General features: G+C 54.0%; 424 protein-coding genes, 10 tRNA genes, 3 rRNA genes, 2 other RNA genes and 5 pseudogenes (2 of these 444 cut by a window edge). 144 read left to right on the forward strand and 300 right to left on the reverse strand.

The window, feature by feature from the left end:
* Positions 1 to 227 carry the 3' end of a hypothetical protein gene (locus F6R98_RS13050; protein WP_153249404.1) on the forward strand. 277 nt of this gene lie to the left of the window's left edge, so 227 of the gene's 504 nt are visible here — the last part of the coding sequence; its start codon lies off the left edge, out of view; the stop codon is at positions 225 to 227.
* 32 nt (positions 228 to 259) lie between these two features.
* Here F6R98_RS13050 and recD read toward each other — a convergent pair whose 3' ends face one another.
* Positions 260 to 2,164 (reverse strand): exodeoxyribonuclease V subunit alpha, encoded by a 1,905-nt coding sequence (gene recD, locus F6R98_RS13055; protein WP_153249405.1) that lies wholly within the window; start codon positions 2,162 to 2,164, stop codon positions 260 to 262.
* A gap of 202 nt (positions 2,165 to 2,366) precedes the next feature.
* On the opposite strand from recD, the gene F6R98_RS13060 reads away from it, so the two are divergent.
* From F6R98_RS13060 to ilvD, 4 genes are all read left to right on the forward strand, one after another.
* Positions 2,367 to 3,545 (forward strand): acetylornithine transaminase, encoded by a 1,179-nt coding sequence (locus tag F6R98_RS13060; protein ID WP_153249406.1) that lies wholly within the window; start codon positions 2,367 to 2,369, stop codon positions 3,543 to 3,545.
* Between the two features lie 8 nt (positions 3,546 to 3,553).
* Positions 3,554 to 4,453, forward strand: a complete 900-nt coding sequence (argF, locus tag F6R98_RS13065; protein ID WP_153249407.1) for an ornithine carbamoyltransferase — start codon at positions 3,554 to 3,556, stop codon at positions 4,451 to 4,453.
* Between the two features lie 271 nt (positions 4,454 to 4,724).
* Entirely contained in the window at positions 4,725 to 5,399 is a 675-nt protein-coding gene (locus tag F6R98_RS13070; protein WP_194269931.1) for a TIGR04211 family SH3 domain-containing protein, read from the forward strand.
* 49 nt (positions 5,400 to 5,448) lie between these two features.
* Positions 5,449 to 7,137, forward strand: coding sequence for a dihydroxy-acid dehydratase (ilvD, locus tag F6R98_RS13075; protein WP_153249409.1), 1,689 nt, complete (start codon positions 5,449 to 5,451; stop codon positions 7,135 to 7,137).
* Between the two features lie 14 nt (positions 7,138 to 7,151).
* Here the strand turns inward: ilvD and F6R98_RS13080 are convergent, their stop codons facing one another.
* Positions 7,152 to 9,476 carry a DNA internalization-related competence protein ComEC/Rec2 gene (locus tag F6R98_RS13080; RefSeq protein ID WP_153249410.1) on the reverse strand — a complete coding sequence of 775 codons (2,325 nt, stop codon included), beginning with the start codon at positions 9,474 to 9,476 and terminating at the stop codon, positions 7,152 to 7,154.
* A gap of 64 nt (positions 9,477 to 9,540) precedes the next feature.
* Between F6R98_RS13080 and F6R98_RS13085 the strand changes: the two genes are divergently transcribed.
* Complete coding sequence (locus F6R98_RS13085; RefSeq protein ID WP_153249411.1) at positions 9,541 to 10,134, forward strand: DUF2062 domain-containing protein; 594 nt, start codon at positions 9,541 to 9,543, stop codon at positions 10,132 to 10,134.
* A gap of 52 nt (positions 10,135 to 10,186) precedes the next feature.
* Here F6R98_RS13085 and lolD read toward each other — a convergent pair whose 3' ends face one another.
* From lolD to fur, 3 genes are read right to left on the reverse strand one after another with little or no spacing between them, the layout of a single operon-like run.
* On the reverse strand, positions 10,187 to 10,861 hold the full coding sequence (lolD, locus tag F6R98_RS13090) for a lipoprotein-releasing ABC transporter ATP-binding protein LolD (protein WP_153249412.1): 675 nt from the start codon (positions 10,859 to 10,861) through the stop codon (positions 10,187 to 10,189).
* Positions 10,854 to 12,101, reverse strand: coding sequence for a lipoprotein-releasing ABC transporter permease subunit (locus tag F6R98_RS13095; RefSeq protein ID WP_153249413.1), 1,248 nt, complete (start codon positions 12,099 to 12,101; stop codon positions 10,854 to 10,856). Before F6R98_RS13095 ends, lolD begins: the two co-directional genes overlap by 8 nt.
* 45 nt (positions 12,102 to 12,146) lie before the next feature.
* Positions 12,147 to 12,596, reverse strand: coding sequence for a ferric iron uptake transcriptional regulator (fur, locus tag F6R98_RS13100; protein ID WP_153249414.1), 450 nt, complete (start codon positions 12,594 to 12,596; stop codon positions 12,147 to 12,149).
* A 99-nt stretch (positions 12,597 to 12,695) separates the two neighbouring features.
* Here fur and F6R98_RS13105 point away from each other — a divergent pair, with 99 nt between their 5' ends.
* The 5 genes from F6R98_RS13105 to F6R98_RS13125 all read left to right on the forward strand — a co-directional run bounded on the left by F6R98_RS13105 (position 12,696) and on the right by F6R98_RS13125 (position 15,828).
* Entirely contained in the window at positions 12,696 to 13,112 is a 417-nt protein-coding gene (locus tag F6R98_RS13105; RefSeq protein ID WP_153249415.1) for an outer membrane protein assembly factor BamE, read from the forward strand.
* Positions 13,113 to 13,512: 400 nt separating this feature from the next.
* Positions 13,513 to 14,448, forward strand: a complete 936-nt coding sequence (locus F6R98_RS13110) for a DnaJ C-terminal domain-containing protein (RefSeq protein ID WP_153249416.1) — start codon at positions 13,513 to 13,515, stop codon at positions 14,446 to 14,448.
* Between the two features lie 3 nt (positions 14,449 to 14,451).
* Positions 14,452 to 14,781 (forward strand): chaperone modulator CbpM, encoded by a 330-nt coding sequence (locus F6R98_RS13115; RefSeq protein WP_153249417.1) that lies wholly within the window; start codon positions 14,452 to 14,454, stop codon positions 14,779 to 14,781.
* 32 nt (positions 14,782 to 14,813) lie between these two features.
* Positions 14,814 to 15,422: an NADPH-dependent FMN reductase gene (locus F6R98_RS13120; RefSeq protein ID WP_153249418.1), complete on the forward strand. Its 609-nt coding sequence runs from the start codon at positions 14,814 to 14,816 to the stop codon at positions 15,420 to 15,422.
* Positions 15,412 to 15,828 carry a c-type cytochrome gene (locus F6R98_RS13125; RefSeq protein WP_153249419.1) on the forward strand — a complete coding sequence of 139 codons (417 nt, stop codon included), beginning with the start codon at positions 15,412 to 15,414 and terminating at the stop codon, positions 15,826 to 15,828. The genes F6R98_RS13120 and F6R98_RS13125 overlap by 11 nt, the downstream gene beginning before the upstream one ends.
* Position 15,829: 1 nt before the next feature.
* Here F6R98_RS13125 and F6R98_RS13130 read toward each other — a convergent pair whose 3' ends face one another.
* The 4 genes from F6R98_RS13130 to F6R98_RS13145 all read right to left on the reverse strand — a co-directional run bounded on the left by F6R98_RS13130 (position 15,830) and on the right by F6R98_RS13145 (position 21,474).
* Positions 15,830 to 16,126 carry a hypothetical protein gene (locus F6R98_RS13130; protein ID WP_153249420.1) on the reverse strand — a complete coding sequence of 99 codons (297 nt, stop codon included), beginning with the start codon at positions 16,124 to 16,126 and terminating at the stop codon, positions 15,830 to 15,832.
* 336 nt (positions 16,127 to 16,462) lie between these two features.
* A complete protein-coding gene (locus F6R98_RS13135) occupies positions 16,463 to 17,548 on the reverse strand; it encodes an AI-2E family transporter (protein ID WP_153249421.1) in 1,086 nt (361 codons plus the stop codon).
* A gap of 23 nt (positions 17,549 to 17,571) precedes the next feature.
* Positions 17,572 to 20,382, reverse strand: coding sequence for a phosphoenolpyruvate carboxylase (gene ppc, locus F6R98_RS13140; RefSeq protein ID WP_153249422.1), 2,811 nt, complete (start codon positions 20,380 to 20,382; stop codon positions 17,572 to 17,574).
* 54 nt (positions 20,383 to 20,436) lie between these two features.
* The gene (locus F6R98_RS13145) at positions 20,437 to 21,474 is read right to left on the reverse strand and encodes a GGDEF domain-containing protein (protein WP_153249423.1); all 1,038 of its coding nucleotides are present in this window, start codon (positions 21,472 to 21,474) and stop codon (positions 20,437 to 20,439) included.
* Positions 21,475 to 21,796: 322 nt separating this feature from the next.
* Between F6R98_RS13145 and F6R98_RS13150 the strand changes: the two genes are divergently transcribed.
* Positions 21,797 to 22,138: a hypothetical protein gene (locus tag F6R98_RS13150; RefSeq protein ID WP_153249424.1), complete on the forward strand. Its 342-nt coding sequence runs from the start codon at positions 21,797 to 21,799 to the stop codon at positions 22,136 to 22,138.
* Between the two features lie 27 nt (positions 22,139 to 22,165).
* Here F6R98_RS13150 and F6R98_RS13155 read toward each other — a convergent pair whose 3' ends face one another.
* From F6R98_RS13155 to groES, 8 genes are all read right to left on the reverse strand, one after another.
* Complete coding sequence (locus F6R98_RS13155) at positions 22,166 to 23,062, reverse strand: VWA domain-containing protein (protein ID WP_153249425.1); 897 nt, start codon at positions 23,060 to 23,062, stop codon at positions 22,166 to 22,168.
* Positions 23,059 to 23,601, reverse strand: a complete 543-nt coding sequence (locus F6R98_RS13160) for an MxaK protein (protein ID WP_194269932.1) — start codon at positions 23,599 to 23,601, stop codon at positions 23,059 to 23,061. Before F6R98_RS13160 ends, F6R98_RS13155 begins: the two co-directional genes overlap by 4 nt.
* 8 nt (positions 23,602 to 23,609) lie before the next feature.
* Positions 23,610 to 24,587 carry a vWA domain-containing protein gene (locus F6R98_RS13165; RefSeq protein WP_153249427.1) on the reverse strand — a complete coding sequence of 326 codons (978 nt, stop codon included), beginning with the start codon at positions 24,585 to 24,587 and terminating at the stop codon, positions 23,610 to 23,612.
* Positions 24,587 to 25,483 (reverse strand): hypothetical protein, encoded by an 897-nt coding sequence (locus tag F6R98_RS13170; protein WP_153249428.1) that lies wholly within the window; start codon positions 25,481 to 25,483, stop codon positions 24,587 to 24,589. The genes F6R98_RS13165 and F6R98_RS13170 overlap by 1 nt, the downstream gene beginning before the upstream one ends.
* A gap of 10 nt (positions 25,484 to 25,493) precedes the next feature.
* The gene (locus F6R98_RS13175) at positions 25,494 to 26,729 is read right to left on the reverse strand and encodes an AmpG family muropeptide MFS transporter (protein WP_153249429.1); all 1,236 of its coding nucleotides are present in this window, start codon (positions 26,727 to 26,729) and stop codon (positions 25,494 to 25,496) included.
* Positions 26,713 to 27,495, reverse strand: coding sequence for an exodeoxyribonuclease III (locus tag F6R98_RS13180; protein WP_153249430.1), 783 nt, complete (start codon positions 27,493 to 27,495; stop codon positions 26,713 to 26,715). The genes F6R98_RS13175 and F6R98_RS13180 overlap by 17 nt, the downstream gene beginning before the upstream one ends.
* A gap of 204 nt (positions 27,496 to 27,699) precedes the next feature.
* Entirely contained in the window at positions 27,700 to 29,340 is a 1,641-nt protein-coding gene (gene groL / locus F6R98_RS13185) for a chaperonin GroEL (protein ID WP_153249431.1), read from the reverse strand.
* Between the two features lie 50 nt (positions 29,341 to 29,390).
* Entirely contained in the window at positions 29,391 to 29,681 is a 291-nt protein-coding gene (gene groES / locus F6R98_RS13190; protein ID WP_153249432.1) for a co-chaperone GroES, read from the reverse strand.
* A 594-nt stretch (positions 29,682 to 30,275) separates the two neighbouring features.
* Between groES and arsC the strand changes: the two genes are divergently transcribed.
* Positions 30,276 to 30,635, forward strand: a complete 360-nt coding sequence (gene arsC / locus F6R98_RS13195) for an arsenate reductase (glutaredoxin) (RefSeq protein WP_153249433.1) — start codon at positions 30,276 to 30,278, stop codon at positions 30,633 to 30,635.
* Here the strand turns inward: arsC and F6R98_RS13200 are convergent.
* Together F6R98_RS13200 and F6R98_RS13205 are read right to left on the reverse strand one after the other, a co-directional pair.
* Positions 30,632 to 31,186 carry a response regulator transcription factor gene (locus F6R98_RS13200; RefSeq protein ID WP_153249434.1) on the reverse strand — a complete coding sequence of 185 codons (555 nt, stop codon included), beginning with the start codon at positions 31,184 to 31,186 and terminating at the stop codon, positions 30,632 to 30,634. The two genes, arsC and F6R98_RS13200, sit on opposite strands and share 4 nt — an antisense overlap.
* Positions 31,183 to 32,526: an ATP-binding protein gene (locus F6R98_RS13205; protein WP_228124869.1), complete on the reverse strand. Its 1,344-nt coding sequence runs from the start codon at positions 32,524 to 32,526 to the stop codon at positions 31,183 to 31,185. The genes F6R98_RS13200 and F6R98_RS13205 overlap by 4 nt, the downstream gene beginning before the upstream one ends.
* Positions 32,527 to 32,711: 185 nt before the next feature.
* Between F6R98_RS13205 and F6R98_RS13210 the strand changes: the two genes are divergently transcribed.
* Positions 32,712 to 33,083 (forward strand): hypothetical protein, encoded by a 372-nt coding sequence (locus F6R98_RS13210; protein WP_153249435.1) that lies wholly within the window; start codon positions 32,712 to 32,714, stop codon positions 33,081 to 33,083.
* An 83-nt stretch (positions 33,084 to 33,166) separates the two neighbouring features.
* On the forward strand, positions 33,167 to 33,694 hold the full coding sequence (locus tag F6R98_RS13215; RefSeq protein ID WP_153249436.1) for an OmpA/MotB family protein: 528 nt from the start codon (positions 33,167 to 33,169) through the stop codon (positions 33,692 to 33,694).
* A gap of 50 nt (positions 33,695 to 33,744) precedes the next feature.
* Here the strand turns inward: F6R98_RS13215 and F6R98_RS13220 are convergent, their stop codons facing one another.
* From F6R98_RS13220 to F6R98_RS13260, 9 genes are all read right to left on the reverse strand, one after another.
* Complete coding sequence (locus tag F6R98_RS13220; protein ID WP_153249437.1) at positions 33,745 to 34,686, reverse strand: cation diffusion facilitator family transporter; 942 nt, start codon at positions 34,684 to 34,686, stop codon at positions 33,745 to 33,747.
* A 145-nt stretch (positions 34,687 to 34,831) separates the two neighbouring features.
* Positions 34,832 to 34,944 (reverse strand): 5S ribosomal RNA (rrf, locus tag F6R98_RS13225).
* Positions 34,945 to 35,101: 157 nt separating this feature from the next.
* Positions 35,102 to 37,982: ribosomal RNA gene (locus tag F6R98_RS13230) — 23S ribosomal RNA — on the reverse strand.
* 348 nt (positions 37,983 to 38,330) lie between these two features.
* Positions 38,331 to 38,406 (reverse strand) — tRNA-Ala (locus F6R98_RS13235).
* Positions 38,407 to 38,454: 48 nt separating this feature from the next.
* Positions 38,455 to 38,531, reverse strand: a tRNA-Ile gene (locus F6R98_RS13240).
* Positions 38,532 to 38,624: 93 nt separating this feature from the next.
* A 16S ribosomal RNA gene (locus F6R98_RS13245) occupies positions 38,625 to 40,160 on the reverse strand.
* Together the 16S, 23S and 5S rRNA genes with 2 tRNA genes alongside form the textbook arrangement of a ribosomal RNA operon.
* A 363-nt stretch (positions 40,161 to 40,523) precedes the next feature.
* Positions 40,524 to 41,975 carry a porin gene (locus F6R98_RS13250; protein WP_153249438.1) on the reverse strand — a complete coding sequence of 484 codons (1,452 nt, stop codon included), beginning with the start codon at positions 41,973 to 41,975 and terminating at the stop codon, positions 40,524 to 40,526.
* A 226-nt stretch (positions 41,976 to 42,201) separates the two neighbouring features.
* Positions 42,202 to 43,179, reverse strand: a complete 978-nt coding sequence (locus F6R98_RS13255; protein WP_153249439.1) for a malate dehydrogenase — start codon at positions 43,177 to 43,179, stop codon at positions 42,202 to 42,204.
* A 131-nt stretch (positions 43,180 to 43,310) separates the two neighbouring features.
* Positions 43,311 to 43,514, reverse strand: coding sequence for a heavy-metal-associated domain-containing protein (locus F6R98_RS13260; RefSeq protein ID WP_153249440.1), 204 nt, complete (start codon positions 43,512 to 43,514; stop codon positions 43,311 to 43,313).
* Between the two features lie 177 nt (positions 43,515 to 43,691).
* On the opposite strand from F6R98_RS13260, the gene lpxD reads away from it, so the two are divergent.
* Positions 43,692 to 44,756, forward strand: a complete 1,065-nt coding sequence (gene lpxD, locus F6R98_RS13265; RefSeq protein ID WP_153249441.1) for a UDP-3-O-(3-hydroxymyristoyl)glucosamine N-acyltransferase — start codon at positions 43,692 to 43,694, stop codon at positions 44,754 to 44,756.
* 343 nt (positions 44,757 to 45,099) lie between these two features.
* Here the strand turns inward: lpxD and F6R98_RS13270 are convergent, their stop codons facing one another.
* The 5 genes from F6R98_RS13270 to F6R98_RS13290 form a co-directional block, all read right to left on the reverse strand.
* Positions 45,100 to 45,546 carry a toll/interleukin-1 receptor domain-containing protein gene (locus F6R98_RS13270; protein WP_194269933.1) on the reverse strand — a complete coding sequence of 149 codons (447 nt, stop codon included), beginning with the start codon at positions 45,544 to 45,546 and terminating at the stop codon, positions 45,100 to 45,102.
* 316 nt (positions 45,547 to 45,862) lie between these two features.
* On the reverse strand, positions 45,863 to 46,072 hold the full coding sequence (locus F6R98_RS13275; RefSeq protein WP_153249443.1) for a hypothetical protein: 210 nt from the start codon (positions 46,070 to 46,072) through the stop codon (positions 45,863 to 45,865).
* A gap of 474 nt (positions 46,073 to 46,546) precedes the next feature.
* Entirely contained in the window at positions 46,547 to 47,068 is a 522-nt protein-coding gene (locus F6R98_RS13280; RefSeq protein ID WP_153249444.1) for a hypothetical protein, read from the reverse strand.
* Positions 47,065 to 48,201 carry a succinyl-diaminopimelate desuccinylase gene (dapE, locus tag F6R98_RS13285; RefSeq protein ID WP_153249445.1) on the reverse strand — a complete coding sequence of 379 codons (1,137 nt, stop codon included), beginning with the start codon at positions 48,199 to 48,201 and terminating at the stop codon, positions 47,065 to 47,067. Before dapE ends, F6R98_RS13280 begins: the two co-directional genes overlap by 4 nt.
* Complete coding sequence (locus tag F6R98_RS13290; RefSeq protein ID WP_153249446.1) at positions 48,198 to 48,542, reverse strand: ArsC family reductase; 345 nt, start codon at positions 48,540 to 48,542, stop codon at positions 48,198 to 48,200. Before F6R98_RS13290 ends, dapE begins: the two co-directional genes overlap by 4 nt.
* Before the next feature lie 10 nt (positions 48,543 to 48,552).
* On the opposite strand from F6R98_RS13290, the gene F6R98_RS21645 reads away from it, so the two are divergent.
* Together F6R98_RS21645 and F6R98_RS22095 are read left to right on the forward strand one after the other, a co-directional pair.
* Positions 48,553 to 48,867 (forward strand): hypothetical protein, encoded by a 315-nt coding sequence (locus F6R98_RS21645; RefSeq protein WP_194270262.1) that lies wholly within the window; start codon positions 48,553 to 48,555, stop codon positions 48,865 to 48,867.
* A 110-nt stretch (positions 48,868 to 48,977) separates the two neighbouring features.
* Positions 48,978 to 49,154, forward strand: a pseudogene (locus F6R98_RS22095) (IS630 family transposase); the annotation flags it as partial.
* 164 nt (positions 49,155 to 49,318) lie between these two features.
* Here the strand turns inward: F6R98_RS22095 and F6R98_RS22820 are convergent.
* Positions 49,319 to 49,534 (reverse strand): annotated as a pseudogene (locus F6R98_RS22820) (Arm DNA-binding domain-containing protein); the annotation flags it as partial.
* Positions 49,535 to 49,676: 142 nt separating this feature from the next.
* Positions 49,677 to 49,928, reverse strand: coding sequence for a TOBE domain-containing protein (locus tag F6R98_RS13305; protein WP_320412177.1), 252 nt, complete (start codon positions 49,926 to 49,928; stop codon positions 49,677 to 49,679).
* 426 nt (positions 49,929 to 50,354) lie between these two features.
* Here F6R98_RS13305 and F6R98_RS13310 point away from each other — a divergent pair, with 426 nt between their 5' ends.
* The 3 genes from F6R98_RS13310 (at position 50,355) to F6R98_RS13320 (ending at position 51,654) form a co-directional block, all read left to right on the forward strand.
* The gene (locus F6R98_RS13310) at positions 50,355 to 50,810 is read left to right on the forward strand and encodes a hypothetical protein (RefSeq protein WP_153249449.1); all 456 of its coding nucleotides are present in this window, start codon (positions 50,355 to 50,357) and stop codon (positions 50,808 to 50,810) included.
* A 43-nt stretch (positions 50,811 to 50,853) separates the two neighbouring features.
* On the forward strand, positions 50,854 to 51,015 hold the full coding sequence (locus tag F6R98_RS13315; protein ID WP_153249450.1) for a hypothetical protein: 162 nt from the start codon (positions 50,854 to 50,856) through the stop codon (positions 51,013 to 51,015).
* A 141-nt stretch (positions 51,016 to 51,156) separates the two neighbouring features.
* Positions 51,157 to 51,654 carry an ATP-binding protein gene (locus tag F6R98_RS13320; protein ID WP_153249451.1) on the forward strand — a complete coding sequence of 166 codons (498 nt, stop codon included), beginning with the start codon at positions 51,157 to 51,159 and terminating at the stop codon, positions 51,652 to 51,654.
* A 114-nt stretch (positions 51,655 to 51,768) separates the two neighbouring features.
* Here F6R98_RS13320 and gndA read toward each other — a convergent pair whose 3' ends face one another.
* The 5 genes from gndA to F6R98_RS13345 form a co-directional block, all read right to left on the reverse strand.
* A complete protein-coding gene (gndA, locus tag F6R98_RS13325; RefSeq protein WP_153249452.1) occupies positions 51,769 to 53,283 on the reverse strand; it encodes an NADP-dependent phosphogluconate dehydrogenase in 1,515 nt (504 codons plus the stop codon).
* Positions 53,276 to 54,775 carry an efflux transporter outer membrane subunit gene (locus tag F6R98_RS13330; protein ID WP_153249453.1) on the reverse strand — a complete coding sequence of 500 codons (1,500 nt, stop codon included), beginning with the start codon at positions 54,773 to 54,775 and terminating at the stop codon, positions 53,276 to 53,278. The genes gndA and F6R98_RS13330 overlap by 8 nt, the downstream gene beginning before the upstream one ends.
* 8 nt (positions 54,776 to 54,783) lie before the next feature.
* On the reverse strand, positions 54,784 to 57,915 hold the full coding sequence (locus F6R98_RS13335) for an efflux RND transporter permease subunit (RefSeq protein WP_153249454.1): 3,132 nt from the start codon (positions 57,913 to 57,915) through the stop codon (positions 54,784 to 54,786).
* A gap of 5 nt (positions 57,916 to 57,920) precedes the next feature.
* Positions 57,921 to 59,174: an efflux RND transporter periplasmic adaptor subunit gene (locus F6R98_RS13340; protein ID WP_153249455.1), complete on the reverse strand. Its 1,254-nt coding sequence runs from the start codon at positions 59,172 to 59,174 to the stop codon at positions 57,921 to 57,923.
* 121 nt (positions 59,175 to 59,295) lie between these two features.
* Positions 59,296 to 60,627: an NAD(P)/FAD-dependent oxidoreductase gene (locus tag F6R98_RS13345; protein WP_153249456.1), complete on the reverse strand. Its 1,332-nt coding sequence runs from the start codon at positions 60,625 to 60,627 to the stop codon at positions 59,296 to 59,298.
* A 366-nt stretch (positions 60,628 to 60,993) separates the two neighbouring features.
* Between F6R98_RS13345 and F6R98_RS13350 the strand changes: the two genes are divergently transcribed.
* From F6R98_RS13350 to F6R98_RS13360, 3 genes are all read left to right on the forward strand, one after another.
* A complete protein-coding gene (locus F6R98_RS13350) occupies positions 60,994 to 62,199 on the forward strand; it encodes an ATP-binding protein (RefSeq protein ID WP_228124870.1) in 1,206 nt (401 codons plus the stop codon).
* The gene (locus F6R98_RS13355) at positions 62,196 to 62,825 is read left to right on the forward strand and encodes a response regulator transcription factor (RefSeq protein ID WP_153249458.1); all 630 of its coding nucleotides are present in this window, start codon (positions 62,196 to 62,198) and stop codon (positions 62,823 to 62,825) included. Before F6R98_RS13350 ends, F6R98_RS13355 begins: the two co-directional genes overlap by 4 nt.
* 98 nt (positions 62,826 to 62,923) lie before the next feature.
* Complete coding sequence (locus F6R98_RS13360) at positions 62,924 to 63,298, forward strand: response regulator transcription factor (protein WP_228125248.1); 375 nt, start codon at positions 62,924 to 62,926, stop codon at positions 63,296 to 63,298.
* A 91-nt stretch (positions 63,299 to 63,389) separates the two neighbouring features.
* On the opposite strand, the gene F6R98_RS13365 is transcribed toward F6R98_RS13360, so the two are convergent.
* The 3 genes from F6R98_RS13365 to F6R98_RS13375 all read right to left on the reverse strand — a co-directional run bounded on the left by F6R98_RS13365 (position 63,390) and on the right by F6R98_RS13375 (position 65,275).
* Complete coding sequence (locus F6R98_RS13365) at positions 63,390 to 64,199, reverse strand: hypothetical protein (RefSeq protein WP_153249460.1); 810 nt, start codon at positions 64,197 to 64,199, stop codon at positions 63,390 to 63,392.
* A gap of 35 nt (positions 64,200 to 64,234) precedes the next feature.
* Positions 64,235 to 64,498 (reverse strand): hypothetical protein, encoded by a 264-nt coding sequence (locus tag F6R98_RS13370; protein ID WP_153249461.1) that lies wholly within the window; start codon positions 64,496 to 64,498, stop codon positions 64,235 to 64,237.
* A 153-nt stretch (positions 64,499 to 64,651) separates the two neighbouring features.
* Positions 64,652 to 65,275, reverse strand: coding sequence for a hypothetical protein (locus F6R98_RS13375; RefSeq protein WP_153249462.1), 624 nt, complete (start codon positions 65,273 to 65,275; stop codon positions 64,652 to 64,654).
* A gap of 685 nt (positions 65,276 to 65,960) precedes the next feature.
* On the opposite strand from F6R98_RS13375, the gene F6R98_RS13380 reads away from it, so the two are divergent.
* From F6R98_RS13380 to F6R98_RS13400, 5 genes are all read left to right on the forward strand, one after another.
* Positions 65,961 to 68,135 carry a RelA/SpoT family protein gene (locus F6R98_RS13380; protein ID WP_153249463.1) on the forward strand — a complete coding sequence of 725 codons (2,175 nt, stop codon included), beginning with the start codon at positions 65,961 to 65,963 and terminating at the stop codon, positions 68,133 to 68,135.
* Positions 68,136 to 68,224: 89 nt separating this feature from the next.
* A complete protein-coding gene (locus F6R98_RS13385; RefSeq protein WP_153249464.1) occupies positions 68,225 to 68,845 on the forward strand; it encodes a methylthioribulose 1-phosphate dehydratase in 621 nt (206 codons plus the stop codon).
* 2 nt (positions 68,846 to 68,847) lie between these two features.
* Complete coding sequence (locus F6R98_RS13390) at positions 68,848 to 71,556, forward strand: O-linked N-acetylglucosamine transferase family protein (protein ID WP_153249465.1); 2,709 nt, start codon at positions 68,848 to 68,850, stop codon at positions 71,554 to 71,556.
* Positions 71,557 to 71,685: 129 nt separating this feature from the next.
* Complete coding sequence (locus F6R98_RS13395; RefSeq protein ID WP_153249466.1) at positions 71,686 to 72,237, forward strand: hypothetical protein; 552 nt, start codon at positions 71,686 to 71,688, stop codon at positions 72,235 to 72,237.
* A gap of 296 nt (positions 72,238 to 72,533) precedes the next feature.
* The gene (locus tag F6R98_RS13400; protein WP_153249467.1) at positions 72,534 to 74,762 is read left to right on the forward strand and encodes a tetratricopeptide repeat protein; all 2,229 of its coding nucleotides are present in this window, start codon (positions 72,534 to 72,536) and stop codon (positions 74,760 to 74,762) included.
* A gap of 252 nt (positions 74,763 to 75,014) precedes the next feature.
* Here the strand turns inward: F6R98_RS13400 and F6R98_RS13405 are convergent, their stop codons facing one another.
* The 7 genes from F6R98_RS13405 to F6R98_RS13435 form a co-directional block, all read right to left on the reverse strand.
* A complete protein-coding gene (locus F6R98_RS13405; protein WP_194269934.1) occupies positions 75,015 to 75,317 on the reverse strand; it encodes a DUF4389 domain-containing protein in 303 nt (100 codons plus the stop codon).
* 6 nt (positions 75,318 to 75,323) lie between these two features.
* Positions 75,324 to 76,430, reverse strand: coding sequence for a DUF2333 family protein (locus F6R98_RS13410; RefSeq protein WP_320412134.1), 1,107 nt, complete (start codon positions 76,428 to 76,430; stop codon positions 75,324 to 75,326).
* A gap of 70 nt (positions 76,431 to 76,500) precedes the next feature.
* Complete coding sequence (gene xerC, locus F6R98_RS13415; protein WP_320412135.1) at positions 76,501 to 77,427, reverse strand: tyrosine recombinase XerC; 927 nt, start codon at positions 77,425 to 77,427, stop codon at positions 76,501 to 76,503.
* A gap of 26 nt (positions 77,428 to 77,453) precedes the next feature.
* Positions 77,454 to 78,164, reverse strand: coding sequence for a DUF484 family protein (locus F6R98_RS13420; RefSeq protein WP_153249470.1), 711 nt, complete (start codon positions 78,162 to 78,164; stop codon positions 77,454 to 77,456).
* The gene (dapF, locus tag F6R98_RS13425; protein WP_153249471.1) at positions 78,161 to 78,988 is read right to left on the reverse strand and encodes a diaminopimelate epimerase; all 828 of its coding nucleotides are present in this window, start codon (positions 78,986 to 78,988) and stop codon (positions 78,161 to 78,163) included. Before dapF ends, F6R98_RS13420 begins: the two co-directional genes overlap by 4 nt.
* A complete protein-coding gene (gene lysA, locus F6R98_RS13430; protein ID WP_153249472.1) occupies positions 78,988 to 80,244 on the reverse strand; it encodes a diaminopimelate decarboxylase in 1,257 nt (418 codons plus the stop codon). The genes dapF and lysA overlap by 1 nt, the downstream gene beginning before the upstream one ends.
* A 7-nt stretch (positions 80,245 to 80,251) precedes the next feature.
* Positions 80,252 to 80,473 carry a hypothetical protein gene (locus F6R98_RS13435; RefSeq protein WP_194269935.1) on the reverse strand — a complete coding sequence of 74 codons (222 nt, stop codon included), beginning with the start codon at positions 80,471 to 80,473 and terminating at the stop codon, positions 80,252 to 80,254.
* Between the two features lie 89 nt (positions 80,474 to 80,562).
* On the opposite strand from F6R98_RS13435, the gene mutY reads away from it, so the two are divergent.
* Together mutY and F6R98_RS13445 are read left to right on the forward strand one after the other, a co-directional pair.
* Positions 80,563 to 81,630: an A/G-specific adenine glycosylase gene (gene mutY, locus F6R98_RS13440; protein WP_153249474.1), complete on the forward strand. Its 1,068-nt coding sequence runs from the start codon at positions 80,563 to 80,565 to the stop codon at positions 81,628 to 81,630.
* Between the two features lie 77 nt (positions 81,631 to 81,707).
* On the forward strand, positions 81,708 to 81,992 hold the full coding sequence (locus F6R98_RS13445; RefSeq protein WP_153249475.1) for an oxidative damage protection protein: 285 nt from the start codon (positions 81,708 to 81,710) through the stop codon (positions 81,990 to 81,992).
* Between the two features lie 147 nt (positions 81,993 to 82,139).
* On the opposite strand, the gene F6R98_RS13450 is transcribed toward F6R98_RS13445, so the two are convergent.
* The 3 genes from F6R98_RS13450 to F6R98_RS13460 all read right to left on the reverse strand — a co-directional run bounded on the left by F6R98_RS13450 (position 82,140) and on the right by F6R98_RS13460 (position 83,923).
* Positions 82,140 to 82,601 (reverse strand): helix-turn-helix domain-containing protein, encoded by a 462-nt coding sequence (locus tag F6R98_RS13450; RefSeq protein WP_153249476.1) that lies wholly within the window; start codon positions 82,599 to 82,601, stop codon positions 82,140 to 82,142.
* Between the two features lie 282 nt (positions 82,602 to 82,883).
* The gene (locus F6R98_RS13455; protein WP_265588095.1) at positions 82,884 to 83,423 is read right to left on the reverse strand and encodes an IS630 family transposase; all 540 of its coding nucleotides are present in this window, start codon (positions 83,421 to 83,423) and stop codon (positions 82,884 to 82,886) included.
* Positions 83,424 to 83,431: 8 nt separating this feature from the next.
* Positions 83,432 to 83,923, reverse strand: a complete 492-nt coding sequence (locus F6R98_RS13460; RefSeq protein ID WP_153247883.1) for a helix-turn-helix domain-containing protein — start codon at positions 83,921 to 83,923, stop codon at positions 83,432 to 83,434.
* A 514-nt stretch (positions 83,924 to 84,437) separates the two neighbouring features.
* Here F6R98_RS13460 and F6R98_RS13465 point away from each other — a divergent pair.
* The 3 genes and pseudogenes from F6R98_RS13465 to F6R98_RS13480 all read left to right on the forward strand — a co-directional run bounded on the left by F6R98_RS13465 (position 84,438) and on the right by F6R98_RS13480 (position 86,749).
* Positions 84,438 to 84,512 (forward strand) — tRNA-Gly (locus F6R98_RS13465).
* A gap of 295 nt (positions 84,513 to 84,807) precedes the next feature.
* Positions 84,808 to 85,574: pseudogene (locus F6R98_RS13470) on the forward strand (IS5 family transposase).
* 707 nt (positions 85,575 to 86,281) lie between these two features.
* Positions 86,282 to 86,749, forward strand: a complete 468-nt coding sequence (locus F6R98_RS13480; RefSeq protein WP_153249478.1) for an NHLP leader peptide family RiPP precursor — start codon at positions 86,282 to 86,284, stop codon at positions 86,747 to 86,749.
* A gap of 147 nt (positions 86,750 to 86,896) precedes the next feature.
* Here the strand turns inward: F6R98_RS13480 and rluB are convergent, their stop codons facing one another.
* The 8 genes from rluB to F6R98_RS13515 all read right to left on the reverse strand — a co-directional run bounded on the left by rluB (position 86,897) and on the right by F6R98_RS13515 (position 92,888).
* Positions 86,897 to 87,757 (reverse strand): 23S rRNA pseudouridine(2605) synthase RluB, encoded by an 861-nt coding sequence (gene rluB / locus F6R98_RS13485; RefSeq protein ID WP_153249479.1) that lies wholly within the window; start codon positions 87,755 to 87,757, stop codon positions 86,897 to 86,899.
* Positions 87,729 to 88,346: an SMC-Scp complex subunit ScpB gene (gene scpB / locus F6R98_RS13490; protein WP_153249480.1), complete on the reverse strand. Its 618-nt coding sequence runs from the start codon at positions 88,344 to 88,346 to the stop codon at positions 87,729 to 87,731. Before scpB ends, rluB begins: the two co-directional genes overlap by 29 nt.
* Positions 88,347 to 88,372: 26 nt before the next feature.
* Positions 88,373 to 89,209: a segregation and condensation protein A gene (locus F6R98_RS13495; RefSeq protein ID WP_153251065.1), complete on the reverse strand. Its 837-nt coding sequence runs from the start codon at positions 89,207 to 89,209 to the stop codon at positions 88,373 to 88,375.
* A 25-nt stretch (positions 89,210 to 89,234) separates the two neighbouring features.
* Positions 89,235 to 89,921, reverse strand: a complete 687-nt coding sequence (locus F6R98_RS13500) for a site-2 protease family protein (protein ID WP_153249481.1) — start codon at positions 89,919 to 89,921, stop codon at positions 89,235 to 89,237.
* A gap of 83 nt (positions 89,922 to 90,004) precedes the next feature.
* A complete protein-coding gene (locus F6R98_RS13505; protein ID WP_153249482.1) occupies positions 90,005 to 90,628 on the reverse strand; it encodes an L-threonylcarbamoyladenylate synthase in 624 nt (207 codons plus the stop codon).
* Positions 90,629 to 90,668: 40 nt separating this feature from the next.
* Positions 90,669 to 90,851 carry a DUF7230 family protein gene (locus F6R98_RS22990; protein WP_455423477.1) on the reverse strand — a complete coding sequence of 61 codons (183 nt, stop codon included), beginning with the start codon at positions 90,849 to 90,851 and terminating at the stop codon, positions 90,669 to 90,671.
* Between the two features lie 226 nt (positions 90,852 to 91,077).
* Positions 91,078 to 91,803: a Crp/Fnr family transcriptional regulator gene (locus F6R98_RS13510; RefSeq protein WP_153249483.1), complete on the reverse strand. Its 726-nt coding sequence runs from the start codon at positions 91,801 to 91,803 to the stop codon at positions 91,078 to 91,080.
* 362 nt (positions 91,804 to 92,165) lie between these two features.
* Positions 92,166 to 92,888: a Crp/Fnr family transcriptional regulator gene (locus F6R98_RS13515; RefSeq protein WP_153249484.1), complete on the reverse strand. Its 723-nt coding sequence runs from the start codon at positions 92,886 to 92,888 to the stop codon at positions 92,166 to 92,168.
* A gap of 313 nt (positions 92,889 to 93,201) precedes the next feature.
* Here F6R98_RS13515 and F6R98_RS13520 point away from each other — a divergent pair, with 313 nt between their 5' ends.
* The 3 genes from F6R98_RS13520 to F6R98_RS13530 all read left to right on the forward strand — a co-directional run bounded on the left by F6R98_RS13520 (position 93,202) and on the right by F6R98_RS13530 (position 94,023).
* Positions 93,202 to 93,378: a CsbD family protein gene (locus tag F6R98_RS13520; protein ID WP_153249485.1), complete on the forward strand. Its 177-nt coding sequence runs from the start codon at positions 93,202 to 93,204 to the stop codon at positions 93,376 to 93,378.
* A 207-nt stretch (positions 93,379 to 93,585) separates the two neighbouring features.
* Entirely contained in the window at positions 93,586 to 93,735 is a 150-nt protein-coding gene (locus F6R98_RS13525) for a lmo0937 family membrane protein (RefSeq protein ID WP_153249486.1), read from the forward strand.
* 138 nt (positions 93,736 to 93,873) lie between these two features.
* The gene (locus F6R98_RS13530; protein ID WP_153249487.1) at positions 93,874 to 94,023 is read left to right on the forward strand and encodes a hypothetical protein; all 150 of its coding nucleotides are present in this window, start codon (positions 93,874 to 93,876) and stop codon (positions 94,021 to 94,023) included.
* Positions 94,024 to 94,435: 412 nt separating this feature from the next.
* Here the strand turns inward: F6R98_RS13530 and F6R98_RS13535 are convergent, their stop codons facing one another.
* The 3 genes from F6R98_RS13535 to F6R98_RS13545 form a co-directional block, all read right to left on the reverse strand.
* Complete coding sequence (locus F6R98_RS13535) at positions 94,436 to 94,699, reverse strand: hypothetical protein (RefSeq protein ID WP_153249488.1); 264 nt, start codon at positions 94,697 to 94,699, stop codon at positions 94,436 to 94,438.
* 41 nt (positions 94,700 to 94,740) lie between these two features.
* The gene (locus tag F6R98_RS13540; RefSeq protein ID WP_153249489.1) at positions 94,741 to 95,277 is read right to left on the reverse strand and encodes a general stress protein; all 537 of its coding nucleotides are present in this window, start codon (positions 95,275 to 95,277) and stop codon (positions 94,741 to 94,743) included.
* A gap of 314 nt (positions 95,278 to 95,591) precedes the next feature.
* Entirely contained in the window at positions 95,592 to 96,074 is a 483-nt protein-coding gene (locus F6R98_RS13545; protein WP_153249490.1) for a hypothetical protein, read from the reverse strand.
* A 338-nt stretch (positions 96,075 to 96,412) separates the two neighbouring features.
* Here F6R98_RS13545 and F6R98_RS21650 point away from each other — a divergent pair, with 338 nt between their 5' ends.
* The 5 genes from F6R98_RS21650 to F6R98_RS13565 all read left to right on the forward strand — a co-directional run bounded on the left by F6R98_RS21650 (position 96,413) and on the right by F6R98_RS13565 (position 99,310).
* Positions 96,413 to 96,583 carry a hypothetical protein gene (locus F6R98_RS21650; RefSeq protein ID WP_194269937.1) on the forward strand — a complete coding sequence of 57 codons (171 nt, stop codon included), beginning with the start codon at positions 96,413 to 96,415 and terminating at the stop codon, positions 96,581 to 96,583.
* A 63-nt stretch (positions 96,584 to 96,646) separates the two neighbouring features.
* A complete protein-coding gene (locus tag F6R98_RS22520) occupies positions 96,647 to 96,934 on the forward strand; it encodes a collagen-like protein (protein ID WP_153249491.1) in 288 nt (95 codons plus the stop codon).
* Between the two features lie 398 nt (positions 96,935 to 97,332).
* Complete coding sequence (locus F6R98_RS13555) at positions 97,333 to 97,635, forward strand: sll1863 family stress response protein (RefSeq protein WP_153249492.1); 303 nt, start codon at positions 97,333 to 97,335, stop codon at positions 97,633 to 97,635.
* A 9-nt stretch (positions 97,636 to 97,644) separates the two neighbouring features.
* The gene (locus tag F6R98_RS13560; RefSeq protein WP_228124871.1) at positions 97,645 to 98,073 is read left to right on the forward strand and encodes a BON domain-containing protein; all 429 of its coding nucleotides are present in this window, start codon (positions 97,645 to 97,647) and stop codon (positions 98,071 to 98,073) included.
* Between the two features lie 52 nt (positions 98,074 to 98,125).
* The gene (locus tag F6R98_RS13565) at positions 98,126 to 99,310 is read left to right on the forward strand and encodes an OmpA family protein (RefSeq protein ID WP_153249493.1); all 1,185 of its coding nucleotides are present in this window, start codon (positions 98,126 to 98,128) and stop codon (positions 99,308 to 99,310) included.
* A 168-nt stretch (positions 99,311 to 99,478) separates the two neighbouring features.
* On the opposite strand, the gene cax is transcribed toward F6R98_RS13565, so the two are convergent.
* The 3 genes from cax to F6R98_RS13580 form a co-directional block, all read right to left on the reverse strand.
* Positions 99,479 to 100,621, reverse strand: a complete 1,143-nt coding sequence (cax, locus tag F6R98_RS13570; protein WP_153249494.1) for a calcium/proton exchanger — start codon at positions 100,619 to 100,621, stop codon at positions 99,479 to 99,481.
* A 133-nt stretch (positions 100,622 to 100,754) separates the two neighbouring features.
* Complete coding sequence (locus tag F6R98_RS13575) at positions 100,755 to 101,009, reverse strand: hypothetical protein (protein ID WP_153249495.1); 255 nt, start codon at positions 101,007 to 101,009, stop codon at positions 100,755 to 100,757.
* 551 nt (positions 101,010 to 101,560) lie between these two features.
* Positions 101,561 to 102,868 carry a YhjD/YihY/BrkB family envelope integrity protein gene (locus F6R98_RS13580; RefSeq protein ID WP_153249496.1) on the reverse strand — a complete coding sequence of 436 codons (1,308 nt, stop codon included), beginning with the start codon at positions 102,866 to 102,868 and terminating at the stop codon, positions 101,561 to 101,563.
* A gap of 464 nt (positions 102,869 to 103,332) precedes the next feature.
* Here F6R98_RS13580 and F6R98_RS13585 point away from each other — a divergent pair, with 464 nt between their 5' ends.
* Both F6R98_RS13585 and F6R98_RS13590 read left to right on the forward strand, forming a co-directional pair.
* Positions 103,333 to 103,482, forward strand: coding sequence for a DUF3096 domain-containing protein (locus F6R98_RS13585; protein ID WP_153249497.1), 150 nt, complete (start codon positions 103,333 to 103,335; stop codon positions 103,480 to 103,482).
* 80 nt (positions 103,483 to 103,562) lie between these two features.
* Positions 103,563 to 103,721: a DUF3309 family protein gene (locus F6R98_RS13590; protein WP_153249498.1), complete on the forward strand. Its 159-nt coding sequence runs from the start codon at positions 103,563 to 103,565 to the stop codon at positions 103,719 to 103,721.
* A gap of 476 nt (positions 103,722 to 104,197) precedes the next feature.
* Here F6R98_RS13590 and F6R98_RS13595 read toward each other — a convergent pair whose 3' ends face one another.
* Positions 104,198 to 104,653, reverse strand: coding sequence for a Spy/CpxP family protein refolding chaperone (locus F6R98_RS13595; protein ID WP_194269939.1), 456 nt, complete (start codon positions 104,651 to 104,653; stop codon positions 104,198 to 104,200).
* 372 nt (positions 104,654 to 105,025) lie between these two features.
* Here F6R98_RS13595 and F6R98_RS13600 point away from each other — a divergent pair, with 372 nt between their 5' ends.
* Complete coding sequence (locus F6R98_RS13600; RefSeq protein ID WP_228124872.1) at positions 105,026 to 105,511, forward strand: Spy/CpxP family protein refolding chaperone; 486 nt, start codon at positions 105,026 to 105,028, stop codon at positions 105,509 to 105,511.
* A 457-nt stretch (positions 105,512 to 105,968) separates the two neighbouring features.
* Here the strand turns inward: F6R98_RS13600 and treY are convergent, their stop codons facing one another.
* The 5 genes from treY to F6R98_RS13625 all read right to left on the reverse strand — a co-directional run bounded on the left by treY (position 105,969) and on the right by F6R98_RS13625 (position 117,561).
* Complete coding sequence (gene treY / locus F6R98_RS13605) at positions 105,969 to 108,959, reverse strand: malto-oligosyltrehalose synthase (RefSeq protein ID WP_153249500.1); 2,991 nt, start codon at positions 108,957 to 108,959, stop codon at positions 105,969 to 105,971.
* A complete protein-coding gene (gene treZ / locus F6R98_RS13610) occupies positions 108,956 to 110,821 on the reverse strand; it encodes a malto-oligosyltrehalose trehalohydrolase (RefSeq protein WP_228124873.1) in 1,866 nt (621 codons plus the stop codon). The genes treY and treZ overlap by 4 nt, the downstream gene beginning before the upstream one ends.
* A complete protein-coding gene (gene glgX / locus F6R98_RS13615; RefSeq protein WP_153249501.1) occupies positions 110,818 to 112,950 on the reverse strand; it encodes a glycogen debranching protein GlgX in 2,133 nt (710 codons plus the stop codon). Before glgX (F6R98_RS13615) ends, treZ begins: the two co-directional genes overlap by 4 nt.
* A gap of 284 nt (positions 112,951 to 113,234) precedes the next feature.
* Positions 113,235 to 116,600 carry a maltose alpha-D-glucosyltransferase gene (gene treS / locus F6R98_RS13620; RefSeq protein ID WP_153249502.1) on the reverse strand — a complete coding sequence of 1,122 codons (3,366 nt, stop codon included), beginning with the start codon at positions 116,598 to 116,600 and terminating at the stop codon, positions 113,235 to 113,237.
* A gap of 175 nt (positions 116,601 to 116,775) precedes the next feature.
* Positions 116,776 to 117,561: a Crp/Fnr family transcriptional regulator gene (locus F6R98_RS13625; protein WP_153249503.1), complete on the reverse strand. Its 786-nt coding sequence runs from the start codon at positions 117,559 to 117,561 to the stop codon at positions 116,776 to 116,778.
* 272 nt (positions 117,562 to 117,833) lie between these two features.
* Here F6R98_RS13625 and F6R98_RS13630 point away from each other — a divergent pair, with 272 nt between their 5' ends.
* Entirely contained in the window at positions 117,834 to 126,557 is an 8,724-nt protein-coding gene (locus tag F6R98_RS13630; RefSeq protein ID WP_153249504.1) for a GH36-type glycosyl hydrolase domain-containing protein, read from the forward strand.
* A 27-nt stretch (positions 126,558 to 126,584) separates the two neighbouring features.
* Here the strand turns inward: F6R98_RS13630 and F6R98_RS13635 are convergent, their stop codons facing one another.
* Genes F6R98_RS13635 through F6R98_RS13645 form a run of 3 tightly spaced genes read right to left on the reverse strand, consistent with a single transcriptional unit; the run spans position 126,585 to position 128,708 of the window.
* Complete coding sequence (locus F6R98_RS13635; protein WP_153249505.1) at positions 126,585 to 127,052, reverse strand: very short patch repair endonuclease; 468 nt, start codon at positions 127,050 to 127,052, stop codon at positions 126,585 to 126,587.
* Complete coding sequence (locus tag F6R98_RS13640; protein WP_228125250.1) at positions 127,036 to 128,607, reverse strand: response regulator receiver domain; 1,572 nt, start codon at positions 128,605 to 128,607, stop codon at positions 127,036 to 127,038. The genes F6R98_RS13635 and F6R98_RS13640 overlap by 17 nt, the downstream gene beginning before the upstream one ends.
* Positions 128,556 to 128,708, reverse strand: coding sequence for a hypothetical protein (locus tag F6R98_RS13645; RefSeq protein WP_153249507.1), 153 nt, complete (start codon positions 128,706 to 128,708; stop codon positions 128,556 to 128,558). Before F6R98_RS13645 ends, F6R98_RS13640 begins: the two co-directional genes overlap by 52 nt.
* A 151-nt stretch (positions 128,709 to 128,859) precedes the next feature.
* On the opposite strand from F6R98_RS13645, the gene F6R98_RS13650 reads away from it, so the two are divergent.
* Entirely contained in the window at positions 128,860 to 129,828 is a 969-nt protein-coding gene (locus tag F6R98_RS13650; protein WP_153250884.1) for an IS5 family transposase, read from the forward strand.
* 105 nt (positions 129,829 to 129,933) lie between these two features.
* Here the strand turns inward: F6R98_RS13650 and F6R98_RS13655 are convergent, their stop codons facing one another.
* Genes F6R98_RS13655 through F6R98_RS13665 form a run of 3 tightly spaced genes read right to left on the reverse strand, consistent with a single transcriptional unit; the run spans position 129,934 to position 134,294 of the window.
* Positions 129,934 to 130,137 (reverse strand): hypothetical protein, encoded by a 204-nt coding sequence (locus F6R98_RS13655; RefSeq protein WP_153249508.1) that lies wholly within the window; start codon positions 130,135 to 130,137, stop codon positions 129,934 to 129,936.
* Positions 130,130 to 133,132 carry an ATP-binding protein gene (locus tag F6R98_RS13660; RefSeq protein WP_153249509.1) on the reverse strand — a complete coding sequence of 1,001 codons (3,003 nt, stop codon included), beginning with the start codon at positions 133,130 to 133,132 and terminating at the stop codon, positions 130,130 to 130,132. Before F6R98_RS13660 ends, F6R98_RS13655 begins: the two co-directional genes overlap by 8 nt.
* On the reverse strand, positions 133,125 to 134,294 hold the full coding sequence (locus F6R98_RS13665) for a DNA cytosine methyltransferase (RefSeq protein WP_153249510.1): 1,170 nt from the start codon (positions 134,292 to 134,294) through the stop codon (positions 133,125 to 133,127). The genes F6R98_RS13660 and F6R98_RS13665 overlap by 8 nt, the downstream gene beginning before the upstream one ends.
* A 248-nt stretch (positions 134,295 to 134,542) precedes the next feature.
* Here F6R98_RS13665 and F6R98_RS13670 point away from each other — a divergent pair, with 248 nt between their 5' ends.
* Positions 134,543 to 134,860 carry a hypothetical protein gene (locus tag F6R98_RS13670; protein WP_153249511.1) on the forward strand — a complete coding sequence of 106 codons (318 nt, stop codon included), beginning with the start codon at positions 134,543 to 134,545 and terminating at the stop codon, positions 134,858 to 134,860.
* 107 nt (positions 134,861 to 134,967) lie between these two features.
* Here F6R98_RS13670 and ald read toward each other — a convergent pair whose 3' ends face one another.
* From ald to F6R98_RS13690, 4 genes are all read right to left on the reverse strand, one after another.
* A complete protein-coding gene (gene ald, locus F6R98_RS13675; RefSeq protein ID WP_153249512.1) occupies positions 134,968 to 136,083 on the reverse strand; it encodes an alanine dehydrogenase in 1,116 nt (371 codons plus the stop codon).
* Entirely contained in the window at positions 136,080 to 137,030 is a 951-nt protein-coding gene (miaA, locus tag F6R98_RS13680; RefSeq protein WP_228124874.1) for a tRNA (adenosine(37)-N6)-dimethylallyltransferase MiaA, read from the reverse strand. Before miaA ends, ald begins: the two co-directional genes overlap by 4 nt.
* Positions 137,031 to 137,044: 14 nt before the next feature.
* A complete protein-coding gene (gene mutL, locus F6R98_RS13685) occupies positions 137,045 to 138,913 on the reverse strand; it encodes a DNA mismatch repair endonuclease MutL (RefSeq protein WP_153249513.1) in 1,869 nt (622 codons plus the stop codon).
* A gap of 420 nt (positions 138,914 to 139,333) precedes the next feature.
* Positions 139,334 to 140,056: a Crp/Fnr family transcriptional regulator gene (locus F6R98_RS13690; protein ID WP_153249514.1), complete on the reverse strand. Its 723-nt coding sequence runs from the start codon at positions 140,054 to 140,056 to the stop codon at positions 139,334 to 139,336.
* Between the two features lie 222 nt (positions 140,057 to 140,278).
* On the opposite strand from F6R98_RS13690, the gene F6R98_RS13695 reads away from it, so the two are divergent.
* Positions 140,279 to 140,860 (forward strand): PAS domain-containing protein, encoded by a 582-nt coding sequence (locus F6R98_RS13695; RefSeq protein ID WP_228124875.1) that lies wholly within the window; start codon positions 140,279 to 140,281, stop codon positions 140,858 to 140,860.
* A gap of 16 nt (positions 140,861 to 140,876) precedes the next feature.
* Here the strand turns inward: F6R98_RS13695 and F6R98_RS21655 are convergent, their stop codons facing one another.
* From F6R98_RS21655 to F6R98_RS13770, 16 genes are all read right to left on the reverse strand, one after another.
* Positions 140,877 to 141,056, reverse strand: a complete 180-nt coding sequence (locus tag F6R98_RS21655; RefSeq protein WP_194269941.1) for a hypothetical protein — start codon at positions 141,054 to 141,056, stop codon at positions 140,877 to 140,879.
* 68 nt (positions 141,057 to 141,124) lie between these two features.
* A complete protein-coding gene (locus tag F6R98_RS13700) occupies positions 141,125 to 141,604 on the reverse strand; it encodes a hypothetical protein (protein ID WP_153249515.1) in 480 nt (159 codons plus the stop codon).
* Between the two features lie 269 nt (positions 141,605 to 141,873).
* On the reverse strand, positions 141,874 to 144,714 hold the full coding sequence (locus F6R98_RS13705) for a chemotaxis protein CheB (protein ID WP_228124876.1): 2,841 nt from the start codon (positions 144,712 to 144,714) through the stop codon (positions 141,874 to 141,876).
* A 97-nt stretch (positions 144,715 to 144,811) separates the two neighbouring features.
* Positions 144,812 to 145,483: a DUF2220 domain-containing protein gene (locus F6R98_RS13710; protein ID WP_228124877.1), complete on the reverse strand. Its 672-nt coding sequence runs from the start codon at positions 145,481 to 145,483 to the stop codon at positions 144,812 to 144,814.
* Positions 145,484 to 145,566: 83 nt separating this feature from the next.
* Positions 145,567 to 149,064 (reverse strand): exodeoxyribonuclease V subunit gamma, encoded by a 3,498-nt coding sequence (gene recC, locus F6R98_RS13715; RefSeq protein WP_153249518.1) that lies wholly within the window; start codon positions 149,062 to 149,064, stop codon positions 145,567 to 145,569.
* A 59-nt stretch (positions 149,065 to 149,123) separates the two neighbouring features.
* Complete coding sequence (locus F6R98_RS13720) at positions 149,124 to 150,884, reverse strand: mechanosensitive ion channel family protein (RefSeq protein WP_153249519.1); 1,761 nt, start codon at positions 150,882 to 150,884, stop codon at positions 149,124 to 149,126.
* A gap of 58 nt (positions 150,885 to 150,942) precedes the next feature.
* Positions 150,943 to 151,542, reverse strand: coding sequence for a PqiC family protein (locus F6R98_RS13725; RefSeq protein ID WP_153249520.1), 600 nt, complete (start codon positions 151,540 to 151,542; stop codon positions 150,943 to 150,945).
* On the reverse strand, positions 151,539 to 153,269 hold the full coding sequence (locus F6R98_RS13730; protein ID WP_228124878.1) for a PqiB family protein: 1,731 nt from the start codon (positions 153,267 to 153,269) through the stop codon (positions 151,539 to 151,541). Before F6R98_RS13730 ends, F6R98_RS13725 begins: the two co-directional genes overlap by 4 nt.
* Positions 153,270 to 153,271: 2 nt before the next feature.
* The gene (locus tag F6R98_RS13735; RefSeq protein ID WP_194269942.1) at positions 153,272 to 153,922 is read right to left on the reverse strand and encodes a paraquat-inducible protein A; all 651 of its coding nucleotides are present in this window, start codon (positions 153,920 to 153,922) and stop codon (positions 153,272 to 153,274) included.
* The gene (locus F6R98_RS13740) at positions 153,919 to 154,542 is read right to left on the reverse strand and encodes a paraquat-inducible protein A (RefSeq protein ID WP_153249521.1); all 624 of its coding nucleotides are present in this window, start codon (positions 154,540 to 154,542) and stop codon (positions 153,919 to 153,921) included. The genes F6R98_RS13735 and F6R98_RS13740 overlap by 4 nt, the downstream gene beginning before the upstream one ends.
* The gene (locus tag F6R98_RS13745) at positions 154,535 to 156,877 is read right to left on the reverse strand and encodes a mechanosensitive ion channel domain-containing protein (protein WP_153249522.1); all 2,343 of its coding nucleotides are present in this window, start codon (positions 156,875 to 156,877) and stop codon (positions 154,535 to 154,537) included. The genes F6R98_RS13740 and F6R98_RS13745 overlap by 8 nt, the downstream gene beginning before the upstream one ends.
* A 387-nt stretch (positions 156,878 to 157,264) precedes the next feature.
* A complete protein-coding gene (locus F6R98_RS13750; RefSeq protein ID WP_153249523.1) occupies positions 157,265 to 158,071 on the reverse strand; it encodes a bestrophin-like domain in 807 nt (268 codons plus the stop codon).
* A 199-nt stretch (positions 158,072 to 158,270) separates the two neighbouring features.
* Entirely contained in the window at positions 158,271 to 158,978 is a 708-nt protein-coding gene (locus tag F6R98_RS13755; RefSeq protein ID WP_194269943.1) for a DUF2092 domain-containing protein, read from the reverse strand.
* Between the two features lie 282 nt (positions 158,979 to 159,260).
* Positions 159,261 to 159,995 carry an RNA-binding protein gene (locus F6R98_RS13760; protein WP_153249525.1) on the reverse strand — a complete coding sequence of 245 codons (735 nt, stop codon included), beginning with the start codon at positions 159,993 to 159,995 and terminating at the stop codon, positions 159,261 to 159,263.
* 286 nt (positions 159,996 to 160,281) lie between these two features.
* Complete coding sequence (locus tag F6R98_RS13765; protein WP_153249526.1) at positions 160,282 to 160,779, reverse strand: hypothetical protein; 498 nt, start codon at positions 160,777 to 160,779, stop codon at positions 160,282 to 160,284.
* A 164-nt stretch (positions 160,780 to 160,943) separates the two neighbouring features.
* Positions 160,944 to 161,747: a DUF3313 family protein gene (locus F6R98_RS13770; RefSeq protein WP_194269944.1), complete on the reverse strand. Its 804-nt coding sequence runs from the start codon at positions 161,745 to 161,747 to the stop codon at positions 160,944 to 160,946.
* Between the two features lie 553 nt (positions 161,748 to 162,300).
* On the opposite strand from F6R98_RS13770, the gene F6R98_RS13775 reads away from it, so the two are divergent.
* From F6R98_RS13775 to F6R98_RS22525, 5 genes are all read left to right on the forward strand, one after another.
* Complete coding sequence (locus F6R98_RS13775) at positions 162,301 to 163,872, forward strand: efflux transporter outer membrane subunit (protein WP_228124879.1); 1,572 nt, start codon at positions 162,301 to 162,303, stop codon at positions 163,870 to 163,872.
* Positions 163,866 to 165,089 (forward strand): efflux RND transporter periplasmic adaptor subunit, encoded by a 1,224-nt coding sequence (locus F6R98_RS13780; RefSeq protein ID WP_153249529.1) that lies wholly within the window; start codon positions 163,866 to 163,868, stop codon positions 165,087 to 165,089. The genes F6R98_RS13775 and F6R98_RS13780 overlap by 7 nt, the downstream gene beginning before the upstream one ends.
* Positions 165,086 to 168,229, forward strand: coding sequence for an efflux RND transporter permease subunit (locus F6R98_RS13785; protein ID WP_153249530.1), 3,144 nt, complete (start codon positions 165,086 to 165,088; stop codon positions 168,227 to 168,229). Before F6R98_RS13780 ends, F6R98_RS13785 begins: the two co-directional genes overlap by 4 nt.
* A gap of 52 nt (positions 168,230 to 168,281) precedes the next feature.
* The gene (locus F6R98_RS13790; RefSeq protein WP_153249531.1) at positions 168,282 to 168,776 is read left to right on the forward strand and encodes a hypothetical protein; all 495 of its coding nucleotides are present in this window, start codon (positions 168,282 to 168,284) and stop codon (positions 168,774 to 168,776) included.
* Between the two features lie 316 nt (positions 168,777 to 169,092).
* On the forward strand, positions 169,093 to 169,224 hold the full coding sequence (locus F6R98_RS22525; RefSeq protein WP_265588097.1) for a hypothetical protein: 132 nt from the start codon (positions 169,093 to 169,095) through the stop codon (positions 169,222 to 169,224).
* Positions 169,225 to 169,301: 77 nt separating this feature from the next.
* Here the strand turns inward: F6R98_RS22525 and F6R98_RS13795 are convergent, their stop codons facing one another.
* Positions 169,302 to 169,997 (reverse strand): CBS domain-containing protein, encoded by a 696-nt coding sequence (locus tag F6R98_RS13795; RefSeq protein WP_194269945.1) that lies wholly within the window; start codon positions 169,995 to 169,997, stop codon positions 169,302 to 169,304.
* Between the two features lie 543 nt (positions 169,998 to 170,540).
* On the opposite strand from F6R98_RS13795, the gene F6R98_RS13800 reads away from it, so the two are divergent.
* Positions 170,541 to 171,323, forward strand: coding sequence for a trypsin-like serine peptidase (locus F6R98_RS13800; protein ID WP_194269946.1), 783 nt, complete (start codon positions 170,541 to 170,543; stop codon positions 171,321 to 171,323).
* A 515-nt stretch (positions 171,324 to 171,838) separates the two neighbouring features.
* Here F6R98_RS13800 and F6R98_RS13805 read toward each other — a convergent pair.
* From F6R98_RS13805 to rpsF, 12 genes are all read right to left on the reverse strand, one after another.
* The gene (locus F6R98_RS13805) at positions 171,839 to 173,425 is read right to left on the reverse strand and encodes an efflux transporter outer membrane subunit (RefSeq protein WP_153249534.1); all 1,587 of its coding nucleotides are present in this window, start codon (positions 173,423 to 173,425) and stop codon (positions 171,839 to 171,841) included.
* Between the two features lie 32 nt (positions 173,426 to 173,457).
* Positions 173,458 to 174,684: an efflux RND transporter periplasmic adaptor subunit gene (locus F6R98_RS13810; protein ID WP_153249535.1), complete on the reverse strand. Its 1,227-nt coding sequence runs from the start codon at positions 174,682 to 174,684 to the stop codon at positions 173,458 to 173,460.
* Positions 174,684 to 177,908 carry an efflux RND transporter permease subunit gene (locus F6R98_RS13815; RefSeq protein WP_153249536.1) on the reverse strand — a complete coding sequence of 1,075 codons (3,225 nt, stop codon included), beginning with the start codon at positions 177,906 to 177,908 and terminating at the stop codon, positions 174,684 to 174,686. Before F6R98_RS13815 ends, F6R98_RS13810 begins: the two co-directional genes overlap by 1 nt.
* Positions 177,909 to 178,122: 214 nt before the next feature.
* Positions 178,123 to 180,093, reverse strand: coding sequence for a diguanylate cyclase (locus F6R98_RS13820; protein ID WP_153249537.1), 1,971 nt, complete (start codon positions 180,091 to 180,093; stop codon positions 178,123 to 178,125).
* Between the two features lie 279 nt (positions 180,094 to 180,372).
* On the reverse strand, positions 180,373 to 180,570 hold the full coding sequence (locus tag F6R98_RS22825) for a YqaE/Pmp3 family membrane protein (protein ID WP_153249538.1): 198 nt from the start codon (positions 180,568 to 180,570) through the stop codon (positions 180,373 to 180,375).
* Positions 180,571 to 180,679: 109 nt separating this feature from the next.
* Complete coding sequence (locus F6R98_RS13830; protein WP_153249539.1) at positions 180,680 to 180,841, reverse strand: hypothetical protein; 162 nt, start codon at positions 180,839 to 180,841, stop codon at positions 180,680 to 180,682.
* 293 nt (positions 180,842 to 181,134) lie between these two features.
* On the reverse strand, positions 181,135 to 182,226 hold the full coding sequence (gene ychF, locus F6R98_RS13835; RefSeq protein WP_153249540.1) for a redox-regulated ATPase YchF: 1,092 nt from the start codon (positions 182,224 to 182,226) through the stop codon (positions 181,135 to 181,137).
* Between the two features lie 343 nt (positions 182,227 to 182,569).
* On the reverse strand, positions 182,570 to 183,874 hold the full coding sequence (waaA, locus tag F6R98_RS13840) for a lipid IV(A) 3-deoxy-D-manno-octulosonic acid transferase (protein ID WP_153249541.1): 1,305 nt from the start codon (positions 183,872 to 183,874) through the stop codon (positions 182,570 to 182,572).
* 100 nt (positions 183,875 to 183,974) lie between these two features.
* Complete coding sequence (gene rplI / locus F6R98_RS13845) at positions 183,975 to 184,421, reverse strand: 50S ribosomal protein L9 (RefSeq protein WP_153249542.1); 447 nt, start codon at positions 184,419 to 184,421, stop codon at positions 183,975 to 183,977.
* Positions 184,422 to 184,477: 56 nt separating this feature from the next.
* Positions 184,478 to 185,377 carry a hypothetical protein gene (locus F6R98_RS13850; protein ID WP_153249543.1) on the reverse strand — a complete coding sequence of 300 codons (900 nt, stop codon included), beginning with the start codon at positions 185,375 to 185,377 and terminating at the stop codon, positions 184,478 to 184,480.
* 122 nt (positions 185,378 to 185,499) lie between these two features.
* The gene (gene rpsR / locus F6R98_RS13855) at positions 185,500 to 185,730 is read right to left on the reverse strand and encodes a 30S ribosomal protein S18 (protein ID WP_153249544.1); all 231 of its coding nucleotides are present in this window, start codon (positions 185,728 to 185,730) and stop codon (positions 185,500 to 185,502) included.
* A gap of 26 nt (positions 185,731 to 185,756) precedes the next feature.
* Positions 185,757 to 186,173 (reverse strand): 30S ribosomal protein S6, encoded by a 417-nt coding sequence (rpsF, locus tag F6R98_RS13860; RefSeq protein WP_153249545.1) that lies wholly within the window; start codon positions 186,171 to 186,173, stop codon positions 185,757 to 185,759.
* A 256-nt stretch (positions 186,174 to 186,429) separates the two neighbouring features.
* Between rpsF and F6R98_RS13865 the strand changes: the two genes are divergently transcribed.
* Together F6R98_RS13865 and F6R98_RS13870 are read left to right on the forward strand one after the other, a co-directional pair.
* Positions 186,430 to 186,858, forward strand: coding sequence for an Hsp20/alpha crystallin family protein (locus tag F6R98_RS13865; RefSeq protein WP_153249546.1), 429 nt, complete (start codon positions 186,430 to 186,432; stop codon positions 186,856 to 186,858).
* Between the two features lie 157 nt (positions 186,859 to 187,015).
* Complete coding sequence (locus F6R98_RS13870; RefSeq protein ID WP_153249547.1) at positions 187,016 to 187,753, forward strand: elongation factor-1 alpha; 738 nt, start codon at positions 187,016 to 187,018, stop codon at positions 187,751 to 187,753.
* A 280-nt stretch (positions 187,754 to 188,033) separates the two neighbouring features.
* On the opposite strand, the gene F6R98_RS13875 is transcribed toward F6R98_RS13870, so the two are convergent.
* From F6R98_RS13875 to F6R98_RS13915, 9 genes are all read right to left on the reverse strand, one after another.
* Complete coding sequence (locus F6R98_RS13875; protein WP_153249548.1) at positions 188,034 to 188,717, reverse strand: DUF3540 domain-containing protein; 684 nt, start codon at positions 188,715 to 188,717, stop codon at positions 188,034 to 188,036.
* A complete protein-coding gene (locus F6R98_RS13880) occupies positions 188,714 to 189,850 on the reverse strand; it encodes a pentapeptide repeat-containing protein (RefSeq protein WP_153249549.1) in 1,137 nt (378 codons plus the stop codon). Before F6R98_RS13880 ends, F6R98_RS13875 begins: the two co-directional genes overlap by 4 nt.
* A gap of 2 nt (positions 189,851 to 189,852) precedes the next feature.
* Entirely contained in the window at positions 189,853 to 190,248 is a 396-nt protein-coding gene (locus tag F6R98_RS13885; protein ID WP_228125252.1) for a DUF4150 domain-containing protein, read from the reverse strand.
* Between the two features lie 9 nt (positions 190,249 to 190,257).
* Positions 190,258 to 191,646 carry a pentapeptide repeat-containing protein gene (locus tag F6R98_RS13890; protein ID WP_153249551.1) on the reverse strand — a complete coding sequence of 463 codons (1,389 nt, stop codon included), beginning with the start codon at positions 191,644 to 191,646 and terminating at the stop codon, positions 190,258 to 190,260.
* 12 nt (positions 191,647 to 191,658) lie between these two features.
* A complete protein-coding gene (locus F6R98_RS13895; RefSeq protein WP_153249552.1) occupies positions 191,659 to 193,518 on the reverse strand; it encodes a DUF2169 family type VI secretion system accessory protein in 1,860 nt (619 codons plus the stop codon).
* Between the two features lie 127 nt (positions 193,519 to 193,645).
* Positions 193,646 to 195,982 carry a type VI secretion system Vgr family protein gene (locus F6R98_RS13900; protein WP_194269947.1) on the reverse strand — a complete coding sequence of 779 codons (2,337 nt, stop codon included), beginning with the start codon at positions 195,980 to 195,982 and terminating at the stop codon, positions 193,646 to 193,648.
* Positions 195,983 to 196,593: 611 nt separating this feature from the next.
* Positions 196,594 to 198,489, reverse strand: coding sequence for an O-linked N-acetylglucosamine transferase, SPINDLY family protein (locus F6R98_RS13905; protein ID WP_228124880.1), 1,896 nt, complete (start codon positions 198,487 to 198,489; stop codon positions 196,594 to 196,596).
* A gap of 12 nt (positions 198,490 to 198,501) precedes the next feature.
* Positions 198,502 to 199,611 carry a magnesium/cobalt transporter CorA gene (gene corA / locus F6R98_RS13910; protein WP_228124881.1) on the reverse strand — a complete coding sequence of 370 codons (1,110 nt, stop codon included), beginning with the start codon at positions 199,609 to 199,611 and terminating at the stop codon, positions 198,502 to 198,504.
* A gap of 90 nt (positions 199,612 to 199,701) precedes the next feature.
* Positions 199,702 to 201,321 carry an inorganic phosphate transporter gene (locus F6R98_RS13915; protein WP_153249555.1) on the reverse strand — a complete coding sequence of 540 codons (1,620 nt, stop codon included), beginning with the start codon at positions 201,319 to 201,321 and terminating at the stop codon, positions 199,702 to 199,704.
* A 390-nt stretch (positions 201,322 to 201,711) separates the two neighbouring features.
* Between F6R98_RS13915 and F6R98_RS13920 the strand changes: the two genes are divergently transcribed.
* From F6R98_RS13920 to F6R98_RS13955, 8 genes are all read left to right on the forward strand, one after another.
* Positions 201,712 to 202,434: a cytochrome c family protein gene (locus tag F6R98_RS13920; RefSeq protein ID WP_153249556.1), complete on the forward strand. Its 723-nt coding sequence runs from the start codon at positions 201,712 to 201,714 to the stop codon at positions 202,432 to 202,434.
* 77 nt (positions 202,435 to 202,511) lie between these two features.
* Positions 202,512 to 202,832, forward strand: a complete 321-nt coding sequence (gene clpS / locus F6R98_RS13925; RefSeq protein WP_153249557.1) for an ATP-dependent Clp protease adapter ClpS — start codon at positions 202,512 to 202,514, stop codon at positions 202,830 to 202,832.
* Between the two features lie 46 nt (positions 202,833 to 202,878).
* Positions 202,879 to 205,164 (forward strand): ATP-dependent Clp protease ATP-binding subunit ClpA, encoded by a 2,286-nt coding sequence (clpA, locus tag F6R98_RS13930; RefSeq protein WP_153249558.1) that lies wholly within the window; start codon positions 202,879 to 202,881, stop codon positions 205,162 to 205,164.
* 203 nt (positions 205,165 to 205,367) lie between these two features.
* Positions 205,368 to 206,453 carry a hypothetical protein gene (locus F6R98_RS13935; protein WP_153249559.1) on the forward strand — a complete coding sequence of 362 codons (1,086 nt, stop codon included), beginning with the start codon at positions 205,368 to 205,370 and terminating at the stop codon, positions 206,451 to 206,453.
* Complete coding sequence (locus F6R98_RS13940) at positions 206,374 to 206,691, forward strand: transposase (protein ID WP_153248169.1); 318 nt, start codon at positions 206,374 to 206,376, stop codon at positions 206,689 to 206,691. The genes F6R98_RS13935 and F6R98_RS13940 overlap by 80 nt, the downstream gene beginning before the upstream one ends.
* Positions 206,692 to 206,708: 17 nt before the next feature.
* Positions 206,709 to 207,557, forward strand: coding sequence for an IS3 family transposase (locus F6R98_RS13945; protein WP_265588086.1), 849 nt, complete (start codon positions 206,709 to 206,711; stop codon positions 207,555 to 207,557).
* 15 nt (positions 207,558 to 207,572) lie between these two features.
* The gene (locus tag F6R98_RS13950) at positions 207,573 to 208,322 is read left to right on the forward strand and encodes a GGDEF domain-containing protein (RefSeq protein WP_228124882.1); all 750 of its coding nucleotides are present in this window, start codon (positions 207,573 to 207,575) and stop codon (positions 208,320 to 208,322) included.
* A 250-nt stretch (positions 208,323 to 208,572) separates the two neighbouring features.
* Positions 208,573 to 209,727, forward strand: a complete 1,155-nt coding sequence (locus tag F6R98_RS13955; protein ID WP_153249560.1) for a mechanosensitive ion channel protein MscS — start codon at positions 208,573 to 208,575, stop codon at positions 209,725 to 209,727.
* Positions 209,728 to 209,751: 24 nt separating this feature from the next.
* On the opposite strand, the gene F6R98_RS22830 is transcribed toward F6R98_RS13955, so the two are convergent.
* From F6R98_RS22830 to F6R98_RS13980, 5 genes are all read right to left on the reverse strand, one after another.
* Entirely contained in the window at positions 209,752 to 209,934 is a 183-nt protein-coding gene (locus F6R98_RS22830) for a Fic family protein (protein WP_407079315.1), read from the reverse strand.
* 263 nt (positions 209,935 to 210,197) lie between these two features.
* Positions 210,198 to 210,950 carry an S-methyl-5'-thioinosine phosphorylase gene (locus F6R98_RS13965; RefSeq protein ID WP_153249561.1) on the reverse strand — a complete coding sequence of 251 codons (753 nt, stop codon included), beginning with the start codon at positions 210,948 to 210,950 and terminating at the stop codon, positions 210,198 to 210,200.
* Positions 210,951 to 210,958: 8 nt separating this feature from the next.
* On the reverse strand, positions 210,959 to 211,504 hold the full coding sequence (locus F6R98_RS13970) for a hypoxanthine-guanine phosphoribosyltransferase (RefSeq protein WP_153249562.1): 546 nt from the start codon (positions 211,502 to 211,504) through the stop codon (positions 210,959 to 210,961).
* Positions 211,497 to 212,552 (reverse strand): beta-N-acetylhexosaminidase, encoded by a 1,056-nt coding sequence (gene nagZ / locus F6R98_RS13975; protein WP_228124884.1) that lies wholly within the window; start codon positions 212,550 to 212,552, stop codon positions 211,497 to 211,499. The genes F6R98_RS13970 and nagZ overlap by 8 nt, the downstream gene beginning before the upstream one ends.
* Positions 212,552 to 212,863, reverse strand: a complete 312-nt coding sequence (locus F6R98_RS13980; protein ID WP_153249563.1) for a DUF1244 domain-containing protein — start codon at positions 212,861 to 212,863, stop codon at positions 212,552 to 212,554. Before F6R98_RS13980 ends, nagZ begins: the two co-directional genes overlap by 1 nt.
* 117 nt (positions 212,864 to 212,980) lie before the next feature.
* Between F6R98_RS13980 and F6R98_RS13985 the strand changes: the two genes are divergently transcribed.
* Genes F6R98_RS13985 through F6R98_RS14000 form a run of 4 tightly spaced genes read left to right on the forward strand, consistent with a single transcriptional unit; the run spans position 212,981 to position 215,071 of the window.
* Positions 212,981 to 213,526, forward strand: coding sequence for a septation protein A (locus tag F6R98_RS13985; RefSeq protein ID WP_153249564.1), 546 nt, complete (start codon positions 212,981 to 212,983; stop codon positions 213,524 to 213,526).
* 12 nt (positions 213,527 to 213,538) lie between these two features.
* Positions 213,539 to 213,841 carry a YciI family protein gene (locus F6R98_RS13990; RefSeq protein WP_153249565.1) on the forward strand — a complete coding sequence of 101 codons (303 nt, stop codon included), beginning with the start codon at positions 213,539 to 213,541 and terminating at the stop codon, positions 213,839 to 213,841.
* Positions 213,838 to 214,125: a BolA family protein gene (locus tag F6R98_RS13995; protein WP_153249566.1), complete on the forward strand. Its 288-nt coding sequence runs from the start codon at positions 213,838 to 213,840 to the stop codon at positions 214,123 to 214,125. The genes F6R98_RS13990 and F6R98_RS13995 overlap by 4 nt, the downstream gene beginning before the upstream one ends.
* A 4-nt stretch (positions 214,126 to 214,129) precedes the next feature.
* Positions 214,130 to 215,071: a peptidylprolyl isomerase gene (locus F6R98_RS14000; protein WP_153249567.1), complete on the forward strand. Its 942-nt coding sequence runs from the start codon at positions 214,130 to 214,132 to the stop codon at positions 215,069 to 215,071.
* A 250-nt stretch (positions 215,072 to 215,321) separates the two neighbouring features.
* On the opposite strand, the gene glgX (F6R98_RS14005) is transcribed toward F6R98_RS14000, so the two are convergent.
* Positions 215,322 to 217,469 (reverse strand): glycogen debranching protein GlgX, encoded by a 2,148-nt coding sequence (glgX, locus tag F6R98_RS14005; protein WP_153249568.1) that lies wholly within the window; start codon positions 217,467 to 217,469, stop codon positions 215,322 to 215,324.
* Positions 217,470 to 217,570: 101 nt separating this feature from the next.
* Entirely contained in the window at positions 217,571 to 220,384 is a 2,814-nt protein-coding gene (locus F6R98_RS14010; RefSeq protein WP_153249569.1) for a valine--tRNA ligase, read from the reverse strand.
* An 83-nt stretch (positions 220,385 to 220,467) separates the two neighbouring features.
* Between F6R98_RS14010 and F6R98_RS14015 the strand changes: the two genes are divergently transcribed.
* The gene (locus F6R98_RS14015; RefSeq protein WP_153249570.1) at positions 220,468 to 221,172 is read left to right on the forward strand and encodes a hypothetical protein; all 705 of its coding nucleotides are present in this window, start codon (positions 220,468 to 220,470) and stop codon (positions 221,170 to 221,172) included.
* 12 nt (positions 221,173 to 221,184) lie between these two features.
* Complete coding sequence (locus F6R98_RS14020; protein ID WP_153249571.1) at positions 221,185 to 221,529, forward strand: cupin domain-containing protein; 345 nt, start codon at positions 221,185 to 221,187, stop codon at positions 221,527 to 221,529.
* Here the strand turns inward: F6R98_RS14020 and F6R98_RS14025 are convergent.
* The gene (locus F6R98_RS14025; RefSeq protein ID WP_153249572.1) at positions 221,526 to 222,413 is read right to left on the reverse strand and encodes a cytochrome c family protein; all 888 of its coding nucleotides are present in this window, start codon (positions 222,411 to 222,413) and stop codon (positions 221,526 to 221,528) included. The two genes, F6R98_RS14020 and F6R98_RS14025, sit on opposite strands and share 4 nt — an antisense overlap.
* Positions 222,414 to 222,490: 77 nt before the next feature.
* Positions 222,491 to 222,967, reverse strand: a complete 477-nt coding sequence (locus F6R98_RS14030) for a bacteriohemerythrin (protein ID WP_153249573.1) — start codon at positions 222,965 to 222,967, stop codon at positions 222,491 to 222,493.
* Between the two features lie 167 nt (positions 222,968 to 223,134).
* Between F6R98_RS14030 and F6R98_RS14035 the strand changes: the two genes are divergently transcribed.
* The 3 genes from F6R98_RS14035 to F6R98_RS14045 all read left to right on the forward strand — a co-directional run bounded on the left by F6R98_RS14035 (position 223,135) and on the right by F6R98_RS14045 (position 230,362).
* The gene (locus F6R98_RS14035) at positions 223,135 to 228,879 is read left to right on the forward strand and encodes a tetratricopeptide repeat protein (protein ID WP_153249574.1); all 5,745 of its coding nucleotides are present in this window, start codon (positions 223,135 to 223,137) and stop codon (positions 228,877 to 228,879) included.
* Positions 228,880 to 229,074: 195 nt separating this feature from the next.
* Positions 229,075 to 229,431, forward strand: a complete 357-nt coding sequence (locus tag F6R98_RS14040; RefSeq protein WP_153248895.1) for a hypothetical protein — start codon at positions 229,075 to 229,077, stop codon at positions 229,429 to 229,431.
* A gap of 490 nt (positions 229,432 to 229,921) precedes the next feature.
* Positions 229,922 to 230,362 carry a hypothetical protein gene (locus F6R98_RS14045; RefSeq protein ID WP_153249575.1) on the forward strand — a complete coding sequence of 147 codons (441 nt, stop codon included), beginning with the start codon at positions 229,922 to 229,924 and terminating at the stop codon, positions 230,360 to 230,362.
* Positions 230,363 to 230,433: 71 nt separating this feature from the next.
* Here the strand turns inward: F6R98_RS14045 and F6R98_RS14050 are convergent, their stop codons facing one another.
* Genes F6R98_RS14050 through F6R98_RS14060 form a run of 3 tightly spaced genes read right to left on the reverse strand, consistent with a single transcriptional unit; the run spans position 230,434 to position 234,535 of the window.
* Complete coding sequence (locus F6R98_RS14050) at positions 230,434 to 231,675, reverse strand: PAS domain-containing protein (protein WP_153249576.1); 1,242 nt, start codon at positions 231,673 to 231,675, stop codon at positions 230,434 to 230,436.
* Positions 231,672 to 232,418: a DUF3142 domain-containing protein gene (locus tag F6R98_RS14055; protein WP_153249577.1), complete on the reverse strand. Its 747-nt coding sequence runs from the start codon at positions 232,416 to 232,418 to the stop codon at positions 231,672 to 231,674. The genes F6R98_RS14050 and F6R98_RS14055 overlap by 4 nt, the downstream gene beginning before the upstream one ends.
* Positions 232,388 to 234,535, reverse strand: a complete 2,148-nt coding sequence (locus tag F6R98_RS14060; RefSeq protein ID WP_153249578.1) for a tetratricopeptide repeat protein — start codon at positions 234,533 to 234,535, stop codon at positions 232,388 to 232,390. Before F6R98_RS14060 ends, F6R98_RS14055 begins: the two co-directional genes overlap by 31 nt.
* A gap of 219 nt (positions 234,536 to 234,754) precedes the next feature.
* Between F6R98_RS14060 and ffs the strand changes: the two genes are divergently transcribed.
* The 8 genes from ffs to F6R98_RS14100 all read left to right on the forward strand — a co-directional run bounded on the left by ffs (position 234,755) and on the right by F6R98_RS14100 (position 241,443).
* Positions 234,755 to 234,851: signal recognition particle sRNA small type (gene ffs / locus F6R98_RS14065), an RNA gene on the forward strand.
* A gap of 51 nt (positions 234,852 to 234,902) precedes the next feature.
* Positions 234,903 to 236,549, forward strand: coding sequence for a DNA polymerase III subunit gamma/tau (gene dnaX, locus F6R98_RS14070; RefSeq protein ID WP_153249579.1), 1,647 nt, complete (start codon positions 234,903 to 234,905; stop codon positions 236,547 to 236,549).
* Positions 236,550 to 236,559: 10 nt separating this feature from the next.
* The gene (locus F6R98_RS14075) at positions 236,560 to 236,883 is read left to right on the forward strand and encodes a YbaB/EbfC family nucleoid-associated protein (RefSeq protein WP_153249580.1); all 324 of its coding nucleotides are present in this window, start codon (positions 236,560 to 236,562) and stop codon (positions 236,881 to 236,883) included.
* A 15-nt stretch (positions 236,884 to 236,898) separates the two neighbouring features.
* Positions 236,899 to 237,498: a recombination mediator RecR gene (gene recR, locus F6R98_RS14080; RefSeq protein WP_153249581.1), complete on the forward strand. Its 600-nt coding sequence runs from the start codon at positions 236,899 to 236,901 to the stop codon at positions 237,496 to 237,498.
* Positions 237,499 to 237,704: 206 nt separating this feature from the next.
* The gene (locus F6R98_RS14085) at positions 237,705 to 238,049 is read left to right on the forward strand and encodes a histidine triad nucleotide-binding protein (RefSeq protein WP_153249582.1); all 345 of its coding nucleotides are present in this window, start codon (positions 237,705 to 237,707) and stop codon (positions 238,047 to 238,049) included.
* Positions 238,050 to 238,264: 215 nt separating this feature from the next.
* Positions 238,265 to 240,640, forward strand: coding sequence for a P-type ATPase (locus F6R98_RS14090; protein ID WP_153249583.1), 2,376 nt, complete (start codon positions 238,265 to 238,267; stop codon positions 240,638 to 240,640).
* A 30-nt stretch (positions 240,641 to 240,670) separates the two neighbouring features.
* A non-coding RNA gene (gene ssrS / locus F6R98_RS14095) (6S RNA) lies at positions 240,671 to 240,854 on the forward strand.
* A 109-nt stretch (positions 240,855 to 240,963) separates the two neighbouring features.
* Complete coding sequence (locus tag F6R98_RS14100; protein ID WP_153251076.1) at positions 240,964 to 241,443, forward strand: EVE domain-containing protein; 480 nt, start codon at positions 240,964 to 240,966, stop codon at positions 241,441 to 241,443.
* Positions 241,444 to 241,524: 81 nt separating this feature from the next.
* On the opposite strand, the gene F6R98_RS14105 is transcribed toward F6R98_RS14100, so the two are convergent.
* From F6R98_RS14105 to F6R98_RS14200, 20 genes are all read right to left on the reverse strand, one after another.
* Positions 241,525 to 243,153 carry a methyl-accepting chemotaxis protein gene (locus F6R98_RS14105; protein ID WP_153249584.1) on the reverse strand — a complete coding sequence of 543 codons (1,629 nt, stop codon included), beginning with the start codon at positions 243,151 to 243,153 and terminating at the stop codon, positions 241,525 to 241,527.
* A gap of 536 nt (positions 243,154 to 243,689) precedes the next feature.
* Positions 243,690 to 245,333 (reverse strand): methyl-accepting chemotaxis protein, encoded by a 1,644-nt coding sequence (locus F6R98_RS14110; RefSeq protein WP_153249585.1) that lies wholly within the window; start codon positions 245,331 to 245,333, stop codon positions 243,690 to 243,692.
* A 617-nt stretch (positions 245,334 to 245,950) separates the two neighbouring features.
* Positions 245,951 to 248,413, reverse strand: coding sequence for a methyl-accepting chemotaxis protein (locus F6R98_RS14115; RefSeq protein ID WP_153249586.1), 2,463 nt, complete (start codon positions 248,411 to 248,413; stop codon positions 245,951 to 245,953).
* A gap of 30 nt (positions 248,414 to 248,443) precedes the next feature.
* Positions 248,444 to 248,617, reverse strand: coding sequence for a hypothetical protein (locus tag F6R98_RS14120; protein WP_153249587.1), 174 nt, complete (start codon positions 248,615 to 248,617; stop codon positions 248,444 to 248,446).
* Between the two features lie 328 nt (positions 248,618 to 248,945).
* Positions 248,946 to 249,734, reverse strand: coding sequence for a TatD family hydrolase (locus F6R98_RS14125; protein WP_153249588.1), 789 nt, complete (start codon positions 249,732 to 249,734; stop codon positions 248,946 to 248,948).
* 234 nt (positions 249,735 to 249,968) lie between these two features.
* A complete protein-coding gene (locus tag F6R98_RS14130) occupies positions 249,969 to 250,331 on the reverse strand; it encodes a PilZ domain-containing protein (RefSeq protein ID WP_153249589.1) in 363 nt (120 codons plus the stop codon).
* A 55-nt stretch (positions 250,332 to 250,386) separates the two neighbouring features.
* Complete coding sequence (gene holB / locus F6R98_RS14135) at positions 250,387 to 251,394, reverse strand: DNA polymerase III subunit delta' (protein WP_153249590.1); 1,008 nt, start codon at positions 251,392 to 251,394, stop codon at positions 250,387 to 250,389.
* 205 nt (positions 251,395 to 251,599) lie between these two features.
* Positions 251,600 to 252,232, reverse strand: coding sequence for a dTMP kinase (gene tmk, locus F6R98_RS14140; protein WP_153249591.1), 633 nt, complete (start codon positions 252,230 to 252,232; stop codon positions 251,600 to 251,602).
* On the reverse strand, positions 252,225 to 253,223 hold the full coding sequence (mltG, locus tag F6R98_RS14145; protein WP_153249592.1) for an endolytic transglycosylase MltG: 999 nt from the start codon (positions 253,221 to 253,223) through the stop codon (positions 252,225 to 252,227). Before mltG ends, tmk begins: the two co-directional genes overlap by 8 nt.
* Before the next feature lie 19 nt (positions 253,224 to 253,242).
* Positions 253,243 to 254,070, reverse strand: a complete 828-nt coding sequence (pabC, locus tag F6R98_RS14150) for an aminodeoxychorismate lyase (protein WP_194269949.1) — start codon at positions 254,068 to 254,070, stop codon at positions 253,243 to 253,245.
* A gap of 79 nt (positions 254,071 to 254,149) precedes the next feature.
* Positions 254,150 to 255,391, reverse strand: a complete 1,242-nt coding sequence (gene fabF, locus F6R98_RS14155; RefSeq protein ID WP_153249594.1) for a beta-ketoacyl-ACP synthase II — start codon at positions 255,389 to 255,391, stop codon at positions 254,150 to 254,152.
* 85 nt (positions 255,392 to 255,476) lie between these two features.
* Positions 255,477 to 255,710 carry an acyl carrier protein gene (gene acpP, locus F6R98_RS14160; RefSeq protein WP_153249595.1) on the reverse strand — a complete coding sequence of 78 codons (234 nt, stop codon included), beginning with the start codon at positions 255,708 to 255,710 and terminating at the stop codon, positions 255,477 to 255,479.
* Between the two features lie 193 nt (positions 255,711 to 255,903).
* Positions 255,904 to 256,641, reverse strand: a complete 738-nt coding sequence (gene fabG / locus F6R98_RS14165; protein ID WP_153249596.1) for a 3-oxoacyl-ACP reductase FabG — start codon at positions 256,639 to 256,641, stop codon at positions 255,904 to 255,906.
* Positions 256,634 to 257,587 carry an ACP S-malonyltransferase gene (gene fabD / locus F6R98_RS14170; RefSeq protein ID WP_153249597.1) on the reverse strand — a complete coding sequence of 318 codons (954 nt, stop codon included), beginning with the start codon at positions 257,585 to 257,587 and terminating at the stop codon, positions 256,634 to 256,636. The genes fabG and fabD overlap by 8 nt, the downstream gene beginning before the upstream one ends.
* A gap of 35 nt (positions 257,588 to 257,622) precedes the next feature.
* Positions 257,623 to 258,588 carry a beta-ketoacyl-ACP synthase III gene (locus F6R98_RS14175; protein ID WP_153249598.1) on the reverse strand — a complete coding sequence of 322 codons (966 nt, stop codon included), beginning with the start codon at positions 258,586 to 258,588 and terminating at the stop codon, positions 257,623 to 257,625.
* On the reverse strand, positions 258,585 to 259,619 hold the full coding sequence (plsX, locus tag F6R98_RS14180; RefSeq protein WP_153249599.1) for a phosphate acyltransferase PlsX: 1,035 nt from the start codon (positions 259,617 to 259,619) through the stop codon (positions 258,585 to 258,587). Before plsX ends, F6R98_RS14175 begins: the two co-directional genes overlap by 4 nt.
* Positions 259,620 to 259,722: 103 nt before the next feature.
* Positions 259,723 to 259,920 (reverse strand): 50S ribosomal protein L32, encoded by a 198-nt coding sequence (gene rpmF / locus F6R98_RS14185; RefSeq protein ID WP_153249600.1) that lies wholly within the window; start codon positions 259,918 to 259,920, stop codon positions 259,723 to 259,725.
* Positions 259,921 to 260,041: 121 nt separating this feature from the next.
* Complete coding sequence (locus tag F6R98_RS14190; RefSeq protein WP_153249601.1) at positions 260,042 to 260,566, reverse strand: YceD family protein; 525 nt, start codon at positions 260,564 to 260,566, stop codon at positions 260,042 to 260,044.
* Positions 260,567 to 260,906: 340 nt separating this feature from the next.
* Positions 260,907 to 263,477, reverse strand: a complete 2,571-nt coding sequence (locus F6R98_RS14195; protein WP_153249602.1) for a sensor domain-containing protein — start codon at positions 263,475 to 263,477, stop codon at positions 260,907 to 260,909.
* A 10-nt stretch (positions 263,478 to 263,487) separates the two neighbouring features.
* Positions 263,488 to 263,835 carry a DUF4118 domain-containing protein gene (locus F6R98_RS14200; RefSeq protein ID WP_194269951.1) on the reverse strand — a complete coding sequence of 116 codons (348 nt, stop codon included), beginning with the start codon at positions 263,833 to 263,835 and terminating at the stop codon, positions 263,488 to 263,490.
* 637 nt (positions 263,836 to 264,472) lie between these two features.
* On the opposite strand from F6R98_RS14200, the gene rpmE reads away from it, so the two are divergent.
* Complete coding sequence (rpmE, locus tag F6R98_RS14205) at positions 264,473 to 264,676, forward strand: 50S ribosomal protein L31 (protein ID WP_153249604.1); 204 nt, start codon at positions 264,473 to 264,475, stop codon at positions 264,674 to 264,676.
* Between the two features lie 602 nt (positions 264,677 to 265,278).
* Here rpmE and F6R98_RS14210 read toward each other — a convergent pair.
* Both F6R98_RS14210 and F6R98_RS14215 read right to left on the reverse strand, forming a co-directional pair.
* Positions 265,279 to 267,780, reverse strand: coding sequence for a penicillin-binding protein 1A (locus F6R98_RS14210; RefSeq protein WP_228124885.1), 2,502 nt, complete (start codon positions 267,778 to 267,780; stop codon positions 265,279 to 265,281).
* Between the two features lie 564 nt (positions 267,781 to 268,344).
* On the reverse strand, positions 268,345 to 268,908 hold the full coding sequence (locus tag F6R98_RS14215; RefSeq protein ID WP_153249605.1) for a transposase: 564 nt from the start codon (positions 268,906 to 268,908) through the stop codon (positions 268,345 to 268,347).
* A gap of 6 nt (positions 268,909 to 268,914) precedes the next feature.
* Here F6R98_RS14215 and F6R98_RS22835 point away from each other — a divergent pair, with 6 nt between their 5' ends.
* Complete coding sequence (locus F6R98_RS22835; protein WP_407079316.1) at positions 268,915 to 269,094, forward strand: IS3 family transposase; 180 nt, start codon at positions 268,915 to 268,917, stop codon at positions 269,092 to 269,094.
* A gap of 116 nt (positions 269,095 to 269,210) precedes the next feature.
* On the opposite strand, the gene F6R98_RS14225 is transcribed toward F6R98_RS22835, so the two are convergent.
* From F6R98_RS14225 to F6R98_RS14455, 47 genes are all read right to left on the reverse strand, one after another.
* Positions 269,211 to 269,534 (reverse strand): hypothetical protein, encoded by a 324-nt coding sequence (locus tag F6R98_RS14225; protein WP_153249607.1) that lies wholly within the window; start codon positions 269,532 to 269,534, stop codon positions 269,211 to 269,213.
* Entirely contained in the window at positions 269,510 to 273,001 is a 3,492-nt protein-coding gene (gene dnaE, locus F6R98_RS14230; RefSeq protein WP_153249608.1) for a DNA polymerase III subunit alpha, read from the reverse strand. The genes F6R98_RS14225 and dnaE overlap by 25 nt, the downstream gene beginning before the upstream one ends.
* Before the next feature lie 519 nt (positions 273,002 to 273,520).
* Complete coding sequence (locus tag F6R98_RS14235) at positions 273,521 to 273,874, reverse strand: hypothetical protein (protein WP_153249609.1); 354 nt, start codon at positions 273,872 to 273,874, stop codon at positions 273,521 to 273,523.
* A complete protein-coding gene (locus F6R98_RS14240) occupies positions 273,871 to 274,311 on the reverse strand; it encodes a hypothetical protein (protein ID WP_153249610.1) in 441 nt (146 codons plus the stop codon). Before F6R98_RS14240 ends, F6R98_RS14235 begins: the two co-directional genes overlap by 4 nt.
* 365 nt (positions 274,312 to 274,676) lie before the next feature.
* Positions 274,677 to 275,588, reverse strand: coding sequence for a dTDP-4-dehydrorhamnose reductase (rfbD, locus tag F6R98_RS14245; RefSeq protein WP_153249611.1), 912 nt, complete (start codon positions 275,586 to 275,588; stop codon positions 274,677 to 274,679).
* Between the two features lie 3 nt (positions 275,589 to 275,591).
* Entirely contained in the window at positions 275,592 to 276,662 is a 1,071-nt protein-coding gene (gene rfbB / locus F6R98_RS14250) for a dTDP-glucose 4,6-dehydratase (RefSeq protein ID WP_153249612.1), read from the reverse strand.
* The gene (locus tag F6R98_RS14255) at positions 276,659 to 277,468 is read right to left on the reverse strand and encodes an ABC transporter permease (RefSeq protein ID WP_153251078.1); all 810 of its coding nucleotides are present in this window, start codon (positions 277,466 to 277,468) and stop codon (positions 276,659 to 276,661) included. Before F6R98_RS14255 ends, rfbB begins: the two co-directional genes overlap by 4 nt.
* 2 nt (positions 277,469 to 277,470) lie before the next feature.
* A complete protein-coding gene (locus F6R98_RS14260; protein WP_153249613.1) occupies positions 277,471 to 278,193 on the reverse strand; it encodes an ABC transporter ATP-binding protein in 723 nt (240 codons plus the stop codon).
* Positions 278,193 to 279,158, reverse strand: coding sequence for a PQQ-dependent catabolism-associated beta-propeller protein (locus F6R98_RS14265; protein WP_153251079.1), 966 nt, complete (start codon positions 279,156 to 279,158; stop codon positions 278,193 to 278,195). Before F6R98_RS14265 ends, F6R98_RS14260 begins: the two co-directional genes overlap by 1 nt.
* A gap of 9 nt (positions 279,159 to 279,167) precedes the next feature.
* Positions 279,168 to 280,421, reverse strand: a complete 1,254-nt coding sequence (locus tag F6R98_RS14270; RefSeq protein ID WP_153249614.1) for an ABC transporter substrate-binding protein — start codon at positions 280,419 to 280,421, stop codon at positions 279,168 to 279,170.
* 36 nt (positions 280,422 to 280,457) lie between these two features.
* The gene (locus tag F6R98_RS14275; RefSeq protein ID WP_153249615.1) at positions 280,458 to 280,811 is read right to left on the reverse strand and encodes a nuclear transport factor 2 family protein; all 354 of its coding nucleotides are present in this window, start codon (positions 280,809 to 280,811) and stop codon (positions 280,458 to 280,460) included.
* A gap of 8 nt (positions 280,812 to 280,819) precedes the next feature.
* Positions 280,820 to 281,746, reverse strand: coding sequence for a branched-chain amino acid transaminase (locus tag F6R98_RS14280; protein ID WP_153249616.1), 927 nt, complete (start codon positions 281,744 to 281,746; stop codon positions 280,820 to 280,822).
* 414 nt (positions 281,747 to 282,160) lie between these two features.
* Complete coding sequence (glnE, locus tag F6R98_RS14285) at positions 282,161 to 285,025, reverse strand: bifunctional [glutamate--ammonia ligase]-adenylyl-L-tyrosine phosphorylase/[glutamate--ammonia-ligase] adenylyltransferase (RefSeq protein ID WP_153249617.1); 2,865 nt, start codon at positions 285,023 to 285,025, stop codon at positions 282,161 to 282,163.
* Positions 285,026 to 285,115: 90 nt separating this feature from the next.
* Positions 285,116 to 285,487 (reverse strand): 50S ribosomal protein L17, encoded by a 372-nt coding sequence (rplQ, locus tag F6R98_RS14290; RefSeq protein ID WP_153249618.1) that lies wholly within the window; start codon positions 285,485 to 285,487, stop codon positions 285,116 to 285,118.
* 35 nt (positions 285,488 to 285,522) lie between these two features.
* A complete protein-coding gene (locus tag F6R98_RS14295) occupies positions 285,523 to 286,506 on the reverse strand; it encodes a DNA-directed RNA polymerase subunit alpha (protein ID WP_153249619.1) in 984 nt (327 codons plus the stop codon).
* Between the two features lie 16 nt (positions 286,507 to 286,522).
* Positions 286,523 to 287,143 carry a 30S ribosomal protein S4 gene (gene rpsD, locus F6R98_RS14300; protein ID WP_153249620.1) on the reverse strand — a complete coding sequence of 207 codons (621 nt, stop codon included), beginning with the start codon at positions 287,141 to 287,143 and terminating at the stop codon, positions 286,523 to 286,525.
* Positions 287,144 to 287,160: 17 nt separating this feature from the next.
* Positions 287,161 to 287,547: a 30S ribosomal protein S11 gene (rpsK, locus tag F6R98_RS14305; RefSeq protein ID WP_153249621.1), complete on the reverse strand. Its 387-nt coding sequence runs from the start codon at positions 287,545 to 287,547 to the stop codon at positions 287,161 to 287,163.
* Positions 287,548 to 287,567: 20 nt separating this feature from the next.
* Positions 287,568 to 287,924, reverse strand: coding sequence for a 30S ribosomal protein S13 (rpsM, locus tag F6R98_RS14310; protein WP_153249622.1), 357 nt, complete (start codon positions 287,922 to 287,924; stop codon positions 287,568 to 287,570).
* Positions 287,925 to 288,001: 77 nt separating this feature from the next.
* Positions 288,002 to 288,115, reverse strand: a complete 114-nt coding sequence (gene rpmJ, locus F6R98_RS14315; protein ID WP_153249623.1) for a 50S ribosomal protein L36 — start codon at positions 288,113 to 288,115, stop codon at positions 288,002 to 288,004.
* Positions 288,116 to 288,155: 40 nt separating this feature from the next.
* Positions 288,156 to 289,487, reverse strand: coding sequence for a preprotein translocase subunit SecY (secY, locus tag F6R98_RS14320; protein ID WP_153249624.1), 1,332 nt, complete (start codon positions 289,485 to 289,487; stop codon positions 288,156 to 288,158).
* Positions 289,488 to 289,925 (reverse strand): 50S ribosomal protein L15, encoded by a 438-nt coding sequence (gene rplO, locus F6R98_RS14325; protein ID WP_153249625.1) that lies wholly within the window; start codon positions 289,923 to 289,925, stop codon positions 289,488 to 289,490.
* Between the two features lies 1 nt (position 289,926).
* On the reverse strand, positions 289,927 to 290,106 hold the full coding sequence (rpmD, locus tag F6R98_RS14330; protein ID WP_153249626.1) for a 50S ribosomal protein L30: 180 nt from the start codon (positions 290,104 to 290,106) through the stop codon (positions 289,927 to 289,929).
* Positions 290,107 to 290,123: 17 nt separating this feature from the next.
* Entirely contained in the window at positions 290,124 to 290,636 is a 513-nt protein-coding gene (gene rpsE, locus F6R98_RS14335; protein WP_153249627.1) for a 30S ribosomal protein S5, read from the reverse strand.
* Positions 290,637 to 290,645: 9 nt separating this feature from the next.
* On the reverse strand, positions 290,646 to 290,999 hold the full coding sequence (gene rplR, locus F6R98_RS14340; protein WP_228125253.1) for a 50S ribosomal protein L18: 354 nt from the start codon (positions 290,997 to 290,999) through the stop codon (positions 290,646 to 290,648).
* 11 nt (positions 291,000 to 291,010) lie between these two features.
* Complete coding sequence (rplF, locus tag F6R98_RS14345; RefSeq protein WP_153249629.1) at positions 291,011 to 291,544, reverse strand: 50S ribosomal protein L6; 534 nt, start codon at positions 291,542 to 291,544, stop codon at positions 291,011 to 291,013.
* Positions 291,545 to 291,566: 22 nt separating this feature from the next.
* Positions 291,567 to 291,962, reverse strand: a complete 396-nt coding sequence (gene rpsH, locus F6R98_RS14350; RefSeq protein ID WP_153249630.1) for a 30S ribosomal protein S8 — start codon at positions 291,960 to 291,962, stop codon at positions 291,567 to 291,569.
* Positions 291,963 to 292,016: 54 nt separating this feature from the next.
* Positions 292,017 to 292,322: a 30S ribosomal protein S14 gene (gene rpsN, locus F6R98_RS14355; protein WP_153249631.1), complete on the reverse strand. Its 306-nt coding sequence runs from the start codon at positions 292,320 to 292,322 to the stop codon at positions 292,017 to 292,019.
* Positions 292,323 to 292,333: 11 nt separating this feature from the next.
* Positions 292,334 to 292,873, reverse strand: coding sequence for a 50S ribosomal protein L5 (gene rplE, locus F6R98_RS14360; protein ID WP_153249632.1), 540 nt, complete (start codon positions 292,871 to 292,873; stop codon positions 292,334 to 292,336).
* A 14-nt stretch (positions 292,874 to 292,887) separates the two neighbouring features.
* The gene (gene rplX, locus F6R98_RS14365) at positions 292,888 to 293,205 is read right to left on the reverse strand and encodes a 50S ribosomal protein L24 (RefSeq protein ID WP_153249633.1); all 318 of its coding nucleotides are present in this window, start codon (positions 293,203 to 293,205) and stop codon (positions 292,888 to 292,890) included.
* A gap of 16 nt (positions 293,206 to 293,221) precedes the next feature.
* The gene (gene rplN / locus F6R98_RS14370; RefSeq protein ID WP_153249634.1) at positions 293,222 to 293,590 is read right to left on the reverse strand and encodes a 50S ribosomal protein L14; all 369 of its coding nucleotides are present in this window, start codon (positions 293,588 to 293,590) and stop codon (positions 293,222 to 293,224) included.
* Positions 293,591 to 293,650: 60 nt separating this feature from the next.
* A complete protein-coding gene (gene rpsQ, locus F6R98_RS14375; RefSeq protein WP_153249635.1) occupies positions 293,651 to 293,911 on the reverse strand; it encodes a 30S ribosomal protein S17 in 261 nt (86 codons plus the stop codon).
* Positions 293,908 to 294,114 (reverse strand): 50S ribosomal protein L29, encoded by a 207-nt coding sequence (rpmC, locus tag F6R98_RS14380; RefSeq protein WP_153249636.1) that lies wholly within the window; start codon positions 294,112 to 294,114, stop codon positions 293,908 to 293,910. Before rpmC ends, rpsQ begins: the two co-directional genes overlap by 4 nt.
* Complete coding sequence (rplP, locus tag F6R98_RS14385) at positions 294,114 to 294,527, reverse strand: 50S ribosomal protein L16 (RefSeq protein WP_153249637.1); 414 nt, start codon at positions 294,525 to 294,527, stop codon at positions 294,114 to 294,116. Before rplP ends, rpmC begins: the two co-directional genes overlap by 1 nt.
* A 14-nt stretch (positions 294,528 to 294,541) precedes the next feature.
* On the reverse strand, positions 294,542 to 295,210 hold the full coding sequence (gene rpsC, locus F6R98_RS14390) for a 30S ribosomal protein S3 (protein WP_153249638.1): 669 nt from the start codon (positions 295,208 to 295,210) through the stop codon (positions 294,542 to 294,544).
* An 11-nt stretch (positions 295,211 to 295,221) separates the two neighbouring features.
* A complete protein-coding gene (rplV, locus tag F6R98_RS14395; protein ID WP_153249639.1) occupies positions 295,222 to 295,557 on the reverse strand; it encodes a 50S ribosomal protein L22 in 336 nt (111 codons plus the stop codon).
* 17 nt (positions 295,558 to 295,574) lie between these two features.
* Positions 295,575 to 295,847 carry a 30S ribosomal protein S19 gene (gene rpsS / locus F6R98_RS14400; RefSeq protein WP_153249640.1) on the reverse strand — a complete coding sequence of 91 codons (273 nt, stop codon included), beginning with the start codon at positions 295,845 to 295,847 and terminating at the stop codon, positions 295,575 to 295,577.
* Between the two features lie 21 nt (positions 295,848 to 295,868).
* Complete coding sequence (rplB, locus tag F6R98_RS14405; RefSeq protein ID WP_153249641.1) at positions 295,869 to 296,693, reverse strand: 50S ribosomal protein L2; 825 nt, start codon at positions 296,691 to 296,693, stop codon at positions 295,869 to 295,871.
* A gap of 65 nt (positions 296,694 to 296,758) precedes the next feature.
* On the reverse strand, positions 296,759 to 297,052 hold the full coding sequence (gene rplW, locus F6R98_RS14410; RefSeq protein WP_153249642.1) for a 50S ribosomal protein L23: 294 nt from the start codon (positions 297,050 to 297,052) through the stop codon (positions 296,759 to 296,761).
* The gene (rplD, locus tag F6R98_RS14415) at positions 297,049 to 297,669 is read right to left on the reverse strand and encodes a 50S ribosomal protein L4 (protein WP_153249643.1); all 621 of its coding nucleotides are present in this window, start codon (positions 297,667 to 297,669) and stop codon (positions 297,049 to 297,051) included. Before rplD ends, rplW begins: the two co-directional genes overlap by 4 nt.
* A gap of 13 nt (positions 297,670 to 297,682) precedes the next feature.
* On the reverse strand, positions 297,683 to 298,321 hold the full coding sequence (rplC, locus tag F6R98_RS14420) for a 50S ribosomal protein L3 (protein ID WP_153249644.1): 639 nt from the start codon (positions 298,319 to 298,321) through the stop codon (positions 297,683 to 297,685).
* A 25-nt stretch (positions 298,322 to 298,346) separates the two neighbouring features.
* Positions 298,347 to 298,658: a 30S ribosomal protein S10 gene (gene rpsJ / locus F6R98_RS14425; RefSeq protein WP_153249645.1), complete on the reverse strand. Its 312-nt coding sequence runs from the start codon at positions 298,656 to 298,658 to the stop codon at positions 298,347 to 298,349.
* Positions 298,659 to 298,661: 3 nt separating this feature from the next.
* Positions 298,662 to 299,852 (reverse strand): elongation factor Tu, encoded by a 1,191-nt coding sequence (gene tuf, locus F6R98_RS14430; RefSeq protein ID WP_153249646.1) that lies wholly within the window; start codon positions 299,850 to 299,852, stop codon positions 298,662 to 298,664.
* 33 nt (positions 299,853 to 299,885) lie between these two features.
* Positions 299,886 to 301,979, reverse strand: coding sequence for an elongation factor G (gene fusA, locus F6R98_RS14435; RefSeq protein WP_153249647.1), 2,094 nt, complete (start codon positions 301,977 to 301,979; stop codon positions 299,886 to 299,888).
* Between the two features lie 34 nt (positions 301,980 to 302,013).
* Complete coding sequence (gene rpsG / locus F6R98_RS14440; RefSeq protein WP_153249648.1) at positions 302,014 to 302,484, reverse strand: 30S ribosomal protein S7; 471 nt, start codon at positions 302,482 to 302,484, stop codon at positions 302,014 to 302,016.
* A 19-nt stretch (positions 302,485 to 302,503) separates the two neighbouring features.
* Positions 302,504 to 302,878 (reverse strand): 30S ribosomal protein S12, encoded by a 375-nt coding sequence (gene rpsL / locus F6R98_RS14445; protein ID WP_153249649.1) that lies wholly within the window; start codon positions 302,876 to 302,878, stop codon positions 302,504 to 302,506.
* Between the two features lie 207 nt (positions 302,879 to 303,085).
* Positions 303,086 to 303,161 (reverse strand) — tRNA-Asn (locus F6R98_RS14450).
* Positions 303,162 to 303,221: 60 nt separating this feature from the next.
* Positions 303,222 to 303,298: transfer RNA gene (locus F6R98_RS14455), tRNA-Arg, on the reverse strand.
* Between the two features lie 164 nt (positions 303,299 to 303,462).
* Here F6R98_RS14455 and rnd point away from each other — a divergent pair.
* From rnd to rdgB, 4 genes are all read left to right on the forward strand, one after another.
* Positions 303,463 to 304,620, forward strand: coding sequence for a ribonuclease D (gene rnd, locus F6R98_RS14460; RefSeq protein ID WP_194269954.1), 1,158 nt, complete (start codon positions 303,463 to 303,465; stop codon positions 304,618 to 304,620).
* Positions 304,610 to 306,148 (forward strand): bifunctional aminoglycoside phosphotransferase/ATP-binding protein, encoded by a 1,539-nt coding sequence (locus tag F6R98_RS14465; RefSeq protein ID WP_153249651.1) that lies wholly within the window; start codon positions 304,610 to 304,612, stop codon positions 306,146 to 306,148. The genes rnd and F6R98_RS14465 overlap by 11 nt, the downstream gene beginning before the upstream one ends.
* Before the next feature lie 298 nt (positions 306,149 to 306,446).
* Positions 306,447 to 307,178 (forward strand): ribonuclease PH, encoded by a 732-nt coding sequence (gene rph / locus F6R98_RS14470; protein ID WP_153249652.1) that lies wholly within the window; start codon positions 306,447 to 306,449, stop codon positions 307,176 to 307,178.
* Entirely contained in the window at positions 307,178 to 307,777 is a 600-nt protein-coding gene (gene rdgB, locus F6R98_RS14475) for an RdgB/HAM1 family non-canonical purine NTP pyrophosphatase (protein WP_153249653.1), read from the forward strand. The genes rph and rdgB overlap by 1 nt, the downstream gene beginning before the upstream one ends.
* Before the next feature lie 241 nt (positions 307,778 to 308,018).
* Here the strand turns inward: rdgB and F6R98_RS14485 are convergent, their stop codons facing one another.
* Positions 308,019 to 309,650: an alpha-keto acid decarboxylase family protein gene (locus F6R98_RS14485; RefSeq protein ID WP_153249655.1), complete on the reverse strand. Its 1,632-nt coding sequence runs from the start codon at positions 309,648 to 309,650 to the stop codon at positions 308,019 to 308,021.
* Positions 309,651 to 309,805: 155 nt separating this feature from the next.
* Between F6R98_RS14485 and F6R98_RS14490 the strand changes: the two genes are divergently transcribed.
* Positions 309,806 to 310,324, forward strand: a complete 519-nt coding sequence (locus F6R98_RS14490) for a Spy/CpxP family protein refolding chaperone (protein WP_194269955.1) — start codon at positions 309,806 to 309,808, stop codon at positions 310,322 to 310,324.
* Positions 310,325 to 310,630: 306 nt separating this feature from the next.
* Here the strand turns inward: F6R98_RS14490 and F6R98_RS14495 are convergent, their stop codons facing one another.
* From F6R98_RS14495 to F6R98_RS14510, 4 genes are all read right to left on the reverse strand, one after another.
* On the reverse strand, positions 310,631 to 312,493 hold the full coding sequence (locus F6R98_RS14495; protein ID WP_153249657.1) for a di-heme-cytochrome C peroxidase: 1,863 nt from the start codon (positions 312,491 to 312,493) through the stop codon (positions 310,631 to 310,633).
* A gap of 396 nt (positions 312,494 to 312,889) precedes the next feature.
* Positions 312,890 to 313,459 carry a hypothetical protein gene (locus F6R98_RS14500; RefSeq protein WP_153249658.1) on the reverse strand — a complete coding sequence of 190 codons (570 nt, stop codon included), beginning with the start codon at positions 313,457 to 313,459 and terminating at the stop codon, positions 312,890 to 312,892.
* Positions 313,460 to 313,702: 243 nt separating this feature from the next.
* Positions 313,703 to 314,272 (reverse strand): hypothetical protein, encoded by a 570-nt coding sequence (locus F6R98_RS14505; protein ID WP_153249659.1) that lies wholly within the window; start codon positions 314,270 to 314,272, stop codon positions 313,703 to 313,705.
* Between the two features lie 279 nt (positions 314,273 to 314,551).
* Entirely contained in the window at positions 314,552 to 316,417 is a 1,866-nt protein-coding gene (locus F6R98_RS14510) for a lipoxygenase family protein (RefSeq protein ID WP_153249660.1), read from the reverse strand.
* A gap of 478 nt (positions 316,418 to 316,895) precedes the next feature.
* Here F6R98_RS14510 and F6R98_RS14515 point away from each other — a divergent pair, with 478 nt between their 5' ends.
* Positions 316,896 to 317,168, forward strand: coding sequence for a hypothetical protein (locus tag F6R98_RS14515; RefSeq protein WP_153249661.1), 273 nt, complete (start codon positions 316,896 to 316,898; stop codon positions 317,166 to 317,168).
* A gap of 238 nt (positions 317,169 to 317,406) precedes the next feature.
* On the opposite strand, the gene F6R98_RS14520 is transcribed toward F6R98_RS14515, so the two are convergent.
* From F6R98_RS14520 to F6R98_RS14550, 8 genes are all read right to left on the reverse strand, one after another.
* On the reverse strand, positions 317,407 to 318,195 hold the full coding sequence (locus tag F6R98_RS14520) for a dienelactone hydrolase family protein (protein ID WP_153249662.1): 789 nt from the start codon (positions 318,193 to 318,195) through the stop codon (positions 317,407 to 317,409).
* Positions 318,192 to 318,734 (reverse strand): 2'-5' RNA ligase family protein, encoded by a 543-nt coding sequence (locus F6R98_RS14525; protein ID WP_153249663.1) that lies wholly within the window; start codon positions 318,732 to 318,734, stop codon positions 318,192 to 318,194. The genes F6R98_RS14520 and F6R98_RS14525 overlap by 4 nt, the downstream gene beginning before the upstream one ends.
* 531 nt (positions 318,735 to 319,265) lie before the next feature.
* The gene (locus tag F6R98_RS14530; protein ID WP_153249664.1) at positions 319,266 to 319,565 is read right to left on the reverse strand and encodes a hypothetical protein; all 300 of its coding nucleotides are present in this window, start codon (positions 319,563 to 319,565) and stop codon (positions 319,266 to 319,268) included.
* Between the two features lie 73 nt (positions 319,566 to 319,638).
* A complete protein-coding gene (locus F6R98_RS14535; protein WP_153249665.1) occupies positions 319,639 to 320,664 on the reverse strand; it encodes a zinc-dependent alcohol dehydrogenase family protein in 1,026 nt (341 codons plus the stop codon).
* A gap of 82 nt (positions 320,665 to 320,746) precedes the next feature.
* Complete coding sequence (amrS, locus tag F6R98_RS14540; RefSeq protein WP_153249666.1) at positions 320,747 to 321,841, reverse strand: AmmeMemoRadiSam system radical SAM enzyme; 1,095 nt, start codon at positions 321,839 to 321,841, stop codon at positions 320,747 to 320,749.
* On the reverse strand, positions 321,838 to 322,404 hold the full coding sequence (gene amrA / locus F6R98_RS21660; RefSeq protein ID WP_194269956.1) for an AmmeMemoRadiSam system protein A: 567 nt from the start codon (positions 322,402 to 322,404) through the stop codon (positions 321,838 to 321,840). Before amrA ends, amrS begins: the two co-directional genes overlap by 4 nt.
* Positions 322,394 to 323,197: an AmmeMemoRadiSam system protein B gene (gene amrB / locus F6R98_RS21665; RefSeq protein WP_194269957.1), complete on the reverse strand. Its 804-nt coding sequence runs from the start codon at positions 323,195 to 323,197 to the stop codon at positions 322,394 to 322,396. Before amrB ends, amrA begins: the two co-directional genes overlap by 11 nt.
* A gap of 470 nt (positions 323,198 to 323,667) precedes the next feature.
* A complete protein-coding gene (locus tag F6R98_RS14550; protein WP_153249667.1) occupies positions 323,668 to 324,189 on the reverse strand; it encodes a hypothetical protein in 522 nt (173 codons plus the stop codon).
* Between the two features lie 213 nt (positions 324,190 to 324,402).
* Between F6R98_RS14550 and F6R98_RS14555 the strand changes: the two genes are divergently transcribed.
* From F6R98_RS14555 to F6R98_RS14570, 4 genes are all read left to right on the forward strand, one after another.
* Positions 324,403 to 325,128 (forward strand): polysaccharide deacetylase family protein, encoded by a 726-nt coding sequence (locus F6R98_RS14555; RefSeq protein WP_228124887.1) that lies wholly within the window; start codon positions 324,403 to 324,405, stop codon positions 325,126 to 325,128.
* Positions 325,121 to 326,341, forward strand: a complete 1,221-nt coding sequence (locus F6R98_RS14560) for a glycosyltransferase family 4 protein (protein ID WP_228124888.1) — start codon at positions 325,121 to 325,123, stop codon at positions 326,339 to 326,341. The genes F6R98_RS14555 and F6R98_RS14560 overlap by 8 nt, the downstream gene beginning before the upstream one ends.
* Positions 326,342 to 326,442: 101 nt before the next feature.
* On the forward strand, positions 326,443 to 327,354 hold the full coding sequence (locus F6R98_RS14565; protein WP_153249669.1) for an NAD(P)-dependent methylenetetrahydromethanopterin dehydrogenase: 912 nt from the start codon (positions 326,443 to 326,445) through the stop codon (positions 327,352 to 327,354).
* A 348-nt stretch (positions 327,355 to 327,702) separates the two neighbouring features.
* The gene (locus F6R98_RS14570) at positions 327,703 to 328,617 is read left to right on the forward strand and encodes an NAD(P)-dependent methylenetetrahydromethanopterin dehydrogenase (RefSeq protein WP_153249670.1); all 915 of its coding nucleotides are present in this window, start codon (positions 327,703 to 327,705) and stop codon (positions 328,615 to 328,617) included.
* Between the two features lie 69 nt (positions 328,618 to 328,686).
* On the opposite strand, the gene F6R98_RS14575 is transcribed toward F6R98_RS14570, so the two are convergent.
* Both F6R98_RS14575 and F6R98_RS14580 read right to left on the reverse strand, forming a co-directional pair.
* Entirely contained in the window at positions 328,687 to 329,061 is a 375-nt protein-coding gene (locus tag F6R98_RS14575) for a small metal-binding protein SmbP (protein ID WP_153249671.1), read from the reverse strand.
* Positions 329,062 to 329,357: 296 nt separating this feature from the next.
* Positions 329,358 to 329,783 (reverse strand): YqgE/AlgH family protein, encoded by a 426-nt coding sequence (locus F6R98_RS14580; RefSeq protein WP_228124889.1) that lies wholly within the window; start codon positions 329,781 to 329,783, stop codon positions 329,358 to 329,360.
* Positions 329,784 to 330,006: 223 nt separating this feature from the next.
* On the opposite strand from F6R98_RS14580, the gene F6R98_RS14585 reads away from it, so the two are divergent.
* The 8 genes from F6R98_RS14585 (at position 330,007) to sufT (ending at position 338,080) form a co-directional block, all read left to right on the forward strand.
* Complete coding sequence (locus F6R98_RS14585) at positions 330,007 to 330,603, forward strand: DUF2780 domain-containing protein (RefSeq protein WP_153249673.1); 597 nt, start codon at positions 330,007 to 330,009, stop codon at positions 330,601 to 330,603.
* A 195-nt stretch (positions 330,604 to 330,798) separates the two neighbouring features.
* Positions 330,799 to 331,470, forward strand: coding sequence for a Bax inhibitor-1/YccA family protein (locus tag F6R98_RS14590; RefSeq protein WP_153249674.1), 672 nt, complete (start codon positions 330,799 to 330,801; stop codon positions 331,468 to 331,470).
* A 727-nt stretch (positions 331,471 to 332,197) separates the two neighbouring features.
* Positions 332,198 to 333,790, forward strand: a complete 1,593-nt coding sequence (locus F6R98_RS14595) for an FAD-binding protein (RefSeq protein WP_153249675.1) — start codon at positions 332,198 to 332,200, stop codon at positions 333,788 to 333,790.
* Positions 333,791 to 334,030: 240 nt separating this feature from the next.
* A complete protein-coding gene (locus F6R98_RS14600) occupies positions 334,031 to 335,359 on the forward strand; it encodes a TRZ/ATZ family hydrolase (RefSeq protein WP_153249676.1) in 1,329 nt (442 codons plus the stop codon).
* A gap of 7 nt (positions 335,360 to 335,366) precedes the next feature.
* The gene (gene ubiG, locus F6R98_RS14605) at positions 335,367 to 336,077 is read left to right on the forward strand and encodes a bifunctional 2-polyprenyl-6-hydroxyphenol methylase/3-demethylubiquinol 3-O-methyltransferase UbiG (protein WP_153249677.1); all 711 of its coding nucleotides are present in this window, start codon (positions 335,367 to 335,369) and stop codon (positions 336,075 to 336,077) included.
* Between the two features lie 2 nt (positions 336,078 to 336,079).
* Positions 336,080 to 336,751 carry an HAD family hydrolase gene (locus F6R98_RS14610; protein WP_153249678.1) on the forward strand — a complete coding sequence of 224 codons (672 nt, stop codon included), beginning with the start codon at positions 336,080 to 336,082 and terminating at the stop codon, positions 336,749 to 336,751.
* A 2-nt stretch (positions 336,752 to 336,753) separates the two neighbouring features.
* The gene (locus tag F6R98_RS14615; protein ID WP_153249679.1) at positions 336,754 to 337,479 is read left to right on the forward strand and encodes an SDR family NAD(P)-dependent oxidoreductase; all 726 of its coding nucleotides are present in this window, start codon (positions 336,754 to 336,756) and stop codon (positions 337,477 to 337,479) included.
* Between the two features lie 52 nt (positions 337,480 to 337,531).
* Complete coding sequence (sufT, locus tag F6R98_RS14620; RefSeq protein ID WP_153249680.1) at positions 337,532 to 338,080, forward strand: putative Fe-S cluster assembly protein SufT; 549 nt, start codon at positions 337,532 to 337,534, stop codon at positions 338,078 to 338,080.
* Between the two features lie 316 nt (positions 338,081 to 338,396).
* On the opposite strand, the gene F6R98_RS14625 is transcribed toward sufT, so the two are convergent.
* Positions 338,397 to 340,094, reverse strand: coding sequence for a putative bifunctional diguanylate cyclase/phosphodiesterase (locus tag F6R98_RS14625; protein ID WP_153249681.1), 1,698 nt, complete (start codon positions 340,092 to 340,094; stop codon positions 338,397 to 338,399).
* A gap of 249 nt (positions 340,095 to 340,343) precedes the next feature.
* On the opposite strand from F6R98_RS14625, the gene F6R98_RS14630 reads away from it, so the two are divergent.
* The 4 genes from F6R98_RS14630 (at position 340,344) to F6R98_RS14645 (ending at position 346,406) form a co-directional block, all read left to right on the forward strand.
* Entirely contained in the window at positions 340,344 to 342,395 is a 2,052-nt protein-coding gene (locus F6R98_RS14630; protein ID WP_194269958.1) for a PAS domain-containing sensor histidine kinase, read from the forward strand.
* An 8-nt stretch (positions 342,396 to 342,403) separates the two neighbouring features.
* Positions 342,404 to 343,639, forward strand: coding sequence for a TIGR03862 family flavoprotein (locus F6R98_RS14635; RefSeq protein ID WP_153249683.1), 1,236 nt, complete (start codon positions 342,404 to 342,406; stop codon positions 343,637 to 343,639).
* Between the two features lie 245 nt (positions 343,640 to 343,884).
* Positions 343,885 to 344,910 (forward strand): hypothetical protein, encoded by a 1,026-nt coding sequence (locus tag F6R98_RS14640; RefSeq protein WP_153249684.1) that lies wholly within the window; start codon positions 343,885 to 343,887, stop codon positions 344,908 to 344,910.
* 80 nt (positions 344,911 to 344,990) lie between these two features.
* Complete coding sequence (locus F6R98_RS14645; RefSeq protein ID WP_194269959.1) at positions 344,991 to 346,406, forward strand: hypothetical protein; 1,416 nt, start codon at positions 344,991 to 344,993, stop codon at positions 346,404 to 346,406.
* A 265-nt stretch (positions 346,407 to 346,671) separates the two neighbouring features.
* On the opposite strand, the gene F6R98_RS14650 is transcribed toward F6R98_RS14645, so the two are convergent.
* Positions 346,672 to 347,061, reverse strand: coding sequence for a group II intron maturase-specific domain-containing protein (locus F6R98_RS14650; RefSeq protein WP_153249686.1), 390 nt, complete (start codon positions 347,059 to 347,061; stop codon positions 346,672 to 346,674).
* 85 nt (positions 347,062 to 347,146) lie between these two features.
* Positions 347,147 to 347,518 carry a reverse transcriptase domain-containing protein gene (locus tag F6R98_RS22105; RefSeq protein WP_228124890.1) on the reverse strand — a complete coding sequence of 124 codons (372 nt, stop codon included), beginning with the start codon at positions 347,516 to 347,518 and terminating at the stop codon, positions 347,147 to 347,149.
* Between the two features lie 5 nt (positions 347,519 to 347,523).
* Here F6R98_RS22105 and F6R98_RS22110 point away from each other — a divergent pair, with 5 nt between their 5' ends.
* The 4 genes and pseudogenes from F6R98_RS22110 to F6R98_RS14670 form a co-directional block, all read left to right on the forward strand.
* Positions 347,524 to 347,784, forward strand: a complete 261-nt coding sequence (locus tag F6R98_RS22110; protein ID WP_228124891.1) for a hypothetical protein — start codon at positions 347,524 to 347,526, stop codon at positions 347,782 to 347,784.
* Positions 347,785 to 348,457: 673 nt separating this feature from the next.
* Positions 348,458 to 349,198, forward strand: a complete 741-nt coding sequence (locus tag F6R98_RS14660; RefSeq protein WP_153248777.1) for a tyrosine-type recombinase/integrase — start codon at positions 348,458 to 348,460, stop codon at positions 349,196 to 349,198.
* On the forward strand, positions 349,198 to 349,365 hold the full coding sequence (locus F6R98_RS22530) for a hypothetical protein (protein WP_265588152.1): 168 nt from the start codon (positions 349,198 to 349,200) through the stop codon (positions 349,363 to 349,365). The genes F6R98_RS14660 and F6R98_RS22530 overlap by 1 nt, the downstream gene beginning before the upstream one ends.
* Positions 349,362 to 350,300 (forward strand): annotated as a pseudogene (locus F6R98_RS14670) (IS91 family transposase); the annotation flags it as partial. The gene F6R98_RS22530 and the pseudogene F6R98_RS14670, both read left to right, overlap by 4 nt.
* 37 nt (positions 350,301 to 350,337) lie before the next feature.
* Here the strand turns inward: F6R98_RS14670 and tnpC are convergent.
* The 3 genes from tnpC to tnpA form a co-directional block, all read right to left on the reverse strand.
* A complete protein-coding gene (tnpC, locus tag F6R98_RS14675; protein WP_153251037.1) occupies positions 350,338 to 351,930 on the reverse strand; it encodes an IS66 family transposase in 1,593 nt (530 codons plus the stop codon).
* Between the two features lie 169 nt (positions 351,931 to 352,099).
* On the reverse strand, positions 352,100 to 352,408 hold the full coding sequence (gene tnpB, locus F6R98_RS14680) for an IS66 family insertion sequence element accessory protein TnpB (RefSeq protein ID WP_153249230.1): 309 nt from the start codon (positions 352,406 to 352,408) through the stop codon (positions 352,100 to 352,102).
* Entirely contained in the window at positions 352,396 to 352,722 is a 327-nt protein-coding gene (gene tnpA / locus F6R98_RS14685) for an IS66 family insertion sequence element accessory protein TnpA (protein ID WP_153249229.1), read from the reverse strand. The genes tnpB and tnpA overlap by 13 nt, the downstream gene beginning before the upstream one ends.
* A gap of 72 nt (positions 352,723 to 352,794) precedes the next feature.
* On the opposite strand from tnpA, the pseudogene F6R98_RS14690 reads away from it, so the two are divergent.
* Positions 352,795 to 352,947: pseudogene (locus F6R98_RS14690) on the forward strand (IS91 family transposase); the annotation flags it as partial.
* Between the two features lie 419 nt (positions 352,948 to 353,366).
* Here the strand turns inward: F6R98_RS14690 and F6R98_RS14695 are convergent.
* Both F6R98_RS14695 and F6R98_RS14700 read right to left on the reverse strand, forming a co-directional pair.
* Positions 353,367 to 353,708, reverse strand: a complete 342-nt coding sequence (locus F6R98_RS14695; RefSeq protein ID WP_153249689.1) for a hypothetical protein — start codon at positions 353,706 to 353,708, stop codon at positions 353,367 to 353,369.
* 144 nt (positions 353,709 to 353,852) lie between these two features.
* Positions 353,853 to 354,698, reverse strand: coding sequence for a reverse transcriptase domain-containing protein (locus F6R98_RS14700; RefSeq protein ID WP_228124892.1), 846 nt, complete (start codon positions 354,696 to 354,698; stop codon positions 353,853 to 353,855).
* 5 nt (positions 354,699 to 354,703) lie between these two features.
* Here F6R98_RS14700 and F6R98_RS22115 point away from each other — a divergent pair, with 5 nt between their 5' ends.
* Entirely contained in the window at positions 354,704 to 354,964 is a 261-nt protein-coding gene (locus F6R98_RS22115) for a hypothetical protein (protein ID WP_228124891.1), read from the forward strand.
* A gap of 599 nt (positions 354,965 to 355,563) precedes the next feature.
* On the opposite strand, the gene F6R98_RS14705 is transcribed toward F6R98_RS22115, so the two are convergent.
* The 9 genes from F6R98_RS14705 to miaB form a co-directional block, all read right to left on the reverse strand.
* Positions 355,564 to 356,223, reverse strand: a complete 660-nt coding sequence (locus F6R98_RS14705; RefSeq protein WP_153249690.1) for a GIY-YIG nuclease family protein — start codon at positions 356,221 to 356,223, stop codon at positions 355,564 to 355,566.
* 465 nt (positions 356,224 to 356,688) lie between these two features.
* Complete coding sequence (locus F6R98_RS14710; protein ID WP_194269960.1) at positions 356,689 to 357,807, reverse strand: PQQ-dependent sugar dehydrogenase; 1,119 nt, start codon at positions 357,805 to 357,807, stop codon at positions 356,689 to 356,691.
* A gap of 25 nt (positions 357,808 to 357,832) precedes the next feature.
* Positions 357,833 to 358,174: an iron-sulfur cluster insertion protein ErpA gene (gene erpA, locus F6R98_RS14715; protein ID WP_153249691.1), complete on the reverse strand. Its 342-nt coding sequence runs from the start codon at positions 358,172 to 358,174 to the stop codon at positions 357,833 to 357,835.
* A gap of 418 nt (positions 358,175 to 358,592) precedes the next feature.
* The gene (locus tag F6R98_RS14720) at positions 358,593 to 359,018 is read right to left on the reverse strand and encodes a septal ring lytic transglycosylase RlpA family protein (protein ID WP_153249692.1); all 426 of its coding nucleotides are present in this window, start codon (positions 359,016 to 359,018) and stop codon (positions 358,593 to 358,595) included.
* Between the two features lie 282 nt (positions 359,019 to 359,300).
* Entirely contained in the window at positions 359,301 to 360,809 is a 1,509-nt protein-coding gene (gene lnt / locus F6R98_RS14725; RefSeq protein ID WP_194269961.1) for an apolipoprotein N-acyltransferase, read from the reverse strand.
* Positions 360,810 to 360,947: 138 nt separating this feature from the next.
* The gene (locus F6R98_RS14730; RefSeq protein WP_153249694.1) at positions 360,948 to 361,778 is read right to left on the reverse strand and encodes an HlyC/CorC family transporter; all 831 of its coding nucleotides are present in this window, start codon (positions 361,776 to 361,778) and stop codon (positions 360,948 to 360,950) included.
* Positions 361,775 to 362,230, reverse strand: a complete 456-nt coding sequence (gene ybeY / locus F6R98_RS14735) for an rRNA maturation RNase YbeY (RefSeq protein WP_153251082.1) — start codon at positions 362,228 to 362,230, stop codon at positions 361,775 to 361,777. Before ybeY ends, F6R98_RS14730 begins: the two co-directional genes overlap by 4 nt.
* Positions 362,223 to 363,215, reverse strand: a complete 993-nt coding sequence (locus F6R98_RS14740) for a PhoH family protein (protein WP_153249695.1) — start codon at positions 363,213 to 363,215, stop codon at positions 362,223 to 362,225. Before F6R98_RS14740 ends, ybeY begins: the two co-directional genes overlap by 8 nt.
* Complete coding sequence (miaB, locus tag F6R98_RS14745; protein ID WP_153249696.1) at positions 363,208 to 364,578, reverse strand: tRNA (N6-isopentenyl adenosine(37)-C2)-methylthiotransferase MiaB; 1,371 nt, start codon at positions 364,576 to 364,578, stop codon at positions 363,208 to 363,210. Before miaB ends, F6R98_RS14740 begins: the two co-directional genes overlap by 8 nt.
* 221 nt (positions 364,579 to 364,799) lie before the next feature.
* On the opposite strand from miaB, the gene dsbD reads away from it, so the two are divergent.
* The gene (dsbD, locus tag F6R98_RS14750) at positions 364,800 to 366,608 is read left to right on the forward strand and encodes a protein-disulfide reductase DsbD (RefSeq protein WP_153249697.1); all 1,809 of its coding nucleotides are present in this window, start codon (positions 364,800 to 364,802) and stop codon (positions 366,606 to 366,608) included.
* 109 nt (positions 366,609 to 366,717) lie between these two features.
* Here the strand turns inward: dsbD and F6R98_RS14755 are convergent, their stop codons facing one another.
* Complete coding sequence (locus F6R98_RS14755) at positions 366,718 to 367,365, reverse strand: tetratricopeptide repeat protein (protein ID WP_228124894.1); 648 nt, start codon at positions 367,363 to 367,365, stop codon at positions 366,718 to 366,720.
* Positions 367,366 to 367,453: 88 nt separating this feature from the next.
* A complete protein-coding gene (locus F6R98_RS14760; protein ID WP_153249699.1) occupies positions 367,454 to 368,674 on the reverse strand; it encodes an ABC transporter ATP-binding protein in 1,221 nt (406 codons plus the stop codon).
* A gap of 363 nt (positions 368,675 to 369,037) precedes the next feature.
* Between F6R98_RS14760 and F6R98_RS14765 the strand changes: the two genes are divergently transcribed.
* Complete coding sequence (locus F6R98_RS14765) at positions 369,038 to 369,211, forward strand: hypothetical protein (protein WP_153249700.1); 174 nt, start codon at positions 369,038 to 369,040, stop codon at positions 369,209 to 369,211.
* Between the two features lie 75 nt (positions 369,212 to 369,286).
* Here the strand turns inward: F6R98_RS14765 and F6R98_RS14770 are convergent, their stop codons facing one another.
* From F6R98_RS14770 to F6R98_RS14790, 5 genes are all read right to left on the reverse strand, one after another.
* Positions 369,287 to 369,697 carry a hypothetical protein gene (locus F6R98_RS14770; RefSeq protein WP_153249701.1) on the reverse strand — a complete coding sequence of 137 codons (411 nt, stop codon included), beginning with the start codon at positions 369,695 to 369,697 and terminating at the stop codon, positions 369,287 to 369,289.
* Positions 369,698 to 369,783: 86 nt separating this feature from the next.
* Positions 369,784 to 372,249 carry a heavy metal translocating P-type ATPase gene (locus tag F6R98_RS14775; protein WP_153249702.1) on the reverse strand — a complete coding sequence of 822 codons (2,466 nt, stop codon included), beginning with the start codon at positions 372,247 to 372,249 and terminating at the stop codon, positions 369,784 to 369,786.
* Between the two features lie 201 nt (positions 372,250 to 372,450).
* Positions 372,451 to 373,065 carry a cation transporter gene (locus tag F6R98_RS14780; protein ID WP_153249703.1) on the reverse strand — a complete coding sequence of 205 codons (615 nt, stop codon included), beginning with the start codon at positions 373,063 to 373,065 and terminating at the stop codon, positions 372,451 to 372,453.
* A gap of 81 nt (positions 373,066 to 373,146) precedes the next feature.
* Positions 373,147 to 373,596, reverse strand: a complete 450-nt coding sequence (locus F6R98_RS22120; RefSeq protein WP_228124895.1) for a hypothetical protein — start codon at positions 373,594 to 373,596, stop codon at positions 373,147 to 373,149.
* 368 nt (positions 373,597 to 373,964) lie between these two features.
* Positions 373,965 to 374,201: a hypothetical protein gene (locus tag F6R98_RS14790; RefSeq protein ID WP_153249704.1), complete on the reverse strand. Its 237-nt coding sequence runs from the start codon at positions 374,199 to 374,201 to the stop codon at positions 373,965 to 373,967.
* A 403-nt stretch (positions 374,202 to 374,604) separates the two neighbouring features.
* Between F6R98_RS14790 and trxA the strand changes: the two genes are divergently transcribed.
* Together trxA and rho are read left to right on the forward strand one after the other, a co-directional pair.
* Complete coding sequence (trxA, locus tag F6R98_RS14795; protein ID WP_153249705.1) at positions 374,605 to 374,934, forward strand: thioredoxin TrxA; 330 nt, start codon at positions 374,605 to 374,607, stop codon at positions 374,932 to 374,934.
* A 253-nt stretch (positions 374,935 to 375,187) separates the two neighbouring features.
* Complete coding sequence (rho, locus tag F6R98_RS14800) at positions 375,188 to 376,444, forward strand: transcription termination factor Rho (RefSeq protein WP_153249706.1); 1,257 nt, start codon at positions 375,188 to 375,190, stop codon at positions 376,442 to 376,444.
* Between the two features lie 148 nt (positions 376,445 to 376,592).
* Here rho and F6R98_RS14805 read toward each other — a convergent pair whose 3' ends face one another.
* The 9 genes from F6R98_RS14805 to F6R98_RS14845 all read right to left on the reverse strand — a co-directional run bounded on the left by F6R98_RS14805 (position 376,593) and on the right by F6R98_RS14845 (position 383,204).
* On the reverse strand, positions 376,593 to 376,868 hold the full coding sequence (locus F6R98_RS14805) for a PepSY-like domain-containing protein (RefSeq protein ID WP_153249707.1): 276 nt from the start codon (positions 376,866 to 376,868) through the stop codon (positions 376,593 to 376,595).
* A 96-nt stretch (positions 376,869 to 376,964) separates the two neighbouring features.
* Complete coding sequence (hemL, locus tag F6R98_RS14810) at positions 376,965 to 378,245, reverse strand: glutamate-1-semialdehyde 2,1-aminomutase (protein WP_153249708.1); 1,281 nt, start codon at positions 378,243 to 378,245, stop codon at positions 376,965 to 376,967.
* 49 nt (positions 378,246 to 378,294) lie between these two features.
* Entirely contained in the window at positions 378,295 to 378,861 is a 567-nt protein-coding gene (gene dcd / locus F6R98_RS14815; RefSeq protein ID WP_153249709.1) for a dCTP deaminase, read from the reverse strand.
* 1 nt (position 378,862) lies between these two features.
* A complete protein-coding gene (gene apbC, locus F6R98_RS14820; RefSeq protein ID WP_153249710.1) occupies positions 378,863 to 379,957 on the reverse strand; it encodes an iron-sulfur cluster carrier protein ApbC in 1,095 nt (364 codons plus the stop codon).
* Between the two features lie 200 nt (positions 379,958 to 380,157).
* A complete protein-coding gene (locus tag F6R98_RS14825; protein ID WP_153249711.1) occupies positions 380,158 to 380,349 on the reverse strand; it encodes a hypothetical protein in 192 nt (63 codons plus the stop codon).
* A 135-nt stretch (positions 380,350 to 380,484) separates the two neighbouring features.
* On the reverse strand, positions 380,485 to 380,826 hold the full coding sequence (locus tag F6R98_RS14830; protein WP_153249712.1) for a hypothetical protein: 342 nt from the start codon (positions 380,824 to 380,826) through the stop codon (positions 380,485 to 380,487).
* A gap of 163 nt (positions 380,827 to 380,989) precedes the next feature.
* Positions 380,990 to 382,213 (reverse strand): c-type cytochrome biogenesis protein CcmI, encoded by a 1,224-nt coding sequence (ccmI, locus tag F6R98_RS14835; RefSeq protein WP_153249713.1) that lies wholly within the window; start codon positions 382,211 to 382,213, stop codon positions 380,990 to 380,992.
* A gap of 5 nt (positions 382,214 to 382,218) precedes the next feature.
* Positions 382,219 to 382,662, reverse strand: a complete 444-nt coding sequence (locus F6R98_RS14840) for a cytochrome c-type biogenesis protein (RefSeq protein ID WP_153251084.1) — start codon at positions 382,660 to 382,662, stop codon at positions 382,219 to 382,221.
* Between the two features lie 5 nt (positions 382,663 to 382,667).
* On the reverse strand, positions 382,668 to 383,204 hold the full coding sequence (locus F6R98_RS14845) for a DsbE family thiol:disulfide interchange protein (protein WP_153249714.1): 537 nt from the start codon (positions 383,202 to 383,204) through the stop codon (positions 382,668 to 382,670).
* A 193-nt stretch (positions 383,205 to 383,397) separates the two neighbouring features.
* Here F6R98_RS14845 and F6R98_RS14850 point away from each other — a divergent pair, with 193 nt between their 5' ends.
* Positions 383,398 to 384,243 (forward strand): lysozyme inhibitor LprI family protein, encoded by an 846-nt coding sequence (locus tag F6R98_RS14850; RefSeq protein ID WP_153249715.1) that lies wholly within the window; start codon positions 383,398 to 383,400, stop codon positions 384,241 to 384,243.
* A gap of 121 nt (positions 384,244 to 384,364) precedes the next feature.
* Here the strand turns inward: F6R98_RS14850 and F6R98_RS14855 are convergent, their stop codons facing one another.
* The 29 genes from F6R98_RS14855 to F6R98_RS14995 all read right to left on the reverse strand — a co-directional run bounded on the left by F6R98_RS14855 (position 384,365) and on the right by F6R98_RS14995 (position 414,106).
* A complete protein-coding gene (locus F6R98_RS14855) occupies positions 384,365 to 385,135 on the reverse strand; it encodes a Nif3-like dinuclear metal center hexameric protein (protein ID WP_153249716.1) in 771 nt (256 codons plus the stop codon).
* On the reverse strand, positions 385,132 to 386,214 hold the full coding sequence (locus F6R98_RS14860; RefSeq protein ID WP_153249717.1) for an AI-2E family transporter: 1,083 nt from the start codon (positions 386,212 to 386,214) through the stop codon (positions 385,132 to 385,134). Before F6R98_RS14860 ends, F6R98_RS14855 begins: the two co-directional genes overlap by 4 nt.
* 228 nt (positions 386,215 to 386,442) lie before the next feature.
* Positions 386,443 to 387,279 (reverse strand): phosphate ABC transporter ATP-binding protein PstB, encoded by an 837-nt coding sequence (pstB, locus tag F6R98_RS14865; protein ID WP_153249718.1) that lies wholly within the window; start codon positions 387,277 to 387,279, stop codon positions 386,443 to 386,445.
* A 93-nt stretch (positions 387,280 to 387,372) separates the two neighbouring features.
* Positions 387,373 to 388,698, reverse strand: coding sequence for a phosphate ABC transporter permease PstA (pstA, locus tag F6R98_RS14870; RefSeq protein ID WP_228124896.1), 1,326 nt, complete (start codon positions 388,696 to 388,698; stop codon positions 387,373 to 387,375).
* Positions 388,691 to 390,061: a phosphate ABC transporter permease subunit PstC gene (gene pstC / locus F6R98_RS14875; protein WP_153249719.1), complete on the reverse strand. Its 1,371-nt coding sequence runs from the start codon at positions 390,059 to 390,061 to the stop codon at positions 388,691 to 388,693. Before pstC ends, pstA begins: the two co-directional genes overlap by 8 nt.
* A gap of 189 nt (positions 390,062 to 390,250) precedes the next feature.
* A complete protein-coding gene (locus F6R98_RS14880) occupies positions 390,251 to 391,183 on the reverse strand; it encodes an alpha-L-glutamate ligase-like protein (protein WP_153249720.1) in 933 nt (310 codons plus the stop codon).
* A gap of 32 nt (positions 391,184 to 391,215) precedes the next feature.
* Positions 391,216 to 392,745 carry an inactive transglutaminase family protein gene (locus F6R98_RS14885; protein WP_153249721.1) on the reverse strand — a complete coding sequence of 510 codons (1,530 nt, stop codon included), beginning with the start codon at positions 392,743 to 392,745 and terminating at the stop codon, positions 391,216 to 391,218.
* 18 nt (positions 392,746 to 392,763) lie between these two features.
* Positions 392,764 to 393,348 (reverse strand): ATP-dependent zinc protease family protein, encoded by a 585-nt coding sequence (locus F6R98_RS14890; protein WP_153249722.1) that lies wholly within the window; start codon positions 393,346 to 393,348, stop codon positions 392,764 to 392,766.
* Positions 393,349 to 393,553: 205 nt separating this feature from the next.
* Complete coding sequence (locus tag F6R98_RS14895) at positions 393,554 to 394,168, reverse strand: c-type cytochrome (RefSeq protein ID WP_153249723.1); 615 nt, start codon at positions 394,166 to 394,168, stop codon at positions 393,554 to 393,556.
* 101 nt (positions 394,169 to 394,269) lie between these two features.
* Complete coding sequence (gene rpoC, locus F6R98_RS14900; protein ID WP_153251086.1) at positions 394,270 to 398,463, reverse strand: DNA-directed RNA polymerase subunit beta'; 4,194 nt, start codon at positions 398,461 to 398,463, stop codon at positions 394,270 to 394,272.
* A gap of 95 nt (positions 398,464 to 398,558) precedes the next feature.
* Complete coding sequence (gene rpoB, locus F6R98_RS14905; RefSeq protein WP_153249724.1) at positions 398,559 to 402,635, reverse strand: DNA-directed RNA polymerase subunit beta; 4,077 nt, start codon at positions 402,633 to 402,635, stop codon at positions 398,559 to 398,561.
* A 238-nt stretch (positions 402,636 to 402,873) separates the two neighbouring features.
* Positions 402,874 to 403,248: a 50S ribosomal protein L7/L12 gene (rplL, locus tag F6R98_RS14910; protein WP_153249725.1), complete on the reverse strand. Its 375-nt coding sequence runs from the start codon at positions 403,246 to 403,248 to the stop codon at positions 402,874 to 402,876.
* Between the two features lie 36 nt (positions 403,249 to 403,284).
* Positions 403,285 to 403,812, reverse strand: coding sequence for a 50S ribosomal protein L10 (gene rplJ / locus F6R98_RS14915; RefSeq protein WP_153249726.1), 528 nt, complete (start codon positions 403,810 to 403,812; stop codon positions 403,285 to 403,287).
* Positions 403,813 to 404,390: 578 nt separating this feature from the next.
* A complete protein-coding gene (gene rplA, locus F6R98_RS14920; protein WP_153249727.1) occupies positions 404,391 to 405,086 on the reverse strand; it encodes a 50S ribosomal protein L1 in 696 nt (231 codons plus the stop codon).
* Positions 405,086 to 405,517, reverse strand: a complete 432-nt coding sequence (gene rplK / locus F6R98_RS14925; RefSeq protein ID WP_153249728.1) for a 50S ribosomal protein L11 — start codon at positions 405,515 to 405,517, stop codon at positions 405,086 to 405,088. Before rplK ends, rplA begins: the two co-directional genes overlap by 1 nt.
* Before the next feature lie 120 nt (positions 405,518 to 405,637).
* Entirely contained in the window at positions 405,638 to 406,201 is a 564-nt protein-coding gene (gene nusG / locus F6R98_RS14930) for a transcription termination/antitermination protein NusG (protein WP_153249729.1), read from the reverse strand.
* Between the two features lies 1 nt (position 406,202).
* Positions 406,203 to 406,583 carry a preprotein translocase subunit SecE gene (gene secE, locus F6R98_RS14935; protein ID WP_153249730.1) on the reverse strand — a complete coding sequence of 127 codons (381 nt, stop codon included), beginning with the start codon at positions 406,581 to 406,583 and terminating at the stop codon, positions 406,203 to 406,205.
* 51 nt (positions 406,584 to 406,634) lie between these two features.
* Positions 406,635 to 406,710: transfer RNA gene (locus tag F6R98_RS14940), tRNA-Trp, on the reverse strand.
* A 67-nt stretch (positions 406,711 to 406,777) separates the two neighbouring features.
* Positions 406,778 to 407,968 carry an elongation factor Tu gene (tuf, locus tag F6R98_RS14945; protein WP_153249731.1) on the reverse strand — a complete coding sequence of 397 codons (1,191 nt, stop codon included), beginning with the start codon at positions 407,966 to 407,968 and terminating at the stop codon, positions 406,778 to 406,780.
* A gap of 47 nt (positions 407,969 to 408,015) precedes the next feature.
* A tRNA-Thr gene (locus F6R98_RS14950) sits at positions 408,016 to 408,091 on the reverse strand.
* A gap of 5 nt (positions 408,092 to 408,096) precedes the next feature.
* Positions 408,097 to 408,170, reverse strand: a tRNA-Gly gene (locus F6R98_RS14955).
* 11 nt (positions 408,171 to 408,181) lie between these two features.
* Positions 408,182 to 408,266 (reverse strand) — tRNA-Tyr (locus F6R98_RS14960).
* 85 nt (positions 408,267 to 408,351) lie between these two features.
* Complete coding sequence (gene pth, locus F6R98_RS14965) at positions 408,352 to 408,933, reverse strand: aminoacyl-tRNA hydrolase (RefSeq protein WP_153249732.1); 582 nt, start codon at positions 408,931 to 408,933, stop codon at positions 408,352 to 408,354.
* 24 nt (positions 408,934 to 408,957) lie between these two features.
* Positions 408,958 to 409,557, reverse strand: a complete 600-nt coding sequence (locus F6R98_RS14970; RefSeq protein ID WP_153249733.1) for a 50S ribosomal protein L25/general stress protein Ctc — start codon at positions 409,555 to 409,557, stop codon at positions 408,958 to 408,960.
* Between the two features lie 48 nt (positions 409,558 to 409,605).
* Positions 409,606 to 410,559 carry a ribose-phosphate diphosphokinase gene (locus F6R98_RS14975; protein ID WP_153249734.1) on the reverse strand — a complete coding sequence of 318 codons (954 nt, stop codon included), beginning with the start codon at positions 410,557 to 410,559 and terminating at the stop codon, positions 409,606 to 409,608.
* A gap of 67 nt (positions 410,560 to 410,626) precedes the next feature.
* A tRNA-Gln gene (locus F6R98_RS14980) sits at positions 410,627 to 410,701 on the reverse strand.
* 10 nt (positions 410,702 to 410,711) lie between these two features.
* On the reverse strand, positions 410,712 to 411,578 hold the full coding sequence (gene ispE, locus F6R98_RS14985) for a 4-(cytidine 5'-diphospho)-2-C-methyl-D-erythritol kinase (protein ID WP_153249735.1): 867 nt from the start codon (positions 411,576 to 411,578) through the stop codon (positions 410,712 to 410,714).
* Positions 411,579 to 411,768: 190 nt separating this feature from the next.
* A complete protein-coding gene (gene lolB, locus F6R98_RS14990) occupies positions 411,769 to 412,362 on the reverse strand; it encodes a lipoprotein insertase outer membrane protein LolB (RefSeq protein WP_153249736.1) in 594 nt (197 codons plus the stop codon).
* Between the two features lie 10 nt (positions 412,363 to 412,372).
* Positions 412,373 to 414,106 (reverse strand): tetratricopeptide repeat protein, encoded by a 1,734-nt coding sequence (locus F6R98_RS14995; protein WP_194269962.1) that lies wholly within the window; start codon positions 414,104 to 414,106, stop codon positions 412,373 to 412,375.
* 255 nt (positions 414,107 to 414,361) lie between these two features.
* Here F6R98_RS14995 and hemA point away from each other — a divergent pair, with 255 nt between their 5' ends.
* From hemA to prmC, 3 genes are all read left to right on the forward strand, one after another.
* The gene (gene hemA / locus F6R98_RS15000) at positions 414,362 to 415,630 is read left to right on the forward strand and encodes a glutamyl-tRNA reductase (protein WP_153249738.1); all 1,269 of its coding nucleotides are present in this window, start codon (positions 414,362 to 414,364) and stop codon (positions 415,628 to 415,630) included.
* Positions 415,627 to 416,709 carry a peptide chain release factor 1 gene (prfA, locus tag F6R98_RS15005; protein WP_153249739.1) on the forward strand — a complete coding sequence of 361 codons (1,083 nt, stop codon included), beginning with the start codon at positions 415,627 to 415,629 and terminating at the stop codon, positions 416,707 to 416,709. Before hemA ends, prfA begins: the two co-directional genes overlap by 4 nt.
* A 209-nt stretch (positions 416,710 to 416,918) precedes the next feature.
* A complete protein-coding gene (prmC, locus tag F6R98_RS15010; RefSeq protein ID WP_153249740.1) occupies positions 416,919 to 417,761 on the forward strand; it encodes a peptide chain release factor N(5)-glutamine methyltransferase in 843 nt (280 codons plus the stop codon).
* Between the two features lie 88 nt (positions 417,762 to 417,849).
* Here prmC and F6R98_RS15015 read toward each other — a convergent pair whose 3' ends face one another.
* The gene (locus F6R98_RS15015) at positions 417,850 to 419,070 is read right to left on the reverse strand and encodes an HD-GYP domain-containing protein (RefSeq protein ID WP_153249741.1); all 1,221 of its coding nucleotides are present in this window, start codon (positions 419,068 to 419,070) and stop codon (positions 417,850 to 417,852) included.
* A gap of 177 nt (positions 419,071 to 419,247) precedes the next feature.
* The gene (locus F6R98_RS15020) at positions 419,248 to 419,769 is read right to left on the reverse strand and encodes a bacteriohemerythrin (RefSeq protein WP_194269963.1); all 522 of its coding nucleotides are present in this window, start codon (positions 419,767 to 419,769) and stop codon (positions 419,248 to 419,250) included.
* 631 nt (positions 419,770 to 420,400) lie between these two features.
* Here F6R98_RS15020 and F6R98_RS15025 point away from each other — a divergent pair.
* The 3 genes from F6R98_RS15025 (at position 420,401) to serC (F6R98_RS15035) (ending at position 423,408) form a co-directional block, all read left to right on the forward strand.
* Positions 420,401 to 421,321 carry an alpha/beta fold hydrolase gene (locus tag F6R98_RS15025; RefSeq protein WP_153249743.1) on the forward strand — a complete coding sequence of 307 codons (921 nt, stop codon included), beginning with the start codon at positions 420,401 to 420,403 and terminating at the stop codon, positions 421,319 to 421,321.
* A gap of 359 nt (positions 421,322 to 421,680) precedes the next feature.
* A complete protein-coding gene (locus F6R98_RS15030; RefSeq protein ID WP_194269964.1) occupies positions 421,681 to 422,091 on the forward strand; it encodes a diguanylate cyclase domain-containing protein in 411 nt (136 codons plus the stop codon).
* A 234-nt stretch (positions 422,092 to 422,325) separates the two neighbouring features.
* Positions 422,326 to 423,408 carry a 3-phosphoserine/phosphohydroxythreonine transaminase gene (gene serC, locus F6R98_RS15035; protein ID WP_153249745.1) on the forward strand — a complete coding sequence of 361 codons (1,083 nt, stop codon included), beginning with the start codon at positions 422,326 to 422,328 and terminating at the stop codon, positions 423,406 to 423,408.
* Positions 423,409 to 423,425: 17 nt separating this feature from the next.
* On the opposite strand, the gene F6R98_RS15040 is transcribed toward serC (F6R98_RS15035), so the two are convergent.
* Complete coding sequence (locus F6R98_RS15040) at positions 423,426 to 424,499, reverse strand: putative bifunctional diguanylate cyclase/phosphodiesterase (protein ID WP_194269965.1); 1,074 nt, start codon at positions 424,497 to 424,499, stop codon at positions 423,426 to 423,428.
* A 390-nt stretch (positions 424,500 to 424,889) separates the two neighbouring features.
* On the opposite strand from F6R98_RS15040, the gene F6R98_RS15045 reads away from it, so the two are divergent.
* The 3 genes from F6R98_RS15045 to F6R98_RS15055 are packed head-to-tail and all read left to right on the forward strand — an operon-like array spanning position 424,890 to position 428,084.
* Positions 424,890 to 425,465: a recombinase family protein gene (locus F6R98_RS15045; protein WP_153247653.1), complete on the forward strand. Its 576-nt coding sequence runs from the start codon at positions 424,890 to 424,892 to the stop codon at positions 425,463 to 425,465.
* Between the two features lie 4 nt (positions 425,466 to 425,469).
* Positions 425,470 to 427,122: an IS481 family transposase gene (locus F6R98_RS15050; RefSeq protein WP_228125217.1), complete on the forward strand. Its 1,653-nt coding sequence runs from the start codon at positions 425,470 to 425,472 to the stop codon at positions 427,120 to 427,122.
* Positions 427,107 to 428,084 (forward strand): ExeA family protein, encoded by a 978-nt coding sequence (locus F6R98_RS15055; protein ID WP_153247651.1) that lies wholly within the window; start codon positions 427,107 to 427,109, stop codon positions 428,082 to 428,084. Before F6R98_RS15050 ends, F6R98_RS15055 begins: the two co-directional genes overlap by 16 nt.
* A 204-nt stretch (positions 428,085 to 428,288) precedes the next feature.
* Here F6R98_RS15055 and F6R98_RS15060 read toward each other — a convergent pair whose 3' ends face one another.
* Positions 428,289 to 430,607: a CHASE domain-containing protein gene (locus tag F6R98_RS15060; protein WP_153249747.1), complete on the reverse strand. Its 2,319-nt coding sequence runs from the start codon at positions 430,605 to 430,607 to the stop codon at positions 428,289 to 428,291.
* 291 nt (positions 430,608 to 430,898) lie between these two features.
* Entirely contained in the window at positions 430,899 to 431,411 is a 513-nt protein-coding gene (fae, locus tag F6R98_RS15065) for a formaldehyde-activating enzyme (protein ID WP_153249748.1), read from the reverse strand.
* A gap of 366 nt (positions 431,412 to 431,777) precedes the next feature.
* Here fae and F6R98_RS15070 point away from each other — a divergent pair, with 366 nt between their 5' ends.
* From F6R98_RS15070 to F6R98_RS22125, 3 genes are all read left to right on the forward strand, one after another.
* Positions 431,778 to 432,851, forward strand: coding sequence for a sigma-54 interaction domain-containing protein (locus tag F6R98_RS15070; protein ID WP_153249749.1), 1,074 nt, complete (start codon positions 431,778 to 431,780; stop codon positions 432,849 to 432,851).
* A gap of 110 nt (positions 432,852 to 432,961) precedes the next feature.
* Complete coding sequence (locus F6R98_RS15075) at positions 432,962 to 433,900, forward strand: FAD/NAD(P)-binding protein (protein ID WP_228124897.1); 939 nt, start codon at positions 432,962 to 432,964, stop codon at positions 433,898 to 433,900.
* 42 nt (positions 433,901 to 433,942) lie between these two features.
* The gene (locus tag F6R98_RS22125) at positions 433,943 to 434,362 is read left to right on the forward strand and encodes an FAD/NAD(P)-binding protein (protein ID WP_228124898.1); all 420 of its coding nucleotides are present in this window, start codon (positions 433,943 to 433,945) and stop codon (positions 434,360 to 434,362) included.
* Between the two features lie 65 nt (positions 434,363 to 434,427).
* Here the strand turns inward: F6R98_RS22125 and F6R98_RS15080 are convergent, their stop codons facing one another.
* Positions 434,428 to 434,889 (reverse strand): ferritin family protein, encoded by a 462-nt coding sequence (locus tag F6R98_RS15080; RefSeq protein WP_153249750.1) that lies wholly within the window; start codon positions 434,887 to 434,889, stop codon positions 434,428 to 434,430.
* Positions 434,890 to 435,181: 292 nt separating this feature from the next.
* On the opposite strand from F6R98_RS15080, the gene F6R98_RS15085 reads away from it, so the two are divergent.
* From F6R98_RS15085 to F6R98_RS15120, 8 genes are all read left to right on the forward strand, one after another.
* Positions 435,182 to 436,099 carry a family 2A encapsulin nanocompartment shell protein gene (locus F6R98_RS15085; RefSeq protein ID WP_153249751.1) on the forward strand — a complete coding sequence of 306 codons (918 nt, stop codon included), beginning with the start codon at positions 435,182 to 435,184 and terminating at the stop codon, positions 436,097 to 436,099.
* Complete coding sequence (locus F6R98_RS15090) at positions 436,086 to 437,741, forward strand: family 2A encapsulin nanocompartment cargo protein cysteine desulfurase (RefSeq protein ID WP_153249752.1); 1,656 nt, start codon at positions 436,086 to 436,088, stop codon at positions 437,739 to 437,741. The genes F6R98_RS15085 and F6R98_RS15090 overlap by 14 nt, the downstream gene beginning before the upstream one ends.
* Positions 437,742 to 437,859: 118 nt before the next feature.
* On the forward strand, positions 437,860 to 439,188 hold the full coding sequence (locus tag F6R98_RS15095) for an amino acid permease (RefSeq protein WP_228124899.1): 1,329 nt from the start codon (positions 437,860 to 437,862) through the stop codon (positions 439,186 to 439,188).
* A 77-nt stretch (positions 439,189 to 439,265) separates the two neighbouring features.
* On the forward strand, positions 439,266 to 439,916 hold the full coding sequence (locus F6R98_RS15100) for a MarC family protein (RefSeq protein ID WP_153249753.1): 651 nt from the start codon (positions 439,266 to 439,268) through the stop codon (positions 439,914 to 439,916).
* Between the two features lie 26 nt (positions 439,917 to 439,942).
* A complete protein-coding gene (locus F6R98_RS15105; protein ID WP_153249754.1) occupies positions 439,943 to 441,547 on the forward strand; it encodes a DcaP family trimeric outer membrane transporter in 1,605 nt (534 codons plus the stop codon).
* A 77-nt stretch (positions 441,548 to 441,624) separates the two neighbouring features.
* Positions 441,625 to 441,858 (forward strand): hypothetical protein, encoded by a 234-nt coding sequence (locus F6R98_RS15110; protein ID WP_153249755.1) that lies wholly within the window; start codon positions 441,625 to 441,627, stop codon positions 441,856 to 441,858.
* A gap of 225 nt (positions 441,859 to 442,083) precedes the next feature.
* The gene (locus F6R98_RS15115) at positions 442,084 to 442,434 is read left to right on the forward strand and encodes a TM2 domain-containing protein (protein ID WP_153249756.1); all 351 of its coding nucleotides are present in this window, start codon (positions 442,084 to 442,086) and stop codon (positions 442,432 to 442,434) included.
* A gap of 19 nt (positions 442,435 to 442,453) precedes the next feature.
* Positions 442,454 to 443,200, forward strand: a complete 747-nt coding sequence (locus F6R98_RS15120; RefSeq protein ID WP_153249757.1) for an MgtC/SapB family protein — start codon at positions 442,454 to 442,456, stop codon at positions 443,198 to 443,200.
* A 222-nt stretch (positions 443,201 to 443,422) separates the two neighbouring features.
* Here F6R98_RS15120 and F6R98_RS15125 read toward each other — a convergent pair whose 3' ends face one another.
* The 4 genes from F6R98_RS15125 to F6R98_RS15140 form a co-directional block, all read right to left on the reverse strand.
* On the reverse strand, positions 443,423 to 443,794 hold the full coding sequence (locus tag F6R98_RS15125) for a hypothetical protein (RefSeq protein WP_194269966.1): 372 nt from the start codon (positions 443,792 to 443,794) through the stop codon (positions 443,423 to 443,425).
* A gap of 110 nt (positions 443,795 to 443,904) precedes the next feature.
* A complete protein-coding gene (gene cydB / locus F6R98_RS15130; RefSeq protein WP_153249759.1) occupies positions 443,905 to 444,921 on the reverse strand; it encodes a cytochrome d ubiquinol oxidase subunit II in 1,017 nt (338 codons plus the stop codon).
* A 17-nt stretch (positions 444,922 to 444,938) separates the two neighbouring features.
* The gene (locus tag F6R98_RS15135; RefSeq protein WP_153249760.1) at positions 444,939 to 446,333 is read right to left on the reverse strand and encodes a cytochrome ubiquinol oxidase subunit I; all 1,395 of its coding nucleotides are present in this window, start codon (positions 446,331 to 446,333) and stop codon (positions 444,939 to 444,941) included.
* A gap of 290 nt (positions 446,334 to 446,623) precedes the next feature.
* Positions 446,624 to 446,965: a 4a-hydroxytetrahydrobiopterin dehydratase gene (locus tag F6R98_RS15140; protein WP_153249761.1), complete on the reverse strand. Its 342-nt coding sequence runs from the start codon at positions 446,963 to 446,965 to the stop codon at positions 446,624 to 446,626.
* Between the two features lie 337 nt (positions 446,966 to 447,302).
* Here F6R98_RS15140 and F6R98_RS15145 point away from each other — a divergent pair, with 337 nt between their 5' ends.
* The 4 genes from F6R98_RS15145 to F6R98_RS22840 all read left to right on the forward strand — a co-directional run bounded on the left by F6R98_RS15145 (position 447,303) and on the right by F6R98_RS22840 (position 450,009).
* A complete protein-coding gene (locus tag F6R98_RS15145) occupies positions 447,303 to 448,523 on the forward strand; it encodes a diguanylate cyclase domain-containing protein (RefSeq protein ID WP_153249762.1) in 1,221 nt (406 codons plus the stop codon).
* A 359-nt stretch (positions 448,524 to 448,882) separates the two neighbouring features.
* On the forward strand, positions 448,883 to 449,122 hold the full coding sequence (locus tag F6R98_RS15150) for a hypothetical protein (protein ID WP_153249763.1): 240 nt from the start codon (positions 448,883 to 448,885) through the stop codon (positions 449,120 to 449,122).
* 70 nt (positions 449,123 to 449,192) lie between these two features.
* Complete coding sequence (locus F6R98_RS15155; protein ID WP_153249764.1) at positions 449,193 to 449,450, forward strand: hemerythrin domain-containing protein; 258 nt, start codon at positions 449,193 to 449,195, stop codon at positions 449,448 to 449,450.
* A gap of 415 nt (positions 449,451 to 449,865) precedes the next feature.
* On the forward strand, positions 449,866 to 450,009 hold the full coding sequence (locus F6R98_RS22840) for a DUF3391 domain-containing protein (RefSeq protein WP_153249765.1): 144 nt from the start codon (positions 449,866 to 449,868) through the stop codon (positions 450,007 to 450,009).
* 247 nt (positions 450,010 to 450,256) lie between these two features.
* Here the strand turns inward: F6R98_RS22840 and F6R98_RS15165 are convergent, their stop codons facing one another.
* The 4 genes from F6R98_RS15165 to F6R98_RS15180 form a co-directional block, all read right to left on the reverse strand.
* Complete coding sequence (locus F6R98_RS15165) at positions 450,257 to 450,691, reverse strand: group I truncated hemoglobin (protein WP_153249766.1); 435 nt, start codon at positions 450,689 to 450,691, stop codon at positions 450,257 to 450,259.
* Between the two features lie 222 nt (positions 450,692 to 450,913).
* Complete coding sequence (locus F6R98_RS15170) at positions 450,914 to 451,237, reverse strand: EAL domain-containing protein (RefSeq protein WP_153249767.1); 324 nt, start codon at positions 451,235 to 451,237, stop codon at positions 450,914 to 450,916.
* Entirely contained in the window at positions 451,234 to 451,761 is a 528-nt protein-coding gene (locus F6R98_RS15175) for an IS5 family transposase (protein ID WP_153249768.1), read from the reverse strand. Before F6R98_RS15175 ends, F6R98_RS15170 begins: the two co-directional genes overlap by 4 nt.
* A 154-nt stretch (positions 451,762 to 451,915) precedes the next feature.
* Positions 451,916 to 452,155, reverse strand: coding sequence for a hypothetical protein (locus tag F6R98_RS15180; RefSeq protein WP_153249769.1), 240 nt, complete (start codon positions 452,153 to 452,155; stop codon positions 451,916 to 451,918).
* A 446-nt stretch (positions 452,156 to 452,601) separates the two neighbouring features.
* On the opposite strand from F6R98_RS15180, the gene F6R98_RS15185 reads away from it, so the two are divergent.
* The 3 genes from F6R98_RS15185 (at position 452,602) to F6R98_RS21670 (ending at position 454,361) form a co-directional block, all read left to right on the forward strand.
* A complete protein-coding gene (locus tag F6R98_RS15185) occupies positions 452,602 to 453,909 on the forward strand; it encodes an FAD-binding oxidoreductase (RefSeq protein WP_228124900.1) in 1,308 nt (435 codons plus the stop codon).
* A 93-nt stretch (positions 453,910 to 454,002) separates the two neighbouring features.
* On the forward strand, positions 454,003 to 454,239 hold the full coding sequence (locus F6R98_RS22130) for a hypothetical protein (protein ID WP_228124901.1): 237 nt from the start codon (positions 454,003 to 454,005) through the stop codon (positions 454,237 to 454,239).
* Between the two features lie 23 nt (positions 454,240 to 454,262).
* Positions 454,263 to 454,361, forward strand: coding sequence for a DUF3400 domain-containing protein (locus tag F6R98_RS21670; protein ID WP_194269967.1), 99 nt, complete (start codon positions 454,263 to 454,265; stop codon positions 454,359 to 454,361).
* A gap of 240 nt (positions 454,362 to 454,601) precedes the next feature.
* Here the strand turns inward: F6R98_RS21670 and F6R98_RS15195 are convergent, their stop codons facing one another.
* The 7 genes from F6R98_RS15195 to cysI all read right to left on the reverse strand — a co-directional run.
* Positions 454,602 to 455,453, reverse strand: coding sequence for a prenyltransferase (locus F6R98_RS15195; protein WP_194269968.1), 852 nt, complete (start codon positions 455,451 to 455,453; stop codon positions 454,602 to 454,604).
* 10 nt (positions 455,454 to 455,463) lie between these two features.
* Positions 455,464 to 456,021, reverse strand: coding sequence for a ferritin family protein (locus tag F6R98_RS15200; protein ID WP_153249772.1), 558 nt, complete (start codon positions 456,019 to 456,021; stop codon positions 455,464 to 455,466).
* A gap of 201 nt (positions 456,022 to 456,222) precedes the next feature.
* Positions 456,223 to 456,516, reverse strand: a complete 294-nt coding sequence (locus F6R98_RS15205) for a hypothetical protein (protein ID WP_153249773.1) — start codon at positions 456,514 to 456,516, stop codon at positions 456,223 to 456,225.
* 1,069 nt (positions 456,517 to 457,585) lie between these two features.
* Positions 457,586 to 458,668, reverse strand: a complete 1,083-nt coding sequence (serC, locus tag F6R98_RS15210; RefSeq protein WP_153249774.1) for a 3-phosphoserine/phosphohydroxythreonine transaminase — start codon at positions 458,666 to 458,668, stop codon at positions 457,586 to 457,588.
* A gap of 27 nt (positions 458,669 to 458,695) precedes the next feature.
* Positions 458,696 to 460,378: a sulfate adenylyltransferase subunit CysN gene (gene cysN, locus F6R98_RS15215; RefSeq protein ID WP_153249775.1), complete on the reverse strand. Its 1,683-nt coding sequence runs from the start codon at positions 460,376 to 460,378 to the stop codon at positions 458,696 to 458,698.
* Positions 460,378 to 461,322, reverse strand: coding sequence for a sulfate adenylyltransferase subunit CysD (gene cysD / locus F6R98_RS15220; protein WP_455423466.1), 945 nt, complete (start codon positions 461,320 to 461,322; stop codon positions 460,378 to 460,380). The genes cysN and cysD overlap by 1 nt, the downstream gene beginning before the upstream one ends.
* Positions 461,319 to 461,373: the final stretch of an assimilatory sulfite reductase (NADPH) hemoprotein subunit gene (gene cysI / locus F6R98_RS15225; protein WP_228124902.1), read on the reverse strand. 1,673 nt of this gene lie beyond the right edge of the window; only the last 55 of its 1,728 coding nucleotides appear in the window; the start codon falls outside the window, past its right edge; it ends in the stop codon at positions 461,319 to 461,321. The genes cysD and cysI overlap by 4 nt, the downstream gene beginning before the upstream one ends.

Consider the following 461,373-nt stretch of genomic DNA (forward strand, 5'->3'; position numbering starts at 1 on the left):
TGTTGCAAAGGCAAGCCGAATATGCGCTGATAACAACCAGACTGTCGGTACTGCGCACCGAACTCGATATGTACCAGGCTTTCCCCGATGAGGCCACACCGTCATCCGGCCGGGAGCCGGCCTCGAAAAGGCAACAGGTAATCGCAGAAATAATGGACTCAATCAATGAGTTTTATACTGAAAACACAAGCGTTTTACCGGAAAACCCATCTTCCGGCACGCCGTAACGTGTTTTCGTCAATGCTTCGCATATAACGTTTCATCCGTTGTCGTGGTGCGCCAGCAGCGTCTCCAATCCCCCGCAGCGAAGCGCCCTGGTTTGCAAGGCCCGGCGAAATACAGCTTCATCGCCGTAAAGCAGGGTGAAGCGTTTTTTAGCCCGCGTGATGCCTGTATAAATCAGTTCTCGCGTCAACAACGCGCTGTTGCTGCCGGGTATCACCAGAACAACGTGATCGAATTCTGAGCCTTGCGATTTATGCACGGTAATCGCAAACGCAGTTTCCACATCGGATAAACGTCCGGGTGAAATCCATCTAATATGGCCATCCGGCTGCCTGAATACCACCGCAAGCCTGCCCCGGCCATCCTGCAGCGCAATACCGATATCACCGTTCATCAGATCGAGGCTGTAATCGTTCCGCATCACCATCACCGGACGGCCTTCGTACCAATCGCCCTGAGCATGTTCAGGAAACAGCCATTGTTTTACGCTGCGGTTCAGCGCATCCCCTCCCCAAGGCCCCGCACGCAGCGCGCACAGCAGCTGAAATCTGCCGAAACTGTCCAATACGCTGCCGGCCCAGGCGTCGTAAGCCTGCCGGCCCGCTTGATCTTGCGGACGGGTCGCGCGCAGTGTAGCCAGATAATAAGCGTAACCCGGTTTGCTCCCTTCCGCATCCGCTCCTCCAACCAGCATCCGTAACCGCACGTCATGTGCATTCTGGAATTGCATTTGCTCGATATCGGTATGGGCCTGCCAGATCGCCCCGGTATCGTCACCCGCATTCACTGCCTGCGCCAGGCGTCCGATTCCGCTGTCGCCGTCGAAGCGATGGCTGTGGCGCAGCATCACGATCTGCTGGTGCAATGGATTAGCGTCAAGCGCAGCAGCCGCGTCAATGATTTCGCCGCTCTGCCGTGCTATCCATTCCAGCGTGTCCTGATGGTAAACGTTCTCCCCCACCCCGCGGCACAGGTTGCCCATCACGAAGCCCGCCTCCACCGAAGCCAACTGATCCTTGTCGCCCAACAGGATCAGTTGCGTTTTTTCCGCCAAAGCATCCAGCAATGCCGCCATCATTTCCAGGTCGATCATCGACGCTTCATCGACAACGACGATATCCGCGGGCAGCGGGTTGTTGCGGTTGTAGGCATATAATCTCGACCCGGGACGGCTGCCCAATAAGCGATGCAAAGTAGCGGCTTCTCCCGGCAGACTGGAGCGCATGGAACCAGCTAGGGGCATTTTTTCCAACTCGCGGCGTATCGACTCCGTGACCCGCGCAGCGGCCTTGCCGGTTGGGGCAGCCAAGCGGATAATAGGTTTGCGCCCGCCATTTTCGCTGTTGCCGGCTATATCAACCAGCAAAGCCAGCAGACGCGTCACCGTGCTCGTTTTACCCGTACCCGGTCCGCCGGTAATAATGGAGAAGCGCGCGCGCAACGCAACTGCACAGGCAATTTTCTGCCAATCCGGTTTTTGCGTGCCGTCATAAAACAGCCGGTTCAAGCGCGCGCGCAAATCGCCGGGCAGCTTCAATGCCGGCTGAGCGGCGCGTTGTTTAACCGCTGCGGCGACGGATTGTTCGTATTGCCAATAACGCCGCAGATAGAGGTTGCGCCCGTCCAGTACCAGCGGCGTATTACCTGCGCCTGCGCCTACCAGCAGGCTATGCCGCAATGCATCCAGCCACTGATCCAGGGTGCAGCTTTGCAAGGCGCTCTCTTCCAATCCGTTATTCGCCCAAGCCTCAAGATTCAGGCACACATGCCCCCTGCTCACCTGCCTGCTCGCCCAGGCTCCAGCCAGCCAAACCAGCGGGCTGGCATTGGTGTCGATATTGCGCAAAAACAGCATAAATGCGCGATCCAGCCGGCTCAGCTCGCCGCTTTTCAAACTCTCGTCTACAAAGTGCAACACCGATTCAGCTGATATATGCATGGTAAGTAACCGCCTAATCTTGATTCATCCCCTTGACTTCCGGCACACGCCTGTCAGATGGCGATAAACGCACCATCAAGCCAGGAAAAAACGCGCCGTAAATTTTTCTTGTGAGTGCTAACGATATCCCATAGAATTTCATTCTAGCTGAATTTGATGGTCAGGCAGCCCGTGAGGCTGCCTTTTTGTTTTGGAAGCAACCATGAACGATCACATCATGCCTACCTATGCACGCCTCCCGGTCGTTTTCGAACGGGGCGAAGGCGCGTGGTTGTGGGATAACCACGGCAAAACTTACCTTGACGCCCTTTCCGGAATTTCCGTGTGTAATCTGGGTCATGCCCACCCCGCCATCACCAAGGCCATCGCCGAACAGGCCGCCAAGCTGGTGCACACGTCCAACCTTTACCGCGTTGCGCTACAGGAAGAACTAGCCGATCAGCTTTGCGCTGCAAGCCGCATGGAAAATGTGTTTTTCTGCAACTCGGGCGCCGAGGCCAACGAAGCCGCGATCAAGTTGGCCCGCCGTTACGGTCATCAGAAAGGCATAGACGCTCCCGCCATTGTCGTCATGGAAGGCAGTTTTCATGGACGCACGCTGGCGACGCTTAGCGCCACCGGCAACCCAAAGGTGCAGGAAGGTTTCGAACCGCTGGTGAGCGGCTTCCTGCGCGCGCCTTACGACGACATACAAGCATTGGAAGAACTAACCGACCCTGACATAGTAGCGGTTCTGGTCGAACCGATTCAAGGCGAAGGAGGTGTACGCATACCGCAACCTGACTATCTGAGCCGGCTCAGAGAGCTTTGCGACCAGCGCGGCTGGCTGTTGATACTGGATGAAGTGCAAAGCGGCATGGGTCGGACAGGAAAACTGTTTGCGTTCCAGCATGCCGGTATCCTGCCCGACGCATTCACCCTGGCCAAGGCGCTCGGCAATGGCGTCCCCATCGGCGCCTGTCTGGCTCAGGGCGTGGCAGCAAGCGTATTGACTCCAGGTAAACACGGCTCAACTTTCGGCGGGAACCCTCTGGCCTGCAGCGCGGCGCTTGCCGTACTGAAAACACTACGCAAGGAAAAGCTGGTTGGGCGCGCCGGCGCTCTGGGCGACAGTCTGGCTTCGGGACTACGCTCTGCTTTATCGGGCAACCCGCATGTCAGGGAGGTACGCAACAAAGGCATGATGATAGGCATAGAGCTTGATCAAGCGTGCCCGCAATTGATTGTTCAGGCGCTGAATCAGGGACTTCTGATCAATGTAACCGCCGATAAGGTGATACGTCTGCTCCCGCCCTTTATTTTGAAGGTGGAAGAAGCGCAGGTACTGATCGAGAAACTGGCTGGACTCATCAACCATGCGTTTACAGCGCACACTGCATGAGGAGCATCATGAAACCAAGACATTTCATCACGCTTGAGGATTTATCCTCTCCGGAAATCCGCGCGCTTATCAAACGCGCAGGAGAACTGAAAGCGCTTGACTCAATCTACGAGCCGCTCAAAAACCGGGTGCTGGGGATGATTTTCGAAAAATCATCGACCCGAACCCGAGTTTCATTCGAAAGCGGCATGATGCAACTGGGCGGCGGCGCCATATTCCTGTCTCCGCGCGATACCCAGCTGGGGCGCGGAGAGCCGCTGGAAGACAGCGCTCGCGTATTGTCACGCATGGTAGACGGCATCATGCTGCGCGCCAATTGCCATAGAACCGTGGAAATATTTGCCGAATACTCGCGTGTACCTATCATCAACGGGCTTACCGATAGATTTCACCCCTGTCAATTGCTGGCCGATCTGCAAACTTATTTCGAGCATCGCGGCGACATACAAGGGAAACGCGTCGCCTGGATCGGCGACGGCAACAACATGTGCCAGACCTATATTCATGCCGCCGCCCTGCTCGACTTCGAACTCGTTATAGCCTGCCCGTCCGGATACGATCCGGAAGCGGAACTCATCGAACGATATCAAGCCCATGTCCAACTGGTGCGCGAGCCTCAATCCGCCGCGCGCAATGCCGATCTGATCGTAACCGACGTTTGGGCCAGCATGGGGCAGGAAAGCGAACAAAATGAGCGGAAACTTGCCTTCAAAGGCTATGCCGTCAATCAAGCCCTGATGAGTCTGGCCGCCTCCGATGCGCTGTTCATGCATTGCCTGCCGGCTCACCGCGAAGAAGAAGTCGCCACGGAAGTACTGGAAGGTAAGCAGAGCGTCGTATGGGACGAAGCTGAAAACCGCTTGCACGCGCAGAAGGCCTTGCTGGAATTATTGATTGCGCATGCGTAAACGGCTGAACGAATCTGGAAACAATTATCTTTCATCGACTTTTTTAGTCGGTCATAACGCGCATCACAACGACGCCATGGCGGGTTGTGATGATTCAAAGCGCCGGCCGCTTGCATGCCGAGCAAAAACTGCTGCCATATTCCGCCGCGTGGGGCGCCCTAGCTGCTCGACAAGCATGTTGATTACGGCAAGCCTTGACGGATTGATCGACCACGATTAACCATCTGTTACAATGTAAGCACTTACAAAAATGGAAGGACGGGGATACACCATGAAACAGGTCACACTTACTCTTGTATTATTGTTAGCAACAGGCTTTTCCATGGCGGGAGAACAAGCCTACGTTACCGATCAGCTTGAAATACAATTTAGGTCCGGCCCATCCACCCAAAACAAGATTCTGCGTATGCTGAAAGCCGGGACTCCGGTTGACGTGCTGGAAGAGCAGGAGTCGAACGGATTCAGCTATGTTGCGCTCGCCTCAGGCGAAGAGGGCTGGATACTGAGCAAATACCTCACGCGCCACCCGATTCCCAGCTCGCTGCTCGAAGCAAAGGCAAATTCCGGCAAACTGGCCGAAACCCTGGACGCCAACAAAAGCCTTAAAGCAGAACTTCAGTCGCTGAAAACAGAGAAAGACGGGGCGGACAAAACCACTAAAGAACTGCATGAAGAAGTTTCACGCTTAAGCAGTGAGTTAACCACCATTAAACAGGCTTCAGCCAGCGTGATCCAAATCCAGAACGATAGAGACAGTCTGCAAAAAAAGAATATCGAACTGGAAAACAAACTGCAAAGCATCCAGCGTGAAAAACAGGCGCTGGATTCGTCCACGCAGCAAAACTGGTTCATGATCGGCGCTGCCGTGCTGGGAGGCGGCATCCTGCTCGGCATCATTCTGCCGCGAATCAGCCTCCGGCGAAAAAACAGCTGGGGCAAATTCTAATTTAACCGGCTTGAAACAGAAAACGTTTTTATTTTGGAGCAAACCCACCATGAGCGATACCCGCACCCGCCCCTTTTCCTCCCTGGTTGTCGACGGCATGGAACGAGCGCCGAGCCGTGCCATGCTTTATCCCGTGGGATTTACCGAGGCTGATTTCAACAAGCCGCAGGTCGGTATCGCCTCAACCTGGAGCATGGTGACGCCGTGCAACATGCACATCAACAAACTGGCCGACGACGCGGCGCGCGGCGTTGACGGCAACGGCGGGAAAGCCGTCGTGTTCAATACCATTACCATATCCGACGGCATCTCCATGGGTACCGAAGGCATGAAATATTCTCTGGTATCGCGGGAAGTGATCGCCGACTCGATAGAAACCGTGGTCGGCTGTCAGGGATTCGACGGCATCATCGCTATCGGCGGATGCGATAAAAACATGCCGGGCTGCATCATCGGCATCGCACGCCTGAACCGTCCGTCAATATTTGTATATGGCGGCACCATTTTACCGGGTTGTCACGGCGAAAAAAAACTCGACATCGTTTCGGTATTCGAGGCGGTCGGCTCGCGCGCCAACAACAAAATAGACGATGCGGAACTGCATGCCATAGAGTCCAAAGCCATCCCCGGCCCCGGGTCCTGCGGGGGCATGTATACCGCGAATACCATGGCTTCGGCGATAGAAGCATTAGGCATGAGCCTGCCCGGCAGCTCGGCTCAGGCGGCTATTTCGCGCGATAAGGAACTCGACTGCGAACGCGCCGGCGCGCAAGTATTAAAACTCCTGGAGCTGGGCATACGTCCGCGTGACATCATGACCAAGGCCGCCTTCGAAAACGCGATTACCGTCGTCATCGCGCTCGGAGGCTCGACCAACGCCGTACTTCATCTGCTGGCGATGGCGCATGCCTGCAATGTTGATCTGGAACTGGACGACTTTACCCGTATCGGCCAGCATGTGCCGATGCTTGCCGATCTGAAGCCGAGCGGCAAATACACCATGGCCGAACTGGTCGAAATCGGCGGCATACAGCCGCTGATGAAAGAACTGCTGAACGCAGGCCTGTTGCACGGCGACTGCCTGACCGTCACCGGCAGGACCCTGGCTGAAAATCTGGCGGAAGCAGGCGATTATCCGGCCGGACAGGATATGATACATGCCCTGAACAACCCGATAAAAAAGGACAGCCATCTGGTTATCCTCAGAGGCAACCTAGCCCCGGAAGGAGCCGTAGCCAAAATAACCGGCAAGGAAGGCCTGAAATTCACCGGCATCGCGCGCGTTTTCGATTGTGAGGAACTGGCTCTGAAAGCAATCCTGGATAGCCGCATTCAGAAAGGCGATGTGATCGTTATACGCTACGAAGGTCCCAAAGGCGGCCCCGGCATGCGCGAAATGCTGTCTCCAACCTCGGCGGTAATGGGCAAGGGTTTGGGCAAGGAAGTCGCGCTGATTACCGATGGACGATTTTCCGGGGGCACACATGGTTTCGTGGTAGGCCACATCACCCCGGAAGCCTTCAGCGGCGGCGCACTGGCGGTGGTGCAGGATGGCGATACCATCACCATAGACGCCGAGTCGCGCGAACTGACGCTACATCTCGACGACGACGCTTTGCAAGCCAGACTGATGCAGTGGAAACAACCGGCGCCGCGTTATACCCGTGGCGTGCTGGCCAAATTTGCACGCCTGACCAGCTCGGCCTCCGAAGGAGCGGTTACCGATAAGTATCTCTGATTCGCAGTTCATGATTACCGGGCGTTCCAATATCGGGTATGGCTCGTACGATACCGGTCGATAACCAAACCGCCATCGGGTGCGAATTCCGCGCGTATCGCACCCTCTTCGGCCGTATTCAAAACCAGCGCGCCTTGCGTCTGATAACGCTGCATGACTTGCGGACGAGGGAAGTTAAAGCGATTCAGGAAACCTGCCGGTATCAGCGCGTACTCCGGTTGTACCGCGGCAAGAAACGCGCCGGTCGATGAGGTATTGCTGCCGTGGTGGGGAACCACCAGCACTCGGCACCTCAAACCGGCGCCGTAGATTTCCAGCAGGCGATTCTCTGCTTCCTTTTCTATGTCGGCGGTCAGCAACGCACAGGAGTTCCCTCGGGCAACGCGTAAAACGCAGGAGTTATCGTTTTCCTTCCTTGCCGCTGCAGCAGCATCGCCGTCAGGCGACAATATGTCGAAACGCACGCCGTCCCATTCCCATGATTGTCCGGCCCGGCAACGTAACGGAGAAAATCCGTTCAGTCTTTCCGGCACGCTGGTCAGCGTTTGTCTGATATTCACGCGCTCGTGCAATGAATATGCGCCGCCGATATGGTCGTTGTCGCCATGACTGATCACCAGCGTATCCAGGTTAGCGACGCCGCTGTCGCGTAAAAACGGCTCAACAACGGCGGAGCCCATATCGAACCCCGAACCCATCCGCGCACCGGTGTCGAACACCAGATTATGCGCCTGTGTCTGTACTACTGCGGAAAGACCCTGCCCGACATCCAGCAAGGTCAGGCGAAATCCGTCCGCAGGCGGGCGGGCCGGAACCTGGCTCAAAGCAGGCAGCCATAACATCAGGCCCAGCCAGCGTCCCGGAGTCGCGCGCGGTGCCAACAGCAGAATGACGCCGGGAACGGCAAAAAGCAATGTCCACCACGGAGGCGCGCTGTGAGTCCACTGCACCCAGCTTAAAGACGCCATCCATTGCAACAGCGGCCAGAAGCCATGCAGCAGGGTCTCCGTTCCGCGCAGCAGAAAATCGCCCGCTGCAGGAACGACCGGCAGCAACAAGGCGGCAACAAGACACAACGGAATTGCCAGCACGCCCAACACCGGTATCGCCAACAGATTCGCCAGTGGTGAAATCAGTGATACCTGCTGGAAAAAAAGCAACGTCAGCGGCGCCAGACCCAAACTGGTCGCCCAATTGATTTTCCAGAGATCTGCCCACCACCCGACTCTGTCAAGCTGACCGGCTGCGGCATACAGGATGATGCCGATCGCGGCGAAAGACAGCCAGAATCCGGCGGAAAGAATGGCCGTGGGATCGTGCAGCGTTACCAGCAGCAGCGCCAGCATCAAGACCTGCAGCGGACGGGTATTGCGCTGCAAAAAAATCGCGCCCATAGCCAGCGCTATCATGATCAGCGCGCGCCGCGTCGGAATCGCAAAATCTGCCAGACCGGCATAAACTACCGAAGCGAAGACTGCAGCCACAACCGCAACGGCGGACGGAGGCCAACGCATCAAGCCAATTGCGGCGCATAGGCGGCGCGTCCAGAAAAAACAAAATCCTGCAATCAGGCTGATATGCGAACCGGATATCGCAATCAAATGCGCGGTCCCGGTGCGGCGCAATACCGTCCATTGATCCTGGGTAATGTCCTGTTCATTGCCCAGCACCAGCGCCTTGACGATACCCCGCATATCGCTATGCTGCAAACGCATGCCGATCTGATCGTCCAGCCATTGCCGCCAACGCTGAATGGAAAACGCAGGACTTTCTTCCAGTTTGCCGTTTTCGGGGCTTTCACGCACATAACCGGTAGCGCCTATACCCTGACTGAACAGCCATTGTTCATAATCCATGCCGCCGGGATTGGCAAATCCGTGCGGGCGCTTGAGTCTGACGTTAAGCCGCCAGTATTCGCCGGCCTTGAGATCATACGGCGCGCGATACCAGGTCAGGCGGATATGGCCGGGTACGGGGATAGCGCCGCCGGCACGGTCAATGTTAAAATCGAAACGTAGATCGGCATCCCGCCTGTCGGGAAGGCCGTCTATGTAGCCGGCAACCTGCACATCCTGCTGTTGCAACTCGGAGGGAAGCGCATCATGCAAACGCACGGAGGCAAAAATGCTGGCCCACAGTATGCCGGCCATCAGCGCTGCCGGAAAATATACCCGTGTCAGCACCATAATCACCAGCGCTGCCGCGATAAACGCCGTTAACTGTGCTGAGGGCAGATAGGAAAAGGATTGCACAAGGCCGATACCCGCAACAAAAGCGAGTATAAGCAATGGAGTAAACAAGCGTTGCGGCAGCGGCATGGATTTCGACTTTCCCGCCATGGCATTAAAATGTTATTGTGAGTCTACACGCACCGAATTTCAAAAAATAAAAAAGGCTGCACTCATGCCCAAAGGATATTTCACTCGCTTTATTCCCACACGCCACAACATCAGCGAAATAAAAGGCCTGGCATTTCTCGGAGAAAAGCTGCACCGGCCGAATCTATGGCACGTCAATCGCAGATCGGTTTCACGGGCTTTTGCCGTAGGTCTTTGGGCCATGTATACGCCGCCGCTGCCCTGGCAGTCGGTGATAGCGGCGATCGGAGCCATCGCATTCAATGCCAACCTGCCAATCTCGGTCGCACTGGTCTGGATTACCAACCCGGTGACATGGATACCGATGTACTACTTCGCTTACCGGGTGGGTGCTTTCAGTCTGGGACAAAGCGCCTTTAATTTTAATGAGTTCTCCGGTAATTTCTCGATCGAGAAAGCACTGGAATTAGGCGCGCCTTTTCTGCTCGGCTGTTTTATCCTGATGAATCTTGGCGCTCTGCTGGGCTATGTCGGCACCCGCCTGCTCTGGCGGCAATCGGTGCTGGAACGCTGGGAGGCAAGAAAACTTCGCAACAAACCGTTCGACCCTGTTTTTTTCGTCAATCAAAGCCACGCTTCCTATCAACGTTATTTGAAACACGAACGAAAGAGACAGTGATGCGACCGGATGGCTGTCGCTATCGCGGCTTCAGTCAACCGCGCATTGAGGATCAAACGAGCCTCCCGTCCTCCATACGCAAAATCTGATCCATGCGCGCAGCCAGATTATGGTCGTGCGTAACCACCAGAAAGCTGACCGCATGTTCGCGATTCAACTCGATCATCAAATCGTAAACCTGGGCGGCGGTCTTACTGTCCAGGTTGCCGGTCGGCTCGTCTGCCAGCACGCATTTGGGACGTGTTACCAACGCACGCGCGACAGCAGCGCGCTGACGCTCGCCCCCGGACAACTCGCCGGGCTTATGCTCCAGACGCTGTTCCAAACCAACCCGCCGCAGCAGTCTGGCGGCGCGATCGCGCGCTACATCGATGCTTGCACCGCCGATCAGCAAGGGCATAGCCACGTTTTCAAGTACGGTGAATTCGCCCAGCAAATGATGAAATTGATAGATAAATCCCAAACCCTGATTGCGCAGGCGCGCCAGCTTGCGTTCGCTCAGGGAGGCCAAAGGCATACCGTCGAGTTCTACGGAGCCTTCCGTCGGCGTATCCAGCCCGCCCAACAGATGCAACAGCGTACTTTTGCCGGAACCCGAAGCCCCCATGATCGCAATCTCCTGCCCCGGCAGTATGGAAAAATTTATATCGCGCAATACGTCGACATTCAAGCCGCCCTGGGTAAAGCGTTTGCTCAAATGACGGCAGGCCAAAACCGGCTTACTCATAACGCAGCTCCTCTGCGGGTTTGATGCGCGACGCCTGCCACGCGGGATAAATCGTAGCCAGCACCGAAAGCAGGAACGCCATGCCGGTAATCTGCGCCACATCGGACCAGATCAGTTTCGATGGCAACTGACTGATGTAATAGACGTCTGCGGAAAGAAACTGGACGTTGAACAGGCGTTCAATGGCCGGCACAAGGGTTTCGACATTCAGCGCAAGCAACACCCCGCCAATGCTGCCCAGCAAAGTACCGAACAAGCCGATTATCGTACCCAGCACCATGAATATCTCCATAATGCCGAGAGAAGTCATGCCCTGGGTTCTTAAAATGGCTATATCCGCACGTTTGTCCGTCACCACCATCACCAGCGTGGAAACAATGTTGAAGGCCGCCACGGCGACGATCAACAGTAAAATAATAAACATCACGCGTTTTTCGGTTTGCACCGCCCGAAAAAAGTTGGCGTGCGACTGTGTCCAGTCGGTAATGTAATAATTGCCCGGAAGCGTTTTGGCCAGCTCACGTGCGATCTTGCGCGCAAAGAACAGATCATCCAGTTTCAGGCGCAACCCGGAAATCGCATCGTCCATGCGAAACAGCCGCGACGCATCGTCGATCTGTATCAACGCCAGATTGCGGTCATATTCGAACATGCCGACCTGAAACACGCCAACCACGGTAAAACGTTTCAGACGCGGCAGGATACCGGCCGGCGTCGAAGTCACCTGCGGAGTAATCACGGTTACCTTGTCGCCGGGAATCACGCCGAGGTAATTCGCCAGCTCAGCACCCAGCACGATGCCGAAGCCGCCGGCAACCAGTTGGCTCAGATCGCCTGAGACCAGATGATTCGCCACTTCCGATACCCTGGGCTCATAACCGGGCATAATACCGCGTATCATCACCCCGCTGACCCTGCGGTCGGCGTTCAACATCGCCTGACCTTCGACATAAGGCGCCCATCCCAGCACCCGCTTATCCTGACCCAATGCGGGCTCAAGCTGCTCCCAATGGCGCAGTTGTCCGCCCTGTTCCGCTATGGTGGCATGGGCGGTCATGCCCAAAATCCGTTCGCGCAGTTCGGCCTCGAACCCGTTCATAACCGACAATACCGTAATCAGCGCGGCAACGCCCAGCGCTATGCCCAGCACGGAGGTCAGGGTAATAAAGGAAATAAACCGGGTTCGGCGTTTGGCGCGCGTATAACGCAGGCCTATGTAAAGGGTGAGCGGTTTAAACATGGATGCTAATTTATAGTCGGGATGGCCGATTGAGAAAAACCGGCGTTATTTATTGACAGCCGAACATGAACCACAGGTCCCGTACAGGCATAGTGAGTGTTCGGTAAGGATAAAACCGAAACGAGCGGCGATTTCACGCTGGCGCTGCTCGATAAAATCGTCATGAAACTCTTCCACGCGCCCGCAACTCATGCAGACGATGTGGTCGTGATGATCGCCCCGTTCCAGCTCGAAAACCGAATTTCCGCCTTCGAAGTGATGGCGCTTGACCAGACCCGCCGTTTCGAACTGGGTCAACACGCGATAGACCGTCGCCAGCCCGATTTCCGTTCCTTCCGAAATCAACGCCTTGTATACATCCTCAGCGCTTAAATGCCGTTCGTCGGCATCGCGGGACTCCAGCATTTCCAGTATTTTGACCCGCGGCGAAGTAACCTTCAGACCGGCCTTGCGAATGTTAAGGTTTTCCTGTTTTTTAGCAATCGACGAATCCATAAGTACCTTACGTTATCTCCCGGCGCCATACCCGTATGCTATTTTGACCCGTTAAGGTATTATATCCGCAATGGATAATTCGGAGTATATCATCATACCATGCGCGTACCTTGCATTCTAATCGCAACCCTGTTCGCAAGCCTGTCGGGCTGTATCTACACACCCGATATTCATCAGGGCAATATCGTTTCGCAGGAAATGGTGGATCAAATCCGCCCCGGCATGAACAAACGCCAGATCGCCTTCATCATGGGTACGCCTTTGCTGCAGGATCCGTTCCATGACAACCGCTGGGATTACATCTACTCCAACCAGCCCGGCGGCGAGGATCGCATGCAAAAACGCATATCGCTGTTTTTTAAAAATGACGCACTTTCCGGCGTCCAGGGCGACTTTAAACCCGGCACCCTCCCCTCGGTTGAAACCAACAAGGATGTCACCGTCGACATACCTAAAATCGAGCGCGATAAAACGCTGTGGCAGACGATAACAAGCCTGTTTGGCGGCGATGAGTAAGTGCTAGAGTCACTGTCCGCCGAGCGTGGCTCCGTTGAAAATGGGCGGGCAGAGACCGGAACAAGCCCAGCCCTTGATGCGCGCATATTCAGGGCATGCTTTAAATCTACCGGCACAATTCAGCGCATATCGACGGCCCTTACCCCAGCGCCAAACCGGGAAACCGAAGACCGGCAATTTTTCCAAAGCCTCTTGGCCCGCCAATACGTTGCGGGAGCACAGGACCAGGGCAGCTATTCGGATACCTGCACTTGCCAACAACCACAGACTCCCGGACCGGATAACCCATAATTGCGGCCTGTCTTTTTGTGATAGACTCGTCACAAACGCGCAGCATATAAACCGGAGCCGCGCCCTGACTGGCCGTACCCGAACCTTCGAGACTTAGCGAGTCAAATCCATGAAGTACAAAGACTACTATCAAATCATGGGGCTGGATAAAAGCGCCAGCGCTGAGGAAATAAAAAAAACCTACCGCAAACTGGCGCGCAAATACCATCCGGACGTATCCAAAGAGCCCGACGCGGAAGAAAAATTCAAGGAAGTCGCCGAAGCCTACGAAACGCTGAAAGATCCGGAAAAGCGCGCGGCCTACGACCAGCTCGGCAGCCATCACGCCGGCGAAGACTTCCGTCCGCCGCCGGAATGGGGACGACACTATGCCGAACAAAGCGCCGGATTCGGTTTTGAGAATATCGATCTGGCCGATCTTTTCGCGCATTTCACTCACCAGGGGTCAACCGGGCGTGCTCAGGGCGCGATGCCAGGCCAGGATTATGAAGTCACGGCTCATATTACACTCGAAGAAGCCTATAAGGGTACCGAGCTCGCTATCAGTCTTACCGTACCTGAAACCGACAAGGAAGGACACCTGCAACGGGCTGAAAAAACCATCAAGGCGCGGATTCCAAGCGGAGCAACCGACGGTCAACGACTCAAGTTGGCCGGTAAGGGCGGCAAGGGGCGCAATGGGGGACGCGACGGCAACCTTTATCTGAATATAGCCCTGCACCCTCACCCGCTGTTTCGGGTCAGCGGACACGATTTATATCTCGATTTACCCTTGGCGCCATGGGAAGCCGCACTGGGCGCCACGATACAGGTGCCGACGCTGGCCGGCGACGTACGCCTCAAGACTCCCGGCTCTGCGCGTGCCGGACAAAAGCTGCGCATTGCCGACAAGGGTCTGCCAAAACCGCACCAAGGCAGCGGCGATCTGTATGTTATTCTGCAAATCGCGGTACCTGCCGTCATCGGCGAAAAGGAAAGAGCGCTTTACGAAGAATTATCGAAACTTTCTTCGTTCAACCCCAGAGCACATTTTGAACGGAGTTAACCCATGCACACCATGCAAATTCAAATAGAAGAGGCGCTGTTACTGCATGAACACCATGAACTCACTCTGGCGGAGATGGCCGAGCTGACCGGGGTAGCGGAGCAGGACCTGCATGAATGGGTACTGGAAGGTTTACTCACCCCGCGCAATCCGGACGCCGGCGACTGGGTGTTTGGCGCTGACCGTTTAACTACGGTACGAACTGCATACCGTCTGCGCAACGAACTTGATCTTGATAACCATGCGCTGGCTTTGACAGTTAGTCTACTGGAGCGAATCAGGACGCTGGAAAGCGAAGTGCGCATATTGCGCGCGCAAATCCCGGCACTTTGAACTTCAAAGTGTAGAATCAACAGGAGAATGCCATGAAATTTGCCATCATTTCCGGCAGCCACCGGCCGGAATCGCAATCGGGCAAGGTTGCCCGCTATCTCGCAAAGCGATTGAAGGAACTCGACGCTTCTTTTTCCTCTCATGTGCTTGACCTGGGAAAAACGCCGCTGCCTTTATGGGACGAAAGTATCTGGCAAGGCAATTCGGATCTCGCCGACCAGTGGAAACCGATTTCAGCGGAGCTTGCCGCCAGCGACGCCATAATCGTCATCTCGCCGGAATGGGCCGGGATGGCGCCTGCCGCGCTGAAAAACTTCATGCTGTATGTGTGCGACGGCTGCGTTTACCATAAGCCAGGACTGCTTGTCGGCGTATCGTCTGCACGTAACGGCGCTTACCCTATTGCAGAGTTGCGTAGCAGCAGCTACAAAAATACCCATCTGCAATATATTTCCGAACACGTCATCATTCGTTTCGTCAACGATGTTTTGAACCTTGAAGACCCTGAATCCGAAGAAGATGCGCTGCTGCGCAAGCGCATCGATTACAGTCTGAACGTTCTGGCGGAGTATGGAAAGGCTTTAAGACTGGTGCGCGCCAGCGGTGTATTGAACCACAAGGAGTTTCCATATGGCATGTAATTCGCCGACGCGAAAAAAAACCGGAATACGGCGGGCGCATCATCAGGTAACTGCGCTGTTATGCGTTGCAGGGTTTCTGGCGTCTTGCGCACCGCCGACTGCGCAACAAAAAAACTCAAGCGCGCCATTAGCTTCCGGATATCGGCCTGATATTCGCCACGGCGCGAAAATTTATACGGCTTATTGCAGCGCGTGCCACGACAAGGGAACAAACGGCGCGCCGCAATTGGATGATGCCGAAGAATGGGATGAACGCGCCGATGCTTGGCCTGCCGATATAGACAGACACGTCAAATCCGGTTTTCTGTCGATGCCGGCTCGAGGCGGCCGTTCCGAATTGAGCGACGCCGACATTTCCGATACCATTTACTATATTCTGAGTCAGGTTGAGGCTAATGATGATTAGCCTATCTGCGGCCCGAAAATAACCGATCGGGATCGAGATAAACTGGTAGCGGCAATGGAATATTGATGTTCACACCCGGCTGCGGGTAGGCATAGCCCGGATTATAATAGGGCCGGCCCCTTACAGGAGGGTAATAGGGGTTATATCTCGGCCTGTTGTCGTCATAATACTCCCGTTCCGCCCGATAACCGCCTCGGCGGCGGTACTCGTGGTCGTCCTCATCGGCCTTGGCTGTGCCGATAACGGCAACAACACCAATACTTGCCAATAACGCTGCCATCAAAAGCTTCCGTTTCATGATCTGCTCCCCACTGTTGGTTAGTCGACGGTTTTACTGTCATACACCAACAAGCACAGCTTATACCATAAAATAAAATACATATTATTCAGTTACTTGAAACATAATAATATTTTCCAGTGCAAACAAAGGTTGAAAACAACCGCAGAAAACGTCCGCTATAACCCCCAAACAACCGTAGTTTTATAGCTATTCAGCTCATTAGCGCCTTCTACGGAAAACGCATCATTAAGAGAAGAGGGACTGTAGTGTAATCTTCGAATGAAACAACTTTGCAGGAGCGGGCTTTAGCTGGCAATATAATAACGGTGGCTGGATTGTGTGTTACCCTATTTTTTAGTAATCAGGCGAACAGACGTTCTTATTGGAAAATTTCGGCCATGCCGTCAATACCGCCTGTACCAGCGTTGCCAGCGGTATGGCAAAAAACACCCCCCAAAACCCGCCGACACCGCCAAAAAAAAGTATGGCTAACATGATGGCGGCCGGATGCAGATTAACAACCTCGGAAAACAACAGCGGAACCAGCACGACCCCATCCAGTCCCTGGATAATGGTATAGGCCAGCATCAGATAAAAAAATTCGTCGCCCGCCCCCCATTGAAACAGCGCGACCAGTATTACCGGAAACGTCACCAGGGTTGCCCCGATATAAGGGATGATTACCGACAAACCAATCAACACGGCCAGCAGCAATGCATAGTTCAGCCCCATCAATGAAAATGTCACATAAGTGACTACCAGCAGAATAGCGATCTCCAGGAATTTGCCGCGCACATAATTGCCAATCTGAGTATCCACTTCATGCCAGACCTGCAGCGAGACATCGTGTCCTTTTGGCAAGTAACGTGCAAACCATGCAAGAATTTCCTGCTTGTCCTTCAAAAAGAAAAACACCAGCAAAGGTACCAGTATGGTGTAGACAGTCAGCGTGATCACGCTCAACAGCGAGGCCCATGAATAGGTCAGCAGGGATTGTCCATAACTCAACAGCTCCGAACGTAGCGTGGCTATTATCTCGTCAACCTGTTTCGCGGTAATCAGGGAGGGATGGTGCTGCGGCAACTGCATCACAAACAGCTGTACCTGACTCATCATCGCCGGTAGTTGCTTGATTAATTCGCCAACCTGCTGGTACAGCAACGGCAACAATCCGATCAGCACAAAAAAAACCAGCGCAAGAAAGAACAGGTAGACCATCACCACAGCCAGCGTGCGCGGAATGCGCTCCCGCACAGCGAGACGCACCAGACTGTCCAACAGGTAGGCAATGACTGCCGCGGCAAACACCGGCATCAGCAGATTACCCAGCGTGACAACGCATAACACGCCCACCACTAAAAGAGTAGCGAACGAAACCGCCTGCACATTCGGGAAAATGCATCTAACCCAGTTGCTTAACCACTCGATGATGACTTTCATGTTTTATTCTTGAAGAAAGACGCTTAACCGGTATTGCGCATGCCGGCTGCAATGGCATTGATGGTTCTGAGCAGGCTGTTCATCCAGCGGCTGGAATGGCTTTCCTCTTCCGGCAATGCGCGCAGCCGGTGCAACAGGGAAATCTGCACATAATTGAGTGGGTCAAGATAAGGATTTCGGCTCTGCAGCGACCACGCCAGCTGCGGGGCATCGTCAAGCAGAGACTTGGTGTTCGCTACATTCAATATCTGTTGCACGGTGCTGCGATACTCAGCATCGATAAGCCCGTAGATACGAGTCGCGACCTCATCATCGTGACAAAGCCCCGCATAGCCTTTGGCGATGTCCATGTCGGACTTGGCCAGCGCCATCTGTGTTTTACTCAGCAGAGTACGGAAGAACGGCCAATCCCGATACATGGATTGCAGCTTGGCCAGACGCGCAGGGTCCTTGCCTCGCCATGTTTCAAGAGCCGTGCCGATACCGAACCAGGCCGGCAAGGTCTGACGCGATTGCGCCCAGGCGAACACCCAGGCAATCGCACGCACAGACGCCTTGGAGCGATCCTGTTTTTTGCGATGGGACGGTCTTGATCCGATATTCAATAATCCGATTTCCGCCAGCGGCGTCGCTTCGTAAAAATAATCCAGGAAACCGGATTCCTGTTCGGTCAATCGCCGGAAACGCAACTCGCCGATACGCGCGATTTCATCCATGATGCCGAGATAATCGCGGCGCTCGCTCTCCACCGGTCGAATCAGATTCAGACTGGCCTTCATCAGCCCGGTCGCACCCATGGTCAACTCATAGACAGCAGTTTCCATGTTGTTGTATTTATAAAAAACGGTCTCGCCCTGCTCGGTGAACTTGATTTGCCCCTGTACGGTACCGGGCGGCTGCGCCAATATCGCCTCATGCGTCGGCCCGCCGCCTCGGCCCACGGTTCCGCCGCGTCCATGGAACAAGCGGCAACGCAGCCCTCTTGAACTGGTAATCGCTATAATTTTTTTCTGCGCTTCGTACAAGCTCCAAACACTGGCCAGAATACCGCCATCCTTGCAGGAGTCGGAATAACCCAGCATTACTTCCTGCACACCGGGCGAAACGGCAAGCAAATCGCGATAGATCGGCAAATCCAGCAAGGAAACCAGCACCGGTTCGACTTGCTCCAGATCCTGTATGGTTTCAAACAAAGGCGTGACGCCGATATGGCAGAAACGCCGCCCCGCCAATTGTCCGATCAGTCCGGACAATGCGGCCAGAAACAGCACTTCCATCACGTTACTGGCGCTATGCGTCATGGAAATGACATAACGCCCGAAACAGTCTGCGCCCAATTCGCGCCGCATTTGCGTCATTACTTCGAAAACGCGCAAGGTTTCCTGAGTTGCCGCACTGAGCTGATCCTGCCGATACGTCAGCGCGGAGATATTGACGATGGCTTCGCTGAGCAAGGCCAGTTTGCCCGGCTCGTCCTGCGCAGCGTAATCGATATCAAGCGCAGTCCGAATAATTTCCGCAACGGCGGCGCAGTGATGCGACGACTCCTGGCGGATATCCAGCGGCATCAGATGGAAGCCGAAGGTTTCCACCAGACGGATTAAATCCAGCAAATCGGTGTGAGCAATCGCCTGATCGTCATGTGCGCAGAGCGAATCGTAAACAACACGCAAATCCGTCAAAAATGAACCGGCATCCGCATAGGCATGATCCTCGTTACCTGCCCAACCGCCTTCGATACCGGCCTCTACCTTGGCCAAATGCGCTTTCATCCGGTATCGCATTATCGCGAGCTTGCGGCGATAAGGCTCCATCTTATACAAACCGATCCGGTGCCCGAAAACCGCCACCGCCAAAGCTTCGTCGCGATGCAGCGACGACCAGAACGCCTCGGAAGGCTCGCACATGCCGGTGGAAAAAGTCAGTTGATCGCGCAAGCGCTCCAATCGCCCCATATACTCCACCGCCACCGTACGCGCCTGCATGCGCACCGCCAGCGCCGTTGTTTCCGGTTTGACAAACGGATTGCCGTCGCGATCTCCGCCTATCCATGAACCAAAACGGATAAAACTGGGAATTCGGAAAAGCGCTGCGTTGTCTTCAGTCCGATCGCAGCCATATATCTCGGTGACTGTGGCCTCCAGATAGCGGTAAACCTGGATAACGGCGCCAAACAACGAGACAGGAAAATAATACAGACCATTACTGATTTCATCGCGTACATCCAAACGTTGCGCGCGCACTTCATCGGTTTTCCACAATAACTGGATCTGCAGTTGCAGGCGGGCGATGATTTCATCACGATATACGCCCTGTATGCGCACGTCGTCGAGCTGTTCCAGGCTGACGAAGATACGACGCAAGGCCTCCTTGATACTGCGCCGTTTCGCCTCGGTCGGATGCGCGGTCAACACTGGGTGATAGCATAGGTTATCGAGCAAATACTGCAGCTCTTCGCGCGTGACGCCCTGTTCGTGCAAACCTTTCAAGGTGTCGTGAAAAGAACCTTGCCAGAGATGGCCGCCGCGTTCGGCCTCGCGCCGTCGCAAGCCCAACTGCCATACTTCCTCGGCGCTGTTTACCAGATTGAAATAAATATGAGAGGCGCGCACCACCTGGGCGAGCTTCTCCGGCTCCAGGCGCGAAATAGAGCGGATAAGCTGCTGGCGCAATACCGGATCGTTCTGGCGCCGCAACCGTACAAAACCATTGCGCAGGCTTTCTATAGCGCTATAAACATCGGGTTCAAGCTGGTTTTTCAGCACGCGCGACAACAACACGCTTAGTACGCGCACCTGATGCCGCAATGCCTTTTCGTGAGGAAGAGTTGACATTTGTATTATATTCCCGCAAGGAATCCTAACATCCGGCGATTTCAATAAGGCAAATCAGGGCATCGGGTCTATGCCGTGGGCCGTTACACGGTTACGCCCCTGGGTTTTTGATGCATATAAAGCTTTATCGGCTCTGCCAATAAAGTTTTGCGCCGATTCGCCCTTCAAATAGCAGGCCACCCCCAGCGAAACGGTAATGTGGCCCACCAACTCCTCATTATCGTGACGACGGATACGGCACCCGGCAACAGCTACACGGATGTTTTCCGCCAAGGCGCGCGCGCCCTCCAATTGCGTTTTAGGTAATAGAACGGCAAACTCCTCCCCGCCGTAACGCGCGGCAATATCCTGGCCCTTGACATTGCGCTTCAGCACTTCTGCAACAGTGCGTATCACCTTGTCGCCGAAAAGATGACCATAGGTGTCGTTTACCTTCTTGAAATAGTCAATATCGATCATTAACACGCTGGGGCCGGGAACGCCGGGGACAAACTGTCCCAGCCAGTTATCCATATCGAGATCGAAACTGCGCCGGTTGGCGAGACCTGTCAAACCATCCACCATGGCGTCCTGGCGTACACGCACCACCTCGGCGCGCAGACTTTCAATTTCCTTATGGCTGTCTTCCAGGCGCTTGCCTAGTGCAACCATCGAAGTCTGCATCTGCAGCGTTTCGATCAAAACGCGATCGATCGCATCCAGCGTCGCCGGCACCGCTGCGTCGGCATCCAGCTCCTTGCTGAACTGTTGCAGGGAAGAACCGTAACTGTCTGCCTGCGTCCCGGTGTAAGCAGCGGATTGTACGGCATCGGCCATGATGCGGTGAAAATCCAGCGCCAGACGATTGGCTGAATCCGCGTCCAGATCGGCGACAAAACGGCGATAAAGCAATTCAGTTGCTGCAGCATCCAAAACGATCTTGTCTTTTAAGGCGGTATCGATTGCCTCCTTGAGCCGGGGGTTTACTCCGGAGACATACTCGTACCAGACCGCAAAGCTGATCGGATTCATGGGCGCGGAGTGCCTGGCCATCAACGGCATTACCTGCCTGACAAACGCCACGCTCTCTTCGATGCTTTCCTGATACCGCATTCCCCCCCCTATTCAAAAAACCATGATTACCGGCCTTCAACCGGTACGCCGGCTCAACATACGCGGCGAACAGACAACTCTTGCGAGGGGATACGCGCCAGCACCCGATCGCTTCAGATAAATCCGGCATGAAAACCGGGCTTATCAGCCAAAGGGATGGGATAAACCTGCTACACGCCGATGCATGCAGTATGATACTCCAAACCGGGTTACGGAGCATAAAACTCGCCCGACTAATCCGATTGTTGCCGGGCTCTTGCAAGCCTTATAGAATATCGTGTTGAATCCACTTTTGTTTCGCAACTCACTGGGAAATTTAATTATGCAATCGAAAAAAACCGTTTATATCGCCGCCGCATTGCTTTCCATCGGCACGCTCTGGTGTTCGAGCGCGAGCGCCAACAAACCGGTTACGGAAGAGGAACATCAGGCTTTCGTGAAAAAATATACGGAAATGTGCATTAAACGCGAACACAAAAACAAGGGTTCGGTGGTTACATCCGAAGATGTTGCGATGAACCAGCTTTGCGAATGCGTCGCCAGGGACGAATCGAAACACCTTACAGCGGAAGAAGTCAGAAAATTCGTCAACCAGAACGAATACCCGGTTTCACTGATGATCAAGGCCGATTCGGCCGCCTATCACTGCACGCATCCGCAATAAACGCAATTACTGAAACCGACTAGGCCACTAGGCCGGAGCCGCCAACGTTGCGAAAATAAGGCACAACGCTATTATTATCCATAGCTCCGGCCTGTCTCCGGAAACCCAGACAACGCGGCCAAAATCCCGCGACTGCAATACATCCGGCAATGCATCCGGCGTCTGCAGGCGATGATACGAATATCCGGTCAACGCAGCCAACTCCAACAAATGGCGCTCGTCCAGCCGGGACAGGTAAAAACCGGATGCTGAGTCGGTCCGGTCTGCGCCGGGCGGCAGAAACTTTTCGAGTTCGGCCTGTTCCCAATAGCCGATCAAGCGGTTGTCCCTATCCAGGCGCGGCACCGGAACCGCCACGCTGCCGCCGACGCCGACAATCAAACCGCTGCCCCCCTTCGCCGTTTCCGGAAAGTTCGGCAGCGCCGCACCCGGAGGAAACTGCTGCCCATCGCTAAAAAATACCGGCACGACAGCTGGCTGCAGCCCTGAACTTTGGCGCATCGACGCCGCCAATCCGACCGCAATATCGCTATCCGCCGTCCATGCCATACGACTATCCAGACGCTCCAGCACCTGATCCAGCAAGGCGCGATGCTCGCAAACCTCTATCGGCTCGAAGAGCGGCAACACCTGCTGGCCTGCAAACAGACTCAAGCCGGCTTCCGAGCCGCAGGCCAGCCTCGGCAACGCCCGTCGCAATGAGGCTGTGACAAAATGCAGGCGGTCGGCCGGCATCGCCGGATCGTGATAGTCCTGCACGTTCATGCTCTGGGTGATATCGATGACCCAGTTATAGCGGAAAACCGGCTGCGGAAGCGGCACGGAAAGCCCGAACAAAGCCGGCAACAGCATGAGATTGGCGGCGGCAAGGCACTTGAAACGCCAGCCTGTACGCTGCCACTCCTGCACCAGAAAGCGTCTCATGGCCCACCGCCCGGCAACCCCGGCAGCGTGGAAAACACGCTCGATTTGGTACCCTGCCACTTCGGAGCAGCCGCTTCCCTGGGCGGTGGCGTAATACGCCCGGCATATTCGAGGTTAAAACGCGCATCGGTATTTTGCGGGTTCATGCGTAGTGTCTCAATCAGGTACTGCTTTGCCAGCGTCAGCAAGGCAGTAACGCGTTCGAACTCCAACAAGCCCGAACTTTGCCACAATGCGTCGGCTTGCTCCAGATACAGGGTGCCGATGTTGTAGTTCACCCGCTCACGCAACAGGGCATCATCGGACGACGACAGCAATGCATATTCGCGGATCGCCGCGTAACCCTCTCCATCGCGCGCCATGCGCCAGGACTTCGCAAAACGCAGGTACGGATCGTCATTGGCGGAAACCTCCGACGATGCGTCGTGTACCCTATGATTGATATGCGTAAGGCGCCAAAGCCAAAAGCTCTCCACGGACAGCGCTACCGTTATCAATAGCGCAAGACCTCGCCAACCGGCAAATTTGCAGAAACGCATCAGCTTTATCACCGCCTGAACTCCAGCGCGGCGAAAGCGGTGTATACAAATAAAAAACACCAGGCCGGCGCCAGAAACCAGCGCGTCAAATCGTGCCCCGGAGCACGGATCTTATAGTGCACCGGTCGATGGTTACGCTGCCCAACCGTGGCTATTGCCTGTTGCACCGCTTCCAGATTCTCCGCCTCGAACGCCTGGTAAGGCGTACCCATGGATTGAAAAAACTGGTGTAAAAAATACTCCGGGCTACTGGTTTCATTGGCATTCGCCGGGGCCTTTGCAAGCGATCCGCTTCTCGGGCTGCGCATGTAAATCCAGTAAAGCGCTACTTGCGTGTCCTGAAAGCGCTGCCGTATCAAGTCGCGCGCCTCGGCATCCATACGCGCGGCGCCATCCGAAACCAGGACTATCATGCGCGACTCATCACCCGTATTATGCCTGAAATGATCCAGCGCCATTTCCAGACCGGTCGCGATGTTGGTAATGCCATGACCTCGGGAAGCCAGGCTTTTCAGCGCAGCCTGCAGCGCAACCTGATCCTGGGTCAACGGCAGCACAAAAACCGGCGCGGCGCTGAATATCACCAGTGCAAACGCATCATCGGGACGTTGCGCGACAAAGTCGGACAGCAATTGCGCGGTTAATGCGCTCTTGCTTTCCTTGGCCGCGCCGCCCAGATAGCTCCCGGAAAAATTCTCGTTCATGCTGCTGCTGCGATCCACCAGCAACACCACATGCGCGCCCTGCCCCACGCGCGCTATCCATTGCTGACTGACTGATTCGGGAGCTGTCAGCGCAATGCCTAGCAAGCCGATGCCCAATGCTGCGGAAGCGCGCCGTAAACGCGCCAGTTGCTCCGAAAACGGGTCTGCCGGAAAAAAATCCATTCCTGGAAACCTGAGCGCACCCTGTCTCTTGCGCAGATAAGGCAGCGCGGCCAACGGCAGCAACAGCAGAAACCAGGGGTGATGCAGATAAACGGGCACTATGTCTCCCTCAACGCACAAGCGTCGCAAAACTGCGCCACAAAATCGAGGCGGTCACGCAACGATCCCGCATCAGAAACCTGTTCGTTTTTCGCGTAGAAGTACCGATCCGAAATATAAAAAAATTGCTGGAATTCGGCTTCCATGCCGGCAAACTCGGGATGTTCAATTAAAAACCGCGCCAAACCGCTGCTGAACAGCACATATCCGGCTGTTCGATCCACGGCCCGATGCAGCGCCAGAAAAACCGCTTGTTCGGCGGCGCTGTCAGGGTGCTTCAGCAATCGACGGCAGTTTTTTGCTGCCGCGGCGAACGGAGGAAGCCGCTTGAAAAAACGAAGCCGCAGCCAGCCATATCCTGCAACAAGCAACAGCGCCGCGATAAGGCCCAGCACGACCCGGCCAGCGGGCTCCAGGTCATATTCGAGCGGCGGCAGCGCCGGTTTGATTGACGCATGACCGTCAGTCGAATCATGCAGGGGTGTTTGCGTAAAAGACCAGGCGGGAACTTCCATCCATGCGCGTTTGCCTCCGGCAACAAATCCCAGACCGAGAGCCGGCGCGGTAGTTTGCTCGGTATCTACCACGGTTTTGAAAAGCTGGTAGGCCAGCTGCACCCGGTAAATCACCCCATCGCCTTCATCTTCGCGCGTCCAGCTCACTTGCCGTACTTCCAGACCGTCGGCAACAGACACGCCTATACTCGGTAATAGTCCGGTTTCCAGCTCATAATCCGGCTCCACGCCTACCCGGATTTCCCTGCGTATCAAATCTCCGGTCCGATACTCGGCATTATCCGCTGGCGTGTTCTCGACAAAACGGATACCGGCAGGCTCGGCGCAGGCGGAGCCTATCCACAGCAATATAATCGGCGTTATCCAGTAGCTTCGACTCATGGCGCACGCCTCAACGCAACCAGTTACGAAAGCGGATCAACAACAATAAACCCGGTATCGCCAACAGCGAGCATCCTAAAAAAAACCACCACCAGCCGAGGCTCGAAGCCATCCAACCGCTGGGCGCGGCAATCAGCACCCGCGGCACCCCCATCAGGCTCGACAGCAACGCATATTGCGTGGCGGTGAAACGCCGGTCGGTCTGGCTCGCCATAAAGCCGACAAAAGCTGCGGTTCCCATCCCGGCTGAAAGATTTTCAAAGCAGATCACCGCGCCCAGGGCCGGAAGTTGCGGCGGTATTTGCGTCAGCGCGGCGAATGCCGCGGTGGAAAACGCCTGCAATATGCCGAACTGCCATAATGCGCGGTAGATGCCCACGCGCAGTATCAGCGTACCGCCGACAAAGCCGCCGATCAGCGTCGCCCAGAACCCGAACAGTTTCACTATCGCGCCGATTTCGGTTTTACTATAGCCCATATCCAGATAAAACGGCGTCGACATCTGTCCGGCTATGGTGTCTCCCATTTTGTACAACAGGATAAACAGTAGAATCCACCAGGCGTCCTGCCGTTCAAAAAACTGGATGAACGGCTGGATCACCGCCGCGGCAAAGCGCTTCGGGCGATGCCCCGCCTCTTCCGGTTCGGGTAGGATCAGGCTGACCATGGCTCCGCTTAGCATCACCGCCGCCATCAGTAGATAAACAAAAGTAAACCCCCACAAATCGGCCAGAATCAACCCGCCGCCTGAAGCCAGCAGCATACCTAAACGATAACCGTTGACGTAAAAGGAAGCGCCCAAACCTTGTTCGTAATCGCTCAGGCTTTCACGCCGCCAGGCATCGATCAATGTATCCTGGGAAGCGGAAAAAAAAGTCACCAGCAACGCCAGTCCCGCCAGCAGAATGGGGTGCAGGGCCGGCTGGCTGAACGCCAGCAGCGCCAGCGCCAGCGCCAGCGCCGCCTGAGTCAGGATCAGCCACCCCCTGCGTCTGCCGTAATGCCTGATGCGATAGCGGTCAAATACCGGAGCCCATAGGAATTTCAACGTATACGGCAGACCGACCAGGGCATAGAGCCCTATTGTCGCCAAATCGACGCCTTCCTGCTTAAGCCAGGCCTGCAGCACCGAACCGGTCAGCAACAGCGGCAATCCGCCATAAAAGCCGGTAAAAAAAGCCCCCAATATGCGGCGCGTGAAGTAAATCCGGTACCAGACCGCCGCCGGTTCAGAGGCTGACGTCATAATCTACCGTCAACGGCGCATGGTCGCTAAAACGCTGTTCCTTGTAGACAACCGCAGTACGTGCGGCTGCGGCCAGTTTATCGGTTGCAATCTGGTAGTCGATGCGCCATCCGACATTTTTTGCCCAGGCCTGCCCGCGGTTGCTCCACCAGGTATAGCCTTCGCCGCCGGCTTCCGGGTACAGCCTGCGAAAAACATCCACCCAGCCCTGTTCATCGAAGACGCGGCTTAACCACGCACGTTCCTCCGGCAGAAAGCCGGAGTTTTTCTGATTGGACTTCCAGTTTTTAAGGTCGACTTCCTTATGCGCGATATTCCAGTCGCCGCACAACACCACCTCGCGACCGCCTTGATGCAATGCGTTGAGATGAGGAAAAAAACGCTCCATGAAACTGTATTTTGTGGCTTGCCGATGTTCACCGCTGGAACCGGACGGCAAATAGACCGAAACCACGGAAAAACCATCGTAGCGCAATTCGATATAACGCCCTTCCGCGTCGATATCGGCAATGCCCAGACCTTCGATAATCTGGTCGGGCTGACGGCGCGCATAGACGCCGACGCCGCTGTAGCCTTTTTTTTCGGCATAGTGAAAATAGCCGTAGTAGCCGGCGGGATTCAGCATTTCTGCGCTCATATCGCCGGCCTGCGCCTTGAGTTCCTGCATGCAGATAAAGTCGGCATCCTGTTCGGCAAGCCAGTCGAGAAAGCCTTTATTGACGGCGGAACGGATACCATTGAGATTGATTGAAATAATACGCAACATGTTTTTATGCAGTTATTGCTGATTTATAACCTGGCCTTTCGGTGCGAGACGAAAAAGTTGCATCCAGTTTAATCGTTTTTCATCCATCCGGGTACCCGCTTTAAAACGTATTTCCACCTCTACCTGCCATACGGCAAGTAGAGCACAACAAAAAGCCCCGACCGGTTTCCCGGTCGGGGCCTCAGACGCAAAGAAACTCTGCGATTACATCATGCCGTCCATTCCGCCCATTCCGCCCATGCCGCCACCCGGCATTGGCGCTTCTTCCTTGGGCTCTTCAGCGATCATCGCCTCGGTGGTGATCATCAATCCGGAAACGGAAGCCGCATTCTGCAATGCGGTACGCGTAACCTTGGCGGGATCAAGAATACCCATGGCGACCATGTCGCCGTATTCGCCGGTAGCGGCATTGTAACCGAAGTTACCGGTGCCTTCCGCTACCTTGTTCAGCACCACGGAAGCCTCATCGCCTGCGTTGGATACGATCTGGCGCAACGGTTCTTCCATCGCGCGACGCGCAATGCCGATGCCCGCATCCTGATCGTGGTTGATGCCTTTCAGATCCTTGATCTTCTGCAGCGCACGGATCAGCGCAACGCCGCCGCCCGGTACGATGCCTTCCTCTACCGCGGCGCGTGTCGCATGCAGCGCGTCTTCGACGCGTGCCTTCTTTTCCTTCATTTCGACTTCGGTTGCAGCACCGACTTTGATGACGGCAACGCCGCCAGCCAGTTTGGCCAGACGTTCCTGCAACTTCTCCTTGTCGTAATCGGAAGTAGTGTCTTCCATCTGCTTGCGGATCTGAGCAACGCGACCCTGAATCTTGTCGCTGCTGCCGGCGCCGTCAATGATAGTGGTATTTTCCTTGCTCACCTGTACTTTCTTCGCGGTGCCGAGATCGGTCAGCGTCGCCTTTTCCAGACTCAGACCGATGTCTTCGGAAATCACGGTGCCGCCGGTCAGGATGGCGATATCTTCCAGCATTGCCTTGCGGCGGTCGCCAAAGCCTGGAGCCTTGACGGCAGCAACTTTGACAATACCGCGCATGGTGTTTACTACCAGGGTAGCCAGGGCTTCGCCCTCGACATCTTCAGCAATAATCAGCAGCGAACGGCCGGCTTTGGCCACGCCTTCCAGTATCGGCAGCATTTCACGGATATTGGAAATCTTCTTCTCGTACAGCAGGATGAAGGGGCTGTCCAGCTCTGCGCTCATGCTCTGCTGGTTGTTGATGAAGTAAGGCGACAGGTAGCCGCGGTCGAACTGCATGCCTTCAACGATATCCAGCTGGTTTTCCAGACCCGAACCGTCTTCCACCGTAATGACGCCTTCCTTGCCTACCTTGTCCATCGCCTCGGCAATGATGCCGCCGATGCTCTCATCGGAATTGGCTGAAATCGAACCTACCTGGGCGATGGCATTGTTGTCGGCGCAGGGAACGGACATCTGGTGTATCGCTTCAACCGCTGCATGAACAGCCTTGTCGATACCGCGCTTCAGATCCATCGGATTCATGCCCGCAGCAACCGCCTTCAACCCTTCGTTCAAAATAGCCTGAGCCAGAACCGTAGCGGTGGTGGTGCCGTCGCCGGCTACGTCGGAGGTCTGGGAAGCGACTTCCTTAACCATCTGCGCGCCCATATTTTCGAACTTGTCTTTCAGTTCGACTTCCTTCGCGACTGAAACGCCGTCCTTGGTAACGGTCGGTGCGCCGAAGCTTTTTTCCAGGACGACATTGCGCCCTTTAGGACCCAGCGTCACTTTTACCGCGTGAGCCAGAATATTTACGCCACGCACCATGCGCGAACGCGCGTCATCACCAAATTTAACTTCTTTAGCTGCCATGTTTATACCTTCAAATAACTATAAGTTTAAATAACTTGCGGTTATGCCAATCAGGCTTCGATAATGCCCATGACATCTTCTTCACGCATGACCACAATTTCATCGCCGTCGATCTTGACTTCGGTACCGGCATATTTGCCGAACAGAATCTTGTCTCCGACCTTAACCTGCAACGGGCGAACTTCGCCATTATCCGACGTTTTTCCCTGACCAACAGCCAACACTTCTCCGCGCATGGGTTTTTCGGCAGCTGAATCAGGAATTACGATACCTCCTGCTGTGGTACGCTCTTCTTCAAGGCGTTTAACAATGATGCGATCATGTAATGGACGAATTTTCATTTTTTTCCTCATAAATGTTGATTAAAACACTATGCTGCCGGCAGCGCCGTTAGCACTCAATCAAGGCGAGTGCTAATAATAGCCATCCCGCGCGCCTTGTCAAGGCTTGGTTCACATTGATTTACTATATTCACACAACACCATCCAATAGGATCAAGGCGTCGTACTCCTGTTTTGCGAGCAAACAAGTTAAATCCATGCCACCCTTCGCGCCTGCAAGGCATCACACCGCCCTTTTATGGAGGCTCCCAACCAACAATTCAAGCGGCAAGGATGTAAAACTTTATATTCTGGTAACTGTTGCTACCCAGCGCCCTCATGAAGTAGAAAAAACGGTGTGAGCCGGAGGGGAGTCCGTCAGCGGCCTGATCTGGCGTAGCCGAAGGGACAGACGACGCAGGGTGTAGTTGCTAGATAGGCACACTCCAGCGTGTCCCGGCAGGTTTACCCTGCTCCGAGGCTGCCCCGGTCATGAATTATTTCCAGCCGTTACAGAATAGTTACATATTCTGTGGCTTTCCTTCTTCAGCATAGCGGGAGAAGAACGGTAGAATGGCGCCTGCACACTACAAATCAGACAGAGGAACTCTACAGATGAGCGTTACCATCTACCACAACCCGCGCTGCAGCAAATCCCGCGCCGCGCTGCAGCTTCTCAAGGAAAACGGCATAGAATGCGAAGTGGTCGAATACCTGAAATCGCCGCCGTCAGCCGAAAGACTGGACGCCATTATCCGATTACTCGGCATGGAACCCCGCGCGTTGATGCGCAAAAACGAAGCCCCCTACAAGACTGAAAATCTGGCTGATCAAAGCCTGAGCCGTGAACAACTGATTGCAGCCATGATAAAAAACCCGGTGCTGATAGAAAGGCCGATAGTATTCACAGAAACGGGCGCAACCCTGGGGCGACCGCCGGAAAACGTGCTTCAAACGCCGGGGCTGCACGATTAATCCTTGACCGGGCGCTTCTCCAGCTTGCGTTGCAGCGTGCGGCGGTGCATGTTGAGCGCGCGCGCCGCTGCAGAAATATTGCCGTCGTGCTCGGCAAGAATTTTCTGCAGATGCTCCCACTCCAGACGTTTGACCGATAAAGGCCTGTCCTTGATCTCCACCGTGGGATCGCCGCCATCCTTATGCAGTGCGGCCAATATTTCATCGGCATCGGCCGGTTTGGTCAAATAATGAATAGCGCCCAGTTTGATGGCCTCGACTGCCGTCGCCACGCTGGCGTAACCGGTCAGGATCACCACGCGGGTATTGTCGTCCAAATCGACCAGATACTTTGCCATGGCCAGACCTGAATCCTGACCGATACGCAAATCGATTACCGCATATTCGGGTTCCACCTGGCGCGCAATCTCCATCGCCTGCTGCAAATTGTGGGCGACATAGACATCGAAGTTGCGCTTTTGCAGCGCCTCTTCCAGAACCATACAAAAAGTTTCGTCATCGTCGACCAGCAATAAGCGCGGATTTTCAGTAATATAGGCAATCGTACTCATAGTCCCGCCTCCCTTAAGGTTACAGGCAGGCTGATGCGCGTCAGCGTACCCTGGCATTCGCTACGTAGCGCCATGGAAATCGTCCCGCCCATGCGTTCAATCGTGGTAAAAGCCAGAAAAAGCCCTACCCCCAAACCATTTTCCTTGCTTGAAACAGGTTCCTTGCCCAGTTGTTCGGATACGCTTGGGGCAATACCGGGACCGTCGTCGACGATCTCAAGAACAAGGCGATCCTTGGTCCACCGCGCACGCAGTTCGATAAAGTGCGGAGACACATCTGCGGAATTATTGAGGATATTGACCAAAGCATGGGTAAGCGTCAGTTCGGCCAGAATCGAAGGCGATGGCTCGAACCCCTGTTTGTTGACAGCCAAAACCCCTTCCGGCCGCTGCTGCCGCCAATTGGAAATCACCTCATCCAGATAAGCGGAAACCGGCATCGGATGCCCGGACTCGGCCCTGATTTCTCCGGCGGAAGCCGACAGTACCGACAGCGCTTGCTTGCATCTGCTCACCTGTTCGCGCAGTATTTTCATTTTTTTGCACAAGTCGGCATCGGTTTCTCCGTACTCCTTGATCAACTCATGAACGATGATCGCCATGGTTCCCAGCGGTGTCCCCATTTCATGGGCGGCGCCTGCCGCAAGAGTCCCCAGCGCGACTACACGCTCGTTGCGCAACGTGTGCTCGCGTATTTCCGCCAGTTTCCGTTCGCGCTGGCGTAACGTGTCGGCAATACCAACTACAAAATATGCCACCAGCACCGCACTGAACACGAAACCGAACCACATGCCGAAAACATGAAGCTGCAGATCGTGGTGATCCATGAGCTGATGCAGTTCCGGCGGCGTATTAGGCCCCAGGGTTATAGGCAGAATCGCGGGTAGCGGTTTATAAAAGGTCATCAGCAGGGTGTAGCACGCCGATGTAAACAGCACCATATACCAGGTATAAATTCTGGGAAGTATGGTTGAGGTGAGAATCAGCGGCAGCAGAAAGAACCACGCCAAGGGGTTACTTGCGCCTCCGGTGAAATACAGCACGGCGGTAATAGTCAGCACATCGCAGCACAACTGAAAAAACAGCTCGCCATCGACTACAATGCGTTCTTCCTCCAGCCGCACCCAAGTGTACCAGTTAAACCCCAATTGCGCAGTAATTACGGCGGTCAGCGCAGCCTGGTACAAAGGCAACTCCAGACCGTAAACGCTGATGATGACCGCCAGCGCCTCCACGCAAATCATCAGGTTGCGCAACACGAACAACCACTTCAGATTTTTTCGCGCGGAAATATCCGAAGCATCAAGTAGCGGGAAACTGATTACCGAGTCGTCTGTCATGGCATAATCTTACCAGACGCGCGGCAACTGCCAGTGTGACAAATTGTCACCATGTACCAACTCATTGATCAAAACATTCAATTGTAATATCCGCTTGATATTGTGAAAGGCCAATGATCAGGCTTGCGCCACGCATATCGTGGCCCGAACCCCATAAAACAGCATCCAGGGTACCTATTACGATCATGAACGACAAGACCAGAGAACCTACCGGAAAAGAATTGATACATATAGGCGCTGCCGAGCAGGTGCCAACCGAATATTTCGACATGGATATGCTGGATACTATCCCCAAGGATATCGGCTGGATGCTGCTGATACTCGGGATAATAGGGATAGCCGTTCCCGGTATGGTCGATATACCGCTCGTTATTGCCGGAAGTATTATCATTTGGCCATCGACCTATCGCATCTTTCAGCGCATGGCTAGAACCAAAAGACAGGCGCACCTGCTGGATGCGCCTGTCCGCTTCCTCTCACGCTTTCACGCAGACCTTGAAAAACGCAACCCCGGCGGACCGCAACCAGTTCGCTCCCTGACCGGCGATAATCAATGAATACACGCCATTTAACAAGACCGGAATACTGTCGAGGAGTACAATAAACCCCGCATTAATCATCAACAAAAGGTCCCCTGGTTATGAATATACGATTATTGGCTTTTCTATTATTGACGGTTCTTGGTGCCAGCGCCTGTGTGTCGGCGCAAAAATACAAGGAAGAAGAGGCGCTGAACCAGGAGCTGCAAAGCGAACTGGCCGCCAATCAGGTACAAATCAAAGAACTCAATGATGAGCTGACCGTATCCATGGTCAATGAACTGCTTTTCCCTTCAGGTAGCGCCGACCTTAACCGTAGCGGCAAAACAGTTCTCGACAAAATTATGCCTACTTTAAAAAGCGTAACAGATAAACATATAGAAGTCCGGGGCTATACTGACAACGTACCGATTGGCGGTTCGTTAAAGCGTCGATATAAATCGAATTGGGAACTATCCACCGCGCGCGCGACATCCGTGCTGGAATTCCTGCAAAAAGGCGGCGTAGCGCCCACCCTGTTGTCGGCCCGCGGATTTGGCGAATATCAACCGATCGCTCCCAACGACAGCAACGAGAATCGCGCAAAAAACCGCCGCACCGATATCGTGATAATCGGGAAAGACCGATAAGCACTCACGCGCTCATGCCGCGAAAGCCCTTTTTCTAAATCCGGCAGTGATTAATGCGCATGGTCATCATCATGACCATGCGCAAGCATATTGCAATACAGGGTTGCCGATCCACACTCTTCAAACTCAACCTGTAACGTTGCATGCTGAATATTGTATTTATCTGACAAGTACTGATTGATTGCCTTCCTGATCGAAGCGCCTTGCGAGAGATTAAGATCCGCATCTACCGTGACATGAGCCGTCAGCACGCGCAAACTGCGGGTAATACTCCAGATATGCAGGTCATGCACGTCGGAAACGCCTTCAATGCGCTTCATATCATCCAGAACTCCGGCCACCAATATATCGGCAGGTGTTTTTTCCAGCAGAATATCGACTGATTCCTGCAGTATGCCCCATGCGCTCCAGAAAATAAGCAGCGCAATTAAAATACTCGCAGCCAGATCCAGCCATAACAAACCGGTCAGCCAGATACCGATACCGACTGCAATTGCTGCGACGCTGGCGACGACATCGCCCATCAAATGAAGAAAGACGCTGTGCAGATTCAAGTCGGACTTTCGTCCCCGGCTCAACAACCAGGCGGTAAAGGCATTGACCAGCAATGCAGCCGAACCAACGCCGACCAATACGTCGGGCATAATGGCTTCCTGCGAGCCGAAGCGGCTATAAGCCTGATAAATGATACCGCCGGCAATTAATACCAATGTCGTGGCATTAAACAGCGCTATCAGGATACCCACGCGATGATATCCAAAAGTGCCGGCAGCATGAGCCGGACGCCGCGCGATATTGACTGCATACCAGCCCAGGAGCAGTGCAATGACATCGGTCAAATTATGCGCGGCATCGGTAAGCAAAGCCAGACTGTTGGATAGCAACCCGGCTATGACTTCGACAACTATCAGAACCAGCGTAATAATGGCAGAAACGCCAAGACGCCACCCTGCGCCCTGGTTCTCTGCGTGGTGATCGTGAGTATGCCCCATGAATAATGTCGACCCCGGCAATGTAAAGCTGAATCATCCCACTTCAAGAGCATAAAATAAAGCACCAAAAACGAAAACCCCGCTCCGCGATAACGGAAAGGGGCCTTGTTGTCCAGCTGTGATGTCAGCTGCCTGTAGATTAGGAGCCTGGCAGTTCCCTACTTTCGCATGGAGGTCCACACTATCATCGGCGCTAAGCGGTTTCACTTCCGAGGTCGGGATGGGATCGGGTGGTTCCCGCTCGCTCTGGCCACCAGGCAAAACTGGTTGCTTGTTGCAAGCGGCTTTGATTGTTTTTATCAAAGCCTTTCAAACTGTCGGATGTACTCTGTTTTTTCGGTCCACCGTACGTTTTTTTTATTCTCGTACGCCGCTCCACTGTGTTGTGACACACGCCCAACCGATTGGGTGTTATATGGTCAAGCCTCTCGGGCAATTAGTACTGGTCAGCTTCACGCATTACTGCGCTTCCACACCCAGCCTATCAACCTGGTAGTCTTCCAGGGCCCTTCAGGGGACTCAAGTCCCAGGGAGATCTCATCTTGGGAGGGGCTTCCCGCTTAGATGCTTTCAGCGGTTATCCTGTCCGAACATAGCTACCCGGCAATGCCATTGGCATGACAACCGGAACACCAGCGGTTCGTTCACTCCGGTCCTCTCGTACTAGGAGCAACTTCCCTCAAATCTCCAACGCCCACGGCAGATAGGGACCGAACTGTCTCACGACGTTCTAAACCCAGCTCGCGTACCACTTTAAATGGCGAACAGCCATACCCTTGGGACCGACTACAGCCCCAGGATGTGATGAGCCGACATCGAGGTGCCAAACACCGCCGTCGATATGAACTCTTGGGCGGTATCAGCCTGTTATCCCCGGAGTACCTTTTATCCGTTGAGCGATGGCCCTTCCATTCAGAACCACCGGATCACTAAGACCTACTTTCGTACCTGCTCGACGTGTGTGTCTCGCAGTCAAGCGCGCTTTTGCCTTTACACTCTTTGCGTGATTTCCGACCACGCTGAGCGCACCTTCGTGCTCCTCCGTTACTCTTTGGGAGGAGACCGCCCCAGTCAAACTACCCACCATACACGGTCCCCGATCCGGATCACGGATCTAGGTTAGAACTCCAAATAGACCAGGGTGGTATTTCAAGGTTGGCTCCACTCGAACTGGCGTCCAAGTTTCATTGCCTCCCACCTATCCTACACAAGTCGATTCAAAGTCCAGTGTAAAGCTATAGTAAAGGTTCACGGGGTCTTTCCGTCTAGCCGCGGGTACACTGCATCTTCACAGCCAATTCAATTTCACTGAGTCTCGGGTGGAGACAGTGTGGCCATCGTTACGCCATTCGTGCAGGTCGGAACTTACCCGACAAGGAATTTCGCTACCTTAGGACCGTTATAGTTACGGCCGCCGTTTACCGGGGCTTCGATCAAGAGCTTCACTTGCGTTGACCCCATCAATTAACCTTCCGGCACCGGGCAGGCGTCACACCCTATACGTCCACTTTCGTGTTTGCAGAGTGCTGTGTTTTTAATAAACAGTCGCAGCCACCATTTTATTGCAACCCGCTTCAGCTCCATCCGCAGGGACTTCACTTACCACGGGCATACCTTCTCCCGAAGTTACGGTATCATTTTGCCTAGTTCCTTCACCCGAGTTCTCTCAAGCGCCTTGGGATTTTCACCCTGCCCACCTGTGTCGGTTTATGGTACGGCCACTCATTACCTGATGCTTAGAGGCTTTTCTTGGAAGCTGGGCATTAGTTGCTTCGTCTGCAAGCAGACTCGTTATCACACCTCAGGATTGTGCTCCCGGATTTGCCTGAGAACACTCCCTACATGCTTGAACCGGAACTACCAATCTCCGGCCAACCTAGCCTTCTCCGTCACCCCATCGCAGTAATGACCGGTACAGGAATATTAACCTGTTTTCCATCGACTACGCCTTTCGGCCTCGCCTTAGGTGCCGACTTACCCTACGCCGATTAACGTTGCGTAGGAATCCTTGGGCTTTCGGCGAACGGGTTTTTCACCCGTTTTATCGTTACTTATGTCAGCATTCGCACTTCCGATACCTCCAGCCAACTTTACAATTGACCTTCACAGGCTTACGGAACGCTCCTCTACCACTTGCCTTGCGGCAAATCCGCAGCTTCGGTACATGGCTTGAGCCCCGTTGAATCTTCCGCGCAGGCCGACTCGACCAGTGAGCTATTACGCTTTCTTTAAAGGATGGCTGCTTCTAAGCCAACCTCCTGGCTGTCTGTGCCTTCCCACATCGTTTTCCACTGAGCCATGATTTTGGGACCTTAGCTGGCGGTCTGGGTTGTTTCCCTCTTCACGACGAACGTTATCACCCGCCGTGTGTCTCCCGTGCTCGCACTTGTTGGTATTCGGAGTTTGCAACGGTTTGGTAAGTCGGGATGACCCCCTAGCCGTAACAGTGCTCTACCCCCAACAGTGATACACGAGGCGCTACCTAAATAGCTTTCGAGGAGAACCAGCTATCTCCGAGCTTGATTAGCCTTTCACTCCGATCCACAACTCATCCGAATCTTTTTCAACAGATCCCGGTTCGGGCCTCCAGTCAGTTTTACCTAACCTTCACCCTGGTCATGGATAGATCGCCCGGTTTCGGGTCTACTCCCAGCGACTGAACGCCCTGTTCAGACTCGCTTTCGCTACGCCTCCCCTAGTCGGTTAAGCTCGCCACTGAAAGTAAGTCGCTGACCCATTATACAAAAGGTACGCAGTCACAGAACAAGTCTGCTCCCACTGCTTGTACGCATACGGTTTCAGGATCTATTTCACTCCCCTCTCCGGGGTTCTTTTCGCCTTTCCCTCACGGTACTGGTTCACTATCGGTCGGTCAGTAGTATTTAGCCTTGGAGGATGGTCCCCCCATGTTCAGACAAGGTTTCACGTGCCTCGCCTTACTCGTTTTCATTGGATGCGCATTTTCGTGTACGGGGCTATCACCCTCTATCGCCGGACTTTCCAGTCTGTTCCACTAACACACAACCAACTTAAGGGCTGTTCCCCGTTCGCTCGCCACTACTTGGGGAATCTCGGTTGATTTCTTTTCCTCGAGGTACTTAGATGTTTCAGTTCCCTCGGTTCGCTTCCTGCCACTATGGATTCATGACAGGATACCTTTGCAGGTGGGTTGCCCCATTCGGAGATCTCCGGATCTAAGGTTTTTTGCTACCTCCCCGAAGCTTTTCGCAAGCTGATACGTCCTTCGTCGCCTCTGACCGCCTAGGCATCCACCGTATGCGCTTTTTCACTTGACCATATAACCCCAATCGGTCGGGCCTCCGTTGTTACGGCGACTCCACCTCAGGTTTACATCGTTTCGCATGTCACATACTTGGGTCACACGGCCTTTTGTTTCCGTGCGCCTTTGCGTTTTGTTACAGTGTACATCTTCCAGTTTGTTAAAGATCGGTCATGCAATGATGACTCGTAAGCGTGTCTTCTTTCCGCTATGTATCGGTCTTTTTATCGCTGCTTTACGCGCTTTTCTTCGCGCTTTCTGCAACAATGTTTCCGTACAATGCATAATGCCCCGCTTACGGCTCATCACTTCTTGAAGTAAAGGCTTTTCACCTGTACAAGACTTTCGACTCTTTCGCTGAGTCTGGTGGAGCCAGGGAGGATCGAACTCCCGACCTCCTGCGTGCAAGGCAGGCGCTCTCCCAGCTGAGCTATGGCCCCGTCTAGGCTTTCCAAGTTTGTTCCGCTCCTGGCTTTCTGCGCCGCCAGTGGTGGGTCTGGGAGGATTTGAACCTCCGACCTCACCCTTATCAGGGGTGCGCTCTAACCACCTGAGCTACAGACCCAAGCGCGGTTTTGGCTTTTTTGCTTCTTTACTTCTCGACTTTTTCTGCGGTCAGATAATGGATTGTGGCTTCCTGCGCCGGGGGCCGGCTTATTAAGGAGGTGATCCAGCCGCAGGTTCCCCTACGGCTACCTTGTTACGACTTCACCCCAGTCATGAATCACACCGTGGTAAGCGCCCTCCTTGCGGTTAGACTACCTACTTCTGGTGCAACCCACTCCCATGGTGTGACGGGCGGTGTGTACAAGGCCCGGGAACGTATTCACCGCAGCATTCTGATCTGCGATTACTAGCGATTCCGACTTCATGCAGTCGAGTTGCAGACTGCAATCCGGACTAAGATCGGCTTTCTGGGATTGGCTCCACCTCGCGGCTTCGCTGCCCTCTGTACCGACCATTGTAGCACGTGTGTAGCCCTGGCCATAAGGGCCATGATGACTTGACGTCATCCCCACCTTCCTCCGGTTTATCACCGGCGGTCTCCTTAGAGTTCCCACCTTTACGTGCTGGCAACTAAGGACAAGGGTTGCGCTCGTTACGGGACTTAACCCAACATCTCACGACACGAGCTGACGACAGCCATGCAGCACCTGTGTTCGCGTTCCCGAAGGCACTCCCGCATCTCTGCAGGATTCGCGACATGTCAAGGCCAGGTAAGGTTCTTCGCGTTGCATCGAATTAAACCACATGCTCCACCGCTTGTGCGGGCCCCCGTCAATTCATTTGAGTTTTAACCTTGCGGCCGTACTCCCCAGGCGGTCAACTTATCGCGTTAGCTGCGCCACTGACAGCTCAATTGCCACCAACGGCTAGTTGACATCGTTTACCGCGTGGACTACCAGGGTATCTAATCCTGTTTGCTCCCCACGCCTTCGCACCTCAGCGTCAGTGTTGGTCCAGGTAGCCGCCTTCGCCACTGGTGTTCCTTCCGATCTCTACGCATTTCACTGCTACACCGGAAATTCCACTACCCTCTCCCACACTCTAGCTTGCCAGTTTCCAATGCCGTTCCCAGGTTAAGCCCGGGGCTTTCACATCAGACTGAACAAACCGCCTACGCGCGCTTTACGCCCAGTAATTCCGATTAACGCTCGCACCCTCCGTATTACCGCGGCTGCTGGCACGGAGTTAGCCGGTGCTTGTTCTGGTGGTAACGTCAATGTCCAGGGGTATTAACCCCGAACCCTTCTTTCCACCTCAAAGTGCTTTACAACCCGCAGGCCTTCTTCACACACGCGGCATTGCTGGATCAGGCTTCCGCCCATTGTCCAATATTCCCCACTGCTGCCTCCCGTAGGAGTCTGGGCCGTGTCTCAGTCCCAGTGTGGCTGGTCGTTCTCTCAAACCAGCTAAGGATCGTCGCCTTGGTAGGCCTTTACCCTACCAACCAGCTAATCCTACGCAGGCTCATCCACCGGCGGGAGGTCTTGCGAGCCCCCCCTTTCCCCCTCAGGGCTTATGCGGTATTAGCTCGAGTTTCCCCGAGTTGTCCCCCACCCGTGGGCAGATTCCTACGCGTTACTCACCCGTCCGCCACTCGTCAGCGCCCGAAGGCCTGTTACCGTTCGACTTGCATGTGTTAAGCATGCCGCCAGCGTTCAATCTGAGCCATGATCAAACTCTTCAGTTTAATTGCAAGGCATCAGGTCTAAACCCGACGCTTTTATCTTTTCTTTCTTTTGGCCAAAGCAATCAACACAGGCTTCGCCTGCATCGCATCCCTTTCGCCGATTTCTTACGCCTTACCCAACGCAGGAAACCACATCCATTATCTGTCCGCTTTTTTAAAGAACCGTTCGTTTTGATCTACTGCCGAACTGAGCCGCTCATTATACAGGAGCTCACACACGCGTCAACTATTTTTTTACATTTTTTTCTGGCGTTTTTCTGTAACACACCGCATATCTCTCAATAACAACAACTTACACCAAACAGTAAAAAAGCGCCTCTCGGCGCTTTTTTACTGCATCACTCAACTAAGCGCACAAGGTGCTTAGAACATAATGATGGCATCAGTTGAAAACAGGAACTGCGTCGTCTGCGCAGCACCGCTGCTGTTATAACCGAATGGAGAATACCCCGGAGTTCCCGAACCAGCCAGACTCGATGAGCTGATCCAGTCAAAACGCGCATTCGGACGCACCGTCAGCCACTTCAGCGGCTTCCAGTTCAATCCAAGCGTTACTTCGTAATAACTGGCCGACAGATAGCTGGCCGTATAGTTCGCACCGACAAAGTTAGTCATACTACCGTTATTCGGATTATTGGGATTTAAACCTGCCGCAACACGGCCCGGCGCCCCAACCCTGAAACCATCATTATCCCGGAACCACTCCACACGCAGGCCGGCACCCAAACCTTCCATCACGTCATAGAACAGATCACTATGAATTCCGTACCACTGCGGATTTTGACTGGTCGCAACCGCGATATTACACGCCGCGATCCCGTTGCTGCCGCCGGAACAGACATTATTTGCGAAACCATGATCATGCTGCAGAACAAAGTGCAGGTCGTCCATAATATTATGTTTCAGCACCAGACTGTACATGCTCCAAGTCCCGCTATTCGCTGTCGCCGAAGTACCGCCATAAGTACCAGCAGCATTAAACGAGGTCCCCTTATCATCGGTCGTATAGGTCAAACCGGCAATGCCGTCCCAGTTATTCCACTGACCATTATAACCGCCATCCCAGCCGCCAGTGCCGCTGTTGGTGATCACACCACCCATTGCAGCCCAATTACCGTCTATCGCATAATTACCCAGCGCGCCGGTATGTGTGAAAGGTTCGCCGAATTGCATGGTGTAGGCATGGGTGTAGAAAAAGTTATCCGGGGCGGTAACCACTTCATAACCGATCGGGGTATAAAAGTGCCCCAACTTAACGTCGAGGCCGTTACCGATAGGAATGTAGCTTTCCAAATATGCCTGAGGCAGAGCGATGTCGTAATACTGACCGCGTATAATATTCAAGTCCCAGTTGCCGCGCGTTGAATTCACGTTGCCAGTAGTAACGTCCACAGTCGGAATACCATAGGCCTGGGTAAAGATGGAGTCAGTACCGTAGTTAAAGTCGAATCGTCCGCCAAAGTCCCAAGCATCGCCTTCGGTTGCCACAGCACGCTGCAAATACAGATACAACTGATTCAGCTGCGGTATGTCGGCGCGATCGCCAAAGGTAGCGCCGCCATTGAAACCCTGCGTAGTGGACATGCCGTTGCCGTTGGCGTTATAGGTAACGCCGCCGTTTATCCAGCCGCCTATCTTGAACCCGTTATCATGCAGAAATCCCCAACTATTGGGATTCAAATCGCCCACCATATCCAGTAGGCCACTGGCTTCACTGACATCGGTCGCCTGCGCAACCCCACAGGCCAAGCCCATGGCGACTGCGGCCGCCAAGGCCTTCAACCTGAAGCCTTTACTTGTCGAATTATTGGTCATGTTTTTTTCCTCTTGAGATTAATCACGACAGGGACTACGCCATATCTGTTGCTATATGTGCAATAGGTGTGCCATGCATGCAACAACCTATATATCATTAAGATAAATACAAATAAAACATCATCCCGACACCAAGATGCACCTTATTAGTGCATACGCGCCAATAATGAACAAATAACATATACACAATTACAACAGAAAAAAACTTTATTCCAACACATTGCAACTAGAGCAAATGCGCCACCATATCGCGTTCAGCCAGCAATTCGCGCTCACTCAGCGCAAGCCGCTCACGAGCGTGCTGATCCAACTCAAGAGACTGAACAACCTTAACCCGCCTATCATCTATAGTAACCGGGAACGAAAACATCACCCCCGGGGCCACCCCGTATTCACCGTGACTGAGCACAGCCATGCTAACCCAATCGCTCTCCCCGGTTCCGAACAGCCAATTACGCATTTGCGCCAGTGCGGCATTTGCGGCGGAAGCGGCGCTGGAACGGCCTCTGGCGGAAAGGACGGCGGAACCCCGGTTTTGCACCGTAGGAATAAAAACCTCTTGAAACCATGCGCGCCCTACGCGGTCCAGCGCAGGAACCCCTCGCACCTCTGCGTAAGCCAAATCAGGGTATTGATTTGCCGAGTGATTGCCCCAGATTGTCATGCGAACGATATCCGCGGATGAACACATGCACCGCTCCGCCAACAAACCGACAGCACGATTATGATCCAGACGCGTCATCGCCGAAAAATTCGCGGCAGTCAATTCAGTCGCATTGGATAGCGCGATAAGCGCATTGGTATTCGCAGGGTTGCCGGTCACCAGCACCTTGACCGTATGCTTGGCGGCCCGGCTCAAGGCCCGCCCCTGCAACGCAAAAATTTCAGCGTTGACCTGCAATAAATCCTTGCGTTCCTGCCCCTGCCCGCGGGCTTTCGCTCCCAGTAAAAAAGCGATATCGACCTCATGAAAGGCAAGATACGGGTCCGCAGTCTTTACTACATCACTGAGCAACGGAAAAGCGCAATCCCGCAACTCCATCTCCACCCCCGGCAAGGACGAAAGGCTTTCAGGCGTTTCCAGCAACCGGAGCACGACCGGTTGATCGCGACCAAGCAAATCGCCATTAGCCAGTCGAAACAACAGGGAATAACTGATTTGACCGGCCGCGCCTGTAACCGCAATATGCACCGGCGCCTTCACTCGGTCACCATCATTTCCGTCCTTCCTAAAAAACAACTCAGACATCCAAACAAGGGAAGCGCTGCCTGTAAAAGCAAGCCAATCGCTTGATTAAACAGGATTATAAATACGCAAAACCGCACGAATAACCACTAGCCAGGCTGAAAGCCCTTTTCAACAATGACCTGATTGATGCGCTCTGCGCTCAACACGTTTTCATCGTACTCAATTTCCAGGAGCGATGATTTTGCATTGGCCTTGGCGGACACCACGCCAGCCAATGGGAGCAGCGCATTCTGCAAGTTCGTTTCGCATCCGCCACATTTCATACCCTTCACAGTAATTGTGCTTTTCATATCGACTTACTCCTCATAAATAATGAACAACGCCAACATAAAATCAGTTGGAGTCAGTTGGGGCATACATTATAAAACCATTTGCTCGCCGGAGTCGCTGCCAAGCAACTATAGCACTTTCGTTTACCCGCACAACTGAGGTATGCTGGCGACAGTTGGAACTTATTTATTTGCAGCATGCATACGACTTCATCAGAAATTTTTCTGCGTTTTCAAGATCAAGGGCTGATTAGCAGCCATAATGGGGCCTCCACGCTCATTACAGGCATCGCGCCGGTGGAAGATTGCGGCCGGAGCGACCTCGTCTTTATCGACCATCCAAAGTACCTGAGTTTAATCCCGCAAAACCAACCGGCCGCCGTGGTTACGACGGAAGAAATCGCCAACGGTATCAAGCCCGGCGCAACCGCGATACTGATTTCACCCAATGTGCGTCTGGCTACGGCGCTGATCAAGCAGGCCTATGTCGACAGGGACTTCCACCATACCGAATGGCCGCAGATACATCCTTCGGCCGTCGTGCACTCCAGCGTAAACATACCGGAAGATGCGGTGATCGGCCCCGGCGTCGTAGTGGGCGCCAACGTGGTGCTGGGCAATCGCGTCGCATTGATGGCCAATGCGGTGATCGAGTCAGGGGCGGTCATCGGCGATGATACGATGTTGCATCCGGGCTGCGTGGTCAGCCACGGCTGCGAAATCGGCGCACAGGTCATGCTGAAGGCGGGTTGCGTGATCGGCTCGGAAGGTTTCGGCTTCGCCCAGGATGCGCAGCGCCGCAACTACCGCATACCGCATACCGGCAAAGTCATTATCGAAGACCGCGTGGTGATCGGCGCCAACACCACGATAGATCGCGGCACCTACGGCGCGACCATCATTCGCTCCGGCGTCATCATCGACGCGCTGTGCCATATCGGCCACAACGTCGAAATCGGCGAGGATTGCATCATTTGCGCGCATACCGGCATATCGGGGTCGAGCCGCTTCGGCAAGCGCGTGATAGCCACCGGACAGACCGGCGTACTCGATCATGTCACGGTGGCGAACGACTGCGTGCTGCTGCACCGCGCCGGGATCAATAACAGCATCAAGGAACCGGGTCAGTATGCAGGTGGACCGGCACAACCGCTCAAGCAATACCTGAAAAATATGGCGGCAATGACGCGCTTGTCGGAAATGTGGTCGCGGCTTAAGCAGCTCGAGAAAAAGGTGGCGGCGCTTAATTCCGGTGAGGGGTGAGCGGAGCGGCATTCCGTTAAGATAAAAGTTTTTCCGTTCGTCATGAGCTTGTCGAAAGCCGAACGGAAAAACATAACGCATTGACGATAAAGCCATTCCCGGCTCGACAAAGCTCTCCTGGCTGAGTCGAAGGACTCACCGCGAACAGCCTTACCTCGCTTAACGGAACTGAACGGAGCGGGCAGGGTTAGTGTATTAATTTCGGGCGTTGCTGCTCGCAAGTTTCCGCAGTTCCGGTTCCATCTTTTTCATCAGTTCCATCATGTAATGCTGGCGGTTGGCGTTGAGGATAGGCGGACCATCGGTTTCGCGGAAGTTTACCAAATCAATGAAGGAAAAGCCGTTACCCTTTTGCGCCTCGCCGAACGGATCGCCACGCGGCTTGAAAAATTGCAGGCGGGACAACTCTTCGTCCGATTCGAACCGGCAAGACGCAAAATAAATCGGCGCAATCAACAGTCTGCTCCCACCGTTCCAGCGCCGAGCCAAACTCCTTTTCGCGGATGTACTGCGAATTCATAAATTCCTGACTGACCAGCAACACCATAACGTCACAATCAGAAACCTTGCCCTGCAAATACTCATCCCATGCCGCACCGATGGGGATTGCATTATCGTCAAACACCTGAACTTCCACATCGGGAAGTTGGATATATTGACCTAAATCGGTTTTGAAAACGTGGAAATAATCCCTTTGCGCATGGGAATAGGAAATGAAGATGCGCAACGGTGACGGACTGACCCGATCAGGCGGGCGGTTTGCGTGTATGCCGTCCAGCAGTTCCAGCACATTGACATCGGCATAACTCTGCGAGCATTTCCACTTCCGTATCCCGTCCGCCTTGAAACGCAGCAGCATCTTTAGCTCGTAGGAATTAGGTTCGAGCCGAGTCAGACATTGTGCACAGTTGCACGGCACCAGTTTTTCGACCTTTTCCTTTAGCCCTTCAGTCCAGCCAGCGGGGTCAGGTCAATTAATTCATAGATTTTTTCATAATCACCCGCCAATCGAAGCAGCTTTAAACTTATCAAGTGAGAGAAAGGATTTGGTTGTACCACTACACCGAACAAGCTTTTTTTGACTCTTAAACCGGACTACGAAGGCGTCAGGCTCCGAATATCGTTGGCAGCACCGGTATTCGGAGTTTTTTCCACTCACCGTCTTCCCACCAATATGAAGAAAACGACAAAGCCTCCAGCCAAGCCAGCTCTCCAATTTCAACCGGCACTTCAGTCAGGCCACAGTTGCCCAAATCCAGAAACGTAGCGCGGGTTTGCTTGTTTTCTTCGATAAGACGCTGAGCTAGTTCGGACATCAGGCTGATTCCTTATTCGATTTGGTCAACAATAAATTCCCGTAACCGAGTGCGTCGGAAAGCCGTGCGTCGGAAAGCCGTGCGGTGGATGCGCTACGCTTATCCACCCTACGACAGGCCTGCTTTACCGGTTAATTTAAGGGCATAGACAAAAAAATAACCATGCCAGTACCCTTCCGTGACGTTACAAAAAGGGCTGCGGGTAAGGTTGGCGGGACCGTCTGCGGCAGGGATGCCGCAGTCGAGCCCCCATGGAAGGGTTTACTGCGCGGTTGATCTACCGACACGCTTCCGCGTGTCTCGACAGCCTGACCCGCAGACCCAAGGCCGATTGCAGAAGAATAGCTATTGAATGTTGTAAAGCCGTTCACGCTTCGACAAGCTCAGCACGAACGGCTTGTGGTTCTATAGCCCTCACAGCAAAGGAACTTCTCTAAAGTTGTCGTGAAAACCAGCCGAACCCGAACCCAGCCGCTATTCCGTAGTACTCAGCACCTGAGAGTTAAGCCGGGTCAGCTTCAGCTTTCCGTCGACACGCACAATTTCCATCTGCTCGTTGGCGATGGTCTTGATGGTTTTGGCCTGGGTCACCAGGGTTTCAAAATTAATATCGGTGACTACCGCCTTGTCGGCTCCCGACACATGCACGGCCACATCCTGCCGCCGCACCTTGTACTCTCCTGCGCTGGACAGCGTTGCCTCCATCAGCCGGCGATAATCCTCGAAACCGAAATTCATCGGCTGCGGCCCCTGAGGGGTTGGCGCCAGCACAACCACCTGCGCCGTTGCATCGAAGTGCGCCATGACGCCATTCACGTTTTTCTGCATGGCCTGATCGTCCAACTGCTGCAGAAATTGCGTCACCTGCTGCTGCGTCAAGCCGGCGGCAGCCTCCGCTTTATGTTTATTAGCGGCTAACGCCGGCTGGTTGCCAAAAAGCAGCGCTGCCAACATTGCGCCGATTACCATTCCTGTTTTTGTTTTAATAGTTTTCATTGATTACGCTGCAAAAGATTGAACAAAATTCCGCGATAAATATGAACCAGCGCGCCGATATCCGCAACCGGCACGCATTCGTTCGCCTTATGTATGGTGCCGTTAAGCGGCCCCAGTTCGACCACCTCAGCGCCGGTCGGCGCGATAAAGCGCCCGTCGGAAGTGCCGCCGCCTGTATCGCGGCGCGCCGGTTTTCCGATTAGCTGCTGCAAGGCCTGCTGAACCGCATCCAGCAAACGCGTGCCGGTGGTCAGGAAAGGCGATCCGGATAAGCGCCAGTTCAGTTCGTAACGCAAGCCCTGTTTATCCAGCATGTCCTCCACGCGCTGTTTCAAATCCTGCTCGGTCACCGCCGTTGAAAAGCGGAAATTGAACTGAACGCGCAGACTGCCCGGTATCACGTTTTCCGAACCGGTTCCGGCCTGTATATTGGAAACCTGCAAACGCGTCGGCGGGAAAAATTCATTGCCGTTGTCCCAAACCGCGGTCGTCAACTCCTGCAGCACCGGCGCAAAACGATGTATCGGATTTTCCGCCTTGTCGGGATAGGCCACATGCCCCTGCACGCCCAACACCTGCAACTCGGCGCACAGCGAACCGCGCCGCCCGACGCGCACCACATCGCCCAGCGACACGAAGCTGGACGGTTCGCCGACCAGACACCAGTCGATTTTTTCAGCGCGCGCAGATAACACCTCGACCGCTTTGACCACGCCGTCCGCGCCGGTGCCTTCTTCATCGCTGGTGAGCAATAGCGCGATAGACCCGTCATGATCGGGGCAATTGGCGATAAAACACTCCAGCGCCACCACCATCGCCGCGATGCTGCTTTTCATATCGGCCGCGCCGCGCCCGTACAACACGCCGTCGCGAATTTCAGGCTCGAACGGATCAGAAGTCCAGGATTCGAGCGGGCCCGGCGGCACCACATCGGTATGCCCCAAAAACACAAACAACGGCCCTTGCCGGCCGCGCCGTAGCCAGAGATTGCGCGTCTGTCCGAAGTCCAGCCACTCGACCGTAAAACCCAATGGCTGCAGACGCTCCAAAACGATAGACATGCAGCCTGCGTCATCCGGCGTCAACGAGCGGCGGCACATCAGCGCCTGAGTCAATTCCAGCGCAGCCGTCATCGTTTCAACTCCGCAGCATACTTCTCCGGCGTGAATCCGACCACAATTTTCGAATCGCTATTCAACACAGGACGTTTGATCAGCGCAGGATGCGCCAGCATCAACGCCAGCGCCTTCCCGCGATCGACATCGGCGCGCTGCTCATCGCTTAAGCCGCGCCAACTGGTGCCGCGGCGATTCAGCAAAATTTCCCAACCCGCCGCACGCTCAAAGCTTTCCAGCAAAGCCGCATCCAGTCCATCCACCCTGAAATCGTGAAAACGGTATTCGATACCTTCGGCGCTCAGCCACGCGCGCGCTTTTTTAACCGTATCGCAGTTTTTAACTCCGTAAAGCATCATAGATCTAATTATGTTCTCTAAAAATATGGCGGTTTCCGAAAGGCCATCCGGCTTGAGCTGGCAAATTTTAATAAGCCAACGAATATTGACAGGTTACAATCCAAACCCAACAGACTACCGGTTTCAACTCCATAGTTTAAGCGATCGTGCAGCCGTTTTGGCAAAATCCGAAATGGGAAAATCGATGTGTCTGATATTTCGTCATCCACTTTTTGAGACCATTGCCGGCGCTGGAAAGGTCACACTGCGCTTAACCGATCATGCGCTGAATGGCGCTTGTTCTGCAAGGCCCGGCGAAACGACGCTGGGTGTTATGGGGAGTTAGCTAAACGCCTCAAAACTCGACCTAACACGATCATTAAATGGCGGGATCGCTTTGTTTCCAAACAACTGGAGGAGCTGGAAGATCAAGCCAGACCGGGAGCGCCACGACAGTTACATTTCCACTTTACGCCGACGTCGGCCAGTTGGTTGAACCAGGTGGAAATCTGGTTCGGCATCCTAAGCCGGAAGGCGTTGCGGGGCGGCAGCATTTCCAGCATCGCCGATCTAAGAAATGCCATTGAGGCGTTCGTTGCCAAATAGGCTCAAAATCCGCGCCCCTTTAAATAGCGCAAACGAGATGTGCGAGGTAGCCAGCTCAAGAACACTATCGTTAATTTAAGAGATTAAGCACTAGTAAGTGTGTCCGCCTAACCATCGTGGAAATATACTCTTGTACTGCCAGCAACTCCCTTCAGGGCTGGAAAGCGAGCTAAAATAATCTTCCACGTCTGTTAGTCTTGAGCACTTATTCCGTAACAGTAGGCAGGGCCAAGTGATCCCGCCCTGCTAACCAGCCGGCGTGCCAGTTCAAAAAACGTAATCCGGGACTCATCCTGCTGAGCCTTTACGAAGCAAGGGAAATACGCTTCGAGGCTGAATGTTCCAATCGTAATCTTCCGATTAATCTCTTCGCGCAGAGCCGAGCCGTATTTGACGTCGTCCGGCGATAGCGTAACGCGGTGCGTTTTTCGATACTATGTCACCAGGACAACCGATTAAACAGTTCTTGCCGAAATGTCTCATGCTTACTTAGCACGCACCATGAGAAATAGTTTTCACGGCACAGTTTTACTGGCAGGAAAAATCGGATTATCCGTCTACGGCAACGATGACGTCAGATGCATTAATAATCGCGTAAGCGCTGCCACCTATGGTTAAGCCAATGTTCTCGGCGGAGCTTTTGGTGATGATAGAAACGATTTCCACGCCGGGAGACAGCTCAATGAAGACTATGACTTCTGTGTCAACAACGCCATTTGTGATCACATTCGCGGTGCCTTTAAGAATATTACGTGCGCTCAGTTTCGGTGCTATGGTTTCACCTGCATAGTTAGGTTTAATTCATCAAAAAACGCCGCTACTTTCGAGGTCATCGAGTCCACATGATAAAGCATTGCATGATGTAGTGGGTTATTTGCGTAATTGATGGGACAAAATGAGTCCTATTGTCCGATATCAAAATGGACGCTCCAAACGTGACGCGGCTCGCAACCAACTTTTACCCTTGAACATTAAGACAAAACAACGACATCCCCCTTCTCGCAACACTCCCCACCGATGAATTATTTTACAACATCCCTACCCTAAACCAACAACTTACCGCGCACTTTTTCAAAAAATCTTACAAACTGCCGCCCCAGGAACCTCTGGACCCCGGCAAAATTCCATCCCGGCGAGCACGGATGCGCCGCCGCCCAGAATTTAAACTCATATCGGCCCGAAAATGCCCGGTCCAAGCCAATTTGGCGCTAGAACCCCCATGAACTGGTGGATTTCCTGCTCACCCGCCGGGATATGCTCCCTGCCGAGATCAAGGAGCGTCCGCGCGTCAACTACTCGCCTGCCGCCATCAACAATGTAAATCTCATAGGAGGCAGGAAGGATATCGACTTGTATGCGGAGGTGTGCGAACGGCTCAAAGAGGTCAGAAAACTCAGGCTGAACGCGAAAAGCGCCAACTCTATCCGTGACCGGAAGGATTCTCTGACATCGGCCACGACTTTGCTGTCACTGCCGACCAAGATTCAGGGCGAAGTCCTGAATATGGGCCGAATTCGCACGATCCAGAAAACCACAATCGAGGTTATGAAAGAAGCCGCGCCGGAACTGCAAACCAGATTCATTGAATTACTCGAAAAACGCTTGAGGGGATCGAATGTTTGCGACGATTTTGACTGTATTCGTCATGATTTTCGTGGCTTGGTGGTACTACATAACCGGTAAGGATGACGGAGGGTTGGGGATGCCGTGCATGGTTCTGAGTGACATGAACGCTGAAGTGCTGTTGGCTCAAAACTCCAAAATCTCGGAGTTGTTCTGCAGTAAGTTTCCGGTCGGCGGCGCGGCGGCGATTGCGACTGAGAAGTCTGCTCAGAAAACCAAGGACGTACCGATCAACAAATCTCGATTGAACCAGAGCAAGATTTAATCACAAACCGTCAGCCAAGAACGGCTTAGCAAATGTCGACTTTCAGTTTTCAGGTCACCGTACCTACACCGGACATTGTCACTAACGCATTGGGTACTGGGTGCAGATAACACCTTTTCCTGGCACTATGCCGCAACTGAGATGATCAACAATGCAATCGACCATTCAGGGTCGCCAACCGTAGCGGTGTATTTGCGAAGGGATCCCATCAATACCTACCTGAAGGTGTCTGACAACGGAGAGGGCGTATTTCTGAAGATCCAGAAGGCGCTAGGCCTGTGGGACGCAAGGGAATCAATCCTTGAGTTGGCGAAGGGTAAACTGACAACCGATCCATCCCGGCACACAGGAGAGGGGATATTTTTCTCATCCAAGGCCGCTGACCAGTTCGATATACTCTCTGGAAACCTAAATTTCGCTCATGAAGCGGATGGTACGGATTGGTTAATGGTCGGTCAAGGTGACGAACCAGGCACCCGTGTACTGATGCGCCTAGCCAATGATAGCGAGCGTACCCTTACATCGGTGTTCGATGCCTACGCAGAGCCAGACGACTTTAGGCGGGAGAGGATGACAACGTCTATAGGAGCAGCCGCAATAATATCATGGGAAAAATTTTGGACAAGCCAAGCCTACTGAAGACACGCCACAGCCCACTAATTAATTGACTTAGTGGGCTGTGGTAGTCCTGAATAGGCGCTGACACGGGCAGAAACCCGTTCCAAACGCTACGAGGCGGTTAATACCCTAGGATCAGCCTTCCACGCGCTGCACGCGCTGCTCCGCTGTCCATTCCAGATGGAAAAAACGTCCGCGCGGCTGATCGGTGCGCTCATAGGTATGCGCGCCGAAGTAGTCGCGTTGCGCCTGTATCAGGTTGGCCGGTAAATCCGCGCTGCGATAACCGTCGTAGTAGGCCAGCGCCGAGCTGAAGGCGGGTACCGGCAAGCCGTTTACAACCGCCAGCGCAATGACTTTGCGCCACGCCGTTTGCCCTTCCGCCAGTATCTGCCTGAAATACGGGGCCAGCATCAGGTTGCCCAGCGCAGGGACTTCCTGGTAAGCCTGGGTAATACGATTCAGGAAGCTTGCCCGGATGATGCAGCCGCCGCGCCAGATACTGGCGATGGTGCCGAAATCAAGCTGCCAGCCGTACACTTTCTGCGCTTCCTTCATCAACTGGAAGCCTTGCGCATAGGCGCAAATCTTCGAGCAGTAAAGCGCGGTACGGATGGCCTCCCCCCACTCTTCGATACCCGTTTGCACTTCTATGGCGGGCCCAGAAAGACAGCTGCTCGCAAAAACGCGTTCCTCTTTGAGCGATGACAGCGCACGCGCAAAAACCGCTTCGGCTATGGCATTGGCCGGTACGCCCAATTCCAGCGCGCTGGAAGCCGTCCACAAACCGGTTCCTTTCTGACCCGCGGCATCCAGTATTTTGTCGACCAGATAGCTGTCGCTTTCCGGATCCTGCTGTTGCAGAATTTCGCCGGTAATCTGTATCAAGTAACTGCCGAGGTCGCCCTTGTTCCAGGCGTCGAACTGCTCGCCAATCTGCTCGGACTTCAAGCCCAGCAGCTTTTTCATCAACCAATAGGCCTCAGAAATCAACTGCATGTCAATATATTCGATACCGTTATGCACCATTTTGACATAATGACCTGCGCCGTCCGGGCCGATATGCGCGGTGCAGGAGAAGCCGCCTTCGACCGGCTTGCCCGGCTCTGCGCCTTCCAGCGGCTGTCCGGTCACCGGATCGACCTTCGCGGCAATCGCGCGCCAGATCGGTTCCAGCGAGGACCAGGCTTTCGCACTGCCGCCCGGCATCAGCGAAGGTCCGAAACGCGCTCCGGTTTCGCCGCCGGAAACGCCGGAGCCTATGAATTCGAAGCCCTTGTCGGTAAATTCGCGTTCTCTTCTGCGCGTATCCATCCAGTGTGCATTACCGCCGTCTACGACGATATCGCCGGGTTCGAGAAATGGCAGCAGACTGTTCAACGCCGCGTCGGTCCCCGTGCCGGCCTTCACCAACAGCACGATTTTTCTGGGGCGTTTTATGTGCGCAACAAATTCTTCCAGTTCTTCGTAACCCAATACGCGATCCACACTGGGTTCATGATCTCTGCAATGGCGGAGAAACTCGCGTGTTTTTTCGGTAGTCCTGTTGAACACCGCCACTTTGTAACCATGATCGGCCATGTTGAGAACCAGGTTTTGCCCCATGACCGCCAGCCCGATCAGGCCGATATCTGCGTATTCATTACTCATGCATCTTACCCTCGTCAGTCGTTGTTTCCACGTTTTTACCGGCCTCCGCTTCCAGCCATTCCTGGTCGGAAAACTTCCAGCCGCCTCCCAATGCTTTATACAGTTGAATTATGACAGTTCGCTGCATCAGCTCGGTTTCGGTCAGCGCCACTTGCGTGGGATAGAGCTGTTGCTGGGCTTCAAGCACCTCGTAATACGAAGCTTTGCCGGCCACGTAACGCTCCAGCGCTACGGTAACCGCATCCTCCAGCGCTTCGGTCGCTATAGTTTGCTGCTTCTTTATTTCAGATAGCTTTTCGCTGTTTATCAGCGCGTTGTCAACTTCTTTAAACGCGTTCAACGCAGCCTGCTTGTATTCCAATTCGGCCTGCGCATAAGCGGCGATGGCCTGATCGTGTTGCGCCATCAGCATTCCGCCTTGAAAAATAGGTCCCGCCAGGGACAAAAAAGCGCCGTACAAGTTCGAGGTACCCGCGGTAAAACCGCTTAGCTCCAGACTAGTTCTGCCCAGAATAGCAGTTAATCCGAGCTTGGGGAAAAATAATGACCGCGCCACGCCGATACGTGCATTGGCTGCGATAAGCTGCTGCTCGGCCTGACGCAGATCCGGGCGCCGTTCCAGCAGCGCGGAAGGCAAACCCGCCGGAATTTGCACCGGCAGCTCTTGCTGCAGCAAACCGATATCCCGTTTTATCGTCCCGGAATTGCGCCCCAACAACAGATTGATCTGGTTTTCCTTGACCAGAATCTGGCGCTCCAAATCCGGGATATGCGCGGCTACCTGCGCTTTTGCAGACAGTGCGCGATCGGTTTCCAGCTTGGAGGCTACGCCGAATTGCAGCCGCTGGGTAAATATCTGCAGGCTGCCGTCGAAAGACTGCGTGGTCTTTTTCGCGATAGCCAGACGCAGCTCCAATTGCAGCAATTCGAAATAGGCCTGGGCGACCGAGCTGACCAGACTGAGCATGATGCCGCGCCGGAATTCCTGACTGGCCAGCATGTCGGCATAGCCCGCTTCCGTGGAGCGGCGTATCCGTCCCCAGATATCGAGCTCCCAGCTCATATTCAACGCGGTCACGATGGGAGAGACGCTCTCTCCTCTCAGGAACGGCGCAGCCATGCCGAAATAACTGTTCTTGCCGTTGCTCAAGCCGACCTGATAACCGATTTGCGGAAACAGCTGCGATTGCGCCTGACGCGCCAGCGCATCGGATTGCTCTATGCGTTGCACAGTGGCGCGCAGATCGTAATTATTCGCAACCGCGCTCTTTATCAATTGTTGCAGCGTCTTGTCGCGAAATACGCCCCACCAGGGCAGATCGGCCATGGATTTAGTTTCCGTCTGCTCAGGGTGATGCGGCAAGCTGGCAGGCTTATCGATTTCCGGGCGCTGATAATCCGGCCCTACCGGGTTCACGCAGGCATTCAGTAACAGCAACAGCGCCGCCAACCAGCTTAAGCGGACCTTAATCGGCAGGATTCCGGGTAACATGCGGCTATTCAGTCCGGCGCCCGATCGCGCGCTTTGCTTCCGACCAGCCATGTTTCCACAACATAATAACTGGCCGGGATCAGCAGTATGCCAATAAAACTCGCAGCCAGCGTGCCGCCGATCAAGGTTACGCCAAGAATCTGACGCTGCTGCGCTCCGGCCCCGCTGGCGAGCGCCAGCGGCAGCACGCCCAATAGAAAAGTGAACGCCGTCATCAGGATAGGCCGCAAACGTACTTTTGCCGCCGTCAAGGCGGCGTCGACCACCGATTTACCGTTTTTCTGTTCCACGCGCGCGTACTCAACGATCAAAATCGCGTTTTTAGCGGCAAGCCCTATCAATGTCACCAGACCGATTTGCGCAAACACATCGTTTTCCAGCCCCATCACGCCCAAGGCCGCAAAAGCGCCGAACATCGCCACCGGCGTTCCCATCATCACGCTGACCGGCAATGCCCAGCTTTCATACTGAGCCGCCAGTATCAGGAACGCCATTAATATCGAAAAAGCGAATACCAGCGACGGCGAAACCCCTTTCGCAGCCAGCTTTTCCTGAAAAGACATGCCCATATAGTCGTAGCCCATGCCGCGCGGCATGGTTTCGGCAAATACTTGCTCCAGCGCCGCCATGCCCTGTCCGCTGCTATAACCCGGCGCCAACGAAATATTGAGCTGGGCCGATCGATAGCCGTTGTAACGCTGGGTGAATTCCGGGCCGTTGCTGCGTTTCATCTCGACCAGCGCCGACATCGGCACCGGCTTGCCCTCGCTGTTGCGCACGTAAAACTGCGCTATTTCATCGGTATCGCCTCTGAATGCGCCGTCCGCCTGCACGTAAACCTGCCAGGTTCGTCCGAAGCGATTGAAATAATTGACGAATGCGCCACCCATATAGACTTGCAGCGTCTTGTATACGCTGGCCAGATCGATACCCTGCTTCAGCACCTGATCGCGGTTCACATCGGCAAAAAATTGCGGCACCGATGGAATGAAAATGGTGTTGACCGAAGAAAACTCGGACCGTTTACGCGCCGCTTCCATGAAGGTTCTGGTATTCTCAGCGAGAAAGCCGACATCCTGCCCCGCCTTATCCTCCAACACGAAGGTAATGCCTCCTGCGGTACCGACGCCCGGTATCGCCGGCGGCGAAAAGGTGAAAACCTGGGCCTCCGGCATTTGCGCGAAGCGCCGGTTCAAATCCTGCATCATTTTCTTTGCGGTCAGCCCTTGCGGATCGCGCTCATCCCACGGTTTAAGCGTAACAAAATAAAACGCGCTGTAGGTGGTCGTCGCCGTACTGAGCAGGCTGAAACCGATGGTGAGGTTAAAACGCTCTATTCCCGGCGTCTGCTTCAAAATCTCGTCGACCCGGCGCGTCACTTCGTCGGTACGCTGTATGGATGCGGCAGGCGGCAGCTGGACGTTGATATAAAAATACCCCTGATCCTCTTCGGGAATGAAACTGGCCGGCAACACGCCACCGAGAAAGCTGCCGCTGGCGGCAAGCAGCCCCAACAGCAGCAACGCAATCGCGAATTTGCGAATAAAAAAACGGCAGGCGCCAATATAACGGACGGTCATACGCTCGAACCAGCGATTAAACGCGGCAAAAAAACGCCCTATTACGCTTTTCGGCTCATCGCGCGGTTTCAACAGCAACGCGGCCAGCGCCGGGCTGAGACTCAATGCATTAAAGCCGGAAATGAATACCGACACGCTGATGGTGATCGCGAATTGTTGGTACATACGCCCGGTAATGCCGGGAATGAACGCGGCAGGGATAAAAACCGCGCCTAAAATCAGCGTCGTCGCAACGATAGGACCCGTCACTTGCTCCATGGCTCTAAGCGCTGCGGCACGCGGCGACATTCCGTGCTCGATGTTGCGCTCCACCGCCTCCACCACCACAATCGCGTCATCCACCACCAGACCGATGGCCAATACCAGACCCAGCAGGGACAGCGTATTGATCGAAAAGCCGAAAAAAGGAAAAAACATGAAAGTGCCGATCAACGACACCGGCACCGCCAGCAACGGAATCAGCGTCGCGCGCCAGCCTTGCAAAAATACAAAAACCACGCAAGCGACCAGTATGACGGCTTCATACAAAGTCTTGACGATTTCCTTGATGCCTTGGGTAACCGCCTTGGTGGTATCAAGCGACACCACATAATCGATATCTTCCGGAAAACGTGTTTTGAGATCTTCCATCAATGCCTTGGCGCGGTTGACGGTTTCTATCGCATTGGAGCCGGGTAATTGATAAATCGCAATGATCGCGGCATTGCCGCCGTTCATGCGCCCGCGTTGCGTGTAGTATTGCGCACCCAGCTCCGCCCGGGCGACATCCCTCATGCGTACGATCGATCCGTCCGGATTGGCTCTGATAATGATGTTTTCGAACTGTTCGCTGGAAATCAATCGTCCCTGCGATCTGACCGTATAGGTAAACTCCTGGCCGGGAGGAGCGGGTTCCGCGCCTATCTGACCGGAAGGGTTCACGGTATTCTGCGCCTGCAGCGCGGTGATAATGTCATTGACGGTGATGTTCAGCTTGGCCAGCGTATCGGGACGCACCCAGAAACGCATCGCATATTGCCCGGAGCCGAACACATTGACCTGCCCGATGCCGGGCAGGCGCGCCAGCGGATCGTACAGATTGATCTGGGCATAGCTGGCCAGAAACAGCGGATCGTAAGTGCTTTTTGGGGAAAACAGCGCAAACAGCGCCAACGGACTGCTGGTGCCTTTGCGTATGGTGACGCCGTAATTGCGGACATCGATCGGCACCTGCGCCTCGGCCTGTGAATAGCGAATCTGCATCAGTATCATATCGGTATTGGGATCGGTCTTGACGTCGAAATCGACCGCCAGACGTATGGAACCGTTGCCGGAGTTGATCGAGGTCATGTACAGCATGTTGTCGACGCCGCTCATCTGCTGCTCTATCGGCGTGGCGACGGCCTGTTCGACCGCAAGCGCGTCCGCGCCGACGTAATTGGCGAGCAGTTGAACCTCAGGCGGGGCTATGCTGGGATATTGCGCCACCGGCAGCTGCACCATCGCGATCAGCCCCAGCAGCACCATGAAAATCGAGATAACGATGGAAACGGTGGGATGTAAAATGAAAAAGCGCGGCATGGCAGTCAGCGTGCAGGCGTATCGCCGGCAGGCGAGGGAGACTGCCAGGCCACGGGCTTGACCTGCAGACCGGGCTTTGCTTTCTGTAAACCTTCCACCACCACGCGCTCGCCCGCCTGCAGGCCGGAAGTGACCACCCATGAAGACCCGTAGCGCTCGCCCATCTGCACCGGGCGGAAACTGATTTTATCATCCGGCCCGACTACAGCCAGCTGGTTGCTGCCCTGCACATCCATCACCGCTCGTTGCGGCACCAGCAGCGCGCCGGTGCGCATGCTGTCGATATAACGCACCTTGGCAAACTGTCCGGGACGCAGAATATTCCCCGGGTTGGGGAACAGCGTCGCCACCATGATGGTCCCGGTTTTCACATCCACCTGCCGGTCGGCGAAATAAAACCTCCCTTTGTACGGATGGACCGATCCATTGGCCAATATCAGATCGAGCTGATCCAAATGCTGTTGTGGCTCAGTATCCCTTTGCGGTTTATTGATTTTTTCCGCTTTGAGCAAATACTCCTTCTCACCCAACGGAACAAAAACCTTGATCGGATCGATGGTGGAAACCGTAGTCAGCAAACCACTGGTCCCGGAAGGACCGACCAGATCGCCAAGCTGCGCGTTGGAAATACCGGCAACGCCGTCAATTGGGGAAATGATGCGGGTAAAGCCGAGATTTACCGCCGCTTTTTCTACCGCAGCCCGCGCCGCCAGAACATTGGCGGCGGCGGACAAATCATCCTGAACAGCGTCATCCAGTTCCTGCCTGCTGATAGCCTGCGTTTGCGCCAACGGACGGTAGCGCTTCACATTAAGCGCTGTTTTGCCGTGCTGCGCTTCCGCCTGCGCCAGTTGCGCCTTGGCTTCGTCAAGCGCGGCCTGAAACGGACGCGCATCCACCTCGAACAGCACCTGCCCTTTTTTGACAAGGGAGCCTTCCAGATAGTTACGTTTGACAAGATAACCGGTCACCTGGGAGCGGATTTCCGCGTTGACCAACCCGTCAACTGTCGCCACCCAGACCTTTTCTATCGGCACATCCGCGGGCTCTACCGTGATGAACGGTATATCCAGCAGGGGTGCGGGCGTCTCGGCTTTTTTACAGGCGCCCAGCCCCGCCACTATTAAAAGCGCGGCTATAACCGGTACTTTGCCGCGATGATAGCCACGGAACAAACCGGCGATACGAAAACAAGATAAATCCGGGGTCATCGGGCAAACATGCAATCCATTACGGGGGAAAGGAAAGTGTTGTCTCATGCTAGCACAGCCGTACGAATTCGTGTGGCGAAGTTGACGTCGGTCAATCAAGGTTAAAACCTGAGCGATCGGTAATCCCTCGCCGCGTAACGGGGGCGTCAAGCAACAAATTCAGAACCGCCTAATGCAACTTGATCCGCGGACGCAAACGCCGATGAAAAAAACCTGAAACCATAAGCAAAACCAAACGGAAAGGCCCGAACAAGGCCATTTGATGCATTTTGTACAACGACAAATAGACCAGACGCGCGATAGCGCCCTCTATCATCACGCTACCCATCAAATTCCCCATCAAATTCCCCACTGTGCTGAACTTGCCGAGCGCCACCAGCGAACCGTAGTCGCGGTAGTGGTAATTTTCAAGCTTTTTGCCCTTGATGCTGCGCTGCAGGTTGTCGAAAACCAAAGTCGCCATTTGATGAGCGGCTTGCGCGCGCGGCGGCACGGTGGCCTCCGGGCCTTTTTCAGGCCACGGACAGGCGGAGCAATCGCCGATCGCGAAGATATGATCGTCCTCTGTCGTTTGTAAAGTGGATCGAACGCGCAACTGGTTGATGCGGTTGGTTTCCAAGCCATCCAGATGTGCAAGAAAATCAGGCGCCTTTATTCCCGCAGCCCAAACCTTGAGCACCGCCGGTATAAACAGACCGGACTGGGTATGTATCCCCTGCCCATCTACCGCAACCACCCTCTCGCCCAGATGCACACTTACGCCGATCAGCCGCAACTGGTTCAAGGTAGCCTGGGACAGGCGCTTCGGCAGCTCGGGCAGCAGAGTCTGGGACGCTTCTATCAGATTGATATGAATATCGGCGGGCTTAACGTTATCCAGACCGTAGGCGTTCAACAATTCCGCTGCCTGATGCAACTGGGCCGACAGTTCGATACCTGTTGCGCCGCCGCCGACTATGGCGATATCCAGCTGCCCTGCCACCCGAACGCCGCCCTGCACATGCGCACGCAAGTAGGCTTCCAGCAAGCGATGATGAAACTGCTCGGCCTGCGCAGTCGTATCCAAAAACAAACAGTTTCCGGCGACGCCGCTGATTCCGAAATCGTTGCATACGCTGCCGACCGCAATTACCAGATAGTCGTAAGTGCAGAAACGCTCGGGGACGATTTCCTCTCCCTTTTCATCCAGCATCGGCGCTATGGTGATGGTCTTCTGCGCGCGGTTCAGCCCGCTCATGCGCCCCAGCATGAAATGAAAATGGTTGTTATAGGCCTGCGCCAGATAATCTACTTCGTCGTCATGCACATCCAGCGTACCGGCCGCCACTTCGTGCAGCAATGGCTTCCATATATGCGTTCTTCCGGCGTCAATCAGCGTAATACTGGCTTTTTGACGTTTCCCCCAGGAATTTCCCAGCCGGGTCGCCAGCTCCAAGCCACCGGCCCCGCCGCCTACGATGAGTAGGCGAGGCAAAGATTGTTTTACTTTTTCGGTTTTCATGCATGCTCCTCAAATTTCTTAGTACTATAAATGAGTGTAGGCCGCTTTTCCAAGGCTCACGTATAGGGGACTCCATAGTGAAGTACGCATTTTATCGCGTCTGAAGAATCAACCGGCCCGAATAAACCAGTTTCAACTCGCGCTTCCATAAAAACGGTGAAGGGGGAACTATCCTCAAAACTGCTTGATTGAGACAAGATACATTCGTTTTTCCGGCTACAACCTGTCAATATTGACAGGTTGTAGCCGGAACATTCACTCCTTAGACTATCGGACAGGTTCAAATTTGCGCATACTTCCAAAGTGCGTAGCTTGTGTCCTTGGCCGTTTCTATTTATAAGCAGCAGGAAGTTGTTTCTTAATGCTATGTACAGAGCCAACGTCATCATTTTTTATATTACCGAAGCCCTGTTCCTCATCACATCATGGCACTCTGACCGCATCCGTGCAAAAACCCGGCTACGCGCTAGTAAGGAATGGATAGATCTGGCCGAAAAAACAGCGGATTTAGGGATATGGTCATGGGATATCGCACGTGACCGCTTCCAGATCACGGAATTTGGCCGTAGCCTATACGGCTTTGCTTCCGCAACGCCGATAAATTATCAGGGTTTTCTCATGACCTTGCACCCGGATGACCGACAGCCTACTCAACTAGCCATACAGCAGGTGCTGACCGAAAAAAATGATTACCGGCATGAATACCGAGTAATCCGTCAGGACGGCTCGGTGCGTTGGATTGTAACCCTGTACCGTGGGAACTTTGATGATGCCGGAAAACCTTTGCAACTGTTGGCCGCATCAGTTGATGTCACAGCGCGCAAACAGATGGAACAGGAATTGAAGGTCCAACAACAGATGCTGATTCACATAACGCGGGTGACCACTATGGGAGAGCTCTCCGGCGCGCTTGCCCATGAGTTGAACCAACCGTTGGCCGCCATCCTCTGCAACGCTCAGGCGGGCCAGCGGTTTCTTGCGAAAACACCGCCTGACTGGAAGGAACTGCGCGCCATCATGAACGACATTACCGAAGCCGACCGTCGGGCAAGCCAAGTAGTCTCCCGCTTAAGAGTGTTGTTCAAGAAAGACGAGGTGGTACAACAGGGGCTGCATATCAATACGCTCACCGAAGAAGTCACCAAACTGTTGCATAGCGACCTGATCGCCAAGCAAGTGTCTCTAACCCTGCATCTGGCTGATAACTTGCAATGTACGATAGGCGATCCGGTACAACTGACGCAAGTACTGATCAATCTGGTGATGAACGCGACTGAAGCGATGACCTCGTCGGCGAGTGGACTGCGCCAGTTGCGAATCTGCACCAGTCTCAGTGATACGGCCACCCTGGAGGTAGCTGTACATGACACAGGGTCTGGTATCGCTCCACAGGCGCTGGAACAGATTTTCGATCCCTTTATTACAAGCAAACCTCACAGTCTGGGGATGGGACTGACTATCAGCCGAATTATCATCAACGCCCACGGCGGACGGTTATGGGCGATCAACAACCCCGATAGGGGAGCCACACTCCGTTTCACCCTGCCCATCACCCAAGAAACAAGCTCATGACCGCTACCCCAACGGTATTTATCGTTGACGACGATCCGCTTGTATCGAGCAGTCTGGACAGGCTGGTACGATCTGTCGGCTATCAGGCTGCGGTTTTCGGTTCATCCAGCGAATTTCTCTTTCATGACAAGAACGACTCTCCAGGCTGTCTGGTGCTTGATGTGCAGTTACCTGACCTGTGCGGCCTCAGCCTGCAGCAGGCGCTGGCCGCTCGCGGGCCAGGTCTGCCGATCATCTTTCTCACCGGTCATGGCGATATTCCAATGAGTGTACGGGCGATCAAAGCCGGCGCGGTGGATTTTCTGACCAAACCTTGCGAGGACCAGAACTTAATCGAGGCTATCGAGCAAGCTATCGTCTTAGATAAAGAGGCGCGGCAAGTACAAGCGGAAAGGACAAAGCTTTTACATTGTCTGGCAACGCTGACCAAGCGTGAACGTGAAGTATGCAGCCATGTCATCGCCGGTCGACTCAACAAACAAATTGCCGCCGACCTCGGAACTTGCGAACAAACCATCAAAGTACACCGAATGCGAATCATGGAAAAACTTCGGGTACGGTCCCTTGCCCAATTAATAAAGTTGGCGGAAAGAGGCGGGATTTCACCCGCCATACCCCAAAAGTAAACTTAGGTTCAATCGTAAACCATCCAATCACTTGTTAAGGTTTGCCGGGTCTTTCATAGCAATGCCGGTTTTTCCTTATATCTCACGAATCACCTCTTATAGCTGTCGTCGATGACGACGAAATTGTACTAAATGCTATCAAGCGATTGCTGCGCGTTTGCGGTTTCCGTACCGAAACGTCCAGTTCCGGGCGCGCTTTTCTCGATGCGCTCGATAATCATATTCCCGATTGTGTACTGCTCGATCTGCTCATGCCCGGACTGAACGGTTGGGATGTACAGGCGGGGATAGCGGCTTCGGGTTTATCTATCCCCGTCGTGTTCATCACGGGTGACGGCGATCCCGCCATTCGGGAAAGAATAGCGGCAGACGGCAGAGCGGCATTGCTACGCAAGCCGTTTACCGAGCGGGAGTTGCTGGAAACCATTAATGCGATAGGAATACAAAATCCAAAGCAGGACGGGAGGCTTTGACTATCCTTTTCAGGTTAAAGAATTGAATGCGCAGAAAGCTAGCGAGTCAAACAGTTGTCATGGTCAATAGCTACCTCCGGATAAGGCTGCCTCACTGGGTCATTGTAGAATCGTAAGCAAACGCATTGATATCAAGCTCGAAATGGATGGCGATTTGAGAAGGTACGCTCAAATCTACGGGCAAATAACGACTTATTTGTAGCATAGTGGTTTGTGCCGCCGCCGAAGTACTTGCGTTATTCGATGTCGCTGACGTCGAGTCCGATACTGGTTTCATGATATTGACCGGCAGCACGCTGCCAACGGCAATATTACTGGCGACGAATACCCAAACGGTAGAGCCGGACATCGGAATCGACAAGGTCTCGAACCGGTTCAGCGTATGATAATTTATCGGCGCCAGCTTATTGGGTTGCTGCGACGTATCGTATATGTACTGGGCCAGCCCTGCCGTGACCGGCTGGGATTCTGGAGGCGCATTGTAATAGAGGGTTATATACCCATACACCCCCGTGCCGTCGCTGATAATCGTTTTTCCATCAAAGCGGTATGCCCGCTGGGAGCCTACGTTGGTCTGGGTAACGGCCATATTGATAACGTCGAATACGGCTACGGGGTAGTCAAGTGAGGTATAAAGCGCCCAGCCGTAATCGAAAGCGATGTTTGTCGAATCGTTTATTGGGGCGAAGACCAGAGAAACAACGACGGTATTTCCTTCGGACAAGGGACTGGCATAGGCAATGGCGACACACTGTTGATTGCTGTTCAGAAAATCCCGGCTGGCAGCATCTACGCCGATATTCAGCGAATACTGAACATCGGCATAGATAAAGCTACACCAGCCGAGGCTAATGATTCCAAGCAATACCCATATCTTAACGATGGATACAAGACAATTCATGAAAAGTCATCATGATGAGTTCAGATTATGCGTGATTATGCTGTTTGCACATCGATAGTTCCGAGATTAACCGTAATATTTAACGTTGTATCATAACCACGCGCTTGCACTGTGATACTGATTTGAGTGGGTACGGTCGTCTTGTAAACCGTCAATGTTTGAAACCCATCAGGTACCGCCTGCGCTGCGCCAAAAGGAGCTGTGCCATTCAATCCCCACCTTACATTGCCGATGGTTACTGCCGTGGTATTTTGCGCCTCCGCTCCGCCCACTATATTTACTACTATGTTAGTTGCCATTATTTTCTCCCCATCAAATTTTCAAGGCGGCTATCCGATGTTCGATATAGCCTGATAACGTGGGCAGGCAGTTTCCCGCCTGCCCCGTAAATTTTTCAGTCCAGCGCGACATCAAAGCTTTTGTTTGCACTGCCTGACCAACTACGAAGCCGGTTAGGAATACTTTTGATTGGTGATAGTAAACGTCGGTGTGTTGGTCGACTTGTTCATCGCTACGACAATATCGGCGCTGACCAGATTTGAAGCCAATGGAATTTGGCTCAGTGCCGTCCAGTTTTGAACAATAAAGGTCTGCGTTTTTGTTTGACTGCCGATAGTAAAGTAAACGCTTTGCGTCAACTCGAACGATGAGATTCCGGTATTCATCATCGGGTTTGCAGGCTTACAGACGCTCGAATTATTCACGCACCAAACAACGTACATATCGGTTATCGAGGTTGTATTGGTAACGCCGCTCTGCTGTGCTGTCAGATCTGTTGCATCCAGCACTGGCTGGCCCAGTTGAACAACATTGCCCGACTGACTGATGGTAGACATGTATTGATTAGGTATGCTTACCATGGCTGTTTTATTCATATTGTTACTCCAGGTCGCATAGGCTTCCACGTCGTTGGTTATTGCCGGCAATGTGCTTGATCCCCCGCCCGTTTGAGGACTGCAAGCGGCCCAGGCGGACGATAGCCAATCGGAATTCGATCCTTGCGGTTTGAGATAGGCCAAAACCTGTTGCGAAGCCAGGTTAACGTCGTTATTTACTACCGTCAGTACTATGTTCATCTACTTTTCCTCTTAATTAAAAAGCTTGCGTTCGTAGAAACCGATTCCATCCGTGAGTTGCATCGCCCTTTGCTTCCACACGTTTAACCGGACATGATCCACAGACGGCGCTGCGTCTACCAGTTCACCGCCGCGGATTCCGCCGGTTCGGTTCAAACTATATTGTCGAACGGCTTTCATCGATATTGAACCTTGGTTTAATGAAGTGTCTTTAGCCCTCCTTAAAGCAAGCAGATAAATGGGCTATCCACTTTGTTTACACGGAGGGTATCCGCTGCTGGCGGTACGAGTGAGATTGGGGTTTGGGGTTTGAAATACCGTTAGCGCATCTGAAACATAATTAAATCAATCACATGAGTCCATACCCGCCTTACATTACCATGCAGAGCGCGTAGCGAATACCTAACTTCCTCTCCCTATGGGAGAGCCTGGCGGAAGGAAACCAGGCCTGGAACAAGCGTTTGCATGATAGGAGGGACGCTTGCACCATGACCGGTTAGCGGGCGGAGGCATATCCAGTGGCTTAATTCATTGAGTTACAAAGGGTTTAAAGCGCCTGCGCCGCTAAGAACGCGCGACCAAGTATTGTTTGCTTTTCTTGATTTTCTCCGTGCGCGCAAAAGTTCTTTATACTATGGTGAGCACTACGCCACTCTTCCAAGGCCCACGCAGAGGTACCCCCGCAATGAAGCACGCGTTTTATCAATCGGACGTGTCGAAACAACCTGTCGCCCAGCTACGGGACCGGTTCTGCGCGGACATTTCTGAGTCCGAAGCATTGCGGATAGAACAGGCGCTGGAACTGGCGGTACGGGCCCGCGACATAGATACTTTGGAGCGCCCGCGCGGTATAGACGCTGCAGACATATTGCTCGCGCTCAAAGTCGATGCGCAAACGCTGGAATCGGCACTGCTGAGCGACCCATGGCTTAGAGATAATCTGGGAACACATGAAATCCGTGACCGCTTCGGCGCTCAGGTTGCCGAGCTGGTAGAAAAAATCAACTGGCTTAATACCTTCAACGAATACCCTGAATCGGAAATTCAGGCGCCTGAACAGGCGGAATTGTTAAGACGCATGCTGCTCGCCGTGGTAAACGACGTGCGCGCGGTGCTGGTCAAACTGGCCTACCGCGTCCAGCGCCTGCGCATGCTTAAAAACCAGGAAGACATAATCCGTTACCGCATAGCGCGCGAAACGCTGGATCTTTTCGCGCCCCTGGCCAACCGATTGGGTCTGGGACAACTAAAGTGGGAACTGGAAGACCTGTCGTTCCGCTACATAGAACCGGAAGAATATCGCAGCCTGGCCAAATCGCTGGCGACCAACCGCGCCGAACGTGAAAGCTACGTATCGTCTTTTATTCTAACCTTATCGGACGCGCTGAAACAAAACGACATCGCCGCCACCGTATACGGCCGTCCCAAGCACATTTACAGTATCTGGCGCAAAATGCAGAACAAACAGGTGCCGGTGGACGAACTGTACGACCTGCTGGCGGTCCGCGTTACCGTCGACAAGCCGGCAACCTGTTACGCGGTGCTGGGACTGGTGCACAGCCTGTGGCTGCATGTACCCAAAGAGTTCGACGATTACATAGCCAACCCCAAGGAAAACGGTTATCAGTCGCTGCATACTGTGGTGATCGGTCCCGAGGGGCGGCATGTCGAAATCCAGATACGGACCCAGGAAATGCACATGTTCGCCGAATACGGCGTCGCGGCGCACTGGCGTTACAAGGAAGGCAGCAAACAGGACGCGGCGCTGGATCGCAGCATCAATTCATTGCGGCGTCTGCTGGAAAGCCGGAGCAATGATCAGGAGCTGCTGGACGATTTTCATACCGAACTGTTTGCCGACCAGATTTTCGTATTGACGCCAAAAGGCCAGGTCATCCGGCTCAGAAAAGGCGCGACCCCGGTGGACTTCGCCTATTCCATTCATTCCGAAGTCGGCCACCGCTGCCGCGGCGCAAAAGTCAACGGACAAATCGTACCGCTGACCTATACCCTGAAATCCGGCGAAAAAGTGGAAATCATTACCGCCAAACACGGCGCGCCCAGCTTTGGCTGGCTGGATCCGCATTTGGGTTATATTGCGACGCCCAATGCGCGCAGCAAGATCCGGCAATGGTTCAAACAACAGGATCACGAGAAGTTTCTTCGTCTGGGAAAAGCCTTGCTGGACAGCGAACGGCATAAACTGCATCAGCCGGCGCTTAAGGAAGCGGAGCTGAACCGGCTTGCGCGGCATTTTCATTTGCCGCGCGCGGATGATTTGCTGCTTGCCATCGGACGAGCGGAAATTGGCGCCGAACAACTCGCCTCCGCGCTCGGAAAAGCGGAAGAAGCCCCGCCGGCAGTGAAGGCGGTTACCGCATCCGCGCGCAAGGTGCGCAACCACGACAAGCTTTCGGCGCGCATCAACGTAAGCGGCGTAGGCAACCTGCTCACCCATCTGGCGCAATGCTGCAACCCGGTTCCGGGAGCGCCGATCATCGGTTATGTGACCATAGGCCACAGCATTTCCGTACACCGCCAGGATTGCAGCAACATCGAGCAGTTGCCTCCGCATCGGCGCGACCGTCTGGTGGAAGTCAGCTGGGGTAACGGCGAAACCCAATTCCAGGTTCAAATCGAAGTCAGCGCAATAGATCGCAAAGGCCTGCTCAAGGATGTTACGCATGTGCTGGCGCTGGAAAATGCCAATATACTGCAAATCCATACCAACACCAGTCCGCTGGATCAAAGCGTAACCATGTTGATTACGGTCGAACTGCAGCACCAGCGCCAGCTTGACGACGCCATCGGAAAAATTTCCAACATCAGCAATGTCTTGTCGGTGCAGACGAGGAACTAAGACAGGCTGCGGCATGCCCCGGACTTCCCTTCCCGGAGCTTATTGCCTTTTTATCATATTGTTATGCACATACACCTTAAGGATAGAACATGAACTCAGGCTTAATAAATCAGGAGTTTATCCAGCATGCGAACGCGCTGATAGAGGCTGGCAAATTCTTTCATGATCGCGGTTGGGTGCCCGCCACCAGCGGCAATTTATCCGCTGCCCTCCACGATGGTTTAGCGATTACGGTTTCCGGCCGGCACAAGGGACGATTAACCCGCGAAGACATCATGCTGACAGATGTCACTGGACGCTCCATGGACGGAAAAAAATGCTCTGCCGAAACGCTGCTGCATGTCTATATCTATAAAAATTATCGGGAAAACCGCTCCGTGCTGCATACTCACTCACCCAGCGCGACCGCCATTTCACTACTGAGCGGCACGGAAGTGGCGCTGGAAGGCTACGAACTGCTCAAGGCCTTGAGCGGCATCGATACCCACGCAACGCGCGTGGTGATACCGGTGATCGCAAACGATCAGGACATCGTTCGTCTGGCGCAGAGCGTCGACGCCAGATTGGATAAGGACAGCCGCGGCTTTTTAATCAAGGGACACGGCCTGTACACCTGGGGAAAAACGGTAGAGGACGCCGTCCGGCATGTCGAAGCGCTGGAAGCGATGTTTGAAATACAGCTGCGCCTGATGGCACTCAAGCGGCCGTAAGCATGTATTGCGCCGTTATTATTCCGATAGCGCCGGAACACGAAATACTTGCCGAGGAAACGGCATTTTCAGTGCAATTCGCATTCGAAACGGACCCCGGCCCGTTCAGCGACGTATTCGTGATCCGCATGAGTAATTCCGGCCAGACCGGTCAGGCTGGTCTGCTCTGTCACGGCGCCCGTCTGGCTGTCGAACAGGGTATCGAATGGCTGTGCTTTCTGCATCCCGATGACATCCTTTATCCTTACGCTTTTCAATATCTCGCCAGCCATATCGAAAACCACGACGCCCTGTTCGGGTTGATCAGCGAACAGCTGCCGGACAATCTCGGCATAAGCGAACAGCATCCGCAGCTCCGAAAAATGGATCGCCTGGAGGACTTTCTTTTTCATCACCCGGCTCTGACCTTGCGCGACAGCCATTTCGTCCGCGCCCAGGTTGCGTTGGAAGCCGGTTCAAATCCGCTCGCGGATAACCCGCTCGGTTACCGCTTGCGCTTATGGCATCGGTTCAGTTGCCGTAAAATCGATCAAACACTCTCGGTAAAACGTCTGGGAAAGACGGCGCACTTCGACGCGAGCGCACACCAGCAATTACTGGATACCTACATCGCGTTGCTGGCCGATGAAAACGCCGAAAAACCGGATATAGCGGCGCTGCTGCAGAAACTGCATCAGTTTCGTCAGCACGGGCTGCTGGATCAGGCCGCCGCCATACATAAGCTGATAGTGCGCCATGATCCGCAACTTGAAACCCAGGCAGATCAGGAAAACTTTCCGGCCTACGATCTGGAACGCTACACGGCGGCTTTCGCCGCAGCAGAGCCGCCGCCCGGCGCCGGCGCCGATTTCCAGCAGGCGCTGCAACTGGATCAGCAAGGGTACAGAACTCAAGCGGCAGCTATCTGCAAAATGATTTTGCAGCAAACGCCGGCAGATACCGAAGCATTGCATCTATTGGGTCTGATGCATTGCAACGCCGGTCATCGAAACCTGGGAGTTGAAATTATGCGCACCGCGCTCGACATCAATCCCAGAAACCATCAATTATGGAGCAATCTCGGCGTTTCCGAGCTCGGCATCCCCATGGTTGCGGATGCGCTGAATTGTTTCGACCGCGCCGTGATACTTGAAATCGGCTACGCCCCCGCCTGGCATGGCCGCGCCGTAGCCCTCAAGGAGCTGGGACGCCATGAAGAAGCGGTTGCCAGCTTTAACCGGGCATTGGAACTCGACCCGGAAAACGCGGAAACCTTAAGTAATCGCGCCATTACATTACGCGAACTAAAGCGTTTCGACGAAGCACTTGCCAGCTTCGAACTGGCATCCCTCATTAATCCCGACTATCCTTTTCTGCAGGGAAATATTCTGCATTGCCGCCAGTTGATGTGCCAATGGCAAGGTTTCGACGAGATAGAAAAGCGTGTCTTACAGGACGTGGATGCAGGGAAAACGGTCAGTACGCCCTTTCCTTTTCTAGCCATTGCGTCCAACCCCCGGCAACAACGGCAATGTGTGGAGCGCTATGCCGGCAACGCCAGCCCCAAGCAACCGCCGGGGCAGGGCGGGGCGGCTCTTCGGGCGCATCAAAAAATACGGCTGGCTTATTTCTCAGCCGATTTTCACACGCATGCCGTTGCTTACCTTATGGCTGAGCTGTTCGAGCTGCATGACCGCTCCCGTTTCGAAGTGATGGCATTTTCTTATGGACCGCCCTCTCAGGACGCGATACGCCGCCGTCTCGAACAAGGCTTTGATCGTTTCATGAATCTCTTCCAGCATTCCGATCAACAAATTATCGAGCTGGCGCACGAACTGGAAATAGATATCGCCATCGACCTGAGCGGACACACGCGCGGTTCCCGGCTGGCGCTTTTTGCGCAGCGTCTGGCGCCTGTACAATGCCATTACCTGGGCTATCCCGGCACGCTGGGAACTGATTACATTGATTATCTGATCGCCGATCCGGTCGTCATCAGCGATGAACATCTGCAGCATTACACAGAAAAGGTCGCTTTTCTTCCCTGCTCCTTCATGGTCAGCGACCGTCGGCGCGCTATCGATTCAGTCGACTGCCACCGTAGCGAATTCGGACTGCCCGAAACCGCATTCGTATTCTGCTGCTTCAACAACAGCTACAAGATCACGCCCAAAGTATTCGATATTTGGATGAATATCCTGCATGAAGTCGAAGACAGCGTGCTGTGGCTATCCCGAGGCAACACCTGGAGCGTCGCCAATATCCATAAGGAAGCCGAGCAACGGGGCATTGCAGCCGGACGCATCGTATTTGCAACGCATGTGGAAAGGGCGGAACAGCACCTGGCGCGACACCGGCTGGCGGGTCTGTTTCTGGACACTTTTTACTACGGTGCTCATACCACCGCAAACGACGCGCTCTGGGCCGGGCTGCCTGTTCTTACCTGTTTGGGGGATACTTTCGCCGGGCGCGTTGCAGCCAGCCTGCTCTCCTCGCTCGATTTGCCTGAACTGATTACCCATTCGCCGGAGGAATACCGGACGCGCGCCATCGAACTCGCCCGGCAGCCTGAAAAACTCCACACAATGCGCAGCAAACTGGCGGCTAATCGCACTACCTCCCCGCTGTTCGACACGCCGAGATTCGCACGGCGAATCGAACAGGTCTATACGCAAATGTGGCAACGCCAACTCGCAGGCCTGACGCCGGAATATATCCACTGTGAAGAGTAAAGCGCTGCGGGAGAAATATTTATCCCTGGGAACTAAAGTTCTGCCAATAGACGCCGATATTGTTCTTGAGAAAGTCCAAGTTTTGCAGTTGACGTGCGCTTAGGCGCCGCAATGTAAAGGAGTAAAGCCATGAGCATTAATAGCATTAACAGCGAACTGTACCGATTTTCATCCTCATTTGCGAGTTCGGGCTTGGCACAAAGCGGGAGCACGTCGGCTGTCCAGAACCAGCAATCCGCCGATGGAAGCAAAGCTTTATTGGCGCAAGGGGTTGTGCAAACGCTGAACCAGTCCGGAATCAATACTTCATCGGGTAGCCAATCCCGCGCAGTACATGCACTGATGCATGATATCTTTCAGGCAGTACAGCAAGGAAGCAGCAGCAACTCAGTCGGCACGGCTAAAAACAGCGCATCAACATCCGCATACAGCCAAATATCCAACAATCTGCAGAGTCTGATACAGCAATTGGGCAGCAACGCGAGCGGTGGCAACAGCCAGAACTCAACGCTCAATAAATTACAATCGGACTACAATGCACTGGTGCAAAGTGTTGGTGGCGTAAGCGCTACCCAAAATACAACTGGTTTGCAGAATTTCCTGAGTACTCTGTCCCAGAACCTGAACTCGGCAGGAAGCAGCACACCTGCTCCCGGATCGCTGATTCATACCACAGCCTGACAAGGCTTTGATGATAGGAGATACGGAAGCCTCATCCCACGAATGCGATCACGGAGGCCATCAGCAGTACCAGATTCGACGTGCTGAAAAAAGGCTGAGGCTGATGAAGCCATCTGTGACGGAGAGACAAAAGCCGAGCGTCAATGGAACACTTTGTAGGAGCGGGCTTTAGCCCGCGATCGGGTTCTTTCGCGGGCTAAAGCCCGCTCCTGCAGCGATATATAATGTAGCTGAGTAGTTACAATAAAATTAACCATCGCGGCCCCTCAGCCCTTCGACTATGCCCAGGATAGGCAATGCCCCTGAACCAGCAAACACAATCCGCCACCCGCCCAACGACCACCGTCGAAACCGGTGCTGATATTTCCTCATTGCTTTCCACGCACAGCGAACAGACGGCCCGGCTGGCCTTGGATTGTCATACGCGCGGCGACTCCGCTCGGGCCATGGAGATACTGAGACCATCGCTTACCGAAAACCCGCAAGACAGCAGCCTGCTCTGTCTCGCCGGCGCTTTCGCCTATGCCCAGCAACATTTCGAACAGGCGGAACAATACTGGAACAAAGCGATAGAAGCCGATAACGCATGCGCCGCCGCTCATTTTAACCTTGGCCGTCTTTACGAAAACAAAAAGGACCGGGCCGCCGCTGAAGCGGCCTACCGGCGGGCTCTGGAAATCGACGAGCACTATCCGGACGCACACATCAACCTGGCGCAACTGCTCAAGCAACAAAAACAGCTTGATGAAGCTGAGCGGCACTACCGCGCGGCATTGACGCAGAGCCCGCACATTGCTGAAATTCACTACAATCTTGCCCATATGCTGCATGAACAGCAACGGCTGCCGGAAGCGGAACCCCATTACCGCATGGCGTTGCAGCACCAACCCGACATGATCACCGCCCGCAACAATCTGGCGGTACTGTTGCGCATCACCGGCCGCGAGCAGGAAGCGGAACAACACTTCCGGCAAATATTAACCGATCCGAACGCATACCCGCTCTGCGCATGGAATTTCAGCTCCCTGCTGCTCGGCCAGGGCCGCTACGCTGAAGGCTGGCAACTGCACGAATGGCGCTACCACGTAGAACATGTGAATCGCAAGGCCATTCCACCCGAGGTGGGCTTCCCACGCTGGCAAGGCGAGTCATTGGCAGGAAAATCACTGGTCATCTGGCCGGAACAGGGCTTCGGCGACCAGATTCAGTTTGCACGCTATGGAAAACAGCTCAAGCAAATGGGAGTCACCCAATTAACGCTGGTTTGCGACAGTCCGTTGCTGGGCCTGTTATTATCCGCGCCCGGATTCGACAGCGTATTGCCTCTGCAACAAGCCCAAAAACGGCTGGACCCGCACGACTACTGGGTATTTCCACTTAGTTTGCCGTTATTTTGCCACGAAACGCCTGAAACCATACCGGCGGAACTGCCTTATGTGTGGGCCTGGACACAACGCCACGAGTACTGGCTAGAACGCTTACCCGCCGCAGAAACCGGGCGTAGAGTCGGACTGGCATGGAAAGGCAACGCCGAACATGGCAACGATGCCCAACGCTCCCTTCCAGGCTTATCCACCCTGAAACCGTTATGGGGCGTCGGCGGTATCCGCTTTATCAGTCTGCAAAAAGGCGCTGGAAACCAGGAAGCGCTGGACGCAGCGACTTGGAGCGACCAGTCTTTGCTGGCGCTGGGGTCCGAATTGCGCGACTTCGCCGACACTGCCGCGGTAATCGCGGCGCTCGATCTGGTCATTTGCGTCGACACCGCCGTTGCGCATTTAGCCGGAGCGCTAGGCAAACCGGTTTGGCTGCTGCTGCCGGCGCTCGGCACCGACTGGCGCTGGCTGCATGAACGATGCGATTCATCCTGGTATCCGGACGTCATGCGTTTATTCCGGCAGCAAACTCCGGGCGACTGGGACGGAGTCATGGAACAGGTCAAGCTTGCGTTATATGAATTTGTACGGCAGCCGCCCGCGCCGGCGGCGGAAATACACGAACCGCGCACCATCTGGCAATACCATACCCTGGCCGGGATTGCCGAATATCACGGAGAGTTCGAACTGGCGGCTCACCTGTGCCTGGAAGCGTTGGAGCAGACGACGCCTACCGATCCAATCCGCCACGAACTGATCGTGCGCGGACTCTATTCGCTCAAAAAAAGCGGCGATTTAAGCAGCGCCATCAGCCTCGCAGAACGCGAAATGCCGAACTGGCAGCACTCTCCCGATTTCTTTTTTGCATTAGGCGATCTGATGCTGGATTGGGCCATGCAAAATCCGGACAAGGCGTTGAATGAAATCCTGCCCATAGTGGAAGCAAGCTGGCTGAAATGCCTGGAAATCGGCGAACAACCGAGCTTACCGGGCAGCGTAGCCGGACGCGGCAGCCATCTCGCCGCGCATAATCTGGCGGTTTTTCATGACTCGCTGGGGAACACGGAAAGAGCTCGCTTGTACAGAGAAAAAGGGGAACAGATGAAAATAGAGTCTGAGCAGCCCGCTATCGTATTGGACAGAAAATAAAAGATAGGGTCCACGAAAGTGGTAGCTGTTCAGTACCGCCGAGAGGGACATGCCCAGAAAGGCTTGTTGTGGGAGTATGTTGGCGAGACCGTTTACGACCTGGATGGCATGCGAGAGCCCCTACTGATGGTTTTACGGGCGTGGTTTTAGCTGACCGACAGTCTTATCCCCGCACCAACGCCGGGAACTGAAGAATTATCTGAAAATACCTTTTCCGAAGTTTTTCGTGCTTTTCGTGGACAATATTGCTTTTTAATTTCTGCTTGCCGATATTTGTGAGAACGGAAAAGGCATACGCTCGGTGTTATAAGTCATAAACAACATCACCGCATAAATCCACGCAGAAATCCCGGCTCCCCAGCGAGTGCCTGCCTGCGACGGCTTTCCGGTAAACAGATGAGATAAAAACTGGAACAGGACGATCAGCCACAAAAAGAAACGCGCCCCCATGAACAGCGCGAAAAAAACCGCCATAAAGAGAGCACGGATGAATGCGTTCCTCGTTACGACGGTATTTTCATCATCGTTGTTATCGGGGGGATAGACGTTACGCACGCGCAATCACCCCTGCTGCAACAGGGTACGGAGATCAATGGTAGCTGCATTCGCGCGTGCGATGTAGTTGGCCAGCGTCAACGAATAATTTGCAAACAGACCGAATCCGCCGCCATTTAAAATCATCGGACTCAAAAAAGGCGCCTGACCGTCCTGAAGCTCGCGAATGATGGACTCCAGAGAAACCAGCGCGGTTTTATTGCCCAGAATGGCGCGAAAGTCATATTTGACCGCTTGCAGTATATGAATAGTCGCCCAGCAATAGCCTCTGGCTTCAAAGAATATGTCGTCGATATACCACCATGAAGTTTTGGATGCCACATACTGCTGTTCCGCGCTGGGATCGACATCCACCACGGCCTCTTCGTTATGTTTCTGGGTATCTCCCGCGCTGGCGCTCAAGCGGTTGGACAGGCTACCCAAACGTTTTTCCAGAATTTCCAGGTATTGCCTGAGATTGTCCGCGCGAGAATAAAACTGGGCTTCGTCCTGTTGTTTACCCCCGCCCTCCTGTCTGGCATTGAGCTGGGCATCCTTGAACTTCAACCTTTCCCGGTAATGCTCCATGGCCTCGATCCCTTTGGAGTACTCGGATTCCGAGGATGGCAGCTGCCAGGAGTGATGGTCGAAATAAAACATCGGTTCCGCCTTGGCCAGATCCGGATCTTCTTTTGATTGCGACTGCGCGCGCGCGATATGATTGCGCAATGCGGAAGTGCCGTCGCGCAATGCCGTCAACGCGCCGTATTCCCAGGTTGGCATATTGTCTTCCAGCACGCCGGGCGGGAAGACATCGTTGGATAGAAAACCGCCCGGCTTGTGCAGCAGAGTATCGGCAATCTTGATCAGGCTGGTCGCGTAGACATATCCCAAAGGCAGCTCGTTGGCCGTTTCCACATGGGCGCTTTTCATCGCCTCGGCAATAACGTCGAAAGGCTCGGCTTCGTCCCCCCAATATTCGGCAATAGCCAGCAACAGCGCCGCTACCAAAACGATGGAAGAACCAACAGTCCATAGCAACCCCCTTTCCCTGATCTTCTTGGGGCTAAGAAAACCCAGCGGCCCTGGTTTGGATAAACGATCATTGAATAATGGGTGCTTTGGCACTGACATTGCTTTGCCCTCTGGCGATTTACGCATATTCGGAAGATTATAGCCTATAGCGCGTAGTGACGCGCGAATTTCAGTCTTTAAGCTTTTTGGCCCGTGGGTGCGCCTGATCGTAAACGGCTGCCAGCCGCTGAAAATCGAGATGCGTATAAATTTGTGTCGTACTTATATTGGCATGCCCGAGCAACTCCTGTACCGCACGAAGATCGCTGCTGGCTTCCAGCATATGGCTGGCAAAGGAGTGACGTAGTTTATGCGGATGCACGCGCTCCACCGCCCCCTGTTTATGCGCCCACTGCGCCAGACGCAATTGTATGCTACGCTGAGTAATTCGTTTACCCTGCCTGCTGACGAACAGCGCGCCGCCCTCGGCAAAACCGGCGCGAACTCCCAGCCAGACGCCGACAGCCTCGCAAGCCTTGACCCCCACAGGAACATAACGCGAACGCCCGCCTTTGCCGGAACGGATAAAAACCTGACCGGCGGCAATATCCACATCGGAGCAATCGAGAGCGGTCAATTCCGATAAGCGCAACCCGGAGGAGTAAAACAACTCCCACATGGCCAAATCCCGGGTCTCCAGTTCATTCGCGCACTCGGCAGTCAGCAAACCCGCCATTTCATCGACATCCAAAGGCCGCGGCAAACTGCGGCCCGACTTGGGCGCGCGCACTTCGCGCGCCGGATTCTGTTGAAACTGATGGCGGCGAATCAAAAAGTCGTAAAAGGAGCGAATAGCCGAAAGCATGCGCTGCAGGCTTTTCCCGCTTAACGCGTCTCCACCCGCTTTTTTTTCGCGGTGACGTTGCGCTACGTAAGCGCGCACCCGATGCTGATCCACTTCATTCCATTGAGTTACACGCTGTTGTCGGCAATACTGAGCGAACCGGTTCAGATCACGCGCATAAGCGTCGATGGTATGCTCCGACACGCGTTGCTGTACGCGCAGAAACTCCATGAAAGCCTGCAACTGATATTCAGCCTGTTCGTGCATCGTCATAGTGCGCTATCACGCATCAGGGTTGGTCATCCCTTACATTCAGGCAACAACGAATAAAGCCGCGCGGCAACGATATCGCTTAACTGCATCAGAAACGTCGCGCCCATACCGGCATGAAAGCGGTCGGCGCTTGCGCTGCCGATCGCCAATACGCCTTTCAGCCCGGCATGCTGCAAAGGCAACAGCGCGGCGGAAGCGACTTCATTCACCCGCTCGCCAAACAACTGCCCGGCAAGCAACGGGTCCACTTTGCCATAATCGGGTTTTCCGGAAGCCAGCAACCGTATCATCGCACCGGAAGATTTCAGCGCGTCATCGGCAAACAGATCGGCAACTGGACACTCGAACAGAGGTTCCAGTAAACGCACTACTGCAACATCGGCCTGAAAGCATTCGTGCAACGCCCATTGCAGGCCTGCCAGGGCATCCTCCAGTGAGTTCGCGTCCAACAAGGCAAGAGTCAAACGATGCAGACGCAAGTACAGCGCATCGTTTTCGCGCGCGATATCAACGATAGCTTCCAATTGACGCTGCAACTTGCGATTCGTGGCGCGCAACACATCAACCTGTTTTTCCACCAGCGAAACCGCCTCACCACAGGCGTGCGGCACTCTGATTTCTTCCAGCAAGGACTCCCGCTCCTGAAAAAAATTCGGGTTGTCGCGCAGATAATTTTCAACTTCGTCGGCACCAGGCGTTTTTTTTGCGCGGCGCGGCGATACTACTAGCGATTTCATAACAATAGACTTCCATTAAAAACAGTAACCGCGGGTCCCGACATCAACACGGGCTGATCGCGCCCGGACCAGCGGATCAATAGCTCGCCGCCCGGCAAAGCCACGCGAACCTTGTCATCCAGCAATCCCCACTCATTGCCGACTACGACGGCCGCACACGCTCCGCTGCCGCAAGCAAGCGTTTCTCCAACGCCCCGCTCGAAAACACGCAAACGAACCGATTGGCGGTCCAACACCTGCATGAAACCGATATTGGCGCGCTCGGGAAACAAGTCATGGCGCTCCAGCAAAGCGCCCAGCTTCTCCACTGGAGCGGTTTCGCTGTTGTCAACCAGCAGCACGGCATGCGGATTACCGATCGAAGCCGCCCCGAACACGAGGGCCTGACCGTCAACTTCGACAGGGTATCTGGCCGCCTCACGCTCCGCCAATAACGGGATTTCGGCGGGCGCGTGACGCGGAACGCCCATGTCGACCGTTACCAGCCCGTCCGCTTCGTGACGCAATAAAAGATGCCCGCTCCTTGTCTCCACGCGTATTTCAGTTTTAGCGGTCAAGCCTTGCTCACGCACGAAACGCGCGAAACAACGCGCGCCGTTACCGCACTGCGCCACCTCGGAACCATCCGCATTGAAAATGCGATAACGGAAGTCGGCGTCGCGGCCCTCCGGCTTTTCCACCAGCAGCAGCTGATCGCAACCGACGCCGAAGTGACGGTCCGCAATGCGCCTGACGTCGGCTTCGCCAAGATTTACCTGCTGATTAATAGCGTCGATCACGACAAAATCATTGCCCAGACCGTGCATTTTCACAAACTGCAGCACTATACTCCCCAATCCGGCAGATGTTCCGTAGCGAACAGGGACGCCAGCGCCTCGCGCGGCCGCACCTCATGCACGCGATCGCCGTCCACCATCAGTTCCACCGGACGCGGACGAGCATTGTAATTGGAGCTCATACCAAAACCGTAAGCGCCGGCAGAGCGCACCAGCAGCAAATCGCCTGCCGCGAGCGCCAGTTCCCGCTGTTTTCCAAGGAAGTCTCCGGTTTCGCAAACCGGCCCGACCACATCCCAAACACGGGAGTCGCCATGCCCTCCTTCTGCAACAGGTAAAATCTCCTGCCAGGATCCATAAAGCGCGGGGCGCAACAAATCATTCATTGCCGCATCGACAATCGCAAAATTCTTGACGGCGTTGGACTTGAGATATTCGACGCGCGTCAGCAACACGCCGGCGTTACCGGCAATGGCGCGCCCCGGCTCCAGCAAAATCTCGTAATCGGACGGCGGCAAACGGTCGAGCAGCGCCGCCATCAACGCCGAAGGCTCCGGAGGCTGTTCGTTGCGGTAACGTATACCCAGCCCTCCGCCAAAATCAAGATGCTGCACCTCAATACCCTGTTGACGGAGCGTATCGGCCAGCGCTAAAACCTTTTCCAGCGCATCCATAAACGGGCTGATGCTGGTAAGCTGGGACCCGATATGACAATCGATGCCGACGACATCCAGATTGGACATCAGGGCCGCTTGAGCGTAAACCCCGGGCGCTGCCGCAATATCAATACCGAACTTGTTTTCCTTGAGACCTGTCGATATATAGGGATGCGTTTGCGCATCGACATCGGGGTTCACGCGAATCGAAACCGGCGCCCTTACCCGCAATTCGCCGGCAATACGATTCAACCGTTCCAACTCTTCAACGACTTCGACATTGAAACATTTGATGCCCGCGATCAACGCGCGCCGCAATTCGTCTTCGCGCTTGCCGACCCCGGAAAAAACCACCTTGCGCGGATCACCTCCGGCCGCCAGCACGCGTTCCAGTTCGCCGATGGAAACGATATCGAAACCCGAACCCATGCGCGCCATGATATTCAATACCGCCAGGTTGGAATTGGCCTTGACCGCATAACAGATCAAATGCCGCCGCCCCGACAACGCAGCGTCAAAAGCCCGCCAATGCCTTTCCAGCGTTGCGCGTGAATAGACATAGGCAGGAGTCCCATACTGCTCTGCAATTGCAGGCAAAGCAACCTGTTCGGCGTACATCACGCCATTGCGGTAGTTGAAGTGATCCATCGTATCGTTAAAACGGCGAAGGTTGCAATTGTGAGGGCTGAGAGCTCTTCTGATTGGACGACTCTAATTCTTTTTGCTCGGCTCTTTTTTGCTCGGCGGCTTCCTGCCGCCTCATTGTAGCCGCCATCGCGCTATCGGCAGGAACCAAGGGGCCTTTGGAACCGCAGGCAGTTGCGCTCAACGACAAGATTACGGAAAGCAATAAGGAGCGATAAAGAATAATATTCATAAATATGATCGAATGCATGATACTTCATGGTCGTCATTCTAAAGCAAAATGCTGTCCGCGCACATTGACTATGCGATAAACTATGCAGCATGCCTCACGAAAATCCGACGCAGATCGAAACACTGTCATTCCAGCAGGCCTTGCTAGGCTGGTACGATCGCTACGGACGGAAAAATCTGCCCTGGAAACTGGAAACTACTCCGTACAAGGTATGGGTTTCCGAAACCATGCTCCAGCAAACTCAGGTAAATACCGTTATACCCTACTTTTTTCGTTTCATGCAGCGCTTTCCGACCCTCGAATCGCTGAGCGCCGCCAACCAGGATCAGGTATTACAGCATTGGTCCGGACTCGGCTATTATGCCCGCGCGCGCAACCTGCATCGCAGCGCCCGATTGATCGCCGATCATCATGCAGGAGAGATGCCGGCAACGCTGGAGCAACTGACCGCGCTTCCCGGCATCGGGCGCTCGACGGCAGGCGCGATACTCAGCCTGGGATACGGCAAATGCGCGGCGATACTCGACGGCAATGTAAAACGCATACTTAGCCGCTACGTCAACCTGGAGGGATGGCCCGGAACAGCCGCCAACCAGCGCCTGCTATGGGCGATCAGCGAGCGCTTGACTCCGGAAAAACAGGCCGGCGATTATAACCAGGCGCTAATGGACATCGGAGCGACGGTCTGCACGCGCACGCATCCCGATTGCAACGCATGTCCGCTACAGTCGGCATGCACAGCCCATCAGCTACAATGCACGGACAGGGTTCCGGCCTCGAAACCGGGCAGCAGCATACCGGTACGAAAAAGCTGGATGCTGATCCTGCGTAATAATGGTGATGATAACGCTTTCTACCTGGAAAAACGCCCCGGAGCCGGCCTTTGGGGCGGACTCTGGGTTTTTCCCTGCTTCGATAGCGAAGCAGATATGCTTACCTGGTGCCGCCAACGCCGGATAGACATCTCGCAACTTGAACTGCTGCCCGAACAACGGCATACTTTTACTCACTTTCGTTTGGACTACACACCGGCAATAGCATGGACATCGTCGCTTGACGGTGTTCAGGAAACTTCCGGCTGCTGGCTGAAAGCCGGCGAGGCCTTGGCAATACCGGCCCCCGTTTCCCGGCTGCTTACCGAAATAACCCGTCGGTGACATCGGTTTTCCGCAACGAAAAAGCCAACCTGGCATTGGCACAACAACACTATGACAAATAAAGAGAACACTACGCCATGACTAACAGCGTAACCTGCGCAAAATACGGAACTGTCCTCGAAGGACTGGATAAGCCCCCTTTTCCCGGCGAACAGGGACTGCGCATACAGGCGCATATATCCAAACAAGCCTGGCAGGAATGGCTCAAACTGCAAACCATGCTGATAAACGAACACCGTCTGACGCCGTTCGACTCCCAGCACAAACAGTTTCTGGCACAGGAACGGGAAAAATTTCTATTCGGAACAGGCGCAGATTTACCGCAAGGCTATATGCCGCCAGCAGAAGTAAAAGCAGGCTAATTCCTTCAGCGCGGAGCGGATACGGAAGAGAAAACATTCGCTCGCAACAACGATCGACCGCTCATAGTTCCCGCACGGCAACGAAAACCTGAACTTCAGAAGAAAAATGATATATTGCGGTGATGATAAAAGCGCACGAAGCAGGAATCAGAATCGGCTGCCGTTTCTGACATTCCATTCCTCGACCACTTCCCTGTTGGATTGCCCGGTATCCTGAACGTGTTGCAAGATGTCGCGCCGTTGCCGCAGGGTCAGGCAACGAAAAGAACCAAGTAATTCGCGCTCTTCCCTGGAAAGCTGATCGGGCCCGGACAAAGCAGGCGCTGTTTCGATTTGCAAGGAAGATGCGCTTTCCGCAGGCTGGCCTAAAAAGCTGTCCACCCATTTAAGCTTGCCGGCAACCGCAGATTGAGGGTCTATCCCAAGAATTTTGCACGCAGCAAACAAATTAGCGGGCTTCATATCCTTGGTATCGCCGTTTTCCACCTGAGACAAAGCCGCGCGCGAATAGCTGTCCCTTACCTGGACAGCAATCTGAGTTGCAAGTTCATGCTGGGTTAGCTTCAGCATCAATCTTGCCTGTTTTATAACATCGCCAGTTCTTGCCATGCAAATAAGTTACCAGACAGAGCGTACACTATACTTTCAAAACGAATAAAATTTTCTCAGGGAATATAACATATTACTCATATTAATAAAAGTGACCAGTCATGATATAGAGAGCAATTCACGAACCCTCAGGAGCCATGAAAAAAACCAAAATCTTAGCAATCATGCTTTCTTACTGCAGATAAATAAATAACATATGAAAGTACGAGCATTAAAAATAAATCATACTTACCTATCGGAAAGAAAAACATATTTCAATACTGATTGAATATCGGTAAGTAATCACGTATAACATATGTGGAACTTTGTGCCGAAGTCATTCAGAAGCACTTGAACATTCTGAATCAACGTATCTCGTGTCCAGGAAGTGAAGTCACGCCAATGGTATTTTGCATGCTTCCAAAGTATTTCGATCAAATTCAGTTCCGGGCTGTAGGGCGGCAGATACAAAAGAACGAACCGATGGTCGACCAACCAACGGTCGGTGATTTCCGGCTCGATAGAATGATGTATCGAAGCGTTATCCATCCACACGAAAGTCCACTTTTCCTGCGCAGAAGAGGCAGCCAGGCGATCAAGAAAGTTAATGACATGTTCACGCCGGATAGTGTGGTCACAGACCTCGAAATGCAGGGCTCCTTGTGCATAATTCAGCGCCCCCATCACGTTGGCCCGTTTATGTCCGACACTCGCATCAGCGCAATGAGGCTTCCCCAAAGGCGACCAGCTTCGTTGCACAGAGGGCAGGCAAGAAAAACCCGCTTCATCGAAATAAAACAATTCAACCTTGCCGTTGTGAGCATCGCGCTGAATTTTCCCCATCGCTTCCTTCACCTGCTGAAACCGGGTTTCATCCCGTTTTTTTTCAAGGAAAGCCGGTTCCGCTTGAAAGAAAGCCCTCTGGCTTTCAGCCCCGCAGCGAGACGATCCAAACTGAAGCTGGGCGCATCGGGAAAACGTTCTGCTATGCGAACAGCAATCTTCGCCAAGGTTAGCGGCTCCTGGCAGGCTATTTCCGCAGCGACATCCAGCATTTCCTGGGTCAACTTCACCGGTGCTCCGCCTTTGTGTCCGCTCAGAATACCGGCAATGCCTTTCTCTCGCCAGCCTTTAGCCCAGTTGTATATCGGTTGATCACTGACATGCAAAAACTCACAAATATCGGCGACACTCCGTCCCGCATTCAATGCCAGCAGGCCCAGCGCGCGCCGACGGAAATCAGGATAGTGATGGTGTTTTGCGAGTTGTTCCAAGGTTTCGATCTCTTCACTGGTCAGCGGCTGATCGAGCAGATTTCGTTTTTGTATGTTGCGCTTCTTCATTCGGGCTTCTTGCTGTGGATGCCTCCAGCATACACCATAAAGTTCCACACTAGTAATACATGACTACTTATGACGGCTTAAACTGAATTACCGTGACCATAAATTTATCTAACATAGAAAACCAGATTCTGCCGTAACCGGCCTTCAGCCTGATATACCTGCAATTTCTATCATCATGCTTGCGGACATAAATTCGAGTTGCCACAGTCACCGCAAACCTTATAAAATAAAACCCGTAGCCATTCAGTGCGAGCTTCTGATCGGGGAATAAAGGTGTCGAAATGCCCGGATGCGTACCGGCCTCGGCTATGCCGTGAATCCAACTGAGGGTGGTTCGCCTGTTGTCTCCGCGACACAAGTGGATTACGCCAACCGGCTGGCGGTATGGGGAGTTACGTCGAATCAAAGGAAATATTGGCTTAATCGATTTTCGATGCGCACTTCATTAAAGACATAGGGCAGGAACAAGAAGTTATCGGGTCATCGATACCTCGCCACTTCCGGCTTCAGCGTTGCGGGTGTAATTCAGTGGTAGAATGTCACCTTCCCAAGGTGAACGCCGTCGGTTCGAATCCGATCACCCGCTCCATAATTTCAAATAGTTACATAACACTGCTTCTCGCTTAAAAACTATCGTGCTACACCGGTGCTACGCTCTCGCAGAATTCCAACAAAACGGGCGCTAAGGCCCGTCTGTATTTTCGTTGCTGGCGCTCCAGAAGCCAGGTGATTGACATGGCCGGAAACTGAGCCTACAGTTTTGTCGTCGTCCGCTCCCGCTGGGCAGCCGTTGTCCGTTGATAGACAGCGGGCATAAGCACTTTAATGGTTAGGTTCTGTTGACATTAGCACGCGCCACCAGTGAAGCTGGAACCATTTCGAAAATGGCTGACCGACTCGAAATTAGCGCCGAAGACTGGAACGTTATCTATCCCATACTGGTGAAACATCGGCATGTCCGATCGACGTCCGAGGAACAGTGCCGGGCCTTTCTGGTTGCCGTTCTGCAAATTCTTCGATGGGGATCGCAATGGCGTTTGCTGCCGGAAGCGCATGGCAAGTGGAACTCCGTGTTCAAGCGTTTTTCCCGCTGGAGCAAGCATGGGGTTTGGCAGTCGCTGTTCGCCGGATGCATCCATCATCCTGATTTGCAAAGCGTGTTTATCGATTCCACCATCAACCGGGCTCATCCCTGCGCTGGTGGCGCGGCGGGCAGCAATGCCGAGGATGAAGCCTTGGGACGGTCGAAGGGCGGCTTTACTACCAGGATTCACGCCATCACCGATGCCTTGGGGAATCCCCTCGAATTCTTACTGACCGGAGGGCAGGCCAGTGACATTGGACAGGCTGAAACCTTGCCGGCGCTGACGCCACAGCGGGTGCGCGTGCGTTTGTCGGTGACAAAGGCTATGACAGCGATGCGCTCGTCCAGGCCATCGTAGCGAGAGATATGAAAGCCGTCATTCCTCCGCGCTGCAATCGAAACAAGGTACGCGAGTGCGATTGGTTTATTTACAAAGAACGCCATCTGATTGAATGCTTCTTCAACAAAATCAAACATTACCGACGAATATTTTCGCGTTTTTAAAAAACAGCTCGCAACTACATGGCCTTCCTTCACTTCGTCTCAGCTCTCATTTGGTTGCGGTGATACGTCAACAGAACCTAGTCGGCTTTTAATAAAATCTTAATCAAATATGTGCAATATTGCGTTTCAGTGGAGAGGAAGCGCTTATGATATTTTTTACATTTTTTTTAATTGGCCTCATCATCGGGTTAACGCTGATTTTTGTGTTTAAACAGATATCATTTACTTTATCCCAGTCGAAGATAATCAATAACGAGGATGAAACCGTTGAGGATGAATACGATTGGAGACATCGCTGGAATCGCTCCGTTACCCCAACGTGCGCCTACTGTTCGAGAAGGATATAGCAATCAAACCAATTAGTTGCCTCGGTACACATAGACACGGATGTTGTCGGCCACTTTCATGGGAGTACTGTTGATCTGAAAGCCATCTTCCACCGACAACTATCCAGACATAGGGGGACCCCCTCTAGCCGCCCCCGGCTCAAACCCGCCGTAATCGAAACCTTGAAGGCGTCGCCGACGCCCACGGGCAAGCACAAATGACTTAAGTCATGAAAGCGTTGTACTCTATACGTATAGATTTCAAGTCAGGTTTGGACTCAACGCAAGCGCGTCAGGATACGCAGGGAGCGCTCGGAGCTATAAAAAAGCGAGAACTTTCTGGCAACGCGTGTTACATAAACTATAACCTGGCCCCATCGATATGCGCTTTGCACTGAGCAGGTTGAACACAGGCGATCACTTTTTTATTGAAGGAGTAACGAAATGAACGAAGCAGCAGCAGAAAAAACCCCGGAATACGATGAACACGAAGCACAATTCGCTGGCCTTATTGCCAAGTGCTGGGCGGATGAAGCTTTCAAAGCCAAATTGCTGGTGAATACGGTGGAAACGCTGAAGGAAGAAGGCTTAGCAATCAAAGATGGCTTTACCATCAAGGCTGTGGAAAATACCGACAGCGTCTATCATTTGGTGATTCCTGAAAAACCAGCGGAACTGTCCGATCAGGAGTTGGATGAAATTGTCGGCGGCCTTAGTTTAAGAAGAATAGGCGATGGAATTGGCAGAGCGGCAGTGACTGCCAAAAATCATATTGTGGCCGGCGGAATCGAAACCAAAAACCATCTTCAGGAAGCAGGAAGATCCTTTGGAAGGTCTTTCGAAAAGACCGACTGGAGTCAATTCAAGCCAAAGTTGCCAAAAAACTGGTTTTATGGACATGCGCCTCGTTAAGCTGGATAGTGAAACCCACGCAGCCAAAAGCTGAATGGAAGAACATGCGCGCTATTCCTTTTCACGGCTCCGGCTTCCAGCATTGCACTGACCGCCTCGGTTTACCGAGTGTCCCGTACAGAACATGGTCAAGCCGCGCGTAGACCTCTAACGGGCGCCTGAACCGCGCCCGCCTCGTTTCACAGCCGGCCTGCGTTTGATCTTGACCGGCGCTTCCGGCGGCAGGCCCGCGGAAACCAGCAGCGCATCGCGTTCCGCTTCATTCAGCTCGTAATGCGCGCGCGCCTTCAAACCGGGCGGCAGCACGGTATCGCCGTAACGGATACGGATCAGCCGGCTGACCGCTACCCGCTGCGATTCCCACAATCGGCGCACGATGCGATTGCGTCCTTCCATCAGCGTGACATGATACCAGCGGTTGGCGCCCTCCCCGCCGGCAAACTCCAGCTTGTTGAAATACGCCTTGCCGTCTTCAAGCTCTACGCCATCCTGCAACCGTTTCAAGGTATCGTCGCTCACATCGCCGAGTATGCGCACGGCATATTCGCGCTCTACCTGCTGCGACGGGTGCATCATGCGATTGGCCAGCTCGCCGTTATTGGTAAGCAGCAGCAAGCCTTGCGTATTGATGTCGAGACGGCCGATTGCTACCCAGCGCCCGATGTCCAGACGCGGCAGGTTGGAAAATACCACCGGGCGACCATCCGGATCGCGCCGCGTGACCATTTCACCTTCCGGTTTATGGTAAACCAGCACCCGCGTTTTCGCGTCCAGGCGTTTTTCCACGTTCACCACGCGCCCGCGCAACGTGAGAAAATCGCCGGGATGCCAGCGATCGCCCAATTTTGCGACGTGGCCGTTTATCTGCACTTCGCCCTGGCCGATCCAGCCCTCGATTTCGCGGCGAGAAGCAAGGCCGGCATGGGCCAATACCTTCTGTATGCGCTCGCCCGGAGCGTCCGCAACCGGCTTTTGTGATTTAAGAGGGGGCTTCCTGGGATTCGTCATGTGATTCAACCGGTATTTCTGGCGGCACTGCCGCAGCAGCGGGCGACTCAGTTTTTTCATCCTGAATCGAGTCTATGAAGTCTTGCAGCGGCGGCAAATCCGCCAGACTGCGCAAGTTAAAATGATCGAGAAAAGCGCGCGTCGTCGCATAAAGCGCCGGACGCCCCGGCACTTCCTTGTGTCCGACTACGTGCACCCAATCGCGCTCCATCATCGCCCGCAGCGTTTGGGTGGAAACCGAAACGCCGCGGATTTCCTCGATTTCACCGCGAGTAGCAGGCTGGCGGTAGGCTATAATCGCCAGGGTTTCGAGGAAGGCCTTGGTATAGCGCGCCGGACGCTCTTCGAACAAACGGGAAATCCATGGGGCCAGACTGTCGCGCACATGCAGGCGATAACCCGACGCAACCTCTACCAGTTCAAGCGGACGCTCGCGAAAATCCCCGGCGAGTTCGGCGAGCGCCTGTTTGATTTCCACCGCAGCGGGCTGCTGATCCTCGCTGTCGCCGAACAAATGACGCAGATCATCCATGTTCAACGGCTTCTGCACAACGAATAGGGCGGCTTCTATTATCGGTTTGATTTCCAAGGGAGTTCCTTGCGCCGGCGCGCCACCTACAGCAAGAAAGCGCGCTCTTCGGCTGCGGCGGCGGGCATGCGCACGGATAAGACCGAAAAAGGCTCTTCCTGCACTATTTCAATCAAGCGCTCTTTACTGAGCTCCAGAATCGCCAGCAGCGATACCACCACCCCCTGACGCCCTTCTTCGTACGCAAACAGCTCCTGAAAAAGCAGGGAGCCAACCCGGCTCAAGCGTTCCAGTACGCCGGTCATACGCTCGCGCACGGATAAGGGCTCGCGCAAAATACGATGATGGGTGATTCGATCCGCACGGCGCAACACATCCTGAAAAGCCGTCAATATTTCAGATAAATCGACTTCGGGGTAGCGTTTTTGAGGCGGAATATGAGCGGCATCCAAACCGCCGGACTCGAAAATATCGCGTCCGCAACGCGGAAGCGCATCAAGCCGCTCGGCGGCCGTGCGGAAACGCTCGTACTCCTGCAGGCGGCGCACCAGATCGGCGCGAGGGTCGTCTTCTTCGCCTTCAGCGTTGGCGGGCTGCGGAAGCAGCATACGCGACTTGATCTCCGCCAATATGGCGGCCATTAACAAGTACTCCGCCGCCAGTTCCATCTGCATATGCGTCATCATGTCGATGTAGGCGACATATTGCCGTGTAATACTGGCTATAGGAATATCAAGAATATCAATATTCTGCCGCCTGATCAGATAGAGCAGCAAATCGAGCGGACCCTCGAAGGTTTCCAGAAAAACCTCCAGCGCATCGGGTGGAATATACAAGTCCTGCGGTAGCGCCATATAAGGCGCGCCATTGACAACAGCCACTGCCTCTGCTGGAATCTCCAACCTTATCTCCGGGTGAACCATCTCGGTGCTATTGCCCAAGCGCTTCTTAAGTCCCTGAACCCATCAAGTGGTACAGGATGCCCGGCGGTATGCCGGCTATATCGAGGCTGATGGCCAGCAGCAGATTCAACGGCCCGCCCAACAGCATCGACAGCAAATTGGTGGCGATTAAAGCCAACATGATGATAAAGCCGTACGGCTCGAGCTGGGCGTAGCGCATTGCCAGACGCGGGGGCAGCAAACTGCCCAATATGCGTCCGCCATCCAGCGGCGGCACCGGCACCAGGTTAACCAGCAGCAACACCAGGTTAATAAAAATACCGGCTGCCGCCATGAAAATCAACGGACGGGAAACAAAAGCGTCATTCAGCGTAATCGCCAGCCGCGCCAGCAACATCCAGAGCAGAACCATTACGGCGTTGGCGCCCGGCCCAGCTGCGGCGACCAATGCTACGTCGCGCTTCGGATTGCGCAGCTTCCCCCAATCGACGGGTACCGGTTTGGCCCAGCCGAAAATAAAATGGCTGAACACCAGCAACAGCCCCGGAACCAGCAAGGTGCCGACCGGATCGACATGATGCAGCGGGTTCAGCGATAGCCGCCCCATTCTTTCCGCAGTACGATCCCCTAACAGCTTGGCCGCCCAACCGTGCGCAACCTCATGCAGGGTAATTGCAAAAACGACGGGGATCGCCCAAACGGCGAAGCGCCCTGCGGTAGTTAATTCGTCCATAGCCATTCCAACATATATACAAAAGCGGTATCCGGCACAATGCACGACGCAACAATGTGCGCCGCCCCCTCAAAAGCAAATCTTCAATTTTTGAGCGCGGGTACGATGCCTTTTCCCTGGCGGAGAATTTCGGGAAAATCTCCGGTCAATCCGATTACGGTGGTCGGAGCATAGGGAATCACACCGACATCCATGATCAAATCGACATCTTTGTCCAGGCGCTCCCGTATCGTTTCGGGGTCGGACAAGGCGTCTTCGTCTCCTGCCATTAGAAGCGTGGAGCTCAGCAAAGGTTCCCCCAGCTCGGCGACCAGCAGACGCGAAATCTCGTTGTCCGGTAAGCGGATGCCGATATTTTTGCGCTTGGGATGCACCAGCCTTCTGGGTACTTCGCGCGTCGCATTCAAAATGAAAGTGAACGGTCCCGGTGTTATCGATTTGATAAACCGGAAAGCTTCATTGCCGATTTTTGCAAAGGTAGCCGCTTCCGAAATATCTGCGCACACCAGACTGAACTGATGATCGCTTTCCAATGCACGAATTTGCAGGATACGGTCTTGCGCGTGCTTATTGCCGATCTGGCAACCGAGAGCATAAGCCGAATCGGTGGGATAGACAATCAAACCGCCCGCACGCACCACGTCGACCGCACGCTGGATCACGCGTGGCTGCGGATTCTTAGGATGAATTTCAAAATACTGCGACATATGGACAGTTTACTATACCTGCCCGCGCGAGTCGAAAGGACTATGCGCAAAGCGCCTTATCATTGGCGTACACGGCATCAGGGCGGCTATCCGCCCTGTGCTTCTGCTTGCGCTTGTATTTGGAGTGATCCCGGAAAGGGATACAACGATTATTGGCTTTGTGGGCAAAGTGCGCGACTGGATTGCGTCCGCCCTTGGAGCCACGAACGGTTTTTCTGGCCATAGTCTGGTTGAGCAATATGAAAGCCTGTAGATATTATCACAAAAACATTATAAACCGTGCTCGCTGTATGTATAAACGTTCGTAACTATTGCCAACCCATCAACCTTCCGAATACGAATGCACATTCTCGTGCGGAGCTTACCCGATTTACGCCGGTCACCGCCTCGTGCGGCAGCCCCTGACCTCATGCAAGGCATGAGGCCGGTTACCCCCTGACACATCCACGTCAACGAGCCGCGCGGGAAAGAGAGGGAAGCAGGCGTTCGAATTCGGTTTTGACCACTTGATAGCACTCGCAGACTCGCGCCTCCAATCCCGGCCGATCCAGCACTGTGATGTGGCCCCGGCTGTAAATAATCAATCCCGCCCGCTGCAATTTTCCGGCTGCCTCGGTAACGCCCTCGCGGCGCACGCCCAGCATATTGGCGATCAGCTCCTGAGTCATGGTCAACTCATTACCGGTGAGTCGATCCATACTCAGCAACAGCCAGCGACAGAGTTGCTGGTCGACTGTATGATGACGATTGCAGACTGCGGTTTGCGCCATCTGGGTAATCAGCGCCTGGGTATAACGCAGCAGCAGACGAAGGAGCGGCCCGTTTCTGCCGCACTCCTGCTGTATCAGTGAAGCACGCAACCGGTAAGCATAGCCCGCGCTCTGTACGACTGCCCGATTAGGCATGGTTCCGCCCCCCATGAACAGCGCTACGCCGATGATGCCCTCGTTACCGACCACGGCGATCTCCGCCGACGCCCCGCTTTCCATGACGTAAAGCAACGACACGATGCAGGTCGTAGGAAAATAAGCGTGACACAACTCGTCGCCGGATTCGTAAAGCACATCGCCGAGTGGCATCGGGACCAGTTCCATATGGGGAAAAAGAAGCTTGTAATCCTGTTCCGGCAAGGTGTCGAGAAGGTGGTTTTGCCTAGGATGGTGCGTATCTGTCATTAGCAGTTCACCATATCAACAATGCTAAACTGCATATTCTAATCCAGAACCGTTACCGTGCAAATCGCGCAGCTAACACCCTCTCTCTCGCCGGTGCGAAACCGGAATTTTGCGAAGCACGCTTCGCAGCGCAGTAGCCGGACTGCACTGCAACGCACGTGGGACGCGGAGCGGGCTGGGTGAGGAAAACCGTTCATGGCATCAATCGCTGAGGCTGCCGGGGGTTACGGGCAGTCCGCCCCAAATCAAACTCTGGCTTGCCTCAACCCGACTACTTCGGTCATGACTCTAAAACACTCACTGAATAATTACAATTTCGTCGGCAATCGTGAACATACCGGCAGCAATTTAACGGATTCTTATCAGAAAATAGAATTTGATGAGTAGCCCATAATCCGCTCGTAGCCCTCTTTTTCCGCCCGGTAACACGCGCACGAAGCAGCCTCCAGACCGGCATGATCGAGGATCGTAATAGCCCCGCGGCAGTAGCTGATGAGCTTTTGCTTTCGTAGCGAATTCGCTGCTTTGGTAACGCCGACTCGCCGAACGCCGAGCATATAGGCCATGAACAACTGCGTGACAAGGAAGGTGTCGGAATGCGCCCGGTCGTGAGTCATCAACAACCAACAGGCAAGGCGAGCCTCCACCATATGGAAGCGGGTGCATGCAGCCCTTTGCGCGAGCTGGCTTATCGACGCATAAAGGTAGTGCCGCATCTCTCGCCGTAGCGCGGGATTCTGTTCGAGTTCATGGAGAAACAATGCCGCCGTAATGCGTAAAGCTGTACCTGCGCCCTGAACCAGAGCCTGAAAAGGCGCGATATCGATTCCCAGTATGAGAGTAACACCGAGCACGCCCTCGCTACCGATTAACCCCACCTCCAAACTTGCTTTGTCATCGATGGACGTTACCAGGGAAATGAAGCTTTCCGTCGGAAAGTAAACATGAGTAATCAAGTCTCCGGTCCGGTAAAGCACATCGGCAAAAATGAAATCGACTTGCTCGCAATTTGCAAGCAACGGCTCGCGATCCTTGCGAGATAAGGCGCCCAGCAGAAGATTGGTGGCGGGTATGAGTTTTTGCATGGCAACTTCTCCAGCGATAACCAGGAAACCAAACGGGCGGGCGCCGGACAGGATGACTTCGTTAATCAGGAGGTCCTAGTTATTACGCGGAAACTTTGCGCCGCCAGAGAAACTTAACCGACGCGTCAGGCGCAGTCGGTACGGTATCGAACATAAGCGTATCGAAAAACTCCGGTCATCGCAGGAAAACCCTCCATCTATGTTCGTTGCCGCACAGATCGTATTCGGTTCCGCGTGTATCGTTTTAATTGAGTGGCGGGAGATAACGGTTCTGGCTCCGGTCATGGCTAAACTCATTACGCAGGAGACTCTCATGAACAAAAATCAAGTTAAAGGCCGAGTTGAAGAAGCCGCAGGTAAAGTCAAGGAAGTTGCCGGTAGAATACTCGATGATGCGCCTATGGAAATAGACGGAAATATCCAAAAGAACCTCGGCAAAGCCCGTGCGGGGTTTGGCGATCTCAAAGAGGATATCAAGAAAAATCGCTAAAACGAGCGCGTCTGGGCCGGACGGTTCAGGATGAGCCGATCCGGAGCGCGTGGCGTCAGCGAAATGCAATCGAATATTTTGGTATGACGGGCGAACGTGAAACTCGCCGGCATAAAGGCGGATGGCATTTTACATTCGTCAATATTTCATATGTTTATCCCGGATTAATATCGCCGTCACTCGACGGCCTCTAACGGAGAAACACAAATGCTCGAACTTATAGCGGTTGTCCTTATTATCCTCTGGGTACTGGGCTTGGTTTCCTCTTACACCTTGGGCGGATTCATACACATTCTTCTTGTTATCGCGGTCATCGTGATCGTTATCCGCATCATACAAGGCCGAAGAATCCTGTAACTTGCCTGGTCGAAACGAAATCTGCCGGAGCGATACGGAGCGGCGTCGCCCGGAAGCGCCCAGGCCCACTACTACGCAACCTGGGTATCCCGGCTTGTCTTTATCCTGCAACAAACTGAAAGAATAGGAGATACTGTCATGAACCTGATTGATAATATTGGCAACACTGTCACCACTATCGCAAACGATGTCGGTTATGCGGTTAACTATATAGTAACCGCAATCGTCGATGCCATAACCAGCACTGTTAACGCCATTGTCGGTCTATTCCGGCGCCTTGCCTGGTAAACTTCGGGCCGGGGAAAGGTCTTGCGCGCGCCTGCGGGCACTTACCCCGCAAGACTCGCACAGGGGGCAAGATGGTTAAATCAAACTTTTCGTCGTTCCGGCAGGGACTCGCGCCAGGCTTAACCGCCCGAGCCCTGCGCCTTTATGCAAATCCCCGCTGGATTTGCGCCGGAACCCGGACGCTCTGTTGCGGAACAAAGTTCCTGTCGTCCGGATACCGGCATGCCCCTGAAACTGCCGGTATGACGCCTTTTAACAGCGCAGCATCTTCGCCGACGCAGCTGCCGGGCAAAAACTATCCGATACCAAGCTCACGCCGATCAACAACTTGATGTTGTTCCTGCGCACAGGAACAACACCCCCGCTACGCGCCGCAGCAGCCTGATTTCGTCATGGCTCAATATACAATCGGCTATTGCACCCCTACCCCTACTTTTATTGGCGGCAGTTTGGTGACTGCAGCCACGGCGTCTACTTTTACCGGCGGCAGTTTGGTTACCGCAATGCCGGCGTCCAGTTTTACCTTGATCGGTTTATCGACCACCAGGTAAACAGCAATCGGTTTATCCGTTGCAACATTCAAATTCACGTTTAGCGGACAACCCGATAATGAAAAAGCCATCGATACGGGAAATATAAATTTCCGCGTCCAGTGTAATTGAGATACCTTATTCATATCGGCTCCCATCGACTTTTGTCGACTTTTGCGTCAACGGTTCACTCCTGATCGGTTTTCTGATGATGTTCCAATGCTTCCGGTTTGGTGTGGTTGAGAATTTCTTTTGCCTGGGCCGTTTCGGATATGGGGCCGTGAGCCAGCAGAACAAACTTGCCGACCTTGAGCGCCGTTTCATATTGCAAAATACTGTTTTTAGGTATGCCCAAGCCGTACAAACAGGCTCCAATCGCGCTCAGACCACCCACCACGACTGCGCCTTCCAGTGCGCCGACTATCCAGGCGACCAACGGTCCCGCCACCAGCAGCGGCCCCAAACCGGGTATCCAAAACAACGCGGAACCAAACAAAAGCCCCCACAGCCCGCCCCAGAATGCGCCGGTTTTACCCCACACTTTCATCCGGTCGCCTATGTTGTAATAACCGACCACATGCTCGTCGGTATGATAGTCGCGCCCGATAATCGACAGCTTTCTCATATCGAAACCGGACAACTGCAGCTCTTTGATCGCCGCCTCTGCAGCGGTGTGTGATGGATAAATCGCCACGATCGAAGTATTGGAAGTATGGGTGTTCATAATTATTTCCTTTTGTTGTTGCATTCGTAACTCGAAGATATTTCTGACGCTGGAGTAATATTGATAAGGAGGTCGGGTTGCGCTCGTCCGTTGGCGCGCTCCGTTTCTGGCCGAGGCCGGCGCCGCCTTACGCCGCCGATATCTACAAACGCCAGGTGATTGCAGCCATTCTCTTAATCCTCTTTTCATCCCTTATCAACATCAACTCCGGCCCAGCATGCCTGCGTCTGCCGGTGGAATCGCAATGCCGTGCCGGCACGGCGTCACTTGAGTTGAGTCAACTGGAAACTTCAGATTTGTAATCTGATTCCTATCTATTTGCCAAGTGTGGAGGTCAGGGCCTCCTTGCTTTTTTCGCAAGCCGCTACCGAAGACTTCTCCGCAGCCACGGCATTTTCCTTTGCCTGCTCCGATTGAGAAGCGTAAGCGGCAGCAGCGGCAGCCATATGATGCGTAGCGGCCTGCTCATGAGCTGCGGCCGCAGCTACATGTTTCTCGGAAGCATGTTCCTGAACGGATAAACTGGAACCGGGACGAGTTTGGTCACTGTGTGCTCCGGCCGGAGAAACAGCGGCCTGGTCGGTTGCAGACATACCTGCAACCGGAAAGGACATAAGCAAAACAGAAGTAATAACTAATTTTTTCATGATCGAACTCCTCAAAATACCTGTATCGATATATTTGGCCGCTATACCGTCATTCCGCTGAAGCCGATGACTAAAGAAAAATTCCGGTAACTTTCCGATCCGGAAGCGGCAAAGCCGGATATGGATTGAGATAAGGCATTGATCAGGCATAGGCTCATGGTCATTCCGGCAATCCATTGCACATTCACGCCATTTGCCTGCAAATTATTGCGCAAGCCACGCAAACACCGGACAGATCATCTCGACCGTGAGCCAATCCAGGTAGTGAGTCGCCTAGCCCGAACACACTCTGGCCGTATAGCCGGCGGCAGTCGGTACGGTATCGCACATACGGGAAGATTGATAAGACATATACCCAGGGAACGCCGCTAACGCGGAGATAGATCAGCTAGCGACCATCCTTCAACGCGTCGAAACAGATTAACTGAATCCTGCCTGGTTCCGCCTGCGGCGGCACTGAATTCCCGTATCCGACGAAAATCCGACTTATGCGCGCTAGCGTACAGAGTCAAGATCTTATATCGCATACGCTCATCCTCAACGGCAATGCGCAATTTCAGGCTCCACCTGATGTGAAGCGTGCAAGCCGGCTACTGATCCGCTCCTGTGGCGGCAATCGTCCGAATCTGTCGGTGCCGATTCTGGCCATCCGGGGTTGATCAACCTGGGGGATTGCTCGCAATAGCGTGAGTAGTTCTCATAATTTCAGAAAAGGAATCATCATGAAATACAAAAATTTAATCGCTGCGACACTGACGACGCTCGCACTGAGCGCTTGCATGACGGTGCCGCCTGGCCCTGCCGGGCCGGCCGGCGCCACGGGAACCACTGGAGCCATGGGTAACACGGGAGCAACCGGCGCCAGAGGCTACACCGGCTATACCGGAGAGACGGGAGACACCGGAGATACCGGCGCAACCGGTAGATCGGGCGCAAAGGGGAATACCGGATCGACCGGCTCGAGAGGAAGCTCAAGCGACGGTACTGTAGTGATCGTTCCAGGTCGCTAACCAGCTTGTGCATCCATGTATTGGGATTTATCGTTTCGCCTCCGCCAGGAGGCGAAACTTCATTTGTCAGCAATCAGGCAATATCCAGCTGCAGAATTGCCGGCCCACCGAAAGATGCCGATGAAATCATGAACCCTTAGGCCTCCGGCATTCCACTTGAGTTATCGGACAGGGTAAAGCGGAGGCTGTTATCGGCAGCCGCTATATGTGCGTTAGCGCACAGACTGCGCCTCGCTGTTCCGGTCAAGCTTTATGGCAGTGACAGAAACGGGAGGAGATGGCTCACCGTGGAACTGTAATTTACCCAGAGCGGCAACGGCATAACCGTATGCTGGAATCAATACAAACCGAAATAAATGAACATTAATTATCAAACAACATTTTGATAGAGAACCCTTATGAAAACCAAAGACGAGTATATAGAAAGTCTGGCGTCCGAACTGAAAGAGTGGAGCGCTCAGATTGATCATCTGGCCGCCAAGGCGGATAACGCATCGGCGCATCTGAAGCACCAGTACATCGAAGAACTCAACGAGTTACGCACCAGACAGCATGAAGCATCTCTAAAAATCAAAGAGCTGGAGGAAGCCGGCGGCGATGCATGGGAGACGATCACGGAAACCGCGGACAAGGTCTGGTCTGAGCTTAGAAGCTGTATTGCGAGCGTTGTTTCCAAATTCAACGATAATAAACCAATTTAGGATTACCCTATGAAAAAGAAAGGCGGACACAAACCAATGCGACTTTCAGAGAGCGTTTTTTTTATCTTTTTCCTGTCCGCCGCTATCGGACTAACCGGTTGCCAACAAGAAGGCTCTGCCGAAAAGGCAGGGCAAAAGATTGATCAAGCGGCAGAAAAAGCAGGCAAAAAGCTTGAAGAAACCAAGGCGTCATTGGGCGCGGCCGCAGACAAAACCGGAGGGTATATAGATGATTCGGCTATTACCGCCAAAATTAATGCGGAAATCCTCAGCGACCCGTTGCTTAAGGCATCCCAGATTAACGTGACCACTACCGGCGGCACCGTAAAAGTAAGCGGCGTCGTTGATTCCCAGCAAAGTGTCGATAGAGCGATGGAAATAGTCCATAGCAACCAGAATGTTAAAGCGGTGGAAAACAATCTTGTCGTTAAACGCTAGAAACGATGTACAGCAAACCATTATTATCGATAAATAATCCAAGGGGGAACGAATGAAAAAGCATTTAATGTCACTGGGACTGGCTGGTCTCGCTATCACCGGATCGGTTGCGCAGGCGGAAGAATTTCTCGACGACCGTTTTTATGTCGCGCCGTTCGGCACTTATCTGCAACCGGGCGGCAACACCAACGGTTACGGCGGCTGGGGCGCGGGCGTCGGCTTCGGCAAAATTCTCGATGAACATTTCAACGTCGAAGTACGCGGATTCTGGCAGAATTACCAGAGCGATAGAGTCAATCCGGGAGTAGGCAACTCCAACGCAGCGAACACCCTGTGGAACGGCAAGACGGGCAATTGGAACGGCCAGACCGATCTGACCGGCGGCACCATCGACGGACAGTTTTATTTCTTCCGCGATACCATTTCACCGTACATCGTTGCCGGCATCGGCGGCATGAACACCAGCGGCCCCCAGCCATGGACCAAATTTGCGGCAGCCGCCAGCGTCGCCTCCTTCATTTTTGAAACCGGCGTCGGTGCAACCTACGAGGTGCTCGACAACCTGTTGATAAGAGCGGATGTGCGTTATCGCATCAACACCGCGCCCACTACCGGCGGCAGCACCTATACTACCGCCAGCGGCGCCACCGTTTCCAACAGCGGCAGCGGCGTATTGAACGATATGCTGGTCAATGTCGGCTTTGTTATTCCGTTCGGCGACAAACCGAAACCGACGGCGCTTGCCGCAGCTCCAGTAGCCGCTGCGAAGAACGATTGCGCTACCCGCGACACCGACCATGACGGCGTCAATGACTGCGACGATAAATGCCCAGGCACCCTGGCTGGCGCCCAGGTCGACGCACAAGGTTGTCCGGTCATCATAGAATTGAAAGGTGTACACTTCAAATATGACTCGTCCGAGTTACTGCCTGAATCCAAGAAAATTTTGGACGGCGTTGCGCAAAACCTGATCGAATATCCTACCAAGCATGAAATCGAAGTGGTCGGTCATACCAGCACCGAAGGCAGCGATGATTATAACCTGCACTTATCGCAACGCCGCTCAGCATCGGTCGTCGAGTATCTGAAATGGGCCGGTGTGAAAAACAAGCTGCATGCCGTAGGCATGGGCGAATCGCACCCGCTGATACCGCATGAGCGCGATGAAGCCGAACGTGCGAAAAACCGTCGCGTGCAGCTGGTCTGGCAAGGAGAGGCCGATTATAAAACCAGGTAGTCCAAGCTGCTGCATGCGCCTCAGACTCTCAAGAAACGTATAAGAAAACCCGCCCTACGGCGGGTTTTCTGTTTTGTCTGTGATTATTTAGACTCGCAAATCTCACCTCATCTCACAATCACCGCCACCAGTTAACGATTTTCTCAAAACGGTGAGGCTGCCAATGCGCTAGAGAGTCCCTGTACTTTCAGGAAGATAGTAGAAGCCAATCGCCAGCATAAAGTAAACGGCGAGGAGCATGAGGCCTTCGATCCAGGTAGAGCGTCCGTCAGCAGTCAGGGTGCGGGTGATGATTACGGTCAGAGCAATCACTATAACCTCAATCGGTTCGAACAGGAGATTCATATTAACCCCCATGAGTGGCGCACTGAAGATGAGCAATGGAACAACGAGGAGGATCATCTGTATGCTCGAGCCGACCGACGCCTCTACGGCTAGATCCATGTTGTTGTTGCGCGCAAAACGGGTTGCACTGATGATTTCACCGATGCCGCCGGCGCCGGCCAGGAGAATAATGCCGCTAAACATGGGCGTCAGACCGAGCTGATTGCTGGTCGGTTCGATGCTGCCTGTGATCACTTCGCTCATGACGGCTAGCGCAAGGGCAGCCGAGGCAAGCACGCTCAGCGATTGAGTGCGCGACCATCGTGTTGGAGGATGTCCAGTCCCGGAATCCAGAGGAAGCGTGTGCCTGAGGCTTCCTGCCGCATACTGGGGCTTGCGAGAGAGCGTGATTCCTACGTTAGCGAAGTAGATGAGCAATAAAATGGCCGAAATCTCAAAACTCAGTTCCAGTTCGGCTGTCGGCGAAGACAAATGAAATATCGAGGGGATGATCAAACCGAAGCCGCACAGAGTCAAAAGACCTCCATTAATCTGGATCGCTTCTTCATTGAAGCGTTGAGCGCTGTGCTTCAACCCTCCCAGGAACATGGCAAGCCCCAGGCCGAAGAGGAGTTCGATCAATATGGAACCGACGATGGAAGCCTTGACGATATTGCCAAGTCCGTTTTTTAACGCGAACATGGCGATGATGATTTCCGGGGCGTTGTTCAGTGAAGCATTGAGCAGACCGCCGGCAGTTGGCCCCAAGGTAGCCGATATCGCTTCGGTGGCTTCCGCCATCGCTTCGGCCAGCGGATAGATCGAAAGAAGAGCGACAGCGAATACCAGGATAGAATTCGCATTAAACCAACGTAAGGCAAGCGCCAACGGAATCGCAAGAAAAAGTAAGTTATTTACCGTGAAGAGTGAGTTTTCCGGTTTGGCGTTGGAACGGCTATTCCGAACTGTATTTTCATCCGTTTTCATGGTTCCCTCGATGTTCGATTAAAACGAACGCCTACAGACTGTCGAATAACCCTTGAGAATATGTATCACGCGAAATTTCCGGCGATTTTACGCACATACGATAACTCTTTACCGCCTAACCCGTCACAGGTTTTTATACTTTGCAGTAAGGATTGGGGTTGTATAAAGCTATCGCCAAAGCTTCATCAAGAGTTTGTGGGATTTTTGTCCATGTTTCATCCAATGCGTAGTCGCATTTTCCGCGTGTGTCAAAATGATAACCGTGCAGTAGTAAACCCTGCTTGGAGTCGCCTTCTCTATTTGAATGAACAATCACGGCTTTTCCAGCAAGGAAAGCGGCTTTGATATCATTCGCTGTTACTACTGTACCATCTTTAAGTTTGTACATTTTATTTCCGCTTATGAAAATGGTAATAAAGGGGGTAGAGCAGTCAGCGGATGGAAAGTCGGGTTAAGGTGCGCGCTCAAAATCCTATGGGACTTTCGGTTTCGTCTTTTTATACCAGATAAAACAGACCAAACGGCAACCTTCAACATGCAGGGACGTTTGAGCTGAACCTGAACGATGACACTTTTCTTCGTTGAAGGAGTACCGTGCCGTAAGAAAGCATATAGGAGCCCGTATATGCAAAACGCTGAAACAAATCCATTATCCGGGCCTGCTTCACGGACCCGTTCACCGGCTCGTTGCGCACCCTCAGATGCCTGACTCACGGCATGCGCAGCACGCTTCAACTCAAAAGCGTTTCAGGCGCCAGTATTCTTTACGATCGTAATACACCCCTTGCCAATCAACATCAGATTGCCAATATTTCCCGGTAACGTTGAGTTTTAACCGATAGGTTGCAGCGGGTCTGTTCGGTAACGCACAAATCGGCCATCATTTAAAGGCTTTCTGATTTCGCCCGCACGTTACCCATGGTGAAACAATGGTTGTATTCAGTTAACATCTATTGAATTCCGCGTCACCATTTCCCGAAGAGAAAGACTGGCCACAGCAGTCTTGGCGGCAGCCTCATCGAAAATATCAATGACATTGGCAACCATAGGCGGCATGACTCCATGCTTGTTAATTAATACGGCACTGTCCCGGTCCATTCTCATTGAGCGCACGATTTCCAATATGGTAATGCCCGCTATATCCCGGACAGGCAGGTATCCGGCATCACTTCCAGCCGTTTCCACCAAAAGTCCATTTTGCTGCAGGATATCCAGGGTTTCTTCCAGCAACTCTTTTGGGAGGCTCATGGATTTTTCAAGTGCGTCCAATGTCAATGGCCTGTCTTTATTTATAAAAGCTCTGGCCACCAATACCATAATAGCCAGGCCGAGCCACTCTTTTGCATGACCACATGGATTAAGGGGTTGATATCCGCCACCAAGGCGATAGGGATACTGGAAAAACATCGCCGACTGCCCCCCAAGAAGAAGCATCAACCAGGATAATTGCAGCCACATCATGAATAGTATGATCATTAACAGATTGGAATAAATCGCATGGTAATTAGCTGACATAGTTATAAAAACACTGAACCAGTAGCCGGTAATTTTCCAGGCAATTCCACCGATAACTCCGCCGAACAATGCCGCTTTCCATAAAACCAGCGGCTTCAGGGTGTATACGTAAATAAAGCTAAATACAACGATTACCAGAAAAACAGAATAGAGTTTATCTCCCAAATTCAGCAATGTATTGTAAGGCTCTCGACCAAGCAGCTCGTGTATGGCGGAGTTACCCGGAATATATGAGGATAAACCCGCTGCCGAAAACACAAATACAGGACCCAGTAGCGTAATACTCAAATACTCTCCGGCACGCATCCCCAGGTTTACTTTTTTCTTTATACGCCAGATATGATTGAATGCAGATTCTATTTCCATAAACATGGAAACAATCATATACAACAGGGAAATCAGCCCTACAAATCCAAGCACACCAACGTTGACGCCGCCAACAAAGTCCATCAATTTACTGATTAGTATTGGCGCCTCCACACCGAGCGGTTCGAATATATGGATCAAAAATGGTTTCAGATATTCCTCTTGGCCAAATATTTTTAATAGAGAAAAAATTATGGCCAACCCGGGAATCAAAGATAGAAGCGATCTGTAGGCAAGACTGGATGCTCGATAATTCAAACCATCCTCGTTAACGGATCGTATCAGCGCGCGAGACCAGACAACAACTTTAGCCGATACTGTCGATAGATGCGAATAAGCCTGTTCTGAACAGCGGATCGAATACATATAAAATAAATCAATATAAAAACAGGAATACCATCTACGTATGCCTATCAGCGTAATAGAAAAATACGGTAGATGAAGAATAAGCGACCGTTTTCATCATACCTTAATTTTTAACTACTGACGAACTTGACAGTATAAGTGTGTCCGCATAACCATCGTGGAAATATACTCTTGTACTGCCAGCAACTCCCTTCAGGGCTGGAAAGCGAGCTAAAATAATCTTCCACGTCTGTTAGTCTTGAGCACTTACAAGGCGGCTGACGGTCGCTCCAACCTCACGTCATCCCCTCATGCAACATCAAACTCGGTAGTACTGAATGTTACCCAAACTCTCGAAAACAAAGCCATTGTCAGATGGCAGGGTTCCGCATTTCTGCCCCAGCGATCTTATGTGCGATACCGTACAGACCATTTCCAGTTCTGCCGCTAGAATGTTTTTCCACCTAATTGTGTAAGGAGGCGCCATGTATATCCAGAACGTTCAGCTCGAACCCTTACTGGCTCTTGTGATAGGGATATTGATTTTGCTGGTACCGAGGTTTTTAAACTATTTCGTGGCCGTATATCTAATCGTACGTGGCGTATTGGGACTGATGCAGCATACCTCACTATGAAGTGGTAACACTAAGGGCTAAAGCCTCGCTGCTTTGGAGGGGCTTTCCGTTTGATGTACTTTTTTCAACAGGAGCATATCATGTCACTTGGCACAATTTTACTCATCATACTTATCCTGATGCTTATTGGAGTGATTCCAACCTGGCCACATAGCCGAGGATGGGGTTATGGACCCAGCGGCGGACTTGGGCTGCTGCTGATCATCTTACTGGTACTGATCCTGACGGGCAGAATTTAGCCGACTCAGGGTCAGAATGATTTCGTTGTCACAGAGGGGATTAATTCGAAAATTCCGAGCGATTCGTTGCGATTAATATATCCCGGTTGAATATGACCGGCACCGGCAGAAAGGCGAACCGGTCAGTTCCATCGATTCCCAATAAAATATCGATAGAGCGATTGAAATAATCCATGGTGCTCGGAATGTGAAACCCGGTGAAAATCGGGCTGCCCAGCAAGAAAATTAATCGAAGCGTACCGCAAAACTGCACTGGGGAAGCATATGCCATGTAACACTGTTGTCGACGCGATACCGGCAATCGGTGCCGGTATCGCGACTTTGACATATCAACAGGCTTCAGAAGATATTAGAGAATAATATTGCGCTTCACGCCCGCAGCACATAAATCGAACACTGTAACCCTTGCAAGCGGCGCACTCGCAAACTATTTTTCTTGAAAACAACTTGCCAAGCTCCAAAGCATGTAAAAAAATTTACGGCTTATCGCAATGATAACCGTGCGGAAACTGCTCATCGAAAGTTTTGCGTTGCGCATCGGTCAGCTGCGCATAAAATGCCTTTATAGCGGTTAAATTGGTTTCTTCATGAGCAAGCCGCTCGCGCGTCAAAACCAGCCTTTTCTCCAGGCGCTCGATAACAGTCAGATTTTTCCAGGCATCATGATCAAGCTTGCTTTTCTTCCATGCCTCGCGCGACTCTTTAACTTTTCCGGCCCAGTCTTTCCATGAAGGCTCCTGGGCAGCGCTCAGCTTCAAATTCTGATGGAGCTGCTCCAGTTTTTTATCAAACTCCTCTGAACTTTTAAAAAAATACGGGCATTCCGCATGCGCCGATTTCACCTTATCGTCACCGCCCTTCGCCAGAGCGGCGCTTGAAGCCGTAAACAAAAAAAGGCTGACTATTATGGTAACAAGTATGTTTGATTTCATGATCGATCTCAGTGATGGTTGAGCGGGGAACGTGATACAAGCAATGTTAATATCATAAAACATAGCTGTATCGTAAACCGGCAGTAATAACAGTAGTGAATATGGCTAGCCTTCCGCTTCCCTGCGAAATCAATTGCAATCATTGCCAACAGAGCTTTTTCGCTACTCTCCCAGCAGCTCTTTTATTTTAATAAGCAGGATAATGTTTTATCTGTGCGTTACCGCACAATACTGAATTAACGGCTTTCACTAATTCGTTTATATGTGTCCCACCGAACGGAACACCACCTGAACAACGGAAATAATAACGCTTAAATCCGAACGCCTTGCATGGCAGATGCAGCGAAACGTCAATCCACCAGGAGAACGAACATGAAGCCAGGCAGCAACAATCTTTTCACTTGGGCCAACGCGCATTTTATTGCCGCAGCAATGCTGGTTGCCGCCTTGATATTCGCGCCGGTGCTGGTGCTCGCCACCGATAAAGATGATCACGAAGATCGTGCTGAACTGCGCATCAAGGACATGCATGCCAGACTCAAGATCACGCAGGGACAGGAGGAACAGTGGACCAAGGTCGCCCAGGTAACGCGCGACAATGCGAAAATCATGGATGCCCTGACTCAGGCAAGGCATGATCATGCCGGCGACATGACCGCTATCGATGATCTCAAATCCTACGAAGAAATCACCGATGCGCATGCGGACGGGATAAAGAAACTGACTACGGTGTTTGCCGCGCTTTATGCCTGCATGTCGGACACCCAGAAAAAGGAAGCGGATACCTTGTTCCGCCATGGTGGTGATAATGGGCAAAGCGATCTAAAGCGCGCTCACAAGACATCGGAACGCAACTGATTATGAATGCGGGTGCGCACGAATAACGCTACCCAACCTGTTTATCATAATTGCAACAAGCATCCCGGAGGAAGAAAGACATTATGAGACCTTTAATACGGCAAGCCAAATACCGCAGAGCCAGCGTCGGCAGAATACTGATAGCAATAGCTTTTGCCGGCGCGATCAGCGTTTTATCCATATCGCCGGCGTACACTGACAATGACGGTGGCCGGAGTGGTGAGCTGCATGAGGATCATGGCCGCGGTAATCACGATGGCTATAGACACCGGTCCGGATATCAGCACCACTATGGCTATGATTATGGATATCAGCCCAGGTATCAGCAACCCTATGGCTACGCGCAACCTGTCTATGTCCCGCCTCCAGTGTACTATCCGCCACAGCCGTCACCCGGCGTCAGTGTGTTTTTACCTCTAGATCTCCGCCGGTAGCGGCGGCTGGTTTACCTATCTCATCAGGACTGCACGCGCTCTCCGGCAATCAGGCCCACCGGAAATGCCGCCAGTACTCGAGCGACGGGCAGGAACCATCCGGACTGCTGCTGACAAGGCCCTAATTCTTTCCCGGAAAATACGCAGTTGTATTGCCAACCGAGCCGATGGAAAGGTATTTCCACGGTTGTATTTGCCCAAACCGCCTCTCCCAGAGGCAGGCTATCGACTTCACCCAGCAACCGTGCGAAAAAACGCGGCGCCAGCGAAATAACGGCACGCCCGCCGGTAAAGCGCGCATAAGCACACAGGTGATCAGCCTTTTCGCCCTTGACCGCCAGCGGCAAATACTTTCCTTGCTGAAACACTTCAGGCCAGCGTTCCCGTAACGCCAACGCCGAGCGGACGACCAGCAGTTTGACCCGGCCGTCTTCCATGGTATCGCACAATTCCCTTACCCCGGCGCCGCGTTGTTGCGCCGGCTGCGCGCCAAGCGTCTGCAATGCGGCCAGCAGGGTTCCGCGGCGGACGAAATCGACCGGACGCCGGTTATCCGGATCCACCAGACTGAAGTCCCATAGTTCGCAACCTTGATAAATATCCGGCACGCCTGGCGCCGTGAACTTGATCAAGGTCTGAGACAGGCTGTTAAACATTCCGAGCCGTGCTACACGCCGCTGAAAGGGGCGAAAATTCGTTGGAAACGCCCCGTTCGCCGGCGCATTGATCAACGCATCGGCAAAGGCTGTAACAGCGTCTTCGTAAGCGGCATTGGGGTTTATCCAGCTGGTATAAACTTTGGCTTCGCGCAGCGCCTTGATCAGATATTCCTTGATACGGCTATTAAAACGCGCCATTTCATCGCTGCCCGCATCCCCTGACGGCCAAAATCCCAGCAGCGTTTGATAGATGAAATATTCATCGTTGCGCGTGGGCGCCTGCATTCCGTCCACGACGCGCTTGAGATTGCCGTTGGCGCGGCTCCAATGCTTTAGCGCCAACCTCCAGGCCGCCGGTATTTCAGACAGCACGTTGAGACGCGCGCGCGCATCTTCGCTGCGCTTGGTGTCGTGAGTGGAGGTAGTCGACATGGAATGCGGAGCATGCTCTGCGCGCGCCTGATTGGCGCGATGAAATGCGCTGCGGGTCACGCCGAATCGCCGCGGGTCGCCGCCGACTTCGTTAAGCGACAACAGGCGGTGATAGATATAGGCGCTGGTGTCTTCCAGTCCTTTCGCCATAACCGGGCTGGTGAACTGCTGAAATTTCATGGCAAATACCAATACCTGCCGATGGTATTCAGGATTTTTCCCCTTTGCCGCGGCAAGTGTCAGTACCCCGCGCAAAAAATCGAAAATGCTGGTGTCCGCCGCAGTGCTTCGGCGTTTAGCCATTGCCACTGCCTGTTCGATATTGTGGCGGTCTTCCGCAACCACATCCCGGACACTGATGTAACCACGGTAAACGCGAAAACAGGCAACTATTTCGGCCAGCGCCGTACGCAATCCGTTCAGCGTGTAATCGCAGGTCCGGCGGTCGGCTTCGGCTATTTTCGAGAGCAGGTTGGCCAACACATTCAGTTCTCCCGCCAGCGCGGTCTCCATGATCAGTTTTTTGGAACGGTAGAGCAGATCGTCGAAATCGACATGCGCTCCGATAAAATTGTTATACAGGCGTTCCATGCGCTTGGCGGCGCCGGTCGCCACAAACAGCCCGTTGAGCAAATTAGTGAATTCGTAACCCGTCGTACCATGCACCGGCCAGCTTTTGCGCAACGCCTCGTTTACCGCCAGAATTTTTTCCACCACCAGGTAAGGCGCGCGCCCTACTCCCTTGCACTGAGCCTCCAGCTTGCAAAAATATGCTTCCGGATCGTACAAACCATCGGGATGATCCAGACGCAGGCCATCCAGCTTGCCTTCCCGAACCAGCCGCAACAGCAGCTGATGGGTCGCATCGAAAACCTCATCGTTCTCCATGCGCAATCCTGCAAGATCGTTGATATCGAAAAATCGCCGGTAATTTATTTCGTCCGACGCCACCCGCCAGAACGCCAGCCGGTAAGCCTGCGCTTCAATCAATAGGTGAAGCGGATCGAAACTGGCCGAGTTCCCGGCCGTGCCGTTGAAGATGAGCAGGTTCTGCTCCACAAACCCGGCGATGTCGGCATACTGTTCGACAAGACCGGCAAGATGACGCTTATGCACTTCCTTGTCGCGCCTGCGCTCCAGCTGACGTTCCGCTAAGTCTTCATCACGGGGCGGAAGATTTCTGAACGCGGTTATCAGGCTCTGATATTCCATCAATACCGGGTTGTCATGACCCAGGCGCATGCTCAGGACATCCATACGGTACGCCAAAACCTGCGGATATTCGGACGGATCCACCGGAAAGTGATGCTCGAAGTAATAAATGCCGAATTCTCCGCGCTCCGCGTCAAAGCGCAGTTGTAATTCACCATTGTCCAGCACCGCGCCATAATGGTTGCCCAGCACCGGCAATAGCACCTTGCCGCGCAGTTTGGCCTTTACCGGCGCCCAGTCAATATCAAAGAATCCGGCATGCGCGGCTGTCTGACCGTTTTCCAACACGTCCAGCCACCAGGCGTTGTCCCCGCCCTGCACGCCCATATGATTAGGCACCACGTCGAGCACCTGCCCCATGCCGTGCTCGGCGAGAGTTGTACAAAGACGCTCGAACTCCTCGTATGTGCCGATCTCGGGATTCAGCGTGTTGTGATCGATGATGTCGTAGCCGTGCCGGCTGCCGGGACGCGCCTTGAGGTAGGGCGATGCGTACAGGTGGGTGACGCCCAGCGCGCTCAGGTAGGGAACAATTTCCCGCGCCTGATTAAAAGTAAAATCGCCGTTGAATTGCAGACGATAGGTGGACAATGGAATGCGTGGCTCCGTGTTTTGCAGCTTAGCGATTTTTCGTGATGCGGCCTGACCGGCTTTGGTCCGTTTGGCTGCAATTTTTTCGACAAAAGGATTTTCATTGCCATGTGATTTCATGCGCGCTTTTCCTCAATGAACCAGGCTGCGCACCAGGGAGGCATACGCCCGGCGGAAAAAAAATCCGGCAGATCCGATTGGCTCAGATAGATAGTCTGAATCTCCCTCCCGAAAAGAGAAGGAAGGGCTATACCAGAAAAATGTTCGAAGCCTTCCACCGGACTTTCACCCAGATTAGCCAACAGCGTCATACGGGCGCCATCCCTCAGACCCCAGCGGACGATCAGACCTGACGCCCCAGCCAATTCGAATTCGCCACCGGCGCATATACCCGGCAAGCGTGGCGCTATCTGCTCGCGCCGCAGCGTCAGCATACTTCGATAATGATCGAGCCAGAACTTGTGTTGCGGCTCGTCCAGGCACCCCCAATCCAGCTTGCTACGCTCAAATGTAGCCGGAGCGTTAGGGTCGGGAATATGAGCGCGGGCGGCTGGGTTGGCAAATGCCCGAAAGCGGGCGAATTCCATGCGCCGCCCCTCGGCGATCGCCTCCGCCAGTTCACCGTGGAAATCGCAGAAAAACAGGAACGGCGTCGCCGCGGCAAACTCCTCGCCCATGAACAGCATCGGCGGCGACGGCGCCAGCAGCAGCACGCTCAGTACAACTTGCAGCGGTCTTTGTAACGCAATCATGGTAATGCGTTCGCCGTAAGCGCGGTTGCCCACTTGATCGTGCGTCTGGATAAAATTGACGAAAGCGCCGGGCGGCAGGTGTCCGCTGGGTTCGCCGCGCGGCCTGCCCTCGCGAAAACCCGAAGATTCGCCCTGGAAAGCAAAGCCCTCCGCAAGACAGCGCGCCAGATGGCGTGCCGGCTGATCGGCATAATCGGCGTAGTAACCGTCGCATTCGCCGGTCAGCAACAGGTGCAAGGCATGGTGAATATCGTCGTTCCACTGAGCGGTAAACTGTCCCTGCCGCAAATATCGAACGGCATTCGCGTCGTTTTCCAGTATCAGGTGCGCCTGTCTGGAACGTCCGGGACCGTCGTGTACCGCCGCAGCCAGTTCTTCCAGAATATCCGGTCGGCTATCGTCTGCAATGGCATGCACGGCGTCTAAGCGCAGCCCGTCCAAATGGTACTCATCAAGCCAGTACAACGCGTTGTGTATGTAAAAATCGCGCACTGTGCGGCTATCCCTGCCGTCAAAATTGATTGCCGCCCCCCATGGCGTATGATGGCGCTCGGTAAAGAACTGCGGCGCATAAGTATGAAGATAATTGCCGTCCGGTCCGAAGTGGTTGTAAACCACGTCGAGCAGCACCATCAAACCGCGCGCATGCGCGGCCTGCACCAACGCCTTCAGTTCATCCGGCGTGCCGTAGCTATGGTCGGGCGCAAACTGCAGCACGCCGTCGTAGCCCCAGTTGCGCGCGCCGGGAAAATCCGCCACCGGCATCAGTTCCACGGCGGTGACACCCAACTCCGCCAGATAGTCGAGACGCTGTATGGCGGCCGTATAGCCCCCCTCGGCCGTGAATGCGCCCAGATGCAGTTCATAGATGACCGCTTCATGCCAGGGACGACCATGCCAGTCATCGTCTTTCCAGACGAAAGCCCCGGCATCGATCACCTGGCTGGGACCATGGGCATCGAGGGGGTTTGCTCGCGAAGCCGGGTCCGGCACGCAAAGACCGCCATCGATACGATAGCGGTAAAGCGTGCCGTGCCCGGCCAGAGCCGGTGGCGTTTCGCACTGGAACCAGCCGTCCGCGAGCCGGTCCATCGTCAATACGCTTTCTTCAGCGGCCTGATTTCCCAGACACAACTCGACTGTGCGCGCCGTCGGCGCCCACAATCGAAAGATTACCTTGCCATCGGCGAGCACAGTGGCGCCAAAGGGCATTTCATGCACGCGCCTCATGTTGAGTGTATCTGTTTCAGCAGCGCCAGCACCCGCCCGCCCAACGGATAGGCTTGCCCGGTGTTGTATCGAGAAATCTCAGGCGTTCCGTTGACGCTCAGGGTATCTAGCAGGACTTCCCAATGGTGTTGTCCCTGTAGTTCCGGTAGCGTAAATGCAATATCCTCATGATGCGCATTGAGCAGCAACAGCAGATTATCGTCTCTCAAAAGACGTCCGCGCCCGTCGGTCTGCTGCAGTTTTCCGCCGTCGAAATATACGCCCAGACATCGCGAAGACGGCTGATTCCAGTCATCATCCCTGGTTTCCGAACCGTCCGGGTTGAGCCAGACGATATCTTTTACCTCCCCGGCTCTAATGGGATGCCCCTGAAAGAAATAGGAGCGCCGGAACAAGGGGTGCTGTTTGCGCAAACCGATAATCCGCCGGGTAAATTCAAGCAAATCGCTATCCTGTTGCCCAAGTTCCCACTTGAGCCAGCTGATTGCGTTGTCCTGACAATAGGCGTTGTTGTTACCCTGCTGGCTACGGCCGATCTCGTCGCCTGCAAGCAGCATCGGAACCCCTTGCGAAAACAGCAGGGTAGCGAGTAGATTGCGTTTCTGACGGCTACGCAAGGCGTTGATGGCAGGGTCCCCGGTTTCTCCCTCGACGCCGCAATTCCAGGAATGGTTATTGTCGCCGCCATTGGGATTTGCTTCCAGATTGGCCTCGTTATGCTTGTCGTTGTAGGTCACCAGGTCATGCAGGGTAAACCCGTCGTGGGCGCTGATGAAATTGATGCTGGCATGCGGCTTGCGTCCGCTACGTTGGTACAGGTCGCTGGACCCTGTCAGGCGTTGCGCCAGCTCCCCGATCAGCCCCTCATCGCCCTTCCAGTAGGCGCGAATACTGTCGCGATACTTATCGTTCCATTCAGCCCAGCCCAGCGGAAAATTTCCGACTTGATAACCGCCTTCGCCCAGATCCCAGGGTTCGGCAATCAGTTTGATGGTACTCAGCACAGGGTCCTGGCGGATGGTGTCGAAGAAGGTACCAAGCCGGTTCACCTCATGCAACTCGCGCGCCAGCGTGGAAGCCAGATCGAAACGGAAGCCATCCACATGCATTTCCAGCACCCAATAACGCAGGCTGTCCATCATCAACTGCAGCACGCAGGATTGCTGCATGTCCAGGGTATTGCCGCAGCCGGTGTAGTCCATGTAATAGCGCGGATTATCGCCCATCAGACGATAATAGGAAACATTGTCGATGCCGCGGTACGACAGCGTCGGACCGAGTTGATTTCCCTCGGCGGTATGGTTGTACACCACGTCCAGAATAACCTCGATGCCCGCTTTATGCAGCGTTTTCACCATGGTTTTAAACTCGCTGATCTGGCCGCTGGCCGAGTAACGGATATCAGGCGCCATGAAGCCGATCGAGTTATATCCCCAGTAATTGCGCATCCCTCGTTCGACCAGGTGGCGGTCGTCAAGGAAAGCATGCACAGGCATGAGTTCAACTGTCGTCACGCCCAGACGCCGTAGATGTTCGACGGCCGGATCCATAGCCAACCCGGCATAGGTGCCGCGAAACTGCGGAGGGATGTCGGGATGCTGCATGGTGAAGCCCTTGACGTGCGCCTCATAAATCACCATATCGCGCCAGTGTATGTCCGGTGGATGGTCGTTGCCCCAGATGAAGGTTTGATCGACAACCCGGCACTTCGGCATGTTGCCGGCATTGTCGCGGCGATTAAAGGAAAGATCGGCGTCCTTGCTGCCGATGCGGTAACCGAAATGAGCGTCGCTCCAGCGGGGAGTTCCCACTATATCCTTCGCATAGGGTTCTATCAGCAGCTTGTTGGAATTGAAACGATGCCCCTCCTGCGGACGATAAGGTCCATGCGCACGGAAACCATACAGCAGCCCGGGACGAGCTTCGGGCAGAAAGCAGTGCCAGACCCAATTGGTGCGCTCCTGCAGTTCGATACGCTGAACTTCGTTCCGTCCATTGGCGTCGAACAGGCACAATTCGATTTTTTCGGCATGCTCGGAAAAAATGGCGAAATTCACGCCTTCGCCGTCCCAATAGGCGCCGCGCGGATAGGGACGCCCCGGCCATACCGCCGTAATCATGTTGGTCATATTGCATCCTCCGGTCCGGATTATTGTCCTTGATGAATAACGCCTCTCACGCCTGCCCATCGCTATCACGAGCGTCGAGAAACAAACAACTTGAACCCTCCCCTCTCTCTGGGCATAGGTATCTGCACAAGCGCCCTCTCCTGCGGAGCGTAGGCGGGGTTTTGCAAAGCATGCTTCGCACCGCCCCATAGCCGGACTGTATTGCACCACAGTCCGGCTATGGGGCGCGGAGCGGGGTTACCGCGAGGGATAAAAGACTATATTATTCAATAATATTATTGCAATCATGACCCGCCGTTTACCGCCTGTTGCAATAGCGCCAGTATGCCCCGCAGTGGAATAAAAGCCCGGTCCGGGCGGTTGTCAAGTTCGTAGCGCACCGCGTAGAGCGCCTTTTCCAGCAGGAACAGGTCGAGTAAACCGCGTCGCGACGATGACGCTGCCAACAATTCCGATCCATGCACCGCTTCATCATAAGCTACGAGGAAAACGCGCCCGGCCTCGGCTTCCCATTCGCGCAGCAAGGGCTCGAATTTCGTCCAATCTTCGGTTCGTTCCGCGCTGTCGTGCGTATGCGCGGTATGAGCGGCATAGCTGAACGAAAGCAGCATGCTCGCCACATCTTTCAGGGGCGAATGTTTGCGACAACGCTCTGAAAGCGGGCGTGCGGAGTCGCCTTCAAAATCGATGATCACGAAATCATTCTGCGTAAGCAAGGCTTGCCCCAAATGATAATCGCCATGGCATCTTGTCTTGACCGCCTGCACCTGCCGCCCGCCTATGCAATTCTGTAGATGATCCGCAAGTAAATTGCGCTGCGCAAGCAAGGTCAGGGCGACCTCTCGAACAGTCTCGGTGAGCTCATTCTTCAGACGATCGAGCAGATCCAGCGTGACGACCGCCTCCGCTTGCACATGCCGGACCCAATCCGCGATATCGTTATCGGTAACCGGCTCCGGGTCGAATGCTGCATCGCCCGTTGCCGTACCCAGCGCATTGTGCAGTTCACCGGTACGCCGACCGAGCGTGCGTATCAGAACCAGATAAGCGCCGTGCGCTTGCGCCGCCGCTATCGGCGAGGCGACTTCCGTGCGGCATTCTTCGATGAAACGCGCAAGATAATCCAGCGTGTAAACCCAGCAATTGCCCTGGTTTTCGACATAGCCTTGCAGCAAGGCAAGGGTAATGCAGCCGCCGTCCCCGGACTCATACTCGACGGCGCCGGCCAAAGGCGCGATATTGGGAAATTTGGCCACATCGGTCAGAAAACGACCGATATCAAATTCCGGCTGCGTCCCGATTTGCAGACGCCGGTAGCCTTTCAGAAATAGCCGCTCACCCAGTACAACGGTAGTATTGTTGCCCTGCATGGCGGCCGTACGTACCGGAAGCTCGGCCGCCCCTGCTCCGGCCATCCCGGCGTAGGCGTTGCCGGGCAAAAAACGAATGACGCCCCGTTCGCAGGCCAGCGTTCGACCAGCGCCGATCGCCAGCACCAGCGCCCGGCAAAACACCTGATCGGCAAACGCATCGCTCAGGATGCCAAGCTGAGCCTGCCTGCGCACTTTGGCCACGGTATTAGCCGACATGGCATGCAGGCGTTCCGGGTCGCCATTTTCCCAGGCCAGCGCGAGCGGCAAAAAATAGCTTGGCGGCTTTTCTCCTGTCGCGCCTTCAACACCGACCAGAGCCAGTAGCCACTGGCAATCCTCATATCTCCACTCGGCATTATCGCCAATGGTCACGCAACGTACCGGCTCGCCCCTGCCGTCAAGCCAGCGCTGCGCCACGACAAAGCGCGGCAACGCATCCTTTTCGAGTTGACCACGCACTCTTTCCGCCATCGCAACCCTCCAAGGCTCAACCCGATCCCGAAAGAAACTGCGCCAGCCATCGAACAAAACCAGGGTCGGCAATTCCTCTAACGGCAAGTGCTCCTCGTGCCAAGCCGGAACCTCTTCGCTGTCGGCCAGCTGAAACCAGTAGAAATTATGACCTGGCAAGGTGAGGAGATAGGGTAATTCGCCTATCGGCGGGAAAACCGAACGCCCCATCAATTCCACAGGCACACAGCCTTGATACGCCGACAGATCAAGCTCGACCGCTTGCGCAGCGCGAGACAGATTACCGACACAAAGAATAATGTCGTCTTCATATACCCTGAAATACGCGAGTATCTTGCGATTACCGGGATGCAAAAAAACCAGTTTCCCGCGACGGAACGCAGGATGATTTTTACGCACCGCCAACACGCGCCGCATCCAGTTCAACAGCGAAGCGCGTTCGCGCAGCTGCGCCTCAACATTGACTGCGCCGTAGCCATACACAGGGTCCATGATGGGCGGCAGATACAGGCGCTGCGGATCGGCGCGGGAAAAGCCGGCGTTGCGGTCAGGACTCCACTGCATGGGGGTGCGCACGCCGTTGCGGTCGCCAAGGAAAAAATTATCCCCCATGCCGATTTCGTCGCCATAATAGATGATAGGCGAACCCAGCATGGAAAACAGCAGACTGTTCATCAAGCGGATTTTGTTGATCTCATTGTCCATCAGCGGCGCCAGCCGGCGCCGGATGCCGATGTTCAGGCGCGCGCGCGGATCGCCGGCATACATCTGGTACATGTAGTCTCGTTCCTTGTCGGTGACCATCTCCAGGGTAAGCTCGTCGTGGTTGCGCAGAAAAATAGCCCATTGGCAGGTTTCCGGTATATCCGGGGTCTGGCGGATGATGTCGACGATGGGATGCCGATCCTCCTGGGCAATGGCCATGTACATTCTCGGCATCAGCGGAAAATGGTAAGCCATATGACATTCATCGCCATCACTGAAGTAGTCGCTCACGTCTTCCGGCCACTGATTGACTTCGGCGAGAAACACGCGATTCCGGTAATGTTTGTCGAGCACGGCGCGCATTTGTTTGATCACGCCGTGCGTTTCCGGCAGGTTTTCGTTTTGAGTACCCTCGCGCACGCACAAATAGGGGATCGCGTCCAGACGCACGCCGTCGACGCCACGGTCCAGCCAGAAACGCATGAGCCGGATAACCGCCTTCACCACCTGCGGGTTATTGTAGTTGAGGTCCGGTTGATGAGAGAAAAAACGATGCCAGTAATAGGCATGCGCCTCCTCATCCCACGCCCAATTGGATTTTTCGGTATCGGTAAAAATCACCCGCGTCTCGGGGAATTTCCGGTCGCTATCGCTCCATATGTAAAAATTACGCTTGCTCGAACCCGCCGGCGCGCGGCGCGCAGCCTGAAACCAGGGATGCCGGTCGGAAGTATGATTAATAACCAGCTCGGTGATGACCTTGAGACTGCGGCGGTGCGCATCCTTCACAAACTGCCGGAAATCGGCCATGTCCCCATACTCGGGATGAACCATGCGATAGTCGGCTATGTCATAACCGTCATCGCGCATCGGCGAAGGGTAGAAAGGCAACAACCAGAGGGTGTTCACTCCCAGATCCTGAAGATAATCGAGTTTCTGGATCAAACCGGCGAAGTCTCCGACACCATTATTGTCGCTGTCGAAAAAAGCCTTGACGTGCAATTCGTAAATAACCGCATCTTTATACCAGAGCGGATTATTCATCCAGGACTCGTTGTCCACGGGCGTTTTTTTTAACTCACCGGACTGGGTATCGCTCATCGCGCCCTCTTACTGAAAGTAGCCAAAGTCCCGTTCGGTAAGAACGTGCCGGCGTGGTGAAAATAGGCTCGGGCGCTACCTGCGGACCGAGTTCAATGCTGTTGACTCATAAAAGAAACGCCTGCTTCTGTAGATATTACCAACCTTGAAAAACCACGACAGTTCCAGCTTCGCATCAATTATAAACGGCAGCACTGTGTGTGGGGGACGGAGGCGGGAGGCGGCCTGAGTCAACGGTATGGGTGCTTAAGCCGCGCGGCAACAGGCGATCGAATTCCGATTTGACCACTTGGTAGCACTCGCAGACCCGCGCTTCCAATCCCGGTCGATTCAGCACCGTAATGTGACCGCGGCTGTAATGTATCAATCTCGCTCGCTGCAATTTCCCTGCGGCCTCGGTAACGCCCTCGCGCCGCACGCCCAGCATATTGGCGATCAATTCCTGGGTCATGAGCAACTCGTTTCCGGGTAGCAGGTCGAGACTCAGCAGCAGCCAGCGGCAGAGTTGCTGGTCCACCGAATGATGTCGATTACAGGCCGCCGTCTGCGCCGTCTGGGTAAACAGCGACTGGGTATAGTTCAGCAGCAAACGCCGCAGCACTCCGCTGCGATTGAACTCCTGCTGCAGTATGTGTTCCCTCAGCCGATAAGCGTAGCCGGCGCTCTGCACGACAGCCCTGTTAGGCATGGTTCCGCCCCCCATGACCAGGGTCACGCCGATAACTCCATCGTTGCCAATCACGGCTATTTCGGCCGACGCTCCGTTCTCCATGACGTAAAGCTGGGATACGATGCCGTTCGTCGGGAAATAGGCGTGACGCAAGCTGTCGCCGCACTCGTAAAGAACGTCGCCGAGCGGCATCGGAACCAGTTCCAGATGAGGGTGCAGCCGCTCGTATTCGACCACAGGCAGCGCTGCGAGGACACGGTTTTGTCGAGGTAGATGCAAACTGATAGTCATAATACGCCACCCAGGTTTTCTTTAATTTAATTAAAATAAAATGCGGCTCATCTCCCTTTGGTCATCGTGCTCCTGTAACTTCCTCACTATGAGGGTGTCACGCACGTGTGTGCTGTTTAGCACACAACACCCATCTATTCAAGAATATTTATCAGGATCGGATTGGAGAAAAAACGGCTGCAAGCCGCGGCAGCGACCGAGTGTGCGTTACCGTACAGACTGCAACCGCCGTTGCGGTTAGCCTTCCATTTTGGGGCTCGGAGAATCAAACCATGTTGAAGCGGCGAGAACGAAGACGGCACGCCCGGGTCGGCCATCCAGGCGACGGCGAAACGCCCATCAGGTTCGAGTTATTCAGCACCGAACGGCTGGAACAGCATGCGGTAAGCCTGGCTCGGGCGCAGAAAGTCAGCAGCATTAAGAAAGGACGAAAACTGATTCCGCGGGTGCGCGACAACGCCGGGGTATTGCTTGACGCCTATAAAGCGGTTGCCAAAGCGGTAGGCGAGCAACACGCCATCACACCGGCGGCGGAATGGCTTCTGGACAACTTTCATGTGATCGAAGAGCAGGTCAGCGATCTCTATTTCGACTTGCCCGAAAGCTATTATCGGGAACTGCCCAAGCTGGCCGAAGGCGTACTCGCCGGTTATCCCCGCGTTTACGGCATCGCCTGGGCTTTTGTAGCCCATACCGACAGCCGTTTTGACGCGCAATTGCTGATGCACTTTGTGCGGGCGTATCAAAGCGTCGAACCGCTCACGCTCGGCGAACTATGGGCGATACCGAGTACGCTGCGCGTCTTGCTGGTCGAAAATCTGCGCCGTCTGGCGGTCCGCATCATGCATTCGCAAACCGGCCGCCGGCTGGCGAACGATTTCGTCGATCGCGTCGAACAAATCGCCGCATCGACGGATAAACCGGACCCGCCGCTTCCTGCAACGGAACTGCCGGAGATTCCGTTGCGTCAGGCCTACGCCGTGCAAATCCTGCAGCGCTTGCATGACCCTCATCCGGGCAGCGCGCCATCCCTTGATTTACTGAATGACTGGCTGAACGAACAAGGCATCAGTCTCGATGAAATCGTGCGTCTGGAGCATGCCGACCAGATTGCCGACAACGTAACCGTTCGCAACATCATCACCAGCATGCGCGCGATCTCCACTTTCGAGTGGCCGCAGTTCGTCGAGGACGCCAGTCTGGCGGACGCCTGCCTGCGCGCTCACGAAGGTTATGCTGCGATGGACTTTTTGACCCGGGATCGCTATCGCCACGCCATCGAGGATCTCGCCAAACGTTCTCCGCATTCCGAACTGGAAATCGCTCGCTGGGTAATATCCAGGGTACAACGCACAGACGAACACGTCGCAACCGACGAACGGCAAACGGAACCAGGCTATTATCTGATCGGCGACGGACGCTTTGAGTTCGAACGGGAGGTCGGCTTTAAGCCTGCGCTTAAACAACAGCTCCTGCGCGTTTGTGTCGCCAATGCGGGACTCGCATATACAGGAAGCCTGGTGCTGTTGACGCTGCTGTTGCTGGCGCTTCCCTTGAGCGCAAGCTTCGCCGCAGGACTCGGCGGACTGCAAATATCCCTGATTGCATTGTTGGTCATATTTCCGGCCTCGGATATCGCCGTCGGCCTGATGAACCGGCTTATAGTCGCCGGTCTTCCTCCGCGTCATCTGCCGCGATTGGAGTTTAAGGACGGCGTGCCGCCGGCGTTGAGCACGTTCGTGGTGGTGCCGACGATGTTCGTCAGCGCCGCCGGGGTAAAGGAGCAGATCGAGCAGATGGAAGTCCGCTACCTGTCCAATCCGGACGGTCGGATCTTATTTGCGCTGTTGTCTGACTGGGCTGACGCGGCGCAGGAAACCATGCCGGGCGATGACCGATTGCTGGATGCCGCCGTTACTGCGATAGCCGCGCTTAACGCTAAATACGAAAGTCAGCGATTCTTCGTATTCCACCGTAAACGCTTGTGGAATCCGAGCGAAGGGATGTGGATGGGCTGGGAACGCAAACGCGGCAAACTGCACGAATTCAACCGCCTGCTGCGCGGTGCAACCGATACTTCCTTTCTGCCGATAGCCGGAGAACCGGCTGCCGCTCCACCCGGCGTCTGCTATGTCGTAACCCTGGATGCCGACACCAAACTGCCCATGGACGCCGTATCCCAATTGGTAGGCGTTGCCGCCCATCCTCTGAACCGGCCCGTGTTCGACCCGATTACCCAGCGTGTCGTGAACGGCTACGGCATTCTCCAGCCGCGCGTGACGCCTACCCTGCCGCTACGCCGGGAATGCTCGATGTTTCATCAATTTTTTGCCGGAGCTTCCGGTACCGACGCTTATGTAAGCGAAGTATCGGAACTTTATCAGGACCTGTTCGCACTCGGCACTTACGGGGGCAAGGGCCTGTATCACGTAGACACTTTCGAAGCCGCGCTGGCCCGGCGCGTGCCGGAAAACACCCTGCTCAGCCATGATTTATTCGAAAGCGTATTCGCGCGTTGCGCGCTGGTAAGCGATATCGAGTTCTTCGAGGAATTCCCCTCACATACCGAGGTTGCGGCATCGCGGGGACACCGCTGGACCCGCGGCGATTGGCAGCTGTTACCGTGGATATTCGGACCTCGCGGGAAAAGTCTGCCGATGATCGGGCGCTGGAAGATGTTCGACAACTTGCGCCGATCCCTTTCGGCGCCGGGCGCCTTCTTCACACTGGCGGCAAGCTGGACTATTCCGGATGCGCCGCAGGCCGTCATGATCGGACTGGTGCTGACGGCCATGACCTTTCCCGCTATTCTCGCCTTCATAAGCGGGTTTACCGCGCCCCGTCGCGGCATATCTCTGCCTACCCATCTGCGTGCTGCGGGAGAGAATGTATTATGGGCTTGCGGCAACAGTCTGGTGGCGTTGACCTTGCTCGCGCAACAGGCCTGGCTGATGGCCGACGCCATCGCTCACACCCTGGTGCGGCTGTTCATTACCCGGCGCCGCTTGCTGAAGTGGGTTACCGCGCTGCAGGCAAAAACAGCGGCGGACCACAAACTGAAGAATCTCATCCGCCCGTTGGGCAGTTCGTCGGCGGTCATTGTGATCGCAGGCGCGGCAGTGCTGATTTTTAATCCTGACGGGATCAAGGCCGCCGCACCGTTTCTGCTGTTATGGTGGCTGGCTCCGGTCGTCGCCCGCACGCTGAGTCTCCCGCCGAAACCCGACCGGGCAGAATCCCTGCTACCCGAAGACAGTTTGCGGCTGCGTTTGATCGGCAGGCGTATCTGGCGTTTTTTCACAACCTTCGTGACTGTGGAAGAAAGCTATCTGCCGCCGGATAATTTTCAGGAAGATCCGCAGCCTGTTATCGCTCATCGCAGTTCGCCCACCAACTTCGGCCTCTATCTGTTATCCGTCGTGGCCGCCCGGGATTTCGGCTGGCTCGGATTGATCGACACCGTGGATCGGCTCGAAGCGACTCTGACAACACTCAATGCGCTGCCGCGTCTGCACGGCCATTTTTACAACTGGTACGACACCCGCAATCTGCAAGTGCTGGAACCCCGGTATGTATCAACGGTGGACAGCGGCAACCTGGCGGCGCATCTGCTGACACTGGCGCAAGCCTGCCGGGAAACGTTGCAACAGCCGCTTTCATTCTCCACCGCGTTGAGCGGCCTGACGGATACGCACCGACTGCTGATGGACGCGCTCGCAGGCATTACCGATGATCGGCGTACAGTCACCGTGTCCTTGAAAGAGCTGAGGCAGAAAGTGGTCTCGCTTGGGAAGCTTTTGGAAAACCATCCCGTTGACCCGCACGCCTGGAACCGGCACTGGCGGCAATTGATGCGCCGCGCCGATGCTCTGCTGGATCTGGCGCGCGCCTATGCCGCCGAACGCGGCGATACATACGACAGCGAAGTGCCGGCGTGGGCCAGGTTGCTGCGCAATGACATCCGTTCGCATGTGCGCGATGCGGATAGCCTGATGCCATGGATTCAGTTCGCGGACCGGCTGGACGCCGGCGCGGAATCTTCCGGCTTAAGCCGGCAAAGCGGGAAAACCGACTCAACCGCATTGAGCCTGAACACCCCGCTGAATGAACTCGCAGGCCACTATGCGCTGTGTCTGGCTGATATGGACGCTTTGTCTGAAAAGCTGCCGGCGCCGGGCGACCGGGAGACGCTGACCATGACCTTGCGGTACGCCGGCGATCAGGCCGGTACGCTGACGAAGCGCCTGGAAAAAATGGCAGCGCGACTGGACGCCCTGTTCCACGAAATGGACTTTCGTTTCCTTTATAACACCGAATGCCACATGCTTTCTCTCGGTTACCGTATCAATGAAGGCGACCTCGATCCCAGCTATTACGATCTGCTTGCCTCCGAGGCGCGCCTATCCAGTTTCGTTGCGATAGCCAAACGCGATGTGCCGGGTACGCACTGGTTCCATCTTGGGCGCAAGGTCACGCGCGCCGCGCATGGCACCGTGCTGCTGTCGTGGTCGGGATCGATGTTCGAATATCTGATGCCTTCCCTGGTAACCTTCACCCCGCGTTACAGTCTGCTCGATCAGACCTGCCGTCTGGTCGTAAAACGGCAGATCGAATACGGCAAAGAGCGCGGCGTTCCATGGGGAGTATCGGAATCGGCTTTCAATGGCCGCGACCTTTCCTTTACCTACCAGTACTCCGCTTTCGGCGTACCCGGTCTGGGGATGAAACGGGGACTCGGCGAAGAAATGGTGATCGCTCCCTACGCCACGGCGCTGGCCGCGATGTATCTTCCGCACGCGGCAGCGGAAAATTTCGAGTGTTTGGAAAAGGAAGGGGCATTGGGCCGTTTCGGATTCTATGAAGCGCTCGATTTCACGCCGATCAGGCTGGCGGAAGGCCAGCGTGTCGCGCTGGTGCGCTGCTACATGGCTCACCATCAGGGCATGTCACTGGTGGCATTCGCCAATGTGGTGCACGACGGAGCGATGCGCCATCGCTTTCATCGCGCGCCGTTGATTCAGGCAGCCGATCTGCTGCTGCAGGAACGCATCCCGCGCGGAGCGGATACCAGCGTAATGCCGCTGATTGAGGAACTTTCCGAAATAAGGGAGTCCGTGCAGCCGCCGGTGCGGCGCGTTCCCTCGCCCACAGCGCCGTCGCCTTCCGCGCACCTGCTCTCCAATGGCCGTTACGCAGTGATGATCACCGCTGCCGGCTCAGGCTACAGCCAATGGCGGAATCTGGCGGTGACGCGCTGGCGCGAGGACGCCACGCGCGATGCCTGGGGCAGTTATATCTATCTGCGCGATGTCGCAAGCGGCCAGGTGTGGTCCGCCGGCTATCAGCCTACCGTCGTTGCCCCCGACCTCTACGAGGTAATCTTTGTCGAAGACCGCGCGCGCATCACTCGCACCGACGGCAACATGGTCAGCACGCTGGAGATTCTGGTATCACCCGAGGACGATGCGGAAATCCGCCGTCTGAGTTTGACCAATAACGGGAGAAACGCCAGGGAAATCGAAATCACCTCCTATGCGGAGATCGTGCTCGCCTCCTCACAGGCGGACATCGCGCACCCTGCTTTTTCCAATTTGTTCGTGCATACCGAGTATCTGCCTCAAGCGCCGGGACTGATCGCTCAACGGCGGCAGCGCGCGGACGGCGATCCGAACATATGGGCGGCCCATGTGCTGACCGGCAGACAAACCGGCGACGGAATCCAATACGAAACCGACCGTACCCGTTTCGTCGGGCGCGGACAAACGCTGCGCGAACCGATTGCCGTAATGGATGGCCGCCCGCTGACCAACACGGTTGGCGCCGTTCTCGACCCGATATTCAGCCTGCGCACGCGGATTCGAATTGCGGCAGGCGCAACCGAACATGTGACATTCACCACGCTGGCCGCCGCTACGCGCCAGGCGATTGTCGATGCATCGGACAAATACCACAATGTCGCCGTATTCGAGCGCGTGTCAGCCATGGCGTGGACTCATGCCCATGTGCAGTTGCATCATCTGCGCACCAAACCGGACGAGGCTCTGCTGTTTCAGGACCTGGCCAACCGGGTGATCTATGCCGACGCTTCGCTGCGCCCGCCCGGCAGGATCATGCAGATGAATACCTTGAACGTCGCCGCGCTGTGGCGGCACGGTATCTCGGGAGACCGCCCCATCGTATTGCTGCGCGTAACCGGGCAGGAAGACCGCACCATCGTCGAGCAACTGCTGCGCGCCCACGAATACTGGCTCATGAAAGGACTTATCGCCGATCTGGTCATCCTCAACGAAAAGGAACTGTCCTATATCGATGACCTGCAGATGCTGCTGGAAAACATGGTGCGCGAAAATCAGGCGCTTACGACCCATCATCTGCACGAAAATCATGCCATGATTTTTGTGATACGCGTAGATCAACTTTCGCTGGAAGAACAGCGTTTGCTGCAGACTGCCGCGCGCGCGGTGCTTTTCAGCAAAAGAGGCACGCTGGCGGAACAACTGTTGAGACACTCGCGCCCGGCAACGGCTTTCGTTGCGCCCAGGCTTTTATCCGCCCCCGAAACTCAGTCGCCTCGCTTGACCGTACCCCAGCTCGAATTTTTCAACGGACTCGGCGGCTTTGCCGAAAATGGACGCGAATACGTCATCGTGCTTGACAACGGCCAGTGGACGCCGGCCCCATGGGTCAATGTGATAGCCAGCGCCGGGTTCGGCTTTACTGTTTCGGAGCTGGGCAGCGCATGCACCTGGTGCGGCAACAGCCGCGAAAACCAGTTGACGCCCTGGTCGAACGATCCGGTCAGCGATCCGTCGGGAGAGGTTTTCTACTTGCGCGACGACGAAAGCAACGAGCTATGGAGTCCGACCGTTTTGCCGATCCGGATCGACAATGCAAGCTACGTAATACGTCACGGGCAGGGCTACAGCCGTTTCGAGCACGCATCCCATGGCATACACAGTGAGCTGCTGCAGTTCGTCGCCCCGGACGACCCTGTCAAGCTATCGTCGCTGACGCTGAAAAACATTTCCGGACGCACCCGCCGGCTGACGGTCGCCGCCTACGTGGAATGGGTGCTCGGTGCCTCGCGCAGCGTGACCGCGTCTCACATCATCACCGAACAGGACCAGAGTACCGGCGCGCTGTTCGCCTCCAACCCCTGGGACATGGAGTTCGGCCACCGCATCGCTTTCGCCTGTGTTGCAGGTAAATCCAGCGGATGGACCTGTGACCGGGCTGAATTCATCGGACGTAACGGGAGTCTGGGCGCGCCGGCGGGTCTGCTGCGTTCCGGGCCGCTGAAGAACCGCGCAGGCGCAGGCCTGGATTCGTGCGCAGCCGTGGAGACGGTAATCGAACTCGCGCCCGGCGAAAGCACGGAGATCGTTTTCCTGCTGGGACAAGGCAATGACCGCGCCCATGCCGGAGAGCTGATTCGGCGCTACCGGGCAACCGACACAGCAACGACGTTTTCCCTGGTAACTCAATCGTGGAAGCGGGTACTCGCCAAGGTTCAGGTGAAAACGCCGGATCGGGAGCTCGATATGTTGTTAAACGGCTGGCTGCTCTATCAAACCCTGAGTTGCCGCCTATGGGCGCGGGCCGCCTTTTATCAGGCGGGCGGCGCTTTCGGCTTTCGCGATCAATTGCAGGACAGCATGGCGCTGGCTGTCAGCCGGCCCGATCTGGCCCGCGCCCACATACTATGCGCCGCCGCGCGGCAGTTCGGCGAAGGCGATGTGCAGCATTGGTGGCACCCGCCCACCGGACGCGGCGTGCGCACCCGCTTTTCAGACGACCGCGTCTGGCTGCCTTATGTCGTATCCCACTATATCCGGACTAGCGGCGACGCCGGAATACTTGATGAGATGCTGCCTTTTCTGGAAGGCCCCGAGCTGGGAGCGGAACAGGATGACGCCTATTACCAGCCGGGTCAGTCTATGCAGCAGGCCGCCCTTTTCGAGCACTGCGCGCGCGCGCTCGACCTGAGCCTGAAAAACGGCGTTCACGGTATGCCGCTGATGGGCAGCGGCGACTGGAATGACGGCATGAATCGGGTAGGCAATCAGGGAAAAGGAGAAAGTGTATGGCTGGCGTGGTTCCTGCTCGCCACGCTCCCGGAGTTCGCAACCCTGGCGGAAACGCGCGGAGACGGCGAGCGGGCCATCCGCTGGCGCGAGCATGCCGTCCATCTGACAACCGCGGTTGAAGCGCAGGCATGGGATGGCGCATGGTACCGTCGCGCCTTTTTCGACGACGGCGCGCCGCTCGGTTCCGCAGCCAATAGCGAGTGCCGCATCGATTCGATTGCCCAGAGCTGGGCTGTTATTTCCGGCGCAGCCGGGACAGAGCGGGCGCGGCAGGCGATGTCGTCGGTGCGGGAATACCTGGTGCGCTACGGCGACGATCTGGTATTGCTGTTCACCCCGCCCTTCGTCAAGGCCGAACGCGACCCCGGTTACATCAAGAGCTATCCTCCGGGCGTGCGCGAAAACGGGGGGCAATATACCCACGCGGCAATCTGGTCGGTCATCGCCTACGCCATGCTCGGCGAAGGCGATCAGGCTGTGGAATTGCTGCGCATGCTGAATCCGATCAAGCGCACGGCCACCCGTACCGGCGTTTACGCCTACAAGGTCGAGCCCTATGTCCTGCCGGCGGATATCTACTCGGAATCCCCCCACGCGCGGCGCGGCGGCTGGACCTGGTACACCGGCGCTGCGGGGTGGTTTTACCGAGCCGGAATGGAGTCGATATTAGGCCTGCAGGTACGCGCCGGTAAACTGGTCTTCGATCCCTGCATACCCAAAGCGTGGCGCGATTACAGCATGGTTTATCAGCATGAAACCACGCGCTATGACATCGCTGTTGAAAATCCGAATGGGGTAATGCGCGGCGTAGTCTCAACGGAATTGGATAGCGAATATCAGAAAAACAGTAACAGCATTACCTTGCAGGACGACGGACGAGTACATCGGGTTCGGGTGGTGCTGGGTTGAAAATCGAATAAATACGGCGGTTTAGACCTATATGTCACCCAGTGCCGCAGCCGTCGACAACTCATTCGTATCCTTACTCCGAAAGACTAATACCCCATCAAGCAAGGATTGAAGCCGGGAGGAATCTTTCGTTTCACATTCCCATAGAAGCAATATTCGCCAGCCAAGATTGGTCAGTTCAGTAATGTTTTGCAGATCGCGTTCGCGTGTCCGCTGCAATTTTTTCCGCCAGAACTCCACATTGGAAGCTGGAATTGTTGCACGCGGACACCCTGGATGTTGATGCCAAAAGCATCCATTTACAAAAATACACAAGCGATACTTCGGCAACACAATATCTGGTTTGCCGGGAAGATCCTTGCGATGCAACCGAAAACGATAACCCAATTGGTAAAGAAGCTTGCGGACGCGCAGTTCAGGTGTCGTGTTTTTCCCCTTAATGCACCCCATAATTTCGGAGCGTTTTTCCGGTGAGAAACTATCCACTGGATTCATCAGACTTCATAGGGATGAAATCCAACCCAACTCGTGAAAGATGCGACCCCAGTCTATGCAGCAAGTTCAGTGCGTATTCATATCGCAGTTGGGCAACAACTACACCTTGGTACTTTTTATGGCTGAGAATTCCTTTTTCGTCGACTATATATGCGACTTCCAGTTGATTGGAGCCATTGAATGCTCCATTGCCCGCTGCAAAGAGCTGTTCCCATCGCAATGGCTGCCCGTCAACATCTCGGCCTTCAGCATTTTCTGAAAACCCGAAAACATTTAGCTTATTTTCTATTTGCAAAAAAAGATGGCTCCCACGGCTCGCGTTTTTCAGTGCTGGAGTTTTGTCGGCACTGTACAGTCTGACGGCTTTGAATGGCAACCAAGATCCAAGGCGCTTCTTCCAGCCTTTATCATTTCCTTGGCCCGGCACAAGATCACATGCAGGCGTAAGACACAGCCAGTATTCACTGGAGCTTGAGGAACGATCAATACGAAGAATATGTCCGGTAGTGAGATGATGCCCCTCAATTGGTTTACTGCATGCATAACTGTTTAACTGCAAACAAACGTCCTCGCGTTGTTGGCCTGCACCAAGGAGATCAAACCGTTTCATCATCATGTGACGATGATCGGGATGCGAAAGATAGGCAGCCACTCGTTCCGCAAAATCAACAACACTGGATTCGATTTTTCCGCCCAGACTTTCCCAATGCCTAGCTACATTCAGCCTTACGCTCGTTCTACGCTTGGCTTCGTCGGATTCCAGAATTTCCTCCAGCCACCCGGCATGCAAGTGGCGATTCATCAATACCCCGGTTTCTGCCATGACGCCTTGCTGATCCAGCTCGCTTCTCATTTTCGACATAATAAGCCTGTGGGGAACCGGGTCCCACGCCTCAAGCGCATCCAGCAGTCGCTCTGGAATAGTGTTCGGATCGTGCTGTTTCGATACAACGGTTATAAAAAGGCTGTCTGTTCGTATCCAGTTAATATCATTGTTGCTTCCCGTTGTTACACGACCATACGGAACTTGAGACATTTTCTGACAAAAATCGCTCTGACGCCGGTGCATCAGTAACTCGATAACCTGATCTGCATTAAGATTTACGCCTTGTGGAATCGAATTCAAATATCGAGCAAGGTCATTCAGCTCCGGCATTTCAGATATAGCATTCCAACTACGATCGTCCCTCTCCAGAACTTTCAAGAACGCGATTTGATCTACACAGCCCAATAAATAATCAAAAATGCCGTCTTGAATATCCTCCCAAGCCCCCATTTTTTTCTGCAAGCTGGTTAATTTGCCCTGATGAAGCTTAAGTTGAGTAGCTGGGCATGCCAAACTTAAAGCAATCTCGTTGATAGTATTCTCTATACCGGCACCGGCCTCGCTTCGATTTTGTGTATACACCACCACCAAATTGAAATTGCTGTTGCCGGCAAGCCGTCGCAAAATATTGATAGCTTTTTCACTTCCCTGATTTCCATCCAAGTGATAGTCGAGAATCAGCAAATCGGAATGATCGAAATGCGAAGCGCTATCTCCCTCAGACTCAATTGGCGGCGTTTTGCCGTCATGAATGTCAACAAGCCAGGGAGTTGGCTGCCTGTTTCGGCAAAAATCAAGAATTTTGAGAACATTTCGGCAATTTTCGGCATCTTTCGGATCCCGAATTTCTCTGCTATCATTTCCAGGACACCTAGGGAAACGCTGATTTAATCGCCACCTAATTCCATATATTTATTATGGATATAAATTAACCATGGTATAATAATCAATATATTATACTGAAACGGTTTCCGGCGTATGATGAAACAGACCACCCTCCTTGACGTTCTTCTCCAGCAAAAATCGCGTACCACGCGGCGCGAGACTTTTTTGAACGCGATGGATCAGGTAGTTCCCTGGTCTGAACTGGTCGAGCTCATTCAGCCGGTGTATCCCGCTTCCGGACGAGGTCGTCCGCCTATCGGGATCGAAAGGATGTTGCGATTGTATTTCATCCAGCAATGGTACGGCTTTTCCGACGAAGGAACAGAAGATGCGCTTTATGATATGCCCCTATTAAGCCGCTTTGCCGGAATTGACCTGACGCATGAGCGTGTTCCCGATGCTACCACGCTATTGAACTTCCGCCACCTGCTGGAAGAGCATAAGCTGGCGCCGGTGATGCTGGGCCGCATTAATGCGCTTCTTGAAGCGAAAGGATTACTCATGCGCGAAGGAACGATCGTGGATGCCACGTTGATCGCAGCGCCGCCCTCGACCAAAAACAAAAGTGGCGAGCGCGATCCGGAAATGCACCAGACCAAGAAAGGAAATCAGTGGTATTTCGGGATGAAGGCGCATATTGGTGTGGATGCTGAATCGGGACTGGTTCATACGGTTGTCGGTACGTCGGCGCATGTCAGTGATGTGGTGATGACCAGCGAGTTGCTTCATGGTCGGGAACAAGTGGTCATAGCCGATGCCGGTTACATCGGCGTTGAAAAGCGCGAAGAGAATACCGGGAAAACGGTGGAGTGGTTGATCGCCATGAAGCGCGGCAAGCTAAAAGCGATGCCCGAAGGCCGATGGAAAGAAACGGTGCGCGAGATCGAAAAAAAGAAGGCGCAGATTCGTTCGCGTGTCGAGCATCCGTTCCATGTGATCAAGAACCTGTTTCATTATCGCAAGACGCGGTATCGGGGATTGGAAAAGAACACGCATCAACTACAGATTTTGTTCGGGCTTTGTAATTTGTACCGGAGCCAAAAGCGGCTGATGGGGTCGATATGAGGGATTATTGCGCCCTCAATCCGCCCGAAAGGCGGAAAATGCCGGTAAAACCGGTGGTTTTAAGAGGGAACGCATAAAAAATGCGCCAAAATAGAAAATTTAGGCTCAAAAAAATTGCGCACCGGCGCAGCAACCCAGGTTTTGGCTATTAATCAGCGGTTCCCTAGACTCTATCGATTTCTGCAGCAGCTTATCCAAGGTAGGATATTCGTCGTCCACGACAACCGCCGTACGAATCGGGTCGATAAAAACTTCTTTAATCAGATCCCGGTAACTGGGAACCGGATTTGCGGCAACAGCCTCACTCATACTTGGCGCCTTTGAAGTCAATAATGAAATTGGCTCCCGGGAGCCGGTTAAGTCGTTTATCGGCGGCATATTCAATGATATGTCCGCCGGCAGCAAGGTTGCTTCGACAGAGATAGAGTCCAACACCTCGCCCCCCACGTACCTTGCGCGTGAAAAACAGCCGAAAAAGGCGTTTGCGATCTTCCTCATCCACGCCGGGACCGGTATCGGCAACCACCACCTTGCCGTCCACGGCATCCAGCAGAATTTTTTTCTCTTCCTGATCGGAGTGATTTACCCAAAAGGCGGCGTTGTTCACCAGATTAACGAATACCGGATAGATGCGGGCCGGCTGCTCGAAAATTGAAAATCTCAGGAAAGCGGGGGTTGCTGCCAAATCAATACCATGCCCGGAAAAATCATTCCGAAAGAACCGCTGGACATAATCAAAAATCAGCTTGCCGGTCAGATTGATTCGGGTTTTAGGACCGGAAAGCTTCAACGGCGACAGAAAACGCAACCGTTCCACCAGCGCTTCATGACTGTCCCTCACCATCAAATAAGCTTGCGATTGCTTAACCACCTCGGGGAAAGACTTCAAACCGGTGGAAATAGTCTGCTCCAGACCCTCCATTTCATGACCGACAATTTCTACCGTGATGCCAAGCTGGGCCAACGCATGCAACCGATCCACTTCTTCACGCAACTCGTCGGCCTGATCCTGGCTGAAACGCGCCAAACCAGCCAAATCGATACGCTCCTTTAGGCTGTTCAGCGCGGAAATGTAGGGTTCAAACAGCTCCTCGTTCTCAAAATCCTGCAGATCCCGCTCCCGTTCCAGCTCCTCCGATACCTTGCGTAAAGAGAGACGCCCATGCTCTACATCACTGATAAGCGGCAACACTTTGGCGTGATAGGCTTTATTACGTTCGTTGTGAATTTCCGTAATGCGTTCCTGCTCCGTTATCAGCAATTGCTTGGCTTCCTGCGCCCATGCACGCAACCGCTTATGCAGGAATGCCGCGTTGGAATTCAGCTCCGAATAAGCGATATCCCGTGCCGAACGAGGTTTTATTCGTTCCAGAGCGCTGTCCAAAGAACTGGAAATCGATTCGAGCAACTCCTTGGTTCCACGCGACCTTTTACGGTAGTCCAGATAGCGCTCCTCCAAAGTTCCAAGGTTGCGCGGTGCTTCGCCTACCGTGGTTTCCTTCATGGATTGCTTCAGATCCTGCAGTTCAATCCGCAATGAAACCACCGCATCTTCCTGCGATAAATCAGAGGTACTTACCCTACTCGCCAAGTGTTCGGTTTTCGTCGACACATCAGCTAAAACAGGGATCGCACGATCCAGATTGGCGCGGAACCGTTTACGATTCTGCACGCGCTGTTTATTTCGCGCCTCTTCCGCCTTTTGTTTTTTGTACTCCTCCTTTTTATCGAGGATAATCTCCTTGCGCATACCGGCATCGGTACCGAAATAATTCCTAGCTGTGGTTTTTAATATATTCCCCACCAAATCACGGAGGCTTTTGGCGGCCTTGTTGTCAATCAAACCCTCGCGACCGGCCTTGTCGCGCAGATTGGGATTTTGCTCCTTACGCAGTGCGACTCGACCAAACAAACGTCGCAACGACCAGAACTCTCGTCCAGCATGCATGCTTCTGCGTTTTTCGATCTCGAAAAAATCGTTTCCTTCCCGTCCGTAGGGCATCACGCGCAGACCGTTTCGATAGACCATAAAGCACGCATACAATCTGGCTTGTCCCTCCAGACGCCTAAATACCTCCGGGCTATGCGATGTTGCTTCTGGCTTTTGTTCGAAAGTACCGATTCGAAGGTGGAACGCCCCCACATGAGAATCTTTTCTTGTTGGGACACCGATTGCCGGCGGAATTGATACCTCACCATCCAACCATGCACCAAAGGCCTTGATCCGACCATGAAATATGCCGTTTGCGTCGACTTCTCCATCGACGACATGTTCCATCTCAAGCAAAGTATGCATATCGATGGGAGACTCGTCACCGATAATTTTTCGTTGTAGAGCGCCCTCCCAAACCGTCACGCGAGTCGAAAAATCGGTAGCACCGTACCCCAGTTTGCGCTCCTTTTCGTTCAAAAACGGATCGGTGAAATTCGCCAATGTCTGAAACAGTCGCTCGCGAGCTTGACGTACCGCGTTGTCCTTGCCTTCATCGTGACAAGAAAACATCGCATCAAGATCGAACTGAATATCGGAAACGGCCAGCATGGTTCCATGATCTGTCATCCCCTTCCACAGCGGCCATTCGGAAAAATGCCGCTCTTCAAAAACGGTGCCGATTACCGTTGCCTCGATTTTTGACTGCGTTGTTTCGACCTCTCCTTCTGCAGTCTCCTGGTCGGAAAAACGCTGCCACGCCGCCTCAATACGATGATCACGTTCGCTCTTCTCCGGCTTACCGCCGCCCCAGACGTTGCACATCAACCGTTCAAAAAGTTCAGGCAACAGAGGCAGCAACTCCTGCTTCTCGTCAAATTCCACAAGAGGAATTTCGATATCCAACAAGAAAAGATAAGGGTTCTCGAACAGTCGCCAATCGATCAATGCTGCGACAAACGGATAATGTCGTCTTTTGGATACCACAAGCAGCAATGATCCCAAATTGGCGGACGACAACCGACCGATTCCCTTTTGCCCTTGTTTGGTACGAGGCGCTAATCCGTCGCGATCTTCTTCTGCTTTTCGACTTTCTTCTGCTGATTCCGGAGTATCGCTTTGATCAATTTTCGATTCTGTACCGACTACCAGCCAACGTTCGGTAAACTCTTGACGGTTCATGCCGTGACCGTCATCGACAATGGTTGCGATGGCTGGTTTGCCATCATAGATATTCAAGGCAACATTGCGCGCATAGGCATCGTAGGCGTTTTTCCACAGTTCGGACACTGCAGTCGGACAATCGGCGATTTGCTCACGCCCGAGATGATCTATAGTACGGGCGCGCGTTTGAAACGCGAACGACTCAATCATGCGATCGCTCCCAGGCAAGAAGCGCTTCCTTGATGGTACGCAACAACACCTCACCAAGTCGGACTGGAACCGCATTACCGATTTGCTCGCCTCCGGCAATCAAACCGCCATTAAACACGAACCAATCAGGAAAAGTTTGAAAACGTGCAGCCTGACGTAAGGTAATGCCGTGATGCTCGGTCGGATGGACAAAACGTCCCTTGGAAGGGTTAATACAGGCAGTCGTCATCGTTGGGCCGGGTTGGTTCGGATCAATCCGCCCATAAACATCGCGATGCCCGTTATGATTAACATGGCAGGACAGTATTCGCCCCGAATCCTTACGACTACCGCCATTTGGCGGCGTCCGCCGAAAAACATCGACGAGAGCGGAAGTATGATTCATATGCACATTATTCTTGTCGCCGATACAAACAGGAGAGTTGAATACTGCTGAAGCTGTCAGCCAAGGCTGTAGTACAGGATTTGCCAGTCTAGCCTTGTCGTCGCCATGAGTCGGACAGGGCGGCCAATCAATAGTTAAATCGATATCACGCCGGACACCTAAAACAAAAACACGCTTGCGACGCTGCGGGACACCGTAATCTCTTGCATCGAGAATCTCCGGCTGACGCAGCAAATATCCCGACTCCCGCGCCTGCCTGTAAAACTCGTCAAGAAAATGCCGATGCCGCTGCCATAGCAACCCCGGAACATTTTCCATCAAAAAAACCTTGGGGCGAAGATGACCTACAAAGTCAAAATATCGAAGAATCAATTCATTTCGTGGATCGTCGATCCCGGAGTCATTGATTCTATGAACAGAAAACCCCTGACACGGCGGCCCGCCCAATAAGATATCGCATCCGTTTCCATCAGGAAAATGATTTACTGCTATGGTTAAGGGGTTCAGAGCCCTTATATCCACATTGTAAAGATGCGGAATGCCTGCCTCGACCAGATTTGTCGTGTAGGTTTTGCAGGCATTAGGATTAAACTCTACAGCCGCCACAACATTGATGCCGACATTTTTTGCCGCCAAAGAGAATCCCCCCGCGCCTGCGAAGAGATCAATACAGGTCAGCCAGCGGTTTGACACATCAAAGCAATCGCACCCCAACCGGTTATTCTCGTCTGTGATTCGCTTTGAGTCGAGCGTTGTATGCTGGTCTACAACTACCATGAGAGTAATGTGCTATTAATCGTTGGTCACAAGTTGACCCTGAGTTTAATTGATGATTATATCACCAACAGTAACTGCTGCGCCGACAGCATAAGTCAGGAATAACCGAGTATTGAGAGTGTAGGAGAACCTCGTTTTTTGGCCAAACTTATACTTTCAAGACATTGATATTAAATAATAATATCATTTTGTTTTTAGGGGTATTCTATAGATTCGTCATTCGATCATAATTATGCAGGAGAACCGCCATGCCAATAGCAAGATTCTGCTTTATCGCAACCCTATCGATGGCCTTTTGCCCAGCCTATGCAGACGATCAGCCGCGCTTTCAACAACCACAGCAGGCAGAAGGCCGTCCGCGCATACCGCCTGCGGAGGCTTTCAGCGCGTGCGAAGGAAAGAAGGAAGGCGACGCTGTCACCTTCACCAGCCGGCGCGGCGAGACGATTAGCGGTATCTGCAAGACAATACCCGCTCAACTGGCGGCGATACCGGATCGTCCACCCCGAGGAGGCAGTAACGACAACAGTGGAAATCAGCCACCGCCGCCGCCCGTTGACCGGTGAGGAAAACCGTCGGCTGCGAGTTGTACGCGAGTACGTTCAAACGCAGGGACAGAGGCAAGTACCTCGTTCCGCCTGAAAACAGCGCAGCTAGCCGTACGCTGAGCTGGTTACGCCGCAAACAACTCGCCGTAAGCCCAATACTGCGGCAATAAATCGAGCGCTTCGGCCACCGGCTGGTAAACGACATGCCCCTGATACGTATTCAGCGCCCTGGCGAATCCGGGGTCGGTTTTCAGCGCATTCAGCCCGTCGTTGGCCAGCCGCAGCAAATACGGGAACGTCGCCTGAGTCAACGCCAGCGTCGAGGTTCGCGGATACGCGCCAGGCATGTTGGTTACGCAGTAATGGGTTACGCCGTGCTTTTCAAAAATCGGCGCGGAATGGGAGGTCGGCCGCGAAGTTTCGATACAACCGCCCTGATCGATGCTGACATCGACAATCACCGAACCCGGCTTCAGCAGTTTCACCATCGCTTCGCTGATCACGTAATCCGCTCTGGCTCCATGCGTCAGCACGCCGCCAATCAGCAAATCGGTATCCGGTAATTGTTCCGCGATGCGCTCGGGCGAGGAGGCAAAGAACTCAATATCGTCGGCGATCTCCTTCCTGAACAGCCCCGCCCGGCTTTCATCAAGCCCGACGACGGCGACATGCGCGCCCAGACCGCGCGCCGACTTGGCGGCATGATAGCCGACCACGCCGTCGCCGATCACCAGCACCTTGCCGTGACGCGTACCCAGCACTTCGCCCAGTTGCACGCCCTTCCCTCCCCACGGACGCCCCAGATAATAAGCCCCCACCAGGGCCGCCATATTGCCGGCAATGGCGCTCATCGGCGCAAGCAACGGCAAGCGCCCCTGCGCGTCTTCCAGGGTTTCATAGGCTATGGCGGTGGTGCCCTGTTGCAGCAGGGTTTGCGTCAACGCCTTCGGAACGCCGGCCAAATGGAAATAGGTGAACACGATTTGCTGCTTAAGGAACCCGTATTCCGGCTCCTCCGGCTCTTTCACCTTGACCACCAGATCACGGTTCCAGGCTTCTTCCACGCTGCCCAGCGTCGCGCCGACGGCCAGATATTCATCGTTGGAAAACCCTGAGTTCACCCCGGCATCGGTCTGCACCAAAACCGAATGACCGGACGCAATCAACTGTTTCGCTCCTTTCGGCGTCAGCGCGACACGGCCTTCCTTATCCTTTATTTCGCTGGGGATTCCTATTTTCATGAGCGCTCCATAAAATTTTTAACATCCGATAAAACCCTGGCGGCGATTTTGTCCGCTTCCGCATCGTAACTGAGCTGCCCTGCTTCTCGCCGCAACCAGGTTAATTGGCGCTTTGCAAACTGCCGTGTAGCGATGATAGCACGCTCTACAAACTCGTCGTAACTGCACTCTCCCCGCAGATAAGACCAGGCTTGCCGGTAGCCCACGGCGCGCATGGACGGCAGGTTTTCATCGAGATCGCCGCGTTGATACAGCATTTCCACTTCGGCGACAAATCCCTGTTTCAGCATCAGATGAAAACGCGCCGCTATACGCGCGCGCAGGCTGTCGCGATCGGCAAAGGTCAGCTCGATACGCTGGATACGGCATGGCAAATCATCGGGTTGTCTTGCCGTTGCCTGCTGCAGGGCGGTCAGGCTGCTGCCGCTGACATAATACACTTCCAGCGCGCGCTGGATGCGCTGTGGATCGTTGGGATGTATACGCGCAGCCGCAACCGGATCGATTTGACGCAATTGTTCATGCATCGCCACCCAGCCGATGCGCGACGCCTGTTCATCCAGTTGACTGCGAATGGCGGGGTCGGCAGCCGGAAGATCGGCCAGGCCATGCAGCAAGGCGTTGAAATAAAGCATGGTGCCGCCGGCCAGTATCGGCAAGCGGCCTCTGGAGAGAATGTCGTCCATCAACGACCGTGTTTTTTCCCTGAACTGCCCGGTGGAGAAAGCCTCCGAGGGATCAACAATGTCGATCAAATGATGCGGCACCCCGCAACGTTCCGCCATCGACGGCTTGGCGGTGCCGATGTCCATGCCGCGATACACCAGCCCGGAGTCGACGCTGATTATCTCGCCCGATAGCGCCTGCGCCAGCTCTATCGCCAGCCGGGTCTTGCCGGAAGCGGTCGGACCCATGATCGCCAAAACCGGGGGCAATACCGCGTGCATCGGCTTCGCCTGCATCACTGTCCGCGCAGGAAAAACTTGTCGAGCGCCTTCGCGTCCAGTTCGACCCAGGTCGGCCGACCGTGATTGCATTGTCCGAAATTTTCGGTAGCTTCCAGTTCGCGCAACAACGCGTTCATTTCTGCGATTTCCAAACGCCGTTGCGCGCGCACCGAGCCGTGACAGGCCATGTCGGCCAGAATCGCGTTCGATGCTTCTTCCATGCGTCCGCTATGGCCGACTTCATTCAAATCCGACAGCACGTCGCGCACCAGCTTCTCCGCCTGTCCGGCCTGCAATGCCAGCGGTACCGCCCGGATCAATACCGTATCGACGCCCGAACGCGTCAGCTCCAAACCCAACTGCTCCAGCTGCGCCGCGTATTCGTCCGCCAGATCGGCTTCGCGCGCGGTCAGCTGCAAACGTATGGGCAGCAACAGCGGCTGACGCGCAATACTGCCGCTGCGGAACTGGCGTTTCATGCGTTCATAGGTGATGCGTTCATGCGCCGCGTGCGTATCCACCAGCACCAGGCCATTTTCGTTTTCGGCGAGAATATAAATATTGTGCAGATGTCCGAGAGCAAAACCCAGCAACGGCGTTTGCCCGGAAACCGGCTGAGCAGGCGGTTGTTTCGGCAAGCCCGGTTGTTGTTCAAGCTTTGTTTCCATGCGCGGCGCGTACAGATCGCTCAATCCGCGCAAGGTTTCCTGCACGCGATTTGGCGCGGGCGTGGAACGGCGTTCGCCGTAAGAGGTGGACCCGAATCGCTGTTGCACGGCGGCAGGTTGCGAAACCGGCGTGAAAGGCGCCGACGCCATGGGCCGTTCCGGAGATAGTCCGCTTTCGCTTTCCTCGCTTGGGTCTTGAATTTCGGTAGTGCCGGGCCGGTATTCGGCCAGCGCGCGCTGTACGCTGCGATACAAAAAATCATGCACCAGCCGCGTTTCACGGAAACGCACTTCCAGCTTGGTCGGATGCGCATTCACATCGACCTGGGCAGGTTCCAGCGTCAGATAAAGCACGTAAACCGGCTGGCGGCCCTGGTACATCACATCCTGATAAGCCTGTTTCAAGGCATGCATCACCAGTTTGTCGCGTACCAGACGGCCATTGACATAAAAAAACTGCAAATCGCCCTGCGCGCGCGAATAGCCCGGCAGCCCGGCCCAGCCGCTCAGCGTCATGCCCGACGAAACGTTATCAATTGCGAGCCGGTTTTGCAAAAACTCGTCGCCGCACACGCGCGCCAGACGCTGCGCCTGCGCATCCGGGTGCGGCGCCGGTTTCAGGTCGAAAATTTCCTTCTGATTATGCGTCAGGCGAAACGCCAGATCGAAGCGGCTCAGCGCAAGACGCTCAAGCAAGGTCTGGATATGCGAAAATTCGGTTTTGTCGGATTTCAGAAACTTGCGGCGCGCCGGCGTGTTATAGAACAGATCGCGCACTTCCACCATCGTACCCGGCTGCGCCTGCGCCGGTTCGACCGAATAAGCCGATTCGCGGCCATCGGCAACTACCTTCCAGCCCATTTCATCCTGCACGGTTCTCGACAGCAAGGTCAGCCGCGAAACCGAACTGATGCTGGGTAAAGCCTCGCCCCTGAAGCCCATGCTGGCAATCTGCTCCAGATCCTCGAGACAGGCGATCTTGCTGGTGGCATGGCGCGACAATGCCAGCTGCAACTCGTCGCGCGGTATGCCGCAGCCGTCGTCGCGTATGCGGATCAGGCGCAAACCGCCCGCTTCGATATCGACCTGAATCGCGTTGGCTCCGGCATCGAAAGCGTTTTCGATCAGTTCCTTGACCACCGACGCGGGCCGCTCCACCACTTCTCCAGCAGCTATCTGGTTGATAAGCTGGGGCGGGAGTAACTGGATAGTCATGGGGTAACAAAAAATGCAGATTTATTGAGAATAGACAATTTTTAATGCGAAGTATGGGATTACAGTAGCTATTCAACGTGAACTTTTAGATTAAATCGAGGCCGACGGGAATGAGGCAAGCATGCCGTGACACACCGTAAATCCAGGGTTTCGCCAGACTTGCCTTACTTTCTCTCCAACCGGGTATGCTGAATAGTTACCGATTATAAAGCAAAGCCGGGGTTCCTGTTCATGATTTCGCAATAGTAATAGCAATATATTATGTAAACTCATTAACTTACACACCATGATTATCTTCAGCGTCCAAAACTACCGCTGCCGGCAGCAGGTTTGAAGAATTGTCGCGCGTAAATTGCTTATAACTTATAAATAGCATTGGGGCTCACCGCAAGAACGTCTGGCGACCTGCGTCGACTATGATTAATCACAGCGGGGCAAGGGAAACAGGCGATCGCATTCCGTTCTGACCACTTGATAGCACTCACAGACCCGCGCCTCCAGTCCCGGCCGATCCAGCACCTTGATCTGACCCCGATGGTAAGAAATCAACCCCGCTTGCTGCAATTTCCCGACAGCAGCCGTTACACCTTCGCGGCGCACGCCCAGCATATTGCCAATCAAGTCATGAGTCATAGTCAACTCGTTTCCGTCCAGCCGGTCGAGGCTTAGCAGCAGCCAGCGACAGAGCTGTTGGTCGACCGAATGAAACCGGTTGCAAACCGCCGTCAGCGCCGTCTGGGTAATCAGCGCCTGGGTATAGCGCAGCAATAAACGAAACAGCGGCCCGTTGAGGTTGAACTCCTGTTGTACCAGCGATGCGTGCAGCCGATAGGCATGGCCGCTACTCTGCACCACGGCTCGATTAGGCATGGTTCCACCGCCCATGAAAAGGGCGACACCGATGACGCCATCGCTGCCGACTACGGCGATTTCGGCTGACGCGCCATTCTCCATGACATAAAGCAACGATACGATGCAGGTCGTGGGAAAATAGGCGTAACGCAACTTGTCCCCATACTCGTAGACAACGTTGCCGAGCGGCATCGGAACCAGTTCCAGATGAGGGAAAAGACGCTCAAATTCGGCTACGGGTAAGCTGTCTAAAAGAAAGTTTTGTCGGCGGGAGTTATATAAAGCTACCATCCGATTGACTCGACGGAAAGAGATGACGGAAAGAGATGACGGAAAGAGATGACGGAAAGAGATGACGGAAAGAGATGACGGAAAGAGATATGGTATACCAATAAGGGGGTACCGTGTTGAACTCTGGTAAAATACCCAATTATAAAGCGGCGTGCCATGGAATTCGTCTCCCAGCACCTCAATCGATTATAGCCATCTCAATTTATGTAAGGATAAGACGGTATGGAGCGAAGGCCTGACTGGATAAAAAAACGCCAATCGCTAAGAAAAAAGTCGGAGGATGTGCTTGCCGGCGTATCTCAGGCAGACAAGGCATTGCTGCCTTATGAGGTATTGCAGCATGAGCTTCTGGTACATAAGGTCGAGCTGGAGATGCAGATTGAAGAGTTGCGAAGAAGCCATATCGCAATGGAAGAGGCCAGGGATCTCTATGTGGATCTTTATGATTTCTCCCCGGTCGGCTACATCACCATCAACCGGGAATGCCTGATTAGCGAAATCAATTTGACTGGGGCTGCATTGCTTGGCGTTGATCGCGCCAAACTGGTCAATCGCCGTTTCTCGCAGTTTATTTCTCCTCAAGATCAAGACCGTTGGCATAGCCTGTTTCTGAAAACAATGAAAGATACCGGAACCGAGAAGCAAGCATTCGTTTTTGAAATGACGCGTTCCGATGGTTTCACCTTTCATGCCTATCTCGACTGCAGACGCCGGGAATCTCTGGACGCGCCCCCCACATTGCGTCTCGTGATGATCGATATTGGTAAAATCAAGCAGGCTGAAGCGGAAAAGTCCAGCGTATGACCTTCCGTCCGGCTACTTACCCAGACTCCGATCGCCGGTCGACATTCCTTGTTGCCGTCAGCAGATTTTTCAACACCCCGATGAGTTTATCCCGCAGGGTATGCAGTTCCTTTAATCGCGCCGGGGCTGCGGCAGGGCGATCCCGTACCGCCGTATTCAGCAGTTCGTTCGCCAATGTGTGCAGTTGCCGGCGCAAAGCTTGTTTTCGATGCTCTCATCGTCTGGCGTTTGCTGTCCAGCCTAAGCCCCAAGAGGCATTGGCGTTCATTCAGCAATGGCGTGGTTTCGCTCCTGGCCTGGCGGTTGGGTAACTGGGTAAGCAGATCCTGTGTAACCGGTGAGTCCAATAAAGGCCCGGTTGACACGCTGGATCACGGTACCGGCATTGGTGACCAGTATGGCTTCCTGCGTCTCGAAGGCCGTGGCGGCGATACGCAAATCTTCCTCGGTCAGTTTGAGCGGAGTGCTATCGGCGAACGCGATACGCAGGGCCGGATGCCCGTCCTCTGCGATCCTGTACAAATAGTCAAAATGCGCATGGAACAGCGCGCCGTCTGCGCGTTTCAAGCGTAGATCACAAGTTTGCCGTGCAACTCCGGCGTGTTTCATCGCGCTCAAGAGCGGACTGCGCCAGCGCTCCAGATCCTGGCGCGCAACAAACGCGTCTATACGCAGGTACATCAATTTGCTGCGCTCCACGCAGAGTGGCGTGGCTGCAGTGAAATTGGCTTCGATAATCAGCACATCCCGGTTTAACGTAAGATACCCGATGGGGCAAATTCGCAGAGGTCCACATAACGGTCGCGGGATTGTTTCAGGGTAACTTGGGCTTGTTTTAACGCCTCATTCTGCATGATCCAGTTCAATCTGCTGTACCAGGAGTTCGTGAAGCATATTCGCGCCGGAATCATCCGGCAACGCCTTTGTGCGGGCTTCCGGTCATTGAGCCGGCGCTGTCTCCGCCCTGTCCCGTAATTGCAGAGTGGATGATATTCCCCCCTCCCGCTTCTTGTTCACGTTACATCCTCTATTGCCAGCAGGATTAATGGCTTATTACCGACTCGAGGCGTAATGAGACGGGCGTTGAGCAGCATTTTTCGGTAACCGATGCCGGGGAAGTCGTGCTCAACCACATAATCATCAAATGTTTTATCCTGTTGCAGGATGTTTTCAAGCAATGTGCGCAAAGAAGCAATATTCCACTGGCCGTTGCCCAATTCGTAGATCGGGCGGCCCAGAGTCTCTCCCGGCGTGGCCTGGAACTTGTTGTAAAACGCGCGGCTGACCGAGACGATCTTCATGTTGTCCTCCAGTACGATAAGCGGCTCGCGTACCGCATTAATGATGTTTTCGGCCAGTTCTCGCGCATCCTGCATGGCCATCTCGGCATCTCTACGCGCGCTGATGTCGGTAAAGCTCAACACCACGCCCTCAATCACATTGTCCAGGGTTCGATAAGGCTGAATACGCGTCAGATACCAGCCGCCGGTCGTAATATGTACTTCGCGCTCATGCGGTATCAGCGTATCCAGCACGGTCCGGGCTTCGGTCAGCAGATCGTCGTCTTCTATGGCCGATTTGATGTCGCTCAAAGGCCGGCCCACATCGGTGACCACCAGACGGTAGATTTTTGCCGCATCGCGCGTAAAGCGTCGGATTACCAGGTGTTCATCCAGGAATATGCTGCCGACATTGATATTGTCGAACAGGTTCTTCATATCATTCTGTACGCCGATCAATTGCTCGATCTTGGCCTGCAGTTCGGCATTGACCGTAATCAGTTCTTCATTGACCGATTGCAGTTCTTCCTTGGAGGTTCCCAGTTCTTCATTGCTGGATTGCAGTTCTTCGTTGACTGATTGTAATTCTTCGTTGGATGCCTGCTGCTCCTCGATAGTGGCCTGCAGGTTTTCTCTGGTATAGTCCAGTTCGCGCTCCAGTTCCTCAATGCGTCCCTGCCCGGAGGTTGCGGCACGTTTACGCCGTAATGATTTTCGAGGCGGGGAAAGCGCCGTCACATCCTGAAAACTCAGCAGTAATACACCTTCATTGCTACTCAGACCGGGCAGTATACGGACGCTGAGGCTCACACTGGTAAAGCCGCCATTGGTTTTTACCGAGAGCTCCCGACCCAGCGTAGGCGTTCCCTGACCGGCGGCATGGAGGGCCGCACGCAGATCGAGCGACAAGCCTTCCCGCGCCATCTCGATAACGTTCAAAGTCGGCTGGCCCGGCGCAGGACGCAGATACTTGCCGGTTTCTCCGAACACGAAAAGAATGTTGCCCTTGGCGTCCGTCACCACCGAGGCAGGCGCATAAAATTGCAACAGCGCCCGCCGGGTGAGTTCGGCGAAGTTGCCGTCTCCGCTCTTCCTGATACTTGCCTCCGGTGCTTTGCTGCTGTTGTCGGATATCCATAACGGATCGGTCATCAGCGCGCGGCTGAAGGTCGAGGTACGAATGGCCCGGTAGAATTTCCATTTGCGGTTGAGCGGTGAAAACAGCCCGGTATGCGTACCGATGCTCTCCGCAGGCGAAAGAAAAAGGACGCCCCCCGGCCTGAGCGCGTAATGGAAAGCAGGAATGAGGCGCTGCTGCAGTTCTGGCTCCAAATAAATCATCAGGTTGCGGCAGCTGAGCAGGTCGATCTTAGTGAAAGGCGGATCGCTGATGACGTTGTGCAGGGCGAACATGACCTTTTTGCGGACTTCCTTGTTTATCCGATAGCCCGCATCCTCCTTGACGAAGAAACGATGCAGCCGTTCAGGCGTGACATCCTGTGCCACGGTGAACGGATATATCCCCGCGCGGGCGAAAGCGATGGCGTCTTCATCAAGATCGGTAGCGAAAATCTGAATATTAAAGATCTGGTGGGTTTCCTCCAGCCACTCATACAGCAGTATGGCGATGGAATAAGCTTCCTCGCCGCTGGCGCAGCCTGCCACCCAGGCGCGAAACACGTAATCTGCGGGTTTGTCGCTGAACAGTTCGGGCAGAATGTCCTGCTTCAATATCTCGAACGCCTCCCCATCGCGGAAAAAGCCGGTGACATTGATCAGCAGCTCCTTGAACAGCATGTGTACTTCGTGCGGATTTTCCTTGAGATAGCGCGCATAGACATCCGTATCGTCGATGTTGTGTTGCGACATGCGATGTTCGATGCGGCGGTTGATGGTGCTTTTTTTATAGAGTGTGAAATCGTGGCCGCTGGCAGCGCGCAACTGCATCAGAATACGGTTCATGCCGCTGATTGCCGCCGGGGTTGGCGGTGTTCCCTGAAAGATAACGGTTGAGCGTGTACCTGACCCCAGAGCCTTGGCAATTTCATCCACGGGCAGGACAAAACGAGCGCATCCGGCGTGTATTGCATTGGACGGCATGCCGTCGTATTTTGCCGAGATCGGATCCTGCACGAAAGTAACGCCGCCGCCGTCAAGGATCGCTTTCAGACCGAGGGTGCCGTCTGTACCGGTGCCTGACAGGACGATGCCGATAGCATTGTCGCCCTTGTCTGCGGCCAGCGAACGCAGAAAAGTGTCAATGGGCAGGCGCTGCGCATGCGATTCATCCGGGATATTCAGTCGCAGTTTGCCTTGCAGGATAGTCATGTCGCGGTTGGGCGGGATGACATAGACGTGATTGGGCGCTACCGCAATCCGGTCGTTGGCCTCAACGATGGGCAGAGCCGTGCTGCGTTGCAGGATTTCAGTGAGGAGGCTGGCGTGGTTTGGGTCGAGATGCGATACCAGTACGAAAGCCATGCCGGTGTCGGCCGGAACATTGCGGAAAAACTGCTCGAATGCCTCCAACCCGCCGGCGGAAGCGCCTATACCCACAACGGGGAGGTTATTCACAGGGATTGTTTCCATTTCATTCAGGTAGTATGCCCCAGTGGAGTTTTTTACCGCGTTGAGGTGATGATGGATTTTCCGTACTTCACCCTACCGCGTATCAATAACTGTCGAACTTTCCCAGCACCGCGCGTAAGCAGCGGTAACCTATACGTTCTTGTTCGAGTCGGACGCCTGCGCCTATGCGGTTGTCGCGCAACTCATCGTACAACGCGCTTTCAGCGCTGTTGAGGCGCGGCAGTTCGCGGCGTAGCGGCTGCATTTCACGTCCCCATAACGCTTCGTGCGCCATCAGGGTATCACGATCCGTCAACAGCGATTCGATGTGGGGAAAAACAGCGCGCAACTGATCGAGAATGGCAAAACCATGAGTGTCGATATCGCCCCAGTAATGGATACTGCACCGACGCAGCCAATCCGCTTGCGCCAGCATGTCGAAACCGTAACCAGCGCCGAAAATCACCATGCTGTCGGCTATAAGCGGGAACGCCAGAAAGTTGATTTCGTTTTCGGTAATAAATACGCGTTCTATTTTCGGTTCCTGCAGCGCAAAACTGTCGTGAGTAATACCGATATCCTGATCGCGGCCCGGCAGCATTGCCTGCGCCGGATCCAGCATGCGGAAACGAATACGCAGCGGTTTATCCAGAAATCCATAGCGGCTGCAAAAACCGTTGACGACACCGGCCTGCCTGTTGATCACATCCACGGGCAGCAAACGCCATTGCGATCCCGATCGAAGAATTTGCAGAACGGCAACCAGAGCAGACACACTTATCAGAAAAACAGCAGTATAATTATTTTCACCCTGACAAAGCTCGTGTCATAGCCTGTAATAGCTGCGTGCATAAAGTATTATCCATCCGCATTAACATGCTGCATCATAGGTTCATAAAGCGCTCTCGTCCAATCCGCAAACCCTGCCCGACTCAAACCGGAAAAATCGGGATAAAACCGGTTGAGATAAGGATCGAATTTCAGCGTGCCTGCAGTAAATTCATCGCCTTCGTAGCGCTTACGCGCCGCATCATCGGCCTTGGCTGCGTCCTGGTTTTTTTCATAAGCCAGCAGCCAGGCAAAAGCGGTTTCGCAATCGACAGGCAGCGGTTTTTCCATGCCCTGTTGCCAGGCGTGAACCAGTATTTGCAAATAATCCTGCGCGCGATCGCGCGCGATCGGGGACAGAATTACGCCTTGGTCTGAACCGATCTGCAGAGTTTGCAGCGGCAGACCGGAAGCGCAGGCGGCGAGATGAAGCACCCAACTCCGCACCAGATTGCGCCATTTGAACTGGTCTTTATTGAATAGCGGCTGCGGACTCAGCTGTATCAGTGCGTAATGGCCTGAGTTCGGGTCTTGCCGTAAACCGGCCAGATTACCGCTCAGGCTGATGCGGACGGTCTTATCAGCTAGACTCGACTCGAATTCCAGTTGGATATCTTGCGTATCTACCGCCAACGGCCATTCCCGATAGGCTGTACTTGCCGACAGCCAGCTCTGCCAGGCCGGAGCGGCGATGGCGTCGTGCGCCAGACGCGCGAAACCGCCCAACGGCAATTGCCCTTTTCGCGCCAGCAGCGTGCGCTGTTGCGCAAAAAACGCTTCCTTCGCGCTCTCATCTACTTGACTCGCCTGGGCTGAGTGTAAAAACCCGCTACCCAGCATCCAGCAATCCAGGCCGTCGAAGTCGAAGGGCTCGTTGTCTTCGCTGACGGCATGATCCGCGTCGAACCAGAGCTTCAGACTTTCGTTGCAAAAACTCATGACCGGATAGCGCAGAAACCGCGCCAGAGCGGTCAGAGACAGGTCTATCGAATCATCAGAAATGCCGTCGGGCAGTGGAATTACGCTTATCGGCGACTGCTTTTCCTGCCGGTGCCATTCGCGCGCGTAGGTGAACAAACGCGAATCGCGATCGCGCGCGACGTAGCGCCCGCTGAAAGCCTGCAACGGATGTTCCAGCGTCAACCGCTCCAGCAACGACTGTCCGTTGCCGGCTCCGGGTAAACGCCATCCCAGCCGCAGATAATCGCGTAGCTGGGCTACCAGTACCGAAGGCGGGCGCAATGCGTTATCGCGCACACTACGCCCAACCCAGCTGATATAGAGTTGCTCGCGCGCCGACAGCAAGGCTTCCAGAAACAGGTATTGATCGTCCTGTCTGCGCGAACGGTCGCCGGGCCGGTAGCCGCCATGCAGATTGCTCATCAAATCGAAGCTGTGCGGTTGATGGCTGCGCGGGTAATCGCCGTCATTCATGCCCAGCACGCAGACGATACGGAACGGAATGGCGCGCATCGGCATCAGCGTGCAAAAATTGACGCAGCCGCCCAGGAAACGCTGCGTCAAACCGGGTTCATCCAGCGCGGACAGCCAGGCCTCGCGCACCACCGTAACCGGCAAGGCTTCGTCCACAATGCCGCCCTGCTCACAAACGCTACGCCAGGCTTCCAGGCTTTGCAGCAGGCGCCCGCGTGTTTTGCGGTCGCGGTCATGGCTATCGTCAAAAAAATCCTCTATCAACGCCAGCAGGCGTTCCTGCCATTGCGCCGGCGTCGCGTCCTGCCGCAGGCTGTGCCAGTAACGCTCCAGGGTTTCCAGCAGATGCGCGAGCGCACCGACCAGTTGCGCCTCCAGCCCCCCGATTTCCTCATAGGGCTGCACGCCGTCGAAGGCTGCACCCGCGCCCAGCGCATAGCCCAGCAGCATGCGGCGCAGACCGAACTCCCAGGTGTTCTGTTCCAGCGATACCGGCATATCGAGACCTTGCGTACGCTGTCGGGCATTCAGCCCCCAGCGTATGCCCGCGCCTTCTATCCATAGATGCAAGCGCGGTATATCCTGCTCGCGAATCGCGAAACGTTCGCGCAGGCACGGCGCCTCCAGCAACGCTAAAACTTCGCTGACGGAAAAACGCGCATCGGGCAGATTCAACAGCTGTTCCAGCGCGACCAGCATCGGGTTTTGTCCGCGCTCGCGTTGATCGGCCAGACTGAACGGTATGTAACGCGGATCGTCCCGCCCCATCTGTCCGAAGACGGCGCGGATCTGCGCGGCATAAGTATCTATATCCGGCACCATCACGATAACATCGCGCGGAGACAAACGCTTGCCGCCTTGCTCCGCCAGCTGAAATCGCTCCAGCAACTGGTCGTGCAGAATTTCGACTTCGCGTTGCGGGCTATGCGCGATATGAAAGGCTATCGAGCTGTCGGCTGCTATTTCGGAGCAAACACCGGACTCAGGCAACGGTTCCAGATCCAGTATGGCTTGCTGCACTTGTTGCAACAGGCTCGGCTTGCCAACATCGGCATAATCTTCGAACAAATCGATGCGGTTATCGGGCCAGCCCCAATCGCAGTAATTTTCCGTATGATCGAAGTGATCCAGCAGCCGGATATAATCCCTGCCCTGTTTGCCCCAGGCCGCCAGCAGCGGATTGGCGTATAAATGCAACTCCGCATCGCTCAACAGCGCGGGCATGCCCGGCTTGCGCGCCTGACGTTTGCGCTCGGCTTTCAGCAGATCCTTGTCTTCGACGATATCGGCCCAGAAATGGCGGCAGGGATTGTGTATGCACAGCACGATCTGACTGAAACGCCCGAGCCTGGCCAATGCCTCCAACGTTTGCTGCGGCAGGGAAGAAATTCCGAAAACGATAACCCGGCGCGGCAACCCGGCAGGGCGGCGGTCGAGAGCGTCGCCAAGCGCCAGAAAACGCTCATGCACGTCCGCGCGGCTGCTCGCGGCTGCGCTATCCATAGCCGCATCGGCCTGCAGATTGCGCCAGAGTTGCGCCTGCCAGCGCTGGTCATCGGGCAAGTCGCGTGCAATACCTTCGGCGCTGCGCAGCACATCGCGTCCGCGCGCCCAATCCGTCAGCCAGTCGGCGCGGTAAACCTGATACTGATCGTATAAATCAGCCAGACGTTCGGCAAGTTGATAGCGCTTGCGCTGGTCGCCGTCGTCATGCAGAAACTTTTGCAGGGACGAACAGCCGGATTGTTGCACCCACTCCGGCAATAAACGGTACAGCCGCCATAGCAATACCGCCTCGCCCAAAGGTTGCTCGTCGGGAATTTCGGCATCGCCCAGCACCGCGCGGTATAGATTCCACAGAAAGCGCGCCGGCAATTGCATTTCCATCGCGCCGGCGATGCCGAGCGCGCTATCGGCTGCCAGTTCCTGCTTCAGCCACTGCCCCATGCCGGCGCTTTGCACCAGCACGATTTCATTTTCCAGCGGCGCCAGCGGATGCGTTTGCAGCCAGTAGGTCACCAGATCGCGCAGCTGTTCCAGCCGGTTGGAATGGATGACGGCGATGCCGGTATTCAGCTCGGTTTCATTGTTCACGGGATTTATTCATAACCGGCGCATGACTGTGCATTGCCTTGAGTAGCGCTGCAGTGAAATCAATGCGTTTCGTCTGTCACGATGTGCAAGGTCTGCGTCGGGAATGCAAACCGCACTCCAATGGCATCGGCCAGGCGCAGGATATCGATAAAAATTCCCTGCTGTTGATTGAGCTCTGCGGACCAATCAGGTACTTTCAGAAAGAAATACACCAGAATATCGAGACTGCTGGGTCCGAAGTTATTGAACACGACCTCGATTTTGTCTTTCCGCGTTTCCGGATGAGTAGCAATGATCCGCTTGACCCCCTCGACAAAGCTTTCCATTTTTTCAGCCGATGTGTCGTAAGTCAGGTTCAGGACGGTTTTTACCCTCCGGAATTTGCGCAACCCCAGATTGTCTACGGTGCTGCCCACTATTTTACTGCTGGGAATGGTCACCACAGAATCGTAAAAAGTGCGGATTCGCGTACTTCTGAACCCCACATCTTCGACGTTGCCCTCGATATTGTTCACTTTGACCCAATGACCGATAACAAAAGGTTTCTCGAACATGATAATAAGGGAACCGAGCAGGTTGGCCAGAGTTTCCTGCGCCGCCAGGGCAACGGCAAGGCCGCCTATGCCGAGGCCGGCGAGCACGGAATAAGCCGGCAACCCCAGTCTATCGGCCCCGGTGACCAGAATTGCAATCGCGAGCACGATGGTCACCAGACGTAACGCTATACGGATGAGCTGGCTGTCGATACTACCCGTACGCAGCCGTTCGTGAGCGATGATGCTTTCCGCGACAGCCCCGCCGGCAACCCAGACCGCCCAGGTCAGGGCGAGAAAAAACAGGCCCCACAGCGACAGCGACATTATCTGGTAGACTACGCCGGAAACCCGCAGAACTTCGGCAAAAATCGACGTAACCACCGGCATCACGATTACCAGACTGAGCGGTTGCAGCAAGTGCGCCCATCTTCCGGCAGTTGTTGTTTTCTTCCTGGCCCAGCGGCTGCTTAGGCGAAAGCATAGCGAAACGACAGCCAAGCCGGCGCTCAGAACAAGCAGAATGCCGAACCATCGCCACAGCGGTTGATCAAGAAACACAGGGCGGGAGCCCTCCGCCATTTCGAGCACCCAGCGGGTAGGAACTACCCTGCGCAATACAAGCGCCACCCCGCTCGGACTATACGAGGCGAAATCATACCAGCCGGCGGATGCGCCAGGCTTGTAGGGCATATCCTTTATTTTCTGGTAAAACTCGGGAATCCGTCTCACCGTTTCCGGGGAAAACAGATATTCTCCAGCCCGCGGGCCCTTTTCGACCCTCGCAATCCGGATCTCGGAGTCGGGCAGAGTCCAGCGCTTGAATTCTGCAGAACTCATCGTCTGCGCATCGGGAATCAATTCGGAGGGAGGGATGCTCATGCGGTCAAGTATCTCCTTCAACTGTATTGCCAGTCCCCTGGAGGTTTCTCGAACCGTAGCCTGAGGCAATTCGCTCAAATCCAGCGTCCGTTCGGCATCATCCACCATATTGAAAGAATCCCGCATAACGGCCAGTTCTTCCTGCGAAAAGTATAATCTCGGGGAGTCCTGGTATGACTGCAATACTCCGATTCCATTCGCATAGCCTTCGCTCATGGCTTTGACGAACCCATGGAGCGTAGCGCGAGGACTGGTGGTGTCAATGGGCCGGAGGGGAGTCGCTTCATCGGCGTTGGCGCCGCCTCCGGCCCATTGCAATACCGACAAGGCAAGAAGCAATGCGGCAAGGCGACGTTTTGAGGCAAAAATTGATAGTCCGGTCTGTATCATCGTCAGCGGGCTCAAAAAGCGGATATCGGATAAAGCTATCTACAGTTGCCAATAACTTTATCAGGCGGTCACGCTATTTCTCTTTGCGCAGCATGTTGATCGCATGACTGACGTCGCTACTGAAATACTCCAGGGTACGGTTCATCGCAGCAACAGTGTCTCGATTGCCCGATCCGGCGGGCCGTTCAGTGTAATGCGCGTCATGTGCAGCCAGCTCCTTTACACCATCTCCGCTCAGTATGGCCCAGTGCACGTTCAGAACGCTGTCGCCGTCAACGCTGCGGTCGAAGCGGAGAATTTTTACCGTCACCTGATAGTCGATACCCGCCGCGCGTTTCCATGGATAAACCGCTACCCTGTTGCCGGGCAGTTGCGCCCTCAGGTTTTCAGCCAGCACCTGGGTGACATTATCCTTGAGCGGTCCCGCCCAGCGATCGAACTCCGCCAACTGCAGTTCATTCTGGCCGCTGCGCGTGACAATTTGCGGACGATCCAGATATTCCGGTATTTCGACAGGCCCCACGCCAACGGAACTATCCGTTGGCGCCGACTCGTTCCGCTGCGCCGCCGTGGCGCTGTCGGCGAGAACGTAATAGTGAGGCTCAGGGCTGCTGCAACCGCTTAACAGCAACAGAAAACAGAATGCGGATATAATTTGTAGTCGGCGTATCATGGTTTGGCTCCGCTCCCCGCCTTGCCGTTAAGCAAGGCTTCAGGATGTCGTTCGAGATAGTCGGTCAGCGCGCGGATAGAGCGCGCCGAGGCGGATAGTTCTTCCAGCGCATTGCTGATGTCAACCGACATCGGCGCGCCCGGTTCTATTTGTTCCAACGCCCTGGCCGTCGATCCCAGACTTTTTTCAAGACTGGCGCTCAGCGTCGCTATTTGCTTGTCGGTGGTTTGCGCAAGATGGCGCATATCCGCCAATGCCAGATTCAACGAATGCGTTGCCTCCTTCAAGTCGGCGGAATTAAGCAGCTTGTTGCTGCCCTTGACCGTACCCAATAATTCCTCGCCGATTTTGTCGAGCGGCAGTTTCTTCAGGTTGGCGACGATATCGCCGATATTCTTCATCAATTCATCGGTGGCTGACGGCAAAGTCGGCATTTCAGGATACTGTCCGCCGTAAATGAGAGTCTGGCGCGGCGCATCCGGGTAGAAATCGACATCGACATACAGCTGCCCGGTAATCAGACTGCCGGTTTTGAGCCGCGCGCGCAGTCCGCGCTCAATCAGTTTTTCCAAGCCGGGATGTCGGCCCGCGGCAATGTTGGCTTTCTGCGATTCAAGGAATTTTTTTATCTCGCCTCCCTTGTTCATCGGCATCAAGCGTTCAGGGTTAATCTCGACGATAACCGGGACTCTGATCTTAAGGGAGAAGTAATCCACCTCCAGCCGTATATCGGTGACGGTGCCTACGTGTATGCCCTTGATTTCCACCGGCGCGCCGATATTCAGACCGCGAACCGAGTCGTCGAAATAAAGCATGAAGTTATTTCTTACAGTATATGAACCTTCGGCGATACTGGCAAAATCCTTGTGCAGCCGGAAGCGGGTATCGGCGTCGCTGGGCGGAATGTCCGGGTCGTTCAGACCGGGAGTTTCGAAGGTGATGCCGCCGCTCAACAGCGTTACCATCGAACCTACCTTCAGGTTGACGCCCTGCGCGCCCATCGACAGGTCAACAGCGTTGACTTGCCAGAAATGCGTGCCGTCTTTTATCAGACGATCATAGGGCGCATTGATAAAGATTTCGACCTGCACGCTACGCCGGTCTTCGGCCAGTTTGACATCGACAGCCTGTCCGACCTGGATATCGCGAAAATAGACGGGCGTCCCGTAACCCAAAGGACCTGCGCTATCCGCCGAAAGCAGGAACGACCGCCCGGGCGTGTCGGCGCTGACATGAGGCGGCTGATCGAGACCGCTGAATTTGTATCTGGGCTTGCCGTCGCCGAATTCGACACCGATGTAATTGCCGGCGAGCAGCGTATCCATGCCGGATACGCCACTCAGGCCGAACTGCGGTTTTACCACCCAGAAAACGGTGTTTTCCTTTATGTGATCCGCGACATGCTTGTCCATTTTCGCCGTGACCAGCACCTGCGTCAGATCCTTGCTGAGTTCCACGCTCAAGACAGTACCGACCTCGACGTTTTTATATTTGATTTTGCTTTTACCCGCTTCCAGACCGGAAGCTTCCCTGAATGCAATCGTGACGGTCGGCCCCTCGGCGCTGAGCGTCTGATAGGCCAGCCAGATGCCTATCGCCAGCGCTATCAGCGGAATGACCCAGACCAGCGCCAAGCCTCTGGATTTTTCCACCAGGGCCTCTCCGCCTTGCTGCTGCGGTTTGCTTGCCATGACGGTTTTGTTCGGTTCTTTTGGGGCTTGGGACATGCTTATTCCTTTTCCTTCATAGGCTGATTTTCGAGGTTATCCCAGATCAAACGCGGGTCGAAGCTCATGGCGGCAAACATGGTGATCACCACGACGCCGGCAAAGGCAACCGCGCCCGGACCGGCGTCGATCGTGGATAGCGAACCCATTTGGACCAGAGCGACCAGTATGGTGATGACAAAGATATCGATCATCGACCAGCGCCCGATCAGTTCGGTCAGGCGATAAATCACGGTGCGTTCCCGTGGACGCCAGTTCGACTTGACCTGCACGGAAAGCAGCAGGCCGGTCAGCGCCAGCAGTTTCAGCACCGGCACGGTGATGCTGGCGAAAAAGACCACCAGCGCCAGAGGCCACATGCCGCCGACTATCAATGCCTTGACACCGCTGAGTATGGTGTCCGCTTCTCCCCGACCCGACATTTTTACGGTCATGATCGGCAACAGGTTGGCGGGGATATAGAGAATATAGGCAGTTAATGTCAGCGCCCAGGTGCGCGTCAGGCTATCCGGTTTGCGCAAGTGCAGACTGCTGCCGCAACGCGGGCAATAACGGTGCGCGTGCTCCGCTACGGAATTGATCGGCGTCAGCAGACGGCAATCGTGGCAAACCAGATAGCCTGCCCGCGTTGCTGTGCGTCTACTCTGGATCACGATGCCGCTCCTATTTTTTCCCAAATATTATCGACATCCAGCGAGGCATCCGTTGCGGCCACGAACAGCATCAATGCTGCAAACGAGTAGAGCGCGATGCCCGGCTGCAGTGTCGCCAGATCGGCCATTTTGACCACGGCTACCAGTATTCCCAGCATGAACACTTCGGTCATCGCCCAGGGCGACAGCGTTTCCAGCAGTCTGAATACCCGCGCCGCTCTCGGCGCGAGCCGGTTGAATCGCATCGGGATCAGGACATATAACAGCAACAGGGCTCTGGCCAGCGGTGCCAGGATGGTAACGATAAAAACCAGCGCGGCAATTTCCCAGTAGCCTTGCTTATACATTTCAACGATGCCTGTCATCAGCGAGCCTTCCTGCACTATTCCGGCTATGCTCATGCGCAGCAAGGGGAAAACGTTTGCCAGCAGCAGCAGAATCAGGCAGGTAAGCGCCAGTGCCAGGCTAAGATCGATGCCGCCGCGCTTGCGTTCGCACAGCACCGCGCCGCAATTGCTGCACAGCGCCTTTTCACCTTTCTGCAGCCAGGGTTTGCTATATAGCTGATCGCAATCGATGCAGGCAATGAGCGCTTCGGCATTATTTTGTGTTTCATGCATGGAGTGATGCACCAACCAGTTCGATTTTAAGCGGCTTGACGCTATCCAGATGTATATCGCGCTGAGGGAAGGAAATGACGACGCCTATCTCATCGAACAGTTCCTCCAGGCGAATGCGAAGGTCGCTGGCTACACGCATCCAATTAGGCACTTTACTGATATCCACCCAATAGTCCGCTCGAAAAAGCAGAGAGCTGTCGCCGAACTCCTGCAGATAAATTTCAGGAGCAGGATCGTCGAGCGTCCGGGGATGCTCCTCAACCGCACGCTTCAATACCGACATGACATCATGGATCGGCGAGCCATAAGCAGCATCAACACTAATCGTGAAACGCATATGATGATCAGACAGCGTCCAGTTGGTAACATTTTTCTCCAGTAGGGTTGAATTCGGAATCAACATATCGATCCCGTCGAAGCAACGGATTTGGCAACAGCGCGCGCCAATATCGTTAACCCGTCCGCGCACGCCGTCCACTTCCACGATATCGTTCAAACGAATGGGACTTTCCACCAGCAGAATCAGCCCGCTGATAAAATTATTAAGTATGTTCTGAGCGCCAAAGCCAAGGCCTATGGCGAGCGCACCGCCGACAAAAGCAAATACGGTTAGCGGGATGTTCACTGCCAGGAGCGAGAAAACGACCAGAAGAACGGCCGTAGCCATACTGAAAATGCGATGTATCAACAGCGCAGAACTTTCCTTGCCGGAAAAACGCTGCATAATGCGACCACGCCACCAGTTACCGATACGCGTCGAACACCAGAGCCCTATCACCAGGATGGCGAGCGCCTGCATGATTTTACCCAGGGTCACACTACGCTTGCCGACAATCTCGCGCCCCTCTACCATGATTTTATCTTCGACAGCGACTATTTCAAAATTCCAAGCCTCAACGCTCAGTTTGTAGATGGTGAGTTGAAGATTTTTCAGGCGTTCGGCAAATGAAATGCTCTCTTTCGGTCGGAACATACTCTCGCTCCAGCTGCGCAGATCGCCGTCCAGATCTTCAGCCTCGGCCAAAGCCCCGCGCAACATGGACTCCCAGCGGACAAGAGCGGCCTGCTCCCGCATAGCCGGCGCGCGGTCACCATACTCCTGTTTCCAGGCGTCGACATGCTGCTGCTGATCGTCCACGCGCCGGCGGATTATTTCGAGTTCGGCGCCGAGAAAATCGAGCCAGGAATCCACAATATCTCGAATACGCTGGTATGCGCTCATCGCCGTTTCGGCTTCCTTGCTCGCTTGTTGATGGACGCTGGCATAGCGGTGCTCCCACAACTCGCGGCGCATTGCCAGAAGAAGTGCCTGCATGCGCATTATCTTCAGAATTGCCGCTGCTGCCTCTGTTTCAAGCTTGCTCGCGTCCAGTTCTACCCGGTTCTTAACGATTTCATGATTTCTCGCCTGTTCTTCCTGAGGGTTCGCCGGCTTCCCGTGCTCCTGCATTTTTTCCAAGCGCTCACGAACCGCATCGAAGCGGGCTTGAGATTCCCGATCTGCTTCTATCGCTTTTTGCGTTGCTGCTTCGATTTCCTGCTGTTTTCGATCCAGAAGCGCCAGCTTGGCATCAAGATCGGCAGGAGTAAGCGGTGAAATGCGGCTGGCGGTCAAAGCCTGACGTTTTAACAGCGTTTGTTCGCTGATGCGAACCGATAGTAATTCATTGTGAAAGTCGCGCTCGGTGTCGAGCATCGCCAACCTGGCTTCTTCTTGCTGGCGCCGCAGGTCGCTTAAACTCCGTAACCAATTGGCGCGCTCCTTTTCATCAACGGCAGAACCTTCCAGCCGTTCATCCGCCTTGCGCACCCCTTGCTCTGTTCGCTTAAGATCCAGGCGCGCATCTTCCAGTGTACGATCGAACAGCGCTTGCTCTTTGCGTAGCGCCTCGACTTCGCGCTCCTTGGCGAGTACCGCGTTCCACAAATTATCAATGAAGTCTGCGGCATAAGGCCCTGGCAGCTCAAATCCATGCCAGGCAAGCGTTTTCTCCGCTGTTTCCCGATGATAGCGACGTATGGATTCCAATCTATTCAGCGAATCGAGATGAGTCTGATACAGTTGCGCCAACAACCGCAACGTGCGCTTGTACTCCCCCCACTCGGCATCCGTTGCTCCCGCAGACTGCACCGCGGCGGCATCTACCGGCAGGGCGGACAAACGTCTGCGAATTTCCGCCAGACGGTCATGCACCACGCCCTGTTGCATTTCGCTGGAAGGCGGTGAAACGTCACCATTTCCTTGAGAAAACGTGGGCAGGCTTAACATACCTGCGACAAACGACAGGAAAGCAAAGGCAAGCCAAGGCTGCCGCCGGATATGTCGCTGTATCATGCAATCTTTCGCACTCAACCCGTTCGACCCAAAAATAATGAAAAATGTGTAATTCTATTTTATCAAACAGGCTTACCAACCGCGCCCGGCCCAGCCTATCTCTCCGTATTTGCGGAACGTCGAATGTTGCAGTCGCCAAGAGGAAATCGATTTTGCAGAGATTCTTTGAAACCTGGCGGCAGGATGTCCAAGATTAACACAAGCAAGCGGCCAGAGACTATAGGGCTTTGAGTCTATAAACTGACGCAGCCGGGAAAAAAGCCGGGTAAACGTTTCTATTCATTAGCTCCCTGATCGCATACGCAGGACGCTCCAGTCGCATTCGCAGCGCTACGCCCACAAACGAGGAAGTATTTTCGCCACATACCCCGAAGATGGACTCTTGCTTCATTGACTTGACCGAACCGGATCAAAGTTTTTAAGACTATCCTGTATTGCCTGATAGGAGTCGGGAGAAATACTCACTTCACCACGCAGGGGGTTGTCTACCGCAGCCATAAGAAAAATCATAAATCCCAGGAAAATCGAGAATACGGCCGTCAGCGCAAGATGCGTCTTCATTGATGGCAGATGGAAGAAGTAAATCAATGGAATAATGAGGAACGCCCCGGCAAGCATGACGACCCAGAAAACAGCCGGAATGCCTACGTCTACGGAATCCATACGCGCTCGACGCAATTCAATCAGATGATTAAACGCGGTGACCGACTCCGACAAAAGGATTTGCTGACTGATCGAGTCCGGTTGATAACCTGACAAGACGCCATAAAAGCCGGTAAGAATCACAGCCCCGTCATTCGGGCTCTCTCCATGCCGATGTAACGGCCACTCAACATCAATGACATAGGCTAGATAGTCTGCGAGATAGTTCTGAAGCGAGTGTTTGGCGGGTTCCTGCAGCGCGCTGATATCCCGGTAAAGCGCCGCAATGGAAGCGGCCTCCTTGCTGGCCAGCGATCCGACGCTATCAAAGTTTTGCCAGGCTGCAACCGCAACCAGCCCCAGCAACAGCCCGTACAGCATACCGACACCGGCAAAAACAGCACTGATCGGTTCGTTGGTACTGTCGGAAATACGAAACGTGTTATAAATCCACCCGCGCAACGCAATTAAACCTGCGAGCGAAAAAGCAAGAAACGACAAAACGATACCCGCACCGAGTTGCCAGGTCGGCAAATCATAAATCCAGTACACTTATAATTATTCCAAATAGCGAGGGGAAAACAGACGGGAGTCAGCGATAACACCGTTAAAATAAGCCGTTCCAGCCCTAAACCCTCTCTCGCACAGGAGAGGGGCCAATGTTGATGGCTATACCGTCATAGGGCCATAGGGCGGCGAATACGTTTGCATACCAGAGTAACCAACTCTGGACAGAAAAAGAATCGCGCCGTTATTTTTTTTCGCCCGCTGCTCCCGGATTCGCCAACGCCTGCGGACTATCCGGCGGCCCGGAAAACTCAATTTGTCTGGCGTCCTTCGGCGCCTTGAAAGCGAAGTCGGTGGACGCAGGCTTCCGCTTCAGATTCCAGTCGAAAAATTCAACCATGTAGCGCGGGGAGTCGGCGGCATCCTTGTAGGTAATCGCCAAACGCTTCGGCAGAGCCTCTTTACCGCTTTCGATCCAGACTTCCCAGTCAACCCCCGGACCAATAAAAGCCAGGTGGTCGCACAGCGCGCCATTCACATTGGAAGCACCAACGACGAAGGCGCTGCTCAAGTCCCGGGTCATGACCGCGTAAGGGTCGCTAGCCATGAAATTCGACGCTGGAAAATGGATGCCTGCCTTGGTAATCAACAAGCTCAACGTGTCCTCAATGCTGCCGGGGGCGTCGAGGACTGCATAAAGGTTCTTGGCGGGATCGAACGCCCACACCTTGGAACCGTCGTAGGTAATCTGGTAAGCCGGACCGTCGCCGCTAATTCTGACCCGTAACTTATTGGGACGCTCCAGCACCAGGTCGGCCTGGGCGAAGAAAGTCAGAAATTGTCCGGTCGATGCAGGAATTTCCACCGAACTACGTGTGTGATAGCCATAGGATCCGGCTGCGACCAAGGTATCGCTCATGCGCTTCAAAAGAGCAAGAGCACGCTGATCCATGACGGGATGAGCCGAGTTTTCGGCGTTGCCCGCAGGCGCAGCCGTTTTTGGTTCTTCCGCTGAGGGTTGAGCCGGGATCCGCGGGTTATCCGGCGGTAAATCATCCGCACAGGCGCTCGCAGACCAAACAAGAACCAGAGCCATAAACAGCCGGACCATAGCCTTCCGTTGAAACCGATTTGCGATCAATTCTGCTTGCATAGTCAAGCCTCCCATTTCTTGGTTTAAATTTGTTTACAGCCGCTTCCTCTGCGATACTCACGCCAACAGGAGCAGGCCAGACTAGAATGGCTGCTTGACAACCTGATAATAAACCCCGTTGCTTCCGAACTCCGGCTTGAACCAGTTTGGGCCACAGCCGTAGTATTCGACGGATTTCACCACCGCGTTGGTGCAGCCGGCCGGCAGGGCGGACAGCTGGGAGCCCACCGGCAACGGCGAATCAATCACAGGAGGCTGCGCGACGGAAGGCGGGGCGGATGCCGTCGCTGCGTAAGTGGGCTGTTGCGACGATTTCGCAGCGGCCGAACCGGCCATCGCGCCCACCGCCACGCCGGCCGCCCCGGCAGCCATTACTTGCCCAGTTGTAGCGTTATAACCGTTATTGTAATAAACATTGGCGGAACCGTAAGGCACCGGATGATATACCGCTGCGGGAGGGTGGTATACGGCCGCAGGAGGATGATACCCCGGAGCGCCATACGCAGCCGGGGGCCGGCCATAATAAGCACCGCTTCGGGTGACGGTACTTCCTGAAGCGGTAGTGGCAGTGGCGGTGCCGCCGCCCCAGGATGCCGAGCCGCCATTGGCCGTAGTCGCCGAACCGCCGGAACCCGCGTTCCAGGAAGCGCTGCCGCCTCTTGCGCCGGTCGCGCTGCCGGACCCCCCGCCCCAGGAAGCACTGCCTCTGTACCCGGAGGCCGACCCGCTGCGAGCATGGGCCGCAGAGGAGAGCAGGGCTGCAACAAGGGCGACAGCCAGAATGGCTCTGATCTGATAATTATTGTGTAGACGCATAAACTCTACCCTCCGGTGACGTATTCAAGCTGAACTACTTTTTTTGGTAGAGATTTACCAACCTACTTAATTTAGTGAGCTCATGCAGGATTTTGCGCATCGCACAGACAGGCTGGAAGCAAGGGATAAAACACGTCGCGAATGAGCTTACCGGCCATGACAAAATTCCCGCCCCCATAAAAAGACACCCTCGACCCCGCGCACGCTCCCACCCTCTCCCCGTGGAAGAGAGAAACGGCACAACAGGCACGCCAACCGCCCATGGCGAGCGGTCATGGATGGCCTCTTACTGTTTCGGAATCAACGGCATTGCGGAACTGATCTTTAAATCGGCAGCCGCAATCCATACGCTTTCAATCTGAACAAAGCGCATTGCAATTTTGTTGGACAGCGCTTTCGCAACTTTCTTGTAATAATTTTTCACTATTTTGCTTCTGGACTCGCGGACATCAAACATGTCTTGCACCAATTCGGCGGCTTTGTCCTCGCTCAGATCATCATAATTGTCCGCGTAGTCCTCGATCACTTTCAGTTTACGGTCGTTAACTTTCATCAGATCGGCTTCGTACTGGTTATAGATGGTCCAAAACTTCTTGGCTTCGTCATCGTTGAGCGGCATGGAGGCTTTTACAAACGCACGCTTGTCCATACGCAGTTCGGCGCGCAACAAACTGATTGCATCCTGTTCGCCGCCAGCCGGCGCAACTGCATCCACAGCTTCGGCGCAAGCGGCGCCAAAAACAAGAGCAAACGCAAACGTCAACGTAGTTATCTGTTTTTTCATATTAATATCCAAAATGATTTGTTTATTCAAATCCGGAACAGGAAAGCGCATCCTGCTTCGGGAAGCTTCATTCTAAATCTTGGCACATCCCCTTTTCCATTAGCATTTGGTCTTAATAGGCTCAATTTACGCTAACCGGCAACTATGTATAACGCAGAAAAGCATCAGAACGGCATCACGGTGAAGGGGGTCTCATCAGTGACCGCCTCACCTTGTTTACGGTTGGCGATCAGCACGAACTGTCCGGCCCAGCGCTCCATGATACGCTTGGCAGGGCCATACCAGGTCAGACGCGTAAGATCGATCGGAGCAATATCCGCCATATCGCGATCTGCAAAGGTAGCGACGATTTCGTTTGTTTTCAAATCGCGCAACCGGCCTTCGAAAGCCGCTCTACGCTGATTGACGACACCGGCAACAGTTCCCGTTCCCGGCGGCCCCGCCCAGCTGAGCGCGTGCAGCACAGGAGTGGACGGGTCGATTTCGATCAGAGCCAGCTCCAGCCGTAAAGCGGGGTGTTTTTGCGACTCCTGACGTTCGACTACCCGGAAACGATGATGGGGATCATTTTTAAAAGCCTTCACAACCTGATCGTGAAAATAGAGCCCAAGCTCTGCGATATCAGCCTGTACGTCGCTGAACCACGCGGCGGAGCTCATGCCGTGCAGCCAGTCCATTTCCATCATATATCGGGTGTTCACCGGAGCGACCAGCAGCTCCCGATAGTTGTTTTTATCGAAACCGGGCTTGATCCAAACCTTTTGAAACGGCAAGTCGGCGCGCGAGCGCTGCCGCTCCGGATGTGCGATGAAGCCCGCGTCAGGCGCAGGATCGACAACGGCGGTCTTTACCTCATTGCTGCCCGAGCGAATGCTCGAACAACCGGAAACAGCAAGGGCCGACAACAGCATAAAAACGCCTGCGGTTCTGCCGCCCGCAAGTGCGGCCTGTTTCGTTCTCAATGCCATACGGCAACGCGCATAATCGGTATCCATAACACATAAACTATCACAGACAGCGGTGCGCGGCTACCGGTCCCCAGAGTCGATGTCTACGCGCCCGGCAACAAACAGTGCCGAGTCGACAACCGGCTTGAGTTATTGCCGTTGTCCGCAGGCAACACGACAAAAGGGGACAATTACCGCGCCGTCGAGCTTCTGCTGTAACGCCAACCCGCTTACTCCCGGCATATATCCAGATCCGACAGGACACAACCAGCCTGGCGAGGCGCATAAAGCGCGTAAAAAAACTGGGCATTGCAAAAACCGGCAGAGCGCGGAGCAATGCAGACACGTCAGCGCCTTGAGAACCAACGCGTCGCCGTCGCCTCAACCAGTGACCGTTCTGTAAGCGGGACATGGGACCAAAGTCCAATAGACTCTCCCGATTTTTTGGGTTAATGTACTTCAGGAATACATATGGGCATATATGAAACTATGCCCGCAAACCGATTAAAGTATACTGGCAACTTTCTCCTACTCCTGCTGGATCACGTACAGGATGATACCGAAGATTCGATCATTGAAAACCGTTGGAAGCCGCCTGCTTCTGATTCTTCCAGTTATTTTATCCGCTGCCTGCTCATACAAAATCGGACCAGATTACGAAACCCCGGAAACAGAGGTATCGTCCGACTGGCTGGAGGCCGGAGATCAGCACCTGAAAAAAGGCAAGGATGACGATGTCAAGGCATGGTGGCGGCTGTTCAACGACCCGGTGCTGAACAAGCTGGTAGAAACCGCCTACGCGCAAAATATATCGCTTAAAAGCGCCGGAGTGCGCATATTGGAATCGCGCGCGGAACTGGGCGTTGCCATCGGCGATTTGTATCCGCAAAAACAGGACTTTAGCGGTGAAGTCGATAAGTATTCATCACCTTTCATGAGAAATCTCGGGCTCGGCGACAGCATGTGGTTCAGCCGTATCGGCATCCAGTCGAACTGGGAAATCGACGTTTGGGGCAAATTCCGCCGCGCGATCGAAGCTTCGGATGCGCAGCTGATGGCTACCGTGGCCGACTATGACAATATACTGGTATCGCTGACAGCAGATGTCGCCAACGCCTATGTACAGATCCGCACAGCGGAGAAACGCCTGGATATCGCCAATCAGAACGTCAAGGTTCAAACCGACAGTCTGCGCATAGCCACGGCAAAGTTCATCGGAGGCGCCAGTACGCAGCGCGACGTCGAACAGGCCAAAACCATACTCGCCAGTACGCAGGCGACGATTCCAACCTTGCGTAAAGACTTGCGTCAGGCGAAAAACGCATTGAGTCTGCTGCAGGGCATCCCGCCAGACAAGTTCGAAACATCCCTGGGTGCCGCAGAGGACTGCGGAAAAATACCGACCCCTCCGGTTCAGGTTGCGCTGGGCATTCCGGTCGACCTGCTGCGGAGACGGCCGGATATCCGCAAGGCTGAACTGACTGCCGCAGCGCAATCGGCACGCATCGGCATGGCCAAGGCCAACCTCTATCCGGCTTTTTCAATCAGCGGCAGCTTTGGTTTTATCGGTACCAATTCGCAAGGCAGCAGCCTCAGCGATATGTTCAGTTGGGGCCAGCACTTTTATCGTTTTGGTCCGTCGGTGCAATGGAATCTGTTCAACTTCGGACAACTCACCAATCAGGTCAGAGGGCAGGATGCGCGCTTCGAAGCGCTGCTGCTGGACTATCAAAACACGGTACTGAAAGCGCAAAAAGAAGTTGAAGATTCGCTGATCGCCTTTCTAATGGCGCAAAACTCCGCCGAATTCCTGGCTGAAAGCACCGCCGCGGCGCAACGCTCACTCAATCTCGCCATGCTCCAGTACAGCGAAGGCATCACCGACTTTACAACCGTATTGACGGCCGAACAGGAGCTGCTGAAACAGCAGGACAACTTTGCTCAAACTCTGGGCGGCATCGCTTCGAACCTGGTTGGCGTCTATCGAACGCTGGGCGGCGGCTGGCAAATACGCGAGGGTAAGGAGTTTGTTCCCGAACCGATAAAACAGGCCATGGACAACCGCACCAACTGGGGCGACCTTTTGAAACCAACCCCCATTCCGACCGAACGCCCCACCGACTTGATCCGGGCACCGCAATGGTAAGCAGAAACATCTATAACTTCAGGGAGACTTTTCCAGTGATACGCATATTCAGGATCGGCATTGTCACCGCGCTTGTTCTGGCATCGGCTGCCTGCAAAAAACCGAATACCTATGTTCCACCGCCGCCGCCACAGGTTACGATCAGCCATCCCAGCGTCGGGCCCGTTACGCCCTTCCTGGAATTTACCGGCAACATACAGTCGATCAAAACCGTTGAACTGGTAGCGCGCGTGGAGGGCTACCTGGAAAAAGTATTGTTCCGCGAAGGCGATATCGTAAAAGAAGGACAATTGATGTTTCTGCTCCAGCAGGACACTTACGAAGCCAAACTGCAGCAGGCCCAGGCCCAGCTACTGGCCGACAAGGCCAAGCTGCTGCATGCCGAAACCGAACTGACGCGTTACTCCGGCCTGCTCCAGCAAAACGCCGCGCCGCAAACCTCGGTCGACCAATATCGATATGAACGCGACGCGACCAAAGCCGCCATCATGGCCGACGAAGCGAATGTGACGCTGGCCAAGCTCAACCTGAGCTACACCCGCGTTACCGCGCCTTTTACCGGACGCGCGGGGCGCCGCCTCAAGGACCCCGGAAATCTGGTGGGCGCGGGCGAAAAAACCGTATTGGCCGAAATCAACCAACTGGACCCGATTTACGCCTATTTCACTATCAGCGAACAGGATTTGCTGCACGTCCGCAAGGAACACGAAAATGATGGCAGGGAAAGGGGCCGGGTGCCGGAAATTCCGGTCTTTATGGGCCTTGCCAACGAAGAAGGTTATCCGCACAAGGGCGCGCTCGACTTTGCCGGCATACGCCTGGATACAACCACAGGCACACTGCTGCTGCGCGCGACCTTCAATAACTCGGATTTTAGAATTTTTCCCGGTTCTTTCGCACGTATTAAAACGCCCATAGATAACCCCGCCGCGGCGCTACTGCTTCCGGAAGACGCCATAAGCTTCGATCAACAGGGCCCCTACGTTCTTTTAGTCGACGGCAACAATATCGTGCAACGGCGCAGCGTCGTTACCGGCTCGCGTTCCGGCAAGCAAATTGCGATTACCGACGGCGTTTCCGCAGAGGACTGGGTCATCGTCAACGGCCTGCTAAGCGCGATCCCCGGCAAGCCGGTCACGCCGGTTAAACAAACGGCGGCGGAAACCGGTTCCGGCAATGTGCCCGAAATTGCGGGCGCGGGAGCGGCTGCGCAATGATTTCCAAATTCTTCATCGAACGCCCGATTTTTGCCAATGTTATCGCCATTATCACCATCATTCTCGGCGCTGTCAGTCTGGTCAACCTGCCTGTCGCCCAATACCCGGACATTGTGCCGCCGACCATCCAGGTTACAACGCGTTATCCCGGCGCCAGTGCGGAAACCATCGCCAAAACCATAGGCATACCGATCGAACAGGCGGTCAACGGCGTGGAAAACTCGCTGTATCTTACATCGACCAGCGGCAGCGACGGCAGTTATGTCCTGACCATTACCTTCAGGGTCGGCAGCGATTTGAACACAGGTCTGTCGCTGGTGCAGAACATGGTTAACAGCGCACTGGCCATGCTTCCCGATACGGTGCAAAAACAAGGCGTCAACGTCAGAAAGGTGTCCACCAATATTCTGCAAGTGGTCAGCATTTATTCGGATGACGACCGTTTCGACGAAACCTATCTTTCCAATTACGCCATCATCAACCTGCAGTATCCTCTGGGCCGCATCCACGGCATGGGGCAGGTCAAAACCATGGGCGCCGGTTCCTACAGTATGCGTATCTGGCTCAACCCCGAGCGTTTGCGCTACTACGACCTGACAACCAAAGATGTCGTCACCGCCATTCAACAACAGAATGTCGAAGTGGTTGCCGGCGCGCTGGGCAGCGCGCCGGTGCCGGACGATCAGGCGTATCAGTTCACCGTTAATGCACTGGGACGTTTGTCGGAAGAGTCGGAATTCGAAGACATAATCATCAAGACGCATCGCGACAAAGACAACCAAAGCTCGGCTCAAATCGTCCGCCTCAAGGATCTGGCGCGCGTTGAGTTGAGCCAGCAGACTTACGCCAATTTTGCCGGTCTCAACGGTCACAAGGCGGCGCAAATCCTGACTTACGCCCTGCCGGGCGCCAATGCCATCGAGGTAGGAGACAAGATTCGCGCAAGCATGGAAAACATGAGCCGCGACTTCCCGGAAGGTCTTAAATACGACATACAGTACGACACCACCCAGTTCATCAAACAATCCATACACGCCGTGTATGAAACCCTGTACGAAGCCGGCGTGCTGGTGTTGATCGTCATCATGGTATTTCTGCAGAACTGGCGCGCGACGCTGGTGCCGGCAACCACGGTGCCCGTCACCATCATCGGCGCTTTCGGCGCGATGGCCTTGCTCGGTTTCAGCGTCAACCTGATGACGCTGTTCGCGCTGATACTGGCAATCGGCATCGTGGTCGACGACGCAATAGTCATCGTTGAAAGCGCATCGCATTACATAGAAAAGGGAATGACGCCCAAGGATGCCGCAATCCAGACCATGAAGGAGATGACCGGACCGGTGATGGGCATAACCCTGGTTCTGGTAGCTGTATTCGTACCGACTGCCTTTTTGCCCGGAATCGGCGGCCAATTGTTCCGTCAGTTCGCGCTGGTAATTGCCTCCACCGCCATCATCAGCGCCATCAATGCTGTAACATTGAAACCGGCGCAATGCGCACAATATCTTCGCCCAAGACCCGCCGGCTATCAGCCCAATGCATTTTATCGCGGTTTCAACCGGGTCTACGGCTCGATAGAGGAAGTTTATACCCGATTGATACGCTGGATGGCGCAACGCACCGCTGCCATGGCTTTGCTTTTCTTCTGTATCGTCGGTTTCGGGGCCTGGTTGTTCGCAAACCATCCTGGCGGTTTTCTTCCAACGGAAGATCAGGGGTATTGCATAGTCGTTACGCGTCTGCCTGATGGCGCATCCCAACCGCGCGTACGCGCGGTTGCCGCGCAAGTTGACAATGTTCTGAAGAAAACGCCCGGCATCAAGGCCTGGGTAGTCATCGGCGGATTCTCGCTGCTGGATGCCGCCAACCTGTCCAATACGGTTGCTACCTTTGCGATTTACGAAGATTGGGATAAACGCGGCAAGGAATTGACGCAAAACAATATTATAGCCAAACTGCGCAACGATTTGAACAGCATTCCCGAGGCAAAATTCGCCGTGGTGACGCCGCCGCCGATACAGGGACTTGGTCAGAGCGGCGGTCTGCAAATGATGGTGGAAGATAAGCGCGGCGACAACTTGGCCGAACTGGAAAAAAGCGTTCAGGAGCTGGTCCGCCTCGCCCACACGCAATCGGGTCTGGGATTCTTCGCAACCACTTTCAGCAATCAGAGTCCGCAACTGTATCTGGACGTGGATCGCACCAAGGTACAGTCACTGGGAATCCAGATGAGTACGGTTTTCGATGCCTTACAAAGCTATCTGGGATCTAGCTACATCAATCTGTTCAACAAATTTAATCAGCCGTACCAGGTCTATATCCAGGCAGATGCGCCCTATCGTCTGCAAATAGAAGACATCCAGAATCAGTACGTAAAAAATATTCGCGAGGAAATGGTGCCTCTCGGTACACTGATGACCGTCAACCGCAAACTCGGCACCGAACTGGTGACTCACTATAACCTGTATCCGTCCGCATCGGTGATTGCAGCTCCGGCTCCGGGATTCAGCGCCGGTCAAGCCATCAATCTGATTGAGCAGATGGCGGCCAACGGATTGCCGGCCGGAATGAGCGGCGAATGGACCGCCATTGCCTACCAGCAGAAACTGGCGGGTAATCAGGCCTATTTAATCTACGGACTGTCGTTGCTGCTGGTATTTCTGGTGCTGGCGGCGCAGTATGAAAGCTGGGCAAGTCCGGCGGCAGTAATTCTGGTCGTCCCCATGGCGCTGGTAGGCATCGTCATGGCGCTGATAATGCGCAACTTCGATAGCAATCTCTACACCCAGGTCGGCTTGGTGTTGATGATTGCGCTTGCCAGCAAAAACGCGATTCTGGTAGTGGAGTTCGCGCGCGAACTGCGCGCCGAAGGCATGTCGATAGCCGATGCGGCGGTCGAAGCAACCAGACGCCGCTTCCGTCCGATCCTGATGACATCATTCGCCTTCATCCTCGGCGTAGTCCCGCTGATGAACGCCGAAGGCGCGGGCGCAGCCAGCCAGCAGGCCATTGGCACAGTGGTATTCGGCGGCATGCTGGCTTCTACCCTGCTGGCGATACCGTTCGTACCGGTGTTTTACATCATCACCCAGCGCTGGAGCGAAAGGAAAAAAGAAGCTGGGGGAAAGACTGGAGCATAGTAAAATAGCGACTTAGATGATCCCAGCCCTACATAACAACGAGAAACTCCCTATGCAAACACAGTTCAGGTTTTATACGGCGGCCTCAATATTACTACTTTACACCGTTCTGTCCGGATGCTCATCCAATAAAACCTCGTTGGTAATAAAATCGGAACCGGATGGCGCGTATATATCGCAAACCGAGACCGGCGCCGGTCTGGGCGTCGCACCGGTAACCCTTGACTTCGATAAAGCCGAGCTGGTTAATAAAACCAACAGGGATAAAGAGAGAACGGGCTGTTTTCGCGTAAAAGGTTACAGCGCGCGCTGGATGAGCGGCGCAACCGCGTCATCCGCGCCTGCCATTCGGCTGTGCAATCCGGTCGGCAAAAACTTCACGGTTACCTTGCAGCGTAATGCCAATGCCCCCGGCCTGGAAAAAGACCTTGAGTTCGCCAAGCAGGATAAAGACTCGCAAACTCAGCAGCAGCAAGCGAATGCCCCGCAAAAGCAGCAGGCGAAAGTAGTGCAGCCGGTGGATGAAGCAACGCCAGCGGAGCGGTAAAATGGCTATCAGGAGATATCCAATACGTACGGAGTTATTTCCTACCCCGCAAGGAAATATGTGTGCAGGATTTTACCTGTTGAGACGCCTTGCTGCCATCGTAACCTAATGCCGCAAGATCTACAGAGTTTCTCAACAGAAACATGCCAAGACGCAAATATCGAGTTGAGTTTTAAAAATCGCATCGTTCCGGCAGGGATTACCGGAATCCAGACTCCGTGAATGGTTACCGTGCAAATCGCGAAGCGAACACCCAACCCCCTCTCCCGCCGGGAGAGGCTGGGTGAGGGAAACCGGGCGTGGCGCGTGCGTTTGCATGATACGGGGCAACGCTTGCGCCATGGCCGGTTGGGCGTTATCTCCTGATCGACTGGATACCGGCACCAATACGCTTGGAGAAAATTTGCATTTACCCACACAGCGTTTCGAGCGGATTCGCCCGACTTGAATCCGTGCCGGTATGACGGTCTTCCTGTTTCCGGAGTCTGATCGGACTGAATAGTTATGCAACGATCAGATGTTGAATCAATACGATGGAAACATCTCATCCGATATGCGAGCAACACCAGGCACCCCTTCCGCCAATGCGATAAGCGCCTTGTGCTCTTCTTCCGAAGACACCAAACCCCATAAGTGAACCACACCTTCGCTCACGATTATATTGCGCGCGCCAAAGTCCGTCCAAGGCTGCCTGCCAAGCCTATCAAGCAATTCCAAACGGATTTGGCGATCGGAAGCGGCAGATGTGTTGGTCCGAGGCGGCGACGACGCGAGCGCCTGAATCAAATTGGATCGGCTCACGATACCGGCAAGCTTACCGTCATTCCCGAGGATAGGCACCCGTTTTATACGGTATTTCTCTAGCAGAGTCGCTATCTCGTCCAGCGGTGTATCTTCCAATGCGGATATAACACGGGTCGACATGATCTCGCTAACGTGACGCCCATACGACTTGGCGAACTCCCCGGCCAGGGTCGAAGCAGGCGTCAGCGCCTCAAGCCACCAGGGATGATGCTTGTCGGTGCCGATCTCCTCGCGATGAATAAAGTCCGCTTCGCTGATCACACCAATCACCACCCCTTTCTCGTCAACCACGGGCAACGCGCTGATATCGTGCTCGACAAGAAGCTTAATTGCATCGGCAGCCTCACAGTTCGACTTCACTGTTACAACATCACGAACCATGACATCTTTTGCTTTCATACTGCCCTCTTCTTTCATACTGCTCTCCTTGAAAATAAAGGCGTGTGGAATTATGGGATTACTTGTCATACCGGACTAACATTGCCGACGATCATTCAAGCGCCGCACTTTGCGAATTTTTTGCTGAAAACAGCTGATCAGCATAGCGTGCATATTACAAAAATATAAAATTCAATGGAATACACTACCCACGCAAGACATAGACTACCTATGCGAAGACAGGCTGTCAATCCGGGTATAGAGAAAAGCAGAGCAATTGCGCGGGGTTCATTAAACGTTTTGATACCACCAAGAATGACGCTTCGGGTTCAACATTCGGTCATAAATGACGGACAAACATAAACCGCCTATTTTCACAATCCGTAATACCGACATACCGCGCATTAATTTTGCCATTCCTATTTATTATCTACTTGGTCAATAGGAATTGATACGGGGACAATAGGTAAAGGTCTTTCGATATATAAAGATTGCAACAATCGCCCGACGGATCTGGTAAGCTGACCAGATGTGTACGATTACACCGAACAGTACAATCAATAAATAAAGGGGCATACCATAGTGATCTGGTTGAGTGTAATCTTTGGATTTGGCGCATTCCTTGGACTTAGTTCCTCTGCATGCCAGGCGGATTCAGGACAACTGGAGTGGCCCGCCCCCCAATCGGACCTACCGGGTATCATTGGCCACGATGACCGGGTCCCTCTCGATTCGACTGCTTGGCCTTGGCAAGCCATAGGCAGATTCAACCAGCCTGATGGCAACGCCTATTGCACTGGAACCCTGATAGCCCCGGACACGGTATTGACAGCGGCTCACTGTGTCTATAACCACGCAGCCAACCGCTGGCTGCAACCTGAAGAAATCGTGTTCGTAGCTGATTTGAGGCGCGACGAAGATGCGGGTTTTGCACGTTGCAAGTCTATCCAGAGGCCGTCGGGCTTCGACCCCCGCAATCCGACAGTAAATACTATTGCCAATGACTGGGCGATAGTTAAACTGTTGCATGCGTTGTCGGTGCAGCCAGTCAAGGTCCGCTCTCTGTTGGAGATGAACCTTCCCGATATTGCTTCGCTCCACTTTGAAACCGCTGGCTACGCTCAAGACCGTCCGTATCTATTATCTCTTGTAAACAGCTGCGCAATACGCAGCCTTATAGATAATGGGCGGATTCTGGTTACGGATTGCGATAGCACCAAAGGCGACTCCGGAGCTCCCCTTCTATTGCGCCAAGGCAAGGACTTTTGGCTAGTGGGTGTATTTTCCGCTTCGACCCTGGCTGGAGCCAAAAATCCCGGAAGCTATGCGGTCAACGCCGCCGGGTTTCTTGATTTATTGCATTAACATGGGTTGTAACTATTCAGTATCAGCGAATATGCAGTTACTCACAAAGAGCTGCAACCTCGTCAACTTCATACTGAGCCATTCACTCAACGTAAAACCTGGCGGAACGCAACCCTTACACGATCCAAAGACCATCTGCATCATTATTTCCGCTGAAATCTTGTCGTTTTCCGCAACGATACATTAATACGCCGTCTGGAGTGAGAGAAACGGCTTCATAAATACCTCTCGTTCTTGCGGTACGACCGACCGGGAACAAGGGTAAATCCGCTGCGGCAAAATCAATGCAATATCCTAGCTGTTCAGTATACCCGTTGGAGAAGAAGTGAGGTGAGTCAGGCGAGACCTTCTGCGTCCACGGATGGGCGCAGAGAGCTTCCACGGACGGACTTGCAGCCTGTCTCGGCTGTGGCTTGCCTTACTTCCGACGGGCTTCGGCCAGGAATCAAAAGCACTCGCTGAATAGTTACGCAATATCTAACCTTTCTCGCTCTGCGTACCGGCTTGAGCGCCGCTCAAGGAACTGCGGGCTTGGTCAGATCATTATTCAACCTGTTATTGTCCGCCGGAACATCAATCCCCCCTGCGGGTTGCGGTTTTCCGGCATTGCCGTATTCTTCGAAAATTCCGAAGGGTTGTATCTGATCGTCGGCGGGCAACTGCTTGCGGTTCCACCCTCCCCCGAGCGAACGGATAAGCGCAACCGAGTTTTTCAGCCGTTCGGTCTTGAGCACCACGGCGTCGATACTCGCAGTCAGCGTGTTGATCTGCGCGTAAATGAGATCAAGACTGGTAATCAGACCGCCCATATACAGTTCCATAGTCAGACTTTGCGTTTGCAGCGCAGCTCTGACAGCCGCGTCCTGGCGCTCGGCGGCAGCGGTCAACCGGTTCGTCAGGCTCAAGCCGTTCTCGACTTCGCGAAAAGCGTTGAGCACCGTCGCACGATAGTTATCCTCGGTCTCGCGATAAGCCGACCAGGACTGCTGCAATTGGGCGCGGCGAAGACCGCCCTGAAACAGCGGCATGGAAACGGAGGCGCCGTAAGACCAGTAACTATTGGCGAGCGCAATCAGATTCATGTTGCCGTTTTCATACCCGCCGCTGGCCTTGAATACCACATTAGGGAAAAAAGCGGCGCGGGCAATGCCGATAGCGCGGTTCGCCTGCGCCATCCGGCGCTCCATCTCGGCTATATCGGGCCGACGCTCCAGCAAAGAGGCCGGAATTTTCTGCGGAACAGTAAAAACCGGCGACGGCAACTCGTCAACCGGCGCGATGCTGAAAGCGGCAGGCACCCGATTGACAAGAATGGCGATCGCATGTTCGGCCACCTGACGTCTGCCCTGAATATCGAGCTCTTTCGCTTCGGTGCTGTGCAGCAGATATTCGGCACGGGCGACGTCGAGCTGCGGCACGATAGCGCCTTTGAACTGGGCGTCGACAATATCCAGCGATTTTTTATAGTAGGCAATCGATTTGGTATAAACGGAGTCCTGCGCATCATAGCCGCGCAGCGTGAAATAATTCGCCGCAATTTCCGCCTGCAGACTCAAGCGCGCTAGCCCGTATTCGGCGGCGCGCTGTTCCGCGAGGTAAATCTCGGCGCGCACCCTGTTGCGAATCGCCGACCAGAAGTCGGGCTCCCAGGACGCGAGTCCCCCGGAGTAAAAATCCGACTGCTCAATAGGCGCATTGGGGGCGCGAAACAGCGTATTGATGGACTGTTCATTGTTCGAGGCCCCGAACTCCACGCCAAACTGAGGAATCAGGCGTGAACGAACCTTCATCATCATATCGCGCGCCTGAACAAAGCGCTCGGCCGCGGCTTGCAGGTCCGGATTGGACGCCATGGCCTGCTCTTCAAGCTGATTCAGAATCGGATCGTTATAAAGTTTCCACCAATCCGGGCGCAATTCGCCATCAGATGGCTTCGCATCGACAAAAGGACTCGACCCATGCCAGGAGTCGGGAACGACGAATTGCGCAGGCTCATAGGCGGGCGCCAGATCGAAGGCCGGGCCATCAATACAGGCAGTCAAGTTGAGCGCCAGCAGTAACAAACCGCCACACCGCGCGCGAGAGAGAAAGATGCCTGACATGTCCGGTTTCGTCTGCAAGAAGCGCTCGCCCTTCATTCGGCAGGGGAAGCGTTTGATGAGGATGGCTCAGCAGCCGGCTCAGGCGTTTCCTGACTGGTGAGGTCATAGCCAGGCGCAGGCGTGACAACCCGCACCTTGTCGCCTTCAAGCAAGGCGGCACTGGGGTTGTTAACAATGCGCTCGCTTCTGGAAACTCCCTCTGTAAACTCAACCGTACCGTCGAGAATTTTGCTCAACAGGATAGACTTGAAATGAATGCGGTCGTCATCCGTCACAACGGCTACCTGTGTATTGGCCTCCTGAAATACCAGAGCACTGGCGGGGATGCTCAGAATATTGGTGTCGACCGGCACGGTGAGACGAACGGTAGCGTACGAACCGGGCCATAATGCTGCGTCGTCATTGTCGATGGTGAACTCGGTAATCACAGTGCGCGTATTCGGATCGATGCCATTGGCGGCAGTCAGGAACTTGGCTGTGAAATGGCGATTGGTAAATTGCGGCACGGTGACATCCGCCGTGAGGCTGGGCTTAAGCATATCGGCAAAGGCGCTGGGCACGGAAATAAAAAGGCGCATCTTATGCATGTCGGCCACGGAAAACAGGTTGCTCACCGTATTACCGCTGGCGCTACTGATATTGCCGTCCTTATTGATGTAGTCTCCGACGTTGATGTTACGCTGCGTTACTACGCCGTCATAAGGCGCGACGATGGTTTTGAAACGCATCTTCGCCAGGAAATTATTAACGTTGTTCTCTGCCGCCTTGACCAGCGCCGCTTCGGATCTCTCGTTTGCTTCCGCCACGGAGATCGACTGTTCCGAGACTGCATGCGATTCTCGCAGTGCCAGCCAGCGTTTCAGGGACACCAGCGCAAGATTGTATTTGGCGCGTTGCGAGTCCAGATCGGCCTTGGCCTGGGAAAATTCGGCGTCGAGGGTCGGCTGGCTGATTTCGGCAAGCACATCGCCCTGCTTCACATGCGCGCCGTAATCCTTGTACCACATTTTCACATAGCCGGGGATTTGCGCATAGATCGGCGCCTGATACCAGGCGTCGATATTGCCGGGCAAAGTAATGGTTGCGGTCGGCGCAATCGGCCTGGCGTGGGTGACGGCAACAGTGGGAACAGCGTCCCTCAGCGTCTCCTCGCGCAACGCATCGGCGTCGTGTTTGCGCACATAGAACTGATAGCCGACGTAAACGACGCACAGCAGGATCAATATGACAACGCGCGGTTGGCGCAGAATTGAGTGCATCAGCTATTCTCCTTGGTACTGGCGGTTCGTTTGCTGTAAATCATGGCGTAAACGCACGGCACGAAAAGCAGCGTCGCGAAAGTTGCAACTATCAAACCGCCCATGACGGCGCGCCCCAGGGGCGCATTCTGGGAATTGCTCAACGACATCGGCAGCATGCCGATGACCATGGCCGACGCGGTCATCAACACCGGCCGTATGCGCGCGTAACCCGCTTCGACGGCGGCCTTCAGCGCGTCGCCATGCACCTCCAGCCGCTCACGGGCGTATGAAACCACCAGGATCGAATTGGCGGTCGCCGTACCCATGGACATGATCGCGCCGGTCAACGCCGGCACCGAAATATTGGTATGCGTGATGAACAGCGACCAGGCGATGCCCGCCAATGCGCCAGGCAAGGCAGTGATAATGATAAAGGGATCGAGCCAGGACTGAAAGTTGATGACGAGCAGCAGATAGATCAGCACGATGGCGGCGACAAGCCCGGCCAGCAGCTCTATATAAGCGCTGCTCATGGTTTCAGCCTGCCCCTTGATATCGACCGCCGTACCGCGAGGCAGTTCTTTCTCCATGCTCTTGACGGCTTTTTCGACATCCGCCAGAACCCCGCCGAGATCGCGTCCTTCGGCGGAGACATAGATATCGAACACCGGCATGATATCCATATGCGTTACTACGCCCGGCGTTCCGGTGACTGAAAGCGAGGCGACGTTACCGAGCAGTTGCATGCCGTTTCCGGTCGGATCCATGTCGCCCTTATCAACCGGAATGGTTAAAAGATCCTCGACGCTCGCGAGTTGCGGTTGCGGCAAATAGACATTGACCTGGTAGGACAGGCCGGTCTTGTGGTCGAGCCAGTAGACCTGATCGACCTGCTGACTGCCGGACGTCGACATCAGCAGGTTGTCGGTAATGTCTTTCAAGGACAGATCAATGCCGAGTCCCAGACTGCGATTGCCGTTGATATTCAGGGTCGGCGTACGCATGGTCTGCTGTATCGTCACGTCGCTGCTGCCGCTGATCTTGCGCAACTCGCTCGCCAGTTTGCGCGCGTACTCGTAGTTAGCCTCCATTTCCGTGCCATTGACGCGTACGGCGATCGGCGAGGGTGAGCCGAAATTGAGTATCTTCGCAGTCAGATCGGCCGGCTGGAACGTAAACTCGGTTCCCGGATAGCGTTCCTGCAAGCCTTTACGGAGTGTGCGCCGGTAATCCCAAACCGGCGACGCCTCATTCTTCAGGCTGATGGTCAGATCGCAATCCTGCGAACCGATGGTCGGGGTCGGAATAAACGCCAGGTTATGCGGCCCGACCGGTATGCCGCAGTTGCTGACAACGTCTTCGACCTGACCGGGCAGCAGCTTCGCGATGTCGTTCGAAACCAGCGTGGCGATGCGTCCTGAAGTCTCGATGCGCGTGCCGAGCGGTGCGCGCATATGCATCAGCATGGTGCCCGACTTGACCTCGGGGAAGAAATCGCGTCCGTTATAATAAAACAGGACGAGAGATCCGATAGCGAACGCCAGAAAAATGCGAATAAATGCGCTGCGCTGGGCGATTGCCTGTTCGAGCATCGCCTTGTAACTTTCGCGGAATTGATCGAAACCGCGTTCGAAGCCCTTCTGGAAGCGGCCCAGGAAACCCGGAGGCTTCGCGGCGTGATGACCGGAACCCGGCGGCGCGGCGCCGTGGATACCGCCGGCCAATGCCGCTTCAGGCTGTCCATGCGGCGCATTATGATCCACAAGAATATATTTCGCCATGGTCGGCACCAGCGTGCGCGACAGTATGAAGGAGGCGAGCATGGCGAAGATCACCGCTTCAGCCATCGGCGCGAACAGGTAACCGGACACGCCGCTCAGCTCGAACAGCGGGAACCAGACGGTAACGATGCACAGCGTGGCCACCAGAGTCGGAACGACAATCTGATTCGCGGCGTCGATGATGGCGGTTTCGAGCGGCTTGCCCATTTCGAGATGAGTGTCGATATTCTCGATCATCACGGTTCCGTCGTCGACGAGTATGCCGACAGCCAGCGCCAGTCCGCCCAGAGTCATGATATTGATCGATTCATCCATCAGGTGCAGACAGATGAGCGAGGTCAGGATGGCGAGCGGGATGGAAGTTGCGATTATGACGGTCGGACGCCATGAGCCGAGAAACAGCAGCACGACAAGCCCGGTAAGCAGAGCGGCAGTACCCATTTCATGCAGAACGTCCTGTATCGAATCCTTCACGAAAATCGAAGCATCGTTCAGGAGTTTGATCTGCACGCCCTCGGGAAGGATTTGTTCGATGCGCGGAATCATCTTTTTGACGCCGTCGACCACATCCAGGGTCGATGCGTTGCCGCTCTTCATCATCACCAGCATGACCGCCTGCTTGCCGCCGACCAGCACGGAGTTGATTTGCGGGGGACCAGCGATCTGCACGTCGGCGACGTCGCGCAAATAGACGGTGGCGTTGGTGGCGTCGACGCGCTTGATCGGGATATTGTTGAAATCCTCAACCAGCATCGGCGTGGCATTGGTCTGCACCATCCAGTCGGTCTGCTTGATCTTCATGTCTCCGGCCGGCAACACGATGCTTTGATCGCCGAACGCGTTGTGAACATCGGTCGCGCTGATGTTATGGGCGAGCAGCTTCTGCTTGTCGAGTGAGACCAGCAGCTGCTGAGGTTTCCCCCCGTAAGGCTGAGGCAGAATAGCCCCAGGGATAGTCACCAGCAAGGTACGGATACGCGCGTAGGCGAGATTATAAAGCTCCGACGGCGACAGCGTATCGGAAGTAACCTGCAGCATGACCACCGGCACCGACGAGGCTTCGAGACGCATGATCAGGGGCGGAGAAATATCAGGTGGCAACTGCTTGACGACCGCCTGTGAAATCGCGGTTATCTCGGCTTCGGCGCCGGCGAGATTGGTATCGGGCTGAAGATAGATATTGATGATGCTGATGCCGTAATAGGAGTTGCTTTCGATGCGCGCAATACCTTCCACCGTCGAAGTCAAGGCGCGTTCGTAATAAAACGTGATACGACCGGACACATCCGCCGGCAATAGTCCTGCGTAGGCCCAGACCACGGAGACAACGGGAATCTTGATAGGCGGAAAGACATCTGTGGCCGACTTGAGCACCGACATGATGCCGAACAGCACGATCAGAATCGAAAGAACGACAAAGGTATAAGGCCTGCGCAGGGCAATGAGGACAATCTGATTCATGCGCGAAGTGTGCTGAAAGCGGTTTGCTTTTCCATCATTTGAATAAAGTTTCCATTATTGTACGATATGACTGATGCCGACAGCCAGAAAAGTTGCTGAGCAAAAGAATGTTTTCACTAATAGTGAACCCTTCAGCTACGTTCAGGAGAGCCTTTTTGGGCCATGAACGGGAATGGTTTATTGATCATTTCCTCAAACCCGATCACGACGGTCATTATTCCCGATACACACAGACCCGATTACGCCCCTCGCCCTTGGCCCGGTAAAGAGCCTGATCGGCCTTGTTAAGCAGGATATCAATATTGGCGTCTGTGCCGGTGAGCGTTGCCACGCCAAACGAAGCGGTAAAATGCAAGGGCTGCCCTCCATTACCCAAGGGAACGTTGGCTTCAGCAAGCGCAGCGCGCAGGCGCTCGGCGGCATCCATTGCGTCCGCGCACCCGGTTTCCGGCAGCAGCACAGCAAACTCTTCGCCGCCGATCCGTCCGACGATATCGTTTTTGCGCAGCGTGCTGCGACAGACTTCCGATAGGGTTTGCAGCATGATGTCGCCAACCTGGTGACCGTAGGTGTCGTTGGCTCGCTTGAAGTGGTCGACATCCAGCATCAGAATCGACAGTTCTCCGCCGTAACGCAGTACGCGAGCCAGTTCTTGCTCCGCCTGCTCGAAAAAATGGCGTCGATTGGCTAGACCGGTCAGATAGTCGGAGTAGGCCTGACGCTCCAGCTCTTCGTAAGCGTTGCGGTTTTCGATGGCAATGGCGGCCAGGTTGGCGGCAAAACTGATGCGCTCGATATCTTGCTGTTCGGGTGTTTTCGGCACGGTATGATAAATGGCAAACGTCCCCAGAACTTTGCTCCGTGAAGACAGAATCGGCTCCGACCAGCAGGCCTGCAACCCCGCCCGCTCCGTCAATTGGATATAGGGTTTCCAGTATTCGTGGATCCGGACGTCGGCAACGATTACGCGCTGTCCAAGAAAAGCCGCAGTGCCGCAGGAACCGACGCCCATGCCGATTTCAACGCCATGGACGGCCTGATTATAAAACTCCGGCAGGCTCGGCGCCGCCCCGATCAGCAGGCGTTTTCCTTCGGCATCCAGCAACAGAATACTGCACAGCGCGGTATTATCCTCGTGCTGGATTTGCAGCACAATCGCTTTCAGGATGTCGGCCAGCGCGGCGCCTCGCGCCACCATTTCCAGCATTGCGTCGTGCGCCTGTTTGCGTTGCTCGTTCACCCAACGGTCGGTTATGTCGGAAAGATTGACCAGCTGGTGCGAACCGACCCACGAGGTACGAATAAGCACGCGGCGCACGCCGCCATTTTTACAGGTGATCTTGGCCTCCAGCTCGGGCTGCACGGCGCCGCTCCGGTGCGCCAGCGCCGCGTTCGCGACCCACGGACGGACAACCGTTTCCCGGTAGTGCTCATCGGGGCAGGCAAGTCGATACCATGTCTCGATATTCGGCAGATCATCGAGAGTGTATCCGAACAAACGCGTAAACTGGCGGTTGATATACTCAATATGGTCGTTGCCATCTGACCAGCCGATGGCGACCGGAGAGAAGTCCAGTATATCCTCGAGTTGAACCCGCCTTTCGGCGTGTGCGTCCAGCTCCCGCTCCAGCGCTGTTTGCCTGAGTCTGGCTATTCCGCTGGCAGCCAGCATTTGCGCCATCTCAACCATAAAAGCCATGGATGACTCGGCGCGAGCCTTGTCGACTATCGGAACAGCGGCGATCGCTTTCAGGTACGCCGTTTCGTCAAAACCAAAACGCGCAGCCTGAGCGCGGAAGAACTCTTTATCGGCAGGCCCATGAAGTATCTGCCCGAGAAACAGGGTCGCCAACAATCGCCCTTCGACAACCACCGGCGTGGCGTAATCCATTAACCCGTTGCGGCAAGGCCCGCCGGCTACACAACGTTCGCGCAGATCGCGCATTATGGCTTTATTACTGTCACGGCAGCGTTCGGCGGCCTCAGGGTGCGCGCGATGGAATACAGCGCAGGCGTTCTCTCCTCCGGCCATGGACAACAATTCTCCGTCTGCATCCACCACGCCGTTTGGAATGCCTGTCGCAATGAAAAAACTTTCCAGCATACGTGAAAAAGCCGGGGCATCGATCAAGTCGCCAAACCGGTATTCGGATTTACCGGTGATTTCGGGATTGCAGGGGGGCATGCTTAAATCAGCTGTATTGAACAAGAGTTGTGCTATTCAGTGAGTGCTTTTGAAGCATGACCGAACCTGCCGGGTTGAGGCAAGCCAGTCGAGACATACTGCAAGTTCGTCTCTACTGGAAGCTCTATGCGCCCATCCATGGGCGTAGTAAAGAGTCCTTCCTGATTCACCTCACTTCCTCTCCAATGGGTATGCTGAATACTTGCAAACAATCATGCAAGCGTCCTCATGGTTTTGCAGACAGCCGCCATATTCATGTATAGAATGAAGAAAGTTGTTTTACGCCGGCGCGCATATGAAACCGAAATTTTCGTGTCTATCAGCTTTGTATCGGCTTAATGCATACAGAGACCAGATTGCGGCGGGTAACCACCCAATCAGCGTTGCCTGAAGCAGCAAACACAAAATGCCGGAAAAAGGGCGGCCTATGGTAAAAAACTGGAACCAAGGCACAGCTATAGCCAGAATAAATCTCATTGCCTACCTCCTAAAACGTCATAGTTTGTCACGTGTTATCTACCTGATGTCGGGCATATTGCATATTGCGTATTACCTGCTATCCCGCTGGCAAATAAACATCCCCCTGTCATAACAGGAAAATGGCTACCAGTACGGCTCCTACCACGCCATACAGGGTTTTGGAACCGAGCAGGGACTTGGGATTTTCTTTTACTTTCGTAAAAATATTACTCAATGCACTATCAACTTCGTGCGTTTCTGTGGGTGCTTCGGCTTTCTTTTCGGTCATCACGCTTTCTCCTGTTAAATCTCCATCCAAGAACGGATTCTGATCGTTAAAGACATTATCATGATAACAAGCATTATGGCAATCCGTCAGCGCCGCAACTTGAAGAAGGTTTATGTTCGAAGGATTGCAGCTATTCAGCGTGAGCTATTGGATCATGACCAAAACAGCTGAGAGCAGGACCAGCCTGTCGAGAGCCGTCCATGGCAAAGGTACGGTCGATCCTGCAGGAACAGGATCGCGCTACTACCCGGAAGATTTACCTTGATGCTGGCAGCTGAAATATTACTCAATAATCAGACGTTGAATCTGAAATGCACTACGTCGCCATCGCGCATTACATATTCCTTGCCTTCCAGACGCCATTTACCGGCATCCTTGGCGCCCTGCTCGCCCTTGTAAGCAATAAAATCCTCGTAGGCGATGACTTCGGCACGGATAAAACCTTTTTCAAAATCGGTGTGAATTACGCCGGCCGACTGGGGCGCGGTTGCTCCAACCGGTATCGTCCAGGCGCGCACTTCCTTGACGCCTGCCGTAAAATAGGTTGCCAGATTAAGCAAACGGTAACCTGCACGCACCACCCGGTTCAGGCCGGGCTCACTCAGGCCCATTTCCGCCAAAAACTCTTCTCTGTCGATTTCATCAAGCAAAGCGATTTCGGCTTCCATTGCGGCGCAGACCGGCACTACCATGGCGCCCTCTTCTTCCGCCATTGCACAAACCCGGTCCAGCAACGGGTTGTCGTTAAAGCCATGTTCATCGACATTGGCTATATACATGGTGGGCTTCATCGTCAGCAGGAAAAGATCGCGGACAGACATCAGTTCCTCCGCTTCCAGATCCAGCGACCGCGCCGGTTTGCCGGTATCCAGATGCAACGACAGTTTTTCCAGCACCTCTTTTTTGCGCAGTTCATCCTTGTTGCCTGATTTAGCGCTTTTCTGGACGCGCAACAAGGCCTTTTCAACCGAAGCCATATCGGCCAGTATCAGTTCGGTATGTATCACTTCGATATCGGAAAGCGGGTCGACGCGGCCTGCTACGTGCACTACGTCGTCGTTTTCGAAACAGCGAACCACATGGGCAATCGCTTCGGTTTCGCGTATATGACCTAGAAACTGGTTACCCAGGCCTTCGCCTTTGGATGCGCCCGCCACCAGACCGGCAATATCGACAAACTCGATGACGGTTGGCACCACGCGCTCGGGGCGCACGATTTCCGACAACGCGTCCATGCGCGGGTCAGGTACCGGCACCACGCCGACATTGGGGTCAATGGTGCAGAACGGGTAATTTTCCGCTGCGATGGCCGCCTTGGTCAGCGCATTGAAAAGTGTGGACTTTCCAACGTTGGGTAAGCCTACGATGCCACAATGAAGCGCCATATTATTCCTGCTTTAAAGTTTTTAACGGGTTTAAACAGAACCCAAGGTAAACGCTGATTAATTCGAAACCGCTCCAGCACGGCTAAATATCATCGGCAGACTGACTGAACATCAGGCTTTCCAAAGATTAATATTCTGCATCGCCTGCAAAGACGGTGCTGCACGGGCTGGCAGGTAAGGTTGACAAGTTTGCTTTTTGCATGGGAGCCAAAAGCCGAGCCTCCAGAATCGAGACATAATGGACTGACTCCCGATGAAGCGGGTAGATCGACACGATTCCGCATGTTTCAACAATCTTACCCCCAGCTCAAAAACCGGTTGCCGAACCGTTATGAAAAACAAATCATCGCTTCCCTGGATCGCCTGCCGCTTCGAGCAGTCCGCTCAACAAGGCTTCCACGCGCAGCAAAGCGCCCTGCCCTGCGTTTACAAAAGCAAGCGCCTGCACACCCATGTGCTTGCGGTATTCCTGATCGCTCAATAGACCGCTGCATGCCGCCGCCAACTCCATTGCATCATGGACCAGCAGGGCTCCGCCGGCGCTTAATAATGCATCGGCTGCCGCTTTAAAATTATGCAAACAAGGCCCCACCAATACCGGCAATGCGACAGCAGCCGGCTCCATCAGATTGTGACCGCCTACAGGCGCCAAACTGCCGCCGACAAAAGCGATATCGCTGGCTCCGTAAAACTGTTTGAGCTCGCCCAATGTGTCCAACAGGAACACGTCCGCTTCACAGGCAGTTTCCCCATCCGTTCTACGCACCAGCTTCCAACCGGCGGCGCAGCATAACTCGGCCACGGCGTCAAATCGCTCAGGATGGCGCGGCGCAAGAATCAGCACTAACTCAGGATGATCGGCACGAATGCGTTTAAAGGCTTCCAGTACCTGTGTTTCCTCGCCTTCGTGCGTGCTTGCGGCAATCCATATCGGACGCAGAACGCCGAAGCAGTTCTTGCGTAACATTGCGGCATTCGCCGCTGCTTCGGCTGGCAGTTCAATGTCGAACTTGATATTTCCTGTTGTCAGTGTTTCATCGCACCGTGAGCCTAACGCGACGAAACGCTGGCGGTCGGCTTCCGTTTGCGCAGCTATGCAGCGCACATCAGCCAGCGCCTCTCTCGTCAATGCGCCCAGCCTCGCATACCCGCGGGCTGATCGTCCGGATACTCTGGCGTTGACGATAACCACGGGAATTGCCGCGCATCGGCAGGCCCGGTAAAGATTGGGCCAGATTTCGGTTTCCATGATAACCGCCAGACGCGGCTGAAAGTGGGCCAGAAAACGCCGTACGCAGTCAGGCATGTCGTAAGGCAAATAAACGTGCAGCACCGTCTCACCCAACACCTGCGCAACGCGGCGCGAACCGGTCGGAGTGGTTGTGGTAACAACGCAAGGCAGCTCAGGAAAACGTGCCTGCATGCGTCTGATCAACGGGAAAGCAGCTTCCGCCTCGCCGACAGAAACCGCATGAAACCACAACGCGCCACCGCTGGCCGCCGGCGTGTTGTAATATCCGAAGCGCTCAGCCCAGCGCTGACGATAGGCCGGCAGTTTCCTGCCGCGCCAGTATAAGCGAGCGAGTATCAGTGGCGTCAGTAAATAGAAAAGCGAGGTATAAACCAGCCGCAACCAGAACCCGCTCATCTACAACCCTCAAGGTAAAACCACAGCGAATAAACCAAAAACAGTCTCCCCCGCCCTTAAAGCGGAGGACCAACGCGCTTAAGGAGAAACCGCAGTTCAGTTATTCCGCAACGATACTGATGGTAACGCTGGCAGTGACGTCGGTGTGGATCTGCAGCTTGATTGAGTGATCGCCCAACAGACGCAACGGACCTGAAGATAAACGTACTTCATGTTTTTCAACAGGTGCGCCCGCAGCGGTCACGGCCTCGGCGATATCGCGCGTTCCGACCGATCCGTACAACCGGCCTTCATCGCCGGCTTTGCGGGCAATAACGACGCTGAGCTGGCTCAATGCTTCTGCCCGCGCTTGTGCAGCCGCCAGATCGGCAGCAGCCTTTTTCTCCAACTCTGCCCGGCGCTGTTCGAATTCTGCAATTTTTGCAGCGCTTGCTCTTACCGCCTTGCCTTTAGGAATCAGAAAATTGCGACCATAGCCCGGGCGCACGCTGACTTTGTCGCCCAGATTACCCAGGTTCGCCACTTTTTCGAGAAGTATAATTTCCATGTGTTGCCTCAATACATAACTAAATCAGAAAAATCCCGGCACTGCGGGCCAGCTGGTCATGCCGCTTTAACGGCACGCTGCCGCCATTTCAGCCAAACATCGCTCCAGCCCAGGAAAACCAGGACTACAAGCGTCTGCGGAATGATAAAAAACAAAACGTATGCGCCAACCAGCAAAAACCTTTTGGCCCCCAGCGCCGCATGGAGCACTGCGAATCCCGCCACCAGAAATAACGTAGACACCACCATAACGATGTTGCCCGCGATTTCGGCTATCGCCCCGTCAGCCGCCACCGAGGCCAGCACCAGCCCGGCAGCCCCCCATGAAACGGCTGCATGCAGCTTAAGCGCAACGAATTCCGTGCGGAAACCGCCTGGATTATAAAGCGTTGCCTGCCAGTACCTGGCCAGCAACAAACCGAGAACCAAGCTGAGCACTGATCCCGCTGCAATCAACCCGCTCATGTAACGGGCTATCGCAGCCGCGCTCTGACTGAATTGGGCTGTATCGAACCCTGGCGGAGCCTGCTCCAAAAGCGGCTGCATAAAGCGCTGAAGGCTTTCCCCCCACATTTGAGCGGGCTCGGGTACGGCCAGATAAATACCCAGCACAACCACCATACCCAGCAGCGCCGCCAACTCCAGCGCCCAAGCCAGGCGCGCGCTTTCACGCAGGACAATCGCAACCGGCCAGACCGGGGCCCAGAGCAGTAAACCGTAGGCGAGCGCCAAAAAAGCATCGCCGGTAACAAACACCCCTCCAGCCCCCGCCACGCACAGGGACGAAACCATAACCCAAACGCTTTCTCTTGCGCCTACCCGCAATGTAACCAAACCCAAAGCAGCTGCGCTGAGCAAGCTGGCAAACGGAATAATGAGCGACAACAAAGCGAGACCGGCGATACACAGCACCGCCTGCCAGCGCCCCTTCATCACAAACTCTGCCAACCCTTTCATACGCGGTGCACGCTCACGAAGTAAAGTCTGTTTTTTCCCGATGCATGGCCCTGCCTGCATGACAACGCAATACAGGGAACATGGTCAACACACCCAAACTTCGGGCCGGCACGCTCAGCCGCTTATTCGGGATGCGAGTCGCAGAACGGCAATAATGCCAGAAAGCGCGCGCGCTTGATCGCGGTACCCAGCTGACGCTGATATTTGGCCTTGGTTCCGGTAACACGGCTGGGAATGATTTTTCCGGTTTCCGAAATATATTCCCTGAGCGTGTCCAGATCCTTGTAATCGATTTCCTTTACGCCTTCGGCGCTAAAACGGCAAAATTTTCTACGTTTGAATTGACGAGACATGTTTTCGTTCCTGATGTATTCGCAGTTTATTCTTCTTCGGCAACCACTGTTTCTTCAACAACGGCTTCAGCCACAACCGTGGTCTCCGCCTCTGCTTCCTCGTCGGCGCTGTCGGACTCCACACCTCCGGACCGTGACAGCAGCGAAGCTTCCGTGATAGCCTCATCTCTACGGATAGTAAGACTGCGCAGCACCGCATCGTTAAAACGGAATCCACTTTCCAGTTCATCCAGCGTTGCCTGATCGCACTCTATGTTCATCAGCACATAGTGCGCCTTGTGGATTTTGCTGATGGGGTAAGCCAGTTGACGGCGCCCCCAGTCCTCCAAACGATGAATAACGCCGGAAGCGCTTTCCACGATGGAACGGTAGCGTTCCAGCATGGCCGGAACCTGAGCGCTTTGGTCTGGATGCACCAGGAATACAACTTCGTAATGACGCATTATAACTCCCTACGGATTTGAGCCTTCCGTTTTATCGCGGTAAGGCAAGGAGAGGCAGCAACTTGCGCTGCCACTATTAATTTCTCAGTCTATTTCATTCTGCAATATTAATCAAGCAGAACTTAAATACTTTTCTGTTCGGCTATCACAAATTACTGCTATTGCTTATACTTCCCGCTGTACTTGAAAGTTGGTTCGCCGCTCAGGGCAACCGCTCTTCCTGTACCTTGCAAACCCATAAAACAGGAGCATCAACATGAGCAGCTTGAGTCCTTTCTCCAAACGCAACCTGATTGATGAACTTTTCAGAGACGTAAGTCCCGGCTTCTTTATACGCCCGCTGCACGGCGAGCCTCTACCGACGCAGATTAAACTCGATATTAAAGAAGGCGATAAGGATTACGTCATACATGCCGAAATTCCAGGCAGCAGCAAGGAAAACATACACGTAAATATCGAAGGCGACGTAGTTACCTTACGCGCCGAAGTCAGTCAGACGGATACCGACCGCTCCGACGACAAATTGATCCGTAGCGAGCGCTATTACGGCGAGGTGAGCCGCAGCTTCCAACTGCCGGTCGATATTGATCAGCAAGCCAGCAAGGCGCGTTATGAAAACGGCGTGCTCACGCTGACCCTGGTCAAAAGCGCCCAAAAGACAGGGCAGCGCTTGACTATCGACTAAAAGCATCAGTCATGTTCCCGCGCAAAGCGCGGGAACATGACTGCCTTATAAAATTCTCGCACGGAACGGCGGAATAGATAATTCACGGGCCGGGAGCTAGCCGCTGACACATAAGGTAGCTTATGATTGGAGCCTTAAAATTCAATGAGAGTTCATCATGATACCAACAACATCGCTCGAACGCCTGCCCATACATTACCGCGTACTTTTTACCGGTTTTTTATTAACCATAGGCGTGGGCCTGCTCATGGCGGGCGCACAGATCATGATGACGCATGGCAAAGCCGACGGTAAACCCGGCCTGTCCATGGACGACATCGTTTACAGCTATTACGGCAATCGTAACGGCTCGAAGCTACAGACCATGCTGAACGGTCAAATGAAACCTATGGCCCCCGACGAGGTGCGCTTCGAACTGGTCAAATGGGCCCAGGACGGCGCCCCCCTCAGCGACTGGAACGCCGAAATCAAACCCATAATAGATAAATACTGCACCAGTTGTCATCACGCGGACAGTTCATTACCGGACTTTAACGTATTCGAGAATGTCAAGAAGGTTGCCGAAATCGACAGAGGTGAAAGCTACACCCAGTTGACACGTGTTTCACACATCCATCTGTTCGGTATTTCCTTTATTTTCTTTTTTGTAGGCTGGATTTTCGCGCTGACCGAGTTTCCGCAGAAGTGGAAATGGATACTGATCGCAACGCCGTTCGCATTCCTGATTCTGGACGTGCTGTCCTGGTGGCTGACCAAGGCTTCGCCGGTATTCGCGTTGCTCACCATGCTGGGAGGCATAGGCTACAGTCTGGCGTCCACCGCAATGATTTTTACCTCGCTGGTGCAAATGTGGCTGCCGCGCGGTTATTGGCCCAACTTTTGGAGCAAAGAATAATAAGGTTAACGGTAACTATTCAGCTCATTAAAGCCTTCTACGGGAAACGTGTCATTAAAAGGGACTGCATTGTAATCTTCTAATGAAACACGTTGCAGGAGCGGGCTTTAGTCAGCGCAAGAGACCGATCGCAGGCTAAAGCCCGCTCCTACAACGATAGCTGAATAGTTATGATTAACGAGGTTACTTCGTAAGTATTCAGTGTAGTCGCGACTAAGGATAAGACAACCGATTCCGTCCGGGAACTTCGCAACCGTGCCGCCAGGAAAGGAGTCGCGGTTCACGACAAATGAACCACATCAGCCTTGATTTTGACCTGATGCTCCGCAGTCATTACAGTATCTTTCGAGTACACGGTAACAGTACCTTTTACCGCCTGATGTAATGCCCCCGCTTGCAGAGTTTCTACGGTATCCACTCTACGCGTATAAGTGTCCAGGTGCTGGGCAAGCGAACGAAATACCGAAGTACAAGTCTCGGCTACCATCGACAGTTGTTTAAAATGGGTGGCCATACGCCGGGACGTCCACACAGAGTCCTCCGCATATCCTTCAACTTGCGCTGCTTTTATTCTCAAGCTATTGCTGGCAATGCTCACAGAACCCTCGCTAAGGGACTCTATGCAGGTAGAAGAAACCAGCGAAATTTTCTGTTGGCTGCTCAAGCGTACGGGCCGGTCGAAATCCAGCACGGTTTCACTTTCACCCGGTCTGTGCAGTATTGCCAATATCCAGCCCGGTTCGCCAACAACGGCATGAGCTGCGGGCGGCGACAACAACACCAGATCACCTTCGACGGGTTCAACCAGACAGCTAAACGCCTTGCGGGCATATCGTCTGACACCGTTTTCATCCGTCAATTCAAAAGGCTGCCGCGCTGCGCCTGCGCGGTCCACATACGCCTGAAGCAATGCTTCTGCGGACCGTTCGAGATAGGCCACTGTACTTTTGGACGTTCTATTCATCTGTTTTCCCCGTTGCAAGCTTGCCAATTTTCTGCTTTAAGACGATCTTCATCGTCTCCGCTATATGAAATTACATCGGCATAATCTGTAATAACCGCTTTATTTTTAATGCCATGCAGCTTTGTCCTGAATAGCCGCGCCTTGATAAAATCTGCTTTCTCCACCACCATATGAGCCAGATCACAATCACTAAGATCGGCATTTTTGAAGTGGGTTCGCAGCGCTATTGCTTTTTCGAAACTGGAATTAGGACTGCTCATGCAGGTCATGCGTGCATCGGTCAGATTGGCTTCGGCAAAGGAAGCCCCCGTAAAACGGCTGTGACATAAATCGGCCCCGGTGAGATCGGCCTTCATAAATACGACCGCGTCGCCGCTTGCTCCCCTGAAATTGGCTGAGCGCAGTTTTCCTCCGCTAAAACTGGAAAATCCGAGCTGCGCATTTTCGAAGTTACAGCCGGAAAAGTCGGTTCCGCCAGCGCGTACAGAGAAAAATTCGCAACCGGAAAAGTCCTGATGCGGCAGACTGCAATCCTGCAGCAGCACTCGGTGCAAACGCGCTTGAGTCAATATTGCTCCAGCCATTGTACATTTCACAAATGCCGCACGCTCAAGATTTGCCTGGGTCAGATCGGCCCGATTCATATTGCACTCAGCTGCGACGATATTATCCAGATACAGACTTCGCCAGTTTACCGACATCATTTCGCATTCGGTGAATACGGCTTCGTTAATCTGAGCGCCGTTAAAATCCGCATGGTTCAGCTTGCAACTGGTCCACACGCTATTGCGTAAATTAGCGCCGGTAAAATCGGCTTGACTTAAATCTGTTCCGGTTGCAATAAACTCGCTTAAATCCGCGCCGCAAAAACGCGCGCCTATGGCATTGAAATGCGTCCAGATAGCCTTGTGCAATACGCAACCCGAAAAATTGGCGCCCGCCAGCTCACAGTCCTTAAAAGCGGCGCCGATCACTTGCGCACCGGTAAAGTTTGCATGAGTCAAATTACAACGCGAAAACACCACGCCGGTAAGATTGTGTTCAGAAAAATCCAGGTTGGACAAATCCGCGTCCTCGACATACTCGCCCAGCACGGCAAGCGCAACTACCTCCTCCACCGTCATCGGTTTCATTACTACATCGCCAACACTTTGACTTGCGTAGGCACGATACTGGTTCCTACACAATTAGGTGATTGTCCATTTTGTTTGGTGGTGCTGGTAAGCCGCTGTACCGGTTTACCGTCAACCAGTACGGTATTGCATCCAACCACGAACTCCGTAGGCCCCATAATGAGATTGGACGCAACGCCCATCAACACCCCCGCCTGATCTCCATTACTCGTTAAAATCGAAGTCATTTGATGTACCGAAGGCATAAAATCCAGCAATACCTTGTTTCCGGTTGAAGAAGGATTGGCCGTGCTGTTGGTCGATATATTGGGATAGGGAATAGGCACCACCGCCGGGCCGACCGGGGTCTTGCAAACGTCGGGCATTGCCATATTCATGCCGCCGGAAATATTATGCATAAACACAGTTTAATTCTCCTGCTCTTCCGCGCGCATTAGCGCTTTTATTCGCTGTTTTTGGGTGAGGCCCGATGAGGCGGTGAAAGCCGCATCCAACCGGGTATCGATGAAGTCCGCCTGATAAAAATCGACTGCGTAAAAGCAGGCCTCCGATAAATCGGTTTTACGGAAGGCCGACTTGCGCCATGATCCTCCCATCATATTGACGCCGCTAAAATCGGCGTTCGCTACATTGCACTTGGTCACAGATGCGCGTAAACCGCGCGACCGGCTCCAATCGGCATGGCTAAGATCGACTTTTTGCAAATAGCCGTCGTCGAAGATCGCTTTTCTGGCCGTCACGCCGCGCGCGGAAATATTCATCTGGCTGGTGCGCGACAAATCCGCTCCGTCGAAACAGCTACCGTCCAGCGCCGTGCCTTCGCCACCCACAACCAGCCCCTCCAGCTTCGCGCCGGCGGCGCGTATCAGGCGGGCATCTGACTCCCATATCGTCATATCGGATGAACGGCTTTTTTCCAGACAGGATTCGGCGATACTGCTGCGATTAATAAAACCGGCCTTCCACTCGCTGCCAGAAAAATCAGCTTGCTGCGCCTGGGTTTCGATCATGACCAAATCATCCATTCCTGCGTCCCGGAAACACGCGCCCGCCAGATCAGACTCGTTGAACACGGAGGATTGCAGTTGCGCCCCGGTAAAATTCGCATGCGAAAAGCTGCAGCCTAAAACCTTCATGCCTTTGGCATGCGCTCTTACGAAAAGGCTGTTGACGGCAAGGGTATGATGCAGCCAGATACTATCCTGAAGATGAGACTCGCTGAAATCGGCTTCGCTGGCGTCGGCCGCATCGAAACGCGCATTGTTTAACCGTGCGCCATTCAACCGGCTGCCTTTAAGGTTGGTGCGCACAAAATGCGCGCCTTCGAACCGGCCCGAAGATAAATCCAAGCCCGAGAGATCAAGATCGGTGAAGTTGAACCCCACCATGGATTCCGATTTTGCATGCATGTCTATCACCCGCTCACGAGTCATGGTTCTCAGAAAAGGATGTTGCTCTCCCATATCAAATTCGGTTTGAGCCTGCTGAGTTCCGGCCAGACGGGCCTTCATGTTTTCGATTGCCTGGTCTGTTTCAGTAACTTGCTTATCGTTTTCCGCTTCCATTTTGCGCAATTTAGCCAAATCGTCTGCAGATATTTTGGCGCACGCTTCGGGCGGTAAAGATGCCAGCATTTCGTCCATCCCCAGCATTTTGGGGCGGGACTTCAATGCTTTCTCAGCCTCTGCCGCCAAATCCGGTATTTTAGCGCCGGGCGGCGCATTTTTTTCCAGCGTAGACTGTAACTCGGCCAAGTGCTCCTTCAAACTTTTTTCAATTTCTTGCTCAATATCCATACGGCATGTCCATCATTTATTTGAGCTTAAGTTTTTGGTCATAGAATCGGTCATTTCAATAAACTGGTCTAACATTGCATTTTTATCGATATTGGCCTGCACGATATTCTTCCGGCTTGCCTCTACCTCCAACATATATTCCTCTATGTCGGCAAGCTTTTGCTTTAGTGGACTACCTCCGGTAGCAGCTACGGACTCCGTTTGGTCTAAGGTTTTTTCGATCTGGCGCAATAAGTCGTCCTTTTGTTCCTGCAGGTTATTTAGTATATCGGCCAGTCTTTCGGAAGGGCGCACCGGTAATTCACTGGTGGCGGAAATTTCTACAGTGCTGCCCTTTAGCGGGTTTTCCGCTGCTTGACGAGCCATTTCGGCTTTAGTTTCATCAAGTTTTTGCAGTGCTTTTTGGTAAGCGGCGGGATTTTGCTGTTTAAGCCCGGCGATTTGATCGTGTATACCGGCCAAGGTCTTTTCCATTTCCTTGTTTTCGGCAACAATGCTGTCCGCCAGCGGCATAATGGCAGTGGGTTCGGATTTTATTGCTTCCGCTTCGCGCAGAGCCTGACTCAATTCTATCCTGGAGCGCAGAATTTTTCGATGAAGTGCAATTTGTTCGGCTGTCCCAAAGGCAGGTGCTTGCATTAGCGCGTCGATTTCGGCCTGAGTCTCAAGATTTTCCTTCAGCAGCGATTCTGCAGTCGTCTCCGACACCGCAGACGGCCGATCGAAATCGATTTCCTCTTTCAATTGACGCAGTTTATCTGGAATCGCCTTTAGCTTCTCGGCCGATGCATTGAGTTCCTCGTCCAGTCCTGGAATCAACGGGGACAAGTCATACGGCACGGTGCGCTGCAGCCGTTCGCTCAACTCTTGCTCCCATTTATCGAGAGATCGTGGTGCCGCCAGCGCCGACTCGGTCACCGTAAAAATCAATTCAACATCATCGGCATCATCGTCGGCTATCGGGAACACTCCGCGCGCAAGCGTCAATCCGCGCAGCTGTTCAGGCCATAACCAAACGGTATCGATCTGCAACGCCGCTTCAACAAACATCAAATGTTCGCCTTGTTGCTGGCGGATGAAAGCGCGTTGCCTAACCAACGGCAAATGGCTCAGCAACAGCGCCTCCCCGGGGTGCATGTGATACACTCGGATTTCGTCTCCGGGGAAGAAATAGCCTTGGTCCAAGCGCTGATCCGGCGCCGCGCAGTTGAAATAGCAGGGATCGAAGTCGTCCGGATAATGCGGCCAGCGGTTTTCCAGCCAACGCTGATCGTAGGTTCCCATATTGCGATAACGGCGCGGGTCCATAAAATCCAGCATTCCATAACCCGCCGGCTCAGGCCGATCCGAAGTCGATTGAACAAACGCACCGGTTTCGATGTTGGGCAACGGCCAATAATCGAACGGCGCTGTGGGCTGTAAGCCTTGACCATACGGATTCATTACATAGCTTTCACCGCCAAATGCGCGCTCCGAACTCAAAGGCATCGACACGAACGGTTTTGGTTGCGACATGCTCAATGGAGTCTCGCTACCTGCGGGCAGCCACTCCCTGTCGCCGAAGACATAAAGATTCTTCGCGACATTCCCGACGCGGACACTTACTTCAGATGAAGCAATCGGGGCTCCCGTGGCTGACCAGCATCGACCGCAGGCCAAAAACTCGCCCACCGGCTTGGGATTGCCCTCATCCAGCGACGCATCCTTGCCCAGCGTTTCAGCGGCCAGCTTCCACATATCGATTTCGGTTCCGATCTGTTCCGGCCGCTCCAGATCAAAAAAACAACCCACCGCCACAGAAAGAAACAAATTCCCTTTCAAGCCTAAAGGACGCATAAACAACGGATGGGTAAATTCCTTAATAACTTTCAATGGACTACCTTTTTAGCCGTCACAGAAAATGAAACACAAATAATGTGCTTTTCCTTCCAGCATAGGATATTATTTCAAACTGGAAACGATTATATCAACGCTTTCTTAATTAGAATAAACTCTGTCGTCATAAAGAAGTAAAAGCTCCAACTTTAAACAGCCCATTATATACACGAGCACTATGCGTTGAAACTTTTGAACTTAACTTTTCAACTGCGCTATTTACCTGTACCACGCTCGATTCTACTTTTTCAACTTTTGTACTTACCTGATCCAGGCTTGTTTGCACTTTTTTAACTTCAGTATTAATTTCTTCGGTGATCGCCGTTCTCTTCTTTTTCTCCGCCTCGGCTTTATCATCTTTAACCTGGGTAGATATAGTCGTTATATTATCCTGTATCGTTTTTAAACTCGTTTTTCGGGTAAACAGATTATTTTTGTTAAATTCAACCTTTGACTCACTGGTCTTGGTATTGAAAAGCTCGGCGCAGTTTCCCGTTACCGTCTTAAAGGTATCCCCCAGTATTACATCGGTCACGGTTCCTGTCACCGTTTTCGTCGCGGGCCCTCTTATGGACTCTGTTTTAGCTCCAATAGTAGAGCTCCATGTCCACCCGAAAATATCTTCGCGTTTAAAACCCACCACATTGGCTTTGTATCCGATAAGATAAGACGACATATACCCACCGAGGTAGGTTGAGGCCGCAGCGCCAACGACCGATGAAGTGTATTCGCCCCAAACGATGGAGTTTGAAAAACCGTATATATTGGACCGTTTATCCTGACCGGTAAACGCCATGGTGCCTGACGTTTGCAAACCGATGCCGTCGTAAGTCGGAGTGCTGCTTGATTCAGCACCTACCCCTTTTGCCGCGTTGGGAGGCGCGCCTATACTAATTCTTGAACCGCATACCGGAGAAAATAAATGTACGCCCTGCTGCCCGTCCTGATCGTAAAACTCGAGACTGTTGCCGCCGCCTGTTTGTATCATCGCCTGTGTCTGATTTTCGTTTTTCACCAAATTCGGGTTAACCGAATTATGAACAGCGCCGAGGATAACCGGCTTGTCCGGGTTGCCGTTTTCAAACGACAGTAACACCTCCGCGCCTTTATGCAGTGGGAAGTGCATGCCATGAGCCGAACATTCGTCACCCGGTCCGGCATAGGGACTCGCCATGCGTATCCAGGCGGAAGCCCTTGTTGCGCCTTTTTCGGTAATATCGTAAGGAAGTTGAACCTTGTATTCGCCAAACTCGTTAAGCTCGGCGTATTTACCATCGCCTTCCGCATCGATGACCGCGTTGAGCGTTCCTTCGATTTTCGGCCAGGGGTGCACAATTTCCGGCCTGAATTGCACTTCAGCAGGAATAGCGCTAAAGCTCGCCTGATAAAAATCATTGCCCGGGCTATCGCCCTGCACCGGCACATTCAGTCCTTCCAGCAACAGCCCGGCTTGTGATCCGCGATGGGATATCCGGGTCAGCAAATAGCGCTGATTAAAATCGGTTCGGTAATGACCCGCAAGCTCCATCAAATAACCGCAGCGCATCCCGGTCGCGCTCGATTCTCCGCCGAATTGCCGCCCGCGGCAAATCAGACCTTCCGCCCTGATTTTAGCCAGGGCCTGCGCCGCTTCGTTGGTCTTGACGTATAAACCGTAATAGGTGACTTCGCCTATACCCATGGGGTCGACCTGGGCGCTACCCTTGATTTCCAGCGAAGCTTTTTTATAATGGTAATCCATTACCGTCACTTGTTTGGGTAGACTTTGTGCGAATAGATTAAAACTCTGTACCCGGCGGATACGGGTAATATCGGCGTCCAACTCACCAGCCGGCTGATAATTCAATTTAATGACATGCGCATCATGATTCCTGAAGTTGTTGCCGAACACAACCTGTTCGCCGTTCTGCTGCTGGCTGTACCACCAATAAATACCCAGGTGCTCACACCATCGAGATAAGAAATCAAGATAACTTTCCTTGTATTGGCAGATAAAGCCTTGAGTATCATACCCGGCGGGCTGCATATAATTCAGGTTGTATTCGTTGCTGAACAGCCCGGCATTATCCATGACGGTTTTCAGTAATTCAGGCGGAGCTTTACTCAGATATACCTCGGACAAATGATACTGCGCCAGCCGCCATAGCTTGGGTACCAGCACCGCCTTGTAAAAAGTCCAGCCGCTAATTTGATGGAGTTGTTCGAAGGATTGGATCAGTCCGATATAACAGGTGTCCTTGCCTTGCGCTATGCCGTCGTTCAGTGTAAAACTTACTGAATGACCTATCAGCTTACGTTCGTCAATATCGTTACGAGACGAGACAAGCAACATATTGAAGCGGTAAAGTTCGGCCAGCGATTCTTCGCCTTCAAAACTCACTACTTCCAGCGTGGTTCCTGCGTTCAATTGCTCGCAAATGAACGAAAAACGGCGGTTGGAACCGGCTAATTGGCTATTCATACTCGACATGCCTCATAATAGTATTAAAAAATCCATACAACTGTTCAGACTCCGCCCTGTATCCTCTTCAAAGAAAGCGAAACGGCGGCCTCATCGATTGTCCCACATGAAGCCCGCGCAATGCGAAATATGTGTTGGACCTTATCCACCAGAGCCGCTAAAGCCTTATCCGGGCTACATTATTCTGAGGTTCCAGAATGGCAAGCGGACCACCGTTGAACAGCAAAGAGCAAATAACCATATAATTCATTGCGATATATTATTATTTATTGTTGATTACGATGTAAAGTTTCTGTCTCATCCCGCCTTGATTCCATACTAGCATGGCCGCATCACCCAATGATGACAATTTCAAGACTCTCGCACGCTTGCCCAACATGCGCACTTTACTTCCGGGAAGGAGTGATGCGATGTGAGGAAATCATTCTCCTATACCGTTGACATTCCACAGTCATCAATTGTTCCATGCCAGGTGGAGGGAAGCGCTGATTTATTCGAATCCACACTGGATCAATTAGGTAATATCAATGCTTTGAATTTCAGGTTTGCTAGAGAAAAAAACAAATCGCGTTTCCCTGGCTGAAATTGTAACCCGATATTTACTCAGGGTATTATTGATATTCCACCACTTCGAGATGATCGGGTTCGAGGGCGTTCTGATACCGTTCCCACATTAGTGTAAACGCTCGTTCGATGTTGCATGTAAAACGCACCGTATCGAACAAGGGATATACATGGAGATGCGCGGCCAGTTTTTGCTTGATTAATGCGAGGCGTTCTGGTTGTACGGCAAGATTGATCGCCAATGACCGGTAAGCGTCGTGCGAATGAACGATCAATTCAGGCAATCCCAGCGCATTAAGCAAACTGGCGGCCACTCTGCCAGAAAACGTCTCCCCTAAACAGGTCAACACTGGTAAACCGGCTCTAAGCGCATCGCTCGCGGTAGTATGTGCGTTGTAATAAAGCGTATCCAAAAATATATCCGCCAACTTCTGCCGCGACAGATGTTCGGATAAAGACAGGCGCGGGGCGAATACGATGCGCTCCGGCATCACTCCATATTTCCTCGCCTCTTTCCGTAAATTTGAAGTCAGAACCGGACTGCCTTCCAGTAGCCATAATACGCTGTCATCGACCTGGAGAAGAATCTGCATCCAGAGTTGAAAAACATCGGGTGTGATTTTAAAGCTATTGTTAAAACAGCAATATACAAATGCATTTTCGGGCAATCCCGCATCCATACGGGTTGGACACTGTCCGGATAAAGGCTGAAGAGAGCTATTGACCTGATAAGTATGAGGCAAATAGACGATTTTTTCGCTATAAAAACACCGTTGATCGGTCGGAATCACGACAGGGTCGGCAATCAGGTAATCAATATGGGAGACGCCCGAGGTGCCGGGATAACCGAGATAACTCGCTTGTATCGGTGCTGGATGCAACGCGAACAATCCGGGTCTGGCGTTGGTAGTATAGCCGTTGATATTGATCGCAATATCGATTTCCAGTTGCCGGGCAATCGCCGCAATCTCCTGATCGGTTTTATCGCTGACGTCAATAAAACGATCAACTCCCGCATGAAGCCTCAGCCGCATTTCATCTTCGCCGGATTTCCCGTATGAAAATGCAAGTACCTCAAATCGATCGCGATCATGCTGCTCGAACAGCTCGGCGATCAAATAAGCGGTAACATGATTATGAAAGTCGGCGGAAAAATATCCGAGGCGGATTTTACTATGTTTGTAGCGGACAACTGCGCCAGACGAGATGGCTGGCTCAAGACCTCTTTCCCGCACAAAAATCCCGGCGCAACGTTTCTGCTGCTCCGGAGTCGAGGGTATTGTCAGCGCAATAAAGGGAGCCGTAACAGGCTCGCCCGCGTCTATACCGCTTAGTGCCGATGCGAAAAGCGCAGATATGCCGTCCCAGTCCGCGTCATGCATTTTACAGTGTATATACTGGCCCAACGCAAAAGGATAATAGGCATCGAGCGCAATGGCTTGCTGAAATAAAGGCGCGGCGTCAGCATAACGCCCTAATTTTACCAGCGCATTCCCGAGGTGGCTGTACGGCTCAGCCGAACCCTGGGTTAGCTCTATCACCTTTAGGTAGGCGGCAACCGCTTCATCATGCTGATTAAGCCCGGTGAGTACATTGCCCAGGTTATGGTAAGCATCAGCAAAACCGGGCGCCCATGCAATGGCTCGCCGATAGGCGGCTACGGAATCTTCATACCTGTGCAGCTCGCTCAGAGCGACGCCGAGGTTATTGCAGGCATCCGCGTAGCCGGGTTCAAGGGCGATAGCCCGTTGGTAGCCGGCTATCGCTGACTCGTTGAGTCCCTGCCGATGATAAGATAGCCCAAGCAGATAATGGGATGACGCATGGTTTGGGTAGGCGGCGACGATGTTTTCGAGTAGCTTTGCAGCCTGTGTCGCGCTACCGCAGCAGCGCAGCAAACGCAACGCTTCATTGAAATGAGCTTCAGCCTGCTCCGTATTCACGCTCAAACACTCTCAAAGCCAGCCAACTTTTTTTAACCTGTGATACAGCCAAACACAGGAAAGACAAACAAACCCCAGCGTCACCGGATAGCTGTATTGCCACTCCAGTTCAGGCATATACCGGAAATTCATGCCAAACAGACTGAAGACCATGGTAGGAATAGCCAGAATGGCTCCCCATCCGGCCAGACGCTGCACTACTTCGTTCTGATCGACCGTAATCAGGGTGAGATTGACCGACATCGCTGCGGTCAACATTTCTCGCATGCTTTCCATGGACTGGTTAAGCCGCTTCACATGATCGTAAATATCCCGAAAATACAACCGCATATCTTTCGGAATCATCACAGAATGGAAACGCGTTAATGCGCTGCAGATATCCAGCAACGGAACCGCTGCCGCCTGCAGCAGCAGCATTTCGCGTTTGAGCTCGTAAAGTTTTACCAGGGTTTTCCGGTTAAAGCGCGACTCGAAGATATCGGCTTCGAGCTTTTCCAATCGCTGCTGAAAATCGAGCAGCACCGGGCTATATTGATCGACAATTGCGTCCGTGATGACATAAAGCGGGAAACCGGGTCCTCTGGAAAAACCTTGCGGCGCGCTCTCGCAACGCGTACGAATCTTTTCGTAATTCAGCGTTGAGCCATGAGTAACGGTAACCAGGAACTGCAAACCGACAAAAACATGCGTCTCGCCGAAAACGACTTCGCCTCCAACCTGCGTCAGTTCGGCGGTCTGCAATACCACGAACAGCGTATCTCCGTACTCTTCCAGCTTGGGACGCTGTTGGGCCATTTGAGCATCTTCCACCGCCAGGTCGTGTAAACCGAACTCTTCCTGGATCTTTTTCAGCAACTCCTGATCCGGCTCATTCAGATCCAGCCAGACAAAACTGCCTTCCTGCAGTAACACATCGCTGATTTCGTCCAGCGCGATACTACATGCCACGTTGCTTTTTTTATAAGCCCTGCAGTTGACAACCATGGAGGCCATTGCGCCTGTTTCGTATCCAATAGCACTGCCTGCCGCCTCATGTGCAGACACTATGGCAAGCTTGTTTGGAACCCTGTCGTCAACCGGGGAGCCGGGTTTATCCCTGGTTTTCTTTTTAATCGACCCCATACCGTACCTTTTTACCTCTGAAAACGACAACGGGTCTGAGCGGCATGCCGCTCAGACCCGTGTCAGGTTTATTTTTTACGGCAGCGCGCTTCAGGCGGCAGTAAAAATATTACGGAAAATTGCAAACAAAATACCGGACAACGCCATAGAAGCAGGCAATGTCAAAATCCAAGCCGTCAGAATATTTCTGATTGTCGCCCATTGCAACCCTGATCCGTTCGAAGCCATGGTGCCGGCGACGCCGGAAGACAGCACATGCGTAGTGGAAACCGGCAAGCCCAGTACATCAGCCATGCCTATCGTCACGGCCGCCACCGTTTCCGCGGCAGCCCCCTGGCCGTAGGTAAGATGGGTTTTACCTATTCTCTCGCCAACGGTCACAACAATTCGCTTCCAACCGATCATGGTGCCCAAGCCCAATGCCAGCGCGACACCGACTTTAACCCACACAGGAATAAAGCGCACGGCGCGGCCGATAGATTTACTGTAATCGGAAATTTCTTTCTTGTCCTCGGCAGATAGATTTATCGGATTTTTCTTTTCGAGTATTTTGAGCGTTTCACTGACGATATACAGGTCGTTACGCAAGTTCGAAACCAGCTCTGTCGGCACATTCGCCAACGTCTTGTAATCGTTTACCCGCCCGGATAAATCGCGGATGCTGTGCTGAAGCGCCGAAGTAGAGTTATCGTGCCATTTCTTATCGCGTACGGTCGCTTCAAGCGCACTTTTGGCATTTTCCGCCGTTACCGCGTTTTCAGGCTTGACGTATTTATCCAACAGTTGGACCGCCGCTTGCGAAGTTTTACGGAACTCATCCAAAACCGAAATATCCGGCGTTCTATTCAATGCAAACGCGGTAGGCACGACACCGACCAGGATCAGCATGATCAACCCCATGCCTTTTTGACCGTCATTGGAGCCATGAGCGAAGCTGACCAGGGTGCAGGTACCGATTAAAACGGAACGTATCCACAAAGGAGGTCCTTTTTTCGTGTCAGGCTCCTTGAACAACTGTTCGTTTCTTACGATTACCTTAAGCGCCAGCAACAGCAAAGCCGCAGCAAGAAAGCCGAAGATAGGGGAGAACAGCAGAGACAAACCGACTTCCGTCGCCTTGCTCCAGTTGACACCGCTGGTCAGCGTACCTTCCGGAGCCAAAACCTGGTTTGCAATACCGACACCGATAATGGAACCGATCAGGGTGTGCGAACTTGAACTCGGCAAGCCCAGCCACCAGGTACCCAGATTCCATAGTATCGCAGCAAACAACAGCGCAAACACCATGGACATGCCCGCACCGCTGTTGACCTGAAGTATCAGCTCGACCGGCAAAAGAGAAACGATGCCCCAAGCCACGGCGCCGTTAGCCATGTTGACGCCCAGAAAATTAAACGCTCCGGACCAGACCACGGCAAAATGCGGCGGCATTGAGCGAGTGTAAATAACAGTCGCAACAGCATTCGCGGTATCGTGAAAGCCGTTGACAAATTCAAACCCAAGCGCAATAAAGAGCGCGGTCACCAGCAACAGCCAGGGCACAGCCTGCGCGACGCCCGCATCGGCAGCGTGCACTGCTTCGATCAGAGAGTAAACCACGTAAATGGCGCCTCCCAACAGGATCGATAAAATAAGGCCTAACCCAAAACGCCCTAGCGATGAGTTCGACTGAAAAACCGGATGCGCTTCAGTTGCACTGGTAGCTGACATATTACAATCCCCAAAAAGTAATTGGTTGAGCTGTGAGTCGAAATTAACCTGCTTCATCTTAGCCATACACCATTACAACTTGATGACGGTCCAACATGACTGTAAAATTTTTGTAAAAATTTTGAGGCCGCACCTGTTGCGGCAGCGTACTTTTCCACCAAACAATTACCTGCCTCTGACAAAGGCGGGACGATCCCTTCAACCGGGTTTATTGATGATAACCCATATTTTATGACGCCTCCCAAATCGATCATGAGCGCTTTGGACAAAGAGACGTCCAATAAGATTGTTCCTTCTCATCAAGCAGGTTTTTTCAAGATTTGCTGTTGTGTATTGAACGCAACTACCGAAGAATAGAATTAGACTCTATCCAGACCTTGGGAGTACACAATGCCCATCAACCTCAGCAACGTCAGTTTACCGGTAAAACTGCTGTTTTCAGGCTACCTGATGATTATCGCCATCGGCTACGGAATGGCGACCATCCAGATCCTGGTCACACATGGCATGGCGGACGGAAAATTCGGTCTATCCATACAGGATATCGTTTACAGCTACTACGGCAACCGCTCAGGCTCTCACCTCGAAAGCAAGCTCAACGGCTCCATGAAAGCCAATGCGCCGGAACAGGATCGCTTTGCGCTGATACAATGGGTACGCAGCGGCGCAGGGGAGCGGGATTATCTCGACCATGCCAAGGCCATATTTGATACCCGTTGCGTTCCCTGCCACAACGCCGACGCCGGCGGACTGCCCGATTTCAGCCGGCTGGACAACATAAACAAATACACGCACCCCGACAGCGGCGCCACCCTGGCATCCCTCGCACGGGTGTCGCACATTCACCTGTTCGGCATCGTCTTTATTTTCATGTTTGTCGGCGGTATTTTTTCGCTGACTTCCGGGGTGCCGCTTGCCATAAAATGCACCGCCATCGTGACCCCTTTCGTATTTTTACTATTGGATATCGCATCCTGGTGGCTGACCAAGCTTAACCCGCATTTTGCCTGGCTCGTTATACTCGGAGGCGCCGGTCTCGCGATGGCTTTTGTCTTCATGTGGGTCGTATCCATGTATGAGATGTGGGTATTGCCCAGGTATTTACGCCGCTAAAGATTTCAGTGCCATCAGGAGAATGTAGTGATATATTTGCAACCAAAGCAAGTCCAGATGTAGAGGTTTAGCCTGAGATGCCGGGGAATCCAGAAATCAAACACGACGAGGGCGCATCGCTGCAAGAAGCAGCCCCCAAACTCAAACGCCCTCCCCTGTTCAAGGTCATTCTGCTGAATGACGACTTTACTCCCATGGATTTTGTTATCCATATTCTGAAATCGTTTTTCAATATGGATGAAGCCAAGGCGACGCGCGTCATGCTGCAGGTTCACACGCAGGGGACGGGAGTTTGCGGCATTTTCAGCCGCGACGTGGCGGAAACCAAGGTTCGTCAGGTTAACGAGTTTTCCCGCGAGCATCAGCATCCGTTGCTGTGTTCCATGGAAGAAGCCTGAGCCTGAATAGCTTACCGTTTAGTTTTTCAAAGAGGAGAACGCCATCATGTTGGGTAAGGAACTCGAACAATCGTTAAACACGGCCTTCCGCAGAGCCTTCGAAAAGCGGCACGAGTTCATTACCGTCGAGCACCTGTTGCTGGCGATGACGGAAAACGCCACGGCAGCCAATGTCCTGCGCGCCTGCGCATGCAATATCGAGCAGCTAAAAACCGAACTGGATTCTTTTCTCGATGAAACAACGCCGTTAATCGCCCCAGGAGTCAAGAAAGATACGCAACCGACGCTCGGATTCCAGCGCGTGATGCAACGCGCGGCCTTCCACGTGCAATCCTCCGGCAGGCAAGAGGTAACCGGGGCCAACATTCTGGTGGCATTGTTCGGCGAACAGGACTCCCATGCAGTCTATCTGCTGAACAAGCAGGAAATTACGCGTCTGGACGTGGTCAACTACATCTCGCATGGCGTTTCCCGCATTCGTGAATCGGACGAATCCACCCACCATAAAGCAAATAGCGGTCAGGAAGACGCCGAAAACAGCAGTGTGATCAATCCGTTGGAAAAATTCGCTTCCGACTTGAACGAGCTGGCGCGCAGGGGCGAGATAGACCCGCTCATAGGTCGAAGAGAAGAAGTCGAGCGCACCATCCAGGTGCTGTGCCGCCGCCGTAAAAACAATCCGTTGCTGGTCGGAGAGGCCGGCGTAGGTAAAACCGCCATTGCCGAAGGCCTGGCGAAAAAGATAGTCGAAAACGATGTGCCGGACGTATTGCGCGACAGCATCATATACTCGCTCGACCTCGGCGCGCTGGTAGCCGGGACCAAATACCGCGGCGATTTTGAAAAACGCCTCAAAGGCTTGCTGACACAGATAAAAAAACAGAAAAACGCCATCCTGTTTATCGATGAAATTCATACCATCATCGGCGCCGGCTCCGCATCGGGCGGCGTCATGGATGCATCGAACCTGATCAAACCGATGCTGGCGTCCGGCGCGTTGCGCTGCATAGGCTCCACCACCTATCAGGAGTATCGCGGTATTTTCGAAAAAGATCGGGCGCTGGCGCGCCGCTTTCAGAAAATCGACATTCACGAACCCAACGTCGAAGAAACCTATCAGATACTAAAGGGTTTGAAATCCCGTTTCGAACAGCATCACGACGTCAAATATTCGCTTGCAGCGCTCAAAACCGCCGCAGAGCTGTCGAACCGCTATATCAACGACCGGTTTCTGCCCGACAAAGCCATAGACGTCATCGACGAAGCAGGCGCATCGCAACGCCTGCTGCCCGCGTCGCGGCGCAAAAAACTGTTGGGGACCCAGGACATAGAAGATGTCGTCGCCCGAATCGCACGCGTCCCGGCCAAGACGGTTTCCACGCATGACAAGGATAAGCTGAAAAACCTGGAAAAAAACCTGGCGCTGCTGGTCTTCGGACAAAACGAGGCCATTTCCGCGCTGGCGTCGGCCATCAAGCTGGCACGGGCCGGTTTACGCGAACAGCAGAAGCCGATCGGTTCGTTTCTGTTTTCCGGCCCTACCGGCGTCGGTAAAACCGAGGTCTGCCGCCAGCTTGCAGCGGCGATGGGCATAGAGCTGATACGCTTCGACATGTCGGAATACATGGAACGGCACACAGTTTCACGGCTGATCGGCGCGCCGCCGGGCTATGTCGGCTACGATCAGGGCGGACTGTTGACCGACGCCGTCAACAAGACGCCGCACGCCGTGCTGTTGCTGGACGAAATCGAAAAAGCGCATCCGGATGTATTCAACCTGCTGCTTCAGGTCATGGATCACGGCACGCTCACCGACAACAATGGACGCAAGGCCGATTTTCGCAATATCGTTCTCGTCATGACCACAAACGCCGGCGCTGCGGAAACCGACCGCGCTTCCATCGGCTTTACCCACCAGGATCACAGCAGCGACGGCATGAAAGCCATAGAACGCCTGTTTTCACCCGAATTTCGCAACCGGCTCGACGCAATTATCCCGTTTAAGGCACTGGATCGCGACGTTATCAGGCAGGTTGTTGACAAGTTCATGTTCGAACTGGAGTCGCAGCTCGCCGAAAAACATGTCACTCTCGTGCTGGAATCCGAGGCGCGCGAATGGCTGGCGGAGCACGGTTGCGATACGCGCATGGGTGCGCGGCCAATGGCCCGCGTAATTCAGGAAAACATCAAGAAACCGCTTGCGGAAGAATTGCTGTTCGGCAAACTGGCTCATGGCGGCACGGTCAGAATCGGCGTGAAAGACGACCATCTGAGCTTCGAGATCACCGGCTCGCATCACAAAGAGAAGGCATTGGAAGCGGAAGTGCATTGAGCGCACCTTCTCGCTGATGAATACAAGCCGTCCACGAATCGCTGTGCAGAACGGATATCTCCAATCATATTGAGAACAGACACCGGCTGCATTAAAAGGGAAGAGCCGAATTGCAGCCCCGATAACACGCGCTGAGCCCCTCACCCTGCAAGGCCGCCTTTCGCTTTGGACTTGCGGTGTCTGGAATTTCGTTTGGGGATATTATGTTAAAGTTGCCGGATCCAGCTTTTACTCAAAACATACGCCTGCATTTGAAGTTCCGGATAATGGTTTATGCCGCGGCCTGTTTAACGGCCTGGTCATGCGCTTCTCTAGCCGATGCACACACGCTGGCCGGAAACTGGTTCAAGGAACCCGATAGCTGGGTCTATCAAGGACAAATCGATCTTGCCGACGCAGGACTTGAACCGATAGACAAGATATATCTGACAGGCGGCCGTTTCTGGCAGCAGGCGGATTTTGAAGTGAATACGAGCGATCATTATGTGCTGGACTTCAAAAACACCAGCGTTATCGGCTATTTTCGCCATATCATCCTGAATGCGTCGGGGTATCCGCTAGTCGATGTAAGGGGAGGAATACAAAGCAGCGAAACCAACCCGTTCTTTCTGCGGCACGGTCGCGAAGCCGACCTTCCCGCAGGACGATACCGTTTGCTGACTGAACTGGATTCCCCGGTTTTCGTCGCTTACCCGCAACCGTATCTGGACACGCTGGAACATTATCGGCAAGCGATCAAGCAGTGTAACGCATTGACGCTGCTGTGCATGGGCGTACTTCTAAGCTTGATCGTCTATTACATGGCCCAGGCGCTCGCCGGCCGGCGCCTGTCGGACGCCATGTACTCCCTTTTCATCCTTTGCGCTTTTGTATTCGGAAGCTCTACGCTACTGGTGTTTTCGGAGCTGTTCGGCATGCGCTCAATGTTCCCGGTCAGAACGCCCATCCTGTTCGCCAGTTGCGCCTATGTGCTGTTTGTCATGGCGCTGCTGAAAATCCGCGCCGACAATTATCCGCGTCTGCGTATGGCCGGCGAGGCAGTTCTCGCGCTGCTTTGCGTGATGGTAATAGTGGGTTTGGCACTGCCGAATTGGGACATTGAGATCACCCGTTACGCTCTTGTCCTGTTTTCGTTCTACGGCATGTGTAATGGTTTAATGAACCCGGACACTTCCAAAGGCAGAATTTATACTGTCAGCAGAGGTGAGCATGAAGACAAACGAGACAAAATACAAGCGCCCCAAATACAGTCTGGAATTCAAGCAGGATGCCGCCAAGCTGGTTCTTGAAAAAGGCTACAGCCTGAACCAGGCTGCCGATCATTTGGGCATATCATTAAGTGCCCTGGGACGCTGGGTCCGGGCGGAACGCAAGCCTTCCGGCAATGAGTCTGCGACGAAAAAGCCAGGCTTGAATCTGGGGGATCACGATGAATTGATTCGTTTGCGTAAGGAAATTGAACAATTACGCATGGAGCGTGAAATCTTAAAAAAGGCCGCAGTCTTCTTTGCGAAAGAAGCCGAATAAAGTACGGGTTTATTCAGGTGCAACAGAAGACGTATCCAGTGACCGTGCTCTGTCGAGTGATGCAGGTGAGTACCAGTGCGTATTATGAGTGGTTAAAAGCCCGACAGGACAGCGATAAGGATCAACAAGATCAAAAGCTTGCCGAGAAGGCGAGGCAGATTTTCATCGACAATAAACAGTGCTTTGGTTCGCGTCGTTTAGCGGATCGATTGCAAAAACAAGGTCATGCCGTTGGGCGTTTTAAAACGCGGCGCATCATGCGAGATTTAAAGTTGAAGGTTCGCTATCCCAGGCGAGTTAAGGTCACCACCGATAGTAACCATAACGAGGCCATTTCGCCCAACCGCTTGGACCGGCAATTCCAGGTTGCCAAACCCAATCAAGTATGGACGACAGATATTACCTACGTGTGGACCCTACAAGGCTGGCTTTATGTCGCGGTGGTCATCGATCTGTTTTCCCGGCAAGTCGTGGGCTGGGCGATTGATGATCACATGCGGACCTCGCTGTGCGTCAAGGCCTTGCAAATGGCCTTCTGGCGCCGTAAGCCGCCACCCGGTCTGTTGCATCACTCGGATCGTGGCAGCCAGTATGCGAGCCGGGAATATCGCCGGCATTTAGAAGTGATGAAGATGGAACAGAGTATGAGCCGTAAAGGGAACTGTTGGGACAACTCGCCGACCGAACGCTTTTTTCGCAGCTTGAAGCATGAGCAGCTCAACTACGAAAAATTCAAGACCCAAGAGGCCGCAAAACTGAGTGTGATCGATTATTTGGCTTTTTATAATGGCCGTCGTTCACACTCAATATTGGGTTATCAGACCCCTCTCGAATTCGAGCGGGAATTTTATCGAAACGCTGCCTGAACAGGTGTCCGGTTTTTGTTGACCATTACAATGATTGCCGCCATAGTGCGAGCCTATCATGGCAGCCGTACCGCCTATTTTTTTCTGCTCGCCGTTGCCGCTCCCTTTGTACTGGGACTCATCGCGATACAGACCGAAAGCATGGATTCCTACACCCTGTACGTCGAACACCTTGGCCTGGTTTCAGTATCGATAGAAGCCATGCTGCTGGCGCTGGTGATGACATATCAGATTACCCGGCTTTACCATGACAAGGAACGTGCGGTAGAACGCATGGAGCAAAGCATACGCGACTCGCGCACCGATAGCATGACCGGACTGCCCAACCGTATGGCGCTGACGCAGGCGCTGGAAAACCTGCCCCAACAGGGTAGCCTGACCTTCATAGACATCGACGGTCTCAAGTACTGCAACGATAACTTCGGGCACGCGCGCGGCGACGAGTTGCTATGCACCTTCGCCCGGGGCCTGGGCGTACATCTGGGCTCCGGAGCACAGGCGCATCGTCTGGGCGGCGATGAATTCGCCATCACCTGCGAACAGGGCAATGTGCAATGGATAGAACAGGCTCTGTTAAAAACAATCGATGACATGCACGCCGAAGGATTCGAGTTTGCCGGCGCCAGTTCCGGTTCGGCGCATGTCCACGAAACCGAAGACAAGCAAAAGCTACAGCATATCGCCGATTGCCGCATGTATGAAAACAAACGCAGCAACAAGCGCAGGCGCAAGGAAGATCAGCTTTACAGCGCGATGATTTCGTAATTGTTCCGTACATTACTATTCAAAAATCCGTAATTATTCAGCTACCGGCGTCGGTGCTGGGGTAAGGCGGGCGAGACACGCCGTTAGTCCGTCCGTGGAGGTTCGACTATGGCATCCCTGCCATAGACGGTCTCGCCAGCCTTACCCCAGCACCTTTGAATAACGGCACATTCGGTGATACTGAATAGCGCTACAAAAATCCTTACTGAAAAATACAGCAGTTTTAACTTACCCAAGACAAGGACAAGTTATGCAACGTGTACCTGGTTTGCTCTGGCCGCTTGTATTGTCTGTCGCGCTGTTGCCGGTCGCATCGTGGTTCGCCTACCCCGAAACCCACCTACCGCCCGGCTTCGGTGTTTTTCCGCCGCTGTTCGTGGCGGACCCTCCCGGTTTCAAGCCGGTTATATTCGTAGTGTTGGCGCTGATTGAAACCGCAATAGTTCTCTTGCTGCTGTTCCCGCAATGCTTCGGTTTCATTATGACAGCCTCGCCACCGCGAGCTGACCCGGCGCGGTTCCCGGTTTGGTTCCGGCCAGGCGCGGCGCTGACGCTGTTTTTCTGGTGGCTGATGTGGATACGGGTAACACCATTCGACAGCCTCGCGTATTACGCGTTTACGCCTTTATGGTGGGGGTTTATCCTGACCCTGGACGGACTGGTCTATCGGCGTAGCGGCGGTTACTCGCTGCTGGCGTCGCGTCCCGGAACCTTGCTGACCAGCGCAGCGGTGTCGCTGGCCGGATGGTGCTATTTCGAGTATCTCAACTATTTCGCGCTGGGCAACTGGTACTATCCCAACAGCACGATGCCGGAACTCAGCCACGGCGCCGTGGTACTGATCTATCTGTTCGCCTACACCACTGTCTGGCCCGCGGTTTTCGAATGGTATACCCTGCTCAACACCTTTCCCTCCCTGGTCTGCCGTTACAGCTGTGGCCCCCGGATAGCCCTGCCCGGCGGATTGCTGTTGTGGGGCGGTTTTTTCCTGCTGTTTGCCATGGTGTTTTTTCCTTACCCGCTGTTCTGGACAGTATGGATCGGGCCTCTGGCGATCTTCTCCGGGCAATTGCTCAGGAAAGGCATATGGAACCCGTTCACCGCGCTGGCGCAAGGCAACTGGAGCCCAGCCTTGTTGATGGCGCTCAGCGCCCTGTTCAATGGCTTTTTCTGGGAACTATGGAACTGGGGCAGCGCTTATCCGGCGCAACCGGTCGCCAACCCCAATTACTGGATGTACGCCATTCCCTACGTAAACGCCATTCACATTTTCGCCGAGATGCCGCTATTGGGATACATGGGCTACATGCCGTTCGGCATTCTGGCCTGGGCGCTGTTTATCTGGCTGGGCGCATTGTTCGGTTTTGACGCCGCGCTGCTCAAGGATGACGCTGACCGTCGCTGAAGATTTCCCCGCAGGGGCGAATCATTATTCGCCCCTGTCCCGGTTTTTCAGCCAGCGCCTTCCCTTTCCGGAAAGCCGGTAACGCTGCGTCGGGCTGCGCGGGACGTTTGGCTGGGTACGCTCGATCCAACCGCCTTGCAGCGCCGGTGAATGTTGAAACAGTATTGCTTGGCCTGCTCGCGACCAATGGCCGCATCTTTGCTGGATTTTTTAGCTTCGATAACAGCAAGGGGTTTGCCGTTTTTACCTAGCAGTACATAGTCACTGAACAGGTGGCCTTCATAGGCTGTGCGCGGTTCGGAAATGCCGTCAGGAAGCGGTATTTGAATATCGTACTCCTCCGCGACTTGCGTAGGATCTTTGACGTTCCAGCCGGACTTTTCAAGCAGTTTCTCAATCAGTTCTACCCGGGTTTGAGCCTCGGATTTCGCCATGAGTCAACTTCCCCTGTATTATTCAGGAGCGATTAATTATTCGCCCCTGCCAAAAAAAGCCGACAGCAACAAACCGACATCCGCCATGCCCTGCTCCAGATTGGCATGAATTTCCGGCATGGTAATCTCTGCATCGGTGATGCCCGCCGCCCAGTTGGCGACCACGGCGACACAGGCGTAAGCAATACCGGCTTCGCGCGCCAGGGCCGCCTCCGGCATGCCGGTCATGCCCACCAGCGTGCAGCCGTCTCTCGCCATGCGCGCAATTTCAGCGGGCGTTTCAAGGCGCGGACCCTGGGTACAGCCGTAGACGCCGCCGTCGCTCATGCTCAACCCGGCGGATGCTCCGGCCTGCAACAGGGCGGTGCGTAGCGATGAAGTGTAAGGTTCGGTGAAATCGATATGCGTAACCTGATCCTGCGTCCCGTCGGAAAAGGTGTGTTCGCGGCCATAGCTGTAATCTATAAGCTGATCGGGGAGTACGATAGCCGCCGGAGCGGCGAGCTCATCAATGCCGCCGACGGCCGCTACCGCGATAATATGGGTAACCCCCGCCTGTTTAAGCGCGTGGATATTGGCCCGGTAGTTGATGCGATGCGGCGGGATGGTGTGACGATCACCGTGGCGGGCCAGGAATACCATACGATGCCCGGCCAGCGCGCCTACAGTCAGATCGGCCGAGGGACTGCCGTACGGAGTTGTCATTGCCTCGCGGCGTTCCACGGCTACGCCGGACAGCCGGCTCAGGCCGGTGCCGCCGATTACGGCATATTTTTCTTTTTCAGTCATATGGATAACTATTCCTTACAGGCATAAATTCCCGGCGCATTGCGCAGCGCATTTTTATAATCCAGCCCATAACCGAATAAATAGCGGTTGTCGGTTTCCAGACCGACAAAATCGGCTGTAACGGGTTTGTCCCGGCCTATTTTCTTTTCGATCAGCGTCGCTGTTTTTACCTGCCGCGCGCCTTCCCGTTCGCAAAATTCGACAATATGGGCCAGAGTAATACCTTCGTCCAGGATATCGTCCAGCAGCAAAACGGTACGATCTCTCAGCTCAATCTCGGGAGTTTTCAACCAGACCACTTCGCCACCTTCGGTATTGCCGCGATAGCGCGTCGCCTGTATCGAGTCTATTTCCAGCGCAAAATCCAGTTGCGACAGCAACTTCCCGGCAAAGATAATACCGCCGTTCAGCACGGTTAAAACCAGAGGATAGGAACCGGCAAGCTGTCCGGTAATTTCCGCAGCCAGACGGCTTATGGCCTGCTCGACAACAGGCGCTGGATAAAGCAGGTCCGCTGCCTTCCTGACCTGCCGGTATTCCTCCAAACTAATCATTCCCGCTGTTCTCCTGCAATCCGATGATCATCTCAACGGCTTTGCGATGTTTTTCAGACTGCAAAAGCGCCTGCCAGCGCAAGACCTGCGACGTTGCGCGCATGCGCTCCAGTCGATATCCCAATGCGGGCGGCGGACGCTTTTCCAGGCTTTCCAGCACGGCAACGGTTGCTTCCGGATGATTGCAAACCAGCACCATATCGCAACCGGCTTGCAAGGCGGCGGCGGCGCGCTGCACATAACCGCCCATCATCGCGGCCCCTTCCATGGAAAGATCGTCGCTGAACACACAGCCATCGAAACCGAGCTTGCCACGCAATACCGTATCGATCCAATACGGCGAAAATCCGGCAGGCAGCGTATCCACGGCGGAATATACGACATGCGCGGGCATGACGCCTTCCAACCCGTGCCGGATGAGTAATTGGAACGGAAGCAAATCCTTCTGCTCCAATGCGGCGTACTCGCGCGTATCGACGGGCAAGGTCAGATGCGAATCCAGCGCGACGGCGCCGTGACCGGGAAAATGTTTGCCGACGGCGGCCATGCCCGCTGACTTCATTCCGCGCGCGAACGCCCAGGCATCCTGTCCGGCTTCGTCCGCATCACGGGAAAAGGAACGGTCTCCGATAATTGCGCTGATGCCGCAATCGACATCCAGAACCGGGGCGAAACTGAAGTCTATACCAACGGCGCGCAGCTCGGCAGCCATCAACCATCCAGCCGTCTCCAGCGCGAAAGCCAGCGCTTCGGCAGCGTCGCCCAAGCGCCGGCGAAACCCGGCTGCAGGCGGAAGGCGCGTAAATCCAGTGCGAAAGCGCTGCACCCGCCCGCCTTCATGATCCACCGCAATCAACAAATCGGGGCGTATGCTGCGTATGGATTTAACCAGCTCGCCTATCTGTTCGGGCGATTCGAAGTTGCGCGTAAAAAAAATGATGCCTCCGGCTGCCGGGTGCAGCAATTGCTCGGCCTCCTCTGGCAACAGTACCGTACCACGCAGGTCAAACATAACCGGACCCAGCGGTTTAGAAAACTTAGCGTTCATCAATGCCCTTCCTTTTTTTCAGCGGCGAGCCTTTGCTCCATCGCAGCCAGCTGTTCCGGCGTTGCTTCGCGCTGATAAAGCGCTTTCCATTCGGCGTACGGCATACCGTATACGATTTCCTGGGCGGCGGCGTAACCCAACGGTTCGCCCCTTTCGTCGGAGGCCGCACTATACCATTTGGCCAGACAGTTACGGCAAAAGCCGGCAAGTATCATCAGATCGATATTCTGGACTTCGGTATGTGATTGCAAGTGCTCAAGCAAAGCGCGGAAAGAGGCGGCTTCTATTTCTGTGGTGTTTTTATTTATCATTATTTACATCGATATGGGTTTTACATGGATCGGCAGGGTACAGCGGCGCTTTCCCATCATGCTAAAATGACGCCAACGAAGGCCGCATGGTGTGTCCTGTCCGGGTGGTTCAACAAAATGAAATTACTATTCGATTTTTTTCCTATCGCGCTGTTCTTCATCGCATACAAACTTTACGATATTTACGCAGCGACCATGGTAGCCATTAGCGCTTGCGCGATACAGGTCGCCTATTCATGGTTGCGGCACAGAAAAGTTGCGCCGATGTATCTGGTTTCACTGGTTATCGTCTCTGTTTTTGGCGGGCTGACGCTCTACCTGCAGGACGAGCTTTTTATCAAATGGAAACCGACCGTCATCAATGCCTTGTTCGCCGTGGTATTTCTTGGCAGCCACTGGGTAGGCGAAAAAACCATGATAGAACGCATGATCGGGGGCAATATATCCTTGCCGGCGCAGATATGGAAGCGTCTGAACCTTAGCTGGGTACTGTTTTTTGTTACGATCAGCGTCGTTAATGTTATCGTAGTCTATAATTTCGACACCAGTACCTGGGTCAACTTCAAGCTGTTTGGCATGCTGGGCCTGACTCTGGTTTTTGTATTGCTGCAATCGGTTTATCTGGCGCGCTATCGGATAAATGAAGAAGCGGAAACCGAATAGGGAGCGCGCAAGTTGTTGTACGCCATTATTTCAGAAGACGTGCAGGACAGTCTGGCATTGAGAACAGCGGCGCGTCCCGCCCATCTAGCCAGACTGCAGGATCTGCAAAATAAGGGACGTCTGCTGCTGGCCGGACCTCACCCCGCAATCGACAGCTCCGATCCGGGTGAGGCCGGCTTTAGCGGCAGCCTGGTGATCGCCGAATTTGCAGATCTGGAGCAGGCGCAGGCCTGGGCCGATACAGACCCTTACCGCGAAGCCGGCGTATACCGCTCGGTAATGGTAAAACCGTTCAAACAGGTATTTCCGCAATGACAACACGTGTTGATAAAATAAAACAGTTGCTTCAACAACATTTGCAACCGGCATTTCTGGATATTCAGGATGACAGCGCCCGGCATGCAGGACATGCCGGCGTCCGCGAAGCTGGAGGCGGACATTTTTATGCGACTATTGTTTCATCTGCCTTTGAAGGCAGTAACGCCGTTCAGCGACACCGTAACGTCTATCAAATACTCGCCGAGATGATGCCTGCGGAAATTCATGCCTTGAGTATCAAGGCTTATACACCTTCGGAATATAAACAACAGGAACTGTAAATCAATGAAAAATATGTATACCGCCGTTTCAGTCATATCCACCGCGGTACTGCTAAGCGCATGCAACCCCTCCGCTGAACAGGCGAAAACGACGGCAACCAGCGCTTCAGCGCAGGTTTCGCCTGATAATATTGCCGCCAAAGTAAACAATGTCATCATCACCCGCGACGCCGTTGCCGCAATGAAAGCCGATATTGCACAGCGCCGCCACGGAAACGTCAACGAAATTCCGGATGATAAAATCGCCGAAGAACTGGTTTCGCGCGAGCTGCTCAAGCAGGAAGCGGAAAAAAACGGCTTACTCAAAGATCCCAAACTGGCTGCTGAAGTTGATAACGCAACGCGTATCGCGCTCTCGCAAATCGACGCCCAGAACTTCGTTAAAAATGTAGTCATCAGTGATGATGAGGCGAAACAGGAGTACACGCAGCGTATCCAGGCTACTCAAACCAGGGAATACAAGGCACGTCACATCCTCGTCGCCAGTGAAGCCGATGCCAAGAGCATTATTGAAAAACTCGAAAAAGGCGCCAAGTTCGACGAACTGGCGAAGAAGCTTTCCAAGGATCCAGGCAGCAAAACAAACGGAGGAGATTTGGGCTGGTTCGGCCCGCAGCAGATGGTGCCGGCTTTTTCCGAAGCGGTTGTGGCGCTGGCTGATGGCGCCACCACCAAACAGCCGGTACAAACCCAGTTCGGATGGCATGTTATCCAGCGTGAAGCTTCCAGGGAACAGGAGCCTGCGCCGTTCGATCAGGTCAAGGATCAGTTGAAAAACATGATGCAGGCTCAAAAACTGCAGCAGCACCTTGCCGAATTGCGCAAGGCCGCAACCGTGGAAATCAGGCTTGCGCCCAAAGCTCAGGAAGTTACGCCGGCCGCTATCAGCGAACCTGCAGCGCCTCCCGCAGATGCGAAGCAAGCAGCGCCTGCAACGGGAAAGTAGATATTTGCCGCTCCCCTCTCCGTTTGCAAATTTGAGGCGAGGGGTAACGGCGCGCAAACGAACAGGTAATTCATTCACGGAGGCAAATGTCGTTAGCGAAATAATCGCCCCAAGCCCCGCCGGAGAAACAGTTACTCGTCATTCCGGCAGGGAGTGCCGGAATGCAGACTCCATGGATGAGGTTCGGAATAAGCTGAAGACATTGTCACTTTGATGAATATGGAGGGACAGCCTGCACCCTCAATCCCGGCTATTTTTGCCCGTGTCGCGGCAACGCCAGACGCGCCCGTGAAAACAGGGACTGCGTTTTCGCGCGGCTAATCTGTGCCGTCTTCACTGTTTGCGTACATAACACCACCAACGCATGGCTCATTACCGGCAGATAGGACGCTTCCTGCCCTTCAGCATGTCGATGCGCGACCCTTTGCACTTCGAATGAATTATGTAGATTGCCGGTATCTATCGCCTTGACCCACTGACATCCGTCAGTGTGTGCCGGCAACGGAAAACTCACTTCGAATGGACAGGGATTAAACAACAGGCACAGCGGCTCATGTTCATGACCAAATGTGTGGATATGACATCCCAGCGCAGACTCTACCTGCCAGTCGGGCATATTACCAGAGGCGTTAAACCAGCTGATTTCATCAGGATGATAAAACCGGGACAATGAAAGCTGGGGATGCTGCTTTCTGAAGCGAATCAGTTGCTTCACAAATTCGAAGAAAGCATGGCTATGCGACAGAGAATGCCAATCGAACCAGGATATTTCGTTATCCTGGCAATAGGCGTTGTTGTTCCCCTGCTGAGTTCTACCCAATTCATCGCCGCCCAGCAACATCGGGACTCCGCGAGACAGGAATAAAGTGGCCAGCAGGTTTTTTTTCTGGCGCAGGCGCAATGCCATTATAGCCGCATCTTCCGTCGGCCCCTCCACGCCATGATTCGAACTGTAATTGTCGTTGGTGCCGTCGCGGTTGTCCTCTCCGTTCGCCAGATTATGTTTGTGATCATAACTGACCAGATCTTCCAGGGTGAAACCGTCATGACAGGTAATGAAATTAATACTGTTATCCGGTGTTTTCTCGCTATGATTATATAAGTCCGCGCTGCCGCAAAGCCGGGAGGCGAATGCGCCCGCTTTACCGTAATCCCCGCGCCAATAGCAGCGAATATCGTCGCGGAAAGCCCCGTTCCAATCGGACCAGCGTTTTCCCGGAAAACTGCCTACCTGATATGCCCCACCTGCATCCCAAGCCTCCGCAATCAACTTTATCCGGCTCAATATCGGGTCTTCGGCGATTTTTTCCAGTAACGGCGGATTGGAAAGCAAGTGTCCGTGAGCATCCCTGCCCAGTATCGGCGCCAGATCGAACCGAAAACCATCGACGTGCATTTCGATCACCCAATAACGCAGGCAATCCAGTATGAAGTTGCGCACGACCGGGTGATTGCAATTGAAGGTATTCCCGCAACCGGAATAATTGCGGTAAAACTGCCGGTCATCCTCCAACTGATAGTAAATTATATTATCCAGGCCCTTGAAGCTGAGCGTAGGGCCGGTATCGCCCCCCTCAGCCGTATGATTGAAAACCACATCGAGAATGACTTCGATACCGGCTGCGTGCAAGGCCTTGACCATGGATTTGAATTCATTGATCTCGCAGCCGGGATAGGCTCCCGACCCGTAAGCCGGATGCAGAGCAAAAAACCCCACGGTACTGTAACCCCAGTAATTCCGTAATCGCTCACCGGTCAAGGGGTTGCTGTTGATTAATTCGTCGGGGTTGTAGGCTTGAATCGGCAGGAACTCAACCGCATTGACGCCCAGCTCCTGTAAATAGGGTATTTTCTCGATAACGCCGCTGAAAGTACCCGGCTGCCGTACCCCCGATGACCGATGCTGGGTAAACCCTCGCACATGAACTTCATATAGCACCAGCTCCGCCACCGGAATGGCCGGGAAACGATCGCCGCCCCAATCGAAGGGTTCATCGACAAAAATACCTTTGAATACCGGGGTGCAGCTTTGATTACGGCTGACAAGCTGCCTGCTGACGGCTCTGGCATACGGGTCCAGCAGGATGGACGAAGGCTTGAAACGATGCCCTTGTTCGGGCGCGTACGGACCATCCACCTGGAAGGCATAAGCGGTGCCGGGAGCTACATGCTCGAGATGTATATGCCAGATATCCCCGGTCCGATGCCGCTCCGGATCAAGCGGTATGATTTTTGCTGGAAGCGTATCGTCTATGGAAGAGAACAACAGTAAATTAATCGACGTCGCATGCCGGCTGAACAAACTCAGGTTGATGCCGGTATCGACATGGCGGATGCCGTGATGCTGTACGCCATGCGGCAACGGCGCGCCTGAAGCATATTGAATGATAGTGTTCATAGAAAAATACGCATAACTCAAACCCGGATAACATATGCCTTGATTCTATCACTTCAGCCTCTGAGCCGCACCTAACGCTCATATTCAATAACTTTCGATAGTCACAAACGGCTGATTTTCTCCGCTTCCTGACGCAATTGCTCCAGCGATCCCTGTATGTCGGCAAGCTTTTTCCGCTCCTTCTCGATAACCGCAGGCGGTGCTTTTGCAGTGAAACCGGCGTCGTCCAGCTTCCCCTGGATGCGCGGCACGTCTTTTTCCAGGCGTTGAATCTCTTTTTCCAGGCGCGCCAGCTCGGCTTCCCTGTCAATCAAACCTTTCATCGGAATCAATATTCGCAAGTCATCAAGCAGGGAAATAGCCGACTCGGGCGCTGTATCCGCAGCGCCGAGACAATCGATAAATTCGATACGGCCCAGGCGCAGCAAAACTGCGCGACTGGTTTCCAGGCGCGCCTGATCGGCTGTGTTGGCGTTTTGCAGCAATACCGGCAGCAGCTTACCCGGCGCAATATCCATCTCTCCGCGTATGCGCCGCACGCCCAGAATGAAGCCCATGACCCAGCTCATTTCATCGATAGCCGCAGCATCGTGTCTGGCCTCATCGTACTCGGGATAAGGCTGGGTCATGATGGATTCGCCTTTGCTGCCCGCCAGCGGGGCGACGCGCTGCCAGATTTCTTCGGTGATAAAAGGCATGATCGGATGCGCCAGGCGCAGCAAAGTTTCGAGTACATCCACCAGCGTCTTGCGCGTACCGCGCTGCTGTGCTTCGTCACCCGCCTGCAGCGCGATTTTGGCGAGCTCAAGATACCAGTCGCAATAAGCATCCCAGGTAAACTCATACAGCGCCTGCGCGGCCAGATCGAAGCGGTATCCGGCAACCGCGTCGCGCACCTCCTTGACGGTAAGCTGCAAACGGCTCTGTATCCAGCGATCGGCCGGGCTGTAAACGCAAGCGCCTCCGCTCAAGCCGATATCCTGCCCCTCGGTGTTCATCAACACGTAACGCGCCGCATTCCACAGTTTGTTGCAGAAATTGCGGTAACCTTCCACGCGCTTCAGGTCGAAACGGATATCGCGTCCGGTCGAAGCCAGCGAGGCGAAGGTAAAGCGCAATGCGTCGGTGCCGTATGATGCGATGCCGTCAGGAAAATCGCGGCGCGTCTGTTTTTCGATACCCTCGGCCATTTTCGGCTGCATCAGCCCGCTAGTGCGCTTTGCGACCAGATCATCCAATGCAATGCCGTCGATCAGATCAATGGGATCGAGTACATTGCCCTTGGACTTCGACATTTTCTGACCTTCGGCGTCGCGCACCAGTCCGTGTATGTAAATATCGCGAAACGGCACCTCGCCCATGAACTTCAGGCCCATCATAATCATGCGCGCGACCCAGAAGAAAATGATATCGAAACCGGTGACCAATACGCTGGTCGGATAAAACTGCTGCAAACGCGCGCTGTTTTCCGGCCAGCCCAGCGTGGAAAACGGCCACAGCGCCGAAGAAAACCAGGTGTCCAGCACGTCGCTGTCCTGACGCAGCCGGACTTCATCGGCAATGTGATATTGCTCACGCACCGCCGCCTCGGACTCTCCGACATAAACCCGCCCTTCATCGTCATACCAGGCCGGAATCCGATGTCCCCACCAGATCTGGCGGCTGACGCACCAGTCCTGAATATTTTCCAGCCACTGAAAATAGGTATTTTCCCAGTTCTGCGGCACGAAACGGATGTCGCCGTTGCGCACGGCCGCCAGCGCCGGTTCGGTAATCGCCTTGCGTCCGCCGGGGCGCCCGTCCGGTTGCGTATCCCGCGTCAGATCCACGAACCATTGATCGGTCAGCAGCGGCTCCAAAACAGCGCCGCTGCGATCGCCGCGCGGCACCATCAGTTTGTGATCGTCAATTTTTTCCAGCAGCCCCGCACGATCGAGATCGTGAATGATGACATCGCGCGCTTCGTATCGATCCAGGCCGTAGTACTTGGGCGGTATGGATGCGTCGGTGGTGTCGGCCAGTATCGCAGCCGTGGACGACAAAACGTTGATCATCGCCAAACCATGGCGCAGGCCTATCGCATAGTCGTTAAAATCGTGCGCGGGCGTGATCTTGACGCAGCCGGAACCGAATTCGGGATCGACATAATCGTCGCCGATCACCGCTATTTCACGTCCGCTCAACGGCAAGGTCACGGTTTTGCCGATCAAATGCCGGTAACGTTCGTCTTCCGGGTGCACGGCGACCGCGCTGTCGCCGAGCATGGTTTCCGGGCGTGTGGTGGCTACGACCATGTACCCGCTGCCGTCGGTCAACGGATAGCGCAAATGCCATAAATGCCCCTGCTCTTCCTGCGAGACCACTTCCAAATCGGAAACCGCCGTCTGCAGCACCGGATCCCAATTGACCAGACGCTTGCCGCGATAAATCAGGCCTTCGTTATATAAAGTGACAAAAACCGTGCGTACCGCCTGCGACAAGCCCTCATCCATCGTGAAGCGTTCATGCTCCCAGTCCAGCGAGCTGCCCATACGGCGCAACTGGCGCGTGATGCTGCCGCCGGACTGCTGTTTCCATTCCCAGATACGCTCGATAAAGGCGTCGCGCCCCAAATCGTGCCGCGTCTTTCCTTCGGCATTCAACTGGCGCTCGACCACCATCTGCGTCGCGATGCCGGCATGATCGGTACCGGCCTGCCATAAAGTATTATTCCCGGCCATACGGTGATAGCGGGTCAGGATATCCATCAACGTATCCTGAAATGCATGCCCCATATGCAGACTGCCCGTCACATTGGGAGGCGGAATCATGATGCAATAAGGCGTCCCATCGCCTTCCGGCAAAAAATAGCCTTGCTGTTCCCAGTGCCGGTAGAGACGTTGCTCAATTGAATGAGGTGTATAGGTTTTATCCATGATGGGTTTAATAGACGATTTATGGCGGAAAAACACGTAACATATTATTCTATAGCATATACGCCGGAACGCCTATCGAATTCATGCCCATTGAGCCGCCCATGCTTGCCGTGAAACCCTTTTATCTCGCCTTCCTGCTCTTTTGCGCCGGAATCGCCCCAACCTGCATGGCGCACGACTCCCCGCCGGGCTGGCCGGATACCGACAAAAACCGGCTGCTGGCCTTGGCGCTGACTCAGGAAATCAATATCGATGTCCTCGGCAGCCGTAGCGCTACACGCAGTCTAGAGCAATGGTGCGCACGATTCCAACTGGCCGATCCGGCTCGGATAATCGCCAGGCGCATCGCGGCCGATGAAAAACCGGCAACGGTAGAGCAGCGCAGGCAACTGCAAGTACAGGACAATGAACCCGTCCGCTATCGCCATGTGCAACTGCTGTGCGGCGACCATGTGCTTTCGAAGGCGGATAACTGGTATGTTCCTTCGCGGCTGACGCCGGAAATGAATTTTCTGCTGGATACCACGGACTCGCCATTTGGAAAAGTCGTCCAGCCGCTGCAGCCTTACCGCATCACGCTGTCGGTACAGCGCTTCTGGCCACCGTTGTCTGAAAGCCTGCCGCGGCATAAACGCCAAAGCGGCGACCGGCGCCAAGGCAAACGCTTGTCCATCCCGCTCGTTCTATTCGAACATCAGGCACTGCTTTACGATAACCAGCACCGCCCGATTTCGCTGGTAGATGAGTTCTATCAGAGCGCGCTGCTGGATTTTGCACCGCCGGAATAGGAGCCGGCCGGCATGCAGAAAATCAATATCGTCAACCTGTTCAAAAACCTGCCGGAGGCCGGCAAAACCGAGCAGTTTGAAAACCTGCTCAGCGTTTCCGGATGCAGAATCGAGCGCATCGTCTCACAAGGTCAGGCCAGTCCTCCGGGATTCTGGTATCGGCAGGATTGGGATGAATGGGTGCTTTTGCTGTCCGGAAGCGCCGTTTTGACGTTAGAGGATCAGCCGGAACCCACGCCATTGCAGGTTGGCGATTGCCTGCTGATTCCATCTCATCTGCGGCATCGGGTGGAGTCCACGGACAGCCAACAACCGACCGTCTGGCTCGCGGTCCACTTCCCTGCGCCAAGCCGCTAACGCGGACACGCAGTAGCATCGGCCGACTTCATCGCATCCAGATAATGAACGATATTAACAATAACGTCGTTCCGCTGCGCTACGGATAAAGCCAATGGAGGCATGGTCGTTCCGGGGCGTATACGGCCCGGATTTCCAATCCACGCTTGCAAATCCGCATCGCTCCAACGGCAAGCCGCACGCACCAGGTCTTCCTTATACTTTTCGCCGCCTAGGCCATGAATACGGTGACAGGTCAGGCAATATTCCCTGGTTGCCGCATACCCCAGCATCAGCCTGGCGTCCGCGTTATTCGGCAGCAAAACCTGATCATCCGCAGCTTTGCGCAGCTTGATGCGCGTAACCTGATACGGCCACCCATTCCCCCCTTGCCTCAACAACTCTGGCGCGGCGCGATTATCCCAAACAAGATAATAAGGCCCGAGCGCAACGCCCTTTTGATTCTGAGCCGGATTATCAATCTCGAATGCCGCGCCGTCAGCGCGCGCAAATGCCAGATAGGCGCGAAAACGCTGCAAGCGCTCACCCGTTATCGACGAACGATAACCGTCGCGCGCGAAGAACACGACTTCGGTGTCAGGCGCCTTCCAACTCTCGCCAAACCAGCGCGTCAACAACACATCAAGCGGCAAACCGACGTAATTTACGATCACCGGCTGTGCCTCGGTCGACTCATGCGGCTCGATCACGCCGATACTCTGGCGTGCAACATCGGATAAGCTTTCCAGCTGTCCGGGTTCCGGCAACTCAATCGCCGATGCCGCAACGGAAGACAGCGTCGCAGCCGCCGGCAAGATTATCGACAACCAAGCGCGTACAGCAGCCCAAAGCCGAACATTGTCCGCTGAACGACGCACATCTTTTTTAAAGAAGTTAACAGGCATACGATTATTTCTCCGGCTCATTTGACGTGATGTTTGCTTCGCGGAGTCTTCACGGCCAGCGACGCGCAAGCAGACGGTCAATATTTTCCCTGCGAGTTCAGATATTTGCCTAACAGTTTATCAGTTTCGAGTATGTGGTGAGATAGCCACTTCTTCAGGAAATCCATTGTTTCCAGCGTGATGCGGGCTTGTCCGTCATTAAGCTTGTCCTGTAACTCAAGCGCTATAGCGAGCAGACGCTGATGTTCATGAACGTGTCCGGTAGAGCCCGGGAATTCATATTCCGCCATCAAACGTTCTTCGGTGCTGAAATGAAAATCGGTGTAATCGATTACCCGCTCAAGTATCTCGGCCATCACCATTTCATTGTGGTCGATAGAGAGCATGTGGTTATCGGGACTCGCGCCTGTATGCGCGGCCCCATTGACCGCCATACGCCCGACACTCCCGACCATGACATGCATGTCATTGATCAATTGCACCAGTTTTTTATGCTGAGTGTCGATTTCCTCGACGCCCACTGAAAAATTATCGCTCCAGGTAATTAAAGACACTGTGTTGCCCTTTTTTCAAGTCTGATGACAAATTTGCGAAAGCTGACCGCGTGAAGTATATTTCAAACCGGCCCCACGTGTCTTAACCCGGTAGCGTAGCAGGAGGCAGCCCAGAGTGCTTGTGTTTAATCAGATGTATCTCGGCAAACTATGCTCCGGGTTAAAGCATGCCGGCTAAAACCGGCTCTGCACCGCCCCAGGCAAAGGCCTGGACCTTCATAGGCCGCAAGCAGGCTATTCGCGCATTCATTGAGGCGAAAAACCGGCTTACGCGCGAGCATCACCATGCCGTCGTTTTCCACGGCCCCGAGGGCATCGGTAAAAGCGCGCTATGCGAGCGCCTGCGCGAGATTCTTCGGGAAAAGGAAAGCAAAACGACTCACCCCGCTTTTGTCGATTTCTCTGCTCCCCTTAACCGCATGGCAGACCGCGCACTACTGCAATTAAGAGCGACATTCAATCGTAGCGGCAAGATCAGGTTTCCCTGTTTTGATATCGCCCTGGCGCTGTATTGGCATAAAGTCTATCCACACGCAGACCTGCGCAATCTACTGCACGAAACCGTAGAGGAAAGCGAAAATACTTTTAACGATAAAACCCATACGCCCAAAGCCCTCCAGGACGGTTTGGGTTTCGGAGAAAAGTGGCTCGACAATCTGCGCTGTAGACCAGCCGAACCCTGGGTTGAGCGCAGCATAGAAGTATTGCGCGGCGTAGAACGGCTGGCTCCCCAGCAACTTTATGAAAGCCTCCCGTATTACTTCAGCGCAGATATTGCGCAATGTTTAGGCGAGAATCAAGACAAAAGTTTAGTCATTTTTCTTGACGCCTATGAGACGCTACTGGAGGTTTTACCCGATGACGGCGGCAACAGCGCCTATGAAGCGGATAGCTGGGTACGCCGGCTGCTGGAAGCGACTCCGGGCGTATTATTCGTTTTTTTCTCCCGGCGCGAGCTCCACTGGAAACCCGGAGAATCGGACGGCTGTCACGATTATCCGGATAATCAATATCTACAATATCTATTGGAACCATTGACGGATACTGATGCCGAGGCATTGCTGGCCTCCATGTCCATTGTAGACAAAAGCATCAGCAAAGCCGCTATCCGGGCAAGCGAAGCTTACCCGCTTTATCTGAAACTGCAGGCCGAATATTATTTCGCATTACGCGCCAGCAATAAAACACCGCAACACGAAGATTTCAACCATTCGCAAGAGAATCTGATCCAGCGACTGATGCCTTACCGCAGGTGCGGCGAAAGAGAAACGCTGCTGGCGCTGTCTATGGCGTGCGCCTTCGACCGGACGCTGTTTACCGAGATTATCCAGGTCTACGATACCGGCTTTCCACCGGCAGCTTTCCGCGACTTTGTGACAACTCCGCTCTTTCGACTATCCTCCGATCAACGCTACCGCATACACGAACCGTTACGAACGCAACTACAGGAAGAACTGCCTCCAGAGCGGCGCAACGCCATCCGTGACTATTTGTTTCAGCGTTTCGACGCGCTTTGCCAAGCACCGAGCCTAAAAGAGCTGAAACCTGAGCACGAAGAGGCTTTCGACGAAGCCTTCCATTACTGCGATGCCGAGTCCATTAAGGACGGACGAATGCTGGACTGGCTGGAAGCCCGCCTGGATATTTTTGAACAGGCCGCTCGCTACGACTTCGTCCAGCCATACCGGCTTTGGGCGGCAAAATTTGCCGAAAAATGCCTGCGCGAAGACAACAAATTAAAACTGGCGTCCACGCTGAACAATCTGGCCATGCTCCATGATGCGCAAGGCCAATACGATCAAGCCGAACCACTGTTTCAGCGCACGCTGTCCTTATTGAACGAAACCCAAGGGCCTGAACATCCCAATATAGCCATTACACTGAACAATATGGCCATGCTCCATGAGTCGAAGGGTCAGCATGATGCCGCGGAACCCCTCTACCAGCGTGCATTGGCAATCCAGGAAAAGTCGCTGGGACCGGACCATGCGAGCGTGGCCGGCACGCTGGACCATCTGGCCAGATTACATGAGGCGCAAGGACATCACGAGGCTGCGGAACCGCTCTATCGCCGCGCACTGGGCATCAAAAAGAAAGTACTGGGGCCGGACCACCCTAGCGTGGCCACAAGCCTCAATCAATTGGCCAGAATCTACGATGCGCAAGATCAGTACCGTTCAGCGGAACCGCTTTATCGCCGCGCATTGGCTATCTATGAAAAAACGCTCGGGGCGGAAGATCCGCACGTCGCGACAAACCTGATTTTTTTAGCTCGGCTGCATCATGCTCAAGGTGAATACACATTGGCGGAGCCGCTCTACCACCGCGCGTTGGGCATATGGGAAAAAACCCTGGGGCCGAATCACCCCAATACCGCCACCTGCCTGTCTCAACTGGCCAAGCTTCATTTCGACAACAGGCAGTTCAAGAAAGCGGAAGAAAGCTATCTCCGCGCCCTGGCAATCAATGAAAAAACCCTAAGCGAGGAACATCCTGCCATCGCGGCCAGCTTGACCAGTCTGGCCAGAACTTATGAAGCGCAAGGTCAATATGATCAAGCGATTACACTCCTTCGCCGCGCGCTGACGATCAAGGAAAAAAAACTGGGGCCGGAACACCCTGATATTGCCATAGACTTGCACCACTTGGCCAGACTATATCATGTGTTGGGGCAATACGATCAGGCTGCGCAGCTTTATCAGCGCGCCCTGGCGATAATGGAAAGAGTAAAGGGACCGGAGCATCCCGTAATCGGAAAAATTTTGACCCATCTGGCGATGGCCCATGAAGCCCAGGGTCAACACCAGCAGGCCGCCCCGCTTTTTCAACGCGCGCGCGCCATAGCGGAAAAAGCAACATCGGACGAAAATACATCGACACCTGAAGAGCAGGAAGGCCGGCAGAACGATGTCGCTGAATACGTGCCGACCACTACCGAGCAGAGCCTCGTTCAACCTGAGACACCCCGGAGCCGGGAACCCGGCGCTTCCGATGCATCTGATCCCGGCAAAGATAAGCGGGCAGATCGCAAAGACATTACCGACAGGCACGGTGGAACGATAACGGCGTCTCACTCCGGCGGCGCCCGCAAGATCATCTCACCGAAACCCGACCGGATTGACTTTAGAGATTATCGTCACGAGGAGCAAATTCGTTTGAGCGGGAATCCGCCGGGTGAAAACAGCCAAAAGGCTCCAGAGACGGATAACAGGATAATACAGGCTGAAAAAGCGCCGGACATATCAACCCCTTTATCTTTATCGCCAACGGCGAGCGTCCCCCCTGCTTCCGCTCCTCGCAGCGCCCTGCCGCCACCCATAATACAACACAGCCAAGCTGTGGGGGCGCGAAGCATGTTGCGCGAACCACCGAGCCCTGCAGAAAAGGCGCTGAATGCAACGGCATTGCCGCCTGAACCGGAGCCCGACCAACGCGATGAGAAACCGGGCGGTTCCGAAAAAGCGGCTTTGTCCCTCCAATCCAAGCCAAATGTAGAACCGGATAAATCTTGCTCCCAGCTTCCGGCTATAGATACGCGCAGGGAGGAGCCCCAAAATAACGGCGTGCCGCTTTATCAACGCGCCATTGATTTTTTTAAAAAAATATGGGGAACAGAAGAGGCGGAGCCGGATATCCTCAAGGCCGGAAACCCATTCGCTTCGGGTCACGGCGGCCCCCGTTCAAGCGATCGGGGGGAAAACATATGGAAAAACAGGAATGACATTCCAAATCGGCATGCTACACCCCTTGAGTTTGTCCAGAGCGATTCAAGCTCTCGGGAAAAAACGTTGGAACCTGAATACCCTGAGATCAAGGAACTGCTGAATGAGCTGGCAAAACTGATAAACGAACTGGGAAAAATGTACGAAACGCAAGGGCAACATGCTGCGGCAGCCCCGCTTTTTCAACGCGCGCGCGAGATAGAGGAAAAGGCGAGGAAATCGAAATCGCCCGAGAAATCGTCCATCATCGAAGCGCAAGAAAAGCAGGCTGACGGCTCGTCTCAACGCATGCCGGCTACGGCCGGCGAAAGTCGCGTCACCATGGAGGAAAGCCCGCGCAGGGAACCCGCTCCCGCCACGAATACAATTCAAAAAGCTGCCAACCCGGAAAAAGACAACACAGGTATCGTCAGACACAACGAAACCACACAGAACTCCCGCCCGGGCTCGTTCAGCAAGCGACGCCCAACCAAAACGGCGCATCGGACAAATCCACCCCGGCGCATGGAAAACTCCGAAACGTTCAATAATCCCGCACCGATTGACCAACCGGCGCTAGTTGAACAACGGAAAGAAAGTCCATTTCCGGCCACGAAAACCCGCGTGGAAAACTCTGACGAAAAAAACATGCCGATTTATCAGCGCGCGATGGCATTTTTAAAAAATATGAGAGGGACTGAAATACCTAATCCATCCAGAGGCTGGAAACCATTGGATCGAGGCCATAGCAAGTCCGGCCGGCACATTCAGGAGAAAAACGCGAAGGAAAACAGGAATACAGCCTCTCCGCCTCGTTCACCGCACATGCCTAGCCCGCTGGAAAAAGCATTGGAGCAGGAGCATAACGATATTGCCGAATTACTGCACCGCATGGCAAAAATACATGGCGCACAGAAGCAACACGGCATTGCCGCCCCGTTATATGAGCATGCTTTGACAATCAAGGAAAATATGCTTGGACCGGAACACCCGGAGGTAGCTGAACTGCTGGAGCAACTGGCGCGCGCACATGACGCTCAAGGGCGGCATGAGCAGGCTGCGCCGCTTTACCTCCGCGCATTAGCCATCAAGGAAAAAACACTGGGGGCGGACCATCCCGATATTGTGCCGATACTGGAAAACCTTGCCACGCTGCAGCATGAACAAGGCAACGACGCTGAAGCAATGCAGCTGCATCGCCGTGCGCTAGCCATCAAGGAGCATACACTGGGACCGGAACACCCCGACGTAGCGCAAAGCCTGATCAATATCGCCACGCTTCACGACATCCAGGATCAGTATAAGGAAGCCGAGCTCATCTACCGGCGAGCACTTGACATAGAACAAAAAACGCTGGGAATGGAGCACCCTGATGTAGCCGGATGCATGAATAATCTGGCGCGCCTGCACTATGCTCAAGGCGAATACGACGAAGCTGCCGCACTATACCGGCGCGCCCTGGAAATTGAGGAAAAAGCCTTAGGACCGCAGCATCCCGATGTCGCTCAAAGCCTGAACAATCTGGCCATGCTGCATCACGACAAAAAACAGCTGGACGAAGCGGAGCCGCTTTACCGCCGCGCGCTTGAAATGCTTGAAAGCACATTGGGCGAGGAACACCCTGGGACCGCCACCAGCCTGAATAATCTGGCAAGGCTCTATCACGACCAAGGCCGGTATGAAGACGCCAAACCGCTCTATCGGCGCGCTTTGACTATCTGGGAAAAATCCCTGGGACCACAGCACCCGAATGTCGCGAAAAGTCTGAACAACCTGGCTTCGCTGTATTACACTCAAGGGGAATACGATGAGGCCGAACCGCTATACAGCCGTGCGCTGGCGATCAAGGAAAAAGCGCTGGGACCGCAGCACCCGAATGTCGCAATCAGCCTGAATAACCTGGCAAGGCTTTTTCACGATAAGGATCAATTCTCCAAGGCGGAACCCCTCTATCTCCGCGGACTGGATATATGGGAAAAGACTTTGGGACCCAATCACCCCAATATCGCCAAAAGCCTGAACAGCCTGGCAAGGCTTTATCACGATATAGGCCATTTCGACCGAGCCAAACCGCTCTATTACCGCTCACTGGCGATACGGGAAAGGACACTGGGGCCTGCGCACCCGGATGTTAAATCGATCAAGCATTTGATATCAATGTGCAACGACCGGCTCAAACCCAGGGAACGCGCGCGCATTGCCGTGAACTAGAGCGTTACCGTACAAATCGTGAAGCGAAACACTTACTCCCTCTCCCGCTGGGCATAGGTATCTACACAAGTCGGATAAATTGCGATGATATGTAGTATGCAATCAGATTTTTTAAAGCTTGAACCTCGGCTGAAGAGGCGGTACGAAAACCTGGTCAGCGCGCATGGCAATTGCACGCATGAGCCGGCAGCGGGCATGAAAGCGCTGTTTGCTGGTACGCGCCGTGCTTCGCATGCGCAGGCATTGTGGCGGTTTCCGTCAAATAAACAAGAAACACCCTTGAGTTTGGCGAGGCCGTTGCCGGCGTTGTCTCAGCAAAACGTGGAGACAGAATGCGACGCCCATGCGTTGTGTGTTCACGATGGGTCGCGGATCAACTACAACACGCACACGATAAGGAAGGATCGCAAACAACCGACACACGGCACAGATGTCGGTTATGAATTGCAAAGTACGCTACTGGCGAGTGATCAGAGCGGCGCGCCGCTGGCGGCCCCGGTTCAGAATGGGGTCACCGATGAAGGGGTGTGGCAAACGCGAGTGCCGGATTGACAGGGCGACGGTCAGACGCATCCGGATGAACTGACGGAACGGATCACATGGTTGGAAAACCAGGGATTCAGTCGGCCATTGGTGCATATAATTGACCGGGAAGCGGATCCGGCTGGCCATTGGCGGCAATGGAACCCAGCCGGGCAAAGATGGCGGGTACGGATCAGGGGCGGATCAAAAGTTCACTTTGAAAATCGGGCCCATAGCGTTGCGGAGGCAGCCCGGCAGCTGGTGTTCGAGCAGGTGCGTGAAGTGGATTGCAAAGGTCGGACGGGAGAACAATGGCTGGCCAGTGCCGAAGGGGTTGTCACCCGTCCCGCCCGCCCCAAAGGAAAAGACGCCCAAGGCCAACGGGTAACAGCCATTCCGGGCCACCCTTAGCCGCCCGCTGGGTGGCTGGCCGGATACGGGACCAGGAAGGCAAGCTCCTCGCGGAATGGTATCTGCCGACCAACGCGGAGTTATCTGTTCCGGCAGAGCGGATTGCCTTGTGGTACAACTATCGCCGGCAGATAGAATCGTTCTTCAAACTGCTCAAGGCAGCGGGGCATCAGTTGGAATGCTGGAACAGGAAACCGGACCGGCGTTATTCAAGCGCGTCCTCATTGCCACGCAGGCGTGCGTACTGGCTTGGCGGCCGATGCGGGAAACCGGTGAACAGACGGTGCGCACGCGGGAGTTTTTGGTGCGTTTATCGGGACGGCAAACGAAGCGAATGCGCCCGATCATCGCGCCCGCTTTGCTGGATGCTCTGTTCAAGCGCTTCAGCCTATGGGGCGTCTTGAATGAATATTCCATTGAGGAATCGCAAGCCTTCGCCGACTTTGCCTTTCCTCGAAGGTTTGAAATTCCAGGAAAGGCGATGGGAGATTTGTCGATACCCATGCCCGGAGGGAGAGGGAAACCGGGCGTGGCGCACGCGTTTGCATGATAGAGGGCGAGGCTTGCGCCATGACCGGTTTGGTTGCGGCGCCAAACTGCTCGCAAGCCGGCTTACGCCTCTCATTTTTTATGCTCGCTGATATCGATACCAAACGAGATCATGCCGACGATTTGACCTTGCTCGAAAACATTATTACTTTGCCAGACGATGTAGCGCTCCCCTCCCGATTTTGTCAGGATAGGGCATTCGAAATGCGTGGGCAGCCCGCCGGCAAGCAATTGGTCGAATTCCGGCCAACTGTCCGCATCGGCATCAAATCCGTTACTATAGATATCAGTCAACCTTCCATCCAGTTTCGTCCAAACCTCCGGGTAAAGTTCTTTCGGAACGATTACTTCGAACCAGTTACGCCCCTCCAGATCCTCTGCCTTGTAACCGGTAATTCTTTCGGCGGCCCGGTTGAAAGTAATAACCCGGCCGCCAATATCAACGCCGATTACAATCGCATTCGCCGTTTGAACCAGGTTTTCCGCGTAATCTTTTGCATCGCGCAAGGCAATCTCCAACAATTTGCTCTTGGTTACATCCGTGCAAAGATAGAGATAGCTCGAAATTTGTCCGCTATCGTCGTACATCGGAGACACGTTCGACTGCTGCCAGAAAAACTGTCCGTTTTTATGACGGTTACCCAGCACCCCGCTCCAGGACCTGCCTGCGTTTAAGCTTCCTTTAATCGCGTTAAACTCTTCATCCGACATTTCCGTAGAAATCAGCTCTCGTTGCGTCTTGCCGTAAGCTTCAGCAAACTGGTAGCCGGTAATACGGCTATAGGACTGATTGGCAAACAACAAAACCCCATGCAAATCGGCAATTAAAATTCCTGTAGGATTCTGCTCCACGGCTTGAGCGAGCCGACTGATCTCGGTCTCGAACAAACGCCGGTTCGTGATATCCGTTACAATGCCGTCCACGATAAACCGGCCGTTTTCCAGGCTGCGCGGACAAGAGCGAACCAGATGAACCCAGCGCCACTCTCCTCCGGCGCTATTCATACGTAAATCCATTTCAAAAGAGGTCAAATCGCGTAGACTTGCCGCCGCAGCCTCGAGATAAACTGACCGTTGAGCACTGTCTATCTGGTCGAGCAGCACCGAGGCGTCATTGATTACATCCTCAGCCTTGACGCCATTAATACGTTCTACACCGGATGAAACGAACAGAAACTTTAAACCTCCATGTTCACAAATGGCTTCATAGAGATAACTATCAAGCAGACTGTCACCCAGGTTTTGCAATCGCTTATCGCTCTCCTGCAAGCCGCATTTCTCCATACCAGGCAATATAGCTTTTAAATCAGTCACTGCACTCTCCTTTCCGGCAACAAAAACACCACCGTCCCGCGATAGTACGGATGCCGACTTACCGCTGCCAAGGCATCCGCGTCGTAATCGCCATGCTCGATCAAACCGATTTTGAACGGCACGGTCAGCTTTCGTTGCGACAGGCGCTGCAGATAGCGCCGGTGACCCTGAATCGGACTCGCGCCTTGATAGGTTTGGAACACCACTTCGCTCACCACTCCCTCCAAGGCGTTCAAATCTTCCAGCCGGCCCTGGCTGGCCCAGTCCATCAGCCCGGTCACGCTCAGCCGGTATTGCGGCGGCAGAGCCGCCCTGACCTGCCGCAGTAGTGCGCCATAGGAACCGAGCCGTGCAGTAGCGGCGTCAAAATCCAGTTGAATGCCCCAAACGCGATTGCCCCTGGCTGCGAACGCCTCGATATCCTGCCGGATTTGCCGTTGCAAACTATCCGGCCATTGCATCACTTCGAGCCGGTAGACCATCACGATCGGATGCGCGGACGCGACAGACGGCGGAAAACCGCGCCGTTGAAAACGTATCGAATCGCCGCGTTGCAACAATTCCCCTTCCAGCAGGTAAAGCGTCCCGGCATCGGGCAATACCCGCGCCAAATGCACGTTCGGGCGCCAGGCCCAGTAGTCAACCGCAGCAACCGGGGCGCTGTCGCGCCAATCCCATATACCCAGGCATGACAACGATATAATCAGCCCGCTTACCAGTAATACTTTTGTTCTTTTGCCCAACGGCTATCCTTGAATTCGGACTTGAGCCGTTTAAACCAGGCCCCGCGCTGTTCCTTGGGTATATTCTGATCGCCGCAATGATTGTTGCCGGACGACGCGAAACAGCTCATGGCGCGATGCAGGGCATAGGCCATATCCTCAGACGCTACCTTGCCGCTCTGATTAATGACATCCATGTAGTAATCGAGGCTGCTGTATATTTTGCGCCCGGATTTATCGCCAAAGGCATCGACCGGCTTATTCTTGAACGGCAAACCGTAGTCGGCAAGATCATGCCAGCGATGACGCGGCTCATCCGAGACATTCTCATCGGCAATCACATCGAGAGAGTAATCCCAATTCTGCGTTCGTGAAAAATCGCCCATGCAGTTGAGCCGTTGCGCCGCCGCCGGAGTTTGCTGTATGGCCGCCAGCAGCTCGCTGAATGACGGACACGCATATTCACCTTTCTGCCCCGCCCACGCCAGCGGCGCCAGCATGTCGCGCGCCAACGCATACCCGCTGGCCGGATGCGCCGACAAAATAGCGGAAGCCGCCTTGAAATCGCGGTGACGGACGAATTGATTCATCAACGTAAAATAGGCCAGCGATCGGCTATGCGACGGCAAATCCTCGCGTTTCAGCAGTGACTCCAGCAGTTCCGGTTTGCCCGCATGGATGAAATAATCCCGGATATCGCTATTGCCGGCAGTGCTATCCCTGGCGTAGATATCATCAAGGCGGCCCTGCTGGCTCCAGGTCAAAGCCAATAGCCATTGCGTCTGAATTTTCTGTCCCGGATGCTCGACCGTTTTCAACAGGGATTGCCAGTGCGCTTCCGCTTCCGGCCAGCGTTGCAACGCCGTCAGCGCCAGCCCGCGCAATGTTCTGCGGCTGTATGCGATATTGGAAAGTTTGCCGGTGGCGGCATCCGCGGCCGTCTGCTGTATCACGCCGTCGTAATCCCCGGCAACCCAATAGCGATGCGCCAGCGCCAGATAAGACCACAAAGCTTCGAGTCCGGCATCGGCGAACTGGCTGCGATGCGCATTGACCGCATCAACGCCGACCAGAGTCTTTTGTTGCAGCGCCCCGTCATCGCCCGGCCGCCAGGAAGCGGTAATGTGCTGCATCGCCAGTAACGGCGCTGACCATAACGCATCGACAGGAGCGTTGACCGGATTGGACTTTGATTCGGTTTCGTTGATAAAGTCAAGCAAGGCCTGACCGGCAACCCCTGGCCTGATCTTCGTCGCCCAGGCCTGATAATCGGCGGTCAAGGCCGCGCCGTCCGCCGACAGCCAGTGTATCTTTCTAAACAAGCCTTTGGCCGAATCGGCATAACGTCCCTGAGGAAACGCCTTAAGATAAGCATTGAAAGCCGAAGCGGCTTTCCCCAAAGCTGTCCGGTCGATAGTCTCGGCATTCAGCTCGCTCCAACCGTCATAGCGCACCTGCGCATGGTTCAGCGCCACGCGTCCAAGCATGTACAGCGAAGTTTCCTGTACCCATCCCGGTTTCGCATCCGCAGACAGCGACTGAAATAACGCCGCAGCCCTGTCGTATTGGCCGGCATAAAAGGCCGCAGCCGCTTCCAGATAGCGCGCGTAAGGTTTAGCCGCATCGGAAACCTGAAGCGGTTTATAAACTTCCAGCGATTTTTCGCACAAGCCGGCAAAACGCAGGCGCTCGCCGGCCAGCAGCGTTTTATCCTGGATCGGCAGGTTACTACTCTGCAGTGATTTCAGCAGGCTGTCTACCGCTTGCGCGTTGTCGGTCAGACAACGGCCAAAATGCTCGCCAGCCAGACGAGCACCGGCCTCCTGAACGCTATTGGCGGCGACGCCCAAACCGGCCGCCAATGAAGCGAAGTCGTTTGGGTTCTGCGTCGCCGGCTCGCCGGCGCCTGGCGCACCGGCAAATTCGTCGTAGTGAAACGGAACGGCCTTGGGCGCGTAATGCACGATACCCTGATCCTCCAGCACCAGCCCCAAATTTCCGCGGCTGTCATTGGCCGGCGTTATAAAGTAGGCGTTGGGATATTCGCCGCACCACAGATCGCAGCCATCGCCGGACGCGTGCGTCTGCTGGGCGGCAAGCGCAAGAAAAAACATCAGAATTTTGCCGGAACGATTCATACGCTTGTCCTTAGATCTCGTAATAAATGAACACAGGGGCTAACAATAGCCGAATCGATCCCGCACAGACAAGTAATACCGGTAATCACGCCGCGGATATCGCCCTGTATTGCAATGGCTCGTTTAATTTGCCTTGAAACCTTGGCGCCGCGACGCTATACTAGCTGTCTGAGTTGATTGGAAGTAAGTCAATCAACAGCCAGTTACTATGGCGAGTCGAGTGGGTTCCCTCGCAATGATACGCTATGAACCCCGCCAGGCCCGGAAGGGAGCAACGGTAGTAGTGGACTCGTGTGCCGGGGTGTGGCTTTCCCGACTTGCCACCCTAAATATACGCCCAGAACGATTCTCCAGCATAGTGGAGCCCATGGTTTATCAGGCACTTGCCCGCAAGTGGCGTCCCCGCAATTTTGACCAGATCGTAGGCCAGGAGCACGTTGTCAAAGCGCTGACCCATGCCTTGCTGACTGGACGCATGCATCACGCCTATCTTTTCACCGGCACACGCGGCGTCGGAAAAACCACGCTTGCGCGCATTCTGGCCAAAGCAATCAACTGCGATAATCTCCACGGCTTCAATCCCTGCGGCGAATGCCTGATCTGCCGGGAAGTCGATGAAGGCCGTTTCGTCGATCTGCTGGAAGTCGACGCCGCCTCGCGGACGCGAGTTGAGGACACGCGGGACTTGCTGGATAACGTTCAGTACGCGCCCAATCAGGGGCGATACAAAGTCTACCTGATCGATGAAGTGCATATGCTGTCCGGCCACAGCTTCAACGCGCTATTGAAAACCCTGGAAGAGCCTCCGCCCCACGTCAAGTTTTTGCTGGCTACGACCGACCCGCAAAAAATTCCGGTTACGGTGCTTTCACGCTGCCTGCAATTCAACCTCAAGCACCTGACTGCGGACCAAATCCGCCATCAAATGAGCATGATCCTGACTGCGGAGCGCATCCCTTTCGAGCAGAACGCGCTGCACGCTCTGGCGCGCACTGCCGACGGCAGCATGCGCGACGGCCTCAGCCTGCTGGATCAGGCCATTGCGCATGGCGGCGGCTGTCTCGACGAAACATCGGTCAACCTGATGCTCGGCACTGTCGCGCGCACCCATGTGTTCGACCTGCTCAACGCCCTGGCAGACGGCGATGCCGCCGGCCTGCTGGCGCGCATCGCCGGCCTAGCGATCATGACCCCCAATTATCTGGATGTCCTGCAAAACCTGCTGACCGTGCTGCACCATGCGGCGCTTGCGCAATGGGCGCCGGAATCGGTACATCACGACGACGATGCCGAACATATTCAGTTGCTGGCTAAGCGGGTCAGCGCCGAAGACCTGCAGCTCTATTACCAGATTGCATTACACGGACAGCGCGATTTGCCTCTCGCCCATAATCCTCGCGGCGGTTTCGAAATGACCATGCTGCGCATGCTGGCGTTCCGTCCGGCGCATGCGCAAAATACGGAAAACGCGCCTGGGCGGCCGGCGCCTTCAAAACCGGCAGCCTCAGCCGCTTTGGGTAAGTCCGCGGCGCTTGTGACGAATACGGTTCATGCCGTACGCGAAACGGCAGCGCCCTCATCGGAAATGGGCAAAACGGACGCGGACGCGCCTGCCCCCGCGTCTCGCCCAGTCGCGTACGACGATTGGGCGCATGCCATACAAGCAATGGAATTGAGCGGTCTGACCCAACAACTGGCGCGGAACTGCACACTTAAAAGCCTGAGCGAAAACCAGATGATACTGGCGCTCGATCCCGGCTTTGCGCATTGCCGGACCCCGTCATTGGAGGCGCAACTTGAGCGCAGGCTCGGCAGTTATTATCAACGCGCGATCAAACTGCAGATCCTTGTCGAACCGCCGCAGCACGACACGCCGGCGACGCAAATAGCCAACCATCAACAAGCACGGCAGCAGGACGCCGAACTGGCCATTGCGGAAGACGGCAATGTCCGGCAGCTTATAGATCGCTTGAACGCCCGCATTATTCCAGGTTCAACCAAACCCATCGCATAGAGAAAACCATATGAAAAATCCACTTGCCAATTTGATGCAGCAAGCTCAAAACATGCAGGAAAACCTGAAGAAAGCCCAGGAAGAACTGGCGGCAACCCAAATTGCGGCAGAATCCGGCGGCGGCCTGATTAAACTGACCCTGAACGGCAAACGTGAAATACTCAACCTGCGCATCGACGACAGCCTGCTCACCGATGACAAGGAAGTGTTGGAAGACCTGATAATCGCCGCGCTAAACGACGGCATGCGTAAAGTCAGTAAATTGAAGGAAGAAAAACTCTCCGGACTTGCGGGCGGCTTCGAACTGCCCGCAGGACTTAAACTGCCGTTCTGAGCGCAGCGGCCCGCCATGCGCAACAGCGGACGGCTGACTCAACTGATACAGGCCCTGCGCTGCCTGCCAGGCGTCGGACCCAAATCAGCGCAACGCATGAGCCTGCATCTGCTGCAGCATAACCGCGAAGGCGCGCGCCTGCTGGCGGAAGCCCTGCTGGGTGCCGTCGAGCATATCGGGCTATGCAGGCTATGCAGGACGCTGACCGAGCATGAAATTTGCCGTTCCTGTTCGGACGGCACACGCGACGACAGCCTGCTCTGCATTGTGGAATCTCCCGCCGAAGTTTTTGCACTGGAACAGTCCACCGGTTTCAAGGGCCGTTTTTTTGTGCTTAACGGGCGCCTCTCTCCGCTGGACGGCATAGGGCCAGAAGAATTGCGGCTGGATTTGCTGGAACAGCGTCTGGCCCAGGGCGTGGTTGAGGAATTGATACTTGCCACCAATACCACGGTTGAAGGCGAAGCGACCGCCCATTTCATTGCGGAAATGGCGAAGCAGCACGGCATCAAGACTTCTCGTATCGCTTATGGCGTGCCTTACGGCGGCGAGCTGGAATATGTCGACGGCACCACGCTCGCACATGCGTTCAACGGGCGCAGACAACTCACGTAATTTTCGACAATGGGAATGGGCAGTTGGTACGGGGAAGACTTGAGTACTGAACGGCCAGAGAGCGGAAGGAATGCATCAAGATCTGTGCAGACAGCAACGACAGCTGTCCAAAAATAACAGTTAAGATAATAATATTGTGTAGTATTTTCGTGCTTTTCGTGTATTCCGTGGACAATAGCAATACCAAATTTAAGGAGCAAAACATCATGTCGGATTGTATTTTTTGCAAAATAGTCGCCGCTGAAATCAAGGCTGATATTGTTTTTGAAAACGAACGGCTGCTGGCGTTCCACGATGTACGACCGCGCGCGCCGGTACATGTGCTGATAATACCGAAACGGCACATTGCGACACTGGACGATTTGAGTGGAGATGATTGCCTGCTGGCGGGCGAACTCGTGCTTGCCGCGCAAAAGGTCGCCCGCCATACCGATATCGCCGAAAAGGGCTTTCGCACGGTGATTAATTGCCGCGCCGATGCAGGACAGGAGGTTTTTCACCTGCATCTGCATGTCATGGGCGGACGTCACCTGCATTGGCCGCCAGGCTAGTCAGGTTGATCACGCCCGAACAATTACAGAAAATCGCTTTCGCATTAAATTTGCCGAAAAAACGGCGATGGAGCATACCCCGGACCGGGCCAAACCTAGGAGCATAGCAAACACAATTCTTGAAGCTGTAACAATCTGATTCTAGAATGTCTGACGATATGCTTGGCGTTTTGAGTGCCGGCACTATTCCATAATTCACCGAGGTTTTTATCAAGATGGCCGAAAAACAGGCTGATGTTCGTATCTGGCGCGACCGTGTCGCTGTAAGTCTGCCAAATGGCCCCGGGACGGACCCGGAGGATATGTTGCGCCGTTACGCGCAACGGGTCATGGCTCTACCGGAAGTTACCCAAATCCGGCTGGCGTCGGATCGGCTGGGAGCCGGTTTCGGCACACTGGAAATACGTTTCAAAACCGGACTGGACAGCCATGGCGAATTTCTGCAACGGCTCAGCCGGGCAAGCACCGGTCAGGGAGATATGCTGCCGGAAACGCAGTTGCCGTTGCGAACCGGAAAAAATCCATTGGCGATATACCGCCACGGCTCGACGCTTTCCAGCTGGAAACTGATACGTCATTACAATGGCCGTGCCAAGTTTTTTCATCCGCAACTGGCCGGCAATTCCACGCTGGCAGTACAGATCGAAACCAGCCTGCGCTCATCGCAACCCGGCGTGGTTCATGAAGTCCACGCCAATCCGTCCACCGGCCATTTACGCATCGCCTACGATGTAAAACGCGCCGGCATCGACAGCCTGATACGGATTCTGGAATCGCCGCTATCCGACGCAAGCGTCGACTTCCCGGTGGTGATTGCCGATCCGATCCGATTCACCACGGTCAATACATCACTGGGATTGGCCACCCTCGGCGTTTTCGCATTCCCACCGGCGACCCCGCTCTGCGCGGGGCTGATCATAGCCGGTAACCTGGGGACCATGCGTAATGCCGTCGCTCAGCTCAGTCGCGGCAAACTGGGAACACCGCTCTGGATGACGGCATTACTGGCCTGTTCGGTTGCCAGCGGGCAGGTTCTGGCGTTTGCAGTCACCGACTGGTGCTGGCACTACTGGGAGCGCCGCTGGCGCAAGGATTTAAGCAGCCAGAGCCGACGCATGCTGGAAAGCGTATTGCCTATACCGCGTGAAATCAGCTTTACCACGTCTGAAGGCATAGAAGTCAGTCGCCCGGTAGCGCTGATAAACCCGGGACAAACGCTTTCCATGGAAAGCGGTGAAATATTGCCGGTGGACGGTCAGATTAAAAGCGGCGTTGCGCTGGTCAACGAGCGCGCCATTACCGGCATATCCGGACTGGTGCGCAAGGAACGCGGCGACCCTGTTTACGCCGGCAGCCATATCTACCATGGCAAGCTGGATATTTCCGTCCAGGCGCAAGGAAGCCGGACGCATGCTGCGCATGTGGCCGGCACGGTTATTGAAACTACCCGTAAGCTGCAAAGCGCTCCCGGCGTGCATCATAAAGCGGTCGAACTTTCGGACCGGGCCGTACCGCCCATCCTGGCGGCCGCGGGCCTGGGACTGGCGACGGGAAGCTTATTTGTAGTCGGCGCAATTCTGCACCAGGACTGGTACAGCGATGCGCATACCGCAGTCCCGCTGGCCACGCTCGAAGACATCGGGCAAGCCCTGAAACAGGGATTGGTGGTGCGCGATCCTGACCTGCTCGGCTACATGGAAAAAATCGATTTTGTCGTGTTACAGGATCAACCGGCATTGCGTGCCTGCGGTCTTAAATTATCCAGTCTGGAAACCTCGCAAACCGAACATGCCTCGCTGCTGCGCAATGTCGCCGGCGCCGCGCTGTACCTGGGCGATGCCCGCACTGCGGCCCTGCTGGCGACCTGCTTCGCGCAGCAACTAACAGTCAAACAACCGAGACTGCTGGATCTGGATAAAGACAGCGTCACCGTAGCAGCAGATACCCAGAATATCACCTTGCGCAATCTACGGCACGCCGGCTCGAAACCGCCTTCGCTCGCCGTCGACATCGACGGCCAAAACATTGCCACGCTGCACTTCGACACCGAACCTCGTCCACTGGCGGCCAGCGTCGTGCAGGAACTGAGGACCTTGGGTCTGTATGTTTTTCTGGTTTCAGAAGACTCGGAAGCCCGGACAGCGCAACTCGCGCAACAATTAGGCGTTGACGGTCATAGCGGAGAGCTGAACCATCAACAAACCCTGCTTTTTTTAAGCGGTTTGCAACGTCGCGGCAAAAAACCGCTGTACATCGGACATGGCCCGCAGACAGCCGATATTCTCGAAGTCACGCACGCCAGCGTAAGCCTGGTTGAAGCGGCTCAACTGAAAGACGATGCTTCTTCCGGCAGTCTGTTGGGCAACGAGCTGGTTCCGCTAATCGAGTTGTTCAATCTGGATCGCAACAGTGGACAGCGCCTGAAAAAAACCTTCCGTTCGGGAATGCTGTTCAATCTGTTATGCGTCGCAGGAGGCTTTGGCGGCGTTTTGAACGGTCTGACCTCCGGCATCCTGGGAAATCTTTCGGTAGTGCAGGTCCGTCAGCAGGCGTTGCGAAATCTGCAGCAAAAATTTCCAAACTCACTGTAAATATCGGTGGATTAGGGTAGAATGCATCGGCATTTCCTGCAGCGTTCGATATGCTCTGGGTTTTTTCTTGAGCCTAATTAATTACCCCGGGAGATACCGTCCGGCGATGTGTGCAGGTCCGCCCCTGAGCGGAAAGTCTGATTCGCCTTTCGTGTCTCCCACCTGAACCATCGGTTCAAGGGCGAAGGAGCATAACGGCGCATGCGGGAATGCCTCCCACTCATCAAACCGGCAAACAGGTTACGATTTCAAGCCTGCTACCCCGAAAATACCGGTAGAACAAGGAATCCGGTTCCATGCCGTACTCCGATCACAAGGCCGCAATGAATTTCTGGCTTATGAAAACCGAACCCGGCGCCTTCAGCCTGGACGACTTGATCAGCCGCCCCGGACAAATCGAGCCGTGGGATGGCGTAAGAAACTATCAGGCGCGCAACATGATGCGCGATCAAATGAAGGTTGGAGACCCGGTGTTTTTCTACCATTCCAACTGCGAGATACCCGGCATCGCCGGAATCGTGCGCATCGCACGAGAGGCCTACCCGGACCACACCGCCTTCGACCCTGTGCATAAACACTACGACCCCGGCAGTTCTCCGGAAAATCCGCGCTGGCTGATGGTGGACGTACAATTTGTGCGCCGGTTGCAACGCATAATTTCACTGGCGGAACTCAAAACGCACGCAAGCGCGCTGGACGGCTTTGCATTGCTGCGGAAAGGCAACCGCTTATCGGTAATGGCGGTCGACGCCCGACATTGGGCGTTTATCGAAGCTTTAGAAACCATAACGCAGCGCGGTTGATTATCGAACGGCGCAATTACTTGCAGTCAAGACGGATGGAGCGCCGCTTTGATCCTAATGCTTTTTATCGGATACGATCGGTTAACTGTCAAAGTGTACGAATTCAGCGTCGTCAATGGCATGTGATGCGGTGCCGCACCCCTTCTGGGCATTATTGACCAGACTTTTCGGCTCCATATGGCGTTTGCTGCCAATCCCGGTTTGCCGCCCTTTATTGAGGTCCACGGTGAAGAAACCTATCAGTTCATTTAACTGTTCGGCCTGCGCGCTCATTTCTTCCGCTGTCGCCGCGAGTTCTTCGGCAGCGCTTGCGCTTAACTGCGTGTTCTGATTCAAGTGAGACACCGCATCGTTGATTTGATTTGCTCCAGCCGTTTGCTCGTCACATGCGGATGCGATTTCCTGTACCAGATCGGAAGTTTTGGCAATGCTCGGCACGATTTCGTTCAGCAAGCATCCGGCCTTTTCCGCCATCTCCACGCTACTGATAGCCAGTGCGCCGATTTCCTGCGAAGCTACCTGGCTGCGCTCCGCCAGTTTGCGTACTTCCGCGGCAACCACGGCAAAGCCTTTGCCGTGTTCACCGGCGCGCGCCGCTTCGATGGCTGCGTTAAGCGCAAGCAGGTTGGTTTGATAAGCAATTTCATCAATGATGTTAATCTTGCCGGCGATGGTTTTCATCGCTGCAACAGTTGCCGTAACGGCTCCGCCGCCTTCTTCCGCCTCCTTGGCGGCCTTGTTGGCAATGCCGTCGGTAACTTTGGCGTTTTCTGCATTCTGCATCACCGATGAGCTCATTTGCTCCATTGAACTGCTGGTTTGCTCGACGCTCGCGGCCTGCTCGCTCGCGCCTCTCGCCAGGCTTTGCGCCGTCTCGCTAACCTGTTCGGATGCCTGCGACAGCGCATCCGTCGCCTCGCCTACCTGGGAAATGGTCTGCCTCAAGTTATCCACCATGCGTTTCATCGCCGCCATGGCGCTGACCGTATCGCCTGCACGCACGTTAATATCCTGAGTCAAATCGCCGGCAGCCACTTTAGTGGCCAATTCCTGCATCAACGCCGGTTCGCCGCCCAATGCGCGCGTCAGATTGCGTACAATCAGCCAGCCCATGACGCTAATCATTAACAGAGCCAGTGCCGCGATTATAACAAATAATTTGACGGCATAGCTTTTAGCGGCAACGGCGTCAGCGGCGCCTTTATTGCCCAATTCTACGTTGTAGTTCATGTGATCGTTTACAACCGCCCCCAACTTATCGGCAAGAGGGATGTTCTTCGCGATCAGATCGCGCGCCTTGTCGTTATGGTTCTGACGCGACTCGGACAGGATAGGCTCTATATCCGATTCGTACTGCGTAAACAACGTCTTTTCCAGATCCAGCAATTTTTTGTCCTTGTCGTCGCTAATCAGCGGCTCGTAATTTTTCAACGCATTTTTAACGCCCTGGATATTATCTTTGAGCGCAGTTTCGATTTCCGCCATCTTGGATTCGTCGGTGTTCAGAACATGGCGGTTCAGGCCGATGCGCGTACGCAGGATATGCCTGCGCAAGTCGTCTATCACCACCAGCGAGGGCACCGTGTTGATGTTGGCGTAATTGGCGGAGGTAAAAACCGTCTCAATCTGGTTATAGCCCACCCAAACCAATCCGGCTAGACCCAGGACGGAGGAAAAAATCAGCAGATACAAGCGTTGCGCAACAGTCATGGCTTAACTCCCGTAAGGATTAAATCAACAAATTTCGAGGATTAAAAGAATTCCACCTGTCAGAAAATGCGCACTGCCGGGTGGAATAATGAAAACAACCGCAACATGCCGCGCTATTATTTGTTCGCAACAATAACCGTCAAGGCATTTTAAGCGGGGACCATTCGCTTGCATATACCCAAACGGGTTATGCAATCTGCCCGATTCCCTCCCGACAGAAAAACCGAAGAAACATATACCCGTCGTTCCGGCAGAGCCTGTCCCGGACTTGATCCGGGGGGACGCCGGACCCCGGGGCTTCGGATAATGTCCTTGTCGGCTGGATACCGGCAATCCATGCCGGCATCAGTTACCATTAAAATCAATGCATTAAAGGTAACTCTGAAGAAGACGATAACGAACAGATTGCCCGCAGCCATCGCGCCGGTACCGCCAAGGGTCAAACAGCCGCCTGCAAAACTGGTTTGATCGAACTCGGTGGTAGTTTGCCGTATGTTTAGCTTTCATAATATTTTGGAAACCGTAACACAAACCATTCAAAAGCGAACAAACTCACCTTCGTCGAAAACTGCGGCAGTCCGGCATGCCTTTTTGACGGCGGGACGCGGGCCATGCGCCTTGCGCGTGCTTTTACCAGGCTGAACTGCGCTATTTCTTTGCACCATTTCCCCCCTCAACTTGAAAAAACGCATCAAATCCTGCAGCTGCTCGGCTTGACCGTTCATTTCTTCCGCAGTCGCCGCCAATTGTTCGGATGCGCTGGCGCTTTGCTGAGTAATCTGGTTAAGGTGGGTGACGGCATTGTTGATCTGGTTGATGCCGGTGGTTTGCTCCTCCGAGGCCGAAGCGATCTCCTGTACCAGCTCGGAGGTCTTGGCGATGCTCGGCACAATGTGATTGAGCAGCGTTCCGGCCTTTTCCGCCAGATCGACGCTGCTTCCCGCCAGCGTGCCGATTTCCTGCGCGGCGATCTGGCTGCGTTCGGCCAGTTTGCGCACTTCCGCCGCAACCACGGCAAACCCCTTGCCGTGCTCGCCGGCGCGCGCAGCTTCAATGGCGGCGTTAAGCGCCAGCAAATTGGTTTGATAGGCGATTTCGTCGATGATGCCGATTTTGTGAGCAATACTTTTCATCGCATCCATCGTTTGCGTGACGGCGCAGCCGCCTTCGCTCGCTTCCTGGGCGGCTTTGGTGGCCATCGCATCGGTAACCCGCGCATTTTCCGCGTTTTGTAAAACGGACGCGCTGGTTTGCTCCACCGCCTCGCTGGTCTGCTCGACGCTGGCCGCCTGCTCGCTCGCGCTCTGCGACAAGGCCAGAGCAGTGCCGCTGATCTCTCCGGCGGCTTGCGACAATGCCAAGATTGTCTCTCCGACCTGGGCGATAGTGTGGTGCAAATTATCCACCATGCGCTTGATCGCCGCCAGCGAACTTACGGTATCGCCGGCGCGCAGTTCGATATTAAGCGTCAGATCGCCTGCAGCCACCGCGTCCGCAACCTGTTGCACCCGTGCCGGGTCGCCGCCCAGTTGACGGAAAATCTCGCGCGCCAGCGCCCATACAACCAAAATGCTGGCCAGCACGGCGAACACGCCGAGCGCGTCCATCCAGTTTCGCGCCGTGATGTAATTGCGTTGCGCACCGGCGGTCAGAGCGCTCATCTGCGCCGCCTGATACTGGGCCATGTCGTTCAACGCCGCAACGAAAACGTTATTGGCCGGCGCAAACGTTTTCAGCAGAAACTCCATGCCCTGTTCCCGCGCATCTTTGTCGCGCGCGATCTCAAAGGTTTTTTCGTAAAGCGGCGCTACCCCGACACTGTCATCGATCAATACCTTGTACAGCCGGCGCGCTTCTTCCGTATTCAGCAAATGCTCGAGCTCCTCCATGTCTTTTCCGTTCAGATCACGGTTTACCTGTATTTTTCTCAACGCCGCTTCGAAATCAGCCGGATCACTGACCATGAACAGCCCTCGCAATTGCCGGCCGTTATCGAACGTGCGCAGCGCTATATTGTTCACAATCGCTATTTGCGGATAGGCTTCCAGCGTGATCGCGCGAGTGATGCTATTCATGCCGGACAAGCTATAAAGCCCTTGGCCTATAATCAACGCTGTAAACAGCAGCACCGTTCCGAACGACAGCAACAGTTTGCTTAGTAAACTCATATGCTTCAACATCGCACTCACTCCTTTTTAAAAGGCTAACGGCATAGAAGTTTTCTGTACCGCGCCTCATTGGATCTTTCGATCAATAGGCGTATGTTGAACGCATTCGGAGTGGCGCGCTATAGGGCGCGGCTGAATTAACATGCGCTGAGAACCTGGCCGATTGGAAGGATTTCCCTACGAATGGTATGGACTAGCGCCGGGACGGCGAAGAGGCCGCATTGTGGAGTGGCGGGAGAGGGGGGAATAGCAGGCAATTAACAGGCGCGGGTGCGAGGGCCACTCACTGTCTGACCCAATCTATAGCCTGAGTTTTGCAGCACGGGAAACCCGTCACCAAGCAAAAAAGCCTGTTTTTTTACTTTTTGAAGTCAGTACAGGCGCATACTTTCCAAAATACCAGATAATTCCTGTACCAAATGCCGATCAAACAGGGAATAAAATTTTAGATCACGATAGGGCCAGGAATTACCCCCGCTCCCGCACAGTTCCAGGCGAGCGCCATCACCACACCAGGTTCTGTTGAGGTTGCAAGGAAAAACAGAACCGTTATATCAATGAGTTATGATGGATAACAAAAGAGAACCTCGTCAGTGCCATCGTGGAAACCGGAGTCAAGAGCCATGCAACTAGAAACGCACGAATCCGCTTTCATCTAAATCCCGTGGGTCAGCAACGCGCGCCGTATGCTTGTTTTTGCCAGCTCGGCTTTGTGCTTGCAGCGCATGACCGCTCCGCGTCGCTTCAGACGTCGCGCCATGATGATGCACGGTGAAAAAACTCATCAGCCCCTGCAGCTGTTCGGCCTGTCCGCTCATTTCTTCAGCGGTCGCCGCCAGTTGTTCGGAAGCGCTGGCGCTCTGCTGGGTAATCTGATTAAGCTGCTCCATCGCGTTGTTGATCTGATTGACGCCGGAAGTTTGTTCATCCGAAGCAGCGGCGATTTCCTGCACCAGATCCGAAGTTTTAGCGATACTCGGCACGATTTCGCTCAGCAAATGTCCGGCCTTTTCCGCCATTTCCACGCTGCTGCCGGCCAGCTCGCCGATCTCCTGCGCCGCCACCTGGCTGCGTTCCGCCAGTTTCCGCACTTCCGCCGCAACCACGGCGAAACCTTTGCCGTGCTCTCCGGCCCGCGCGGCTTCTATAGCGGCATTCAGCGCCAGCAGGTTGGTCTGATAGGCGATGTCGTCGATAATGTGGATTTTACCGGCTATGCTTTTCATCGCCGCAACGGTCAATGTCACCGCTGCGCCGCCTTCTTCCGCTTCCTTGGCGGTCTTGGCGGCCATGCCGTCGGTCACTTTGGCGTTTTCAGCGTTTTGCACCACCGAAGCGCTCATTTGTTCGACCGCAGCGCTGGTTTCTTCCACACTCGCCGCCTGTTCGCTGGCGCCTTGCGACAGACTCTGCGCGGTAGCGCTGACTTCGCCGGTCGCTTCCGATAACGCTTCGGTCGCTTCCATCACCTGGGAAATGGTATGCGCCAGCTTGTCCACGGTATTGTTGACGCTATCCTTGAACGTCTTGAGCTGCCCCTTGTATTCACCTTTGACCGATTGAGTGAGATCGCCTTGTTCCAGTTCGGCAAGCACAGCCACCGCCTCGTTGACCGGCAGGATGATGCCGTCCAGAGTCTGGTTGATGCCACTGACCAGCTGGTTCCAGCCGCCCTGAAACAGTTCGGCGTTGGCGCGTTTATCCAGTTCGCCATTCGCCGCGCCCTGGATCAGAATGCCGGTCTGCGTCAGCAGGCCGTTCGCGGTTTTTATCAGGCCGTTGAGGTTGTCGCGGATGACGCGATATTCGCCCTTGTAATCGGTGGTAATGGCCGGAGGGATATCGCCTTTGGCGATCTGATCAATGTAGCCGGAAGTGACTTTCAATGGTTCGGCGATATTGATCACGGTATCATTTACGCCGGTCACCAGTTTTTTCCACCCCCCCGAAAACAGTTCGGCGTTGGCGCGTTTATTCAACTCGCCATCGGCCGCGCCCTGAATCAGGATAGCGGTCTGCGTCAGCAAGCCGTTCGCGGTTTTTATCAGGCCGTTGAGGTTGTCGCGAATGACCAGGTATTCGCCCTTGTAGTCGGTGGTAATGGCCGGCGGGATATCGCCTTTGGCTATCCGGTCGATATAGCCGGATGTGACCTTGAGCGGTTCGGAAATGTTGGTCACCGTGCCGTTTACGCCCTGCACCAGCTTGCGGAAATCGCCCTGGTATTTGTTTGCATCGGCCCGTTTATCAAGATTACCGGCCGCAGCCGCGTTGATAAGTTCATCGGTGTCGGCCAGCACCCGCTTCAAGGTATCCGCCATGTTTTTCATTGCGGCCATCAGGCTGCCGGTGTCGCCCGCCTTGATCGCTATTGCGACGTTCAGATCGCCTGCCGCAATTCTGTTCGCTATTTCCGTCGCTTGCGCAGGCTCGCCACCCAACTGACCGAAAATAGAGCGCGTCAGCACCCATGTGATCCCTATACTGACCAGCAACGCGACGACACCGAATAGACCCATCCAGTTACGCGCCGACAGATATTTTTGCTCTGCGCCGGCCGTCAACGCGCGCATCTGCTCTGCTTCATACTGGCTCATGTCCTTCAAGGCAGCGACGAAAGCGTTATTGGCCGGTGCAAAGGTTTTCAGCAAAAACTCGATACCCTGATCGCGCTGGGTCTTATCGCGCGCCAATGCAAAAACACGCTCGTAAAGCGCCACCATTTCAGCACGGCGATCACTGACGGCCTTGAACAGGCGGCGCGCCTCATCCGAGCTCAGCAAGCTGCCCAGTTTTTCCATATCCTTGGCGTTAAGATCTCTATTTTCCTCCGCTTTTTTTATCGATTTGTCTAACTCGGCAGGATCTGTGGTCAGGAACAGATTGCGTAACTGTCGTCCATTATCGAATGTGCGTATCGAAACGATATCCAGAGCCGCCACCTGCGGAAAGGCTTCCTGCGTAATAACGCGAGTGGTGTTGTTCATGGCCGACAGATTATAGAATGCTATACCCAAAATCAGTGCGGTAAACAGTAAAACCGTTCCGAACGACAGCAATAACTTGGTTATCAGACTCGTGTTCTTCAGCATAAAGATTCCTCGACAGGGGGATAACGTAGACTAAAAAACCAGAGCCGTATGCAACTCGATACCGGCGGTGGTGAATGAGTTGAAACAGACTAATATCGCCAAAGCATCAGCGCCGTACGCTTGATGCCGGGCAAAGCCTGAGTCGGACGGAAGATAGCCCGGCACAGGAAACAAGCGTGAGCGGCAATTAAAAATCATTTTCATGGCAACGCCGCCTGTGGGCAACACTAAATACCGTACCTTCCAATATGTGTCGCTGCAGAACTTGCTCTACAACAGCATTATTCCGCATTGTAAGCGAGGTTTATACTACCAGATATAACCCATATAGGAGTATCTCCGCTGTAGACGACCATGTTTGTTCCGCTAACGTTGTATATCAATGCAGGAGCGGGGTTTAGCCCGCGAAAGAGGGCGACCGCGGGCTAAACCCCGCTCCTGCAAAGTTGTTTCATTCGAGGATTACATCGCACAGTCGCTTTCCATGATGCGTTTTCCGTAGAGTGCTTTCGAGCTGAACAGTTAGCTGTAATTAAAGCAGAACTCCGCCGGCCCCGCCGAACAAGCGCTGATAATTGGATGTCGTCTCTTCCGCCACCTGCTGAGGTGAAACATCACGCACCTGGGCGAGACATTCCGCCACCTGCCGCACGTAGTAGGGATAGTTCGGCTTGCCTCTATGCGGCAGCGGCGCCAGGTAAGGCGAATCGGTTTCCACCAGATAACGGTCCGATGGCACCCAGCGCGCCACTTCCCGTATCTGCTCCGCATTCCTGAAGGTAATAATACCGGAAAAGGATATATAAAAATTCAGATCCAGCGCCGCGCGCGCGGTTTCGCTATCTTCGGTGAAACAATGCAGCACACCGCCGACTGCTTCGGCACCCTCCTCCCTGAGTATGCGCAAGGTGTCTTGCCTCGCTTCGCGCGTATGTATAATCAACGGCTTTCCGCATGCCAAAGCCGCACGAATATGTGTTCTAAAGCGTTCTTGCTGCCATGCGGGATCGCCCTCGCTACGAAAATAATCCAGCCCGGTTTCGCCTATGGCGACGACTTTTGGGTGCTGCGCCAACGTTAACAGCGTATCTGCATCGGGTTCGCGGCATTCGGTTTCATTGGGATGCACCCCGACCGACACCGAAATATCCGTATAGTTCTCTACCAATTCCAGCATCGGCCGGTACGCTTCGAGGCTTATCGATACGCATAGCATGTGCCGTATGCCATGAGCGCGGGTTGCGGTAACAAATCGCTCGAAACTGCGTTCGTAAGGAGTCAGATCAAGGCGATCCAGGTGGCAGTGCGAATCTATGAGCATATTGAGTCGATTATTTAATATCCGGAATAATTATTCAGTCAACCAGGTTGGTGCCGGGGTAAGGCTGTCGAGACACGCCGAGAAGGGAGTCGGTTTGTAACCACGCTGCAAGTCCGTCCCTTCGGCTACGCTCAGAACAAGCCATGGCAGCTCGGCTGTGGCTTTGCAGACCCGCTACCGGTCGCGCCTGACTTGCCTCGCATCCTCTCCAACCGCTACGCTGAGTCGTTACGACTACATTGTAAAAGTCGTTGTCACGTCAGAAATTGAGGGGGCCAGACGCTGTAAACTTTCTTCGATACGGCGCCGGGTTTGTCCGTTATCCCGCTCGCTGAACTGTATTCCCCAACCTGCGGGCATACCGTTATCGGCGCCGGAACGGCTCAGCCAGACTATATGCCCCAATACCCTGATCGGCTGTGCCGCATCCGGCAGCGTAACGGCCAGCACCAGCCATTCGCCCAGCCGCGCTTCATTCTGCGTAGGCACGAATAAGCCGCCGTTTTTTACGAAAGGCATCCACGCCTGTGCCAGCATTTTGCCATCAGGAATGGTGATATCAATTTTTCTTTCAGGAACAACGTGATTATAAGTCATGAAAAATTTACATCATTTCTGAACAGTTTATCCCGGGCAAGGGAAGCCACTTTATTCAAGGACGCTCAGGGAGCCTTGCGCCGAGTATAAGCGCTTCTTCCAAAACCAATTGGCGGTTGGCCTGTCCGGTCAAGGATAGCAATGCGCCTCCCAGATATTCATAGAACCGGAACAAAGCTTTCAAATTCAAGCCCGACGACAAAGCACTCAGCTCATGAATTAAATCGGAGTTGTCGATAACAGCGGAATCGGCAGCCATGGACAAGCGCACCAGATCGGCAACCCAGCTTCTCAGCCATTCCAACAAGGTTTCACACGGCGTTTTTTGCCACTGTTCCGCGCATTGCAGCGGATCGGCTTTTTTTAGCAGCACGGCCTGCCATGCCTTGAAAAAACGCAAACGCAACCCGGGCAATTCGCTCCCCGCCAATTCCAGCGCGCGTAACGGAGCACCTCCTGCCATGGCGATCAGCATATCGGATTCGCCTGGATTCGCAAGCCTCGGCTTCAACCAATCCGCCGTTTGCTTATGACCGGGGTTGTCAACAGTCAGCGATTGGCATCGGCTGCGTATAGTCGCCTGCAGCGAGGCGGGGATATGCGTCAACAGCAGCAACATCGTGCGCGCATCAGGCTCTTCCAGCGTTTTCAACAGGCCGTTCGCTGCAGCGCGATTCAGTTTATCTGCGGGAGCGATAGTCACGACCCGATGAGCTCCATACTGCGGTTTCAACGACAGCGTGGCAATCAAGGCGCGCACCTGGTCTATCAGTATGGATTTACCCGGCTCCTCGGGAACAAGCATTATTGCGTCCGGGTGATTGCCCGCGTCGAATAACTTGCAGGATGAACAAATTCCGCAGGCCTGATCGCCGACAGGCTGATGGCATAGCAAGCGGCGCGTAAAAAAATGCGCCAGAATACCGGTGCCTGCGTCTAAAGGACCGGTCAACAACAAGGCTTGCGGCAGGACTCCGCTTTGCAGATAACGTCCCAGCTGCCGCCAGGGCGGAAGCAGCCACGGTAGTTCATCAAGTTTAAAATCAAGGCTGCTGCTTGTCATGATGCGTTCAGGACATGGCCTGGAATAACTTTCCCGTTCGTGGGCGTGTAGCGCCGCGAATGCGGCTGGAAGGGCCCTTCGACACCACTCAGGAGAGCCTTGTCGAACCATGAACGGCCTTTCGATTGATTCAGGGCAAACGGGGTGGGTGGTTGATTCGGGAAGTTATTTTTTACCATATCCTTAACGTCCCACCGGGTCGCGGTTAAATTATCGTCTTAAGTGCGGCTGCGATCTGCTGCTGCACGCCCTCCAGAGGCAGAGTCGCATCAATGATCCTTATACGCCCCAGGCTCTGCGCCGCGCGCTGCAAATAAGCCGTGCGCACGTTCTCAAAAAAAGCATGATTTTCCGACTCCATACGATCTATCTTCTGACGCCGACGAGCACGCGCCATGCCAACCTCAACCGGTGCGTCCAGCAGCAAGGTCAAATCCGGTTGCAACCCCTGCAACACGCGCTGCTCCAAAGCGGCGATAAATTCCGTCTCAATGCCGCGCCCTCCTCCCTGATAGGCATAGCTGGCGTCGCAAAAGCGGTCGCTCACCACCCAGACGCCTTTATTCAGCGCGGGCAGAATCACTCGCGAAATATGCTCCGCGCGCGCGGCAAACATCAACAATAACTCGGTCAGCGGAGTCAGCGCTTCATCCCCCAGAAAAAGCGCGCGCACTTTTTCTCCGGCCTCGGTTCCGCCGGGTTCGCGTGTAGTCACCGCGCGTATGCCCTGCTGGTTCAACCAGTTCTGAACAAAGGCCAGATTGCTCGATTTTCCAACACCCTCACCGCCTTCCAGGGTAATAAACCTGGCTCTGTTCCGATTGTTTGTGTTAGTCATGTTGGTTCAATTGATACTGTTCTACCGCCTGTTGATGCGCTTCCAGCGTATCCGAAAATAGATGAGTGCCGTTGCCGCGCGACACGAAATACAGACTAATCCCGGCAGCGGGATGAACCGCTGCATGCAGGGATTCTCGTCCCGGCATGGCAATAGGCGTGGGCGGCAAACCGTCATGCACGTAAGTATTGTAGGGCGTATCCTGTATTAAATCCTGTTTACGGATATTACCCTGATAAGCGGCGCCCATGCCGTATATCACCGTTGGATCGGTTTGCAGCCTCATGCCCAGCAACAGTCTGCGCGTAAACACGCCGGCGATCTGTTCGCGTTCATAGGCGGCAGCGGTTTCCTTTTCAATCAGAGAGGCCATAATCAGTGCTTTGTAGGGACTGAACAGTGGAATATCGATGTCGCGTTGCTGCCATTCGCGATCCAGCATCATATTCATTCTGCGCCAGGCCCGTTTAAGCACATCCAGGTCGCTCATTCCCGGCGCACAGTAGTAAGTATCGGGATAAAAGCGCCCTTCCGGAGCTTCCTGCGCCGCCCCTACCAGGGTCATGATTTCATCGTCGCCTTTTCCGGCAAGTCCATGCGTTAATTGATGCGTGTTCTGCACCGCATCGAGAAACTGGCGGAAAGTCCAGCCTTCAATCAGGGTAACCTTGCAGGATGTCGCTTTCCCTTGAACCAATAACGAGGATAACTCCCGGTAAGTCATGGTATCGGCCAGCGTATAACTGCCGTACTTGAGGGACCTGTATTGACCGCTCAAAAACAGTTGCGCTGTAAATCCGACAGGATTCGCGACCACGCCTTGCCGGAAAAGATGAGCTGCAACAGTAACGACATCTTCGCCCTGACGGATTTGAAAAACGGATGGATGCTGTTCTTGCAGCGGCTCATCCAGTTTTTGATAATAATCCGCTACCAATATGACAATAGATAACGTCAAAACCGTCAATGCGACAAAAACCAACCATCTCATGCACGAATCCGCTCAGTCATCAGAATCGCCATTCCGGCATGCTATCCAGCAGCAGCCGCGTTACCGGCCAGGAATCATAGCGGCGCGATTCGAAGCAGCGCACCGGCCATATAGGAAACAGGCTGTTGGTTAAAAAAACTTCTTCGGCCTGCTGTATGGATTCCACACGCATTCTTGTTTCTTCTACACGCAATCCCATAGCCTGGGCAATATCGATTACATGGGCGCGCATCACGCCCGAAACGCCGCAACGGTCCAACAGCGGCGTCTGCAATAGTTTATCGCGCACCGCAAATATATTACTCATACCCGCCTCTACCACATAATCCTCCACATCCAGCATCAGGATTTCCTGGATATCCGGATCGCTGCAGGCCGAACGCGCAAGAATCTGCTCCAGGCGGTTCATATGCTTGATACCGGCAAGAACGGGGTTGATCGCCAAGTTGATTTCCGATCTGGCAAGCCGGATGCCTGTTTGTCTGTATGCTTCCGGATAATTTGGCAGCGGATGCGTGGTCAGCACCCGCGTTGTAGCGCCGGGCAATGGCGGGCGGTATCCGCGCCCCCCGCTGCCCCGGGTCAACATGATTTTGAGCACGCTATCGGACGACTGCCGGCAGATAGTTTCTATTTCCCTCCTTAAAACATGCTCGTCGGGAAAAGAAATCGATAATCGCGCGCAATCGCGCTGCAAGCGCGCAATGTGCCGCCCCAGCAGAACAGGCTGTTCCCGAATAACCGGCAAGGTGGTAAATATGCCGTCGCCATATTGAAACCCTCGGTCAGTCAGCGCTATTTTGCTTTCGGGGACTCCATTGACAAAGGCAAGATATTGATCGGCCACTCGGATATTCCCACTACGATCTCGTAGATTGGGTTAGCGTACCGTAACCCAACATCCTGTCATCCTCCGCGATCTGCGATCAGACAAAACGCCTGAAAATCAGGGTGCCATTGGTTCCGCCAAAACCGAAGGAATTGGACATGACAACATCCAGACATGCTTGCCGCGCCGTATGCGGCACATAGTCCAGATCGCATTCAGGATCGGGACTATCGAGGTTGATAGTAGGTGGAATGACCTGGTCGCGCAACGCAAGGGCGGAAAAAACCGCTTCGATACCGCCGGCAGCCCCCAGCATGTGCCCCGTCATCGACTTGGTTGAACTGATTGCCGTATTATAAGCGGCATCGCCCAACACGGCCTTGATGGCGCGCGTTTCCGCCAGATCGCCGGCGGCCGTCGAAGTGCCGTGCGCATTGATGTAGTCCAGCTCGTCGGCGTTGATCCTCGCGTCTCTCAAGGCATTGCGCATGCAGCGCGCTGCGCCTTCCCCACTCGCGGGAGGCTGGGTCATATGATAAGCGTCGCCCGCCATCCCGTAACCGATCACTTCCGCATAGATACGCGCCCTGCGTCTGACCGCGTGATCCAGTTCTTCCAGCACCAGCACACCGGCACCGTCGCTTAGTACGAAACCGTCCCGGTCGCGATCCCAGGGGCGGCTGGCGCGAACCGGATCGTCATTGCGGCGGGAAAGTGCGCGCGCCGAAGCAAACCCGCCCAAGGCCGTCGGCGAAGTAGCCATTTCGGCACCGCCCGCAATCATGACATCGGCATCGCCGTACTGAATCAAACGATATGCATCGCCTATGCTGTGGGTTGCGGTTGCGCACGCGGTAACTATCGCGAAATTCGGCCCCTTGAGACCGTGCATGACCGAAAGATTGCCCGATATCATGTTGATGATATTACTGGGTACGAAAAACGGCGATATTTTGCGCGGACCGCCTCTCAGAAAATCGTTGTGTCCGTCTTCTATTCCGGTAATACCGCCAATACCGGAACCAATTACCACGCCGATACGTTCGGCATTTTCTTCGGTGACTTCGATACCCGAATCTTCAAAGGCCTGACAACCCGCAGCTATGCCGTAATGGATAAAGGTATCCATTTTTTTTGCTTCTTTCGTGGTTATATAGGCCGTCGGATCGAAGCCTCTGACTGAACCCCCGAATTGCGTGGCAAACTCGGACACATCGAAATGCGAGATCGGAGCGATACCGCTTTTTCCATTAAGAACGCTATCCCAAGCATCAGGCACATTCAGCCCTACCGGGCAAACAGCCCCCATCCCTGTTATTACAACACGTCGCTTGGTCACAAAGGGAATTCCTGGCAACTTACAGATTCAAACGATGAATACCCCGGTGTGCTGCACACACGACCGGGGCACAGAACAAAACGGCTTACGGTTGGTGCGCCTCGATATAGTCGATAGCCTGCTGCACTGTGGTAATCTTCTCGGCTTCTTCATCGGGAATCTCGCACTCGAATTCTTCCTCCAGAGCCATCACGAGTTCAACCGTATCCAGAGAGTCTGCGCCCAGATCGTCTACAAAGGAAGCCTCAAGGGCAACCTCTTCCTTAACGCCCAACTGCTCGATTACGATTTTTTTTACACGCTCTGCAATGTCACTCATTGTTTTAAATCCTCAGTTACTTAGTTTGGATGAGTCGGATAGTTTAAACGATGTTTACATGAAATGAAGCAATATGCTCTCCCCACGCTGCACCGACACGACCAATCCCGCCGTACTCCGACCCGGAGCAGGCGTACGATAGCACGACGCTGCCGATAGTGAAAGACACTCTGCCATATTTTATTCCTGCATTTTAGGGCGTATACATGCCTCCATTGATATGCAGGGTTTCCCCGGTAATATAAGCCGCGTCATCCGAACACAGAAACGCCACGCCCGCAGCAATCTCGTCCGCCTGCCCCAAACGTCCCAGCGGGATATTTCCCAGCAAGGCGGTCTTGTGTTCCTCGGGAAGCGAACGCGTCATATCGGTATCGATAAAGCCGGGAGCTACGGTGTTGACCGTTACATTGCGCGACCCCAGCTCGCGCGCCAGGGAACGGGTGAATCCGATAACGCCGGACTTGGCGGCGGCATAGTTGGCCTGTCCGGCATTGCCGGTGGAACCGACCACGGAAGTAATGCTGACGATGCGCCCCCAGCGCGCTTTCAGCATGCCTTTAAGACAGGCTTTGCTCATACGGAATACCGACGAAAGATTGGTCTGGATAATAGCTTCCCATTCCTCATCCTTCATGCGCATGACCAGATTATCGCGCGTTATTCCGGCATTATTTACCAGAATACCCGGCGCGCCAAAATCTTCCGTCACCGATTTGATGAAGCCTTCTATCGCTACGGCATCGCTCACATCCAAAACCCGCCCTTGCCCGGTAAAACCGGCCTCAGACCAAGCCTCGGATATGGCTACGGCGCCCGCATCGCTGGTGGCGGTGCCGATGACGGTATGGCCCTGAGCCGCAAGCCGCACGGCTATCGCTCTGCCGATTCCGCGGCTGGCGCCGGTTACAATTGCGACATGACTAGCCATTTATCATCTCCAATACTTTCCTTAACGAATCAGGGCTATACAACGGCTCCGTCGGAACATCCGCCGCTATGCGTTTTCCAAGTCCCGTCAGCACCTTGCCGGGACCGCACTCGACAAAGCGGGTGACGCCACGGCTTGCCAGAACAGCAACTGTCTCGCTCCAGCGCACGGAACCGTGCAACTGCCCGGCCAGACGATCACGTATGGCATCAGCCTCCGTTTGCACGCTCACATCGACGTTATGCACAACGGAACACTGGGCGGTTGCCGCCATGATCGTAATTTTCTGCAGCCGTTGCAAAAATTGCTCGGCCGCTTTTGCCATCAACGGACAATGGGAAGGCACGCTGACCGGCAGCAAAACAGCCCGCTTGGCGCCGGCGCTCCTGGCCTTTTCTATGCACGTTTCCACAGCGGATTTATGCCCGGCCACCACCACCTGTCCCGGCGAATTAAAATTCGCCGCCGTCACCACAGCGTCCGAGGTGGAAATTTGCCCGCATATCTCGACAACCTCGGCATCCTCCATGCCCAGTATGGCCGCCATTGCCCCCACACCACTGGGAACCGCATGCTGCATCAACTGCGCGCGTTCCCGCACCAGGCCGACCCCATCGGTAAAAGACAACGCGCCGCTACAAACCAGCGCTGCATATTCTCCCAGACTATGTCCCGCCATCCAGGCGGGCCTGAGCGGACTCGATTCGCACCAGACGCGCCACGCTGCAACATCGGCGACCAGCATTGCCGGTTGCGTATATTCCGTTTGATTTAATTGTTCGGACGGACCATCCGCCACCATCCGCCACAGATCGTACCCCAGTACATCGGAAGCTTCCTGAAAAGTACCCGGTACTATCGGATGTTCGAGCGCCAGCTCCTGCAGCATGCCCACAGACTGCGAACCTTGGCCGGGAAAAATGAAGGCAAGACTTTTATCGTTCATTTCGTAGCTTCATTGTACAACGTGACAATCGGAATCTAGTAGCGGATCAGGGCCGAGCCCCATGCAAACCCGCCGCCAAAGGCCTCCATCAACACCACCTGATCGCGCTGTATGCGGCCGTCGCGTACCGCCTCGTTCAGCGCCAGCGGCACCGAAGCAGAAGAAGTGTTTCCCTGTTCCTCTATGGTGACGACAACGCGATCCATCGGCAGTTTCAGTTTTTTGGCGGTAGCGCTGATGATGCGGATGTTGGCCTGATGCGGAACCAGCCAATCGATATCATCCTGATTCATCTGGTTGGCGGCCAATGTTTCATCGACGATTTTTCCCAGCGTGTTGACGGCAATCTTGAATACTTCATTGCCGGACATCCGGATCGCATCAGACGCGCCTGAGCAGCCAGCCGCCCCTCTGGAGTTGGGCAGGTAAAGCAAATCCTGATATTGCCCATCTGAATGAATATGTGTGCTCAGTATCCCCGGAGCTTCCGAAGCCTCCAGAACCACCGCTCCGGCGCCGTCTCCGAACAGGATACAGGTCGAGCGGTCGGACCAGTCGAGCAGTCGCGAATTAATCTCGCTGCCTACAACCAGGGCGCGTCCGGCAAACCCGGTGCGTAAGTACTGGTCGGCGACGCTCAACGCAAAAATAAAGCCCGAACAGGCGGCTTGAACATCGAACGCCGCGCATTGCGCAATTCCCAAGCGATGTTGCAACAAGCAGGCCGTACTGGGAAAAATTCGGTCGGGAGAACTGGTCGCAACGATAATCAGATCGATATCACCGGCCTGTATACCCGCCATGTCTATCGCCTGACGCGCCGCATGTTCGGCCATACTGGAAGCCGTTTCATGGTCCGCGGCAATACGGCGGGAACGTATGCCGGTGCGCTCCATGATCCACTCGTCCGATGTATCCACGGTAGCGGCAATATGATCATTTGTACGAACGTGTGCAGGCAGGTAGCCCCCTGTTCCTGCAATACGCGCATACAAACTCACGCGAACTCTCCGCCGTTGGCTGCGATAATCTCGGCTACACGTTCTCCGATACGGTCGGGTACGGCTTTTTTGATCTCCTTCATCGCCACTTCGATGGCGCGCGCAAAAGCGATCCTGTCCGCATTGCCGTGACTTTTAACCACGATACCGCGCAAACCCAGCAAACTGGCGCCGTTGTATTGCCGCGGATCGAAGCGCTTGCCAAAAACCCGCAACGCAGGCAGTGCAATCAAGCCGGCAACCTTGGAAAACAGACTCTTCTTGAAGGTCTCCTTGAGACCCTGACTGATCATCTTGGCTACGCCTTCGCAGGTTTTGAGCGCTACATTCCCGACAAATCCGTCAGTTACCACGATATCCACATTACCGGTAAAAATGTCGTTGCCTTCGACAAAACCGACGAAATTGATATGGGATTCGGCTATCAAACGGGCGGCCTGCTTGACTTGCTCATTACCCTTGATTTCCTCCTCGCCGATATTCAGCAATCCGACGGTAGGATCGGGTATGTCTTCCACGGCTTTTACCAGTTCGTAGCCCATGATCGCGAACTGGCGCAAATGCTCCGCCGTACAATCCACATTGGCGCCCAGATCAAGCACATGCGTAAAGCCGTTCATCGAAGGAACCGATGCGATAATGGCGGGACGATCGATACCCGGTATCGTTTTAAGAACAAACTTGGCGATAGCCATCAAGGCGCCGGTGTTACCTGCGCTGACGCAAGCACCTGCGATGCCGTCCCGTACCAGATTGATAGCCACGCGCATGGACGAATCCTTTTTCCCACGCAGAGCCTTGGAAGGAGATTCATGCATTTCCACCTGTTCGGAGGCGTGCATAATGGAACAGCGCGTTTCGTCGCTAAAACCGGCTGATGCCAACTCACGCCTTAACGTGGCCTCATCTCCCACCAGAACCAGCCTTAATTCGCTGTGTCTGCGCAGCACATCCAGCGCCGCAGGGACGACAACCTCAGGCCCATGATCACCGCCCATTGCATCCAGCGCAATAACCGGTACATTACTCATGCAACGTTCCCATGCATCAAAAACATTATTACTCGCAATCCAAAATGTGCAGATTCTCAATCAATACCGCAGATACGCACCGGCGCGCACCGCCAGACGCAGCTTATTCGTCGCTTTCGTCGGCAACGGAAGCGACATCGACAATCTTACGCCCGCGATAGTAGCCGTCCGGACTGACGTGATGACGCAGATGCGTTTCGCCGGTAGTTGGTTCAATGGACAGAGCCTTTGCAGTCAAGGCATCATGAGCGCGACGCATACCGCGTCTGGAACGTGTTTTACGATTTTGTTGTACAGCCATGGAGAAACTCCTAAATAATATCTATTGTTTCAAGGAAGCACTGATATACGCAAAATCAGCAGACTTCCCACATGCAAAAAAAACCAATCCCGACCAGCGATCTTCCGACAAACCCGTTTAGTCAGCGCTTGGTTAACTTCGATAAAATGGCGAACGGATTTTCCCGCTCGGGTGACACCGGTTCAGACGTATTATTGCCTTTCTCAGACGTATTGCTGCCTTTCCACGACAGACTGCAGTCCTCATGCCTCGGTATCGCGGGGATCGAAAGCAGCAGTTCGTCTTGCGCAATGTCCCCCGGCCACATAACCTCGTGCTCTACCAGCAGGGGTTCGAACTCATCCGGCAATCGTGCCGCTTCATCCAGGGAACTTACCAGCGCCAGTCTCACGCTGACGTCTACCGGCAGACGCAATATATCGAGACAGCACTGGCAGGTCAGCAGCAATTCGCTGGCGATATGCGCATCGACTATCCGGAAACGGCCATCCTTGAAAAAGGAAAGATCCAGATGAACCTCCCCCTGATTTGAGGCCAGCAAACCATCAAGGCGTGAAAACCTTGACAACGGAAGCACCCCAGCCATGCTACGGCCTTTATCCGCCAGCGCAACAGGGTCAATCAACTCAGGAAGAATCTCAACCATAATCCGACAATTATAGCGATAAACTCATTAGGTTGTCAAAAATGTAGGTACTCGTCACCACAAAATCCAGCTGACAGCCGAATACAGACCCGTATCGAGCTGTTACAGCGAAACGCACAATCTTTCGAAACCGAAGCCCTAACCCACAAGCCCTGCGTCCCATTCCAGGAGCCGGCGTTTCCCCGGACTTTCCGCCGTCCCAGGAATTTTAACGCCTTACGAAGGGTAGCGCGTAATTTCTACCGGCCCGGCGAGTTTCGTCCGAAAATGCGGCCCGGCTCTTCCAAGCCGGATGCTCACAAAGAATAACACTTTGATTTTTAAATAAATAAATCACAAACTAATGCAATATACGGTCCGTATTTCCCAAACCAACAACAAAATCATCAATTGGCGCCGGCTTACCGATATAATAGCCTTGGAATGCCATACAACCGCTTTCTTTAAGGAAAGCCAGTTGCGCTTCAGTCTCCACTCCTTCCGCGATCACGTTCAGACGAAAGTTGGTTGCCATATCGATTATAGTCTTTACCATCACGGCGTCATCAGGGTTCGACACCACGTCGCGCACAAAACTCCGGTCTATTTTAATCTGATCGATAGGAAGCCGCTTCAAACAGGATAACGAAGAGTAGCCGGTTCCGAAGTCGTCCAGGGATAACCCGATCCCAAGCGCCTTGAGCGCTTGCATTTTTGCCACGACATCGGAAATATCATCCAGTATCACACCCTCAGTCAACTCGAGTTTCAGACGCGAAGGATCTATGCGGTGCTCCTGGATTGCAGACTGAATGGACCCGACAAAATCAGGCATTCTGAATTGATGGGTGCTGACATTGACCGCCAGCAGTAAATTTTGCATCTTGATGTTCCTGCCCCACTCCGCCAATTGCCGGCATGCGCTATTAATTACCCAGCGGCCAATATCAAGAATCAGTAAACTTTCTTCCGCGACCGGAATGAATTGCGCAGGAGACATCATCCCGCGAACAGGATGCATCCAGCGGATCAAGGCCTCAGCGCCGAGAGGCATAAGGTTCTTATCGAGTTGAAGCTGGTAATATAGATGCAACTGCCCATCGGCTATGGAACAGCGCAAGTCCCTTTCCAGCATGGCACGCTCCTCCACCGCCCGCTGCAAAACAGGATCATAGAACCGCACCGTATTCCGGCCGGCATTCTTGGCCTGATACATGGCGAAGTCGGCATGCTTAAGCAAATCATCGACCGCCACCCTTTTACCGCAAAACAGGCATACACCTATGCTCGGCGAGCTGTGATGGACATGCTGCCCGATGCGATAAGGCACCGCCAGAGTCGAGCGAATTTTCTCTGCAATCCAGGCGACCTTTTGCGAGGCGTACACGGGGCTTAAACTGATTTTTTCGACCAGCACCACAAACTCATCCCCCCCAATCCTCGCCACGGTATCCACATCCCGCACACAGGGCTTGATGCGCTCAGCAACCTCGACCAGCATCAAATCACCGTAGTTATGGCCCAGAGTATCGTTCAGCAGCTTGAACTTATCCATATCGAGAAACAACACGGCGCCATATTGCTTGCTGCGCTCGGATACTGAAAGCGCGCGATGAAAACGATCCAGCAGGAGACGGCGGTTTGGAAGCATGGTCAACGCGTCATAGAACGCCAGATTGCGAATTTCCTCCTCGTTTTGCTTGCGCTCGGTAATATCGCTGAAAATGGCGACATATTCGGTCGTTTTCCCTTGCGCGTCTTTCACGGCGGTTATCGTCATCCATTTAGGATAGATTTCCCCGCTTTTACGCCTGTCCCAAACCTCGCCAGCCCAAGCGCCCTTATTCAGCAAGCTGCGCCACATCTCGGCATAAAACGCTTCATCGTGCCGCTCGGAGCTTAAAATACGGGGGTTTTTGCCTAACACTTCATGCGAAGCATATCCGGTGATTTTCTGGAAAGCCCGATTAACACGGAGAATATTGCCCTCGCTGTCGGTAACCAGGATGGCTTCATGGGTCTCGAATGTCGCGGCCGCGATGCGCAGCGCCTCTTCCGCGTTCTTTCGCTCGGTAATATCGTGAAGCGTGCAATGTGTGCGGACAAAATCTCCTCCCGCATCTCGCTGCACCGCTCCTGACAGCAGCACCGTTATCAAAGAACCATTTTTACACTTCAATTCCAGTTCTTTTGAGATGGCTCCATCGCACAGAAGGCCGGACAAAAACCCTGCACGAGCAAGACCGGCAGGATCAGGAAGCAAATCGCAAAAGGAGAGTTTGAGCAGTTCCTCACGACCATAGCCCAACATCAGGCACGAGCGGTCATTCACGTCAAGACATCGCCCCTTTTCATCCAGAGCCTGGTAGGCAACCGGGGAGTTCTCAAACAGCTCGCGGAAGCGCGTCTCGCTTTTTTGCAAAAGCGCCAAAGCGGATCGGGCCTGACGCTCGCTTTCCCGTAGCTTGTTCTCCACTTGTTTGCGTTCGGAAATATCCACCCCCGTTGGCAACAGACCGATAATTTGGCCGCTATCATCGCATACCGGTGAAATCTTGAAATCGATAGGAACAAGATCGCCTCCCATCTTAACCACCGCGTCGTAACGCAGCGTCTGCCCCCGCCTGGCAGCGTCAATCGCATCGATTAATTGCAATTGAACCTTGCTGTCGTAAGACCACCATGGCGCGTCATAAAAAAACAGTCCAACCACATCCTCCCGTCGATACCCCGCACGCTCGAGCGGCGCCTTGTTGACCTCCAGAACTATGCCGCTGGTATCCAGCAAAGCGACATAGGCAAATAGATTATCGAGGATTTTTTTCAAACGCATCTCGTCACCCGCCAATGCGTTATGCGCTTCAGTGGTTTTTTTCAACTCCAGAGCATATCGCCGGCGATAGCGATGCATGGTCTCGATCAACAAGGACACGAAAGCGCCATCAAAAAGAAATACCAAATTCGGCCAAAAGCTGACCCGCAAACTTTCCAATGACAAGGAATAATAAGGGGGGGGTGAATATACAGGTGGCAAAACTCAAGCTGATCATCGTCGCCAACAGGCCCGTCTTGTATCCGCCGACAACAGCAGACAGCGTGACCGCCGGAAAAAAAGTCACGTATTGCAACCCTGCGTCGATCGGCGCAATAACCAGACGCAATACCAGGGCCAATCCCATCAGCAGCATGGAAAACAAATAGTGACAAACGCTGCCGCGCCTTTCGCAGGAAAAAAAAACAGTGAGGCGCCCTACCAGGTAACGAACAAAAGCTGTCAGTTTTTTCAGCATGGTTGCCCCCGCTTTGAGTCCATAAACCGGTTTTTGAACCGGACTCATTAATTGAACAGCAATGAAGCACAAGTTTAGATTAATTGACACAATCCTGGGCGGCTGGCCCTGCCGTCAATACCCCCTCACCAACAGGACCAAACAACTCCTCGCCCGGATATCGGAGTTCATACCTGCATGCAGGACGAATCAACAACCAATGACGTGCAATATGCTTCTTAAGCCTTATAAAACTTCTTTTGGCGGCCAGCACATAGGTTTGAATGACCGGGGATGAGGATTATTATTAGTAGATTCTATAGCAGACCCTACCCAGGGCAATCGCGCTATGTCGATCAAAAAAAATCAATAACTTACGATAATGAAATTTTTAATTTGCTTGCTACGGAATGACTTTGCATTCTAATTGAGCTTAAAACGTCGTAATTTTTGAGATTAAATCTAAAAATTCGGCTTACTCATCATAAATAGCGAAACATTACAAGCGCAATGATTGCTACCAGTTTCTAAAAATCAATACGTTAGCGCTGCAACATAGCGCGATTGCCCTGAGACCCTACCAGAGTTGCTTGCGCAAACAACAAAACTCGGGTAGCATCACCGGTTTATCTTACTTTGTCGTCTTGAGAGGCCCGTAATGAAGCCGGAAATTCACCCGCAATACAAGACTATTTCCGTTAACTGTAGTTGCGGAAATATTTTTGAGACCAAATCAACTACCTGCAAGAATCTGAACATCGAAGTCTGTGCCGCCTGCCATCCGTTTTATACCGGCAAGCAACGACTGGTCGATACCGCAGGACGCGTAGACAAATTCCGCCGCAAGTACAGTCGCGGCTGATCGCTGAAAAACCCATACGCCTATCGGATGCCCGAATTCAGTAACGGGCATCTGTACAACCGCGCGCCGTATCCATAACAGCGTAACAATCTTGGTTAAGCCGTTTATTTTAAACAAAAGCAGCCCTATCCTCGACGGCACTGCCGTTAAGCAGGATAAAAGCGTTCGCGATGAACTTATCGAACTACTCGCAGCCGACTAGTGCTTAATTGCATAAATAAGCGATATTGTATCCAGCTTTAAAGCTGATATATATCAAATGTATACATGATAATATTCTGCACGCTTTCTAATGAAACCAGACACTAGTTCATGACTGGTTCGGAGCGAATCCATATAAAATAAATAAAGGGCGAACGGGTAAACGCTTAACTTGATGGCATAATAACCCAACTGCGAGCCCTTGGCATCTTCTCGTCGCGGCTTCCAAGCCGGACCACACCCTAATTGGTCTAACCGGTTACGGCGCAAGCGTTGGCCCCCTATCATACACAAACACGCTTGAGCCACTCCAGCCCTGCTTTGGCGGGAGAAGGGGCCAGGTATTATTTACTTCGCGATTTGCAGGTAGTAACAGCGCCCTGTATTCCAACGCCATATCATCAAAACAGAGATTCGATCGCGGTTGAGGAACCTTTCGGTGCCGACTTAGGCTCAGCAGGCTGCTCTATCACCGGAGCAGGCGCTTCATCATCTCCCCGCTCAAGCGGCGCGTTCTCGCCGGAAGACGGATCGGCCTGCAGACTGGAGGCTCCACCCGGCGCCTGACCTTCAGGGAATATCTCGAATGCCCCCTCTTCATCGCTTTCTTCCTCGGACGCTCCCCCCCTGTCTTCGTTGATGCGTCCGGAGGTCAAGCCTTCGGGTACGGCAAAGCTGGTTTCAGGCACGCCTTTAAGCGCTTCCTTCATGTAAGCTATCCACATCGGCAAGGCGGCATGGCCGCCCGTTTCACCATCACCCAGCGGTTTATAGGAGTCGAAGCCCATCCAGGCGACGGCGACCAGGGCCGGGCTGTACCCGTTAAACCAGGCATCGCGCACCTCGTTGGTCGTGCCGGTTTTACCGGCAATATCGGAACGCCCGAGTTGCAGCGCTCGTGTCGCCGTACCCATGCGCACGACATCCTGCAACATGGAATTGATCATGTAGTGCACCTGGGGAGTCAGCACCCGCGGCGCAACGCGGCTTTCTCCAGTCCCTCCGGCAGCGGATTGATCGCACTCATTGCAGGCAACCAGCGGCGTAGCGCGAAACAGGGTCGCTCCGTCCTGGGTCAGAATATGATCTATCAGATAAGGCTCCACGCGCGAGCCGCCGTTGGCGAATACGGCGAAGGCGCCGGCCATGCGCAACGGCGAAGCCGTTCCGCTGCCCAGCGCCAGCGTCAACGAATGAGGCAGTTCGGATTCCAGAAATCCGAAGCGCCTGGCCATTTCCAGCGCGCGCGGCAAGCCGATTTCGCGCAACAGCCTGATGGAAACCATGTTGCGGGAATGCGCCAGCGCCATCCGGAGCCGCGTAGGCCCGTAAAACCGTCCGGAATAGTTCTGCGGACGCCAGACGCCGCCGGGAATGGACGGATCGTAATAAACGAAGGGCGCGTCATTAATGACGCTGGCCGGCGTATAACCTGCCTCGAGCGCAGCAGAATAGAGTATCGGCTTAAATCCGGACCCCGGCTGACGCTGGGACTGCGTGGCGCGATTGAAGTTGCTTTGCTGAAAGTCGAACCCGCCCATCGCGCTGACGATAGCTCCATTGGACGGATCCAGCGATATCAGCGCGCCCTCCACCTCCGGCACTTGCGTCAAAACCCAGCGCCCTTGATCGTTTTTGCGCAGACGGATCACATCGCCCGGCTTTAGCACCGCCTTGACCGATCTCGCCCCCGCCCATCGCACCGCATCCCAATCCAGGCGCGCCCGGCTTTTATCCGCCAGATAAAGATCGGCCTCGCGATCCCTGGTCTCGAGCACCAGAGCGCCCACGGTATCGCCCATCGGTATGACATCGCCGAGCGCTTCCTGCCAGGCCTTTTCGGTCGATTGTTTTTTCAGCTCTACATGACGCTTCACGCCGCGGAAACCGTGACGTTCGTCGTATTCGTGCAAAGTCTCGCGCAATGCGTTTTCGGCCGCCAGCTGCAAACGCGAATCGACCGTCGTGTAGACCTTGTAGCCGTTCAGGTAGGCGTCTTCGCCATATTGTTCATAGACTTCATTACGCACCATTTCCGCAATATAAGGCGCCTGCAATTCGGTCTGGGCGGTAAACAGTCCCGCTTTCATCGGCTCCGCCAAAGCCTTGTCGCATTGCTCGTCGCTGATCATGCCCAGCTTGAGCATGCGCTTGAGCACATAGTCGCGCCGCACTTGCGCGCGATCCGGGTTGGTTACCGGATTGAAGGTAGAAGGCGCCTTGGGTACTCCGGCGACGGTGGCCAGCTCGGCCAGCGTCAGTTCGCCCACGGATTTCCCATAGTACACCTGAGCCGCGGCCGCAACGCCGTAGGCATGATGACCGAAGTAAATCTTGTTGAGATACAACTCCAGTATCTGCTGTTTCGGCAACAAGGATTCGATCTTGATCGCCAGCAGGATTTCGTTGATCTTGCGGAAAAATGTTTTCTCGGTGCTCAAAAAAAAGTTTCTGGCCACCTGCATGGTGATGGTGCTGCCGCCCTGCCGCTTCTCCCCGGTTGCCGCGTAGACGACGGCAGCTCGCAGCAAACCCTGGTAATCGACACCCGGATGATCGAAAAAGCGGTCGTCCTCCGCCGCCAGGAAAGCATTAATCACCTGTTTGGGCACCTCGTCGAAACTCAGCGGGCTGCGTTTTTTCTCGCCGAACTGGGCAATCAGTTTGCCGTCCTTGCTGTAGACGCTCATCGGAATCTGATAACGCATGTCGCGCAACACTTCCACATCAGGAAGCCTGGGTTCCAGGTAAGCATAAACGCTGTAAGCGACAATGCCGGCTATGCATAATCCGGCAAAAGCCAGCTTAAACAGGAAGCCGAAAAATGCGCCTAACAGACTGGGCTTGCGTTTTGATTTCTGAGGCCGCCGCGATGGCTGCTGAGGAGGGTTGTTTGTAGCCAAGTTTACCGTTAATAATTGTTTTTACAACAAAACCTTATACTTTGAAAAGCACCTTGATCCATCAAACCGGCGCCATGCAGAAAGGACAGGCTCGTTATCGTGTTCGAATAAAAACTGCAGGATAAAACCCATACGCAGCAATAAATCCACATAATAATACAGAACCGCAAAGTTTACTGATAAATTTAAGCATGCTTTTATTATTGCCTTAAGATGGGGAGGCCATGCTAAGTGATCATGTATAAACGAATAGCGTTTATCCGTCGCCAAGATTAGCCAGATACGAAGCTTGGCGTTCACCGGCGACGGATAAACCTTGTTGAACTGAACCGCCTGGCACGACGGTTGATATGGGGATTTGATATCCTTGGCAGTACCCGGCTTGTCAAGCTACTTGCATTTTCGCCGGGGTACGAAACGTGGACATCGAGAAAGATAACGGCATTCAACCGGTTTTTTGAGCGCGTTGACGCATCTGATTCCGGGTTTTTCCTGCCGGTCAAACCTATAACACAGCCGTTTCCCCGATGATCGAACACCTTTTTTTGAAACTTCGTCTGCGCATTATTCAACGCGGCGGCCCCCGCAGCTCTCAGCCGGTAACAGGCGCTTCAGCAGCGGCAGGTTTACGACGGATTCCGGCAACAGATCGGCCCACTGACGCAAGCGTCCTTCGCCGCAGCACGGACAGCGTTCGATCTGCTGTTGCGCCACCCGTCGCTTGAACTGTTCGGCGGATTCGAGCGCGACCGGAACCGGTGGCGGCACCTCCAACGCTGCTCGGGCCAGAGCCAGACGCTGTGATTTCACTGCCGACGACAGCAGGCCGTAGTGGCGAATGCGCTTGAAACCCGGAGGCAGTACATGCTGCAGAACGCGGCCGATAAAGTCCACGCCATTGATGTGGGTGATGCGTTTGCCGCCGTGGTCGTCGGCCCGTACCCGCAGCAGCACCTGGTCTCGTTCGAGAGCGACGATGCGTTCGTTGGAAAGGGCGGTACGGTGGGTATAGCGTGACAAATACGCCAACACGGGGCAGTCCATATTGTTCAAATGCCTATCAGGCTTTTGCTGGCCAAGCACCAACTGATTTGCAGCATGAGCAAGAAAGGTGACTGCTACGATCATGCCGCCATGGAAAGCTGGAATCACAGCTTTAAAGTCGAGGCTATCCACGGCGAGCGATTCCAGACCAGGGATGATGCCAAACACCACGTCTTCGATTACATCGAAGTGTATTACAATAGGAAACGGCTTCATTCGAAACTGGGCTATTTGTCCCCAGAGGCCTTTGAACTTAAAAATGTCGCTTAGCAAAGTGTCTGCTGAATCTGGGCAGGATCAGACGTGACCTTCTGCGTCCGGACGGACTTGCAGCGTGTCTCGACAGCCCCCACCCGCTACCCCAGCAGGCGGCAGAAAAGACAAGCTTAATTGCCGAATAAAAAATAGCACGCTTCACGGATCTGGATTGCGGCGAAACTGCTGGGAGTCGATGCGGCATAGTGCAGCACGCATTCCGAACGCGTGGTCGGGCCGAACCAGGTTGCCGGGTTTTCCGGCGGCGCGGTATAGCCGGGAAATTCCTTGCGGCATTGCATTACCCGCTCGACGGCGACGGTGTCGTTCAGCGCGCCGGGCAGCGTGTCGAGCACGCAGCTCTGATAGCTGTCGGGCGACGAAAACAGCCCGGCACCGGCATTGCCCGCCCGCAACAGCAACGCGGCGATCAGGAATACTGCATGCTGACGCATTCGACACCCAGGCGCGCGCGCAGGCGACGCAATAATTCATCGCCCGGAGTCACCCGCCAGGTGTCGCCCAGCAGCAGTTCCGTTTCCGCGCTAATCCCGCGATAGAGGATGCTGACCGGACACGGCCCGCCGGCATAAGGCTTCAGGATCGTCATCAGCACATCGGCATAGTCCAGCGGCTCGCTTTCCGCCGCATTCAATTTCAGCGACAAAGCGCGCGCATACTGCCCACGCGCCTGCTCGATGCTGCACAAGCGCTCGGCGGTCAGGCGCATTTGCCCGGAAAAGTCGTCGACGCCCAACCCGCCCTCGACTACCAGCAGCGTATCCTTGAGCAGCAAGTCGCGATTTTGCTCGTAAACATCCGAGAACACCGCCACTTCCAGCCGCCCGCTGCGATCGTCCAGCGTCGCGAAGCCCATGCGTTTGCCGTTCTTGTTTTGCTTGGTGCGCAAATCGACCACCAGACCGGCGACTACCGCGCGCGTTTCGCTGTTGCGGCCAAAACCGCGATTTTCTTCCACGTACAGCTTGCCGAGTTTGGCGGTGGTCATATGCGCCAGTTCGGCCTCGTATTGCGTAATCGGATGCCCGGTCAGATAAAGGCCCAGTATCGCCTTTTCATTGGACAGACGCTGCTCTTCGCTCCACGGTTCGATCTGGATTTGCGGCAAGTTAACCGGACATTCCGGCTCGTCCAGCATCAGGCCGAACAAATCGTGCTGCCCGGTTTCGGCCATTTTGCCATGCTGCTCGGCCGCCTTCAGCGCATCCGGCAATTCGGCGATATGACGGGCGCGGTTGCCATCGAAGCTGTCCATCGCTCCGGCATGAATCAGCGCCTCCAGCACGCGCCGGTTGACCTTGCGCAAGTCGATACGGCGGCAGAAATCGAACAGGTTGGCGTAAGGCCCCTGCGCGTCGCGCTGACGGATGATGTCTTCGATGGCATTTTCGCCGACGCCCTTCAGTGCGCCCAGGCCGTAGACGATGCTGTTGCTGTCGCGCGCGACAAAACGATAGTTCGAGCTGTTGATATCGGGCGGCACGATCTCCAGCTTCATCTCGCGGCATTCCTCAATCAGCACCACCACTTTATCGGTGTTGTCCATATCGGCGGACAATACCGCCGCCATGAATTCGGACGGATAATGCGCCTTCAGCCAGGCGGTCTGATAGGCCACCAGCGCATAGGCCGCCGAATGCGATTTGTTGAAACCGTACTCGGCGAACTTTTCCATCAGGTCGAAGATATAGCTGGCCGTCGTTTCCTCGACCTGTCGCCCTATCGAACCGCTGACGAAAATTGCGCGCTGCTGGGCCATTTCCTCGGCCTTTTTCTTGCCCATCGCGCGGCGCAGCAGATCGGCGCCGCCCAGCGTGTAACCGGCCAGTTCCTGGGCGATCTGCATCACCTGTTCCTGGTAGACGATCACGCCGTAGGTCGGTTTGAGGATGTTTTCCAGGCTGGCATGCGGGTATTCGACCTTGGCGCGCCCCTGTTTACGGTTGATGAAGTCGTCGACCATGCCCGACTGCAACGGCCCCGGACGGAACAAGGCCACCAGCGCGATGATGTCTTCGAAGCAGTCCGGCTGCAAACGCCGGATCAAGTCCTTCATGCCGCGCGATTCGAGCTGGAATACGGCAGTGGTGGCGCAACGCTTGAGCAGGGAGTAGGACTCGGGGTCGTCGCGCGGGATCAGGTTGATATCGACCGGCGTTTCACCTGCATTGGCGCGGCGGCGGTTAATGGCTTCGACCGCCCAGTCGATGATGGTCAGCGTGCGCAAGCCGAGGAAGTCGAACTTGACCAGCCCCACCGCTTCGACATCGTCCTTGTCGAACTGCGTAACCAGATTGTCGCCGCCCTGTTCGCAATACAGCGGCGAAAAGTCGATCAGCTGCGACGGCGCAATCACCACGCCGCCCGCGTGCTTGCCGGCATTACGGGTGATGCCTTCCAGGCTTTTCGCCAGATCGATCAATGCGCGAACTTCATCATCCTGCTCATAGACCCTGGCCAGGTCTTCGCTGTCGTTCAGTGCCTTGTCCAGCGTCATGTTCAGTTCGAACGGGATCAGCTTGGCGATGCGGTCGACAAAACCGTAAGGGTGTCCGAGCACGCGCCCGACGTCGCGCACCACCGCCTTGGCGGCCATGCTGCCGTAGGTGATGATCTGCGAAACGCGATCGCGTCCGTAATGGCGCGAGACGTAATCGATCACTTCGTCGCGGCGCTCCATGCAGAAGTCGATATCGAAGTCGGGCATGGAAACGCGTTCGGGGTTCAAAAAGCGTTCGAACAGCAGATCGAATTCGAGCGGATCGAGATCGGTGATTTTCAGCGCGTAGGCCACCAGCGACCCGGCCCCCGAACCACGTCCCGGTCCGACCGGGATGCCGTTGTTTTTCGCCCACTGGATAAAGTCGGCCACGATCAGAAAATAGCCGGGAAAGCCCATCTGCTTGATAACGCCCAGCTCGATTTCCAGCCGGTCGTAATAGCGCTGATATTTTTCCGGGTGGGCGGCGCTGTCCGGAAACAGGATGCGCATGCGCTGCTCCAGACCCTTGCGCGACTCATCACTGAAGAAATCCTCCAGCGTCATTTCGGGTGGAACCGGGAAATCGGGCAGATAGCTTTTGCCCAGCGTCAGGCTCAGATTACAGCGCTTGGCGATTTCGACGGTGTTCTGCAAGGCTTCCGGAATATCGGCAAACAGCTCGCACATTTCGTCGGCGCTGCGCAGATATTGCTGCTCGCTGTAATCGCGCGGACGCCGCGCGTCGTCCAGCACCCGGCCCTGATGAATGCAGACGCGCGCTTCATGGGCGTCGAATTCTTCGGCTTTCAGGAAGCGCACGTCGTTGGTCGCAACCGGCGGCACATCGAACTCGACGGCCAGATCGAGCGCGGCATCCAGGTAGATTTCTTCGCCGGGACGCCCGGTGCGCTGCAATTCCAGGTAAAAGCGGTTTTCGAACAGCGGCAGCCAGTGTTCGAGTTCGCGGCGCGCTTCATCGGCGTTATCCGCGAGCAAGGCCTGGCCGATACGCCCCTCGCGCGCGCCGGAAAGCGCGATCAAGCCCTGATTGCAGTCGTTCAGCCACTCGGTCATCAGCATCGGAACGCCCTGATGCTGATTTTCCTGATAACTGCGCGACACCAGCGCGGTGAGATTGCGATATCCCTGTTCGTTTTGCACCAGCAGCGTCAGCCGATGCGGGCGCGCCGGTTCCTGCGGGTTGAAGAACCAGACATCGGAGCCTGCTATCGGTTTGATGCCCGCGCCCATCGCTGCTTTATAAAATTTGACCAGCGAGAACATATTGGACTGGTCTGTCACCGCCACTGCGGGCATGCCTAACGCGGCCACCTGTTTTATCAGAGGCTTGATGCGGACGATGCCGTCTACCAGAGAGTATTCGGTGTGGAGACGGAGGTGGATGAACTTATGAGGCATGGGAATGTTTCGCTACGCGAAGATTTATTTTTAATGTGGGTATCCGCACCCACGGGCGTGATACTTTTCTTTGCGCGGCCAAAGAAAAGTATCCAAAAGAAAGGCCGCCCAGTGGCCGCTTGCTCCCTGCGCTTCTCGCTTTTGGCGGGGGTCTGCAGAAGGGCTATCCTAGCCCTCTGCAGACGCGATTCATCCCTGAATCGCCCCTTCGGGCTATTCCCGCCAAAAGCTGCGATGCTCGGCGCGGCCAATGGGAGGGAAGATCAAAAGCATTGTTGTTTCTCATTCTGATTACAACCTGACTATGAGAAACAATGACCTGCTTTCTAACGCTATTTTTCTCGATAGTATAAAAGCCATACTTATATCCTGAATCCGTGGTAGTTAGAGTCAACAGTATGATTTTATAAGAAATTCACGTTCATTTTGAGTGAAGCAAAAAGCGGCGAATTCATATGAATATTCCGAAAACCGACCACGGATTCAGGTTATATGGTAGCTCTGAATTATCTATTAGAACTACTCAGTCTTGAAGCTTTCCCACTCTGGCGCATGCATTAATACTGCAGCGCAATCATCTCTATCCCAAATAGTTTTTGTTTTGCCCCAATAGAAAAAATGTGACTTTACATCCTTAAATGGCTTTTCACTGTTTTTACCTACCTTCGTATAGAGCACTACAAAATCACCTACATTGACACTTTTATCAGGAAACCAATAAGTGTGATAAACGTCATTCGTTACAGCATTATTTAAATGGGCTGACTGAATAAGCAAAAACTCACCTACATTTCCAGCAGACTCTACTTTCATAACGATACGTTCCTTATCAAGATCACCTTGATCCCTAATATTTGTGATCTTAAGTCTCATGGCTTAACCGCCTTTGCAGCTAATCCCGCAACGATAAGTACAACTCCGAATATAGTAGCCATCCAGGCTGTTGGTTGAGTCTGCCAAATCGAAGGTGCGTAACCTAATGCACCAGCACCGACTGTTATACAAGCCACATGAATTATCTCTATTGAAACCTTGCTCTTAAATCTTTCTTCGAGTATTGCCGCGCGCTTGTCCGAGTCATGAAACTTGGTCCTGAACGAGGCAAGTTCTATTCTTTCACTATCAAGGCGCTCAATTTCATCAATCAGCATACGTTGAACTGCTGGCGAGGAAAGTTCCTCATCACTCAATTCGCGGCGCAATTTTGCAAATGACTTTCGACTAGAAGAGCCTTTTACTACTGGCTGAGGAACACCATTTAGGATTTCCTGCGGCTCGGTATCAGGCAAATCAGTGTTTAAGTCTACCATTGAGCAATTCCTGTAGAATCAGAAAATCATCTGAAGTCGGTATAAAAATTCAGTGTCAGCATTGAAAAATCATACAGCCACATTTCAGGAAAACAACAATGCTTTTGATCTTCCCTCCCATTGGCCGCGCCGAGCATCGCAGCTTTTGGCGGGAATAGCCCGAAGGGGCGATTCAAGGATGAGTCGCGTCTGCAGAGGGCTAGGATAGCCCTTCTGCAGACCCCCGCCAAAAGCGAGAAGCGCAGGGAGCAAGCGGCCACTGGGCGGCCTTTTCTTTGGATACTTTCTTTTGGCCGCGCAAAAGAAAGTATCACGCCCGTGGGTGCGGATACCCACATTAAATAAACTTCGCGTAGCGAAACGAATTAACGAACCAACGACGCCATACACAATTCCAGCGCATCCTTCCAATCCGGCAACCGCATCCCAAACTCCCGCGCCAGCTTCTCATTCGACAACACCGAATAAGCCGGACGGCGCGCCGGCGTCGGGTAGTCGCCGGTCGCTATCGCCTCGATCGAAGCGCATTCCGGGGGAAGAATATTATTATTGACGGCTACATCGCGAATGGCGGTTGCAAAATCGAACCAGGAAGTCTGACCGGCGCAGGACAAATGATAAACGCCGCTTTTTACATCCGCCTTGAAGGAGCCGCCGTTCATGGAGCGCGCCACCACCAGCGCGGTCGCCTCTGCAATCAGGCGGCTCCAGGTCGGCGCGCCGATCTGGTCGCTGACGATGCCCAGACGCTCGCGCTCGCGCATCAAGCGCAACATGGTCAGCAGGAAGTTCTGTCCGCGCGCGCCGTAAACCCAGGCGGTACGAAAAATGTAATACCGCCCTCCGACTTCCCTGATGGCCTGCTCGCCTGCCAGCTTGGTACTTCCGTAGACACCCTGCGGACCGGTGGCATGCTCCTCGTCGTAAGGTGCTGTCCCATCTCCGTAAAAAACATAATCGGTCGAATAATGTATCTGCGCAGCGCCTGTTTTCAATGCCAGTTCGGCCAGAATGCCCGGCGCTTCCGCATTGATTTTCCGGGCCTGCTCCTGCTCCGCTTCCTGCTCGGCGCGGTCTACCGCGGTATAAGCCGTAGCATTGACGATGAGACCGGGATTAACGGCTTTGACGGCCTTTACCAGCGTATCGGGATCGGCCATATCCACCATCAGCGTCTCGGAACGGCGGTCCAGCGCGACCACTTCGCCGAGACAGGCCAGCGTCCTGCGCAGCTCCCAGGCCAGTTGCCCCTCTCGCCCCAGCAGCAGAATTTTCATACGCTAACGCTCATCGTATTGGGTTTTTATCCATTGGTGATGGCAGTCGTTGATAACACTCTGAACCCATTCGCCATTGTCCAGATACCACTGCACGGTTTTACGCAAACCGGTCTCGAAGGTTTCCTCCGGCACCCATCCCAGCTCGCGCTGTATCTTGCCGGCGTCGATGGCGTAGCGCTGATCATGCCCCGGCCTGTCGGTTACGAATTGAATCAATTGCCGATGCGGACCCTGCGCCGAATCGGGGGCCAGTTCATCCAGCAGCGCGCACAGGGTGTGAACCACTTCCAGATTGGTTTTTTCATTATGCCCGCCGATGTTGTACACCTCGCCAGGCTGGCCGTTTTCCAGTACGCATTCTATCGCCCGGCAATGATCCTCCACATATAGCCAGTCTCGGATATTGGCGCCCTGACCGTACACCGGCAAGGCTTTGCCCTCCAAGGCATTCTGGATCATCAGCGGGATTAATTTTTCAGGGTACTGGTAAGGGCCGTAATTGTTGGAACAATTGGTGGTCAGCACCGGCAGGCCATAGGTATGATGCCAGGCGCGCACTAGATGATCGGAACCCGCCTTGGTTGCCGAATACGGTGAATTGGGCTGATAGGGAGTCGTTTCGGTAAACAGGCCGGTTTCGCCCAGACTCCCGTACACTTCATCGGTGGATACGTGTAAAAACCGGAATGCGGCGCGCTTTTCTACAGACAGGCCATTCCAGTAATGCCGCGCAGCTTCAAGCAGATGAAAAGTGCCGACCAGATTGGTTTGCACAAAATCCTCGGCGCTGTCTATGGAACGATCCACATGGCTCTCCGCCGCGAAGTTGACGATGGCGTCCGGCTGCCATGTTTCCAGCAGATAACCGAGCAAAGGCTGGTCATTGAGGGAACCCAGGACGAAATAATGGTCAGGGTGATCCTCTATGCCCGATAGTGTCGCCAGATTTCCTGCATAAGTCAGCGCGTCGAGATTTATCACCATAACCTCTCCGCGCGCCATTTGGCGCAGTACGAAGTTGCCTCCGATAAATCCGGCGCCGCCTGTTACCAGCCAGGTTTTTTTATTCATATGTTGGCGTTTCCTTTTCGTTGCATGAAGCCTTTTGACGGATTGTATCCGTAAATGGCGCTCGCCATCAGCGCCATCAGCGTTGCCAGCACTACCGCCCCCGCCGGGACATTGAGCCGGCCATACAGAGCAAAGCGTATCAACTCTACTGCCGCGCTGAACGGATTATAGCGCGCCAGCAGGTAAAGCAATTCGCTGGATTCCTGCAGTTTCCACAGCGGATACAGTGCCGTGGATAAAAAGAACAACGGGAAGATGACAAAATTCATCACCCCGGCAAAATTTTCCAGCTGTTTGATCACGGAAGAAAGCAGCAGGCCAAGCGCGCCCAGCATCAACCCCGACAACAATAACGCAGGAAAAACGCTGATATAGCCTGAAGGCTCGGCTTGTATACCATAGCCCCAGGCGACGGCCAGAAAAGCATAGGCCTGCAAAATGGACACCAGCGTACCCGCCAGCAATTTCGCGGTCAGCAAAAACCAGCGTGGCAGCGGGCTGACCAGCAAAGTGCGCATGCTGCCCATCTCTCGGTCGTAGACCATGGACAGGGAACTCTGCATGCCGTTAAAAAGCTGGATCATGCCGAGCAAACCCGGCGTGATGTAAACTTCGTAAAGTATGTAGGTCTCGTAAGGAGGGATGATCGCGATACCCAGCGTCGAGCGAAAACCGGCGGCGAACACAAACAACCATAGCAAAGGGCGCACCAATGCCGAAATAAAACGCTCACGCTGATGCACGAAGCGAAACAGTTCGCGCCCGACGATGCCGTACAAAGCGCGTAGATAATGAAACAAGGACAGAGTCATGCCGCCGCCTCCGTTAAAGCCCTGAAGCTGGCATCGAGGCTGGCGCTGCCCGTCGCCTGCAGGACACCCGCTACCGATCCGTGCGCTCGAATTTTTCCCTGATGCAGCACGATCAGGCTGTCCCGGTCGGAGACTTCATCTATCAAGTGCGTCGCCCATAATACGCCCATATGACTATCGCCGGCCAAAGCGTGTATATGATCCACCATCGCCCGGCGGCTGGGCACGTCCAGACCGACGCTGGGTTCGTCCAGCAACAGCAAGGCGGGACGATGCAACAAGGCGCGGGCAATCTCGACGCGCCGCCGATGCCCGCCATTGAGGGTGCGCACTTTATCCAGGCGGCGATCAGACACATTCAGGCGTTCCAGCATTTCCTGGATTCGCTTGTCCGCCTCCGCGCGCGGCAGTCCATGCAATGCGGCATGATAGCGCAGATTTTGCAGCACGCTTAAATCCAGATCCAGCGTCGGCTGCTGAAACACCACGCCCAGCTTTGCCAGCGCTTGACAGGGTTGTTGCAGCAGATTGTAACCGGCTATTTCGATCTGCCCTTGAGGACTGTCATACAAATGCGTAATCAGTGAGAACAGCGTGCTTTTGCCGGCGCCGTTCGGCCCGAGCAGCATGGTGCAACGCCCCGGCTGCACTTCGAAACTGATATCGTCCAGCGCGAGCTTGCGCCCGTAAGAATAGGAAAGGCGGCTGACTTTCAACATCAGGGTTTTACCGCCACGCCCCAGGGATACTGCCCGACAGCCACCGACCTGGTGACTTTACGCGCTTCCAGATCGGCTATGGAAATATCATTGCTGACGCCGTTGGTGGTGTACAAGCGCTGCTGATCGGGAGAAAACGCCAGATTCCATACCCGCTGTCCCACCAGCCAGTAATCGATTACTTCCAGCTTTTGCGCGTCGACCACCGCCACCCGGTTTGCAGGCCCCAGCGCAACATAGGCATAATGCCGCTGGCGGTCGATAACCATACCTACCGGCTGAATTTTTTCCTGGGTCACTCCCGGAATCCGGAAGCTGATTTTTTTAAGCGGCTGTCGCGTATTCGCATCGAATACCGATACGGTTCCGGCAATCTCCGAACTCAGCCACAGCTGTTGACTGTCCGCGGTAAACGCGACCGCGCGCGGGCGCGGATCGACCAGGGTATTTTCGACAATTTCGAGTTTCCCTCGGTCGATCCAGTGCGCCATATTGGTGGTTTCGCTGGTGCAGACTACCCAACGCCCATCCGGGCTTGCGGCGATTCCCTCCGGCTCCAGGCCTACCGCTATTTTTTTGATCGCCTTGCGTTTGGAGATATCCAGCACCGTCACCTGGTTGTCGTCTTCATTGGAGACGTAGATATACTCGCCTTTGGGGTCCAGTGCGAAAGTTTCGGGGTCTGCGCCGGAAGGCAGGCGCGCCAGCGTTTTCAGGGAATGGCTGTCTATCGCAATAATCGTGTTGTCGTCGCTGATTGCAACGTAGAGCGTCTTGCCGTCGGCGCTGAGCGCAACGCCGCGCGGGCGTTTACCGATTTTAACGGTCTTCCGCAGCTTACCGCTTGCGCCATCGACTATAGCCAGCGCATCGTCCTTTTCCAGGGTCACATAAACCGTTTCGGCGCTGACGGGCGCGCTGATCAGCGCCGCAGCAGCCAGCCACGAAAAACACAGTATTTTCATTCTCATGGATTATCTCCCATGGCATTGAGTTTCGGCCTGATCCATGCCCAGCGTATCCAGCTCGTTCTTAGGGTGAAGAAATCCCTCCAGAGGGGCGATGCCGACAGGGTAATCGTTATCGACCAGCAGCATAGGCTGGCGCAACTGCCCGTCCCATGCGCGGAACGACAACGGCATGCCTTTAAAGCCGGCCAGCGAGAATTCCGCGCTTTTCATAAACCCGCTGATTTTGGCATAGTCGATCGACTGCGTACGCGTAGCCGCCTCGCCCACCGCGCGCACCGCCAGCCACGCGGCATAATCTATTTCCGTCATCCAGCGCCCGCTCTGCCGGCGGAAGCGATTCTGCAATTGCAGCGCGCCCCACTGTTCGTGGGTGTAATACCAGGCGCGCGGCACCAGACCCTGCGTACCGGCTATCGGGCGCGGCAGCCAGGTGCGGTAGGGAAAGTAATGCCCGAACAGGTCGCCGGTATCCGCCAACAGCGCGACATCATACTCTACACCCTGGGTAAAAACAGGAACTTCTGACTCTGGAGTTCGGCGATCGTCAAAACTATGCAGCCATTGCTTTTCTTCCACTATTTTCAGGCCGAATTTTTTGACCGCGCGTTTCAGCGCCTGGGCATAAGACTTGTCGGTTTCCAGCGGCCCCACCACCAGCAACAATTTCTGCCAGCGCTTTTTCAATAAAAACTGGGCCAGCGCATCGGCGCGCATCGCCTGGCTGGGCAGCAAATGCACGGTATTGACAGCGCAATGCGCGCCGCGCAATGCGTCGTCGTCGCTGCCGACATTATAGATCTGCACATCAGCGGATTCAGGCATGCCCGACAGTTCTAACAGCTTTTCCGCCGGCACATCGACAATAATATGTTGGACGCCTTCGGCCAGCAATTTCCTGTACGCCTGCGTTACGTCTTCTTCCGGGCCGACGACGACCTGTTTCAGCTCGAAATGCTGACGCGTGAAAACACCGGTCGTGTTGTTGTCTTTTATACCCAGCAGCGCGCCCTGTACGCCCTGAGCGGTGGCGGCATCCTGAAAGAAAGGAGGCGCGACCGCTTGCGGCCTGGTCTGCCCAAGATAGCCCAAAGTCAACTGCGCATCGCGTGTTTTTTCGGGTGTCTCCGCGGCAACAGACGGTTTCGGATGCGGTGCTACGGGCTTTTGTGCGGCATTCGCATCCGCGAGCAGGATGCCCAGGCAGAAAACTATCAGCGGCAGGCACGCCGGATGATGGATCAAGTCGCGACTATTCAATCTGCACACAGCAAAATCTGACGGGAAGCCAAACGATTAGGAATAATGCGCATAAGCCCTGACAACCTTGCCGTCCTGGTTGAAATGAAACACCTCGGCGGCCGGACCACGGACACTTTTGTAATACAGGGTAATGCTGTTTACGCCGAGCAGCGTGGCAACGGGCTCGAACTGAAGATCGGGAATCAATTGCAGTGCTTTCGCCCAATATGCGCCCACGGCGTCCTTGCCCTTCAGTGTCCCTGACGCTTCGCCCGCAACCTGGATAATGACAGGCGACGACATTTCGAAGTTGTCGCTGTAATGCGACAGAACCCGTTCAAGGTCATGCCTGTTCCAGGCATGAATCCAGTCCGCCGCAAACCGGTCTGCGAAAGCCTTGTCGATCATGACTGCAACTAGCCGCCGGTATAACTCAGCCAGTCGGCATGCCCGGCGATGCGCCCGTGCACATAATCGAAATACAGGGCCTGCAGACGCGTGGTAATCGGACCGCGCCGGCCTTCGCCGATCGTGCGTCCGTCCAGCTCGCGTATCGGCGTGACTTCCGCAGCGGTGCCGGTAAAGAACGCCTCGTCCGCTACATACACCTCATCTCGCGTGATGCGTTTCTCAATCACGCGCAGCCCTTGCTCTTCCGCTATGGTTATCAGCGTTTCGCGGGTGATGCCCTCCAGCGCCGAGGTCAGGTCAGGGGTGTAAAGCACGCCTTTACGTATGATGAAAATGTTTTCCCCGCTGCCTTCGGCAACATAGCCTTCATGATCCAGCAGCAAGGCCTCATCGTAACCCGCTGCGACCGCTTCTCGCACGGCGAGTATAGAGTTGATGTAATTGCCGTTGGCCTTGGCCTTGCACATCTGGCTGTTGACATGATTGCGCGTGTAGGACGAGGTATGGATGCGGATGCCTTTTTCCATGTTCTCCGCGCCCAGATAGCTGCCCCATTCCCAGGCCGCCACCATGACATGCACCTGAAGATTCGCCGCATGCAAGCCCATGCCTTCAGATCCGAAGAAAACCATCGGACGCAGATAGGCGCTGGACAGTACGTTTCTGGATATCGCCTCAAGCTGAACGCCGTCGAGCTCGTCCTTGCCGTAGGGCATCTTCATCTGCATGATATGGGCGGAACGGAAAAGACGGTCGGTATGGTCACGCAGACGAAATATGGCCGTGCCTTTTTCCGCCTTATAAGCGCGAACCCCTTCGAACACGCCGCAGCCGTAATGCAGCGTATGGGTCAGCACATGAACCTTGGCCTCGCGCCAAGGCAGCCACTCGCCGTCCAGCCAGATTACGCCGTCTTTATCATCCATCGCCATTTAATTTCTCTCCAGATTGGATTGACAGAACCCTGCACCGCCGATACGGAAACAGGCCACAGCCACTTAATTTACATAATGTTATTATTTTTCTGCTAAAAATGCGGCTCGGAGTTCGTAGCGGGTCGGGGAAAGGAGCCTGTCATAGTGCAGTTCTATTATTTCGGCGCGACTTGCGGCCCGGAACAATTGCTACGATCCAAAGTGCATGTATTATGGGCTGCACGCCATGTATTCCATGATTGTACTATAAACGTGACTATTCAGCACCACAGAGCGTGACGTTGAAAAGGAGCTACAGATAAGGTTGGCGAAACCGTCTGCGGCAAGGGCCTCAGTCATGGGTGTCAGGCGAATACGAACTTACGCTCCTTTCCCGCGCTGATAACTGAGATATGGCGCACAAGGCAAGTCTCAATCGCTTTCCATGATTTGCCGCCAGATAGCAAGGACGCCGTTGCGGGTTTCGATATCTTCGGTGACCGGTATGCCGGCGTTCACGTGCAGCAACGCCGCGCTATGTATGCGCTCCCGGAAAAGGCGGTAACTCTGTTTGAGGAGTTCACGACTTTCCTCGTCCAGGTAGCCTGTTTCACCCAAAGCATCAAGCAGGCGCATCACATCCGTATACTGCAACAGCGCCGGATATTGCGCAGCATGCTTTAATACGCCGAATTGTACTATAAACTCGATATCGACCACGCCGCCGCGCCCCTGCTTGAGGTCGAAGCGCGTCGCAACATCGGTCAGCAAGCGGCCGCGCATTTTCTCCCGCATCTCCACGACGGATAATCGCAGCCCATCCAGGGATGACGCGCGCGCAAGTGCGCCGGCCCGTATCGCATTAAAACCGGCTTCCAGACGCCGGTCGCCCGCCACCCAGCGCGCGCGCACCAGCGCCTGCAGCTCCCAGACCCAGGCATTGTTCATCTGGTAATGCTCATAAGCGCTCATGCTGCTGACCAGCAGCCCGGAATTGCCGCTGGGACGCAGTCTTAGATCGACTTCGTAGAGCCTGCCGGACAGCATCTGCGCGGAAAGCATGCCGAGCATGCGTTGCGCGAGTTTCGCGTAAAACATGGAAGGTGTTTCGGTTACCGGCGGCAGCGTGTCTTCATAGAGGTAAACCAGATCCAGGTCGGAGCTGTAACTCATTTCCAATCCGCCCATTTTGCCGTATGCAATTACGGCAAAGCCCTGTACACCCGGCTCACGAGCTTCTTCGCCGATATCATGCTTCAGCGCAGTGACACGCCATGCCTGCGCGAGCACCGCGTCAACCAGAACCTCGGCCAACCAGGTCAGATAATCGCTCACCACCATAAGCGGTATTATGCCGGCAATATCGGAAGCGGCAATTTTGAGCACATTGGATTGCTTGAACTGGCGCAGCGCAGTCAATAAAGCTTCGGTGTCATCAGTATCGACCCGAGCCAGATGCATGACAAGATCGTCGCTCAACTGCCGGCGGCTAAGCGGCTTATAAAGCTGACGGTTATCCAGCAACTCATCCAGTAATAAGGGCTGTTCGGCTATATAGCTTATAATCCAGGCGCTGGAAGCGGCTAATTCGACCAGACGCTCAAGCGCGCCTGGATTTTCGATCAGCAGCGTATAATAAACGTTGCGCGTCGCAATCACCTCCAACAGGTGGAGCAAACGCTCGATTACCTGGTTTCGGCAATCCGGAATTTGCTTGCCGGCCATGGACAAAAGCAATGGCAACAAGCGATTCAACGCGTCACGTCCGCGTCTTGTAAGTTTTTTCACCGCTGCGCCATGAAAAAACGCCGACAGCAGTGCCTGTATCGTGGAATACTCGGCATATCCAAGTCTGATCAATGCCTGCTGCAACGCGTCATTGTCCATTTCCAGCCAGGGCGACTGCGCTTCCATCTGCGTATGATCCGTACCTGTCACCGGAAGCGTGAAAGTCTGTTCGAAATGATGACGTACTTCCTTTCGCACTTCATCGATATGCGCCTTGCACTTCGCCCAACCGGAAAACCCCAGCGCATAGGCCATAGCCAGTTGCTGTATTTCACTGACTGGCAAGGTATGCATATGCTGGTCGGCATACTCCTGTATCCGGTTTTCTACCGTACGCAGAAAACGATAATGCGTTATCAGATCCGCAGAAACCGATTGCGGCAGATATCCCAGTTCAGCCAGATTCTTCAAAACAAGGATAATGGAGCGCTCCCGTAAACCCGGCTCCTGTCCGCCGCGTATCAATTGAAACGCCTGCGCTATAAACTCGCACTCGCGTATGCCGCCATTACCCAGCTTGATGTTTTCGGGCGTATCCTTACGTTGCAACTGCGAGCCGATTTTCTGTTTGAGGCTGCGCAGTTCCTCCAGCGCGCGGTAATCCAGATAACGCCGGTAGGTAAAAGCATGCAACATCGACTGCAGGTGTTGCGCTGAAGGCCAATCACCGGTGATAACGCGCGCCTTGATCATCGCGTAACGCTCCCACTCGCCAGCCTGCGTCGCATAATAGGTTTCCATGGCAGCAAAATTCATCACCAATGGCCCGCTTTGGCCGAAGGGACGTAAACGCACATCCACTCTAAACACAAAACCATCCGCCGTGGTTTCATCCAAAACCCTGATAAGCCGGCGTATCAGTCTGGTATAAAACTCACCGTAACTGGTTTGATAACGATCGAACAGCTCCCCATCGTACTCATATGCGAATATCAGGTCGACGTCGGACGAGAAATTCAGTTCATATGCGCCCAGTTTCCCCATGGCCAGCGTCACCAAACGTTGCGGTAAACCCTCGGGCGTCAACGGTACGGACGAGGCATCACAAGCCTGCTGGAACAGATGCTCAAGGGTTTCGGCTATTATCGTTTGCGCCAAGATGCTCAGTTCGCGCAGTGTATTATCTATATCGTCCCAACCGGCAATATCGCGCCAGGCTATGCGCAACATCTCGCGGTTTCTGACGCGGCGCAAACCCGACATCAGCGCGTCATCATCGCCTGCTTGCGAAAAAAAGCACTTTAGCGACAAGGCGAGCTTCCCGACGTCCAACGTATCGAACAGGCAGCCGCTGACGGCCAACTCGACGAACACGTCAGGGTATAATTTGCACTGATTGCGGGCAAAAAGACTGGAAGCAAACACCGAAGGCATGACGCGCAACAGGGCGTCAACCTGCTCGGCGGCAAGACCGGACTGATGTGCGGAGAAGTAGCTCAGCAGTTGTTCGCAGGATTCGCTGACCTGCCGTTGCAGCACTTCCGGGAGTTCCTGTCTATTTCGGCTCATATGCTACTGTCTCGCCAAATTAAAAAAGCGGACCGATGTCGCCACCAGGTCCGCTTTTAAATCCCCTCTCGTGCAGGAGGGCTATACCGTCTACTCGGGCGCAGACGGACGATCTACCAATTCAACATAAGCCAAAGGAGCCGAGTCGCCCGGCCGAAAACCGCACTTCAGAACGCGCAGATAACCACCCGGACGATTAGCGTAACGCGGACCGATTTCCGCAAACAGTTTTACTACCGCGTCGCGATTGCGTAAACGGCTGAATGCAAGACGCTTAGCCGCCAGCGTGTCGTTCTTGGATAATGTAATCAAAGGCTCGGCAAAACGGCGGAGCTCTTTGGCTTTCGGCAACGTGGTTTTGATAATTTCGTTGTTCAGCAAAGCGATGGTCAAGTTTCTAAAGAGTGCCCTTTTGTGGCTGCCCGTAATATTTAATTTCCTTCCGGAATTACCGTGGCGCATTGTGTTTCCCTGAGTTTCTTATGATGTTATCAAAACTACTCTTTCGAGAGTCCTTCCGGCGGCCAGTTCTCCAGATGCATTCCCAGAGACAAACCTTTCGTCGCGAGAACATCCTTGATTTCCGTGAGCGACTTTTTGCCAAGATTAGGCGTTTTAAGCAAATCGCCTTCCGAACGCAGAATCAGGTCGCCGATATAAAATATGTTTTCTGCTTTCAGACAGTTGGCTGAACGAACGGTCAGTTCCAGATCGTCGACCGGGCGCAGCAGCAACGGATCGAAGCGCGGCTTGTCGTCGGCGACGCTTTTGGCTACCGGACCACGCAAGTCGACAAAAATAGCGAGCTGTTCATTCAGGATTGACGCGGCATTGCGTACCGCCTGTTCCGGGTTAACGGTGCCATTGGTTTCCAGCTCGATAATCAGACGATCCAGATCCGTGCGCTGTTCAACACGCGCGCTTTCAACGGTGTAGGATACTTTGCTGACCGGGCTGAAAGAAGCATCTATCAACAAGGTATTTGCATTGATATCCGACTTGCTCACATCACGCTGGGAAACCGGTTGATAACCACGGCCCTTTTCCACTTTAAGCGTCATGTTGAGCTTACCGGCTGACGTCAGGTTGGCAATAACAAGTTCAGGATTAGCGATCTCAACATTACCTGTTAAAGCGATATCTCCGGCTGTAACAGATCCGGGACCTTTTTTTACCAATTCCAGTACAGCGCTTTCTCCAATATCCAGGCGAATAGCGATATTCTTCAGGTTTAAAAGGATGTCAATGACGTCTTCCTGTACACCTTCCAGAGTGGAATATTCATGCGGCACGCCTTCGATCTGAACTTCGGTAACCGCATAACCCGGAATACTGGACAACAGTACTCGTCGAAGCGCGTTACCCAGAGTATGGCCGTAACCTCGTTCGAGGGGTTCAATAACGATACGTGCACTGTTACTCTCTTCCGAACTTACGTCAACTAAGCGTGGTTTAATCAGCTCTGCCAGATAACTTTGCATTATGACAATCCATTCATTATTTCGAGTACAATTCTACAACAAGCTGTTCATTCAGGTCGGAACCCAGATCGACGCGCTCGGGGGCAGATCTGAATACGCCGCTCATTTTCTGCGTATCGACTTCGACCCACGACGGGAAACCGTACTGCTCGGTAACCTGAAGCGCATCCTTGATACGCTGCTGGGTCCGCGATTTTTCACGAACACTGATCTGATCGCCGCTGCTGACCTGGTAGGAAGGTATATTAAGCACCTTGTTGTTTACCAGAATCGCCTTATGACTGACCAGCTGCCGCGCTTCGGAACGTGTTGAAGCAAATCCCATGCGGTAAACAACGTTATCCAGCCGCGACTCAAGTATGTTCAGCAAATTTTCGCCGGTAGATCCTTTACGTCCTGCTGCTGCCGCGTAGTAGTTACGGAATTGCCGCTCCAGCACGCCGTAAATACGGCGCATCTTCTGTTTTTCACGCAGCTGGGCGGCATAATCGGAAACTCGGCCGCGCTTGGCGCCATGCTGCCCCGGCACCTGGTCCAGTTTACATTTCTCGGTTATGGATTTACCGCGCGACTTGAGAAAAAGATCCGTCCCTTCGCGACGGCTCAGTTTACATTTGGGTCCTAAATATCTTGCCATTTATCAATACTCCTGCATCAAACGCGGCGCTTCTTGGGCGGGCGGCAGCCGTTATGCGGTATCGGCGTGCCATCAATAATGTTGGTAATTTTAAACCCAAGATTATTGAGAGAGCGTACTGCAGACTCTCTTCCAGGCCCTGGCCCCTTGATGCGTACATCCAAATTCTTCATGCCGTATTCCTTGGCAATTAATCCCGCTTTTTCGGCGGCTACCTGAGCGGCGAACGGCGTGCTCTTTCTGGAGCCCCGAAACCCTGAAGCGCCGGCGGTAGCCCAGGAAAGCGTGTTTCCTTTGCGGTCGGTAATTGTAATTATCGTGTTGTTGAACGATGCGCTGATAAAAGCGATTCCATCGGACACGTCTTTTTTGATTTTTTTGGTCGAGCGACTAGCAACAGCCATGGATTAAACCTCTAACTCAGTTATTTGCGAATTGGGCGGCGAGGACCCTTGCGAGTGCGTGCATTGGTGCGCGTCCTTTGGCCACGCACCGGCAACCCACGACGATGGCGCAGCCCCCGATAGCAACCGAGATCCATTAAGCGCTTTATGTTCATGGCAACTTCTCTTCTGAGATCACCTTCCACCACAAACCTGGCAACCTCTTCACGGATGCGTTCGACCTGCTCTTCGCTCAGTGCTTTTACTTTTGTAGAAGGTACTACACCAACATTCTTGCAAATGTGAGCAGCGCGCGTACGGCCTATGCCGTAAATCGCCGTGAGTGAAATCACAAGGTGCTTGTGATCGGGAATATTAATCCCAGAAATACGTGCCATCTAAACTATCTCCAGATCTTATAGCCGAACCTAAAAGGTAATCGAGTATTATACAATCTTTATTAAAAAAAAAAAGCCTAACCCTGACGTTGCTTGTGCCGCGCATCCTTACACATGATGCGTACGACGCCATGACGCTTGAGTACCTTACAGTTCCTGCATATCTTTTTTACAGATGCACGTACTTTCATATTATTTCCCTACACACAAAATCTTTATGAACAAAACAACCTACCCTCTATTGACCCTGATGCTTGACTTCTTCATCAGCCCTTCATATTGATGAGAAATAACATAGGTCTGGATTTGCGAGGTGAGATCCATTACAACCACAACAATAATCAGTAAGGATGTGCCCCCGAAATAAAACGGGACATTCCAGTACACGATCAGGAACTCGGGGAGCAAACACACCAGGGTGATATAAATTGCTCCAGCCAATGTCAACCGCGTCATGACGCCGTCTATATATTGCGCAGTGTGCTGCCCTGGGCGCACACCCGGTATGAATGCGCCGGATTTCTTCAGGTTCTCTGCAGTTTCATTGGTGTTGAACACCAGCGCTGCATAAAAGAAGCAGAAAAAAACAATGGCGGTAGCATAGCACAGCACATACAAGGGCTGACCGGGAGACAAAGCGGTAGCGATGTCCTGCAACCAGCCCATATTTTCACCACTGCCGAACCACCCGGCAATTGTCGCTGGAAACAGTATGATACTGGACGCAAAGATCGGGGGAATAACACCTGACATGTTCAGCTTGAGCGGCAGGAAACTTTTCTGAGCCGCATACATGCGCTTGCCTTCCTGACGCTTGGCATAATTGATAATTATGCGACGCTGTCCACGCTCCACGAATACAACTACCGCAGTTACCGCGACGGCAACCGCAAACAGCAAAATTATGCTAAGCGCACCCATTTCACCGGTACGCACCAATTCCAGCGTGCCACCGATTGCAGAGGGCAACCCGGCAACAATACCCGCAAATATGATTATCGAAATACCGTTGCCGATTCCGCGCTCCGTCACCTGCTCACCCAGCCACATCAGAAACATGGTTCCGGAAACCAGGGAAACCGCCGTTATAAAAACGAATTGCCAACCGGGTACGATAACCACCGGCACGCCGGACGCGGACTGTCCCTGAAGAGCCATCCCGACACCAACAGCCTGAAAACTGGCCAATACGACAGTCGCATACCGGGTATATTGATTAATGCGTTTACGCCCGGATTCGCCTTCCTTTTTAATCTGTTCAAGCGTCGGTATGACAACAGTCATCAGTTGCAGTATGATTGAGGCGGAAATATAAGGCATAATCCCCAGCGCAAAAATACTCAATCGCTTCAGCGCGCCGCCGGAGAACATGTTAACCATGTCGAGTATGGAGCCTCCCTGCTGTTGAAACATGCTCGCCAAAGCGCGCGGGTCCACACCCGGCACCGGTATGTGAGCGCCGACGCGATATACGACCAATGCGCCCAGCACGAACAACAAGCGCTGGCGCAGTTCGGTCAATTTACCGAATTTATCCGAGAGCGGGGAGGTAGCAGTATTCACTTAGACCTCGACTATTTTTCCGCCTGCCGCTTCAATCGCCTTGCGAGCGCCCTTGGTTACCGAAATACCTTTCAGTGTAACGGCCTTTTCCAGAGCGCCTGAATCTATAATTTTTACTTTTTTGGTTATAGCAGGAACGATGTTGAGGGCGATCAACACGGCCAGATCAACCTCTTCAGCCTGAACGGCATTCAATTCGTGCAGCCGAACTTCGGCCGACAATGCTTTCTGTCTGGATTTGAAACCGACCTTGGGCAAGCGGCGCTGCAACGGCATCTGACCGCCCTCGAAGCCGACCTTATGAAATCCGCCGGTACGCGCATGCTGTCCTTTATGTCCGCGACCGCAGGTTTTACCCAGGGTGGAACCTATGCCGCGACCAACCCGCTTGGATTTTTTCTTACTTCCTTCCGCAGGAGCTATCGTATTAAGAAACATGTTATACATCCTCTATCTTCAGCATGTACCAAACCTTGGTTATCATGCCGCGGTTTTCGGGCGTATCGCGCACCAGCACCGTATGATGCATCCGGCGAATACCCAGCCCACGCAGACATGCTTTATGACTTTCCAGCCTGCCGTTGCTACTTTTAATTTGTGTCAGACGAACCTGTTTCATTTCAATACCCTTCAGGCCTAACCGGTAATATCCTTAAGCGGCAGCCCTCTTTTGGCGGCCACGAATTTGGGATCACGTATTTCGGTCAAGCCCTTGATTGTTGCTCTAACTACATTAATCGGATTATTGGTTCCTATGCACTTCGCCAGGACGTTATGCACTCCGACAACTTCGAACACCGCTCGCATGGCCCCGCCCGCGATAATTCCGGTACCTTCGGATGCAGGCTGCATATATACCTTGGCTGCTCCGGTGCTCGCCATGATCGAATAGTGCAGCGTATCTCCATTCAGATGGACCTGCTTCATATTCTTGCGCGCCTGCTCCATGGACTTCTGTATTGCGACCGGTACTTCTCTGGCCTTACATAAGCCGTAGCCGATACGGCCGTTGCCGTCGCCTACCACTGTCAACGCGGTGAAACCGAACTGGCGACCGCCTTTCACGGTTTTTGCAACACGCCTTACGGCAACAAGCTTTTCCTGAAATCCGTCAGTATTATTATTCTGGGTTGGGTTATTAGCTGCCATGTCTATCCTCTAGAATTTCAGTCCGGCTTCACGTGCAGCATCTGCGAGCGCTTTGACGCGACCATGATATTTGAAACCCGCGCGGTCGAATGCTACAGAAGTAACACCGGCGGCTATCGCTCTTTTTGCTACGGCGTCGCCTACAGCTTTGGCAGCAGCGACATTGCCTGTTGCGGTCAGTCCGGATTTAATGTCGACCTGCAGCGTCGAAGCGCTTGCGACGACAGTTGTACCATCCGCAGAGAAGACCTGCGCATAAATATGCCTCGGCGTACGATGTACGCTCAAGCGATTAACTCCGTGCTCGCGTATGGTGTGCCGTGTTTTGGCGGCGCGCTGCAATCTGGATGTTTTTTTGTCCATCATTTCACCTATTATTTCTTCTTCGCTTCTTTTCTGATGATTACTTCATCGGAATAACGAATTCCTTTACCCTTATATGGCTCAGGCGGACGATAAGACCTTATGTTGGCGGCTACCTGACCTACAACCTGTCGGTCGCATCCTTTAACTATGATCTCGGTCTGGCTGGGGGTCTCCAGCGTAATCCCTGCCGGCGCCTGAAACTCGACCGGATGAGAAAATCCAAGAGCAAGGCTCAATGTGTCACCTTTGGCTGCAGCACGGTATCCGACACCAACCAGAGTCAGCTTTTTTTCATATCCCGTGCTGACTCCGACAACCATATTGTTAATATTGGCCCTCGTGGTACCCGCCAGGGCATCTATTGTCTTGTTATCGCGATCCGATTGGACAGTAATCACGCCTTCATTGACGGCAACGCCGACAGCAGGGTGTAATTCACGAACCATCTCTCCCTTGGCGCCTTTGACACTCAGCGTATGGCCATCGAGATTCACGGTAACCCCTTTAGGCAGGGTTATAGGATTTTTTGCTACTCTAGACATCTTTAAACCTGTTCCTGTTCGCTTACGATACTACGCACAGCACTTCGCCGCCGTAACCCTGTTCACGAGCAGCCCTGTCTGTCATGACGCCTTTCGAAGTGGTTACTATGGCTACGCCGAGCCCGCCCAGCACCTTCGGCAACTCCTGCGAACCGCGGTAAATTCTGCGACCCGGTTTGCTTACTCTGGACAAATGCTCAATTACAGGCAACCCCTTGTAATATTTAAGACTTATATTGAGTATGCTTTTATTGCCTTCCTTTATCAGCGCATAATCGCCAATGTAACCTTCATCGCGCAGAACCTTGCACACGGACGCTTTTAAACTCGAACCGGGAAGAGTCAATTCTGTTTTGCCCGCAGCTTGACCATTCATTATCCGGCTGAACATATCGGCCAACGGATCAGACATACTCATACAAATTCTCTCTTGAACATTTGCGGATCACCGCGTCATCATCTATGAAGAGCTTTACCAGCTCGCTTTTACTACGCCCGGCACATCGCCTCGCATTACGGACTCACGAAGCTTGTTCCTGCCAAGACCGAACTTACGATAATAGCCATGCGGTCTACCGGTCAGATTACAGCGGTTTCGTCCACGGATCGGTGCAGAATCGCGCGGCAGCTTCTGCAATTGAACAGATGCTTCGTACCGTTCATCTTCGCTCAAAGCCATATTTTTAACTGCATCACGTAATTCAGTTCTTTTCTTGAAATACTTGTCGGCAAGCTTTTTTCTTTTTACTTCCCGAATTACCATGGATTTCTTGGCCATTAATGTAGTCCTTAGGCTCTAAATGGAAATTTAAAATGTTCCAGCAATGCACGCGCTTCTTCGTCAGACCCTGCGCTGGTGGTAATCGTAATATCCATCCCGCGCAACGCATCGATCTTGTCGTAATCGATCTCGGGAAAAATTATCTGCTCACGAACGCCCATGGAGTAACTGCCGCGACCATCAAAAGCCCGCGGGTTCAATCCGCGGAAGTCACGAATACGTGGGATGGCGATATTGATCAGCCTGTCCAGGAATTCGTACATCTTTTCGCGGCGCAGGGTAACCTTGCAGCCAATCGGCATGCCTTCTCTGATCTTGAAACCGGCAATCGATTTGCGCGCGTGCGTTATAACTGGTTTCTGGCCTGCTATTTTTTGCATATCCTCGACCGCGTTCTGTAATATCTTTTTATCAGCCACTGCTTCGCCGACACCCATGTTAAGGGTGATTTTCTTCAAACGAGGCACCTGCATTACAGACTTGTATTCGAATTTTTTTACCAACTCGGGTACGATCTGCTCTTTATATGTTTTTTGTAATCTGGCCATCGACAATCCCTCGGCTAAATGTCTACCACTTCGCTGGTCGATTTATAAAACCGTACCTTGCGACCGTCTGCGAGCAGACGTATGCCAACCTTATCTGCCTTATTGGTGACAGGATTAAACAGCGCTACATTGGATATATGCAGCGGCAGTGATTTTTCAACTATCCCACCCTGAATCGATTTTCCGGGGTTGGGTTTCTGGTGCTTGCGTACAAGGTTGATACCTTCCACTATCAGCTTGTTCTCGCCCTCCAGAGAGAGAACAACACCACGTTTGCCCTTGTCTCTGCCGGCTATAACCACAATCTGGTCGCCTTTTTTAATTTTTCGCATTTGCCTTCCTCCTCGACTACAGTACTTCAGGCGCCAAGGAAATAATTTTCATGAACTTCTCGGTACGTAGTTCGCGCGTTACCGGCCCGAATATACGCGTACCCAAAGGCTGATGCTGATTGTTCAGGATCACTGCGGCATTTCCGTCAAAGCGGATCAGGGAACCGTCCGCACGGCGCACACCCTTTCTTGTCCTCACAACGACAGCGTTGTAGACCTCACCCTTTTTTACTCTGCCGCGCGGTATCGCATCCTTGATGCTGACCTTGATAATGTCGCCTATCCCGGCATATCTGCGGTGAGAACCGCCCAGCACCTTGATACACATGACCCGACGCGCTCCGCTGTTATCAGCTACATCCAGGCAGGTTTGCATTTGAATCATTTTAAAACCCCTTTCATCTGCAGGGCCGATCAGGCCCGACTATCCGTTCCAAACCAAGCCTTATTTCGCTTTTTCAACAATCCTGTGGAGCTTCCACACTTTGTTCTTTGAAAGCGGACGGCTTGCCGTGATCTCTACCAGATCACCTTCCGAACATGCGTTATCTTCGTCATGAGCCATCAGCTTGGTGCTGCGCTTGATGTACTTCCCGTATACCGGATGCGGCACAAGGCGTTGTACTTCAACGGATATGCTTTTGTTCATTTTGTTGCTCACTACACGACCCGTGATAGTGCGCACGGCTTCCTGTTCCTGACTCATGCGACTGAACCCTTATTGCTGTTAATTTCGGTCAGTATGGTATTTACGCGGGCAATATCCCGGCGTACCTTTTTAATCTGATCGGACTTTGCCAGTTGCCCGGTTGCCTTTTGCATATGCAGATTAAACTGCTCACGCAACAGCTCAATCTGCGTCTTTTGCAGCTCCGCTACGGACTGTACTCTTAATTCACTGGCTTTCATTACATTACCGTCCGAATCGTAAATGTGGTTTTTATCGGGAGCTTTGCTGCAGCCAATCGAAACGCTTCTCGCGCCAGTTCTTCGGTCACACCTTCAAGCTCATAAAGCATCGTACCCGGTTTAATCTGGGCAACCCAATATTCTACACTACCTTTACCGGAACCCATACGAACTTCCAGCGGTTTTCTTGAAATTGGTTTGTCGGGAAACACTCTGATCCAGATTTTCCCGCCACGCTTCACATGACGGGATATCGTGCGTCGTGCCGCTTCAATCTGGCGCGCGGTCAATCTGCCGCGATCCACCGATTTCAAACCGAACTCACCGAAGCTGACCTTGCTTCCTCTATGCGCCAACCCGCGGTTGTCGCCCTTCATTTGTTTTCTATATTTTGTTCTCTTTGGCTGCAACATGGCTCATATCCTCTTTACGCTTCAGCGGGTGCGTGCTTGGTCTCGACCGGAGCGTCATGAAATACTTCACCCTTGAATATCCAGACTTTGACGCCGATAACACCATACGTCGTGTGCGCCTCGGCGAAGCCATAGTCGATATCCGCGCGAAAAGTATGGAGGGGAACACGACCTTCACGGTACCATTCGCTCCGTGCAATTTCCGCACCGTTCAGTCTGCCGCCTACATTGATCTTGATACCTTCGGCACCCAGGCGCAAGGTGTTCTGAACCGCACGCTTCATGGCCCGTCTGAACATGATGCGTTTTTCCAGCTGCTGCGCTACGCCTTCCGCTACTAGCTGTGCATCCAGTTCTGGTTTGCGTATTTCTTCAACATTCAGCTGTACCGGCACGCCCATCATAGCCGAGACCTGGCGGCGCAATGCGTCAATATCCTCGCCTTTCTTACCGATTACCAGACCTGGTCGCGCGGTATGTATGGTGATGTTCGCATTATTTGCAGGGCGATTGATCTGTATGCGGCCAATTGAAGCATGACCCAGCTTCTTTTTCAGAAACTCTCTGACCTTGATATCCTTAAGAAGATACAGCGGGTAATTTTGCGAGTTCGCATACCAGCGTGACGTCCAGTCTTTAATATATCCCAGTCTGATACCGGTAGGATGTACTTTTTGTCCCATGATAAAGGCCCTTACTTATTCTCTGATACTTTGACGGTAATATGGCAGGTTCTTTTCAGAATCCGGTTGCCACGGCCTTTAGCACGAGCCCTCATACGCTTCAGTGCAGCGCCTTCATCCACAAATATGGTTGAGACACGCAGCTCGTCAATATCCGCACCATCATTGTGTTCAGCGTTGGCAACAGCAGATTCGAGCACTTTTTTTACCAGGTGCGCGGACTTCTTGTTGCTGAACGCTAAAAGATCAATCGCTTGTGCTACGCCAAGTCCGCGGATCTGATCTGCGACCAGTCTGCACTTCTGAGCGGATACGCGAGCGTTATTAAGCTTCGCAGAGGTTTCCATCTTGATTCACCAACTCACTATTTTGATTTCTTATCAGCCTGATGGCCCTTGTACGTCCTGGTCGGTGCAAACTCGCCCAGTTTCTGTCCTACCATATTGTCGGAGACCAGCACCGGAATGTGCTGCTTTCCATTATGTACCGCCAGCGTCAATCCGATCATTTCAGGAATAATCATTGAGCGGCGCGACCAGGTTTTAATTGGCTTTTTTACGCCCGCTTCAGCGGCATCCAGAACTTTCTTAAGAAGCTGGTGATCTATGAACGGACCTTTCTTGATTGAACGTGGCACTGGTATTTCCCCTCAAAAGGCTTACTTGCGCTTATCACGGACGATCATATCGTCAGTGCGCTTGTTATTACGTGTCTTGTATCCCTTGGTTGGAATACCCCATGGCGAAACCGGATGTCTACCCCCCGAAGTACGCCCTTCACCACCACCGTGCGGATGATCGACCGGGTTCATTGCAACACCGCGTACCGTGGGACGAACACCGCGCCAACGTTTCGCGCCGGCCTTCCCCAGGGAAATAAGATTATGCTCGGAATTCGAAACTTCGCCGATAACAGCCCGGCAATCGACCAGAACCTTGCGCATTTCACCGGAGCGTAAACGTATGGTCGCATAAGCGCCTTCTCTGGCCACCAACTGTACTGATGCACCGGCGCTACGTGCAATCTGCGCACCTTTCCCTGGTTTCAGCTCTACGCAATGTACAGTGGAACCTACCGGAATATTTCTCAACGGCAGACTGTTGCCGACTTTAATAGGTGCAAATTCGGACGCAAGAATCTCCTGACCGACTACCAGCGACTTGGGAGCAATCATATAACGACGCTCACCATCTGCGTAAACAATCAATGCTATATGCGCAGTTCTGTTGGGGTCGTATTCAATGCGCTCAACCTTGCCCGGAATGCCGAACTTATCGCGCTTGAAATCAATCAAGCGGTACAGCTGCTTATGTCCGCCGCCCTGATGACGCGTTGTAACCCGTCCCTGATTATTGCGTCCCGCATGTTGCGATTTTTTCTCCACCAATGGGGCGTGAGGCTTACCCTTGTGGAGTCCCGGCGTCTTGACGCGAATTACGAAACGCGCGCCCGCCGAAGTTGGTTTTGATTTAATTAGAGCCATTTTAAGATTCCGCCACTTTACCTAGCCATTCAAAGCTTCAATGATCCCGCTGCTATCCACCATTTTTACGCAGTAGACAACTCAATATCGAATCCGGGTTTCAGCTTGACGTAAGCTTTTTTCCAATCTGATCGTTTACCGGCGAATCGCCCGAACCGCTTGCTTTTACCAAATACGTTGAGGACATGCACGCTTTCGACCTTGACATCGAACATCAGCTCAACCGCCTGCTTGATGTCTATCTTGTCCGAGTTTTTTTTCACGCGAAAAACAAAGGTCCTGTTCGATTGCGCTGTTATGTTGCTCTTTTCGGATACGATAGGCGCCTGTATCACACGCATCAAATTCTGCTGTCTCATGCCAGTTTAACCTCAATGTTCTTCACTGCCTGGGTAGTCACAATCACTTTTTCAAAGTGAACCAGAGAAACAGGGCTTATCGAATCAGCAGTGCAAATCTCGACGTTACCCAAGTTGCGTGCCGACAGGAAAGTGTCTACATTGTACGCATCGGTAATAATCAGAGCACTGCTTGCGCCCAGGGCTTTCAGCTTGTTGCTCAATTCGCGCGTCTTCGGTGCAGAAGTGTATATATCGTCGGTTACTATCAAACGATCCTGGCGCAGCAATTCCGAGAAAATAGAACGCATCGCAGCACGGTACATTTTTTTGTTCAGCTTCTGCTTGTACGACCGATTGCTTGCTGCAAAGGTAACACCGCCATGACGCCACAAGGGGCTGCGTGTCGTGCCGGCGCGAGCCCGCCCAGAACCTTTCTGCTTCCATGGTTTCGCACCGCCACCGCTCACTTCGGAACGCGTCTTCTGAGCTTTGGTTCCAGAGCGGCCGGCAGCCATGTATGCAACCACCAACTGATGAACCAACGGTTCGTTGAAGTGCTGCCCGAAAACCGCCGCACTTACGTCTACCGGTTCCACGGCGGCGCCGTCTTTAATTACAGAGACCTTTAGGCTCATTTTTCCACCCTGTTTATTTCTTTACTGCCGGCTTAACAACGACATCGGCGCCCTTGTGACCGGGAATGGCGCCGCGAATAAGCAGCAGCGATTTATCCTTGTCGACAGATACGACACGCAGGTTCTGCGTGGTCTGGTTCTCATTACCCATATGACCGCACATTTTTTTGCCTTTCATAACGCGGCCCGGAGTCTGATTCTGACCGATAGAGCCCGGTGCGCGGTGCGATAGCGAGTTACCGTGGGTTGCATCCTGGGTCCGGAAATTGTAGCGTTTAACTACGCCGGCGAATCCCTTACCGATGGTTACCCCTGCTACATCTACATATTGCCCTTCTTCAAACCGGTCGACAGTCAATGCTGCGCCAACCGCGTACTCAACGCTATCGGCATCATCAACTCGAAATTCCCACAGACCGCGTCCCGCTTCCACGCCCGCCTTAGCATAATGTCCGATTTGAGGACGTGACAACCGTGAGCGCTTAACATTACCAGTGGTTACCTGGATTGCACGGTATCCATCTGACTCGACCGTCTTTACCTGTACTATCCGATTAGGATCAACATGCACCACCGATACCGGAATCGCCGCCCCGTCGTCAGTGAAGACGCGGGTCATTCCACATTTGCGGCCAACAAGACCAATTGCCATGACTTAACTCCAAATATTCTGTTTCTTAATTCAGCTTGATTTGAACATCTACGCCGGCGGCCAGATCCAGCTTCATCAGTGCGTCGACGGTTTTATCCGTCGGATCGATAATATCCATCAGACGCTTATGTGTTCTGAGCTCGTATTGATCTCGCGCATCCTTGTTTACGTGCGGCGATACCAGTACAGTCCATCTCTCCTTTTTCGTCGGGAGCGGAATAGGGCCAAGCACCTGTGCGCCTGTGCGCTTTGCTGTTTCCACGATCTCTATTGCCGATTGATCAATCAAGCGGTGATCGAATGCCTTTAGGCGAATTCTAATTCTCTGTTTTGACATGGCTTACTCGAATATCTTTGAAACAACACCCGCACCGACCGTGCGGCCACCTTCGCGTACCGCGAAACGCACTCCCTCGTCCATTGCGATGGGAGCCAGCAATTTAACCTTGATATTGACATTGTCACCGGGCATAACCATCTCCACACCTTCGGGCAAATCCACGGCGCCGGTAACATCAGTCGTACGAAAATAGAATTGAGGCCTGTATCCTTTGAAGAACGGAGTGTGTCGCCCACCCTCTTCCTTCGAAAGCACATAAATTTCCGCTTCGAAATGCGTGTGCGGCTTGATGGTGCCCGGTTTCGCCAACACCTGACCGCGCTCCACATCTTCACGCTTGGTTCCGCGCAGCAGCACCCCGACGTTATCCCCGGCCTGACCTTGATCCAGTAATTTGCGGAACATTTCGACGCCGGTACAGGTGGTTTTTACCGTAGGCCGGAGACCAACTATCTCAACCTCTTCACCCACCTTGACTATGCCGCGCTCGATACGCCCCGTCACCACCGTGCCACGCCCCGAAATAGAGAACACATCCTCCACAGGCAGCAGGAAGGGCAGATCTACCGGGCGGTCGGGCTGCGGAATATATTCATCCAATGCATTTACCAGCTTGATGATCGCAGGTACGCCGATTTCACTTTGATCGCCCTCCAGCGCCTTCAGCGCGGACCCGACAATAATTGGAGTAGTGTCACCCGGAAAATTGTACGTGGTAAGCAGCTCACGAACTTCCATGTCAACCAACTCGATCAGCTCGGCGTCGTCAACCATATCGGCCTTGTTCAGGAAAACAACGATATAGGGAACACCCACCTGACGCGCAAGAAGAATATGCTCTCTGGTCTGCGGCATAGGGCCGTCGGCGGCGGAGCAAACCAGAATCGCTCCATCCATCTGCGCTGCGCCCGTAATCATGTTTTTGACGTAGTCGGCATGCCCAGGACAATCTACATGCGCATAATGGCGATTCGGCGATTCGTATTCGACATGCGCGGTCGCAATGGTGATGCCGCGAGCCCGCTCTTCCGGAGCGGCATCGATCTGATCGTAGGCCTTGAACTCGCCACCATGCATCTCGGCCATTACCTTGGTCAGCGCTGCGGTCAGCGTAGTTTTACCATGATCCACATGACCTATGGTGCCGACATTCACATGCGGCTTGCTACGCGAAAACTTCTCTTTTGACATGCCTGTAACCTCTACGACCCAAATTCTGTTGTGTTATGACGTTCTATTAATTATTCCATCAGCTACATTTGCCGGCGCCTCAGCATATCGCTCGAAATGCATGCTGTAGGTAGCCCGGCCCTGTGTCGCGGAACGCAGGTCGGTGGCGTAACCGAACATTTCGGCCAGCGGCACTTCGCATCTAATAACCTTACCGGCCGGCATTTCATCCAGGCCATGAACAATACCCCGACGGCGATTAATATCACCAACCACGTCGCCCATGTAGTCTTCCGGGGTCACCACATCGACTTTCATAATCGGTTCCAGCAGAGTTGCATCCGCCTTCTGGGCGCCCTCTCTAAACCCCATCGAACCAGCAATTTTAAACGCCATTTCATTGGAGTCGACATCATGGTAGGAGCCATCGAATAATGTAACTCGAACATCAACTACCGGAAAGCCTGCCAGTATACCACTTTTTACTTGTTCCTGTATACCTTTATCTACAGCAGGAATAAATTCCTTCGGCACAGTTCCGCCTACCACGCCGTTTACGAACTCGTATCCCTTGCCTCGCTCCAAAGGTTCGATTCGCAACCAGACATGACCATACTGGCCTCGCCCGCCGGTCTGACGCACATACTTTCCTTCCTGCTCGACCGATTTTCGTATGGTTTCCCGATAGGCCACCTGAGGCGCGCCGACATTGGCTCCGACACCGAACTCCCGCTTCATGCGATCCACGATAATTTCGAGATGCAACTCACCCATCCCGGAAATGATCGTCTGACCGGTCTCTTCATCGGTATGGACTCTGAAGGAAGGATCTTCCTGCGCCAGTTTGCCCAGCGCTATGCCCATTTTCTCCTGGTCGGCCTTGGTTTTTGGCTCGACCGCTATGGAGATTACCGGATCGGGAAACACCATTCTTTCCAGTGTGATTACGTGCTTTTGATCGCAAAGCGTATCGCCCGTCGTAACCTCTTTCAGTCCGATAGCAGCCGCTATATCCCCCGCCCTGACTTCCTTGATTTCTTCGCGATTGTTGGCGTGCATCTGCACCAGACGTCCGATACGCTCCCGCTTGTCCTTGATCGGGTTGTAAACCGTATCGCCTGAGCTCAGCACCCCCGAGTAAACGCGTACGAATGTCAGCGCACCAACGAACGGATCGGTTGCAATCTTGAAAGCCAATGCAGAGAAGGGCGCCTCATCGGTACGCTCACGGCTGCTTTCTTCGCCATTTTCGAGCACACCCTTAACAGGCGGTATATCGGCGGGCGACGGAAGAAAATGCACTACCGCATCCAGCATCGCCTGCACACCCTTGTTCTTAAAGGCGGAACCGCAAAGAGCGGGAACTATTTCGTTCGCAATGGTTCTGGCCCGCAGTCCAGCGTATATCTCTTCTTCGGTTAGCTCAAACCCCTCAAGGTATTTATCCATCAATACCTCGTTCGCCTCGGCCGCGGCCTCAATAACCCTTCCCCGCCAGACATTGCATTCCTCGACCATCTCATCAGGCACATCGCGCTCGTCAAAGCGCATACCCTGGGTAGCGTCATCCCAGTAGATTGCCTTCAGGCCGATCAGGTCGATAACCCCTTCGAATTTTTCTTCAGCGCCTATAGGCAACTGTATCGGAACAGGAAAAGCGCCTAGCCGGGTTTTTATCTGCTCTACCACGCGAAGGAAGTCAGCTCCAGCGCGATCCATCTTGTTAATGAAGGCCAGTCGCGGCACGCCGTACTTGTCGGCTTGACGCCAAACGGTTTCCGACTGCGGCTCGACGCCACCCACTGCACAGAATACAGCACAGGCCCCATCCAGCACCCGCAGAGAGCGCTCGACTTCGATCGTAAAGTCCACATGCCCCGGCGTATCGATAATATTGATGCGGTGCTGTGGAAAGCTGGCATGCATACCTTTCCAAAAACAGGTGGTGGCGGCCGACGTAATCGTTATGCCACGCTCCTGCTCCTGCTCCATCCAGTCCATGGTGGCGGCGCCGTCATGGACTTCGCCTATCTTATGAGAAACCCCGGTATAGAAAAGAACACGCTCTGTGGTCGTTGTCTTGCCGGCATCAATGTGCGCCATAATCCCGATATTGCGGTATCTCTCTATCGGTGTCGTGCGCGCCATTATAATTACTCCTAAACCGGCTACATTCCCTGCATTACCAACGGAAGTGCGAGAACGCCTTATTCGCTTCAGCCATTCTATGCGTATCTTCGCGCTTTTTAACTGCGGTTCCGCGATTTTCGTTGGCGTCGATCATTTCCGCAGCCAGCTTCATTCCCATGCCTTTCTCACTACGTTTGTCAGCGGCATCGATCAGCCAGCGCATGGCCAGGGCCGAACGCCGCGCAGGCCGCACTTCGACCGGAACCTGATAGGTAGCCCCACCCACTCGCCGCGATTTCACCTCGACAACCGGCTGCACGTTTTCAAGCGCCTTGGTTAAAACGTCGAGCGAATTCTGCCCGGTCTTGCCTTCGATATAGTCAAGCGCGCCGTAAACAATCTTTTCCGCAACGGACTTCTTGCCGTCCTGCATCAGCATATTGACGAAACGGGCCAGCGTCAGGCTACCAAAACGAGGATCCGGGTTGATACTTCTTTTTTCTGAATTTCTTCTTCTGGACATTATGTAATCCTGCGCTTAATTAACTCTTTGGACGCTTCGCACCGTATTTGGAACGCGCCTGACGACGCTTCTGTACGCCCGCCGTATCGAGACTTCCGCGCACGGTATGGTAGCGAACGCCCGGCAAGTCCTTTACACGACCGCCGCGTATCAGCACCACCGAGTGCTCCTGGAGATTATGACCTTCGCCGCCGATGTAACTGGTAACCTCGGCGCCATTGGTCAGGCGCACACGAGCCACCTTGCGCAGTGCAGAGTTGGGCTTTTTGGGCGTGGTCGTATAAACACGGGTACAGACGCCGCGACGCTGGGGACAGCTATCAAGAGCCGGAACATTGCTCTTCTCCTTCTTCCTGACACGTGGTTTCCGAACCAATTGGTTGATTGTCGTCATTAACTAACTCCGAATTTGTCGCTTCTTGGCAAACTTATGTAATTATGGGCGGGCTTGCAGTCCGCAAAGCCCAACCGAGCCAGCGAGAGTAAAACATCGCAAACGCGATGTCAAGAAGCTCGCACAAAGCCTAAAGGACTATCCAACCCAGCACACATCACTGCGTTACAAACGAAAAAAGCCTGCAATACGCAGGCTTTGTTGATATGGCTCCCTCGGACGGGCTCGAACCGCCGACCCAGTGATTAACAGTCACTTGCTCTACCGACTGAGCTACGAGGGAATACAATCTTTTATTATCACATCCCGGCATGAAATCCGGAATGATCAAGCCTACGTTTAATGGCGCGCTCGGAGAGATTCGAACTCCCGACCACCTAGTTCGTAGCCAGGTACTCTATCCAACTGAGCTACGAGCGCGCAACAGAATCAGCATTATGAGGTATGTTTATTTCAGTGTCAACACCAAAAAAGAAAAAACATTCAGACACGCTTACCGGTATACTTCGTTCAAGTTGCCAGGATGCGGATGCATCGCCGCCCCCGCTCAAGGCCCTACTCACCGGTTTGACAGGAGTATGCGCTTGACATCTTTATACATAGACACTCCGGCTGTTCTCGACACTTTCTGCGCGCGCATTGCCGATGCGCCCTGGCTCGCTATCGATACCGAGTTCATGCGCGAAAAAACCTACTATCCGCAGTTTTGCCTGATACAGATTGCCACACCCGGGATTGCCGCCTGCATAGATCCACTTAAACTGACCGATTTAACATCTCTCTACAAGATCATATACGACACCGACATTGTCAAGGTGCTGCATGCCTGCCGACAGGATATGGAGATTTTCTTCCATCTGCGCAACGAAGTTCCCAGGCCCCTTTTCGACACGCAAATTGCAGCACCGCTGATCGGCTTGAACGAACAAATCGGTTATGCAGGCCTCATTGCCGATATTTTGAACATTCAGCTTCATAAGGGCCATTCACGCACAGACTGGTCGCAACGCCCGCTAACCGAAGAACAACTGCGCTACGCCGCCGAAGATGTGATTTATCTGGCGCAGGCGTACCCGATCATCAGAGAACGCCTGAAGGCAAGCAACAGACTGGGTTGGCTCGAATCCGAATGCGCGATCCTGTCGCAAACGGAGACATACAATGTCGCCCCGGAGTCTGCCTGGAAGCGGATAGCCGGTACCGCACAGCTTCGCAATAGGGCGCAGGCCGTGCTTAAAGCACTGGCCGCCTGGAGAGAGCAGACTGCCCGCGATGAAAACCTGCCGCGCGGCTGGATCATCAAGGACGATGCCGTACTGGATCTGGCGCGCCAGCAGCCGCAGCAAGCGGATAAACTGCGACAGGTACGCAGCATGGACGAACGCGGCATCAAACGCTATGGCCCCGTAATTTGCAGGATCATTGCACAGGCGCTGAAACAACCTGCCGACATCAACGGCGCTAATGAAAAACCGGCGCACCGCAGCGCCAACCTGGAAGCGCTGCTGGATACACTTGGCGCCATCGTCCGCCTCATTGCGGAACATAACAAATTAAATCCCGGGCTCCTGGCCAGCCGCAAGGATCTGGAGCTCTTTCTTGCCGGCGACCAGGAATCCAGGCTGTTACAGGGTTGGAGGCAACAGATGGCTGCCGAAACGCTGCAAGCCTACCTGGATGGAAAAACCAGCCTGAGCGCGCACCAGTCGAAACTGGCGCTTCTTCCGAACCATGACGCCTGAATCCCTGCCTGCGCTGATTGCCGCATTAAGCAACCGCAACAGCCCGCTCTTACCCTTACCGGAGTCTGAACAGGAACCGATAAGAGTCATTTCGACCCACATTTCCTGGATACTATTGACGCGCCATTACGCATATAAAATCAAAAAATCGGTGAATTTCGGATTTGTTGACTTCACCACACTGGAAAAACGCAGGTTTTTCTGTCAGGAAGAGTTACGGCTGAACCGCAGATTTGCAGCCGACCTTTATCTGGAAACCGTCGCCATCCATGGTTCGCCTGACGCTCCCACGCTGGAAACAACCGGCCACCCCATCGAATACGCCGTCAAACTCAAACGCTTCGAGCAAAGCGAAATCGGCCTGGAGCTGGCAGGAAAGGGATTATTGACATGCGAGCTGATGGAAAAACTGGCAAGCACTCTGGCCGTTTTCCACAACCAGGCTCAACGAGCGGAAAACAACAGCGACTACGGCAGCGTTGCGACAATTCGCGCTTATAGCGAACATAATTTTTCACTATTGGACTCGCTTTGCCACCCCGCTGTCGACGCGATATGCGCGCCTATCCGGCAATTCGAACAGCAGGAATTCGCAAGAATAGAATCGGTGCTTGAAACACGTAAAAACCATGGATTTATTCGCGAATGCCACGGCGACCTCCATTTAAATAATCTGGTCCGCCTCGGAGGACAGCTGATACCTTTCGATTGTATCGAGTTCAATGAATCGCTGCGCTGGATAGATGTGATCAACGATATTGCTTTTCTGTGCATGGATATGGAAGCGCACGCACAGCATGCCGCCCTGTTTCAAACGCTCAATCGCTATCTTGAATTGAGCGGAGATTACGCCGGGATGGCGGTGTTCCGTTACTACTGCGTCTATCGCGCCATGGTGCGCGCCAAAATCGCCCACCTGAACGATCCCGGCGCCGCACCGGACAAAGAGGTCAATAGCAATCTATACCGCTATCTTGCGTCCGCAGCGCGCTTCAGCACGCCGGATCGCCCTACCCTGTTCATAACGCATGGTTTCTCCGGCAGCGGCAAATCATGGCTGGCGCGCCGGATGGCTCCGGAGCTGGCCGCAATACGCATCAACTCCGACATCGAACGCAAACGCCTGCACGGTTACGCCGCGCTGGATAATACGAAACGCGCTGCGGGAGACGGCATTTATACGCACGACGCGACCGAACGAACCTATACCCACCTGCACGACACCACGGCGTTACTGCTGCGCGCAGGTTATAACACGATCGTTGATGCCACGTTCCTGCTAAAGCGCCACCGCAGGCAATTTGCTCAACTGGCCGATGAAGTGGGAGTTGAATTCAAAATTCTGGATGTCGATGAGCCATACGAAGTGATCGAATCCCGCATAAAAATGCGCATGAAGCGCAACGACGAGCCGTCGGAGGCCGATTTGTCGATATTAGCCCTTCAAAAGCAATACGCGGAAGCGCTGGACGAGAGCGAGAAGCTGTACATCCATGACAAAAAAACTACCGGCCAAGCGGCATTCTAGACAAGCTCACCCGGCCAGCCGTACATGACCGCTACCCGTCACCCTGGGTCATCGCTTGAAGCGGCCTATTTAACTTGTGCCAGGAACTTTAACATAATAGCCGCTTCAAATAACTCCGTCGCAATGAACGGCTCACTTTCCGCGTGGCACATTTATCAAACGGCCATATGATGGTACGGTGGATATTTATTTTGTACAGCGCATTTTTAATGCGTTTGCCTCTGAAGCCCACAAAAGTTGCAAGCACTCCACATCGCCATTACGATATAATTACCGATTTTTTGGAAGAAACAAGCCCATGAGACCGAGCGGACGCAATCCCAACGATCTGAGAAAAATTGCATTGACCTGCCATTACACCCGTCATGCCGAAGGGTCGGTACTGGTCGAGTTCGGCGATACGCGTGTCATCTGCACCGCCAGCATAGAAGACCGCGTCCCTCCGTTTTTGAAAGGCAAGGGCAGCGGCTGGATTACCGCAGAATACGGCATGCTGCCGCGCTCCACACACGAACGCATGGGACGCGAAGCCGCACGCGGCAAACAAGGCGGACGCACCTTGGAAATTCAGCGTTTGATTGGGCGTTCGCTGCGCGCCGCTTTAAATCTGGAAGCACTGGGCGAGCGCACCATCACCCTGGATTGCGATGTCATACAGGCTGACGGCGGCACGCGTACCGCATCCATCACCGGCAGTTTCGTAGCGCTGACGCTGGCCGTACATCGCTTACTGAAACAAAAAAGGCTCAAAGCCAATCCGTTGCACGGTCAAATAGCATCGGTTTCGGTAGGAATCTATAAAGGCATACCCATTCTCGACCTGGATTACAAAGAAGACAGCGACGCCGAAACCGATATGAACGTGGTTATGAACGACGCCGGCGCATACGTTGAAATACAGGGTACTGCTGAAGGTCACGCGTTTCGGCGCGAAGAACTCGATGCGATGCTGGCGCTGGCAGGCGCGGGTATCAGCGAATTGATGGCTCACCAAAGAGACGCGCTAGCCGCCGCCGGGGCAAGTATTTAGTGGCGCTAAAAATCGTGCTCGCCAGTAGTAACGCCGGTAAAGTCAAAGAAATTCAGGCTTTACTGGCCGACAAGAACATCGAAATCGTTCCGCAATCCGCACTGGGAATCGCTGATGTTGAAGAAAACGGTGAGACCTTTCATGAAAACGCGCTGATCAAGGCGCGCCATGCCGCACGTCTGAGCGGCTTGCCCGCCATTGCCGACGATTCCGGTCTGGAAGTCGATGCATTGAACGGCGCGCCCGGCGTCTATTCCGCGCGTTATGCAGGAAGCAAAAGCAGCAGCGATGCCGATAACAACCGAAAACTGCTGTCGGAATTGCAGGACATACCCGCCTCATTGCGTACCGCGCGTTTTCGCTGCGTCATCGTCCTGTTGCGCGATGCCGACGATCCCGCTCCGCTCGTCGCAGAAGGAAGCTGGGAAGGCTCGATTCTGGACCAAGGCAAAGGCAACTGCGGTTTCGGTTACGATCCGCTGTTTTATGTCGGCGAAAGAGACTGCTCCGCGGCGGAGCTGTCCGGCGAGGAGAAAAACCGGCTCAGCCATCGCGGCAAAGCCCTGTTTTCGTTGCTGGAGCAATTGGATCAGATATAAGGCAGGCTCGGCTCATTTACGCGCCCAGGCACGCATGAACCTCCCCGGCAACGTATCAAGCGAACAGTTCGAATATCCAAGACATGGCAGCGTGATGTACAGATAGAGCGGAAGTTTTCTCCGCCAGGAAAACTTGCCAGGATAATATCCGGCAATGCCGAGATATTCGTCATTGCCGATATAGGCACCACCAGCGTTCCTCACCACGCCATGCTTATGCTCGGAGATGATGCCGACCCATCTATATCTTGTTACCCAGATGCTCAGCCAGTCTGCGCATACCGGGCGAAGGGTCGCCAGGCTCCAGATGAACATTAATGATACTGGGCCTATCCCGCACCGCTAAAGCACCGGCTAGCGCAGCCTCCAGCTCTTCCTCCACACCGGCTTCAAAACCGGCCAACGGACCAAATACTTCTCCCAAGCGTTCGAAGCGCCATAAGCTGATGTCGTTGAACGGACCGTCCAGTATGAAACGCTCGGTGCTATAACCTCGATTGTTGAAAACAACCACTATCGGGTTGAGTCCGAGCCGCGCAATTGTGGACAACTCGGTTCCCGTCATCTGGAATGCGCCATCGCCTACCAGGATCAACGCGCGTCGCTCCGGACAGGCAGCCTGTACGCCCAACGCTGCCGGAACGGCAAAGCCCATGCTGGTGTAAAACGCATTGGCAATAAAATTGCTTTCATGAACTTTCAGGTCGATCGCCGCAAACAGGCAGTCGCCTGTATCGCTGACGACAACCATTTCCGGCGTCAACAACCGGTTCAGCCTGGAAATCAAGCGCGACAATTTGATGGGTTGTCCGCTCAGCGGGAACGCAAGTTCTTCATCCGCAGCTTGAGGAATGAGCCCGGGTTCAATCGACGGCGTCAGGCGGTCGCGCAACGCCGCGACATAATCGGCAAGGAGAACGCGGGGATAACGGTGATGATGTATGTAAATCTCACCCAGACTGGCCCGTATCATACGGTTGGCGTCAATTTTGGCGGTGTAAATGCCGGAGTCTACGTCGTTCAGCGTCACGCCCAGCAGCATCACCAAATCCGCTTGCTCGACGCGCGCGCGCGCCAGCACCGAACCCATCGCTCCCTCGTAAATTCCAAGATAATATGGGTGATGCTCGTCGATAACGGATTTACCGGTCAGCGTTGCTGCAAGCGGAAGCTGCCCCAGATCCACCAATTCGCGCAGTTTTTGCTGCAAACCGCGGCGATGAATCTCGACGCCGGCAATCAGCACCGGCGTAGTCGCTGCGCTCAACAGCTGCAGTGTTTCCTCGACAGCTTCCTGCAAGGAAGCGGTATCGCTGCCGGATGCGACAAAAGACTCCGGAGGCATCGAAAACCCCTCGGTCTCAACCCGGTCCCTGGGAATTTCGATATAAACCGGCTTGCTGTATTCGCGCGCCGCGGCCAGCACGCGGTCGATCTGGCGCAAGGCGGTATAAGGATCGTCCAGTACGGCACTGGCGCAAGTGATACGTTCGAAGATTTCGCGCTGGAACCGGAACGGCCCGAAACGATGGTGAAGTAACGGATCGTCGCGTTGTTCGTTTACTCCCGGCGCGCCGCTGATAATCACCACAGGGGATGATTCGGCATAAGCGCCTGCAATCGGATTCACCACATTCAACGCACCTACGCCGTAAGTCACGGCAACTGCGCTCAGTCCGCGGCAACGCGCATACCCATCCGCTGCGAACGCGGCGGTATCTTCGCGTGTGGTGCCTATATGCCGGATCGGACTGTCGTAAATCTGCTGATAAAAACGCAGTATATAATCGCCCGGCACGCCGAACAGATGATGAACCCCGTTGTCATACAAGCGTGTCAACAAGTAGTGGCCGATGGAAGAGTAGTGTGGCATAAGTGTTCCTCGATGATTCGTGTTTGACCCGCTGCAACATCGCCCGCCATGCCCTTGTGAGCATGCCGCTGAGAGTATATATTGATCCACGCGGCAAGACACATCAATAACGATAGTAGTTTGCCATTCCAATCTTTCAGATAATGGAGTTCAAAATGAAAACACCAGCCGCAATCTGTTTTGCCCTATTTATATGCGCGAGCTCGTTGAGCCTACCCGCTTTTGCAGCCGACCCCGATCACACCCAGCACCAAAACCAGTCCACCTCCCCTGAAGGAATGCAGGGCGGCAATATGCATGGAAAAGTGATGCAGCATATGATGTCGCGCGAACAAGCCGATGGTGACCATAAAGGCTACGCAGAAATGGTGCTTCAGCACATCCAGGAATTAAAACTGACGGATGAGCAGATTGGAAAGATCACGCGCATTCACCAGGAGAGTCAACAAAAAGTAGCCGGCATAGTCAGTCGCGTCAAGGAAAGCATGAAGGCCGCGCATAACCTATTTCTGAATCCCGCAGCAGACGAGGCGGCCATACGTAAAGCAGCCCAGGAACACTCGACGGCGTTTAATGAACTGGTCGAAACCACATTGAAAGCGCGCAACGCGATCAACGCGGTACTGACGCCCGAGCAGTTGCAAAAGCTTAAATCGCTGAAAAGCGAGTCTTGAAAACAGCGGCAACAAAATCATCGCACGCCGTGCGTCCCGAAGCTGTTGACTTGGGTTATGGCATTTCAGAATTAGCCGCCCACGCGCGTTAGCCCTTGATATGTCGACCAGCCGTTCGCGGTTCGGCAAGCTCAGCACTAACAGGGAAATTATTTTTGACCATGCCCTTGGCTCCGTTACCGCGCAAATCGCGTAGCGAACACCAACCCTATTCATCCCGCCGGGGCGGATAAACTGTTGCGCCATATGTTGCATGCCTGGGCAGATACAAAGGCGACGGTATTTATCGACCGTCGCCGTCGGCAATCAATAGTTGTTGGATGCAGCCTTGGCTTTTTTCGCGTTAGGTCTCCAGCCAGTGCTGTCCTGCTTCAGGTATTCGATGATATCCATCTTTTCCTGATGAGTATAAGCCCTTGTTTTAGGGTAGACATGACCGCTATTACTGTTCCCGGCAATGCTGGTATCGAACTCGAAAAGCTTTACACTTTCCTTTTCGTTACCCTGTTTGCCGGACACGAAACCAAGGTTTACCGTATCCAGTTCATGGCTGCCTACCCAGAATTTCCTGGAGCGCTCAGCGGGCGCTGACAGCAACTCATAGATGTTCGGTACCGAACCGTTATGCAGGAAGGGTCCGGTAGCCCAAATACCCAGCAAAGGACCCGCTTTGATAGTATTCACGCCTGGTGATGTTGATCCTGGTGTTGCTTTCGTAAAATCACAGACTTCCTTTTGGTCAGGCGTAAAGCGGTAGCCTGAATATTTGCATTTATCCTCTAGACTGGCGTTTTGATCGGCAATGGCTTGCCCAACTACACCCGCTACGGAACCAAGGAACATTTCAGCGCCAGGAACGATGGGGGTATTTTTAAAGATTACGGGAGCAAGCGTACCTGTTACCGATAAACGCGACAGCAAGTTCGTCGTATAACTGGGGTCGGTGCCTACTTCGTTGAGCGGCGTGCCGGTAACCTTTATAAACCGCAGCTCCTTCATATTTTCCTTCGGGTCAGTCATATCACCAGCTGCAAACGGCGGCATGCTGTGACAGGACCGGCAGTCCCTATCAAACAACTGTTTACCCGCACTGGCTCGGCGCGTATCGATACGCCCAAACAAATCCTCGCGCCACGGCGGTGGATTCAGCTCTTTCAACCATTCTTCCATTTCGTACACCTGCTTCAGGAGTACGCTGGAGTGCAGTCTGTTTTTCGGGTCGGGATTGATGAAAGTCGTTTCACCAAATACGCCCAGCACTTCGCCCGCGTTACGGGAGATGGGGTTACCGGCCACAGGCACCCATTGCACAAAATCCAGATCAGGCGCTATCCATAAATGCGGGTAACTGACCGGCGCACTGGGTGGACGCAGATTATCCGGTTCCTTCAAATCAAACACCGCAAGCGCATTGATAATCTGGCCCAGCGCATCGATACGCCCCGCCCCTGCTGGCGACGGCGGAGTTCGCATCCAAATCTGCCCCTCCATGCGCGTTGCAAAGTCCAGATAGACTGACGACAGTTTGGCCAGTTCTTCTTCACTGGGGACATGACCATAAACAGTTTCAGCAAAATGATCGAATTTAGGATTTTTATAAGGCGGCGGCAACATCGGGCGAGTTGCCTTCACTGCGTCGGACAGCGCCTGAAAAAACGCACCGATATCGGCGAGCGTTGGCGCGCCGTCTATGCGTATGATTTTGCCTTTATAGGTAATATCATTGGTGTGGCAGGCCGCACAACTCATACCTACCCAGGGTCCTGTCAGGCCGTCGTTGACGGAATAAGGGGCACTGGGAAGTCTCGCCGGGTCCTTGGAAAATCCGATAGGCAAACCGTCCGGATTTCTTTCGCTTTTCTTGTCGTAAATCAAACCGAAACGGGCGATGTTGGCGGAGTCGGCGAATTTTGTCTCGCTATTCGGTTGCTCCAATGCCAAAAACCATTTGTAGGGCATCAAGCGTGATCCCTGCGGGGTATAGTAGAATAACTCCCGCATGGTCTGATCCCAATTCTGGTTGTAATTGTCGGCATTCAATTCGCTTTTATTGCTGATGTATGGCTCTGCATAACTTGCGGCAGTCACGTTACCGGAAAGACCAAGTATGAGTGTCGCAATGGCATGCAAGCTTACTACTTTCCGACTTATCTTGTTTGACCAGATCATAAACTATCCTCTGCGTTGTATGGATTATATTGTCTTACGTCTGTTTGCGCTGGAGTTGCGGGTATACTGCATATATCGAAATTGATAAGACTACTCACGCGGGTTCACGGTTTACAAAACCGATAGACTTCACTTATAACGCAGCGTCGTTGTCGAAAATTACGCAGACAGTGCCGTTCATACGCCGTAAATACAACCCCTGCGCAATACGGTGAGCCGATTAATAGACATTTTACGGAAGCGCCCCGAAATTGCGTTGAGGTTTGCAGCATTCATGTGTGCCGCAAGATGCTCTTAAATAGCCGATATTTTGAAATACAAACCTGTCCGACCTTTTATAATCAGGGTGGGACGGTAATAATCACCATCAACCCACCCTGATTTATCACACAGTAACTAAGTTAATTTAATTACAATTGTGGGGTCGATTCTGAAGAAATTTATGGGCCGTGGATTATTGATGTCGCTTACATCAATCAAAACCAGCTTCATCAAGTACGAAATACTGGCATTTTTCGCCTTCGCGCGCACAGTTGTCTGGGGGATTGATATATCGATTGTTGACGCATCTATCCAACGTTCCGCCGGTTGCTTGGCAGCGTTAAAGCCGGTTTTCACCGCGGCTACTTCCAATTCTGTTATTATGGTATTCGGCGGCGTTAAATTGTCGTTCCAATTTGACCCCGTATCAAATCCATACATGGACATGCTTCGATAGTTTGTATAGATAGGGTTTACTTCACTAACTATCCACTTAATGGTGTCATCCTTGCCCACCTGTAGAGAAAAACTGTCGCCATCACCTATCGAAATCGCGTCGGCAGGGTTGTCGCTGACCGCAGCCATACGGACGTTGTTTCTCCAATACATGTTGCCACCAACAGGTTGCTCCCATGTTCCTACGGCAGTTTGTTGTTTGAAGTAAAGCGTATTCACTTGCACATTAATCGTCCAAATCTTGCTCACGATGATTTCTCCTTGTTAAGTTATTACAAAATTACTGTTTGCATTGGCAACTATGCCGTTGAAGATATAATTTACATTTTTTACAAAGAAAACCGCTTGTTTCATTGTTTACGTCATACGAACCTCTCTTGTTTTATCCAATGATCACACCATCACAACCTCCCGACAAAAGCCCTGACTTATGGATGCCGCACCGACCAAAGGCGTCTGCCTTTTCTGCTTTAGCCTGGTTGGCGCATACAATCAATTTACTATAATTTTTGGACTGATTTTAATAACCCTCAAAACAGCAGGAACTTCTGTGTCGGCTATACCAACCACAGCAATATGCATATGACAGATTGTATTATTTGCTGAAGCATTTACTCGCTGTTGCTGCGGAACCACTATGTCCGCAGTAGCGGCGTTTAGCCATTGTTCCGCTGGTTCTTTTTTGGCGTTAAACCCTGTTTGTACAGATGCAATTGCTATTTCCTGCATTAGCTCTGGTAATAAATAAAAACCAGGAAGAGAGGCGCAGTTAATTTCGCTATTAAATCCGATCATATAAGATTTTATGCGATTCGCATAAACAGGATTTACATCGCTCAATACCCACTGAATAATGTCTTCACTATCCAACGGCAACACGATATTATCTCCGTCACCTACGACAATAGCGTCGCCAGGGTCATCACTAACGGCAGCTATATTGATATTGTTTTTATATAACGCACCCGCATCTGCCGGATGCTCCCATGTTCCTATTTCATTATCCTGCGTTGAAATGAAATATTGCGCGTTTACCTGTACATTTATTGTCCACACCTTCATGACAGTTTCTCGCATCCCTCAGCCCGACAAGCAGTAAATAAACAAGCTGACTCAATTCATCATGAACAAGGAGACCTTAAACCGCAAAATGGTCCGTATATATCTGAGTCAGGAAAAGTTATTCCAGTCGATCGACAGGAATACGCATCTTGGGAAGCACCGATTTAGTCGTTTCTTCATGAAAAATGATATTCAAGCCGTCGGTATTACCGAATCGTGCCGGAGCAGACTCGAATAAGTCGGCGCTTCTCCTGGTTTTTCCGGAACACAGTCTAAGGCTCAGACTTGTATGCAATTCATCACTGAAGCATTGATACCCATATCGGGCCGTGTCGTAACGCTCAAATAGTAATAAGAAACACTATTGGGCGCATATTTTGCGTAATCATGCGTTTGCATGAATGCGGCAATGCGCTGACGCTGGTTCTCCGTAATTTGAGCGTTGACAGAGGCATTGTCCGTCCACAAAGCGCTGTAAAAATCCGATACTGCCTGATATTGTTTTGGATGGCGGATCTGGTCATAGGGATATAAATCATGCAGGCTGGCCGCTGTGCCGTCGCCGGTCACCACGTCGTTGACTTGTGTCGTTGGCTCCATGACGGTGCCGATCTGATTTGCAATCAAATTGCGGCCTGTAACTTCCTGCGGGTTGGGTAGCGAGCCGAGCAATTCCTCATCGCTGACGCCCGGCTTCTGCGGCGGGGCTTTCTCCATGGCGAAAACGCCGTTGGGCAAAAAGCCCCAGCTCTGGAACATACTGTTGTTAACCGCCGTATGCTGTGCCGTTGCTGTAAAAAATAAATTAGTTAAGGCATGTTTGAGATAATTTTTGCTTGCAACCCAGGTATAGCGTTTAACGCCATCACGGTTAAAGGCGCCCTGCGCCATATTCATCCAGGCATTGGGGAGTGGATCTTTGACTACGGCAGCGTCATCGGCATAGGTCGCGTCAACCACGTTTCCCACGAATTGCTGAATTGCCTGCCACCAGATCTGACCGTCGTCTCGATAGGGGAAGGAAACCGGCAGGCTTGCGCTATCGATCTGACGGTTGGCCAGAGTTTGAGGGAAGGCCATCGCATCGAAGCTGTAGTTCTGGTAAAGATTGTTGATAATCTGATAAATACCGATACGACCGGTAGGAAAAAATCTATCGCAAAACTTGCCCTTGTGATACAGGCCGGGTATAGGATCGGTAGCCGTAACGTCGTAGACCCCGCTGGTGCGAATGCAAACTTTTTTTAGATGCGGCGTCATCAGCACCATGAGCGGGTGCGTTTCCGCAGACGGATCCTGCTCAATCAGGTTTAGCGCGGCAATCGAGAAAATCATCACGATGCTATGGGTATTGAATAAATGGGTACCGCCATACCACCAGTGAAAATCGGCATAACCCACCCAAAGTTTGGCCAGCAGCCAGGAATTGGCATCGTCGTGAGGCGTGAAGATATAGGCATTGTTTATGGAATCGATTTGAATTGCCAAAGGCATCAGTTCGTTTCCCTCTACGCTAAAAAAGGCGACAGGCACGCTGAAATAAGAGCCTTCTCGCACAAACCGTCTGGTTTGTACATTGCCCAGTACCGGCCGGTAATCGCAGATAAACAACCCGTTCCTGCCGTGGGCAGCCCGTAACGCGGCAATCAGTGCATTTTTATTGTGCGCACCGGCGCTGGTATTCACAAACTGATCGAGACCGTCATCCCTGCCATTGTATTTGGCGATCACGTTGGGATTGGCCCCGCCCAAGCGCTGACGGGCAAATTCGGCGTCGTCATCGATCCAGTACCCGGTCAGCGTGTCGATCTGTTTCTGGGTAAATACCGTAGTGTCCCACATATTCCATGTATAACGTTGCCGGATTTGTTCGGTCGCCGGCCCGACATAGGTTTGCCCTGGCACGTTTTTATTAATATAAGCCGCCTCTTTTACGATCTGAGCCATCCGTTCATTCTTCAGGCGATCATCGTCCGGAGTAAACTGCCAGCTTTTTGGTATGGTATTCTTATCGTTAAGCCAGGGCGTGGTAGTCGCACTGAAATTGCCTGCTACCGGGTACTGGTCGGTCGAATATGCCAGATCGGATGCGTTGAACTGATAAACGTAATTAGTAATAACATTCTGACTTCGTATTGCACTCATTAGTATTGGCTTCTCTAGTTACGGTAATGGTTTAAAAATCAGTCACACATTCATCTTCCGCTCGAAACCGCCCTATGCCACGCAAACGCTATTCGCGCTCCTGAAAAAGCGATATTTAGAACTTCTGGTTTTTTCGTGATATGGCAAAAGTCAGGGCCGCCCGTTGTGCATTCAAGCGAAATGACTGGCCGGAAAACGCATGGCTGCAAGTTTCCCGCTAGTTGCCGGCTGCAAAGCGAACTCATCAGCAACGCATGTTAATGCGACAGTGGCTACGAACTGTTTTTAATGCTAGCATCCGGAACGCCTCCTTTATAGCTGTCAAATCTGACAGCTGGTTTCGAGGTTGTCGGATTGATACTATTCAAGCTTTTTCTGTATACGGATGGCGCTGGCGCATAAACCCACAGACTTTGGGCGGCGAGGACTTTCTGCAGCGAAACCAACAGAGGAAAATACCGGCAAACGCGGTGCGCACTTGACGCACTCGGATACAGAGAGGCCCAAGCGCTGCCCGATACTCCATGCGCTGTTCGGTCTGCATTACCGCTCAGTGGAAGGATTTGCTCGATTACTGATGGAAGTGATGGAACTTGATTTTCCGGACCGGGGCATACGCAAATGCCGCGACGCGCCCAAAGCCGGGGGGCTTATGATTCAACGCGGCGAGAAAAAAGACCCGCGAACTCAGCGGAGGATAGAAGCTGAAAGGGAGGTCAATGGCGTCATGTTTGCCACGGCAGTGGTCTGACAGCAATTCGACCGTTGCTGCCATGTATAAAAGCACTCGCCGGCGCTTGCTGTGAATCAGGTATACAGATCCGAATTGGCCGCGCATTCGAATGCTCAAAGCTTATCGAAGTGTGAATCCCTCCAACAACATTGAAGGTTAAGCCGTTGATGCTTCGACAGGCTCTGCGCCAGCGGCTTACCTCGGTGCAGGGCGGAATATTCGCACTGCCGGGATAACGCCGAAAACAGGAATGTCCCTATCTCCCAAAAACCCCGTTAAACAACTGCTTCATCGCCTCCCAGGACGCCTTGTCCGCCGCGGCATTGTAAGCCAGCGGCATGTTGTTGGCCTTGCCGAGCCTGTCCGCATCCGGATTGGTAAAGCCGTGTACGGCGCCGGGATAGTTTATAAAACGATAGTCCGCGCCGGCATGCTGCATTTCCTGCTCGAAAGCCCTGATGCTGTCCTGCGTAATGAAACTATCGTCGGCGCCGTTTAAGACCAGAACCCGTGCCTTGACCGCGCCGGGCTGCGCAGGCGTACGGGTAACCAGGTTGCCGTGAAAACTGGCTACCGCCGCCAGATCAACACCCTGACGCGCCATGTTCAACACCGTAGCGCCGCCGAAACAATAGCCTATCGCCGCGGTCTTTTTCGAGGCATCCACCATCGGCTGACGCTCAAGCAGCGCTTTGGCCGCAAGAAAACGTTCGCGCGCCACATCCGCATGCTCGAGCACATTATTCATGAACCCGGACGCGTCGGATGCATGTTCGGTCGATTTTCCTTCGCCATACATATCGACCGCCAACGCGGTATAACCCAGCCCGGCGAGCATGCGGGCTCGTTCCCGCGCATAATCATTCAATCCCCACCATTCATGCACGACCAGCACCGCCGGCTGTTTCGTACCGTAGGCGTCGTCCCAAACCAGGTATCCCTTTAGAAGAACATTCCCGGCACGGTAGTCCACGACCCGCTCGTGCAACGCGGCGTGCAAAGGGGGACTGAACAGCAAAAGCAGTAAAATCAGAAAACGCTTCATGGTGTACTCCTGTGATCAAAAAGTCGCGCGGCCAAAACCTCCGCAGGTTTTTGCACATTAATCAAACCAATACCGTCAACATCCGCAGTACGAGGCGCCCACTCGCTATCCGCCAGCTCTTTTATTTCACGGGCGACGCCGTTCCCCCTGCCTTTGGCGATCGTAACATGCGGTTTCCATAAATCAGGAGCACGGTATTCGGGAGCGGCTGTGGAACCGGAAAAGATATTCAGGCTTCGCAAGTAACCGTCTTGCAATGCAAACGATGGCACGGGCTCTACAAACACAACGCTACGCCGTCCCGAAAAAATATTTATTCCATTCAACTCAACGACAAATGCATTCAAGCCGTCAGCAACCCGGTCGAAACGGATCAGCACGCCGTCCTGATCCGCGTCGTCGAAAACCAGTAACGACAGATGCGGCCACAGCTTGCCGTCCAGGCCGAAGCCCGGCGCGCGAGCAGCCAGCTTTTCCTGCAACTGTTGCAAAATGAGGTGCGTTTGCCGGTCGAACGTGAGATAAATGCAATAACGCATGAGGGTCTACCCGGTTACCTAAAGGCGGCCTGTCATGAGTATACACAGCCGCATGGCCAAGGGATTGGTACTGAAGCAGGCCTTTTCCGGCGACACGCACCATGAGACACATTTAAGTTACTGGGAATGGAAATGAATCAGGCGCGGCCGGCTCGAAGCTGGCGACGTGATTAATATGCGCAGCCTGACAGAGCTCAAAAAACTGCTGAAACGTCATAAAAAAACGCAGTACCTATCCTGCCACCCTTGCTCGTTCCTACCACGCTTTTCAGATGGAGATTTATTCGGCGTCCTATTCCAAAACACCTGTCATCCGCAAAGTCCGTTGACTGAATAGTTCAGAACGATAGGCAACATGCGCGGTGATGTGTCACAAAAAATCAAGCGGACGGAGCGGGTGAACCAAGCCTGGAGCGCCGCGCCATAGATACGCCCATGTAATGCCGACCGGAACCTGATGGGGTATTCACGGCGCGATTCGACTTGATGCGGCTTACCGAGCCCGAACGCGACCCGGATTATTCGTCTTGCCTATGGAGCTTCTGACGCCTCGGCCACTGGTGGCGCTTCAGCTGCCGATGCTTCCTCAACCGGAGCCGGGGCCAGTTTCCTTTCAATCTCAGGAAGGATGCAGTCAGTAAGAAAAATATCGAAGTCTTTCAAAATAATCTGCTTCACAGGCTCCATTTCAAAAACTTCTCCGGCCCGGTTGCCTGCTTGTACAATTTTCACAACATCTTCAACAATGGAGCTTAACTCAGTTGTGAGTTTCTCCTTCATTTTCGGCAGAATTACGCCCAGCTGAATTTTAAAAGCTAAATCGTCTGACATTGCTTTCTCCCTATATTGAAAAGTTTCGCGGTTAAAGTAACAAGGCTACATTATATGAGTAGATACAAAACAATCAACACATACGCAACACCTTGGCGCCGCGGATATGTTTTTCCTTCAACTCAAGCAGCGCGCGGTTCGCATCTTCCAGAGCGTATTCCTCAATGTCGGGCTTGATGCCGGCTTCCGCTGCCAGACGCAGGAATTCGCGCACATCGTAGCGGCTGACGTTGGCTACGCTTTTGATTTCCTTTTCCAGCCATAAATGCTCGGGATAATGCAGCCGCAACAAGGCCTTCTTATCGCTGTCTTCCTTGCGGATCGCATTGATCACCAGCCGTCCGCCCGGCTTGAGCCGGCGCAATGCTTCGACAACCGGCGTCCACGCCGGTGTGGTGTCGATAACGGCATCGAGCCTTTCGGGCGGCTGTTCGCCGGTATCCCCGGCCCATTCCGCGCCGAGCTCCAGTGCAAAATCGCGCTCCTTGCCGCTACGGGCGAAAACGAACAAGCGCGCAGCCGGAAACCGATGGCGCACCAGCTTCGCCACCAGATGCGCCGACGCGCCAAAACCGGTCAGCCCCAGAATCCCACCATCCTGCAACCCGGTCAGGCGCAACGATCTGTAGCCGATGGCCCCCGCGCAAAGCAGTGGTGCGGCTTCTGCATCAGTAAAGACTCCAGGAATCCGATGCGCAAATGCCGCCGACACCGTCATCAGTTCCGCATAGCCGCCATGGACATCGCGCCCGGTAGCCTGAAACTGCGCGCACAGGTTTTCGTCGCCGCGCCGGCAATAACCGCACAGCCCGCAAGCGGAAAATATCCACGCCACACCGACACGCTCACCGATAGTAAAACCGGCTGCATCTTTTCCCATTGCCAAAACGCTGCCTACCGCCTGATGTCCGAGTATAACAGGCAGTCGCGGCGGCATGCGGCCTTCAATCTCATCCAGCTCGGTATGGCAAACCCCGCACGCGCTTACGCGGATCAACAATTCATCGGCTGCCGGACTGGGATCGGGCCTTTCGACCAGCCGCAAAGGCTCCGGACTATCTCTCAGCAAACCGGTTTGTTCGAGCAGCATCGCGCGCATTGTCTAACCCTTTATCGTAGACGAAATGGATATCGATTCAACCGCGCAGGCTTGCGTATCGATAATTTTTCGGCTGTTTGGCTCAACTCCGCCCCATCACCACGCGAATACGCTGCGGCCCGTATTGCTGCTCGAACTTGCCGTAATGCCCCGCCAATGCCGCTCCGCATTCGGGACACGCGCCGCCGTCCGTCACCCGGTAGTCGTTTATCGCATACCAATCGCGAACGATAAGCGGGGTTAGGCAGGCGGCGCAGCGGGTGGTGCCGCCCTCTACATCGCGTATATTACCGGCATAAACGTAGGACAGACCGGCCGCATGCGCGATGCCCCGCGCCATTTGCAATGTCTGCGGCGGAGTAGCCTCCAGCTCGGTCATCTTGTAATGGGGATGGAATGCGGAGAAATGCAGAGGCACGTCGCAGCCGAGCTCCTTCGCTATCCAGTCGCACATCCTGCCGATTTCATGTTCGCTGTCATTGTAGCCGGGTATCAACAGCGTTGTCAGTTCGAACCAGACATCGGTTTCGTGTTTAAGATAGACCAGCGTATCCAGCACCGGTTGCAGATGCGCGCCGGTCAGCTTGAAATAGAACTCGTCGGTGAACGCCTTCAGGTCTACATTGGCGGCATCCATTTTCGCGTAAAACTCGCGCCGCGGCTGATCGTGCATATAGCCTGCCGTCACCGCGACGGTCTTAACGCCCTGTTCACGGCAGGCATCGGCCACGTCCATGGCGTATTCGGCGAATATCACCGGATCGTTGTAGGTAAAAGCGACGCTTCTGCAATCCGTTTCCCGGGCGGCGCGCGCAATATCCTGCGGGCCGGCCAGATCGGTCAAACGATCGAAATCGCGCGATTTGGAAATGTCCCAGTTCTGGCAGAACTTACAGGCGAGATTACACCCAGCAGTGCCGAACGACAAAATACGGGAACCCGGATAGAAATGAAACAGCGGTTTTTTCTCTATCGGATCGACGCAAAAGCCGGAACTGCGGCCATAGGTAGTCAGCACCATCGCGTCATCGATACAGGCGCGCACAAAACACGCGCCGCGCTGACCTTCGCGCAGCTTGCAGTCGCGCGGGCAAAGATCGCACTGGATACGTCCGTCGTCCAGTTTATGCCAGTATCGGGCCGGGTAACGCTCGGTAATATCTATTGCGTCGTTCATGGTTTGCCTCCCGAATATTCGTGTTCGCAATACTTGATCACCGTGTAGCGCGACAGCTTTACCCCTTCCGCCCAGAAATCGGCGGGAAACCCGGCTTTGAGTTTCAAATGCGCAAGAAACTCGCGCGGCTGCGGCAATTGCTCCCACACCTGCGGCAAAAATGTGCTGCGGTGATGCCCATATTCAAAAATAACGCCGTCCATATGCGGCCGCAACTGCGCCAGCGCATCCGCTTCGTCCCTGACCGTCATCGACTGGGCGGAGGATAGCAATGAAATTTCGATGTCGGTGATATCGAACTCCTCGACCGTCAACGGCTCAAAGCGCGAATCGCGAAAAGCGGCGGATACCGCGTTGTTCTTTACATCGGCAAGCAATGAACGATATGCGCGCAGACTGCCGATGCACCCCCGCAGCTGTCCCTGCTTAGTAAGCGTGACGAAGCAGGCCGCCTTCTCAGTCAGCCACGGCGCACTTTCATCGGCGAAGGCCGCCCGCCCCAACTCACCCGCAATCGCCGCGCGTGCAATCTGCAGCAACAATTTACCCTGTTCAGTGGACATAACCGGCCTCCTCGGTAAATGCGAAAGACGCGTAGCCCACTACGCCGTCGCGCGGTCCTGCCGTGTCGCCGGAGTTACGCAGATCGAGCAGATGGGGTTTCAGGCTATGGCGGTTTGCAGCGAGCAATAGCCCGTTTATCGGAGTGGCGCCGCAAGCCTGCTCGTGGTTTAGTCCCGACTCCAGCCGGAGTATCGACTGTGCCGTGGCGGAATCTATACGTTTTGCAGTATCGTACGGCCGATAATGGGAAAGATCTGAACTGATTACGATCAAGGTTTCATCCCCGCCCCATAACAATTCCAGCACCCCGCTTACTTCCTGCGCAGAAGCTTCGCCGACCGCCAGCGGCAACAGTTTGAATGCGGGCAGCACGGTTTGCAAAAACGGCAGTTGCACTTCCAGGGAGTGTTCCTGCGCATGGCATTGCGGACTGGTGATAATCTGCGGCAGCCCGGAGATCAGTTGCACCGCATCCTGATCAAGCTCAATCAGACCGAGAGGCGTGGCAAAGGCATCGACGCCCGGCAAAGCCAGACCTCGTACCGCGACCCGATGAGCCGGACCCAGCAACACCACCCGGCGTATGGGCGACGCGAATCGTTGCAGGGCGGCATAAGCAACGGCAGCGACGGCAGCGGAATAGATATAACCGGCATGCGGCACGATCAAGGCTTTAGGCTTCAGATAAAAGGGGCGCGCCGATGCCAGAAACGCGCGCACATCGTGCGTTAAAACATAATCCGCGCGTGGATAAAACGTTCCCGCAACCGCGGGGTGGCGTACAGTTTGCATGGCGTACCTCCTGGCAGCTTATTGCCGGAATGGGGTCGACATGAGTTAAAAACAAGGGTTTAAATATAAAAACCGGGATAACTATTCAGATCATTAGAGCCTTCTACGTAAAACGCATCATCGAAAAGGGGCTGCAATGTAGTCTTCGAATGAAACACTTTTGCAGGAGCGGGCTAAAGCCCACTCCTGCAGTGATATACAACAGTAGCTGAATAGTTTACGATTTTTCCACACAGACCGGGCAGATGCCTTCCTCACGTATTTCGTAAGCTGTAATCGAGAGGCCCGGAGCAACGAAGCTAAATAATTGAAAAGCCGAGAGTCTGTTAACTCTGCGGCCCTATGCTGCGCCCACCCAATCAATCTGCATCAGAACAGCCGATTGCTGTTTCCTGTAAGCACTCTCTCCGTAAGTTAATGGCAAACCTTTGAAGGCTCATCATTTGCAAATGATGCGCCCTTTTCCGGATTTACTGTTTAGGTATCAACGGAATCTCGGTACCCAGCTTTAAATCGCTCGCTGCATTCCACACGCTTTCAACCTGCACAAAGCGCATCGCCATCCTGTTGGTCAGTGCCTTTGCTATTTTTTTATAGTAGGTTTTCAGCACATCGGTTCGGGATTGGCGAACCTCGAACATGTTTTTTACCAATTCGGCGGCCTTGTCTTCCGACACATCATCATAGTTGTCGGCGTAATCCTGAATCACCTGCCATTTGCGATCGTGAACCTTAATCAGATCCCCTTCGTACTGGTTATAAAGCGTCCAGAACCTCTTGGCTTCATCGTCGTTCAACTTCAGGGAGGATTTCACGAACTCACGATGATCCAGGCGCAGCCCGGCGCGCAGCAGGCTTAATGTACCCTGCTCGTCGGCAGAAGGCGGAACGGCCGGAGCTGCCGCATTGGCAGCCGGCGCCTCGGCGTAAGCCAGTCCCGAAAAAGCTCCGAAAATTAGCAGTAAAACAAAAACCGATTTTTTCATATTCATACAGCATCCTTCAAAAGTATTCAGTGAATAACCAGACGACATGCACGTCGCGCGAGTACTCTAGCATGCCGCCTGTTATAAACGAAAGCGCATCAAACCCGACCAGCTTTGCCGGGCAGGAAATACCTGAGCGTCAGCGATGACACTCGCACAGGATTGTCGTATCCTGCCCAGTATCGATGCCCCGTCCAGCACAACCCAGGAGTTTGAGCAGTGCGCAACCCGATTCCGATCCTGATGTACCATCAGATTGATACGCCGCCGGCTAAAGGCACGCCTATGCGTGGTTTGACGGTTTCACCCGTTTCATTCCGCAGACAAATGGCGCTGCTGTCCACATTGGGCTATCACGGCTTATCAATGCGCGACCTGGAGCCCTACCTGGACGAAAGGCGGCGTGGCAAAGTATTCGGCATTACCTTTGACGACGGTTACCGCAACAACCTGGAGCACGCGCTGCCCGAATTACAGCGCCACCGTTTCACTGCAACCTGCTACGGCTTATCGGGCCTATCAGGCGGCTGCAATCAGTGGGACGCGGAAATCGGCGTTCCGCAAAAGCCATTGATGAACGATGACGACTGGCGGCAATGGCTGGCGGCCGGCATGGACGTCGGTTCCCATACCCGCTATCACCTTGATCTGACAACGCAGGACGACGCAACAGCCAAAGCCGAAATTCAGGAATCGAAAAACGAACTCGAACAGCGTCTGGGCGCTGAAATACGTCACTTCTGTTACCCGTATGGCCGTTTTAGCGAGCGGCACCAGCATATGGTGCGAGAGGCGGGTTATGTCACCGCCACCACCACACGCCGAGGACGCGTCGCTGAAAACGACGACCGCTTTGCGTTGCGCCGCGTGCTGGTTGCCAAATCAACCGATCCCCTGCGCTTCTGGATCAAGATAGCCACCGCCTATGAAGACCGCCGTGGCTGAATCAACGCAGCTGCAGCGACTGAAGATCGCGGTATTGAACCGTCAATTCACCTCCAGAGCAGGCGGAGCCGAACATTACTCGGTAAGAATGGTCGAACTGCTTGCGCAACGTCACGACATTCACGTTTATGCTCAGCAGATAGAACATGTCTGTCCCGGCGTCAGCTACCACCGGGTTCCGCTGTTGCTGGCGCGTCCGCGCTGGCTGAATCAGCTTTGGTTTGCCGTTTACACCTGGTGGCGGACTCGCGCAAATGCTTTCGATATCGTGCATTCGCACGAGAACACATGGCACGGACAAGTGCAGACCGTCCATGTGCAACCGATCAAACAAGGCCTGTTCTTCAATCGTAAAGGATGGCGTCTGGCGAAACGCCGGCTGCAAGTGGCAACCAGCCCACGTTTATGGACTTATCTCCTGCTGGAAAAAGCCCGTTTCAGCCCCCGGCCCGGCCGAGTGGCGATAGCCGTGTCGCTATCCACGCTGTCCGACCTGTTGCGCGAATATCCGCTATTGCAAGACCACGCCATAGCGCTGTCTCCAGGCGTGGACCTGCCGGCGCTCGCGCCCACGCCTGACGAACGAGCGAGTCAACGCAACTTCGCGCGACTAGGTCTGGGACTGCCCCAGCAGGGATACCAAATATTATTTATCGGTAATGACGCCAACAAGAAAGGCTTGCCTACCCTGATGCGCGCATTGGCCACTCTGCCCGACGCAGTGCATCTGACAGCCATCACCCATCGCACTCATATTCCGGCGCTTCAGGCGCAAGCCCAAGCGCTGACTATCAGTTCCCGGGTTCATTTTCTTGAACAACTGGCTGATATTACACCGGCCTACCGCTCCGCGGACATGCTCGCCCACCCCACGCACGAAGACAGCTTCGGCATGGTGGTGCTGGAGGCAATGGCGCATGCGCTCCCTGTTGTCGTCAGCGCGCCGCGTTGGTGCGGCATTGCGGCTGAACTGCAAGCGGGCAAGCAAGCCCTGTTTCTGGAAAATCCGGATGATGCCCCCGCACTGGCGGCGCTGGTGACGCAAATACTGACAGACGCCGCACTGGCTGAACGGCTGGCGCGCGCGGGGCGCAGTTTTGCCGAAAATCACAACTGGTCCGCCAAGGCGTTACAACAAGAAGCAATTTATTATCGAATATATAGAAAACCGGGAAAATCGCACCGCATAGTGTTCCCTATTCAATACCAATAGTGGGACAATGGCCGCTTTTTTGGGAATGCCGACCGGGATGCCGTGAAGCGCGTACGGAATCGATTTCCCAACAAGCCTTAACTAGCCAGCGAGGAGCCGCCATGGAAAAACCCTTTATTCTGCACATGTTCACCCCTGAAAAAAATCTGAGCCCGTTCGACGTCAACATGGCGCTGGATGCCGGATGGAGTTCGGTTATTCCTTATACACATGTGGAAGCTTCCGAGATTACCGCGCTGGTTCAGGATGCAATTTTTTCGCGCGGCCCCAAAGGAGTCAAACGCACCGGGATATTTATCGGCGGGCGCGATGTAAAAACGGCGATGGATATGGTGCGCGCCGCGCAAAAATCCATGGTGCCGCCTTTCGAAGTTTCGGTATTCGCCGATCCCAGCGGCGCTTTTACCACCGCAGCAGCCATGGTTGCAATGGTCGAGCATGAACTGGTTCGCAAAACGGGCATCGGGTTTGCTGGAACCCGGGTATTGGCGTTGGGCGGCACCGGACCGGTAGGACAGGTTGCAGCCGTGCTGGCGGCGCGCGCCGGCGCGAAGGTCAAAATCGTCGGACGTCAGCTGGAAAAAGCCCAAAATATCGCCGCCCTTTGTAATGAAGCGTACGGCGCAGGCAAAACCGGGATTGAGGGCGCAGCAGACGCGGACAAGGCGGAATTGATCAAAACAGCCGATGTCGTGTTTGCAACAGCCGCAGCAGGCTTCGAAGTGTTGAGCGCGGAGCTGGTCGCCGCCGCAGCGGCCCTCAAGGTAGCCGCCGATGTCAACGCGGTGCCGCCTTCAGGCGTAGCCGGACTTGACGCGCATCACAATTGCATTCCGCTTGCCGGTTCGGGCAGCGGCGCCGTTGGCATTGGGGCGCTGGCCATAGGCAATATCAAATACCAGACCCAGAACAGACTGCTGAATTTGATGCATATTCAAACGGACGGCAAACCGGTTTATCTGCATTATGAACATGCCTTCGAAGCAGCCCGGCTGTTTACATCCATGTCTTAAGCAAAAACAGTGTCCCGCGCCGATTTATCGCCCTTGCACAAACAATCGACGCATCGACAGCAAACCGGGATGCCTCGGCACCTTCACCCGGAAGGGTGTGAAGGTGAAGTAAAACCTTACTATTCAATAGCGCCGGGCTTGACATCACAATAGAGGCGCACATAACGTTATGCAAGACCGACTAAGACGGCGCGGTTGACAGGCCGACTGCTTCCTCGTATCACGACACAGCCTTAGCCTCAGCTTCCCAAGCGGCAGGTGAGTGGTTAAGCAATAAAGCAGTATCGGATGTAAGCCCAGCTTCCTTCACGCAGTGTTTAAGAACGACTATTTTCAGGAGAGAAATTTATGGAAAAGCGCTCCATCATTCACTTGTTCGACCCCATGCCGCACACCAGCCCGTTCGATTTGAACATGGCTGCCGATGCAGGGTTTGAGGTTTTACTTCCTTACAGTAACGTCGATATCAATGAAATCAACGGCCTGATACAGGATGCCATCTTTTCGCGCGGGCCGTCCGGCGTCAAACGGACAGGCATTTTTATCGGCGGACGCGATATCGGCCTGGCTTTGGATATGCTTGCGACAGCAAAAAAGGCCATGGTGCCGCCATTCGAAGTTTCCATACTCGCCGACCCCAGCGGCGCTTTCACGACGGCAGCCGCCCTGGTTGCCTGCGTGGAGCACCAGCTAAAACAAAAACATAATACCGAACTCAGCGGGTTGCGCGCCGTGGTTTTCGGCGGCACCGGCCCGGTAGGTCTGGCAACCGCAGTTATTGCTTCGCTGGCCGGCGCCGTTACGCTGATTTCCGACCATCTTTCCGTCGACACCGCTCTGCAGAAAGCAGATGAATACAATCGCCGCTGCGGGTCATCCTTGGAAGGTACTTATGCCGGTTCGGAAGCGGATAAAGCGCGCCTGATCTCAACCGCGGATATCGTATTCTGCACGGCCAGAGCCGGCATTGAGGTGTTGGGCGCTTCGGTGCAAGCCGATGCACATCAGCTGAAAGTCGCGGGCGACGTCAACGCAGTGCCGCCGCTCGGCATCAAGGGAATCAAGCTCAAGGATAATGGCGCGCCATTACAATACGCCATCAACAGCCCCGGTTCGGTGGGCATTGGAGCGCTCGCGGTAGGAGACATCAAGTACCAGCTCCAGCATCACCTGCTGACGCAAATGCTGAACACCGACAAACCGGTATACCTGGATTTTCGCGATGCGTTTGAGCAGGCGCGTATATTGGTAAAACAACTTTAGCCTCGCCTAAAAAAACCCCCGAGCCGTCAAGCGCGGGGGTTTTCAACTCAAATACTTCGCAGCCGAATCTTATTTGGCGTGAGCTTCTGCGTTGATTTTTTCAAACCCGGTTACTGCCTTGCTCAGAGGATCAACAGCCTTGGCGGTATCGCCAGCTTCACAGGCATTCTGGCCTTCTCTAACAAGTTTCATTGCGTCCTGAGCCGGTTTGCCAGACGGTGCGCCGGTCAGTTCCTTGTAATGCTGCTTGGCCGCTTTGATGGCGCTCAAGCAGCCTTCCTTATTACCGGCCTGGGCGGCAGCCAGTGCTTCTTTGGTGGTTGTGACGGTCAAGTTCAAGTGCTCGAGAACGCCTTCCGTATTTTCAGCCGCGAATGCAACGGAACCGCCCAGCGCCAATACGCCGCCCAAAATCAAACCGCCCAGAGTTTTAGAATGTTTCATTGTGTATCTCCTCAAATGTATGTTTTTTATATGCAAAACTTTACAGTACGCGCTATGCGTCTTGAAGCCCCACCCCATCGACGGGAACAATACCTCAAAACACCTTCAGTTCTACCGGCAAATATCATAATGACTAAAGCCGAGTAAGACATAAGCTCAGGAACCGCTTCTACACCACCCCCGATGCTCCCATAATTCTAGTATCTTTGTCATGTTTCTGTAAAGTTTTATCTAGGCATGCGTCTGGAAAATAACACTTGAATTCCCGGAAAATGCATTTGCCGGTCACTTTTACATCAGAGACTGATACCGGCATGCAACAGCGCCTTACCCCAGACCTCATCCGGATCGTCAGAAAAAATGAGCGACGGGTCAGCCGGAGCAACCAGCCGGTCGCCGCGCGCCAATTCATGATCCAGCTGTCCAGGGCTCCAGCCGGCATAACCGAGCACCAAGCGCGACTGTTTCGGTCCGTTGCCTTCGGCAAGCGCTTGCAGGACATCCGGCCCCGTCGAAAGCGCAACGCCCTTTCCCAACTGCCGGGTACCGGCGCCCATATCATCCGGCAAGTGCAAAGTCAAACCCCGATCTATTTCCGCCGGGCCGCTCAGGTAGAGTTGGACGGGGAAGTCTTGACTCGGACGGGGAATAGCCTCGGCGATACCGCAGACCAATAACAGTAGCGCAAACAGTACGCATGCGAGGTTTGGAGGTTTCATCATCGGCGCAATCTCCTGACTTAAGCCAATCTCCGTCTGGTTCCTACTACACAACAGTGGAAATGTCGACCGGTCCGGCAGTGTAGATTGAGGTGCGCAGAGCATGAGCTTCAGCTTCGCAGGCTCCCAATTCGTAGTAACATTTACACAACGCTTAAACTATGGCGACAACCTCGGTTTTTCGGAATAAAGCAATTTCAGTAAATCACCTTAAGGAAGCCTCGTAATGAAACCTCATAAAACGTCTACCCGTCTTTCCTCGCTCGCTATCATCGCGCTATGCTTCACACCCTGGTTTGTTGCCGCTGCGGGGCAAACATCAGCGCAAACGTTGCCATCCTCAGTTACCAACACAGCCGCGCAGATATCAAATGCGGCCAATCAGGTCGCCGGCGGCGCAGCCGCAGCCAATAGCGCGTTATCCAATCTTGCGCTGGCTTCCACACTGGCGCGGCAACTCAACATCACCCCGCAGCAAGCACTGGGAGGAGCGGGATCGATTTTCTCGATTGCCAAGCAACAGCTAAACCCGACGGATTTTTCCCAGCTTAGCAAAGCGGTGCCGGATATCAATCAATACCTGACGGCGGCTGCGCCACTGCTGTCATCCTCCTCGAACACCACAGCGTTGCTGGGTTCCGCCGCCGGTCTACTGGGAGGACAAGGCAGCTCTCTTAGCGAATTGGCTACTCTCGCCGGATCGTTCCAAAAACTGGGACTAAGCCCCGACCTGATACAGCAATTCGTTCCGATCATGCTCCAGTACGTGCAATCCCAGGGCGGCAGCACTGCTGCAAGCCTTCTGAAAAACGCATTGCTTTAATTAATGCGCGCCGCCTCGACAGCCTTACAGCAGCAACAGCGCAATAGTTAGTCCTTGATTGGATTAAGCGCTGACGCCGCCACGTCGTCCGCTCACTCTATGGCGGACAGAACGGAACTGGAGTAACATCGCGTTGTCATAGAGCTATCTGTAGCTTGTAGCCCGGACGAACAACATAACTGGAGAATATTTCCAATGAATCGTTACACTACCATCACTCAAACCCGCCCAGGATTACTGGAATCCCATAAGGTTCTGCGCAATACCTATGCGCTGTTATCGATGACGCTGCTGTTCAGCGCCGCTGCCGCAGGATTGTCGATGGCGTTTGCACTGCCGCACCCCGGAATATTGATTACGCTGGTAGGCTACTTCGGCCTGCTGTTCCTGACCAACCGCTTCAGCAACAGCGCCTGGGGCATATTGTGCGTGTTTGCATTGACCGGTTTCATGGGGCTGACGCTGGGTCCGATATTAAACGTTTACGTTCATCAACTCGGCAACGGCACGGAACTGGTCATGACCGCTCTCGGCGGCACCGGATTGATCTTCGTGAGCCTTTCCGCCTATGCGCTGACCACGCGCAAGGATTTCAGCTTTATGGGCGGCATGCTGATGACCGGCGTGCTGGTAGCCTTTATCATCGGTTTGGTGGCTGTGTTCATGCCTGAAATGACCAGCCTGCATCTGGCGGTATCGGCCATGTTCATACTGCTGATGTCCGGCATGATCCTGTTCCAGACCAGCGAAATCATCCATGGCGGCGAAACCAACTACATCATGGCCACGGTTTCGTTGTATGTGACCATTTTCAATCTGTTCACCAGCTTGCTGCAGATACTTGGCATATTGAGCAGCGACGATTAACGGCGCCTCCCTGGATTCGGGAGCGGAAGGAAGCGCTCCCGCGTTGATTGACGGTCCCGGATGAAATGCACTGCAAGGACAATGGCGCTACCAAAAGAACGACAAGGGCAGTCGTACCTGCCTGCCGAGCTACTCCTGCTATTATAGCGTGGCTATTCAGCCTACTACCCGCAGGCGAGGAAATGTGGTGAGTCAGGCGGGACCTTTTGCGCCCTCGGATGGGCGCAAAGTGCTTCCAGGGACGGACTTGCAGCGTGTCTCGACTGGTTTGCCTCAATCCGACTGCTTCGTTCGTAACTTAAAAGCACTCACTGAATAGTTACGCTACAGCAAATATAGCGAACTGAATCACTACCTGATGTAGACGCAAAACCCTTGCTGCAAGCGCCGTTATCCGGTTCGGCCCAACCACGCCCGCGGACCGGGTGACCGCAATGTCGCCGGACGAATCAAATTCAACAGCGGCCCAAGGACCAGATCGGAACCGCCGACAAGTCAAAACAGTTCGAGCAGTTGGGTGTACTTTCCCAAAGGCGATAAGCAGAGGCCGACTGCCGGCATAAACCACGCTATTGGAATCAATCCGGCACCAACGCATCAACTTTGTTCCGGACACACTGATTTACTGTGCCCCGATGGGTAGGAAGATTTCCGGAAACCGCCTAAAATAGCCCTGCAGGATATGCAGTGCATATCCCCTTACGGCTAACTACGCGTAACCCCGACCATGACCACACTACAAACCCGCGCCGCAAATCTGTTCGAGCATATCCTCACCCATCACCGGGGCATATTCGCCACCGTTTTCCTGTTGCCGCTCTCCACCGCTTTCAATATCTGGGTAGCGCTACGCAACCGTCTGGCGTTTTACCGCAACAGCGCGCCGGCACAACACGACGCACGCGTACAGGCGGTGATAGCCCAGATCAAACAATGGCGCCGCGACGGCTGCCGCGAAAAACTGTGCACCGCTCGCCCCGGCTGGAACTCCATGAGCGAAATGGTTCCCAAATACAAGCTGACCCACCGCAATATCCGGGTCGAACTATACGACATTCTGGGGCTGGATACCGAACAGCAGACCGTCAGAGTCGAACCGCTGGTCAACATGGGACAACTGTCGCGCTACCTGATTCCGCTGGGCTGGATGCCCGCCGTGACGCCGGAACTTGATACGCTTACCGTAGGCGGCCTGATCATGGGCTTCGGCGTGGAAACCAGCAGCCACAAATACGGCTTGTTCCAGCATATCTGCAGCGCTTTCGAAATCGTCACGGCGGAAGGCAGACTGGTACGCTGCACTCCGGAACAAAATACAGAACTCTTTTACGCGATCCCGTGGAGCCACGGCACGCTCGGTTTTCTGGTTGCAGCGGAAATCAAAATAGTGCCGGCCAAAAAGTATGTCAAAATTCATTATCAGCCGGTAACCGGACAGGACGACATCGTTGCGCAATTCGAAGCCGCCAGCCGCGACACGGCCGGCAACGACTTCGTGGAAGCGCTTGTCTACAGCCGCGACAGCGCCGTTATCATGCGCGGCAAGCTCACCGACACGATCGACGCCGAGGACGGCGCTGTCAATCCGATAGGCCGCTGGTATAAACCGTGGTTTTATCTCCACGTCAAAACCTGGCTGGACGCGGCACGAAGCGGCTATGAATACATACCGTTGCGGCATTATTTCCATCGCCATACCCGCAGCTATTTCTGGATGATGGAAGAAATCATTCCGTTCGGCAATCATCCGCTGTTCCGGGCGCTGCTTGGCTGGGCGTTGCCGCCGAACATCGAACTGCTTAAATTCACCGAGACCGAAACCACGCGCAGGCTCAGTGAGGCGCATCAGATTCTCCAGGACATGCTGATGCCAGTCTCACACCTGAAAGATGCGCTGACTTATTTTGACGATCACTGCGACGTTTATCCGCTATGGCTTTCGCCGATGGCGATTCCGGATAATCCGCTGCACAGCGGTTTTATTCACCCCCATACCCTGCCCGACGGCAATCAGGACACGCTCTATGTGGATGTCGGCGCCTACGGCCTGCCGCGCAAACCCGGTTTCGACAACCGTGTCGAACTGCCGAAACTGGAAAAGTTCGTGACCGAACATCAAGGTTTTCAGGCGCTGTATGCCAAGACGTTGATGAGTATGGAAGATTTTCGCACCATGTTCGATCACAGCCATTACGACAAACTGCGCGCCGAACTGCCTTATTGCCGCGCAGCTTTCGACGAAGTGTACGACAAAGTTTCCATGCGCGGCCGCGTAGCCCCGGTCGAGTACCGCCACCTCAAGAAAAACCGCGTCGTTTAAGGATACACCGAATACCAGACATTGCCATTCATGGTTCGACAAACTCAGAGCCTTGTCCTGAACGCAATTTGCAGGCTGGGTTAGCATGGAGCGTAGCGGAAAGCGTAACCCGACGATAAAGCTCGAAGTAATAATCAACGCCGAATGTTGGGTTACGCGCCTGCGGGCCTATAATGAGAAATAGTGATATTGCCGAGACTGGCAATGTGCTAAAGTTTACCGAATTACTTGGATATATTAATGCAAGTTGATACCCTCATCGCCGCACGCTGGATCATTCCGGTCGAACCGGAAGGGCTGGTGCTTGAGCATCATGCCGTCGTTGTTAACGATGGGCGTATTATCGGTGTATTGCCTGTCGCGCAAGCCCTTGCACTGTATCAGCCCAGACAGCTGGAAGAACTTCCGCAGCATGCGTTGATCCCCGGCTTCGTCAATGCGCATACTCACGCCGCCATGACCTTGATGCGCGGCGTCGCCAACGATCTGCCGCTGATGGACTGGCTGCAAAACCACATCTGGCCGCTGGAACAGCGCTGGGTCAGCGAAAGCTTTGTGCGAGACGGCAACGATCTGGCGATGGCGGAAATGATCCGCGGTGGCATAACCTGCTTTAACGACATGTATTTTTACCCGGAGATTACCGCCAAGCGCGTTATCGTAGCAGGCATGCGCGCAACCATCGGCCTGATCGTGGCCGACTTCCCTACCGCATGGGCCAGCGGTCCGGACGAATACTTTTCACGAGGTTTGGCAGTATTCGATGAATTGCGCGCCGCAGCGCCACTGGTTCAGTTCAGTTTCGCACCGCACGCGCCCTACACCGTCTCAGATCCAGCATTGGGCCGCATCCGCACCCTGGCGGCTGAAATGGACTTGTCCGTGCATATACACCTGCATGAAACGGCGAATGAAATAGACAAAAGCATTGCATCTCACGGCGTACGGCCGCTGAAACGTCTACAGCGACTGGAATTTTTGGGGCCGCAGCTGACCAGTGTACACATGACGCAACTCACCGACGAAGAGATTATATTGCTCGCACAAACTGGTGTTAATGTCGTACATTGCCCCGAATCCAACATGAAACTCGCCAGCGGTTTTTGTCCGGTAGCCAGGCTACTCGAGGCTGGCATCAACGTCGCACTCGGCACCGACGGCGCAGCCAGCAACAACGATCTCGACCTGATGGGCGAAATGCGTACCGCCGCGCTGCTGGCAAAGGTCGTTGCCGGAGATGCGGGCGCGTTGCCTGCGGCGCGCGCGCTGAGCATGGCTACGCTGAACGGCGCCAAGGCTCTGGGATTGGAACATGAAATTGGTTCGCTGAAAAACGGCAAGTCGGCCGACATCGCCGCAGTCAATTTGAACCTGCTGGAAAACCAGCCGCTCCATGATCCGATCAGCGATCTGGTTTACTCCGCGAGCAGACATCAGATCAGCGATGTCTGGGTGGCCGGCCGCCGCCTGCTGAAAAACCGCGAACTAACCACGCTCGACAGCGCCGAAATTCTGGCGCGTTGCGAAATATGGCTGGATCGACTGTCAACCGCGCAACCTTCCATTTGAGAATACTATGAGCACAACAGAAAACGTCCATCAACACGAAATCAACAAATTCGGCGCTCTCGCGGAACGCTGGTGGGATCCCGCAGGCGAATTCAAAACCCTGCATGCAGTCAATCCTTTGCGCCTGCAATTCATACGCGCGCATGTCCCGCTTGCGGACAAGAAAATCGTCGATGTCGGCTGCGGCGGCGGCATACTCAGCGAAGCGCTCTCCGCTTCAGGCGCCGAGGTATTGGGCATCGACCTGAGCGAAGAGCTGCTGTCGGTGGCTGATTTGCATGGACTGGAATCGGACGTACGCGTCAGTTATCAAAAAATCAGCGCGGAAACGCTGGCCGAACAACAGGCCGGCGCATTCGATGCAGTCACCTGCATGGAAATGCTGGAGCATGTACCCAATCCGATTTCCGTGGTGCGCGCCTGCAGCAAACTGGTAAAACCGGGCGGAATCGTTTTTTTCTCCACTTTGAATCGTAACCCCAAGGCCTATTTACTGGCGATAGTCGGCGCAGAGTATCTGTTGAACATGATACCGAAAGGCACCCATGAATACTCAACCTTCATTCGTCCTTCCGAGCTCACGCGCTGGGCGCGCGAAGCCGATCTGGAACTGCTGGGCATGGAAGGCATCAGCTATAACCCGCTCACCCGGCAATTCAGTATCGGTTCCGATTTAAGCGTCAATTATCTGGCGGCGTTTCGCCGCTCTGCCGAGTAGCGATGAAATCACCTGCCCTTATCACAAGCGTGCTGTTCGATCTGGACGGTACTCTGCTCGATACCGCGCCCGACCTGACCGGAGCCTGCAATGAGGCGCTCACCTCATCGGGCTATGCGGCGCGAAGCGAGGAAGGCCTGAAGCCCTACATTTCAGGGGGTGCGGCCGCTATGCTGCGTTACGCGGAGCCCGATCTGGACGACAAACCTTTTTCAGCGCTGCTGGATCGTATGCTGGAGTGTTATCAACAGAATATCGCACAGCGAACCCGATTTTTCGATGGGATGGATATAGTCCTGGACGAATTGGACGGACGCGGAATCCCCTGGGGCATCGTAACCAACAAATCCAGCCGCTTTACGCTGCCGCTGCTGGATGCGATGAATCTAACGCGGCGCACGCCCTGCATCATCAGCGGAGACAGCCTGCCGCAAAAAAAACCACATCCGATGCCATTACTGGAGGCCTGCCGCATACTCGCCGCCTCACCTGGCTCGTCCGTGTATATCGGCGATGCGCGCCGCGATATTGAAGCGGGACGCAACGCCGGCATGTATACGCTGGCAGCATGCTATGGTTACGTGAGCGCAGACGACCCTGCGACCGCATGGGGCGCGGATCAGCAAATTGATCAGCCGGTCGCGCTGATCGACTGGCTAAATCAGCAGGCATGAACATGGAAACCGGTAACAATCTGGCGGAGCGCATTATACTGATTACCGGCGCTGCGGGCAGCCTGGGCCGTGTCGCAGCCATGGCCTGCGCCCATGCCGGAGCGCAGTTGATTCTGCTCGACAAGGAACCACGTCCTCTGGAACAGATCTACGATGCCGTTGTATCGGCGAACTGCCTGCCTCCGGCGCTGTACCCGCTTGATCTGGAGCAATCGGGAGAACAGGATTACAACGCTCTGTCAGACGCCATAGATAAGGAATTCGGGAAACTGCACGGTCTGCTGCACAGCGCAGCCGAACTGGGTACATTGTCCCCGCTCGATCAGGTCGATGAATGCGACTGGAACCGCCTGATAGCCGTTAACCTCACAGCCGCTCACCTGCTAACGCGTTCTGTGCTGCCCTTACTGGCACTCGGAAGCGATGCCCGCGTGGTATTCACCACCGACTCATCGGCACGGCATGGCAACGCCTACTGGGGAGCTTACGGAGTTGCCAAAATAGCGCTGGAAGGCATGGCCGGAATATTGGCCCGCGAGCAGGAGAGCGCCGGTAACGTATGCGTCAACATCTTTGCGCCTGGACCGGTGCAATCGCGCATGCGCCGCCGCTCGCATCCTGGCGAACCGGTAGAAACATTGCCATCGGCTGCGTCCCTGGCCAGGCATTATCTTTTTTTGCTCGGCCCCGCCAGCCGAGGCGTGAACGGGCAGTTGATCAAGGCATGATAAAAAGCGACTTCGCCAGAATAACTCAATACAAAAGTGGAACACAATAACGATGTATGGCCGTGAAAGCATAGCATTACTCAGGGACGTCGAAGCGATACGCATCCCCGAAGGCACCCCTGTCGCATTGCCGCAGGGCCACATAGTCACGCTGTTCCAGTCGCTGGGCGGCAACTTCACCGTCACCGACGAGCGCGGCAACATGGTGCGCATCACAGGAGACGATGCCGACGCGCTGGGCAAGGAACCCTCCACCCTGAACCCGCTTGAAGCGGGCGAAGACAGCGCAGCCGTGGAAAAAAATGTCTGGGCCATGATGCGCACCGTTTTCGATCCGGAAATACCGGTCAACATCGTCGAACTCGGGCTGGTTTATCAATGCAAAATAACACCTCACGCGAACGGCGGACATCAGGCCGATGTCGTCATGACCCTGACCGCGCCCGGTTGCGGCATGGGTCCGGTGATACAGCAGGATGTCGAGCGCGGCATCGGCAGCCTGCCCGGCGTCACTGCCGTCAATGTCGAAGTGGTTTTCGATCCGCCCTGGTCGCGCGACATGATGTCGGAAGCGGCACAGCTGCAACTGGGCATGCTGTAGTTAGTGTCTGAACGGAAACGCTGCAAGCTATATGAGTCAAGTGATTCAGACATTTCTCGAACACGAAGCAATAAACTGCACACGAAATACACGAAAATTTTTATATATTTTTTCGTGAACTTCGTGGACAAAAAATCTTTTCTGCTTTATTTATGTGAATATTGAATAAATTATATCTTCATACTTCAAAGATCTTCGATCAAAGATTTTGTCTGAAACCTTTAGTGAACAAGGCTTGTAGAGTTTCCGTCCAGCATTAGTTATTCTGCACCCGCGCCGCATGCCGCTTCCCATACCGGTAGCGGCATGGATGCAACTAGCTTTCGGAGCGGCGCATCAGCGCTACAACATCGTCGCAAAACAAGGGCCTGCTGAAGAGAAAACCTTGCAGCTGCCCGCAACCGGCTTCTTTTAAAAACGATAACTCTTCCCCGGTTTCCACGCCTTCGGCTATGGTTTCCATACCCAGCTGGCTCGCCATGGCCAATAAGGCGCGGACTATTGCCGCGTTCTGCTCATCGGGTAAGCCGCTGATAAAACTGCGGTCGATTTTGAGTTTATCGAACGGCATCTTTTGCAAATAAGCCATGCTGGAATAACCGGTACCGAAATCGTCGATGGAAACGCTCACACCCAGCGCCTTGATCCGGCCGAGCACGGCAGCGACCAATTGAGCGTTATGCACCAGCACGCTTTCCGTCACTTCAATATCCAGATATTCGGCGGGCAGGCCGGTCTCACCCAGCACTTTTTCCACCAGCGCCACCAGGTCTTGCTGGCGTAATTGCCGCGCCGAAATATTGACGCCCATTTTCAGTCTGGGCAGACCGGCATCCATCCAAAGCCTGGCCTGTCGGCAAGCTGTTTGCATCACCCACTCCCCAATCTCCAGAATAGCGCCGTTTTCCTCCGCCAGAGGGATAAAACGCGCAGGTGAAATCAACCCCACAACCGGATGCCGCCACCGCACCAGCGCTTCCACGCCGATCACCGCCCCGCTCGTCAGACACACTTGCGGTTGATATTGTAAAAACAGTTCTCCGGCGGCAACGGCCTGATGTAACGCGCTTTCCATATCCAGTCTGTCCTGCGGAGGCATGGAAACCGCGGGATCGTAATGGCAACAGTTATCTCCGCCCTGGCTGCGCGCGCGCGTCATTTCCGCCTGCGCATTACCTACCAGTCTGTCCAGTTGTTCAGCGTGGTCTGGGTATCGGGCCGTACCGATACTCGCCGTCAGAATAATTTTCTTTTCCTCTACAAAAAACGGCTGACGGATTGCGTGACGTAGAGCGTCCATGGATTTATCCAGCATACAGCCCGATAGGTCCGATAATACCAGCAGGAAAGTTCCACCGGCCAGACGGCAGATCTGGCCGGAGCTGGGGGCCGTTTCCATCAAGCGGCCGGCGATCTGCACCAGTAAGGCGTCCGCCCCAGCCGGAGTGAGGCCGGCGCTGATTTCGACAAAACGGTCGAGACCCACACAGACAGCCGTTAACGGAACATTCCGGGCAGCCAGTTCGACGAACGCTTCCGCCAGCGCAAAACGGTTTTTCAAGCCGGTTACTGCATCGATATGGCTGTGCTGCCGCAATTCCGACTTAAGTTGATCCAATTGCTGCCGCAACCCCACGGCAACCGCGTTCTGACGCGCGAAACGGCTATGGATGGAATCCAGCACGTCTCCCCTGGTAAAAGGCTTGGTTAAATAATCATCCGCGCCCAGCTTCAACCCCGCGCGGAAATCCTGCGGGTCCGCCATAGCCGTCAGAAAAATAAACGGGATGGATGCGGTGGACGGATCGGCGCGCAGAGCCGCAAGCACGCCATGTCCGTCCAGTTCAGGCATGCCCACATCGCTGATGATGAGATCAGGACAAAAACTGCGGACGCAAGCCAATCCGGCTCGGCCGTTTTCCGCGCCCATCACTTCGAAACCCTCCACGCGCAGCAGGCGCAGCAGATTATTGCGTATATCGACTTCGTCTTCTATTATCAGAATTCTGCTCATGATGCTATCGGCACACTAATATTGCATTCCGCCGATTTAAAAAACCGGAATATCCAATTAAGATAGCACACTCCACCCGTATTCGAACTGACCCATGAGCCGTCATGCCGAATGAAGACAGTTGCAACCGGGAGATGGATAGGAACTGACTCACAACCGCAATGCAAGTCTCAGTATGATAAAATGTTTGTTTTTCCTTATCGATTTTATCTCCCTCTGGAGCAAACGGAAAAACCGGACTATCAAATAATGACTGCTCAATCCGGTTCCAGTCCCGAGCTTAAATTTCGCGAAAGCGAAGATATTTTCCACTTGATCACGGAAAATATGGACGACCTGATCATGGTGCTCGATACCGAAGGGCTGCCCGTTTATAAAAGCCCCTCCTACCGGCGGGTATTAGGAGATCTGAGCGACGAGAGCGCAGTTTCGCTCGATCACGTTCATCCCGATGACAGAGCGCGTATCAAGAGCATCTTCCAGAAAGTCATTGCCAGCGGTCAAGGTCAGCGTACCGAGTACCGTTACCTGTTCCGCAGCGGCGAAATACGTCACATGGAGTCCCAGTCCAGCGTGATACGCGACGAAAACGGCCGGATACGCAATATTCTCATCGTTGCCCGCGACATCAGCGAACGCAAACGAGCCGAAGACGAGTTCCGTTTGCTCAACCAGGAACTGGAATCGCGGATCAGAGCCCGGACGGAGCAAATACGCCACCAGCGCGATGTACTCGTGGAACTGGCTCACCTCGACAAAAGCGACTTCAGGCATGCCCTGACCAAAATATTGGGAGCGGCGGCAACCGCGCTGAATGTCGAGCGCGTCAGCTTCTGGCGGCTGGCCGGGAACAAAAGCCGTATCGAATGCGAGCAGCTGTTTCTAAACTCGCGCGGCGAACCCGATCCGGAAGCGGCGGGGATAATCCTCCTGAAACAGGATTTCCCGGATTACTTCGCGGCCATACTGCAACAGCAGACATTGATCGCCGATGACGCGCGCACTCATCCGGCAACCCGGGCTTTCACGCCATCCTACCTTACACCGTACGCTATCTTTTCCATGCTCGATGTCGCCGTGTGGTTTCGAGGCAATATAGTCGGGATTTTATGCCACGAACAGGTCGGCGACGCACGCCTGTGGACGCCGGAAGAAGTCGATTTCGCATCGTCAATCGCCACGATGCTTGCTCTGGCGCTGGAAGCATCCAGCCGCGCGCAGGCGGAAACCGAGCGCGCCGTCATACTCGAAAACTCGGAAATCGGCATTTCCCTGCACAAGGATCGCCGCATGATGTGGGCAAACCGTAAAATGGAAGAGTTGTTCGGCTTTGACAGGAACGAACGTGTCGGCCTGACAGCGGAATCGCAGTTCGCCACTCCCGAATCATTTGACGAAGTCGGAAAACTCGCCTACCCCATGCTTGCGCAAGGGTTGGTATTTCGGCGCGAGTATGAAATGCTGCGCAAGGATGGGACAAAATTCTGGTGCCAGATTTCCGGCAAAGCCATCGATCCGGACGATTTGTCCAAAGGCTCCATCTGGACTTCGGAAGATATCAGCGAACGTATACGCCAGGAACGGGAAATTCGCAATGCGCTGGAAAAGGAACGCCAGCTCAACGAACTCAAAAACCGCTTTGTTTCGATGACTTCGCACGAGTTTCGCACGCCGCTCAGTACGATACTGTCATCCACTGAACTGTTGCAGCATTACCACGACCGTCTCCCGGCTGAAGAAAGAGGCGAAATACTCAACAGCATACAAACAGCCGTTAAACGCATGACCGCCATGCTGGACGAAATATTGATCATCGGCAAAGCCGACGCCGGGCGCATGGAGTTCAACCCCCAGCCCATGGAATTGAGCACTTTCTGCAACCGGTTGCTGGAAGAGTTTCGCCGCGCCGCCCCCGGCAATATCCGCTTTGCCTATTCTCCCCCCCTATGCAGGGAGGTATGCATGGATGAAAAACTGCTGCGGCATATCCTCAGCAACCTGCTTTCCAACGCCATCAAGTATTCGCCGCATGGCGGGACGGTTTCATTCGGCGCTGCCTGTAACGCCGATGCCGTGGTTTTCAAAATATGCGACCAGGGCATAGGAATCCCTGAGGAGGATTTGCCGCACTTGTTCGAAAGCTTCCACCGCGCCGGAAACGTCGGCAACATTTCCGGCACAGGGTTGGGACTCAGTATCGTCAAACGTTCGGTAGAACGTCACGGCGGCGACATAGAAATAGAAAGCCGGCTCGGACTGAACACGACTTTCCTGGTTACGATTCCCTTGCAGCAGACATAGCGGTGGTCATGCAAAACGCCTCCATTGCCGTTATAGGCGCGGGTCCGGCTGGACTGATGGCCGCAGAAGTGCTGATACGGAACGGATACCGGGTGCATGTCTTCGATGCCATGCCTTCGGCAGGACGCAAACTGTTGATGGCCGGCAAGGGTGGACTCAATATTACTCATTCGGAAGCCTTCGACAATTTTGTGACGCGTTACGGCGACCGGCAAAGCCGGCTCAAACCCTTGATCCGCAATTTCGATGCAGCGGCAATCACCGAATGGCTGAAGCAACTGGCAATCGGCACCTTCACCGGCACATCCGGGCGTATCTTTCCGAGCGAGATGAAATCGGCGCCATTGTTGCGCGCCTGGCTGCGCAGGCTCCGCAGCGAAGGCGTGCAGTTCCACATGCGCCACCGCTGGAAGGGCTGGGATAAAAACCATCAAGCACTGCTGTTCGATACCGTGCATGGCGAACAAACCGTTAACACGAATGCGACCGTGCTGACCCTGGGCGGCGGCAGTTGGTCCAGGCTCGGCTCCGACGGCCAGTGGGTTGGGCTGTTAAAATCGCGCGGTATCGCTATCGCCGATCTGGTGCCGTCGAACTGCGGATTCGATACCGATTGGAGCGATCATTATTGTCAGCGCTTTCAAGGCCAAGCGCTGAAACCGGTCGCGCTGTCGGTCATGCAGGGCGATGGCGGCTACGCCTCGCGCATGGGAGAACTGACCGTTACCGCCACCGGTCTGGAGGGCAGCCTGATTTACGCATACAGTCCGCTGCTGCGCGAACAAATCCAAACCTTCGGGGAGTCCGTCGTTTATCTGGACTTATTGCCGGGCAAGGACAGCCTGAAGCTGCAAAAAGCGCTGGCAAAACCGCGCGGCGCAAAATCCTGGCCGCACCACCTGCGCAGTTGCGCCGGGCTGACCGGCGCAAAAGCAGGGCTGCTGCGCGAAGTTTCATCGCCCGAGGACTGGAGCGACTCGCAATATCTGGCCGAACTGATCAAACGGCTCCCGGTCAGACTGTTATCCACCCGCCCGCTGGACGAAGCGATCAGCAGCGGCGGCGGCGTTTGCTTCGAAGCGTTGGACGAATCGCTAATGCTGCAACAGCTGCCGGGCGTTTTTTGCGCAGGGGAAATGCTGGACTGGGAAGCGCCGACCGGCGGCTATCTGCTGACCGCCTGTCTGGCGAGCGGCCGCGCTGCGGGTCATGGGGTAATTCGGTGGCTGGATAGCCGTTCGTAAATTTACCGCGGCAGTTTGAAGCAGCGCGCCTTTGACTTGGATTCTATGGATATAAATATCCTGATGGTATTACTCTAGCATTGGCAGCACGCAGAAAGTCCAGATTTTCCCTCAAAGAATTAAGTTGATTAGGATCTGTTAATTAAAAACCGTTACAGTTTAAATAAAAAATAACTGTAAAATAATAAACATGAAAGCAATTGATGTCGCGCTTGTTTTTTAGCAGCTCATTAGGCGAGGAAGACATGAAGTACGATAGATACGTGATTTTAGATTGTGAACTAGCCTGTTCTAACATTTTACGGAAGCAGAGGGATATTAGCTTCACAAAGTTCAAATCTCATGAAGCCGATTATATACGCCTTGACCCCATAACATTGATGAATCCTCCAGACAATGCACTGGGTGAGCTAACACCGTTTTCAAAAATAATAATAATCGGACATGGAAGTAAAAAGGAGGCTACCATATCACCCGCCACTAACAATAGCATTGATAAAGATCTTAGCAGTATAACCCCAGATCTTATTGCAACCTTCCTACAAAAATACATACCAATGAAAGCCGGCCACGACGACGAGGAGCGAGTATATGAAATAAGGAGTGGGTTTATAAAAAGAAGGCTTACACTGCAATTGTGTGTTTGCTACGCGGCAGACATAAACGGAGAAAAAGAAATTCTAATGTCCTCACTATATGAGCAATTCATTGCGAAACAACTTCAAAAAATACATCTGGTTGGATATAAAAAAAAGGTCTGGACAACCCAAATACAAAGATTTCCCCTCCACCATAAACTCGGCGAACTCCAATTAGCAAAGATGTCTCCGGGAGACAAATTTGAATTTTTCAAAAAAAATCAAGAGCGAATAAACAATAAATTCATTATTACCCCGGAATCATATGATGACTATAATAATAAACAAAAAGACAGTCCATTATTATGCTACGACATAGACTGGAAGATGTTCAGACTGGAAATACTTAAACAGTTACACGTAGAAATAAAAAGCGATCACTGGAGCACAAAAGGACAGAAGTTTTTCGGCGATAAAAAACCCCCTACAGGCATACAGGAAATAAGGAAATTATTTCGCGAAGAATCTTTCAGCGACGAAACCGAATATGATCCTCACAAACATGGAGATCTGTTCAAAAAAACATTAAAAATAATAAATAGTAGACTTAAGAATAGCGGCTCAAACAGGGATACCTATACCACTGATTTTTATCAAAGATATAAAGAAACCATGGAAATGGATACTCCTTAATGATGGCGCAACCCAAAATGACATCCACTTTACTTACCCTCCCAATAATCTTGTGCATTGATTTAATTTAATATTTTACCATGTCATACGATTCAAAGTTAATTGTGTGGAGCAGAGTGTATCTTACTGCGAAGCTGAGCCTGATTACTGTATTGGTTGTTATGACATCCAGCTGCACATTGATGCAGAAAGCCGTTGAATGGCCAGTGAAAAACATGAATGAGTTGTTTACTGCTCAAACACCGGCCAAGCCTGTCGATCTGGTCGCTCTACAAGATAGTCTACTCAGGTTTACCGACAGCTATGTCGGCAGCGTCTCGCAATCAACCGGCAAACTCAAACGTGACGGCGTGGCGCTGTCCCGCGAACAGCAAGTCGCACTCAATCTAAAGTTGACTTCCGATATGCTGTCGCTGGCGACCAGCGCTAATTCATTGATCAATTTAATCAACATGGTGGTGTATGTGAGCACCATGCGCATAATGGTCGGAGAAAATTGGACGCCGAGTCAGAACGGCATGGATGAAATGCCCCTGCTGGCTGTGCTTCGCGATCGCGAGGAAAACATATGGGAGATCGCTTCGCAGTGGCTGACGGCGGAGCAGCGTCTGCAGCTGCGTCAGGCCATTGAACAATGGCGTAAAATCGGAAGCCGTACTCAACAGAATAGCAGCGGTTTTGCCAGCATATCGCTGGTCAATCAAATTCTTTCCGATACGGAAGTGAAAGAGGCGACAAATAAGCAAAGTGTCTTTACGCTGCTCGATATCGATCCGTTAGCGAGCTTGGATCCCGCAGCAAAAGAGTTGACCGAAACGCGTTTATTTGGAGAGCGCACGTTGTTTCTCAGTAAACGAATGCCGCAGATTATCGCTTGGCAGCTGGAGCAGCTTACCGCTCAATCGATCGAGCAGCCGGAAGTTAAAGCCATGGTGTCGAGTGCCGAGCAAATTGCAGCGGCAGGAGTGCGAATTGGCGGGGTCTTGGAGCAAGCTCCTTCATTGATCCGTAGCGAGCGGAAAAATTTGATCGCTGAACTCAATTCGGCTCAAGCCGGTTTAACTGCACTATCGGTGCAGTTTGGCAGCGTCTTCGAGCAAGGCGGCAAGATGGCCGAAGCGACCGGAAAAACTCTCGAAGCTTTCAGAGCCCTCACGGTGCAGTTGAACGAGAACGCCGGGCATACGGGTTCTCAAACGTTCGATGTTCATGACTATGAAGTGCTGGCGGCGCGCGTAGATACCGCCGCTGAGCATTTAACCGAGCTGCTGCGCGCCTTGCAACCCGGCCTGGAACCCGCCGCAGTCGCTAAATTAACCGCGCTGATCGGGACTCTTACTCAACAAACGCAGCAATCAGGTCAAGCGATGATTGATTACGCGTATCGGAAGATACTTACGATGGTGGTTCTGAGCGTTGGAGTGGTTTCCATATTCACGGTGGTCACTTTTTTTATCTGCAAGTGCATTTCAATAAAATTAAACCGGACGATGTAGCACCGCAGCAAGTATTACGGCTTGAGGTCCATGGCAATGAGCCATGATCGAATTTGATGTATGTAGCCTCAAGATCCCGATTGTTCGTGATGCCGGTGTCGCCGACCGCAAGGGTGACAAGTGTTTCTTCGGCGCGATTTGCGGGGCTCGGGCCGATTAATTCGCTAATCGGGATAGGAAGAAGTCTCACGGCTCCTCCCTCCCACAACACCGGACATACGGGTCACGTATCCGGCGTTTCGATGATCGACAATTCTGCCATGCTTTAGCGCGTAACGCATAAAGATGGCAGCCCCATGTTGCTGAACGTTTTCGCCGGCAGCGCAAGATTCAACGCCGGTGTTTTCGATAGCCGCCACGGCCCGTGCGCGGATTTGCTGGTATTCCAGGCTTCCCGCACCGTTACGCCGCGTTTGCGCAACTCCCGATATCCGGCGCTCCCCCATTGTTTCCACTGGTAGCATCTCAGTCGGCGTCGTATCCACTTGTCGATCTCCCGCAGAGGGCTCAGTACTTCGGCGATGCCGAAATACGCTTTCCAACCAAGCAGGGCGGTTCTTAGCTCGGCGATGATGTCGATCAAGCGGCGGCCTCGGGTTCGACGCGTCAGGTCGCGAATCCGGTTTTTGAGTTTCGCCAGTGACGGTTCCGACACTTTGAGCCGGGCATCTCCCCGGCTTAGCGTAAACCCTAAAAATTTCCGGTTCCATGGCCTGTCCACCGCACTTTTTCGTTCATTTTCATCCGAGTACCACGTTGGCCGGTACCGGCGATAGGGGCCCGCCTTGCGGCACGCCCTGCGTTGTCGGTACGATAAGGGTGTCGATGCGCACGCCCGTTTTCAGGTAGGTGTTGATCAGGCGCAACAGCGCTCGATCCGGTACGTGACGTTGAAGACGGTTCATCAGCCGGTCATGGTTGACGCGGTCGAAGAAGGCCTCCAGGTCCATGTCCACCACCCAGCGGTAGCTGTCGCGGACTTGCTTCTGTATTTCGCGCACGGCCTGATGGGCCGAGCGTTCGGGACGAAAGCCGTAACTGTGACGGTGAAAGTGCGGTTCCCATTGCGCGCTGACAACTTGCGCAATGGCTTGCTGGATAAAGCGGTCCACTGCCGTTGTATACCCAGCGGTCGGGTTTTTCCATCGGCTTTGGGTATCTCCACGCGCAATACCGGCTTGGGGCGATACACGCCTGCTACCAGTTGCGCGCGGATTTCCAGCCAGTGCTGTTTGAGGTAGACCGGGAGTTCTTCGACGGTCATGCCGTCGATTCCCGGCGCGCCTTTGTTCTGGCGGACTCGCTTGAGGGCGCGCTGCAGGTTGTCGCGTGCAAGCACGCGTTCCAGCAATCCGACAGGGTTTGCGGACTCGGATAATTCAGACTCTCCAACACCGGGTTCATCGCACGGCTGGGCCGCGCCCGGCTCAGGCCGGTTGTCAGATGCTATCCCGTTGTTCTTCATCTCGATACCCTCGTCGTTCATCGTTCGGGCCTTCGACTGGGGCCAACCAGCCTACTATGCCCTCGGCTGACTCCTGCCCGGCGGTCAGAATCGCTTGCGCGTTTCTCAGTGCGGCTTTGCCGCACACCGGGCAGGCCTCCCGCGGTAAGACACGAAACTTTCCTCGCGTAGACGCCGGATTTACAAAATACATCCCTATCGCAGATGGAGGGCTTTATGGTCACGTGCCCACTTGCCCCGAATGTATCACGCCTCATATCCGGTTTTTGTTCATCGCCCCGCGATTTCGCCTTGGACTTCCTCCAGACCCCGCCTCGCGACGACGCCCTTGCCCTTTGGCTAACCTTCGGCTCTGCGTAAACCTGGTATCGGGACTTTCACCCGACTAGTTTCGTGCCATGCACGGCACACACGTTTGAATTAAGGGGCGCCGTTAGGCGTCCCGCTTGAATGATTGGTTGGACGAAGCCGCTACGCGGAGAAACAGCCCATCCCCAGCAAGTTCGCATTCCAGTGCACGCTCAAAAAGATGAAAATGCAACCTCATCCCCGGCTCGGGGTTTTTTACTCATGAGGACGTATCGTAATGAAACCACATTTCCCCAGAGATTTCGAACAAAACTATCAAACCCTTCTCAAGCGACTTAAACTCAATGGCTTGCAACCCAAAACGATCGAAGCTTATTCTCGCGCCGTGCGTCGGGCGGGTGAGCGTTTCGCGTTTCAAATTGACGCATTGACCGAACAGCAGTTAACCGATTATTTCGCCGAACTGCTGGCATCCCACTCATGGAGTACCGTCAAACTCGACCTTTATGGCCTCAGGTTTTACTATGAGCATGTGCTGCACCAACCCTGGGTTGCGCCCGATCTGATCAAGCCGCCCAGATCGCAGCAGTTGCCTGATATTGTGACGGTCGAGCAAGCCCAACAAATCTTCGCGGCCACGCGCGTACTCAGTTACCGCGTGTTTTTTTATACCCTTTACAGCATGGGGTTACGGCTCGGCGAAGGACTGCGGCTGCAAGTCGGCGATATCGACGCGACGCGCCAGCGTGTGCATATCCGCGATGCCAAGGGCAACAAGGATCGTTTCGTGCCGCTACCCGTCGCCACTCTGCGGGTACTGCGCCGCTTCTGGCAAGTCCATCGCAACCCGATATTGTTATTCCCCAACCGGCTGGGCGGTCTGAAGCAGGCCCATCGTGCCGTCACGCCCCTCGACCGTGGCGGTGTGCAAAACACCTTGCGTATCGTAACGCAGGCCTGCGGGATTAAAAAAAACTCACGCCGCACAGCCTGCGCCACAGCTACGCAACCCACCTGATCGAAGCGGGTGTCGATCTGCTCGAAGTGCAGCAGATTCTCGGCCACCACTCCATACTCACCACCACGCGCTACACCCGCCTCACCCACCGCACCCAGGACAATGCCAAAGCACGCATCGACGCGCTGATGGATCGGATCGCAATCGGCTGGGGGAAAGTCAAATGATCCGGCTGGCCGATATCATTCAGACTTTCGAAGCCGAGTTTTTGCAACAATACACCGGCCAACTCCTGGCGGTCCAACGCAACGCACTCTCCGCGATCAGGAACTGCCGCAGCGCCATAAGCCCAAAAATGCAGGCTGAATGCAGCGACTGCGCACATCAAATCCGGGTGCCGCACTCCTGCGGACACCGCAGTTGCCCGCATTGTCAGGCGCACGAATCGCAGCGCTGGATCGAACGACAGGTCGAAAAATTAGTGCCGGGCGACTATTTTCTGATCACATTCACCCTGCCGGCAGAACTGCGCCCGCTTGCCTTGAACAACCAGCAGGCCATATACCCACTGATCCTGCAATGTGCCTGGGACACGATACATAGCTTCAGCCAAAACGACAAAGCGCTGCAAGGCACCCCCGGGGCTGTCGCCGTATTGCATACCCACTCACGCGCACTGGATTACCACCCGCACACGCATCTGGTCGTACCCGCCGCAGCGATTGACAGCAAACGGCGGTTATGGCGCACCAAAAAAGCGAAGTACCTGTTCGACCACAAAGCCCTCGCCAAAGTATTTCGCGCCAAAATGCTGGATGGCATCCGACAAGCCGGGCTGGGCTTACCCAGGCGTTATCCGGAAAAATGGGTGGTTGATTGCAAAAACGTCGGCACGGGCGAAAAGGCATTGGTTTATCTGGGGCGTTATCTGTACCGTGGCGTGATACCGGAAAAGAACATCCTCCGCTGCGAAAACGACCAGGTGACGTACCGCTATCAAAACAGCAAAACCAAAAAGATAGAGCGCAGAACGGTCAGCGGTGTCGCGTTCTTACGCATGATACTGCAACACGTTCTACCCAAAGGCTTCCGCCGCGCCCGCAACTTCGGCTTTTTACATCCCAACAGCAAACGGCAGATCAAACTGCTGCAATTGCTCTTGAATCGTAAGCGCGTAACGCCACCATCTATTCCTGCGCTTACGCCTGCGGTTTAATATCCATAACGGCAAAGGGCAGCAACTCATCAATACGGCTGTTGGGCCAGACCGGCAGTTTTTCCAGCGTGTCTTTCAACCAGCGCGCCGGGTTAAGTCCATTGAGTTTGGCTGTGCCCAATAAGGTCTGTATTGCGGCGGCGCGTTGACCTCCACGCTCGGAACCGGCGAACAGCCAGTTCTTTTTGCCGATGGCAATAGGACGAATGCTGTTTTCCACCGGGTTGTTGTCGATCGGCAGATGGCCGCTGTCGGCATAGCGGATCAGGGCAGGCCAGCGTTTGATTGCGTAATCCAGCGCTTTGGCGGAGCCGCCGCCGTTGGCAGTACGCGCGCGGGTTTCGATCAGCCAGTCATGCAGGGCTGTTAGTTCGGGCTTGCTTTTTTCCTGGCGCAGTTGCTTGCGTGCTTCGATGTCCATCGTTTTGCCTTCGCCTTCTATCGCGTACAGCCTGGCAATACGCTGCAGGGCTTCCAGCGCCATCGGGCAGCTATTGGCTTTATGCAAATCGAAGAATTTCCGGCGCGCATGCGCCATGCAGCCCAGTTCGATACAGGGCTGCGCGCCCTCGCGGTCGGCAGCAAACAGGGATTTGTAACCGCCATAGTCGTCGACCATGAGGTGACCGTGCCAGTTGCCGAGGAAGTGGCGCGCATGTGCGCCGCTACGTCCGGGCTGATAGTCGAAGACGATGATGCGAGGCCCCGGTTCCAGATCATTGCTGCGGTAGGCCCACAGGTAGGCCTTTTTGGTTTTGCCGTTGCCGGGATCGAGTTGCGCCACCGGCGTCTCATCGGCGTGTAGGGCGTTGCGCTGCAACAGATGCCAGGCAAGCCGGTCTACCAGCGGTTGTAACGCCACACCGACACGACCAACCCAGTCTGCCAGCGTCGAACGCGACAGGATCACGTCGTCGCGCGCGGCGATCTGTTCAAGACGATAGAGCGGGAGATGATCCTGGTATTTGCCGATCATCACCCAGGTGAGCAAGCCGACCGCCGCCATGCCGCCATCAATAATGGCGGGTGCAATCGGCGCAGCCTTGACCGTCTCGCAGGCCTTGCACGCGTATTGCGGGCGGATATGGCGGTGGACAAAGAATTTGGCCGGTTCGACATCCAGCTGTTCGGTGATGTCTTCGCCGATTTTGACCAAGTCTTTACCGCACTGTCCGCACAGGCAGGATTCCGGTTCGTGACGGTGTTCGATGCGCGGCAAATGTTCTGGCAGCGGTTGACGGCCTGCGCGCGGACGCCTGGGTCTGGCGACGGTGGTGCAGGGTTGTTCTTCGACCAGCTGTTCGACTTGCGCTTCAACGGCGGAGAGGTCTTCGTTCCAGGTGTCTTCGAACAGATCGCGCTGCACAGCGGGCAGTGCTTCGCTTTTGACGCTGAAGCGGGTGCGGCGCAGGATGCTGAGCTCCAGGGTCAGCGCCTCGATCTTGATGTCCTTGATACGAATTTCATCGTCCTTGGCTTTCAGCGTTGCGTCGAACTGCTGTTCAGTTTCCTGCCGCGCCTGTTCGATCAACGAATCGATCGCCGATGCCAGCTGTGTTTTGGCCGCTGCTTCCAGATTCAGTTGATCGAGTTTAGCTTGTAAATTCATGGTGTTATTATACCCGATGCTCGGTAGGGAGTCACGCTGAAACCCGCATGAATGCTGGGTTTCAGCAGGTTTTTACGGAAAATGCAGGCGCTGTTCAAGCCCGTAAATCCGCCGACGGGACAGACGACAAGCGCCGTCAATCGACCCCGGCAATCAGCCATTCCCATTGCGCGACTGTGAGAGAAACACAGGGCTCTCCCGCCTTCGGCCCAATAAAGCGGCCCTCGTGCAAACGGCGCTGACATAACCACACTCCGGTGCCGTCCCACAGCAATACTTTGATGCGATTACCCGCACGATTGCGAAACACGAAGGCCGACCCCGCGCAAGGCGCATGTCCCAGCACCTGCTGCACATGGCTTGATAAACCGTCGATGCCGCGACGCATATCCACCGCCGCGACACTGAACCAAATCTGGACGGGATGAGCGATCAATCCAGACATTGCAGCAGCTCCGCCAACCAGCGAGGAGAAGTCGACGTTGAGAGTTCCAGGGTGTACCCCTGTCTTGTCCGCAATAGCAGCGCATGCGCCGCCGGTTCAGCTACTTTATCAATCGATACCGGCAAAAAACCGGCGCGCGAAGGTGAAAGAGGGCGAACCGCGGATGCTTCGGCATCCAGATGCCGCACCCAGTAGTTGAAAGTAGCCGGCTTCAGCTCGTTCCGACGGCTATATTCGACCTGACTCAGGCCGCTGGCTCGCCACTGCTCGATATGGCGTATCTGCTCTGCTTGCTTGTTATTCATGCTATTCATGCTTCGACTCCTCAAGGAAAATGCAAAGCATGACGGAAGACTTATTTTTTATGTAGACGGGACGACTGGACGCTTACCTTGAATCGGATACCCGATCCGGTATGGGTGGAGCCGAAAAAACGCCCGACGCTATGCTGCCCTTGTTGTGGCGGGGAAATGAAGATCGTGCGCACCGGCATCAAACCGGGATACGACCGCTTCACAATGGCGGAAGGAGCAGGATAGCGGGCAGCAACAGCGGAGATGAACATGTAATCGCATCCACCCACCCGCGCGTCCCGTTACCGGCTCTGACTTCAGGCGCGGAAGGACGCGGCTGGCCTGAAAATGGTCTAAACCGGGAGAATTCCACAGGGAAAGCTCGGTTCAATAAAAGCGTTGCTGCAACGGCAATGATGAAAAGGATAGAAAGGGCGCGAATGATGACCGAGCGCCCTCGAAAACCGAACTGCCCCAAAAGCTATTTCCATAGGAACCTCGTATCAACCGGGCTCGTCCAACAAACGGTTCAGATTGTGGCTCGCTTCGCGATCACAATCTAACCTTACTCGTTAGGCCGAAATAGCCAACAACACTGAATCTAGCAATGAACAGAAAAGCCAGAGGCGAAATCAGTGCGTATCATTTATTTGCTGCGCATGTATTTAGCGAATTACCTCAATATATTTCTCGCTTTGTTCAATAGCTACCCCAGATTTTACAAAAATCTGCCCAACTACATGTACATAGCATGGATGATTCTTTGCATGTTCAGGAAAATGTTCGCGAAAATAGTTTCCATCATATTTTTCTCCTAAACTAATGGGTTTAAAGCAGTTTTCAAGCATCTCCCAAGTAACTTTTATGTAATTTAACTCGCCAACTTGTACTGTAATAACCTCTTCGTCTATAGATTTAACTATGCGATATTCTGACTTATTTGTATTAATATCTGTGTTTTGTACAATTTCTGATTCAATAAGTTTTTTTGCTGACGCCCAATCCATCTTAATTCTCTCATTTTTACTATGTACCTTGACGATCCATTGCCTAATCGGGATAGGAAGAAGCCTCGCGGCCCCTCCCCCCCACAACACCGGACATACGGGTCACGTATCCGGCGTTTCGATGATCGACAATTCTGCCATGCTTTAGCGCGTAACGCATAAAGATGGCAGCCCCATGTTGCTGAACGTTTTCGCCGGCAGCGCAAGATTCAACGCCGGTGTTTTCGATAGCCGCCACGGCCCGTGCGCGGATTTGCTGGTATTCCAGGCTTCCCGCACCGTTACGCCGCGTTTGCGCAACTCCCGATATCCGGCGCTCCCCCATTGTTTCCACTGGTAGCATCTCAGTCGGCGTCGTATCCACTTGTCGATCTCCCGCAGAGGGCTCAGTACTTCGGCGATGCCGAAATACGCTTTCCAACCAAGCAGGGCGGTTCTTAGCTCGGCGATGATGTCGATCAAGCGGCGGCCTCGGGTTCGACGCGTCAGGTCGCGAATCCGGTTTTTGAGTTTCGCCAGTGACGGTTCCGACACTTTGAGCCGGGCATCTCCCCGGCTTAGCGTAAACCCTAAAAATTTCCGGTTCCATGGCCTGTCCACCGCACTTTTTCGTTCATTTTCATCGAGTACCACGTTGGCCGGTACCGGCGATAGGGGCCCGCCTTGCGGCACGCCCTGCGTTGTCGGTACGATAAGGGTGTCGATGCGCACGCCCGTTTTCAGGTAGGTGTTGATCAGGCGCAACAGCGCTCGATCCGGTACGTGACGTTGAAGACGGTTCATCAGCCGGTCATGGTTGACGCGGTCGAAGAAGGCCTCCAGGTCCATGTCCACCACCCAGCGGTAGCTGTCGCGGACTTGCTTCTGTATTTCGCGCACGGCCTGATGGGCCGAGCGTTCGGGACGAAAGCCGTAACTGTGACGGTGAAAGTGCGGTTCCCATTGCGCGCTGACAACTTGCGCAATGGCTTGCTGGATAAAGCGGTCCACTGCCGTTGTATACCCAGCGGTCGGGTTTTTCCATCGGCTTTGGGTATCTCCACGCGCAATACCGGCTTGGGGCGATACACGCCTGCTACCAGTTGCGCGCGGATTTCCAGCCAGTGCTGTTTGAGGTAGACCGGGAGTTCTTCGACGGTCATGCCGTCGATTCCCGGCGCGCCTTTGTTCTGGCGGACTCGCTTGAGGGCGCGCTGCAGGTTGTCGCGTGCAAGCACGCGTTCCAGCAATCCGACAGGGTTTGCGGACTCGGATAATTCAGACTCTCCAACACCGGGTTCATCGCACGGCTGGGCCGCGCCCGGCTCAGGCCGGTTGTCAGATGCTATCCCGTTGTTCTTCATCTCGATACCCTCGTCGTTCATCGTTCGGGCCTTCGACTGGGGCCAACCAGCCTACTATGCCCTCGGCTGACTCCTGCCCGGCGGTCAGAATCGCTTGCGCGTTTCTCAGTGCGGCTTTGCCGCACACCGGGCAGGCCTCCCGCGGTAAGACACGAAACTTTCCTCGCGTAGACGCCGGATTTACAAAATACATCCCTATCGCAGATGGAGGGCTTTATGGTCACGTGCCCACTTGCCCCGAATGTATCACGCCTCATATCCGGTTTTTGTTCATCGCCCCGCGATTTCGCCTTGGACTTCCTCCAGACCCCGCCTCGCGACGACGCCCTTGCCCTTTGGCTAACCTTCGGCTCTGCGTAAACCTGGTATCGGGACTTTCACCCGACTAGTTTCGTGCCATGCACGGCACACACGTCTGAATTCACCGGCCTGCGCGGCTTTTCGCGCAGGTCCGGTGGAATGATGGGTTAGGCGCAAGTTCTCAATCAGCACGTTCTGCATTTCCCCTAGTGCTACTTGATTTTAAGTTGCTCCAATTTCCCACCCGGGCCTTCCCATTCCTTTGCAATCTGTAAAGCGACCTCTTTGGGAAAAATGTCTGAAACCATGATCCAGTCGTATTCATCCAATGTCGCTAGCAACGTTGCGTTGTGCTCAACCACATCTGGAGTAACCGTGTCCGGTGTCTTAAGTCCTTCTAGGGGAAGTTCCTCCTCTGAGTATTCCTCTACCCCATTGAGGCATCTGCCAATCTTTAAGTAGCATGAGCCAGGGACGGTAATCATTCGAATACTAAAAATATTTGGATCGAGAAACTTAGGAAATCGCGATCTAAGCATTGGCAGAGCATCGTCGATTGCGGCGGGTAGAGCTGGGGCGACGGGATATTTCTGTGCGATATCAATCAATGCACAAATTGCTAGTTTCGGTGGCACATAAAAGAATTCCCTTCTCTTATTAACGCGATAGGCAGAGAAGTGTGCGTGAATTTCTCTTTCAGCCTCATCTACGTCATTAACGAGCATGTCGTACAGGACAATAAAGTCGGTCGGGACACCTGTAGCTGAAGAAATATTGCGAGCTCGTCTCTCCGAGGTGTCTTCGGTTAGCCCAATCTTGACCATATTGGGGAATGACGGGTTCAGCAGAACATAGATGAAGCCATTGGCCATTATGATTTTCTGTTAGTGCTTGAGTTTTGTATGTGGCGCCTAACGTTTGACGTGAGGGGCGGCCGGAGCCGGAGGGAACCCAAAGCGCAGCCTTGGGCCGTCCCGCTCGACGGAATTGTTGGGCTCCACGCTCTCACATCCAAATATCCACTTGGTAGTATCCAGCAGGGATTCAGCATATTTGTTACCCCCATTGAGTCACAGATACTGAGTCGCCCTCTCTCTAAGAAGAAAAACGGATCAACGAAGGCTCGAACACAGTCAGAGAACTCGTTAATCGCGTGAGTCAGATTCATCAGAAGCGCGAAATTGTTGCTCTGCCATGCTTCAGAGCGACCCGCGTATTGTGCGTAGTCGTCACGCCAGACCTTCTTCCAAGTCTTATCCTCTTGATAGAAACCCGCATCTGCACGCGGCGATGCAAGAGTCATATAGTGATCTGCATAGAAGAAATATAACATCCCGCTACCGGTAACTAATCCGGTAGACCGCACCGGCCAGATCGTCGGAAACCAGCAGCGCGCCGTCCGGCATTTCCAGTATATCAACCGGACGCCCGGAAGCCTTGCCATCGGCATGCAGCCAGCCCGAGGCGAAAACCTCTTCAGCTACCGGTTTTCCATCCTTGAACCGCACCAGCGCCACGCGATAGCCTTGCGGCTGCGTGCGGTTCCACGAACCGTGCTGCGCGACAAACAACTGACCTTGATAATTGGCGGGGAACTGTTTGCCCTGGTAGAAACGTATGCCCAGCGGGGCGACATGCGCCGGAAACTTCCAGGCCGGCGGCTCGAACTCAGCACAGGCATGCTGCCCGCCGTATTCGGGATCGGCGATATTGCCGGCATGGCACCATGGGTAACCGAAATGCTGGCCTGCATGCGCCACATGATTCAGTTCGTCCGCCGGCGCGTCGTCGCCGAGATAATCGCGTCCGTTATCGGTTGCATACAACTCGCCGGCTCCGGGCAGCCAATCGAAGCCTACCGAATTGCGTAAGCCTTTGGCATAAACTTCGAAACGACTGCCATCCGGATTCATCCGCGTCAGAGCGGTAAATATTTCGTTTGAAGGAAGACAGATATTGCACGGCGCGCCTACCGGCACGTAAAGCTTATGGTCGGGTCCGACGCGCAGGTATTTCCAGCCGTGGTGTTTTTCGTTCGGAAAACCGGAATACACCGGCTCGAACGACGCGTTGCCGTCCAGATGACGCACCACGTCCTTGATCTTGATGATGCGATGCAGTTCGGCTATGTAAAGATCGCCCTGATACCAGGCTACCCCGTTGGGAACATTGAGTCCCTGAATGATCGTGCGCACCGTTTCGGCATGCCCATCGCGATCCCTGTCCTGCAGGGCATAGACATTGCCTTCGGTCATGGTGCCAACGTAAACCGTTCCATCGTCACCCAGTGCAAGCGATCTGGCGTTGGGGGTCTGGTCGGAATAGCGCGTAATATGAAAACCGGCCGGGACGTCGATTCCCGGAATATCTCCGGGCAACGCTTCCGCCTGAACCAGATGCGATAGTCCCAGCAATGCAAGAGGCGACAGTACGGCTATAAATCGCGATTTATACATATCAGCCCCTTCGATAGGACATTACCTACACGGAAAACGAAGAACCGCAGCCGCAGGTAGTGCTTGCATTAGGATTACGGATCACGAATTGAGAGCCGGAAACGTCTTCCTTATAATCGATTTCCGCGCCGCTCAGGTATTGTATGCTCATTGCATCAATCAAGACCTTCACGCCGTTTTTCTGAATTTCGGTATCGTCTTCATTGGCCGACTCGTCAAACGTGAATCCGTATTGAAAGCCGGAACACCCGCCGCCCTGCACATAAACGCGCAGCATCAAATCAGGATTACCTTCTTCGGCAATCAACTCGCTGACTTTGGCCGCAGCAGTATCGGAGAAAATGATGGATTCGGATGATTGCGTCATAATGAGACCTGCAGGATGTTTATTGAAGGTTGATTTTGTCAATTCCAAGTATTTAAGTCAACTTTACCACAGGCCAATGCCGGATAAGGCTATGTTCTACCCCAAAGCTTACCAGACCTTGGCGAACCCTCTCCTGCCACGCGCTATCCGTGTCCCCGCCACCTCGATAAACTTTGGGGAGCTTTACGTGGGTTCGGATATGCTCAGATAACGACTTAGACGGAACAAGAGTTACCAGGATTCAGCTCAGCAATTTCCTCCCATGCCCAGCTGTGCCGGAATGCCGCCCGGCGGTTGCACTGAGGCTCAGCCCATGGCGGGCAGCCTGCGGCCTTACCGGTTAACGTGTCCCCCAAGCCCGCGCATCCACCGGAAACCAGGCTGGATATAAATACCGGGAAGTTATTTTAGCCATATCCTAATCGGCATTACCCCAGGCAAGCACCTCAAGCTCCACCCTGGCGACGCCGGAACGCATCATATCCAGTTCTCGCGCTGCGCGCGTGGAAATATCGAGAATGCGGCCGCCTCCTAACCTGTTATGGTCGTTGATTCTAACTTCGGTACTTTTGAAGTTGCGCAAATTGGTTATCCGAATCAAGGTTCCAAACGGCAGATGAGCATGGCACGCGGTCAATGCATCCTTGTTGTAGCGCTCTCCGTTCGCAGTGCGCCGGCCATGAAAACGTTCGTGATAAAAAGACGCGACTCCCATCTGTTTATGTTTACGTTTCTCGACCGTGTTGCGCTCTACAATTGACAGCTCCTCGCCATGCACACCCAAACAAGATAAAAACAACCCCAATGCGAATAAAAATTTACTCGCCCATTTATAGCGTAACATCCGATACCCCCCTAGTCTGAAAATCAGACCGAGCACCCAAAATAGCGGCTATCCCTGGATTTCCAAAAATCACATTGATAGCCGCCTTCAACGAAGGGAATCTCTAAAAACTCGAAAAATCCTTTTCCCAGCAAGACCGTATTTCAGGTAATACTTTGAAATCAACAAAATACACACTCAGAAACACCAGCCTTCTCCTCAAAACTGCTGCTAGCCGCTCATCCTGAGCAGCATTTTTGAATGCATCAGCTTTGCCATTTCTCCACAAGGGAGAGGGAGTTTTTAGAGGTTCCCCATAACAGTTCCCCTACCCAGATAACGAAATTTATATCTGAGGATAAGCAAGGCTAACACAATCAGCAATGGTAATGTCACCAATAAATTCCCAAACCGGACATAAGGCGTACTGCCGACCATGGGTTGAACACTCCCTTTCAACGCCGTACGCTCGAACAATGGCGCTACGCCGAGCAGACTTCCTCGCTCCGAAATTATCGCCGTAACCCCGGTATTGCTTGCTCTCAGCAGATAGCGGCCCGCCTCCAGCGCGCGCAAGCGCGCCATCTGCACATGCTGAAAAGGCGCAATTGAGCGCCCAAACCAAGCGTCGTTGGTAACATTAACCATATACGCGGCTTGGGGCAAGCCAAAACGGGAATCGTCGGCAAAAATATCTTCGTAACAGATCGAAGGCGCGAACAAAAAGCCTGCCGCCGTCAACGGCGATTGCCGCGGGGAGCCTTGGGTGAAATCGGCCATCGGAATCTGCAGTATATCCAATAGAAATCCCAGCACCCGGCGTAACGGCACATACTCGCCGAATGGGACAAGATGGCGCTTGAAATACCAGCCCTGCTGTTCTCCCAGGCTTATCAGCGCGTTGTAGTTCCGTTTATCGCTAAAATCGAAATAGGGAATACCTATCAGCACATCGCTGCCGCGCGCATGCGCTTCCTGCTGCAGCTTGTTCAGAAACACGTCCTTGACCTGATGATAAAACGCCGGTACTGCCGTTTCAGGCCATATCACCAAACGCGCATCGAGATTTTGGCGCGTCAAATCACGATAAAGCATCAAGGTTTCACGTTGCGATTCAGCCTGCCATTTCACATCCTGAGACACGTTCCCCTGCAACAGGGCAACGGAAAAGGGCTCTCCGGCCGCGCGTGTCCACTCGATCTTACTCAAACCGTAACTGACGGCCGGAATGATCAGTAATATCGACAACCAGGCATGGCGTGCGGATCCGCGAGCTGCAATCGCCAGCACTGCGGTACCAGCCATCACCGCAACAGCAAGACCGGCGCCATAGACCCCGGCAATCGGCGCCACGCCTTGCCCCAGAACGGTATCGACCTGACTGCCCCCGGTTTCCAGCCAGGTAAATCCGGTCAAAAACCAGCCTCTAAACCACTCGCACAAAATCCAAAGCCCCGGAAAAACCATCACAAGCCTGACTCGTTTAGATACATGAGAGAATAAGCGTGACGACAACCATCCCGCTAACGCGGGATACAAGGCCAGAAACAGGATAAAAGCCACGCTCAGCAATCCGGCGGCAAGGACACTGGCTGCAGCATAATCGTGCATGCTGATATATATCCACGATACGCCGATGCCGAATTGGCCCACGCCGAACAGATAGCCGCGCAAAAAAGCCTGCTTGGGACTGGCATTCAGCCAGACAAAAAAAAGCAGAGCGAGAGAAGGCAACGCCACCCAGGGAGCTTCGAATGGAGAAAACGCAAACGGGAACAGCATGCCCCCCAACAACGGGAGCAGCAAATTCATCCGAGCTTTATTTCCCGGTAACGCCATCAGCGAGAGCATAAGCCGGCCGGTAGCATGATTTTTGCAGCGCCGACGCCAGATAACCTGCGTCCGGACAACGCAACGATCAAGGCGCATAACCACTTTTAACACGCATGTTCAGGAGCCGGCCGCGGAGAGCTTTAACAGATTCAGGCGGCGATCGTCAGCCTGAATTACAGAGAAGTGGAACTGGTCGATATCAAGCGCATCCCCTCTTTTGGGCACATGACCAAAGCGATTGACAATCAAACCGCCCATGGTATCGAATTCCTGCTCATCAAAATCAGTTCCGAAACGTTCATTAAACAGTTCTATCGGCGTCAGCGCCTGCACCAGGTATTCCGAAGGCTTGATTTCGATAATAAACTCCTCGTCACCCGGATCGTGTTCGTCTTCTATATCGCCTACTATCTGTTCCAGCACATCTTCGATGGTCACCAGGCCGGCAGCCGCGCCGTACTCGTCGACAACTATCGCCATATGGCTGCGGTTGGCTCGGAACTCTTTCAGCAATACGTTTAAACGCTTGCTTTCCGGAATAAAATGCGTCGGGCGCATGATTTCATAAACGTGTTTGGATACATTCGCGGAGCGATAACCCAACAAGTCCTTGGCCAGCAGGATGCCCAACACCTCGGAACGGTCTTCCCCAATAACGGGATAGCGCGAGTGTCCCGACTCGGTCACCACCGGAAACACATCCTCGGGCACCGCATCATGCTCGATTACCACCATTTTGGAACGTGGCACCATGATATCGCCGGCACGCAACCCCGAGAACGCCATGATACCTTCTATCATCGCCATGGCATCGGGATCGATCAACTGCCGCCGTTCCGCATCGTGTAAAAACGCCAGCAAATCCTCTTGATCCTCGGGCGCACCCGCCAAAAAGTGTCCCAGGCGTTCGAGCCAGCTACGCCGCTCGCCCGGCTGATCTTCACTCACAAAACCTCCTCGTAAGGGTTGGCAAAGCCGAGCGTATGCATTATTTGAATTTCCGCAGACTCCATCCTGTCCGCATCCGCCGGTTCGATATGATCGTAGCCCTGCAAATGCAGTACGCCATGTACAACCATGTGCGCCCAATGCGCCGCTAATGTTTTTCTCTGTTCTCGCGCCTCGCGCTCCACCACCGCCGCGCAGATCGCCACGTCGCCCAAAATGACGCTATCGATGCCGGGCGGCGCTTCGAACGGAAAGCTGAGCACATTGGTCGGCACCGGTTTATTGCGAAACATGCCGTTCAACTCGGCGCTTTCTGCTTCATCCACCACGCGCACCACCAGTTCGGCATCGCTCAGGCCGGATACGGCCGCGCGCGTCCAGCCCGCAATATCCGCCTCGGAAGGCAGTTGCTGCGCGCCGCTGCATGCATTCTGAAACTCGACATCAATCATGGCGTCCGCCCGGTCCACTCTCGAAGGCTTCATAAGCCTGTACGATACGCTGTACCAGCGGGTGGCGCACCACATCCTTGGCGGTAAAAAAGGTAAAACTGATGCCCTCTACCTCGCGCAACACATCCAGCACCTGCCGCAAACCGGAATCGCGTCCGCGCGGCAGATCGATCTGTGTGATATCGCCGGTAATGACTGCGCGCGAACCGAAACCGACGCGCGTCAAAAACATCTTGATCTGCTCCGTCGTGGTATTCTGGGCTTCGTCCAAAATGATAAATGCATCGTTGAGGGTGCGTCCACGCATAAAAGCCAGCGGCGCCACCTCGATCACCTGACGCTCGATCAAGCGCGCCACGCGATCGAAACCGAGCATTTCATAGAGCGCGTCATAGAGCGGGCGCAAATAGGGATCGACCTTTTGCGCTATATCGCCCGGTAAAAAACCCAGCTTTTCACCCGCTTCAACCGCAGGACGCGCCAGAATCAGCCGCCTTACTTCTTCTTTTTCCAAAGCCGAAACCGCCGCGGCGACTGCCAGATAGGTTTTTCCGGTACCGGCAGGGCCGATGCCGAAGTTGATATCGCATTGTTGGATACGCCGCAGATAAGTTTGCTGATTCTCGCCGCGCGGCTTGATAACGCCGCGCTTGATGCGTATAACGGCACTCTGCTGATCGGAATCGGCGTTTGCGGAAGCGGCCGGAGCCATTCCAGCCTCCTGCAGCGCCAAATGCACGCGCTCGGGAGTCAACTGTTCGTTGCGCGTGGCTTCATACAGCGCGTGTATCACCTGAGCCGCAACCTGAACCGGCACAGTGGAGCCGGTGATCTGAAATTGATTGCCGCGGGTGGCGACTTCCACGCCCAAACGCCGCTCGATATGCTTCAGATTGTCGTCAAACTGGCCACACAAAGCCAGAAGACGCTCGTTGTCGTCGGGAAGCAGGCTAAACTGCACCCTGTTGGAACTATTTTCAGACACAGGAATGGTCCATCAGAGAAACATCGCCGGTTTCGATTCGGCCGATTAATCTGCCGCGCAAAGAATTTGGCAGAGCCTCGGTGATGATGACATCGGCAAACTGTCCGACCAGCCGCGCATGACCGTCAAAATTGACCACGCGATTATTCTCGGTTCGTCCGCTCATTTGTGTCACCTGTTTACGTGAAACGCCTTCCACCAGCACGCGCTGTACCGTACCCACCATTTTCCGGGAAATTTCCATAGCCTTTTCGCTGATTTTTTTCTGCAATGCGGCCAGTCGCTGGCGCTTTACTTCGATATTGACAGTATCGGGCAAGTCGGCGGCGGGGGTGCCGGGCCGGGCGCTATAGATAAAGCTGAACGACAAATCAAAACCGAGGCGGTTTATCAAATCCAGGGTATCGGCAAAATCGGCGTCGCTTTCGCCCGGAAAACCGATGATAAAATCGGAAGACAGGCTGATATTCGGCCTGACAGCTCGCAGGCGCCCGATCTTGTCGATATATTCCTCGCGTGTATGACCGCGTTTCATCAACGACAGGATACGATTACTGCCGCTCTGCACCGGCAAATGCAGATGATCGACCAACATCGGGATTTCGGCATAAGCCTGTATCAGGCTGTCGCTGAATTCGACCGGATGCGAAGTGGTATAGCGCAGGCGCCCCAAACCGGGAATCGCCGCAACATGATGCAACAGCAACGCGAAATCGATGATATCGCCTTCATCATCGACACCGCGATAGGCGTTGACATTTTGCCCGAGCAGATTGACTTCGCGCACGCCTTGCCTCACCAGGCCCTGTATTTCCGCCAAAATGTCCGCCAATGGACGGCTGATTTCCTCGCCGCGTGTATATGGCACCACGCAGAAGCTGCAGTATTTGCTGCAGCCCTCCATCACCGAAACATAAGCTTTCACGCCTTCCGCGCGCGGGGCGGGCAGCGCATCGAATTTTTCGATTTCAGGGAATGATACGTCGATAACCGGCCCTTGCCCGCTTGCAACGCGATCCAGTAGATCGGGCAGGCGATGCAGTGTTTGAGGGCCGAACACCATGTCGACGAAAGCTGCGCGCTGCTGCAGGGCTTCGCCCTCCTGACTGGCGACACAACCCCCGACCCCGATCACGATATCAGGGCGTTTTTCCTTGAATGCGCGCCAGCGGCCGAGTTCGGAAAAAACCTTTTCCTGCGCTTTTTCACGAATGGAACAGGTATTCAATATCAGCACATCCGCCTGTTCCGGCGATAATGTCAGTTCGAAACCTTTCCGGGCTTCGAGCACGTCGCGCATTTTTGCGGAATCGTACTCGTTCATCTGGCAACCGAAGGTTTCTATATAAAGCTTTTTGGACATCAGCCTCTTGGACATCGAATAAGGGTACGCCATTTTAGCACAGCTTTCAGCTTCGTCTGGCGAGGCTTGCACGCGGCTAAATAATTCATCATAGTGAACTCTGCGCTGCCGGGGCGCTCTAACAGGCAGAAAACGGCATATGTAAAGCCTTATAATGCGTTGAATATAGTGTTAAGTTTCAAAATATCCAGCCTCACTGCACATCAAACCGAATCATCTATATGCCGAATATATATTATTTGTTACGCATCTGCCTAATTTCAAGCCTGTCGGCAGTCTGCGCTGCGGCGTATGCGGCAAACGACAGTTTTTTGAGCGCCGATCAGGCTTTCCGGTTTTCCAGCGAGATAAAAAGCAGCGAAAACGTTCGTTTAAACTGGAAAATTGCGGACGGCTACCATCTGTACCGCGATCGCTTCAAATTCTCGCTGGCGGAAAACTCAGCCCCGCTGGTTGAATTATTACCGGTCGAATTGCCTAAAGGCGTCGAGCTGCAGGGATCACTGGGGGCCAGGGAAGCGTATTATCACCAACTCAGCATAGACTTGCATTTCAGGAAATTCGGTAACGATAGCGGCCCGGTCTATCTGAAACTGCGCTTTCAAGGCTGCGCCGACCAAGGTTTATGCTATCCGCCGATTGAAAAAAACCTGACGCTGCGCCTATCGGAAGCCACTGGCCCGGCAGTATCGCCTCCCGCAACCGTCAGTAGCGCCGTCCAGCAATCCGAGCAGGATCGCATCGCAGCCACGCTCCAGGGCGGGTCTCCGGGATGGGTGATACTCAGCTTTTTCGGCTTCGGACTGCTGATGGCGTTTACGCCCTGCATATTCCCGATGATCCCGATCCTGTCCGGGATTATTGTCGGTCAAGGCGCGGATATCAACACCTCCAGAGCCTTGCTGCTTTCGGCAAGCTACGTGCTCGCCGCTGCGTTGACCTACACCGTTTTCGGGGTTCTGGCAGGTCTTTTTGGCGGCAACCTGCAGGCCTTGTTCCAAACGCCGTGGATCATAATTTCGTTCAGCGGCCTGTTCGTGCTGCTTGCCCTGTCGATGTTCGGGTTTTACGAACTGCAAATCCCCAGCTGTATACAGCAACGCATAACCGCGCTCAGCGGACGGCAGCACGGCGGCACCTTGTTCAGCGCCGCGGCGATGGGCGCCCTTTCCGCGTTGATCGTCGGCCCGTGCATGGCGGCGCCGCTGGCCGGGGCGCTGATTTATATCGGTCAGTCCGGCGACGCGCTGCTCGGAGGTCTGGCGCTGTTTACCATGGGCCTGGGCATGGGCGCGCCGCTGATGCTGGTCGGCGCGTCGGCCGGAGCCCTGCTGCCGCGTGCAGGCGCGTGGATGGTCGCAATTAAATCGGTTTTCGGTTTGGTCATGCTCGGTGTCGCGATATGGATGCTGCAGCGCGTTATATCTGCCTCATTCGCGCTGCTGCTTTGGGGAACTCTGGCGCTGATCGCTGCCGTTTTTCTCGGGGGGCTGGATGAAACGCAGCAGGGCAGCGGCGCCTGGAACAGGCTAAGCAAGGGCATGGGCATCATTACGCTGGTTTATGGCGTGGCGTTGCTGACCGGTGCGGCTGCCGGTAACGACGATCCTTTGCACCCGTTGAAAGGCTTTGCCGTTACCGAAAACCGTCAGTATGAAACGGCAGCCATTCTTTTTCGCAAGTTAAATACTCCTGTAGCGCTGGATGCCGAACTGGAAGCGGCGCGCCAATCCGGTCAACCGATATTACTGGATTTTTATGCCGATTGGTGCGTGTCCTGCCGTGAAATGGAACACAATACCTTCGCCAATGCGCGCGTGCAGGCGGAGCTGACCGCCTACCGGCTGCTGCAAGCCGATGTGACCGCGAATGACGACAATGCAAAAGCCCTGTTGACGCGCTACGCCCTGTCCGGCCCGCCGGCAACCCTGTTTTTCGACCGTAACGGCGTCGAGCATAAGGAAAACAGGTTAGTCGGTTATATGGGGCCAAAAAATTTTCTCACGCATTTGGGCGGGAGTTCGCGGTAAAGCTACTCAGCTGCCACCCTGCAAGCCTTTATGCGTTTAATTCGAAGACCAGGGGCGTTGCGCGTTATCAGTACAAATTTCTCGCAAACAGTATTGGCGGACCGAACTGTTATTCCCGGAAACGCTTGGCTCCATTCGCTTCTTCCGCGCGCTTCTGCGCTTCCGCAATCTGCTCCTGGGTCATTTTGCGTTCGATTGAATCGATCTCTGATTTTGCCCGCTCCTGGCCCTGGGCTGCGGCAAATGAATACCACATGTAAGCCGTCACCAAATCGCGGGGAACCCCTTTACCCTCTTCGTACATCCAGCCAAGGTTGTTTTGCGCGACTGCATTACCCTGTTCTGCGGCTTTACGGTACCAGCTCATCGCTTCGTCATAGTCGCGCGTCACGCCTTCGCCTTCGTTATACGCCCAGCCAAGATTAAGTTGCGCCAATACATTGCCATGTTCCGCCGCCTTACGATACCAGGTCGCGGCCTCGGCATAATCAAGGGGAACGCCTTCGCCTTTGTAATACATCACCCCAAGAAAGTATTGCGCATTGTCATCGCCCTGCTCGGCGGCCTTGCGCACCCATTTCAGCGCTTCGGCATAGTCGCTTGCCAGGCTTTCCCCTATGCGGCGATGCGTCTCGCCGAGGTTGTTTTGCAGGGTTGTATTGTCCTTCAGCTCGACTTTCACGGGCATGTCAAGCGGAAGCGAGGCGGAACATGCAGCCAGAAAAACAAGAAATACCTGAATCATTTCTCTTTTCATGGTTGTTACCGTTTTCAGCGCAGGGATCGCGCCGCTCATAGTGACACAACGGCCTCCCCGCTTCCAGCCCGACAGAAGAGCGCGATGGCTACACCTTGAACTCAGCTTCCAGCGCCACCAGCCCGCAATAATGCGTTGCCTGTCCTTGCCCTACATGAATTTCCAGCATATTTCCCTGACTCGCCAACAGCCGGCCTTCTACCTCCAGCAATTGCACCGACAAGCGATACAACCCTGGAGCCAGTAAAATACGCGGCATGCTGACCGTGACGCAGCCGGACCCCCGCGCCAGAGTAAGGAAAAAACCATTCATCGCCGTATCCGCGCTCGCTATCAATATGCCGGCGCTGTTGCGAAACTGTACATGCAGCACCGCATCGGCAAGTGGCATCCTGGCGCTATAGGTAATAGCCAGCTCCAGAGGCTCACCCCACGTCAATATCCCGGATTGCTGCGCGGTACGCAATAACGTCAGAGCATGGATTTCCACATCGCCGCCACAATCAGGCGGAGGGGACAACAACGCGCCTTCCGCCTGCAGCGATCGGTTAATATAGCCTATCGATGCATAATAAGCGGCAAACAGCGCATCGGTGCTGCCCACGCCCAACTGTTTGCCGTTAAACAACAGCAGACAGCGATCCGCGACGTGGCGAACGTTCATTTCGGAATGCGACACGAAAATAATCGCCGCGCCTTCCGCCTTGAGCTGATTCAACCGGTCCAGGCAACGCATCTGAAACGCAATATCGCCTACGGCCAGCACTTCGTCGACCAGCAGAATATCGGGGCAAACTGAAGTGGCTATGGAAAAATCCAGGCGTGCGTACATCCCGTCTGAATAGGTTTTGACAGGAGCATCGATGGCCTCATCCAGTTCGGCGAATGCGACAATACCCTGAATCAGCGCATCGGTTTCGCGCTTGCTCAAACCCAATTGCGCGCATTGGATGTAAATATTCTCGCGCCCGCTCAGCATCGGCTGCAGACCCGAACCGATGCGTATCATCGACTTGACCGGCGCACGCGTCAGCACACTACCAGCGTCCGGCCGATACTCGCGATTGATCAACTTCAACAACGTGCTTTTGCCGGCGCCATTCGGTCCGATAATCGCCAGGCATTCGCCGCGCGCAACGGCAAAGGAAATATCCTGAACGGCCCAAAACTCATGTCTGCGCAGGGTCTTGCGGGGTGGCAGTCTGATCAGGGCCGCGGCGCTGTCCTGGAGAGCATAGCCAAAAGCCGCATAGAAACTGCGGCAGAATTTTTTTCCGGTTGACGTTACTTGAATCACAGGAGCAGACATTGCGCCACCCGAAATACTCCAGGAATCCGCACCATGGACAGATACCCCTATCAAATTAAATCGTAACTATTCAGCCTGCCCGCTGGAGAAGATATGAGGTGAACCAGGCGAGACCTTTTGCGCCCATGGATGGGCGCAGACAGTTTCCAGGAGCGGGCTTGCAGCGTGTCTCGACTGGCTTGCTTCAATCCGACTGCTTCGGTCATGACTTAAATGCACTCACTGAATAGTTACATTAAATTTTCATTAAATCTTCTTCAAGACTTAATACTGCTGTCACGTATATATAACTACGATTGCATTACCCGGCACAATCGGGTAACTGAAATTCCGTTCCATCAATACCACAAGAAGGAGGATAACATGCAACAAGAAAAAGATAATTTCTGGGTATATATCGGCGGCGTAATCGCAGTAGCTATCACACTCACAGTGCTTTTCAAAGGCACGCACAAGGAAGCGATTCCCGATCAGGCCTACGCGGAAACCGCCAAGCAAATCGATAGTCAAATCGCCAAGACTAAACAGCAAAAGTAACGAAAGCCTCTGCTGAAGCTTTCCCCGGGTGCAGGGATGCACCTACTGCAAGCAGCCATTCAGCAATCGTGTAAATCAACGCACTATTATAAAAGCGAGCAACAGCCCGGCGACTACATTTCCAACTATACTTACCAGCAGCTCGCGGGTAAAAAACGCACCCGGCAGCATTTTGCCCAGACGCGGATTTTTGTGCTTCTGCGTGATTTCAACCTCGCCGGCGTCTATCCTGCCCGCCAGGTCTTGCACCAGGCGAACTACTTCCTCGCGCGTGTGTATGGCGGGGTGAAATTTGATCAGCAGGTTACCGGTCACGATATTGGGTTCGGCATGATAAATACCTTTTCCGGCAGGATCTTTGAGCAGCGAATGTTTCAGCAATTCTGCGAAAGTGCGCCGATACCTGATCATCGGTATGGAAAAACGTATACGGTTCGGCACTTTATCGTGCACAATGGAAATGGCTTCTGGGTTCGTCTGTTTCATGGGCATACATGAATAAGTGATTATAAAGACTTCATCAAACTGAAAACATTGCCTATCACCTTATCCGTGCGGCTCCGAAGCGACAGTCAGTCCTTCTTCTGCAAACGCAATGAATTCAGCACCACCGACAGGGAACTCATGGCCATGGCCAGAGAGGCCACCATCGGATTCAAGCGCCCCATCGCTGCAACAGGTATGGCCACTATATTGTAACCGAATGCCCAGAATAAATTTTGATGAATCACTCGCAAGGTAAAACTGCTAAGTTGCATTGCTTCGGCAACCTTGGAAATATCCCCGTTTATCAGTGTTAAATCCGCAGTCTGCACCGCGATGTCGGTTCCCCCTCCGATGGCCAGACTGACATCGGCAGCCGCCAGAGCCGGAGCGTCGTTGACGCCATCGCCGATCATGCCGACTTTTTCGCCGCGCGCCTGTAATTCACGCACAATTTCCTGCTTCTGCTCCGGGCGGGCATGAGCGATAACCTCATCGATACCGACCAGACCGGCGATATGACGCGCAGCCGCCTCCATATCTCCGGTCACCATCAGCGTCCTTACGCGGGCGTTGCGCAACGCGGTAATCGCGTCGCGCGCATTGGCGCGCGCTTGATCCGCAATTCCGATAATAGCGGCAGGCTTGTTGTCCAACGCCATGAACACCGGAGTTTTGCCTTGATTTCCAAGACGCTGGGCATCGGCATCAAGCTCGCCGAGGTCAATATCATGCTGCTGCAACCAGACGCGATTCCCTATCAATACCTTGCTGAGACCGATAATTGCTTCTATGCCGTGACCCGGCTCACTCTGAAAACTGTCCGGCTCATTCAGAGTCAAACCGCGTTCGCGCGCATGACTAACAATAGCCTTACCCAAAAAATGCTCGGAATGCAGTTCCGCTGCCGCTGCGAACGTCAAAATCTCATCACCGGAAAGAGAAGAAAGATTGATTAAATCCGTCAACCGCGGCTTTCCTTCGGTTATGGTCCCGGTTTTATCGAACACCATTACCGTAATTTTCGACGCCATTTCAAGACTTTCACCATTGCGGATAAATATTCCACGGCGCGCCGCCTGACCGGTACCGACCATGATCGCCGCCGGCGTCGCCAGCCCGAGCGCGCAGGGACACGCGATCAACAGCACGGTTATCGCGTTGCCAAACGCGCGTGCAGGCGATGCGCCGGCCAGCAGCCAGCCAAAGAAAGTCAAAGCCGAAATAACCATCACCGAAGGTACGAAAACGGCAGAAACCCGGTCGACGGTTTTCTGTATCGGCAAGCGGCTGCTCTGCGCCTGATCGACCAGATTCACAATCCCGGCCAGCACGCTGTCCGGGCCGACAGCCTTCACGCGCACCTGCAGCGAGCCATTACCGTTGATGCAGCCACCGGTCACTGCAGCTCCCGGTTCCTTGACAACCGGCATGCTTTCGCCGGTCAGCATGGACTCATCCACGGTACTCAGACCGAACTCGACTTCGCCATCGGCCGGAATGCGCTCGCCCGGACGCACCAGCAGCAAATCGCCGACCCTGACATCGTCTATCGGCGTTACAACCTCTTCGCCATTGATCAGCACCGTAGCGGTCTGCGGCTGGAGATCTATCAATTGACGAATCGCTTCATGAGCCTGCCCACGGGCTTTTTCATCCAGATACCTTCCCATCAACACAAAAGTGACAATACCCGCCGCGGCTTCGAAATAATACTCGCGCCGGCCTATCACCAAGGCGATCAGACTGTAACCGAAAGCCGAACCGACGCCCATCGCGACCAGACTGTCCATATTGGCGGAACCTTGACGGGCCAGTTTCCATGCTTTCTCGAAAAAACTGCGTCCGCTCCAGAACACCACCGGCACCGCCAGTGCAAATTGCACCAAACCCAGCGCCAGTGAATGCGGCGCGATCATGCCGAGTATCATGGAAGGCGCGCTGAGCACGCTCGCCCACAAACAATGCTTCCATGCGCTGGAAAGGTGCGTATGTTCGCGCTCGAGCTGCATGCGCCGTTGCAGCAGACTGTCCAGAGAATGCGCGCCGTAGCCCAGCCCCCGAATACGCAGATAAAGATCTTCGCGGGTCATCCGCGCGCGCACCTGCGCCGTTTCCGTAGCATAATTGACCTTGGCGAAAACAACCTGCGGATCGCGCCTTAAATGCGTTTCTATCAGCAATGCGCACGATGCGCAGCTCATTCCTTCCAGAGCGATATTGAACTCGCGCTCAAGTTCGTCGCCGCTGGCCGTTCCGCGCGCCGCTACGGGCTGATTCTGCATGGCGCTTTCCAGACTGCCCAGCACATCGTCGAGCAAAGTCATCAACGAAGCGGACGGCAACAACTCGGGATCGAAATGAACGGCGACCGACCCTATATCCGGCACCAGCCGCACCTGTTTAATTGCCGCATGTTTGCGCAACAGGATCTCGAACAAATAGGAATAATCGGGTTTTTTGGTTAGTCCGGGCGCCAGGATACGCACACGTCGCCGTGTTTGGTGAACTACCTTGCAGTTTTCTGTTTGCCGCATTTCGCCTCCTTTATTCATCTATACATCCGTACCTTGCCGAACGAAGTCATCGTTCCACCAACGCAGCCGCACACCATCAAGCCGTAAAGCCCATGGCAGCGAAAAAGGCTGAAACACCCCGCGGGCTTTCAAATCAGGTGGACCGGACTCGCAACCATATTTGGGACAGCCCGCCTGACAAGAGCGGACCCGCAGATTCTGATGAGCGAGCCGATCAATTCAGTTTTTAGGCAGCTTGGAGCGCATCAGCAGGAATATCATGTAAATTGTCGCCATCCATTCGTAGCGGTAGAGCCACGGACGCTTAAGCCAGAGCTCGGTGATCGCATGCCAATGGGCGCGTATCAGATAGAGCACCAGGATATCCGTTAAAAAGTCGGTCAGATCGGAGTGTTTTAGAAAGCCTTTTTGCGACTTCCAGCCGAACGTGTTGCGAATGACAATTCCCAAAGCGGTCAGCGTCTCTCCAATCTCCTGATATTTGGCTCTTAACCAGCGGGATAACCCGTCAACGCCGCTCCCGTCCGGACCGGACACCAATCCGGTGCCGACAGACGCGGTACAGCAGGCTGAAGGGACGACAATCGCATCCACACCCAGAACGATGTCTTTCAATAATGCGGCTATTGCGCGCAGATCGGCGATCCCTTCGACATAGCGGATAGCCAGTTTGCGCGCCCCCGCATAAATCCGCGCGCTGGAAACGGCGGCGTGCTGCTTCAAGGCCCATTCGATGCGTCTGACGCGGTCTCCGTCGCAAAGCGACGCCGGCAGGGAAAATCGCACATAACCTTCGGCGCGATGCCGAAGGACAATCTGTTGCAAGATAGACATAGAGCCTCAAAGCCTAAAGGAAATCAACCCGCATAGGTCCATGGTCCGATCGAAAACACATTCGGATTATCCAGCCGAGGATCAAACGGCCTTGTCCTTGCCTTCTTCAAGTATATCTTCCAGATTTTCGCGCTGCTGAAGCACAAAATCCTTGCTTTTATCGGCTGCCTCATTAGCCGCCAATATAATTTCCTTACGGTATTTATGGACAGTGTACCCGACGGCGACGCCCAAACCGAAAAGCACCAGAGGGTGATGGAATATTTTGCTCATTATTGATTTTCCTGTATGTGAACCCGCCGTAACAACGGCGGCGCCGGTCGCTGCCGCGCCCCCGGCAAGATGATGAACCGTAACTGCTGACGCCGGATGCGACATTCCCGCCTTCACCAAATGAGTCATTCCATGCCCCATTGCTTCGTGAGCGGCATGCCCGGCAGCGTGCCCCATTGCGCCATGAGCGGCATGTCCCATTGCGCCATGCGCTGCGCCGTTCGCAACCGCTTTTTGTATCCCATGTATATGAGCCATAATCACTCCTGACAATCTGAAAACCGCTTGCTGGGACTTTACCCCGTCTCGTCGACGACGCAGGGATATTATACTAACCGAATCGGGAATTAGTGCAAAGCGGAGCCGAGAGCTATCGTCACTCCTTCTGATTTCAACAACAGGCGCTAAATGTCTTATCAGCAAAACAAACTGAGACGGATGCACATCTTCTCTTTAAAATCAGCCATCTGAAATCAATGACTGTATAGATCGCCCATGCGTTGATTCGCTCATGAGAAATACATTAATCCGGAAGAACGCAAAAACGACGGACACACGTAACGTATGCCGCCGTTAACATCCTTTGCTACAGGGATGGGATATAGCTGCGCCGCCGATTGATTTTATCAATGGCAGCTGAAGCTTGCCGCTACCGACTCCGAACCGTTACCGCGCCGTCCGATTGCTCGGCTTGAGGCTTTCATTAAATACATCCGCAAAGCGCCTGTCAGGCTGGGTCCCAAGCCGACCGAGGCGGCAATCGCCGGCACCAGAATCAATGAAGCAAACGCCAAGCCGGTACACACCGCCAGCGCGCTGGCATCGTAAATCGGACCGGTTGCAGCAATTTCTCTGTTACTCATAGCACTATCTCCGTCAACTGTGGTTTAGCAAGGCATTATCGCTTTATATGAAACGCTGAATTAACTTAAACAAGGTTTATGCCTGATTTCCAAGCCTATAAAAATAAACATAAATATCTGTTTGCCAACCCAGCCAAGCTGTAAAACTGAGGCATATCACACAGTCCGGGCATGCGAAATAACACACCCCGCAAATTTGAATTAAATATGTTGATAAACTGCGGGAGCCCTAGCTTGCATCGCACGCTCACCACGCGTTCCCTCCCCGCACACGCATTAGTCATCAAAAAACTTGAAATCTGCTCCTGATTAAGCTGAAATGGAGCACAGGAACAAGACCCTCCCGGCTGCGGCATAAGCCAGTTACGGGAGATTTCAAACCATCATTTTCACGGAGTTAACAGTGAGTGACAATATTTCGCACATTAACGACAACACTTTCGATGAACAGGTACTAAAAGCCGACGGCCCGGTGCTGGTGGATTACTGGGCCGAATGGTGCGGTCCCTGCAAAATGATCGCGCCCATTCTCGAAGAAATCGCCACGGAATATGCCGGCAAGCTAACCGTAACCAAGGTTAACATCGACGAAAATCCGGCCGCTCCCCAACGTTACGGCGTGAGAGGCATACCAACGCTGATGCTGTTCAAAAGTGGGGAAGTCGCAGCAACCAAGGTTGGCGCGCTGTCCAAATCGCAACTCGCAGCGTTCCTTGACAGCAACCTCGACTGAGCTTTTCAGACAACAAAACCTGCGACTAACGCGTTTACCCGTAGCGGATGCGCAAAAACAGCATATAACTGCTGGACGCGTCCGCTCCGCTGTATTAGAATCGTCGCTAGTCTACGATAGCCTGCCCAGTTAAATTTAAGTCCAACGCCGTTATCGGCGATCCCTGCAAACACCCCTTCAAGGCACTCTACGCCTTATGGGTTTTCTGCAACATGAAGTTCTCCATCACAATCCGCATCATTAACTAACACTCATGAATCTAACCGACCTCAAACGCAAACCCGTTTCCGAACTAATATTAGTCGCCGAATCGCTTGAAATTGAAGGCTTTGCCAGAACACGCAAGCAAGATCTGATCTTCTCAATCCTGAAAAAACAGGCCAAAGGCGGGGAGGATATTTACGGAGACGGGGTTCTGGAAATACTGCAGGACGGCTTCGGTTTCTTGCGCTGTACCGATAGTTCGTATCTGGCCGGCCCCGACGACATTTACGTTTCTCCAAGCCAGATACGCCGCTTTTGCCTGAGAACCGGCGATACCATTTCCGGAAAAATCAGACCCCCCAAGGAAAGCGAACGCTATTTCGCAATGCTCAAGGTCGAGCAAATCAATTATGAACCGCCTGAAAACGCCAAGCACAAAATTGTATTCGCCAACCTGACGCCGCTGTTTCCAAAAGAGCGCTTCGTGCTGGAGCTGGGAAATGGCAGCACGGAAGACTTGACCTCGCGGGTAATCGACCTGATCGCGCCGATCGGCAAGGGTCAACGCGGCCTGATTGTGTCGCCGCCCAAGGCGGGTAAAACCATGATCCTGCAAAACCTGGCCCACTCGATCGCGGAACAGAACCCCGAATGCTATCTGATCGTATTGCTTATAGACGAACGCCCTGAAGAAGTCACCGAAATGCAGCGCAGCGTAAAAGGCGAAGTGGTTTCGTCCACCTTTGACGAACCGCCGGCGCGCCATGTTCAGGTCGCCGAAATGGTGATAGAAAAGGCCAAGCGTCTGGTTGAACACAAGCGCGATGTAGTGATCCTGCTCGACTCCGTTACCCGTCTGGCGCGTGCCTACAACACCGTGATTCCGTCGTCTGGCAAGGTATTGACCGGCGGCGTCGACGCCAACGCGCTGGAACGCCCCAAGCGCTTTTTCGGCGCGGCGCGCAATATCGAGGAAGGCGGCAGCCTGACCATCATCGCCACCGCGCTGGTCGACACCGGTTCACGCATGGATGAAGTGATTTACGAAGAATTCAAGGGCACCGGCAACATGGAACTGCACCTGGACAGAAAAATCGCCGAAAAACGCGTGTATCCGGCCATCAATATCAACCGCTCGGGAACCCGGCGCGAAGAATACCTGGTGCCGCAGGAAGAGCTGCAGAAGAACTGGATATTGCGCAAGATTCTGCAACCGATGGACGAAATGGCGGCAAGCGAGTTCCTGCTGGGAAAACTCAAGGAAACCAAAACCAACGCGGAATTTTTCGCTTCGATGAAGCGCTGAAACAGCGCCCGGTTCATCTGCAACATGACAGGATATTACCCGTGTTATAGGGTAATATCCCAAGCTGAATCTCAGAAGGACAATTTTGTTGCCGCTTTCCGAAGCAAAACCAGATGAATCCCCTCGAATGGAATAAAGCAGATTTTGCTTAGTGCTCCAGTTTCGCCTTCACAACCTTGCCATCGGCACTGTATACGACCTCATGCTCAAGACCGTTATCCTTGAACTCGAATTTGTAAACCGTCTGCCCGTTTTTTACTTTTTCCTCATACTCCACACCCGACACATTCGGATAAACCGATTTAAATGTCCTCAGCACCGCGGGAGGGACTTGCTGCTCGGTGATATCCTTGTCGGCCATCACGCTGCCGGACACTATCAACGCCCCCAAAAAAGAGATTCCGATTATTAAAATACGTTTCACTGCAATACTCCATAAAGTCATAAAAACCGCGAGCAATCATATTTCAGCGTAACAGCATGGAATGCCCGGGCAATGACGGCGTCAATGCGCCCGAGTTCAACCCGTCAAAATCGCGAACGCTTTATCGGCTGCGGCGATGGTTACATCCAGTTGTTCCGTTTCATGCGCTACGGACACGAAACCGGCTTCGAATGCCGACGGAGCCAGATAAACACCGCTTTGCAACATCGAGTTAAAAAATGCATTAAAGCGTTCGACATCGCAACCGACAACCTGATCGAAGCGGTTAATAGCTGGTTGCCCGGTAAAAAACACACCGAACATGCCGCCAACCTGATTGGTAGCGAACGGGATGCCGGCAACTTTGGCGCTCGTGGTAAGCCCGTCAAGCAGATAACGTGTTTTATCGGCCAGCTGTTCATAAAAACCAGGAACCGAAACCAGCTCCAGCATTTTCAAACCCGCCGCCATCGCCACCGGATTGCCGGACAAGGTGCCTGCCTGGTAGACGGGACCCAGCGGCGCCAGATGATTCATGACCTCATCGCGCCCACCGAATGCGCCGACCGGCATGCCGCCGCCAATCACCTTGCCCAGCGTCGTCAAATCCGGCGCCACGCCATAGAGCGCCTGCGCGCCGCCCAATGCGACGCGAAAACCGGTCATGACTTCATCGAAAATCAGCAACGCGCCGTACTCGCTGCACAGCGCACGCAAACCTTCCAGGAAGCCAGGCGCCGGCGGAACACAGTTCATGTTGCCGGCTACCGGCTCCACTATCACGCAAGCGATATCCTGTCCACGACGCGCAAATACCTCGCGCACCGCATCGCTATCGTTATAACTCAGCGTCAGCGTAAGTTCGGCCAGCGCGGCGGGGACCCCCGGCGAACTGGGAACGCCCAAAGTCAGCGCGCCAGAACCGGCCTTCACCAGCAAGGAATCGGAGTGGCCGTGATAACAACCCTCGAATTTGACGATTTTATCTCGCCCGGTAAATCCGCGCGCCAAACGTATCGCGCTCATGGTCGCTTCCGTGCCGGAGCTGACCATGCGTACCTTGTCCATCGACGGCACCAGTTCGCACACCTTGCGCGCCATTTCCGTTTCGACTTCGGTCGGCGCGCCAAAACTCAAGCCACGATCCACCGCCGCATGCACCGCCGCCAGCACTTCCGGATGCGCATGCCCCAGCACCATCGGCCCCCATGAACCGACATAATCGATGTAGCGCTTCCCGTCGCTATCGAACAAATAAGGACCCTGCGCGCGCGACACGAATACCGGGGGACGCCCCATGCCACGGAATGCGCGTACCGGAGAATTCACACCGCCGGGTATGTACTGCTGCGCTTTTTCAAATAGAGTTGAGCTCATTGATGAATCCGAAAATATAATCACGCCGGCGTCAGCGCCGGCACTGAAATCAAGCGCGCGGCAATGTCACGCCCACTTGCCCCTGGTATTTGCCCTCCCGATCGCGATACGATGTCTCGCACACTTCGTCTGCACCGATAAACAGCACCTGGGCGACGCCTTCGTTGGCGTAGATTTTCGCCGGCAGCGTGGTGGTATTGGAAAACTCCAGCGTGACATGTCCTTCCCACTCCGGCTCCAGCGGCGTGACATTGACGATAATGCCACAACGCGCGTATGTGGATTTTCCAAGACAAATGGTCAGAACATCGCGCGGTATTCTGAAATATTCCACCGTGCGCGCCAACGCGAACGAATTCGGAGGAATAATGCAGATATCGGCATTCAAATCCACAAAGCTGTTTTCATCAAAATCCTTCGGGTCGACTATCGCCGAATTGATGTTGGTAAAAATCTTGAACTCACTCGAACAGCGTATGTCGTATCCGTAACTCGACGTTCCGTAGGAAACCACGCGGCGCTGGTCAACATAACGCACCTGCTGCGCTTCGAACGGCTCTATCATGCCGTGCTCCGCAGCCATACGGCGTATCCATTGATCCGACTTGATGCCCATGCTAATCGCTCACGACGCTGATGGTTGGAAAACGCGATGAATAATCCTTGGCCTTGAGCGCAAGCAATGCTGATATGCGCAACGCGATATCCCGATAGCGCCGCGCAACCGCGCCTTCCGGGTCGGCCACGACCGAAGGGTGTCCTTCATCCGAACGCAAGCGGATTTGCATATCCAGAGGCAACGCGCCCAGCATCTCGACGCCGTAGCGATTGGCCATACGCTCACCGCCGCCCGAGCCGAAAATCGGTTCTTCGTGCCCGCAGTTCGAGCAGACATGGATGCTCATATTCTCGATTATCCCCAGAACCGGCACATTCACCTTTTCGAACATTTTCAGGCCCTTCTGCGCATCCAATAGCGCAATATCCTGCGGCGTCGTCACTATTACCGCCGCGCTGACCGGAATTTGCTGCGCCAGCGTCAACTGAATATCGCCGGTGCCGGGAGGCAGATCGATAATCAGATAATCCAGATTATCCCACGCGGTGTCGTTCAACAGTTGCTGCAACGCGCCTGTTACCATCGGCCCGCGCCAGATCATAGGCGTATCGTCGTCTATCAGGTAACCGATCGACATCGACTGCACGCCATAGGCGCTTTTCGGAACGATGCGATTGCCTTCGGCAATATCGGGCTTGCCGGACAAGCCCAGCATCGCGGGCTGGCTCGGTCCGTAAATATCGGCATCCAGAATACCGACGCGCGCCCCCTCCACCGCCAATGCCAGCGCCAGATTCACCGCCGTGGTCGACTTGCCGACGCCGCCCTTGCCGGAAGCGATCGCGATGATGTTTTTTACGCCGGCCATCGGCTTCAGGTTTTTCTGCACCGCATGCGATACGATTTCGGAAGCCATATTCACAGTCACGCTGTTGACGCCGGGCAACGCCGCCAGCTTATCTTGAATCACCGCTTTCAGTGCCGGCAGATAACTGGCGGCGGGATAGCCAAGAACGATATTTACGGTAACCTGCCCATCCGCAGTTACCGCCACGCCTTTAACCGCCTTGGCGGAAACCAGGTCTTTGCCCGGATGCGGGTCTATAATGGTAGACAGCGCCGCTTCAATGTCATTCTGCGTTACTGATGTCATAAATTGTCCGATGATTATGTTCGCTATGCGAGATCTAATTAATGTGGGTATCCGCACCACCGGGATTGAAGATCAATAAGGATATGCCATCGCTTGATACATATATTTCACAACCGTTTTCCCGGGCGCACCGGATCCTGGAAAAGCCCGACCTACCCGACAAACATTTCCATCATCCGATAACTGCGTACGATAAATCTCTATTTGAAGTATTTGGTGCTATAACCTTTTTTTGGCTTTAATAAATTACTATTTTCAGCAATCTCATTGAGCTCACGCTCAATCGCCAGAATCTCCTCAATCGTGGGATTCCCGCGATGCAGCCTCTTGAGCAATTCATTAACCTTATCCTGCGGATCTTTTAATTCAGGATCATCATCCTTTTTAGCCATTTCTATTCTCCACCAACAATTCTAACCAAAGCCTTGCAAGTACCAGCCCATGCTTTGAACATGAATACGGCAAGACCACATACATCGAAACTACAGCAACGCGTAAACCATCCCCTACCCGCATATCGTATACGGTTAAATTTTGGATGCGGCAGAAATCGTATAATCGACTCTAGAGCCATGAATGGCATACCCCTTCGATTCTATCTGCTTTATCATGTTTTTTTGATCGAGCCCGAACAAAGGTTTATCCGGATCCAGCTCAATGCCGGACCTGAATGGCGAGACGCTGAAAATATCCGGGTCGGTCGATTCCGGCCACTCTAAATCTTCCACTTTTGTCCCTGCGGGAACAGATAGATATTTATTACTGTTATTCGTGCAAACATACATATCGATTTTCATATCAGTCTCCGTCTGCTGATGGTGGTAAAGGTTATCCGGCCGCATTCCAAAACGATAATTCGATTTATCCATGTTGTTTTATCGTTTATCTGCGCGCCCCAAAAAAAAAACCGGCTTTAAACTGTGCTTCGCTTCATTTCGTCGCTCGCCGCGGGGCGCATGCAAATAATAAATTCAGGAGTCCCCGGATCTTACTCTGAAGGAAGCCGGTTCCACCTCGGAGAACAACCAAACGCTACTGCACCTTTCTATCAATAACCACCTGATAACGCCCCCCTGTTACCGGCTTCAGCGCGGCACTCATACCCTGCAAATCCCCGGAAGACGGTGTGGCCTGCCCGCTATGCGAAATACGCGCGCCAACTATTATTTCCGGAAACGCCGATAGTTTCATCTCCGGACGCATGAACTGGGTATCGTCCAGCGTGATCTCCAAAGGTAAATCCTTCGCGAGTTTGCGTACTACCGCCAGCGGCATCGGCGGCCCGGAGGCTGCTCGCGCAAAAATAAACAGCGTATCATCTGGATACATCTGCTCCGCCCAACCTTCGGCCAAACGCACGCTGACGCGTATATTTTTAGCTCCGATCGCTGCTTTCTCACGAACATTGTCGGCAGGAGAGGACTCGGACCACCCTGTTTGCGCGCTCAACTGGGATATAAAGCGCTCCACCTGCTGAGCGGGCTTACTACCTTCCGGCAAGCGCGCCTTCAGCCGCCGCCAATAGTCGATAGCCACAGCCGGTTTGTTTTGCTGCGCCGCCAGCAACCCCGCCAGCCATAACCCTTCAGGATGATTGCGATCCTTTTCCAGTGCCGACGCGATTAGCTGCTCGGGCTTGCCGCTCAGGCTGCCTTCATGCGCCTCGGCCAAGGCCTGGGCATAAGCCGCCATCACATCTGCATTATCCGGCGCCAGCGACAGAGTTTTTTCCCAGGTAGCCAGCGCTTGCTCATACTGCTCTGCGAACTGATAGCTGCGCGCCAACAGCGCCCAGGATTCCATATCGTCCGGCTGGTTCTTGAGCTTTTCTATCAGGCCCGCGATGTTTTGCTGCAATTCAGCCGTGGTCATCTGACGATCCTCGCCTGCCGAGGCCTGCCCACGATAATCCGTCAAATCGGGCCGCCCCACATACAGATACAACGCAAAACCGAGCAACGGTACCAATAACAACCCCGTAAACAAAACCGCGCGTCCTTGCGATGAATTAGCGCTTGCCGGCTCTGAAACCTCGCTTAATTCATCAAGCAGCTCGCGATCCAGCTCATCTTCCAGCGCCTGAAGGTTGCCGCCGCCCGCTTCTTCGGTCAGCTCCGCGCGCCGCTGCCGATATATCGCCAGGTTCAGACAACGCCGATCTATAGCGGAATGCTGCCCACGTCCAAGCAACAGCGGTAGAAAAAAACTGCCCGCCGCCAATAGCATGCTCGATGCCGCAATCCAAAATCCGAACATGCCGCTCACTCTCCGAGCCGATTTTTCAAATCGTTCAGGCGCGCGCGCTCATCTACGCTCAGTCGCGCACCGGCAGCGCGCACACGTAGCCGCGCCTGATGACCCGCCACAGCCAGCGCGACCATCAGTACCAGCAGCGGCCCTATCCACAACAACACGGTTTGCAGTTTGAACGGTGGACGGTATAAAACGAAGTCACCATAACGGTCCACCAGAAACTGGCTGGCCTCCTGTTCACTCTTGCCATCATGTATCATCTTATACACTTCATCTCGTAAATCGCGGGCCAGATCGGCATCCGAATCGGCCAGCGATTGATTCTGGCATACCAGACAGCGCAGATCGCGCAACAGGTTCTCATAGCGCTGCTTTTCTTCCGGTCCGGCGAATTGGCGCACCTCAACGGCGAGCAGAGGCGCGCTGAACCAGACGATCAGCAGCAAAAACATCCGCGTCACGCAGTAGCCTCTTCGGCTTGAAGCTGACGAATCAACGGCAGCAAAACACCTTCCAGAACATCCTCCGTCACCGGCCCGATCTGCTTATAACGGATAACGCCCCTTTTATCGATTACGAAGGTTTCCGGCACGCCATATACGCCCCAGTTCATACCGACCTTGCCGTCCGGATCTGAAACGCTGATGCGATAAGGGTTACCGAGCCGCTGCAGCCAGCCCAACCCCGCTTCGCGCTCATCCTTGTAATTGAGTCCGTATAGCGGCACGTTAACGCGCCCGGCCAAAGCAAGCAGGATTTGATGTTCCTGCCTGCACGCAGTACACCACGATGCCCAGACATTGAGCAGGCTAACCTCGCCTTTCAGCTGCTCGCTGCCGAACTGCCGCTGCGGATCGTCCAACCGGCTTAACGTAAACGCCGGGGCCGGTTTTCCCACCAACGGCGACGGCACTTCATGCGGATCGCGCGTAAGTCCGATGGCAAGAAAAACCGACAGCAGTAGAAAAACAATCAGGGGTATTAAAAAACGCATGGTTAAAACTCTCAGGATTCTTTGGCTATTCTACAGCAGCCGGACGCCTCGGGCATCTGCATTATGTGCCAGATCATAGCGAGTGCTAAAGTGCTGCGCATAAACGGTATGTGCCATAAATCTTTTGCTTGACGAAGCGCGCCATGAACCGGTAGCTTACAGGGAAGGATGCATAGCGGGGAGATTACAGATCATGGAGCGGAAAATTGTCCTGCTGGTCATACTGACAGGCGCCGGCTTCATTGCCGAGGCCGAAAACGCCGCTCCGAGCTTTCCTTGCGACCGCGCAAAAAACTATGCCGAGACCACAATCTGCGCCACTCCCGGTCTTGCCGCCGCTGACCGCGAACTGGCTGAAATCTATCTGTCGGTGTCCAATCAAGGCGGCATCGACCCCAAGGCGTTGCGCAAGACCGAAGACCACTGGCTGGCCGATGTTCGTAACCGCTGCACAACCCCAGCCTGTATTCGCCAAGCCTACGCGGCACGGAAACAGGAGCTGCTGGAGCAGAGCGCCAGGGCGGTCAGCCCGGCGGCTTGGGAAGAAACCCGGCCGTTTCCGGTTCAGCCTGCTCTCTGGAGCGAGGTCATGGCGCTGGTCGGCACCTCTTGCGCCCGCCCCTATACCGACCACAAAGTCTTTCTGCACGGCTTCGATACACCGCAAGGGTTCCCCCCTTTCATGGTCATCAGGAACGGCGTAACCGTCGCGCCGGCAGAGAAAAACGGGAGCCGTTTCGCCTTCCTGATCAAGGACGGTGACAACACCTGCACAATTGTCGATGTCGTTGTATTACCTTCGTCGAAAGAGGCCACCAGCTTTTTACTGTGCAAAACCGAGAGTGATACGCTGACATCGTCCGGATTTGGCATGCGCAGGACAGGAGAAAAACGTCCTGCCGCCTACTGGTCGGTGGATGACGAGCCATCATCCGGCAAATCGCGAATTAATCGCGTTCCGCTGGACGTGCTGGGCCTGATAGGCGATAACGGCGTGATCTGCAGCGAAGCAGAATATACTGGCGGCGTTTTTGACTAGTTAATTTACCCCGGGAAAGTCAAAACCTCATTGGCTGAGCCCACAAATGCGTTATAAAATCATGATCCTACACTGGACTGCAAACCAGATAGCCAAACAGAACACCAGCATTGTGTCCTGTTCAAGCAGGATTTTCGCTATCGAAAAAAACCGTTTCGAGATTGTATTGCACGCCGATATGCCGCATCAAGGCCTGGATGCCGAAGCGCTCGGTGGCGTGATGCCCCCCCGCGAACATATGCAACCCGGCTTCGCGGCTTTCATGCCAATCGTGCTCGCTCATTTCACCGGTGACATAGGCGTCCAGACCTGCCGATTTCGCCTGCTTCCATGCGCTATTGGCGCCGCCGGTAATGATGCCCACGGTGTATACCGGCGCGTTTTCATCCGGCGTCGCCAGCATCACCTCATGCTGCAGTATAACGCGCAACTTTCGCTGTAGCTCGCAAGCTACAGGAGGAATATCAAAACACCCACGCACGCCTGTCGCGCTTCCCTGATGATCACCGAAAGGCAATAGCTCCATCAACCCCAAACGTCGCGCCAACGTCGCAGCATTCCCGAATTCCGGATGGGCATCCAGCGGTAAATGATAGGCGAACAGGTTTATGCCGTGAGCAACCAAAGGAAAAACGCGCCGGGCAAAAGGGCCGGTCAGCGGTCTCGCTCCATGGAACTTCCAGAACAAGCCATGATGAACTATCAAAGCGTCGGCGTTCACGGCCACGCAACGCTCAACGGATTCTACGGTAGCCGACACCGCAAATGCACATTTTGCTATGGTTTCCCTGCCTTCGATCTGCAAGCCATTAGGCGCGTAATCGGAAAACCCATCGATAGCCAGCAACGAACGCAAATCCGCATCAAGATTCTGGCGAGATACAGCTGTCATCCTGGCTCGGGCGGCAAGGGCTCGGCACTGACGGCCTCGGTCACCCAGTCGCGCCATACGGACATAAGCACCGCCATGACAGTCGGCCCCATGAACAAGCCGAGCAGTCCGAAGTTTTCAATACCGCCTAATATGCCGAGCAGAGTCCACATAAAAGGCAGCTCTACCGCCCCGCCAATCAACAACGGACGCACGTAATTATCAGCCAGCAGGATAATTACAAGTCCGAAGCCGAATAATAGAACCCCCACCAACAGCTTTCCCTGCGCAATCAACATTAACGCGCAGGCGCCGAAAATGAGTTTGGCTGCAAACGGTATCAGCGCAAAAATCCCTGTTACAACACCCAGCATGGTAGGATGCGGCAGGCCTGAAAAGGCGTAGCCTATTCCCAACAGCAGGCCTTCCCCCAAGGCAACCAGAACCAGCCCATTCACGGTAGCCCGTATTGCCGCCATGGCATGAAGCGCATAACTGACGCCTTTCTCACCGAATAAACGCTCGCCGCGCCGAAGCAATTGGGTGCCGACCAGTCCACCGTGGTAATAAATGAAAAACAACGTCATCACCATAATAAACAACCCAAACACCCTATGCGCTACCTGACTCGCCAGGGCCTTGGTATATCCCAGCCCTGCGCCGGTTCCGAGCCATTTCAAGGTTTCCTTCGCAGCGGCAGGGGAGCCGAGCAAATCATTCCATTGCGTGACCAGCCATGCGCCGATCATCGGTGTAGAAGCAAGCCATTCAGGAGCGGCGACGCCTGCATGCTGAGCATCGACCAGCACGTTACCCAGTGCATGGGCCTCCTGAAAAAACCGTCCGAAGCCATAGCTGAGCGGTGCTATGATAATGAGTGCGATCAACAGAGTCAGGCTTAACGCAGACCAAAGCCTGCTGTTGCCGAACCAGGAGGAAAGCCGCCGGTACGCTGGCCAGGTTGCAACTGCAAGAATAACCGCCCAAGCCATGAAACCCAGAAAACCGTGCAATATCCATGCGCCGCCGATAAAAACGGATAATGCGCCGATCAAACGCGCGCGGCCCTGTAACCGAAGTACAGCTTCAGATCTGTTCATTGAACCTGCTTGATTTTTTTCGAGAAAAAAAGGAATCGCTACAGTAAAAACTTGCCTGAAAGCCGCCACCATTCGCACACGGCACTGCGGAAACAGGCTAGACGCGCATTTTACATGATATGCCCATAGCTATGGGAAAGAGAATTAGCTGAGGCAGGAGTCCGACTCCATAGTCCAATCATGGGGCGCATCCATCAACGCCCCCATGCATTTTTACATTCGAAAAGCTTAGCCGAAACGGCCGGTAATGTAATCTTCGGTCAATTGATGACGCGGATTGGTAAAAACTTGCGCAGTTTCTCCAACCTCAATCAGTCTGCCCAAATGGAAATAGGCTGTCCTCTGCGAGACGCGCGCTGCCTGCTGCATGGAATGCGTTACGATTGCGATGGTGTAATCGCCGCGAAGCTCGTCTATAAGCTGCTCGATTTTTGCGGTTGCTATTGGGTCCAGCGCCGAACACGGCTCATCCATCAAAATGACTTCGGGATCAACCGCTATGGTGCGCGCGATGCAAAGGCGCTGTTGTTGCCCGCCGGACAACCCTGTACCCGGATGCTGGAGATAGTCCTTTACTTCGTCCCAAAGCCCGGCGCGGCGCAACGAGGTTTCCACGATTTCCTCCAGCTGCACCTTTCCGTTAGCCAGACCATGTATGCGCGGACCATAAGCCACATTATCGAAAATGCTCTTCGGAAACGGGTTCGGCTTCTGGAATACCATTCCTACCTGGGCGCGCAAGGGGACGACATCCATATTGGGCGCATAGATATCATGACCGTCGAGCATGATCTCTCCCGTCACACGACAGGCCGGAATAGTATCGTTCATACGATTCAGACAGCGCAGAAACGTCGATTTGCCGCAGCCTGACGGGCCGATCAACGCAATAACCTCATTGCGCCCGATATCCAGGCTTACACTTTGAATCGCGTGTTTATCGCCGTAAAAAACATCGACATCCCGGCATTGCAGCCTGGAATCCTGCGCATAAATATCACCCACCGTACCGGTAAAATCTCGACCCGCCAGCGAAGCCAACGACATTTTTTCTGGATTTTGCATCCTGATGCTCACTCTAATTTTAGGTTACAGCTTTATACGACAATGCCCGCCCCACCGAAATCATGCGCGGCACAAAATAAACTTCCCATGCCGCTACCAACGCCGTTCGAAACGTCTTCTTAAATAAACCGCCGTCCCGTTCATCAACACAAGAAACGCCAGCAATACCATAATCGCAGCCGAGGTTCGTTCGACGAACCCTCTTTCCGGACTATCCGCCCACAGGTAAATCTGAACCGGCAATACGGTAGAAGGATCCAGAAAATCTTTCGGTATATCAACGATAAATGCAACCATGCCGATCATTAACAACGGCGCGCTTTCGCCCAGGGCGCGCGACATACCGATAATGGCGCCGGTCATCATCCCGGGAATGGCCAGCGGGAAAACATGATGAAACACGGTCTGTAGACCGGACGCCCCCATACCCCAGGCTGCCTCGCGGATTGAAGGCGGAACCGATTGCAGCGCGGAGCGTCCGGCGATGATGATTACCGGCAGGGTCATCAGCGCCAGAACAACGCCTCCCACCAACGGCGACGAGCGTGGAACGCCAAAGAAATTGATGAATACCGCCAGCCCTAACAGCCCGAAGACTATTGACGGCACCGCGGCCAAATTATTGATATTAACTTCTATGAGATCGGTCCAGCGATTTTTTGGCGCAAACTCTTCGAGATAAATCGCCGTTGCCATACCCAGAGGCAAGGATAATGCCAGCGTAATTACCAGCACAAGAGCCGACCCAACAACGGCGCCCCATATGCCGGCCTGCTCCGGTTCCCTGGAATCCCCCGAACTAAAGAAAGTACGATTGAAACCGGCCGTCAACCTCCCGTCCTTTTTCAGCGTATCCAGCCAGACAATCTGATTATCATTGAGTTTTCTATCTTCTTCCGCAGCGGTCGTATCAACCCGCCCTTTAAAAAACAGGTCAACATCGTCTTTTACCGGAACCTTGATACTGATGCGCTGCCCTATCAGGGACGGATCGTGTTCTACCGTTTCCTGAAGAAGATGGGCAGCGGAGGTGCTCAGAAAACCATATAGCGACCGCTTTTCCTGCCGATCCGTTACCTCGGGGAAAAGCTCGGTAAGGCTTTGCTTCAGCAGCGCGCTATAATCGGCTGCCGCAAGCGCTTCCGCGCTTACCTTCCCGTCTGGAATGATGAGAGATTCATCCAGCGCTACATCCAGCCTCAGCTCAGTCTGAATAAATGCCGTATACCCATTCCCAACAATGCTGGAAAACAGTATGACCAGAAACAGCATGCCTAGCGATATGGACGCAACCCCGTACGCTCTGAATCTGAGTTCTGCGGCCCGGCGCCCCGCAAGGCCCTGATGCACCAGCCTGCGAGTACGTTCACTGCCGCTTTCCACAACTGCGTCTTCGCCCATTATGTTAATTCTACTCATATTGTTCCCGGTATTTACGAACGATGTGCAGCGCGAAAACGTTCAACGCCAAAGTGACCAGAAACAGCACCAAACCCAGCGCAAAAGCCGCAAGCGTCTTTGGACTGTCGAACTCCTGATCGCCGACCAGCAATGTCACTATCTGCGTGGTAACCGTGGTAACCGCCTCCAGGGGGTTGGCGGTCAGATTCGCGGATAGTCCCGCAGCCATCACCACGATCATGGTTTCACCAATGGCTCTGGAAGCAGCAAGCAGAATTCCGCCCACGATACCCGGCAGAGCCGCCGGCAAAATCACCTGCTTAATCGTCTCCGACTGTGTCGCACCCAGCGCGTAAGCTCCGTCGCGCAATGACTGCGGCACCGCATTGATAAAATCGTCGGACAGGGATGATACGAACGGTATGATCATGATACCCATCACCAGACCCGCCGCCAGCGCGCTCTCTGAAGAAACTGATACGCCGAAGTCGGCACCCACCCCCCGGATAAAAGGGGCTACGGTCAGTGCGGCAAAAAAACCGTAAACGACACTAGGAATACCCGCCAGAATTTCCAGCAGCGGTTTGAGTATCGCGCGCTGGCCGGCGTTGGCGTATTCGGCCAGAAAAATCGCGGATAGAAGACCGATAGGCACAGCTATGATCAGCGATATGGTCGAAATCAACAGCGTACCGGTAAATAGCGGTACCGCTCCGAATGCGCCGGATGATCCGACCTGATCCGCACGCATCGCAATCTGCGGGCTCCACTCCAGGCCGGTTAGAAAGCTCCATAACGATATGTGTCCGAAAAAACGCACCGACTCCAGCAGAACGGAAAGGATGATACCGAGCGTGGTAAAAATTGCGACCAGAGAACTGGCAACCAGCACCACCATCATCATGGCTTCAACTACATTTCTGGCGCGCTGTTCCTTGCTGATGCTATGCCGCGAAAAAACGGCTCCCAGCGTGGCGGCGGAAACCGCCGTAATTCCCAGCAAAATATTACTTTTGTCAGACAGGCGAATAGTGTAGTTTGCGGCGGCCTGTATGACTTCGTTTGCCGACGCATGGCCCGATGCGGCGTTGTGTATTTCATTCAGCAAAGCCTGGCGATCGCCTGATAATCCCTGCGCGTCCGTCGGCAGCGTTGAAATTACCAGCCAGTCCAGCACGGGACCTTCGAATATCAGCCATAGCAACACGACAGAGCCCGACGCGATGACCGCCCAGACAGCAACCATGTAACCGTAGTAATCCGGCAGCGAATGCAGAACACCAGGAAGCCCTTCCGATAGCTTCAGCGACCTGGCTTTCCCCCAATGGAACGCCAGCACGCACAGTGCCAGCAAGACAAACAGCAACGTCGTTTTTTGCATGAAAAACAGAACCAAAAGATGGGTGCGTTATCGTAACAACCGGTATCCTGCTGCTGTTATTCGCCGCCGAAAAAACCCGGTTCCGTGACCGGAACGCTGTTTTAACATCTTAGGCGTGCCGGCATTTCCAGACTGTTATTACAGTTTATCCTCGAAATATTACAACATTGCGTCATAACGGCATTTCGCTTAAACAAGCTGGCGCGCCAGCCTGATGCGCTCGTCCATGGACACGGGAACCGCCTTCAACGCTTCGATACGCCGCAAACGCGTCAATAATCCCTGTCTGTTTGCGAGCTGTATACCCAAGCCGGGGCGCGCATTCATTTCCAGCATTAATGGCCCCTGCTTTCTGTCCAGCACGATATCCACCCCCAAAAAATCCAGTCCGACCAGATCGTGGCTCCGCGCCGTTAACCGCAGTATGGTTTCCCATTGCGGTATTTCCAATTCGGAAATTCCGCTGCCGGTATCCGGATGCGCCTCTATCGGACTGTCTTTCCATACACCGGAAAAGGTGCGGCCCGTCGCCAGATCGATTCCTACGCCTATCGCCCCTTGATGCAGGTTGGCCTTTCCATCCGACAAACGCGTAGGCAATCTAAGCATGGCCATGACCGGAATGCCGCGGAAAACGATAGTGCGGATATCCGGCACGCCCTGAAAACTTACTCCTTCGAAAATAGGATCGAAATCGACCCGGTATTCGACCAGCGCGACGTCGCTTAAACCGCCCAGGCTATACATGCCGCTGAGGATATTTGCGACGTGATGCTCCAGCTCTTCCCTGGTCAACGCCACGCCGCTCGATAAACGATAGAACTCGCCATCGCATTCCGTCACCACCACTATACCTTCGCCGCCGCTGCCGTGTGCGGGCTTGATCACAAAATCATTGTACGGGGCCAGCACTTCATGCATGGATTCTATCTGATGCACGATTTCCACTACCGCGTACAGTTTCGGCACCGCGATGCCTGCCGCCTCGGCAAGCTCTTTGGTACGGCGCTTATCATCCACCAGAGGGAAATTGCGCCGGGGGTTTTCGAGCAGAATATAATCGGCATTGCGCTGATTGATCCCTAGTATTCCGCGAGCATGCAATTTTCGCCAGGGAAGCATGGCAGCTGCGCGTTGAAAAATATTGCTTCCCATTATTCCCAAAGTACGGCGCGAAAGCGCCACAATTCGGTAAGCCGGTAACCGGTGTAGCGCCCCAGCAGCAATATGGCGGCCAGAATAACCAGCAGCAACTCGGGAAATACAAAGGCCAGATGCGCGAGCACCTTGCTGCTCATCAGCAAATACCCCAGCACCGCCACCATAAGACTGCCCATGAACTGCTGGAACGCTTCGTAAGGACCTAGCTCTTCCCAGGTCAGTGAGGTGCGTTCTATGGTCATCGCCAGAATTACCATCGGGAACAGAGCGACCGAAACACCACTATCCAACCCCAATTTATAGCTGACTATGCTGATCGTCGTCATAATCAGGATTACCAGCGTCAATACGGCCGCCAGACGCGGCACCAGCAGCAATTTGAGCGATTCGAGATAAAAACGCACGATCAGGCCGATCGCAACCACGACGCTAAACAGCGCGACCCCCCACAACAGCTTGGTTTCACGAAATGCCAGCGCGATCAATATCGGCATAAAGGTGCCGAATGTCTTGATACCCACCACATTACGCAATATCACAACCAATAGGGCGCCCAACGGGATCATCAACAGTACCCGATAAATATTCTGAGTTTGCACCGGCAACGAAAACAGGGAAAACGCCATGACCCTCGACCCCAGCTGCTTTGCGCGCTGCTCGGCGACCAGCGCCATATCCTGGGAGTGCCGGCTGACTGAAAAAACCAGCTTGGGATTATATCCGCCATTAATGTCCAGAATCGGCGCATCACCGGTATGCCAAAGCACCGCGTCGCTGGGAAAATCGGTTTCCGCCGTCTGCGGGTTAATCGCCATCCATTCGTGACCGATGCGTACTTCCAGCCAGGGCGTCAGTTCCCCGTGCTTGACGCCGTCTCTCAGCATCAGCACGTGAGCCAATCTGGCGCGCACCCCTCCGCCGGCAAGGATGTAGATTATGCGTTTTACCTTGTCGTCCTCCGTCACGGTATCCTGCCGCAACAGGCTGACGTTTGCGTCGGGCGCGTCGTCATTAAACTGCATGACAACCTCCCGGCTGAATGAAAGCGTATCGGCGGATTTGCGCTTGGCCTGATCGAGTATCGCCTTTACTGCAGGACGTATCATGTCAGGGTAATCCGGCGACGTCATTTCCTCATTAAGCCGCGAGGATTGCGCTTCGCTTAGTGAACTGCCTGTCGCCAAATGTACGCGGTAATAAAGCACCTGGTCGCCCTCAATTTCGCGCACGGTCCAATGCGCATAGCGCTGCGACATTTTGTTGCTGGTAGTCAGTCCGTAATCGCTGGCAACAAAGTTCTCATCGACGATGGTATAACCTTTGGGCGCGCCAGGAAGCGCAAAATCTACGATAATCGGCTGATGATGATGCGGTCTGAAATCAATTCTTGCCTCGACCGTCCACACATCCGCACGCTCTGTGGGATGCAAGGGCAGTCCGAGCCAATGCACCTTGTAATAACAAAAAGAAAGCCCTACCGCAGTCAGCAATAAGGCTAATATCTTTACGTGCAGATTTCTCATCTCACGTCAACCGTATATTCAAGGAGTAGTTACACTGCGTTGTGCGCAAGGGTCGGCATCCCCGGTAAAAAGAAAGGTCGCATTGGCATCCACCAGTCCCAGGTCCTTGAGAAAGCTTCTACCCAACAGCACAGGATAATTGAATTTACTTCGGTCGACCAGATTAAACTCCTCTTCATAGTCCTTGCCGTTTTTGCATACCGTCATCATGACGACATCACGTTTGGATGATTCATTTTGATGACTTTTGATAACCGCCGTGCGCACCAACTCTCTTTCAACAACAATGGCCGGGAGTTGGCGCCCCTCTATATCCATCATGCTGAAACGCACCCATGGCCGGCCGTTTTTGGTGAAATGCTCCACATTATCCGCATGCAGAGAGGAAGTTTTGGCGCCGCTGTCCAGCTTTGCCGTTACGCGTCTGTGCCATGGCTCGAGAAAAACCGTCTCCAGCCATCCCATGACCGGACGCGGACCCGCGAACTTGTTTTGCCCGGAGGATTCCGGACCCAGCCGCGGTTCGTCATCTTCTTCGCAATAAGCTAGCGTATGCATGGAAATAAGCGACAACAATAACAATAGCGCCGGAAGCCGACTCATCTATTTATATCCTTTATACCCGGTTAACGTTTTAAACTGCAAGCGCATAATGAAACTCTCAGTTGCCCGGGCAATACCCCGCCGCGATGACCTCTTATCTATCCCCTCAACCCGGAAATATCAGCAGTCTGCCGTCGAATTTCGAACAGGGAAAATGCATCAGGCTCGCCATGCGAGCCTGATGCATTCATATCACCGCCAAAAACTAGCGTGGAAGTGTAACCAGTCCCTTGCTCTGGCTTGCGTAATAGGCGGCAACATCGACTATGTCGCTGTCATCCAGCATAGCCGACATACCATTCATCACCGGGCTTTTTCGCGCTCCCGATTTGTATTCCTTCAACGCTTTTATCAGATAGCTCTCGTGCTGTCCCGCCAGCCGGGGATTATTGACATCCAGCGTATTCCCGTCTTCGCCGTGACAGCCCGCACACATCCCTGCTTTTTCCTTACCTTTGACCGCATTGCCAGATACCGGGTTTTTCAAACCCAGACCACGAAACTTGGAAACGTAGGCCGCAATATTCCGATAATCCTGTTCGCTCAGCCCGGCGCTATTTCCCTCCATGCTGCCATGAACGCGGCTGCCGTTCTGCTGATAAGACTTGAGCGCGGAGACTACATATTCCGCATGCTGCCCACCTATTCGGGGCACCTGATATGCTGGAAAAGCATTACTGTAACCTTCGATGGCATGGCACCCTTCACAAGTCTGCGCGCGTTTTCTACCCTCATCGGCATCGTCGGCTGCAACGGCATCAAGGCTCGCAAAACCACCTAGAAGCAGCGCCAGCAATCCCATGTATTTTACTGTTCTCATTCTCAATCCAACCTTAATCTATCATCCCAAGAAAAAACATGCGTTGAACATATTAAACTACAATATGAATAGACATTGTAAGCGAATGCCGTATCACCAGCCTACATGTTAAGCGCCTGCTTCAGAGCAGCTTCCACTTCGCCGGTATCGATAGTCTGCGCTTCCGCTACATCCTCTTCCGCACCACGAGTCTTATCCTTACGGCTCAGATGGTAAGCGAGTCCGGTGCCCGCAGGTATCAAACGTCCTACGATAACATTTTCCTTAAGCCCCATCAGTTTATCACCCAATCCCCGTATCGCCGCTTCGGTCAGCACACGTGTCGTTTCCTGGAACGAAGCTGCCGAAATAAAGGATTCCGTTGAAAGCGACGCCTTGGTAATTCCCATCAAAATCGCCTCATAACAGGCCGGAATTTTACCTTCAGCCTCTACGCGCTCGTTTTCTTCAGCAAATCGGGCGCGATCAACCTGCTCTCCCTTAAGAAAAACAGTATCACCCGGCGACGTAATTTCAACCTTGCGCAGCATTTGACGTATGATCACCTCAATGTGTTTGTCGTTGATTTTTACGCCTTGCAAACGATAGACATCCTGTATTTCCTTAACCAGATAAGAAGCCAGATCGGCTACGCCTCTCAGTCTCAAAATATCGTGCGGCGTCAGCTCGCCTTCAGCTATGGTTTCGCCTTGCTCGACATGTTCGCCTTCAAACACGGTAACGTGACGCCATTTCGGTATCATCGCCTCATGCATTACGCCCGCAGGGTCGGTTATGACTATGCGGCGTTTGCCCTTGGTCTCCTTACCGAAGCTGATCGTACCGGTCGCTTCAGCCAGAATGGCCGGATCCTTGGTTTTGCGCGCTTCGAACAAGTCGGCAACACGCGGCAAACCACCGGTGATATCACGAGTTTTGCTGGACTCCTGCGGAATTCTTGCCAGCACGTCGCCCACTTCAACTCGATCGCCGTCGCGGATGCCGATAATAGCCCCTGCCGGCAGGAAATATTGAGCGGCAATTTCCGTGGAAGGAATCAGAATATCGTTCCCGTCGTCGTCTACCAGTTTAACCAGCGGACGCAGCTCTTTGCCCGCGCCGCCACGCTGTTTAGGATCGATAACCACCATGGAGCTTAATCCGGTTACTTCATCCGACTGCTCGCGCACGGTAACGCCATCGACAAAGTCAACCAGTTGAGCGCGGCCTTTCACTTCGGTAACAACAGGATGCGTATGCGGGTCCCAGTTCACCACGACCTGCCCGCCTCGAATCGCTGAGCCGTCCTTCACCGAAAGCACGGAACCGTAAGGTATCTTGTAGCGCTCGCGCTCGCGTCCATGCTCATCAATAACGCTGACTTCGCCCGACCGGGAAACCGCCACCAGCAAACCATCCTTGTTCTCTACCGTCTTCAGGTTGTTAAGCTTGATGGTGCCGCCGGATTTAACCTCGACATTGCTGATCGCCGCCGAACGCGATGCGGCGCCGCCGATATGGAACGTTCGCATGGTCAACTGCGTACCCGGCTCACCGATGGACTGAGCAGCAATAACGCCGACGGCCTCGCCGATATTGACCTGGTGTCCACGGCCCAGATCACGCCCATAGCAGGAAGCGCATACGCCATGACGATTCCGGCAGGTAATGACCGAACGTACCCTGACTATATCCACGCTGTAATCTTCCAGCACCGCCACCCAGGTTTCGTCCAGCAAAGTCCCTGCCGAGACAATAACGTTGTTGCTGCCCGGTTGCAGCACGTCCTCCGCCAGTACGCGCCCCAATACGCGTTCGGCCAGAGGTTCGACAACGTCGCCGCCTTCGATCAGCGGGGACATCAGCAAACCTTCGTTGGTGCCGCAATCGACATTAGTGATTACCAGGTCCTGGGCCACGTCGACCAGACGGCGCGTCAGATAACCCGAATTCGCGGTTTTCAGAGCAGTATCGGCCAAACCCTTGCGCGCGCCGTGTGTGGAAATGAAGTATTGCAATACGTCCAGACCTTCGCGGAAGTTGGCGGTGATCGGCGTCTCGATGATGGAACCGTCCGGTTTCGCCATCAGGCCGCGCATACCGGCAAGCTGACGTATCTGCGCCGCAGAGCCTCGCGCGCCGGAATCCGCCATCATGTAGATGGAATTGAATGATTTCTGCTGAATCACCTGACCGTCCTTGCCGACAGCCTGCTCGGTACCCAGTCCTTCCATCATGACCTTAGCCACCTGATCATTGGCATGAGACCAGATATCGACCACCTTGTTGTAACGCTCGCCATCAGTTACCAGTCCCGATGCATACTGGTTCTGAATCTCCTTAACTTCCTGTTCGGCTGCCGAAATAATCTCATGCTTGCGCGGCGGCACCGCCATGTCCTCGAAACCGATGGATACGCCGGCCCTGGTCGCATAAGAGAAACCCAGATACATCAGCTGATCGGCGAACACCACGGAAGTCTTTACGCCCAGCGTGCGGTAACAATGATTGAGCAGACGCGATATGGCCTTCTTGGTCATATCCTGATTCACCATCTCGAAGCTCATTCCCTCGGGAACGATGGTCCAGATAATAGCGCGCCCCGCCGTGGTTTGAACCCGGCGCACAGCCGGCGGCAGCAGCGCGCCGTCCTCGTCGAGCAGCACTTCGCGTATACGTACCGTTACCTTGGCCTGCAAATCGAGCTTGTGATTCTGATAACCGCGCAAAACTTCGTCGGTGTCCGAGAAAATCATGCCTTCTCCGGTTGCACCGACGCGCTCCCGGCTCATGTAATACAAACCCAGCACCACGTCCTGGGTAGGATTGATGATCGGCTCGCCGTTGGCCGGCGAAAGGATATTATTGGTCGCCATCATCAGCGTGCGTGCTTCCAGCTGCGCTTCCAATGACAAAGGAACATGCACGGCCATCTGGTCGCCGTCGAAATCCGCATTGAACGCGGTACAAACCAGCGGATGCAATTGTATGGCCTTGCCTTCCACCAGGGTAGGTTCGAAAGCCTGTATACCCAGGCGATGCAGGGTCGGAGCGCGGTTGAGCATAACCGGATGCTCGCGTATCACTTCATCCAGGATATCCCATACTTCCGGACTTTCGCGTTCCACCATTTTCTTGGCCGCCTTGATGGTCGTGGCCTGACCTCGAAACTGCAGCTTGCTGAAAATAAACGGCTTGAACAGCTCCAATGCCATTTTCTTGGGCAAACCACACTGGTGCAGCTTCAACGTTGGCCCGACCACGATCACCGAGCGGCCGGAATAGTCGACGCGCTTACCCAGCAGGTTCTGCCGGAAACGACCCTGCTTGCCCTTGATCATATCGGCAAGCGATTTTAGCGGGCGCTTGTTTGAACCGGTAATCGCGCGGCCGCGGCGACCGTTATCCAGCAGAGCATCAACCGATTCCTGCAGCATGCGCTTTTCGTTACGCACGATGATATCCGGCGCATTCAGATCCAGCAGGCGCTTCAGGCGGTTGTTGCGATTGATGACGCGGCGATAGAGGTCATTCAGGTCGGAAGTAGCAAAACGGCCGCCATCCAGAGGCACCAGAGGGCGCAGTTCCGGCGGCAATACCGGCAGCACGGTCATGACCATCCATTCCGGTTTATTGTTAGAGCTGATCAGCGACTCTATGGCCTTCAGGCGCTTGGTATGCTTCTTTATCTTGGTTTCGGAGTTGGTCGCATCGATTTCCTCGCGCAAACGCTGAACTTCTTCCTGAAGATCCATGGTTTTCATCATGTCGCGTATCGCTTCGGCGCCCATTTTGGCCGACAGCTCATCGCCGTACTGCTGCGTGGCTTCGTTGTACTCGTCATCCGTCAACAACTGACCGCGCTCGTAAGGCGTAGTACCCGGCTGAATCACGACAAAAGACTCGAAATAAAGCACGCGCTCGATTTCACGCAGAGTCATGTCGAGCAGCAGGGCGATTCTCGACGGCAGCGACTTTAAAAACCAGATGTGAGCGACCGGGCTGGCCAGCTCGATATGGCCCATACGCTCACGCCGGACTTTCGACAATGTAACCTCGACACCGCATTTTTCGCAGATAACACCGCGATGTTTAAGCCGTTTGTATTTGCCGCACAAGCACTCGTAATCGCTGACCGGCCCGAAAATCTTTGCACAGAACAATCCATCCCGCTCCGGTTTAAAGGTGCGGTAATTAATGGTTTCCGGCTTTTTTACCTCTCCGTACGACCAGGAACGTATCATGTCGGGCGAAGCCAGACTGATACGAATGCCGTCGAACTCTTCGGTCTGACTCTGACGCTTCAAAAAGTTAATTAGGTCTTTCACGCAAAACTCCTACATATTCTGTTCTGGCAACGCCCCGGTCCACAGGGAAACCGGGGTACCTGGGACATATCGCAACAAGCCGGCTAGTCCTGTTCCAACTCGATGTTGATAGCCAGAGAACGAATTTCCTTGATCAGTACGTTAAAGGACTCCGGCATCGCAGCCTCCATCCGATGATCGCCATCGACTATGTTTTTATACATTTTGGTTCTACCGTTCACATCGTCGGATTTGACGGTCAGCATTTCCTGCAGGGTATAAGCAGCGCCGTAGGCTTCCAACGCCCACACTTCCATTTCCCCGAAGCGCTGGCCTCCGAACTGCGCTTTGCCGCCCAAAGGCTGCTGGGTTACCAGACTGTAGGGCCCGGTTGAACGCGCATGCATCTTATCGTCAACCAGATGATTCAGTTTGAGCATGTACATGTAGCCGACGGTAATATCGCGCTCGAAGAAATCCCCTGTACGCCCGTCGTAGAGACGGGTTTGACCGCTTTCGGGCAGGTCGGCCAGACGCAGCATGGTTTTAATGTCTTCTTCCGTTGCACCGTCGAAAACCGGGGTCGCCAACGGCACGCCTTTGCGCAGATTAAAGGACAATTCGACAATTTCCTCATCCGTAAATTCATCGAGGTTTTCGACCCGTCCACTACGATTATAGATTGTGTCGAGAAAATCGCGGAGCTCCTGAACCTTGGCCTTGGCTTCAAGCATCTTCCCAAGCTTCAGGCCCAGTCCTTTAGCCGCCCAGCCCAAATGTGTTTCAAGCACCTGACCGACATTCATACGCGATGGAACGCCCAGCGGGTTGAGCACGATATCGACCGGTGTCCCGTCTGCCGTATAAGGCATATCCTCGACCGGAACAATGCGGGAAACAACACCCTTGTTGCCGTGCCGGCCCGCCATTTTGTCCCCCGGCTGAATTCTGCGTTTAACGGCCAGATAGACCTTGACCATCTTGAGCACGCCTGGCGCGAGATCGTCACCCATGGTAATTTTCTTTCGCTTTTCCTCCAGGCGCTGATTAATCTCTTCGCGCTGCTGTTCCAGCTGTGCCGCCGCCGCTTCGATATTGAGATTGACCTCTTCGTCCTTGACGCGAATCTGCAGCCACTGCGCCGGTTTCAAACCATCAAGGTAGTTTTTTTCGATAACCGTACCTGACTTCAAACCGCCGGGACCGCTTTGTGATATCTTGCCGAGCAAGATTTGTTCAATACGCTCAAAAATATCCTTTTCGATAATACGCAGCTGATCGGCCAGATCCTTCTTGACATGCTCAATCTGGGTTTCTTCTATCTGCTGTGCGCGCGCGTCCTTTTTGACGCCGTCGCGCGTGAATATCTGCACGTCTATGACGGTTCCGTCCATCCCTGACGGAACGCGCAACGAGGTATCCTTCACGTCCGAAGCCTTTTCGCCGAAAATCGCGCGCAGCAGCTTTTCTTCAGGCGTCAACTGGGTTTCGCCCTTCGGCGTAACCTTGCCGACCAGAATATCGCCGGCCTTGACCTCGGCACCGATATGCACAATACCCGATTCGTCCAGCTTGGCAAGAGCCGCCTCGCCGACATTGGGTATGTCCGCAGTGATTTCCTCAGGCCCCAGTTTGGTATCGCGCGCTACACAGGACTTTTCCTCGATATGTATCGTGGTAAAGCGATCATCCTGCACCACACGCTCGGAGATCAGGATGGAATCTTCGAAGTTGTAGCCGTTCCACGGCATGAAGGCAACCAGCAGATTCTGCCCCAACGCCAGTTCGCCCATATCGGTCGAAGGCCCGTCCGCAAGGATATCGCCTTTGGCAACCTTGTCGCCCGGTTTAACCAGCGGGCGCTGATTGATGCAGGTATTCTGGTTCGAGCGGGTGTATTTAACCAGATTATAGATATCAACGCCTTGAACACCAGCTTCTGTTTCTTCGTTATTAACGCGCACGACAATGCGACTGGCATCGACCGACTCGATAAAACCACCGCGCAATGCAACAACGGCCACGCCGGAATCCTTTGCCACGATACGTTCCATACCGGTGCCGACCAGCGGTTTTTCCGCACGCAAGGTCGGCACGGCCTGACGCTGCATGTTCGATCCCATCAATGCGCGGTTCGCGTCATCGTGTTCGAGGAACGGCACCAGCGAAGCCGCCACTGAGACTATCTGTTTGGACGATACGTCCATGTAATTGATTTTATCCGGCGTGGACAGGGTAAATTCATCGCGATAACGGCTGGAAACCAGATCGTCCTTCAGACGGCCGTTTTCATCCATGGAGGCGCTGGCCTGCGCGATGTAATACTTGCCTTCCTCGATAGCCGACAGGTACTCAATTTCAGTCGTAACAAACCCATCCACCACTTTCCGGTACGGCGTCTCCAGGAAACCGTATTCATTGGTGCGCGCGTAGACAGCCAGCGAATTGATCAATCCGATATTCGGACCTTCGGGCGTTTCGATCGGACATACGCGTCCGTAGTGCGTGGTATGCACGTCGCGCACTTCGAAGCCGGCGCGCTCACGGGCAAGACCACCCGGCCCGAGCGCCGATACGCGGCGTTTGTGGGTAATCTCGGAAAGCGGATTGCTTTGATCCATGAACTGCGAGAGCTGGCTGGAGCCGAAAAACTCTTTGATCGAAGCCGCTACCGGTTTGGCATTGATGATTTCCTGCGGCATCAGCCCTTCGGAGTCGGCCAGAGACAGACGCTCCTTAACCGCGCGCTCAACGCGCACCAGGCCCAGCCGGAACTGGTTTTCGACCATTTCACCCACCGAGCGTACCCGGCGATTACCCAGATGATCGATATCGTCGACCTGTCCGTTACCGTTACGGATGTTGATCAGCTCCTTCAGCACGTCGATAATGTCTTCCTTGGACAACACCCCGGACCCCTCGATTTCGACGCGTCCCAAACGACGGTTGAACTTCATGCGTCCAACCGCGGACAGATCGTAACGCTCCGAGGTAAAAAACAGGTTCTCAAACAATGCCTGAGCCGCTTCCCGCGTTGGCGGTTCGCCCGGACGCATCATGCGATAGATTTCAACCAGCGCGTCAAGCTGATTTTCCGTAGTATCGATGCGCATTGCATGCGACATATAAGGTCCACGATCGAGGTCATTGACATACAAAACGTCAACGCTTTTCACGCCCGCCGCCAGAATACGGCTGACCATATCTTCTGTAACCTCGTCGTTCACCTTGCCGAGCAACTCGCCGGAAGCGGTGTCGATCAGATTGTGCGACAAAATGCGGCCGGCCAGATAGTCTCGCGGAACTTCGATCTTGTTCAGGCCCGCCTTTTCCATCTGCCGGATATGGCGAGCTGTGATACGTTGACCTTTCTCAACCACAACCTTGTCGCCGACGCTAAGATCGAAGCTGGCGATATCGCCGCGCAAACGCTCGGGAACAAGATTCAGGAATATACTCCCGCCTTCGAAACTGAATTGATTGGTATCGAAGAACTCTTCGATAATCTGCTCGTTTTCATAGCCAAGCGCACGCAATAAAACGGTTGCAGGCAGCTTACGACGGCGATCGATACGCACGTAAACGCAATCCTTGTGATCGAACTCAAAGTCCAGCCATGAACCACGGTAGGGGATGATGCGGGCGTTAAACAGCAGCTTGCCCGATGAATGGGTTTTTCCCCGATCATGATCGAAGAAAACCCCCGGCGAGCGATGCAACTGGGAAACGATGACGCGCTCGGTTCCGTTGATCACAAAAGTTCCGGTATCCGTCATCAACGGGATTTCTCCCATGTAGACTTCCTGCTCGCGAATATCTTTAACCACTTTCGCGCTGGCAGGCGACTCCTTGTCGTAAATGACCAAACGAACCAGAACGCGCAGCGGTGCAGCATAAGTCGCTCCGCGCTGCTGGCACTCCTTTACATCGAAGGCCGGTTCGCCAAGACGGTAACTGACATATTCGAGCACGGCATGCCCGGTATGGCTTGCGATCGGAAAAACGGAAGTAAGCGCGGCGTGCAAGCCATAGTCCACTCTGCCGACATGCCTGGTATCCGCTTGCAAAAACCGTTTATAGGAATCAACCTGGGTAGCCAAAAGATAGGGTACTTCGAGAACGTCCTGACGCTTGCCAAAACTTTTACGAATTCGCTTTTTCTCAGTGAAAGAATATGCCATTTTTGGTTCCTTACCCACTAAATTTGCCTGAACTGGATACTGCGGAGTATTTGCGACACATCCCGGCCCGCAATTAAAGCCGTTGTCGCGTAGCCTGGACATCCTAAGGATGCTGGAGCTTTATATTCTGATTGATGCAGACCCCCGACCGTATGCATCGTAAGTGTAACGCCAAAAGGCCGGCAGCAGCAGCTACCGGCCAATGGGTCTATCTACTAAGTACTTGGTTTTACCCAACTTACTTGATGTCAACAGCTGCGCCAGCCTCTTCCAACTTCTTCTTCAGCGCGTCCGCGTCGGCCTTGCTGATTGCTTCCTTGACGGTAGAAGGCACGCCCTCTACAAGGTCTTTCGCCTCTTTGAGGCCCAGCCCGGTTACTTCGCGCACAACCTTGATCACGTTAACCTTGTTGGCGCCAAAGCTGGTCAATACCACGTCAAACTCGGTCTTTTCTTCCGCGGCAGGTGCAGCGGCCGCGGCCGGAGCCGCAACAGCAACGGCGGCTGCAGCGGAAACACCAAACTTTTCTTCCATCGCTGAAATCAGATCAACGACTTCCAGCACTGTCATATTGGAAATTGCTTCCAGTATATCGTCTTTTGAAATAGCCATTATTAACTCCAAAATTCTAAATCAACCAAGCAGGCTTTATGCCGCTTGTTTCTGGTCTCGTATTGCTGCAATCGTTCTTGTCAGTTTCGCGTGCGGTTCGGCAAGCGTCCTTACAAATTTTTCGATTGGTGCCTTCATAGTACCCATCAATATCGCAATTGCTTCATCTCTTGTCGGCAGTTTCGACAGCCTTTCGAGTTCGGATGCGCCGTACTGTTTACCGCCAACCGCAACAAGCTTGGTTACCAGCTTGTCGTGAGTTTTGGCAAATGCGCCGATAACGCGCGCGGCGGAACCCGGATCTTCCAGAGAAAAAGCCAGCAATAGCGGTCCGACCAAACCATCCTGCATGCAGGCGAACTCGGTCCCTTCGACAGCCTTGCGCGCCAAGGTGTTCTTGACAACGCGAAGATACACGCCGGATGCGCGTGCGGTCTTCCGAAGCTCGGTGAGCTCCGAGACTGTCAAACCACGATACTCCGCAGCAACTGCGGAATGGGCTTGAGCGGCAATAGCAGCAACTTCAGCGACGACAGCTTTCTTGTCATCTATTCGCAATGCCACAGTCACCTCCATCTTACAAAATTCTGAATGTTTTTATTCACTCAGAGCCAATCTCCGGAATCGTCCAGAGCACTAACGGCTCCTTCGCCACTAACAGGGCTAGGGTATACCGTCTGCGCGGGCATGATTAAGCACCTTGTTACGGATGCGCCTGCGGTCTTTGACGGTCGACGGCAACAAGCCGGCGACCCAAAGTTTTTAAATCGCTCCCCTTATCATCTCACCAGTGTTGTTGGCTTCGGGAACCCTATCCCCTTCGGTAGAGAGTAGTCTCCGGGAAAAGCGCATTCGGTTTATTAAAACCTTATCGTAACTATTCCGTAACTGCCGTTGAGCCGTAACCGAAACACTCGGTATGAGGCAAGCCCGTCGGGACAAGCGCGGAAGCGTATCGGGCGGCATTAACCACGCTGCGATTCCGCCCTGGAAGCCCTCTCCATCCATCCGAACCTTAGCAGGTCTCGCCTCTCTTCATTTCCAGCTGGCCCGCTTGATAGTTACGTTTTATCTTGTTACAGCAGCGGTTGAGCCTTCCCTCCTATCCTACCGGAGGGAGGGCAAACTCGGGCTAGAGCCAATTAAACAGCCAACCCACTGTGATCGACCGAAATGCCGGGACCCATGGTTGAGGAAACCGTTACTTTTTTCAGATAAATACCTTTGGAGGTACTCGGCTTCAACTTTTTAAGGTCGACCAATAACGCTTCGAGGTTTTCTTTCAGCGCGGCTTCGTCAAAGCTGACTTTACCGATCGTGCAATGGATAATGCCTTTCTTATCAGTTCTGTAGCGCACCTGCCCTGCTTTGGCATTTTTCACTGCCGAAGCAACATCGGGCGTCACTGTACCGACTTTCGGATTGGGCATCAAACCGCGTGGACCAAGGATCTGGCCGAGCTGTCCTACCACGCGCATCGCGTCCGGCGCAGCGACAACGACATCGAAATCCATCTGTCCGGCTTTGATTTGCGCCGCCAGATCATCCATACCGACGATATCGGCACCTGCGGCTGTCGCCGCATCGGCTGCCGGCCCCTGAGCGAAAACCGCAACCCGCACGGTTTTCCCGGTACCACGCGGCAGAACGGTGGCACCGCGTACCGCCTGATCGGACTTTCTGGGATCAACACCCAGATTTACCGCCACATCGACCGACTCGACAAACTTTATTTTCGACAGCGACTTCAATAGAGACAAGGCTTCGGTCACCTCGTAAACCTTACCGGCCTCGACTTTTTCACTGATTTCCTTAAGTCTTTTCGTTACTTTGGCCATTACACACCCTCCACTTCCAATCCCATGCTACGCGCGCTACCCGCTATGGTGCGAATTGCCGCATCCAGGTTCGCAGCAGTAAGATCAGGTTCTTTTGCCTTGGCAATTTCCGCCAGCTGATCGCGCGTTACCTTGCCTACCTTGTTGGTATTGGGATTGCTGCTGCCGCTTTTAAGTCCTGCCGCCTTTTTCAGCAGTATGGAAGCCGGTGGTGTTTTTGTAATAAAAGTGAAGCTTTTGTCGCTGTATACTGTAATCACGACAGGCAGAGGCAGACCCTTTTCCACATTCTGTGTTTGCGCGTTGAACGCTTTACAGAACTCCATGATGTTCACCCCGCGCTGGCCTAATGCCGGTCCGACCGGTGGACTCGGATTTGCCTCGCCCGCCTTCACCTGCAACTTGATATATGCAGTTATCTTTTTTGCCATTTCAACTCCCGTGGGTTTAGCGCCTGAGCAATCAGGCTCCCCTTATTCAACCATGTAATAAAATCGAAAATCTCTTTATTTGCGACAGACAATAGTCACCCGCAGCAGGAAGGCAAAACCTTATCCCTTCTCCACCTGACCGAAATCCAGCTCGACAGGCGTTGCACGCCCGAATATAAGCACGGATATACGCAGTTTGCTTTTTTCGTAGGCGACCTCTTCGACTACGCCGTTAAAGTCCTTGAACGGCCCATCGACAACACGGACAACTTCTCCCGCTTCGAACAGCACCTTGGGCCGCGGTCGGCTGGTGCCGGTTTCGACTCGATTCAATATCGTATCGGCTTCCACATCCGTAATGCTGCGAGGATGATCCGTAGTACCGCCGATAAAGCCGAGCACTCTGGGAATATCCCTGAGGAAATGCAGCATTTTTCTATGTTCTTCCAACTGTTCAGCTGGTTTCGGAATCTCTTCCATCTGCACCAGAACATAGCCTGGAAAGAATTTTCTTTCGCTTTTGCGTTGTTGGCCGTTACGCATTTCCACAACTTCTTCGGTAGGCACAAGCACTTTGCCGAAATAGTCTTCCATACCGTCCCTGACTATCCTTTCCTCAAGTGTTTTCTTTACCTGATTTTCAAAATTCGAAAACGCCTGAATAACGTACCAACGTAACCCCATTTCAAACCCTCTGTCCGGTCAACAGACCGACACCCCAAAACAACACCATATCCAGCAACCAAAGGATAAGCCCGACGACAAAAACCAGCGCCACCACAACCAGGGTCGATTGCATCGTTTCCTGGCGCGTGGGCCAGATAACTTTCCTTACTTCCTGGCGCGATTCCTTAAGGTAGGATGCTGTAAGCCTGCCTATGGCGGTAGTCAGCACTATACCTACCGATACGCCACCGATAACCAGAATACCGAGTACTCTATAAAGCGTCGGATAAGCTGAGAAATAGTAAAATCCTGCAATCCCTGCCACAAGCAAACTGATGGAAAGTATCAGTTTTAAAGTATCGATTACCGACGACTTACCCGGTTGTTGTTGATCTGACATCGACGCACTCTGCGGCTATTGACGAGACTATTCAGTCTTGCGAGGTGAAAATGGCAGGCCAGGAGGGGCTCGAACCCCCAACCGCCGGTTTTGGAGACCGGAACTCTACCAATTGAGCTACTGACCTATACCTGCACGCGAGTCCCGGCACTGCATACACAGCGCCGTTCAACTCCGTTAATACTTACACTTTTTTACTCGAGAATCTTGGAGACCACGCCGGCGCCGACAGTGCGCCCACCTTCGCGTATCGCGAAACGCAAACCATCCTCCATTGCGATAGGCGCTATCAACTTCACATTGATCTTTATATTGTCTCCCGGCATAACCATTTCCACACCCTCAGGAAGGCTGACCGCACCGGTTACGTCCGTGGTACGGAAATAGAACTGCGGGCGGTAGTTACTGAAAAACGGAGTATGGCGGCCGCCTTCATCCTTCGACAATACATAGATTTCCGCTTCGAAATGGGCGTGCGGTTTGATCGTACCCGGTTTCGCCAGCACCTGACCACGCTCCACATCCTCGCGCTTGGTGCCACGCAGCAATACGCCTACGTTATCTCCAGCCAGACCTTCATCAAGCAATTTACGGAACATTTCGACGCCGGTGCATGTGGTTTTTACCGTTGCCTTAAGACCGACTATCTCTACTTCCTCGCCTACCTTGACCTTGCCGCGCTCAACGCGGCCGGTGACCACGGTGCCGCGACCTGAGATAGAGAACACATCTTCGATTGGCATCAGGAATGGCTTATCGATCGGACGCTCGGGCAACGGAATATAGCTATCCATCGCTTCAACCAATTTGATAACAGCCGGCACGCCGATGTCGCTTTGATCGCCTTCCAGCGCCTTCAGCGCTGACCCGATGATAATAGGTGTATCATCGCCCGGAAAGTCGTACTTGCTAAGCAGTTCGCGCACCTCCATTTCAACCAGCTCGATCAACTCGGCGTCGTCGACCATATCAGCCTTGTTCAGGAAGACCACGATATAGGGAACACCCACCTGACGAGCAAGGAGAATATGCTCGCGAGTCTGCGGCATAGGGCCGTCGGCAGCCGAGCAAACCAGAATCGCGCCATCCATCTGCGCCGCACCGGTAATCATGTTCTTTACATAGTCAGCATGACCCGGACAGTCCACATGAGCGTAATGACGTTGTGTCGATTCGTACTCAACATGCGCGGTTGCAATGGTAATGCCGCGAGCCCGCTCTTCAGGAGCCGCGTCGATCTGATCGTAAGCCTTGAACTCGCCACCGTGCAGCCCGGCCATTACCTTGGTCAGCGCTGCCGTCAGCGTAGTCTTGCCGTGATCGACGTGACCGATCGTTCCTACGTTTACATGCGGCTTGGTACGCGAAAACTTCTCTTTTGACATCCGCCATTCCTCTCAAAATAACTGAATGAAACTTCATTTATAAAATATGGAGCCCATAACCGGACTTGAACCGGTGACCTCTTCCTTACCAAGGAAGTGCTCTACCGACTGAGCTATATGGGCGCAACTGGAGCGGGTGATGGGAATCGAACCCACGCCATCAGCTTGGAAGGCTGAGGTTCTACCGTTGAACTACACCCGCATTCTAAATCATGGTGGAGGGGGAAGGATTCGAACCTTCGAAGGCAGAGCCGTCAGATTTACAGTCTGATCCCTTTGACCGCTCGGGAACCCCTCCTTAAAATCAGTCCTTCATTATCTACCAGATAATTTACTCAGTCAAGCTTTTTACAGCACAAAATAGACATTATCCTGACCACCCCCTAAGCGACCGTGTGCATTTCACTTATTACCCGATCCAGCTTACCGGTGACAAGATCCGGAAATAAGCCGAACGCACGCACAACAGCACTTTCCAGCAAAACCGAGTCTCCCGGACCGGGAGGCGTCAGCACATAGCCAGCGACGGCTGTGCGCTCCCGAGGGTGGCCAATACCGATTCTCAGCCGCCAAAAATCTGCCGACCCGAGGCTGGCGATAATATCGCGCAGACCATTGTGTCCGCCATGCCCTCCGCCGCGCTTCAGCCTGAGCGTGCCGGGCGCGAAATCCAGCTCATCGTGCACAACCAGTATCTGCTCACAATCTATCCGGTAGAAACGTGACAGCGCAGCAACCGCGCCACCACTACGATTCATGAATTGCATGGGCTTCAATAGATAGACCGCTTCGCCCTGCACATCAATGCGCGCAACCGCACCCCGAGTCCGCGCATCGGCAGAAAACGATGCGCCTGTGCGCGCAGCTATTTCATCCAGAACCCAAAACCCGGCATTATGCCGGGTTCGAGCATATTGCGGCGTCGGATTACCGAGACCGGCAATTAATCTGAAATTACAGGACACACCTGTACTAAAATCAAATTCGCTTTACTCGGCAGCGTCGGAAGTGCGCGGCGCATGAATGGCGGCCACCAGTTGGTCATGATCTGCGCCGTGCTGCAACTCGGGAACTTCCACACCTGGCGGCAGCTTCAAACCGGAAAGATGAATCGCGTCGCCTATATCCAGATCAGCCAAATCAACCGCGATAAACTCGGGCAGATGCTGAGGCAGACACTCAACCTCAACCTCCGCCATGCCATGCGCCACCACACCGCCACTGCGCTTGACACCCACGGCGATATCCTGATTGATAAAGTGCAATGGAACATGAACGCGCAGCTTATCCTTTTCGCTTACGCGCAAAAAATCCATATGCATGATAATCGGACGACTCGGATGCCGCTCCAGCGCTTTAAGAATAACGCGCTCCTGTTTGCCGTCAAACTTCAGACTCAGTATATGCGAGTACACCGCGTCGTTGCCAAGACGCTTCACCACCTGATTATGACTCAGGTTCAACTTAAGCGGATCGGCACCGCCGCCATAAACAATTGCCGGCACCTTGCCTGTCCGCCGCGTACGGCGCGCATCACCCTTACCGGATCCTGTTCTCAATTCCGCATCAAACTCAAAACTGCCTACCATCTTTATTCTCCAAATACTCTAAGCAGGTTAACAAAACAAAAGCACTATCTAATCAACGTACAATGAACTTACCGACTCGCCCACGGCAATACGCCGTATAGTTTCGGCCAGCATCTCCGCCGCGCTCAAAACGCGTATGCGTTCGCACGCCGCAGCGTCGGGGCGTAATGGGATGGTATCGGTCACGACCAGCTCATCCAGCACCGAAGATTTTATATTTTGAAGAGCAGATCCGGACAGCACGGCATGCGTACAATAGGCAACCACCTTTATCGCACCATGCTCCTTTAATGCCAAAGCCGCTTTACACAGCGTACCCGCGGTATCAACAATATCGTCCACCATGACACAGGTACGCCCACGAACGTCGCCAATAATATTCATTACCTTGGATTCATTGGCGCGCGGGCGGCGCTTATCGATAATTGCCAGATCGGCATCATCAAGACGCTTCGCCAGTGCTCTCGCCCTGACAACGCCACCCACATCAGGCGAAACCACCATCAAATTCTGGTATTGCTGACGCCAGACATCCCCCAACAGAATGGGGGACGCATAGACGTTATCGACCGGCACATCAAAAAACCCCTGAATCTGATCCGCATGCAAATCCACAGTCAACACGCGATCCGCACCTGCACTGGTTATCAGTTTCGCTACCAGCTTCGCGGAAATAGGCACGCGAGCCGAACGCGTGCGGCGATCCTGGCGCGAATAACCGTAGTAAGGAATCACCGCCGTAATCAGCGAGGCCGACGAACGCCGGAAAGCGTCTATCATGATCAGCAACTCGACCAGATTCTCGTTGATGGGCGCGCAGGTCGGCTGAACTATAAAAACCTCCCTCCCGCGTACATTTTCTTCGATTTCAACGGCAATCTCGCCATCGCTGAAGCGACCAACGCTGGCCATTCCCAAACGCATATTGAGTTTATGAACGATGCCCTCGGCCAAGGCAAGGTTGGCGTTTCCCGAAAACACCATGAAGGACGAATCTATCATGCAATCACTCTCTTGGAGGCTCTATCGCGGACGAATAATTGCCGGTACTTTCAATTAAACATAAATATGGCTGGGGTGCCAGGATTCGAACCTGGGTATGCGGGGATCAAAACCCCGTGCCTTACCGCTTGGCGACACCCCAAAAAAAGATTTCAACCGGGTTCTATACCCAGCCTGTTATGCAACGGCGAAATATTGCTGCCCTTCGCCACAAAAACCTGCCACTCGCCCGCTGCAAGCTGCTCAGCCGCATGCCGTGCGTCGTGTTCATACTCCAGCACCGCAAAAACGCAAGCTCCGGTACCCGTCAACCGCGAACCGCCGCAAACCAGCTCCAGGTTGAAAAGCGCCTCCTTCACCAGCGGATAGCGTTCCGTCACCACAGGCAGACAATGATTTTCTTCATTGCCCCTCAAAAATTCGACCATTGTGATCGGTTTATTATCCCGTGTCAATCCGGGTGCGCCAAATATCGCGCCGGTAGCAACCTGACAATGAGGCGCAAGCACTACATACCAAGGTTCGGGCAAATCGGGCAAGGCCGTCAAATGTTCGCCCACACCCTCACCCCAGGCCGAAAAACCCCGAACAAACACCGGTACGTCGGCGCCAAGATTCAAACCAAGCGCGGCAATTTCGTCAAGACCGAAGTGCAGCCGCCACAGCTGGTTAAGCCCCAGCAATACGGTGGCGGCATCCGAACTCCCCCCGCCGACGCCGCCGCCCATGGGCAGATTTTTTTCCAGATCGATATCAACTCCCAGCAACGGGTTACCGCATGCATCGCGCAAAGCCCTGGCTGCCCGGACTGCCAAATCGGAATCTTCCGGCACGCCCGGCAGCGGATTGACACGCCGAATCACGCCGTCCTGACGCGGAGTCAGGGTAATCCAGTCGCATAAGTCGATAAACTGGAACACGGTCTGCAGTAGATGATAACCGTCCGGCCTGCGCCCGACGATACGCAGCATTAAATTGAGCTTTGCCGGAGCCGGCAAGCGCAGAGAAGAATCATTCATGTATCAACCTAAAACAAAAGCAAGCATTCAGCGTGAGCTTATAAAGCGAACCGATGAAGTCGTTAGCGAGGCAAGCCGGACGAGATTTGCCAGAGCAAGCTCTCTGCTCCCACTACGGGGACGCAGAAGATCCCGCCTGTTTTACCGCGCCTCCTCATTCAGCGATCATACTGAATACTTATAATAAACATTATTTTCCAACCGCCCAGCTATCGACCACCAGCTTCAGCCTGGCATGCTCATTGTTCGCCACCGTCCTGGCCGGCAGTGAAAAACCGTCAGCCTGATAAGCGCCACTGTAACTCAAGGTCCAACCCTGCTGTACAAACCCTTCTCCGGTCGTCACGGCAGATTCCTGTTGCTGCGCCGGAACGCCCAGCAGCCAGTAACGCAAAGAACGTAGCGGCACAGGAAAACCGACGCGTTCACGCAAGGCGGAGTCCGGATCGCGTGAAATCTCGGTTTTACCGTTACCTTCATTGATATAGATCAGATCGTCCTGCAGAACGACCGACACCGCCCCCTGACTGAATGGACCGGAAATACGCACGCGATCCTGAGCATGATCGTGCTCCCAATGTAAATTGGCGTTCCACCCATCCTGCCCGCTCTGCACCGCTACGCGCCCCTCCAAAGTCCACACCTCGACTGCGCAAACCCGGCAATCCGCCGTTACAGGCGGCACGGGCTTTTCGCCTACCATGACCGGAAAGCGGATCGCGCAGGCGCCGACCAGGCACAGCGCCAATAGCAGCCAACTCCGCAGCGCAAGAAGCACCGTCATATTCACGCGCCTATCTACCATTGAATGCTTCGGGATAGCGCAACATAACCGACTTGACCGCTTCATGACGGGGCGCTTTTTTCAACACCAGAGCCCATACTTTCTGAGCTTCCCGGCGCTGCCCGGATTCCCATAACGCCTCACCCAGGTGCGCGCCGATTTCAGGGTCGGACATCAGCGCAAAAGCCTGCCGCAAATGGGTAACAGCCTCGCTGTAACTGCCCATACGATAATTAACCCATCCCAGACTATCGAGGATAGCCGGATCGCCGGGCCTGATTTCATTTGCGCGTTCGATCAGCGCCTTTGCCTCGTTCAGACGCTCGGGAAAACGATCAGCCAAGGTAAACCCCAGCGCATTCAGCGCATTCGCATCGTCCGGACTCTTTTCCAGAACCGCGCGCAAATCGGCCTCCACCACTTCCAGCCGGTCCAATTGCTCCGCAACCAGTGCGCGCGCATACATCAGCTGAGGTTGTCCCGGATTGGCCTCCAACGCCTGAGTAAGAACATCAAATGCGCCGTTCACATCGGCACTACCGGCCAATAATTCCGCCTCAAGCAAATAGAGACGCAAGGACTCGGACGGAAATTCTTTGCGCAAACGTATCAATCGTTGCCGGGCTTCCTGCGCATCCCCCAGCTTCATAACCGCCGTCACCGCACTGACACGCGCTTCGAAAAGCTTGGAGCCGCTTTCGACGCGATCAAACCAATCAAGGGCGCCCTGCAGCCTGTTTTGGCGCGCATCCGCCAAGCCCAGATAAAAAAAGGCCTGATCCTTCCACTGAGCTGACTTGACCAGCGGAAGCAAGCTCTGTCGCGCCTTGCCCAGTGCACCGGACTCCAGCCAGATCAAGGCGCGCGTAAATAACGCGTCCTCATCGCCCGGATTTTTCGCCAGAATCCGCGTCAGCTCTTTCTCGGCCTCCTTCAAATCGCCCTTTCTGGCCAAAAACTGCGCATAAAACAAGTGTAATCGCAAATTGCCCGGGTCAGCCTTCAGCGCCTTGGTCAGCGCGCTGCCCGCTGCTGCCTCATTCCCCATCTGCGCCATGACCTGAGCCTGCAGCAGGCGCGCCCGTCCCCAGTCGGGATGCAACTGTAAAGTTCTTTCGATCTCGTTCAGCGCGACATCCAGCTTACCCTTGCTGCCGGCCAGCGCGGCATAGGCGAGATGCACCTCCGCACTGTCAGGGAACTGCTGCGACAATCCAGACATCAACGCAAATGCCTGCTCCTGCGGCACTTCCGCATCCAGCAGCTTGATCAAGTCGAACAAGGTGCTATCGAGGTTGACCTCGGACATGGACAGCAAAGCGGCCAATTGCTCGCGCGCCGCATCCATATGCCCGGCTTTCAACTCAAGCAGGACAGACAAGCGCCGTGCGTCGGGGCTGCCGGGATCGCGGCTGCGCCATAATGCGACGGCTTGCTGCAATTTGCCGTTATCCTTGACAAACAACGCTACCTGAACCGCGCGCGCCGCGATGCGGGGATCGTGACTTAATTCAGCGGCCTTGAGATAGTTATCGAGCGCAACCGCTGGCTGACCCCGCTGGCCGGCCATTTCCGCCGACAACAGTAGATAGACAAGCTGAGCGTCCCTGGCCTCCCCTTCATTCGCAGCCTTGCTCTCGATAGTCATCGTCTGCTCGAAATCCGATGGCCGCAAAGCGTCCTGACTCATACAGGCCAGCAATCCAGCTCCACTCAGACAAATCAATCCCGCTATGCGTTTCATCACGGATATCACGGATACTGCGCCTCTCAAATAAATTGAAAAAATAATATAGCCTGATACTGAACACGCCGCCCCGTCCAGGATCAAGGCGAACATGAAGCGCGCGCTCCCGCCTTTAGCTGGCGAAGAACAGCATATTGGGGCGTCTTTTCAGATGCATCACAAGCAGTCAGTCTCACAATAGAGTATGATTCGCACTATGCACATCCGGCCTTGTTACGGGATTATAGCCCGAATCAAAACAGAAATATCTTCATGACCATTCTGGCCCTCGGCTTGAACCACAACAGCGCGCCTGTTTCCGTGCGCGAAAGACTCGTTTTTTCCGGCGAACGGGTGGGCGACGCACTGCGAGCGCTGATTGAAATCCCAGAGGTTAGCGAGGCGGCAATTCTTTCCACCTGCAACAGAACCGAAATTTATTGCGGCGCCGAAATTTCCAGCTACGACCCTTTGATCGACTGGCTGGCGGAAGAACAGCATCTGCGGCAAACCGATCTGCGCCCCTACCTGTACGCGCATTCCGACAGAGCCAGTATACGCCATATGTTTCGCGTTGCCTGCGGGCTGGATTCCATGATCCTCGGCGAGCCGCAAATTTTGGGTCAAATGAAAACGGCTTATCAGCATGCAACAGAAGCCGGAACCCTGGGTACGGTACTGGGAAAACTGTTCCAGCATACCTTTTCTGCTGCTAAAAAGGTAAGAACCGACACCGCCATCGGTTCAAGCGCGGTGTCGGTCGCTTTTGCCGCCGTGCGTCTGGCGCGCCGCATTTTCGAAAACCTGGGCGAACAAACCGCAATCCTGATCGGCGCGGGGGAAACCATAGAACTCACCGCCCGCCATCTGCATGAACACGGCATCGGAGAAATCATCGTCGCCAACCGCACCTACGAGCGGGCACATACGCTGGCCGCGCAATTCGAAGGTTTTGCGATCTCATTGCACGAGCTGCCCGAGCATCTGGCAAAAGCCGATATCATCGTCACATCCACCGCCAGTCAACTGCCGATACTGGGCAAGGGCAGCGTGGAAAGCGCGATCAAGATACGCAAACACAAACCCATCTTCATGGTGGATCTGGCCGTTCCGCGCGACATCGAACCGGAAGTGGCGCAACTCCAGGACGTTTACCTGTATACGGTGGACGATCTGCGCGAAACCATAGAAGAAAATCTGCGTTCGCGCCAGGAAGCCGCCAAACAGGCGGAAGAAATTATCGACACCGAAGTCGAGCATTTTTTGGCCTGGATCAGAGCCCAGAGCGTTACCTCAACGCTCAAGGACTTGCGCAACCACGCCGGACAAATCCGCGAGCAAGCGCTGGAAGCCGCTCTGCGCACGCTCAAAAACGGCAGACCGCCGGAAGACGCCCTGCAGTTTCTGGCTCACGCATTAACCAACAAACTGACTCATCTCCCGTGCATACAAATCAAGCAGGCGGGCGTGGACGAACGCCATGAACTGATCAGCGCCGCACGCGAACTGTTCCAACTAAAAGACAGCACCGAAGAAACGTGAAACCGTCCATACAACGCAAACTCGACAACCTGACCGAACGCTTTGAAGAAATCACCGTACTGCTGGCGGAACCCGAGGTACAAAACGATCAGAACCGTTTCCGGGCATTAAGCAGGGAATACGCCCAGCTCGACCCGGTGATCGCCTGCTTTCGCCGTTACCAGGCAGCCGAAGCGGCGATAAGTTACGCCGAGACCCTGCTGAAAGACCCCGACCTCGAAGTACGCGCTATGGCGCGTGACGAGCAAAGCGAAGCTCAAAAACAGCAGGAAGCGCTTACCCTGGAACTCCAGTTGCTGCTGCTCCCCAAGGACCCGAACGACGAGCGCAACATCTTCCTCGAAGTCCGGGCCGGAACCGGCGGCGCTGAGGCTGCGCTGTTTGCCGGCGACCTGTGCCGCATGTATACGCGCTATACCGAAAACTGCGGCTGGAAAGCCGAAATCGTCAGCGAAAGCGAAGGAGAGCTCGGCGGCTACAAGGAGGTCGTGCTGCGCATCAGCGGTCAGGACGTGTATTCGCGCCTCAAATTCGAGGCCGGCACCCATCGCGTGCAGCGCGTGCCGGAAACCGAAGCGCAAGGACGCATACACACCTCCGCCTGCACCGTCGCGATACTGCCCGAAGTCGAGGAAATCGACATCGACATCAACCCCACCGATCTGCGCGTCGACACTTATCGCGCCTCGGGCGCTGGCGGTCAGCACGTCAACCGTACCGAATCGGCGATACGATTGACGCATTTGCCTACCGGCATTGTCGTGGAATGCCAGGACGAGCGCTCCCAGCACAAAAACCGCGCGCGCGCGATGTCGCTGCTGAAATCGCGCATACTCGACGCCGAACAGCAAAAACAGGACGCCGAAGTCGCGGCCGAACGCAAGCTGCAGGTAGGCAGTGGCGACCGCTCCGAACGCATACGCACCTACAACTTCCCGCAAGGCCGGTTGACCGATCACCGTATCAACCTGACGCTGTACAAACTGGACAGCATCATGACCGGCGATCTCGACCCGGTCATCGAGCCGTTGATACACGAGCATCAGGCCGACCTGCTGGCGCAATTGGGCGACGAATAACCGCACAAAAGTCAGTTTATTTCCCGCCAGCTGAAGGCGCAGGCTTTGCTTTTCGCCCTCTCCCGCCGGGTATGCGTATTTACACTGCCTTGCAACCAACTGTTTTATTATCCGCTCTCTCCCAAGGAGGGGCCTGGGGTGAAGCAAGTTCCCTGCAAGATTCTCTGGCTTCACTCACTACGCAGCAAAGAATACCAAAGCGCAACCGCATGATTAAAACCCTGCTCAACTCCGCAGCACAACTACTCACCACCAGCAGCGACAGCCCGCGCCTGGACGCGGAAGTGTTGTTAAGCCATGTTACCGGCAAAAACCGCACCTGGTTCATGACCTGGCCAGATGCCGAACTCGACGCACCCATAATCGCCCGTTTCCACGAACTGCTGGCACAGCGCCGCACCGGCACCCCCATCGCCTATCTGACCGGGAGGCGCGAATTCTGGTCGCGCGATTTTCTGGTAACCGCAGCCACGCTGATTCCGCGCCCCGAAACCGAACTACTGGTCGAAATGGCCTTGCAACTCGCCACGGCCTGTCCTATCCGTCCGCTACGCATCGCCGACCTTGGAACCGGAAGCGGCGCGATCGCCGTCACCCTGGCGCTGGAACTACCCGATGCGCAAGTCTACGCCGTCGATAACTGCCCGGACGCGCTTGCCGTCGCACGACACAACGCCGAGCGACTGGGTGCGCGCAACCTTGCATTCCTGCAAGGAAACTGGCTGCAACCGCTTAAAGAGCAAACGCCGTTGGACATCGTCGTCAGCAACCCGCCCTACATCGCTGCCGCCGACAGACATCTCAATCATGGCGATGTCCGTTTCGAACCGCAGAAGGCTCTGGTTTCAGGTGCGGATGGCCTGGATGCCATACGTCAGATCATCAGAGACACGCCCGGCAGTATGAACCACGCAGGCTGGCTGTTGCTGGAACATGGTTATAAGCAAGGCCCAGACGTTCAAGCATTACTGGCAAAAGCCAATTTTATGGACGTTTCAGGATATAAGGATTTATCCGGCCATGTCAGAATAAGTGCAGGGAAAAAACGGTAGCGAACTCCGGTCCGTGTGACAGCAATTATTCAGCGGTTTCCCGACCGCCTCCCGGCACAAATACCCAGCACCTGTAGCAAATATGACATTAATTAAGCGTTTCGATAACGGTTTGTAAATTGAATCCCCATTTATCTGGAGCTTCGATCGATTCTATACTGTCGCGCAACTTATCGAGATTAAGTATTTCGGGAGTAATAAACATTTTGCTCGTTACGGAAAAGAAAGCTTTCACTATCGGCGTGATCAGGCTTTTTTCCGTTTGTTCAATGACAACAGCCATGCGGCCGGATTTTAATTTGACCAAGGTGCCGACAGGATAAATTCCCACGGTCTTGACGAATGCATGAAACACTTGTAGGTCGAAGTTTCCGCACTGCCAGGAAGCCATTTTACGAATAGCTTCGGCAGGCTCCCATGCATTCTTATAGCAACGGGCGGAGGTTATGGCGTCATAAACGTCGCAAACCGCGGCCATGCGGGCCGCCAGCGTCAAGGCCTCCCCTTGTCGCCTGCCGGGATATCCCGCGCCATCAATTCTTTCATGATGGTGCAAGGCTACGTCCAATATCACGTCGTGAAAATCGGGTAATTTCTTTAGGATTTTCCAGCCCAGCGTAGGGTGCTTCTTAATGATGGCAAACTCTTCATCCGTCAGTTTGCCGGGTTTATTCAGCACGGCTGCCGGAATCATCGCCTTGCCTATATCGTGGAATAATCCGGCCATACCCAAAAGCTGCAACTGTTCTCCTTCTATGCCCAATTGCTTTCCCAGAGCTATCATCAATGCGCAAACTGCTACAGAATGCATATAGGTGTAATCGTTTTTGTTTTTCAGCCGTACCAGACTTAACAGCGCATTCGAATTACGCGTAATGGACCGATTGACTTCATCCACCACCGTCATGGCGCCGTCGACCTGAAGCGCTTTCCCCATGCGCGCTTCGTGAAACATGGTGACCACCTGTTTCCTGGCATTGGCGAGTATTTTACGCGCACTGTCCAGTTCTTCGTTCAGGTTTACGCACCTCCCGGATTGATGGGTAACCACCATCGCATCATGCAGTACACTGCTTATTTTCCGATTTTCGTCTTCCTGGGTTAACACTTCGTTGCATGATTCGGCGCCGAGGCCCTTGGACGGATCTATCCACACATATTTTATGCCGCAGTTTTTTAGCTTTTTTAAGTCATCGGACGAATTTATAGCGGAAGGCCCACTCCAGAAAGGGTAATCCATCCAATTGGCGCATATATCATGAATGAACATTCCAACTTTAACATCGGAAACATGAACTTGTATTTTCATATTACCGTAAACCCCCAATAAAGTTAATTACGTTAACCCCGCCGAAACCGCTCAGAATTTTAATTTCTGTTTCGAGCACTGCGGCATCTCTTACCCAAGGAAACATTTTTATGCAAAAACAAGTAAACTTATCAAGCCTTAACAACAACATCCAATAATTCTGGACTTTCCCTGCCTTCAATGCACGGATTGCATGCGTACAACACCAACCGGACACGTCAAGCGTGCCTGGGCATTAATATGCCTTCCCAGTATTTTATCCGACACCATTAGGTGTTGATATAGCCAATCATCGACCAACAGCATAGCCTCCGTTGCTATATCGGCACGCTCAGTGTAAAACCTGTTCTGCAAATCAACAGCCTTTTCAATAAACCTTCCATGTTCATCTAAATGAGCTGACGAATAGATAAATCCATGCTGCATCATAAGACCTTCTTCGGTCGTAAAATTGAAAGCGATGGATTTGATTATCCGCCCTAAAACCCTGGCTACAATGTCTGCGCCACCCCTTCGTATACAATCGTGCAGTTCATTTATCAGTTGCACTACCTTTTCATGCTGTTCATCAACTTCCGTTAATCCCACGGAAAGAAACTCGCTCCAGGCAATAAAAGGCATACCCCCATCAACATGCGAATAAGAGTCCACTAATACTCCAGAAGAGCCCCGATTAAGTGCATACTTATCAACGTTCATGATGCCAATACCTCTAATACACATATTCGCCAAGTTTACGAGGAGGACTTGAAAACTTCTTCTCCAACCACCCAAAACCAGGATTGACGCTCAGTTTCCATTAAAAACAATAAATTATCAATTGGACAATCGCTTAAAAATAATAGGAAAACATTTACAAAATAATAGGAAATTCCCTACGGAACCTCTGATTTATTCCGGCAGTATCATTACCCATTTTATGGATAATATTTGCGCGATATATATTAAAAACTCGGTTTCATTGCCGTGCGTCCTAATGAGCAGGTACAATCCTGAACAGGGGATGAGATGGCGTTTTCCGTTTTTTGAATGTGCAGCGGAATGGAGGCTTGCCTGTAGAATAGCCATTTATCCGCGTAGCGTACCCGCGCAAATCGCGGAGCGAATGCCTAACCCCTCTCCCGCCGGGAAGAGCGCGGAGTTTTGCAAAGCTTGCTTCACGCCGCCTAGCCTAGCCGGACTGTGCTCCAGTCCGTATGGCACGGGAGCGGACTGGGTGAGGGAAACCGGGCATGACGCAAGGCAAGCGCCTGCATGCCAGGGGACGCCCCTTGCGCCATGACCGGTTAGCCTTTTCATAGTGAGACATATACAATCCAGCCTGAATAAAATGAAGAAACTCATATCCCTGACTTTATTAGCCCTGTTGTGCTCAACTCTCTCGTTCAACGCCGCCGCTTTGCCTGAAGGCGCAAAGAGTGAATTCACGCATGTGAACGGCATGCGTATGCATTATGTAAAGATGGGACAGGGGCCGTTGCTCATTCTTCTTCATGGCTGGCCGCAGACCTGGTACGAGTGGAATAACACTATTCCTGTGCTTGCCGGTAAATTTACAGTTGTTGCTCCGGATTTACGCGGTTTAGGGCTTTCAGAAAAAACTCGAACGGGATATGACAAACAGACCATCGCCAACGACATTGCAGAGTTGATTAAGCGGAATGGAGCAGGTTCGGCATTCGTCGTGGGCCACGATATGGGAGGGAAAGTGGCGTATGTGCTAAGTCTGTTACATCCCGAACTGGTAACAAAACTTATCCTGGTGGATTGCATGCCTCCTGGAAGTGAGAACATGGACGCTGCAAAGGGCGGAATGTGGCACTATGGATTTCATATGGCCGCGGATTTCCCGGAAATGCTGACTAAAAATCGAGAGCGGGAATATATTTCAGCGCAGATGAGGAAGTGGGCGCATCATAAAGATGCAATCACTCCACGCGCAATCGACGAGTATGCTAAGCACTATGCCAGTCCGGGAGGAATGACTGCCGGGTTTAATTACTACCGCGCATTGCCGGAAGATGCAAGGTTTGTTTCGACCTATGTAGACAAAAAATTCACCATGCCAATTCTTACTATTGCAGGGCGATACGGGGTTTCGGATAAGCTTTTTAAAGCAATGCGGCCAAAGGCGGATAACCTCAAGGGAGTCATTGCTGAAGATAGCGGCCATTTTGTGCCGGAAGAAGCATCGACATTTTTAGTAGAGCAGATAATGAATTTCCTTACACCTGCGCTCGAACCTGACTGAGCGTTGTTGCAACGGACTACGCTCCGCATCCGAACTTCGAGGTTATGGTATGCGCATCATGCCGAACACATTAAATCTATGTCCGAGGTCATCGAATCCAAGAATGGAAGGCAAAGTAAATCATCTCATGGCGTAACCGAGGCTATCCGGGCATTGGAGCGGTGAAATAGGGAGTCGCACAAACACAGGGTGGGATAGAAATCGATAGCTGACATTGTCACCCATCAAAAACGATCAGGGCGAGGTCAGCAACTAGCTAGGCCTTTTTGCAAACATCGCCGATTTGATCCAGCAACTGAACAATTTACAGCATAGCGCCCAATATGATCCGTTAACAGGGTTCCCCAATCAGATGTTGCTTGCCGACCGGGAAAAAATTGCCATCTGCCGCGCTTTATTATCTCGATCCCGATGGGTTCAAGCAGGTGAATGACCGCATGGGGCATGATGCCTGCGATTATTTGTTGCGCGAAATCACGCAACGCCTGCTGAAAGTGGTTCGCGGCAACGATACCGTCGCGCGTTCGGGCGGAAACGAGTTTGTTATTCTGTTTAGCGGACTCAAAGAACCGGAGGATAACACCGAGGAGTTGCGCCGCCTTTTGAAGGCTATTGAAACTCCGGTTCCAACCCGGCGAGAACTTGCAAATGCCGCCATTCATATCGTCTCTCCTCACAGTGGTTGGCATTGCCGGAAAATCATAAAAAAAGGCGGCGGGATTCCTGTCAGCCCGTCCAACTATGCAGGTGTCAACATGCTGCCGGATTAACTTCAATTATTGCACCGTTAGGCAGGGTTATGATTTTAAAGGATGTAGCTTCGTACTGAGAAAATAGCTGCGCGTCACGCATCTTCATTGCGAATTAATGGCTTGTCAATCAGCAGTTATTGAGAAATCCGTCTGACAATTGCCGGAAAGAGCAATCAAAGAAAATCTTCTTGTAATGATATAATCAGCGGCTTATATGTTTTGATCGCTCAATGTGTATAGGGAACGTAATAAATGACAAAAATCTACAATTTCGGCGCAGGACCTTCCATGTTGCCTGGCACCGTGCTGCAAAGGGCGCAGGAAGAGCTTCTCGACTGGCATGGCGCCGGTATTTCCGTTTTGGAAATGGGTCATAGAAGCCAGGTTTATACCGCCATCGCCGAAAAGGCCGAAGCCGATTTCCGCGAACTGCTGGATGTGCCTGCCGACTACAGGATATTGTTCTTACAGGGCGGCGCAACCGGGCAATTTTCCGCCGTTCCATTGAATTTGATGGGAGATAAGGCAAAAACCGCCTATTTGTTAACCGGCGTCTGGTCTGAAAAGGCGGCTGCGGAAGCGTTACGTTACGGCGAGGTTCATGTGGTCGCAACCGGGCGCGCCGAAAGCTACACGAAGATTCCTCAGCCGGAGCAATGGCTGCTCGATTCGAATGCGGCCTATGTGCACTACACCGCCAACGAAACCATAGGGGGCGTTGAATTCCAGCAGATCCCCGATGTCGGTGCATTGACGCTGGTATCGGATATGTCCTCGAATATTTTATCGCGACCAGTGGATGTCAGCCGTTTCGGACTCATTTATGCAGGCGCACAGAAAAATATCGGCCCAGCCGGTATTACCGTTGTGATAGTGCGCGAGGATTTGCTGGGCCGTGCAAATTCGATAACGCCTTCCGTTTTCGATTACACCAAGCAGGCGAATAATGCATCCATGTTGAACACGCCGCCTACCTATAACTGGTATATGCTGGGACTGGTGCTGGAGTGGCTGAAGGAACAGGGCGGCATCGCGGCGCTGGAACAAAAGAATATACGCAAAAGCGCAAAGCTGTACGCGGCCATTGACCGGTCGTCACTGTACAGCAATCCGATAGGCCTCGCTTGCCGCTCGCGCATGAACGTGCCTTTCCGTATCGCCGATACGGAGCTGGAGGAGCGGTTTCTGAAGGATTCCGTACGCGAAGGTCTTATTAACCTGGAAGGACATCGTTCCGTCGGCGATTTTCGCGCCAGTATCTACAACGCGATGCCGGAAGAAGGCGTCGATGTATTGATAGAGTTCATGCGCGAATTCGAGCGGCGCTATGGATAAATGCCGGCATGATCGCCCTACGAGTTTTTAATATCGAATTTTTTCCATGAGTCAAAAGGCTGCCATGTTTTGCACCATGGAGGCACTTCATCGGCCGGCATCGGCCTGGCGATGCAGTAGCCTTGCGCATAAGTACCGCCCATCGCCAGAAACGCAAGGCCGTGCGCTTCGGTTTCCAGGCCTTCGGCTACGACTCTGTGCCCAAAAGCCTTGCTGATGCCGATTACGCCTTCGACGATGGAAAAATCGTGAGGATCTTCCAGCATGTCGCGCACGAAGCTTTGGTCGATCTTGATGGAGCTGACCGGCAGATGGCGTAAATGGCTGAGCGACGAATAGCCGGTACCGAAATCGTCCAGCGCAAACTGCACGCCGAGGGCGTTGCTGCATAGCCAGACGATATTCTTGGCCGCCTGCAGATTGTCCATCGCACTGCTTTCCAGAATTTCCAGTTCCAGCCAGCGCGATTGAATATCCGGGAATTTTGCCAGCGTCTGGCCCAGCTGATTGATGAAGGTGTTACGGTGCAGCAGGCGCGGCGAGATGTTAACCCCCATATTGATATCCAACCCCTCGTTTCGCCACTGGTGCAATTGCTGCAGCGCTTCCTCAATGACCCAGCTGCCGACGATATATTCCTGCTCGCTGCCTTCCAGCAGCGGTAAAAACTCCATGGGCTGCAGCAGGCCGCGCTCGGGGTGCTGCCAGCGTATCAGCGCCTCCATACCTACGATGGCGCCGGTATTGATATTGACCTGGGGCTGGTAGTACAGGCGCAGTTCATGCCGGGTAACGGCATCCTCTATCGAATCCAGCAGCTCGCGACGACTTTGCAATTGTTGATCCTGATCGGTATCGAAAAACAAATAACGGTTGCGTCCACTTTGTTTGGCCTGATACATGGCGTGATCGGCATGGCGTAACAAGGTCTCGTTATCGGCGCTATCCACCGGATAAATGGTAATGCCGCTGCTGGCGGCGATGATGGCCTGCTCGCTGTTGATCGAATAAGGCTGCGCCAGGCTCTTGTGTATGCGGGAGAGTATGTTTTCGCAATGCAGTTTCGAATGAATATTTGTAACGACCCGCAATCGAAAACACATGAACCCGCAATCAGCGCATCGGCAAACCCAGATTAAGTGAGAATGAAAATAGCGCTCGACCCACATTATTTGAGAATGAGCCCGCAATCAACCGCACCGACCTGCAATCAACCGCGACCAACCCACATTATTTGAGAATGACCGCTGCACCCAAAAACGGCAGGCGGCGCTCAAATTCCTCCCTGACGCCAGTCAAGAAAACGAGGGTTTTCCTTACTGTTTCCGGCAACCATACAGATCATCGTAAAACAGCCCAAAACCAGTAAATAAATTCGGTAAGGAATACAACTTTAATTTATACTTCCTTCACACGAGTTTATTTACAACTCAGCCATGCCGCCCCGCCCTTTTTTCCATCACCGACGCATGAGTAGTGTAATGCTTATTGGTTATGCCAGGATTTCTACTGATGATCAGAACCTTGACCTGCAGCACGACGCGCTCACGCAGGCCGGCTGTTCCAAACAGTATGAAGACAAGGAAAGTGGGGCCAAGGCGGAGCGCCCCGGTCTGCTGACCGCTCTGGATGTGCTGCGTGACGGCGACACGCTGGTGGTCTGGCGGTTGGATCGGCTGGGGCGCTCCCTCAAAGACCTGATTGCCTTGGTCGAGAAGCTTGAGAAGCGCGGGGTTGCACTCAAAAGCCTGCAGGAAAATATCGACACCGGCAGTAGCGGCGGTAAACTGGTGTTTCATCTGTTTGGCGCGCTGGCTGAATTCGAGCGCAACCTGATCCGCGAACGCACCCAGGCAGGACTGTCAGCCGCCAGGGCGAGAGGACGAACCGGCGGACGTCCTAAGGCGCTGGATTCCAATAAGCGGCAACTCGCCATTCGCCTTTACCATGAACGCCAGCACAGTATTGATGAGCTCTGCCGGATGATGGGCATCTCAAAACCAACGCTGTATAGCTATTTGGCGGAAGCCGATGCCGACGCCATTCACGCGGCATAAGCAAATACCCATTGATTCCCTGCTGCAATTGCGGCAGCGGCTTGATCGTTTACCCCGCAAGAGTTCCGAGCGCGCGAATCAAATCGCTGCTGTCGCCACACTGTACGGTGTTTCGATTGCGACGGTCTACCGGGCATTAACCGAATTCAACAGACCACACGCAGCGCACCGTGCCGACCACGGTAAGCCGCGCATACTGCAAGCGTCTGAACTGGAGCGCTACTGCGAGTTGGTTGCCGCACTTAAATTGCGCACGACGAATAAGAACGGTCGGCATCTGTCCACCCGGCGTGCTATTGGGCTGTTAGAGGACTACGGCGTTGAGACCGCATTGGGTTTGGTGCGAGCACCCAAAGGACTACTGACACGCACGACTGTAAACCGGTACCTGTCCTTGTGGCATCTGGATCAGCCACGCCTGACGCGCGAGCCTGCCGCCGTGCGTTTCCAGGCCGAATGCAGCAACGATTGTTGGCAGTTCGATATGTCGCCTTCCGATCTCAAGCATATCGACAAGCCTGAATGGGTTGATCCTTCGAAGGGCCAGCCGACGCTCATGCTGTTTAGCGTGGTGGATGACCGTAGCGGCGTGAACTATCAGGAATACCGCTGCGTCTATGGTGAGGATGCAGAATCCGCTTTGCGCTTCCTGTTCAACGCAATGGCGCCGAAAGCCGATGCGGCGTTTCCCTTTCAAGGGATGCCAAAAATGATTTATTTAGACAATGGCCCGGTCGCCAAGAGCCGGGTATTCCAGAACGTCATGCTGGCACTGGGCATTGAGTGGCAAACGCATATGCCGGCAGGGAAAGACGGCAGGCGTACCACGGCTCGATCAAAAGGCAAAGTTGAGCGCGCCTTTCGCACCCTCAAGGAAGCCTATGAGACGCTGTATCACTTCCACAAGCCGGAAACCGAGCGGCAGGCCAACGAGTGGCTGTTGCGTCATCTGATCCATATCCATAATGCGCGCCGGCATCGCTCCGAACCCCACACGCTGATGGACGACTGGCTGAAGAATCTGCCGTCGGAAGGCGTGCGCGAGATGTGCGCCTGGGAACAGTTCTGCCGTTTCGCCCGCGAGCCGGAACGGCGCAAGGTCGGCATCGACGCCCGCCTCAGCGTTGGCGGCACCGAGTATGAAGTAGAGCCAGACATGGCGGGCGAGCGTGTGGTGTTACTGTGGGGCTTGTTCGACGACGAGCTGTATGTCGAGTTCAAAGGTGAACGCTTCGGCCCTTATCATCCCGTGTCCGGCCCGATCCCGCTACACCGGTACCGCAGCTTCAAACGGGGCAAAGCAGATGAACGCGCCGATCATATCCGCGCCCTGGCCGATCAGCTGGGTCTGCCTATCGCCGCACTGTCTGGCAACGATGTGAGACTTTCACCGCCGACGGCAGCTGCGGCAGCGCCGATACCGAAACAGCCTTTTAATGCCGAAGCACATGAGTATCACTTTCCCAGCGTCATTGCGGCCAAACTCGCCATCGCTGACGATCTCGCGCAACCGTTGGCGAAGCTACCACCAGAAGATCGGTCATTTATCGACCAGGTGCTGAGCGAAACGCTCGTGCGCCGTATCGTGCTGGAGCGCGTGCGCGATTACTTTCGACGCAACAAGAAAAAGGGAGACAAACCATGCGGGTTGACGTGATGAAACATTACGGCCTGACGGTGCCATTGAATCAGGCAGGCTACTACGAAACCAGTCATAACCAGCAGTTAATGAGCGATATTCGCGGCGCTATCCTCGATGGTCGGCTGGTGGCTTTGTCCGGCGTGATCGGCATCGGCAAGACCGTCATGCTGGAGCGTATTCGGCAGGCGCTGGAAGAGGAAAAGCACGTCATCGTGTCGCAGTCCTTTGCCATCGACAAGCGCGCCATCAAACTATCGACCCTGGTTACGGCGCTGTTCTACGACCTGTCTGGCGATAAACAAATGCGTGTGCCGACCGACATCGAGACCCGTGACAGGCAGTTGCACGAACTGATAAAAAAACGAAAACGCCCCGTCGCCCTGTTCATTGATGAAGCACACGACCTGAACACCTACACTTTGACCAGCTTGAAACGCCTGATTGAGCTTGCGCGGAGTGGCGGTGGCGGCGGTCGACTGTCGGTGGTACTCGCCGGCCACCCCAAACTGAGGAACGATCTACGTCGGCCCACGATGGAGGAAATTGGTCACCGCACCACACTCTTCTCCCTGGACGGCATCACCGGCAGCCAGCGCGAATATATCTATTGGCTGCTTGAAACGTGCACTGAAGGCCAGGTAGAAGCGGAGTCCATCCTATCTGAAGACGCGATCTACCTACTGTCCAGCAAGTTGCGCACGCCGTTACAGATAGAGGACTACCTGACTCAAGCCTTGACTGCAGGTTACCAAACCGGCGAAAGGCCTGTCTCCGTTGAGATCGTCAATACCGTATTGACGCGTCATTCAGACGATATTGAAGCGACACTGACGCGCAACGGCTACCGTATCAAGGATCTGGCGGAGCAGTTCGACGTCAAGCCGGCAGAAATCAGGGCGCTGTTCACCCAGACACTCGATCCAGTACGCACGAGTGAGTTGCGTGAAAAGATGTTGAAGGCAGGGCTGCCAATATGATGGATAATCGCACGCCGAATGATGTTAAAAAAACCCTCGTTTTCTTGACTGGCGTCAGGGAGGAATTTGAGCGCCGCCTGCCGTTTTTGGGTGCAGCGGTCATTCTCAAATAATGTGGGTTGGTCGCGGTTGATTGCAGGTCGGTGCGGTTGATTGCGGGCTCATTCTCAAATAATGTGGGTCGAGCGCTATTTTCATTCTCACTTAATCTGGGTTTGCCGATGCGCTGATTGCGGGTTCATGTGTTTTCGATTGCGGGTCGTTACAAATATTGATCAGCAGCGCAAACTCGTCTCCACCCAGCCGCGCCGCCGTATCGCCTTCGCGCAGGCTGGCGACGAGGCGCTGGGATACTTCTATCAGCAGCTGATCTCCTGCTTCGTGCCCCATTTGGTCGTTGACCTGCTTGAAGCCGTCAAGATCCATGTAGCAGATGGCAAGCAACGATTTGTCGCGATTGCAGCGCGCAATCGCCTGCGTAAAACGGTCCTCGAACAAGGTGCGGTTGGGCAGGTTGGTAAGCGGGTCGTGGTAAGCCAGCAGTTCCAGCGCCTGCTGCTGCTGTTTGAGCGGCGTAATATCGGAAAACAGGCCGATAAAATTGCGTATCTGTCCTTTTTCGTCGCGCAAAGCCGAAAAACTGAGCAACTCGGCATAAAGCTCGCCGCTTTTTTTGCGATTCCATAATTCGCCTTGCCAATGCCCCTGCTGCGTCAGTGTTTTCCATATCTGCGCATAGATTTCCGGGTTTTGTCCGTCCGATTTCAATATATGCGTGGTTTGACCGATGGCTTCTTCGCGGCTGTAGCCGGTAATTTCACTGAAAGTGGGGTTGACGTCGACGATCATACCGTCCGCATCGGAAATGATGATGCCTTCGCGCGCTTCGGTAAAAACGCGCGCGGCCAGTTTGAGCTGCTTGTTCGCTGCTTCCAGGCTGGCGGTGCGCTCGGTGACGATGGCCTGAATATGGGCGGTTCGCCCGGTGATCATCAATAAGTAAAAGGTCAATATGCAGGCAAGGGCCAAACCGTTGGCCTGAGTGACCCATGGCAGCCAGGCGCTGTGCCGGGAGACGAAATCGGCGTCGGGCGAAATGGTCAGACGCCAGGTACGATCGGCGACAGTCAGCGTTTTCTGCCAGTTATGCAGATGGAAATCGGCCGCTTCGTTCCAGTTGCGGTCTTCACGGAAAAGATCCGCTGTTTCCGGGGGTGCGCTTGAGTCGCTGATGGTGAGATGAAGTCCGCGCCAGTCAAATTCGGTCAGGGCGGTTTCGACCAGACGATCCAATCGCACGCTGGCGACCGTGAATCCGATCAGATTTTTCTGGCTTGTATGGGGTAAATCATCGTAAACCGGCGTTACCATCAATACCCGGTAGTGCAGGTCGGGTTCGCCAGGCAGGGTATCGATACGTTGCGATACGACGGGTTTGCCGCTGGCCTGCGCCGTTTCCAGGGTCTGGCGCCGGATAGGCTCGGAAGCCATATCGAAGCCAAGCGCTTGCGGGTTTACCGTCATCGGTTCCATGAAAAGCACAGGGAAATATTCTTTCCTGTCCGCTGCCGGGACCAGAGCATCGCCCGGAGCCTGATCCTTGATACTGAAATCTTTGTAGCCCTCCGCCCGCACCGATTGTTCAAACCGTCCGCGTTGCTCGCGAGTAATGCGCGGGATCCATTCCAGCATCTGGATTTCAGGGTTGCGCTGGAGTATTCCGCTGGTGAACGCTGCGAACTCGGATCTTTTGGGGGGGGCAACGGTGACGCTGGCGTCAATGGTGCGATCGACGTTTTCGGTAATAGCATTGGCAAAGCGCGTGGCTTCGTTATTGAATTGCGCCTGAATGTTGGATTCTCCGGTGCGAAAGATAAAGATGAAAATGGAAATCAGTACCGCCAGACTGCCCGCCAGCGGCAATGCCACTGTTAAAAGCCGCGGAAGCCAGAAATCGCGCGGCTTGGCAAACAGGCAAAACATGATCGGCGCGATGATTACCGCGCTTAAGGTGTCGCCTACCCACCAGTTCCACCAAATCAGGGCGGCCATGGATGCCGGAAGGGTATTGAAATGCATCAGGCTGGCTATTCCTGCCGAAGGAGCGATCAGACAAGCCAAAGGCCCGGTCAAGACGGCGAACAGCAGGATGGCGCGCGGCGTAGACAATTTCGGAACGCCGGGATGAACCCAGCGTAGCGTCAGCCAGGCGCCCACCAGCGCCTGTAGCGTGCTGCCGGTGGCTTCTCCGGCAGCGACAAAGAACAGGTCGTTGCCTGCATTTCCGCCTGGGTGATTGCCCAGTATCCACAGGTTCAATGCATAAGTGCCTATCCATACCGCAGGCCACTGTTTCCGACCCCACATCAACAGCGCGGCAAGCGCTATCCCGGCCGGCGGCCAGATCGGGCTGGCGTAACCGGGAGGCAGGGCCAGACTGAGCGCCAGCCATCCGGTAACAATGATGAGCATAGTCAGGGCAAGAAAGCGTAATATCCAATCGGTAATGCCAGATCGACTCATCGCATGTCAGCAGGTTGAATGTTATCGGGAAAGAAAGGCAAAAGAACGCTTTATCCGCCTTTCCGCGTCCATATTGTAGCTGAGGCTTATTGAAATGCCTATTTCCTGCTGCTGCGCCCGTGCGAAGATATCGGCGCTTTCCGTAGTGAATTAACTGCTTGTGCGCGGCGGGATTGAACGGGAGCGGAAACAAAAAAACCTGCCTGATGGGGGAGGCAGGCGTCCAAATGAGGAAAGATGAGACCGATGGGGGCCGCGCCCGACGTATGAGGAAGAGCGCGGCCGGCTATACTACTTGTGGGCCTGGAACGGATGGTCGGCAATGGTTTTTTGCGCGAGCACTTCCGCTACCCGGGGCTCCCCTGTTACTGCGCGTTTGATGGCCAAACGCGTTGCTTCATAGTTGTAATCCTGGATTTTGGCGTCGTCTTCCGCCAGCCAGTGTATAAATACGCCTACGGAAATAAATATGTCCTCGGCTTCAGCGGCCGGTATGGTGCCGTCCTCTACCGAATCGGCAACCGCCAGCGCTACGCCGCGCTGTGCCGGTCCGAAAATCTGCACAGCCTGTTTACCGTTTTTGATGGTGACCTTGTTATAGAGGATAGTGTTGGGTTTAACGGCGAGATTGGGTGCGACTACGGCCAGCAGCGCGGTAAAACCGTCTTTATTGTTCACGAGCGCATGCGCAAAAGCCGACTCGGCAGCTGAACCGCGCGGTCCCAGCAGCAAGTCGATATGGGCAACCTCATTGCCTTCGCCTACCAGGGCTTCACCGATGAGCAGTTTATCTATTTTGGCCACTTTAGTATCCTCACTTGGAAAATTGAAATACGGAAAAAAACGCTTGATAAGAGACACCTGGTGTCCTCCAGCTGATGTAGGGAAATGCATCCCTGCAAGATGTCGGCCCTCCTTATCCTTCCACCGTTGGGTGGTATCGCCATAAATACTCGGCAATTCGTATGCCATTCCATATCTTATTGAATTTGCATAAAACGGTTTGCCTGACACTTGAAAGAATTGCTGCGAGAAAAGCAATGACTGCGGGTAACATGCTGCTCCTGAAGCAACTATTATTCGTTTCTGTTATAAGCGTCTTTTAATCTGTTATTTGAACTCGGCATACGCTCGTTTATATTGAGATACCTGCACTTCGTATGTTGAATTATGCCGCTGCTAACATTTCCGAATCCTCATGAAATGGCGCTGTCAATCCGGGCGACCGCGTTGGTGTTTGAAGACAGCCGCTCGAACGAATTGCTCGAACGCATCCGGCTGGTTGCGCCCAGTGAAGCCAATGTATTGATTATCGGAGAAACCGGAACAGGGAAAGAACTGACAGCGCGGCATGTGCATGAGTTGAGCCGTCGCCGCAAAGAGCCTTTTATCGCCGTCAATTGCGGCGCCTTGACCGATAGTCTGGTCGAGAGTGAGTTGTTCGGCCATGAGAAAGGGGCTTTTACCGGCGCTTTGAGTTCTCGCGCCGGCTGGTTCGAAGAAGCGAACGGCGGAACTTTGTTTCTCGACGAAATCGGCGATCTGCCGCTGGCGACGCAAGTCAAGTTGCTGCGCGTGCTGCAGGAACGCGAAGTGGTGCCGGTCGGTTCGCGTCAGGCGCGACCTATTAATGTCAGGCTGATTGCTGCAACCAATGTGCGTCTCGAAGAAGCTGTCGAAGCGGGCCGTTTTCGCGGCGACCTGTTTTTCCGGCTCAATGTTGCGATACTCGAACTGCTCCCGTTACGGAAACGTCCTGGCGACATCATGCCGCTGGTCAAGCATTTTCTGAAAACCTACGGCAATCGCCTGGGCGCTCCCGATATCGGGATTTCCCCTTCAGCGGAGCGCGCGTTGCTGCTGCACCCGTGGCCGGGCAACATTCGCGAGCTGGAGAACGTGGTTCATCATGCCGTGCTGGTTTGCCGCAACGATGAAATCGATGTAAACCATTTGCATTTGAGCAGACTGGAGTCAGGCTCCGGTTTTTGCGCGAGAAAAGATAGCGACAGCGACCCTTTCGAACAGGCACTGCTTGCCTTTTTTGAAGAAGGCACACCCGATCTTTACGCCAGGATCGAGCATCTGATCATGCGCGCCGCTTACCATTATTGCCATAATAATCAGTTGCAAACGGCGCGCCTGCTGGGCATCAGCCGCAATGTGGTCAGGGCGCGGCTATTACAATACGGCGAATTGCCGTCCGGCTCGGCGCGCTCGGATGCATCGCCCGGACCGGATTAAGCGGCTATGCCTTTCATATTGAGTTTTACCGGATTATCTGCGTGATCATTATGAAGCGTTTTTGCTGAATTGACTCATCATTATGCCCTCATAACTTTCGACAGGTGGACATGACGAACCCGCAAGCTTCCATTGCTATTGTCGGCGCAGGATGCAGCGGCACCTTATTAGCCGCCCATCTGCTAAAAAAAACCACGAATGCGCTTACTGTCTACCTGGTCGAACGAAATCCACAACAGTATGGTAAAGGCGTGGCTTACAGCACATCCGCCTCATGCCATCTACTGAATGTCCCTGCGGGTAATATGAGTGCGTTTCCCGAAGACCCCGGCCATTTTTTTAAATGGGCGCAGCAAAACGAGAAAAAGCTGTTGTGTCCCCCCTGGGTCACTGAGATAGTTCCCAGTGCTTTTCTGCCGCGCAGAAGTTATGGCGAGTATCTGTGCCAAATACTTGAAGAAGCGGATAAAACCGCTGCTGCCGGGATGCGTCTGCAACGCGTCATAGACGAAGTGGTCGATGTGCGTCTTGACTCGAAAGGCGTCGAATTACAATTGGCTTCCGGCGCAAAACTGCTTGCCGATCGCATCGTGCTGGCTTTGGGTAACTTTCCGCCCGGCAACCCCAAGGTGGCCGATCCTAGGTTCTACAACAGCATGCGCTATTATGGAAACCCCTGGTTGCCGGAGGCCTATGAAGCGGTGCTGAATACCGAATCGTGTTTACTCATCGGCAGTGGCCTGACCATGGCTGATTGGTGTATCAATCTGAAAAGAGCAGGATATGCAGGTGCCATTCACGTGCTCTCGCGGCGCGGCTTATGGCCGAAAGCGCATAAATTGGCGCCGCCGGCGGATTTCTCCATAGACTCGGATCTACTGCGGCCGACAGTCCGTAACTGGCTGCACACGCTGCGCGCCTATATTCGTGGCAGCGATTGTAATTGGCGTTATGCGATGGATGCGCTACGCCCTTCCACTCAGCGATTATGGAAAACATTAAGCGTTGTCGAACAGCGGCGCTTTCTGCGCCATCTACGCCCGTATTAGGATCTGCACCGCCACCGACTTGCCCCGCAAATCGCCGGGCAGTTGAACGCATTGCTCCAGTCAGGACAGTTGATACGCCATGTCGGACGCATACTCAATTATCAAACGATAGGCGAACGCGTGGAAGTCGCGCTTAAAGTGCGCAACGCGACCGAAAATAATAAGGTTCTGGTCGATGCTGTGGTGAATTGTGCGGGTTCTGAAAGCGATTACCGAAAACTGGATCAGCCTTTGATAAAGAACCTGCTTGAGCAAAAACTGATTTGCACCGATGCGCTGGCATTGGGGCTTATGGCCGATGCCGATGGCGCCTTGATTGGTGGCGACGGCGAAACTTCGAACAAACTCTATACCCTGGGACCTCCGCAAAAAGGCATGCTATGGGAATCGACCGCAGTGCCGGAACTGCGCGTTCAGGCCATGAAACTTGCCGATGTCCTTCTCGCTATCCCTGAGGTGTAATTCAAGGCTTCCCTGCGCTGGGTTAGCCCGTAAAGGCATTACCCAAGGTACTAAAACTGCGTGGATTACATATCCTGCAAACTTAACGCCGCACGCACGATCTGGTTTTTTTCACCTTCTTCCAGTTTCAGCAGGTTTTGAAATACTTCTCTGGTCTTATGATCGGCTGCTTTTACCGCGAGCTCCCGGTACAGTTCGATCAACGTATCGTCGAATTTTAGCGCTGCAGCGAAAATATCGTCGGACGACGGTTTTTCAGGCAGCTTGATGTCGTCGAGAACTTGACCTGCGTTCAGGCTGGGCGAGTATTCCAGCCAGGCTTCCAGTATGCCGCCACGACTGTTTTTTTCGAACCGGGCAAGCGCGGTTTCCAGGTTACGTTCATGGCGCTGAAGAAAATCCAGCAGCATCCGTACCCGCTCCAGTTCGGCATGCTCGCCGAGTGTTTCATACAGGCGAACGATGACGGCATGCAGCTGCCTGCCGAATATAACAAATTCTTTGACTTGCTTGCAGCAACTGCGCATAAGCCGCTCCTTTTTCCAGTTTCGTTCCGCATTGAATTTACGCCAAATTATCCTGATATGCCAATACATATGGATAACTGCTTCTCCAGAAACAGCCTGGCAGCAACCTTGCTCGCAATGCAGCACCAGATTTAATGAATTTTACCTGCGGCATCAGATAAGTCATGGGGTTAAGTCGTGGCATGTTACCTGCGTTACTTATAGCGCGGGACTGGTATGTCCCGCAATGCCGTGACGTAAACCCAGGCGGCTTTAGTTTATGACAGCGATCAAGCAAACGACAGGAACGAATATGACTGCAAAAAATGAAATTCAGACGGCGTTAAGCGATGCTGCGGCGCGTACCCTTGCCAATGCGACCAAAACCGTACCCCAATACGGCGCGATTACGCCGCGCTGGCTGACACAGTTATTGCATTGGGTGCCGGTAGAAGCAGGCATCTACCGTGTCAACAAGGTCAAGGAGGGCAGCAAGGTTTCAGTTGATTGCTCCGGACGCGACGAGCGCGAACTGCCGAATACCTTCGTCGATTACGAAGAATGGGGCCGCGAATATATCCTGAGCGCGGTCAATACCGTACTGGATGTGCATACGCGTGTGGCCGACTTATACAGCACGCCGCATAATCAGACGCGCGAGCAGTTGCGCCTGACCATAGAAACCATCAAGGAGCGCCAGGAAAGCGAGCTGATCAACAACAAGGAATACGGCTTGCTGCATAACATCGCGCCCAGCCAGCACATCAAGACCAGAACCGGAGCGCCGACGCCGGATGACCTGGACGAGCTGATTTCCAAGGTCTGGAAAGAACCGGCGTTCTTCCTGGCGCACCCGTCCGCCATCGCCGCTTTCGGCCGCGAAGCCACCCGTCGCGGCGTGCCGCCCCCCACAGCCAGCCTGTTCGGCTCCCAGTTTCTGACCTGGCGCGGATTGCCGTTGATTCCGAGCGACAAGCTGGCGGTGACCAACGGCAAAACCAACATTCTGCTGCTCCGTACCGGAGAAAGCCGTCAGGGCGTCGTCGGCTTGTATCAGCCGAACCTGCCCGGACAGCAAAGCCTGGGGCTTTCCGTGCGCTTTAAAGGCATAGACAACCGCGCGATTGCTTCCTATCTCATCTCGCTGTACTGCTCGCTGGCGGTGCTGACGGAAGACGCGCTTGCCGTTTTGGAAGATGTCGATGTAGGCAAATATCATGAATATAAATAACAGCGCTTTAATCGAGACGCCTGCCTCATCCGTACCGCCGCGTCCCTACGATACCGACTCGCTACTGCAACTGGAACAGTTGCAGGCTTTGGCCGGGGAGCTGTTTTCCGGAACGCCGTCAGCCGGAGGAGGCCGGGAACGCGCCGAGCTTGGCGCCGCGCCGGGCGCTGCTGCTACCCTGGTTCCGGCAAGTTTTGACTTGCCGGTTGAGGCCGGCTTGCCGAAGGCAGACTCGGTTGCTCATCAATACGAAGCCTTGCTGAACGATTTGTATGCGGCAAGTTCGGTCGACAGCGGAGTGCTTCCGGTTTCTGCCGCATTGCCGGAGGCGTCGTCTTCGTTTTACTTTGTCGATCAGTTGAGCGACCCCTCGCGGGCGCTGGCGTCGCCGGCGCTGGGTTCCGCCCATACGCCGTTCGATGTGCAGTCGGTGCGGCGCGATTTTCCTATTTTGCAGGAGCGCGTTAACGGAAAGCCGCTGGTCTGGTTGGATAATGCCGCGACAACGCATAAACCGCAAGCGGTGATCGACCGGATTTCGTACTTTTACCAGCACGAAAACTCCAATATCCACCGTGCAGCGCATGAGCTGGCTGCGCGTGCGACCGATGCCTATGAGATAGCCCGCGAAATTGTTCGCGGCTTCATCAATGCCGGGTCGGCAGACGAAATCGTGTTTGTGCGCGGCACCACCGAAGCCATCAACCTGGTTGCCAAAAGCTGGGGCAAGCAGAACATCCAGAAGGATGACGAGATTATCGTCAGCCATCTGGAGCACCACGCCAATATCGTGCCATGGCAGCAGCTGGCCGCCGAGACCGGAGCACGCCTGCGCGTGATCCCGGTGGACGACAGCGGGCAGATACTGCTGGAGGAATACGAACGGTTGTTTACCCCTCGCACCAAACTGGTATCGGTGACTCAGGTATCCAATGCCCTAGGTACGATAACGCCGGCTGAGGCGGTCGTGTCGATAGCACACAGGCATGGAGCGCGCGTGCTGATCGACGGCGCGCAATCGGTCGCTCATATACGCGCGGACGTGCAATCGCTGGATGCGGACTGGTTCGTCTTCTCCGGACACAAAATATTCGGGCCGACCGGTATCGGCGTGCTCTACGGTAAAAAGGACTTGCTCAATGCGACGCAACCCTGGCAGGGCGGCGGCAACATGATTGAGGATGTCACCTTCGAACGTACGCGTTATCACACCGCGCCGACGCGCTTCGAAGCCGGCACCGGCAACATTGCCGACGCAGTCGGATTGGGAGCGGCGCTGGAGTATGTGCAAAAACTGGGGCTCGATAACATCAATCGCTACGAACATGAGCTACTGGTTTACGCCACGCGCGCATTACAGGAAGTTCCTGGCCTGCGTTTGATCGGTACAGCGCAAAACAAGGCCAGCGTGCTGTCTTTCGTTCTGGACGGATACAAGTCGGAAGAGATTGGGGCCACTTTGAATCGCGAAGGGATTGCGGTGCGCTCCGGACATCATTGCGCTCAGCCCATTCTGCGCCGTTTCGGTCTGGAAACCACGGTTCGCCCGTCGCTGGCGCTGTACAACACGCGCGAGGAAGTCGATTTGCTCGCATCGACGTTGCACGGCATCAGGGGCGGTCAGTTTTATTTGCCAGGCTAGCCCCGGCACTATTCAGGCAGTCATACCGGCAAGGGAATGCCGGTTCCAAACTGTCCGCTATCTCCCCCTCCAATCCGGTTCCAAGGATTTTGGGGTGTTTTTACATGAGTATTTCTAGATGACAAATTACCAGGAAGTAATACAGGGAAATGAGCCCCGTCCATGGGGACCGGCAGCAACAGTAGCGCTTTCTTCAGTGGAATGGAAAGAAGCCACACGTTTTGACGGAACCGACTGGGGGTGGATCATAATTAGCATCGGCATGGCGATCGGCGCCGGCATCGTATTTCTGCCGGTGCAGGTCGGGCTGGTCGGTTTATGGGTTTTTCTGTTGTCGGCGGTGGCTGGTTATCCGGCCATGTATTTATTTCAGCGTTTGTTTATCAATACCTTGGCTTCTTCTAATGTTTGTTGCGATTACCCGGAGGTCATTTCAGGGTATCTCGGCAAAAACTGGGGAGTTGCGCTCGGTTTGCTGTACTTTGTGATGCTGGTGATCTGGGTATTCGTATACTCGACCGCGATTACCAACGACAGCGCATCCTATTTACACACCTTCGGTGTCACCCAAGGGCTGTTATCGGACAATCCGTTCTACGGTCTGGCGTTGATCAGCCTGCTGGTGCTGCTGGCATCCCGTGGAGAACGGTTTCTTTTCAAAATATCGACGCTGATGGTGCTGACCAAGCTCGGTATCGTCGCTTTTCTCGGTATTGCGATGGTTAAATTGTGGGATAGCGCCAATATAGGCGCACTCGACCCGCCCGCGGTGCTGGTCAAGCAAAGCATCGTCACGCTGCCGTTCACGCTGACGTCGATTCTATTTATCCAAACCCTGAGCCCGATGGTGATTTCTTACCGCGCCAAGGAAAATTCGCTCGCAGTAGCGCGTTTCAAGGCATTGCGCGCAATGAATATCGCTTTTGGCGTGTTGTTTGTAACGGTATTTTTTTACGCGATTTCATTTACCCTGGCCTTGGGACACGATGAAGCGGAAAAAGCGTTCCGGCACAACGTATCGGCCCTGGCAATTGCCGCACAGTTTTTTCCGCCTGGCATATCAACCGTCCTCGGCGTCATTCTGAATATTTTTGCCGTTATGACCGCTTTTTTCGGGGTTTATCTCGGATTTCACGATGCCTGCCGCGGTCTGGCGCTCAATCTGCTGCGCCGCCGTTTCGAGGATGAGCGCATCAATCGGGCGTGGCTGAATTACGGCATACAGATCTTCATTATCGTGCTGGCATGGGGGGTGATCCGTCTCAATGTACCGGTGCTGTATTTTACCTCTATTTCCAGTCCGATATTCGGTTTGGTGGGGTGCTTGATACCGGCATGGCTGGTGCTAAAGATCCGGGCGCTGGAACAGTATAGAGGACCTGGACTGATCGTCATCGTGCTGACCGGATTTTTGCTGTGCATATCGCCCTTTCTCGCCTTTATATAATCTTTCGCGGGCTGAAACCCGCTCCTGCAGTGATTACAACGGCAGCTGAACAGTTACGCTTGGGTTTACATCTATCGATGACTAGCTATTTGCAAATCTATATCACGCTGTTCAGCGTGCTTAACCCGTTGGTGGCGATTCCATTGTATCTGGATACCACGCGCCGTTTCAGCCGCCCGGAAAAAACGCTGATACTGACGGCATTCGGTTTTGCCATGTTCAGCGTAATGGCTATCGCTTTTGTGCTCGGGCAGCCTTTGCTGAACGGTATCGGCATACACGATTATTCGCTGAAAATCGGCGGAGGGCTGATCGTATTGCTGATCGCCATCAGCATAGTGACCTCGGGCAGCGGCACGGACAAGCAATTCGACGGCGACAACAGCGCGCATGATTTCAGAAAAAGGATAATCGGTTTTGGTGTCAGTCCGCTGGCCATACCGATAGTAATCGGCCCCGGTTCCATCATCATGGTCATTCTCTACAGTCAGGAAGCGCATAGCCTGGCTCTGCAACTGCAGTTCTTTTCGATCTTCCTGTTGCTCAGCCTGACGATATCGCTGCTTTTCGCATTGTCCGGGTTGATATACAAAGTCATTGGCGATATCGGTCTGGTGATCCTGTCGAAATTAATGGGCCTGGTTTTGGCTGCGGTGGCGGTCGAGATGATATTCAGCGGCTTGACCAGGGCGTTACCGTTGTTGTGGGCCGGCGTAAACCCGGCATAGCGCTGCATTCAGGGAGTGCAAAGCATATGGAAATGAAAGTCGCGGTTACTGTGATGCCTGCGCTGTTATGGATAATTGGCGCCGGTCCGGCCTGTGCCGATACTCAGGACGGAGAAATTCGGCAACTCAAGGCGATGATGCAGCTCATGCAGAAAAGCATGAAAAGTCTGCAAACCACTATCGAACAGCAAAATGCCCGCATAGCCGAGCTGGAGAAAATACCTCAGGAGGAATCTCAGGGAGTCGACGATAGCGCCGGAAATACGGCCAATAATCGGCCTGCTTCTGTTCCTGAAAATGTCGCCGTCGCGGCGGCGCCGGTGAAACCATTCGAAGAGAAAACAATAACGCAGGCAGCCGCGCCGCAGTCGTCGCTGCTTGACCCGGAAGCAGTTGCGAAAGCCGCTCAGGAAGAGAAAAGGAAAAATCCGGGCGACCTGTTCAAAACCGAACCCGAACCGGGACGCCTGGGGGAGACGGTGCGCATCCCTTCCGGCATCGCGCTGGAATTCTATGGTTTTGTGGAAACCGACGGCATCTATGACGCCAACCCGATGAATCCGGCCTGGAGCGCGACATTGCGGCCCTCCATGATTCCGGTCGATTGCGCGGTAAGCGGTCAGGCAGGTTGCGGTACGCACGCAGCGACGATGGTGAGCGTCAAGCAGTCCCGTTTCGGTTTCAAGACATTGATGCCGACCCCTACCCTGTTCGGCGACGTAAAAACCATGTTCGAGTTCGATCTGTTCGGCGTCGGCGCCAACGCAGGCCAGACGACTTTCAGGCTGCGTCATATCTGGGCTGAAGTCGCGCAGTTCGGCATCGGTCAGACCTGGAGCAATTTCATGGATGTCGATGTATGGCCGAATATCGTCGACTATTGGGGGCCGCCGGGCATGATCTTCCAGCGTCAGCCACAATTCCGCTGGACGCCGGTAAACGAAAACGGCAAGCTGGTGGCGGTTGCGATCGAATCGCCCAACTCCGCCATCGATTCTGGCAAAATTCCCGATATCTACTCCAGCGCGACCTTCACCGCTACGCCGCGAAATCCTTTGCCGGATTTGACCACGCGGTTACGGCTCGATCCATCATGGGGACATGCGCAGCTGGCGAGCGTGTTCCGTTCCGTCGGCTATCAAAACACCGCCGTTCCCAGCGGGGAGCCGGCGCAGAACTTCTTCGGCTGGGGCATTAATGCCTCATCAAGCATCAGGACTTTCGGCAAGGATCAGCTGCTGACCCAACTCGCCTACGGCAAGGGCATTGCCTCCTATATCGAAGACGGCGGAGCGGATATCGCGCCCAACGCCAACCTGAGCGGAGGAAAAGTTTTGCCGCTGCTGGGCGTAGTGGCGTACTACGACCATTACTGGAGCGATCAATGGAGCAGCTCCATCGGTTATAGCGAGACCCTGCAACAAAATAGTGCAGGTCAGTTGGCCACGGCTTTCCATTCAGGACAGTATGCGTCAACCAATTTGCTGTGGGCGCCGTTTCCGAAGCTGCTGACCGGGGTTGAGTTATTGTGGGGGCGGCGTGTCGATTACAACGGCATGTCCGCGGACGACAAGCGCATCCAGTTTACCGTCAGGTATAACTACGACATCAGTTTTCATCCGCAATTTTGAATATTACTCGTCCAGGTTCAGACTGTGTGGGTATGCTGCGCGGCAGTGTTTCGCCTCCAGCCCAGCCAGGACACAGCTTGATAACATTCAGGGCGGCGCCTCATCTTGCTGCGAATCGACATCCCTTATTTGCGCGCCTGTTCATTCCGTCGTTTCAGGAATTTCCTTCAAAGATAGATGAGATACAAACCATCAACGCCGCTGCCACCGGTTTTGTCATCGATTCCCCTGCCGGGCTAAAACTGGCCGTCATGGCCGCAGAGGCCGCTCTCGCCGAAACAGGCGCTGGAGCGGATGAGCGTCGTGGTTGAAAATACCAGCCCCGACTCCGTATTCGGCCTGTTTGTACTGCTGGCGCGGCTCTTCGCGATCGATACCGCGGAAACTCCGCGTGCATGGATAGCCGCCAATGCCTGTCTCGCTCTTGATCGAAAAGCTCACGCCGAACGGTTGCGACGGAAATTGGAGACATACATACAGTTTTTACCGCTCGAATATCGTATGATTGGCAGCTTTTCACCCCCGCGGGGCAGGCCATGTCCGGATATTACAAAAATAAATTCGTCGCCGCCTTGCTGGCGATTTTTTTCGGCAGCCTGGGATTGCACCGTTTTTATCTCGGCCAGTGGTGGGGGCTGTTTTACCTGCTGTTCAGCTGGACAGGTCTGCCGGGCGCGGTTGGCGTCGTCGAAGGCGTCATGTTCATTATCAGCACGGAAACGGACTGGGATTATCATTATAACAACCCCAAAAATCCGGTTAGCGCGGGTCCCGGCATCCTCGGCGGCATCGTGATTATCGCCGCAGTGCTGTCCGCGGCGATGCTGTTGTTCGTGATGGGTTTTCTGGGTGGCTTTTCGATGCTGACGTTAACTTCGCACTGGTAGGCACAACTTGAACTTTTTTATGGATAACCCCGTCAACCTGCTTTTTTCCTTCTGGACGCTACCGCAACTGGAAGTCAATGCGCAGGTTTTTTTAAATATACTGGGCGCCTTGCTGCTCGGCCTGCTGGTCGGCTATGAGCGCTCCTATCACGGACGCGCAGCCGGCATGCGCACCTATGGTCTGGTGTGCATGGCGTCCGCGGCGCTGACTGCAATGTCCGGATATCCGCATTTCTGGTATGGCGGTCTCACCTCCGGCGTAGGCAGCGCCGACCCTACGCGAGTGATTCAGGGCATCGTCACCGGCATCGGTTTTCTCGGCGCCGGCGTGATCATGAAGGAAGGCTACAGCATCAGCGGATTGAGCACAGCTGCTTCGATCTGGTGTTCTTCGGTCATCGGTATTCTGATGGGCGTCGGTTTTTATCTGGCGGCGTTGTTGCTGGCGCTGCTTTCTGTTGGCTATATGACCTGGGGCTTCGTCCTGGAAAGGCTGCTGCCGGGACACCAGACCCTGGTGGTGTCGCTTAAATTTCGGGCCGATTATTCGCCGCAGCAGACGCTGCTTAATATCGAGCTGGGCCGTTGCGGCTACCGGCTGCTGGCACCGACGTTGACCATCACCGCCAATTCGGGGCAAAAGGAATGGCGTTTCACTATCGCCAGCCTCGGAAAGTCCAAAGAGTGCTCCATCGCGCAGTTGTCGGACGAGCTGTCGGCGCTGAGCTGGATCGAAAGTTTCGAGCTGGCGCCGGCCCGAAACTAGGGTGGCCCTGTTCGTTAATCGATTCGCCGGAACTGAAGATGAATAAGGGTGTATCATGGGCAGTACGCATAACCATCGGATGCAGGTTTTTGCAGGGACCGGCTTCAGCTCGCGAATAACAGGCATCTTGCGGGCTGAAGCCCGCTCCTACGGACATAATGTTGCGCGCGCCGCAAGGCCTCTGCTCCTTATAAAGCCGCGCCTTGACGCGCCAGGCGCAAACTAGGGAGTACACTTGATGCTCAGCGAGTTGATATTGCGGTGAAAGCCCAGCTCGCCCAGATGCAGTTCCTTATGATCGGGGCCGACAGCGATTTCCTGCTCGCTCATGCTTTCCGGTTTTTCATTCCAGGCCTTGAAGACGTCGCCGTGATTGACCAGCCCCTGACTACTCTCCTTGAAATTTTCCTGACGAAAAGCGATGGCCCTGGTTTTAGGTCCGGTGCTCAGGCTTTCTATGCGGTTGCTCCACTCTTCGTTATTCAATTTATGCAGATTCTTCAGCTCGGACGGACCTTCGATACGGACATGGCTGCCGCCGAGTCCGGGTTTATCGTAAACATCCAGCCAGCAATCGCCGGCGTAGGACGTCATGGTTGTTACTCCCAGGATTATTGCAAGAATCAGGCTCGGTCTGTTCATAACGCACCTCTTGAGGGGCTGAAATCGATGATGGAAAAAGGCGTACGGTTTACGGTGAAAAACTAATAGCTCACGGTTTCAACGTTTTTCAAAGTGACTTTTCCTCTGAAGACGAAGTATTGATAACCATTATAAATCAGCATGACAGGTATCATCATGCCGATGCCGGTCAGCATGAAAATCAGGGTTTTACTCGGCGAGGCCGCCTGCTGGACGCTGATAACCGCAGGTATTATGCAGGGATAATAGCTGAGGCTTATCAAACTGAAAGCAAGAATAAAAATTACCACGCTCCAGAAAAACGGACTAAACTCCCTGCGGTTGCGCAGTGATGAGAAAATCATCACAAAGGCCATCAGCAGCAGCGCCGCAACACAAGAGAAAGCGACCGGCGAGCCTGCCCAGCGATCGAGAACATAGGGATGCAGACGCGGCACCCACCATATGATAATAAGCAGCAGCACAATCAACGCCATGCTTGCGATCTGCGCATAGCGGATGTTGACGGCCTGAATTTCCTTTTCTGTTTTGATGATCAGATAGGTGGTGCCGAACAGCAGATAAATTACGACGACGGCGCATGCGCTTGTTACGGAGTACGAAGTAAGCCAGTCCCAGACGCCGCCTGCGAACACGTCGTTTACTATCGGCATTTTTCCCAGCAGCCCCCCGATGATAAAGCCTTGCGAAGCCGCGGCGGTCATACTGCCAATCCCGAAGGCGACGTTCCACAATGCCTTGTTTCGTCCCAGACTGCGGAACTCGAGCGCGATACCGCGGAATATCAGGCCAAAAAGCATGGCCATGACCGGAACATAAAGCGCGTGCAGTACCGTTGCGTAAACGATAGGAAATGCGCCGAACAATGCGCCCCCCAGCAATACCAGCCAGGTTTCGTTGGCGTCCCAGACACCACCCAGACTGCTCATCATCAGCGTGCGCTGTTCTTCGTTGCGGGCGAACAAGGTCAGAATGCCGACGCCCAGATCGAAGCCGTCGAGTATGACGTACAGGATCAATATCAGGCTGATAATGAAAAACCAGATATTGGCCAGTAAGTTGTGAATTTCAGTTTCCATGCCGCTGACCTCCCGGGTTATAACGCGCCGTTGCCGGCGGAAAGGTCAAAACGCGGAAGCGTCATCGTCAAATCAGGCCCTTTTCTGACGATACGCGCGGCGAATAGTAGAAAAACCGCCGTCAGAAACAGGTATACGGCGACAAATGCCGTCAGGCTGACGGCTACGCCGGTAACCGGCAGCGGAGAAGCCGCGTCCGCAGTGCGCAGCATGCCGTAGACCACCCAGGGTTGACGCCCCAGTTCGCGCACCGTCCAGCCGCATTCCGTCGCCAGATAGCCGAGCGGAATGGCGCATACCCAGGAGCGCAGCAACAGCGGATTATCGCCGATATGCTCCAGCGTCAGTTTGCCCTTGACCCAGGCAAGCAGCGTCCATAACATCAGGCCGAGTAGGAAAAAGCCGATGCCGACCATCACGCGAAAAGTGTAGAAGATCGTTCCTATTTCGGTAGGGCGGTCATTGACCGGAAATGCCTTTAATCCCAATACCTGTCCATCCAGGCTGGTGGTGGCGAGTATGCTGAGCACATTGGGTAATTGGATCTCCCAGGCGTTTTTTTCTCTTTCCTTATCCGGCCAGGCGAGCATATTCCAGGGCGCTCCGCTTCCCGGCGGATTAGTTTCCCAGTGCGCTTCGATCGCGGCGCCCTTGACCGGCTGGTTCAGGTAGATATCGCGTCCCTGCACATCGCCGAGGATGATTTGCAGCGGCGCTATCGCTGCGGCGGCGATAAACGCTACTTTGAACGATTTTAGAAAAAACGCCGGATGCCTGCCGCGATGGATATACCATGCGGAGAGACCGCCGATAACGAACAGGCTGGTTTCGAGACAGGCAACCCACATGTGAGAAAAACTGGGCGGCATATTCGGGTTGAAGATGGCGTCGAAGTAGTTGTCTACCAGAAAACGCCCGTTTTCAATGTGACCGCCTGCCGGCGTTTGCATCCATGAGTTGGCTACCAGTATCCAGAATGCCGATAGCGATGCGCCCAGCATCACCATGCAGGTGGAGAAAAAATGTATGCCGGACGTCACGCGCATCCAGCCGAACAGCATGATACCGAGAAAACCGGCCTCCAGCATGAAAGCCATAGCGCCTTCGAACCCAAGAACATTACCGAAGAACTCCCCTGAAAAGCTGGAAAATCGCGTCCAGTTGGTGCCGAACTCGAATTCCAGCGGAATGCCGGTGACTACGCCCATGGTGAAGTTCAGCATGAACAGTTTGCTCCAGAAGCGCGCATGGTAATAATAGTCCGGATCGCGTGTTTTCAGCCAAATCAGCTCAATAACAAGCAAAAAGATAGACATGCCTATCGTAAGAATAGGCCAAAGGATATGGAAGAACGCGGTGAAGGCGAATTGAACGCGTGCAAGCAGTATAGGGTCGGAAAATAGCTGTTCCACAGGCAACCCCCTGATTTAAAGTGATCACTTTCCCTGCGAGATTGTTGCTTGCAATATAGCGGGGCAGGCTAAGCCTAAAGTCGTTAAGTCAAGAGAAAAATCGCCGTTCCGGGATGATTTGCGAAGCGACGTCCTTGTCGACCGGTACCGCCAACCCCTGCCGGCATGACCGCTTAACTTAACGGCAATGAGGCCAGACCGGCCTTCTGTAACGTTGTAACTGCTCCCCGGAGCCAATACTCCGGACCGGTGGAAGTTACGATGCGCTACCCTTGTCGAGATTTACACCCTCACTGGTCGGATATTTCATTTACCTTGGCGGCCATAATAAAGTCATTTTCATGCAAGCCGTTGATTTTATGGGTCTGAAAAACGATCTTGCAATATCCCCACCCGAAGCAGATATCGGGGTGGTGTCCTTCCGTTTCGCACAGAATCCCCACTTTCTGCGCAAAGGCCATGGCGCCCATGAAATTTTCGAACTGGAATTTCCGTTTTAATTTCGTCGCATTGTCCTGTAACTCCCAACCGGGTACATTGCCCAGGTAGGTTTCCGCTATTTCGCAGGCCATAGGCGGTATTCCGCCTTGACAGGGAGTACAGCTTTTTGTTACCAAGTCTGTGGTATTCATAGTGTATCCTTGTTGTGATGTCAAGCATGAATTAGACAAATGTAGACTGTTCCGGCACCCCTTTAACTTCGCTGAATGCCGCTTCCTTTGTAGCATAATCGACGTCATAAAACACTTTGAATACCTCAAATGGATGATTTACTGTTAAGCTCTCAGTGTCGACTTTTAATGCAAGTAATTATTTTATAAATTGAAATTGAGTTGATCATAACCAGGGCCTCAAAGCTGCTTTGAGCGCCGATTGCCAGGTAAAGCGTGCGATGGGGCATGGGGATGCAGGAAGCGTGAGCCATGATTACCTAGCAACGGAAAAACGACGAAATGCAGGGATATCCCTATGATTCTAGATCACAACCAACTGACATCCGCTGGCGATATTCTGGTGGTCGATGACTCTCCGGAAAATCTCCGTTTTCTGGTGGAAATCTTGACCCATTCCGGATATCGGGCGCGCCCGGCCATCAATGGCGAGCTCGCGTTGCGCTCGGCGCAGCTCAAACCGCCCGTACTGATATTACTGGATATCCGTATGCACGGCATGGATGGATTCGAGACGTGCAGGCGTTTGAAAGAAAATGAACAAACACGCGATATTCCGGTCATTTTTGCCAGTTCCATGACGGACACGGAAGCTAAAATCAAGGGCTTCAAATTGGGTGCGGTCGACTATGTGGCCAAACCGCTGAACGCCCAGGAAGTGTTGCTGCGTATTGCAACGCATTTGAGCCTGTCAATTACCCAGCGGCAATTGCAGACTATGAACAGCCTGTTGCGTGAGGCAATCAAGCGCGCCGAATACGCCAACCGCGCCTTGCTGGCGTCCGAACAGCAGTTGACCGCGTACAGCAAAAACCTGGAGCGGCTGGTCCTGGAACGTACGCGTGAGCTGGATGAGGCGAACCGGAAGCTGACCGATTTAAGCGAGCATGACGCTTTGACCGGTCTTGCCAACCGGCGTAAATTCGATGAAGTCTGGCAAGTCGAGTGGCTGCGTGCTTTACGCCAGAATTCTCCGCTGTCGGTGATCATGGCCGATATAGACGACTTTAAAGCTTACAATGACTGCTACGGGCATCAGGCCGGCGACGCCTGCCTGCAAAAGGTGGCGTGCGCGATCGAAGCTCAAGCGCAGCGTAGCGGTGAACTTGTGGCCCGTTATGGAGGCGAAGAGTTTGTCGTCATTTTGCCGAACGTCACGGAGACCAATGCCTGGAGGGTGGCGGAATCGATTCGCGCAGACGTCGAGGCGCTGGCCATTCCTCATGCTCACAGCCCGACCGCTCCGATTGTTACGCTGAGTCTGGGCGTTGCCGGTAGCATCCCCGGCCTAGACCCGGAACGCGATGCCTCCGATCTGCTGGCCGAGGCCGACAAGCGCCTGTATCTGGCGAAGGAGCACGGACGCAATCAGGTGGCACTGCCTTTCAGGCCGGTTGCTACGCTGTTCCAGCGGGTTGGTCCGTTAGAGGGCAACCCGGCGGATAGAAGCCGGGATGGCGCTTTCAGCCATGCCAACCACGCAAGCAAAATTTCGAATATGTTAACAGTCTGCAAATAGAGCGAATGACGTGGCCGGCTAGATGTGCAGGCCGGCCTTAGTATGCTGCCAACCAGATTCCACAATCAGATTGTAATCGCCAATTACAACAAACCAGCGCAACAACGCCCATACCCAGCAGCATTGGACTCAGCCTGAGAACCGCCTGCACGCCATTCGTTGCCGGCATAGGGGCTAATTTTTCAAAATTAGCCCAAACAGGGTATTCGCTTAAGAAAATACTTATTTATACTGAACTTGCGGTATCTATGACAGTGCAGACTCAGACTCTACACTGCACGATAAATTATAGACTTTCATACCAGGGTCAGCACATTCCCATTCAATCAGCGGCTCCCCGCATCTCTATTGGAGGCGACATGCATAAAAGCAGATTATTACCGGTCTATTCTCCCGAGTTTGTAGAGTTACAGAATACATTTTACAAACTGGAGCGGCCTTATGGTTTTAACGAGATTTACAACTTCAATCAAATTTACGAACGCGTCTATACAAATCTTCGAAACGAAGAAAAGAAACGCGCCGAAATGTTCGTGGATGAGCTGATTGACGGGCTCGAAGCACCCTCTCTGGCTTGCAGGATTTTTGGCGTGGTCTGAAACGGGTTACACGTCGATAAGTCTCGTTCATTTCCTCTAAAACGTAATAAATTTTTACCCGCTATCCGGTATGTTGCGGAGGAGCTATGCCTTTTATTACCTGGAGCGACTTTCTTTTTCCGTGGGCGTCGCGGAAATTAATGAACAGCATGAGAAGCTGGCGCAACTGATTAATGACCTGCATGAGCATATGCGCAATGGAGATGCCGCAGACATTATAGCCGGGGTTCTGGGGGAAACAATTGAATTCATCGCTTTTCATTTCACTATGGAGGAAGCGCTGATGAAACAACACGGATACGCTTTTTCTTCCGATCATTTACCGTAACATCAAAATATTATAGAAACTGCTGTAGATTTTCAGGACAGGATCGATAGCTGGCATGCCGATATATCGGCGGAGACCGTGGCTTTCGTGGATGAGTGGCTGTATCAACATTTCATGGTGTCGGATAAATTGCTTGGGGAGTACTTAATGCCCTGGCGCGCCTGGAAACCCGGTAGAAAATTCAGACCCATTAAAACTCACATCAACATTTAATCTGATTGGCGCTGAAGTTCACAGACAGGGTGTATAAATATATAGCGGTTGAAGCTTAGTTATCCTCTTCGTGGACAGACTCCTTGCCACGCCGCAGGTAGTTCAACTATGCAGAATGCGCTTTGGCCTCTCGTTAACACATGTAAATTCTCACACTATCTGAGCTCGATGTTTCTGCCGTAAGCTTACCCGGAGGTTTTTCTTGAGGGAAAAAACCGACGTTTCAAATATCAAAACCGGTATGTTCGTCAATGAAATGTGTGGTAGCTGGTACGATCACCCTTTCCGTAGTGCAAATTTCTGCAATCAGGTATGGATCGATACTGCCAAGTGTTCGGATGTTTAGCCGGAAGTTTCCGTGGTAACCCAGGAAGATGAAAAACAGGAAACCGACCACGTGTTGAACGGGGTGTGCAAGGAGTATATGTGAGCTGCGGCAGCAACCCCCTTGCCTCTCGAATTTCATAACTCGCTTGCTCGCCGTTGATTTCAATTATCCTCGTCGGCAAGCCGCCCGACATCCGCTTGCTGTTGCGGATCTGGATAACCTGAAGCGTTTCCCTGGCGTTTCGCAATGAGGTTAACCGGATCGCTTATTTTATTGCGCTTGTCTTTTCCGGAGCAGAGAAGCTCAGTATCCCGTCGCCCGGAAATCGCGGGCTGCATTCTGCGACTGACCGGCTGATGAGCGCAGGCTTAAATGCCTGGTCTATTTTGTTCCATTTCTCGATCAAGGCGGCAGGAGCCCCCGTTTCCTGAAAAGCCGCCTGCAGCAGGCTTTCCCTGATTTGAAACAGTTCCTCGGTGATGAAGATATGCAAGTGCGCGCTGATGACCGCTTTGCCCCGATAGTTATCCGGGCCGCCTATGGCTTGAGCGATAAAATCGGCCTGCTGCTTTTCGATTTGTTCACGGGGTAACAGTTTAAAATATTGTCCGAGCCAAGGGTGGGCATAGACTTTATCGTAAAAAGCCTTATTAATGCGTTTCAGAGTCTCAAAGCCGCCGATTTCGTCAAACAAAGTCATATCCCGATGCTCCTGCCGGGCGCAAAGTCCTGCAGTGAATAGCCTGCAGTTTTCCGGCGCCGGTCGTGAAGATCATCATTTATTTCGTTTGTCTATGCAACTTGTTTTACAACTTGCAACGGCAACGATAAAAGACGAAACCCTTCAGGTACGGGACATAGCGTGCAAAAGCAGGGTCACTTCCTGTTCAGGCAATGGCTTGCTGAAATAATAGCCCTGGAATTAGTCGCAGCCCCGCCCTACCAGAAAAACCAGCGGCTCAGCCTTACCCACACCTTCAGCAATAACCTTTAACCCCAGACTATCAGCCATAACGATAATGGCGGAAACAATGGCGACATCGTTGGAATCTTCGGTAAGACCGATAATAAAGGAGCGATCTATCTTGAAATAATAGATCGAAAATCTTTTCAGACAGCTAAGCGAGGAATAGCCGCTACCGAAATCATCCACGGCAAGGGTGACGCCCAGATATTTCAGCGCTCCCAGCGTGGGTAGCGCGGCGCTGTCGTGCATAACCATCTCTACGGAGCGCATCGCTGTCATAGCCTTTGTCGCCGACAAACGCACGCGCACCCGCTGGGCGTCAGCGCCGGCAAGGTTTCGGCCTGTCCGATGTCGCTGGCCTGCCCTCCGGTCAGCACGAATTCGAGGGAGTTCCCCAAGGCATCCGTGATAGCGTGAATTTTGGTGCCGAACCCGCCCTTCGATCGTCCCAAGGCTTCGTCCCCGGCGTTGCCGCCTGCCGCGCCACCGACGCAGGGATGAGCCCGGTTGATGGTGGAATCGATAAACACGCTTTGCAAATCAGGATGATGGATGCATCCGGCGAACAGCGACCGCCAAACCCCATGCTTGCTCCAGCGGGAAAAACGCTTGAACACGGCGTTCCACTTGCCATGCGCTTCCGGCAGCGAACAGCATTGCGAACCAGATCGAAGAATTTGCAGAACGGCGACCAGAAAGGCTTGGCACTGTTCCTCGGACGTCGACCGGACATGCCGATGCTTAACCAGTATGGGATAGATAACGTTACAGTCTTCGGCGCTAATGTCGAGTCGGTCAGCCATTTTCGAAATGGTTCCAGCTTCACTGAGGGCGCCTGCCAATGTCAACAGAACCTAGCATGTCCCATCAGGTTGCGCAAAAAATGGCGAAACTCTGGCCGGGAAAATCCGCTCCCGGAATGAATAATCATCAATAGGCTATACGGGCTTGAATTTTTCAGACTACGCCGAAAATCCTGGCCGCCAGATGAGCCGTTTCGAGGCCGTCAATCAGACTGTCTACCAACATTTCCGCGCGCCTTCTTTCCTCTCGGCGCAGGTTCCAGTAGATACGTTCGTAAATTTGATTGAAGTGAAGAATCTCCTTGAGGCCATAAGGTTGTTCAAGCTTATTAAACAGTTCGCACAATTCGGTAAACTCTGGAGAATGGATCGGTGATACGCTGGCTTTATGCATGACAACAGTTCCTTGCAGACGCTGATTAAAGCACATCAATAATCAGGGGGAATAACCACTCAAATTTCATGGATTAGCATTTTATTTTATTGCTCTTATGCGACACCCATATGACCAAGGCGTGACATAAAGAAGACATCACGTATTTAGCATTTAACATACCATGATAGAACATACTGATATATATGATATTGAAAACATATACTGACTTTAGTAGTTAAACTCCCCGCAGCCATGCGCGAAAACACACAACATTGCTGATGACATACTGCCTGATCAACAACCGCAGAAATACGCAGGAATTCTGACGAATTCCCCATAACTCATCTACACTCAATCCGGAAAGAGGAGCGGCATGATTCGGCGGTCACGGATGAAGTTGGCAATGACCGTTCTGTCTGGAATTTTTCGGTCAGGCGCGCGAAGCGGTCCCGGCCATCGTCGAGGTGCGCGACTACCTGGACAGTTTGCCGAAGGAGGGTCCGCAACGGGTGATGCTGGCCGGACTCGAACACCTGGACGAGCGCTACGTCAAGGCGGTGGGCTACGGCACCAAGGCGCAGCGTTTCGGACGCCCGAAGATGGTGCTGTTCGGCGATATCGTCGGCGACGACGAAAACGCGGTGGCGCTGGCGGCTTCCGCGGTGATACGCCTGTGCAATGGGCGCGGCGCCGAAGGCTTTATCGCCGTCAGCCCGGAAGCGCGCCGCAAATTCTGGCTCGATCGCGCGCGCACCGCCGCGATTGCGCGCCATACCAATGCCTTCAAGCTCAACGAGGACGTAGTGATTCCGTTGCCGCGCATGGGCGAGTACTGCGACGGCGTCGAGCGTATCAATATCGAACTGGCGCTGCGCAATAAATTGCTGCTGTGCAAAACCCTGGCCGAGTTTTTTGCCGGCGAACTGCCGCTGCGCGAATACGAGTCCAACCTCGAAAAGGACGAGGTGATCGGCGATCGCCGCGGCAATGCGCTCGAGCTGCTGTCGCTGGTGCGCCGGCGCTGGCAATGGCTTTACGAGCATCTCGATACGCCGCTGAGCAAGGCGGAAGGCAAGTTCGCCGAGCTGGGCATAGAACCCGCTGAGTTTTCCAATCACACCAACCGGCCTACCCTGTTTCATCGCCTGCAGGATTATTCGGTGCGCGCTTCGTGGAAAAACGAGATACGCGCGCATTTGCAGGAGATTTTCGAGGGCGACACCTTCCGTCCGGTGCTGGAGCGCGTCGAAGCGCTGCACAGGGGGGTTCTGCGCGGCCGCGTGTTCGTGGCGCTGCACATGCACGCCGGCGACGGCAACGTGCATACCAATCTGCCGGTCAATTCGGAAAACTACGCCATGCTGCAGGAGGCCAACGAGGCCGTCGCCCGCATCATGGCGCTGGCGCGTTCGCTGGGCGGGGTAATCTCCGGCGAGCACGGCATCGGCATCACCAAGCTCCAGTTTCTGGAAGCGGATGAAATAAAACCGTTTATTGCCTATAAAAACCGCATCGATCCCGAAGGGCGTTTCAATAGCGGCAAGCTGCTGCCGGGCGGCGATCTGCGCCATGCCTACACGCCGTCGTTCAGCCTGATGGGTTTCGAATCGCTGATCATGCAGCAAAGCGATATCGGTGCGATTGCCGATGCGGTCAAGGATTGTCTGCGTTGCGGCAAATGCAAGCCGGTATGCACCACCCATGTGCCGCATGCCAATCTGCTGTACTCGCCGCGCAACAAGATACTCGCCACCTCGCTGCTGATCGAGTGAGGTTATAAAGGCCAGCGTCTGAGGCATGCGTTTTTAGCGCCATGGGGCAAGGCGCAGACCGCCCACCCGCCGGCCACGCACGATAAAGCGCCGGTGCTGGAACAAGTCATTCATTTCACCAACCGCAAGATGCCGGGCAAGCTGCCCAGTAAAACCGCGCGCGCACTGCTCGATATCGAAGACAATCAGATCGTGCCGGTGATACGCGACCGCCAAAAAACGCAGATCGACTCCGAGGCGGTGTTCTATTTTCCCGGCTGCGGCTCAGAACGCCTGTTTTCGCAGGTGGGACTGGCGACGCAGGCGATGCTGTACGATCTGGGCGTGTAGACGGTGCTGCCGCCCGGTTATCTGTGCTGCGGGTTTCCGCAGCGCGCGATCTGGGCGAGGACTGGATGGAGCGTTATATCGCCGGCGCTTCGAACGGCGGCATAGAGCGGATTCTGGTATGAACCAAACAGCGGTTTTTATCCGGTTCGATATCAAATAGTAATTTTTAATCGGTGTCACTATTCGGATCATTAGAGCCTTCTACGCAAAACGCACCGGGAAAAGAGACTGCAATATAATCTTCGAATGAACAGACTACGCGGGAGCGGGCTCTTTCGCGGGCTAAAGCAGGCTCCGCCTCCCGGATTCCGCTATGGGTACATCCCGGATGCATTAAACAACCAATAGGTTGCACGCGATTTTTATGAGCGAATAATGAGCGCCAGCGTAAGAAACAAGACACTGCTCGAAAGCAATAGATACTTGGAATCTGGAGGTTTTTTCAACCGTACGACAAAAAAAACACATGAAAACAGGATATCAATAGCAGTCGTAACCAGCCCCGCCTGCTGAAAAACCAACGCCGACGCCCAGGCCAGCAGAAACATAAAAAAAAGAATTCGCACAAAGCGGTATGTTATATCCGCGCCATAGCGAACAGCAAAAGATTGTTTTCCGGCAAGGCGGTCCGTCCGCATCTGCGTCGGCTGATGCGCCAGCAGCAACGCGACGGCGAGGCATCCGAAGGCCAGCGCGCCTGACAACATGCCAGGATTGGCGCTTTGTCCAGTAACCAGCCAGAGACCGCCGAATACGCCGGGTCCGTAGCACAGGCCGGTTACCCATTCGCCCAGACAGGTATACGACAATGGCCGCTTACCGGAATTATAAAGATAACCAAGAGCAACCAACGGAATAGCCGGTATCAATATATCCAGGTGTTCTCTCCACAACAGAACCGCAAGCCCCAGCGCAGTTCCGCCCAGAAAGCTGAGCCAGCCATGCAGCCTCACCAGACCCAGGTTCTGATGATGGACGTACACCCAGGAATCCGATTTTTCAATATCGGCTCCGAGACGCCAGTCGGCCTCGTCATTTAACAGATTAATAGCGTGTTGCAATAATGTGACGGCGAGCGTCGCTCCCAACAGCGCAAGCAGAGAATTCCCCGAGGGTAGAACAAGCAACCAGACGGCAACGCCTGGAAGAACGGAAATCAGATAGATGGCAGGGTTTAACGCCTGCCACCATTTGAGCCTTACTTCTTGATTCAAAACTGTATTATCAAACAGGTACGGCGGACGCCGACGGAAACTCATGCAGGGCCGCGCGGAACCACTCGGCATGCTGCCGCTCCGAATCAACGACTTTCTGATAAACTCTGGAGGCACGCTCGTCCTGTTCCGCTTTAGCCTGATCGCGGAAACCCGGATAAATATTGGCATACTCGCGCTCTTCCACCGCCAGCGCGACGCGCAATGCTTTTTCGATTACCGATGTCGGATTCAGCGCCAGCAGCGCATCGCACCGTTGCTGTATGGTCTGCAATGCGTCAACGGCGCGTTGCGTATCCTCACCGCGCGTCGGAACGCCGATTTCCCGGTACAGATCCCTTAACCAGACGGCATGCAAGGACTCCTCTCCGGCTACCTTGCGGAACAAGGTAGCCAACTTCGGGAACCCGGCCTTTTCCGCCCAGCGCGCAAATTCGGGATACATGACCTTACCCTCGTATTCTTCAACATCAATAAAAGACTCTGCAGTTTTAGCGCGTTGTTCGCGTTGCTCTGCGGCTGCAAAACACTGGAAAATCATATCTTCGGTAACCTCTATGGCGGCCATGTTTCCTCCTGACAGAAATTGATTGGTCGTTATGCATTTTAAATCAGTTAATAAAACAATAGCAGAATAAATAAAAATATGTTTACGTCTTTTCAATATAAATAATATCTCAACCGAAAACGCTTGCAACACTACAGAAAACGCCGAGCCCCCAAATCCGGAGCAGCGCGCTATCCGCTCCCATAGAAAACAGGGGGCGCTTTAATAAGCCAACAACAGGACAAAAGGGATGGGAACCGCGACGATTAAGTTGATTCGCTTACTAAATGTCGATACTCCAGCTAAGCCGGATAATGTTGATGGTGTATGATGCCGTCTGTTGATGCGGCTTAACTGGCAACCACAAACCTCGACATCAACCCCGCAAGACTCGCGGAGCCGCTGCGCACAGACGCTGGCGCTTTCCGGATCGTCGAAAAAACCGCTGATAACACCGGCATCCTCGTGCGAATATCCATGTAACCCATGAATTGCTTCCAATACAAAATTGCTCATCGACTCAACCTACCTTTACCTTGCAAGTATTAACCATCAACTAACTGAATCATATACAACACTTCACAAAAAGCGCTTGAATGTCCGCACGCAGGATATTTCGAGTCATGAAAGTGAAATGATGATTATGGTAGTACTTCCCATGCTTCCACCTAGCTCGTTGAACCTCGGACTGCAGGGAGGCAAATACAAAAATACGAAGCAGTGATCGACCGGCCGGATAGCGGTAAATCAGTATCAATATGCTGATGCGTCGGGCCTTTGTCAATTATTACAATATTACAAAAGTCCACTTTATTTTATGCGGAGGATATAAACATACCTGGAGTCCTCCGGATTCACTTACTATGATAGGACGCCCTCGAATAGTAAACAGGCGATTTCCATGCCATAACCGATACACGAAAAAGACTCACCCCTATCCAATCGTAAACTCATAAAAATAAGGACAAAAACCACGTCATGAAATGGAGGCGCGCGTAGCGCGCGCTTCGAAACAGCCCACGTTAGGCATTTCTGCAAACGCAGGGCGCTTCTACATCAACAAAAAAGACCACGCACTGCTTCCTGAGAAGCAAAACGCAGCTTCTGATAAGCCAATTGGAACGGTAAGCGTTTACAAACGCAGTCATCTCCACAACGCTTGTAACTATTCAGTGCCACCGAGCGTGAAGTTGAAAAAAGGGCTACGAATAACGATCGCAAGAGACCGTCTGCGGCAAGGATACCGGAGACGAGCCTCCATGTGAATGGATTCACTGCGCAGTTGATCTACCGACAGCCTTGCGCGCGTTAAGACAGCCCTATCCGTAGACCCAGAGCCTGTAACTGAATAGTTACCAATACTTAGATTCTGTTGACGTTACCGTGAAAAGAGAAAGGATTATATCAATGAGTTACGATTGATAAAAAGTGAGAAACCGTCATTCCGGCATGGATTGCCGGAATCCAGACGCCAGGGAAAGGGGTTCAGAGTAACATCCCCCGGATCAAGTCTGTGGCAGGCTCTGACGGCATGACGCCAACCAATTAATTCATAAGTTGCATTATGTCAACAGATTCTAGAAAATTATCCGTATTTTCGCTCAAATTCAGCCATAAATGCAATTAAGGCGTCCACACCTGCTTCAGGCATGGCATTGTAAAGACTGGCGCGAATACCGCCGATCGAGCGGTGTCCTTCCAGCGTCGTCAGACCGGCAGCCCTGGCATCCGCGGCAAACTTTTTTTCAAGGGATGGATCGGCAAGATGGAAAGGTATATTCATGCGCGAACGGAATTCTGTGGGCACCGGATTGGAATAAAACGGCGATGCGTCGATAGCGGAATAGAGTTTTTGCGACTTGCGTATGTTGTGTTGCTCGATCACATCCACCCCGCCCTGCTCCCTGACCCAATCCAGCACCAGACCGACAAAGTACCAGCTGTATGTCGGCGGCGTATTGACGAAAGAACCGCTGGCCGCCTGTCTTTCGTAATCAAGTATACTGGGAACGCCGTGCGGATTATGCCGGATGACGTCATCGCGCACGATGACCACGGTTACGCCGGCAGGTCCCATGTTTTTCTGCGCGCCTGCATAGCTGATTGCAAACCGGCTGACATCGACGCTGCGCGAAAGTATGTTCGACGACAAATCGCATACCAGCGGCACGTCGCCAACATCGGGAACGGTATGAAACTCGACACCGTTAACCGTTTCGTTCGACGTGTAATGCAGGTAGGCGGCATTGAACGGAATCACCCAGCTTTCGCGCGGCGGAATCAGTGTGAATCCGGAGTCCTTGCCGCTGGCTGCCACATGAATCTCGCCGAACTGTCTGGCCTCCTCAATCGCCATGCCCGACCAGTAGCCGGTATGTATATACGCTCCGGACTTGTTTTCGCTGAGCAGATTCAACGGTACAGCCGCAAACTGGCCGGTGCCCCCGCCATGCAGGAACAACACTTTATAGTTTGGCGGTATCGACATCACTTCGCGCAAATCGGACTCTGCCTGCTCGGCAATGCCGATAAACTCCTCGCTGCGGTGACTCAGTTCCAGAGCCGACATACCGGTACCGTGCCAGTCCAGAAATTCCTCCCTCGCACGCAACAGTACGGATTCAGGTAAAAATGACGGACCCGCGCTGAAATTATAAACTCTGGACATGATTGCCTTCCCCCCATGGGATTAATGTCAAATAATAAAATCCTTATCCGCCACCGTAGTTCCCGCAAACGGGCTCAGCAACTCGGTAATCCGCGCCATGTCGATATATTCAGCATCCAGAACGATATTTCGTTCGTCGGCATCCGGCACATCGCCTGCAACTGCTCCGATCACAACCAGACCTGCCTGATTTAACTGCTGCGCCACCATAAAAGCCTGCTCTCTCACCAGCGAATTGTCCAGCAGGTAACAGGAATAGCCGCGTTCGAACAGACGGCGCTCCAATGGAGCAGCGATATCGGCAGCGCCGTTTCCGGTCAGCCACAGCGTTATGGCGCGCTGGTTCAAACGCGCCGCGCGTTCTTCCGCGCCGACCGGATGAAATACCCGATCCCGCCGGTTAGCCGCGCCAACGATCATACCGGCGCCGACAGTGATATTGCTCAAGCGGTCGATCACGATAAAAGCGCCGGTTTCCTTGCAACAGGTATAGGCATCGAAAATCAGCGGGGCGTTCAATACCACTTCGCACAGGCCGATCTCGTTCAATTGCAGCTGCTCAGCATCAAACTGTTCCAGTGTATTGACATCGATGCGGTACTGAATTTCGGCTATCGCCCCGGTCAGCGTGCGGGTCGCATGCTTGAAGTAATATTGCTTGCCGCGCGTTAGCGCTGTTTCCGTCATCCAGACGATATGCGCAATGAAACGGCTGTCCAGCAACGGCGGAACCTGGTCGGTACGCACCAGCAGATCGCCGCGGCTGATGTCGATTTCATCAGTCAGCGTGACGGTAATCGCCTGGGGATAAGAAGCTTCCTCCAGTTCTCCGTCATAGGTTACGATGGATTTGACATGGCTGGTTTTGCCCGAAGGCAATACCTGTATGGGATCGCCTTTTTTCAGCGTACCTGCCGCCAGAGTGCCGCAATAACCGCGAAAATCCAGGTTGGGACGATTGACGTACTGTACCGGCAAACGCAAGTCGCTCAGGTTCTGATCGACGCCGATGTCTATGGTGTCGAGCAGCTCCAGCAATGGCGCTCCGTCAAACCACGCCAAATGCGCGCTGCGATTGACGACATTGTCGCCTTTTAATGCCGAAAGCGGAATAAAACGGATGTCGCCCGGAGGCAGCTGCCCGGCAAACGCCAGATAGTCGCTGCGAATACGTTCGTAGACATCCTGCCGGTAATCCACCAGATCCATTTTATTGATCGCAACCACCACACGGCGGATACCCAGCAGCGAGACGATAAAACTGTGACGCCGGGTCTGAGTCTGTACGCCGTTGCGCGCATCGACCAGAATGACCGCCAAATCGCTGGTAGATGCCCCGGTCGCCATGTTGCGGGTGTACTGTTCATGCCCCGGCGTATCGGCTATGATGAATTTGCGCCGCGTAGTGGAAAAATAGCGATAGGCTACATCAATGGTAATGCCCTGCTCGCGCTCCGCCTGCAGGCCATCCATCAACAGGGCCGGATCAAAGTCGTCTCCGGTGGTGCCGAACTTGGCGCTGTCCTGCCGCAAGGCTGCCAATTGGTCTTCATAAATCGATTTGGTATCGTGCAACAGGCGGCCGATCAGCGTGCTTTTACCGTCGTCGACGCTGCCGCAGGTCAAAAAACGCAGGAGCTGCTTGTGCTCATGCTGGGCCAGATAGGCAAGAATATCCGTTTCGATCAATTGTTCGGATGGACGTGTCATTAAAAATACCCCTCGCGTTTTTTCTGTTCCATGGAGCCGGCCTGATCATGATCGATAAGCCGCCCCTGCCGCTCGGACGTTCGCGTCAGCAACATTTCGCGGATAATATCGGGCAGGGTAACCGCATCGGACTCCACCGCACCGGTCAGCGGGTAACAGCCCAGCGTGCGGAAGCGCACCCGCTTCATTTCTATTTTTTCATCCGGCTGTATCGGCATGCGATCGTCGTCGACCATGATCAGCGTGCCGCCGCGATTGATGACTGGACGTTCCTCGGCGAAATAAAGCGGGACGATAGGAATATTTTCCAGATAGATGTACTGCCAGATATCCAGCTCCGTCCAGTTGGAAAGCGGGAAAACCCGGATACTCTCGCCCTTGTTGATCTTGCCGTTGTACAGCGCCCAAAGCTCGGGGCGCTGGTTTTTCGGGTCCCAGCGGTGTTGCGGGTCACGGAACGAATAGACACGCTCCTTGGCGCGCGACTTTTCCTCATCGCGTCGCGCGCCGCCAAACGCCGCATCGAAGCGGTACAGATTGAGCGCCTGCTTGAGACCCTCGGTTTTCATGATATCGGTATACTTGCTGCTGCCGTGGGTTATCGGATTGATGCCCTGACGCACCCCTTCCTCGTTGACGTGCACCAGCAGATTCAACCCCAGTTCGCGCGCCCGCTGGTCGCGGAATGCAATCATGTCGCGGAACTTCCAGGTGGTATCGACATGCAGCAACGGGAACGGCAATCTGGCCGGATAAAACGCCTTGACAGCCAAATGCAGCAGTACCGCCGAATCCTTGCCGATCGAATAAAGCATCACCGGTCGTTCGAATTCCGCAGCCACCTCGCGGATGATATGAATACTTTCTATCTCCAGGCGTTTGAGATGAGTCAGTGTATCGTGATGAATTTCAGTATCGTCACTTGCGTGCAATGCATGACTCACTTGTTGTCTCCTGTATGAAAGTCACGTCCGGCTGTAACCGCGGCGACGTGT

The organism is Candidatus Methylospira mobilis (genome assembly GCF_009498235.1).
In the GTDB taxonomy this organism is placed as follows: Bacteria; Pseudomonadota; Gammaproteobacteria; order Methylococcales; family Methylococcaceae; genus Methylospira; species Methylospira mobilis.

What these genes read in the sequence shown, in the direction of transcription:
- rpsQ (WP_153249635.1), bottom strand. Translation starts at nt 293,911, where the DNA reads ATGAGTCAGGAACAGGAAGCCGTGCGCACTATCACGGGTCGTGTAGTG.
- F6R98_RS13175 (WP_153249429.1), bottom strand. Translation starts at nt 26,729, where the DNA reads ATGACGTCAGCCTCTGAACCGGCGGCGGTCTGGTACCGGATTTACTTC.
- F6R98_RS15020 (WP_194269963.1), bottom strand. Translation starts at nt 419,769, where the DNA reads ATGAACGTTGATAAGTATGCACTTAATCGGGGCTCTTCTGGAGTATTA.
- F6R98_RS15205 (WP_153249773.1), bottom strand. Translation starts at nt 456,516, where the DNA reads ATGAGCAATTTTGTATTGGAAGCAATTCATGGGTTACATGGATATTCG.
- F6R98_RS13200 (WP_153249434.1), bottom strand. Translation starts at nt 31,186, where the DNA reads ATGAGTACGATTGCCTATATTACTGAAAATCCGCGCTTATTGCTGGTC.
- ald (WP_153249512.1), bottom strand. Translation starts at nt 136,083, where the DNA reads ATGAAAATAGGAATCCCCAGCGAAATAAAGGATAAGGAAGGCCGTGTC.
- F6R98_RS14695 (WP_153249689.1), bottom strand. Translation starts at nt 353,708, where the DNA reads ATGGATTGGGCGTCAGCAAAAAAACTTATTGAATCAGAAATTGTACAA.
- F6R98_RS15200 (WP_153249772.1), bottom strand. Translation starts at nt 456,021, where the DNA reads ATGGCCGCCATAGAGGTTACCGAAGATATGATTTTCCAGTGTTTTGCA.
- rpmF (WP_153249600.1), bottom strand. Translation starts at nt 259,920, where the DNA reads ATGGCTGTACAACAAAATCGTAAAACACGTTCCAGACGCGGTATGCGT.
- clpS (WP_153249557.1), top strand. Translation starts at nt 202,512, where the DNA reads ATGCCGGGGAATCCAGAAATCAAACACGACGAGGGCGCATCGCTGCAA.
- F6R98_RS22120 (WP_228124895.1), bottom strand. Translation starts at nt 373,596, where the DNA reads ATGGCTCATATACATGGGATACAAAAAGCGGTTGCGAACGGCGCAGCG.
- F6R98_RS14855 (WP_153249716.1), bottom strand. Translation starts at nt 385,135, where the DNA reads ATGACAGCTGTATCTCGCCAGAATCTTGATGCGGATTTGCGTTCGTTG.
- F6R98_RS14710 (WP_194269960.1), bottom strand. Translation starts at nt 357,807, where the DNA reads ATGTATAAATCGCGATTTATAGCCGTACTGTCGCCTCTTGCATTGCTG.
- rpsJ (WP_153249645.1), bottom strand. Translation starts at nt 298,658, where the DNA reads ATGTCAAAACAGAGAATTAGAATTCGCCTAAAGGCATTCGATCACCGC.
- F6R98_RS13170 (WP_153249428.1), bottom strand. Translation starts at nt 25,483, where the DNA reads ATGAGTCGAAGCTACTGGATAACGCCGATTATATTGCTGTGGATAGGC.
- F6R98_RS13725 (WP_153249520.1), bottom strand. Translation starts at nt 151,542, where the DNA reads ATGATACGCCGACTACAAATTATATCCGCATTCTGTTTTCTGTTGCTG.
- F6R98_RS13760 (WP_153249525.1), bottom strand. Translation starts at nt 159,995, where the DNA reads ATGCGTCTACACAATAATTATCAGATCAGAGCCATTCTGGCTGTCGCC.
- F6R98_RS13390 (WP_153249465.1), top strand. Translation starts at nt 68,848, where the DNA reads ATGTATTGCGCCGTTATTATTCCGATAGCGCCGGAACACGAAATACTT.
- rplN (WP_153249634.1), bottom strand. Translation starts at nt 293,590, where the DNA reads ATGATTCAAATGCAAACCTGCCTGGATGTAGCTGATAACAGCGGAGCG.
- fabD (WP_153249597.1), bottom strand. Translation starts at nt 257,587, where the DNA reads ATGAACGATAAAAGTCTTGCCTTCATTTTTCCCGGCCAAGGTTCGCAG.
- F6R98_RS14755 (WP_228124894.1), bottom strand. Translation starts at nt 367,365, where the DNA reads ATGAAAAGAGAAATGATTCAGGTATTTCTTGTTTTTCTGGCTGCATGT.
- F6R98_RS15165 (WP_153249766.1), bottom strand. Translation starts at nt 450,691, where the DNA reads ATGACTTTGTTTGACGAAATCGGCGGCTTTGAGACTCTGAAACGCATT.
- mutY (WP_153249474.1), top strand. Translation starts at nt 80,563, where the DNA reads ATGCCTCACGAAAATCCGACGCAGATCGAAACACTGTCATTCCAGCAG.
- F6R98_RS14790 (WP_153249704.1), bottom strand. Translation starts at nt 374,201, where the DNA reads ATGAGTAACAGAGAAATTGCTGCAACCGGTCCGATTTACGATGCCAGC.
- rpsE (WP_153249627.1), bottom strand. Translation starts at nt 290,636, where the DNA reads ATGGCAGCTAATAACCCAACCCAGAATAATAATACTGACGGATTTCAG.
- F6R98_RS14000 (WP_153249567.1), top strand. Translation starts at nt 214,130, where the DNA reads ATGAAAAATATGTATACCGCCGTTTCAGTCATATCCACCGCGGTACTG.
- F6R98_RS14465 (WP_153249651.1), top strand. Translation starts at nt 304,610, where the DNA reads ATGACGCCTGAATCCCTGCCTGCGCTGATTGCCGCATTAAGCAACCGC.
- nagZ (WP_228124884.1), bottom strand. Translation starts at nt 212,552, where the DNA reads ATGAACGCTAAGTTTTCTAAACCGCTGGGTCCGGTTATGTTTGACCTG.
- F6R98_RS14115 (WP_153249586.1), bottom strand. Translation starts at nt 248,413, where the DNA reads ATGCTGAAGAACACGAGTCTGATAACCAAGTTATTGCTGTCGTTCGGA.
- F6R98_RS13145 (WP_153249423.1), bottom strand. Translation starts at nt 21,474, where the DNA reads ATGCGGTATCAGGAAAGCATCGAAGAGAGCGTGGCGTTTGTCAGGCAG.
- F6R98_RS14520 (WP_153249662.1), bottom strand. Translation starts at nt 318,195, where the DNA reads ATGAAGCGTTTTCTGATTTTACTGCTTTTGCTGTTCAGTCCCCCTTTG.
- rplL (WP_153249725.1), bottom strand. Translation starts at nt 403,248, where the DNA reads ATGGCTATTTCAAAAGACGATATACTGGAAGCAATTTCCAATATGACA.
- F6R98_RS14060 (WP_153249578.1), bottom strand. Translation starts at nt 234,535, where the DNA reads ATGAATCGTTCCGGCAAAATTCTGATGTTTTTTCTTGCGCTTGCCGCC.
- F6R98_RS13555 (WP_153249492.1), top strand. Translation starts at nt 97,333, where the DNA reads ATGAAAACCAAAGACGAGTATATAGAAAGTCTGGCGTCCGAACTGAAA.
- F6R98_RS13435 (WP_194269935.1), bottom strand. Translation starts at nt 80,473, where the DNA reads ATGAATATTATTCTTTATCGCTCCTTATTGCTTTCCGTAATCTTGTCG.
- F6R98_RS13580 (WP_153249496.1), bottom strand. Translation starts at nt 102,868, where the DNA reads ATGTATTCGATCCGCTGTTCAGAACAGGCTTATTCGCATCTATCGACA.
- F6R98_RS14020 (WP_153249571.1), top strand. Translation starts at nt 221,185, where the DNA reads ATGCAGAAAATCAATATCGTCAACCTGTTCAAAAACCTGCCGGAGGCC.
- F6R98_RS13810 (WP_153249535.1), bottom strand. Translation starts at nt 174,684, where the DNA reads ATGCACTCAATTCTGCGCCAACCGCGCGTTGTCATATTGATCCTGCTG.
- arsC (WP_153249433.1), top strand. Translation starts at nt 30,276, where the DNA reads ATGAGCGTTACCATCTACCACAACCCGCGCTGCAGCAAATCCCGCGCC.
- rfbD (WP_153249611.1), bottom strand. Translation starts at nt 275,588, where the DNA reads ATGAAAATTCTGCTGCTGGGGCGAGAGGGGCAACTGGCCTGGGAGCTG.
- F6R98_RS14590 (WP_153249674.1), top strand. Translation starts at nt 330,799, where the DNA reads ATGAATCGTTACACTACCATCACTCAAACCCGCCCAGGATTACTGGAA.
- tnpB (WP_153249230.1), bottom strand. Translation starts at nt 352,408, where the DNA reads ATGTCTGGATTGATCGCTCATCCCGTCCAGATTTGGTTCAGTGTCGCG.
- F6R98_RS14225 (WP_153249607.1), bottom strand. Translation starts at nt 269,534, where the DNA reads ATGCGTCAGCATGCAGTATTCCTGATCGCCGCGTTGCTGTTGCGGGCG.
- F6R98_RS13115 (WP_153249417.1), top strand. Translation starts at nt 14,452, where the DNA reads ATGCACACCATGCAAATTCAAATAGAAGAGGCGCTGTTACTGCATGAA.
- rplP (WP_153249637.1), bottom strand. Translation starts at nt 294,527, where the DNA reads ATGTTGCAGCCAAAGAGAACAAAATATAGAAAACAAATGAAGGGCGAC.
- F6R98_RS13455 (WP_265588095.1), bottom strand. Translation starts at nt 83,423, where the DNA reads ATGGGGAAAATTCAGCGCGATGCTCACAACGGCAAGGTTGAATTGTTT.
- F6R98_RS13635 (WP_153249505.1), bottom strand. Translation starts at nt 127,052, where the DNA reads ATGAATCCAGTGGATAGTTTCTCACCGGAAAAACGCTCCGAAATTATG.
- F6R98_RS13875 (WP_153249548.1), bottom strand. Translation starts at nt 188,717, where the DNA reads ATGAATAGAACGTCCAAAAGTACAGTGGCCTATCTCGAACGGTCCGCA.
- rplF (WP_153249629.1), bottom strand. Translation starts at nt 291,544, where the DNA reads ATGTCTAGAGTAGCAAAAAATCCTATAACCCTGCCTAAAGGGGTTACC.
- erpA (WP_153249691.1), bottom strand. Translation starts at nt 358,174, where the DNA reads ATGACGCAATCATCCGAATCCATCATTTTCTCCGATACTGCTGCGGCC.
- rfbB (WP_153249612.1), bottom strand. Translation starts at nt 276,662, where the DNA reads ATGAATAAAAAAACCTGGCTGGTAACAGGCGGCGCCGGATTTATCGGA.
- F6R98_RS14190 (WP_153249601.1), bottom strand. Translation starts at nt 260,566, where the DNA reads ATGGTTGAGATTCTTCCTGAGTTGATTGACCCTGTTGCGCTGGCGGAT.
- F6R98_RS13125 (WP_153249419.1), top strand. Translation starts at nt 15,412, where the DNA reads ATGGCATGTAATTCGCCGACGCGAAAAAAAACCGGAATACGGCGGGCG.
- dnaE (WP_153249608.1), bottom strand. Translation starts at nt 273,001, where the DNA reads ATGCCTCATAAGTTCATCCACCTCCGTCTCCACACCGAATACTCTCTG.
- F6R98_RS15080 (WP_153249750.1), bottom strand. Translation starts at nt 434,889, where the DNA reads ATGCGCAGTTGCTGCAAGCAAGTCAAAGAATTTGTTATATTCGGCAGG.
- pstC (WP_153249719.1), bottom strand. Translation starts at nt 390,061, where the DNA reads ATGCAAAAAACGACGTTGCTGTTTGTCTTGCTGGCACTGTGCGTGCTG.
- F6R98_RS14600 (WP_153249676.1), top strand. Translation starts at nt 334,031, where the DNA reads ATGCAAGTTGATACCCTCATCGCCGCACGCTGGATCATTCCGGTCGAA.
- F6R98_RS13820 (WP_153249537.1), bottom strand. Translation starts at nt 180,093, where the DNA reads ATGCCCCCCTGCAATCCCGAAATCACCGGTAAATCCGAATACCGGTTT.
- F6R98_RS13340 (WP_153249455.1), bottom strand. Translation starts at nt 59,174, where the DNA reads ATGAGACAACACTTTCCTTTCCCCCGTAATGGATTGCATGTTTGCCCG.
- F6R98_RS14100 (WP_153251076.1), top strand. Translation starts at nt 240,964, where the DNA reads ATGAATTTCTGGCTTATGAAAACCGAACCCGGCGCCTTCAGCCTGGAC.
- F6R98_RS14720 (WP_153249692.1), bottom strand. Translation starts at nt 359,018, where the DNA reads ATGTTACGCTATAAATGGGCGAGTAAATTTTTATTCGCATTGGGGTTG.
- F6R98_RS13595 (WP_194269939.1), bottom strand. Translation starts at nt 104,653, where the DNA reads ATGAAATCAAACATACTTGTTACCATAATAGTCAGCCTTTTTTTGTTT.
- tnpA (WP_153249229.1), bottom strand. Translation starts at nt 352,722, where the DNA reads ATGAATAGCATGAATAACAAGCAAGCAGAGCAGATACGCCATATCGAG.
- F6R98_RS14010 (WP_153249569.1), bottom strand. Translation starts at nt 220,384, where the DNA reads ATGGATAAAACCTATACACCTCATTCAATTGAGCAACGTCTCTACCGG.
- rplK (WP_153249728.1), bottom strand. Translation starts at nt 405,517, where the DNA reads ATGGCAAAAAAGATAACTGCATATATCAAGTTGCAGGTGAAGGCGGGC.
- F6R98_RS13205 (WP_228124869.1), bottom strand. Translation starts at nt 32,526, where the DNA reads ATGACAGACGACTCGGTAATCAGTTTCCCGCTACTTGATGCTTCGGAT.
- groES (WP_153249432.1), bottom strand. Translation starts at nt 29,681, where the DNA reads ATGAAAATTCGTCCATTACATGATCGCATCATTGTTAAACGCCTTGAA.
- F6R98_RS14860 (WP_153249717.1), bottom strand. Translation starts at nt 386,214, where the DNA reads ATGAACAGATCTGAAGCTGTACTTCGGTTACAGGGCCGCGCGCGTTTG.
- amrA (WP_194269956.1), bottom strand. Translation starts at nt 322,404, where the DNA reads ATGTCCACTGAACAGGGTAAATTGTTGCTGCAGATTGCACGCGCGGCG.
- F6R98_RS14235 (WP_153249609.1), bottom strand. Translation starts at nt 273,874, where the DNA reads ATGAGACTTAAGATCACAAATATTAGGGATCAAGGTGATCTTGATAAG.
- F6R98_RS21645 (WP_194270262.1), top strand. Translation starts at nt 48,553, where the DNA reads ATGTTCTCTAAAAATATGGCGGTTTCCGAAAGGCCATCCGGCTTGAGC.
- F6R98_RS13985 (WP_153249564.1), top strand. Translation starts at nt 212,981, where the DNA reads ATGAAATTACTATTCGATTTTTTTCCTATCGCGCTGTTCTTCATCGCA.
- F6R98_RS14085 (WP_153249582.1), top strand. Translation starts at nt 237,705, where the DNA reads ATGTCGGATTGTATTTTTTGCAAAATAGTCGCCGCTGAAATCAAGGCT.
- F6R98_RS15090 (WP_153249752.1), top strand. Translation starts at nt 436,086, where the DNA reads ATGAATATAAATAACAGCGCTTTAATCGAGACGCCTGCCTCATCCGTA.
- F6R98_RS13695 (WP_228124875.1), top strand. Translation starts at nt 140,279, where the DNA reads ATGGAGCGAAGGCCTGACTGGATAAAAAAACGCCAATCGCTAAGAAAA.
- F6R98_RS13575 (WP_153249495.1), bottom strand. Translation starts at nt 101,009, where the DNA reads ATGTACAAACTTAAAGATGGTACAGTAGTAACAGCGAATGATATCAAA.
- F6R98_RS15175 (WP_153249768.1), bottom strand. Translation starts at nt 451,761, where the DNA reads ATGGCTGACCGACTCGACATTAGCGCCGAAGACTGTAACGTTATCTAT.
- F6R98_RS14830 (WP_153249712.1), bottom strand. Translation starts at nt 380,826, where the DNA reads ATGGATAAATCGAATTATCGTTTTGGAATGCGGCCGGATAACCTTTAC.
- F6R98_RS13745 (WP_153249522.1), bottom strand. Translation starts at nt 156,877, where the DNA reads ATGATACAGCGACATATCCGGCGGCAGCCTTGGCTTGCCTTTGCTTTC.
- F6R98_RS13275 (WP_153249443.1), bottom strand. Translation starts at nt 46,072, where the DNA reads ATGTCCGAACTAGCTCAGCGTCTTATCGAAGAAAACAAGCAAACCCGC.
- tuf (WP_153249646.1), bottom strand. Translation starts at nt 299,852, where the DNA reads ATGTCAAAAGAGAAGTTTTCGCGTAGCAAGCCGCATGTGAATGTCGGC.
- F6R98_RS14975 (WP_153249734.1), bottom strand. Translation starts at nt 410,559, where the DNA reads ATGATAGATTCGTCCTTCATGGTGTTTTCGGGAAACGCCAACCTTGCC.
- F6R98_RS14120 (WP_153249587.1), bottom strand. Translation starts at nt 248,617, where the DNA reads ATGAAAATGATTTTTAATTGCCGCTCACGCTTGTTTCCTGTGCCGGGC.
- F6R98_RS13350 (WP_228124870.1), top strand. Translation starts at nt 60,994, where the DNA reads ATGTACAGAGCCAACGTCATCATTTTTTATATTACCGAAGCCCTGTTC.
- F6R98_RS15095 (WP_228124899.1), top strand. Translation starts at nt 437,860, where the DNA reads ATGACAAATTACCAGGAAGTAATACAGGGAAATGAGCCCCGTCCATGG.
- rpsN (WP_153249631.1), bottom strand. Translation starts at nt 292,322, where the DNA reads ATGGCCAAGAAATCCATGGTAATTCGGGAAGTAAAAAGAAAAAAGCTT.
- gndA (WP_153249452.1), bottom strand. Translation starts at nt 53,283, where the DNA reads ATGAGTAATGAATACGCAGATATCGGCCTGATCGGGCTGGCGGTCATG.
- amrB (WP_194269957.1), bottom strand. Translation starts at nt 323,197, where the DNA reads ATGCAAACTGTACGCCACCCCGCGGTTGCGGGAACGTTTTATCCACGC.
- F6R98_RS14705 (WP_153249690.1), bottom strand. Translation starts at nt 356,223, where the DNA reads ATGGCCAATGGCTTCATCTATGTTCTGCTGAACCCGTCATTCCCCAAT.
- F6R98_RS13445 (WP_153249475.1), top strand. Translation starts at nt 81,708, where the DNA reads ATGACTAACAGCGTAACCTGCGCAAAATACGGAACTGTCCTCGAAGGA.
- F6R98_RS14610 (WP_153249678.1), top strand. Translation starts at nt 336,080, where the DNA reads ATGAAATCACCTGCCCTTATCACAAGCGTGCTGTTCGATCTGGACGGT.
- treZ (WP_228124873.1), bottom strand. Translation starts at nt 110,821, where the DNA reads ATGAGGCGCGTGCATGAAATGCCCTTTGGCGCCACTGTGCTCGCCGAT.
- F6R98_RS13375 (WP_153249462.1), bottom strand. Translation starts at nt 65,275, where the DNA reads ATGAACATAGTACTGACGGTAGTAAATAACGACGTTAACCTGGCTTCG.
- dsbD (WP_153249697.1), top strand. Translation starts at nt 364,800, where the DNA reads ATGCCGAATATATATTATTTGTTACGCATCTGCCTAATTTCAAGCCTG.
- mutL (WP_153249513.1), bottom strand. Translation starts at nt 138,913, where the DNA reads ATGACTATCCAGTTACTCCCGCCCCAGCTTATCAACCAGATAGCTGCT.
- F6R98_RS13535 (WP_153249488.1), bottom strand. Translation starts at nt 94,699, where the DNA reads ATGAATAAGGTATCTCAATTACACTGGACGCGGAAATTTATATTTCCC.
- F6R98_RS22835 (WP_407079316.1), top strand. Translation starts at nt 268,915, where the DNA reads ATGGAAAGCTGGAATCACAGCTTTAAAGTCGAGGCTATCCACGGCGAG.
- treY (WP_153249500.1), bottom strand. Translation starts at nt 108,959, where the DNA reads ATGAAATCACATGGCAATGAAAATCCTTTTGTCGAAAAAATTGCAGCC.
- F6R98_RS14575 (WP_153249671.1), bottom strand. Translation starts at nt 329,061, where the DNA reads ATGAAACATTCTAAAACTCTGGGCGGTTTGATTTTGGGCGGCGTATTG.
- F6R98_RS22520 (WP_153249491.1), top strand. Translation starts at nt 96,647, where the DNA reads ATGAAATACAAAAATTTAATCGCTGCGACACTGACGACGCTCGCACTG.
- apbC (WP_153249710.1), bottom strand. Translation starts at nt 379,957, where the DNA reads ATGACATCAGTAACGCAGAATGACATTGAAGCGGCGCTGTCTACCATT.
- F6R98_RS14025 (WP_153249572.1), bottom strand. Translation starts at nt 222,413, where the DNA reads ATGCCTGTTAACTTCTTTAAAAAAGATGTGCGTCGTTCAGCGGACAAT.
- F6R98_RS13625 (WP_153249503.1), bottom strand. Translation starts at nt 117,561, where the DNA reads ATGACTATCAGTTTGCATCTACCTCGACAAAACCGTGTCCTCGCAGCG.
- mltG (WP_153249592.1), bottom strand. Translation starts at nt 253,223, where the DNA reads ATGAGATGGTTGGTTTTTGTCGCATTGACGGTTTTGACGTTATCTATT.
- F6R98_RS14840 (WP_153251084.1), bottom strand. Translation starts at nt 382,662, where the DNA reads ATGTTTTTGCTGCTGATCGTCTGGTTCAGCGCGCCTCTGCTCGCCGTT.
- F6R98_RS14510 (WP_153249660.1), bottom strand. Translation starts at nt 316,417, where the DNA reads ATGAGTGCAATACGAAGTCAGAATGTTATTACTAATTACGTTTATCAG.
- F6R98_RS14295 (WP_153249619.1), bottom strand. Translation starts at nt 286,506, where the DNA reads ATGCAAAGTTATCTGGCAGAGCTGATTAAACCACGCTTAGTTGACGTA.
- F6R98_RS14625 (WP_153249681.1), bottom strand. Translation starts at nt 340,094, where the DNA reads ATGAGCAGAATTCTGATAATAGAAGACGAAGTCGATATACGCAATAAT.
- F6R98_RS13560 (WP_228124871.1), top strand. Translation starts at nt 97,645, where the DNA reads ATGAAAAAGAAAGGCGGACACAAACCAATGCGACTTTCAGAGAGCGTT.
- F6R98_RS13130 (WP_153249420.1), bottom strand. Translation starts at nt 16,126, where the DNA reads ATGAAACGGAAGCTTTTGATGGCAGCGTTATTGGCAAGTATTGGTGTT.
- rpsK (WP_153249621.1), bottom strand. Translation starts at nt 287,547, where the DNA reads ATGGCTGTTGCTAGTCGCTCGACCAAAAAAATCAAAAAAGACGTGTCC.
- F6R98_RS13970 (WP_153249562.1), bottom strand. Translation starts at nt 211,504, where the DNA reads ATGATTAGTTTGGAGGAATACCGGCAGGTCAGGAAGGCAGCGGACCTG.
- dnaX (WP_153249579.1), top strand. Translation starts at nt 234,903, where the DNA reads ATGGTTTATCAGGCACTTGCCCGCAAGTGGCGTCCCCGCAATTTTGAC.
- tuf (WP_153249731.1), bottom strand. Translation starts at nt 407,968, where the DNA reads ATGTCAAAAGAGAAGTTTTCGCGTACCAAGCCGCATGTAAACGTAGGA.
- F6R98_RS14125 (WP_153249588.1), bottom strand. Translation starts at nt 249,734, where the DNA reads ATGCTCATAGATTCGCACTGCCACCTGGATCGCCTTGATCTGACTCCT.
- F6R98_RS15145 (WP_153249762.1), top strand. Translation starts at nt 447,303, where the DNA reads ATGATTCTAGATCACAACCAACTGACATCCGCTGGCGATATTCTGGTG.
- rplI (WP_153249542.1), bottom strand. Translation starts at nt 184,421, where the DNA reads ATGGAAATTATACTTCTCGAAAAAGTGGCGAACCTGGGTAATCTGGGC.
- F6R98_RS13545 (WP_153249490.1), bottom strand. Translation starts at nt 96,074, where the DNA reads ATGCCTGATCAATGCCTTATCTCAATCCATATCCGGCTTTGCCGCTTC.
- F6R98_RS13830 (WP_153249539.1), bottom strand. Translation starts at nt 180,841, where the DNA reads ATGACCGAAAAGAAAGCCGAAGCACCCACAGAAACGCACGAAGTTGAT.
- F6R98_RS14845 (WP_153249714.1), bottom strand. Translation starts at nt 383,204, where the DNA reads ATGCGTTTTTTAATACCCCTGATTGTTTTTCTACTGCTGTCGGTTTTT.
- F6R98_RS14630 (WP_194269958.1), top strand. Translation starts at nt 340,344, where the DNA reads ATGACTGCTCAATCCGGTTCCAGTCCCGAGCTTAAATTTCGCGAAAGC.
- prmC (WP_153249740.1), top strand. Translation starts at nt 416,919, where the DNA reads ATGATTAAAACCCTGCTCAACTCCGCAGCACAACTACTCACCACCAGC.
- rpmC (WP_153249636.1), bottom strand. Translation starts at nt 294,114, where the DNA reads ATGAAAGCCAGTGAATTAAGAGTACAGTCCGTAGCGGAGCTGCAAAAG.
- rpsG (WP_153249648.1), bottom strand. Translation starts at nt 302,484, where the DNA reads ATGTCCAGAAGAAGAAATTCAGAAAAAAGAAGTATCAACCCGGATCCT.
- F6R98_RS15170 (WP_153249767.1), bottom strand. Translation starts at nt 451,237, where the DNA reads ATGACAGCGATGCGCTCCGTAGAGATGGTTATGCACGACAGCGCCGCG.
- F6R98_RS13110 (WP_153249416.1), top strand. Translation starts at nt 13,513, where the DNA reads ATGAAGTACAAAGACTACTATCAAATCATGGGGCTGGATAAAAGCGCC.
- F6R98_RS13965 (WP_153249561.1), bottom strand. Translation starts at nt 210,950, where the DNA reads ATGACTGAAAAAGAAAAATATGCCGTAATCGGCGGCACCGGCCTGAGC.
- F6R98_RS13180 (WP_153249430.1), bottom strand. Translation starts at nt 27,495, where the DNA reads ATGTTGCGTATTATTTCAATCAATCTCAATGGTATCCGTTCCGCCGTC.
- F6R98_RS13135 (WP_153249421.1), bottom strand. Translation starts at nt 17,548, where the DNA reads ATGAAAGTCATCATCGAGTGGTTAAGCAACTGGGTTAGATGCATTTTC.
- F6R98_RS13450 (WP_153249476.1), bottom strand. Translation starts at nt 82,601, where the DNA reads ATGGCAAGAACTGGCGATGTTATAAAACAGGCAAGATTGATGCTGAAG.
- hemL (WP_153249708.1), bottom strand. Translation starts at nt 378,245, where the DNA reads ATGAGCTCAACTCTATTTGAAAAAGCGCAGCAGTACATACCCGGCGGT.
- waaA (WP_153249541.1), bottom strand. Translation starts at nt 183,874, where the DNA reads ATGAGCGGGTTCTGGTTGCGGCTGGTTTATACCTCGCTTTTCTATTTA.
- rplB (WP_153249641.1), bottom strand. Translation starts at nt 296,693, where the DNA reads ATGGCTCTAATTAAATCAAAACCAACTTCGGCGGGCGCGCGTTTCGTA.
- xerC (WP_320412135.1), bottom strand. Translation starts at nt 77,427, where the DNA reads ATGACGATGCACGAACAGGCTGAATATCAGTTGCAGGCTTTCATGGAG.
- F6R98_RS13780 (WP_153249529.1), top strand. Translation starts at nt 163,866, where the DNA reads ATGGTAAGCAGAAACATCTATAACTTCAGGGAGACTTTTCCAGTGATA.
- F6R98_RS14215 (WP_153249605.1), bottom strand. Translation starts at nt 268,908, where the DNA reads ATGATCGTAGCAGTCACCTTTCTTGCTCATGCTGCAAATCAGTTGGTG.
- F6R98_RS13280 (WP_153249444.1), bottom strand. Translation starts at nt 47,068, where the DNA reads ATGAAAACTATTAAAACAAAAACAGGAATGGTAATCGGCGCAATGTTG.
- F6R98_RS13480 (WP_153249478.1), top strand. Translation starts at nt 86,282, where the DNA reads ATGAACGAAGCAGCAGCAGAAAAAACCCCGGAATACGATGAACACGAA.
- F6R98_RS14280 (WP_153249616.1), bottom strand. Translation starts at nt 281,746, where the DNA reads ATGGCGATGGATGATAAAGACGGCGTAATCTGGCTGGACGGCGAGTGG.
- F6R98_RS14880 (WP_153249720.1), bottom strand. Translation starts at nt 391,183, where the DNA reads ATGCTTCCCTGGCGAAAATTGCATGCTCGCGGAATACTAGGGATCAAT.
- F6R98_RS13955 (WP_153249560.1), top strand. Translation starts at nt 208,573, where the DNA reads ATGCAACGTGTACCTGGTTTGCTCTGGCCGCTTGTATTGTCTGTCGCG.
- cax (WP_153249494.1), bottom strand. Translation starts at nt 100,621, where the DNA reads ATGAAAACGGATGAAAATACAGTTCGGAATAGCCGTTCCAACGCCAAA.
- F6R98_RS15075 (WP_228124897.1), top strand. Translation starts at nt 432,962, where the DNA reads ATGACGAACCCGCAAGCTTCCATTGCTATTGTCGGCGCAGGATGCAGC.
- F6R98_RS14265 (WP_153251079.1), bottom strand. Translation starts at nt 279,158, where the DNA reads ATGAAAATACTGTGTTTTTCGTGGCTGGCTGCTGCGGCGCTGATCAGC.
- F6R98_RS13880 (WP_153249549.1), bottom strand. Translation starts at nt 189,850, where the DNA reads ATGAAACCGATGACGGTGGAGGAGGTAGTTGCGCTTGCCGTGCTGGGC.
- dapE (WP_153249445.1), bottom strand. Translation starts at nt 48,201, where the DNA reads ATGACGGCTGCGCTGGAATTGACTCAGGCGCTGATGTGCCGCCGCTCG.
- F6R98_RS14645 (WP_194269959.1), top strand. Translation starts at nt 344,991, where the DNA reads ATGTCATACGATTCAAAGTTAATTGTGTGGAGCAGAGTGTATCTTACT.
- F6R98_RS14885 (WP_153249721.1), bottom strand. Translation starts at nt 392,745, where the DNA reads ATGAGAAATCTGCACGTAAAGATATTAGCCTTATTGCTGACTGCGGTA.
- F6R98_RS13080 (WP_153249410.1), bottom strand. Translation starts at nt 9,476, where the DNA reads ATGGCGGGAAAGTCGAAATCCATGCCGCTGCCGCAACGCTTGTTTACT.
- cydB (WP_153249759.1), bottom strand. Translation starts at nt 444,921, where the DNA reads ATGGAAACTGAAATTCACAACTTACTGGCCAATATCTGGTTTTTCATT.
- F6R98_RS13505 (WP_153249482.1), bottom strand. Translation starts at nt 90,628, where the DNA reads ATGTCGCAGTATTTTGAAATTCATCCTAAGAATCCGCAGCCACGCGTG.
- F6R98_RS14780 (WP_153249703.1), bottom strand. Translation starts at nt 373,065, where the DNA reads ATGTCTATCTTGCAACAGATTGTCCTTCGGCATCGCGCCGAAGGTTAT.
- lolB (WP_153249736.1), bottom strand. Translation starts at nt 412,362, where the DNA reads ATGACGGTGCTTCTTGCGCTGCGGAGTTGGCTGCTATTGGCGCTGTGC.
- F6R98_RS13215 (WP_153249436.1), top strand. Translation starts at nt 33,167, where the DNA reads ATGAATATACGATTATTGGCTTTTCTATTATTGACGGTTCTTGGTGCC.
- F6R98_RS13260 (WP_153249440.1), bottom strand. Translation starts at nt 43,514, where the DNA reads ATGAAAAGCACAATTACTGTGAAGGGTATGAAATGTGGCGGATGCGAA.
- rpsD (WP_153249620.1), bottom strand. Translation starts at nt 287,143, where the DNA reads ATGGCAAGATATTTAGGACCCAAATGTAAACTGAGCCGTCGCGAAGGG.
- rph (WP_153249652.1), top strand. Translation starts at nt 306,447, where the DNA reads ATGAGACCGAGCGGACGCAATCCCAACGATCTGAGAAAAATTGCATTG.
- F6R98_RS14635 (WP_153249683.1), top strand. Translation starts at nt 342,404, where the DNA reads ATGCAAAACGCCTCCATTGCCGTTATAGGCGCGGGTCCGGCTGGACTG.
- F6R98_RS13380 (WP_153249463.1), top strand. Translation starts at nt 65,961, where the DNA reads ATGAAGCACGCGTTTTATCAATCGGACGTGTCGAAACAACCTGTCGCC.
- F6R98_RS22525 (WP_265588097.1), top strand. Translation starts at nt 169,093, where the DNA reads ATGATACGGGGCAACGCTTGCGCCATGGCCGGTTGGGCGTTATCTCCT.
- lysA (WP_153249472.1), bottom strand. Translation starts at nt 80,244, where the DNA reads ATGGATCACTTCAACTACCGCAATGGCGTGATGTACGCCGAACAGGTT.
- F6R98_RS13790 (WP_153249531.1), top strand. Translation starts at nt 168,282, where the DNA reads ATGCAAACACAGTTCAGGTTTTATACGGCGGCCTCAATATTACTACTT.
- F6R98_RS14615 (WP_153249679.1), top strand. Translation starts at nt 336,754, where the DNA reads ATGGAAACCGGTAACAATCTGGCGGAGCGCATTATACTGATTACCGGC.
- recD (WP_153249405.1), bottom strand. Translation starts at nt 2,164, where the DNA reads ATGCATATATCAGCTGAATCGGTGTTGCACTTTGTAGACGAGAGTTTG.
- nusG (WP_153249729.1), bottom strand. Translation starts at nt 406,201, where the DNA reads ATGGGGTTACGTTGGTACGTTATTCAGGCGTTTTCGAATTTTGAAAAT.
- F6R98_RS15055 (WP_153247651.1), top strand. Translation starts at nt 427,107, where the DNA reads ATGCGGGTTGACGTGATGAAACATTACGGCCTGACGGTGCCATTGAAT.
- F6R98_RS14105 (WP_153249584.1), bottom strand. Translation starts at nt 243,153, where the DNA reads ATGACTGTTGCGCAACGCTTGTATCTGCTGATTTTTTCCTCCGTCCTG.
- rpoB (WP_153249724.1), bottom strand. Translation starts at nt 402,635, where the DNA reads ATGGCATATTCTTTCACTGAGAAAAAGCGAATTCGTAAAAGTTTTGGC.
- serC (WP_153249745.1), top strand. Translation starts at nt 422,326, where the DNA reads ATGACAAAAATCTACAATTTCGGCGCAGGACCTTCCATGTTGCCTGGC.
- F6R98_RS13900 (WP_194269947.1), bottom strand. Translation starts at nt 195,982, where the DNA reads ATGAATAGCCAATTAGCCGGTTCCAACCGCCGTTTTTCGTTCATTTGC.
- F6R98_RS13850 (WP_153249543.1), bottom strand. Translation starts at nt 185,377, where the DNA reads ATGAAAGGGTTGGCAGAGTTTGTGATGAAGGGGCGCTGGCAGGCGGTG.
- F6R98_RS14970 (WP_153249733.1), bottom strand. Translation starts at nt 409,557, where the DNA reads ATGGTAGGCAGTTTTGAGTTTGATGCGGAATTGAGAACAGGATCCGGT.
- F6R98_RS13500 (WP_153249481.1), bottom strand. Translation starts at nt 89,921, where the DNA reads ATGGACGAATTAACTACCGCAGGGCGCTTCGCCGTTTGGGCGATCCCC.
- F6R98_RS15115 (WP_153249756.1), top strand. Translation starts at nt 442,084, where the DNA reads ATGTCCGGATATTACAAAAATAAATTCGTCGCCGCCTTGCTGGCGATT.
- lnt (WP_194269961.1), bottom strand. Translation starts at nt 360,809, where the DNA reads ATGAATTTGCTGCTCCCGTTGTTGGGGGGCATGCTGTTCCCGTTTGCG.
- rpmE (WP_153249604.1), top strand. Translation starts at nt 264,473, where the DNA reads ATGAAGCCGGAAATTCACCCGCAATACAAGACTATTTCCGTTAACTGT.
- F6R98_RS13690 (WP_153249514.1), bottom strand. Translation starts at nt 140,056, where the DNA reads ATGGTAGCTTTATATAACTCCCGCCGACAAAACTTTCTTTTAGACAGC.
- plsX (WP_153249599.1), bottom strand. Translation starts at nt 259,619, where the DNA reads ATGAGTAATGTACCGGTTATTGCGCTGGATGCAATGGGCGGTGATCAT.
- F6R98_RS14765 (WP_153249700.1), top strand. Translation starts at nt 369,038, where the DNA reads ATGCAACAAGAAAAAGATAATTTCTGGGTATATATCGGCGGCGTAATC.
- F6R98_RS14090 (WP_153249583.1), top strand. Translation starts at nt 238,265, where the DNA reads ATGGCCGAAAAACAGGCTGATGTTCGTATCTGGCGCGACCGTGTCGCT.
- F6R98_RS13355 (WP_153249458.1), top strand. Translation starts at nt 62,196, where the DNA reads ATGACCGCTACCCCAACGGTATTTATCGTTGACGACGATCCGCTTGTA.
- hemA (WP_153249738.1), top strand. Translation starts at nt 414,362, where the DNA reads ATGACCATTCTGGCCCTCGGCTTGAACCACAACAGCGCGCCTGTTTCC.
- F6R98_RS13600 (WP_228124872.1), top strand. Translation starts at nt 105,026, where the DNA reads ATGAAGCCAGGCAGCAACAATCTTTTCACTTGGGCCAACGCGCATTTT.
- glgX (WP_153249568.1), bottom strand. Translation starts at nt 217,469, where the DNA reads ATGAACACTATCATTCAATATGCTTCAGGCGCGCCGTTGCCGCATGGC.
- ppc (WP_153249422.1), bottom strand. Translation starts at nt 20,382, where the DNA reads ATGTCAACTCTTCCTCACGAAAAGGCATTGCGGCATCAGGTGCGCGTA.
- F6R98_RS13320 (WP_153249451.1), top strand. Translation starts at nt 51,157, where the DNA reads ATGATCAACAATGCAATCGACCATTCAGGGTCGCCAACCGTAGCGGTG.
- F6R98_RS14760 (WP_153249699.1), bottom strand. Translation starts at nt 368,674, where the DNA reads ATGTCTGCTCCTGTGATTCAAGTAACGTCAACCGGAAAAAAATTCTGC.
- fur (WP_153249414.1), bottom strand. Translation starts at nt 12,596, where the DNA reads ATGGATTCGTCGATTGCTAAAAAACAGGAAAACCTTAACATTCGCAAG.
- F6R98_RS13460 (WP_153247883.1), bottom strand. Translation starts at nt 83,923, where the DNA reads ATGAAGAAGCGCAACATACAAAAACGAAATCTGCTCGATCAGCCGCTG.
- F6R98_RS13060 (WP_153249406.1), top strand. Translation starts at nt 2,367, where the DNA reads ATGAACGATCACATCATGCCTACCTATGCACGCCTCCCGGTCGTTTTC.
- F6R98_RS13385 (WP_153249464.1), top strand. Translation starts at nt 68,225, where the DNA reads ATGAACTCAGGCTTAATAAATCAGGAGTTTATCCAGCATGCGAACGCG.
- F6R98_RS13765 (WP_153249526.1), bottom strand. Translation starts at nt 160,779, where the DNA reads ATGAAAAAACAGATAACTACGTTGACGTTTGCGTTTGCTCTTGTTTTT.
- lolD (WP_153249412.1), bottom strand. Translation starts at nt 10,861, where the DNA reads ATGAGTAAGCCGGTTTTGGCCTGCCGTCATTTGAGCAAACGCTTTACC.
- F6R98_RS14260 (WP_153249613.1), bottom strand. Translation starts at nt 278,193, where the DNA reads ATGTTGAAAGTCAGCCGCCTTTCCTATTCTTACGGGCGCAAGCTCGCG.
- rpsR (WP_153249544.1), bottom strand. Translation starts at nt 185,730, where the DNA reads ATGTCTCGTCAATTCAAACGTAGAAAATTTTGCCGTTTTAGCGCCGAA.
- F6R98_RS15150 (WP_153249763.1), top strand. Translation starts at nt 448,883, where the DNA reads ATGCATAAAAGCAGATTATTACCGGTCTATTCTCCCGAGTTTGTAGAG.
- F6R98_RS14850 (WP_153249715.1), top strand. Translation starts at nt 383,398, where the DNA reads ATGGAGCGGAAAATTGTCCTGCTGGTCATACTGACAGGCGCCGGCTTC.
- F6R98_RS13740 (WP_153249521.1), bottom strand. Translation starts at nt 154,542, where the DNA reads ATGCATGAAACACAAAATAATGCCGAAGCGCTCATTGCCTGCATCGAT.
- rpsL (WP_153249649.1), bottom strand. Translation starts at nt 302,878, where the DNA reads ATGACGACAATCAACCAATTGGTTCGGAAACCACGTGTCAGGAAGAAG.
- F6R98_RS14660 (WP_153248777.1), top strand. Translation starts at nt 348,458, where the DNA reads ATGAAACCACATTTCCCCAGAGATTTCGAACAAAACTATCAAACCCTT.
- serC (WP_153249774.1), bottom strand. Translation starts at nt 458,668, where the DNA reads ATGTCCAGAGTTTATAATTTCAGCGCGGGTCCGTCATTTTTACCTGAA.
- F6R98_RS13915 (WP_153249555.1), bottom strand. Translation starts at nt 201,321, where the DNA reads ATGTCAGCTACCAGTGCAACTGAAGCGCATCCGGTTTTTCAGTCGAAC.
- rpsF (WP_153249545.1), bottom strand. Translation starts at nt 186,173, where the DNA reads ATGCGTCATTACGAAGTTGTATTCCTGGTGCATCCAGACCAAAGCGCT.
- F6R98_RS14640 (WP_153249684.1), top strand. Translation starts at nt 343,885, where the DNA reads ATGAAGTACGATAGATACGTGATTTTAGATTGTGAACTAGCCTGTTCT.
- F6R98_RS13885 (WP_228125252.1), bottom strand. Translation starts at nt 190,248, where the DNA reads ATGCATAATATTTCCGGCGGCATGAATATGGCAATGCCCGACGTTTGC.
- dcd (WP_153249709.1), bottom strand. Translation starts at nt 378,861, where the DNA reads ATGGGCATCAAGTCGGATCAATGGATACGCCGTATGGCTGCGGAGCAC.
- rplE (WP_153249632.1), bottom strand. Translation starts at nt 292,873, where the DNA reads ATGGCCAGATTACAAAAAACATATAAAGAGCAGATCGTACCCGAGTTG.
- F6R98_RS22990 (WP_455423477.1), bottom strand. Translation starts at nt 90,851, where the DNA reads ATGGCCAGAAAAACCGTTCGTGGCTCCAAGGGCGGACGCAATCCAGTC.
- F6R98_RS13290 (WP_153249446.1), bottom strand. Translation starts at nt 48,542, where the DNA reads ATGATGCTTTACGGAGTTAAAAACTGCGATACGGTTAAAAAAGCGCGC.
- F6R98_RS13105 (WP_153249415.1), top strand. Translation starts at nt 12,696, where the DNA reads ATGCGCGTACCTTGCATTCTAATCGCAACCCTGTTCGCAAGCCTGTCG.
- F6R98_RS13410 (WP_320412134.1), bottom strand. Translation starts at nt 76,430, where the DNA reads ATGTCAGTGCCAAAGCACCCATTATTCAATGATCGTTTATCCAAACCA.
- F6R98_RS14585 (WP_153249673.1), top strand. Translation starts at nt 330,007, where the DNA reads ATGAAACCTCATAAAACGTCTACCCGTCTTTCCTCGCTCGCTATCATC.
- F6R98_RS13395 (WP_153249466.1), top strand. Translation starts at nt 71,686, where the DNA reads ATGAGCATTAATAGCATTAACAGCGAACTGTACCGATTTTCATCCTCA.
- F6R98_RS14110 (WP_153249585.1), bottom strand. Translation starts at nt 245,333, where the DNA reads ATGTTGAAGCATATGAGTTTACTAAGCAAACTGTTGCTGTCGTTCGGA.
- rplV (WP_153249639.1), bottom strand. Translation starts at nt 295,557, where the DNA reads ATGGAAACCTCTGCGAAGCTTAATAACGCTCGCGTATCCGCTCAGAAG.
- F6R98_RS15015 (WP_153249741.1), bottom strand. Translation starts at nt 419,070, where the DNA reads ATGAAAATACAAGTTCATGTTTCCGATGTTAAAGTTGGAATGTTCATT.
- F6R98_RS14240 (WP_153249610.1), bottom strand. Translation starts at nt 274,311, where the DNA reads ATGGTAGACTTAAACACTGATTTGCCTGATACCGAGCCGCAGGAAATC.
- F6R98_RS14275 (WP_153249615.1), bottom strand. Translation starts at nt 280,811, where the DNA reads ATGATCGACAAGGCTTTCGCAGACCGGTTTGCGGCGGACTGGATTCAT.
- F6R98_RS14775 (WP_153249702.1), bottom strand. Translation starts at nt 372,249, where the DNA reads ATGAATAAAGGAGGCGAAATGCGGCAAACAGAAAACTGCAAGGTAGTT.
- F6R98_RS15070 (WP_153249749.1), top strand. Translation starts at nt 431,778, where the DNA reads ATGCCGCTGCTAACATTTCCGAATCCTCATGAAATGGCGCTGTCAATC.
- glgX (WP_153249501.1), bottom strand. Translation starts at nt 112,950, where the DNA reads ATGACCAACATGATTACGGCGGTATGGCCGGGGCGTCCCTATCCGCGC.
- F6R98_RS13085 (WP_153249411.1), top strand. Translation starts at nt 9,541, where the DNA reads ATGCCCAAAGGATATTTCACTCGCTTTATTCCCACACGCCACAACATC.
- rplQ (WP_153249618.1), bottom strand. Translation starts at nt 285,487, where the DNA reads ATGCGCCACGGTAATTCCGGAAGGAAATTAAATATTACGGGCAGCCAC.
- cysN (WP_153249775.1), bottom strand. Translation starts at nt 460,378, where the DNA reads ATGACACGTCCATCCGAACAATTGATCGAAACGGATATTCTTGCCTAT.
- F6R98_RS14580 (WP_228124889.1), bottom strand. Translation starts at nt 329,783, where the DNA reads ATGATGAAACCTCCAAACCTCGCATGCGTACTGTTTGCGCTACTGTTA.
- F6R98_RS14995 (WP_194269962.1), bottom strand. Translation starts at nt 414,106, where the DNA reads ATGAAACGCATAGCGGGATTGATTTGTCTGAGTGGAGCTGGATTGCTG.
- F6R98_RS13495 (WP_153251065.1), bottom strand. Translation starts at nt 89,209, where the DNA reads ATGGTTCACCCGGAGATAAGGTTGGAGATTCCAGCAGAGGCAGTGGCT.
- rho (WP_153249706.1), top strand. Translation starts at nt 375,188, where the DNA reads ATGAATCTAACCGACCTCAAACGCAAACCCGTTTCCGAACTAATATTA.
- rplD (WP_153249643.1), bottom strand. Translation starts at nt 297,669, where the DNA reads ATGAGCCTAAAGGTCTCTGTAATTAAAGACGGCGCCGCCGTGGAACCG.
- F6R98_RS14890 (WP_153249722.1), bottom strand. Translation starts at nt 393,348, where the DNA reads ATGAGTCGGCTTCCGGCGCTATTGTTATTGTTGTCGCTTATTTCCATG.
- pstA (WP_228124896.1), bottom strand. Translation starts at nt 388,698, where the DNA reads ATGAGTAGAATTAACATAATGGGCGAAGACGCAGTTGTGGAAAGCGGC.
- F6R98_RS14550 (WP_153249667.1), bottom strand. Translation starts at nt 324,189, where the DNA reads ATGAATATGAAAAAATCGGTTTTTGTTTTACTGCTAATTTTCGGAGCT.
- F6R98_RS13940 (WP_153248169.1), top strand. Translation starts at nt 206,374, where the DNA reads ATGAAGACAAACGAGACAAAATACAAGCGCCCCAAATACAGTCTGGAA.
- ispE (WP_153249735.1), bottom strand. Translation starts at nt 411,578, where the DNA reads ATGAATGATTCTTCTCTGCGCTTGCCGGCTCCGGCAAAGCTCAATTTA.
- F6R98_RS13365 (WP_153249460.1), bottom strand. Translation starts at nt 64,199, where the DNA reads ATGAATTGTCTTGTATCCATCGTTAAGATATGGGTATTGCTTGGAATC.
- groL (WP_153249431.1), bottom strand. Translation starts at nt 29,340, where the DNA reads ATGGCAGCTAAAGAAGTTAAATTTGGTGATGACGCGCGTTCGCGCATG.
- F6R98_RS14490 (WP_194269955.1), top strand. Translation starts at nt 309,806, where the DNA reads ATGAAAACACCAGCCGCAATCTGTTTTGCCCTATTTATATGCGCGAGC.
- rpsC (WP_153249638.1), bottom strand. Translation starts at nt 295,210, where the DNA reads ATGGGACAAAAAGTACATCCTACCGGTATCAGACTGGGATATATTAAA.
- F6R98_RS14505 (WP_153249659.1), bottom strand. Translation starts at nt 314,272, where the DNA reads ATGAAGGTGTGGACAATAAATGTACAGGTAAACGCGCAATATTTCATT.
- F6R98_RS13650 (WP_153250884.1), top strand. Translation starts at nt 128,860, where the DNA reads ATGAAACAGACCACCCTCCTTGACGTTCTTCTCCAGCAAAAATCGCGT.
- F6R98_RS13525 (WP_153249486.1), top strand. Translation starts at nt 93,586, where the DNA reads ATGCTCGAACTTATAGCGGTTGTCCTTATTATCCTCTGGGTACTGGGC.
- corA (WP_228124881.1), bottom strand. Translation starts at nt 199,611, where the DNA reads ATGGGGTCGATTAAAAAGAAAACCAGGGATAAACCCGGCTCCCCGGTT.
- miaA (WP_228124874.1), bottom strand. Translation starts at nt 137,030, where the DNA reads ATGCACGCGGTATTGCCCCCGGTTTTGGCGATCATGGGTCCGACCGCT.
- F6R98_RS14535 (WP_153249665.1), bottom strand. Translation starts at nt 320,664, where the DNA reads ATGCGCGCGATGCTGCTCGAACAAACCGGTTTGCTGAGAGATAGTCCG.
- F6R98_RS14130 (WP_153249589.1), bottom strand. Translation starts at nt 250,331, where the DNA reads ATGACTTATAATCACGTTGTTCCTGAAAGAAAAATTGATATCACCATT.
- F6R98_RS15120 (WP_153249757.1), top strand. Translation starts at nt 442,454, where the DNA reads ATGGATAACCCCGTCAACCTGCTTTTTTCCTTCTGGACGCTACCGCAA.
- F6R98_RS15105 (WP_153249754.1), top strand. Translation starts at nt 439,943, where the DNA reads ATGGAAATGAAAGTCGCGGTTACTGTGATGCCTGCGCTGTTATGGATA.
- lpxD (WP_153249441.1), top strand. Translation starts at nt 43,692, where the DNA reads ATGCATACGACTTCATCAGAAATTTTTCTGCGTTTTCAAGATCAAGGG.
- F6R98_RS13785 (WP_153249530.1), top strand. Translation starts at nt 165,086, where the DNA reads ATGATTTCCAAATTCTTCATCGAACGCCCGATTTTTGCCAATGTTATC.
- F6R98_RS13655 (WP_153249508.1), bottom strand. Translation starts at nt 130,137, where the DNA reads ATGAGTGAGGCTGTTGCCGCAAATCCGGTTCCCAGTTACCGGGATCTG.
- F6R98_RS14040 (WP_153248895.1), top strand. Translation starts at nt 229,075, where the DNA reads ATGAAAGCGCTGTTTGCTGGTACGCGCCGTGCTTCGCATGCGCAGGCA.
- F6R98_RS15100 (WP_153249753.1), top strand. Translation starts at nt 439,266, where the DNA reads ATGACTAGCTATTTGCAAATCTATATCACGCTGTTCAGCGTGCTTAAC.
- rplA (WP_153249727.1), bottom strand. Translation starts at nt 405,086, where the DNA reads ATGGCCAAAGTAACGAAAAGACTTAAGGAAATCAGTGAAAAAGTCGAG.
- F6R98_RS13120 (WP_153249418.1), top strand. Translation starts at nt 14,814, where the DNA reads ATGAAATTTGCCATCATTTCCGGCAGCCACCGGCCGGAATCGCAATCG.
- F6R98_RS13590 (WP_153249498.1), top strand. Translation starts at nt 103,563, where the DNA reads ATGTCACTTGGCACAATTTTACTCATCATACTTATCCTGATGCTTATT.
- recR (WP_153249581.1), top strand. Translation starts at nt 236,899, where the DNA reads ATGCGCAACAGCGGACGGCTGACTCAACTGATACAGGCCCTGCGCTGC.
- F6R98_RS13520 (WP_153249485.1), top strand. Translation starts at nt 93,202, where the DNA reads ATGAACAAAAATCAAGTTAAAGGCCGAGTTGAAGAAGCCGCAGGTAAA.
- F6R98_RS14895 (WP_153249723.1), bottom strand. Translation starts at nt 394,168, where the DNA reads ATGAGAACAGTAAAATACATGGGATTGCTGGCGCTGCTTCTAGGTGGT.
- F6R98_RS14075 (WP_153249580.1), top strand. Translation starts at nt 236,560, where the DNA reads ATGAAAAATCCACTTGCCAATTTGATGCAGCAAGCTCAAAACATGCAG.
- F6R98_RS14570 (WP_153249670.1), top strand. Translation starts at nt 327,703, where the DNA reads ATGGAAAAGCGCTCCATCATTCACTTGTTCGACCCCATGCCGCACACC.
- acpP (WP_153249595.1), bottom strand. Translation starts at nt 255,710, where the DNA reads ATGAGTGACATTGCAGAGCGTGTAAAAAAAATCGTAATCGAGCAGTTG.
- rluB (WP_153249479.1), bottom strand. Translation starts at nt 87,757, where the DNA reads ATGACGAATCCCAGGAAGCCCCCTCTTAAATCACAAAAGCCGGTTGCG.
- F6R98_RS13420 (WP_153249470.1), bottom strand. Translation starts at nt 78,164, where the DNA reads ATGAAATCGCTAGTAGTATCGCCGCGCCGCGCAAAAAAAACGCCTGGT.
- tmk (WP_153249591.1), bottom strand. Translation starts at nt 252,232, where the DNA reads ATGACTAACACAAACAATCGGAACAGAGCCAGGTTTATTACCCTGGAA.
- F6R98_RS13920 (WP_153249556.1), top strand. Translation starts at nt 201,712, where the DNA reads ATGCCCATCAACCTCAGCAACGTCAGTTTACCGGTAAAACTGCTGTTT.
- F6R98_RS13865 (WP_153249546.1), top strand. Translation starts at nt 186,430, where the DNA reads ATGAGCAGCTTGAGTCCTTTCTCCAAACGCAACCTGATTGATGAACTT.
- F6R98_RS21650 (WP_194269937.1), top strand. Translation starts at nt 96,413, where the DNA reads ATGCGCGCTAGCGTACAGAGTCAAGATCTTATATCGCATACGCTCATC.
- F6R98_RS13095 (WP_153249413.1), bottom strand. Translation starts at nt 12,101, where the DNA reads ATGTTTAAACCGCTCACCCTTTACATAGGCCTGCGTTATACGCGCGCC.
- F6R98_RS13665 (WP_153249510.1), bottom strand. Translation starts at nt 134,294, where the DNA reads ATGGTAGTTGTAGACCAGCATACAACGCTCGACTCAAAGCGAATCACA.
- rplR (WP_228125253.1), bottom strand. Translation starts at nt 290,999, where the DNA reads ATGGACAAAAAAACATCCAGATTGCAGCGCGCCGCCAAAACACGGCAC.
- F6R98_RS13540 (WP_153249489.1), bottom strand. Translation starts at nt 95,277, where the DNA reads ATGAACACCCATACTTCCAATACTTCGATCGTGGCGATTTATCCATCA.
- fabG (WP_153249596.1), bottom strand. Translation starts at nt 256,641, where the DNA reads ATGGCTAGTCATGTCGCAATTGTAACCGGCGCCAGCCGCGGAATCGGC.
- ychF (WP_153249540.1), bottom strand. Translation starts at nt 182,226, where the DNA reads ATGGCGCTTCATTGTGGCATCGTAGGCTTACCCAACGTTGGAAAGTCC.
- F6R98_RS13995 (WP_153249566.1), top strand. Translation starts at nt 213,838, where the DNA reads ATGACAACACGTGTTGATAAAATAAAACAGTTGCTTCAACAACATTTG.
- sufT (WP_153249680.1), top strand. Translation starts at nt 337,532, where the DNA reads ATGTATGGCCGTGAAAGCATAGCATTACTCAGGGACGTCGAAGCGATA.
- F6R98_RS13070 (WP_194269931.1), top strand. Translation starts at nt 4,725, where the DNA reads ATGAAACAGGTCACACTTACTCTTGTATTATTGTTAGCAACAGGCTTT.
- ubiG (WP_153249677.1), top strand. Translation starts at nt 335,367, where the DNA reads ATGAGCACAACAGAAAACGTCCATCAACACGAAATCAACAAATTCGGC.
- clpA (WP_153249558.1), top strand. Translation starts at nt 202,879, where the DNA reads ATGTTGGGTAAGGAACTCGAACAATCGTTAAACACGGCCTTCCGCAGA.
- ccmI (WP_153249713.1), bottom strand. Translation starts at nt 382,213, where the DNA reads ATGTTCGGATTTTGGATTGCGGCATCGAGCATGCTATTGGCGGCGGGC.
- F6R98_RS14525 (WP_153249663.1), bottom strand. Translation starts at nt 318,734, where the DNA reads ATGCGTTATTGCATTTATCTCACGTTCGACCGGCAAACGCACCTCATT.
- F6R98_RS13330 (WP_153249453.1), bottom strand. Translation starts at nt 54,775, where the DNA reads ATGTTACCCGGAATCCTGCCGATTAAGGTCCGCTTAAGCTGGTTGGCG.
- F6R98_RS14035 (WP_153249574.1), top strand. Translation starts at nt 223,135, where the DNA reads ATGCCGGCTAAAACCGGCTCTGCACCGCCCCAGGCAAAGGCCTGGACC.
- secE (WP_153249730.1), bottom strand. Translation starts at nt 406,583, where the DNA reads ATGTCAGATCAACAACAACCGGGTAAGTCGTCGGTAATCGATACTTTA.
- F6R98_RS14015 (WP_153249570.1), top strand. Translation starts at nt 220,468, where the DNA reads ATGCCCATTGAGCCGCCCATGCTTGCCGTGAAACCCTTTTATCTCGCC.
- F6R98_RS13150 (WP_153249424.1), top strand. Translation starts at nt 21,797, where the DNA reads ATGCAATCGAAAAAAACCGTTTATATCGCCGCCGCATTGCTTTCCATC.
- F6R98_RS15140 (WP_153249761.1), bottom strand. Translation starts at nt 446,965, where the DNA reads ATGAATACCACAGACTTGGTAACAAAAAGCTGTACTCCCTGTCAAGGC.
- F6R98_RS14595 (WP_153249675.1), top strand. Translation starts at nt 332,198, where the DNA reads ATGACCACACTACAAACCCGCGCCGCAAATCTGTTCGAGCATATCCTC.
- rplW (WP_153249642.1), bottom strand. Translation starts at nt 297,052, where the DNA reads ATGAGACAGCAGAATTTGATGCGTGTGATACAGGCGCCTATCGTATCC.
- F6R98_RS15025 (WP_153249743.1), top strand. Translation starts at nt 420,401, where the DNA reads ATGAAGAAACTCATATCCCTGACTTTATTAGCCCTGTTGTGCTCAACT.
- F6R98_RS13510 (WP_153249483.1), bottom strand. Translation starts at nt 91,803, where the DNA reads ATGACAGATACGCACCATCCTAGGCAAAACCACCTTCTCGACACCTTG.
- F6R98_RS22825 (WP_153249538.1), bottom strand. Translation starts at nt 180,570, where the DNA reads ATGAGATTTATTCTGGCTATAGCTGTGCCTTGGTTCCAGTTTTTTACC.
- F6R98_RS13370 (WP_153249461.1), bottom strand. Translation starts at nt 64,498, where the DNA reads ATGGCAACTAACATAGTAGTAAATATAGTGGGCGGAGCGGAGGCGCAA.
- rplC (WP_153249644.1), bottom strand. Translation starts at nt 298,321, where the DNA reads ATGGCAATTGGTCTTGTTGGCCGCAAATGTGGAATGACCCGCGTCTTC.
- F6R98_RS13670 (WP_153249511.1), top strand. Translation starts at nt 134,543, where the DNA reads ATGCCAATAGCAAGATTCTGCTTTATCGCAACCCTATCGATGGCCTTT.
- F6R98_RS13250 (WP_153249438.1), bottom strand. Translation starts at nt 41,975, where the DNA reads ATGACCAATAATTCGACAAGTAAAGGCTTCAGGTTGAAGGCCTTGGCG.
- F6R98_RS13630 (WP_153249504.1), top strand. Translation starts at nt 117,834, where the DNA reads ATGTTGAAGCGGCGAGAACGAAGACGGCACGCCCGGGTCGGCCATCCA.
- F6R98_RS13805 (WP_153249534.1), bottom strand. Translation starts at nt 173,425, where the DNA reads ATGTCAGGCATCTTTCTCTCTCGCGCGCGGTGTGGCGGTTTGTTACTG.
- F6R98_RS13890 (WP_153249551.1), bottom strand. Translation starts at nt 191,646, where the DNA reads ATGGATATTGAGCAAGAAATTGAAAAAAGTTTGAAGGAGCACTTGGCC.
- F6R98_RS14495 (WP_153249657.1), bottom strand. Translation starts at nt 312,493, where the DNA reads ATGATCTGGTCAAACAAGATAAGTCGGAAAGTAGTAAGCTTGCATGCC.
- argF (WP_153249407.1), top strand. Translation starts at nt 3,554, where the DNA reads ATGAAACCAAGACATTTCATCACGCTTGAGGATTTATCCTCTCCGGAA.
- F6R98_RS13160 (WP_194269932.1), bottom strand. Translation starts at nt 23,601, where the DNA reads ATGCGTTTCTGCAAATTTGCCGGTTGGCGAGGTCTTGCGCTATTGATA.
- ilvD (WP_153249409.1), top strand. Translation starts at nt 5,449, where the DNA reads ATGAGCGATACCCGCACCCGCCCCTTTTCCTCCCTGGTTGTCGACGGC.
- rplO (WP_153249625.1), bottom strand. Translation starts at nt 289,925, where the DNA reads ATGTTTCTTAATACGATAGCTCCTGCGGAAGGAAGTAAGAAAAAATCC.
- F6R98_RS13980 (WP_153249563.1), bottom strand. Translation starts at nt 212,863, where the DNA reads ATGATAAATAAAAACACCACAGAAATAGAAGCCGCCTCTTTCCGCGCT.
- rpmD (WP_153249626.1), bottom strand. Translation starts at nt 290,106, where the DNA reads ATGAAACAGGTTCGTCTGACACAAATTAAAAGTAGCAACGGCAGGCTG.
- F6R98_RS15125 (WP_194269966.1), bottom strand. Translation starts at nt 443,794, where the DNA reads ATGACGTCCTACGCCGGCGATTGCTGGCTGGATGTTTACGATAAACCC.
- F6R98_RS14530 (WP_153249664.1), bottom strand. Translation starts at nt 319,565, where the DNA reads ATGTCAGACGATTTAGCTTTTAAAATTCAGCTGGGCGTAATTCTGCCG.
- F6R98_RS14825 (WP_153249711.1), bottom strand. Translation starts at nt 380,349, where the DNA reads ATGGCTAAAAAGGATGATGATCCTGAATTAAAAGATCCGCAGGATAAG.
- F6R98_RS13815 (WP_153249536.1), bottom strand. Translation starts at nt 177,908, where the DNA reads ATGAATCAGATTGTCCTCATTGCCCTGCGCAGGCCTTATACCTTTGTC.
- rpsM (WP_153249622.1), bottom strand. Translation starts at nt 287,924, where the DNA reads ATGGCACGTATTTCTGGGATTAATATTCCCGATCACAAGCACCTTGTG.
- F6R98_RS13585 (WP_153249497.1), top strand. Translation starts at nt 103,333, where the DNA reads ATGTATATCCAGAACGTTCAGCTCGAACCCTTACTGGCTCTTGTGATA.
- rpsH (WP_153249630.1), bottom strand. Translation starts at nt 291,962, where the DNA reads ATGAGTATGTCTGATCCGTTGGCCGATATGTTCAGCCGGATAATGAAT.
- F6R98_RS13770 (WP_194269944.1), bottom strand. Translation starts at nt 161,747, where the DNA reads ATGGCATTGAGAACGAAACAGGCCGCACTTGCGGGCGGCAGAACCGCA.
- miaB (WP_153249696.1), bottom strand. Translation starts at nt 364,578, where the DNA reads ATGTCCAAAAAGCTTTATATAGAAACCTTCGGTTGCCAGATGAACGAG.
- F6R98_RS15060 (WP_153249747.1), bottom strand. Translation starts at nt 430,607, where the DNA reads ATGAGTCGATCTGGCATTACCGATTGGATATTACGCTTTCTTGCCCTG.
- fusA (WP_153249647.1), bottom strand. Translation starts at nt 301,979, where the DNA reads ATGGCGCGCACGACACCGATAGAGAGATACCGCAATATCGGGATTATG.
- F6R98_RS13210 (WP_153249435.1), top strand. Translation starts at nt 32,712, where the DNA reads ATGAACGACAAGACCAGAGAACCTACCGGAAAAGAATTGATACATATA.
- F6R98_RS14770 (WP_153249701.1), bottom strand. Translation starts at nt 369,697, where the DNA reads ATGAAACAGACGAACCCAGAAGCCATTTCCATTGTGCACGATAAAGTG.
- F6R98_RS13755 (WP_194269943.1), bottom strand. Translation starts at nt 158,978, where the DNA reads ATGGATCAGCGTGCTCTTGCTCTTTTGAAGCGCATGAGCGATACCTTG.
- F6R98_RS14565 (WP_153249669.1), top strand. Translation starts at nt 326,443, where the DNA reads ATGGAAAAACCCTTTATTCTGCACATGTTCACCCCTGAAAAAAATCTG.
- F6R98_RS13870 (WP_153249547.1), top strand. Translation starts at nt 187,016, where the DNA reads ATGATACCAACAACATCGCTCGAACGCCTGCCCATACATTACCGCGTA.
- amrS (WP_153249666.1), bottom strand. Translation starts at nt 321,841, where the DNA reads ATGAACGACGCAATAGATATTACCGAGCGTTACCCGGCCCGATACTGG.
- F6R98_RS13530 (WP_153249487.1), top strand. Translation starts at nt 93,874, where the DNA reads ATGAACCTGATTGATAATATTGGCAACACTGTCACCACTATCGCAAAC.
- F6R98_RS13645 (WP_153249507.1), bottom strand. Translation starts at nt 128,708, where the DNA reads ATGCCGAAAATTGCCGAAATGTTCTCAAAATTCTTGATTTTTGCCGAA.
- F6R98_RS15180 (WP_153249769.1), bottom strand. Translation starts at nt 452,155, where the DNA reads ATGCATAAAGCCAGCGTATCACCGATCCATTCTCCAGAGTTTACCGAA.
- F6R98_RS13795 (WP_194269945.1), bottom strand. Translation starts at nt 169,997, where the DNA reads ATGAAAGAAGAGGGCAGTATGAAAGCAAAAGATGTCATGGTTCGTGAT.
- F6R98_RS14485 (WP_153249655.1), bottom strand. Translation starts at nt 309,650, where the DNA reads ATGCCACACTACTCTTCCATCGGCCACTACTTGTTGACACGCTTGTAT.
- ybeY (WP_153251082.1), bottom strand. Translation starts at nt 362,230, where the DNA reads ATGATTGATGTCGAGTTTCAGAATGCATGCAGCGGCGCGCAGCAACTG.
- rpmJ (WP_153249623.1), bottom strand. Translation starts at nt 288,115, where the DNA reads ATGAAAGTACGTGCATCTGTAAAAAAGATATGCAGGAACTGTAAGGTA.
- F6R98_RS15155 (WP_153249764.1), top strand. Translation starts at nt 449,193, where the DNA reads ATGTTGCGGAGGAGCTATGCCTTTTATTACCTGGAGCGACTTTCTTTT.
- F6R98_RS13565 (WP_153249493.1), top strand. Translation starts at nt 98,126, where the DNA reads ATGAAAAAGCATTTAATGTCACTGGGACTGGCTGGTCTCGCTATCACC.
- F6R98_RS13315 (WP_153249450.1), top strand. Translation starts at nt 50,854, where the DNA reads ATGAACGCTGAAGTGCTGTTGGCTCAAAACTCCAAAATCTCGGAGTTG.
- F6R98_RS13345 (WP_153249456.1), bottom strand. Translation starts at nt 60,627, where the DNA reads ATGAAAACCGAAAAAGTAAAACAATCTTTGCCTCGCCTACTCATCGTA.
- holB (WP_153249590.1), bottom strand. Translation starts at nt 251,394, where the DNA reads ATGACAAGCAGCAGCCTTGATTTTAAACTTGATGAACTACCGTGGCTG.
- F6R98_RS13400 (WP_153249467.1), top strand. Translation starts at nt 72,534, where the DNA reads ATGCCCCTGAACCAGCAAACACAATCCGCCACCCGCCCAACGACCACC.
- F6R98_RS14200 (WP_194269951.1), bottom strand. Translation starts at nt 263,835, where the DNA reads ATGCTGAAAAAACTGACAGCTTTTGTTCGTTACCTGGTAGGGCGCCTC.
- F6R98_RS13935 (WP_153249559.1), top strand. Translation starts at nt 205,368, where the DNA reads ATGTTAAAGTTGCCGGATCCAGCTTTTACTCAAAACATACGCCTGCAT.
- rplX (WP_153249633.1), bottom strand. Translation starts at nt 293,205, where the DNA reads ATGCGAAAAATTAAAAAAGGCGACCAGATTGTGGTTATAGCCGGCAGA.
- F6R98_RS13730 (WP_228124878.1), bottom strand. Translation starts at nt 153,269, where the DNA reads ATGTCCCAAGCCCCAAAAGAACCGAACAAAACCGTCATGGCAAGCAAA.
- F6R98_RS13515 (WP_153249484.1), bottom strand. Translation starts at nt 92,888, where the DNA reads ATGCAAAAACTCATACCCGCCACCAATCTTCTGCTGGGCGCCTTATCT.
- treS (WP_153249502.1), bottom strand. Translation starts at nt 116,600, where the DNA reads ATGAGCGATACCCAGTCCGGTGAGTTAAAAAAAACGCCCGTGGACAAC.
- F6R98_RS15045 (WP_153247653.1), top strand. Translation starts at nt 424,890, where the DNA reads ATGCTTATTGGTTATGCCAGGATTTCTACTGATGATCAGAACCTTGAC.
- F6R98_RS13660 (WP_153249509.1), bottom strand. Translation starts at nt 133,132, where the DNA reads ATGATTGAGTCGTTCGCGTTTCAAACGCGCGCCCGTACTATAGATCAT.
- F6R98_RS13155 (WP_153249425.1), bottom strand. Translation starts at nt 23,062, where the DNA reads ATGAGACGCTTTCTGGTGCAGGAGTGGCAGCGTACAGGCTGGCGTTTC.
- pstB (WP_153249718.1), bottom strand. Translation starts at nt 387,279, where the DNA reads ATGCAAAATCCAGAAAAAATGTCGTTGGCTTCGCTGGCGGGTCGAGAT.
- F6R98_RS13220 (WP_153249437.1), bottom strand. Translation starts at nt 34,686, where the DNA reads ATGGGGCATACTCACGATCACCACGCAGAGAACCAGGGCGCAGGGTGG.
- F6R98_RS15085 (WP_153249751.1), top strand. Translation starts at nt 435,182, where the DNA reads ATGACTGCAAAAAATGAAATTCAGACGGCGTTAAGCGATGCTGCGGCG.
- F6R98_RS13335 (WP_153249454.1), bottom strand. Translation starts at nt 57,915, where the DNA reads ATGCCGCGCTTTTTCATTTTACATCCCACCGTTTCCATCGTTATCTCG.
- glnE (WP_153249617.1), bottom strand. Translation starts at nt 285,025, where the DNA reads ATGAGCCGAAATAGACAGGAACTCCCGGAAGTGCTGCAACGGCAGGTC.